The organism is Acetobacter sp. AC2005 (genome assembly GCF_037901235.1).
Classification (GTDB): domain Bacteria; phylum Pseudomonadota; class Alphaproteobacteria; order Acetobacterales; family Acetobacteraceae; genus Acetobacter; species Acetobacter oryzoeni.
In genome coordinates, this window is record NZ_CP149625.1 from 113,521 (window position 1) to 574,893 (window position 461,373).

Sequence of the window (461,373 nt, forward strand, 5' to 3'; positions counted from 1 at the left end):
AGTGCATGTACAATGATCCGGGCTTGTAGGTAATTAACCCACCACCCCGGCTGCCATTCGGCCATGTTTGAAGAAACGGTGCGTTCTCCAAATCCACAGTGCGAAAATAACTTTCCACACGGGCAACATCGGCATTTTTTGCGCCGGATGTGCCCTGCATAGTCTGCCCCGCACAGGCAGCCAACGCCAATGGTGCCAGCACGGCAAATGTACGACGGTTTAATTTCAGGCCTTTGCGCATTATGCCACCTTCTCGGCTTCCTGCGGTGTGCGCAGGGTAAGGGCCAGAGCATGCAAACCACTGGAAAATTCAGGGGCCAGTGCCTCATGCACCATGCGGGAGCGGTTCACACGGTTCACACCTTCAAAAGCTGCGGAAACCACAAGCACCCGAAAATGTGTTTCCGTGGCGCCGGCTTCTGGCCCACGCACCATGGCTTTATGGTGGGCGTGGCGGTGGCTTTCATCCTCAATTTCCAACACAATGGGGTTGAATGTTTTTTCCAGAACATTACGAACCCGCTGCATACGTACACCTTCTGCCTTGGAAAGAGCCGAAGAATCTGAAAGACTGGTCATATCCCTGTTTACCCCTTGCTACAGATGCTTTTGCACCGCACATAACGCTAAATGATTAAACGTAGGAACACCCGCCCCCGCGCGTTCGATCCTGATCCTGACGCGCCAGCACGTTGCTGTGACATGCCTAGCTGTCAGGAACCGGCCGGTTACCGTGCGCCCCGCTCACGCGATGCACTGAACCAGTATTACTGGTTCTGCCTCAACCATGTTCGGGAATATAATGCGCGTTGGGATTATTACAAAGGCATGAGCCCCGGCCAGATTGAAGCGCACCTACGCGCAGATATCGGGTGGGACAGGCCTACATGGGCCTTTGGCCAGAGTGCCAAAGGTGCAAAACGCGCCACACCGAATGAAGAGGATATTCTGGACCCGCTGGATATTCTGGGCCAGAACCGCCGCTCCCGCGCAGAGCGCGCCCGTGCGCAAGCTTATCAGGAACGTGTATCGGCTCCTGCCGCGTTGCGGGAACCTTTGGCCATTCTGGGGCTTTCTTGGCCTGTAAGTATGGAAGAGGCCAAAAGCCGTTACCGGGCACTGGCGCGCAAGCACCACCCGGACACCAATAACGGAGACCGGAATGCCGAAGAGCGGCTTAAAAAAATCAATGTTGCCTTCACGATTGTGAAGACCCATCTTCTAACCGAAAGCCTCGAAAAAGCGCTGTGATGATGTATGCTGCATTCAGGGCATCATATATTTCCGGTAGCTTTGCCTTTTTTCTTTCCTGTCAGACAAAGAGCGCAGACATATAGCCATGACGGATATTTCCAGCCAGTCCAACGCTTCCGAACTCCCACCCATTTCAGCCATTTCCGTACCAGATATGGAAGTCAGCGTGCGTGATGTGTTCGGCCTTGATTCTGACATGAAGGTGCCTGCCTTTTCCATCCGCACAGAACATGTGCCTGAAGTGGATAAGGCTTATCTGTTCGACCACGACACCACGCTGGCCATTCTGGCAGGCTTTGCCTTCAACCGCCGCGTGATGGTGCAGGGTTTCCATGGCACCGGCAAATCCTCCCACATTGAACAGATTGCCGCGCGCCTGAACTGGCCGTGCATCCGCATCAATCTGGATAGCCACATTTCCCGTATTGATCTGATTGGCAAGGACGCCATTGTGGTGAAGGACGGCCAGCAGATTACCGAATTTCAGGAAGGTCTGCTGCCGTGGTGCCTGCAACGCCCCTGCGCACTGGTGTTTGATGAATACGATGCAGGCCGTGCGGATGTGATGTTTGTGATCCAGCGCGTGCTGGAAGTGGAAGGCAAACTCACCCTTCTGGACCAGAACCGTGTGATCTCCCCCAACCCGTTTTTCCGCCTGTTTGCCACGGCCAACACCGTTGGACTGGGTGATACAACCGGGCTGTATCACGGCACGCAGCAGATCAATCAGGCCCAGATGGACCGGTGGAATATCGTAACCTCCCTGAACTATCTGCCGCATCAGCAGGAAGTGGGCATTGTGTGCGCACGCCTTGGCATTGCGGAAGATGACAAGGCCGAGCGCGATAAAATTGATAACATGGTGGCGCTGGCAGCCCTTACCCGCTCCGGCTTTATGGCGGGAGATCTTTCTACCGTTATGTCACCCCGTGGGGTTATCGCCTGGGCAGAGAATGACCGCATATTTAAGGATGTGGCCTTTGCCTTCCGCGTAACCTTCCTGAACAAGTGTGATGAAGCCGAACGCAGCATGGTGGCGGAGTATTATCAGCGCTGCTTCAACACCAGCCCGCTGCCCGGCCGCACTGCCTGAATCGGATTTTTTCATGGCTGAGCGCACCAAAGGTCCATCCTCCCCCAACACACCGCCTTTCTCTCGGGAACAGGCGGAAAAACGGGCGGACACTTTCAAGCAGGCAACATCTGCCGCTTTACGCGCCATTGGCGGGCAGAAAGAGGCAGATGTTTCCTTCCACAGCGGCAATATGCCTCTGGCCCCGATCAGCCTTGGGGAAAAAGTCCGGCTACAATCTCCTTCTCTCAATTTAAGTGAGGAGGAAATGCAGCGTATCCGTGGTGCGGCAGATGCGCAGGCCCTGCGCCTGAAGCACCATGACTTTGCCCTGCACGCCGCCCGCCAGCCTGCTGAAATGCAGGCGCGCGATGTGTATGACGCATTAGAACAAGCCAGAATTGAATCTGTTGGCGCACGCCACATGAAAGGCGTGGCTGCCAACCTGCGCCACCGGCTTGAGCAGGATATCCGGGCATCCGGGCTGGACCGGATGAAAGATGCCTCTCAGCTTTCCCCCGTTGTGGGGCTGGAACTGCTGGCGCGTGAGAAACTGACAGGCCAGCCCGTGCCAGAACCGGCTCAGGCCATTCTGGAAAAATGGAAGCAGACCCTTTCCCCTGAAGCCCTGAGTGCGCTGGATGAAATGGCCAAGCACCAGACGGATCAGGCCGCATATGCGCGTGCCAGCCGTCAGCTTATGGCTGCCTGTGCCCTGACAGAAGATGATACGGCATCCGAAGATATGGATGCCGATAATGAATCTTCCGAAGCAGCAGATTCGCAGGACGATTCAAACCCACCTCCCCCGGATCAGGAAGAAAACACATCTCCCCAGCAGGATGAGCAGGAAGAGGAAATCTCTCAACCTCAACTCATGGCTGGCAGCAGCGAATCTTCTACTGAATTTGCAGAAGAAGAACATGATGCCAGCATGGGTGAAGGCACGGGGGAAGCCTCTGGCCCGGGCAGCAGGCCGGAAAATAAACCTGGCCTGACAGCCAAAGGCTACCATCCCTATACCACCCGGTTTGATGAAGAAATTCGCGCAGAAGAACTGTGTGACCCTGAAGAACTCTCCCGCCTGCGGCATCAGCTTGATCTGCAATTGGCCACCTTGCACGGTGTAGTGTCTCGGCTTGCCAACCGGCTCCAGCGCCGTTTGATGGCGCAGCAGACGCGTTCTTGGTCTTTCGATCTGGAAGAAGGTATTCTGGATGCGGGCCGCCTATCCCGCATTGTGGTCAACCCCATGCTTTCCCTTTCCTATAAGCAGGAAAAGGATACGGAATTCCGCGATACGGTTGTCACCCTGCTCATTGATAATTCCGGCTCCATGCGGGGGCGGCCCATTTCTGTTGCGGCATCCTGCGGGGATATTCTGGCCCGTACGCTGGAGCGCTGCGGCGTAAAGGTGGAAATTCTGGGCTTTACCACCCGCGCATGGAAAGGCGGCCAAAGCCGGGAACTCTGGCTGCAAAACGGCAAGCCGCCAGAACCGGGCCGCCTGAATGATTTGCGCCACATTGTTTACAAATCAGCCGATATGCCGTGGCGGCGTGCCCGCACCAATCTGGGCCTGATGCTGCGTGAAGGCCTGCTGAAAGAAAACATAGATGGTGAAGCCCTGCTATGGGCATGGAACCGTATCAGAAACCGGCAGGAAGCCCGTAAGATTCTGATGGTGATTTCAGATGGCGCCCCGGTGGATGACAGCACACTTTCCGTCAACCCGGCCTCTTATCTGGAAGACCACCTGCGTGCTGTAATTGATATGATCGAAAACCGCAGCGCAGTGGAATTAACAGCCATTGGTATCGGGCATGACGTGACGCGCTATTACCAAAAGGCCGTTACCATTACAGATGCGGAGGAACTGGGGGGCACAATGCTCCAGTCCCTCTCCGCTCTGTTTGAAGAAAAACGCCGCCCGCGCAAACGCGCACGTTAAGGGCAAAAGCGCCGCCTGCTGACCTTGTACTTAGGACAGCGGGCGGCCCAAGCGGGCTTGAACCATATCAGCCAAGCCAGCCAGCATAATGTCTGCATCTTCCTTGGTGGTACGGTGGTTTACAATAGCCGCACGAATAGCCAGCTTGCCATGAATGCGCGTAGTGGACGGGGCCGCAATGCCACTTTCCTGAAGGTCCTTCACCAGTTCCGCATTCAGCATATCCAGATCACCCACATCGGGCATGTCCACCCGAAAACACACAATATTCAGCGTTACGGGAGCCAGTAGCGTAAGGCCGGGCGTGGCAACCACGCGAGATGCCAGATATTGTGCCACCGTACAGGATTGCGCCACCACATTACCCAACCCTTCGGTGCCAAACCCCGCCAGCGTGAACCACACCTTAAGCGCCCGAAACCCGCGCGAAAGATCTGGCCCAAAATCACAAAACCACGGAGCATCCGCAGCCAATCCACGATCCTCGCGCGAGAGATAGGCTAAGGACTGCGCAAACGTTGCCGCCTGCCGCCCCTGTTCCCGCACCAGCACGCAGCCTGCATCGTAAGGCACTTGCGCCCATTTATGAAAATCAAAGGCAAGGCTATCGGCCCGCTCCAGCCCATTGAGCAATGGGGCGTAATCTGGCGCCAACTGCGCCAACGCGCCAAAAGCCCCATCAACATGGAACCAGAGCTTTTCAGCCTTTGCGTAATCTGCCAGTTCATCCAGCGGATCTACGCTGCCAGTATCCACGGTGCCTGCTGTGCCAACAACCAGAAAAGGCTCGTATCCATCCGCCCTGTCCTGCGCCACCATGCGGCGCAGCGCCTGCATATCCATACGGAAAGCAGCATCCACCGGCACGCGGCGCAGGGCCTTCATGCCCAGCCCGGCCATATCAAATGCACGGGCCACACAACCATGCGCCGTTTGTGCTGCGTATCCTACCAGTTTGCGGCCTGCCACGCCTTGTTCACGCAAAGCCGTGCCATCGGGCACTGCGCGGCTGGCTGTCAGAATGGCAATAAAATTGGCCATGGAAGAACCGGTAACCAGCACACCGCTTGCTGTATCTGGAAAGCCGAACATTTCCGCCGCCCAGCGGATAACCATGCGCTCTACTTCAACCGGAGCATGGTTACGGCCACCCAGATTGGCGTTTAGGCCAGCGGCCAGCATTTCTGCCAACATGCCCTGTGCCGTGCCACCACCATGTACCCACCCCATAAAGCGCGGGTGCCGATTGCCCACAGCATAAGGTGCCACTGCCTGAGAAAACCGGTCATACAGCCCATCAAGCGGTTGTGCGCCTTGGGGCAAAGGAGCCTGTTTGAAGCTCTGCCGCAGCGTATCCGGCATAGGTTGCCATACCGGGCCTTTTGCCACGTTTTTGATGGACTCAAGCATGTCATCCAACATGCGGTGGCCTAGCGTGCGCAATTCTTCCCAGTTTTCTGGATCTAACCCGGCCACTTCTGTTTTCTCCAATATCCGTATTCAGGATGCGTGTCGTATCTCTGGCGTTTGCTCATGCTGTTCTGCCTGCTGTGTCATGCGGGCAAAACGGCGGGCCAGAACGGCGCATACAAAAAGCTGGATCTGGTGATACATCATAAGTGGCAGAACAATCATCCCCACCGATGCGGGCGGGAACAGCACGTTGGCCATAGGCACGCCAGATGCCAACGTTTTTTTGGAGCCACAGAACACCACGGCAATTTCATCTTTAAGGGGCAGGCCAAAGGCGCGGCCAGCAAAAATGGTAATGCCCAGCACCACAAACAGCAACACGGCATCTACCAGCGCAATTACACCCATTTCTGCCACAGGCAGCTTGTGCCACAGCCCTTGCATCACGGCATCACTAAACGCCGCATACACCACCACCAGCACAGACCCGCGGTCTGAAAAAGAAAGCAGCTTTTTATTACGGTGCGCCCACGGGCCAAGCCAAGGCTGCAACACCTGCCCCAAAATAAAGGGCAGCAAAAGCTGGTAAACAATATCCAGCGGGTTACCAGCCGCACCACCATGCTTGCTGAGAATAAGCCCCACCAACACTGGCGTAATAAAAATGCCCAAAACGTTAGAAGCCGTGGCCGCACATACCGCCGCAGGCACATTGCCCCCACCAATGGAGGTAAACGCAATGGAAGACTGCACGGTGGAAGGCAGGCAGCATAAGAACAGCACGCCCATCCAGATTTCTGGCTGCATCAGATTAGGCAGAAGCGCGTGGCCCAATAGCCCCAGCAGCGGAAACAACACAAAGGTGCAGCACAGAATAAGCAGGTGCAGCTTCCATGCCACCAAGCCATCCACCACCGCCTTGCGCGAAAGTCTTGCGCCCTGCAAAAAAAACATCAGGGCAATCAGGCCAATGGAAAGCCACCTAAAAACTGGAACAGCCGCCCCATGACAGGGAAAGAACGTTGCCAGCAGCACAGCGCTGACCAGCCCCATTAAAAAGGGGTCCAATTTCAAAAACCGCACGCGCCTGACCTTTCGTTCTTCTTTCTGGTTGCCTGCATGTTTTACTTACGGCACCCTTTAACTGAAATGAAACAGTATACTTTCCTGTCCCTCTCCGTTCTCGGTGCTGTGAGCATTTATGCCACAGTTGCTGCGGCTCCGGCTTTTGCGGCCCCTCCTTCTGGCTGCGCGGTGGTTTCCCGCGCTTCTGGGCAGGAAACGGCGCAAGGTGTCACCTACCAGAATCTGGTGTTACGCACCCCAGATGGGGGCACCACCTTTAAGACAGGCCACGTTACCCTGCATGGTTCTGGAGAAACGCCCGAAGCCACGCATGATCTGGCAGATGCGGCCTCTCTGCTGCTGATGTCCGCCATGACAGGGCATCACAATGCCGCGTGCACGGATTGGCTGAACACACAGGGCAAGCGCGTTCTGGCGGGCCTTCAGGCAGGCAAAAGCTATGATCTGACATGGCAGAACGCCACGCTCACGCATGGTGCCGCACAGGTAACTGTCAACACTGCGCGCTATCAGATGCAGGGTGGCAGTGCCACAGCCTCGGCATCATTGGGGATGGATGGGGTAAGTTTCCGTAACGTTGCTAATCAGGATCTGCTGCCCACAGCGGCTCATGCCACGTTCTCCCTCCCCGCGGCAGAAGTGCCCGCCCTAATGAGCGCCATTGGGGGCCGCAGCGCCAGTGCTCCGGCTGTACATGCTACCATTTCCAGCTTTGATGCCACCCAGGGTGATGCCTCCCTACACGGCAATGGCGTGGCAACTCTTACAGGCAATGTGAACAACACATCTGCCTCTGGTCATCTGGAAATTACCAATCTGGAAACCCTGATTGATAAAGCCCGCACCGCCAAGCAGATGAAGCTGGCCGCAGGCATGGTTGTGGCCCGTTTGGTAAGCCACAAACATGGTGAGCAGAATACGTGGGACACCAAGTGGGAAAGCGGTGTACTGACTGTAAATGGCTTCCCCATCCCACTAAAATAAACAAAATGGCCGGAGGGATCGCTGTTAAGCCCCTCCGGCCATCTGGGCCTTGTCAGGCCATTTCCATCACTTTCTCGCACATACCGGCCAGATCCTTCAGTACGCGCCGGGCCAGATCTATGCGCTGCACGTTGGTGAGTTCGCGCACAACCGCCATTTTGTGGTCTGGGCGGAGGCGCACTGTGCCGTCCTTCCATTTACCCATCCACTGCACCAACCCGGCCGGGTTGCGGAAGGTATTATTGCGGAATTGTAGCACCATGCCCTTGGAGCCAGCCTCAACACGCTCTACCCCGGCCTGACGGCACAGGCGTTTAAGCTCCACAATATCCAGAAGGTTCTTAACCTCCGGCGGCAGGGCGCCAAAGCGGTCTATCAGCTCGGCTTCCATGGCTTCCAGTTCCGCATCAGATGCCAGGGCACTGATACGGCGGTATAACCCAAGCCTTACGGGCAGATCTGTCACATACTCATCCGGGATCAACACCGGCAGGCCCATAACAATGTTAGGCGTCCAGTCCCGATCCTCTGCAGCACGGCGGTTCTTATCGGAGCGCAGGTCGGCCACGGCATCTTCCAGCATCTGCTGGTAAAGTTCGATCCCCACTTCGCGCACATGGCCGGATTGCTGATCGCCCAGCAGGTTACCCGCACCACGCAAATCCAGATCGTGCGAGGCCAGCGTAAAGCCAGCGCCCAGCGTATCCAGCGTTTGCATCACTTCCAGCCTCTTTTCTGCGGAAGCTGAAAGCACATGAGTTTGTGGCCATGTCAGGTAAGCGTAGCCTCGCTGCTTGCCACGTCCCACGCGCCCGCGCAGCTGATAAAGCTGCCCAAGGCCGAACATATCTGCCCTATGGATAATAAGCGTATTCACCGCAGGCATATCCAGCCCGCTTTCCACAATATTGGTGGAGAGCAGAATATCGTATTTGCCGTCTGAAAACTCGGTCATCACCCGTTCCAGCTCGGTGGCGGAAAGGCGACCATGCGCCTGTATCAGCCGGGCATCGGGCACAATGGCGGTCAGCCGTTCAGCCAGCCTGTCCAGATCCTCAATACGCGGGGCCACACAGAAAATCTGCCCACCACGGAAGCGTTCACGCTGGATAGCTTCCCTTATCACCACGCTATCAAACGGCATGATGAAGGTGCGCACCGCCAGCCTGTCTGTTGGTGGGGTGGCAATCAGGCTCATTTCACGCACGCCGGAAAGCGAGAGCTGGAGCGTACGGGGCAATGGTGTGGCGGAAAGTGTGAGCACATGCACATCTTCGCGCAGGGCTTTCAGCTTTTCCTTATGAGACACGCCAAAATGCTGTTCTTCATCAATAATCAGCAATTCGAGTGAGGCAAACTGAACCGTTTTGGCCAGCAGTGCGTGCGTGCCGATAACAATGTTTACGCTACCATCTGCAATGCCCTTGCGCACTGCTGTGGCCTCCTTACCCGTTACCATACGGGAAAGCTGCGCCACCTTGATGGGAAAGCCCTCAAACCGCGCGGCGAAGGTGCGGTAATGCTGCCGGGCCAGAAGCGTAGTAGGCACCACAACAGCCACCTGCCCGCCTGACATAGCCGCCACAAAGGCCGCGCGTAAGGCTACCTCAGTTTTACCAAAGCCCACATCACCACACACCAGACGATCCATTGGCCGGCCGGAGGACATATCCTCCAGCACATCGGCAATGGCGCGGGCCTGATCATCCGTTTCCACAAATGGGAAGCGGGCACAGAACTCATCCCACTGCCCCTCCGGCGGAACCAGTTCTGGCGCTTCCTTTAGGGCACGCATTGCTGCGGTTCTAATAAGCTCACCCGCCATATCGCGGATGCGCTTTTTCATTTGCGATTTACGGTTCTGCCATGCCGTGCCGCCCAGCTTATCCAGCGCAACCCCTGCCTGGTCTGACCCGAAGCGGCTCAACAGTTCAATATTTTCTACCGGCAGGTAAAGTTTCTGTCCGCCATCATACAGCAGGCGCAGGCAATCATGCGGGGCCACACCTACGCTTACGGTTTCCAGCCCATCATAACGGCCTATTCCGTAATCCTGATGCACCACCAGATCACCGGCTGAAAGTTCGCTGGCTTCGGCAATCAGTTCATCTGCACGGCGGCGGCGGCGTGGTGGACGGCCAATACGTTCACCCAGCAGATCCTGTTCGGAAACAAATGCCAGATCATCCGCTACAAAGCCACGTTCCAGACCAAGGGTGAGCAAACCCACCGGGCCGGGCTTGGCTTTATGAGCCTGTTCCCATGTCTCATATGTTTGGGTGGGTACACCGTGTTCACGCAGCAATGTAGCAATGCGCTCGCGCGAACCTTTGGTCCATGCAGCCACAAAGGCGCGGCGCTTTACCTGCGCCCATTCCTTTACCTGATCCCCCAATAGCGTAAACACCTGCTCACGCTGGGCGCCGGGCACAATTTTGGAGAACATCTTACCGGGGCGGCCACCTACATCCACCCCTCCGGCACCATCGGGCTGTGCATAGGGGCTAAATGCCACCACAGGCACGCGGGAGAGGCAGGCATCCCATCCTTTTTCATCCAGATAGAGCAGATGCGGAGGCAGCGGACGGTAGGGTATTTCCCCTTCCCGCACAGGCTGACGGCGGGCCTGATAGTGATCTTCTATCATTTCCAACCGGGATTTCAGCACATCTTCAGCCTGATGTTCCAGCGAAACAGCAACATCAGGCAGGTAATCAAACAACGTTTCCAAGTGGTCATGGAACAAGGGCAGCCAGTGTTCGATACCCGGATGCCTGCGCCCATCTGAAATATGCTCATAAAGCGGATCAGACGTGGCAGCCGGGCCGAAGGCATCACGCCAGCCGGTACGGAAGCGAGAAATGCTTTCCTTGTCCAGCGAGAATTCAGAAACGGGGCAAAGTGTCAGCCCATCGCGCTTGGCCGTAGAGCGTTGGGAACCGGGATCAAACGCGCGGATGTTTTCAACCTCATCCCCAAACAGATCAAGCCGCAGGGGTTCACCTGCACCAGCGGGGTACAGATCAAAAATACCGCCGCGGGTTGCAAATTCCCCGGCTTCCATCACCGTATCCGTACGGGTGTAACCATTGGCAATCAGCAGCTCGATCAGAAAGCCCTGATCCAGACTTTCCCCCGTGCGAATGGAAAGTGATTGCCCCTCAAACGTTTTGCGCGGGGCCACACGCTGCACCACGGCGTTAACCGTAGCCAGCACAAGCCGAGGGCGGCCTTTTGCGGGTTCCAGCAGGCGCGTAATGGTGGAAACACGCTCGGCCACAATGGCAGGGTTGGGAGAAACCCTGTCATACGGCAGGCAATCCCATGCGGGAAAGCGCAATACATCCACATCAGGCGCCACAAAGGCCAGCATATCATTCAGGCGGGCCATGGCGGCATCATTGTGCGCAATATGCAGCACCGGGCCTTTATGATCCCGCGCACGACGCGCCAGCAAAAGGGCATCATACCCTTCTGGCACGCCCCATACGGTTGCTATCCGCTTTTGTGCGCCTGTCTGTGCTGTCATCCCGGTATCCGCCTGTTCTTAAATACGCAAACCCCGCAAGCTGCCAGCATACCTGTGCCGGAGCCTGAAGGGTTTTTATTAACCGCCGCGCCTGATACGGCTATCTTCCACCATACGGCGTAACATGGGGGTGGCTTTCTCTTCCGGCAATGGCAGGCGGCCAAACAGCCAGTCTGTCAGCTCCGGATCTGGCATTTCCAGAATGTTTTCCATGTCCGTCAGTTCGTCTGCCGTCATGGTATCTGCATTGGCTTCTACAAAGCCGCCAATCAGAATATCTGTTTCAAACGTGCCCCGATGGTTGGCGCGGAACTTCAGCCGCCGCCTGCGGGCAGCCAGATTATCTTCCGCCACGCCAGATGCGCTGGAGGAAGATGAGGGAGAAGAAGCTGTAAAATTGTCTTGCATGGCGCTGGTATCCTATACCGTTGCTAAACCTGTCTGTCAGCCTGCCAAACAGAGGCTTGTGTATCGCTTGTGTCCAGTCCCCTTTCCTTCACATCCTCTTCGGTTCCTGGGCAAGATGGCAATTCTGCCCTAGCCCCCTTACTGGCCCCGCTTGAAAGCCTGCCTGGCGTCAGCACCGCACGCGCCAAGCTGTTGGGCCGCATTGCAGGCGGGCGCAGGGTAATGGACCTGCTGTTCTGCCTGCCCGAAAGCATTACAGACCGCAGGCTGCGCCCCACATTGGCGCAACTCAGGCCCGATACAATCGCAACCGTTACAGGCGTGGTGCAGGATATTCGCAGCCCCGCACCGCGCACCCGCCAGCCGTGGCGGGTAATGATTGATGATGCCACGGGTGTGCTGGAAGTCGCCTTCTTTTCCCCCTGGCAGGCCAAACAGGTTGTGAGGGGAGAAAGCATTGCCCTTTCCGGCAAGGTAGAACGCTTTGGCGATAAGCTGACCATCACATCCCCCGATTATCTGGTGCCCGCAAACCAGATAGAGCGCATTCCGCTGCTAGACCCCGTTTGGCCCCTTACGGCTGGACTGTTTACCGGGCAGGTGCGCATGGCCATGGCAGCCGCCCTCCGCCTTTTGCCGCCCAACCTGCCCGAATGGCATGACAAGGCCCTTATTAAACAAAAAAACTGGCCGGATTTTGCCTCGGCCCTGAACTGGATGCACTTTCCAGACACCATTCCCGATAGCGCACAGGGGGATGCGTGGCACGGAAACCGCACACGTGCGCAGGCACGTTTGGCATGCGATGAACTGCTGGCAGACCAACTGGCCATGCGCATTGCCCAGCAGGCATCCCGCGCCCGGCCTGGCCGTAGCCTGAATGGTGATGGCCACTTGCAAAAGCAGGCCCTCGCCAGCTTTGGGCATGAGCTGACCTACGGCCAAAAACATGTGCTGCGTGAAATTGAAGCTGATATGGCCACCCCGCACTGCATGAGCCGCCTTTTGCAGGGCGATGTAGGCGCAGGCAAAACGCTTGTGGCCCTTATGGCCATGCTGCGTGCGGTAGAAGCTGGCACTCAAGCCGCCCTTATGGCCCCAACTGAAATACTGGCCCGCCAGCACGCAGCTACGTTCCGCCGGCTTTCCCCCGTGCCGGTGGCGTTTTTATCCAGCTCTGTCAAAGGCAAGGCGCGCAAACAAACTTTGCAGGATATTGCCGATGGCACCGCCAAGCTGGTGGTGGGCACCCATGCGCTTGTGCAGGACGGCGTAAAATTTGCTGATCTGGGGCTGGCCGTAATTGATGAGCAACATCGCTTTGGGGTCGATCAACGTCTGGCATTGGTGGAAAAAGGCCGTGATGCTGATATGCTGGTGATGACGGCAACCCCCATTCCCCGCACGTTGCTGCTTACCCGCTTTGGTGAAATGCAGATCAGCCGGCTGGAAGGCAAACCGGCTGGCCGTAAGCCTGTGCGCACATCTCTACACAGCCTTGGCAACTTTGAAGATGTGCTGGCAGGCATTGGCCGCGCGCTGGACAAAGGTGCACAGATTTTTTGGGTGTGCCCGCTGGTTTCTGAAAGCGAAGCCATGGATCTGGCTGCAGCCGAGGCCCGGCATGCGGCTTTGGTTGAGCGGTTTGGAGATAAAATCGGGCTGGCGCATGGGCAGCAGGATGCCAATGTGCGTGAGGACGTGCTGCAAGCCTTTGCCAAAGGTGAAACCCGCATGCTGGTGGCCACCACCGTAATTGAAGTGGGCGTGGATGTACCCTCCGCCACAATTATGGTGATAGAACATGCAGAACGCTTTGGGCTGGCGCAGTTGCATCAGCTCCGTGGCCGTGTGGGGCGTGGGGCGGATGCCTCCTTCTGCCTTATGCTGCATGATGAAGGCTTGGGCCTAACGGCACGCCGCAGGCTTTCCTGCCTGAAGGAAACGGAAGACGGCTTTTTAATTGCGGATGAAGATTTTCGCCTCCGTGGCGGAGGTGAGGCAACGGGCCGCCGTCAATCTGGCCTGCCCGATTACCGCATGGCGCCGGAAATGCTAGTGGATATGCTGTTAGACACAGCACATGATGAAGCCACGGAGATTCTCCCCGATGGGCCACCCACCAGTGCGCCGGAAAAGAACTTGCCGGTAGCGGCCCGCATTTTGCTGACGTTATTTAACAAAACCGACGCCGCGCGCATTTTCAGCGGCGGCTAAACGGTTGCAGCTTTAGCCTTCTACGGCTGCCAGCCACGCCTTAACCTGCCCTTCCGGGTCTGGTTGGCGAATAAAGGCAGATACGGCAGAAACACTATCGGCCCCGGCCTCAATACACGCCCAGGCGCGTTCCAGCGTAATGCCGCCAATGGCAACCAGTGGCAGGTTGCCAATAAGCTTGCGCCATTCTGTCAGCTTCAGTGGGCCTTGGGGGCCGAACGCCATTTTTTTCAGCTTGGTTTCCCATATAGGGCCAAGGGCCACGTAATCCGGATTGCAGCTTAGAGCGCGATCCAGCTCTTCATGGCAATGGGTGCTAATGCCAAGGCGGATACCGCCTTTGCGAATGGCGGCCAGATCTGCCGTATCCAGATCTTCCTGCCCCAGATGAATGTAATCTATGCCTTCATCCAGCGCGATCTGCCAGTAATCGTTCAACACAAGGCATACGCCGTGCTGTTTGGCATAGGCATGGCCTTGGCGAATTTCTGCGCGCAGGGCGTCTTCTTCCATGTCCTTCAGGCGGAGCTGAATAAAGCGTGCACCTGCACCGCCCAGCCTGTCCACCCATGTGGCGCTATCAACAACGGGATAAATCTTTTGGGGCAGAGCTGTCATGCCAGCATGGCCTTTCCTGCAACGGGAGTGGAAGGAACAGCCATATCGCGCTCTTCCATTGGGTCTGCAATACGGGCCAGCTCCCCGGCCTCTACCGCCAGACGAAACGCACGGGCCATATTTACGGGGTCTCCCGCCTTGGCCACGGCGGTGTTTATCAGCACCGCATCATAACCTAACTCCAGCGCCTGCGCGGCGTGAGAGGGCACACCAATACCGGCATCCACCACCAATGGCACACCGGGAAAATGCGCCCGCATGGCCCGCAGGCCGAACACGTTGTTCAAACCCTTGCCAGAACCAATAGGCGCACCCCATGGCATCAGCACCTCGCACCCCACGGCCAGAAGTTTTTCCGCCACCACCAAATCTTCCGTGGTGTAGGGGAATACCTTGAAACCATCTTCGGTAAGAATACGCGCCGCCTCTACAAGCCCGAATACATCTGGCTGGAGCGTATCCAGTTCACCAATCACTTCCAGCTTCACCCAATCCGTGCCGAACACTTCCCGCGCCATGTGCGCAGTGGTGACGGCCTCCTTAACCGTGTGGCAACCCGCCGTATTTGGCAGCACCGGCACCTTGAGCTCCTGAATGAGAGACCAGAACGCCTGCCCGGCACGCTCCCCCGCAGATTCGCGACGGAGGGAAACAGTTACAACACCCGGCTGAGCAGCCAGCACGGCATCGCGCAAAATCTCGGGGGATGGATACTGGGCTGTACCCAGCATGAGTGGCGAGACAACATCCTGCCCGTAAAATGAAACAGCCATGCCCTCAGCCCCCTTGCATGGGGGCAACAATTTCAATTTGCGCCCCTTCTTCCAGCGGCGTTTCATTGCGCGTTGCCTTAGGCACAAACCGACCATTCAGCGCAGTAGCAATGCGTGCACCGCTATAGCCGAGCTCATCTATCAGGGCCGCCAGTGTTTTGGCGGAGACCTCGTGCGCTGTATCGTTAACCACAACTTTCATCGGGCGTTGCTCCTTAGGCCTGTGGGCCGAATATCAAGTCTGCCGCCTCCCGCGCCCGAGCGGGAGAAAGCAGAAAACCGTGCCGGTACATACCGTTGATATAAATGCGTTTTCCATCCTGCACCACGCGGGGCATGTTATCTGGGTAAGACGGACGTAAACCTGTGCCCATTTCCAGAATTTCCGCCTCGGCAAAACCGGGGTGCAGGGTCCATGCCGCGTTCAGAAGTTCCATCATGGAACGCACTGTCATGCCGCCAGCATTTTCGCTTTCAATCATGGTGGCCCCAACCATGAACACATGGTCAGCCCTTGGCACAATGTAAACCGGTATGCGCGGGTGCAGCATACGCACAGGCCGATGCAAGGTAACATCCGGGCAGCGCAGCAGCAGCATTTCACCCCGCACGCCCCGCAGATTGTCCAGCTTTTCACGCGCAGCAAGGCCGGTGCACTCCACCACCCAATCAAACGTGGCTTCATCCGGGCAGGTTTCACCAAACTCGGCGTGGCCACCCAGTTGTTCCAACCGTGCCAGAAGGGCTTTCAAGGCCTTGCGCGGGTCCACATGCCCTTCATCGGGAAAGAACAGCCCTTTATGGAAACGGCCTGCCAGATCCGGCTCAAGCTGGGTGATTTCTACTGTGCCTACCGTCTGAAAATGCGATGTGCGGCGGCCAAAGCGGGCAATTTCCCCCACATCTCGCGCAGGTGCCAGCACAAGGCTGCCTTCACGCGTAACATCGGGCACATGCTCGGCCCACCACTCTACCGAATCGATAGATTGGGCGGTGACTTCCTCTGGCGCAGATTCGGCCTCGCACCACGGGGCAAGCATGCCACCTGCCATCCATGAAGCCCCGGCCCCCACGCGGCCTCCGCTTTCATACAGGGTGACATCGCCTCCCCGTTCAGCCAATGCTACGGCGGCTGTCATACCCGCCACACCGGCCCCTTTTACCAGAATGCGCGGTTTGCCGTTCATACTTTCTACCTTGCCTCCGTTACTGGCGCTGTGCTGCTGCATCTGGGCGTTATAACACGCCTCAAACCCTGCTTCTGCAAGGGCTTATGCCGCTTTAGTGTTTAGAATGCCCGCACAAGCAGCACCATGAGCAGGCAACATTCCGTTACCGCCGTGGCAATCCAGCGCATGCCCATATAGCCGGGCGGCAACCAGCCACGCTGCCATGCGCCACGTTCAGCCAACGCCACCAGCGGAAAAAGCACTGCCAGAATAATCACCCCGGCAAGCGGCACCCATGCATAGGCCAGGTAAGCCGCAATCCACCCCGCAAAAGCGGGCACCACACCCAAAACCAAACGCAGATTATCGGCCCTGTCTGCCCCGCTTGTCAGAATGGCGCGATCAAGCTCCAGCGCCAGCCCCCAATGCACGGCCCCGATAAAAGACAGGCTTACTGCCCCGTAAATCACCAACGCCATCAGCAGATTGGGCACAGGCACGCCGGAATCGAAAAACACAATGCCGCATGTACAGGCAACAAAGGGCAAGAGCCCTGCTGCCATAAGCACCACAGCCAGAAATGGAAGTTTTTTCATGAACGTGCAGCAGGCCCTTACCTGATAATTTCATACCCAATATGGTTGACAGAAAAGCCCAACAGGCGGCCACTAGCAACCGTAGGCAGGTTTACCCTGCCCACCGTGTTCCGCCCGGAACCAAAAAAAATAACACCGGCTTCTGCCGCCAGAGGCCAGACAATAAAGGAACGGAAACACCAATGAGTGCCATTGTTGACATTATCGCACGTGAAATTCTGGACAGCCGCGGCAACCCAACGGTTGAAGTAGATGTGGAGCTGGCATCCGGCGCCAGAGGGCGTGCGGCTGTTCCTTCTGGTGCCTCAACCGGTGCGCATGAAGCCGTAGAACTGCGCGATGGTGACCCCAAGCGGTTTGGTGGCAAGGGTGTTCTCAAAGCTGTTGAGAACATTGAAAACGAAATTCTGCCCACGCTACAGGGTGCCGAATCGGCAGATCAGATCGATATCGACAACGCCATGATCGATCTGGATGGCACACCCAACAAAAGCCGTATGGGTGCCAACGCCATTCTGGGTGTGTCCCTTGCCATTGCCAAAGCCACGGCAGCAGAACTGCATGTGCCGCTCTACCGCTACATTGGTGGCGTGTTTGCCCATGTTCTGCCCGTGCCGATGATGAACATTGTCAACGGTGGTGAACATGCAGATAATCCCATTGATATTCAGGAATTCATGGTGCAGCCGGTGGGTGCGCCTACTGTGGCCGATGCCATCCGCTGGGGTTCGGAAATTTTTGCCCAGCTGAAAAAGGCCCTGAGCGCTGCTGGCTACAACACCAATGTTGGGGATGAAGGCGGCTTTGCCCCTGCCCTTAAATCTGCCGATGAAGCACTGGGCTTTATCACCCGTGCCGTGGAAGCCGCAGGCTACCGCCCGGGTGAAGACGTGACCTTTGCGCTGGACTGCGCCAGCACCGAGTTCTTCAAGGACGGCAAATACAACCTGAAGGGCGAAGGCAAGGTATTCGATTCCGCTGGCATGGTGTCTTACCTGTCTGACCTTGTAAGCCGTTACCCGATTGTTTCCATCGAAGACGGCATGGCCGAAGATGACTGGGAAGGCTGGGCCCTGCTGACGCAGGAACTGGGCAAGAAAATCCAGCTGGTTGGAGATGATCTGTTTGTAACCAACCCGGAACGCCTGCGCCGCGGCATTCAGGCTGGTGTGGCCAACTCCCTGCTGGTGAAGGTCAACCAGATTGGCACGCTGACAGAAACACTTCAGGCCGTGGAAATGGCGCATCGCGCGGGCTACACCGCCGTGATGAGCCACCGCTCTGGTGAAACAGAAGATTCCACCATTGCTGATCTGGCTGTGGCCACAAACTGTGGGCAGATCAAAACCGGCTCCCTTTCCCGTTCTGATCGGACAGCCAAATACAACCAGCTCATCCGTATTGAGCAGGAACTGGCAACTGCTGCACGCTATGCAGGCCGCACCATTTTAAAAACCGCATAAACCACAGCGCTTTTGGCGCAACAGGTTACAAAAAAGCCGCTCTCCTACCCGGAGGCGGCTTTTTTCGTGCCCTCATGCCTTGGCGCTGCCACACTTCATGGTTTAGACAGAAAGACAGACCCAGAGGTGCAGGCTAAACTGCACAGAACCAGAAAAAAGGCAGCGCCAGAGTGCAGATCGGTCGTTTCATTCGTCGCACAGTGCGGGCGGTTGTGCCCCCTTTGGTTTTTCTTGGCATTGCAGGCTATTTTGGCTGGAACGCAACGCAGGGTGATCACGGTATTCAGGCTTACAAGCAGCAATTGGGGCTGCTGGAACAGGCCAAACAATCCAAACAGGATGCCATTGCCGAGCAGGCCGCTTGGCACCGCCGCGTAAACGGCCTGCGTGAACAATCCCTGGATACAGATATTCTGGATGAACGCGCCCGCGCCATGCTGAACATGGCAGACCGGAATGATATTGTTGTGCCCTACGATAGGCGAGACCCGCTGTTTTAACCCCCTTCCCTTAATATCTGTGCCGGATGACGTATTCTTCCGGCACAATCAGGCATAAAAAAACGGCGCCCGAAAGCGCCGTTTTTTTCATCCACATTCCGAAGAATGCAGATTATTTGATCTTGGCTTCGCGGAACACGACGTGCTTGCGAGCAACCGGATCGTACTTCTTCAGTTCCATTTTACCGGTGTGCGCACGAGCATTTTTCTTGGTCACGTAGAAGTAACCGGTGTCCGCCGTGGAGACGAGACGGATCTTGATAACGTTGGTCTTGGCCATGACTTCCTCAGCAGAGCATGATGTACGGAGCCGCATAAACGGCACCGACGGTGTTCAAGTGCCGGCAAAATGCGCATACAAGTGCAAAAGGTCAAGTATTCTTGCATCAAAGCGGTGCAACAGGCCAAAAAAGGAGGAATTTTTATGCTGGATGTGGCTGTTGCGCGCGCCCGAATTCTTGAAAACCTAAAAACATGCGGGCAGGAAATTGTGCCGCTTTCGCAGGCATGTGGCCGCGTGCTGGCCCAGCCCGTTCATGCCCGCACGGCCAACCCACCGGTTTCTGTTTCCGCAATGGATGGATATGCCGCAAAAGCGGAAGATGCGCTGGAAGGCGCAGTTTTGCGCATTGTGGGCGAAGCCCCCGCAGGCCACCCATGCACTGCTACTGTGCAGAAGGGGGAATGTGTGCGGCTGTTTACCGGCGCGCAAATTCCCGCTGGCGCAGATACCGTTATCATTCAGGAAAACGTGCAGCGTGAAGGTGATCACGCAAAGCTGACGGCCCCGGCACGCCAAGGACAGTATATTCGCCAGCAGGGGCAGGATTTTCAGAAAAACGATGAATTGTTGCCAGCTGGGCGCAGACTCGGCCCACGAGATATCGGACTGGCTGCTGCAGGCGGGCATGTGTGGCTTACGGTTTCGCGCCGCCCACGCGTAGGTATTCTGGCCACGGGTGATGAAATTATCCTGCCCGGAGACCCCGCCCCGGCGGATGGCATTTTCAATTCCGCCACTTTCATGGTGGCTGCCCTCCTACAACAGCAGGGCGCAGAAACCATTATGCTCCCCATTGCGCGCGACAATATGGAAAGCCTGACAACCCAGTTCCGCCAAGCTGCCACGCTGGATATGCTGGTGAGCATTGGTGGTGCAAGCGTGGGAGATTACGATCTGGTGCGCCCTGCTCTGGCCGAAATCGGGCTACAGCAGGATTTCTGGAAAATTGCCATGCGCCCCGGCAAACCGCTGATGTCTGGCCGGCTGGGTAATACGCCCATTATTGGCCTACCCGGTAACCCCGTAGCCGCTATGGTGTGCTCCATTGTGTTTGTAACACCTGCCCTGCACGCTCTTATGGGGCTACCCGTTGGCGATGAACTCCAGACAGAACCCGCCATTCTGGGCTGTGATGTTAAAGAAAACGATGCCCGGCAGGATTTTTTACGCGCAACACTTGCGCCCTCCCCGCAAGGCGCTGTACCTGTGGCCACGCCTTTTTCCCGGCAGGATTCAGCGCAGCTGAACATTCTCAAGCAAAGCCAGGTTTTGGTAATGCGTGCCCCCTTTGCTCCGGCACAAAAAGCAGGCACCCCCTGCCAGATAATCCGCCTGCCCTGATCGCTCCCTTGACATAAAAAGAGAACTTATGTAGAACAATCGCAAGATTTTCTTTTCATTACGACAGCCGCTTTTTGAGGTGCGATATGCTGACGCGCAAACAGCACAAACTCCTGCTTTTTATTGATTCGCACCTCAAACAAACAGGTTTCTCACCTTCCTTTGATGAAATGCGTGAGGCTATGGGTCTGCGCTCCAAATCTGGCATTCACCGGCTTATTTCCGGGCTGGAAGAACGCGGGTTCTTGCGCCGTCATCACCATCGGGCGCGGGCGCTGGAAGTTATTCAACTGCCAGAAATGCAGGAACTGCCACCCAATGTGGTGCGTGCCAGCTTTACACGCCCCAAAGCCGAAACAGTACGAATCCCGCTTTATGGACGCATTGCCGCAGGCTTACCCATAGAAGCCGTGCCTGATACCACCCATGCGCTCACGGTTCCTGCCGAAATGCTGGGCAGCGGTGATTACTACGCGTTGGAAGTGGCCGGAGATTCCATGGTGGATGCTGGCATTCTGGATGGTGACAACGTCATTATCCGCCGCACAGATCAAGCCGAAAATGGGCAGATTGTGGTGGCGCTGATTGATGAGCATGAAGTTACGCTCAAACGCCTGCGCCGCAAGGGCAACATGATTGCGCTAGAACCTGCCAATTCCAGCTACGAAACCCGTATTGTTCCGGCTGAAAAGCTGCGTATTCAGGGCTGCTTGGCTGGGTTGATCCGTCAATATTAAGGCAAATACCTGCGGGGCAAAACTTACCATGCAGATATCTGTTTTTCTATTATGGATAAATATCTTCCCACTGCGGAAAAAGCTTTGCCAGTTCAGACACCACATCTGGTGTAATTTCCGCACAAAACGGCACTTCTGCCAGAATACGCACCCTGCCTTTTTGCGCGATTGTCTCACGGTTTTCTGCATTCAGTGGGCCACTTAGCACCACACCAGCCACGGCAATGTGCTGGGCACGCAAGGCTTCCAAGCTCAACAAAGTATGGTTAAGCGTGCCAAGCCCACTCCGCGCCACCAGCACTACGGGCAAGCCCCAGCGTTGGGCCAGATCAATCATCATCAGGTCTGGCGTTGCAGGCACCATCAGGCCACCTGCGCCTTCTACAACCAGCGGCTTATCTGCTTCACCTTGTGGTAACGCCAGTTGGGCCGGATCAACCTGCACACCTTCTGCACGCGCTGCAGCATCGGGAGAAAGGGGCGCAAGAAAAGCCCCTGCGGGTTTGAAGCAAGGCGGATCTCCGGCAAGGTGCTTAACTGTAGGGGTATCCCCTTTCTCATCCGCCAAACCGCTTTGCAAGGGCTTCCAATAAGCTCCCTGCCAGCGCCGCACCAAACAGGCGGAAACCAGTGTTTTGCCAATGCCAGTATCGGTGCCCGTTACAAATACGCCTTTGCGTGGTGGCTTACGGAAACAGGCATACCCAACACGCCATGTAATGGCGCATCCTGCTTGCTGAAACCGCAAAGCAACGCGGCGCAAATGTGTAGAAGATAACGGCACAGCGCCATCACGCGGAACAGATGCACCTGTAGCCTTCAGATGCCTTACAAAATCCAGCCCATCTGCAAAAGCCTGCACAATATCCTGCTCTGCCCAACCACCAGAAAACGCAGGCGGGCACCAACTTTGCACAGCGGCCAATTCTGGGTAAACCGGAGTTGCCGCCTGTTGTCCTTCTTGCTCACAGGCCTGCTGCCATTCAGCAAATGTGCCATCCAGCAGCGTAGAAACCGCAAGCACACCATCCGGATCCAGAAGCTCTGCAAAAGTGCGCAAAACCTTTGCGGGTTCTGGTAACCATTGCATAATCAGATTGCCACAAATCAGATCAAATGGGCCGCTTACATCTGGCGTTGTCGCGTCCATCTGATGGTAGGAAACACTTTCCCCTAACCGGCTTTGCGCGCGCGCAAGCATATTTGGCGCAAAATCCGTTGCCAGAATGTCTGCATCAGGCCAGCAAGCGCGCAGATGTTCGGTTAGCAACCCAGTGCCGCAACCAATTTCCAAAATACGCAGGGGCTTTTTGCCATCCATGCTGGTGTGTATGCGCTGGAACAGTTCACGCGCTGCCACACGTTGCACCGTGGCGGCTTGATCATACTTTTCGGCGGCATCAAAACTTTGGCAAATACGCACAGCGCGGGTGGGTGTTTTCATGGCTGTTGTTCCATCCTGTTGCGCAGCGTTTCCAAAAAGCGGGCACATTCGACCGGGTGCGTTTGAGGCAACAAATGCCCTCCGTTTTCCACCCATTTTATATGTGCAGGAGCAGGAAAAGAGGCTTTAGTCATACTGGGTGAGGCAATTTCATCCTGCTGCCCTGCCAACACATCTAACGAGCCACACGGCAAATCTGCCCGCACATCTTCTGTGCACAGAATATCCAGCCCATGCGCCAGTTTTTCTGGCTGGCAGCGTGCGGCAGAAACAGGCGATGCTCCACAGCGCTGGCGGAAATCATTTACCACCGCAGCAGGTTCTCGCCCCAAGCCGCGTATCATGCGTTGCACAATGCGTGGTGCCACACCTTCGGGAAAACCTTCTCGGCTAACAAAGCAGGCAAACGTGTTGATACCTGCAAACCGGCTCCCTGCCGGCAAAACGCCCTGCCTGCGTTGCATCATCAGCCACATAAACCCAAGGGAATGGCCAATCCCCAATATGGACTGCTGTTTTTGGCATATATCATCCAGCGTAATCGCTTTTGTAACACCGCTCGCCTCTGGCTTTAAAAAACCGAGGTCCAACGTTACTGCATCTACCCAGTTCAGTTGCGCAAGCACGGGTTGCCAGAACTCCGGTCCAAATGCCCAGCCGTGCACAAACACGGGTAAGAGTCGCGCCATTACGCCAAACCTTTGCTGGCACGTATGAACGTATCAGCCAGTGCTTCCATTTGTGCCCATGTATGGTTGGCATGAAAAACCACCCGCAAACGGCAGCCGCCTGGTGGCACCGTGGGGGGACGAATAGCTACGGCCAGAAAACCAGCCTCTAACATCTTCTGGGCCAGAGTGCGCGCCTGTGGCTCCTGCCCTACCAGAATGGGCACAATCTGGGTGCTGGATGGCCCTGTATCCTGCCCTGCATCGTGCATTTTCTGGCGAAAGCTGGCGGCAAGTGCTGCAACATGCGCGCGCTGGGCATCCATTTGCGGCAGCAAATCAAGTGCTGCATCAACAGCCCCCAACACCAAAGGAGAAGGCGCTGTAGAATAGATAAAGCCAGAAGCTGCGTTATCCAGCCATCTGCATAGTCCTTCGGAGGCAGCAATAAATGCCCCCATACTGCCCAAGGCCTTGCTGAAGGTGCCTATCACCACATCGGCCAACCCATTTACCAACCCGGCACCTTCTGGCCCCAATATACCGGTTGCGTGGGCTTCATCCACACATAGCAGAGCGTCATATTTTTGGGCGACCTCATGCAACGCGGCAATATCCGCCACATCGCCATCCATGCTGAACACGCTTTCTGTCAGCACAATACGCAGGCCGGCACCTTCGGTTTTCTGAAGCAGGCTTTCAAGATGCGCCACATCATTATGATGGAACCGAATCGGGCGTATACCTGCCGCTGCACAACCATGATACAGGCTGGCATGGATGAGCTTATCTGCCAGAATAATGGCAGGCGCCCCACATACCTGCACAGAAAGCCGTGCCAAAGCTGGCACCAGAGAGGCATTGGCCTGCCAGCCGGAAGAAAACAAACGTGCCGCCTGCATGTGCTTTAGCCGCGCCACACGTTTTTCCAGCATACAAGCCTGCGAGGATGTACCCGTTACCAACCGGGAAGCACCGCTGCCGCTGCCTTCTGCCTGTGCCCAAGAACACGCGCGCTCACGCAACAAGGGATGCATGCGCAGGCCCAGATAATCGTTGGACGAAAAATCTGTGACCACAACGCCATCTGAGCGTTTGAGCAGCGCCCCCCCGGCATATTGCCATTGCTGACAGGTGCGCAAACGCCCCTGAGCAGACAGATCTGCCAGCCCCTTCTGGAAAAGATTATCAAACCGCGTCATGTAACATGTGGTGCCGCAGCCTGAAGGGCGGGTCAATCATCTACAGGGAACATTCCATGACAGAAGCTTCCGGCTCATCTCTATCTTCCATGCCGGAATGGTACACGCAGGGCCTGCCCCATATCTGGTTACCTTATAGCCAGATGAAAACAGCCCCGGCGCCACTTGCCACCGCATGCACGCACAACACACGCATTACCCTAACCGATGGCCGGGAACTGGTAGATGGCGTAGCCGCGTGGTGGACAGCCTGCCACGGCTATAATCACCCTCATATTCGCCAGGCTGTATGCCAGCAGATGGAAACCATGCCTCATGTGATGTTTGGCGGCATGGTGCACGAACCCGCTTTGCGGCTGGCCAGCAGATTATGCGCCATGTTGCCGGGAGATCTGGAACGAGTGTTTTTTACGGATTCAGGCTCGGTTTCCGTAGAAGTGGCCATGAAAATGGCCATTCAGTACCGCCTGAACAAAGGGCAGACCAAACGCACCAAAATGCTGGCCTTCCGGGGTGGCTATCATGGGGACACACTGGCCACCATGTCTGTTTGTGACCCGGAAGAAGGCATGCACCATCTGTACGGTTCTGCCCTGATGGAGCACGTGATCTCCCCTCTGCCAGTAGATGAAGCCAGCACCGCTGTATTTCTAAATCTGCTGGCCAAACATGCGCACGAACTTGCCGCCATTATAACCGAGCCTTTGGTGCAGGGTGCTGGCGGCATGCTGTTTCATGCCCCGCAAACACTGCGCACTTTGCGCAAAGCTGCGGATGACCACGATGTGCTGCTGATTTTAGATGAAATCTTTACCGGCTTTGGCCGCACCGGCACCATGTTTGCCTGCGAACAGGCTGGTATTGTGCCCGATATTATCACGCTTTCCAAAGCGCTTACGGGCGGCACCATGGCCCTTGCTGCCACAGTGGCGCGGCGGCATGTGTTTGAGGCTTTCCTTTCTGATAACCCCGAACACGCGCTGATGCACGGGCCAACCTTTATGGCCAACCCGCTGGCCTGTGCCTGCGCCAATGCCTCGCTTGATCTGTTTGAAACCGAACCCCGCCTTCAGCAAGTAAAAGATATCAACACGTTTCTGACTGAGGCGCTGGAACCCTGCCGCACCCTGCCCGGCGTAAAGGATGTACGCACACTTGGGGCTATTGGTGTTGTAGAACTGGAAAAGATCAATAACCCGGATGCATTGCGGCAGCGTTTTATTGCCGAAGGCGTATGGATACGCCCCTTCCGCAATATTGTTTACCTAACACCCGCGTTTACCATTGAAAAACAGGATTTACGCAAACTAACAGATGCCATTTACAAAGTATTATCCTGAAAAATCGTAAGATCAGGAAGATGAAGGCGCTGTGTGCATCCATGCTGCTGCAGCGTGTTCATCTTCTTCCCGCGCATCCACCCATGCCGTATGGCCGTTGGCGAATTCTTCTTTTTTCCAGAACGGCGCGCCGGTTTTAAGCCGATCGATCAAGAACGATGTGGCCGAAAGTGCCGCAGCCCGATGTGCCGCAGCAGTGCCCACCAGCACAATAGGCGCACCCACTTCTAACCTGCCAACCCTGTGTATGAGCGTACATCCAAGCAGATTGAAGCGCTGCATGGCTTCCTGCGCAAGCTGGTTAAGGATTGTTTCCGTCATACCCGGATAATGTTCCAGCGTCAGGCTCAGCAAACCATCTCCGCCACGCACCTGCCCTATAAACAGGCCCATACCGCCAACTTGTTCAGAAAGGCTGGAAAGGCGCGCAGTTTCAGCCCCTGCATCAAAAGCTGCCTGCTGCACCAAAACACGAACAGACATGCGTATCAGCCGCCTGTCATGGGGGGGAAAAACGCAAGTTCATCACCAGCTTGCACACAGGTATCAAACCCACCCAACTTTTGGTTGATGGCAACACGAATGCGCGGTGTGGCGGCAAACACCTCATCCAGCTTTGCATCATGCTGGCGCAGTTCCTGCACCAACGCCGCAACAGGCATAGTATTGGATGGCAGCGTAACCCGCTGGCTTTCACGCCCCAATTGCTCACGCAGGGCGGCAAAATAAAGAATATTTACGGAGCCTGTCATGGCCTGCCTGCCGTGGTTTGAGTTTTCAGCCGCTTCATCCGCTACGCTCAAACAGCGTAAGCGTTAATGATGCACGGTGGAACGATTATCCTTGATGGTGCTAACGGATCCATCTGGCTGGATCAAGGTAATGGTGCCGTCATCATTCGGAATTTCGATGGGTGCACCTACACCACGATGTGCTCCGTATTTGCTGGAAACATCCGGCTCTACATCTGGCAGCTTACCCGCTGTACCACCCCCAATAACACCGTGGCGAATATCTTCTTTTTCGCCAATGCTCATTTCCTCACCATCAGGAAGCTGCGGGCCATTCGCCGCCGCTCCACCCAGCACAGTGCCTGCGCGGTCTTTTTCAACATCTTCCAGCGTAGGCAGTGGCGTTGGAGGGCCGGGCCACATATTGCCACCTTCTGGCAGAATGGGAATATCTACAGCAGATTGCCCCCTGATCCGCCGCATATTAAGGTCTTCCCCCGATGGGGCATTGGGATTTTCGCCCGGAAGCGTTGCTGTATCCGATACAAACTTGTCAAAGCCTGCACATCCGCTCACGATCATACATAAACCTAGAAGAGCGGCTTTTCGCATGCCCTGACTCCGCAATCATCATCTTTCAATAGCAGGCGAATCATTCCCTGCCTGCGATTGCGGCCCTTTAGAACCGCACCTCATGCTAAATAACGGTTTATCCACCAGACACAAGGCGATGCGGCAAAATGAAGTTATTTTTCTGGAATAGATGCAGCGTATTACTAAAATAGTAACGAAGTTTTTTACATTTCAACATGGCGCAAACCGGTTGTTAAATAATCCCAGCCGGTTATCAATGTAAGCACCGCAGAAATCCAAAGTAATACAGCACCAATAAGCGCAACTGGCAGCCACGGCATACCCAGTAAAGCACCAGTTCCATCACCCGCCAGCAAAAAGCCAATGGCTGTCATCTGGAAGCCGGTTTTCCATTTTGCCAAACGGGTTACGGGCAGGCGCGCATGCCGCTCTGCCAGATATTCCCGCATACCGGAAACCAGAATTTCACGGCACAGAATAATAATGGCTGGCCATAGCCCCTGATAAGGCAGACGCGCAAAACCGGCCAGCACCATCAGGCATGCCCCAACCAGCAGTTTATCTGCAATGGAATCAAACATGCGCCCGAAATCTGACATCTGATGGCGTGAACGCGCCAGCTTGCCATCAAAATAATCGGTTATTCCCGCCAGAATGAACAGCAGACACGCCAAGGCATCTGTACGCGGGCTTCCCCATGCAGCCAGAGTGACCACTATGGGTATGGCTACAATACGCGAAATTGTCAGGACATTCGGCAGATCTGTCAGCATTGCGGAATATAGTAACCTATTTCCTGCACTGCTGGAATGGCTTATGCTATCGCAAAGGTGTCAGGCACCCAGAATTCTTGTGCAATGCTCATATGCCAATGCTCATTCTGGTGTCCAGTCTGGGTGAAAATGGCCGTAAATGGCCCGTGCAGTTTCTCGGCTGATACCGGGTGCGGCTTCCAGTTCTGCCAAACCGGCCTGTTTGATCGCACGTGCTGAACCAAATGTGTTCAACAGCAGCTTTTTACGCGCCGGCCCAATACCGGGCACATCATCCAGTTCAGATTTCACCAATGTTTTGGATCTGCCAGACCTATGGGTGGTAATGGCAAACCGGTGCGCCTCATCACGCAGTCGCTGTAGATAGTACAGTACAGGGTCGCGCAAATCGAGCTGGAACGGCTCCTTGTCCTCTGTATAGAACCATTCCTTCCCGGCATCACGGTCTGGCCCCTTGGCAATACCCACAAGCTTTACGCCTGTTACACCCAGATCATCCAGCACACTGCGCACCGCAGAATATTGCCCGGCACCACCATCAATCAGCAGCACATCGGGCCAGTTGGAAGTATCTCCCTCTTCCGCTTCTTTCAAAGCACGGCCAAAGCGGCGCTCCAGCACTTCGCGCATCATGCCAAAGTCATCCCCCGGTGTAACGGGGCCTTTGATCTTGAACTTGCGATACGCCTTGCGGTTAAAGCCCTCCGGCCCACCCACAATCATCACGCCATAGGCGTGCGAGCCCTGAATATGGCTGTTATCATACACTTCTATGCGTTCTGGCGGCGCATCCAGCCCCAGAACATCTGCCACGCCTTGCAGCAATTTGGCCTGCCCTGCAGTTTCTGCCAGCTTGCGGCTTAACGCATCCCGCGCGTTGGTTACCGCATGATCAAGCACCTGCTTTTTCTCACCCCGCTGTGGTGTCAGAATTTCTACCTTGCGGCCACGCCGGAGAGAAAGCGCCTCTGTCAGCAGCAAAGATTCCGGCAGTTCATAATTCACCAAAATCTGGGCCGGGCATGGCTTGTCATCATAAAACTGCGCGATAAAGGCAGAAAGCACATCTGCGGGTGCGGCATCCTGCGTATGGGCCGGAAAGAATGAGCGGCTACCATTATTGCGACCACCGCGAATGAAAAACACCTGAATACAGGCGTGTCCGGCCTCCTGCCACAATGCCAGCACATCTGCATCCTGCAGAGATGCCGGGTTGATCACGCTGGATTCCTGCATCTGTGCCAGCGCACGAATACGATCTCGCAGCACGGCCGCACGCTCAAAATCCAGCGCTTCTGCGGCGGCATTCATTTCCTGCCCCAAGGTTTCGCGCAGCGCCGTATCCTTGCCAGAAAGGAAATCCCGCGCCTGTTCTACCAGTTGCCCATAGGATTGCTGATCTATCCGGTCCACACATGGGCCAGAACAGCGTTTGATTTGATAAAGCAGGCATGGGCGAGTGCGCGCGTTAAAAACCGCATCTGTGCAGGAGCGCAGCAGAAAAACGCGCTGGATCAGGTTGAGCGTCTGGTTAACAGCCCAAGCCGAAGCAAACGGCCCCCACAGGCTGGCCCCTTTAACGGCCTTGCCGCGGTGCTTGGCAATTTGCGGGAACGCATGTGCATCTGTCAGCATCAGCCACGGGTAGCTTTTGTCATCCCGCAGCAGAATGTTGAAGCGCGGCTTCATGCGCTTGATGTAGTTGGCCTCCAGCAGCAGCGCTTCCGCTTCCGTGTGGGTGGTCACAATTTCCATTGCCACCGTTTCGGAAACCATGCGCCGCAGCCGTTCGGGCAGGCGGTTGATATGGGTGTACGATGTTACCCGCTTTTTAAGCGCTAAGGCCTTACCAACGTACAGCACCTCTCCCTTAGCCCCGAGCATACGGTACACGCCGGGTGAAAGCGGCATGGTTTTAAGCGCATGCCGAATGGCCTCCACCCCTTTTACAGCAGGGGCTGCCTGTTCCTGCGCCACAGGCAGGGTGTCTGAAAGGGTAGAATCAGCTGTCATCATACGCTCTTGGTCGAAAGGGAAATTTCATCCACCGTTTTTGTGGATAACTCTGTGGAACAGCTGGGGCTGACTCATCATAAACCGCAGAAAGTCGGCCCTTTCAACAGATTGCACAGTTTTTGATCATTCCCGCCAACTTACTGATTTCAAAAGATTTAATGTGTTGCGGTTTTTTGACACCCTGCGGTTTTTGAACTTTTTGTTGAAAATACGCGATGTCAAGACAGGAAGTGGACAATTTTTGCAGTTTTTTGTTCTCATGCAATCCTGCTTTGTTCTGCCACCTGTTCCGCCTTTTCCAACACGCGTAGGAAGTTTTCTCCCCAAAAGGCCGCAATTTCACTTTTGTCATAACCACGGCGCATCAACTCGGCAGTGATGTTCACGCCCTGCGTGGCGTTCTGCCAGTCTTCCAGCGCGCCACCACCATCAAAATCTGAGGAAATGCCTACGTATTCTGGCCCCAGCCTGCGCACCACGTAATCAATATGGTCCACCAGATCGGCTACAAAACCCTGCCGTTTGCCTTCCTCCGGCTTGGGCTTCAAAAATGCGGGCATGGCCGTAATCTGAATAACACCGCCACTTTCCTTCAGCGCATCCAACTGCTCATCATCCAGATTGCGCGGGTGATCACAAAGCGTGCGCACGCAGGAGTGACTGGCCACAACAGGGGTGGCAGAAACCTGAACAGCCTGAAGCATGGTTTGTTTGGATGAGTGAGATACATCCACTACAATGCCAAGGCGGTTCATTTCAGCAATCGCTTCACGCCCAAGGGCGGAAAGGCCGTGGTGGCGCTGTGGTGTATCCCCCAGACTTGGGCGATGAATGGCCGCATCTGCCAGAGCGTTATGACCATTGTGAGTTAAGGTAACATACCGCGCACCTTTGGCCCGAAACTGCTTGAGCAATGCGGGGTCATCCCCCATGCCGTAGCCATTTTCCACTGCCGGAACAACAACCAGCACACCTTCCTCAAACGCAGCACGCATATCCGCCACAGTGGAGCATACACGTGCGCTTATGCCATAATGAGTGCCCTGCATGCGGCCTATGGCATCCAGCATGGCCAGGCACTGCTGCTGCGCCTGTGTATGCCCTTCTCGGTCTATAGCTGCCTGGGCAATATATGCCACAAAGCACCCGGCAGACATGCCGCCCTGCTGCATTTTTGGCAGATCTACCCGCCTGTCTGCCGTATTCTCAAACGCATCATTCCGATCAGGCCACGGAATATCGATATGGCTATCCAGAGTGAACAAGGCACGGTGCAGCGCAACTGCATCCGCAGATACGGAAGAAGGTTGGGTTGTCATAATCTAAAAAATGGCCCTGTTACATGAAATTACAAGGGAACAGCCGGGTTCCATCTGCCCCACTTATGCGCCTGTTTTTACTTGCCCTGCAAACCGCAATCCGTCATGCCACGGCACATGCGATTAGTAACTTGGAACATCAATTCTCTCCGCCTGCGCCTGCCTCTGCTTGAAAAGCTGGTGCGGCATCTTGCCCCAGATGTTGTGTGCCTACAGGAAACCAAGGTGCCAGACCCTTTGTTTCCCGAAGATGGCGTAAAGGCTCTGGGTTTTGAGCACCTGCATTATCGGGGCATGAAAGGCTATAATGGTGTGGCCATTCTTTCTCGCCATCCGTTAAAGCCCGTCACGCAAACGCCAGTATGGTACGGCAAGGAAGATTGCCGCCACGTGGCCGCCACCGTATGTGCGCCAGAAGGCGAAGTGGAACTGCACGATTTTTACATTCCTGCAGGTGGGGATGAGCCAGACCCGGAAACCAACCCCAAGTTTGCCCACAAACTGGCGTTTGTTGAGGAAGTGACCAAGTGGTTTCAGTCACGCCCTCTCAACCGCACAGTGCTGGTGGGAGACTTCAACATCGCACCGCTTGAGCACGATGTATGGAGCCACAAGCAGCTTCTTAAAATTGTCAGCCACACCCCACCGGAAACAGAGCGCCTAAACCGCTGGCTGCAAACCGGCTTTGTGGACGCCATGCGCCATTTTGTACCAGCAGACGAAAAACTTTATACGTGGTGGTCTTACCGCAACCGGGACTGGAAAAAATCCAACCGCGGCCGCCGTCTGGACCACGTATGGATGACGCCTGACCTCCTGCCCAACCTACACGGCATGACGGTTGTGCGTGAGGCGCGAGATTGGGAAGGCCCCTCTGACCATGTGCCGGTCGTGGTAGATTTCAGCCTTTCAGACTAACGCAGGGTTTGAGGCGCTCTTTTTCACGAGCGCCTCAAACCCTCGTCTCACTGTTTAATAACGATACTGCCACAACAGCCCAACACTACTGCCCGGATCGTTTTCCGGGGTGGTAAAGCCGGTGACTGTACCGCCTGTACCCACCGTTGTGTTCAGCTTGAGGTGCTTTGTCAGGTCAACCTGCACCTGCGCCTGCGTGCCAGAACCAGATGTGGCCTGCTTGGCGCCAACGTAAACGCCTTTCATCACGTATTTACCGGCCTCAACGCTGGTGCCACCATTCCCCACGCCAGAACCGCCGCCAATGGCCAAGCGGTCCAGATGCAGGGTTTTGCGGATGGTGCCCATGGGGTCAAACGGCGTAAGCCCTGTAAGTGTGGCCAGTGCTGTGCCCAGTTCCACCATCTGCGTGGAGGAAAGCGAGTGCGCATCTGTGCCAAACAGCAGCATAGCCAGAACCTGATCCTGCGGCAGGGGCGGCATGGATTCAAATGTAATCTTGGGTGCGCTGGCATAACCGCCCACCTTGAGCATGGCCGTTTGGCCCTGCACGGCACGGTCGGCTTCAAAGTCCAACGTAGGGTCCAGTTTATGGCCAACGCCAGAGCCATTAAAGGCCACCCGCCCCTTGGTGAAGTTGAGCGAAATACCGGCCAGATCAAAGTTGCCGCGCTTGAGGTCAAACCCGCCGCTTACAAGTGGGGCCTGCGTTGTGCCGCCTACTTTCAGCCTACCGGCCATTTCTGCATCAAGGCCATGCCCGCGCACAAAGAACTTGCCCGGTGATGTGACATTCAGGTTCAACCCTATTACGGCAGACTTTGCGCTTTCCGCTTTGGCTGCTTCCGCCTGTTTTTGCTCATCACCGGGCCGCACAACATCCAACCGCGCTACGGAAGATGGCAAGGAATTGGGAATGTTAATTTCCACACGCCGCAAATCCACCGTGCCATCAACATCCATACGGGTTTGCACCTGCCCCTTTACGGCAATATCCGCGTTCATCACCGCGGTTAACAGGTCACTGGAAATGGGCCGGGCATCATGGGCCTGCAAGTGAATATCCAGTGGCATGCCGGGGGAGCCAATACCCACAAACCCGGTTACACCCAAGCTGCCATCACCAGCCTTTGCCGTAAGGTTTTGAATAACAACTTTATCGTTCTCTCCCACCACGCGGCCATTGATATTGGCCAAATGGAAGCCTTGGGCAAAATCCTGCACATCGGCATCGCGCAGATCCACCGTGCCAGTTACGCGGGGGGAGGACATGGTGCCTGCAACCAGCAGCGCCATCTGGGCTTGCCCCAACGCCTGCCGCGCCTGTGCCCCCAGAATGCCATTGGCAATACTTAAATCCAGATTGCCATTCACGCGCAGGTTCATCGGCCCGGTTTTGTTCAGCGGGGCCGTGCCAGCCACATTCATGTTCAGCTTGGGGCCTGCACCGGCTGCCACCTGCACTTTGGCAGAACTGCCTGCCAGATTGGCAGCCGCATCTACATGCAATGGCGGGATGGAAGCCGCGGCAGAACTGCCAGCCATGCGCAAATCTCGCCCGGTCAGCTTCACCTGCCCTTGGGGGGCATTTAGCGTTCCCGCCACCTTGGCCTGAACAGAAACCGTGCCAGATGCCTTGAAATCTGGCGCAAATGGATGTGCCAGCGCGGGTGTTACATTGCGAATGTCCGTCGTAACGGCCAAAGAGGGTTTGATCTTGCCAGCAACATCAATGGTGGCAGGCTGGCTGCCAGCGGTTACCAACGTGGCCCGCAGCCGATCAACCCCCATAGTATCCCCGAACGAGAGCAGCGCAGGCGCCAAAAGGCGCAGTGTTTCCTGCTTGGCGGTAGCATTCAGCCGCTGCACTTTCACCTGCTTGGCAGGCAGGTTCAACAGGGCTGCAGTATCCAGCATCAATGGGCTGCCAGACCAGCTTGCTGGGCCCACCTGCGCTGTTAGCGCCATAGCGTTATCCGGCCCCTTGGCGCTCAAGCGCGCCTGCCCGGTTACACCAGAAGCAGAAAGACCACCCAGTTTAAGCGTAAGATCAGCATTGGGGTGAGCTGCCGGGTCTTTTACCGTGCCGGCCAGAGCCAGAGAGCCAATTTTTACGCTGGGCATGGCCACGTTGCCATCCAGCTTAAGGGCAACCTGAGGTTTATCTGCCACCTGCGTGGTTTTAACAGAGGCCGCCAGCGCGCCAGAAATAGCCTGCCCGATAAGCGGACGAAAATCTGCCAAACGCCCCACCTTGAGGTCCAGCGTGCCCAGCGGCACCACCTCACCTGTGGGAAGAGACAACTGCCCCTGCCCGGCCACGCTGTTCCATGACAGTTTGCGAATATCAACCTGCCTGTCACCCTGTGCGCTTTGGGCCAAAGCCACATCCAATAGCAATGGTGCGCGGTTAAGCGTGCCATGTGCCTGCACTGTGCCTTCTGGCGCTGTGGGCAGATGCTGTACATTGGCGTCCAGCTCTATTGGGCCGCGCGGCATGGTGGCGGTGCCGGGGTCTCCCTTCGCATGGAGGGTGGCGGTAAAATCCTGCATCGGGCCTTTGGCCTGTAAGGCCAGCGTAAGCGCCCCACGCAGGGAAGGTAACGCCCGCGCCAGATCTGTAAGACCCAGATCAAACGCCAGATCCATATCCCGGCCCGTATTCACCTGCCCGCCACCTTTAAGGTTCAGGGCGCGGCCATCTACACTCAGATTTTGCAGGTCGATCTGCTTGGCCGCTGGCAGTTTATCCTGCGCAGCCAAGGGCCGCATGGTGGCCGTAAGGGCAAATTTGCCATCCGGCCCAATCAACCCCGCTGCCTGGGGCTGTCCACCCGTAATGGCCAGCGTGCCATCTGCTGTAAGATGTGTATCTCCCTCCGGCTTTGCGGGAAGGTCAAACTGCGCGTTCATGCCTGCACTGCCGCGCAAAGGCGTGCCCGCCATTTCACCAAACGGCAACAAATCTGGCAGCTTTAACGCCACCGTGCCGCGCTGCGGAGCGGCAGATTGCACATTACCAGAGAGATTTAACAAAGGGTGAGAAAGCGTAAAGGCCAGCGGTTTTCCGGGTTTTTGTGGCTCCAACTGCGCATCAAGCTGCAACGGCGCAGAGGCAAGCAGCGTTGGCGCTTTACCCGGCAGGCGCACGCCATCTGCCGTTGCCACCACATGCAGCAAATTGGCCATATCGGCACTGCCGTTCTCACCCGAGAACTGCACTTTCAGCGTGCCCACACCTGCCCCGGATGCGGCGAGCTGATCAACCTGCACCTGCGCTGTGCCCAGCGGTGCGGCCATTTTACCGTGCAACTGCGCCCCTAAATGAATACCCCCCCATGCCAGATCGGGCGAAAGGGACATGGCTGGCGCATCCACCCCGGCATTCAGGTTGCCCAGCTTTTCGGCCAGCAGGTCCAGCACGCCATCTGCATGGGCTTTTATATCCCCGGCAGATGCAGCAAAGCCCAGCACAGCGGCTGATGGTGGGCCATTGATATCCAGCTTGAGCGCCAGTGGCACCAATTGCGGCATTTTCAGGCGTGTGGCGGCAAAACCATCCGTGCCCTCGCTGGCATCCAGATGCAGGCCCAGTTTGCCTTTGCCTGTGGTGGTTGCCAGATCAATCTGCCCGGCCGCATCCAGCCTTTTCAGGTGCAGGGCAATATCTGCTCCCGGCAGAGAAGGCAGGCTTAGCCCATTGATAACCGGATCAATATTCGAAATTCTGCCACGCCCGGCCAAAGCAAAACTGGCAGGAGAGCCCGCAAGCGCCGCCCCCACATTAATACGCCCCACCGCAAGCTTGCGAATATCCACGCCCAGATGCAGCGCAGAAGGTGAGCTTTTAGAAGGTGTCGCGGGCTTGGCCGGATCAGACACTGGCAGACGCGGAATATCCAGCTCATCTGCCGTAACAGCGTAAATACGTGCTGTACGCCCGATTATAGCCAGAGGTGACCAGTTAAGCGCCACGTTATGCAGTGTAAGCCAAGCACCCTGCTTATCGCGAATTTCCAGCGTATTCAGCCGAAAGTTATCCGGAAAGCGCCCAGACATACCCGAAAGCCCGATCATCCCCCCCGTAAGGGAGGATGTCTGATGCATGAGCATCTTGCGCCCCGGGCTGGTATTGGCCCCCACCAGCAAAACAGCCACGGCAAGGCCGGTAATACCAACCAGAGAACCGCCGGTTATAAGGGCAATACGCCCCACACGCCGCCAGAGTGGGCGGGCAGGTTTATCTGGTGTGCGCGGCAGAATGGGTTCTGGCGTATCGGCCATTAGAATGTCTCCCCAAGGCCGATATACAGATCCCACTTATCCCCACGTGGGGCGCGGTTAAGGGGTACGGCAACATCCAGCCGAATGGGACCAATGGGCGTATAATACCGCACGCCCCCACCTGTGCCCACACGCAGCTTGCCCGTAAATGGCAAACTGCTGCTGCCAACCTGACCGGCATCTATAAATCCGGCCATACCCACATTGCCTATAATCCTTTGGCGGAACTCGGCGCTCCCGGCATCCAGAGAGGTTCCACCAATAGCATAGCGCGTGTTTTTATACTGTGGCCCCACGCCCTGCCAGCGGAAGCCGCGCACCGTGGAACTCCCCCCCGCATACAGGCGCTGATCTGGCGGAATATCCCACGTGCTGGCGCCCTGAATACTGCCAACCATGCCGCGAAAAGCCAGAACACTGTTGCCCGGCTTGCTAATACCCAGATGGTGCAGGTCAAAATAGGTAGAGGCCGTGCCGTTCAGGATGGCAAAAAACGAGGTGCCACTGCCTTTGTTACCCAAGGAAACAGATGGCGTAATGCTCATGCTGGCGCGTACGCCGTGCGTTGCAGGCTCAATAGGGTTACCCACGCCGGTATTATCAAACATGACGGAAAGCGGGGCAGAAATAATGGTGTAATCACGCGTTACATCAAACTGTTCGATTTTTTCCTGCTCGGCCATCAATCCAAAACTGCCATTCCAGTTTTTGGCCAACGGGCGCGTAATGCCACCGCGGATCAAAAACGCCGTCTGCCGGTAAGACCAGAACAACTGCCGCAGCCCTTCAATACGTGCGCTCAAATTCTGGTTGCGTTGCAGAAAATCGGGTTTGAAGAAATCTGCATACACATCATACCCCAACCCTTGCTGGGCAGAGCCGCCAAGGCCGGTAATCAGTGCGGTAAGGCGCAGGCGCTCTGCATTGCCCAGCAGGTTATAATGTGTCCATGATCCACCCGCACGGGCACCCAAATCTGTGGAATACCCCCCTTCCGCCGCTACGGAATGGCGCTTGGCTTCCTTAAAGCTGAAATCAAGCGGCATGGTGCCATCCACTGCGTAGGTGGAGGCATCCTGCACCGTTACGTTGGAAAATACCCCAACGGAGGCCAGATCCTGCCGCGCGTTTTCAATTTTAGAGGGCTGATAAAGCTGCCCTTCCTGCACTGTCATACGGCGGCGCACGAACTTTTCATGCACCTGCTTCAGGCCGGTTGTGTCTATCTTGCCAATATTTAGCACCGGGCCCGGCGTTACGGGGTAGGTAATGTTCAGCGTATGTGTGGTGGGTTCCAGATAGGCTTTGGGTTTTTCCACCGTGGCAAGAGCGTGCCCATCTTCACGCAGGGCGTCCATTAGGTTACTGCCACCATCCAGCACCGTTTTGGCAACCGCAGGCTGGCCCGGCGCAAGGCCAAAGGCTTTTTTCTGAGCATCCGTTAAAACAGGCGGTTTGCCAGTTTTATCATCCACCAGTATGACGGTGCCCAGATGAAACAGTGGGCCTTTATCCACCTTCACCTCGGCCTGAATTTTCTCACCCGATGGCACGGATTCGATCCATTGTGAAAGAGCGGGAGACATCCCGTCCATCTTCACGGCATCCTTGCCGCCATTCCGGCTGAGGGTGATATGCACCGTGCCTGCGTAATAGCCGCAGCTTTCCAGCGCGGTGCGCAGGCGGTCATACTCATTCCGCACACGCCCGGCCAACGCAAACGGCCCCACCGCATGCGTGGACTGGAGAGACTGGAGATCGGACGAGCTTTTGATAGCCGTATCCAGATCAGCCTCTCCCGTAGGCACCAGCTTGGTGGTGTAAGGCTGTGGGTCTGCTGCCCAGGACCAAGACAGGCAGGACGATGCACCCCACAAGGCGGCACCAGCCAGAACACGATTCGCAGTGAGAGCAAGCCTGTTCAGCATGTTGTTCTTGCGTGTCCTCACTAAAATCTGCCTGCCACCTATTTGCCAAAGTTCTGCTTACAAACCCTTTTATGCACATACCATGACAAAAATGCGGTGCCGAAGCCGAAAACAGCTTCTGTTACGCTTAAATTGGCTGATGGATTGTCCAGCCGCCTAAAATCGCGGTAAGAGAGCGCATGCTTTTTCATTCCATCTGCGCCGCTGCCGGGCGCGTTTGTCCGACAGAGCTGTGTCTGGCAGAAATGAAACGATGACACCACGCCCGTCTGACCAAACCCGCCCCCCCTATGCTTCCCCCAAAAAGAAGCCCAATGGCCTTTCCCCTTTACCTGCGTGGGTGGAAGCCTATTTCCGCCGTACGGCAGATTTAAGGGCGGCCCTGCGCCTTGGTGCGTTGGTTGTCTGGGTGCCACTTTCTGTTGGTTTTGAAGCGTGCCTGCTGCTTGTGCCCGGCACACCCAAAATCCGCTGGACACGTGTAATCTGGGGCGTGCTGTGCCGTATTATCGGGTTGCAGATCCATGTTGTGGGCCAACGCGTGGGCACCGTGGGTGGCCTAAAGGCCCGCCAGCGGGGTGAACGGCCCGTTATCTATATTTGCAACCACATGTCCTGGTTGGATGTGCCGGTGCTGGGCACCATTCTGCCCTCCGTATTTGTGGCCAAGGGCGATATTGAAAAATGGCCCATCATGGGCTTGGTCTCCCAAATCGGGCGTACCATTTTTGTCAGCCGTCAGCGCAGCACCACCGGGCGTGAGCGTGATGAAATGATCCGCCGCATGGTGGAAGGGGATAATCTTGTCCTGTTCCCCGAAGGTACATCGTCCGATGGTTCACGCGTGTTGCCGTTCATGTCCGCCTTTTTTGCCATCGCAAAACTGCCACGGCTGAAGGAAGGCATGGATAAAAGCCTTCTGCCCATCACGTTTGAACCGGGCATGACGCCTCTTATCCAGCCCGTATCCCTTGTGTATGACCGGTTGGAAGACCTGCCTATTTCCCGCCTCCGCCGCCCTGTGTTTTCATGGTACGGTGATATGGACCTTGGCCCCCATGTATGGGCCTTGCTGAAGTGGAAGCGCTCCCGCGCAACCGTGTTGCTACACGAGCCGCTGGACCCAGATATGTTCCCCAGCCGCAAGGCTTTGGCACAGGCTGCATGGAAGGCCGTTTCCATAGGTGCGGCAGAACTGCGCCAGAACCGCAAGCCTACGGTTATAAAAGGCCGGTTTAACCCCGCCACCCTGCCCGCCAATTTTCTGCCGCCTTCTGTCAAGAAAGCCAAAAGGATACTTGACAGAACCGCCTCCTTTTTTGCTTCAATACGTATAAGACTTTAGGCAGCAAAACGGGTGGCTGTTGCAGGCCACCAAACCCATAAGGAACATTCGGTCTGTTAAGCGCCAGAATACTTTTTGGCCGTTCTGACATCTCCACTATTCTCGCCTTGGTGAGAAAAGAGGCTTGACCTGCACGCGCTCTGGCCCGATTTCCTCCACCTGCCGCATGGAATGGGCCAGCGGCATAGCGGAGCGCCTGCCATCATGACCGGAACCCCAGCCAACACATCCCCTGCCCGTGGCCTGCACGTTATTACGTGGGGTTGCCAGATGAATGTGTATGATAGTGCACGTATGGGGGATGTTCTGCGGCCACTCGGCTATCAGCCTGTTGCCACACCAGATGCGGCAGACATGATTATCCTGAACACCTGCCACATCCGGGACAAAGCGGCAGAAAAAGTGTTTTCAGAACTCGGCCGCCTACGCAAAATCAAGGAAGCGCGCGAAACAGCCGGGCAGCAAACCATTATTGCCGTGGCCGGGTGCGTGGCGCAGGCCGAGGGGCAGGAAATTCTGGCCCGCGCGCCGTATGTAGATATTGTGCTGGGGCCGCAAACCTATCACCGCCTGCCAGAAATGGTGGCCCGTGCAGCGCGTGCCGGTGGCGCCGTTATTGAAACGGATTTTCCCGCAGAACAGAAATTCGATTTTCTGCCAGAAGCGGAAGCGCCACAAACCGCAGGCAATTACACGGCTTTCCTGACCATTCAGGAAGGGTGCGATAAATTCTGCTCCTTCTGCGTGGTGCCTTATACGCGCGGGGCAGAAAGCAGCCGCCCAGTGCTTTCCGTGCTGGCAGAAGCACGCCGGATGGTGGAAAGCGGTGTAAAGGACATCAGCCTGCTGGGGCAGAACGTAAATGCCTATCATGGTGAAGGGCCAGACGGCTCCACATGGGGTTTGGCCCAACTGGCCTATGAGCTTGCCAAACTGCCCGGCCTTTCGCGCATCCGTTACATGACATCCCACCCGCGGGATATGGATGATGCGCTAATAGCCGCCCACCGTGATCTGCCGCAGCTTATGCCCTTCCTGCATCTGCCGGTTCAGGCTGGGTCTGACCGTATCCTGCGTGCCATGAACCGTGGCCACACGGCAGATGAGTATCGGGATATCGTGCGCCGCCTGCGTGAAGCCCGGCCCGATCTGGCTCTTTCATCCGACTTTATTGTGGGCCACCCCGGTGAAACGGATGAGGACTTTGAAGCCACCATGCAGCTTGTGCGTGATGTTGGCTTTGCGCTGGCTTATTCCTTCAAATACTCCCCTCGCCCCGGCACCCCCGCCGCAGGTGCTGGCATGCAGGTGCCAGAGGATGTGAAGGACGCCCGCCTGCAAGCCTTGCAAGCCCTACTGCGTGAACAGCAGGATGCCTTTAATGCAACACTTGTGGGCAAAACCATTCCTGTTCTGTTTACCTCAGAAGGACGGAAACCGGGGCAGATTGCCGGACGTTCTCCGTGGTTGCAGCCTGTGCATGTTTCTGGGCCCAAGCATCTGATTGGCAAGGAACTGCCCGTGCGTATTGTTGAACGCCTGACCAACTCCCTGTCCGGCGTTTTAGAAGAGGAGTGTGTGTCCGCTTGAGTAGCACGCGTATTTCCGCCTCACCCCGCATGGCTGCAGAAATGCCCCATGCCTCTGCTACCCTGCAGTTTGAAGATAACACCCTTCTGGCGCGCCTTGTGGGAGACCACGACAAGCACCTGCGCTGCTTGGAAGAAGGTTTGGAAGTGGAGGTTGCCCGGCGCGGCAACCGCATTTCCATCCAAGGTGTGCCTGAACAAACGGCCCGCACACGTGCGGTGCTGAGCGTGCTGTACCAAAAGCTGGCAGCAGGCGAAAACGTGGATATCAGCAGCATAGAGGCCGCCATACGCATGTCCCGCCCGCCCCAGAACACCACCAGCATTCTTTCCAACACCCCGCAGGCTGCCCCGGAAATAGAAGGCGATCTGCCCGTCATCCGTATGCGGCATGGCAATATCGAGCCCCGCTCCCCCGGTCAGGCCGCGTATATGAAAGCGCTGGCCAAAAAGGAGCTGGTGTTTGGTATTGGCCCAGCAGGCACGGGTAAAACCTATCTGGCCGTAGCGCAGGCCGTGGCCATGATGCAGGCTGGCTCCATTGATCGGATCATTCTCTCCCGCCCTGCTGTAGAAGCCGGTGAGCGCTTGGGCTTTTTGCCCGGAGATATGAAAGACAAGATCGACCCCTATCTGCGCCCGCTATACGATGCCCTTTATGATATGCTGCCGGGGGATCAGGTCGTGCGGCGCATGGCATCGGGGGATATTGAGGTGGCGCCGCTAGCCTTTATGCGCGGGCGCACGCTTTCTCATGCATTTGTTATTCTGGATGAAGCCCAGAACACCACCATCGCGCAGATGAAGATGTTTCTAACCCGCCTTGGCCCCGGCTCCCGCATGGTGGTGACGGGTGATCTCACACAGATCGATCTGCCAGCAGGCACCACCTCCGGCCTGCGTGATGCGGTGGAAACGCTTGAAAACGTCAAGGGAATTACCATTTCCCGCTTTGATTCAACAGATGTGGTGCGGCATAAGCTAGTCGCCCGCATTATTGAAGCCTATGATGCAAAGGCGACGGCTGTAAGGGAACCCTCCCGTAGCAAGGGCCGTCAGGAGAAAAATGGAACCGCCAAGTAGCCCCACCCATATCCCTATGCAGGATATGGATGCCCCAGAAAAAAGCCTGCCTTTTCAGGCTGTTTTTTCCGATGAGCAGAACGAAGGCCCTGAAATCCTTATCCGGGATAGGCGCTGGCGCTCTTATGTGCACAACCCGGAACAGCTGGTTTGGCGCGCCTTGGCAGCTTGTTCAGAATATGGCGGCCTACCCGATACTGTTGTGCTTGCAACAGACCGGGAGGTGCGCGAACTGAACGGCCGCCACCGTGGCAAGCACCGCCCCACCAATGTGCTGACGTTTGAACCTCCGCCCGGCATTACCGGTGGAGACATTATTCTGGCGCTGGAAACCGTGGTGCGCGAAGCCCGCAAAGCCGGCAAACCTGTTGCAGACCATCTTGCGCATCTGGTCATTCACGGTAGCCTGCATCTGGCTGGGTATGACCACCACCACCCCGGTGAAGCGCGCGAAATGGAAATGCTGGAATCCCGCCTGCTTTCGCGGCTCAGGGTTCCCAACCCTTGGAAGCCCCGATCATGAGCGAACACGATTCTTCCTCAGACAAGCAGGAAGCCAGCAGTCGCGGCCTGTTTTCCTTTTTCCACCGCAAAAAACATCAGACCGATCTGCGCAGCTCCATCGCCGCACTTGTGCAGCAGGCTGCGGATGAGCCTGAAGAATCTGCCACGGGTGAAAAACCGGAGCTAGACAGGCAGGAACGCGCGCTTATTGCCAACGTGCTGCGCCTGCGCAACATCTCGGCAGATGATGTGATGGTGCCCCGCGCCGATATTGTGGCCATGCCGGTTTCCATCAGTCTGGACGAAGCACTGGCTATGATGCGGCGGGAAAACCATTCCCGCATGCCGGTGTATCGCGATCAGTTGGATGATATCGTTGGCATGATCCATGTGAAGGATCTGATTGCCTATGTTGGCACCAGCGAGGCCTTTAATCTGGAAGTGCTTTTGCGCCAACCGCTGATGATTGCGCCGCAGATTCCGGTGCTGGACCTGCTGTTGCAGATGCGCCAGCGCCAGACCCACATGGCGCTGGTGATTGATGAATACGGCGGCATTGATGGTTTGGTAACCATTGAAGATCTGATTGAAACCATTGTGGGTGACATTTCGGATGAGCATGATGAACCCGCTATTGTCATGATCACCCCGCGCCCCGATGGATCTTTTGATATAGATGCACGCTGCCCGATTGAAGAATTTGAAAAAGCCATCGGTCCCATTCTGACAGACAGTGAGAGAGAGGCTGAAATTGAAACCGTTGGCGGCCTTGTGTTCCGTATGGCTGGGCATGTGCCCACCCGTGGTGAAGTGCTAACGCATGAAAATGGCTATCTCTTCCGCGTGTTGGATGCAGATGCCCGGCATATCCGCCGTGTGCGCGTGCGCAAGCTGGCCGAGCAGTCTGCAACGCCCACTCCGGCCGAAACATCTGCTGCCACGGATAAATCTGTGGGTTGACGGCAGAGCAAATCTGCCGTCATGCCTTTAACCGCTTATTGATTTGCACCCACCAAGGGAGACCGGATTTCCATGTCTTTCACCCGCCGTTCCATTCTCGCTGCCGGAAGTCTGGCCGTTGCCTCCACTGCCCTGCGCGGTATTTCTCTGGCGGCAGATGCCACGGATACACGCTTTACCCCGCGTGAACTGGGCAACCCCAACGCCAAGATTGTGGTGGAAGAATGGTTCTCCCTTACCTGCATTCATTGCGCGCACTTTGCAGAAAACACCTTCCCACAGGTGCAGAAAGAACTGATTGATACCGGGAAAATCCGCTACGTTTTTCATGATTTCCCCACAGATCAGCTTGCAACGGTTGCTGCCATGGTGGCCCGCACCCTGCCGCCAGAACGGTATGAACCTTTCTGCTCCTCCCTGCTTTCCAGCCTCGATCGCTGGGCCTACATCAAGGAGGGCAGCCCGAAGGATGAGCTGAAGAAAATGGCGGCCTTTGCTGGCATGCCGGGCGATACGTTTGAAAAAGCCATTGCTGATCAGCAACTCATGCAGTTCATCCTGAACCAGCAGACGGAAGCGCAGGACAAATTCCATTTTGATTCCACCCCAACCTTCCGCTTCAATAACAAGGAGCAGGTGTCCAGCGCGCTGACTTATGAGGACTTCACCAAATATTTGGCTAAAGCCAGCTAAGCCTACGCATGTTGTCCTGAGCCCGCGCCCTATACCTGCATGACAGTTCGTTTCGTTCGTCTGCGCATTGTCGGATTCAAAAGTTTTGCGGATCCGGTAACGGTGGAAATCCTGCCCGGGCTGACAGGCATTGTCGGCCCCAATGGGTGTGGCAAATCCAATGTGGTGGAAGCCCTACGCTGGGTGATGGGTGAATCGTCCGCACGTTCCCTCCGTGGGGGGGAAATGGATGATCTTATTTTTGCAGGCACCACGGGCCGCCCTGCCCGATCTTTAGCCGAAGTTACTGTTACGCTGGAAGGCACCAAGGGCTTTGGCCCCGCTGCCTTTGCAGATATGGACGAACTGCAGATTACCCGCCGGGCAGAACGCGGGTCTGGCAGTGATTACCGCATAAATGGCCGCCCCGTACGTGCGCGAGATGTGCAAACCCTGTTTGCCGATCTGGCATCAGGCGCACGCTCTTCTGCCATGGTCAGCCAAGGCCGCGTGGCCATGCTGGTTGGCGCGCGGCCAGAAGAACGCCGCACCATTTTGGAAGAAGCCGCAGGCATTACCGGCCTGCACGCGCGCAGGCATGAAGCGGAACTCAAACTGCGTGCCACAGAATCTAACCTGACACGCGCAGAAGACCGCCGCCAGCAACTTTCAGACAGGTTGGATGGACTGGCCGAACAATCCCGCGATGCCAGCCGTTACCGTGAACTTTCCGCCGCGTTGCGAGAAGCCGAAACAGAACTTCTGGCCGTGCTGCATGCCCGCGCTCGGCTGGCTGTAGAGCGCGCCATTGATAACGCCGCCCGCGCCCGCAAAGCCCTGACCGAGCATGAAGAAGCCGCAGAAAGTGCTGTAGTTGCCGAATTTGAAGCCAACAAGGTTTTACCCGGCGCCAGAGAAAAAGCCGATGCTGCCCGCACCGCGCTGGAACGGTGCCGCGTATTGGCCGAAGGCGTTGCACGGGAAGAAGAACGCGCCGCCACACAGGCCAATGATGCCGCAGAACGCCTGAAACAGCATGAGGCCGATGCAGACGCAGCCAAAACCCGTCTGGATGATGCCACCGCAACACTTGAACGCCTGAAGGCCGAAAAAGCAGAAACAGAAGCTGCTATTACCTCACTGCCTACGCGCACGGCAGAAGCAGAGGCAAAGCAGCAGGCATTGGCCAAAGAGCTGGCAGAAACAGAGCAGAAACTTGCCCAGCTTACCGCCGAACTTAACACAGCGCGCGCGGCACATGATCGCGCAGCCGAAAATCTAACGGTAGCACAAAACCACCATGTCCGTATTGCGGCAGCATACACAGCATTACAGGCTGAGCTTGCATCGTTAGAACAGCAACTGCCGGATGCAGAGGCCATTCAGGCTACACAAAAAGCTGTAGAAGATGCCCAAGCCGCTTTCCAGAACGCCAAAACCATACTGGATACGGCAGAACGCACACGGTCTGAATGCAATGTCGCACTTTCCGTTGCGCGCAATAATGCACAGGCTGCGGAGCAAGCGCTAACCGAACTCCGCCGCACGCTGGAACAGGCGCGCACGCGGCTTGTTTCCCTTAAGGCTGATCTGGCCCAAGCGGAAAAACGCCATGCCGATACACTTGCCGCTTTGGTTGATGAAAGCATCCGGCTTCAACTCAAGCAGGAAACCGATGCTGCCGCCCAAGCCGTGCAGGCTGCGCGTGACGCACTGGAAAAAGCCGAAACAGAACGGCTGAACACCAACACAGCCCTAACAGATGCCAGCCGCGCCGCGCAGGAAGCCGAAGCCCAGCGCCGCAATGCAGAAAACACCCTGCGGGCCGCCGAATCTTCTCTTAAACGCGCAACGCAGGAAGCCCAGACCCTAACGCAGGCGCTGGAAAAAACACTGGCAGAAGCCCCGCCAGAAGATGCGCTGAAGCAAGCGCGGGAACAACGCACCACGCAAGAACAGGCCCTGCAAAAAGTTGTGCAGGCGCTGGAAACAACCGAACATAACCTGCAACAACACCGGCAGGAACAAACACAAACACAGCAGCAGCTTACCACCCTGCATGCCGAGCTCACCCGCCTACGCGCGCAAGCTGAAGGCTTGGCCGAAGCGCTGGGGAATGAGAAAGAAGCCTCGGCTGAGCCCATATCCGCGCAGATCACCGTTCCCGAGGAATATGAAGTTGCGCTGGCTGTAGCACTCACAGATGGGCTGGATGCCCCCGCAGCAGACAATGCCCCCCGTGGCTGGCATTTGCTGAAAGATGCAACTGCCGCACCTCTGCCCGGTAAAGCTGTTGCCCTTAAATCCGTTATTACCGCACCGCCAGAATTAAACAGGGTGCTGGCATATACTGGCGTTGTACCCGATGGCACGGATGGCGCCAGTTTGCAGGCACAACTTCTGCCGGGGCAATGTCTGGTCTCTCGCGCAGGAGATTTATGGCGGTGGGATGGTTTTTACACCCGCGCGGGTGAACCCGATTCCTCAGCCCGCAGGTTGGCCCAACGCCGCATTCTGCGCGAAACCTCGGCCCGTATTGCAGAAATGGAACAGCACGTTCCGCAAGCCGAAGAAAAAGCCGTAGCCGCCCGCACCAACGTGCAAGCCGGAGAAAAACAGGCGCAGGAACAGCGCGTAGAGCGCAGCAGGCTGGAACAGAGCCTGCAAAAAGCTCGCACGCAGGAATCCGAGCTAGAACGCCAACACACGTCTTTCCGGGCAAGGTTAGATGCGCTTCGCCCCCAACAGGAGCGTGCGCTTGCTGCTAAAACCGAGGCTGAATCGGCCTTGGCTACCGCTACAGCAGCACAACAGGCCTTACCTCCGGCGCAAAACTTTCAGCAAGCTCTCACCACCGCGCGGGAACAGCATACAGCCGCGCAAAAAACGGAGCAGGACTGCCGCACAGCTCTTAAACTGGCGGAACAGACCTTCCAACGCGTCCAGCAAAAACAGACCCAAACAGAAAACCAGCACACAGCCGCCACAACGCGGCTGGAAACGCTTGCACCAGAACGCCAGCGCCTACGCCAGAATCTGGAAGCGGAAGAGGCCAATGTTCTTGAACTTGAACAGCGCCTCACATCTGCCCAAACAGAAAATGCCACAGCCGCAGCGCTGAAAGACGCACAAGATAATCTGGAACAGGCGCAACAGGCTTTTCAAACGGCCTCATCCGCCTTTGCCCAAGCTGAACAGGCGGTCCAAGCCAGCACACAGCAGCAGCAAAAAATGCAGGAGCAGGCCCTTACGCTGCGCAGCCGCATTGCCGCCCTGACCCCTCGGCTAGAAGAATTGCAGCAAGAGCAGCAGGACGCACAAGACAAACTCACAACCGCCACACAAACAGAAGCCCAAACAGCAACCGCCCTGCCGCAAGATGCCAAGGAAACGCTTGCTCATCTGCACACGCAACGCGCGGCCCTTACCAGCCAGCTAGAAGCCACGCGAGAACTGCGCGCCACGCTGCAGGCTGAAGCCTCAACGCTGGAAACACGCCTGACATCTCTTGTGGCCGCAGAAGAAGAATGGAGCCAACGCGCCACCACAGCCAACGCAGAAGCTGAAAATGCAGCCCAGCGCGTGGAAGCGGCACGCAATGAACACACCAAGGTTTCAGAACTTCCGGCCGAAGCGCAACGCCAGAAGCAGCAAACCCTTTCAGCATTGGAAGAGGCTGAAGAAGCCTACGCACAGGCCGATAAAATACGCGCTGAAGCCGAATCAGCCTTAAATGCCGCCAATGAACAGCGCCGCCGCACAGAAGCCGAACTGAACACAGCACGTGAAAACCTGCTGAAAGCCGATGCCAAAAGTGAACAGGCACAGGCTATTCTGGATCAACTTTTGGCAGATACCCCCACCCCGCCGCGCCAACCCACGGGGGATCTGACAGAAGCAGCCGAAAGCTCCCTGCGCCGTAAGATCTCTCGCCTCACGCGTGAACGCGAAGATATGGGGCCGGTTAACCTGCGCGCGGAAATTGAAGCAGAAGAAGCCTCTACCCAAGCGCGCACGCTGGCAGATGAGATTGCTGACCTTGAAGCCGCCATCAGCCGCTTGCGTGGCTCCATCGGCACACTAAATAAAGAAGGGCGTGAACGGCTGATGGCTGTGTTCACGCAAGTAGATCACCACTTCCAGTCTTTGTTCACCCGCATGTTTGGCGGCGGGCGGGCGCATCTGGGGCTGGTGGGGAGTGATGATCCGCTGGAAGCCGGGCTGGAAATTTACGCCCAGCCGCCGGGCAAAAAGCTTGCTACACTTTCCCTTCTTTCGGGAGGTGAACAAGCTTTAACCGCATTGTCATTGATTTTCGCGGTTTTCCGCTGTAATCCTGCACCAGTATGCGTTCTTGATGAAGTGGACGCACCGCTGGATGATGCCAATGTGGGCCGTTTTAGCGCCCTACTTGGTGATATGGTAACCGAAGCGGGAACCCGTTTTCTGGTGGTAACCCACCATCAGTTAACTATGGCCCATATGGACCACCTGTTTGGTGTCACCATGCAGGAGCGAGGCGTAAGCCGCGTGCTTTCAGTTGATCTGGCACGGGCTGCTTCCATGGCTGGCCAGAATGATAAGGAAGAACCGAATGTCGCATCCTGAAAAGGCGGCTGACATCTCTGTGCAACAGAGCAGCAAGTCTTCTCGTGGCTGCTTTAAAAAGATCGCTCTGGCTGTTGGGCTGTGCGTGGCAGTGGGTACAACGCTGGTTGTGCAACACTCCAAGGCCTATGGCATTATGGCACGCATCCACCACGGGCTGATTGTTTGCACACCGGGCACAGGGCTTGTAACCACCCCGGTTTCCACCTCCTCCCCGCATGATGGCGTGCCTTCCATGCTGCGGCTGGAACTTGCCAATGGGCCAGATGGGCGCGTTATGGTGGAACCCGGCTCTAACGAGCTGGAAGGCGTGCTGGCCTCTGCCCACCACTCCAACACATTGCTCATGCTGGATATCAACAGTGCCAGTGCAGATAATGTGGTGAAACTGGTGCGCAAAACCCGGATGCGGGACAGAGTTATTCTGGTGCCTTCAGACCATAAGGACACAGAAACCGTTCTGCATGCCGATTCCAAAATTATGGTTGCCATTCCCGTCAATTCCGAGCGGGATGCCTATGCCGCCCATAAGCTGGCTGGCCGCCACCCTTATGCAGCGTATCTTTCCCCTTCCGCCACCCCGCACCTGTTTGCGCTGACGCACCGCGATGCCGAAGCCATTATTACGGATAATCCGGGTGCTCCCAAAGGCTCCACCAGCGAGTTTCTGGCTGAACGGCCCGTAGATATCATGATTACGCAGCAGCCTACGCAGCTGGCCGATACAACAGCCAACAAGAGCTGAGCATAAAAAGGCTTCTTCCCACCTCGCATGAGAAGATGCAGGAAGAAGCCTGAAAAAAAGAGGCAGAAAACCTGCCCCTCTTCTTCATTTTAAGCAGGCATCATGGAGCCTGTTTCAATAAACCGCTGATGCCAGGAAAGAGCTTCTGTCAGCAGGTGTGGCGTATGCTTGCCAAAGGAGTTCTTGAGCGCGCGGTCAAAGTAATCCTGCAGCATTGGCCGGTAATCCGGGTGTGCACATTTGGAAATAATTTCACGCGCACGCTGCACGGGTGAAAGCCCACGCAAATCTGCCAGACCCTGCTCGGTTACGAAAATCTGCGCATCCTGCATGATGTGGTCCACATGCGCGGCCATAGGCACAATGGCAGAAATCTTGCCGCCTTTGGCCGTGGAGGGAGACAGGAAGATGGAGAGGTAGGAACTCCGGGCAAAGTCACCCGAACCGCCAATACCATTCATCATCTTGGAGCCCATCACGCGGGTGGAGTTTACGTTGCCGTAAATATCCGCCTCAATCATGCCGTTCATGGCAATACAGCCCAAACGGCGGATAATACCGGGGCTGTTGCTGACATCCTGCTGGCGCAGAATGATCTTGCTCCGGAAGAAATCCATACGGTTGTTAATTTCTTCCGCCGCTTCCGGGCTGAGTGAGAAAGACGTGGCAGAGGCAATGCGCATGCGGCCAGAATCCAGCATGGCCAACATGCCATCCTGAATAACCTCACTATACCCTACCAGATTTTCAAACGGGCCTTCCTTCAGCCCTTCCAGTACGGCGTTGGCCACGTTGCCTACGCCAGACTGAAGCGGCAGAAGTGATGGCGGCAGACGGTTCTGTTTGACTTCATGCCCAAAAAAATCAAGCAGATAGCCCGCAATGGCCTTGGCTGTATCATCCGGCGCAGCAAATGGGGCATTTCTGTCCCGATCATTCGTGCGCACAATGGCGGCAATCTTGTCCGGGTTTACACGTAAAACCGTGCCGCCCACACGCTGGTCTGCCCGCACAATCGGCACAATATCACGCGTTGGCGCACCACTTACGTTGCCATCCCAGATATCATGAATGCCTTCCAGCGCCGGGTTCTGCCATTCATTCACTTCAATAATGACCTTGTCAGCCAGATTGAGGAATGTCTGGGAGTTACCAACAGAAGATGTGGGCACAATGCCGCCATCTTCCGTAATGGCTGTCGCTTCCACCAGAGCAATGTTGAACTTGCCGTAATTGCCCTGAATGGCACGGCCAGCCACCTGCCCCAGATGGTTATCAAAATATTCTGTTTCACCCGCATTGATACGGTTGCGCATGGTGGCATCCGTATTGAACGGTGAACGGAAATACACCCCGTTGGCCTTTGCCAGCTCACCATCCAGCTGCGGGCCGGTAGAGGCACCCGTAATCAGGCTGATCTGGTATTTCTCACCCCGATCATGCGCAGCCTCCATCCGGCGGGCCAGCGCCTTGGGTACTTCCTTGGGGTAGCCTGCACCAGTAAAACCACTGGTGCCCACCACATCACCGTGTTTGATCAACTCGGATGCGGTTTCTGCCGGACATACTTTACTGCGCAGCGCGACGTTCCGAATGCGCTCTGTCATGAGAGGGCTTCCTGTTCTTTTTCAAACTGTTCCGAATTCCCGAAAGCACAGACCACCAAGAAGACACGGCTGCAACTGTTTGAAGCCGCTCCAACACATTCTTCTACCTGTGGCATGTTATCCTTCCGTTTCAGGCTGTTTTTTCAAAAACCCGATTGCCCGTATAACGTAAGCGCAAACAGATCGTGCTGGCGCGTCACATACTTGTGCATGATCTGGAGGTAAATGAAAAAAAACTTGCTGTTCCAGTTCCTGTTTGATCTCGAAAAGCCTACATGGAAGTAAGGAAATAACGGATTAAAACACCATGCTTGAGCTGCTTCCCCCTGACGGAAACGTGAAAGATGCAATGCGAAACGGACTCCGCATTGTGGGGGATGTGCATGGAGATCTGGACGCTTTCCGCCACGCCGTTGCCACAGATCGTTTTGTGATTCAGCTGGGTGATCTGGTAGATTACGGGCCAGACAGCGCAGGTGTTTTGCGGCTGATGTTGCAGGTGATGCACGAAAAACGGGGTCTGTTCTTAATTGGCAACCATGATCGCAAACTTGGCCGCGCCCTTATGGGCAAGCGTTTGCGCTCTACCCCTCATCTGGAAGACACGCTGGCGCAGCTTTACCAGCCAGAAAACACAGATGTGTTGCATGCCCTTTTGCCTGTGCTGGAAAACGCCCCCGCGTGGCTGGTAATGGGCCAGACCGTTTTTGTACATGGTGCGTTTGACCCACGCATGTTGATGGAGCCACCTCCGCCGCCGTTGGGCCGCGTGACCTATCTGCTTTCCCGCGCATTGTTTGGAGAAACCACAAACCGTATGCAGCCAGATGGATACCCCGAACGCACGCTTAACTGGGTGAACACTATTCCGGCTGGTTATACCATCTATTGCGGGCATGATCAGCGCTCTACCAATGGCTGCCCGCTGGCCATTCCCGGCCGTTCTGGCGGGCAGGCCATTTTTGTAGATACAGGTGCGGGTAAAGGGGGACATCTGGCATGGCTAGACCTGCCCCCACCTTTTGTGGAAAAAGCCTGAACAGACTTTACCAAACACAGCGCATTTTACAGGCGCTGGTGCATATTCTGACAGAACCGGAACAGCATGACCGTGACAGACGACCAGTCCATCTCCCCCACTCAGGCCCTTCAGGACCTGCGCCGCAGCATTGACAATATCGATTCCGCCCTGGTTTCCATGCTGGCGGAACGTTTCCGCTGCACCAAGGCCGTAGGGGCGCTTAAAGCACGCTACAACATGCCGCCGGCAGACCCTGCGCGTGAGGCCCAGCAGATTGCCCGCCTGCGCAAACTGGCAGAAGATGCACATCTGGACCCGGACTTTGCTGAAAAGTTCCTGAACTTCATTATCCATGAAGTTATCCGGCATCATGAAGCCATCGCACGGCAAACAGCCGCAGCCCCCAAAGCGTAAAGCCCACGCATGCGCCGCCTTGTTCTGCTTCGCCATGCTGAAGCGGCTTCCGCCCCGTTAGGAGATTTCAGCGCCGAAGCTGATATGAACCGCCCCCTTACACCTGTGGGGCAAGAGGCGGCACGCCGCTGCGGGCAGTGGCTGGCAGCGCAGAATATTGTTCCTGACAGCATTATATGTAGCCCGGCCTTACGCACGCGGCAGACCTTGGCAGGTGCCCTGGCGGCTCTACCTGCTACGCTTCCCGCCCCAGATTACTGTGCAGATATTTACGAAGCCACGCCCGAGGCTTTGTTGGCACGTATTCAACAGGTGCCCGATTCAGCTTTTACCGTGCTGATGGTGGGGCATAATCCGGGTATTTCCTTATTAGCCCACCACTTAGACATGCAGGCCAGTGAACTGGACCAGGGATTCGCGCCAGGGGCCGTTGCCATTTTTGAAATGTATGGAAGCGACACATTGCCGGATATGACACGCTGGCAAATGTGCGATGGCCAAAGCATGCATTTGCACACATTCGCGCGACCCTAATCCCAAAAAACTGTGGTTTTCCAAGCATACTCCGTTCCGATAACGCTTCGTTTATCGCCGGCAATCTTCCGGTTTCCTTTTGAATAGGTGACAAAGTGGAACGAGCAGGCCGCAGCAGCGACCGTGGCCCAAACATGCAAAAGGAAACACTAATGAGCGCGTCGCAGAAAGAAGGTAAGCTATCTACCGCTACCATTTCGGTTGGTGGGAAGTCCGCCGAAATGCCTGTGCTTTCAGGCACTCTGGGACCGGATGTTGTCGACATCCGCAAACTTCCTGCGCAACTGGGCGTTTTCACGTTTGACCCAGGTTACGGGGAAACAGCCGCCTGCAACAGCAAAATTACCTTTATTGATGGTGACAAGGGCGTTCTGCTGCACCGTGGTTACCCCATTGCCCAGCTGGCGGAAAATGCTTCCTATGAGGAAGTTATCTACCTGCTTCTGAACGGTGAACTGCCCAACAAGGCACAGTACGACACCTTCACCAACACCCTTACAAACCATACGCTGCTGCACGAGCAGATCCGTAACTTCTTTAACGGCTTCCGGCGTGATGCCCACCCAATGGCCATTCTGTGCGGCACGGTTGGGGCTTTGTCTGCCTTCTACCCAGATGCCAACGATATTGCCATTCCCGCCAACCGGGATCTGGCAGCCATGCGGCTGATTGCCAAAATCCCAACCATTGCGGCATGGGCTTACAAATACACACAGGGCGAAGCCTTTATCTATCCGCGGAATGATCTGAACTACGCAGAAAACTTCCTGTCCATGATGTTCGCGCGCATGTCCGAACCTTACAAGGTCAACCCTGTTCTGGCCCGTGCCATGAACCGGATTCTGATCCTGCATGCCGATCATGAACAGAATGCTTCTACCTCCACCGTGCGCCTTGCCGGTTCTACGGGCGCCAATCCATTTGCATGTATTGCTGCAGGCATTGCCGCCCTGTGGGGACCTGCCCACGGTGGCGCCAATGAAGCCGTGCTGAAAATGCTGGCGCATATTGGCAAAAAGGAAAACATTCCCGCCTTTATTGCACAGGTAAAAGACAAGAACAGCGGCGTGAAGCTGATGGGCTTTGGCCACCGCGTTTACAAAAACTTCGACCCGCGCGCGAAGATCATGCAGCAGACCTGCCACGAAGTGCTGACAGAACTGGGCATTAAGGATGATCCGCTGCTGGATCTTGCTGTTGAGCTGGAAAGAATTGCCCTGAGCGATGATTACTTCGTGCAGCGCAAGCTCTACCCGAATGTGGATTTCTACTCTGGCATCATTCTCAAGGCTATGGGCATCCCCACCAGCATGTTCACCGTGCTGTTTGCCGTGGCTCGCACCACCGGCTGGGTTAGCCAGTGGAAGGAAATGATTGAAGAACCGGGCCAGCGTATCAGCCGCCCCCGCCAGCTTTATATTGGCGCACCGCAGCGTGACTATGTGCCGCTTGCCAAACGCTAAAAGCTCCTAAACTCCAAAAAGCCGGTTTTCCTTAAGGGAGACCGGCTTTTTGTTTGCTCTGCTTTTCAACAGCTACAAAACACACATAAACATGCGGGCATAAAAAAACGCATGCCCTTGCGGAACATGCGTCTGATTACTTCGGGCTATACCCTTGTGCGTTAGTTGCAATCACACCCTTTGGTTGGCCCTGAATCCATGCGGACAACATGATGATCAATCCATTCGGACACAAGGCGGCGTGCCTCATTCACTGATGCTTCAGGATGATGAATGCGGTACAGGGTGGTGCAGGCATTAAATGCCGTAACATCTGCTGTCCCCACTTCGCGCAGTTCCTTGTAAGCCGTTATAACGGCCCGCTCACACTTGCGCGCGATACGATTAGCTTCGGCGGCCACGGCATATTCCTTAACTGATAATCAATCTTAACTGGAGATGATTAAACGCTACATCTGCCATATAAGCAAGGTGCAAAAATCAATTCCGGGGCTTTTGAACATCACAAGTTTTTCACCCATATGCTGCTCACGTCTTTATCTGGCATGCATATGCAGGAAAACTGCCATATCAGGCATGGATTTTCCAAGCCTGCGGCGTTATTCCAAACATATATAGACAACCGCCAAATTCAAGGACATGCGCACATGACATCACCCTCAGGCGTGGCCTCTGCCCACCCCGCTGAGACCAGCGACTGGGACCGCGACGCGGCCCTGACCACCGCACGCCTGCTGCTGGAAATCAAAGCCGTAAATTTCCGCCCGGAAGACCCCTACACCCTGACTTCTGGCTGGAAATCCCCCGTCTATATTGATTGCCGCCGCATTATCTTCTTCCCCCGCGCCCGTGCCAAAATTATGGAACTTGGGGTGGAAAAAATCGGTCGCCACGTTGGGTATGAAAGCCTGGATGCCGTTGTGGGTGGTGAAACCGCAGGTATTCCGTTTGCCGCATGGATGGCAGACCGCATGATGCTGCCAATGGCTTATGTGCGCAAAAAGCCAAAAGGTTTTGGCCGCAACGCCCAGATTGAAGGCGATGTGCCCGAAAACATGCGCACCCTGCTGGTAGAAGACCTGACCACCGATGGTGGCTCCAAGGTGCAGTTTGCCAACGCACTGCGGAATGCGGGCGCCATTATCAACCACGCATTTGTTGTATTCTATTACGGCGTTTTCCCCGGCGCACAGAACACGCTGGCAGAAATGAACGTCTCTCTGCATGCCCTGTGCACATGGTGGGATGTGCTGGAAGCATGCTCCACACGGCCATACTTCTCTGAAGAAGCGGCATCTGAAGTACGGCGTTTTCTGGAAGATCCCTGTGCCTGGTCTGCCCGCCACGGTGGTGTTGGCACCTTGGAAGAAGCCGCTGCATTTAAAGCCAACAAGGATAAATAAAACGGTGCAGATAGATGGCCCTGCCCTGTCCGGCCCCCGGCATATTCTGGCGTTTGATTCCGGAATTGGGGGGCTGGGTATTGTCAGGGCCATTCAAGCGCTGGCACCAGATATCTGCATAGATTATCTGGCCGACACCGCCATTTTTCCATATGGCGAACAGGACGACGATTTTCTGATTGAGCGAATCGTCTCCTTACTTTCCCAAGCTATTCGGCGGCTCCAGCCCCAAGTTGTCGTGGTGGCCTGCAACACGGCCAGCACATTGGCGCTGGAAGCCCTGCGCGCTGCATGGCCTGATATGCCTTTTGTAGGATGTGTTCCGCCCATACGCTGGGCAGCACGCATCACCCAAACCAAAGTGATCGGACTACTTGCCACGCGTGCAACTGTGCGCCGGCCTTACCTTTCTCGCCTCCATGCACTTTATGCACCGGAATGCACACTTATTGCCCACGCCGCACCCGGCTTGGCTGGATGTGCGGAATTGGCCTTCCGTGGGCAAGATGTGTCTGATTCTACGCTCTTGCGAGAAATTGAAGGGCTATTTGTTCACCCGGATTCTAACCGGCTGGATGTCGTAGGCCTTGGCTGCACGCATTATACCTTTGTGCTGGACCGCCTGCGTGCGCTCTCTCCACTCGGTTTAACGTGGCTAGACCCTGCCCCTGCGGTGGCGCAGCATACCTGTAACCTACTGGCGCATTTGCCACAGAAAACCCACGCACACCCCTGCGCATGGTTTACGGCTTTGCCGGATGATGAAGCCCTATTCACGCACTTAAAACCTTACAGGTTTAGTGCTGCCGCATTATGGGAAGATGTGAATGAGGTAGAAGCCAGCTATTACTCACCCGTAATAGCCAGCCCCTAATATACAGCCGCCCTTAACGTTCGCGGCTGGCAGAATAGCTGGCAGTTTCCAGGAGCAAGTTCTTCAATGTGTCATCCGGGAACATGGAAAGATTTTCACGCGCTTTGGCTGCGTAATCTTCCGCACATTTTAGGGTAATCCCAATTGCATTTGTTTTTGCAATACGGTCCAGCGCTGCTTCCAGATCTCCGGGGTGCTGGTCACATTCCTCAATCACCCGGCGCCAGAAAATGCGGTCTTCCTCATTCCCTGCTTCGTAAGCTGCCAAGACAGGTAGGGTGACTTTCCCTTCACGGAAATCATCCCCCACTTCCTTGCCCAGAGTAGCCTGATCTGCCGCATAGTCCAGCGCATCATCTACAAGCTGGAAAGCCATGCCCAAATTGGCGCCATACATGCGCAATGCTTCACGCTGTTCTGGTGTAGCTTCACCAATGACAGCCCCAGATTCGCACGCAGCCGCAAAAAGCGCAGCGGTTTTGCCGTAAATGACCTGCAAATACTGATCTACCGATGTGGAGAGATCGTTCTGCGTGGTCATCTGCATGACCTCACCTTCCGCCAGCGTGGCAGAAGCCGCAGACAGAATCGCCATCACACCCAGCGAGGCATCGGCTGTCAGAATCTGGAAAGACCGCGCAAACAGGAAGTCCCCCACCAGCACGGAGGCCTTGTTGCCAAAAATGGCATTGGCACTTGCCAGCCCACGCCGAAGCTGGCTGTCATCCACCACATCATCATGCAGCAGCGTGGCTGTGTGAATGAATTCCACACACGCGGCAATTTCTACATGCCGCATGCGCCCATCCTGATTGTTGTAGCCGCACATTCTGGCCGCAGCCAGAGTGAGCAACGGCCGCAGCCGCTTACCACCAGCCGCCACCAAATGGGCCGCAAGCTGCGGTATAAGTGCCACGGGGCTTTGCATACGGTCTACAATGACCTGATTGCAGGCAAGCATGTCCGACGCAAGATAATCGGCCAGCGCTTTCAGGCCTGCTTCTCCTGGTTTACTCACTGAAACTCCAGATCCATCCTGGCTTGTGGTTCTGCCTGTTTCTGACAGACTGATTGCAACACCCAAACGTTTTATCCCCCAGCCATGGGATGAGTTGACGTTCTTCTATATGCGAGGCACCTGAAAAACGGTCAAGCGCCTACGAATTCAAGCCAGCCAGACACATAGCTCCCATCGGAAACCATGCCAGCTCGTTTTGCCATCACTCCCGGAACGCTTTTGCGTGGCCGTATCTCCTATAGCCAGTTTCTGCAAGGCTACCGCACCGGGCTGGAACCCGTGCTTATGGCCGCCGCCGTACCGGCCCGCACAGGCCAGCATGTGCTGGAAATTGGCTGTGGCGCTGGGGCTGGGCTACTTTGCCTGCTCCACCGCATTCCCACCATTCATGGCACGGGTGTGGAAAAAGAAAGCGATACAGCAGCCTTGGCCCAGCAAAACATGGCCGCTAACCAGCAGCAGAATATCAGGATTCTGAACGCCACATTTCCCGATGTTTTTCTGGCAGATACGCCACAGCCCGAACAATATTTTGACCACTGCATGGCGAATCCGCCGTGGCATGCCCCTTTAGGCACGGCTTCGGCGCATCCGCGGCGTGATCTGGCCCGGCGTATGGGAGCAGATACTTTACCTACATGGATTGCGGGGGCGGCCCGAATCCTGCGCCATAAAGGCAGCCTTACACTCGCCCTGCCCGCAGCTTTGGCTGACCAAGCCATTTTCTGCCTAAGCAAAGCTGGGTTTGGTGGCGTTACGCTGTATCCCTTCTGGCCCAAGGCTGGGCGGGAATCGCGCATTGTGTTGGTGCAGGCCCGTAAGGGCGTAAAAAGCCCTGCCCGTATTCTGGCTGGGCTGGTGCTGCACGAAGCAGATGGAGCTTTTACCCCCACTGCCCGCACAGTGCTGGAAGAAGGTGCCCCGTTGCCAGGGCTGTAACCTGCTTATTCGAAAACTGAGTTTTCGAAGGCTTCTTCCCACGTGCCAGAGGTGGAGGCACGGCTGTATTCCGTAGCGCGGTTTTCGAAGAAGTTGGTGTGTTCCACCGCATTCAACATATCATCCAGCCACGGCAGCGGGTTGGTTGTGGTGTTGTAAATTGGCTCCAGCCCAAGCTGGGTCAGACGGCGGTCTGCAATAAAGTGGATGTAGGTTTTCACCTGCTCCGCATTCAGCCCCTCTACAGCACCCATTTCAAAGGCCAGATCAATAAAGGCCTCTTCATGCTCCACAATGGTGCGGCAGATATCTGTCAGTTCCGTACGCAGCTGCTCGGTCCACAGTTCAGGATTTTCCTGAATGAACACGCGGAACAGGCGGATAATGGAGAGGCAGTGCAGTGTTTCATCACGCACAGACCATGACACGATCTGCCCCATGCCCTTGAGCTTGTTGAAGCGCGGGAAGTTCAGCAGAATGGCAAAAGATGCAAAAAGCTGAAGCCCTTCCGTAAAGGCCCCAAAGGCTGCCAGCGTTTTGGCGATTTCATGCTTACTGTCCACAGTGAACGTCTGCATGTAATCATATTTATCCTTCATTTCCTTATATTTAAGGAAAGCGGAATACTCGGTTTCGGGCATACCGAGCGTATCCAGAAGGTAGCTGTAAGCTGCAATATGGATGGTTTCGATGTTGGAGAACGCTGAAAGCATCATCAGCACTTCCGTGGGTTTAAACACACGGCTGTAGTGCTTCATGTAGCAGTTGTTCACTTCCACATCGGACTGGGTGAAGAAGCGGAAAATCTGCGTGACCAGATGCTGCTCACCTTCGTTCAAAACGCGGTGCCAGTCCTTCACGTCATCCGCCAGAGGCACTTCTTCCGGCAGCCAATGCAGGCGCTGCTGCGTTAGCCACGCATCATACGCCCACGGATAGCGGAACGGCTTGTAAACCGGGTTGGCTGTCAGCAGGTCAAACTTCTGTTCCTGCTGCGGCTCCTGATCAGACATATGCTCGCTCATGCTGCCTCCCTTGACGGCAACACGCGTGAGGCCGTCATATTTCTTTTATAAACAGTTTGTTAGTAGCCAATGCTTACTGGCAGGCCAAGCATTCTTCATAGTCATTCCCGCTTGATGCGGAACCTGACGATGCTTGAGATGAATCCACATTCATCACGTCATTCTTGGCCAGAACATTGCTGACTGTATCTGCACGCTGGATAGACAGGCTGCGGCAGTAATACAGAGATTTCAGGCCCTTTTTCCAAGCCATGTAATGGATCTGGTGCAGATCCCGCTTATGCACGTCAGCAGGCAGGAACAGGTTGACGGACTGCGCCTGGCAGATAAACGGCTGGCGGTCTGCCGCATGTTCCACCACCCAACGCTGATCCAGTTCAAACGCGGTTTTAAACACGTCCTTTTCCTGCTGGGTCAGAAAATCCAGATGCTGCACGCTGCCCTTGCTGGTGGTAATGGAAGACCACACCTCCGGTGTATCCTGCCCTTTTTCTTCCAGCAACTTCTGCAGATGACGGTTACGCACCGTGAAGGAACCGGAAAGCGTTTTCTGCAAGAACACATTGGCCGCAATCGGCTCAATTCCGGGGCTGGCATTACCAGCAATAATGGAAATGGACGCCGTGGGCGCAATGGCCATCTTGTTAGAAAAGCGTTCCATAATGCCGTATTCTTCAGCATCCGGGCATGGGCCGCGCAATTCCGCCAACTTGCGGGATGCTGCATCCGCCTGCTCACGAATATGCTTGAAAATCTTACGGTTCCAGACTTTTGCTATCACGCTTTCAAACGGCACGTTGCGGCTTTGCAGGAAGCTATGGAACCCCATAACACCCAGCCCAACAGAACGTTCACGCATGGCCGCATATTTGGCGCGGTGCATGTCTTCTGGCGCACGGTCAATGAAATCCTGCAACACGTTATCGAGGAACAGCATGACGTCCTCAATAAACTGCGGATTATCTTTCCACTGATCCCACGTTTCCAGATTGAGGGAGGAAAGACAGCACACTGCTGTACGCGCCTTGCCGTGATGATCGATCCCGGTTGGCAGCGTAATTTCGGAACACAGATTGGAAGTTTTGACTTCCAACCCGGCCAGCTTGTGATGTTCCGGCCGCGCGTTGTTCACGTGGTCAGAATACACAATGTAGGGCTCGCCCTGCTCCATGCGGGCCGTAAGAATACGGATCCACAATGCACGGGCAGAAATCTTGCGGATAACGCTGCCATCCTTGGGGGATATCAGCGCCCATTCATCATCGCTTTCCACCGCCCGCATAAAGGCGTCTGACACCAGTACACCATGATGCAGGTTCAGCGCCTTACGGTTGGGATCCCCCCCGGTGGGGCGACGCAGTTCGATAAATTCTTCAATTTCCGGGTGCCAGACCGGCAGATACACCGCAGCAGACCCACGGCGCAAAGAGCCCTGAGAAATCGCCAGCGTGAGGCTATCCATCACGCGGATGAACGGAATAACGCCCGATGTTTTGCCGTTGCGGCCAACATTTTCACCAATGGAGCGCAGGTTGCCCCAGTAGGACCCAATGCCACCGCCCTTACTGGCCAGCCAGACATTCTCGTTCCACAGGTCAACAATGCCTTTCAGGCTATCGCTGGCCTCGTTCAGGAAGCAGGAAATCGGCAGGCCGCGTGATGTTCCGCCGTTAGACAGAACTGGCGTTGCCGGCATGAACCAGTGCTTGCTGATGTAATCATAAATACGCTGGGCGTGGGCTGCATCAGCCCCGTAATAGGAGGCCACACGGCCGAACAGGTCCTGATACCCTTCATCTGGCAGCAGGTAACGGTTATCCAGCGTGGCCTTGCCAAAAGGTGTCAGCAGCGCATCACGAGAGCGATCTACCCGCACCTGATGGTGGCCGGGCAGCTGCACCATATCTTCCATCTCACCAGCGTTGAACAGATCGGGCTCCCCAGCTTCTGCGCCCCCGGACGAGGAACGACGAATGTCATTTTCCTGTACGTCAATCAGGGTCATGGCTGGGTTACTCCGCTATTTTCTGCGTCAATTTTGGGGTCGGATGGGGAGGCTTTGCCTCCGCACCATATCTCGTGCTTGTGCTCTATCTTGCCCCCTATATCTAGTGAAATTTTACACACAAAGCCAGAAAAAGGGGCTTGATATTTTGAAACTGGCGGTTTTCTCCCGCTTCTGTGACGCGGTTTCCTATTCGATTTTATTCGGCCCGAATCAGTCCGGAAAGCTCCATCCGGCGGCGAGATTCAGCAATACCATCTGCCACGGCCAGAGCTGCCGCCAGAGCACGCCGACCGGCATTTGCGTCCACCACCACAGGGGCGCCATCCAAGCACGCAGCAACAAAAGCCTCGTGTTCGGCCAAGAGCGAATCATGCTCTTTCCATGTGATGTGCTCGCGCCGGAATCCCCCCGTGCCCGGCAACGGCAGGCCGCGATCACGGCCAATCATCGTCAGTTCCCGCTTTACGAAATCGGCAGACAGGTAACCTTCCTCAGAAAACAGGCGCATGCGCCGTTCTGTTTTAAGTGAAATACGGCTGGCGGTAATGGTGGCCACACAGCCGTTTTCAAACCGCACCCGCGCATTGGCAATATCTTCATGCGCCGAGCTTACAGCCGCACCCAAGGCATCCACCTGCGCAATGGGGCTATCTACAATAGCCAGAACCAGATCCAGATCATGGATCATCAGATCCAGAATAACCGATACATCCGTGCCGCGCGGCTTGTAGGGGGCAATACGTGTGGCCTCTATATAAAGCGGCCGGGTGATGCGCTGGGTAATGGCATCGTGCTCGGCAGAATAACGCAGCAGGTGCCCAACCTGACAGACCAACCCACTTTCCTGCGCCAGAGTTACCAAAAAGTCGGCCTGCTCCAGCGTGGCAGCTATGGGCTTTTCCACCAGCACATGCTTGCCAGCCCGTAGGGCCTGCACCGCCAGTTCAAAATGAAATTCCGCAGGCGCAGCCACCACTACGGCATCGCACGCCGCCAGCAGGGTATCTACATCCTGCATAACGGGGCATCCGGCTTCCTTCGCTACCAAGGCGGCGCGCTTGCTGTCGGGGTCAAACAGCCCCACCAGAGTTTCCCGCGCAACGTGGCGCACTTTCAAGGCATGAAAACGTCCGAAATGTCCGGCTCCAATTACGCCAACCTTAAGTGTTTCAGCCATGAAATCCGCCTTCTTTTTATGCCCTACAAGACTGCATGCAGGCGTAGCACCCCCGCAGCCGAATGCAAGCCGCCCCCAACAACAGGCAGCCTTGCCGCAAACTGATGCAGTTTGGCCACGTACATCTTGGTGTGGCGACCATACAACAGGTATGAAACGCGAATAATGCAGCACAACGGTTGCATCCCGCCAGCCGGGGCGGCATGTTCCCGGCAAGAAAACTGCAAGCGATCAGGTGAGAATGTATTACAGCCGCCTCAAACTGGCCTCGGTGCTGGGCGTGTGCCTGTTGGGCCTGCTGCTGTGCCTACCCAACGGTATGCGCAAGCCTTTCCCTTCCATACCATGGCGTCAGATCCATCTGGGTTTGGATTTGCGGGGCGGGTCTTACCTGCTGATGCAGGTTGACCTTAAAAGCCTTACGCATGACAGGCTCCAGACACTGGCGGAAAACACGCGTGATACCCTGCTGAAATCTCAGCTCGGCTATCAGAATATCAACGTGGATGCCGACAAAAACACCGTCTCCTTCCAACCGCGTGATGCGGCTGAGGCAGATGCGGATGTTGCCACGCTGGACAAGCTGCCCCGCGTTGTGCCCAATGAATTCAGCGTAAAAAAGCAGGATGATGGCACAATCGCCCTCGTGCTTTCTGCTGATGCCATTAAGGCCCGCGCGCGGGAAGCTGTGACACAGTCTATTGAGATTGTGCGCCGGCGTATTGATGGCACAGGTGCGGTTGACCCCGAAATTACCCGCCAGGGTGATGACCGGATTGTGGTGGAACTGCCGGGCATCAGTGATCCGGAGCGAATCAAGGCGCTGCTGGGTACCACAGCCAAAATGACCTTCAGGCTGGTAGATTCCAACCCGCTGCACGCCACATATCCGCCGCCGGGTGTCAGCCTTGTGCCCATGGCCAACCCGGCAGAAGGTGGCCCCCTGCCCGTTTTTGACCACGTGGATGTAGACGGCACAGACCTGACAAACGCAGGCGCTGTGATTGACCAGCAGACGGGCGAATGGGCGGTCAGCTTCTCGTTCGATTCAGTTGGCACGCGGGCTTTCTCATCGGTTACGCAAACCAATGTTGGCAAACGCTTTGCCATTGTTCTGGATAACAAGGTGATTGAAGCCCCCGTTATCCGCACTCCCATTACAGGCGGCAACGGGCAGATTACGGGTGGGTTTGATGCCCAAAAAGCCACAGATCTGGCACTTATGCTGCGTGCTGGCGCGCTGCCTGCACCTTTGAGTGTGGTAGAGCAGCGCAGCATTGGGCCATCCCTTGGGGCCGATTCCATTCGGGCTGGCATTCTCAGCCTTGGCGTTGGCTTCCTGCTGGTTGTGGTCTTTATGGTGCTGTTTTATGGCCGCTTTGGCTGGTACGCAGATATCGCCCTGCTGGCCAACCTTGTGCTGATGGTGGCTATTCTCTCACTGTTTGAAGCCACCCTTACGCTGCCGGGTATGGCGGGTATGCTGCTGACCTTGGGCATGGCGGTGGATGCCAATATCCTGATTAACGAACGCATACGCGAAGAAGTGGCCCGTGGCCGTACGCCTCTGGCCGCCATGCAAACCGGGTTTGAACGCGCCACTTCCACCATTGTAGATAGTAATGCCACGGCCTTTTTGGCCCATGTCATGCTGTTTGTTTTTGGCACGGGGCCGGTACGTGGCTTTGCGCTAACCATTACCATTGGTATTGCCACCACGCTGTTCACCACCCTGCTGCTTTCCCGCATGCTTATGGCCCGCTGGTATGCGCGTACGCGCCCTGCCAGCCTGCCTGTCTGAAGCGAGGCCATTATGTTCGGACGTCCTCTTCTGCGTTTTGTACGCAAAGACACGCAGATCAACTTCATGCGTGGCCGGTACATGGGGCTTATTGTCTCGGCCGTGCTTTCCGTTGCCTCTATTATTCTGTTCTTCCATCCCGGCCTCACGCTGGGGCTGGATTTTAGAGGCGGCATTGTGGTGGAAGCCAAAACCAGCGGCCCGGCAGATTTTGCCAAGCTGCGTTCGGCATTGGCGGCACAGCATATCTCTCACGCATCGCTTCAGGCTTTTGGGGCGCCTGATGATGTGCTGATTCGCCTTGATGCTGGTGATGACCAGAATACCGATGCCGTGGTAGATACTGTGCGCCGTGCTGTTACGGAAGCACAGCCGGGCACCACCATTTTGCGGGCAGATGCGGTTGGCGCTTCTGTTTCTGCCGAGCTGTTCCGCAATGGCATGCTGGCGCTTGGGCTCAGCCTGGCCATGATTCTGGTTTACATCTGGTTCCGCTTTGAATGGGAATTCGCCCTTAGCGCCGTGATCACACTGGTTTTGGACCTCACCAAAACCATGGGCTTTCTAGTGATTACCGGTTTTGAGTTTGACCTTGTGATGGTGGCCGCCATTCTGACCATTCTGGGCTATTCCACCAATGATAAGGTGGTGGTGTATGACCGCGTGCGTGAAAACCTGCGCAAATATCGCACCATGCCGCTGATGGACCTGATCAACCTCTCCATCAACGAAACACTGAACCGTACCTTGGGCACATCCTCGACCGTATTTTTGGCAGCCCTTCCGCTGGCACTATGGGGTGGCGCTACACTTTCCGGTTTTGCTTGGACAATGCTGTTCGGCATTGTGGTGGGCACCTCCTCCTCCATCTTCATTGCAGCGCCGTTGCTGCTATTTATGGGGGAAGGCAGATTGAAGCGTGGCGCTAAGGCAGGCCCAGCTGCTGCACAGCAGAAAAGCTGATACGTCTTTCTTCTTGGTATTTTGCCAACAAAAAACGGAGCGGGTTTTACACCTTGCTCCGTTTTTTATGCCTAGCGCATGAAACCGGGGGTTGATGGCGGCGGTAAAAGAATGGGATCAGACAAAGCCGGGGAAAGAGGCCGCGTGGGCTGTTCCACCACGCCAATAAAATCTTCCACTTTATGCCCTGCCTGCCGCAGCGTGCGCCGGGTTGGTTTATCCCGAAACGCCAGAATGGCCACAAGCGCATTTCTGTCTGTTTTAATGATATTGTACACTTGGTCCGGTGGCAGATCTTCTGTCATTAGCCGCCCGCGCGCCATGCCATTGGCTATTACGTAACTGTACAGCAACGTGCGCGGTGTTTCCTGCACCTTCAGCCCGCGTGAGCTTTGGCACCCTGCCAGCCCTAATATGGCCAGCACGCCAACTGCTGAACGAAAAAAAACCGGAAAGCCGGATCGGGAGCGCTTCATATAAGAAGCATATCCCATATCCCACTTTCCGGGAACAGATCACACAGCCGCCATTTTAGACCCATGGCGGCAGACGCAAGGCTTAATTAGCCCTGATGCGGTGCCTGATCTTTATTGTTAGCAGCCAGTTCATCACGAATCTGCTCAAGCAGAACTTCGGTTTTGGAAGGCGGCGGCGGTGCCTTGGGCTGTTCATCTTCACGTACATGCAGGCGTGTCAGGGCCTTCACCATCCAGAAAATGGCCATAGCCACAATCAGGAACTGGATAACAGCGTTCAGAAACAGGCCAATGTTCAATGTAACCGCGCCAGCTTTCTGGGCTTCTTCCAGAGTAGCCAGATGCGGGCCTTTAAGGGTGATGAACAGGTTGGAAAAATCAATCCCGCCGATAAGCAGACCAATCAAGGGGTTGAAGATATCTTTTACCAAGCTGTTTACAATTGATGTAAATGCAGCACCAATAATAACACCAACTGCCAGGTCAACAACATTGCCGCGCATGATAAATGCCCGGAACTCGCCCACCCAACCTGGGGCATGGACGTGAGATTTAAGATCAGCCATACAAAAATTCCTGTGAAATACTGGGAAATCCGCTCAGAAGTAGCCGTTTTACCGCTTTTTCCTCAAGCCCTTGTATCAGAATTGACACATTTTTCTTAATATTTGAGGTATTCTGTAGCATAAAAGCTGCACAAACGCTGTTATTTGCCTATTATATGCTTCACTTCATTATCATGCCCACCAAGGCAAAATGAACGGTTGATCCAGCATACGCATTTCGTTTATATGCACGGCAATCTTGGCCCGGTCGGTATCGGGCCCTTTCTGCTGTAACGAAAGAACCAGTTTCATGAAACCCGGCATTCACCCCGATTATCACGAAATCACTGTTGTCATGACTGACGGCACGGAATTCAAAACGAACTCCTGCTATGGCAAGGCTGGCGACACGCTCCGTCTGGACGTTGACCCCAAGTCTCACCCGGCTTGGACAGGCGTGCAGCGCATGCTGGATACCGGGGGCCAGGTTGCCAAGTTCAACAAGCGTTTTGCTGGTATTGGCACCCGCAAAAAAGGCTGATTTTTCAGTTCTTTGCGTATGCAGAAAAGCCCCGCCTCTTGAAAAAGAGCGCGGGGCTTTCCACGTTCAGGGGTATGGAAATGCCCGCATATGGGGTTTCCGCCAAAAAAACGCTGCCGGGCAGATTGCCTTCGGGGGTCTTGGCAAAACCGGCAGAACCTTGCTGAACGAGGAGGTTCTTATATGAGTTACGATTTTACACCGCTATTTCGCACTGCAATTGGCTTTGACCGCCTTGCACAGGTGATGGATTCTGCAGCCCGCTCACCGGGCAATTCCAGTTTTCCGCCGTACGATATCGCCAAAACGGGAAATGATAGCTACACGCTTACCATGGCTGTGGCCGGTTTTGGGCCGGAAGATATAGAGCTGGTGGTGCAGGATAACACGCTTGTTGTTTCTGGCCGTGTGAATGCCCCGCAAGATGAAGGTGAAATCCTGCATCGTGGAATTGCACGCCGCGCGTTTGAGCGCCGCTTTGCCTTGGCTGACCACGTTGAAGTGACCGGCGCGGAAATGAACAACGGGCTCCTGCGCATTACAGTGCAACAGATTATTCCCGAAGCACTCAAGCCACGGCGTATTCCTGTTAAAACTGTAAGCACCACACCGGCAGAACGTGCGGTAGCAACCGAGCAGAAAAATCAGGCACCGCAACAGCCCCAGCATTCCATTGCCACAGCAGCCTGATTGCTGAAGTTTTACCAATACGTTCCATATGGGCTTAGCAAGGGGGAAACTGCGGTTTCCCCTTATTTAATTGTGTAGAATATTGATCCGTTATGTGTATTGCGGCTTGACCTGAAGCAGCCACTCCCCCCATATCGTGGCACAGATGCGCGCCGGCAGGCACGCAGGCCTGCGGAACACGTTCCGGGCCGTCAAGTTCCCGGTGCCTGCGCAAGCGCCGCCCGACGACAGGAATACAAAACCATGACGACCCTACCGTTAATGCCCAAAGCAACTGCTGTGTGGCTGATTGAAAAAACTGCTCTCAGTTTTGAACAGATTGCCGCTTTTTGCGGTATGCATCCGCTGGAAGTGCAGGCCATTGCTGATGGTGAAGTGGCACATGGTATTGTGGGTTATGACCCGGTTGCGAATCACCAGCTGAAGCAGGAAGAAATCCAGCGTTGTGAAAAAGACCCCAACGCACGGCTGAAAATTCTGCCTTCCAACAACCCTGTGCGCCGTCGCTCCAAGGGGGCGCGTTATACGCCTGTTGCCAAACGTCATGATCGTCCAGATGGCATTGCATTCCTGCTGCGCAACTATCCGCAACTGAGCGACCAGCAGGTTGTTAAGCTGCTTGGCACCACCAAGGATACCATTGCAAAAGTACGCAACAAGCAGCACTGGAACACCCCCAACATCAAACCGCGTGATCCGGTAACCGTGGGGCTGTGCAGCCAGACAGATCTGAATGCTGCTGTGCATGAAGCCAATATGCGTCTGGAACGCGAAGGGCAGGAAATTCCTGCGCCTGTAACAGATACCGAAAGCTTTAGCGCTTCCGAAAACTGATTGAATGATGCCTGAGGCAGAAGGATTGATCTTTCTGCCTCAGAAACATTTAAGCTGCCAAATACGGCATCAGGCCGAAAGGCGTTCTATTTCTTCCTTTATTCGTAGCTTTTGTAATTTCAGGCACATCAGCACGCGCTCGTCCGGTCTGGGACGTCCGCCTTCGCTCATAATTTTCTGATCAATACGGAAATGGCGGGATTTAAGACTCTCGATCCTTGAAAGGCGTGTCATTTGGGTGCCTCCACTCGATTGATGACCCATAAACGCTAGCGTACCGAGGATAAGAAAGTTCATGTTAATTTCATATATCGCGCCCTGCTGGCATGCAGCCTGAGCATGGAAGTTTTTTTGTAATCCTGGCTGGCGTCCGGCTCTTACATGGTAAACACTGCTTCGGGCATGCTATTCACTCTGCGGGCGGCCAGACCCGGCGCGCGATTCCGCATTAGTGGTGAAGGAGACAGGACATCATGCTGCGAGATCGCGATTTACTGCTTGCCCAACTGCATGAACTGCGTAGTGAACATAGAGATCTGGATACAGTTATCAGCCGGATGGCGCATGAAACTACCTTTATTGACCAACTGTATCTCCAGCGGCTTAAAAAGCGTAAACTCCTGTTAAAAGATCAGATCACCAAGGTTGAAAGCCTTCTGATCCCTGATGATATCGCCTAAACCATTCCGTTTCAGTCTTTAGAAAACCCGGATAGATACCTACCGTGAGCGAAACTGCCCCCCTGCCCTCCGCTTCCGATGCTTTAGAAGATAAAGCAGCCTCTGCCCCAGTTGTGGGGATTATCATGGGCAGCCAGTCAGACTGGGAAACCATGCGCCATGCAGATGCATTGCTGACAGAGCTGGAAATCCCGCACGAAACTCTCATTGTTTCAGCACATCGCACGCCAGATCGGCTGGCGGATTACGCACGCACGGCAGCTGAACGCGGGCTAAACGTGATTATCGCCGGGGCCGGCGGGGCCGCCCATCTACCGGGCATGTGCGCGGCATGGACACGCCTGCCCGTGCTGGGGGTTCCGGTAGAATCTCGCGCGCTTAAAGGCATGGACAGCCTGCTTTCCATTGTGCAGATGCCCGGCGGTGTGCCGGTAGGCACGTTGGCTATTGGTGCATCCGGGGCTAAAAACGCAGCCTTGCTGGCGGCCTCTATTCTGGCACTGCATAACCCCGCCCTTGCCGCACGCCTTGAAACATGGCGCGCACTACAGACAGCCTCTGTCCCCAACTCTCCTATTACCGAAGATAAATGACCTCCTCACATTCTCCGCTTAAGCCCAATGCAGTTATCGGCATTGTGGGTGGTGGCCAGCTTGGCCGCATGTCTGCCATTGCTGCTGCACGCCTTGGGTTTCGGACGCATATTCTGACAACCGAGGCCGATGGCCCGGCGGCTCAGGTTTCTCACGCCGTAACATGCGGCAAGTATGATGATCCGGCAGCACTGGATGCGTTTGCCAGTGCTGTTGATGTTGTCACCTTTGAGTTTGAAAACATCAGCGCTGATGCGTTGGACCTTTTGGCCAAACACTGCCCTGTGCATCCTTCCGGCCATATTTTACGCATCAGCCAAGACAGATTGGCTGAAAAAACTTTTTTTGCTTCGGCTGGTATTCCATTAGCGCCGTGGCATGCCGTTACAGACGTAAAAACGCTGCACGAAGCCGCAGAAAAAGTTGGCTTGCCGCTGATTCTCAAAACCACCCGCAATGGATATGATGGCAAAGGCCAGCGCCGCGTGCATCATATCCATGATCTGGAAGAAGCTTTTAACACGCTGGCACCACATCCTCTGGTTGCAGAAGGTATGGTGGATTTTGCCTGCGAGATCAGCGTTATGGTGGTGCGCAGTGCAGAGGGTACGGTGCGGTGCTTTGATCCAGCCCTGAACCGGCACTGGAACGGTATTCTGGACCTTACGCTGGCTCCAGCCCCTATTGATCCCAACATTGCCGCGCAGGCTGTAAAACTGGCCACCACCATTGCCGAAAAGCTGGAATTGGTGGGCATTCTGGGCGTTGAAATGTTTGTTGATCGCACCGGCAACCTGTTGGTGAACGAAATGGCCCCCCGCCCCCATAATTCGGGCCATTGGACCATGAATGCCTGCCCGCAGGATCAGTTTGACATGCATATCCGTGCGGTTGCGGGCTTACCTCTGCCTCATGCTGTGCGCCATTCTGATGCAATCATGAAAAATCTGGTTGGGCCGGAGGATATGGCTCTGTTGCCGCAGATTATGGCCACACAAGGCTTTATTCCGCATTTATATGGCAAGGCAGAAGCCCGCGTTGGCCGCAAAATGGGGCACGTAAATATCCTGTTCCCCTACGGTGCACTGCCCGGCAATTTGGGTATTCAGGATGCCTTGGGGCCACTGGCCACCAAAACAGCCGCCCCAGAACCTGAAGAAGAAGACTAAGCCGCCTGTTACAGCATTGCGTGAAGCCAAGGGCTTACAACAGCCCTGCTTCACGCATGCTCAACAGCTTTTCTCCGGCAACAATAATATGATCCCATACATGGATGTTCATAATTTTTGCCGCGCCACAAATTTGGGTTGTCATCACCACATCATCGGCTGAAGGCGTTGGGTCTCCACTTGGGTGATTATGCACCAACACCAGCATAGTGGCGTTAAGCTGCAAGGCACGCGCTACAATTTCCCGCGGGTAAACAGGTGTATGGTCTACCGTGCCCTGCCCCATCACATCATCAGCCAGTAGCTCGTACTCGTCATTCAAAAACAATACGCGCACCTGTTCGCGCTTTTCCGGCCCCATAACAGCCCGCAAATACGCATAAAGCTGTGCGCTATCAGCCAATATGCCAGAACGGCGCAATCTTGCGCGCTGAATGCGTAACCCAGCCTCACGCACAAGCATAAGCAAAACACGCACGGCTTCTGGCAGCGCCTTTATGCTTTTACTTGGCTCATGCCAGCTTATAGCTGCCATAACTGCGGAAATGCTTCCGTACTCATGTAATAAATTACGTGCTTGTTCCTGTGCTTTGCCATTGCGTGGCTGCGCTTGTGCTATCAACCTGCATAATAGAGCGAGGTCTGTTTCTTCTGCTGCAGCGAGTTCCGGTGCAGCGCCACCATACATTTCGGCGGGAAGGGCAATGGCTTCCGCAGTTGAAACATTCAGCCGAAAATGTGTGGCATCAGCAAATTGACTTGTGGGCTTTTTTCCAGATTTTGCAGATGGGCGCTTCAAGATTTCGGCCCTGTATGGTGGTTGAAGCTGCGCCATTCGCCACATCCAATGGCAATATGGTCATGCACCTCTACGGCCAATAATGGTGCACTGCGCTGTAATTCCCTTACAAAAGGTGCGTTTTGCGCAAGGGTTTGATCCAGCGTTTGATCTTCCGCCACCCAATCCACCGTTACCAACGCACAGGCATGCAAAGCCAACGCACGTTGCAAGACCAGCGCGACCGCTTGCCGAATACAGGCCATGGTTTCATGGCTGCTACCCTCATGCAAAAAAGCTGGCACAGCTTCATCGGCAATTAACTGGTTACGGCTATCCAGAAATAAAGCACGTACCTGCCCTCTGGGGGCATTTGCCAGATATACATCTGCATATTCTAAAATACTGTCCCAGTTTCCCAAAAACTGGCGTGTTTCCTCACCATTTTCTGGCAACCTGTCTGCCACATAGGCGACATCCTGCAAAACTGCTGCACTTGCGCGCGTAACGCCGCTGATCTGGCGCAGATTTTCTTCCCCCGCTTCCAGCACAGCCTGCAAAGACCCAAAGACATTGATAAGGCTTTTGGCCAGCGGCTTTGTATCTTTACGTGGAATCCCGACATAGAGCAGCATTTCCAACAATTCGTAATCCGCCAAGGAAGCCGCGCCCTGCGCCAACACACGCTGGCGCATACGTTTGCGATGCCCTGTTGGGCCGATGCTTTCAAAAACAGGCATGGCACCTTGCTGCACGTTTAAACAACCGTGGGTTGTGTCGGTCTTTACTGCAAAGCAGCCGGGCTTTTTTTGCCTTTTCTGCTCTGCTGACTGTCTCCCCATTCCATTGCTCCGTTTGGCCTGAAGCGCACATGCTTATATAAAGGCATGGTGAATACGTCCGAACACCCCTCCGCCCCGCTTTTTTCATCTCCGTCTGCCTCGGGTGACAGTTATCTGGCTCGTCTCAACCCCGAACAGCGCGCAGCTATTGAAACAACGGATGGCCCTTTGCTGGTACTGGCTGGTGCTGGCACAGGCAAAACACGGGTTTTAACCACCCGCTTTGCGCATATCCTGCTAACAGGCCGCGCCAAGCCGTGGCAGATCCTGACAGTAACCTTTACCAATAAAGCTGCGCGAGAAATGCGTGAGCGTATCGGCCTGCTTTTGGGCAGCCCGGCAGAAGGGTTATGGTTAGGCACATTTCATGCCCTCTGCGCGCGTATGCTTCGCCGCCATGCTGAGTATGTGGGGCTGACCCAAAGCTTTACCATTCTGGATACGGATGACCAGTTGCGCCTGCTCAAGCAGGTTATGGCGCCGTGGCAGATTGATATCAAACGCTGGCCTGCTCCGGGCCTTTTGGGCGTGATCCAGCGTTGGAAAGACCGAGGGCTTACACCGGAACGCATTACCCCCACCGAGGATTCGGACTTTGCCAATGGCCATGCCCGCGCCATTTACACCGCGTATCAGGCCCGCCTGAAGCAGCTGAACGCCTGCGATTTTGGTGACCTCATGCTGCATGTGACCGAAATTTTGCGCACACGGCCTGATGTGCTGGCCCAGTATCACCGCCTGTTCCGCTACATTCTGGTGGACGAGTATCAGGATACCAACACCATTCAGTATCTCTGGCTGCGCCTGCTGGCCAAACATGCAGAAGGCCCGGCCAACATCTGCTGCGTGGGGGATGATGACCAATCCATCTACTCATGGCGCGGCGCAGAAGTTGAAAACATCCTGCGGTTTGAAAAAGATTTTCCCTCCGCCAAGGTTGTACGGCTGGAACGCAATTATCGCTCCACCCGGCATATTCTGGGGGCTGCAGCAGGGCTTATTGCCCATAATAGCGAACGATTGGGCAAAACACTCCGCCCCGGTCGAGAAGATGCAGAAGGTAAAAAGGTTAGCGTTCTAGGGGTGTGGGATTCGGATACAGAAGCCCACATGGTGTGCGAGCAGGCCGAAAAACTGCGCGCACAAGGCCACGCCCTAAAGGAAATTGCCATTCTGGTGCGCGCGGGCTTTCAAACCCGCGCATTTGAAGAACGCCTGATGCAAACCGGCCTGCCTTACCGCATTGTGGGCGGCCTGCGTTTTTATGAACGCGCAGAAATACGTGATGCACTGGCCTATATGCGCGTGCTGAGCCAACCAGCGGATGATCTGGCTTTTGAACGCATTATCAACGTGCCCAAACGCGGTGTTGGCCCGGCCGGGCTGCAAAAGCTACATGCAGCAGCACGCGCCAATAACCTGCCCCTTACAGGCGGCACGGAAAAACTGCTGGAAGATAACGCCCTTAAAGGAAAATCTGCCGCCCATTTACGCCAGTTGATGGAAGCCTTTGCCAGCACGCGCGATATTCTGGCGCGTGAAGGCCATGTGGTGGCCGTAGAACACCTGCTGGAAGAAAGCGGGTATCTGGACATGTGGCGGCAGGATCGCTCCCCCGACGCGCCGGGGCGGTTGGAAAACCTGAAAGAACTAACGCGCGCACTGGCCGATTTTGGAACTCTGGGCGAGTTTCTGGAACACGTTGCCCTTGTTATGGATCATGATGAAAACGGGCAGGATGATTACCTGTCCATCATGACGCTGCACGGCGCCAAGGGGCTGGAGTTTGATACGGTATTCCTGCCCGGTTGGGAGGAAGGCGTTTTTCCCTCCCAGCGCACGCTGGATGAAGGCGGCCTGAAAGGGCTGGAGGAAGAACGCAGGCTGGCTTACGTGGGCATTACGCGCGCACGGCAGGAAGCCATTATCTTTCATGCAGGCCGCAGGCGCATTTACGCCAACTGGCAGCCCTCCATGCCCAGCCGTTTTCTGGACGAGCTGCCAGATGAACACGTGGTCCGCCATGATGAAGGCGGCGGGTTCCAGCGGCAGGGCCTGAACCTTTCCGAATCCGTGTTTGATAACGGCCCCATTATTGCCCGCCGCAGAAAAGACCCCATGCTGGAAGCCGCACCGGCCCTGCAACTGGGTGACCATGTGCGCCACCCCCGCTTTGGCGAGGGCATCGTTATTTCGGCAGATCGGCACCATGTTGAAGTGTCCTTTGAATCTGTCGGCACCAAACGTCTTCTTTCATCCTTTATCGAGAAAATCTAATGGCCCCTCCTACCCGCCGTCATGCCACCAGCCTTGAAACCATTTCTGTCACTGTGCCGGAAGCGGCGGTGGAAGCTTACGAAAACGCCATTGGCAGCGTATGCGCCACGGTAGGTATTTTTGAAGCCAACCCGGAAGGCACCCAGTGGCGGGTAGAAGGCGTAAAAGACACCGGACACCGCGAGGATGAACTGGCAGCCGCCCTTGTGCTGGCTGAACTGACAACAGGCGTAAGCGCCCCTCTGGAACGCACCAGCACAGAAGCCGAAGGCTGGCTGGCCCGCACGTATGAGGCTTTTCCTGAACAGGAAGTGGGCCGCCGTTTTGTGGTGCGCGGCACGCATTTGCCCGATTCCAAAAACGCCACCCGCATTGTGCTCACGCTGGATGCTGGCGTGGCCTTTGGTTCGGGCGAGCATGGTTCCACCCGTGGGTGCCTGCGCGCGCTGGAACGTGTGGCTTACCGCCGCCCCCACCGTATTCTGGATTTGGGTTGCGGCACTGGCATTCTAGCCATGGCCGCAGCAGCATTGCTGCACCAAAAGGTGCTGGCAGTGGATATTGAGCCGTGGTCTGTGCGTGTGGCGGCACAAAACGCCAAACGCAACCAGCTTAACCGCGCCATGACATGCCGCCTGGGCAATGGCTGGCAAACCCCCGCCATCTGGAAGGCCGCGCCGTTTGATCTGGTTTTTGCCAATATTCTGGCCCGCCCCTTGTGCCTGATGGCCAAGGATCTGGTGCGGTATCTGGCCCCTGGCGGCACGGTTATTCTGGCCGGTCTGTTGCGCACACAGGTGCGTATGGTGCTGGCCGCGCATCGGCGGCAGGGGCTGGTGCTTGAGCAGGAACTGCATGAAGGCGAATGGGCTACTCTGATCCTGCGCCGCCCGGTTCTTCCTATTCGAAAAACGGCCTAATCGGCCTTTTCTTTTCCTATCTTTTCAGGACACGGTTTCCATGGCGTCTGCATCCTCTACCCGTCTTGCCGCATTGCGCACCCTTTTGCAAAACGAGGGGCTGGATGGCCTGATTGTGCCCCATAGCGATGAGTTTTTGGGGGAATACACACCAGCCTGTGCAGAACGTCTGGCATGGTTAACAGGTTTTACAGGCAGCGCAGGCACGGCCATTGTGCTGCCCCATACTGCCGCCGTGTTTTCTGATGGTCGTTACATTACCCAGATGGATCAACAGGTGGATGGCGCATGCTGGCAACGGCTACATATTAGCCAGACACCTCCGGCCACATGGCTGAAGGAACAAGCCAAACCAGAAACCCGCGTGGGGTATGACCCGCGTGTGATGAGTGTGGCGGAGCTGCGCCCGTTTGCAGCCCAAAGCGGGGTAACTCTGGTACCCACATCCCGCAATCTGGTGGATGATATCTGGGCAGACCGCCCGGCTTTTCCCTCGGCCCCAGCCTGCATACATCCGCTTGCTTTTGCTGGCCGAAGCTCTGCTGAAAAGCGGCAGGAAATTTCTGCAATTCTGACGCAGAATGGTCAGGATGCCGCTGTTCTGAGTGATTCAGCCTCTATTGCATGGCTACTGAATATTCGTGGCTCCGATATCCCCTGCACACCTGTGGTGTTGGCCTTTGCGTTGGTGCATGCAAACAGTTCGGTAGACCTGTTTATAGAGCCAGAAAAAGTTTCGGCTAACGTTAAGGAATGGCTTGGCTCTTCCGTGCGTGTGCATGCGCCGCAAGAGATGGAGCAAGTTCTGGCAACCCTGAAAGGCAAAACCGTTGGCGTGGACCCTGCCAGCAATGCTGTCTGGTTTGGGCAAACCCTCACCCGCCATGGCGCCACGGTGCAGGAAGCACCAGACCCGTGTCTGCTGCCCAAAGCCCGCAAAAACAAGGCGGAACAGATGGGCATGCGCATGGCCCATCTGCGTGATGGCGTAGCGCTTTGCCGCTTTCTGCATTGGCTGGATACAAAAGGCCGCAACTGCACAGAACTTGAAGCCGCCACACAGCTTGATGCCTTCCGTGCCGAAGGGAAGGATTACAAAGAAGAATCCTTTCCGGCCATTTCCGGTTCCGGCCCCAATGGGGCCATTATTCATTACCGCGTTACGCCGGAAAGTGACCGGAAATTACAGGATAACGAAGTTTACCTGATTGATAGCGGTGGCCAGTACCCTGAAGGCACGACAGATGTTACCCGCACAATCTGGACAGGCCCCGATGCACCATCTGCCAGCCTGAAAGACGTGTTTACCCGCGTGCTCAAGGGGAACTTGCGCCTTGGTCGCGCACGTTTTCCGGTGGGCACCAAAGGCCATGCGCTAGATGCACTGGCACGGTTTGACCTGTGGCAGGCCGGGCTGGATTATGACCACGGCACCGGCCACGGCGTGGGCAGCTTTCTTTCCGTGCATGAAGGGCCAGCCCGTATTTCCAAAATGCCTTCTCCCATTACGCTTGAACAAGGCATGGTGATTTCCAACGAGCCGGGCTTTTACAAACCCGGTGCCTACGGCATCCGGCTGGAAACACTGGTGATGATCCGCCCCGGCAACATGCCGCATTCGGACCGGCCTTTTCTGGAATTTGAAACCCTTACACTGGCACCTTTTGACAGACGGTTGATTGACCTCACCCTGTTAGGCCCGGAAGATACCGCCGTGCTGGACGCGTACCATGCTCAAATCTTGGATCAGGTAGGCCCTCACCTGCCATCTGATGCACAGAAATGGCTGAAAACGGCATGTGCGCCTCTCAAGAGGGCGTGAGAGGCGGAGTCTTTCCCCGCTGGTCACGAAATTGAGAATCGCATGCACCGTAAAACGGGCGCAAAACAGGCTACGAAGTTGAAGGGAGCTTCTCAGAATGACGACAGACAGCAAGACCATTCCAGCCACTCTTATTGCAGGTGATGGCATCGGCCCTGAAATTGTTGAATCAGTTACCGAAATTCTGGATACCGTTGGGGCCCCATTTGTATGGGACCGCCAGCTGGCCGGTATGGCGGGTGTGGACGCGGTAAATGACCCGCTGCCCAAGCAGACAATTGAAAGCATCCGGCGCACGGGCCTGGCCCTGAAAGGCCCGCTGACAACTCCAGTTGGTGGTGGGTTCAAATCCATCAACGTAACCCTGCGTCAGGAATTTGGCCTGTTTGCCAACCTGCGCCCAACCAAAACCATCATTCCCGGTGGTCGGTTTGATGATATCGACCTTGTTCTGTTCCGTGAAAACCTTGAAGGTTATTACGCAGCAATGGAACATTACATTCCGGTAGGGGATGACCCCAAGGGCATTGCGCTAAGCTCCGGCTTTAACTCCCGCGCAGAATGCCGCCGGATTGTAAAGTTTGCCTTTGAATATGCGGTAAAGAACAACCGTAAAACGGTAACCATTGTTCACAAGGCCAATATCCTCAAACTGCTGACAGGCCTGTTCCTTGAAGAAGGCCGCAAGGTTGCAGAAGAATACAAGGGCCGCATTGAGTTCAATGAACGGATTGTAGATGCCTGCGCCATGCAGCTTGTTATCAACCCGTGGCAGTTTGATGTGATTGTGACCACCAACCTGTTTGGTGACATCCTTTCTGACCTTACGGCCGGTCTGGTGGGTGGCTTGGGTATGGCACCGGGTGCAAACATTGGTGAAAAAGCCGCTGTGTTTGAAGCCGTGCACGGTTCTGCACCAGATATCGCAGGCAAAGGCATTGCCAACCCGCTGGCTCTGCTGCTGGCAGCCGTTATGATGCTGCGCCATGTAAACCGTAATGATCTGGCTGACCGTATTGATGCCGGTATCAAAAAGGTTATCACCAACGGTACAGTGCGTACGAAGGATCTGGGCGGCAATGCCTCCACAAAGGATCTGACAGCAGCTCTGAAACAGGCCGTTGCCTGATATTGAGCAGTCTGGCTGTTCAAAAAAAACCGATTGCGATGGAAAGGGAGCCCCAGTGGCTCCCTTTTCTTTTGGCCACACATCGCATTAGGGTAAGGCATGATCCGTTCTTTTGGTGGCCCGTGGCCTGCCCTGCCCCTTTCTGCTTCCTTCCGCATTGATGTGGAAGCCCCACCTCCGGCGGCTCCGGCAGATATTGAGCAGGAAATCACACATCTATGGCAGCAAGCCTGTGCCACAACACCTGCTTTGTTTAATGGCTGCGTATTTTCTGCATCCTGCGTAACGCGCACAGCCATTAAAGGCTATTGGACAGAGTATCGCCGCGTATTTGCGCAAATGAAGAACCCCGCACTTTTTTCATTTTTGCGCCTGCAACCATTAGCCGTAGTAGGGCTGGTGCATACGCCAGATGGATACGTGTTGGGCAGGCGCAATCCATCTTCCATTTATCAGGGAAATTTCTGGCAAAGCCCGCCCGCTGGCAGCATTGAAAAACGCACCAACACGCAAAACGTCAATTTAGCCGAGCAGATTTTAGCAGAGGCCACAGAAGAATTGGGGCTGAATGCCAAAAGCCTACAGGTTGGGCAGCCACTTATGGCGGTGCGGCACCCTCATACCCGTGTGTTGGATATTGGGCTGGTTTTGGAAACGCAGCTTGCTTTTACAAAAGTGGAAGAAAGCTGGAAACAGCATGCCAATAAAGAATACGACATGCTGGCCTGCGTGCCTGCCCAAGATGTCACAACATGGCTGGGGCAAAACGCCATTTTACCAACCAGCCAGTATCTTTTGCAGCATGATGTAAAAAGCAGAATGCCGCGTACCTTATAATACACGGCATTGCATAACTTATTTAATTTCCACACCAATCTGCTTGATATCATGGAAGCTGATATCCGGGTTCTGCTCTTCTGTACGGCGCATCATAAACGCTGAAGTAGCCAGAAATACCGGATCATCATCCAGATCATCCGCCATGGCGGAGCGATGTGCTGCGGCAAATGCCTCAATTTTCTCACGCGGGCCGGTAATCCAGCGTGCTAGAGAATAAGGCGTGGAGTCAAAGCCAATTGCCACGCCGTATTCCGCCTTCAGGCGAGATTGCAGCACATCAAGCTGCAAGGTGCCCACAACCCCCACAATTGGCTGCGCGCCATCTTGCGGGCGGAACAACTGCACCACGCCTTCTTCTGCCAACTGCACCAGCGCCTGTTTGAGCTTTTTGGCCTTCATGGCATCATCCAGCCGCACGCGGCGCAGAATTTCCGGGGCAAAGTGTGGCACGCCGGTAAACTGGATGTCTTCACCTTCTGTCAGTGTATCGCCAATACGCAAGGTGCCGTGGTTGGGAATACCCACCACATCGCCTGCAAAGGCTTCTTCTGCCAGATGCCGATCCTGCGCAAAAAAGAACTGGGGCGTATGCACGGCAAAGCTTTTGCCCGTACGCGTGTGCTTAAGGCGCATGCCACGGCTGAGCTTGCCGGAACAGATACGGGCAAAGGCAATACGGTCACGGTGGTTGGGGTCCATATTCGCCTGAATTTTGAACACCAGCGCCGTCATGTTTGGCTCTGTGGCCTTTACCACACGGGTTTCTGCCGCTTGGTCACGCGGTGGTGGGCCAAAGGCCACCAATGCGTCCAGCAGATCGGTCACCCCGATTTCCTTGATCGCACTCCCGAAGAATACGGGGGTAAGATGCCCGGCATCGAAGGATTCTTTATCAAACTCTGGCAGCGCGGCTTCTACCAGTTCCAGTTCCTCACGCATCTGCACAAGGCGGGCATCATCTTCTGGCAGATCAACCGTTGTGTGCAGCTTTTTGGTGAGAATATCGTACGTACCAACAAACGTGGCCACACGCCCAACCGGCCATGTGGCGGGTGATGTATCCAGCGCGAGAGAGGATGCAATTTCATCCAGCAGGGCAAACGGGTCCTGCGCCTCACGGTCCATCTTGTTGATGAAGGTCACAATCGGAATATCGCGCAGGCGGCAAATCTCGAACAGCTTGCGTGTACGATCTTCAATCCCCTTGGCGGCGTCAATCACCATTACGGCGGAATCAACGGCGGTTAGGGTACGATAGGTATCTTCGGAAAAGTCTTCATGTCCGGGCGTATCAAGCAGGTTGAACACACAGCCGCCGTAATCGAACGTCATCACTGAACTGACAACGGAAATCCCGCGGTCCCGCTCAATGCCCATCCAGTCAGACCGTGTGCGGCGGCGCTCACCCTTGGCGCGCACGTTGCCCGCCATCTGAATAGCCCCACCGGCCCGCAATATCCGTTCTGTCAGCGTGGTTTTACCGGCATCCGGGTGCGAGATAATAGCAAAGGTCCGGCGGCGGGTAATGTCACTGCTAAGAGGGGCGGATGCGGTATCAGACATAAGGGCTCTGTTCCGAAACAAACATGAGTAAAAACGGCAAACGCCGGATGGAGAGAAACCCCTCCACCCGGCGCGGCATAAAACGAACCTAAACGCCGATTAACGGGAGTAGTATTCGACCACCAGATTCGGTTCCATCTGCACCGGATACGGCACATCGGAAAGCTGCGGGCCACGCAGATACGTGCCCTTCATCTGGCGATGATCTACTTCCATGTATTCCGGCACATCGCGTTCGGAAGACTGAGCGGCATCCAGAACGATAGCCAGCTGCTTGGACTTTTCACGCACTTCGATAACGTCACCATCCTTCACGAGGTAGGAAGGAATGTTCATCTTCTTGCCGTTAACCAGAATGTGGCCGTGGCTGATGAACTGACGGGAAGCGAACGGCGTGATAGCAAACTTCATCCGGTACACAACGGCATCCAGACGGCGTTCCAGCAGGTTGATCAGGTTTTCAGACGTATCACCCTTGCGGCGCACGGCTTCCTGATAATAGCGGCGGAACTGCTTTTCTGTAATGTTGCCGTAGTAACCCTTCAGCTTCTGCTTGGCCATCAGCTGAACGGAGAAGTCAGACGGCTTGCCCTTACGGCGCTGGCCATGCTGGCCCGGGCCATATTCGCGACGGTTAACCGGAGATTTGGCGCGACCCCACAGGTTTACACCAAGGCGACGGTTAATTTTATACTTGCTCTCAAGGCGCTTGCTCATAGTGCGCTCTTCTCTCTTAACAGGCGGAACATCGGGCAGATGTCCGTCGTTACACCGGTAGTCTCCGTCCACCACGGATCGGAGCGGGCGCAAACCGTATTACCAGCGCGGCATGTTGCCCTACTGGCCGATTTGTCCACATTCCCGGCAATGGAGGCAGGAATTACGAAACCCCGGGCGCAGTGTCAACTTTTTCCGTTGCGCTTTCTGCCATTCTGCAGTGCATAGTCGTGCCATCGGCACATAAAATTGAAAAGAAAGGATTGCTCAGCATGCCATTTGCTAAAAAATGGGGGCTATTTGTGGCGTTGGGTCTCGCCCTGATTGTATTGGGCTTTATTGCCTGTATTGATGCGGTTTCCGTCACCCTTGCCAGCACCATCTTTATTGGCGCGCTGCTGATTGTGGCAGGCATTATGCAGGTGGTACATGCCTTTGCCGTGCGGGATTGGGGTGGCTTTATTTTCTCCCTGCTGTGCGGGCTGCTTTACGCCGCTGGTGGTTACCTCCTTATAGAAGAACCAGCCACAGGCTCTGTTGCCATTACCATTTTTGTATCTGCCTGCTTTGTGGTTGTGGGTGTGCTGCGTTGCGTTCTGGCCCTGCAGGCACGGGGTATGCCCGGCTGGGTGATCATTCTGGGTAGCGGGCTTATCAGCCTGCTTGTGGGCCTGTGCCTGTACTTCACCCTGCCGTGGTCTGGCCTGTGGCTGATTGGCACATTTGTTGGGGCTGAACTGATTGTAAGCGGCATAAGCTGGCTGCAAATTGGCCTTGCCCTGCGCCAGAGCAATTCCCTGCCGCCGCCCATTACCCGCCTGTAAAACTTACGGCGTGTTCTACAAAAACGGCGCGGGCCTGTTGGCTCCGCGCCATTTTTTATGCCCGCATGATAAGGCCATTTATTCCTTTGTTTCGGATGAAGGCGGTAGCTGGCTTTTGGGCGCCAACAGCATCAGCGCATCCTTGCCTGCATCCTCATCCACCTTACGGTTTGCACCGGGCAAAAGCGCAATAGGCCGCTCTCCGGCTTCACGCTTGCGCAAGATGTTCTGAATATTTTCCAGCACCACAGGGTAATCTTCAATCAGGCGTTGGAAGCGGCTGGCTGTAATCACCATAAAATGCCCAAACTGCACGGCGCGGATGGTGCCGGGGCAGCGCCAGCCATGCAATGCCTCCTGCGCGCCTATCAGATCCCCTGCGCCATACAGCACATCGGCCCCGGCCACGTGGCTTTCTGCCAGACCTGCGCTGATAAAGTAGATGGCGCGCATCTTGCGCCCCTTGCGGCAGATCACCTCCTGCGGGGCCACAAAGCGTAGCGATGTAGTGGTGGCCAGATCATGCAGTTCCGCCCCCGGCAGGCCCTTGAAGATAGCGGCATGCTTCAGGCGGTCTTCTATACCGCTGCGCAGATCAAAGCTCATCCGCTTGACCAGACGATGCCTGCGGCGTTCCAGCTCTTTCAACAATTCGCGGCTGAGTTCATCACTGATAAGGGATTCTGAAAGCAGGGTTGTGTATTCTTCGCTTTCCAGACGCAGGGCGATCTGACGGAAAATCCGGTTTTCCAGCGCCTCGGCATAGCCGTGATAATGCAGGCGCAAGGTTTCCAGTGCCTCATCCAGCAGCTTGCGCTGGCGGGAAAGCACCTCAGCCACAATTTCTCCAATACGGCTGCCCAATGTGGGTTCCAGCCGTTCGTGCATGAAACGTGTGAGCGAGATGGAAATAAAATGCGCCACCATCAGCATTTCAAACCGCTCCGCCATGCACAGCATCAGCGGCCGATCCAGACGCAAATGATTATGCACCCACTGTGCGGCCTTAAAGCGTAAGGATGGGCTAAGCCGTTTGCGCAACGCCCGCACATAGCCCAAGCGCCCTTCCAGCCGTGCACCATCAATAGCCGCTTCGGAAGACCGCAACAGCGTTTCCATCACACGGCGGGAAAGCCCCTGCATGCGGAACAGATCCAGCAGCATGGAGCGTTCCTGACTGGCAATGGTGATCAGCGCCAGATTAACGCGCTGGATATCAGACAGTGCGCGGTCAAACTCGTTAGCGGCCTGCTCTTCCTCTGCCCGGCGCGCCAGATGATCAACAACCGAGCGCGTGGCATCGGCACTGAAACCCAGTTCATCCCCCAATTCCTTGGCGCGGGCGCACACATTGCCTAGCCCGATGCTGAGCACCTGATGGCGCATGGCCTCATCAATGGGGGAAAGCCGATCCAGCTTGAGAAACAGCACGAGTGAACGCAGCGTGGTGCCGTTAACAAGCAGCGTGATCAACACAAAGCCAGTGGCAATAATACCGATAAAATGCGCAACAGGCGTGGAAACGTGCTCGTTTTCCGTAACGGCCAGCGCCAGAGCCAGCGTAATGGCCCCGCGCAAACCACCCCATACCATTGTCACCTTGAACGGTGTGGGCACGGGTGGGGAAAGGCGTGTCCATGCCAAGAGCGGCAACATGCCAAACACCACAGCCGCACGTGCAGCCAGCCCCGCTACGCTGGCAATAAGGATAAGCACCCAGTCCCACCGCGTCATGCCCACCAGCAGGCGCGGCACCAGCATGGAGGCCAGCACAAACACCAAGGACCCCGCCCAGAACACCAGCTGTTGCCAAAGCTGATTGAGAAACAGCCACGTTTGAGGCCGAATGGTGGATGGTCCGTAAACAGAGAGTGTAAGCCCAGCAGCAGCCGTAGCCACCACACCGGAAACCCCCAGAATTTCATCTGAAAGGATGTACACCACATAAGGCAGCGCCACAGTTAGCGTGATTTCTGCTGCCGAACTGGCGATGGCAGACATCATGACCAGCGTGAGACGCCCGACAACCACCCCGACAATCAGCGCCCCCACAAAGGAGACCACAAACGAGATCAGCGCATCACCCAGATGAATGGCTTTGTGCAGCGTGACGGAGGGCAGAAGGATAGAGAATATGGAAATGGCCGCAGCATCATTCAGCAGCGCCTCACCTTCCACCAACCGCGTCAATCGTGTTGCGGCCCCGATATCCCGGAAAATTCCGGCCACAGCGGAAGGGTCCGTCGTCGCCACAATGGATCCAAGCAGCAGGCAGACCACAAGCGGCATCTGGGCAAAGGGGTAAAGCGCAAAACCAATAGTGGCTGTGGCAATAACAACCGCCACCACAGCCAGCAGCAAAACGGTGCCTGTTTCATGCGCCAAGCGCCGTACATCAATAGCCAACGCCCCCTGAAACACCAGCGCGGGCAAAAAGATAAGCAGAAACTCTTCACTATTCAGCGGAAAATCAAGCAGCGCTTCTGCAATACCATTGAAGGCCGAGGTGTGAGAACTGCGTAACGCAACATCAGCCAAGGAGCCGATGATAATGCCCACAATAGCCAGCAAAACCGTTTCAGACAGTTCCAGCTTGCGCGCAATGGGCTGCACGGTGCTGACCACCACCAAAAGCAATGCAATAACAAGCAGTACCGCTGCCAGACCCGTTACCGCCATGCCACGCTATTCCCTATATCCAACACCAACATCCATCCTGCTCCCGCCGTTATCATCATGATAAGGCAAGGACATGGCAGCTTCTGTGCCATATACGCGTTATCCCTAACATGGCATGCCCTGCACTAGCCATATTGCCCACGGCATTGGCCTCATTATTCACGCATTTTCTTGCCATTATGTGAACGTATCGGGCCTGTACGCCACATATGAGCATCTACCTGCTTTGTTCTTGGCGAACACACCCAAACAACGCTATGCTGGAGGTATGATGAAACAGTTTTCTTCATTGCGGCGCGCCCATAAGGCCGCCCTTATGTTACTGGCCGGGTTTGGGCTTGCCGCCTGTGCGCATGATCCGCACCGGCACTATTACCACCCCGGCTCAAACCACGGGCGCGCAGCGCCTGGCTGGTACCGCCCCCCTCTTACGCCCCAGCAGGGATCCAACCCGTATAAGCACTCCACCACCAATTATGGTGGCGGCGCAATGCGCTATGACCAGTAAGTTTGTACGAATCTGCATCATTATCGCCACGATAGTTGTGGGGATCATGATGGTATCGTCCCTTTACAAAAACCTTAGTGCGTTGATGACGTCCCCATCCCCTGAAGCGGCAATGGAGCAGAATGCTGGCCAGTAAATCTGGCAAGCTGTTTCGCTCTGCCTGTTTTTGTGTGCTGCTTGCAGCTGGCACAACAAAAGCAGGCATGGCCGCAGATGTTTCAGATGCTCCATCCTCCCCACATATGGGTGGCACTTTGCGTCTGGTTGCGGCTTCTTCCGGCGGCACGCTGGACCCCCAGATCAATTACTCCGGCAAATACATCAATCTGTTTGCCAATGTGTATGATGGATTAACCACCTTCCGCAAAGCCGATGGTCTGGCCGGGGCAGATGTGGTGCCAGATTTGGCGGAAGAACTCCCGCACCCTGAAGATGGCGGCCTGACCTATACCTTCCGCCTGCGTGAAGGCATTATCTTTTCCAACGGTCAGCCCGTTACCACGGCAGATGTTGTGGCATCCTTCCGCCGCATCTTTCGTGTAGGTAGCCCAACGGCCGGGGCTTTTTACGGTGCCATCAAAGGTGCTGATGCCTGCCTGCGCAGCCCAACAGACTGCAAACTTGAAGGGATTGTAGAAAATCCCGCTACCCGCAGCATCACGTTTCATCTTACAACGCCTGATACAGAATTCCTGCATAAGCTGGCATTTACCCACGCCGTTATTTTACCAGCCAACGCGCCTGACCATGATACCGGCAATGTGCCTTTGCCCAGCACCGGCCCCTACCAGCTTACTGCCTATGACCCAAACCGGTTTTTGAAGCTGGAGCGCAATCCGTATTTCAAGGAATGGGACGCACAGGCGCAGCCTTTTGGTTACCCGGATCGGATAGACTATACTTTTGGCATACCGGATGAAGCTGCCGTAACCGCCGTAGAAAACGGACAGTATGACTGGATGGCAGACCCCATTCCCCTAGACCGATTGGGAGAATTGGGCAGCCGCTTTACTGGCCAGACGCATGTGTTGCGCCATCCGGCCATGTATTTTCTGCCCATGAACATGCGCGAAGCCCCTTTTTCTTCCCTCAAGGCGCGGCAGGCCGTCAATTACGCACTAAACCGCAAGGCCATGGCCATTTTGTATGGTGGCCCCGGCATTGCCCGCCCGCTATGCGGCATGTTGCCTTCCACTTTGTCGGCATCCTCTACGCAATGTTTTTACACCAAGGATGCCTCTCCTGAATCTCCTGCCCCCATGTGGCGTGGCTCAGATATGGAAAAAGCACGCAACTTGGTGCGTGAAAGCGGAACATACGGCCAGAAAGTGACCGTGATTGCCGCCAACTCCAGTGTTGATCTGGCCATGGGCGCATGGGTGCGGGACATGCTGCAAAACCTTGGCTACCGTGCCAACCTGCGCCCACTTAGCAGCGCACTGGCTTTTTCCTACATGCAGAATTCGGATAACCATGTGCAAATTGGCGTAGCCTCCTGGTCTGCAGATTATCCATCGGCCTCCAACTTTTTGGATGCTTTATTGGGGTGTGAAAATATTCACCCCGGTTCAGACAGTTCCATCAATATTCCCGGGTTTTGTAACCGGGATGTGCAAAGCCTGATGGATAAAGCCAAAACGGATGTAAGCCTGAGCGCACAGGCGCAAAACGCCTTGTGGCAGGAAGCAGACAGGCGGGTTATGGAGCAAGCCCCCGTAGCCCCAGCCATTGAAAAAGATGCTGTAATTTTAACATCCCCACGCCTGAAAAACCTGCTGTTTACAACCGTAAACCAGCTTTTGTTTTCTCAGGCATGGGTTCAGTAACTTATCCCGCTTAGCGCGTTATCCACAGAATCTGTGGATGAAACGTGGGACAACCGCAGGATGAACGCGGGAAGAACCGGATAACCCGATTATCCGCCTATTTCAGCCGCTCCAGAACGGCATCCCGCACAACTGGAGGCAATGGCACGTAGTCCAGCTCCCGGCTGGCGGCTTCTCCATCCTTTACGCCCCAACGGAAGAACGTTCTTACAGCGTTTCCGTGGTTTGCCTCATTCGCCTCACGCGGCACGAGCGCATAGGTGGTGGTAACAATCGGCCAGCTTCCGGCGCCATCTGCATCACAAAGCGAGGCTGTCATGTCTGCATGATCCCATGTGGCATTTTCCGCAGCCCGTGTAAAACTGGTAACAGACGGCACCACAAATTCCCCAGCCCGATTTTGCAGAACAACGGTGGAAAGGTGGTTGCGTTCTGCATAGGCATATTCCGCATACCCCACACTGCCTTCCGTATTTTTAACGTAAGAGGCAATGCCATCATTCCCACGGGCACCTGCGCCAACTGGCCATGCAACAGACGTGCCGCGCCCTACCTGTTTCTCCCATGTGGGAGAAACCCGGCCAAGATATTCTGTAAACACGTAGGTTGTGCCAGACCCATCTGCCCGATGCAGCGGAGCTACGGGCAGATCCGGCAATGTAACACCGGGGTTGAGCGCTACAATGCGCGGATCATTCCACTGCGTGATGGAACCATCATAAATCGCTGCCAGAACGGGGCCGGTCAGGCGTAAGGCGCCTTCAGGCACGCCCGGCACATTGGCAATAACAACAATGCCACCAATAGCGGTGGGAAACTGGAGCAAATGCCCCGCCTCCAACCGCGCATGAGACATAGGAGCGTCAGATGCCCCAAAATCTACCGTGCCAGCCAGAACCTGATTTTGCCCAGCGCCGGAGCCAATGGTCTGATAATTCAGCTGCACACCGGTTTGCGCCGCAGAATGCGCCGACCATGACTGATACAAGGGCGCGGCAAAGCTGGACCCGGCCCCTGTAATCTGCTCAGCCTGCGCCTGTGGCAAAACAGCGCCCGCCAAGCCACACAACAAGGCAGAGAGGGCAACAGTTTTCTTCCAACTCATAATTTTTGCCCTACCCGCCATGATGCGCTTTTCCTTCATACAGCCCTGCTCCTTGCTACTTAACGCAAGGTTGCGCCTGTTGCCTTGGTAACAGCGGCAACAATTTTTTCAGACACAGCTTCCAGTTCCGCATCTGTCAGGCTTTTATCCATGGGCTGAAGGGTCACTTCCACACCGATGGAGCGATGACCTTCTGGCACATGCGGGCCTTCATACACATCAAACAGGCTTACATCTGCCACAAGCTGGCGCTCTGCCCCGCGCACGGCCCGCAGCAGTTTTTCACCCGGTACATCACGTGCCACAACAAATGCAAAATCACGCCGCACGGGCTGGAACGCAGAAAGACGCGGTGCGGCTTTCTTTTTACGTTTGGGATCTGGCACCACATCCGGCATCAGCTCAAACCCGACAACCGGCACATCAATGCCTTCGGCCTGAAGCAGAGATGGATGCAACTCACCAAAATAGGCCAGAACGTTTTTAGGCCCCTGCCGCAGCACGCCAGAACGGCCGGGATGGTACCAACCCGGTGCATCTGTGGTGGTGCTGATGGCATCTGGGTTAACGCCAAGCTGCTGGAGCAGCTCCAGCGCATCTGCCTTGACCGCCCAGAGAGAAACAGCCTGCCCCGCCTGCCCCGGATAACGCGGTGTATGGCCAGAGCGCACACCAGCCACCACTGGCTGCTGGCCGTTTTCTGCAAACGCCGGGCCAACTTCAAACAGCCCCAGATCACCCCATCCGCGTGCACTGTTGTGCTTAACCGCAGCCAACAGGTTGATCATGGGTGTGGGGCGCATCTGGTCCAGATCAGACGCAATAGGGTTAAGCAGACGCAGGGATTCCGGCGCACCACCAAATCGCTCAGCTGCCTCGTGCGAAACGAAGGAGAAACCGACTGTTTCTGTTAACCCACGTGCAGCCAGAAAGCGCCGTGCCAGTGCCAGACGTGCCTGCCGCGGTGTGAGTGCTGCTTCTGGCACAACCACCACAGATGGCAGCGGCACTGCAGGCACAGCATCCAGCCCTTTCAGGCGCAGCACTTCTTCAACCAGATCACTTTCTGATTCTATGGCAGCAACGCCTTCCGCAGCCTTGGCTGCCACATCAGCCGGAATACCTTCGCCCTGAGCCAGAACAGGCTTTTGGGCAATATCATTCCGCCATGATGGCACGCTCACACGCACTTGCGCATTGGTGCGTTCCTGCACCTCAAAGCCCAGCTTTTCCAGCAGATCCACGCTTTCATCAGCAGGCACATCCAGCCCGCCCAGATCACGCACACGGGCAAAGCGCAGCGTGGCATCACGCTGCCATGCAGGCTGCTCACCGGCAGAAACAACCTCGCTGGCCTCACCGCCGCACAGATCAATAATCAGGCGTGTTGCAGCTTCCAAAGCCGAAACCGGCAGCGCCTGATCTACCCCACGTTCAAACCGATAGCTGGAATCTGAAGAAACACCCACGCGGCGGGCGCTCAGAGCAATTTTCACGGGGTCAAACAGTGCGCATTCCACAAATACATCTGTGGTTTCTGCTGTGGCACCTGTGGCCTCACCGCCCATAATCCCGGCCAGAGACTGCACGCCAGCCTGATCTGCAATCACGCAGTCTTCCGGGCCAACTGTGTAGTCCTGCCCATCCAGCGCACGAAACTGCTCGCCTTCGCCACGACAGATTGTCAGCTTGCCACCAGAAATTTTGGCGGCATCAAACACGTGCAGCGGGCGGCCGAGATCGAAACAGAAATAGTTGGTGATATCCACCAGTGCAGAAATCGGGCGCAGGCCAATGCTTTCCAACTTGCGCTGCAACCATTCCGGGCTAGGACCATTTTTTACACCACGAATGGTGCGGCCCAGCACCCACGGGCAGGCTTCCGGGTAGGAAATATCCCACACCACGGGGGAATCAAACTTGCCTTCCACGGTTTCTGCCAGCCATGGGCGCAACGTGCCCAGCCCGGCAGCGGCCAGATCCCGCGCAATGCCACGCACACCCAGTGCATCACCCCGGTTAGGGGTAATGGCAATGTCGATCACAACATCATCAAGGCCGGCAAAATCGGCATAGGACTGGCCGGGAAGCGTATCTTCCGGCAGTTCTGCAATGCCGTTGCTTTCTTCACCAAGGCACAGTTCACGCAGGGAGCACAGCATACCGCCGCTGGCTTCACCACGGATTTTGCCTTCCTTGATGGTAATATCCAGCCCCGGCACATAGGTGCCCGGCTTGGCAAAAATAACGGCTAGCCCCTTGCGTGCGTTGGGGGCACCACACACCACCTGCACGTCCTGAAAACCGGGGCCTGCATCTACCCGGCATACCTGTAGTCGGTCTGCATTGGGGTGCGGCTGGGCATCCAGAATACGGGCGGTTAAAAATGGCTCAATTGCCGCTCCGCGGTTTTCTACACTTTCAACTTCAAGCCCGATCTGGTTCAGCTTCGCGCAGATTTCTTCCAGCGTGGCCTGCGTATCCAGATGGTCATACAACCAAGATAGCGTGAACTTCATTCCTCACACCCCCTCATGCAGTAGCGCGGGCGCAAGTGGGTCCGACCCATAATAGCGCAGCCAGCGGATATCACTTTCATAAAACGAACGCAGATCGGGAATACCGTTCTTCAGCATGGCCAGCCGCTCAATGCCCATACCAAAGGCAAAGCCCTGCCATTCACGCGGGTCCAGCCCACAGTTGGCCAGCACACGGGCGTGAATCATGCCTGCACCCAGCACTTCCAGCCAGTCTTCCCCACCACCGATCTCACCGGTTTTGCGAGACCAGCCAATATCCACTTCCAAAGAAGGTTCGGTAAACGGGAAGTAGGAAGAACGGAAGCGCACCGGCAGTTCCGGCTTACCAAAAAACGCCCGCAAAAATTCAATCAGGCAGCCCTTCAGGTGCCCCAGTGTAATGCCCTTGCCCACAACCAGGCCTTCGCACTGGTGGAACATGGGGGAATGCGTGGCATCATGATCCGCCCGGTAAGTGCGGCCCGGCACAATTACGCGGATAGGCGGCTTTTGCGCCAGCATGGTGCGGATTTGCACGCCAGATGTTTGGGTACGCAGCACACGCGTTACATCCAGCCCCGGCTGTGGCGGCAGATAAAACGTATCATGATCCGTGCGGGCAGGATGATGATCAGGCGTGTTGAGGGCGGAGAAGTTGTGCCAGTCGGTTTCGATATCCGGCCCTTCTGCCACCTTAAAGCCCATGGCGCCAAAAATGGCGGTCATTTCTTCAATCGTGCGGCTGATGGGGTGCAGGTAGCCACGTTCCACCGGTGGTGGTGGCAGGGTAACATCTACCCGCTCGGCAACCAGACGTGCTTCCAGCTCTGCGGCTTCCAGTTCTTTGCCACGCGCTTCAATCGCGCGGGTCAGTTCATCACGCAGGCGGTTCAGCGCCACACCACGGGCTTTGCGTTCATCGGGCTGCATTTTCCCCAGCGCTTTGAGCAAAGCCGTCAGCCTGCCGGATTTTCCCAGTGTGCTGACACGCACGGCATCCCATGCTTTCAGGTCTGTGGCGCCAGCCAGTTCGGACAGGACTTCCTGCCGCAGAATCTCAAGATCGTTGCTCATGAAACCTCACGCGAGGAGAAAATGCTTACCGGGCGGATACAATCTCCCGCAGCGGGAGAAAAGCCCCAAGAGGGAAAACCACATCTTCCCTCACCGGCACCAAGCAAAAAGGCCGCCCACGTGGGACGGCCTTTTCTTCAACCTTATCGTATCAGACAGGCAGATCAGGCAGCCAGAGCAGCCTGAGCCTTCTTTACGATTTCAGCAAAGGTTGCGGCATCATCAAACGCAATGGCGGCCAGCACCTTACGGTCGATTTCGATACCAGCCTTGTCCAGACCGTTGATGAAACGGCTGTAGGTCAGGCCATGTTCGCGCACCGCAGCGTTGATACGCTGAATCCACAGAGCGCGGAATTCACGCTTTTTGTTGCGGCGGTCACGGTAAGCATAGCGCAGTGCCTTTTCAACACGTTCCAGCGCAATGCGATAGTTGGTGGAGGAGCGGCCGCGATAACCCTTGGCCAGTTCCAGAACCTTTTTATGACGAGCAAGGGTGGTAACACCCCGTTTTACACGTGCCATGAATCAGATGCTCCTTATAGCCCGTAGGGGGCCCACTGCTTGACGGTACGACCGTCCTGCGGGGTCATGGTCTGCGTGCCGCGTGCGGAGCGCTTCATTTTCTGGGGGCGCTTGATAAGGCCGTGGCGCTTACCGCACGGACCAGAGAGCACCTTGCCGGTTGCGGTGATTTTAAACCGCTTTTTGACCGACGACTTGGTCTTCATCTTGGGCATTTCAACACTCCTGAACAAATCTGGATAACGTCACCTTAAATAATCAAGGCAACCAACCACGGCCGGGCATGCCCTACAAGCCCGGACGCGTGTGCGAATGCGCTCCCTTAACGGAAAGCCCCATCACTTTCAAGCCTCACATACGCAGCTTTCTTGCTTATGCTGCGTTTTGCCCCAACATTATGCCCAACAGATATTTTTAAAGCGAGGTACACGGTTTTCATGATCCCTCTTTCCAACGCCACACTGCATCAGCTTCCTGTTCAGGTTACAACACCGCGCTATGATCGGCAGAAAACCACGGCAGGCATTGCACATCTTGGCGTGGGCAATTTTCATCGCGCCCATCAGGCCATGTATATCAACAAAGTTCTGGAGCGTGCGGGCCAGCAAGGTTGGGCCATTGTTGGCGTAGGCCTGCGCAATACACCGCGTGAAGATAAGCGCGCTGCCATTATGGCAGAACAGGACAATCTGTACACACTCACCGCCTTTGCGCCCGATGGCACGCATGAAACCAATGTTATCGGCAGCATTATAGAATATGTGCACGCAGCCAAAGATCGCGCTGCCGCCATTAAGCGCCTGACAGACCCGGATATTAAAATTGTCACCCTTACCATTACAGAAGGTGGCTACTACCTGGATGCTGAAGGCAACTTCACGCTCGATCACCCTGATATTAAAGCAGATTTAGCGCGTGATGTGCCCGAAACGGCATTCGGGCTGGTATGTGAAGCCCTGCGCCAGCGGCGCGAAAGCGGCACCGGCCCCTTTACGGTGCTCAGCTGCGATAACCTGCGCCATAACGGCAAAGCTGCCCGCACGGCTTTTTGCACCTATGCCACAGCGCGTGACCCTATTTTGGGTGCGTGGATGAAAGAAAACGTCACCTTTCCATCCAGCATGGTGGACCGGATTACACCTTCTGTTGGTGAGGCAGACATTACGCGCCTAGATGCCCTGACGGGCGTTGCTGACCAGATGCCCATTTTTGCGGAAGATTTCACGCAATGGGTGATTGAAGACAATTTCTGCGATGGTCGGCCAGAACTGGAAACGGTGGGCGTACAGTTTACAGATGACGTTGGGCCTTATGAGCAGGTAAAACTGCGGATGCTCAATGCCTCCCACTCCATGCTGGCATTGCCCGGCGTGCTGATGGGGTATGACACTGTGCCACACGCCATAGAAGACACCTTGCTGCTGGGCCATCTGGAACGTTTTCTGGCAGAAGACGCCTCACCCTTCATTACGCCGCCCAAAGGTGTTTCTCTGGCACAATATGCCCAGCAGGTATTGCACCGCTTCCGCAACCCTGCGGTGGGCGATCAGCTTTTGCGCATTGCCTCCGATAGCGGCTCCAAACTGCCCGTGTTCCTGACAGATACTGTCAATGGCGTTCTGGGCTCCGGGCGCGATCATTGGCGGCTGGCGTTTGGCACGGCGTGTTTTCTGGAATATCTGCGTGGCACTACGGATAAAGGCACGCCCTATACCATTACAGAACCCGCCATTAACGCAGAACAACTTGCGCTGGCCCGTGCAGAAAATCTGGCCACAGGGTTGCAGATGACTGTTTTTGCGGGCTGGAACCTGAAAGATCATCCCAACTTTGCAACTGACGTTGTGAAAATTCGCCAGAGCATTCGCGCGCAGGGCACACACAAAACCCTTGCCCAGCATGCTGGCTAATCTGCCTTAGGCCTTTATGCCGCCTTCCCGTTGCGCTCTCTCTGATAAACCGAATACGGCCATAACAGAGAGGCGCAGCGGCCTTTTCCATCGCAAAAATATGATTTCTTTCAAGAACTGAACGCATGGCATACATGCAAAATCAACGCTTAACTATATACGATAAAATATAGATAAAGACGAAACCCCTGTTTTTCTGCAATATTCTCGGCAGACAAATAAATCTTATTCAGATTTCACTGTAATACAGTGGAACCTATGCGTTTATTTACATCGCAATTCCAGATAAGAATCGTCCTGAATCAAGAAACGAACCTCAGACGCTGATCCATCGGCTCATGGCGCGTAGGCTTACGTGTTGCCCGCCAGATGGTACGTTTTTCACGGGATTGGGGGTAGAGTGATCAAACGTCTTCTAGCGGGAGTAGCCGCGGCCGGGGTCCTTGGGGGGCTCGGGTTCTTATATTATGCATGGTATCCACCAATTGCCCCGATTGAGCGGCCAAACCCCGCCAGCTTTTCTGCCGAGCAGATAGAGCGCGGGCGGATTGTGGCGGCTGAAGGGTATTGCGCAGAATGTCACACCCGCACAGATAACGGCGGCGGGCCGGAACTGGCGGGTGACTATAAAATGGATACCCCGTTTGGGGCCATCTATTCTTCCAACATCACACCAGATGTTGAAATGGGCATTGGCGCTTGGTCGGAAGAAGCTTTCCGCCGCGCCATGCACCTTGGTGTGTCCCGCAAGGGCGTGCATCTGATCCCGGCTTTCCCGTACGATCATTTCACCAAGATGACGGATCAGGATATTTCCGATCTGTATGCCTACATCATGACACGCCCGGCCGTGCACATGTCTCGCCGCCCGAACGAGCTGCCCTTCCCGCTCAGCCTGCGTATTCTTCAGGCTGGCTGGAAACTGCTGTATCTGCGCCCCGGCGTTTATAAGCCCGACCCACGGCATGATGCATTGTGGAACCGCGGTGCCTATCTGGCCGAAGGCAACGCCCACTGCGGCGCGTGCCATACCCCGCGTGACCTTATGGGAGCCGAAAAGAAAGGCTCTGCCTACGAAGGTGCCGTGGTGGATAACTGGATTGCGCCCGCCCTTAACGAGCACAACCCAACCCCCACCACATGGACGGAAGATGAGCTGTTCCAGTATCTGCGCTTTGGCGTAGCGCCGCTGCACGGCCCGGCTGGTGGGCCTATGTCCCCCGTGCCGCATCGCTTCCTTTCCACCGTGCCGGAAGAAGATGTGCACGCCATTGCGCATTACTTTGCGGATGTGGACCACGCTGCCGAGCGTGAAAAGAACGACAAAGCCGCCTTGGCCCGCGCCATGGAAGCTTCCAAAACCGATCTGATCGGCCCGAATGTGGACCCGGACGCAAAGCTGTATCAGGGTGCCTGTGCGGCCTGCCATTACAACGCAGCGCCCACGCCTGTTCTTGGCCGCCCGGATCTGGCGCTGAACAACGCACTGTGGCTGGATGAACCCACAAACCTGTATCAGGTCATGCTACGTGGGCTTACGGCGGAAGAAGGGCAATCTGGCGTAGCCATGCCCAGCTTCTACAATGCGCTGTCCGACAAGGATATGGCCCGCATTGCCGCCTATCTGCGCCGCACCCGCACCACACTGCCACCGTGGACAAACCTTGAGAAAAAGGCCGCCGAAGTGCGCAAGACCGTCCAGCCAGTTCCTGTCAATTCTTCGCACTAAGACGGAACACGGAGCAAGAGATGATAAAGTTCAAACTCAATGGCCGTGACGTTTCCGTCGATGTGCCAGAAGATACCCCCCTGTTGTGGGCCCTGCGTGATGATCTGGACCAGACAGGCACAAAGTTTGGTTGTGGCGTAGGCCAGTGCGGTGCATGCACCGTGCTGGTGGGTGGCCGTGCCACCCGCTCCTGCATTACGCCCATTAGCTCCATTGAAGGCGCTGATGTAACCACCATTGAAGGCCTGCACCCAGAAGGCAAACACCCTGTGCAGGAAGCCTGGAAGGATATTCAGGTTCCGCAGTGCGGGTACTGTCAGTCCGGCCAGATCATGCAGGCTGTCAGCCTTCTGAAAGATTATCCCGACCCGACGGATGAGCAGATTGATGGCGTAATGGGCGGCAGCCTGTGCCGCTGCATGACGTATGTGCGCATCCGCAAGGCAATCAAGAAAGCAGCCGCCGCCATGCAGAAGGAGGAGGCATCTCATGGGTAAGCTGGAACGCATTGCAGCCCGGCAGGATCGGGCCGCAGGCCGTGGGCCCACGCGCCGCGGTTTTCTGCTTACGGCCATGGGCTCGGCCTTTATGTTCGGCTTTGCGCGGCAGGGTAACGCTGCGCAGGTTTACCCGCAGGCCGCAGGCAATCTGCCCGCCGGTGGTGCGTTTGAACCCACAATCTGGTGCTCCATTGCGCCGGATGGCTGGGTGAACGTGAACGTTATTCGTGCAGAAATGGGCCAGCATGTTGGTACCGCCCTTGCCCGGATTATTGCCGATGAAATGGAAGCAGACTGGAACAAGGTTAAGATCACCTACGTGGATACAGACCCCAAATGGGGCCTGATGATTACAGGTGGTTCTTGGTCTGTCTGGCTGACGTGGGATCAGTTCCGCCAAGCTGGTGCAGCAGCCCGCACCGTAATGGTGGAAGAAGGTGCGCGCCTGCTGGGTGTGGCGCCTTCTGCCTGTATTGCACGTAATGGGCAGGTTATTGCGGGCAAGCGCTCTATTTCCTACGGCGAAATTGTAAGCCGTGCGCACCCCACCCGCACCTTTACGCCAGATGAAATGGCCAAGCTGCCGCTCAAACCTTCATCCGAACACCGACTGATCGGGCGTGAAGTTAAAGCGCTGGATATTCCTTCCAAAACAGATGGCACGGCCATTTATGGCATTGATGCCAAGTTGGAAGGCATGGTGTATGCCCGCCCCAAAATGCCGCCCACGCGGTATGGCTCCAAAGTGGTTTCTGTTGATGATACGGAAGCCAAAAAGGTTAAGGGCTATATCCGCTACATTGTGCTGGATGATCCTTCCAACACAGTGCCGGGCTGGGTTGCGGTTCTGGCTTCCTCCTACCCTGCGGCCATCCGCGCAACAGATGCCCTGAAAGTAACGTGGACACCGGGTAAAACCGCCAACGTGACCGAACAGGACATTATTGAGCACGGCCGCAAGCAGATTGCCGAAAAAACCGGCGGTTCGCGCATCTTTAATGATGCCGGAGTGGATGAAGCTCTGGCCAAAGCCGATAAGGTGGTGGAACGCACCTATACGTGCTCTTCCGTGCTGCATTATCAGCTGGAACCCATGAACGCTCTTGCCCGCCTGCACGAAGGCAAGTGGGAAGTGCATTGCGGTAACCAGTGGCAGACCCTGTTCCTGCCCGTTATTGCCAAGGCGCTTCAGGTTCCTGAATCCGATGTGGTGATGCGCAGCTACCTGCTGGGTGGTGGTTTTGGCCGCCGCCTGAACGGAGATTACGCAGTTCCCGCCGCGCTCATTTCCAAGGCACTGGGTGGCAAGCCTGTTAAACTGGTGTTTACCCGGTCTGATGACGTGCTGTTTGATTCCATCCGCTCACCGTCCATCCAGACCGTGCGCGCTGGTGTGAACAAGGATGGTTCCATCAACGGGTGGGAACATCATGCCTCTGCCGGCTGGCCAACAGGCGTGATGGCTGCTGCCTTTATGGAAAAAGGTGAAGACGGCAAACCATACGATCAGTTCGCCATTGCAGGCGCTGACCACTGGTACGATGTCGGCCCCATTCTGGTGCGCGCACTGGATAATGATCTGGCCGATGCCACCTTCCGCCCCGGTTGGCTGCGTTCGGTCAGCTCCGGCTGGACACCTTGGGCGCATGAAAGCTTTTTGGATGAACTGGCCCATGATTATGGAAAAGACCCGGTTGATTTCCGCCTTGGGCTTCTCACGTGCAAGGGCCGTAATGTAGGCAGTGCTCCCAACTCTGTTGGTGGGGCATCCCGTCAGGCCAATGTGCTTAAAAAGCTGGTAGAAAAGTGCGGTTACGGCAAAGTCAGCCTGCCTAAAGATACGGCCATTGGCATTGCCACCACCTTCGGGCAGGAACGCAACATGCCAACATGGACAGCAGGCGCCGCACAGGTGCATGTTGACCGCGAAACAGGCGTTGTCACCTGCCAGAAAATCTGGCTGGTGCTGGATGCTGGCACGATTATCGACCCAGACGGCGCCTTGGCCCAGACCGAAGGCGGCGCACTGTGGGGCCTGAGCATGGCGCTGTTTGAAGGTACGGAAATTGAAAACGGCAACGTGCGTGACCGCAACCTGAACACCTATACGCCCCTGCGTATTACAGATGTGCCGGATATGGATATTGAATTCCTGCCCAGCACAGAAAAACCCATGGGGCTTGGTGAACCGGGTGTAACCACCATTGCACCCGCTATTGGCAACGCCATTTTCAATGCTGTTGGTGTGCGTATGCGGCATCTGCCCGTACGCCCGGCTGACATCTTGAAAGCGCTGAAAGAAAAAGGGAACGCCTGATTTTTCAGGCACCCGCTTTTCTGTAAAGCAGGCATAAAAAAAACCGGTGGCTGGATTTTTCCAGCACGCCGGTTTTTTTATTTGAAATTGCACCACCTACATAAAGGCGGCGCAATTCACATTCAGTTCAGGCCACAGCAGAAGCTGCAACGGAACGAATAGCCCGCGCCATAGCTTCCACCCCGTTGCCTCGGTTGGTAGAAAGAGCCTGCACAAGCCCCAGATCACGCAGGAACTTGGGGTCTGTTGCCTGAATTTCTTCCTTGGATCGGCCGGAATATACGCGCAATAGCAAGGCCACCAGCCCGCACACTATGGCGGCGTCAGACAAGCCTGCAAAATACAGTTTGCCGTCCTCTTCCTTTTCTTCCAGCCATACCTGGCTTTGGCAGCCAGGCACGCGGTGGGCATCATCACACCATTCTTTGGGGAATGGGGGCAGCTTGCGCCCCATTTCTATGATGTACTGATACCGTTCCATCCAATCATCAAAGATTTCCAGCTCATCGCGGATGGCTTCAATAGCTTCTTCTGCCGTATCTTCCTGCGGCGTTACAAATGGTGCTTCCATTACAGAATAAACCTGCTCAGATCTCCCTTGCGCGCCAGTGGCGCGACTTTTTCCTGCACCATTGCAGCATTTACTTCCACGGTTTCGCCCTTACGGTCCGATGCCGTGAAAGAGACATCTTCCAACAATCTTTCCAGCACTGTGGCAAGACGGCGCGCCCCAATATTTTCTACGCGGTCGTTAATATCTGCTGCCAGTTCAGCCAGCGCATCTATGGCATCATCCGTAAAGTTCAGGGTTACGCCTTCTGTGCCCATCAGCGCGATGTACTGCTTGAGCAAAGAATGCTCCGGGTCTGTTAAAATACGGCGCAAGTCTTCACGGCTGAGCGGCTGCAATTCCACCCGAATAGGCAAACGCCCCTGAAGTTCTGGCAACAGGTCAGACGGCTTGGCCAAATGGAAAGCGCCAGAGGCAATAAACAAAATATGGTCTGTATTCACCGGGCCATGTTTGGTGGAAACGGTTGTGCCTTCAATCAGCGGCAGAAGGTCACGCTGCACACCCTCGCGGGAGACATCACCCCCCTTTGCCCCGCTTTCTGATGCACGGGCACACACCTTGTCTATCTCATCTAAAAAGACAATGCCGTTTTCCTGCGCATTGGCTACGGCTTCCCGCGTAAGGGCCTCACCATCCAGCAGACGGTCTGCTTCTTCACGCTTCAGATATTCGCGTGCCACAGAAACCTTGAGCTTTTTCTGCTTGGGGCCACGGTTCATGAAGGCTTTCATCATATCGCCTACATTAATGGCCTGCCCCGGCACGGCTCCGGGCATATCACTGCTTCCGGCAGGGGCCTGCTCGGTTACGGCAATATCAATTTCCTTATCTTCAAGCTGGCCGCTGCGCAGCATGCTGCGGAATTTGCTTTTTGTATCGGCAGAAGATCCTTCCCCCGCCAGCGCATCCACAATGCGTTCTTCCGCTGCCTGTTGGGCTTTTTCTTCAACATCCTTGCGGCGCGATGTTTTCAGCATGGTGATGGAGACTTCCACCAGATCACGCACAATGCTGTCTACATCACGGCCCACGTACCCCACTTCGGTAAACTTGGTGGCTTCCACCTTCAGGAAAGGGGCCTGCGCAAGTTTTGCCAGCCTGCGAGCAATTTCCGTTTTACCGCAGCCGGTAGGGCCGATCATGAGGATGTTTTTGGGCACAACCTCCTCACGCATGCCTTCAGAAAGCTGCGCACGCCGCCAGCGGTTGCGCATGGCAATGGCCACGGCCCGCTTGGCATCCTGCTGACCGACAATAAACCGGTCCAGTTCGCTTACAATTTCACGCGGAGAAAAGTTAGGAGCATCCATTACCGGCTCTCCTGATCTGAGGCTGCCTTGAGTGTTTCCACCCGGACAGAATGATTGGTGTAAACGCAGATATCACCAGCAATCTTCATAGACCGCCGCACAATTTCCTCTGCCCCCAGCCCATCAACCGTCAGCAGTGCACGGGCAGCGGAAAGAGCATAATTGCCGCCTGACCCAATGGCGATAATGCCATCTTCTGGCTCCAGCACATCACCATTACCTGTAAGGGTAAAGGAATGTTCGGCATCTGCCACGGCCATCATGGCCTCCAAACGGCGCAGGTAACGGTCTGTCCGCCAATCCTTTGCCAGTTCCACACAGGCGCGCTCAAGCTGGTTGGGGTAGCGTTCCAGCTTGGCTTCCAGCCGCTCAAGCAGGGTAAAGGCATCTGCCGTGGCGCCCGCAAAGCCCGCCAGAATATTATCCTGCGGGCCTATGCGGCGCACCTTACGGGCATTGCCCTTAACAACCGTGCTGCCCAGCGTGACCTGACCATCGCCCGCCATGGCAACTTCGGCCCCGCGCCGCACGCAGAGAATGGTTGTCCCGTGCCAGCCGACGGGATCGTGAGATGAGGAAGCTGTGTGAAAAGTATGCATGATCTTCCTCAGATAAGCCTTATTCCGCCCAGAACAAGGGGTTGGCCTATGCAGCCAGCATGGCCTTTACATCTCCTAAAAGCGCATCACGCGTGTAGGGTTTGTGCAGCACAGCCACGCCTTGGGGCAAAATACCCAGATCTGCGTAGCCTGTTACAAACAGCACTGGCAGTTCTGCCCGTTCGGCATGGATACGTTGTGCGGCTTCGCCCCCGTTCATGCCGGGCATCATCACATCCATCACCACAAGGGCGATATCCGGCCTGTTGCGCACGGTTTCCACGGCCTCTGCGCCGCTGGCCGATTCCAACACCTCATATCCTGCACGGCTCAGAAAACCTGCCGTTACTGCGCGCACGCCCGGTTCATCATCCACAACCAGAATAGCGCGGCCCTGCGGCGTGGCTGCCAGTGTGCGCATATTAGCGGTGGCATTGCCAGAAACACCTGCCGCGGGTGGAATGGATGCTGAAAGTTGCGCATCCATAGCCGGGAACCACAATTCTACGGAGGTGCCGCCACCCGGTGTGCTTTCCACACGCACTTCGCCGCCGCAATGGCTGATAAAGCCGTAAATCATGGACAGGCCCAGCCCAGTGCCCTGCCCCATATCCTTGGTGGTAAAGAACGGATCAAAAATGCGGGCACGCATTTCTTCCGTCATGCCCACGCCTCTGTCCGAAACCTGCACAACCACCCATGCCCCGGCATGATCCTTGCCCACATGGCGGCCTAACAACCGCGCAACCTGCCGCACAGAAACACTGGTGCTGCCACCCTCCGGCTGTGCGTCTATGGCATTAATGCACAGGCTGAACACCGCCAGTTCAAGTTGCACGGGGTCTGTCCATACAGGTGGCAGAGGTTCTTCGGGCAGTACAAACTGCACGCTGCTAAAGCGCCCGCTACCTTCTACCGAAGCGGAATCCAGTGCATCACGGATATCTTCTGGCACCTTGCCCTGCTTCATGAAGCCCTGAAGGTTTTGCATCACCTCCTGCACTTCCACCCTCTGGCACACCAAGTGGCGCGGGCGGCTGAAGTCTAGCAGTTTGCGCGTAAGAGTGCCCCCTCGGCGGGCCGCTTCCATGGCGTTTTGATACAGCCGTGCCACGCCCGGCTCTCGCGGGGGTTCCAGATCCTGCACCAGCTCCAAAGAGCCCTGAATAGCGGTGAGCAGATTATTAAAATCATGCGCAATGCCGCCTGCCAATGTGCCAATGGCCTGCATTTTCTGGGCCTGCCGCAAACGCTGCTCCAGCCCCAGCAGATCTGTTACGTCCCGATCAATCAGGATGGAATAATCAGACAACAAGCCCGAACGCACAGGGGCATTACGCAGGCTATCAAGCCGCACGCGGGTGAGATCATGCCAGCGGTTTTGTCCATCAGGCCCCGGAAGCTGCAAGACCTGCTGATCCCGCCCGGATGTTTCCAGCGCCTGCCGCGCTTCTTCCAAACTTTCCTGTCGTGGGCCGTTTACCAGGTCCTCTTCTTTCTGGCCCAGGCATTCGGCAACGCTGCGGCCGAACTCCCGCGCCATCTGCTGGTTCAGGCGGATAAAGCAGCCATCCTGATCTTTGAACGCCAGCCCAAATGGCAGGTTTTCCAATAGCCCGCGTAGCAAAAGCTGTTCGCACTCCAGTTCTTTTTCCAAAAAATAGCGTGCGGCAGCCTGCCCCACCATAGAAAGAAGTGTTTCATCATCCCACGGTTTGTACGCAAAAAAGGAAATCTGCCCCCGGTTCAGCGCGGCTTCTACGGCGGAGATATCGGCATATCCCGTTAGCAAAATGGCTCCTGCGCCGGAAATATCCCGCGCCTGCGCCAAAAAGACATCACCCGTCATGCCGGGCATGCGCTGGTCCGAGATAATAACCGCTACATCCGGGTTTTCACGCAGCAACGCCAAACCCTGTTCTCCTGATGAAGCAGAAAGAACATGGTAGGCACCTTCCAGCAGGTCTGTCAGCGCAACCAGAATCTCCGGTTCGTCGTCCACCACAAGCACGATGGGACGCTGTTTCAGGTCAGGCAACGTTATCACCGCGCCTCTCCTCTCCTGCTCTGTATGGCACGCGAAGGGTGAAACAGGCGCCCCCCAACGTGCTTGCATTGGTTACAACAACATTGCCGCCGTGGGCCTGCACAACACCATATGCGGTGGCCAGCCCAAGCCCCGTACCAGACCCTACAGGTTTTGTGGTAAAAAACGGTTCAAAAACACGTTCCTGCAGCTCTTTGGGCACGCCCGGCCCGGTATCGCTTATCTGGATCACGTATTCTTCACCTTTACCGCTTTCGGCTTGCTCCAAAAACGAGGTGATAAGGATACGATCTGCGTGGGAAAGCGTGGGTTCGGCGCTTTGAATCGTCTCGCGCCGTTTGTCCAAAATGGCATCTGCGGCATTGCTTACGATATTCATGACCACCTGATTGACCAGCGCTGCCTGACACACCAGTTCCGGCGGGGCCTCCAACTTGCAGGTAACTTCAATATCCTGCCCCAGCTTGGGGGCAAGCAGTGTAAGCACCATGCCTATGGCTTCGGGCACATCCAGACGGCGGAACTCACCTTCTTCCAGCCGGGAAAAACGGCGCAGACTGGCCACCAGATCCCGCATGCGTGAAAGACCGATAAGGGAGGCTGAAAGACGCTCACTCCCCTTTTGCAATGCGGTTTCCGCCATAACCAGATCTTGCGATCTGACGGCATGCAGCGCCTTGACCATACTGCGTTTGACTGTGTTTTCGTGCGCCAGAACAAACGCCAGCGGATTGTTGAATTCGTGCGCGATTCCGGCGGCCAATTCCCCCAATGATGCCATTTTGGCGGACTGCACCAGTTTGGCCTGCGCCTCTATCAATTTGCGATTAGCAGCCGCCAGATCTGCATTTACCCGCCGCAAAGCATCGGCCAGCGCCATACGTGCGCGGGCACTTTCTATATGTGCTTCCTCGCGCCGGGCTTCGTCCTGCAATGTTTTACGCCGCACAAGGCTGCCAATACGGCTTACCAGCAAATCTACAGGTGTATCGGCATCCAGCAGATCATCTATTCCGGCATGAAATGCGCGTGCCACCTGTTCACCAGAAAGACCGCCGTGTTCCACCATGCCCATAATGCGGGTGCACTGGCGGCTACGCCTGCGAAAAGCCGCTATGGTGCGCGCAAGCGCCAAACCATCAAACGCCGGGCAAGCCAGATCCACCACCACACAATCCGGGCAGGCGCGGCTACTGGCAATACCGGAAAGATCCAGTTTTTCCGGGTCTTCCACCAACAGGGCATCTTCCCCATTCTGTTGCAAAAGCTCCACCAGATAAGGCTGGCCGCCTCTGATCGGTTCAAAATCTGCGGGTTTCTGCCTATCAGACCACGCCCATAATACACCGCCCGGTGCTGTCATGATCACGATGCGCGGCTGACGAAATACCACACCCTCGCGCCCGGCCAGGTCTTCATCATATTCACGCAGCAGCGCGCAGATACGGAAAACCAGCAAAAGCGGATTATCCGCCATGCTGAAGCAACAATCTGCCCCGCGTTCCAGAATTTCGGCTTCCTGCCTGCTGTTGGCATCTGGCAACAGCACAACAACCGGGATACCGCGCGTGGCCGCATTTAACCGCAAACGCTGGCAAAGCTGGGTTGCGGGCATATCTGGCAACCGTGCGGGCACAACCAGAAGATCAGGCAGATCTTCATCAAACCCGGCAAAGGCAGAACGACCATCTGCCACGCTTTTTACACGCAACCCACGCGCCTGCAGCAAGGTTTCAAGATGCACCTGCCAAGCCGCGTCCACCCCGACAAACAGGATGGAGCAGGAAAGAAAATCCATAATTTTACCGGCCACCGGCATAAAATCCGCTGACGTGCCCTTCCGAGAGGTCAGTGTAAAAAATGCATCTTAACAAAACTCTGCCCTCACACCCTCATCGCGAATGCGTTACCCATATGAAAACATGTCTTGCATCCGTCATATGGCTATCCATTGGCATGCTTTACCCTGTGCCTGTATATATAGGGCAAGAATAGTCCGCCTGCGCGCTCTGTGGGTTGGATACAACACAACCACTCGGCCCATTTACTGCCGGCAAGGAACCAATACCTATGGACCCGCGCATGCCTCTTTCTTCCCAGTCTTCTGCTGCTTACCGATCTGGCGCTTCTGGCTTTGCCCTTGTGCGCACAGCCATTTGGTCTGTCTGTTATTTTGCGTTCTATTTTGTGCAACAGATTGCCGAGCTGTTTGCCCCATTGCTGCTGATTGCAGGTGTGGCATGGGCCGCGCTGCCCGCGCTGGTTGGCGCTCTTTCCAAATCCGCTGCATCGGCAGACCCGCAAGCGCGTGATGCCATTGCCAATGTGGCTTCCGCTATTCCGCATCATCTTGCCATTGCCGGGCATGATCTTACAGCAAGCGGCCTGATCTGGGATGGTATTATGCTTATGGCCTTGGCAGCCGCAGGTGCCACACTGGCAACACTGGCCGGGCGCAGCATGTAAAAGCTGCGCACTGCTGTGAGTACAAGTTAGGCGCGTCTTTTTGTATCAGGCCTTAACTGGCCCGATGCAGACGCGCTGCCGCAGGCCATGCGTGCACAATGGCATTCCACCAATGCCAGATAGCCACAAAGCCGATAACAGCCAGCACTACGCTGATAATCCAGGCTATTTTCCAGAATTTTTCCGTTAAAATCAGCCCGCGCACATCAAGCTTGCGCGCAGATGGCGTTTTGGATTGGGCAACGTGCGCCGCTGCACTTTGAGCATAGGCCTGCGCCACTTCCGGCCGCACTTTGGGCAGCCCCATAGGCCGAGACGTGTTTGCAGCCCCCACTTGTGGTGCCACTTGTGGTGCAGAAGATTCTGCCGGGGGTGAGGCCCTGCGCAAAGGCTCAGAGCGTTGGCCCGTTTGCGCAGCAGTTTCTTTTGGCTGCGGCGGCTCCGGTGCAGCTACGGGGCCAGATGGCGCGGAAGATTTTGTAGCCGATGGCAGCGTTGGTTCAACATGCGGCGGCACATATGGCGGAGGTGTTTGCGTAACATGCACCTGCCGCACTGTTGTTGGCTGCGGCACTTCCGGCACGGGCTGCGGTGCAACTGGTTCTTCTGGCTCTGGCGCAGGTGTGTGTTCCGGCTCGACGACAGGTTCCGGTTCAACCACAGGCGCGTTGGGAACTTCCGGTTCTGGTTCCGGTGGTGGTTCTGGAACGGGCTGAGGTTCTGGCTGCGGCTGAACGGGGGCTTCTGGCGCTTGGGGTTCAACCGGCGCAGGTTCTTTTGATGTTTCCTCGGCAACGTGTTCTGGAGCAGGCTCTTGCGGCGCCGGAGGTTCCGTTACAGGCGGGTGCTCCGAATCCGGTTCTTCAGCAGGAGGAGCTTCCGAAGGTTCCGGAGTGGGGGCTACTTTTTCTTCCGGCGCGCTGTGTGGTGCTGTTGCTTCTGGTGGAGCAGATTGCGGTTGAGCGTGTTCATGCGGCACAGGCTCCGCAACAGGTTCTGGCTGCGGCTGCGGAAGCTGAACCCGCCATTTAACGCCACAGGCAGAGCATTTGAGCATTTGCCTTTTGGCAAGAAGAGCCTCTGGAACCTGATAGGCCACACCGCAGGAAGGACAGACGATCTTCATGAACACTCTCTTGATACAAGGCTGCCTTCCTCCCTGCGCCTGCTGCACGCAGATGCGAGGCTAAGGCATCGAACGGAAGAACAGATTTGGCATCTCCCTTAGCACAGGTAACACCCGTTCGCGCCAGACATCGCGCCAAAAAGATGGAACATGCCGTTTATTAGGCAGTATGTTGTGTCTTTCAATCGACACTCCCCCTGCCTCTCGGTTACACTACATATATGCAACAATTGTTCCGCTTTATGCCACTTCCGTTCCTTATGGTTCCAGCATGATCCGTCTGGAAAACGTTTCATGGCGGCGGGGCAAAAAGCAGAATACGCAGGTATTGTCCGATCTTTCCTTCTCCATTCCGCAGGGGGGATTCCGCTGGCTTCTTGGCCCATCGGGCGCTGGCAAAAGCAGCCTGTTAAGCCTGCTGCACCTTGAAACACTCCCCACAGAAGGGCGCATGCTGCTTTTGAGCAAGCCTGTTTCCAAGGCAGAAAAGCGTGCACATTTTGTGCGCCTGCGGCAGAGAATCGGCATGGTGCATCAGGATTACAAACTTATCCCCGGCCTAAGTGTTGCGGATAACGTGGCCCTGCCTTTGCGCCTGCAAAAACGCCCTGAAGATGAAATTCAGGATGAAATTCACGCCATTCTAAAATGGGTCGGTTTGGGTGAGCGCCTGAATGCCCCCGCGGCCAGCCTTTCTGGTGGGGAGCAGCAGCGTACAGCCATTGCCCGCGCCATTATCCACCGCCCCGGCCTGATTTTGGCAGATGAACCCACCAACGCGCTGGAAGAAAGCCAAGCCCACCGTCTATTGGATATGTTTGCCGAACTGAGCGACATGGGCACCACCATGGTTGTGGCAACACATAATGAGGCCCTGATCCGCAGGTTGGAACGCCCGGCCCTGTATCTGGAGCGTGGCCGACTGGTGCAGGATGAAGGGGCAACGGTATGATGATGCCCTTTTCTGGCCGTAAGGACGGTCTTTCTGTTTCTGAAGCGCTGCCCGACCGCAGCCTGTTTACGCTTGTGGCCATGATGAGCTTTCTGGCTGCCTTAACGCTTGCCGGGGCAACAGGTGCGCGCGCACTTTCTGCCCGCTGGGCCGGAGGTGCAGCCCAGCTTGTAACCGTGCAGGTGCCAGACCCTGATCAACCCCTTACCCCTGCCAGCAAAAAAGAGCCCACAGGCCCCACCCGTGCGGAAGCTGTTTTGGCAGACCTCAACACCCTGCCTCCCGGCTCGGTGATGCACCGTTTGGATAAAGAGGAACTGGCACGGCTTTTGGAGCCATGGCTGGGTGAGGCCGATAACTCCGCCCTCCCCCTGCCAGCCATTATCCGCATTCGTTTGCCAGATAACGCGCAGGTGCCCAACGATCTGGAACAAACCCTTACCGCGCATGTACCCGGCACCATTGTGGAGCATAATGCAAGCTGGGGAGAACGCCTGAAAGCACTGGCCAACAGCCTTTTGGCCTGCGCAGGTTTGGCTTTGCTGACCGTTGGCGGCATTGCCACGCTTGTAACCGGCCTTGCCACACGTGCGGGCCTTTCAACCCGGCGCGATATTATTGAAATCCTGCACGGGCTGGGGGCATCCGATGGCTATATTGCAGGCCGTTTTGCTTGGCGCACGGCCATGCTGGGGCTAGGCGGCAGCTTGGCTGGCACTGTTCTGGCCATGGTGCCTTTGCTGGTGCTGTTCAGAATGGCAGCGCCTTTTGCCAATATCTCGCTCCAGTCTGACACGCTGTTGCTGCCCGATTGGCAAACCCTGCAAAACATTATTCCAACAGATATGCTGGTTGCCTTTGCAGCTCTGCCATTTGTTGCTGCCTTTATTTGCTGGATTACAACACAGAGCATGGTGCGCCTATGGCTGCGGCGGCTCCCATAATCCCTCAGCGCAAGCCATCCGGGCCGCGTCCTTCTGGCCCGATCATGCTTTTCATTCGGCTTTCATTCCGGCTGATCTTGCTGGCCTGCCTTGCCTTTACCGGCGGGTTTGGCTGGTTTGTAAACGATGCCCTGCGCCCACCGGGCTATTTGCCCCATGCAGATGGCATTGTTGCCCTTACAGGTGGCGCAGGCCGCATTGACACATCACTTAATCTGCTCGCACGCAATCAGGGTGAAAAACTGCTGATTTCGGGGGTGGATACCCAAACCACATTGGGTGAGATTTTACCGCCCACCGCCCCTCCTGCTTTGGCGGAGCGCATTACCCTTGGCTATCAGGCTCGCTCCACCATTGGCAACGCGACAGAAACAGCCGTCTGGGTTGCAGATAACCACATAACGTCGCTTATTGTTGTAACCGCCAGTTACCACATGCGCCGCGCCTTGCTGGAACTCAGCCGCACATTGCCGGATGTAACCCTGTATCCTTATCCGGTGTTGCCACCCGCCATGGAACATCCTTTGCACCGTTCCTCTTTGCGGCTTCTGGCTTTGGAGTATCTTAAATGGCTGGGCGCACTCGGGGGATTGACCTCTCCCAGCCTCAGCCGCGCCCTGCACTCCTAAAAAAGTTCAGCCTGCCTTTAGGTTCGCCGCATGGTGGCGCAAATGGTCGGCCACAAAGCTTTGCACAAACCAGTAGGAATGATCATACCCCGCGTGCTGGCGTAGGTTCAGCTTTTGCCCAACCTGCTCCGCTGCTTGTTGCAAGTGCCATGGCTGAAGCTCGCGTTGCAAAAACTGGTCAGCCTCACCCTGATCAACCAGAATGGTGTTGGGGTGTTTGTAACCATCTTCTAACAAACACACCGCATCATACGCGCGCCAAGTAGCCTGATCTGGCCCCAAATACGCGGTAAATGCCTTTTGCCCCCATGGCACTGCGGCCGGATGCACAATAGGCGCAAAAGCGGATATGGATTTCCAGAATGTTGGCGCACGCAAGCCATGTATCAGCGCCCCATGCCCGCCCATGGAATGGCCCATAATGCCACGCCGCGCACTATCCAACGGCAAGGCCTGCTCCACAATTTCTGGCAGTTCCTGCGCGATATAACTGCCCATACGGTAGTGTTTGCTCCAAGGCTGCTGCGTGGCATCCAGATAAAACCCGGCACCTGTGCCTAAATCCCAATCCTTATCTTCTTCCGGCACACCTGCGCCGCGTGGCGATGTATCTGGCGCCACCAATGCCAGCCCCAACCGTGCAGCCTCCGCCAAAGCTGTGGATTTGATAAGAAATGTTTCTTCCGTGCAGGTAAGGCCGGCCAGCGCATACACAACAGGCACCTTTTGCCCGGCACAGGCTGTTGGCGGCAGGAACACACCAAACCGGGCTGAAAGCCCCAGAGTATGAGAAAAGTGCTCGTAAAACTGGATCTTGCCACCATGGCACAGATGCTCTTCACGCAGTTTCAAGCCGGTTGGTTGTGTTGCCATTTCTCCCCTCCTGATCCTTCAAAAATCCGCAATCGTGCTGAAAAATATGAAATAAATATATGTATTGTTAAGAAACTCCCTTTTTCGTGCCATGTTGATATAGGTTCAGGCAAGAACGCTTTTCTGACACGCGGAGATTTGTGAATGATTGTTGACCAAAGGGTCGGGCTACGCATTATCGGGAAAGAAATTCTAGGTGTTATCCTGCTAATGGCAGGGTGGGATTTAATTGTAGTTGTGCTTTTTCAGGTGTTCCATCAGGAATGGATGGAACAGCCCAGCCTGCCGGTTTCTCTTATTGGGTCTGCACTGGCATTGTTTATGGGGTTCCGCAGCAACAGCGCCTATGCACGCTGGTGGGAAGCCCGCACATTGTGGGGTGCCATTACCAACAACTGCCGCTCCTTTGGCCGACAGGCCGGAACATTGCTGGGAGACCGGCATGATCTGATGTACGCCATTGCCGCCTACCCCCATGCCCTGCGCATGGCTTTGGGGAAGGAAGATGCTTCGGCCGATATTCAACGCCTGCTGCCACCTTATATGCAGGATGCCATTGTTAATTACCGAAACAAGCCCAACGCCATTTTGTATCAGATTGGGCTGGGCGTGACGGAGGAAGTGAACAAAAAGGGCATTGATGGCGCAGTACATGGGCAGATAGACCGCATTTTGTCCGATATCGCCAACGCCCAAGGCGGGCTGGAGCGTATTCGCAACACTCCTTTGCCCATGCAGTTTTCGGCTTTGCCACGCACATTGGTGAACATCTTTTGCATCGTACTGCCCCTTTCCATGGTGCAGACGCTGGAATGGATTACACCGCTGGGCTCATCTCTGGTGGGGTGCCTGTTTTTGGTGCTGGATAAAAGTGCGAACGATCTGCAGGAACCTTTTTCTGGCACACCGCACGCGCTGCCCATGGCAACAATGGCACGCAATATTGAAATTGACGTTACCCAACCAACCGGAGACCCAACAGCACCGCCCCTTAGTGCTGTAAACGGCATACAATACTGAATAGCAGAACCGCAGTTTTCTCTTTTACAAGACAACGCTGCGGTTTTATGCTATAAGCTATCGCTATGAACACGTTCAGAGCACCTCCTAAAGGCGGCGTGACAGACGCCATGGCACGCACCGCTGCAGCTGCTACGGCAGCCCAGGCAAAAACAAAAGTAAAGGATGAAGATCCTTTTGAGGAAGGCGATGCCATTGTCTATGCCGCCCATGGCGTGGGGCGGGTAGACCGGATAGGGGTTGATGAAATTGCCGGAACGAAGCTGGAAGTCATCCAGATTTCCTTCCCCGGCAACCAGATGACACTGCGCATCCCGCTCAGCAAGGCCCGTAAGGCTGGCCTGCGCAAAATTGTCTCGCGCGAGATTGTGGATAAGGCCATGGCCATCATCAAGGGCAAGCCGCATGTCAGCAAAGGCATGTGGGCCCGCCGCGCCGTTGCGTATCAGGAAAAAATCAACTCGGGCGATCTGGTCCAGATTGCCGAAGTGCTGCGTGATCTACGCCGCAATGTTGATAGTCTGGATGGCAGCTTTAGCGAACGCAAGCTGTTTGAAGCTGCGCAGGAACGTTTTGTGGCCGAGGTGGCCGTTTTGGAAAATAAAGACCCAACTGAAGTTCTGGAATCCCTGACTGCAGTTATGAAAGCTGCCTGAACCTTTTACATTCCGTTACTTTATTTATTCAGGTTCATCGCCCGGCATGATACACTATCGTGTCGGGTTTTTTCTTGCCTACACATTATCTCGCTTGTGTTATTCATTCTTCTGTTTTGAACGATACCTAATGCCATCATGAACACTCCTGCTGCTTCTGCCTCTCCCCTGCCCGATCAACTGACGTTCCGGCGCGCGCGTGCAGAAATTGCTGCGGGCCATTTCAATGAAATGCTTGCCGTTCTGGAGCCATTGAGCGCAAGCGACAATGATCTGGCTAAAACCTTGTATGCGTATTGCCTTGCGGGCACAGATCAGCCGCAAAAAGCTGCAGAAATTCTGTGTGATATTGCCTCCCGTCATGCTGGCACAGAACACCCGCTACAGGCACTGAGTGATCTGATAGCCGAACTGGACAAACGCCCTCTGGCGGAAGCCACATGCCGCGCCGCCCTTGAATGCACGCCACAGGATGCCCGTATCTATGATATTCTGGGCAACCTACTGGTGCAGTGCGGGCAGCTTGATGAAGCCATCAGCCTGTTACGCCATGCCATTGAGCTACGGCCTAACAGCATGCACTCCCACAACCTACTGGCGATGGCACTGCTTGAAAAAGGCTGTTTTGATGAAGCCTTGGCTCATCTGCAAGATGTTCTCAAAACGCAGCCAGATCATGCCGGCACACTTTCCAACATCGGATGTATGCTGGCAGGCAAAGGGCGGTTGGATGAAGCCCTGGATTATTACCGCCGTGCCATTTCCCTCCGCCCTACAGAACCACAAATCCGCCTGAACCACTCCATTACGCTGCTTAAAGCCGGGCGTTATGCGCAGGGTTGGGCAGAACATGAATGGCGCTTACGCCTGCCCGGCCATACCAGCCTGCCGCCAAGCACTCTTATGCCTTCGCTTGGGCCAAATACAGATATTCGGGGCAAGCGCATTCTGATTACGCAGGAAGAAGGGCTTGGCGATACCTTAATGTATCTGCGTTACATCAAGCCACTTTCAGATCGGGGGGCTATTCCGCATTTGTGGGTGCCTGAAACACTGGGAGAACTCTGTAACCGGGTTGTTGGCGCACATATTGTGCAGGTTGGCGGCACCACGCCACCCTTTGATTGGCACTGCCCGTTTATCAGCCTGCCCCGCGTTTTTGCTGCCACATCAGATGCCATGGGAGCCCCTGTGCCCTATTTGCGCGCAGACACCCTAAAAGTGCGCGAACTGGCACAATTCCTACCTGAAAATGATAATCTGAATGTCGGGTTGGTATGGGGCGGTGCACCACGGCCCAATACCATTTCCGCCCATATTGTTGATCGCAGACGTTCTTTAAACCTGCACACCCTCTCGCCTCTAGGGGATATAGAGGGCATCAATCTCATCAGCTTGCAAAAAGGCCCCTATGCCGAGCAGATGAATGATCCACCACCCAACATGGTGTTGTATGATCCCACACACCACTTCCATAACATGGATGACACCGCAGCCTTCATCATGTCTCTTGATGTTGTGGTTACGGTAGATACATCTGTGGTGCATCTGGCTGGTGGGTTGGGCAAACCGGTTTTGCTGATGGATCGGTACGATAACTGCTGGCGCTGGCTCAGTGGGCGCACAGATAGTCCGTGGTACCCCACCTTGCAGATTATCCGTCAAACCACCCCGCGAAAGTGGGATGATGTGATAGAACGTGTTGCCGAGGTTTTAACCATTCTGGCACAGCACAAAAAATAATTTCTTTTATGCACTGTAAATAAAAAGGGCTACCTGAAAATACATCAGGTAGCCCTTTTGAGTATTTATTGCAAATACAGCTAGATCAGCCAGATATTGCACTGGCCTTTGCGGGAGCGCTCTGCATTTTGGCAGGGCTACCGCCCCCAATCACTTCAAACACACCCAAGGCGCGGCGCACGCGCCCATCGGGCAGCAGCGTGAACGGGCCATTTACGCCAGAAAACCCATCTGGCCGTGTAAGTGCGCTTGCCGGATAGCCAGAAACACCACTCTGCGCCACTGTTTTGGCCACATTGGCAGCATCGTAAGACAAATCTGCCAAGGGCTTGGGCATATGGTGGTTAACCGCCATAAAGCGCGTTACAAAAGCTTGGCGGGATGAAGGATCTGGCGCAGCATACCATGCACCTTTAATGGCCCCCAACTTGGTGGCAAACGCGGCCCACAGGCCCGGCCCCATAATCCGCACAGATGGCAGGCTGATCTGGGTTTCATTCAGCGCCACAATCACGTTTTTCAGGTTCAGGCCAGTATCACCCAGCAGCAGCGCATCAAACGGTGGCGCCTCCAGCTTGGGCGTTTCTGCCTTGGGGGCATCTGCTGGCGCAGCGGAATTGCCATCCGTGCCCAATGCAGCCGCCAGATTAGAAGGCAGTTTGTCTGCCGTTTTAGCAGCATCTGCATCTGCCGAGGTGGCTTCTGGCGTGTAAGGAGCAGGCTCACTGCTGCTGCCTTTAGCAGCCTGCAGGCGCGTATCGTAATTGGAAATATCACGCAGGCTCTGCGAAATGCTGGCCGCCGTGCCGGAGTGATACACAATGGTGGGCGCTGGCAGGCCCTGATCATGGCAAGCAGACTGCAACCCATTACCCAAAGCGTGGCCCAGCGGGTTGTTGGGCAAAAGAGCTGCAAACTTGCGCCGCCCATCCTGCCGCGCCTGTTCTACCAGCCGCTGCACCTGATCTTCCGGCGTGATACCCATGATCCACACACCAGAACGGGCCTGAGAAATATCACTGGTAAAAGCCAGCACCGGAATACCGGCAGATTGTGCAGCCGGTGCGGCCACTGCGGTATCACCACTGGTGAGCGGGCCAAGCAGCAGGCCATCTCCAGCACTTACTGCAGCGGTAGCCGCGCCAGATGCGCCACCGGTAGCTGCTGTGTCATGCACATCCAACTGCAGCCCTGTGGAAGCTGTCGAGGCCGTGGTGCCAACTGCAAGCTGTGCGCCTGCCAGCAATTCATGCCCCAACCCGGCGTTTGGGCCGCTCAGAGGCAACAAAACCCCAATTTTATGGCTGGCAACAGGCTTGGGAACCCCACCGCCAGCAGAGGGAGATTGGTCTGCACAGCCAGCCAAAGCCATGCCTGTTATGCCCAACGCAGCCAGACCGGCCTTGCGCCATGTCTGTTTTCCCGCCAGACCTTGGCTGGCAAGTCCAGACAGGAGCGAACATGCACGCGTCATCATCAAGATCGTCCTCCACAAACAACCGGCCTGATGAACACCGCGACCGGACTTTCCCCCTGCATAGCGAAGGAAAGCCGCCAAGTCATGCGCCTTCTTCCCCGGGCCTTACGCTGGTTGCCACACCCATTGGCAATCTGGGGGACTTCAGCCCACGTGGTGCTCAAGCTCTTGCAAGTGCGGATCTGATTCTGTGCGAAGATACGCGCACCACAGCCCGGCTGCTGACAGAACGCAGTATTTCTGCCCGCACAGAAGCCCTGCATGAACACAATGAACGCCAGCGTATTCCCGGCCTGATTGCCCGCTTGCAGGATGGGACCAATATTGCGCTGGTTTCTGATGCAGGTATGCCTCTGTTGTCCGACCCCGGCTTTCGCCTTGTGCGGGCAGCCATAGAAGCCAACGTGCCGGTTACGGTCGTGCCCGGCCCTAACGCAGCACTTACAGCGCTTGTGCTTTCTGGCTTGCCGCCGCATCCGTTCATGTTTATTGGCTTTCCGCCCCCGCGCTCATCAGCCCGCAAGGAAAGTTTTGCCAAACTGCATGCGGCCGAACGTGCTGGCCTGAGCGCCACCCTGATCTGGCACGAAGCCCCGCACAGGCTGGCTGAAACTCTGGCCGATATGGCGGAAATTTTTGGCCCCACACGCCCCTGTGCCGTAGCGCGGGAATTGACCAAGAAGTTTGAAGAAGTACGGCGTGATACCGTAGGTGAACTGGCTACTTTTTACGCCACCACCCCGCCGCGCGGAGAAATAACCGTATTGCTTGGCCCAGCCGAGCCAGAACAGACATCTGAAGATGATCTGGACACCACCCTGCGCAGCCTGCTGGAAACACATTCTGTTAAAGATGCCGCAGCATTGGCGGCAACGGCAGCGGGCTTGCCAAAGCGCACTGTTTACACACGCGCTCTGGAACTGGCTGCCGAAATTAAGGCTGCAAAAAGCTAAAACCTATGCGGCACGAAACTGCGCTGCGGCTTCCCCCGCAGCGTGACCGCTGGCCCATGCCCAGTGGAAATTATAGCCACCCAGCCAGCCCGTAACATCTACAGCCTCACCCACCATAAACAGGCCGGGCACAGCTTCTACCTGCATGGAGCGGGAAGACAGCGCGCGTGTATCTACCCCACCACGCGTCACCTCTGCTTTGGCAAAGCCTTCTGTACCTGTGGGGAAAAGCTGCATGTTCTGCGCCCGCTGCGCCAAGGCCTGAATATCTTTATCTGCCCATTCCGCCATAGGGCGGTCAGATGCCTTTTGCGCCGCCAAGGCCGCAGCCAAACGCTGGGGCAACCATCGGGCCAAAGCTGCAGGAGCCTTGGCTTTGGAGCCAGCTTTTTTCAGCCCCATCAGCAATGCTGCCAAATCCTGCCCCGGCAGCATATCCACCTTTACGGCCTGCCCTGCCTGCCAATAGGAAGAAATCTGCAACAAGGCTGGGCCAGAAAGCCCCCGATGCGTAAACAGCAAGGCCTCATCAAACACTGTTTTACCACAGCTTACACGCACGGGCAGAGAAACACCCGCCAGTGTTTTCAGCCAGCCATCCTGAGGCTGATCAAACACTAGTGGCACAAGCGCGGGTTCTGGTTTGATAACGGGCACATCAAATTGCCGGGCCACATCATACGCAAAGCTGCTGGCCCCCAATTTGGGAATGGAAAGCCCACCCGAGGCCAAAATAACGGCCTTTGGCTGAAACTCACCCGCAGAACTCTCTACCCGAAAAGCATCACCAGAGCGGCTGACATGGCGAATACGTGTATCTGTAAGAATACGCACACCCGCTGCAGCACATTCTGCCAGCAGCATGGACACAATATCCCGCGCTGAATGATCGCAAAAAAGCTGGCCCAGCTTTTTTTCGTGCCATGCAATGGAATGTTTGGCCAAAAGCGCCAGAAAATCTTCTGGCTTATAGCGGCTGAGTGCTGATTTTACGAAATGCCGGTTGGCAGACAAAAACCGATCTGCCCGCATTTCCGTATTGGTGAAATTACAACGCCCACCACCGGAAATAAGGATTTTGCGCCCTACCTCCGGCCCGTGTTCCACCACAACAACGCTGCACCCGCGCTGGCCTGCCGTTATGGCGGCCATAAGCCCTGCGGCACCGCCGCCAATAACCAGCACATCTGGCGCGTGCCACGCCGTTTGGTGTTTCAAAAGATCAGAAATCCAGGTTGGTGTAATATTCAGGTGGCGTTATGCCAGAAACCCGATCGGCCAGAAGCGGACGGAAACAGGGGCGAGACTTCATGCGTGCGTACCAATCGCGCACGGCAGGCACCTTGCTCCAGTCAATATCGCCAATAAAATCCAGGCAGGACAGATGCCCGGCGGCCGTAAAATCTGCCAGAGACAGAAAATTACCTGCAAGCCAGTTCCGGTTTTCTGCCAGATCGTTCACGTATTTCATCAGCGGGCGCATGGCGGCATAGGCCTCACGCAGCGCGGTGCCATCGGGGTTACCGCGGCCGCTCAGGCGCTTCATCACCCGTTCATCAATAAACCGGCCAGAAACTTCGCGCGCAAACAGCGTATCAAACCACGCCATCACACGGCGCACTTCCACACGTTCTGCCAGCGTACGCCCCAGCAGCGGCGTATCGGAATATGCTTCTTCCAGATATTCGCAGATCACATACGAATCCGGCACAATCAGCCCATTATCTTCCACCAGAACCGGCACATCACCTGCTGGGTTCATGGCCAGAAATTCGGGCCGGTGTTCCCATGCCCGTTCAATAATGGCCTCAAACGGCAGGCGCTTTTCCGCCAGTACAAGCCGAACAGTACGGCTGGCAGGAGAGAGGGGAAAATGAAAGAGGGTACGCATACCCGATGATTTATGCCATTGCCTGCCCCAGCGCCAGAGGGAAAACAGCATGAAAGCACATCAAATTCCCACCATCCCCTTGCCTTCATGCATCCAATGCGTAACAGACACTTCCCAACTGCACTGTAACGCCATTATCCTGTGCATCTGTTATTCCTGATCTTTATTTCGAGAGCGGCTGTTCTTGTCCGGCACACATCCCCCACTCCCCCGTATCCGTATGTCCGGGCGCTCTTTTCTGGCGCTCACCCTCACGCCAGAAGCCCCGCTGGAAGATTGGCTGGTGGCGCTAGATCATCAGATCACACGGTCTGTTGGCTTTTTTGCTGGCAAGCCCGTCATTCTTGATCTGAGCATGATGCAGGCCGATACACCCAACCTTGCCTTTTTGCTGCCAGCGCTCAAAGAACGCGGCATACGCGTGCTGGGCATAGAAAACGGTGATCGCTCATGGCCAGCCGTAGCTGATTGGGAATGGCCAGAAAGCCCGGTAGGTGGCCGTTCCTCCGGCCCCATTACCGCGCCGGAAGAAGAACCCGAAGGCCCGCCAGAACCCACAACCCTGCTGATAGAAGACCCCGTGCGCTCGGGCCAGCACATTGTCTGGCCAGATGGTGATGTGGTTATTCTGGGCGCTGTGGCCTCTGGGGCGGAAGTTTCTGCCGGCGGGTCTATCCATGTTTATGGTGCCCTGCGCGGGCGGGCCATTGCAGGCATTGGCGGGCACGGCAATGCCCGCATTTATACCCGCAATCTGGCTGCCGAGCTTGTCGCCATAGATGGATTCTATGCCACGGCGGAGGAAATGGACCCCGCCTGCACAGAAAAACCCGCACAGGTTTTACTTTCGGGGGAAGCCCTTTTGTTCCGTCCGCTGCCCTAAAAAACGTAAAGAAAAAGAAAACTAACACCAAATAGACATTGGCAGTTTTCTTTTTAGATGCAGCTTGTCATGTTATCGCCATACAAGGTCATCATGGCTTCAATCCAGATGATCCCGCAGAGATATAAAAAGGAATACTGATGGCAAAGGTTCTGGTCGTCACGTCAGGCAAAGGTGGTGTGGGTAAAACTACAACCTCCGCAGCCTTGGGAGCCGCACTGGCCAAAACCGGCCAGAAAGTTGTGCTGGTAGATTTTGACGTCGGGCTGCGTAATCTTGATCTGGTTATGGGGGCGGAACGCCGCGTGGTGTTTGACCTGATTAACGTTATTCAGGGTGACGCCAATCTGGCACAGGCGCTTATCAAAGATAAGCGGATTGATACCCTCTCCCTTCTCCCGGCCTCCCAGACGCGGGATAAAGATGCCCTGACAACAGAGGGCGTTGCCAAGGTTATTGAAGAACTCCGCAAAAAGTTTGACTGGGTGATCTGTGATAGCCCCGCAGGTATTGAACGCGGCGCGCAAATGGCCATGCACCATGCAGATATGGCTGTTATTGTCACCAACCCGGAAGTTTCCTCTGTGCGAGACAGTGACCGCATGATCGGCATGCTGGACAGCACAACGGAAAAAGCCAAAAGCGGCAAAAAAATTGAAAAACACCTGCTGCTGACACGTTATGACCCCCAGCGCGCCGCACGCGGTGACATGCTGGCTACGGATGACGTGCTTGAAATTCTTTCCATTCCACTGCTTGGCATTATTCCAGAAAGCCCGGATGTTCTGAAAGCATCCAACGTGGGTGCCCCTGTTACCATTGCTGAACCGGAAAGCGCCCCAGCCCGCGCCTATGCAGAAGCAGCGCGCCGCCTGTTGGGTGAAAAAGTGGAAGTTACCATTCCAACTGAACGCAAAGGCCTGTTTGACTGGCTGTTCAAACGGAGAGTCTCATGACCTTCCTCTCCAACCTCTTTAAGCGCCGCTCCTCCGCTCCCGTTGCGCGGGACCGGTTGCAGATTTTGCTGGCGCATGAACGCATCAGTGTGGGTGACGGCAAGGATGACTTGCTGGCTCAGCTGCACCGCGAGATCATGGAAGTTATCAAGCGGCACGTTGCCGTTGATCAGGACAAGGTTCAGATCAAGCTGGACCGTGGTGCGCATTGCTCCATGCTGGAAATTGATGTGGAAGTGCCGGGTCTGTCTGACAAGGCAGACAACAAGGCCAAAAATGCTGCATCAGGCAAACCTTCGGCTGGCGGCAAAACCAAACCGGCCTGATTGTCTAGCTTTCGTGTAGGGGTGTTTGCCCACACATAAATATACAAGCCTGCCTCATCTTCATGGTGTGGCAGGCTTGTATATTTTACTTCATATTCAAACTGTTACTGGCTGTTCTTCGGGCAGCAAAGGCTCCAGCCATTCTCTGGCTTGCTGAAAGTCACGCTGCAATGCGTCTGTTGCAGCATCCACATCGCGCTTTTCAAACGCAGCCAGAATTTGCAGATGCGGGTGGTTAGGGTCTGCCGGGCTAAGTGTGGGCAAGCTGTTAGCTGCCGCATAAATTGGCCCCATACGTGCCCATAACCCGCGGATAATTCCTACCGTAAACAACAGGCGTGAAAAGCCTGCTGCAGTACTATGGAAAATCGCATTGGCCACAGCCGTGGCGTGTGGATCTGCTTTTTCATAGGCCACGATAAAATCCCGATGCTTTTCACGCAGCACCGCAATTTGTTCGGGGGTAATATGCGCAGCCAGATCTCGGGTTATGCGGCCTTCCAGATCACCCCGCACGCCATGAATTTCTAAAAACAGAGTGCGCGTGGTGGTAGGCACACGGGCCGTATTGCGTTCATCCAGTTCCAGCGCCTGCTCTGAAACCAAGCGCAACAATGCTTCACGCACCGGGGTCGGGCTTAACTCCAATGAAGCTGCAAGCGGGCGTAAAACCAGGCGCTCACCACCTTGATAATGACAGTAAATCAGCCTGTCGCGTATCTGCTGGTAAGCGTAGGCTGCAAGAGCACCTCGTGCTTCACCACGCCCTTCGGGTCGCAGGTTTTTCCACGCCTGTGGTGTTTGTGTCGTTATCATTATGCGTGTGTCATCTGCCTGTTAAGAAACTGCCTGTACGGGCCATCCTGCTGTTCAAGCTGTGCAGGAGAACCATCCTCAATAATCCTGCCTTCCTGCATCACAACGATTCTGTCAAAGTTTTGTAAGGTGGAAAGTCTGTGCGCTACAGCAATAACCGTGCGCCCAACCATCAGCCTATCCAGCGCTTGCTGCACATGTTGCTCGCTTTCTGTATCCAGCGCGCTGGTGGCTTCATCCAAAATAAGAATAGGGGCATTGCGTAAAAAGGCACGCGCAATGGCAATACGCTGGCGCTGCCCGCCAGACAGCTTCACGCCCCTGTCCCCTACAATGGTATCAAACCCTTCAGACAGTTCCTCAATAAATGCAGCACATCCGGCAGCCGCGGCAGCAGCACGCACTTCTGCATCCGTAGCATCAGGCCTGCCGTAGCGGATGTTTTCCATCACAGAGCGATGCAGCAGAGAAACATCCTGCGGCACAATGGAAAGGCAGGCCCGCAGCGCATCTTCTGTAAGATCACGAATATCCTGCCCGTCTATCAACACACTGCCAGACTGCACAAAACGCATACGCTGCAACAGGGCCAGCACTGTGCTTTTGCCAGAACCAGAACGCCCTACCAGCCCCACGCGGGTGCCTGCCTGAATATGCAGGTTAAAATGGTCCAGCACCGCAGCGCCACCCGGATACGCAAACACTACGTCCCGAAACTGCACATCACCCAGCACAGGGCCTTTCATCGGCACGGCGTTTTCGGCATCTGGCATATCATGCGGCACCAATAGCGAGGAAAGCACTTCTGAAAGCCGGGCATTATGCTGGATGGTTTCTACCATAGATAAAGCCAGATCTCGCGTACCATGCAGAATGGCAAAGCCCAGCGTGATAATCATAACCACCTGCCCCACGGTGGCCTGCTGCCATTGCCACAGCAACACAGCCCAGATAAGCAAACCCGTAGTAAGCACAGCCGTTAACAACGCATGGATCATGCGCAGCTTTTCCATATAGCGCAGAGACTTCAGGCGTTCGCCCATTTCCCGTTGCGTCAGAGCATTAAACCGTTCGCGCTCACGGTTGCGCATGCCAAAGGCCCGCACCAGCGCGATGTTGCCCATCACATCCAGTGTTTCACCTTCCAGCCCGGCGGCTGCGGCTGCGTAATCTCCGTGCAGTGTGCGGCCCCTTACGGCCAGACGGAACATCAAAAAACACAGGCCAACAGCCAAAACCACAGTTATGCTGCCCATAATGGTGCTGACAGACAACATCAGCGCAACAGAAAGCAGAACGTTCAGGCTAGGTGGCAACACGCTCCATGCCAACAGATTTTCTATGGTGAAGCTGACATTGCCAGCAGTCGCAATACGCGCGGCAAGAGATGTGGGCATGCGGTCTGCAAAATAAGCGGGAGAATGGCCAGTGAGAAAACGGAACAGATCCTGCCGGATATCCCCCGTAACCGCCACAAAAGTGCGGGCCGCAAACCACCCGGCAATACGCCAGGAGATATTGTCTGCCACAATCAGGCCGATCAGCACCCCAACGGCAGACCACACAGCCATAACATCTCCCGTGGGGGATGTGCCTGTCATAAGGTCCACCAAGCGGCGGATACCGTTGGATGATAGCACAATGCAGCCAATAGCCAGCCCTACGGAGCCAAATACCAACACATGCCCCACAGGCCGGTGCCGCATGTAACGCAGCAGAAAGGCTACAGGCCGCCCGGCATAGTGTGGCAATTCTTCATCCGGCACAGTTACGACGGGCTGAGCAGAAACAACCTGCTGCTGAGCGCCTTGAGCCAAAGCCTGACTGTGTTTTTCTTTTTCCGCCGACACTGTGTTTGCTTTCGTTACTGATTTGGCAGAACAACACGCCCCGCCCGGCCAAGTTTGAATTCAGGACACCAAAATGTGCTGTGCAGCGCGAACACGGCGGCATAATGGCAAACCGTGTTGCAAGGTACTGCAATTACGGAAGAATTCCTGCGCCCTTTTGCGCCGCCACTTACAAACAGGGCCTGAAGGGCATGTAAATTATTGTTATAACAATAAAAATTCCGTGATGATGGGAACTTTTGTACGCGCACTTTTCTTCACTTTTTGTGTTGTGTGTATAGCATTTTATAGCCAAAACTGCTTACGTCATTTTTAATTCATACTGTTTTCCGCTCTGTTTCCAACGCAGAAAATCAACTTATAATTCCTTGATATTAAAAATTATTATTTATTCCATTCCGTTATGGAACCAATACATTTTGCCACTCACGCAGCAGCGCACGGCCGGAAATTTTCTACCAATGCATTCGGTTTTGCTGCATCGTTACCCCCACAGCTCACACATCTGCTGCCTTTTTACGCCGTATTGACGGCAGGAAGTCTGATCCACAGTAAGAGAGAGCAGGTTTTTAGGGGAGCACAGTTTCATGGCATCGGGAAAAAAGGCGCTGGTTGCCACGGTTATGGCCGCATCGGTTGCTGGTTCGCCTGCCATGCTGCCAAAAGCTGCTCTGGCTGATGATTATAGCGATCTGCTGGACGTGCTGCGCGCCAAAGGCAGCCTGACCAAGCATGAATACGACACGCTGTTTGCCAAACATGTGCGCCACTCTGCCCCAGCACAAACCGAGCGTGCATCTTCAGGCGGCAGAGGTGGTTCTGGCTCTGGCCGCACGGCAGCGGCTTCGGGCACACGGCACCGCATGGTGGCTCATGCCGGACACGGTGCTGGCAGTGATGAATACGAACCCGGCATCAAGTTTGACCCCGGCGCAGAAGATTCCGGCATGCGGGCCGAAAGTGCTGCAGAACGCGCAGAAGCCAGTGCACGTTCTGCTGAAGAAGCGGCTAAATCTCTTAAAGGCAACGATGTGGTGCGCGTGGCAAAATACGTGCCCGGCAAAGGCCTTACCTTTATGGCAGGCCCCATCAACATCAACCTTTCCGGCTTTGTAAACGGGTTTTACACCTATAACAGCCCCGCTGGCGGGCAAGCCGTGGCTGGTGGTGTTTCTACCGGTTCCAGCGGGTTTGATTCTTCTGCCGTACGTAACGGCCTGCTGCCTGCCGGCTTTGTGCTCAAGCTTAGCACCGTGCAGCGCGGCATGGATATTTCTGCCGTTCTGGGCATGTATCCGGGCATTGATAACGCCAAGAACGGGGCCTTTAATGCCAACACGGGCGGTAGCCCCGTTGGTCTTGGCACTGCTGGTATCGATCTTCGTCAGGTTTACGTCACGTTTGGCAACAAGAATATCGGCACATTCAAGGTCGGGCGTGATCTGGCACTGTTTGGCTCCGATGCCATCCTGAACGATGCCACGCTGCTGAGCGTGGGGGCTTCAGGCAACAATGCTGCTCCGGGCAACACATCTCTGGGCCGTATTGGCGTAGGCTATGTGTATGCAGACTGGATCCCGCAAATTTCCTATGCCTCACCTACAATTCACGGCTTTCAGGGCACCGTTGGTATCTTCCAGCCGCTGGATGAGTTCAATTTTGCCGGGAGCAATCTGTCCGCCTCTTCCGAGCATCATTCCTCCCCCATGGTGCAGGGCAAGGTTACGTATGATTTCAAAGTGGGCGAGGTGCAAACGCGCATCTGGGCCAGCTTCCTGATCCAGCATCAGCAGGGCCTACAAAGCACATTGCTGAATACGGACAGCCGCAAGGGCGCCATGGCAGAAGCTGGCGATATCGGCACCAAGGTCACCTACGGGCCGCTTGAAGGTGTGGCCTATTACTATCGCGGCAGCGGGCTGGGCACGACCGGGCTGTTCTTTGATGGCGTTGGGCAAAATGGCCGCAAGCGCGCATCCGAAGGGTATTACGTGCAGGGCGCCTACCACGTAACCAAAAGGCTTAAGCTGGTGGGCAGTTACGGCGTGAGTAATCTGTATCAGGCCCCGGGCGAAAACAGCCCCACCCTTGTGCGGCGCAACCAGTCTGAAGTTGGCGCTGTCTTTTACAAGCTGACAGACTGGCTGAATCTGGTAGGCGAATACACACATACATCTTCTGCCGCCCATGGCCCTTACAAGGAAAGCGACAACACAGCTGCTGGTGGTGTGATTCTTCTATTCTAGAAATTCTGCGGAAACCGAAAAAAGAAAACGCAGATTTTTGAGAGTTTGCGCCAATAAAACTGTCAGTTTTTAAGAAAAACCGCGCCAGAGCAACATGCCTCCACCTGCTTTATGCATGATAAGGCTGTTGCCTCCCGCACAGGTGAAGTAGATAACAGACGTATGACCGTCCGTTCACTTCAGTCTTGGCTGAAATCGCGTTTCCTCACGCTGGACAGGTATGTGTTCCACCAGCTTATGGTGGCACTGCTGGCAACCACCGGGGGGTTGGCCGCGCTCATCTGGCTTATGCAGTCTTTGCGCTTTGTCTCTCTGGTCGTGGACAGAGGGCTTTCGCTGCGCGTGTTCATTGAACTCACCAGCCTGCTCATTCCCTCCTTTGTGGCTGTGGTGCTGCCGATTACCACTTTTGTAGTGAGCCTGTTTGTATATCAACGGCTGGCGGGAGACCGTGAACTTACGGTTATGCAGGCGGCTGGGCTTTCACAGTTCGCACTGGCAAGGGCGGGGCTTGGCTGCGCGCTTATGGCCACCATTATGGGCTTTTTGCTCAACCTGTGGATTGTACCCACATCCTACCATGCCTTCCGGCAATACGAATTTGATATCCGCAACAAGATGGCCGCCTTCATGCTGCAAGAGGGGGTGTTCACCAAGGTTTCGGATGCCATGACGGTTTATATCCGCTCCCGCAGCCACGATGGCACGCTGCACGGCATTATGGTGGAAGATGATCGGCAACCGGGTAATCAGGCCACAATTCTGGCCAATCATGGGTCCATGATGATCGTGAATGATACCCCGCGCGTGATCCTGTACGATGGCTCCAGACAGGTGATCGACCATAAGACAGGCCGCCTGAACATGCTGGTTTTCAAGCAGGATTCCATGGATTTGTCTTCCGCACATCAGGAAGACGCCCGGTTTAGGGATGCTGCTGAAATGTCTTTGGGGGAATTGCTGCACCCAGACCCCCAACAGGTTTCTGAGCGCGATACAGGCAAGTTCAAGGTAGAAGGCTGGCGCCGCCTGACATCCCCCCTTACCTGTTTTTCCTTTGCCATGGTGGGGCTGGTTGCCGTGCTGCGCGGGGCTTTTTCCCGCTACGGCAATATCAAGCGGCCCCTTGCTGCGGTGCTGACAGTTGTGGGGCTATTGGCTATCAACCTGTTGCTGCAAAATCTGGCCAGCCGAAACATGGCCCTTATCCCGCTTATTCCGCTTGTGGCATTACTGCCGGGGCTGATATGCGCAGGCATACTGTTCATTCCGGAAATGCTGGCAGACCGCGCCTCTGCCCGTCTGACACAAAACTGAAGGGGCTTCCGGCCTGATGATTGTTGCCGTTACCCTCTCCCGCTATATCGCGCGGCAGTTTGTGTTTTCTGTTGTGGCAATGATTGCCTCCCTTACCGGCATTGTCTGCCTGTTTGACTTTATTGACCTGTTGCGCCGCGTGGCCACCAAGCCCGATGTTTCCACCAACGTGGTAACAGAAATTGCAGCGCTTCATGTTCCCTATTTTGCCACGGAAATTCTGCCTTTTGGCATGCTGCTGGGCGGGATTGTGTGCTTCTGGCGGCTAACCCGTTCTTCCGAACTGATTGTGGCACGGGCGGCTGGTATTTCTGCATGGCAGTTTTTGACCGCCCCGGTTGCCTGCGCCATGCTGATTGGCGCTGTTTTCACCACTCTGGTTTCTCCGGTCTCTTCATCCATGTACCGCCGGGCAGAAGAGCTGGATCAGCAATATCTGCGCACCGGCGGTGGGCCACTTAGCCTCTCCAGCGGCTCCTTATGGCTGCGGCAATCAGATAGCCAGTATGATCCACACGGCGTTGCCATGCTGCATGCGCGTGGCGTGCAGCTTAAGGATGGTTTGCTCCGTATCCGTAATGTGAGCGTGTTCCGTCTTGATCATCAGGACAAGCTGATGATGCGAATCGAAGCCCCTGAAGGCTATCTGGGAACATTGAAATGGATTTTAAGTGATGCCTCGGTCGTGCGGCCGAATGATTTGCTGCACCCCGTTGGCCAGATTGATTTGCCCACAGATTTAACGGTCAACCGTGTGCAGGAAAGTTTTTCTTCCCCCGAAACGCTTTCCGTCTGGGCGCTGCCGGGCTTTATTTCCCTGCTTGATCGCTCTGGTTTTTCATCTATTCGGCATCGTATTCATTTTCAATCACTGCTGGCATTGCCTATGCTGGCGGGCACAATGGCACTGGTTGCGGCGGGTTTTTCCATGCGTCCATCACGGCGCGGAGGCGTTGCCCGCATGATCGGGTCTGGCGTTGCGGCTGGTTTTCTGCTTTTCACCGTATCCAAGGTTGCAGAGCAGTTCGGTAATTCGGGGGCACTTCCTCCAATGCTGGCTGCATGGGCCCCTACGCTGGCTGGGTTGTGTCTGGCTGTTTCGTTGCTGCTTCATTTGGAGGATGGCTGATTGACCGTGGCCCGCCGGCCTTTCCGCAGCCCTTTGCTGCGCCGTCGTTCCACCCTCAGTGCGGCCACCGCATTGGGGAGCATGGCCGCGTGCCTTTTTTTCAGCCCGCCCAAACATGCGCATGCGCAGTTCCGCCCGCAGGTGATGCACCTGAATACCGGCCGCCCGACATCTCCCGATGAACCGGCAACCTTTCAGGCCGACAAGGTTGACTACAACGATGTTGAGCACACCGTTACCTGGACTGGCAACGTCCAGGTCTGGCAGGGCGACCATGTGCTGCGAGCAGACCGCATTGTGTATGACCGCGATACCGGCGTTATAGCTGCACGCGGCAATGTGGCCACCATCCAACCAGATGGTTCCGTGCTGTACACCCATTATGCCGAACTTTCGGGCGGCATGAAGGATGGCATCATGATGCACGTGAATGCCACCATGCAGGACAACGCCAAACTGGCAGCCAACGGCCTGCGGCGCACGGCAGGCAAGATTAACGTGATGAGCCGCGCCGTTTATACGGCCTGCGAAATTTGTGAAAAAGACAAAACCCGCGCGCCCTTCTGGCAGTTCCGCGCCTATGATGCCACGCAGGATCTGGAACATCAGAAGATCGACTTCCGTGATGCCTATCTGGATATTCTGGGCATTCCAGTTATCTACCTGCCCTATTTCTCCATGACAGACCCCTCCGCCAAGCGGCACAGCGGGTTCCTCATGCCCGGCATCACACCGCATGACCGTTACTTGGGCACGTATTTCACCATCCCGTATTACTGGGTGATTGATGATCAGTCTGATCTGACTGTGCAGGGCCTGTTCTCTACCAAAACAGGGCCACAGATCAGCGCGCAGTACAGAAACTTCTTCAACTTCGGCAAGATCAACATTCAGGGCGGTCTGGCTTACGATACGCACCGCAGTAACAGCTATACCAACGGCTTTGGTGATGATGTGGGGCGTGGCGGCAACCATGGTGTGCAGGGCTATCTGTTTGCCCGTGGCCAGTTCTCTATAGACAAGCACTGGCGTGCTGGCGCCAACATCAATCTGGCCACCTCTGCTGACTATATGCGCGATTACCGTGTGCAGGGCTACGGGTCTGATACCCTGAACTCCAATGCCTATATTGAAGGCTTTGGCACGGGTTCTTACTCTCGTATTGATGGGCAGTACTATCAGGGCCTGAACAAAGGTGTCATTCACAACACCGATCTGCCATGGGCACTCCCACGTTATACCTATAGCTTTGTTGGTCAGCCCGATGCATTGGGTGGCCGCACCAGTGTAAACACCACCGATTTTTACGTGTATCGTGAAAACGGGACTGCCGATCAGCGCGGTGAATTGCAGCTGAATTGGGATAGGCTGTGGCGCTCCCGCCAAGGGCAGCAATTCCTGCTGACATTGCGGCTTGATTCCATGGTCTACCGCGCCCGCAAGCTGTACCAGCAGCCCAACTACTATAAAACTGCACGCACGATTGTAAGCGGACAGGTACTGCCAACCATTGCATTGAAAACAAACTGGCCGTTTGTACGCAGCTTTGAACATGGCCGTGGCACGCAGTTGATCGAACCTATTGTGCAGGCCATTTACGCTCCCAATACCGGCATGGGCGCAACGGACATGATTCCGAACGAAGACAGTATGTCCTATGAATTTACGGATTCAACGCTGTTCTCGCTCAACCGCTATCAGGGCACAGACAGGCTGGATGGCGGCCTGCGCGGTAACATTGGGGTACATGCCAACTGGACATGGGATGGCCATGAAGTGGACCTTCTGGCCGGTGAAAGCTTTCAGGAACATATCGAACATGATCGCCTGCCCTATTCTGGCCTAGACCATCATATTTCGGATATTGTGGCGCGCGCCCGCGTTTCACCCAACGAATATTTTGACTTCAACGCCCGTATGCGGCTTGACCCCTACACCGGCAAATTCAACTTTGGTGATGCTCTGTTCAGCGCCGGGGTGCCGCATTTCCGTATCCGTGGCGGGTATGTGTATGAGCCGGTAACACCCTATTACTATTTCGCCACCAACTATCGCTCCTACAACCCGAACCAGCTGTACACTGTACGCACAAACGAAATCAGTGGTGGCTTCTCTTCCGACTGGGATAACTGGCATCTTTCCGGCTTTGCGCGCCGTAGCCTCTCCCGTCGTGAATTTGTCTCTCTGGGTGGAGATATCGGATATACGAATGACTGCTTCGGGCTCGATTTCATGTATCTCAAGCAGTACACCACCATTGGTGGGCAGCAGCGTAACTCCACCTTCCTGTTCACCCTTAGCCTGAAAACGCTTGGGTCTTTCGGCCTTAAGTAAGAACTGCTTCAAAAATGCCTCGCGCTCCGGTATCAGGGAACAGAGTTCCCGATCTGGCAGAAAGCTGAAAGACTGTTCCGTATGCGCCTGCGTTCCCTTGCACTGGCCTGTTGTTCCCTTGCCGCGCTTACTGTTCCCGCCATTGCTGGCGCACCGTATGCGCAGGCAGCAACACGGCACACCTCCAGCGCGGCAACGCAGCAAACAGCAACACCGGCCCAGCCAGAACCAGATGATATGATTCTGGCGGTTATCAACAGTATTCCGCTGACCAAGCGCGATGTTGATAACCGCGGCAAGCTGTTTGCCCTTTCTACCGGCCTGCCCCTTACGCCTGATCTGATGGCACGGCTGCGGCCCCAGATTATCCGCCAGCTTATTGATGAACGCCTGCGCACGCAGGAAATTCTCAGCCGCCATATCAACGTGCCGCCCGAACAGATTGCGGGCGCCATTACCAATATTGAGCGGCGCAACGGCATGCCCGAAGGCACATTGCGTGAGCATCTGGCGCAAGATGGCGTATCCCTCACCACGTTGATCGACCAGATCCGGGTGCAGATTGGCTGGATTCAGGTGCTCCGGCAGGAGCTGGGCGCGCGCTCACGCGTATCTGCGCAGGATATTGCTCAGCGTCAGGCCGCGCTCAAGCGTGAGGAAGGTCGTACGGAATACGAGCTGGCCGAAATTTTTGTAAAAGTGGAAGATCCCCGGCACGATCAGGAAGAGCTGGATTTCACCAACACCGTTATTCAGGAACTGCGTAAGGGTGCGCCCTTCCCCATTGTGGCGGCTCAGTTTTCTCAAAGTCAGACAGCGCTGGATGGTGGGGCCATGGGCTGGGTGCAGGAAGATGAGCTTGACCCTGCAGTGGTTCAGGTGGTGCGGCAGATGCCCGTGGGCGTTGGGGCTATTTCCAACCCCATCAAGGTGCCGGGCGGGTATGTTATCATCACCCTGAATGGCAAGCGTGTTATCGGGCACGAAATGGGCCACCTGATCACCATTCGGCAGGTGTTCCTTTCCTTTGATACCCCGCTAGACCCGCAGCACATTACGCCGCAGCAGGAATCTACGCTGCAAAAGGCCATGCAGGTTATCCAGAACACCCATAGCTGCACGGAAATGGAGGCCCTTAACAAGGCCGAAGGCGAAAAGCGCCCCACAGACCCGGGTGAAATGCCGCTGGAACGCCTGAACCCACAAATGCAGTCTCTGCTGGCTGATCTGCCCGAAGGCAAGGTATCGCGCCCTCTGGTCTCGCGCGATGGGATCGATCTGTTGATGGTCTGCACCAAAAAGGAAAAGAACTTTTCCAACCGCTCACCCAGCGAAATTGCTGACCAGTTGATGAATGAACGTGTGGAACAGGCCGCCCGCCAGTTGGATAGTGACCTGCACCGCCGCGCCATTATTGACAAGCACATCAAGCTGAAGGGGGTATAAGGCCCTGTCTGCCCCTCTGGAAAGCCTGCGCGATGTTATCCATCGGCACGGGCTGGATGCACGCAAAGCCCTTGGCCAGCACTTTCTGCTTGATCCGGGTGTAACAGAACGCATTGCAACACTGGCAGGCAACCTGAAGGGCCGCCACGTTGTAGAAGTTGGCCCCGGCCCCGGCGGGCTGACGCGTGCCCTGCTGAACGGCCCAGCGGAATCCGTAACGGCGGTGGAGCTTGATAGCCGCGCAGTGCTGGTTATTCAGGAACTGGCAGGCTTTTACCCTAACCGCCTCAAGGTGGTAGAAGCCGATGCCCTAAAGTGCGACCTTACAGAGCTATGCCCCGCACCACGGCAGATTATTGCCAACCTGCCTTACAATGTGGCCACACCATTGCTTATTGGCTGGCTGCGCCAAGGTAATGCATGGGAACGGCTGACACTGATGTTCCAGTTGGAAGTGGCAGAGCGCATTTGCGCCGCCCCCAACAGCCAACATTACGGGCGCCTTGCGGTACTGGCCCAATGGTGTGCAGATTGTGCGATTGTTATGAAGCTGCCGCCGGGTGCGTTTTCACCCCCTCCAGCTGTATGGTCTGCCGTTGCCAGCATTACACCTCATGCCCAGCAACCTGAGCTTGCTCTTTTTAAAGCGATGGAACGGGTAACGGCAGCAGCCTTTGGACAGCGGCGCAAAATGCTGCGCGGGGCCTTAAAAGGCCTGAACGGTGATAAGCTTTTGGCAGCCGCAGAAATAGATGGTACGCGCCGCGCGGAAACTCTGGATGTTGCAGAGTTTGACCGCTTGGCGCGCGCGCATTTTGCCCTATCAGCTCAATAAAGCGCCTTATTCTTTTTCGGCTGCGGCAATGTAATCCCGCGTAAACGGCACGGCAGAAATAGAACGTGAAAGCTGGAGCTGGAAGTTCATGTGCCCCTGCACACGAAAAGCCAGTTCAGCGGCATTAAGGTAAAATTCAAACATCCGCGCAAAGCGTTCATCATACAGCGCAACAGCTTCTGCACGCTTGGCCTCAAACCGCTCACGCCAGACGGCAATGGTTTTTGCGTAATGCAGGCGTAGGATCTCACAATCCGTTACCCACAGGCCAGTAGGCTCAACTGCGGCAAAAACCTCGCTCAGTGCTGGAGAATACCCACCGGGGAAGATATATTTGTTCACCCACGGGTTTGTTGTGCCTGGTCCATCACTGCGGCCAATGGAATGCACAAGGGCCACGCCATCTTCCACAAGTGCGTTTTTGATAACATCAAAGAACTGTCGGTAATGCCCAACGCCCACATGCTCGAACATACCTACCGAGACAATGCGATCAAACCGCCGGTGCAGGTTGCGGTAATCCAGCAGTTCAAACCGCACGCGCCCTTCCAGCCCTTCATCCTTGGCGCGTTGGCGGGCAAAAGCCAACTGTTCTTGGGAAAGGGTAATACCGGTAACAATCGCACCGTAATCCTTGGCCAGCGTAAGGGCCATACCGCCCCAACCACACCCAATATCCAGCACCTCCAAACCCGGCCGATCTAGCAGCAGCTTGGCCGCAATATGGTGCTTTTTGGCCTCTTGCGCCTCATCCAGCGTTTCTGTGCCATGGCGGAAATAAGCGCAGGAGTATTGCCAGTCTTTATCCAAAAACAAAGAATACAGGCGATTATCCAAATCATAATGATGCGCCACATTCTGCTGCGCACGCTTGATTGGGTTAAACTGAATCCACCCACGGCGCACATACCGCAGAGCCGATGCCAGACGTTCTGCCACATGGCCACCGGGGCGCATGGCGTTCAACATCAGCACATCCAGCAGATTGTAGAGTGTGCAATCCAGCGGATCGAGGTGAGAGTCCATATAGGCTTCACCAAAACCCAGCCCCGGATTGATCACCATTGCCCGCACGGCCGCCTGATTATGCAGAACCACACCGGCTGAAGGGCCGGAATTACGCCCTTTATAAAGGCTTGTGGTGCCATCCGGCCAGCGCACCTGCAACTGACCATCTGCGATAAAGTGTTGCAGAATGCGATCAAGAACTTGCTTCATGCCGCGTCTCCTTCAGAAAATTGATTGCAGCATACGCGCAAAAAAAAAGCCCGGAAAAGAATTTTCCGGGCTTCTTCCGCATGAAAATGCAAACGGCAAATTAAGCGTTAGCTTCTGCCGGTGCTGCTTCTGCTTCAGCAATTTCTGCTGGGTCGGTAATGAGTTCGCCTTCAACAACGGCATCATCACCAGCAATTTCAGCTTCTTCTTCAGGAGAAGCTGCTTCGCCACGTGCCTGACGTTCTGCTTCTTCTTCAGAACGCGCCACGTTAACGATAACCGGCACAACCACTTCCGGGTGCAGCGCGATTTTCACTTCATACAGCCCCAGAGACTTAATGGGGTGTGCAAGGAAAACCTGCTGGCGGGAAATGGTGAAGCCTGCTTCCGTAACAGCCTGCGCAACGTCACGCGTGCTGACGGAACCATACAGGCTGCCGCTATCACCAGCCTGACGGATCAGGATGACAGCCAGACCTTCCATCCGTTCGGACAGACGTTCAGCTTCTTCACGACGCTTGATGTTCTGTGCTTCCAGCTGAGCGCGTTCACGCTCAAAACGGGCACGGTTGGCATCGTTCGCACGAATAGCCTTGCCCTGTGGCAGCAGATAGTTACGGGCAAAACCCGGACGTACCTTCACCACATCGCCCATCTGACCCAGATGTTCGACGCGCTGAAGCAGGATTACTTCTGTAGCAGCCATTGATCGCTCCCTCAGCTTACAACGTAGGGAAGCAGAGCCAGGAAGCGGGCACGCTTGATAGCCTGTGCCAGTTCACGCTGCTTCTTTGCGGAAACCGCCGTGATGCGGCTCGGCACGATCTTGCCACGTTCGGACAGGAAGCGGCTGAGCAGACGCACGTCTTTATAATCGATCTTCGGCGCGTTGGGACCGGAGAACGGGCAAGACTTGCGACGACGGTAGAACGGACGACGCGCACCCACGGCCGGGCGACGGGCGGCGGGGTTTACTTCCATTGTATCAGACATTCTGGATTACTCCGCTGCTGCGTTGTCAGCTGGCTGTTCAGCGTTGCTGCGGTCTTCACCACCGCTGCGACGGCCACGGCCACTTTCGAAACGACCACCGGCCTGCTTAGGACCACGGAAGCCGCCACGGTCACCACGGTCATCACCCTTGCGGGACAGAACCGGAGACGGAGTTTCGTCGATTTCTTCAACGCGCAGTGTCAGCAGACGCAGAACGTCTTCGTTCAGAGCGAGCTGGCGTTCAATTTCTTTCACCAGTTCAGAACGTGCTTCCAGACCCAGAAGAGCGTAGTGGCCCTTGCGGTTCTTTTTGATACGATAGGCAAGGCTGCGCAGGCCCCAGTACTCGCGCTTGCGCACGGCACCGCCATCGGCTTCGATCTGGGCGGCAATACCATCAAGAATGGCATCCACCTGCTGCTGGGAAATATCATTCCGCGCAATCAGCACGGTTTCATAAAGTGGCATGTTGACTCCCTTCGGATACAATCAACCCACCCGTGCCGAACCCTTCCGGCCTACGGTGCCACAGAGTTTTAAAATCTGAAGCTGCGGGTATAGCCGGGCCAATGCCATGAACCCGGCAGGGAAAGAGCAGTCTCAATCATATTTACGCAGCAAAAGCAAGAGAGATTCATACACGCAGATGCTGAGGAACGGGAATGCCCAGCCGATCTGGCACATCCCATACCTCTTGCACGCGCCGCATAATCTTGAAGCCTGCCTGCTGATACAAAGCCAACGCCCGCGGATGATCTGCCGTACAGGTGTTGACGCGCACAGATTGAGGGCCGCCCTGCCATGCCAAACGCAGCACATTATCCAGAAAAGCGCGCCCCACCCCTTGGCCAATCGCATCAGGAAAAAGACCAAAATAAGAAAGGTTTACAGATTGCGGGTCTGCCAGATCCAGCTCGAAAAAACCACGGATCTGCTGCTTTTGCCGCAACAGGCCGATGTTGACAGGCGCTGTTTCCAAAAAACGCGCCAAAGTGGCATCTGATGCCGCCTGCCGCATCCACCAGCAATAGTCTCGCCCAACCCGATCCTGCAAAAGCCGATACCCAGCCACATCGGGCCGAAGATGCTCCTGCACATGCCACCCTTCTGGCAACACCAGAGGTGCGTGCGGCGGCGGAGAAAACATGCGCATGAAGGTCACAATCACCTTCATGCGCGTTGTGGATTCGGCGTTAAAGTTTAGATCAGTTATCATCCAGGAAGGAACGCAGCTTACGGCTACGGCTTGGATGTTTGAGCTTACGCAGAGCCTTGGCTTCAATCTGGCGGATACGTTCACGCGTTACGTTAAACTGCTGGCCAACTTCTTCCAGCGTATGGTCGGTGTTCATACCAATACCAAAGCGCATACGCAGCACGCGTTCTTCACGCGGGGTAAGAGAAGCCAGAACACGGGTTGTGGCTTCACGCAGGTTGGTCTGAATAGCGGCATCCAGCGGGATAATAGCTGTTTTATCCTCGATGAAATCACCCAGATGGCTATCTTCCTCATCCCCGATCGGGGTTTCGAGGGAGATGGGCTCCTTGGCAATTTTCAGTACCTTGCGCACTTTTTCCAGCGGCATACCCAGCTTTTCAGCCAGTTCTTCCGGCGCAGGTTCGCGCCCGATTTCATGCAGCATCTGGCGGGAAGTACGCACCAGCTTGTTGATCGTTTCGATCATATGCACCGGAATACGGATTGTACGAGCCTGATCCGCAATGGAGCGCGTAATAGCCTGCCTGATCCACCACGTTGCATAGGTGGAGAACTTATAGCCACGGCGGTATTCAAACTTATCCACCGCCTTCATCAGGCCGATATTGCCTTCCTGAATCAGATCAAGGAACTGAAGGCCGCGGTTGGTATATTTTTTGGCAATGGAAATAACCAGCCGCAGGTTGGCTTCAATCATTTCCTTTTTAGCGCGGGCAGAATCACGCTCGCCACGGGCTACCGTTGCATATACACGGCGGAATTCACCAATCGGCAAACCCGTTTCCTGCGCCAGCTGTGCAACCTGATCACGCAGCCCCACCACCGTATTGGCGTGCTTGGCCACAAAGTTCTTCCATGAACGACCAGACAGGCCGGAAACCATGTCCATCCAGCCCGGATCAAGCTCACGGCCACGGTATTTCAGCAAGAAATCTTCACGCGAGACACGGCAGCTTTCTGCCAGACGCAGCATACGCCCTTCCAGCATGTTCAGCTTCTGGAACATCTGCTTAAGCTGGGCTACCAGATCTTCAATCCGGTTATTATGCAGGTGAACCTGCTCTACCTTGCCCACCAGTTTTTCGCGCAGGGCAACGTAGTTTTCTTCAAAATTGCCATCAACATCTTCACCAGATGTCAGGGCTTCAATCCGCTGCACCTGCAACTTGCGCAGTTCGGCATAAAGCGGCTCAATTTCATCAAAATGTGCCAGAATTTCAGGCTTGAGCTTTTCTTCCAGCGCAGAAAGGGAAAGGCCGCTGCCTTCGCTTTCAATATCGCCTTCGCCCTCATTTTCGGGTTCTTCTGTTTCTTCCGCATCAGAATCAGATTCGGCTTCGCTAAACGTGCCGTCTCCGCCTTCTTCCAACGGGTTGCCGCCACTTTGCATGGCTTCCAGATCCACAATGTCACGCAGCAGCATTTCATTGTTACGGATCATCTCATGCCAGGAGATGATGGCGCGGAATGTCAGCGGGCTTTCACACAAGCCGCCAATCATTTCATCCCGGCCAGCCTCAATCCGTTTGGCAATGGCAATTTCGCCCTCGCGGGAGAGCAGTTCCACCGTGCCCATTTCGCGCAGATACATACGCACGGGGTCATCCGTACGGCCTACGCTTTCGGCATTTACGTTACCGGTTGGGCTTTCGGATTCAGCTTCGGCTTCGGTCTCTGCTTCTTCCTCTGCATCTTCGCTTTCAGCGGCGGCTTTTTTGGGTTCAGCCTCTTCGTTGTCGTTATCTTCGTTTTCGACAACCTGAATACCCATTTCAGACAGCACGGCCATAATGTCTTCAATCTGTTCAGAAGACATTTTGTCCTGCGGGAGAACGGCATTGAGCTCATCAAACGTGATGCACCCGCGCTCACGCCCTTTGGCAATCAGTTTTTTGACTGCAGAAGACCGCGTATCAAGCAGGGTGGTATCACCATCCTGTTCCTGCGCTGCGTTGGTTGATGCCGTTTTTGTCGCCATGCCAGACCTGCTCCTCCCCGCCCGCATCCGAACAGAATGCAGAACGACCAGTTTACTATGTACTGCTCTCTTTTCAGGGCGGGCAGGACGTGGGATATCCTGCGCGTGAAGTCAAGGGGAACACGCCCTGAACACATTTGTTGTCTTATAGCTCGGTGTCGTCCACACCGCCGCGTTTCAGGCGCTCCATTGCCTCTAGCCGCGCCTGTAACCGTTGCCATTCAGCGGAATCTCCGCCTTTTTCAACAAAACGCGCAATCTCACGATTTACTTCCTGAATAAATTGCGGCCCGTAGAGCAAACCATAAAAATGCCACCACTGTGTTCTTGCCGCAACAGTGTGTGCCGGGTCTTCTGCATCACTTTCCGACATCGCAGAGTAGCTTTCACGCATGACAGCGCGAATGGTTTCCTCCGCCCCTTCCGCCTGTAACCATGCATATAATGCCGCAGCATTGTCTGGCAACTCACCCTCGGCAGAAAGATCCAGCAACAGGGCGCGCACCTCGGCAAATTCTTCTGGCAAATCCAGCCGGCACAGAGCTTCCTCCACCTCCGGCACCAACACAGGATGAAACAGCAGCAACTCCAGCATCAGGCGCTGGCGCTCTCGCGCTTGATCCATGTTAACTGGCACGGCACCGGGCACCGAAGCCGGCACATTGGCTTTACGCCCCTGCGGCCCGTTCCATTTGCCGCCACCGCCACGCCGGAAGGTTGTAAAAAACCGATCCAGCAATGTGGAGCGATATTCAGACGCCAGCATTTTATCTGGAATAAGGGCGGCAACTTCCGTCAGCCTACGCCGCAGAGCTGCGCGCTCTTCCGGCCCCGGATTGTTGATGCCTGCGCTCAGCAGATCGAACAGCACCTCAGATAAAGGCTGTGCTGCAGCAAACATCTCCGCCACAGCCTGCTGCCCGCGTGTGCGCACCAGACTATCTGGATCTTCTCCATCTGGCAGGAGACAAATGCGCAGGGAGTAATCCTGCTTGAGCAGCGGCAGCCCGGTTTCCGCCGCTTTAACTGCGGCCCTGCGCCCGGCTGCATCCCCATCAAAACACAGAATGGGTGCACGATCGACCTGCCAGAGCGCCTCTAGCTGTTCAGGCGTTAACGCTGTGCCCAGCGGGGCCACAGCCCCCGTAAAACCGGCCTGATGCAGGGCAATAACATCCATATACCCTTCCACCACCACCAGATCCGGCGCCAACACACCTTTGGGCCGCGGCGCACGCACAGCAGCGCGGGCACGATCCAGCCCGAACAACAGCCGCCGTTTGGAAAAAACAGGGGTTTCCGGCCCATTAAGGTATTTGGGCTGCCCATCACCCAGAATACGCCCACCAAAGGAAACCAGCCGCCCTTTACGATCCTGGATGGGGAAAGTGACACGCCCCCAGAACAACTCACCCTTGGGGTGGCCGTGCTCATCCACCCGCATCAGGCCGGCTTCAGCCATCATCTCGGGCGTAATACCTTTGGGCGCGAGGGCAGAAACCAGTTCTCCCCGCCGCTCGCTCGCCCAACCCAAGCCAAAGGTTTCCAGCGTTTCCCGCGTGAGGCCGCGCCCCAGCAGGTAATCCAGCCCGGCGCGCCCTTCCGGCTTGTATAAAGCGCGGGACCAGATTTCCTGCGTAGCTGCCAGCACATCTTCCAGCGAGCGCACATGCGCCACTTCTTCCTGCGTGCGGCGCGTATCCTTTGGCACTTCCATGCCTGCGCTGGAGGCTAATTCCTCTACAGCTTCAGGGAAGTTCTTGCCTTCCATCTGCATGACAAAGGAGATGACATCTCCATGCACGCCGCAGCCAAAGCAATGGAAATGATCATCATATACGTAAAAGGAAGGCGTTTTTTCACCGTGAAAAGGGCAACACCCTTTCCAGTTCCGCCCGGAGCGGGCCAGCTTGACCCTGCGCCCGATAACGGACGCAATGGGCGTGCGGGCCCGCAATTCATCCAGAAAAGCTGAATCAATCGCCATTGACTGTCCGTTTCATCAAGCGGCCCGACCGAGCGGCACAAAGCCACCCCAGATCGGGCCGATACTTATTTCTGCAATATGACGTTTAAAAAACGCTTAGCCCAGACGCGCTTTGACAGCAGCACTGGCTTTGCCCATATCCAGCGCCACGCCGAACTTGTTTTTCAGTTCAGCCATCACCTTGCCCATATCCTTCAGGCTTTCGGCCTTTACGGCAGAAACGGCTTCATCCACCGCAGCCTTCAGGGAAGCTTCATCCATTTCTGGCGGCAGATAACCACGGATGACATTAATTTCTGCTTCTTCCTTTTCCGCCAGTTCAGGGCGGCCGCCATCACGGTACATGCCAGCAGATTCCGTGCGGGACTTTACCATTCCGCGCAGGGCGGCAATGGCTTCGTTTTCATTCAGGCCTTCCTGCCCTTTGGCGCGGCCTGCAATTTCCACATCTTTCAGCTTAGCCGTAATCATCCGGATTGTGGCCACACGGGCGCTTTCGCCTGCTTTCATGGCTGTTTTCAGGTCTGCCATCAGGCGTTCACGTAATGTCATTTCCATATGCTCCGCTCTTTCTGTGCTGCAATCGGGCGCACCTTATCACCGGGTTTCGTAAAAAAAACATTCAGGCAGGAAATTAAAGTGCCACCCCGCCCTGCGCGGCACGTATGCAACACTGCGGGAAAAAACTTCCCACCCTTTTTCACCACCTCATCTTGCGGGTGGGAAATTTCTTCCCACCTTGGAAATCGAGTGCTAAAAGACGGCTTCGGGAGGCACAAGCACGCACATGCCCTTGTCCATAGATACCATTATCGCCCGGATTGGCGGCCCAGATGCCACAGCCAAGCTGACAGGCGTTGGCACAGAAGCCATCCGCAAATGGCGGCAGGCGCAGGCTATTCCGCCCCGCCACTGGCCAGTTATTGCGCAGGCCACCGGCCTTTCCCTGGAAGACCTCCAGCCCATTCCGACAGACCGACCCTCCCCCCATGCGGGAGATAGCAAGACAGGATCATCCATGCCCGACGCCCGCCTCGAAGGCGCCACCGCCGCGCTTGTTCTCGCAGATGGAACCGTATTGTGGGGGAAAGGCTTTGGCGCTTTTACCTCCAAACCCTCCATTGGCGAAATCTGCTTTTCAACCGGCATGACCGGGTATCAAGAGACTCTAACGGACCCATCTTTTGCCGGGCAGATCATTACCTTCACCTTCCCCCATATCGGGAATGTGGGCGCGAATGCCGAAGATGATGAAGCCGCAAAAGTATTTGCCCGCGGCCTTGTGGTGAAGGAAGACCCCACAGCACCGGCCAACTGGCGCGCAACAGAAAGCCTTGATACGTGGCTGAAGGAACGCGGCGTTTCCGGCATTGCCGGTGTGGATACCCGCTCCCTCACCCTGAAAATCCGTGACAAGGGTGCGCAAACGGCCGCGCTGGTTTTCCCGCAGGATGGCAAATTTGATCTGGATGCCGTTTTGGCAGAAGCCAAAGCATGGCCCGGCCTTGAAGGCATGGATCTTGCCAAGGAAGTTACCTGCTCTACCCCATATGCGTGGACAGAAAGCGTGTGGGAATGGCCCAAAGGCAGCAAGGAAGCCCCCACAAACCGCCGCAAGGTTGTGGCTGTAGATTACGGCGCAAAACGTAACATCCTGCGCTGCCTTGTGGCCGCTGGATGCGACGTAACCGTTGTGCCCGCCACCACCACGGGTGAAGAAATTCTGGCTCTTAAGCCAGAAGGCGTCTTCCTTTCCAACGGCCCGGGAGATCCGGCAGCAACTGCCACATATGCCGTGCCCGCCATTAAAGCTGTGCTGGATGCTGGTGTGCCACTGTTTGGCATCTGCCTTGGCCATCAGCTTCTGGCCCGTGCGCTGGGTGCAAAAACATATAAGATGGAACGCGGCCACCGCGGGGCCAACCAGCCGGTGCAGGATCTGGCCACCAAACGGGTGGAAATTACCAGCCAGAACCACGGGTTCGCCGTGGATGCCGATACTCTGCCTGCCGATACCCATGTGACGCATGTCAGCCTGTTTGATGGATCAAACGAAGGCTTGGCATCAGACAAGTATCCGGCGTTTTCCGTGCAGTATCACCCCGAAGCCAGCCCCGGCCCGTCTGACAGCTTCTATCTGTTCAAACGCTTTGTCACCCTGATCGACCTTAACAGCGCCAAGAAATAACGGGAACGAACGTATCATGCCCAAACGGACAGACATCCGCTCCATCCTCATCATCGGCGCTGGCCCCATTGTTATCGGGCAGGCGTGCGAGTTCGATTACTCTGGCGCACAGGCCTGTAAGGCCCTGCGGGAAGAAGGCTACCGGGTTATTCTGGTAAACTCCAACCCAGCCACCATTATGACAGACCCCGGCCTTGCGGACGCCACCTATGTGGAACCCATTACGCCGGAAGTGGTGGAACGCATTATCCTTAAGGAAAAGCCAGATGCCGTGCTGCCCACCATGGGTGGCCAGACAGCGCTGAACACCGCCATGGCGCTGCATGCTTCAGGCTTTTTAACCAAGCACAACGTGGAACTGATTGGCGCAGACGCCGAAGTGATTGACCGGGCGGAAGACCGCCAGAAGTTCCGCGAAACCATGGATGCCATTGGCATTGAAAGCCCGCGCAGCTTTATTGCCCACACGCTGGCAGAAGCGCACGATGCACTTAAGCAGATTGGCTTTCCCTCCATTATCCGCCCATCCTTCACCATGGGTGGTTCCGGCGGTGGCATTGCCTATAACCGTGAAGAGTTCGACCAGATCGTGCTTTCCGGGCTAGATGCCTCCCCCACCACGGAAGTGCTGGTGGAAGAATCCGTGCTGGGCTGGAAAGAGTATGAAATGGAAGTTGTGCGCGATAAGGCGGACAACTGCATTATCATCTGCTCCATTGAAAATATTGACCCCATGGGTGTGCATACGGGTGATTCCATTACCGTTGCCCCGGCACTCACGCTGACAGATAAAGAATATCAGCGCATGCGTGATGCCTCCATTGCCTGCCTGCGGGCCATTGGCGTGGAAACGGGTGGTTCCAACGTGCAGTTTGGGGTGAACCCCAAAGATGGCCGCATGGTGGTTATTGAAATGAACCCCCGCGTGTCCCGCTCCTCTGCGCTGGCTTCCAAGGCTACGGGCTTCCCTATTGCCAAAGTGGCTGCCAAGCTGGCCGTTGGCTACACGCTGGATGAGCTTAAAAACGACATCACGCGCACTACCCCGGCTTCCTTCGAACCCACCATTGACTATGTGGTGGTGAAGATTCCGCGCTTTACGTTTGAAAAGTTCCCCGGCGCACCGGCTCTGCTTTCCACCTCCATGAAATCGGTTGGGGAAGCCATGGCTATTGGCCGCTCCTTCCCCGAAGCCTTGCAGAAGGGCCTGCGCTCCATGGAAACCGGCCTGCACGGGCTGGACCCAGTGGAACAGCCCGGCGATGGTGGAGAAGATGCCTTCCGCGCGGCTCTTTCCCAGCCCAAGCCGGAACGCATCCTTATGGCTGCACAGGCACTGCGTGCGGGCCTTTCTGTGGATGACATTCACGAAGCCTGCAAGTTTGAGCCCTGGTTCCTGCGTGAAATGGAAAAAATCATTCACGCAGAACGGGAAGTGGAAAATCACGGCCTGCCGAAGGATGCCCAGAGCCTGCGCCGCCTGAAGGCCCTTGGCTTCTCGGATGTGCAGCTTTCCCGCCTGTCTGGCACGCAGCCTGAAGAAGTGGCTAAACTACGGGCAGAAGCTGACGTTACGCCGGTTTACAAGCGCATTGATACCTGTGCGGGTGAGTTCGCATCCTCCACCCCGTATATGTATTCCACTTACGAAGGGCAATTTGCGCCGCCAACCTGTGAATCCAACCCGACAGACCGAGAAAAGATTGTTATTCTGGGTGGTGGCCCCAACCGTATCGGGCAAGGTATCGAGTTCGATTACTGCTGTGTTCATGCCGCTTACGCCCTGCGTGAAGCTGGTTATGAAACCATCATGGTCAACTGTAACCCGGAAACGGTTTCTACCGACTATGACACCTCCGACCGTCTGTATTTTGAACCGCTGACGGCTGAAGACGTGATCTCCCTTATCCGCTGCGAACAGCAGAAAGGCACGGTTAAGGGCTGCATTGTGCAGTATGGCGGGCAGACACCTCTCAAGCTTTCTCGTGCTCTGGAAGCCGCAGGTATTCCGCTGCTGGGCACCCCGGCAGACGCCATTGACCGGGCAGAAGACCGTGAACGCTTCCAGACCATGCTGCATAAGCTGGGCCTGCGTCAGCCAGAAAACGGCATTGCCCGCACGCCGGAAGAAGCCGAAGCCGTGGCCGAAAAGGTTGGCTACCCGGTTGTGGTGCGCCCATCCTACGTGCTGGGTGGCCGCGCCATGGAAATTGTGTACGACCGTAACGGCCTGCAACGCTACATGCGCGATGTGCTGACAATGGCCGGGCACGATATTTCTTCCGGCCCGATCCTGCTTGATCGGTACCTGAACGAAGCCATTGAAGCGGATGTGGACTGCATTGCAGACGGCACGGATGTGTATGTGGCTGGCGTGATGGAACACATTGAAGAAGCTGGTATCCATTCTGGCGACAGTGCTTGTGCCCTGCCGCCCTATACCCTCTCCCCCGCGATTGTAACTGAGCTGAAAGCCCAGACAGAAGCCATGGCGCGGGAACTGGGCATTGTAGGCCTGATGAACGTGCAGTACGCCATCAAGGATCAGGAAATCTTTGTTCTTGAGGTGAACCCACGCGCATCCCGCACCGTGCCGTTTGTGGCCAAGGCAACGGGTGTGCCGGTAGCCAAGATTGGTGCGCGCGTTATGGCCGGCGCCAAACTTTCCGGCTTTAATCTGGATGACCGGGCCGTGGTGCCGCACGTTGCGGTCAAGGAAGCTGTATTCCCCTTCAACCGTTTTGCGGAAGTAGACACCATTCTGGGGCCAGAAATGCGCTCCACGGGTGAAGTCATGGGGCTGGATACATCTTTCGAGCGTGCCTTTGCCAAATCCCAGCTTGGGGCTGGCGTTAAGCTGCCAACCTCCGGCACGGTGTTCCTTTCCGTGCGTGAAAGTGACAAACCCCAGCTGCCGCCGCTGGGCCGCCTGCTGGCTTCCATGGGTTTCCGTATCATGGCCACCCGCGGCACAGCCAAAAAGCTGCGCGATTCCGGTATTGAGGTGAACCTTGTGAACAAGGTGCTGGAAGGCCGCCCACATTGTGTGGATGCCATTCGCTCTGGTGAGGTGCAGATGGTTATCAACACGGCACAGGGTGCGCAGTCTGTGGCAGATAGTTTTGATATCCGCCGCTCTGCCCTTGTGCTGGGTATTCCACACTACACCACCATGGCCGGAGCGCGGGCTGCAATTCATGCAATTGCGGCAATGCGTGAAGGACCGCTTGATGTTGCGCCACTTCAGTCATACTTTAGTGGAACATTCTAAGCTAAAGGCGCGGGCATAACCCGCCCGCGCCCCCTTAGCCATGTTCGGGTGGCAGCCTGCTTTCAGGTTATGCCTTGCCCGTGTAACTGTTTAACTTTTGCGCCGGAACCCGCTGGTTCCGGCTGCTTTTTTAAGTCTGGGGATGCGTCTTGCAGAAAACTCCAATGACGGGCAAGGGCCTGCTGCAGCTAGAAGATGAGCTGCGCAAGCTGAAATCAGAAGAACGTCCGGCAGTTATCCGCGCCATTGCGGAAGCCCGTAGCCACGGCGATCTTTCTGAAAATGCGGAATATCACGCAGCTCGGGAACGACAGTCCTTTATTGAAGGCCGTATTCTGGAGCTGGAAGAACTTATTTCCACTGCAGAAGTTATTGATCCCACAACCCTTTCTGGCAAGCAGGTCAAGTTCGGGGCCACTGTGTGCCTTGTGGACGAAGATACGGACAAGGAAATTACGTACCAGATTGTTGGCCTGCATGAAGCAGACATCAAACAACACCGCATTTCCATTTCCTCCCCACTTGCCAAGGCGCTGATTGGCAAGGAAGAAGGCGATACCGTTTCTGTGCCCGCACCGGGCGGAGATCGGACTTACGAAATCCTTTCCGTCAAATTCATCTAATATGATCACGTTTGAGGATGTCACAGCCGCGGCAGATCGTATCCGTGGCAATGTGATCCGCACGCCCACCATTGCATCCCACGCGCTTTCCAAAGCAACCGGGGCTGATATTACCCTTAAGCTTGAAAATCTTCAGGCTGTCGGGTCGTTCAAGGAGCGTGGTGCCGCCAACAAACTGGCACTGCTTTCCCCCGAAGAGCGCAGCCGTGGTGTCATTGCCGTATCTGCTGGCAACCATGCGCAGGGTGTGGCCCGCCATGCCAGCCTGCTGGGTATTGATGCCGTTATTGTCATGCCCAAGTTTACGCCGGCAGGCAAAGTGGTGCGCACCCGCAACTGGGGGGCACGTGTTATTCTGGAAGGCGAAAGCTTTGCAGAAGCCCTGATGTTTGCAGAAGACCTGCAAGCGCGTGAAGGCCGCACCTTTATCCACCCGTATGATGACCCCGCAGTGATGGCGGGCCAAGGCACCTGCGCGCTGGAGCTTTTTCAGGATGCCGGACCGCTGGATGCGCTGGTGGTGCCTATTGGTGGTGGTGGCCTGCTTTCTGGCTGCGCCGTGGCGGCCCGCGCCATGCGCCCGGATATCAAGCTGATTGGCGTGCAGGTGGAAAAATATGATTCCCTTTGCGCCTTCCCCGGCCCTGCTACGCACCCCAATGGTGGCGCCACCATTGCAGAAGGTATTGCCGTTCTGCAAATTGGCCGCCAGACGGATGAAGTTATCCGCAAGCTGGTTGACCAGGTTCTGGTTGTTTCTGAATCCGCCATTGAAAACGCCATTACTCTGCTGGCTGAAGGCGCCAAGCAGGTTAGTGAAGGCGCAGGCGCTGCCGGGCTTGCTGCCCTGCTGACCTACCCGGATATGTTCCGCGGTAAAAAGGTTGCCCTGCCTGTTTCTGGCGGAAACATTGATAGCCGTATTCTGGCCAACACCCTGCTGCGCGCCATGTTGCGTGATGGCCGCATTTTGCGCCTGATTATGGAAATTCCAGATCGCCCCGGTGTTCTGGCCGATATTTCCAAAAGCATTGGGGAAGCTGGCGGCAATATTATTGAAGTTTCGCACCAGCGCCTGTTTGCTGCCCCTTCCGTGCAGGCAGCGCAGTTGGAAGTGATGATAGAAGCGCGAGACCCAGAACACGCTGCCCTTATCACGCAGGAACTGGGTAAATCCTACATTGTGCGCCGCGCCTGAAAACTTTTAGGTGTTAAGGCTTTTACAAGGGGCAGCTCCAGTATTGGGGCTGCCCTTTGTGTTTGGGCATATGGGCACCTGCTGCACTTGCCCTCTTTGTCTTCATGCAATTTGGTGGCATTATTCACGCATAAACAAAAAACATAAAAAGGCTTAACCTATGACCTCCACATCGCACCCACAGAAAAGACCAGTCATGCTTGTCATCCTTGATGGGTTTGGATGGCGAGAGGATCAGTCAGACAACGCGGTGCAGATTGCCCGCACCCCCAATTTTGACAAGCTGTGGCAGAACAGCCCGCACAGCTTTGTGCGCACCAGTGGTGAAGATGTAGGCCTGCCTGAAGGGCAAATGGGCAATTCCGAAGTTGGGCATCTGAACATTGGTGCTGGCCGTGTGGTGATGCAGGAACTGCCGCGCATTTTCACCGCCATTCGGGATGGCAGCCTTGCCCGTAACCCGGTGATGGAAAACTTTATTGCCACGCTGAAAAAAAGCGGCGGCACCTGCCACCTGATGGGCCTTGTTTCTCCCGGTGGTGTGCATTCCCATCAGGATCATGCTGTCGCACTTGCGCGCATTGTTGCCCAAGCTGGTGTGCCAGTGGCCTTCCACCTGTTTACAGATGGGCGCGATACGGCCCCACGCTCCGCACAGGAGTTTTTGGAAAAACTGCGCGCTGATCTACCTTCTTCCGTAAAACTCGCCACCATTTCCGGCCGTTACTACGCCATGGACCGCGACAAACGGTGGGACCGGGTAGAAAAAGCCTACAACGCCATTGTCAGCGCAGAAGGCCCAAAAGCTGCCACCCCAGAAGATGTGGTAAGCAACGCCTATCAGGCCGATATTTCGGATGAGTTCATCATCCCCACCGTGCTGGAAGGCTATACCGGCATGAAGGATGGAGATGGCATTCTCTCCATCAACTTCCGCGCAGACCGCATCCGCCAGTTGATGGATGCCCTGCTGGAGCCTGATTTTGACGGCTTTGCACGCGGCAAGGTTGTGCAGTTTGCCGCCGCTGTGGCCATGACACATTACAGCGATACGCTTTCCAAACGCATGTCCATTCTGTTCCCGCCAGAGGAACTGACAAACCTGTTGGGGGAAGTTGTCTCCCGCGCAGGCCTCAAGCAGATCCGTATGGCGGAAACGGAAAAATACCCGCACGTCACCTACTTCATGAACGGTGGGCGCGAAATGCTGTTTGAAGGGGAAGATCGTATTCTGGTACCATCCCCCAAAGTGGCCACCTATGATCTTCAGCCGGAAATGTCTGCCCCGGAACTGACGGGCAAAGCCGTAGCGGCCATTAAAAGTGGTGAATACGACTTGCTTGTTCTCAACTTTGCCAACCCGGATATGGTCGGCCATACTGGCAAGCTAGATGCTGCCGTAAAGGCCGTGGAAGCTGTGGATACCGGTTTGGGCCGCATTGCGCAGGCCATAGCAGAACAACATGGCGCGCTGCTGGTAACGGCAGATCATGGTAACTGCGAAACCATGAAAGACCCCAAAACCGGCGGCCCGCATACATCACACACGCTTAACCTTGTGCCCTTTATTGCCTATGGCTCGGGCGCATCTGCCCTGCGCGATGGCGGCAGGCTGGCAGATATTGCCCCCACGCTGCTGGCTCTTCTCAACCTACCAAAACCTGCGGAAATGACGGGTTCTTCCCTGCTTGAACGCTGAATGAAACGTATCCGGCCTTTTTCTTCCCCTGTCTGCCCTTCTTCCCACTGGGGAAAACTGGCCGGATATACGGCGCTTCTGGTTGCTGCCCCTGCTTTGCTGGCGGGCTACCCAGCAATGCCCTTACAGGCTGCAACCACACATCATAAAAAAGCAGCCACGGCACATCATGCCATACAAACTGCGGCCAAACCCCCTGCGCGGGAAAGCAAAGCCCGCAGCACACATGCGCGCAAAAGCAAAACGGCCGCAGAACCTTCCGTTATGTCCGATCGTTCAGTGCGCGAAGCACAGGCTGCCGTAAATGCGGCCCATGCACAGCATGAGGCCATGGAGCAGGAAAAAGCGCGCCAAGCTGCCGCAGTTGCGCAATCTCGCAGCCAGAATGAGGCAGCTCAGGCCGCAGCGGCAGAAGCCAAAAACCGTGCGCTTGCACTTTCTGCTGCAACAGTAAGTGCTACATCGCAACTTCAAAGCACAGAACAACAAATTGCTGATCTGCAAGATCAGATTTCGGATGTGAAAAAGGAGCAGGCATCTCTTCAGGCAGCCTTGGTGCAGGATGCGCATGCGCTTGCCCCTATTCTGCCTTTGGCAGAACGTCTTTCCCTTTATCCATCAGATACCTTGCTGGCTGCCCCCATGCCGCAGGGTGATGCCATTACCGGCTTTTTGGTTTTGCGCGGGCTTTCCCGGCAGATGGAGCAGGAAGCCGAAGGCATGCGCGCCCGTCAGGCTCGGCTGGCTGCATTAAATACCACGCTTACAAACAAGCTGGCTGAATTAAACCAGCTTGAGCAAACCCAAAGCCACCAGCGCGATACCGTGCGCCAACAAGCTGCCCTTGCGCGGGAAGCACAAAAACAGGCGTCTGCCACTGCCGTGAACACCACGCATCAGCTACAGGCCGCCACACAACGCGCGGCCAGTTTGCAGGATGCTGTTTCCAAACTGGATGCCCTTCAGGCACAGGCCGAATCTGCCCTGCAAAAGGAAATAGCTGCCGCAGAACGTGCGCATGAGGCCGCGCGGGCAGAAGCTGCACGACGCAAAATGGCCGCTATGGTAAAAATACAGGGGCCGGGGCTGGCAGAGCATCCCTCTGCCGGGTCTGGCCTGCGGCCCGTTGCGGGCACGCTTATTTCCACTTGGGGGTCTGCCACCGAATCTGGTCCCGCTACGGGTATGACGTATCGCACCCCCCCCGGCGCCAGCGTGCGCGCGCCCTGTGCTGGCACTGTGGATTTTGCAGCCCCGTTCCGCACCTATGGGCAAATGCTTATTCTGAATTGCGGCCGCCATTACCGCTTTATCATGGCGGGCCTGAGCGGACTGGCCGTAGATATGGGCCAGAGTTTGACAAAGGGCGCACCTATAGGACAGATGGGCAGTTCCGGAGGCTCTGGCACACTGTTCATTCAGTTGCGCCATGGGCAGAAAACCATCAATCCCGCGCCGTTTCTGTAATGGCAGAAAACACGCTGGCACTTTGCCAAGCAGGAGCACAAAGGTTACTCTGCCCAATCAACGCCAGAACATCTGGTTATGCGCGTAAAACCTTGGCCACACCCCTATTGTGCTGGCTGAAAAGACAGGAAGAACACGCAAGGGCCACATACAGCCCTGCGACAGGAGAGACGATCGCATGAAGTTCCGCACAGGTCTGATGTTCGGCGCCACTGCCTTAACCGGCCTTGCCCTGGCTTTTCATCCGGGCCACTTTTCTGGCTCTGCCCTTGTAGCTTCCCCCGCGCAGGCTGCCACTGCGCCAGATGCCACACCCACCACAAACCACGCTGAAACATACCGGCTTCTCACACTGTTTGGCACGGTTATGGACATGATCCGCCAACAGTATGTGGAGCCTGTTTCAGACCGTGATCTGATTACAAATGCGCTGAATGGCATGTTGAGCGGGCTGGACCCGCACAGCTCCTACATGACGCAAAAACAGTATGATGACATGATGGTGCAGATGAAGGGCGAGTTCGGCGGCCTTGGTCTGGAACTTCAGCAGCAGGATGGGCATATCCGCGTTTTATCCCCCATTGATGGCACACCGGGTTTTCGGGCTGGCATCAAGCCGGGTGATTACATTATTGCCGTAGATGGCCACCCGATTGACGGCACCCCGCTGGACGAAGCCGTGAAGAAAATGCGCGGCAAGGCCAACACCAAAATTACCCTGACACTGGTGCGCGAAAAAACACCCAAGCCAATTGTGGTGACGCTAACGCGTGAAGTGATTCATATCGATGTGGTCAAATCCGCGCTGTATGACCGGGTGGGGTATATCCGCGTGGCACAGTTTAACGAAACCACGGAAAAAGAACTGCTGAAGGCTTATAACAGCCTTAAACAGCAGGCTGGTGGCAAGCTGGCCGGGCTGGTGCTGGATCTGCGGAATGATCCGGGCGGCCTGCTGGATCAGGCTGTGGATGTTTCTTCCAACTTCATTCGCTCGGGTGAGATTGTTTCCACCCGCTCACGCAACCCCAAAGATAGCCAGCGTTGGGATGCCCACGGCACCGACATTACTGATGGCCTGCCGCTGGTAGTGCTGATTAACGGTGGTTCCGCTTCTGCTTCCGAAATTGTTTCCGGCGCGTTGCAGGATCATCACCGGGCAGTGCTGGTTGGCACACGTTCCTTCGGTAAGGGGTCTGTGCAGTCCATTATCCCCATTCCGGGTAACGGTGCCGTGCGGCTAACCACCGCGCGTTACTATACACCTTCTGGCCGCTCCATTCAGGCGCTGGGCATCACGCCCGATATTGTGGTGAAGGAAACGCGGGAAGACCCGGCCTTCAGCCTGCGCGAAGCTGATCTGGAACATATTCTGAAAAATCAGGGTGGCAACCAGACCAAAGCACAACCGCGCACAGATCTGCCTGCCATTGCCAAGGATATTCCAAACGAACCGCCAGCAAACTGGCCAGAGTTTGAATACGACAAGCCCGCAACAGACTTCCAGCTTCAGGAAGGCCTGCGCATTGTGCGCTTTATGGCTGGCCTGCCTTCTCCTGATCCGGCTGCATCTCTGCCACCTGCCAAGCAACCCGCCAAAACGGATAGTGCAACGCACCACTAAGGGCGAGAAAGGGAAAGGCCATGCACACTCCATCGCTCTGGCAGCAACTGCCCTCTAACGGGCGCGCCTTTATCCGCTTTTGGGGCGGGTGCGCCACAGCCGCTGTGGCGCTTGCCATTGGGTTACAGGTTATGGGGCCGCCCGGCCTTTCCATTGAGGGGCAGGATATTGATGTTTCGGCAGATTCTGCTGCCAAACAATCCTCCCCCGCGCAGCGCACCACCATTCCGGGGCCGCAGGCTGATCTGCTGGAAAGCAAGAATGGGCCGGGGGGCTTTCCCCTCCCCAAAGTGGGTGCGCATGATCGCACACCCAAAAAGGTTTATGCCGCCCCTGCGGTGGATGTGCCGCCCGGCACCCCCATGGTGGCATTGCTGATTGATGGCATAGACCAGACAGATGACCTGACAACCGAAGCCATAAACTCCCTGCCCGGCCCGGTTTCTCTGGGCATTTCACCTTATGCCGCCAACCCTGAAGAATTGATGAACGCCGCACGCCAGCACAGGCATGAAACGCTGCTTTCTCTCCCCATTCAGGATAACGCCACCAAGAACACAGATGCCGGCCCCAAGGCACTTGGGTTGTTGCTTTCACCCCAGCAGAACATGGATAATCTGAACTGGGCGCTTTCTCATCTGGCGGGCTATGTGGGTGTTACCAACGCCTTTGCAGGCCAGAATGGTGGCAGTTTCCCGCAATCTGAAAGCTTTAAATCTCTGGTAAAGGCCATAGACCAACGTGGTCTGCTGTATCTGGATGCCACACCCGGCACACAAACCGAAGGGGCTAGCAGCACCGCCACTGCTGATGTGGTGGTGAACACGGATACGGATATTGTCAACATTGATATCCAGTTGCTGAAACTCCAGCAAATGGCACGGCAGAACGGGCGCGCCATTGGCATTTTGGGGCCATTGCGGCCTGTGGCCATGGCCTGCCTGCGTGCGTGGTTACCGCACCTCAAAGACATGGGCATTGCGTTGGTGCCAGTCAGCCAGATTGTTCTGCCGCCAGATATGTCTGCTTACGGCCCAGCCGCCGCAGATGGCAGCATGCATGTGAACCTTTCCAACCCACGTGTGCAGCAGCAAGGCCAGCCGCAACAATGACAGACGCAAGCTCTCCGTCCCTTCCGTATCGCCCTAATGTGGGGGCCATGATCTTTCATGCTGATGGACGCATTTTTATTGCCCGGCGCACGGATATGCCCGGCGCTGGCGGCCCATTGAGCGAAGGCACATGGCAATGTCCCCAAGGCGGCATTGATGCCGGAGAAGACCCCCAAAAAGCCGTACTGCGCGAAGTGGCAGAAGAAATTGGCACAGATAAAGTGCGTATTCTGGCCGAACATCCAGAATGGATTACGTATGATCTGCCCCAGCACCTTATAGGCCGTGCATTGGGTGGGAAGTATCGGGGCCAGACACAAAAATGGTTTGCCTTGGCTTTTGAGGGCACAGATGCCGATATCCAGCTGGATGCCCAAACCCCAGCAGAATTTGACGCATGGCAATGGATAGACCTTGCCACCCTACCGCAGCAGAATGTCGGGTTTAAAAAACCGATTTATGAACGCTTGGTGCAGGATTTTGCACAGTTTGCAAAACCCCGCGCATAAACATAACGCACAATAAAAAAGCGCCCTGACCAACCATAGTCAGGGAGCTTTTTTATTGGCTTTTTGCTGCGCTTTTTAGTGTGCGCCAGTCGTTTTGCCGCTGCCTGTAATGGCAGAAAACAGGAAGCAGAACGGCACGCACAGAAACGAGCCGATACCCAAGATCATAAACACTTCGTTGTAAGAAAGCATGGCCACCTGCCGGGTAAATTCCTGAAACAGGGTATGCTGGGCAATAGCCTGTGCGGCACCAGGGGCGTATCCGTGGGCTGTGGCAACACCTTTGGCCTGTGCCAGATAATCATTATACGGCTGATGGTACGGCGTCATCCACTGCACCATGTAGGACTGATGCGCCTGCCGCCGCTCTGTAAGCAGTGCCGTAGCACCAGAAATAGCCAAAGACCCCAACACGTTACGCGCCATACTGAACAGCGCCGAGGCATCTGCATTCAGCTTTTCGGGAATGGTGGAATACGCAATGGTAGAAAGCGGCACAAACAGAAAGGCCAAACAGGCTGTCTGGCTCATGCGGAACAGCATGAGGTGGTGGAAGTCCAGCAATGGCAGCAAATGGGCAGACCAGAACAGAGCGATGCCCATAAGCCCAAAACCCAGTGCAATCACATTGCGCACAGGCATGAGCGTCATCAACTTACCCACAATCGGGATCAGGAAGATAACGGCAATCCCGCCCGGAGAAAGCAGCAAACCGGAAATTGTGGCCGTGTACCCCATAACCTGCTGGGCAAACTGCGGAACAATAATGGCAGACGCATAAAGCAGCGCGCCCATTGCCCCCATAAGTGCTGTGCCCACCGCAAAGTTGCGGTCCTTGAACACGCGCAAATCCACCGCCGGGTTTTTGGCATGCAGCAGCCACAAAATGGCACCACCAATGCCCAGAAACGCCAGAACGCCCATAATGCGAATGAAGGTGGAGCCAAACCAGTCTGCATCCTCACCACGGTCCACCATCACTTCAAGGCTGGCAAAACCAATGGTAATCAGGCTGATGCCAATGGCATCTACCGGGGCTTTCTGTTTACGCGCCCACGGTGGATCTTCCACCAGCGCCATCACACCAACGGTTGTAAGAAACCCGAATGGCACGTTGATGAAGAAAATCCAGCGCCATGAAAAGTTATCGGTAATCCACCCACCCAGCGTTGGGCCAATAACCGGCCCCACAACCGCTGCAATGGCGGTAAGGCCAAACGCTGCGGCACGCTTTTCGGGCGGGAAGCTATCCAGAATAATGGATTGCTGATTGGGCTGAAGCCCTCCGCCAAAAAAGCCCTGCATCAGACGAAAAATAACCAGTTCTGCAAGACTGGTAGCCGTACCACACAAAAACGATGATACGGTGAACATAACAATACAGATAAGAAAGTAGTTTTTGCGGCCAAAAACCTTACCGAGCCAACCAGAAATTGTCAGCACAATCCCGTTGGCTACCAGATAGGCCGTGAGTGTCCACGTCGCATCATCATACGTGCTGGATAGGCTCCCTGCGATATGCGGCAGGGAGACGTTCACGATGGTTGTATCCAGAATTTCCATGAACGCCGCCATGGTAACAACAAAGGCGACAGTCCATGGGTTATGCTTCGGCTTCCACCCGCCGGGGGCTACTTCGGCCTGTGTGCTCATTGCGCAGCCGGGGCCGGAGTTGCAGGTTCTGCCCCATCACGCGGCGGGGCATCAGAATGGCCTTCTGTATCAACATGCACAGTAGGCACTACGGACATACCAAGTGCCAGCGGCTGGTTGGGGTCCAGACCATCATCAATCAGGATTTTAACAGGCACACGCTGCACGATTTTTACGTAGTTGCCTGTTGCGTTTTCTGGTGGGAAGGCACTGAACTGCGCGCCCGTGCCTTTTTGCAATGAATCAATATGCCCATGCACCTTGAGGGATGGATAGGCATCAACCTTGATATCCACCTTCTGGCCGGGCTTCATGCGGGTAATCTGGGTTTCCTTGTAGTTGGCCACCACCCACACTTCTGGCTCTACAATGGACAGTATATTCTGCCCCTGCTGCACGTAATTGCCCTGCTCCAGATTACGCTGAGAAATCCAGCCATCATGCGGGGCACGAATTTCTGTCCATTCCAGATTCAGGTTTGCTGTTTCCAGCCGGGCCTGCGCGGTTTTAACCGCGGCCTCTTCCTGACTGATCTGGATGGCGGCGTTCTGAATATTGGGCTGCACGGGCATGGCCATCTGCACGGCACCCTGCGCGGCTATCACGCGGGCCTTGGCGGCATCCAACGCCGCGCGGGCGGAATCTATATCCTGCTGCGAAGTTGCTGCACGTTCCACCACATGCTGGCGGCGGAAATCTGTTTGCGCCTTAAATTCCTGCGCCTTGGCGGCTTCTAGCTGACCTTTTGCCTGCAACAGCTTACCGGGAAACTCCAGCATGGCCACCATGTGCATCATGTCACTGGCATTTTTGGAGGCCTGCGCACTTTCAACCTGTGCGGCTGCCTGATCTCGCGCTGCTTTCCAGTCTCGGGGGTCTATGCGGGCCAAAAGCTGGCCTTTGCGTACAAACTGGTTATCGTTCACCAGCAGTTCCGTCACATACCCACTCACATGCGGTGCAATGGTAATGGCACGCCCTGCGGTAAAGGCGTCATCCGTTTCCACTTCATTGCGAGTCATAAACCAGTACACACCGGCACCTACAGCCAGTACGGCAATAACCCCAGTGAGAATAATCTTGCGGCGGGGATTTTCTTTTTTCTTTTCTTCTGGCTTGGCTGGTGCGCCGGTATTTGCGGAAGACTGGTCGTTGTGGTCGTCTGTCATACTGTTCCCTGCCATCTCAAACGCACGGCGCATACCCTGCTTTTTCGGTCACTCTTTCTCTGACCGAACTGGTCGGTCAGAGTTGTGGCATGTTCACAGGCAGGCATCAAGTCGCACATGGTATTCAGCACATATGCAACCTGGGTTTTTAATGTTTTGCTGTAAAAAAGACGCAGTTTAACACGTCTGATCTGCTGCGCGGGCCTTAGCGTTCCAGCCCCTGCGTTCTGACCAGACGCGCATACAGGCCATTTTGCGCCATGAGTTCATCATGGTTTCCGCATTCCACGGCATGCCCTTCCTGCATCACCACCACCAGATCAGCCGAACGCACGGTAGAAAGACGATGAGCCACAACAAGCGTGGTGCGCCCCTGGCGCAAGGTTGCCAAGGCATCCTGCACGGCGGCTTCATTCTCACTATCCAGCGCGCTTGTGGCCTCATCCAGCAGCAGAAGGCGCGGGTTGCGCAGCAGCGCGCGCGCCAAGGCCACACGCTGCCTTTGGCCGCCAGAAAGGCGCTGCCCACCCGGCCCCACTATGGTTTCATACCCTGCGGGCAAGGCCAGAATAAACTTCTCAGCCGCTGCGGCCTTGGCTGCGGCCTGCACTTCTTCTTCCGTAGCTGTGGGGCGGCCTATCAGAATATTGTCGCGCACAGAAAGATCAAACAACAAAGGGTCTTGGCTAACATAGGCAATGGCATCTCGCAGACTGGCCAGCGTGAGATCACGCAAGTCCTGCCCATCCAGCAAAATGCGGCCAGATGTTACATCATGCAGACGCGGCACCAGAGAAAGTGCGGTGGACTTACCTGCCCCGGATGGCCCCACCAAAGCGACAGTAAAGCCGGGCTTAGCCTCAAAATTCAAGCCAGAAAGGCCAACCCGCCCATCTGGGTAAACAAAACCTACGTTTTCAAAAACCAGATCACCCTGCCCGGCGCAAAGAGGCACAGCATTCGGGCTATCGGCCACGGCGGGTTTTTCATCAATAATTTCAAAAATGCGCACAAGGCCGGCCAAACCTTCCTGCAAGGCAGCATTCAAGGCCCCCAATGCACGCAGAGGGCGCGCCGCCAGCAACAAAGCCGCCACAAAGCCGGAAAAATCTCCCAGCGTGGCGCCACCCATAGCCGCACGCCACCCTGCAAAACCCAATACGGCCGCCACGGCTGAGCCACCCAGTGCTTCCAGCAAGGGGTCAACACGTGCACGTCCCCTTGTAATGCGCAACATGGCCTGATGCAGATGATCAAAAGAAATAGCAGCGCGCTCTTCCTCTCGCTGTTCAAGCCGATACACACGTACGGTGCGTGCCTGACTGAAGCTTTCCGTTAGAAATGCGGCTGTTTCCCCAATCCGTTCCTGCATGCCGCCAGAAGCGCGACGCACACGCTTGCCCAGTTTTTGAATAGGCACTGCGGCAATAGGGTAAAGCAGCCCGGCAATCAGGCTAAGTTCCCAATCCATGTAGAACATGGAGGCAATCAGCCCCACCACGGTCACAACATCACCCAGCGAGTTCACGGCCCGGATCATGGCTTCACGGATGGAAACGGCATCCGTGGTAAAGCGGGCTGCCAGCTTGGCCGGAGCCTCGCGCTCTACATCGGTAATATCTGCCTGCACCAGATGCGCGAACATCTCGCTTTGCAAACCACGAATAACCTTGAGCACCAACCCTTGAGACGCCAGCGTTTGCGCGTATTGGGAAATGGATTTGGCAACCGTAATCAGCACCACCAGCAACGGCACCTGATACAGAATGCGGGAATCGTGGCTAGAAAACATATCCAGCGCGCGCTGGATAACCAGCGGATACAGCGCCGTAAGCCCGGCGGTTAACACCGTAAGCAGCACAACAGCCGTAAGGTTACCGGGATAATGGCGCACCTGCTCCCGCCATAACCTCCTCAGAAGCACGCGGGTATCATCCGGCAACAAATCGCGGGATGAACGGGACGAACGGGTAGAGGAAGCAGATGCTTGTGACGTCATGCGCTCTTCTCTAACAGCCTCCCACCCTTTCACGTAAGAGGCTGGCGCATGGTTTTATTATGGCAACACTTTCACCTGCCTTAACGCATGGGCCAAACAGGCTTGTTTATCCGCCGTGCACCCACCCTGTTGCCACCAGTTGCGCACATCTTTCAGCACCTGCCCAACATGCGGCCCCGGCTGGCAACCTGCCTCCAGCAGATCTCGCCCTGCTAGGGGGAACACAGGTATTTCAAGCTGCGCCAAACGTTGCCGCAGTTCTGTGCCCAAAACATCAGGATGCCGCGCCTGATACAGCCAACTGCGTGCGGCCAAAATATCTGGCGAGGTATCTGCCAATAAGTGGCGTAATTGCGCATCAGACATATCGGGCAAAGGCACGGGCTCAGCCTGCATGCCCTTCAGACGCGCGGCTTCAGCGCGAGAGAATTTAAGGCGGCGCGCCAGATCCGCACTTTTTTCTGGCACCAAAGCTGCCAACCGCAGCAGGGCATCTGCTGGCGGATGACACGCCATTAACTGCGCAAACAAAGGCACATTCGTACCTTCTGGCAGCAGAACAGGCAAAATATCGGCCTGCTGCATCAGATACACAACTTCCAGCACCTTCGGCCCAGCCAGAATACGCTTGAGTTCAGACCATATACGCTCAACAGACAGGCCGTTCAGCAATTCTGCCTGTACGGTAATGGCGTGCATGGCCTGTGTATCTGCCTGCCCACGCCCATAGCGCCCCCAGAAGCGAAAAAAACGCAAAATACGCAGGGCATCTTCCTGTATCCGCAGCGTGGCATCGCCTACAAAGCGCACAGTTCCATCTGCCAGATCATGCTGGCCGCCAAAATAATCGTGCACAGTGCCCGTGCTGTCACAGGACATGGCGTTGATTGTAAAATCACGGCGCGCGGCATCTTCCTGCCAATTGTCTGTCCAGCACACCACGGCGTGGCGTCCGTCTGTTTCCACATCTCGCCGCAGGGTTGTGATTTCATAGGGCGCGGAATCGATCACCGCCGTGACCGTGCCATGCGCCAGCCCTGTGGGCACAACTGTCATACCCTGCGCCTTCAGGCGCTGCATGACCTCCTCGGGCGGTTGAGGCACTGCCAGATCAACATCCGCAATGGGACGCTCCACCATCAGGTCACGCACCACACCACCGACAAGACGCGCTTCAGGCAGCACGGCCCATATCTGCTCCAGCGCGTGCAGGCGCGCAGGCTCCAAGCGGTCCAATAAAGTTGGGGTCATGCGTCGCAATCTGTGCCGGATGTTTGCTTGGCCAGCGGAAAAAAGCAGCCGCAGCTCCAAACGCCCATGCAGGGAATACCCTGGCACATGCCCGGCTCTGCCAAAGCTGCCAGTTCGTACCACACCGGGCGAGATAAACGCGCCTCTAGCGGAAAGTGCCGGTTATCGCCTTCCCGCAGCCGAATGTAAGGGGGGCAGCTCTCCGGGCAGGCTTCTGGTGGCATGTTCCAATCTGTCCGAATCGGGTGCTCCGGCCCGGCCACCACCACTTCATCCATATTGGTACGAAAACACAGGCGCTGCATTTTGCCACAGCCCGTCCAATCCAGCTCTACCGCCAGAAAAGGTACGTCTTCCACCTCAATATACCCGGTCTCAAAAGGGGAGCGCAGCAGGTATGCCCCTTTTTCATCCCGCGTGAGCATGGAGCCAAACATGCACAGCATGGCCTTACGCTTTATGGGCGTGCCCCGATAAAGCCACACACCATCACGCCGCACCAGAAAAGGCAGATATCCCAAGTCATGCCTTTTTCTTTCCGGGCTTTCCTGATGCCCCGAACAGGCAAGACTGTCGCCACTCACTGCGTGTTCGCCTTTCACTGGCCTATCATCCTGTAATACGTGTCCATACCGTCATCCTGATGATATAGGGATGATACCCCGCTTGATGTAAGCCCCGTATGTGCTTCACACTGGAACCATGACCGCATCAGACGCATCGCAGCCCGCGCAACAGCCCTCCTCTCCTCCCGAAGTGCGGGAGGCAGACCGTATCTGCGAACGGCTGCAAGCCGTGCAGCAGGAAACCTCTCGCATTGTTTTTGGCCAAAAACAGGTTATCCGCCAAACACTTGCCACCATTCTGGCTGGTGGGCACACGCTTTTGGTGGGCGCACCCGGTTTGGGCAAGACATTGCTGGTCACAACTTTGGGAACAGTGCTGGGGCTTGATTCGCGCCGCGTGCAGTTTACGCCAGACCTTATGCCCTCCGACATTACGGGCAGTGAAATTCTGGATGAAGATGCATCTGGCCATCGCAGCTTCCGCTTTGTGCCCGGCCCCGTGTTTTGCCAACTGCTGATGGCGGATGAAATTAACCGCGCCAGCCCGCGCACGCAGTCTGCCCTGTTGCAGGCCATGCAGGAACACCGCGTAAGCGTGGCCGGAACGGAATACCCCTTGCCGCGCCCCTTCCATGTTCTGGCCACCCAGAACCCTATGGAGCAGGAAGGCACCTACCCGCTGCCAGAAGCGCAGCTTGACCGCTTTATGCTGCAAATCTCGCTCTCCTTCCCCGATGAAGCAGCGGAACGGCAGATGCTGCTGGCCACCACTGGCGCACAAACAGAACAGCCTCAAACCCTGATGGACGCTGCAAGCCTGCTGGAAGCACAGGCACTGGTGCGCCGCATTCCGGTGGGTGAAAAAGTGCTGGATGCCATCCTCAATCTGGTACGCAACGCCCGGCCAGAAACCACGCAGGATGCCACCTTGCGTGAACAGATTGCATGGGGCCCCGGCCCACGTGCTGCCCAAACGCTTATGCTGGCCACCCGCGCGCGTGCTTTGCTGGATGGCAGGCTTTCCCCCAGTCTGGATGATGTTGCGGCACTGGCACAGCCTGTTCTGGCCCACCGTATGGCGCTGACTTTTGCCGCCCGTGCTGAAGGTGTGCAGATTCAGGATGTAATCTCTCGCCTTCTGCAACAGCTGGGTTAAAGCCATTGCGCGGCCCATCTTTTCTTACCGCCGCATTCCGCCGCAATAGGGCTGGCACCACACAGGCACCGCATTTTGCCACGCAGGCAGATGCGTTTGTTGCCATCGGGCAACCTGCTGCCCTTACCCAACAGGCGCAGGCTTTGGCGGCACGCATGCCCGATCTGATTGTGCAGGCCAACCGCACAGCCGCCACGCTAGCCGCCGGGCAGCACCCGCAACAACGTGCGGGATGGGGCGATACCTTCTGGCAATATCGCCCGGCCCAACCGGGGGAACCTGCCGCGCACATAGACTGGCGACAATCTGCCCGCAGCACCCACGCCTATGTGCGCGAAACAGAAGCCGAAAGCGCGCAAACCATTCTGTTATGGTGTGATCTTTCAGGTTCCATGAACTGGCAATCCCGCGCCAACATTCCCACCAAGTTGGAAAGCGCCATCCTGCTTACGCTAGCAATGGCCGCAGCCCTTGCCCGTGGAGGAGAGCGCATTCGCCTGCTTTCCTCCTCCGGCATGGTGCATTTGCCTTCTGGTGGCAGCCTGCTGGAACGTCTGGCATTGGCTTTGGTGTTTCAGGCATCCACACCGCAAAAAAATGCCCTACCCGCCGCAGCCGCATTACCGCGCCACGCGCATTTGCTGCTGGCCAGTGATCTGCTGTGCGAAACAGACGCCCTGCGTGGGCTGCTCCATCAATGCGCGGCCCGTGGTGTGCGTACGCATGTGCTGCATATTGCAGACCCTGCCGAACTTTCACTCCCCTATGAAGGGCGTGTTGAATTTACGGGGCTGGAAGGCGAACCGCCCATAGAGCTGCCCCATGTGCAAACATTGCGTGCAGATTACACCCATCTGGCATCAGCACGCAGCGGCCAGATTGAACAAATGGCCGTAAGCCTTGGGCATGATTATCTTTGCCATGTAACAGATACCCCAGCCACACCTACACTGTTGGCCCTGCATAATCTGATGGGCCGCCGGGTATGATATTTCTGGCTCCCCTTGCCCTGCTGGGGCTTCTTACGCTGCCACTGGTGTGGTGGCTTGTGCGTGCAACACCGCCGCGCCCACGCCAACAGGCATTTCCGCCCGTAAAACTGCTGGCCAGCCTGAAACCACGCCAGACCGAAGCCGCACGCTCTCCGCTCTGGTTGCTGCTGTTGCGCCTTTTGGCCGTTACCTTGTTGGTGCTTGGCCTCGCCCGGCCTGTGCTGCCGGGGCATAATGCCGCCCAGCAAGGCTCTGGCCCGGTGCTGCTTGTTATAGATAACGGTATGTTCAGCGCCGCAGACTGGAACGAACGGCTAGCTGCTGCACAAAACCTTCTGGATGATGCCGAGCGCGCCAAACGCCCTGTGCTGTTGCTGACAACCGCACCAGAAGCAGAAACAGCGGTTGCAGAAAACCTCGCCCCTCTGCCTGTTGCACAGGTGCGGCAGCACTTGAACGCGCTGCGGCCCGAACCTTGGCAAGTGGATCGATCAGCTTCCGCTCATACACTGGAACATCTGACAGCACAGACATTTGGCAGCGTTCTGTATCTGGCGGATGGCATAGCCACCCCCGGCGATAATGCCTTTACGCACGCACTGCAAAGTTTAGGCCATGTGCGCGAAGTGCGCTTTCCACACCAAAATGCTGTGGCTTTGGTGCCAATGGCCGATAAAGGCAGTAACGTCATGGCCCGCTTGGTGGCAATGCCAACGGCGGCTCCACGCGCCTTTAACGTTGTTGCACACACGCAAGATGGTGGCACGCTGGCTGTTGTGCCCGTAACCCTGCCCGCACAATCCGCCTATGCCGATATTTCGGTAAACCTGCCAGCAGCCGTGCGTAACCGTATAGACACACTTACACTTGCGGGCACGGCCAGTGCTGCCACCACGGTGCTGATGGATGAAAGCAGCCGCCTGCATCCGGTCGGCCTTCTGGCTTCTGGTGGCGCAGATACACCTTTGGTGGGGTCTTTGTTCTATCTGCGCCGCGCCCTTGCACCTTCTGCCGAATTGCATGAAGGCACGCCAGCAGCTCTTTTAAGCCGCCCACTTTCTGTTTTAATCGCGCCAGATGGCACGTTGGCAGACCCGGAAACACGGGAAAAAGTGCGCGAATGGGTGAAAAATGGCGGCACGCTTATCCGCTTTGCTGGCCCAGCCCTTGCTGGCGCCCAGCATGATGAAGCTGCTGAAACCGCAGAAAGCGAAAACACCCACCCACCTACGCAAGACCTGCTGCCCGTTGCCTTGCTGGATGGCGCACGCCAACTTGGCGGTTCCATGACATGGGGCACGCCACAAAAACTTGCCCAGTTTGATGCAACCTCTCCCTTTGCCGGGTTGGTGCCCCCCAATGATGTTACGGTCTCACGGCAGGTTCTGGCCCGTCCCTCCGCTACCCTGACCGAACATACATGGGCCCGGCTGGCAGATGGCACGCCACTGGTAACGCACACAACGTTGGGCAAGGGAGAGATTGTACTGTTCCATGTCAGCAGCACCACGGATTGGTCTAACCTGCCGCTTTCCGGGTTATTTGTCTCCATGCTGCAACGGCTGACAGACCATGCAAACGGCGTGAGCGTACCTGCGGATGATGCCATATTGCAGCCAGCCCTTACGCTTGATGGCGCAGGCGTTGCTGGCCCTCCACCACCATATGCTCGTGGCCTGAAAGCCTCTGCCTTTGCCACCACGGATGTATCCCCCGCGCACCCACCCGGCCTGTATGGCCCCGGTTCTGGCCGCCACGCCTTGAATGCAGCAGATCATATTGCCGCGCTGCATTCTGAAAGTGCTGTGGGGGTTATTACAGACCTCGCAGGCCAACAGCCGGATGTGCCGCTTGGGCGCTTCTGCCTTCTGGCTGCTCTTGTTCTGTTGTTGCTTGATGGTGCTTTGGCACTACTGATGCGTAAGGGATTTTTGGCTCCCAAACGCACCAACGTGGCCACCATGGTTATGGGGGGCATGCTGCTTGGTATGGCTGCTCCTGCCCATGCAGCAGATACACAGCCACCTGCCCCTGCACCGCAAGCTACGCCCTCCGTGCCCGGAGCGGCACTTGAAACACGTCTGGCCTATGTTTTAACGGGGCATGCAGATGTAGATGAGGCCTCCCGCCAAGGGCTTCAGGGACTGGCAGATTTCACCAATGCCCGCACATCTGCCGTGCTGGGCCACCCCGATGGCGTGCACCCCGAAACGGATGATCTGGCGTATTACCCATTGCTATACTGGCCCATTACGCCAGATGCCCATGCCTCCCCCGCCATGATAGCCGCACTCAACCGCTTTATGGCGCATGGTGGTATTTTGCTGATTGATACCCAAGGGCAGGACACACCAGACAGCACCTCAGATGATGCCAGCTTTGCCGGCGATGCCCCGGGCACACGCGCCGCCCTGCGCCGTGCCACAACAGGGCTGACAGTGCCACCACTTGTGACCATGAATGACCATCACCTGCTGGCACATACCTTTTACCTGCTGCATGATTTTCCGGGCCGCTATGCTGGCCAGCCCATATGGGTGGCGCGTGAAGGTGATGCGGGGAATGATGAAGTCAGCCCCATCATTATCGGCTCGGCAGATTGGGCACATGCGTGGGCGGTTGATCCATCTGGCAACACGCCCTTTGCGGTTATTCCCGGTGGGGCGGAGCAGCGTGTGCTGGCCTATCGCTTTGGGCTGAATATTGTCATTTACGCGCTTACCGGCAGCTACAAGGCGGACCAGGTACACGTGCCCATGCTTCTGAAACGGCTGGAAGACCGGCCATGATGAACAGTTTGATGCAATCTATCGGTTTTGCGCCACTGCTGCCTTTATGGCTGCTGGCTCTGCTTGGCATTGCGGGCGTGCTTCTTTGTGCGTGGAGCCTGTATAACGGCGCGCGCGGGGCCTTGTTACGTCTGGCCGCACTTGCCTCACTTCTGTTCTGGCTGGCGGGCCCGCAGCACCTGCGCGAAAGCTGGCATAGCCTGCCCCAAACCGCCCTGATGCTGGTAGATCAATCTCCCTCCATGTCTATCGGGCAGCGGGCGGCTATTGCCCGGCAGGCTGCGGATGCATTGGCGCATATGCAGGTGGATGGGCTGAATATCCGCACCATTACAGTGCGCCAGAACGGGCACGATGGCACACGCCTGTTTGAAGCATTAGATCAGGCCGCAGCAGATATCCCGCCCGATCAGCTTGCTGGGGCCATGATGGTTACAGACGGTCAGGTAGCTGATGTTCCGGCCAACCTGCCTGATCGCCTGCGCCCGCGCACCGCTACGGGGGAACAAACCACCCTGCCCCTGCATGTGGTGCTGACTGCCAAAGGTGAGGAAACAGACCGTAAGCTCCAGATACTGGAAGCACCGCCCTACGCTATTGCCGGACAACCTGCACATTTGCGCGTATTGGCCGAAGATTCCGGCCCCAACACGCACGCTGGCACGCCAGCAGAACTGACCCTGCGTGTAAATGGGGAAGAACCTGTGGTTATTCCTGTTGTTACAGGCACGCCGCAGGATATCAGTATTCCCGTTGCCCGACCGGGGCAGATGCTCATCAGTCTTTCGGTTTCTCCTTTAGAGGGGGAAGTCTCACAACTGAATAATCAGAGCATCACCCATATTATGGGCATTCGGGACAGGCTGCGGGTTTTGCTGATTTCAGGCACACCCAACCAAGGGGAACGTGTCTGGCGTAGGCTGCTGAAAGCCGACCCTGCGGTGGATCTCATTCACTTCACCATTTTGCGCCCACCAGAAAAAGATGATGGCACGCCGCTATCTGATCTGGCTTTGATTGCTTTTCCCGTAAAGGAACTGTTTCAGGACAAGATCAACCAGTTTGACCTGATTATTCTGGATGGTTTTGAAAACCGTAGTATTCTGCCACACAGCTATTTGGAAAACATTGCCAATTTTGTGCGCCGTGGTGGCGGATTGTTGCTAACAGCCGGGCCGGAGTTTGTAGGCTCCGGATCACTTCAGGAAACCCCTGTGGGCGATGTGCTGCCCGCACATGTACCACTGGAAACTGGTATGGTGGAACACCAGTTCCGCCCCCGGTTAACGGCTCAGGGCCGCCAACACCCTGTAACGGCGGCTCTCTCTGGCGCGCCAGATGCAAATGTGCCGGATAGCACAACAACCGTTGCCGGTGCATGGGGCCCATGGTACCGCGCCCTCAAGCCAGACAGCACACATGGTGAAGTGCTGATGAGCGGGCCAGATGCCGCCCCCCTGCTGGTGTTGGACCGGGTGGATCAGGGCCGTGTGGCCCTCCTGCTTTCTGACCAGATCTGGCTTTGGTCTCGCGGGGAAGGTGGCGGCGGACCGCAGGCGGAATTGCTGCGCCGGATTTCCCATTGGCTCATGAAAGAGCCAGAGCTGGAAGAAGAACAACTGGCCGCCAGCATTACCGACAACGTGTTAACCGTAACACGCCACAGCATCAGCACCGAAGCCACACCACCTGATGTAACCGTTACGGCACCTTCGGGCACACATACAACGCTACACCTGCATGCCGCCCCGCAGGATGGCAGCCAAACGGCAACCTTGCCTGCAAACGAAACAGGCATTTGGCAGATAACGGATGGTGCGCACACCGCCTACGCAGCCCCTGTGCAAAGCGATATCCGTGAAATGACGGATTTACGGGCCACGGCCACCAAGCTGGCACCTATGGCGCAACAATCGGGCGGAGGGGTGTTCTGGCTGGGTGCGCCGGGGCATCTGGCCATACCAACCATTCGGATGGCAGAATCTACCACTCTGCACGGCGCAGATTGGCTGGCCTTTCCGCAGCGTGGTGCCCATATTGTTACGGGTAAAAGCGCAGAGCCGTTATTGCCAACATGGAGCATGCTGCTGCTATCCTTCACCTTCCTTTTTGCTGGATGGTGGCGTGAAGGCCGGAATTGATACCAGCAGGGAAAGAGTGAGGTGTGCGGTCTCTCCACTTTCGCACCATTATACGGTGTGATAGCATGACGCATACGTGTAATGATGGACAGACAATGACCCGTTTCTGCCGCCTTGCTTCTTCTGCCATGCTTATGGGCAGTTTTGCCTGCTTTGCCACCTCTCCTGTCTGGGCGCAGGCACAAGGGGGCGATGAAGCAGCCGCAGCTGAAGACGCCAAAAAGGCGGAAGACGCACAGGCTGCCAAACGGGCCGCTCCGCCCACCAATATTCCCGGTGCATCAGGTTTGGATGAAGATGACGGGGATAAATCCAACAAGGATGTGGAACCCACAGCGGCTCTGTTTGATGCCATCAACCGTGGCAGCATTTCTGCTGCAAAAGATGCCATTAACCGTGGGGCAGATCTGAACGGGCATAATATTCTGGGCCAGACACCACTGGATATGTCTATCGACCTCAACCGGAACCCCATTACCTTCCTGCTGCTTTCCCTCCGCACGCCGGCTGATAATCCGCGTTCTTACGGTGGCGGCATGGATGATGGGGGCGCGGAACCTGTTGTTTCTGGCGGCATCAACAATGCCCGTTATGAACAAGAAGAACAGAAGCGCATTCAAGAACGGCGTTACGATAGCACCGGCGGCACCGCGCAGCCTTCTGTTGGCTTTTTGGGCTTTGGTGGCAGCTAAAAAAGCTGCCTTTTTATATCTGTTTTTAAAGTATTTTCTTGAGCGTCAGAAAGAAGCGCAGTTAGGCCTGCGCTGTTTTCTGGAGTGTTTCCTGCCGCAGCACATCAAGCTGCAACAGTTCCCCTGCCCGTTCAAAATGCCAGAATGTCCAGCCATTGCAGGATGGGGCGTTTGTAAGCTGCGCACCCAGCTTGTGAATAGAGCCGCGCTTGGTGCCATTTACCAGCGTGCCATCGGGTGAAACTGTGGCATGCACACGGCGTTTTTTGTCACACACCACTGTGCCAGCGGCAATCACACCCTGCTCCACCAATGAACCAAAAGGAATACGCGGGGCTTCGCGCTTGTCCTGTGTGGTCTGCACGGCATCGGCTTCCAGCGGTGTTTCCGCAGCCACACGCGCCATGGCAGCTTCTACGTAATCCGGGTGGCGTTCAATACCAATAAAGTGCCGCCGCAAACGGCGTGCCATGGCAGCCGTGGTGCCCGTGCCGGAGAATGGGTCCAGAATAACATCATTTACCGTGGTGGAGGCCAGCAGCACGCGGTGCAGCAGGCTTTCCGGCTTTTGGGTGGGATGCAGCTTCAGGCCGTGTTCATTCCGCAGGCGTTCATTACCTGTGCACAGAGGCAGATACCAATCTGAGCGCATCTGCACATCATCATTCAGGGCCTTCATGGCCTGATAGTTAAAACGGTAGCGGCTATCCTGCCCACGCGCGGCCCAGATGAGGGTTTCATGCGCATTGGTAAAGCGCCGACCACGGAAATTGGGCATGGGGTTGGATTTACGCCACACAATGTCATTCAGAATCCAGAAACCCAGATCCTGCAAAATGGCGCCAATGCGGTAGATGTTGTGGTAGGAGCCAATCACCCAGATTGTGCCATCCTTGTGCAGCACACGGCGGGCTTCTGCCAACCATGCACGGGTGAAGCGGTCATATTCTTCCAGATCGGAGAATTTGTCCCAATCATCATCCACGCCATCCACCAGCGTATCATCCGGGCGGCGCAGTTCCCCACGCAGCTGAAGGTTGTACGGCGGATCTGCAAACACGCAATCTACAGAGCCAGAAGGCAGGGAGCGCATGGTCTCCACACATTCACCACGGAGGATCTGATCAAGAGGGAGTTCCATGGATGCTGATTTTGCGCCGCTCATACCTGCTTCTCCGCCGAATAATGTTCTTCTAGCTGCCGGCGCACTGTGCCGAACGTCTTTCTGTGGTGCGGTGTAATACCCACGCTGATCAGCGCCTTGCGATGAACAGCCGTGCCGTAGCCCGCGTTTTTCTCCCAGCCGTAATCAGGCCAGCGTGCATCCAGCCGGGCCATAGCGCGATCACGCACCACCTTGGCCACAATAGATGCCGCAGCAATAGACAGGCTCACCCTGTCTCCGCCCACAATGGCCTGTGCCGCGCAGCCAAAATCCGGCAGCTTGTTGCCATCCACCAACACATGGTCTGGCAGGCGCGGCAGGCGGCCTACCGCCCTTTGCATGGCCAGATGGGCTGCATGGTGGATGTTCAGCTTATCGATTTCCGCAGTGGACGCCGCCCCAATGCCGATTTCAATACCCGGCACCTGTGGCAGGCGTTCCGCTATGGCTTCGCGCACAGCTGGTTTTAATTTTTTGGAATCATCAATAACGGCGGCAAGATCAGCAGGTACACCAGCGCCAAACACCACTGCGGCAGCAACCACGGGGCCTGCCAGCGGGCCACGGCCCACTTCATCCACCCCGGCCACTCGGCCGCCCAGTTGCTGTTCCCGCGTAAAGTCCGGCATTGCCCCTCTTTCCATCCATTTGATGCGACTCGGCTAAATTAACCGAGTCGCATCAACTGCGACTCCGCAGAGAAGGAGAAGCATTTTTTTACCTAGGAGCGCAAGAGTCCCGGTAAACTAATTTTTCAAGAACGCTTGCGGCGGGGGAAGATCAGCCAGCCCAGAACAAGGCCAATGGCAGACACAATACCCAATGAAAGCAGGGGTTTATCACGCACAAAGGTGGCTGCCTTTTCCAGCACGCCTTCACCTTCTTCGTACAGGTCTGCAAAATCCTGCTGCATGTGGCCAGCAAACTGATCGAACTTGCCTTCAGCCTGCATGCCAATGTTACCTGTCAGACCGCCCACGGCATCCTTCACATGGCCTTTGGCATCTGTTGCTGCGCCTTCAACCTTGCTTTCAACATTTTTGATTTTATCTTCAGCCATGACTTTTTCCTTAAACTTTGAGTGCAATCCTGCCAGCCTGCTTGCCGTAACAAAACAGTGCTTGCAGGATCATAGGTTGCATCAGACCGCAAAAACACGTTTCTGACTAGGCATGCCACGCCCGACCAAAGCGCAGTTCACCGCCCTGATCGTTGCCTCCATGATGTTTATGGAACAGCTTGATGGCACCATTCTGGCAACAGCTCTGCCTTCTATCGCTAACAGTTTACACGTTGATACAGTTGCAACCTCTGTTGCACTTACATCGTATATTATTGGTCTGGCCATTTTCATACCGGCTTCTGGCGCGTTGGCAGACAGACTGGGCAGCCGCTCCGTGCTGATGGTGGCCATCTGCATTTTTGTAACCAGTTCCCTGCTTTGTGCGCAGGCAAACTCCCTGCCCTTTCTGGCCTGCATGCGCGCGCTACAAGGTATTGGCGGTGCCCTTATGGTGCCCATAGGCCGGCTGGTGATTATCCGCAGCACACCGCGTGATCAGCTTGTACGCACCATGACATGGATGATGCTGCCCGCCACGCTTGGCCCTTTGCTGGGCCCGGTGGTGGGTGGGTTTATCACCACGTGGTTTTCATGGCGGTGGAACTTTTACCTCAACATTCCCATCGGGTTGGTTGGGCTGGGGCTTACATGGCGCTTCATTCCACAAATTTATGAACCCACTCCCCCGCCGTTTGATTTGAAAGGCATGGTGTTGGCCGGTGGCGGGTTGGCTCTGCTTTCTGTTTTTGCAGAACTGTTCAGCCACGCTGAAGGCTCTATCTCTTTGCGCTTGGCCATGTTGGGGGCTGGCTGCCTTTTGATGGCCATTTACTGTATCCACGCCTTTCGCATTCCCGCGCCATTGCTGGACTTCCGGCTGATGCGTATTCCCACGTTTCGGATTTCTGTTTTTGCGGGCGCGGCCTCACGCGTGGCTGTTGGGTCCCTGCCTTTTCTTATGCCGTCTTTCCTGCAAATCGGTATGGGGCTGAATGCCGCACAAAGCGGGTTGGTCACATTTACAGCGCCTATTGGGGCATTACTAACGCGCCCCTTTGTGCCAGCCATTCTCAAACGCTGGGGCTTTCGCAGAGTGCTTATGTTTAATGGTGTTTCTGCGGCTGTTGTTTTTACATTGGTGGCCAGCTTTCGGCTGCCGCATGCGTTGTGGCTTTTCTCACTTATCCTGGCATGTGCGGGCGCTGCACAAGCTATCCAGTTTTCCGCTTACAACACCATTGCCTACGCTGATGTGCCCGCAAGCAACATGAGTGCGGCAACCAGCCTGTATTCCACCATGCAGCAGATCATGCTTTCTGCTGGCATATGTATTGCTGCGGGCACGCTTACGGTGCTGGGGCAAATATATGGCCACACCACACCCACTTTGGGTGATTTTTCCGCCGGCTTTCTGGTAACTGGGGCTGTATCTCTGCTGGCGGTGCCTTTTGCGGCACGCCTTGCGCCTTCTGCCGGGGCCTCCATGAGCGGCAACAAGCACTAAAAAAACGTAACAAGCCCTTCCCATATCCATGTGGTACGTTTTACGGTGAAAGCAGGATTTTCTGCTTTCCGGCACATATCAATTCCTTCAGATGGATTATAAAACCTTATTCTGGCCTTTATTTTCCTGTCTGAACCAACACTCCTTATTTTCAGGTAATACGCAGCGCGCCACATGGATGAACATCAGCCAGCCTCTCCCGCTTCTCCGTCTTCACCATCTCCGCGCCCTCCCCGTAAAAAACGGATGTTACTTGCAGGCATAGCTCTGGCAGGTGCGTGCGTACTGGCCTTTGCGTTCCTGCGCCCGCACGGAGATACCAGCAGCGGAACGCATAAAAAAGGCAAACACCACACTGCGGATGCATCGCAAGCGCAGCCCGTGGCCGTGCAAACGGTGCATAGTGGTTCCATGCCCGTGGTGTTTACAGAACTGGGCACGGTGGTCCCCATTACCAACGTAACGGTGCAGACCCGCGTGGAAGGCTACCTGATGAACGTGCTGTTTACGGAAGGGCAGCACGTACACAAAGGCGATCTGCTGGCACTGATAGACACCCGCCCCTATGAGGTGCTGCTGGCCCAATATGAAGGCCAGCTTGCAGCAGACAAGGCCCAGCTTGCACAGGCCCGTGTAGATAGCGCGCGTTACCAGCGCCTGATCCGGCAAGATAGTATTGATGCCAAAACGGCCAAGGATCAGCAGTTTGTTGTGCAGCAGCTGGAAGGCACAGTAAAATCCGATCAGGCACTGGTGGATAACCAGAAGCTCCAGATCACCTACTGCCATATTATTGCGCCTGTAGATGGCCGGATTGGCATCCGCGCCGTGGATAAGGGCAACTACGTTACAGCGGGCCAATCTGGCGGCTTAGCCATTCTCACGCAGATGCAGCCTATTTCCGTTATCTTCACACTGCCGCAGGACCAGCTGCCGGAAGTGGCGGAAGAGCTACGCACCCAGAAGTCTCTTCCTGTAGAGGCATGGAACAGTTCCAACACGCAAAAAATTGCCGATGGCACCGTCAGCACGTTGGATAGTGAGATAGATACCTCCACCGGCACCGTGCGCCTGCGTGCCATCTTCCCCAATACGGATGAGCATCTGTTCCCCAACCAGTTTGTAAATGCGCGCCTGTTGGTCAAAACACTTAATAACGTGCTGCTGCTGCCCACCACAGCAGTGCAAACCGGCCCCACCGGCCAGTTTGTTTACGTTGTAAAGGCCGATAACACTGTTGAGGTGCGGCCCGTTACCACCGGCACATCGGATGGCAACAACATTGTTGTGCCTACCGGCCTAAAGGATGGTGACAGAGTGGTAACAGATGGCACAGACCATCTGCGCGCCGGCATTAAAGTCACCATTCCTGCACAAACCACTCCAGCATCGGATCACGCGGCAAAGTGAACCCATCAGCCCTTTTTATTCGCAGGCCGGTTGCCACTACTCTGCTTATGCTGGCCATTTTTATGGCTGGCCTGCTGGGCTACCATTTTCTGCCCGTTTCCGCCCTGCCTCAGGTAGATTACCCAACCATTACGGTTGAAACATTCTACCCCGGCGCCGGGCCGGATGTGATGTCCACCTCCGTTACCGCACCGCTGGAAACCCAGTTCGGCCAGATGCCGGGGCTGGACCAGATGACATCACGCTCATCTGGTGGGGCATCGGTTATTACCCTGCGCTTTGCGCTTGATACCTCCATGGATGTGGCGGAGCAGGAAGTTCAGGCAGCCATCAACCAGGCCAACTCTCTGCTGCCAACAGATCTGCCAGCCCCTCCGGTTTACGCCAAGGTAAACCCGGCAGATACGCCTGTGCTTACGCTGGGCATTACATCCTCCACCATTCCACTGCCCGAAGTGGAAGACTACGTGGATACCCGTCTGGCGCAAAAGATCAGCCAGATTTCCGGCGTGGGGCTTGTGACGCTTTCTGGTGGTAACCGCAAGGCCATTCGGGTGCGCGTGAACATACCCAAGCTGACCTCCTACGGCATGGATCTGGACACGTTGCGCACCACCATTGGCAACGTGAACGTAAACTCCCCCACCGGTACGTTTGATGGCCCGCAAAAGGCCGCCACGTTGCAGGTGGATGGGCAGATTACCAGCGCAGATGTGCTGCTTAATCAGGTTATCGCCTATCAGAACAACGGCCCCATTCGCCTGCGTGATGTGGCAACAGTGGTTGTGGGCGCAGAAAACACGCAGCTTGCGGCGTGGTCCAACCTGACACCTGCACTCATTATGAACGTGCAGCGCCAGCCCGGCGCCAACGTGATTTCTGTGGTGGACAACGTAAAGGCTACCCTGCCTGCTCTGCGGGAAACGCTGCCTCCGGGCATTGATATTACCCCGTTAACAGACCGCACAACCACCATCCGCGCCTCTGTTTCCGATGTGCAGGGTGAACTGTTTTTGTCCCTTGCGCTGGTTGTGGCGGTTATTTTTGTATTCCTGCGCAATATCCCCGCCACCATTATTCCCAGCCTGTCTGTGCCGCTTTCCATTATCGGCACGCTGGCGGTGATGTATCTGCTCGATTTCTCGCTGGATAATCTGTCCCTCATGGCGCTGACCATCGCCACCGGCTTTGTGGTGGATGATGCCATTGTCATGATTGAGAACATCTCCCGCTACGTGGAAGCAGGAGAAGACCGGATGACAGCCGCCCTGAAAGGGGCCGGGGAAATTGGCTTTACCATTATCTCGCTCACAATCTCGCTCATTGCAGTGCTGATTCCGCTGCTGTTCATGGGCGATGTGGTGGGCCGCCTGTTCCATGAATTTGCGCTTACGCTGGCTGTTACCATTATTCTGTCTGCCGTGGTCTCGCTTACGCTGGTGCCGATGATGTGTGCGCGCATTCTTTCCGAACGTGTGCATGATGCCGGGTCTGCCACTACGGCATTCCAGCGCTGGTCTGCCCGGATGGAAGACTATACGGAAAAGCTGATTGCCGGGTATGACCGCATGCTGGATGTGGTGCTGGCCCACCGCGTGCTCACTCTGTGCGTGGCTGTAGGTACGCTAGTGCTTACGGGCGTGCTGGCATGGGTTATCCCCAAAGGGTTTTTCCCCGCGCAGGATACGGGGGTTATTCAGGGCATCTCCGTTGCCTCACAAACCATCTCTTTCGAGAGCATGAAGCAGCATCAGCAGGAACTGGCCAAAGTGCTGCTGAAGGACCCGGATGTGGTCTCGCTCTCCTCCTTTGTCGGGGTAGATGGGCAGAACGCAACACTCAATCAGGGCCGGTTCCTCATCAACCTCAAACCGCATGATGATCGCACAAGCACTGCGGCACAGATTGCCCGCCGGCTGGCAGATGAAACCGCACAGGTAGCGGGTATCAAACTGTATATGCAGCCTATTCAGGACCTTTCTCTGGATACAACGGTTACGGCTACGCAATACCAGTTTTTGTTGGAAAACCCGGAATACAGCGCCTTTAAAATATGGGTGCCAAAGCTGCTGGACCGCCTGAAGCAGGAACCTGCGCTTTCTGATGTAACATCGGATTTGCAGGCATCTGGGCTGGTGGCAAAGGTAACGCTGGATAGAGCCACCGGGGCGCGCTATTCCATCACGCCGCAAACCGTTGATAACGTGCTGTATGACAGCTTTGGCCAGCGGCAGATTTCCACCATCTATACGCAGTCCAACCAGTATCGCGTTATTCTGGAAGCGGATCCTCGGTTCCAGACCAACCTTACCTCACTCTCCCAGCTTTACCTGCCGGGTATTAGCGGCAATTCGGGGGAAAGTGTTTCTGGCCCCACACGTTCGCCCACCTCCGGGTTGGTGCCGCTGGCTGCCGTTACCACCGTTACGCAGGAAACAGCGCCCCTGTTGCTTACGCATTTTGGGCAGTTCCCCGCCACCACCATTTCCTTCAATCTGAGCGATGGTTACGCGCTGGGGGATGCCACGGCCGCCATCCGCAAGGTGGAAAAGGAAATAGGGCTGCCCTCTGCTTTCCAGACATCATTCCAAGGCACGGCGGCAGCGTTTGAAGGCTCGCTCAGCAACGAGCTGTTCCTTGTGGCAGCGGCGCTGATAGCCGTGTACATCGTGCTGGGTATTCTTTACGAAAGCTTTGTGCACCCGGTTACCATTCTGTCCACCCTGCCCTCCGCCGCCATTGGTGCGCTGCTGACGCTGATGATTGCGGGGGTGGATCTGGATATTATGGGCATTATCGGCATTGTGCTGCTGATTGGCATTGTAAAGAAAAACGCCATCATGATGATCGACTTCGCGCTGGAAGCCGAGCGCGAGCATGGCATGGACTCCCTGCAATCCATCCGCACCGCCGCCACACTGCGTTTCCGCCCTATTTTGATGACAACCCTTGCCGCCATGCTGGGCGCCGTACCTATGGTAATCTCACACGGCACGGGTTCGGAACTGCGTTACCCTCTGGGGCTGAGCATTATTGGCGGGTTGGCACTCTCCCAATTGCTTACGCTGTTCACCACGCCGGTTATCTATCTGGCGCTGGATACGCTGGCCCATAAGTTCAATGCCATGCGGCATCGGCACAACCAGCCTTCTGCCCCACCTCCGGCTGATGGACATTCCGCGCCATGAGCATAAGCCGGCTGTTTATTGACCGGCCCGTGGCCACCATTCTGCTTACGGTGGCCATGTTGCTGGGGGGCATTCTGGGCTACCGCACATTGCCGGTATCTGACCTGCCGAATGTGGATTTTCCGGTTATTATGGTGCAGGCTACGCAGGCCGGTGGCAGCCCGGAAGAAATTGCCAGCTCCGTAGCGGCCCCGCTGGAACGGCATCTGGGCCAGATTGCGGATGTGACGGAAATGACGTCACAGTCCTCACAAAACACCACGCGCATCATGCTGCAATTTTCCCTCTCGCGCGATATCAACGGCGCTGCGCGAGATGTGGAGGCCGCCCTTCAGGCCGCCCATGCGGATATGCCTTCCTCACTGCGGCAAAACCCAACGTACCGTAAAGCCAACCCCAACGGCGCGCCCATTCTGATTTTAACCCTGACATCAGATACACATACGCGCCCGCAGCTTTATGATTACGCCACCAACGTGCTGGTGCAGCATCTTTCCTCCGTGGCAGGGGTTGGGCAGGTAGAAATCAGCGGGAGCGCACTACCGGCTATCCGTGCAGAAATAAACCCTTTGCCACTTTACCGTTATGGCATCAGCTTTGAAGACGTACGCGCAGCCTTGGCCTCAGCCAATGCCCATACCCCCAAAGGTATTATTGACCAAGGCGGCATGCGCTTTACGCTGGATACGAATGATCAGGTCAGCAAGGCGCAGGATTATCGGGATCTGATTATTGCATGGCGCAATAACCGGCCCGTGCGGTTGGCAGATATTGCCCAAGTGCGTGACAGCGTGGAAGACCTGCGCAACGCCGGCTATTACAACGGGCAGGACTCCGTTATTGCCGTTGTGTTCCCACAAGCTGGGGCCAACGTGATCCATACGGTGGATCAGATCAACGCCAAACTGCCCATGCTCAAGGCCGCCCTGCCCGGTGGGGTGGATTTGCATGTGGGGCTTGATCGTTCCCTTACCATCCGTGCCTCTTTGGCGGATACACAGCTTACGCTGGTTATTTCCGTGGTGCTGGTTGTGCTGATGGTGCTGCTGTTCCTGCACTCTGTCAGAATGACGCTTATTCCCGCCATTGTGGTGCCAGCCTCCATTGTGGCCACGTTTGGGGTGATGGCGCTGTTTGGCTATTCGCTGGACAACATGTCCCTTATGGCGCTTACGGTTTCCACCGGCTTTGTGGTGGATGATGCCATTGTGGTGGTCGAAAACATTGCCCGCTACATAGAACAAGGCCTTCCCCCGCGTGAGGCTGCCATAAAAGGCAGTGGCGAGGTGGCGTTTACCGTTTTCTCCATTTCCATTTCGCTGATTGCGGTTTTTCTGCCCATTCTGCTGATGGGTGGCCTTGCGGGCCGGTTATTCCACGAATTCGCCATGACGGTCAGCATCACCATCATTATTTCCATGGTGCTGTCTCTTACCCTTACGCCCATGATGGCCGCTTACCTGCTGGCCCCACGTGCTCCGGCGGTTGAAACACAGGAACACCCTCCGCTTTCTGCCCGCGTGGCGGCACGCATTACGCATGCGCTGGATAAACTGCAGGCAGGATATGCACATTCACTGGATGTAGCGCTGCGGCATAACAAGCTGGTGCTGCTGAGCCTGCCTTTTACGCTGGTGCTCATTGTGGCGCTGTTTATCCTTATGCCCAAAGGCTTCTTCCCGGTGGAAGATACGGGCCTGCTCATGGGGCATTTACAGGGCGATCAGTCTATCTCTTTTGGCGCACTCAGCAAAAAGCTGGCTGACGTGCAAAAGGCTATTCTGGCAGAGCCAGAGGTGCAGAGTGTTTCCTCCTTTATCGGCGGGCGTGGTTCATCCAACCAAGCCAATCTGTTCCTGCAGTTGCAGGACAAAAGCAAGCGTTCTGATACACCAACAGACCTTATCAACCGTATCAGCAAGCGGCTGAGCAAGCTGGTGGGGGCTGATTTCTTCCTGATGGAACCCGGCGCCGTACGTGCAGGTGCCCGGCAGAGCAATGCCTCCTACCAATATACATTGGAGGGTGAAAACGCCTCCGAGCTTTATACGTGGACTGAAAAACTGCTGAGCGAGCTCCGCCATCATACGGAACTGACAGATCTTTCATCCGACGTGCAGCAAGGCGGTTCCGCCATGAGCGTGGATATAGACCGCGATACCTCCGCACGTGTCAGCATCACGCCGCAGCTGCTTTCCAACACGCTGTATGATGCCTTCGGCCAGCGTGCGGCCTCTGTCATTTACAACAGGCTCAATCAGTATCGTGTGGTTATGGAAGCCGATCCGGTGCTGTGGTCCAACCCCCATAGCCTGATGCAGGTATGGGTGAGTGTGGCGGGCGGCACTGCTGGTGGTGGCACACAATCCAACACCATACGTGTGCGCAACACGACCGGGCTGGATGCAGCCGGCAACAGTTCAGCATCCTCGCTGAGTTCGGAATCCTTCAAAAACCAGATTGCCAACGCACTGGCTGGGGGGGCCGGGGCTTCTAACGGGTCTGCCGTCAGCACATCCTCAGAAAGCATGGTGCCGCTTACCCTGGTTTCGCAAATTGTGCAGACACGCACGCCCCTTTCGGTCAACCATCAGGGTATGGCGGTGGCTTCCACCATTTCCTTCAATCTGGCCAAAGGGGTTTCACTCAGCACGGCAACGCAGATTATCAATGCGGCTCAGGTTACGCTGCACATGCCTTCCACCATCCACGGCAGCTTTGCGGGGAATGCCGCACAGTTCCAGAAAGCCGTGAATGATGAGCCCCTGCTGATACTGGCAGCCCTATGCGCCGTGTATATTGTGCTGGGCATTCTGTACGAAAGCTACCTGCACCCGCTCACCATTCTTTCCACCCTGCCTTCTGCAGGTGTGGGCGCGCTGCTGGCGCTGCAACTGGCTGGGGAAGAGTTCTCGCTCATCGCCATGATCGGGGTGATCCTGCTGATTGGCATTGTGAAGAAAAACGCCATCATGCTGGTGGACTTTGCCCTTGTGGCAGAACGCGAACATGGCATGTCTTCACTTGAGGCCATTCGTACAGCCTGCCTGCTGCGCTTCCGCCCCATTATCATGACATCCGCTGCCGCAGCACTGGGGGCGGCGCCGCTTATGATCACCAATGGCTATGGGGCAGAACTGCGCCACCCGTTGGGCATTGCCATTGTGGGTGGGTTGCTCGTCAGTCAGGCCCTTACGCTTTACACTACCCCTGTTATTTATCTTACGCTTGATACGTGGCGGCTGCGTGTTCAGAAAATACGCCTGCGCTCTTTCTTTTCTCGCACCTCCCGGCAGGATAGCTGATGGTTTCGCCTTCTTTTTCCAGCATGATGCTCAAACACAAAAAACTGTCCCGCCGTGCTGCCAGCCTTATGGCGCCACTGGTGCTGATGGGGTGCATGGTTGGCCCCAATTACAAGCGGCCCACGGCCATTATCTCTCCCAAGTTCAAGGAGTTGCGACCTGCTCCCGGCTGGAACTACGCGCAGCCCAGTTTGGCGGCCATTCCCAAAGGTGCGTGGTGGACGCTGTATAATGACCCGTTGTTGAACCAGCTTGAATCTCAGGTTGAAATCAACAACCAGAACGTGGCGCAGTATGAGGCCAGATACCGCAATGCCCGCGCCGCCATTAACGCCATCCGGGCACAACTGTATCCGACCTTAAGCGGTGCCCTCTCCTTCAACCGGCAGAGCTCTGGCCGTGGGTCACGCTCATCGGGCACGATTATCAATTACGGAGATACAACCTCCTCCGTTGCCTCCAACACCACAGAAAACACCTATGCCATGGGTGCTTCAGCATCGTGGGATCTGGATTTGTGGGGCGCTATCCGCCGCCAGATTCAAGCTCAGGTGACCGAGGCTCAGGCCTCTGCGGCGGATCTGGCCAATGCCAAGCTCTCCTATCAGGCGCAGTTGGCCACCGCCTATTTCAACCTGCGGTATCAGGACAGCCTGCACGACTTGCTGCAAAAGAACGTAGATTTTTACGAACGCTCCTACCAGATTACCAAAAACCAGTACGACGCTGGCACGGCCGACCCCACCACCCTGATGCAGGCCAAAACGCAGCTTGAACAAACCCGCGCCCAAGCCACAGCAACAGATGCCGCGCGTGCTGGGTATGAGCACGCTATTGCCATTTTAATGGGTAAGGCCCCGGCAGATCTTTCCATTCCACATGGTGCGCTTACGCGGGACATTCCGGCCATTCCCGTTGCTGTGCCCTCCGAACTTTTGCAACGCCGGCCTGATGTTTCTGCCGCTGAACGCAGGATGGAAGAATATAACGCCCAGATTGGCGCAGCCCTTGCCGCCTTTTACCCGGACGTAAAACTGACAGCCAGTTACTCCTACAGTGGTGACCCTGTGGGGGCACTGGTGCAGGTGGCCAACCGTATTTGGGCGCTTGGTGCTTCCGCCACGGAAACCCTGTTTGAAGGCGGTGCACGCACTGCCGCCGTGCGTGAAGCCGAAACCAATTATAATTACTACGTAGCTGCCTACCGCCAGACAGTGCTAACCGCCCTGCAACAGGTGGAAGATCAGCTTGCCAACCTGCGCGTACTGGCAGACCAGGCCGACCAGCAGGCTGTTGCGGTAGAAGCCGCCAACAAGGCTGTGCAGATTTCCTTCAACCAGTACATGGCTGGCACCCAGATTTACACCACAGTGATTACGGCGGAAGTAACGGCCCTTTCCAACGCGGAAACGGCGCTGCAAATCCAGCAAAGCCGTATTCTGGATTCCGTGACGCTCATTGAGGCGCTTGGTGGTGGGTGGGATGCATCCTCCCTGCCCAGCAAAGATTCCATGCAAACCGATAATCCGCTTCTGCCTTCGTTTATTCAGAAGGACAAAAACTAGGGTCTACGTCATTCTGCAGCACAAACAAAAACCCCCGGCCTTTCCAGACCGGGGGTTTTTTCATGCTCTGATTATTCAGGAGCGGTTATTTTGTAATGGCGCGCCCAGCCAGCAAGGCCACCACCAGGAAAACAACAAAAAGAATAATTGCAATAAAGAACAGGATTTTTGCCATTCCCGCAGCTGCAGTGGAAATGCCGCCAAAACCGAACAGCCCTGCAATAAGGGAAATAACCAGAAAAAACAGTGCCAGCTTCAGCATGTAATCATCTCCTTCATACTCTCAGGCAGAATTTTTCTGACTGAAAGACATCTATTAAAAAACCTCAGCGTCGCCGACGCAGCAGGCCACCAACAATAAAGCTGAAAATCCCCACAACCGGCAGGATCAGGAATGGCCGGTCAATCACCACATCTTTCACTGCTTCTGTTGCAGCGCAACGCTTGCCCGGGTTCATTTCATCATAACTGGGGAGCTGGCTGAACAAGCCTTCCGCACCATCCTGAACACGGCCAATACCTTCTTCCAGCGCGTAATCCTTTGTGTTGTCATCGCTCATGCGATGTCTCCCCGTTTTGTTGCATGTGAACGCACGACACCCCGCAAAGGATGCCGTGTTGTGTTTATTTATATGCTTTTCAACTAAATTTCAGCAGAACGCCAGTATGGAGCGCCACCGGGGTCTTTTTCCCCTGCAATCATGGCCCGTAAACGGGCGGCATAGGTTCTAAAAACCGTGCTTTCGGGGTTTCGTTCATCCATCGTAATGGCAATTTCACCCGTAATGCCCGCTGGTGGGCCACCTGCCAGCACCACCACACGTGTAGCAAGGCGCAAGGCTTCCTCAATATCATGCGTAACAAACAGCACGGTTTTATGTGTTTGCTGCCAGATACGCTGGAGTTCTTCTTGCAGGCTGCTGCGTGTAATAGGGTCCAGCGCGCCAAAGGGCTCATCCATCAACAGCAGATCAGGGTTGACCGTAAACGCACGCGCAACCCCCACACGCTGGCGCTGGCCGCCAGACATACGGCGGGGCCACCGGTCTGCAGCATCTTCCAACCCCACCAGCTTGAGAGCATCCATAGCGCGTGTGCGCTTTTCTTCACGCGTTAGGCCCAAGCCTTCCAGCCCGAACTCTACATTTTTCAGCACAGAGCGCCACGGCATCAGCCGTGCATCCTGGAACACCAAGGCACGCCTGCGCCGCTTGGTGCCTGTTTCCTCTGCATCCGTTGTGCAGGCCGAACCACCTACTGTGCCTTCTGTAGGCTGCATGAGCCCCATAAACACGCGCAACAGTGTGGATTTGCCCACGCCAGATGGGCCTAAAAGCGCAACAAACTCCCCCTGCTCCAATGTCAGGCTCACATTGCGCAGTACAAAATTGGCCCCACCATCATGCGAAAGGCCAACATTCTCCAAGCTGGCAACACTATGTTTTTCGCTCATGGTTGCCACCTCAGCACGCGCTTTCTTACAAACCCGAACAGGAAATCAGTTACCGCATAAAGCAGCGCCATGGTGAGCATGTAAACAACCACCACATCGGTGGCCAGCAAGCTGGAAGCCTGCATCATCCGCGCGCCAATACCCGGCACACCAAACAGCTCCGCCGCCACAACAGACATCCAGCCCTGCCCCAAGCCTGTGCGTAGCCCAGACATTAGGCCGGGAGAAGCTGCAGGCAGCACCACTTTGAATAAACGGCCAAAAAAGCTGCCATGCCCAAAAGCGGCTGCCAGTTCATACAGCTCTGGGTCCACCCCGCGCACGGCGCTATGCGCTGCGTAAAAGTTGATCCAGAAAACTGAAATGGCAATAACAAAAGTGGCGCCAGATGTGTTCAGACCAAACCACAAAATGGCAAAAGGCACCCACGCTAAGCCGGGCACAGGCCGCAGAAGCCGCACTATGCCCTCCAGCAAGCCATCTACAACGGCCACCATGCCGCACAGAATGCCTAACCCGGCACCCAGCACAGAACCAATAAGCAGGCCCAACAGATAATGATGCAGACTATCCAGAATGGCCTGCTGCCAAAAGCCCCCGCGCACTTCATCCAGCCAGGCTGGCCCAAGTGAACTGGGAGCAGGCACCATACCAGAAGGCAGCAACCCTGTGCGGACTGCTGCCTCCCATCCTCCAAAAAAGACGATAAGCCCGATAAGACCTAACGCCCATTTTGTTGAAAACGAAACTTTATCCCTCACTGCTGGCTCTGCTTCCACATCTCCAGATCAAACAGGCCATCCACTGGCGCGGCTTTGCGCAAAAGCCCCTGCTCAACCTCAAAATCCTGCAACTGGCGCACACCTTCTACAATACGCGCAGGATCGCTCACAAAATGCTGGGCAGAGCGCGCAAGAGCTTTTTGCAACACTTCTTCCTTCAGCATACCGCCACCCAGTGCCGTGCGCACAAAAGGAGCAGCTTCATCCGGGTGCTGGGCCACCAGAGTGTTGGCTTTAACAAACAGGCCTGTCAGCGTTTTTGCCCAAGACACTTCTGTTGGTTTAACAATAGCCAGCACGGAACCCGGCTGATCTGGCAACATATCATGCCCAGTGGCCAGAATACGTGCATCTGGAATGCGGGTTTTAACAACGGTTAAAGAAGGTTCACGCAATACAGCGGCATCCACCGCGCCAGCCAGAAAAGCCTGCTGTGCGGCATCAATATCTACGCCAGCAATGTTGATAACAGAGGCCGGCTGCGCAATATCGAGGCGTTTTTGCAGCCAATAACGCAGCATGATATCCGGCACAGAACCGGCTGGCTGTGCTGCAACTCGTGGCAGATGGCCCTGTTCCTGCTTGAACTTGGCAAAGCCATCCTTAATGACCTGAGCAGACAGACCACCTTCCTGTCCCTCTGGCACCATTTGCGCCAATGGACCACGCGCCGCCAGCTCCAGTTCCTCAACCGAACCGGAAGCTACAACCTTAACATCCACGCCATGCGCACGTGCCTGCAACAACGGCAGCACACCCGCCACGTAGGCATCAATCCGCCCGGATACCAAAGCCTGAATAGCCTGCGGGCCAGAACCAAAGCGCACAAGTTGCAAGTCCAACCCGGCCTGCTTGGCCCAGCCTTCACCATCCAGAACAAACAGGGCGGATGAGCCCAGAACAGGAATATACCCAATACGCACCGGGGTTCCGGCCCGTGCCTGCTGTGTCAGCCCTACAAAAAGCAGGCTGATCACCAGCATAATCCGCAGAAAAACTCGCCTCATAATGCCACCGTGTTTGTTTGCGCCGTTCATTTTGCAATTACTAACGTGCTACACGGCTATATTGTCAATATAGCAAGTAGAAATGGTGTAAATTTTCCAACCAATTTCACGATATAAAATCGCATCACTAACGGTGTCATAAACGCATAAAAAAAGGCCAGCCCATTTCTGGGCCAGCCTTTTTTCTAAAAACCGGATAGGTGGCTTATGCAGCCAGATCCTGCTTTTCTTCTGCTTCCGGACGTGGGCCGCTGTCCTGCCCTTTGGCAGAAACATCGCGATCAACCAGTTCGATAACAGCCATAGGTGCGGCATCGCCATAACGCACGCCAGCACGCAGAACGCGCGTATAACCGCCGTTACGAGCCTTGTAGCGTTCTGCAATAGCAGCAAACAGCTTTTTCACGATCACATCATCACGCAGCATGGCAAAAGCCTGACGACGTGCATGCAGGTCGCCCCGCTTGCCCAGCGTAATCAGCTTTTCAACAACCGGACGCAGTTCCTTTGCTTTAGGAAGCGTGGTGGTGATCTGTTCGTGTTTGATCAGTGCAACAGCCATATTGCGAAACATGGCTGCGCGGTGAGAAGAAGTAACGCCGAGCTTTCTGCCGGCCATCCCGTGACGCATAGTTTAGTTCCTACGTACTGTGTGAAAAGTCAGATCAAAACGGCTCATCAAGCCGCTTTGCCAGCTCTTCAATATTTTCCGGCGGCCAAGCCGGCACATTCATACCCAAGGACAGCCCCATAGAGGTGAGAACTTCCTTGATTTCGTTCAGGGATTTCCGGCCAAAGTTCGGAGTACGGAGCATTTCCTGCTCGCTCTTCTGCACCAGATCCCCAATGTAGATGATGTTGTCGTTCTTCAGGCAGTTTGCACTACGAACAGACAGCTCAAGCTCATCCACCTTACGCAGCAGATTACGGTTGAACGGCAGATCATCTTCAGGCTCTTCAGCCTGCACAGGGCGCGGTTCATCAAAGTTGATGAACAGCTGGAGCTGATCCTGCAGAATGCGTGCGGCCAGAGCCACAGCATCTTCAGGCGTTACAGCGCCATTGGTTTCAACCGTCAGCAGCAGCTTATCATAGTCGGTCACCTGCCCAACACGGGTAGGCTCAACTTTATAAGACACGCGCTTTACGGGGGAATAAATTGCATCCACCGGAATCAGGCCAATTGGTGCATCTTCCGGGCGGTTAGCCGCAGCAGGCACATAGCCTTTACCCATGTTAACAATAAATTCCATGCCCAGCTTAACGCCATCGTCCAGCGTGCAGATAACGAGATCGGGGTTCATGATCTCGATATCATGACCGGTCTGGATCTGACGGGCACGCACTTCGCCGGGGCCTGTGGCCGTCAGCATCATACGCTTTGGCCCTTCGCCATGCATACGCAGTGCCAGCTGCTTGATGTTCAGCACGATGTCCGTGACATCTTCCCGAACGCCTGCAACAGACGAGAACTCATGCAGCACGCCGTCAATCTGCACAGCAGTAACAGCCGCACCCTGAAGCGAGGACAGCAGAACACGCCGCAGCGCATTCCCCAGTGTCATCCCGAACCCGCGTTCCAGAGGTTCTGCAACCACGGTTGCGATGCGTGCTGGCTCCACACCGGATTCGACCTCAAGCTTTTCAGGCTTGATCAGAGATTGCCAGTTTTTCTGAAGGACCAAGGTACCGGCCTTTCAATACGAAAAACCACTGCAATCGCAGCGATTTCTCTGAAGTGGACACAACAACCGGAAGACAGCCTAATTGATAAGCTGCCTTCCTGCTCAGGACTTAGACGCGGCGACGCTTACGCGGGCGGCAGCCATTGTGCGGAACCGGCGTCATATCGCGGATGGAGGTGATGGTGAAACCAACAGCCTGCAAAGCACGCAGTGCGCTTTCACGCCCTGACCCAGGACCGGAAACTTCGATTTCCAGAGTTTCCATACCATGTTCGCGAGCCTTGCGACCAGCGTCTTCCGCCGCAACCTGCGCCGCATAAGGCGTAGATTTCCGAGACCCCTTAAAACCCTGTGCGCCAGCGGAAGACCAAGAAATGGCATTCCCCTGTGCATCAGAGATGGTGATCATGGTGTTGTTGAACGTGGAGAGCACATGCGCCACGCCAGAAATAATGTTCTTACGCTCTTTTTTGCGAATACGCGGAGTTGCGGCTTTCGCCATGTCTTTTCTACCTCAGTCCCTGCCCAGAGCCTGCCGCAGCAGGGTTAGACATCCTAACCAGTTGGATTAGCGCGTTGCTTTTTTCTTGCCTGCAATCGCCACAGCCTTGCCCTTGCGCGTGCGGGCATTGGTGTGTGTGCGCTGACCGTGCACAGGCAGACCGCGACGATGACGCAGACCGCGGTAGCAGCCCAGATCCATCAGACGCTTGATGTTCATTGCGATTTCACGACGCAGATCGCCTTCAACGCGATACTTGCTGTCGATCAGTTCACGCACCTTCAGGATTTCGTCATCGCTCAGCTCGTTAACCCGCTTTGCTTCGGGAATTTCCAGAGCCTTGCAGATTTCAGCAGCCTTAGTTGCGCCAATCCCGTAAATATACTGAAGCCCGATAACAACCCGTTTGTTGGTCGGGACATTCACGCCGGCAATACGTGCCACGCCTTATACTCCTGTTCGCCCGCCTTAACCACGAACGCTCATAGCCCTTGGGGCAGATTTCACTTGGTGGCCGCGAAATATACCGGCCACCGCCACAAGTCAACGAAAACGGATCACTTTTTCGTGATCAGCCCCTCGCTGGCAAGCGCATCTTCGATTTCGCCTGTCACTTCAGAGGCCGACAGCATGCCGTTAATTTTATGCAGCCGTCCGGTTTTTTCATAAAACGGCAGAATCGGAGCCGTGAGTTTCCGGTACTCTTTCAGCCGTTCAACAACGGTTTCCCGCTTATCGTCCGCCCGGCGCTTGAACTCATGGCTGCCGCAAGAATCACAGACCCCTTCCACCTTCGGTGGGTTAGAGACCTCGTTGTACGTCTTGCCGCAGTTACCACAAGTAAAGCGACCGGAAATCCGATCTGCCAGAATTTCTTCATCCACATCCAGGAAAAGAACGATATCGATCTTCTTCCCATCAGAAGACAGCATGCTGTCCAGCTCTTCAGCCTGCGCCAAGGTACGCGGGAAACCATCCAGAATGAAACCATTCTGGCAGTCTGCCTGCGCAATCCGGCTTTTCAGCATTGCAATAATCAGCTCATCCGGCACCAGTTTCCCGGCATCCATCAGAGCTTTTGCCTGCTTCCCTGTTTCAGATCCCTTGGCCACTTCTGCGCGCAGCATGTCGCCCGTAGAAATCTGAATCAGCCCATACCGCTCTTCAAGAAGTTTGGACTGCGTACCTTTTCCCGCGCCGGGAGGGCCCAGAAAAATAATATTCATCGTCTGATGATCCTCTGCTTCCTGCCGCCGCGTGATTTACGCATAAGCCCCTGATACTGGTGCGCCACTAGATGAGACTGAATTTGTGTGACCGTATCAATGGTTACAGACACAATAATAATCAGACTCGTTCCGCCAAAATAGAACGGTACGTTGTAGTGGCTGATCAGGATCTGAGGCAACAGACAGACTGCCACCATATACGCCGCACCAATCGTGGTCAGACGGGTGAGAATTTTATCAAAGTACGACGCCGTAGACGCACCAGGGCGCACACCAGGAATAAACCCCCCCTGCTTTCTCAGATTATCGGCTGTTTCCGTCGGGTTGAAGGTAACGGCCGCATAGAAATATGAGAAAAACACGATCATGGCAGCATAGAACAGCATATACAGCGGCTGCCCTTGCCCAAGTTCCTGCCCCAGAAAAGAAAGCCAGCCCGGCAATGATTTGCCGTTCATAAAGCCAGCAATCGTAACCGGAATCAGCAACACTGAAGAGGCAAAAATCGGTGGGATAACACCCGCCGTATTCACTTTCAGTGGCATATGGGTTGTGTCACCCCCAAACATCCGCTGCCCCATCTGGCGCTTTGGATACTGGATAACAACCCGACGCTGTGCCTGTTCCATGAACACAATGAACATGATGGTAAGCGCTGCAAGAACCAAGAAAAGCAGCACAAAAAACGGTGAAAGTGCGCCCGTGTAACCAAGCTGAAAGAGGCTTGCCAATGCATGCGGCAGGTTGGCCACAATACCAGCAAAGATAATGAGCGAAATGCCATTCCCCACGCCGCGCGCGGTAATCTGCTCACCCAGCCACATCAGAAACATGGTTCCGCCAACAAGCGTGGTAACGCATGAAAGCAAAAAGAACATGCCTGGATGAACAACAGCAGCGCCAGCAGCGCTGTGCACGTTCTCCAGCCCCACCGCTATCCCATACGCCTGAAACAGCGCGATAAGAACAGTGAGGTAACGTGTGTACTGATTAAGCTTTTTACGCCCCTGTTCACCTTCTTTCTTGAGAGCCTCAAGAGAAGGCACAGCAGTAGACATAAGCTGCACAATAATAGACGCAGAGATATATGGCATGATGTTCAGTGCGAACACGGTCATACGCCCAAGCGCACCCCCCGTGAACATGTTGAACATGCCCAGAATGCCACCCTGATGCTGCGCCAGAAGCTGCCCCATAACTGTGGCATCTACCCCCGGAACCGGGATGTATGTGCCTAAGCGGTAAACAATCAGCGCACCCAGTGTAAACCAAATTCGCTTTTTAAGTTCAGTCGCTTTGGCAAAAGAGCCTACATTAAAGTTGGCAGCCAGTTGTTCGGCCGCGGAAGCCATGCATCCGTCCTTTCATACAAACAGCGCCACCACGGCTGTGGAGACGCTGGCACAATCGCCTGAAAAATTCAGACAACATTCTGAGAAGGAACAAGAAAGGAGAACAGTGCAAACACTGCTCTCCTTTTTGCAACATCAGGAAGCGCTGGCTTCAGCAGCTTTTGGCTGCAGCAGCTTAACACTACCTCCGGCTTTTTCTACTGCCGCAACAGCAGAAGCTGATGCACCAGAGACTTCAAACGTAACAGCTTTTGTCAGCTCACCTTCGGCCAGAATGCGCACGCCAGCATATTTGCCAGTGCCAACCAGACCAGCTTTTTTCAAAGCTTCTTCAGTAACAGCTGCGCCTGCTGCCAGTTTGCCGTCAGCCAAGGCTTTTTCCACCGCACCAAGATTTACGGGAGCGTAAACCTTACGGAAGATGTTTTTGAAACCACGCTTCGGCAGACGACGATAGATAGGAAGCTGACCACCTTCAAACCCGTTCAGAGAAACCCCTTCACGAGCCTTCTGGCCTTTTACACCCCTACCAGACGTCTTACCCTTACCGGAACCAATACCGCGCCCAAGACGCTTTTTCCGGTAACGGGAACCTTCGTTATCACGAAGTTCGTTCAGCTTCATTTCAATCCTCCACCTTCACCAGGTGGGCCACTTTGCGTACCATACCCCGAACAGACGGAGTATCTTCCAGAACGCGTTCACGGCCAATCTTATTCAGACCCAGACCGATCAAAGTTGCCTGCTGCCCAGGCTTACGTCCGTTACCGGACGCAATCTGCACAACCTTAAAGGTTTTTTTATCAGACATCAGCGGCCTCCGCAGCAACAGCCTGTTCACGCTTACCGAAGATTTCAGCAACCTTCTTACCGCGACGGCTAGCTACAGAACGTGGGCTTGCACAACGTGCCAGCGCATCGAAAGTTGCCTTAACCATGTTGTGCGGGTTCCGGGTACCCAGAGACTTCGCAACAACATCATTAATGCCAAGGCTTTCGAACACGGCACGCATCGGACCACCAGCGATGATCCCTGTCCCGGCTTCAGCTGACCGCAGCACAACTTTACCAGCACCGAAGTGACCAGCAACATCATGATGCAGCGTACGGCCTTCCTTCATAGGGACACGAATCATGCCGCGCTTGGCACGTTCCGTAGCCTTACGAATTGCTTCAGGAACTTCGCGGGCCTTACCTGCACCGTAGCCAACACGCCCCTTCTGGTCACCAACGACAACCAGAGCAGCGAAAGCAAACCGACGACCACCCTTAACCACTTTCGCAACGCGATTGATGGTTACCAGCTTGTCAACCAGTTCATCCCCTTCGCGCTCACGCTCACGGCCGCCTCGACCGCCTTCTCTTGGTTCACGAGCCATTCCGTGATCCTTTCCTCAGAAGGAGAGACCGCCCTCACGGGCCGCCTCTGCCAGGGCCTTGACGCGCCCGTGATAAAGATAAGACCCCCTGTCGAACACGACCTGAGATACACCTGCAGCAACGGCGCGCTGTGCAACCAGCTTACCGACAGCGCCAGCGCTTTCCTGCGTGGAACCTTTTTTCAGATCCGTCCGCAGCTCCTTATCCAAGGAGGACGCTGAGGCCAAAGTACGACCCTGCGCATCGTCGATCACCTGAGCATAAATGTTCTTGCCAGACCGGAAAACAGACAGACGCGGGCGCCCACCTGCCTTGCGGCGCAGCTGAAAACGGAGACGCGCCCGACGGCGGTTCCGCAATTCCTGCTGAGTGCTCATTATTTCTTCTTGCCTTCCTTACGACGAATGGTTTCCGTTTCGTACCGAACACCTTTGCCCTTGTAAGGTTCAGGCTTACGGAAGCTGCGGATATCAAGGGCAACCTGCCCAACCCGCTGCTTATCGATCCCTTCCACCACAATAGCCGTCGGACGCGGCGTAGAAATCTTGATGCCCGCAGGAATCGGATACACAACATCATGGGAGAACCCAAGGTTCATCACCAGATTGGAACCCTGCACAGCTGCACGGTAACCTGTGCCGTTAATTTCTAGAGCCTTGGAAAAACCTTCCGAAACTCCTTTAACAGCCGTTGCGATCAGGGCACGTGTTGTACCCCACATCATGCGAGCCTGAGCAGCGGTGCCCACTGGCTGCACAACAACCTTACCATCCTGCACATCAACGGAAACGTGTGAAGAAAGTGGCAGAGCCAACTCCCCCAACTTCCCTTTGGCCTTCAGAACACCATCTGCAATAGCAATGGTTACCCCTGCCGGCACTTCAACAGGATACTTGCCTACGCGTGACATTTACCCCTCCTTAGAAAACACGGCAGAGGACTTCACCGCCAACATTGGCAGCACGAGCCTCAACATCGGAAAGAACACCGCGCGGCGTGGAAAGGATGGAAACACCCAGACCCGCACAAACACGAGGAAGTTCTTTAATTTTGGAATATACGCGACGACCAGGGCGTGAAACGCGCTGAATTTCGCGGATAACCGGCTCACCGTCAGTGTATTTCAGCTCAATATGAAGCTGAGCAATACCCTTACGGACGTCTTCACGCTTATAGCCACGAATGTAGCCTTCGCGCTGCAGAGCTTCCAGAACACTCACGCGCAGCTTGGAGGCCGGAGCAACACAAGCATTGTGACGCGCACGCTGAGCATTACGAATACGGGTGAGCATATCACCCAAAGGATCAGAAAGTGACATCTCGCGCCCTTACCAGCTTGCTTTAACCACGCCCGGAATCTGGCCTTCAGATGCCAGATCACGGAAAGCAATACGGCACAGTTCAAACTTGCGGTAGTTACCGCGAGAACGACCTGTCAGTTTGCAACGCAGACGAACCCGCACGCGCGAACCATTGCGCGGCAGTTCAGCCAGCTTCAAAGACGCATCAAACCGATCCTCCACGGGAAGAGAACGATCCATAACGATATTTTTGAGAGCTACCCGCTTCTCTTTATCCCGTGCCGCCATGCGCGCGCGCTTTGCGTTACGCAGAATGGCAGAAGTCTTAGCCATACAACATTACCTCCGGAACCCTTCGAAAACCTTCGACGGTTTTCCAAGATCACACATTAAAACACCCAGAAGGGTCTGTATCATCCCAGGAAGGGAAGATCAAACGCCTTAAGCAGGGCCTTGGCTTCTGCATCTGTTTTTGCGCTGGTTACGAACACCACGTCCATGCCGCGGATTTCATCTACCTTATCGTATTCGATTTCAGGGAAGATGATCTGTTCTTTTAAACCCAGAGCAAAGTTACCACGACCGTCAAAACCTTTAGTAGCCGGCAGACCGCGGAAATCGCGGATGCGTGGCATAGCAATGGTTACCAGACGATCAAGGAATTCATACATCCGTGCACGGCGCAGAGTGACCTTACAGCCAATCGGCAGACCTTCACGGATCTTGAAGCCCGCAATAGCTTTTTTCGCTACAGTTTTAACAGGCTTCTGACCAGCAATAAGAGCCATTTCTGCAACAGCAGCATCCAGCTTCTTCTGATCGCCAGCAGCTTCACCCACGCCCATGTTCAGGACGATTTTTTCAAGGTGAGGCACCTGCATTTCGTTTTTGTAACCAAACTGCTCACGCAGGTTGGCACGCAGTTCGCTTTCATACCGCTGCTGAAGGCGCGGCAGGGAACGACCTTCCTGTTTCGCACTCATTCGTAGCCCCTCAACCTTCAATAGCTTCGCCGGTCGCCTTAGCGATGCGAACTTTTTTGCCGTTTTCCAGCACTCGGAAACCAACGCGTGTTGGTTTTTTAGAGGCCGGGTCAATCAGCTTCAGGTTAGAAAGGTGAATAGGCGCTTCACGGGTGATAATCCCGCTTTCTTCACCCATACGACGCGCACGCTGATGACGCTTAATCAGCGCCACACCACGCACAACTGCACGGTTTTCGGAAGGACGAACCTCCAGAACTTCCCCCTGCGTCCCCTTGGAGGAACCGCTGATGACGACAACCGTATCGCCTTTTTTAATACGGGCAGCCATTACAACACCTCCGGCGCGAGAGAGATGATCTTCATGAACTTCTTCGCACGCAATTCACGCACAACCGGTCCAAAAATACGCGTACCAATCGGTTCCTGCTGCTTGTTAATCAGCACGGCTGCGTTTTTATCGAAACGGATAGCGCTACCATCAGGCCGACGGACTGGATAGGAAGTCCGCACAATAACAGCCTGGTGAACGTCGCCCTTCTTCACTTTCCCGCGGGGGATAGCTTCTTTAACGGAAACGACGATCACGTCGCCGACCGAGGCGGACTTCCGCTTGGAGCCGCCCAGCACCTTGATGCACTGCACCTGACGCGCACCGGAATTATCGGCTACGTCAAGGTTGGTCTCGGGATGGATCATAACCTAAATATCCTTACGTTAAGCCGATGCACCGGCTTCCGCACCAACGACTTCGCCGTTGCGGGAAATCACAGTCCACGTCTTGCGGCGTGAAATAGGCGGACATTCAACAATCCGCACGGAGTCACCAACCTTGCAGATATTTTCTTCATCATGCGCCGCATATTTTTTAGAGCGACGAATGAACTTCTTATAGAGCGGATGCATGACGCGACGATCGACAAGAACCGTAACGGTCTTGTCCATCTTATCGCTGGTCACACGCCCGGTCAGGACGCGCCTTGGCATCGGCTAACTCTCCTCAGGCATTGGCAGCAGATGTTTTTGCACCTGCTGCAGTCTTTGCATTTTGCACCGCAATCGTCTTGATCCGTGCAATCTCACGACGCACCGCACGCATACGGCTCTGCGCTTCAGTCTGACCCGTGGCCTGCTGGAAACGCAGATTAAGCTGCTCACGCTTCAATTCAACCAGACGAGCTTCAAGCTCGTCTGGAGTCTTGGCGCGCAAATCGGCTGGCTTAGTTGCCTTTACCATCTCACGCATCTCCAATTCGGGTCACAAACTTGGTCTTGATCGGCAGTTTTGCTGCACCCAGAGCCAGCGCTTCACGCGCCAGTTCAGGGGGCACACCTTCGATCTCGAACAGAATGCGACCTGGCTTCACACGGGCCACCCAGTATTCGGGGGAACCCTTACCGGAGCCCATACGCACTTCTGCAGGTTTTGTCGAGACCGGAAGGTCAGGAAAAATACGAATCCAGACGCGACCTGCACGTTTCATGGCACGTGTGATAGCCCGACGAGAGGCTTCGATCTGGCGTGCCGTAATACGTTCCGGCTGAAGAGCCTTCAGTCCAAACGTACCGAAGTTCAACGTGGTGCCACTTTTTGCAAGGCCGTGGATACGGCCTTTGTGGGCTTTACGGAATTTTGTCCGCTTCGGGGAAAGCATGTTGTTTTATCCCTCTCCTCAGCGCTGAGGAGCCTGTTCGGCCGCCCGGCGATCCTGAGCCATCGGATCATGAGCAAGAATTTCGCCCTTGAAGATCCAGACTTTTACACCGCAAGTGCCATAGGTGGTCTTTGCTGTGGCTGTGCCATAATCGATATCGGCACGCAGGGTGTGCAGAGGCACACGACCTTCACGATACCATTCGATACGTGCGATTTCCGCACCGCCAAGACGACCAGAGCAGTTAATACGAATACCCTGTGCGCCCAGACGCATTGCAGACTGCACGGCACGCTTCATGGCACGACGGAAAGCCACACGGCGTTCCAGCTGCTGAGCAATGTTTTCTGCAACCAAGGTTGCATCGATTTCCGGCTTGCGGATTTCAACAATGTTCAGCGCAACTTCCGTGCCAGCCATACGTGTCAGCTCTTTACGGAGCGCATCGATGTCCTGGCCCTTTTTACCAATCACAACACCCGGACGAGCAGCGTAAATGGTAACGCGGGGCTTTTTAGCCGGACGTTCGATAACGACACGAGACACACCAGCGCCAACCAGCTTGCGGCGCAGGAATGCACGCAGCTTCAGATCTTCATGAAGCAGCTTTGAATAGTCGGAATCGGCATACCACCGGCTATCCCACGTGCGGTTGATACCGAGCCGCAGCCCGATTGGATTGACTTTATGTCCCATACCTCAGGCCGCCTTCTGTTCGGAAGAAGCTGCTTCAGGCTCAGCAGCCCGTTCAGCTACAACAATCTTCAGGTGACTGAAAAACTTTTCAACGCGAGCAGAACGCCCACGGCCACGGGCGTGGAAACGCCGCATGACAATGGATTTTCCAACTTCAGCTGTCTTCACCACCAGCTGGTCAACGTCCAGCTGGTGATTGTTTTCAGCGTTAGCGATTGCGCTTTCCAGCGTCTTTTTCACTTCCTGAGCGATACGGCGCTTAGAGAACGTCAACGTTGCAACGGCCTGGGAAGCAGGCTTGTTGCGGATCAGGCCAGCCACAAGGTTTAGCTTGCGGGGGCTAACCCGGATGTTGCGCGTAACTGCCTGCGCTTCTGTTTCCGCGAGTGTGCGCGGATGCTTCGGCTTGCTCATCTCTGCTTAGCCCCGCTTAGACTTCTTGTCAGCGCCATGCCCGTGGAATGTACGGGTCGGGGAAAATTCGCCGAACTTATGTCCGACCATGTTTTCCGTAACCTGTACGGGCAGAAACTTCTGACCATTATAAACACCGAACGTCAGACCGACGAACTGCGGAAGAATTGTAGAACGACGAGACCAGATCTTGATCACTTCGTTACGACCCGACGCGCGGGATACCTCAGCTTTATTCAGCAGATACCCGTCGACGAACGGGCCTTTCCAGACGGAACGTGCCATCTTCTATTGCCCCTTACTTGCCGGTCTTTCGACGACGGATAATCAGACTGTCCGTCCGCTTGTTGACCCGAGTTTTGTACCCTTTGGTTGGCTTACCCCACGGTGTAACCGGATGACGGCCACCAGAGGTACGACCTTCACCACCACCATGTGGGTGATCAACGGGGTTCATCACCACACCACGGTTGTGAGGACGACGACCCAACCAACGGGAACGCCCTGCCTTGCCCATATGCTGGTTCATATTATCCGGGTTGGACACAGCACCAACGGTAGCCATGCACTCACCACGAACAACGCGCAGCTCACCAGACTGCAGCTTGATCTGGGCGTAGCCGGAATCCTTACCAACGAGCTGGGCATATGTGCCAGCAGAACGTGCCAGCTTACCGCCTGCACCCTGCTTCAGCTCGATGTTATGGATAATCGTTCCCACCGGGATGGAAGCCAGCGGCATAGCATTACCAGGCTTAATATCCACGCGCGCACCAGCGATGACATTGTCACCAACCTTCAGACGCTGCGGAGCCAAGATATATGCAAGCTCACCATCTTCGTACTTCACCAGCGCAATAAACGCGGTGCGGTTCGGATCATATTCCAGACGCTCAACCGTACCCAGAACATCAAACTTACGACGTTTGAAGTCTACATAACGGTAAGACTGCTTATGACCACCCCCACGGAAACGGGAAGTGATACGACCGTTATTATTACGGCCGCCTGTCTTGTTTTTACCTTCGGTCAACTGTTTGACCGGCTTACCTTTCCAAAGGTCAGCACGATCAACCAGCACCGTACCACGCAAGCTTGGCGTGACAGGATTAAAGTGCTTCAGAGCCATGAATTTCTACCTTCGGTCACGCCAGCTTGGCGGTAAGATCAATGGACTGACCTTCCGCAAGCTGAACGAACGCCTTCTTCACGTCAGAACGCTGCCCAACACGCCCTTTAAAGCGCTTGGTTTTCCCCTTCTGAACCAAGGTGTTGACACCAACAACCTTGACCCCGAACAGCGTTTCCACCGCAACCTTGATTTCAGGCTTCGTAGCGGACATTGCCACTTTGAAAACAACCTGGTTCTTTTCAGAAAGCGCCGTAGCTTTTTCCGTGATCACAGGTGTACGCACAATGTCGTACATCGCTTCACGGGAAAGACGCTCGGCTTTCTTGCGAATGGCAAGAATATTCGTCATGCCAGGCGCTCCTTCAGTCCTTCAAGGCCGGCCTGCGTAATAGCAAGCACCTCGTGGTTCAGAATGTCGTAAACATTCGCACCAATGGTCGGCAGAATGTCGATCTTGGGCAGGTTACGGGCGGCACGACCGAAGTTCTCATCCACGGCTGCATCCACGATCAGTGCAGATGTCCAACCCAGAGACTTCAGCTTCTTTGCCAGTTCACTGGTTTTATCAACGCCAGAAGCAGACTGCAGCACAATCAGCTTGCCGTCTTTTGCCTTCTGAGAAAGCGCAGAGATCAGACCAAGGCGACGCACTTTTTTCGGCAGATCGTAACCGTGGTCACGCACAACCGGGCCATGCACTGCCCCACCGGTACGATACTGCGGCGCACGCAATGAACCCTGACGGGCGCTGCCTGTGCCTTTCTGGCGATATGGCTTTTTGGTGGTGCCGGACACTTCGCCCATGCCCTTCACCTTGTGTGTGCCAGCGCGGCGCTTTGCCAGCTGCCAGTGCACAACACGAGCCATGATATCTGCACGCGGTGCTACGGCGAAAATTTCGTCCGGAAGCGTTGCAGAACCAGCGCTGCTGTTGTCTAGCGTCTTGATTTCGATTTCCATGACCTCAGCCCTCCGCCTTCACGAGGCCGGCCGGATAAGGCGCGTCACCATGGCGGGCTTTTTTAATGGCGTCACGGATCAGAACAACACCGTTCTTCGCTCCTGGCACGGAGCCACGAACCATGATCAGATTCTTTTCCGGATCGACCGCTGCGATTTCCAGATTCAAGGTGGTCACGCGTTCATCACCGAGATGACCAGCCATCTTCTTATTCTTAAAGGTCTTGCCGGGATCCTGGCGATTACCGGTCGAACCATGCGAACGGTGCGAAATAGACACACCATGCGTGGCTTCAAGACCAGCAAAATTCCAGCGCTTCATTGCGCCAGCAAATCCCTTACCTTTGCTTACACCCGTAACGTCAACCTTTTGGCCAACAACAAAGTGCGAAGCTGAAAGGGTAGCACCAACCTCAAGAGCGGCATCATCAGCCACACGAAATTCGCGAAGCGCCTGCTTGGGCTCCACCTTCGTGCGAGCAAAATGCCCACGATTCGGCTTGGTTACGTTTTTCACCTTGGCTTTACCCATACCCAGCTGAACAGCTACGTAGCCATCCCGCTCCTGGTTACGGACATCAACCACCTGCACATCATCAACATGCAGGACGGTAACAGGCACATGCGTGCCATCTTCCTTGAACAGTCGGGACATGCCCAACTTCTTTGCGATCAATCCGGTGCGCATCGTCTGGACCTTAGAGTTTGATCTCGACATCAACGCCAGCGGCGAGGTCGAGCTTCATGAGAGCGTCCACGGTCTGCGGAGTGGGCTCAACAATGTCGAGCAGACGGCGATGAGTTCGAATTTCGAACTGCTCGCGGCTCTTTTTATCAACGTGAGGAGAACGGTTAACCGTAAACCGTTCGATATGCGTAGGCAGCGGGATAGGACCCCGAACCCGCGCACCCGTACGCTTCGCCGTATTTACGATCTCTTTCGTGCTGTTATCCAGCACCCGATGATCGTACGCTTTCAGGCGAATGCGGATGTTCTGGTTGTCCATTTGTTTTTTAGTCCAACACTTTACCTATCCGGGGAATCCCGGCCGCCAAGTAAGACCCCGACCAAAATGAATCGGTCGGGGCCACTTAGGCTCAATATCCTCTATCGATTACTCGATAATGGAGGAAACAACGCCAGCACCAACTGTGCGGCCACCTTCGCGAATAGCGAAACGCAGACCTTCGTCCATGGCGATCGGAGCAATCAGCTCAACTTCCATGGCGCAGTTGTCGCCCGGCATCACCATTTCGGTGCCTTCTGGCAGATGCACAACACCCGTCACGTCAGTCGTACGGAAGTAGAACTGCGGACGATAGTTGGTGAAGAATGGCGTATGACGGCCACCTTCTTCCTTCGTCAGGATGTAAGCTTCTGCCTTGAACTTCTTATGCGGCGTGATGGAGCCTGGCTTTGCCAGAACCTGACCACGTTCCACATCTTCACGCTTCGTGCCACGCAGCAGAGCGCCGATGTTGTCACCAGCTTCACCGCGATCAAGCAGCTTACGGAACATTTCAACGCCGGTTACGGTTGTCTTCGTGGTCGGCTTCAGACCAACGATTTCAATTTCGTCACCAACATTGATCACGCCGCGTTCCACACGACCCGTCACCACGGTGCCACGACCAGAGATGGAGAACACATCTTCGATCGGCATCAGGAACGGACGGTCAACCGGACGTTCCGGCTGCGGGATGTAGGAGTCAACTGCGTCCATCAGATCACGAACGCGGTTTTCACCGATTTCCGGATCACCATCTTCCAGAGTCACCAGAGCGGAACCCTTGATGATCGGCACATCGTCGCCAGGGAACTGATAGGAAGAAAGAAGTTCACGAACTTCCATTTCAACCAGTTCAAGCAGTTCCGGATCGTCAACCTGGTCAACCTTGTTCAGGAAGACAACCAGAGCCGGCACACCAACCTGACGAGCAAGCAGGATGTGTTCACGGGTCTGCGGCATCGGGCCGTCAGCAGCGGACACAACCAGGATTGCGCCGTCCATCTGCGCTGCACCCGTGATCATGTTCTTCACGTAGTCAGCATGTCCGGGGCAGTCAACGTGCGCGTAGTGACGCTTGTCGGTTTCATATTCCACGTGAGCTGTGGAAATGGTGATGCCGCGAGCGCGTTCTTCCGGAGCAGCGTCGATCTGGTCATACGCCTTAAATTCAGCGCCACCCTTCTTAGCAAGCGTCTTGGTGATCGCAGCCGTCAGAGAGGTCTTACCATGGTCAACGTGACCAATGGTGCCGATGTTGCAGTGCGGTTTATTCCGCTCAAATTTAGCCTTAGCCATTTTTTACTCCATGCCCCAAAAACCATTCGGGATGCAGTTGTTATAAGCCCTGCAAACTCACCGCAAGAGGAAATGCAGCAGCTTCCTTCATTACCAGCGATAGTGGCTGAATGCTTTGTTAGCTTCCGCCATACGATGGGTATCTTCCCGCTTCTTCACGGCTGCGCCACGGTTGTTGACGGCATCCAGAAGCTCATTGGAAAGCCGATCCTGCATGGTGTTTTCGCCACGCTTGCGCGCTGCATCAATCACCCAACGGATCGCCAACGCCTGACGGCGGTCTGCGCGAACTTCAACCGGCACCTGGTAGGTTGCCCCACCAACACGGCGAGAACGCACCTCAACAGCCGGCTTTACGTTATCCAGCGCACTGTGGAACAGCACCACTGCATCAGCACCGTTACCGCTACGACGCACCATGGCATCAAGAGCACCGTATACGATTCTTTCTGCAGCAGACTTCTTACCATCGTACATCAGCGCATTCATGAAGCGCGTGACAACGATATCTCCGAATTTCGGATCGGGAAGGATCTCGCGCTTTACTGCGCGATGACGGCGACTCATACCTGTTCTTCCTCTTATTTCGGACGCTTGGCGCCATACAGCGAACGACGCTGACGCCGCTTGGCAATACCCTGCGTATCCAGAACACCACGAAGGATGTGATAGCGCACACCCGGCAAATCCTTCACACGACCGCCGCGGATCAGCACAACACTATGTTCCTGAAGGTTATGACCTTCACCTGGAATATAGCTGACCACCTCATAGCCGTTCGTCAGACGCACCTTAGCGACTTTACGCAGTGCGGAGTTCGGCTTTTTCGGCGTCGTGGTATAAACGCGGGTGCAAACACCGCGCTTTTGGGGGCATCCTTGCAGCGCGGGCACCTTGTTGCGCTTGACCGCAGGCTTGCGCCCCTTGGCAATGAGCTGGTTGATGGTCGGCATGCGCCTTTCCCGATCCTTACACAGTTCGGCCGGCCGCCATTATTTCTGACTGCCGACTTTCATTAAAAAAGATCCCATCAGGCATTTGCCTGTATGGGGCTATGTTGGCATCCGGCCCCGCTTCCACCCCGGAAGCCAACCGCATGCTAGACTCACACAGAAAACCTAATTGCTCTTTCTATCCACAGGGATATCCAGAGCTGAGGGCTGCTACCTAACCTTCCCCCCGCCGGGAGTCAAGTTTTACCCTGCGATTCTTAAAGAATTGCGTCTGCTGTACATGAAAAAAGGACCAGAGTTTCCCCTGATCCTTTTTTCTTGCGGCATATTCGCAACGTTTATTCGGCCGCAGAACGCCCAACACGCTGGCGATCCTGCTCCGCGGCAATAGCCCGCAGACGCTTCATGACACTGCCCGTGCCTGCCGGGATCAAACGCCCGACAATCACGTTTTCCTTCAGGCCCATCAGCTTATCCACTTTCCCTGCCGTAGCAGCTTCTGTGAGCACGCGTGTGGTTTCCTGGAACGATGCAGCAGAGATGAAGGACTGCGTCTGCAGAGAGGCCTTGGTGATACCCTGCAGCACCGGCATACCCTGAGCTGGCCGTTCACCTGCCTTGAGACACTTGGCATTTTCAGCCTCGAACTCAATACGGTCAACGGTTTCACCAATCAGGTATGTCGTGTCACCCGGCTCCAGAATCTCAACTTTCTGGAGCATCTGACGCACGATAACTTCAATATGCTTATCGTTAATCTTCACACCCTGAAGACGATACACATCCTGAATTTCGTTAATCAGATAATCGGACAGAGCCTCAACACCCATCACCTTCAGGATATCGTGGGGCACCCGCGGACCATCGACCAGCGGATCACCTTTTTCCACAAAGTCACCTTCCTGAACGGAAATGTGCTTGCCTTTCGGGATCAGGTATTCCTGTTCCTCACCCGTTTCATCGTTCTTCACGATAACGCGGCGCTTGGACTTGTAATCCTTCCCGAACTCAACGCGACCTTCCATTTCCGCGATAATAGCGTGATCTTTGGGCCGGCGTGCTTCAAACAGTTCAGCAACGCGTGGCAGACCACCCGTAATATCACGGGTTTTGGACCCTTCACGTGGCAGACGGGCCAGAACGTCACCGGCATTCACTTCCGTGCCGTTTTCAACAGACAGAAGTGTTTCGGGAGAAAGGAAGTAACGGGCATCTGCACCGTTATCCAGCTTCACCACATCACCGTTGGCATCTTTAAGCTGCAGACGTGGGCGCAGATCCACACCCTTACCTGCCTGCTTGTAGTCCACCACCACTTTGGATGTCAGGCCGGTCACTTCATCCATACGCTCAACAAGCGTGATGGAATCAATCAGATCCAGGTATTCAACCTTACCGGCTTTTTCCGTGATGATCGGAAGGGTGTAAGGATCCCACTCAGCCAACTTCTGGCCACGTGCAACCTTTGCCCCTTCTTCCGTCAGCAAACGCGCACCATACGGCACACGGTAACGGGCTTTTTCCACACCGTTTTCGTCAGACAGCAGGATTTCACAGTTACGCGCCATCACGATCGGCACGTTCTGACTGTTATGCACAACGTTGCGGTTACGGATCACAACCTGACCATCGCGAGAAGCTTCGATCATGGACTGTTCTGCACCACGCTGTGCCGCACCACCAATATGGAAGGTACGCATTGTCAGCTGTGTGCCGGGCTCACCAATGGACTGAGCGGCGATAACACCCACAGCTTCACCGATATTTACCGGTGTGCCGCGTGCAAGATCACGCCCATAGCAGCGGGCACAAACACCAACGCGGCTATCACAGGTCAGCACGGAACGGATATGAACCGTTTCCACACCAGACTTTTCAATACGTTCCGCATCGGCTTCATCAATCAGATGATTGCGCGGCACGATAACTTCACCGGTGCCCGGAACAATCACATCAGAAGCAACAGTACGGCCCAGAATACGTTCGGACAGAGAAGCTACAACTTCCCCACCGTCCATAACTGCGCGAACTGTCAGACCGCGTTCACTACCGCAATCTTCTTCAATAATGATGCTGTCCTGCGCCACGTCCACCAGACGACGGGTAAGATACCCGGAGTTAGCGGTTTTAAGCGCGGTATCAGCCAGACCTTTACGTGCACCATGGGTAGAGGTGAAGTAATCGAGAACCGACAGGCCTTCTTTAAAGTTGGCGATAATCGGCTGTTCAATAATTTCACCAGACGGCTTGGCCATCAGACCACGCATACCGGCCAGCTGCTTCATCTGAGCCGGCGACCCACGAGCCCCGGAGTGGCTCATCATCCATACGGAGTTGATCTGCTTACCAACTTCCTGACGAGAGATTTCTTTGGTCATGGCCGCCTGCACTTCGTCCGTGCAACGTGACCATGCGTCCACCACCTTGTTGTAGCGTTCGCCAGCCGTGATCAGACCATCCTGATACTGCTGTTCAAACTCTTTCACTTCGGCAGCCGTGCGATCAACCAGCTCTTTCTTTTCGGGCGGGATGATCATGTCATCCTTACCGAAGGAAATACCGGCCTTAGCAGCGTGACGGAAACCCAGAGCCATCAGACGATCACAGAAGATAACGGCTTCTTTCTGACCACAATGACGGTACACCGTATCAATAACGTCAGACACAGCCTTTTTGGTGAGCTGACGGTTGATAAGGGAGAACGGCACAGCTTCATGCTGAGGCAGGATCTGCGCAATCAGCACACGACCAGGGGTGGTCACGGCTGTTTCGTAGGTGACCTTACCATCTGCACCGACCTTCTGGAAACGTGCACGAATTTTATCATGCAGCTTCAGTGCACCGGCGCTCAGTGCATATTCCACTTCACCGATAGAAGAGAAAGACGGCGCACCTTCTTTAGTCAGGGCACCTGTTGTTTCGTCATACTCGCAACGATCCGGCGTAACCTTGAATTCAGGGGTTTCAAGGCTGAGGTAATACAGCCCCAGAACAATATCCTGAGAAGGCACGATAATCGGCTTACCATTTGCCGGGCTGAGGATGTTGTTGGTGGACATCATCAGCACACGTGCTTCAAGCTGGGCCTCAAGGCTCAGCGGCACGTGCACGGCCATCTGGTCACCGTCAAAGTCTGCGTTAAACGCGGTGCAGACCAGCGGGTGCAGCTGAATAGCCTTACCTTCAACCAGCACCGGTTCAAACGCCTGAATGCCCAAACGGTGTAGCGTAGGCGCACGGTTAAGCATAACCGGATGTTCGCGGATAACTTCTTCAAGAATATCCCAAACTTCCGGACGCTCTTTTTCCACCATCCGCTTTGCAGCCTTAATGGTGGTGGCGTGGCCGTATTTTTCCAGCTTGGCGTAAATGAACGGCTTGAACAGTTCCAGCGCCATCTTCTTGGGAAGACCACACTGGTGCAGCTTAAGTTCTGGCCCCACCACAATAACGGAACGGCCGGAGTAATCGACGCGCTTACCAAGCAGGTTCTGACGGAAACGACCCTGCTTACCTTTAAGCATATCGGACAGGGATTTCAGCGGACGCTTGTTAGCACCCGTGATAGCCCGGCCACGACGCCCGTTATCAAACAGCGCATCCACAGCTTCCTGAAGCATGCGCTTTTCGTTACGCACGATAATATCGGGCGCACGCAGCTCCATCAGGCGCTTCAGACGGTTATTACGGTTGATAACGCGACGATACAGATCGTTCAGATCAGACGTTGCAAAGCGACCACCATCCAGCGGCACCAGCGGACGCAGATCCGGCGGAATAACCGGAACCAGATCCAGAATCATCCATTCTGGGCGGGAACCGCTTTCTGCAAATGCTTCAATCAGCTTCAGACGCTTAACCAGCTTCTTGCGCTTGGCTTCTGAAGTTGTTTCCTTAAGTTCCTGGCGCAGCTCTACCTTTTCGGCATCGCAGTCAATGCGTTCCAGAACTTTTTTAATGGCTTCTGCACCAATGCCGACTTCAACACCCTCATCGCCATATTCATCCATGGCATCAAGGTACTGTTCTTCCGTCAGCAAGGAGTACTGCTTCAGCGGAGACGTGCCGGGTTCCAGAACCAGGTAGCTTTCAAAGTAAAGCACCTTTTCCAGGTCTTTCAGCGTCATATCAACCATCAGGCCGATACGGCTAGGAAGAGACTTCAGGAACCAGATATGGGCAACCGGGCTGGCAAGCTGAATATGGCCCATGCGTTCACGACGCACCTTGGCCAGCGTAACTTCAACACCGCACTTTTCGCAGATAATACCGCGGAATTTCATCCGCTTGTATTTACCGCAAAGGCACTCATAATCCTTGATCGGACCAAAGATACGTGCACAGAACAGGCCATCCCGTTCTGGCTTGAATGTGCGGTAGTTGATGGTCTCGGGCTTCTTGATTTCGCCATAAGACCAGGAACGGATTTGTTCGGGCGATGCCAGCTGAATCTTGATCTGATCAAACGTCATCGCCTGGCCGGTCTGGCCAAGAATTTTCATGAGCTCATTCATGTGCCGAAGCCCCCAGCGGGAAACGGGGAGCCGAGGTTTCTACCCCGGCCTCCCCTTTGAAATAAGAACGGATAGTGGTGGCGAAATTCACCGTCACTCGGCCCCCTGCTCCAGTTCCACGTTCAGACCCAGAGATTTCAGCTCCTTGATCAGAACGTTAAAGCTTTCCGGAATACCGGCCTCAAAATCATCCTGCTCACGCACGATGGATTCATAAACTTTGGTTCGGCCAGAAACGTCATCCGACTTCACAGTCAGCATTTCCTGCAGAGTGTAAGCTGCGCCGTATGCTTCCAGCGCCCACACTTCCATTTCCCCAAAGCGCTGACCACCAAACTGCGCCTTACCACCCAGAGGCTGCTGTGTAACCAGCGAGTATGGGCCGATAGAACGTGCATGGATCTTGTCATCAACAAGATGGTGCAGCTTGAGCATGTAGATGTAACCGACCGTTGTTTTACGCTCGAACGGCTCACCTGTGCGCCCGTCAATCAGCTGAGACTGACCGGATTTATCAACACCAGCTTTTTCAAGCATGGCTTCAATATCCGGGATGGAGGCACCATCGAACACAGGCGTTGCAATCGGCACGCCTTTGCGCAGGTTATTGGCCAGTTCAACCAGCTCATCATTGCTCATATTCGCAATGTCTTCGCTGTAAACCTTATCCCCGTACACATCCTTCAGGCGATCCAGCAGTTCCTGACGTTTTTCGCCATTACGCTGGTATTCATCCACCATATCGCCGATGCCACGGCCAATTTTGGCACAAGCCCAGCCCAGATGGGTTTCCAGAATCTGCCCCACGTTCATACGTGAAGGCACACCCAGCGGGTTCAGCACCAGATCAACAGCCGTGCCATCTTCCAGGAACGGCATGTCTTCAACTGGCACAACGCGGGAAACCACACCCTTGTTACCATGACGACCGGCCATTTTATCCCCGGGCTGCAGCTTACGCTTAACAGCCACGAAAACCTTGACCATCTTCATCACGCCAGGCGGCAGTTCATCACCACGCTGCAGCTTTTCAACCTTGCTTTCAAAACGTGCCTGAATACGGGCAATAGCCGCATCAAATTCACGCCGCAGGGTTTCAAGCTCGGCCATTACGCTGTCAGAAGTGACAACGATCTGGCGCCACGTAGCACGCGGGTGCTCATCCAGAACAGCATCCGTGATTTCGGTTCCAGAGCGAATGCCCTTGAACCCAGCACCAGCAACCTGCCCCAGCAGTTTTTCACGCAGACGGCTATAGAAAGAGCGTTCCTGAATAGCGCGTTCATCGTCACGGTCTTTGGCCAGACGTTCGATTTCCGCACGTTCAATAGCCATAGCGCGTTCGTCTTTATCCACACCACGGCGGGAGAACACGCGCACATCAACGATTGTACCAGACGTGCCAGGCGGCAGACGCAGGGACGTATCACGCACATCAGAGGCTTTTTCACCAAAGATGGCACGCAGAAGTTTTTCTTCCGGTGTCATCGGGCTTTCACCCTTTGGCGTCACCTTACCGATCAGAATATCACCCGGATTAACTTCGGCACCTACGTAAACAATGCCGGCTTCGTCCAGGTTCCGCAGGGCTTCTTCACCCACATTCGGAATATCACGCGTAATTTCTTCCTGACCCAGCTTGGTATCACGCGCCATGACTTCGAATTCCTCGATATGGATCGAGGTGAAAACGTCATCCTTGGCAATCCGTTCGGAAATCAGGATGGAGTCTTCGAAGTTGTAGCCGTTCCAAGGCATAAACGCGACCAGCACGTTACGGCCCAGCGCCAGTTCACCCAGCTCCGTGGAAGGACCATCGGCAATAATATCACCGGCCCGCACATTGTCACCAACATGAACTAGCGGACGCTGGTTGATGCAGGTGGACTGGTTGGAGCGAGAATATTTGCGCAGACGATAGATATCCACACCCTGCGTAGAGCCTGCTGCGTTGGTTGCACGCACTACGATACGGGCACCGTCAATCTGGTCAACCACACCATCGCGCTTGGCGACAATTGTCGCACCGGAATCACGCGCCACAGCAGCTTCCATGCCTGTGCCAACCAGCGGCGCATCGGAACGCACCAGCGGCACAGCCTGACGCTGCATGTTGGAACCCATCAGTGCACGGTTCGCGTCATCGTTTTCCAGGAACGGAATAAGCGCCGCAGCAACAGACACCAACTGCTTGGGAGAAACGTCACACGCTGTAACTTCTGTTGGCGGAACCAGACGGAAATCACCGTTACGACGCACAGAGATCAGATCGCTTGTCAGCGCACCCTGATCGTTCACCTTGGCATCGGCCTGCGCAACAACCAGCTTTTCCTCTTCCATAGCGGAGAGGTACTTCCAGCCATCCTGCAGCACGCCGTCTTTTACCAGACGGTAAGGTGTTTCAATAAAGCCGTATTTATTCACTTTGGCATAGGTTGCCAAAGAGTTGATCAGACCAATGTTCGGGCCTTCCGGCGTTTCAATTGGGCAGATACGGCCGTAATGCGTTGGGTGAACGTCACGCACTTCAAAGCCTGCACGCTCACGGGTCAAACCGCCCGGGCCAAGCGCTGAGAGACGACGCTTATGCGTAACTTCAGACAGCGGGTTGGTTTGATCCATGAACTGGCTGAGCTGAGAAGAACCGAAGAACTCACGCACAGCAGCAGCAGCAGGTTTGGCGTTGATCAGGTCATGCGGCATGACCGTATCAATATCCACAGAACCCATGCGTTCACGAATGGCACGTTCCATACGCAGCAGGCCAATGCGGTACTGATTTTCCATCAGCTCACCAACCGAGCGAACACGGCGGTTACCAAGGTTATCAATATCGTCAATCTGGCCGCGACCGTCTTTCAGGTCACACAGCGTTTTAATGGTACGCAGAATGTCTTCTTTACGCAGCACGCGCACTGTGTCCGGCACATCCATGTCCAGACGCATGTTCATCTTCACGCGACCAACGGCGGAAAGATCATAGCGGTCCGGATCAAAGAACAGGCCGTTCAGCATGGCTTCGGCGGTTTCAGCCGTTGGCGGCTCACCGGGGCGCATCACACGGTAGATATCAATCAGCGCTTCATCACGCGTGCTGTTTTTATCTACCGTAAGTGTGTCACGGATCCACGGACCGTTAGCTGCATCAATCGCCAGCAGAGGAAGTTCCGTAATACCGGCTTCTTCCAAGGCAGCAAGACGTGCTTCAGTGATTTCTTCACCAGCCTCACCATAGATTTCGCCAGTCTGCATATTGACGATATCATGGGCAATGTAACGGCCAAGCAGATCGATTTCACCCACCAGCACTTCACGCGTTTTTTCCGCGATCTTGCGCACCATGCGGGCCGTCAGCTTGGTTTCGGCTTCCGCCACCACTTCACCGGTTTCTGCATCCACCAACGGTGCCAGCAACTTGAGACCACGGAAGGAGTCCGCATCAAACGGACGGGCCCAGCCTTTAGGTGTTTTTATGAATGTGACAGCATTATAGAAATAGGCGAGGATTTCATTGGCATCCATCCCCTTGATTTCCATAGCGTCAACATCGCCGCCTTCAGCTGCTTTCGCTTTGCGTGCAGCTTCAGATGCTGCGCCTTCAAGCGCATACAACAGCGTAGTAACAGGCAGCTTACGCTTACGGTCAATACGAACATAAAGCAGATCTTTGGCGTCAAACTCAAAGTCCAGCCAAGAACCACGGTAAGGAATAACGCGCGCAGCAAACAGATATTTGCCGGAAGAATGCGTCTTACCTTTATCATGATCAAAGAACACACCGGGTGAACGGTGCATCTGGCTAACAATAACGCGCTCCGTACCGTTTACGATAAAGGTGCCGTTGTCTGTCATGAGCGGCATATCGCCCATATAAACCGGCTGTTCCTTAATATCGCGAATGGAACGAGACCCCGTATCTTCGTCCACATCCCATACGATCAGGCGCAAAATAACCTTCAGCGGTGCAGCATATGTCAGGCCACGCTGAATGCACTCTTCCACATCATACTTAGGCTCTTCAAATTCGTAGCTAACGAATTCCAGACGCCCCCGCCCCGCAAAATCGTTGATGGGGAAAACGGAACGGAATACCTCCTGCAAACCTGTTGGAGTACGCGCATCAGGCGATACATTCGCCTGAAGGAATGTCTCGTAAGACGCACGCTGCACGTCAATCAGGTTCGGCATCGGGGCGATTTCGGGAATCCGCCCGAAACTTTTGCGAATCCGCTTCCGTCCTGTGAACGATTTAGTGATTGCGTTCATCGTCGCTCCTGCCCCGCCCATTTATCTCGGACCATCATGCCCGTGGTCTCCCCGCGAGCCTGATGGTCCGACCTAATTTTGGTCTCAAGCCCATACCGGTTTTACCCGGCTCCTGTTTCAGATCAACCCGAAACAGGCAAACGGGCAGAGGCACAGCGCCCCCACCCGAAAACCTTTTTTCCCATTTCTCCGATGCCATGCATCAGAAATTTGGCAAACTTACTTGACTTCGACGGTTGCCCCGGCGTCTTCAAGAGCCTTTTTGATCTTGTCAGCTTCGTCCTTGCTGACACCTTCTTTAACGGTCTTCGGCGCACCTTCAACCAGGTCCTTAGCTTCTTTCAGGCCCAGACCGGTGATGCCGCGGATTTCCTTAATCACGTTGATCTTCTTGTCGCCAGCGCTGGCCAGAACAACCGTGAATTCGGTCTTTTCTTCAGCCGGAGCAGCAGCAGCACCAGGTGCAGCAGCAGCAACTGCTACAGGAGCAGCAGCGGAAACGCCCCATTTTTCTTCGAGCAGCTTGGAAAGTTCAGCAGCTTCAAGAACGGTCAGAGCGGACAGTTCGTCAACAAGCTTAGCAAGATCAGCCATAGTTTGACTTCCTAATATAGATACTGGTTAGCAGAACGCAACCTTCAAGCACGAAGGCAGCGCAAAATTCTTGAACATTCCCTCATACAAGGGAATGAAATCAGGCAGCTTCACCCGTTTTGGCATAGGCCCCAAAAACACGTGCAAGCTGGCCTGCCGGCGCCTGAGTAACGCTGGCGATACGCGTAGCTGGCGTGGAGATAAGACCCACGAGCTGCGCGCGCAGCGCATCAAGAGACGGCAGCTCGGCCAGAGCCTTGATTCCATCGGCGTCAAGCACCTGAGAACCAAGAGAACCACCAAGCAGCACAAGCTTGTCATTTGTTTTGGCGAACTCAACGACAGCCTTAGCCACAGCCACAGGGTCTTCAGACCACGCAAGCGCGGTCGGGCCTTGCAGCATCGGTGCGATGCCGTTGAACTGGGTCCCATCCAGGGCGAGAGTTGCCAGCCGGTTTTTAGCGACCTTATAGTTCGCACCCGCTGCACGCACCTTACGCCGCAGTTCCGTCACAGCAGCCACAGTCAGCCCGTCATTACGGGTGACCACAACCATGGACGTCTGGGCGAAAACGGCGGCCAGAGAGGCGATAAAGGCCTTCTTTTCCGTACGGTTCAAATCCCGTCTCCGTCTTGTTCCATCAAGCTTGCGCCCAACAGAACGGGTTGCCCTTTAGGTTCCACCATACATAGCGGAACCCGCTCGCCTGTCCTTGAAACGGAATATCTGGCGTGCCGTAAATACGACCTGTAACCAGCATTCCCGTCTTACCGTTCGCCAACCCGAAGGTTGATTAAAACCGCAGTTGCGCACGGTCTCGGACAGGAAGAAGGAGCAGCCGTAACCACTCCTTCATGCACCACGCCAACCCGAAAGCTGGCGCAGCGTCATTCTTTCTCAGCCAGCGAAGGCAGAGAGGTCCAGCTGAACGCCCGGGCCCATGGTGGAGGACAGAGCGCCCTTCTTCATGTAAGCACCTTTTGCGCCAGACGGACGGGCCTTCTGCACGGCATCAATAAATGCACGTACGTTTTCAGCCAGCTTGTCTTCACTGAAGGAAGCCTTGCCAACACCAGCGTGCACGATACCGCTCTTTTCAGCGCGATATTCAACCTGACCAGACTTAGCCGCCTCAACAGCGCCCTTTACGTTCATGGTCACGGTGCCCAGCTTGGGGTTCGGCATCAGCCCACGTGGGCCGAGGATCTTACCCAGACGACCCACCAGGGCCATCATGTCAGGCGTAGCAATGCAGCGGTCGAAGTTGATTTCGCCAGCCTGCACTTTTTCCATCAGGTCTTCTGCACCCACGATATCTGCACCGGCAGCCTGAGCTTCTTCAGCTTTCGGGCCACGTGCAAATACAGCAACGCGCAAGGTTTTGCCCGTACCGTTCGGCAGGGAAACAAAGCCACGAACCATCTGGTCTGCATGACGCGGGTCAATACCCAAGTTCAGTGCAATTTCAACGGTTTCGTCAAACTTGGCTGTTGCATTGCTTTTTACCAGCGCAACAGCTTCATCAACACCGTAAGCTTTACCAGCTTCAACCTTGGCACGCGCAGCGGCGAGACGCTTGTTCTTTGCCATGATAGATTAGCCCTCCACCACATCGATGCCCATGGAGCGGGCAGAGCCGATCAGCATGCGCACTGCGCCATCCAGATCGTTTGCGTTCATGTCCTGCTGTTTCTGTTCAGCAATTTCACGAAGCTGGCTCATGGTCACCTTACCAACGCTGCCACCCTTACCAACTGTCTGGCTGCCTTTGGAAATCTTGGCGGCTTTGAGCAGGAAGTAGGTGTTCGGCGGGGTTTTGGTGATGAAGCTGAACGTACGGTCTGCATATGCGGTGATAACCACCGGAATCGGCATGCCCGGCTCAAGACCCTGGGTCTTGGCGTTAAATGCCTTACAGAATTCCATGATGTTCAGACCGCGCTGACCCAGTGCCGGACCAACCGGCGGGGAAGGATTAGCCTTACCAGCGGGGATCTGAAGTTTGATGTAGCCAACAACTTTTTTGGCCATATCCGGGACTCCTCAAAATGAACCCGGACCGCGGTTCTTCCGATTCCGCACCACGCACAGGGCGCAGACAAGAATCTCCCGCGTTCCGATCAGAAGTGCCGCGCTTACCGGGGCGCTGGCCGTGTGTCAAGTGGTTGTGTGTTTTTCATGCCGCCCGTCAGATCATTGGAAACCGGATCTGTCTGGGTGCTAATGCCGCCCAGTGGCGCTGCATGGCGCAGGTTTTCATACTGTAAGGGCTTGAAAGGCATGATGGTTTCCTCACCATGCGGCAACTGGCTGCGAGACCACCCGCCCCCAAGGGCCCGCACAAGTTGCACACGTGCATCCACTTGCCGGGTTTGCGCCTGCACCAATGAAATGCGCGCGTTCAGTGCCGCCACCTGCGCCACCACAACATCCAGATAATTGGTAAGCCCGCCGGTATATAGTGCCATTGTCATACCCTGCGTGCGCAAGGCGGCATCTACGGCGTTGCTTTCCTGCTTTACCTGCGTTTTCAAACGATTGGTGCGCGTGAGGTTGTCTTCCACTTCCTGAAAGGCATCCAGCACCGTGGCACGGTAAAGATCTTCCGTTTGCCGATAGCCCGACCACGTGCGCTGCAATTCTGCACGCCGCAAGCCACCCTGAAATAACGGCAGCACAGCTTGCGCCCCAAACTGGTACATAGCGTTGTACAATGAGGCCAGATCGAACCCGTTATCCATAAAGCCTGTCATGGCGTTAAACGTAACGTGCGGATAAAACGCCGCGCGGGAAACACCAATGGCCCTATTAGCCTGAGCCATCCGCCGTTCTGCCGCGGCAATATCTGGCCGACGTTCCAGCAAGGTAGAGGGCAGCGCCACGGGTGGTTCTTTATCCGCAAATGTCAGCTTGGTAACCGGCGCGATATGGAACGAGGCCGGAGCCTGATTGACCAGCACGGCAATGGCATGTTCCATCACATCACGCTGGGTGCGAATATCTGTTTCCTGCGCCTGTGTTGTGTAAAGCTGGGCTTCTGCGCGGGAGACATCCATGCCCGGCGCAATAGCTCCGGCCAGACGCATGCGCGTAACCTGCACGGCTGTTTGGTAATACCGGATGGAATCCTTGTACACCGCATCCTGCGCATCCAACCCGCGCAGAATAACGTAATCCGATGCCAGTTCGGCCTGTAGGCTCAAGCGCGCCGAGGCGTAATTTGCGGCGTTTTCCTGCACGCCCTGCTTGGCCATACGAATACGGTTACGGATGGCAGACCAGAAATCCGGCTCCCACGTAGCCGTGGCTGAATACTGCTCGGACGACATATACATCGGCCCGGTTGCCCCAGCCCCACGCCAAAGCCTGTGTTGCGAGCCTTTATATTTTTCCCCGCTCGCAGCCCCGTTTAACTGCGGATAGAGGTGGGATTTGGCCTCCGCCGCCATATCGCGCGATTGCATGAACGCCTCAGCCTGCGCCTGCAAATCCGGGTTCAGGCGCATGGCCTGATCTTCCAACTGGTTCAGCACCGGGTCACCCAGCATTGTCCACCAATCTGGGCGAATGGCATCATCCGATGGATGCGCGGGCTTCATCACCCCCTGCCCGCTCCAGTTATCGGGCAGCACAAATTGCGCAGGCTTGTAACGCGGGGCCATATCACACCCAGCCAAGGCTGATGTGGCCACCCCCACCAACAAAATATGCGTAACGTGACGCGGCAGAATGTTTCCCTTCCTCATGGGCGGGCCCCGGCTTCAGATGCATCCGCACTGTCATCGGGCATCGCGCGGGTATCATCGCCTTCCTCCTGTTCGGAGGATTTTGTGGGGGAAACTGGCTTTTGGGGTTCCTGCTTTTTGGCCGCAGGCGGTGTGCTGGGCATGTTATAGCCGGGAGTGCCTTTAACAATGCGCACCTCCTGCCCATCCAGCAGACCAGCAGATGGGTTGTTAATAACCCGATCCGTTTTTTTCACACCGCGCAGAATCTGCACCGTTGTGCCGAAATTGGTGCCCAGCGTGACACTAACAAGATGCACGTGGTTGGTATCGTCCACCAGCGCAACCTGTGTGCCTTCTGCCCTGAACACAATGGCGCCCAGCGGCAGAATCAGCTCATCCGTATCACCGGGGGCATGGAACGTGGCTGTGGCGTAGGAATTGGGCCAAAGCTCTCCTGATTTATTATCCAGTGTCAGTTCTGTGGTGACGGTACGGGTAGAGGCATTAAAGGCCGAAGCCGTGGCCAAAAAATGTGCCCGGAATGTGCGTTCAGGATATTGCGGGATACTTAAATCTGCCTCCAGCCGAGGGGAGATAATATCTGCATAATCCTGCGGCACGGCCACAAACACACGCATGGCATGCACGTCTGCCACACTAAACAGTTCAGTGGCATTACCGTGGGCATCTACATCGCCTCGTCCGGCGTTGACGTAATCCCCCACATCCGCTAGGCGCGATGTAACGACACCATCAAACGGCGCAACAATCTTTTTGAACGCCTCCAATGCAGCATAACGTTCCACATCATGCTGGGCAGCTTCCACCTCGGCCTTCTGGGCTTCGGCATTAGCGGCCTGCACGTCCACTTCCTGCTGAGAAACAGCTTGCGTGCCCTGCAGGGCCTTCCAGCGTTTTGCTGTAATCTGGGCTAGCTTGTACCGCGCCAGCGCCACATTCAGGTTGGCTTTGGCAGCGGCAAACTGAGCATCCAGCCCCGGCGTATCAATTTCGGCCAGCACATCGCCCGCCTTCACCTTGGCGCCAAAATCTTTGTACCACATTTTCACATAGCCAGAGACCTGCGCATAAATGGGCGCCTGATACCATGCGGCTATATTGGCTGGCAGGGAAAGCGTGCGTTCATCTGGCCCCGGCTGGGGAAAGATAACCTGCACAGATGGAATGGCGTTATGTGCCGTTTCGTGCGCCAGATTAACATACTGCGTGTGGCGCTGAACAATACCCACCACTGCCAGCAGGATAGCAACCCCGCCAACAGCCACAAACCCGATCTTGCGTTTACGTGTGCTGCCAGCCGGCGTGGGAGATTGAGGCCCTGAAGCGTCTGGATGCTCTTGGGTCATGCGGCAGCTTCCTCTTGTTCGGTTTCATGCGGTTTTTTACGTGTGTGCAGCATGGCAAATACGCAGGGCACGAACAGCAGCGTGGCAACAGTTGCCACCATCAGGCCGCCCATAACCGCCTTACCCAAGGGTGCGTTTTGCGAATTACTTAAAGACATGGGCAACATGCCAATAATCATGGCGGAGGCTGTCATCAGCACGGGGCGAATACGCTCAAACCCGGCTTCCAGCGCAGCCTTAATGGCATCACCGTGCTCTTCCAGCCGTTCACGCGCAAAGGCCACCACCAAAATGGCGTTGGCCGTGGCCGTGCCCATGCACATAATGGCCCCTGTAAGTGCTGGCACAGAAAGCGTGGTGTGCGTCAGAAACAGGCTCCATGAAATACCAGCCAGCGCACCCGGCAATGCGGTGATGATAATGAACGGGTCCAACCAAGACTGAAAGTTCACCACAATCAGCAGGTAAACCAGCAGCACGGACATGGCCAAGCCACCCAGCAACTGCACATAGGCACTGTTCATGGTGACAGCCTGCCCCAGCACGCTGAGGGAGGAACCATGCGGCAGATTTCCCTGAGCCTCATCTACAATACGCGCCACCTCGCGCGAGACGGTGCCAAGGTCTATCCCTTCGTTCGTGGCATAAATATCAAACACCGGCATGATGTTGTAATGCGCCACCTCCGCCGGGGTGCCGATCTGGTCGATCTTGCTCAGCCCACCCAGAATCTGCGGGTCTTGGCCAGATGGATTGCCATCCCCTTTATCAACAGGCGTGATTTCCAGATCATTCATGGTCTGGAGGAAAGGGGCTGGCGTTTGAATATCGATCAGATGCGAGACACCTGTTTTTGTATCCAGCCAATACACCTGCCCGACCTGAGAACTGCCGGACAGAGAAACCAGCGCGTTATTGGCCACATCGGATTCTGTAATGCCGGTGCCCAACGCATAGGTGCGGCGGGTGTTCACCATCAGGGTTGGCGTTGTCATGGGCTGTTGCACAAACACGTCTGTCAGGCCCGTAACATGGCGCAGGCGTTCTGCCAGACGGTTTGCAAAACGGAAGTTTTCCGACAGGTTGCGCCCAACCACCTGCACATCAATAGGAGATGGCAGACCGAAGTTCAGGATTTTGGCTGTCAGATCCCCCGGCAGGAAGGAGAACTGCGTGCCGGGAAACTTCATGTTGAGGTTATGACGCAAAAGCCGCCGATATTCCGCCACAGGCGATGCCGGATTTTTAAGCGAAACCGTAATATCGCAATCCTGCGTGCCCACGGTTGGCGTTGGAATATAAGCCTGATTCAGCGGGCTGAATGGTAGGCCGCAGTTATCAACCAGCCCTTCCACCTGCCCCGGCAGTGTGCGTTCGATCTCATCATTCACCAACTGAGAAATCTTGCCGGATTCCTCCAGCCTTGTGCCAATAGGCGCACGCATATGCAGGGCAATGGCATCGGAGTTTACTTCGGGGAAGAAATCCTGTCCCACAAAGAACAGCAGCCCCAGAGAGCCAAGCGAGCACAGCACAAACACCGGCACAAAAGTGCCACGTGTTGCCACCAGATGCGAAAGCAGTTCGTGATAGCGATGCCGGAACTGCTCAAACTTGTGCTCAAACCCACGCTGAAAGCGGCCAAAAATGGTTTTGGGTTCCTGCGGGCCATGTGCATGGGCCGCCACCTGTGCCGCCAGCATGTATTTGGCCATGGTGGGCACCAGTGTTCGGGACAGAATGAAAGAGGCGATCATGGCAAAAATGATGGCTTCTGCCATTGGCATGAACAGCCAGCCTGCAACGCCCGTCAGCTGGAACAGCGGCATCCACACAATACAAATGCACATGGTGGACACAAAGGTGGGAATAACAATCTGGTTGGCGGCATCAATAATGGCCGTTTCCAGATCCTTCTCCATCTCAAGGTGTGCATCGATATTTTCGATCATCACCGTGGCATCATCCACCAAAATACCCACGGCCAGCGCCAGGCCACCCAGTGTCATGACGTTGATGGTCTGCCCGGCCCAGCCCAGCCCGATAACAGAGCACAGCATGGCCAGCGGAATGGAGGTGGCAATAATAACGGTGGAACGCCAGGAGCCCAGAAACAGCAGCACCACAAGCCCGGTCAGGCAGGCGGCTGTCAGCATTTCGCGCACCACGTCCTGCACGGATTCCTTCACGAAGGTGGAGGCATCATTCAGGATCTTGATGCTCACACCTTCGGGCAGGGTTTTTACAATGCCCGGCAGCAGCTTTTTAACCCCCGCCACAACATCCAGCGTAGAGGCATCACCGCTTTTCATAATAACGATCAGAACACCCTGCTGCCCTTTAACCAGCACAAGGTTGGTTTGTGGCGGCCCACCTGCATGCACCCATGCCACATCCTGCAAGCGCACCACGGCATCCCCCACCTGTTTGATGGGGATCATGTTCAGCTCTTCCATGTTTTTGGGAGAGGCGTTGGTCTGAACCATCCAGTCAAACGGGCCAATGCGCTGGTCACCCGCTGGCAGCACAATGTTCTGGCTGTTCAGCGCGCGCGAGACATCTACCGGAGAAAGCCGGTGCGCCAGCAGTTTAACCGGGTCCAGATCCACCATGATATTGCCCGGCTGCCCCCCGTAAGGGTTGGGAATGGCAGCCCCCGCCACAGAAACAAGCGCCGGGCGGATAAGGTTGGAGGACATGTCGTAAATCTGTGAGGCCGTCATGGAGGTGGAAGACACCTGCAACGTCACAACCGGCACAGAGGACGCGTTATAAGCCAGCACCAGCGGCGGCGTAGAGCCTGTAGGCATCTGCTTGATAACTGTCTGCGATACCGAGGTAATCTGGGTTTGCGCCACAGATGTATCCGTACCGGGCTGGAAGTAGATCTTCACAATCCCGCGGCCGTAATACGACTGGCTCTCGATATGCTCGATATTATTTACGGTCGCGGTCAGGGCGCGCTCGTAATAATACACCACGCGGCCAGACATATCCTCGGGCATCAGGCCCGTATACGTCCACACCACCGCCACAACAGGAATACGAATGCTGGGGAATACGTCTGTAGGCGTGTTGAAGATCCCCCTGATTCCGAACACCAGAATCAGGATGGAAAGCACCACAAACGTATACGGCTTTTTAAGCGCGGTAACGACAATTTCGTTCATGCGCTCCAACCTTGCACGGTTAGAGACGCTGCATTGCAGACAGGCAGATTTGGCATGGTTTTATCGTTACATACATATCTGCGGCCCGCCAACATCATTACGTGCAATCTTCAACCTTTTGTAAAAAAGCGGATGGAAAGGTAATTCTGAAACAGGTGCCAACACCCTGCGCCCCTGTTTCAATGGTAAGGTGGGCTTCGTGCAGATGCGCAATGGCACACACAAGGCTAAGCCCCAGCCCACTGCCCGGCACATGGCGGCTTTTGTCCGACCGATAAAAGCGTGAAAGCACAGCTTCTCTTTCTGTCGGGGCAATACCTACACCCGTATCCATAACAAACAGGGTTGCCGCCCCGTTGATACGCTGTGAACCCAAAACAATGCGCCCACCTTCTGGTGTGAATTTGATGGCGTTATCAACCAGATTGGCCAAAAGCTCGATCAACAAGTGCCGGTCTCCCCATACAAAGCAGGGGGCTTCACCCTCCTTTGCAACCAGCACTTTATCTTCCATTTCAGCTATGGGTTCATACAAATCAAATACGTCTGCCACCAGATCGGCTAAAAGAACCTGCCCAAAGCCCGCTTTTCTGCGGCTATTCTCTATTTCTGCAATGCGCAATAATGCAGTGATAATACCCAGACACTGGTCCAGATCATCCACTGCGCGCCCTACCGCAGCCTCTAACGCCACCGGGTCTGTGCCTGCAGAAAGGGCGCGCTCCAATCTGGCACGCACGCGGGAAAGAGGTGTGCGCAAATCATGCGCAATATCGTTTCCCACCTCCCGCATATCGTCCATCAGCCGCTCCAGCCGGTCCAACATGCGGTTCACACTGCCTGCCAGGCGCTCCAGATCATCCCGTTCCTTGGCGGCGGGCAGACGTTCATGGATATCACCGGCCATAATGCGGTCTATGGCTTCGTGCATTTCCTTTACGCGGGAAAGTGCGCGGTGGCTGAGCACAATTCCCAGAAACAGCGCGAACACAAAAGTGGGAATAGCCGCCACCAACATGGTGTGGCGCAGCATGAGCTTTTGTTCGGAAAGCAGATGGAAACTGCGCCCCAACACCAAAATGGTGCCATCTGGCAGTGTTTCTGCCAGCACACGCAAGGGGTACGAATCCCCTTCTTCGGGGTAGATTTCTACGTTATGGGGCTTGCCATCAGCCTTCAGCCCCTTTGGCCATGTGCGCAGATCCCCAGCAATAAGGGCATGGCCAGAATCAAACAGCCCGGCACTGTTAATGATAAGCCGCAGATCATCCGTGGCGCGGCGGCGAATCACATATTCCAGATGTTCGGGAGACATCTGGGCCAACAGTTCGGCCTCACCTTTCAGCAACTCGGTGGAACGGCGAGATTCCACAGCCTCAAGCTGCGCGTAAACCAAGCCAAACTGCATGACCATCACCCCCGCCATGGCGGCCAGCGCCATAAGGGTGATACGGAAGGTAGCTGTGCGAAAAAGCTCAGTCAGGAACACGCAGCCGGAATCCCGTTCCGCGAATACTCTCGATCAACGGTTCCTCTCCCGGCCCATCAATTTTCCGCCGCAGCTTGCCGATATGCACATCCACCAGATTGGTGCGCGGAATAAACCGATACTGCCACACATCTTCCAGCAACATGGACCGTGTGAGCACCTGCCCCGGCCTGCGCATAAGGTATTCAAGCAAACGGAATTCACGCGGCAGCAGTTCAATTTCCCGCCCATCGCGCCAGACACGGCGTTCTATCAGGTCCATATCAATTGGGCCCAGATGCAGCTTGGTGCTGCGCGTATCATCCGGCCGGCGCAACAGGGCCTCTATACGGGCCACCAGCTCTTCTATGGCAAAAGGCTTGGTAAGATAATCATCTCCCCCCGCCTTAAGGCCGGTTACCCGATCATCCACCGCAGAAAGGGCAGAAAGCACCAGAACAGGCAGGCGTATGCCCTGCTGGCGCATGGTTTCTATAACGCTCAAACCATCCAGACCGGGCAAAAGACGATCTACCACCATAACATCGGCCTCTAGCCGCAAGGCGGCTTCCAGCCCGGCATCTCCTGTGGCTTCATGCAGCACCTTAAAACCGCGGGCTGTCAGTTCAGCTGCAATTTCTTCGGCTATGGTGCCATCATCTTCTACCAGAAGCACCGTTTTCCCATTGGGTGAGAAAAAATCGGCATCTTCCTTGAGCATATCTGCTGTTCCATTCATCTGTTACCCTGATGCCGTCCCATTTGAATCAACACCAGTAAATTCAATTTCAGACTCTTCCGTTCCGGCAGCATTGTCTTCCGGTTCATCCAGTTCACGCAACTTGCGGCTGACTGAACGTGTACGCCTGCGGGCTTCCTCGATAGAAAAGGACATGGCCTGTGCATTGCGCGCCAGTTTATCCAGCACGCCATCCATCTTGATCATTTCCTGCCGCGTGGCCCCCAGCAGGCGCGCTATGGTTTCTGTCCGCTCTTCCAGCGCAAGTGTAACGTACCCCAAATGGATCGTGCGCAACATGGCTGGCATAAGGGCAGGCCCCATAACCATAACCCGAAACTGCCGCCCCAGATCATCAATAAGCCCCGGCATACGTGCCACTTCTGTATATAACCCATCTGTGGGCAGATATAGTACCGCAAACTCCACCGTTTTAGGCGGGTGAATATATTTGCTGGAAATCTTGCGCGCCTCTAGCCGCATGGTGTTTTCCAGAGATTTGCGGGCGGCCTTTTCTGCTGCTGTATCGCCTTCATCTGCAGCATTTAACAACCGCTCATAGGCTTCTGTGGGAAACTTGCTATCTACTGGCAACAAGGGCGGCGTGCTGGATTTAACCGGCATGCGGATGGCAAATTCCACCACGTCATTCCCGTTACCAATCCGCACATTGCTTTCATACGTACCGGGCGGCAGCACATCATCCAGAATGGCGCGTAGCTGGGCTTCCCCCCAGCCGCCACGGGTTTTGACATTGCTGAACAGGCGTTTGAGGTCTCCTATCTGGCCTGTCATGGCCCTTACCTCACCCATGGCCTTCTGCATGGCAGAAAACTGCTCCAGCACACGCTGGAACGATGTTTGCATCTGCTGCTCTACCGCTTCGTGCAACTGTTCCGTAACGGCACGGCGGATAGAGGCAAGCTGCTGGGCAGATGTATCTGCCAGATTACGCAGGGCTTCAGCCTGTGCAGCGCGGGCTTCGGCCTGTTCTCGGCCCAGCCCTCCGGCCAGCGCGCCAAGCTGTTCCGCCAACTCCGTGCGCATGCGTTCAATGCGCCCACCCATGGCGCGTTCCATTTCCACCATGCTGTTGCGCTGGGCCGCAATATCAGAACGCGCAGTTGCGGCCTCCCGCTCTACCAGAACATACAGCCGCGCCAGCAGGTCTGCATCCGTGCCACCACCGGATTTAGGGCGTAGCAAAATGGTAAGGCCCGCCCCAAGCAACAGGGCGCACACAGCAACACTCAAAAGAACAATTATGGAACTCATGCCTCGTTTTGTCTTATGTCCGCAGCAAGAGCAAGCGCCAGAAACGCATAGATTGCCCACCAGAACAGCTTTATCGCGGCACCGTAATGACAATTGACCACAGGCAGTGGTATGACCTGCCCCTTCGCCTGCCCTGCGTGCAGAACATGCGCTGCGTGGCAGGCCATTCAAAACATGTCATTCAGGTGGCGGGTTTAAATAACACCGTGCCTTTTCCAGACAGGAGAACAATAAGAGTGAACACGGCACAGCGCATTCGCGGCATTGTGGCAGGTTCCGCAGGTAACCTGCTGGAATATTTTGATTGGTATGTTTATTCCTCTTTCACCATTTACTTTGCACATGCCTTTTTCCCGCACGGAAACCCTACCGTAGAGCTGTTAAATGCAGCCGCAGTATTTGCTGTGGGTTTTTTCATGCGCCCTGTGGGCGGGTGGCTTTTGGGCATGGCGGCGGATCGATATGGCCGCCGCAGCGCGCTCACCATTTCCGTGCTCACCATGTGTTTGGGGTCCTTGGCCATTGCCGTGTGCCCAACTTATGACCAGATCGGCCTTGCAGCCCCGCTGCTGCTGTTAATTGCGCGCCTGCTGCAAGGCCTGAGCCTTGGTGGCGAATACGGGGCATCTGCCACCTATCTGGCAGAAGTGGCTACACCGGAACATCGCGGATTCTGGTCTGGCTTTTTGTATGTCACACTGGTTATGGGCCAGCTTTTAGCGCTTGTTCTACTACTGCTCATGCAATACGTGCTTCTGACACCACAGCAGATTGCAAGCTGGGGCTGGCGCGTGCCATTTCTGATAGGTGCCTTGGGCGCTGTGCTGGTGTTCTGGCTGCGCCGCCAGATGACAGAAAGCGACAGCTTTAAAAGCGCACACACGGAAGAAGAAAAAGGCGGTATTCGCGTTCTTCTGCACCATTGGCGGGCCGTGCTGACAGTATGCGGCCTAACACTTGGGGGCACCGTAGCGTTTTATACCTACACCATTTACATGCAGAAATATCTGGCCAACACGCTGGGCTTTCCCAAGGAAACGGCAACCCTTATTTCTACCGCCAGTCTAGTTGTTTTTGCCGCCATGCAACCTGTTTTTGGCGCCATTTCCGATAAGATTGGCCGCAAGCCGCTGCTGTTGTTTTTTGGCTTTGGCGCCACTTTTGGCACCATTCCGCTACTGCATGTGCTCGCCACTGCTTCATCCCCATGGGTGGCGTTTGGCCTGATTGTTACGGCACTGTTTATTGCGTCTGGCTACACATCCATTAACGCCATTGTTAAGGCAGAACTGTTTCCAACCCGTATTCGCGCTTTAGGGGTGGCTCTGCCTTATGCCCTTACGGTTTCCATTTTTGGGGGCACCACGGAATATATTGCACTATGGTGCAAGCAGATCGGCCATGAAAGCTGGTTTGCCGGTTATGTTTCCATTTGCGCAGCGGTTACCCTGTTTACGGTTTTACGCCTGAAACTGGCAGACCGCATTACCACCCCAGCCCACTAAAACCTTGCACACGGCATACTGCTTACGTTGAATATGCAGTATGCCGATTATGAGCACTCCAAGTACGTGCCTTGGGGTTTCATAAAATAAGCATACAAAATAACGCCGCGGATACGCCTTTAATTTGCCATAAGACGCGCCATTATTTGAGATGAGACAAAGAACGCAGGTGTAATCCTGTTTCAAGGAGGCTCATTTCATGCGCCAGATAACCAAACTTCTGATGGCCCTGCCCGTTATTGCCGGTCTTGGCTTGGCAAGCGTGCCCGCGGCGCAGGCGCAACCCGGCCCACATATGATGGGCGGCCCCGGTTGGGGCGGTGGCCCGCGTGGCGGACCGGGTGGCCCCGGTTGGGGTGGCCCCAGAGGCGGCTATTATCATCATCGTGGCCCCGGTGGTGGTGCTATTGCCGGGGCTCTTATTGGCGGATTGGCCGTAGGGGCCTTGGCAGGCGCCACAATGGCTGGCGGGCCACCTGTAGCTTACGCACCGCCTCCACCACCTCCGCCGCCAGCTTACGTGGTACCCGCCGTACCTGTTATGCCCGGCCCGGGTTATGGCTATTACGGCCCCCGTGGATATTACCAGACATGGTAATCTGCCAGCCGGGCACAGCTGAAGCCTGAAACCAAAAAATCAGGCGCTGCCCGCCAATGCGCGGGCAGCTTCCAGCACGGCTTCAACATGGCCTGGCACTTTCACCTTGGGCCAGATATGTGCAATTTTACCATCCGTCCCAATCAGGAAAGTTGTGCGCTCAATACCCATATACTGGCGGCCATAATTGGTTTTTTCCACCCACACGCCGTAGGCCTCTGTCACGCTGCCAGATTCATCTGATGCCAAGGGAAATGTCAGGTCATATTTGGCTGCAAAGGCATCCAGCTTTTTTACCGGATCGCGCGAAACGCCAATAACGGTCAGGCCGGCCTTATCAAAATCTTTCAGGGCCTCGTTAAATCCGCAGGCTTCCTTTGTGCATCCGGGTGTGTCTGCCTTGGGGTAGAAATACAGAACAAACGGCTTGCCCTTAAAATCTGCCAACGTCACCTTACGGCCACCACTTGCTTCCATATCAAATGCCGGAGCAGCATCCCCTACCTTAAGCGTGTGTTTTTCCGTCATGCTTAGTTTCCTTCTTTTAAAATTTCTTACGCCAGATTGAACGTGCAGGATCAGCAAGCTGTTCCGGCTCCAAGCCCGGCTTATTCCACCGGGCCAACTAGCCGGGCAAAAACAGCATGCACATCACGCGCCAGAATGTTTGCCTTTTCAATCAGATCCGGCAGGGTTTCCAGTTTCATGGCTTTCAGCAGCACGTTTAACGATGCCGGGGCCAGATCTCGCTCCAGATCAACAGGCGGCGTTGCCCCACACAGCAGCCGCAACACAGCCTGAAGCTGACGCCAGAACAACTCGGCCTGCTTTAAGAACTGGGCATCTTCAGCACTCAGCAATCCTGCCTTTTCCAGCCGCCCCAACGCCAAACGCGTGCTTACATCCCGCACAGCACTATTTACGCCAATCAGCTGATAAATCTGGGCAATAAACTCCACATCTATCAGCCCACCCAGCCGCCGTTTTACATCCCACACAGAAGATGCTGGCAGGTCTCGCGCCAAACGTGCGCGCATGGCGCAGGCATCTTTCAGCAGTGTTGCGCGAGATGCTGGCTGGGCGCGCAAACGGCCATCCAGAATGGCCTCCAGATCTTGCCGTAAAACACGCTTCAATTCTGCTGGAGCCGCTACAATACGCGCACGGGTGAGAGCCATACACTCCCATGTCCATGCGGATTCTGTGTGGTAACGCAAAAAAGCGGGGCGTGAGACAGCAACCGGCCCCGCTGCGCCGGAGGGACGCAACCGCATATCCACCGCGTATAAGGGCCCTTCTGGCCCCGGAGCTGTCAGCGCGGCAATAAAGGCATGGGCAAGCCGCGTGTAATACTGCGCCACCCCTACAGACCGTGGGGCAGAAAATAGCGGGCGCTCTGCTTTTGTATCGGCCTGCGGCACCTCGCTGGCCTGCACATCTTCGGGGTGATCAAACACCATCAGCAAATCAAGGTCCGACCGCGGCATCATCTCGCGCGAGCCAGCTTTACCGAGTGCCACAATGGCCATGCCACCACCCGGAACATGCCCGTAGCGACGCGTGTGCTCGACCTCCACCGCGTGTTTCACAATGGTGATAATGGTATCTGCCAGCACCGTGCGCTGCTTTTCGGCCTCGTTTTCCGTCATGCGGCCTTCCAGCAAGGCAACGGAAAGGCGGAATTCCTCACCACGCAAAAGCGGGCGCAGAGCTGTTACCAGCTCTTCAACATCTGCCATTTCCTCCGCCAGATGCTGAAGGCGCGCCACAACCGTGCGCCCTTCCTCTGGCTCGGATTCCAACAACCCTTCCAGCGCAGAAGGCTTGTCTGCCAGATAATCTGCCAGAAAAACCGAGGCATCAAAGATATTGGCAATACGGTCCACCAACGCCGGATTGCGTTCAAACAGGGAAAGAAGCTGCACCCCGGCGTGTTGCCGCGCCAGCAAGGCATCAAACCGGCGTAAACAGGCCAGCGGATTGCTGCGTGCGCCAAAACTGGCCAGCAATGTTGGCAACAACACACGCAACAACGCATGTGCACGCTCAGACCGCAGGGCCCGCAAGCCATTACCGCGCCAACGGGTGAGCACCTGTGTGGCTTCCTCCACCTGTTCGGGCGGGAAGCCGTGCTTTTGCAACAGTTCTGCCGTTTGCCCATCTTCCGGGCCGGGCACCAGCACACTGCCTTCCACTTCTTCCGGCTGGGCGGAACGCAACACAAAATGGCGTTCAAAAATACGCCGTGCCTCACGCATACGGGGCAACATATCCAGCGCCAGAACTTCGGCGTCTGGATAATTCATGAAGATGGCAAAAGCCTCAAACCCTTCCCGCGTCTCTGGCAGGCTGTGGGTTTGGTGGTCGGCCCGCATTTGCAAGCGGTGCTCTGCATCGCGCAAAAAGCGATAGGTGCGGGCCAGAACCTCGGCTTCTTCCCGTGGCAGACGGCCTGAACCTACAAGTTTTTTAAGTGCGCCAAAGGTGGTTTTATCCCGCAATGCAGGCTCGCGCCCACCCCAGACAAGCTGCATGGCCTGCGCGATAAATTCAATTTCACGAATACCACCCTGCCCCAGCTTGAGGTTATGGCCCAGCAGCCATTCTATGCTGGCGGAAGGATCTGCCAGCACGGCATCCGGCAGGGTGCTTAAATCTGTGCGGCCCGCCTTACGGTAACGGTCAATCCGGGCCTTCATGTCATGCAGATCATCAATCAGTGCAAAATCCAGATGTCTGCGCCAGATGAATGGCCGAATAGCCGCCAGAAAACGCCGCCCCAGCGTAAGATCCCCCGCCACGGGGCGCGCTTTTGTCATGGCCGCGCGCTCCCACGTTTGGCCAAGGCTTTCATAATACAGGGTAGCCGCCTGCACGGTTACAGCCGGAGGGGTGGAGGATGGATCGGGCCGTAATCTTAAATCTGTGCGAAAAACGTATCCATTGGCATCTCGTGCTTCCATCAGGCTGACAAGATCGCTAGTCATACGCACGAACACACGCCGCACTGTGTCCGACTGAGGGTACGCTGTGGGATCATACAGCACCATCAGGTCTATATCGGATGAAAAATTCAGCTCCCGCGCGCCCAGCTTGCCCATGGCCAGAATTACAAAGCCGCAGCCCTGCGCGGGCTGTTCCGGGTTTGGTAAAGCCAGTTGCCCAGCCTGAAAGGCACACCACAGCAAATGCCTGACAGCCAGATCCAGCGCGGTATCAGCCAAACGGCTAAGGGCATGCGTAACTTCTTCCAAAGACCAGAAGCCGCCCAGATCCGCCACAGCGCAAATAAAAGCTATGCGTTTTTTTGTATGCCGCAAAAAAGCAGCGACACACTCTCGCCCCGATGTTGTGTCAAACTCCGCGCATGTTGCAAACGCATCCTGCACACAAATGTCGGGCCCCTGTTCCAGCAGGGCTGCAAAGGCCAGAACATCTTCACGCGCCAGATCAGCCAGATACGGGCTGTTGCCCCCAAGGCAGGCCAGCAGTTCGCGCGCGCCAGGCTGTATCATGACGGATTCTGCAATGCCCGCTTCCTGCGCCAGAGCCAGCATATCCTGCGTAAACAGTTCGGCCGCACGTTTATCTGCCGGGGCGGGCCAGTCTGCATCTGGCCACATGCGGGAACCATGCCCTCTAGGTTGCCTTACGTCTCGAAAAAGGGAATGGTCTGCCTGCGTCATGATCTGGCCCGTGCTGTGAACAATAAAGGCTTGCTGCGTTGACTTCCAACGGTCAAGACACCACGCGCCCACGGCGCACAAAAACCCGGCGATTTCTGGTCTATGGTGCCTATGCCATGGTTGGGCTGCCGCTTGTGGGTACAGCCTTGCTGTTTGCGCGCATGGCGCTGGGGCCAGTAAATGTTACGCCGCTGGTGCGCCCCTTTTTGCCTGTTACCGTTATTTCTGGCGGCAAAAAGCAGCCTCCTGTTGCCACATTGGGGCTTAGCCGCGCTTATCTGGAATGGAACGGTATGCGCGATGGCCTTACATCTCCGCTCATGCTTGTTCTGCAGGATATTGCGGTTAAAGGGCCGGACCGCACAGTTGTTGATACCGTGCATGAGGCCCACGTCACGCTGGATACACTGGCCTTGGTGCACGGCGGCATTGCCCTGCGCGCAGTGGAATTGGAAGGCGTAAACCTTGCCCTCCGCCGCGGCAAAAACGGGGCTGTGGGGTTTGATTTTGATACCCCGCCTTCTGCTGGGGGAAGTGATAGCGGAAGCGTAGATACCGCTGGGCTGGACCGTGCCGTTATCTCCCACGCCATTGTACGCATGAATGACCAGCTGACTGGCACGCACTGGGTGGCCTCTCCGCTGGATGCCACGCTGCATATGGCCTCTGCCCAAGGCAAAAAGGGCCTGACAGGTGCCGTGCAATTTGCCGTAACGGGGGAAGAAAACCCTGATTGCCACATAGAGGTAAAAGCTAACAGCCTGCCAGATTCAGATGGCAAGGGCATTACGTGGCATCTGGCAACCAATGCCGTTAAGCCTTCCAGCTTTTCCCATATCTCGCATGATCTGCAACACATCAGAACGCCTATAGCGGTTACGTCTGATGTCAATTTCCTGCCTGCGCCGGGTTCGGATTGGCTGATGCCGGGAGCAATGGACCTGCATGCAGATGCACAAAGCGGCAAGGTAACCGCCGCCGGGGCGCGTTACTTTTTAAACGGTGGTTCTGCCAATCTTACCCTACGGCTGGACCATCTTAAGGATGGCAGCACACCTGCGCATATTATTGTCCATAACATTACCGCAAACCTGCGCAATCCAGACCTTCCCGAAGATGAATCCAGAGGGCTTAATCTGGCCGTATCCGGGCAAGTGGATGCCACGGACCTGGTAAACCCCACCACCGTTTCCGGGCAGGTTACTGCCGATATTCCGCAGGTGTACTTTCCTGATCTGGTTTATTACTGGCCAGACAAGGCGGCCAAAGGCGGCAAAAAGTGGGTAACCAAAAACATTACAGATGGTGTGGCCTATAACCTGCACACCGTTGTTTCCCTATCCAGCAAAACGGGCTGGAATGGTGTGGATGTCAGCAACATTGCTGGCGGGCTGGATGCCAAGGGGCTGACCATCCACTGGCTGCGGCCCATTTCTCCGCTTCGGGGTATGGACGCCCATATGGACGTGGATGGGCTGGACAAGCTGAGCATCAAGTTTAACCACGGCTATCAGCTTGTTGACCGTGCTGGCAAAAATGTGGGCCAGAATGGCATGGGCCGCATTGCCGCAGGCCCCGGCAGCATGGACATTGTGGGCCTAACCAAAAAAGACCAGACCGGCATTATCAACACGCAGCTGGATGGCAAGTTGCAGGATGTTATGGCCCTTCTGGCCGAACCACGCCTGCATCTGCTTGCCCGCCACCCGCTGGATATTCGTAACCCGCGTGGGCGCGCCAAACTTCAGCTCATGCTCAGCCTGCCCTTGAAGGACGATGTCAGCATTGATGACATGGAAATTAAGGGCCATGCCGATATTACACAGGCATCACTTGATAATGTGGTGGCTGGGCGTGGTGTCAGACGTGCTGATATCAAGCTGGATGCCACGGCAGATGGCCTTTCCCTTGCCGGGCATGGCGTATTAGGTGGCCTGCCCTCCAATATCTCCTATTCAACAGATTTCCGGCAGGTGCCGCCCACCGGGCTGTTGGAACAGGCGCATCTGACATCCCGCATCACGCCGCAAACCGCAACAGCCGCTGGTTTTGCAACGGGAGACCACTTTGATGGTTCGGCTGATGCTGTGGTGGATTATCGCCAGTATGGAGATCACCACGGGCTGGTGGATATCAACCTCAACCTCAAGAACTCCCAAATCCGTATTCCACTGTGGCACAAGGCACCGGGCCGTGCAGCGCAGGCCAATGCCACGCTGGGGCTAAAGAATGGCCAGATTGTTGCGGTAGATCGTATTCTGGCCACTGGGCCGGATCTGGATGTGCGCGGCAAGGCCCGCCTGCGCCCCAACCATGCACCCCAACTGATTATCTCTTCCTTCCGCGTAGCCAATTCCACCGGCCACGCCATGTTGGAACTGCCGCAAAAAGGTGTAACGGGCTCGGTCATTCATGTTGGCGTATATGCAGACATGCTGGACCTTTCCCCCTTGGTGACGGGTGATCCATCAGACCCCAAACCCGCACAGCCCGCCAGCACTGGCTACCATGTGCCAGAAGCTGCAACAGGCAAACTGCACGGCCCACCGGGAACAGCATGGGCGATTGACCTGACGGCCAACACACTGCGCTACAACCCGGAAAAGCCCTCCTTAAAAGCTGTTAAAGCCTATTTTGAGGATAACGGTCAGCGGCTGGAAAAAATGTACTTTGCCATGCACGGGCCAACCCCCGTTAGCATGACACTTACGCCCAAGGGTGCGGGGCGAGACCTGCGCGTTTCTATCCCGGACATGGGCGCATTTTTGTCTGACTTTAACATTCTGCCAGATATTGAAGGTGGCCATGCCGTTCTTAGCGGATCTTTTGATGATACGGAGGCCTCTGCCCCGTTTAATGGCCGCATAACCGTTACGCCATTTGTGCTCAAAAAAGCCCCAACGGCCTTGCGTATGGCACGGAATATTTCGTTTTACGGTTGGCTGGCAGCGCACAAGACATCAGAATTCATGGTGACACACCTTGTGCTGCCCGTAACATTCAAAGATGGCGTGCTGAATATTCACGATGGCAGAACCGGCAACAATGCGCTGGGCGCAACGCTTGAAGGCGATGTAAATCTGGATAAGAACAGCATAGATTTACGCGGCACTGTGGTGCCTATTTTTGCCATTAACAAACTACCCGGAAAGCTGCCGGGCATTGGCTGGATGTTCAGCCCGGAAAAAGATGGCGGGCTTGTTGCCGTAACGTTTGGCGTGGCTGGGCAGATGAACAATCCCTCCCTGCACGTAAACCCCTATTCCATCTTCCTGCCCGGAGCGCTGCGCCGGATTTTTTAACCCGGTGGCAGCCCCTTTAGAAGGCTGCGTTATTTATCATCAATAGCGGGGTCTTCTCCATCCGCATTGGGGGGAAGATCAGCCGCCCCTTCCATCAGGGATACGGCATCTGTCAGCGGGCTGTGCACTGTAGCGGTAATGCCCCCTGCCCGCACGATATCGCGAAAAGATGTGCCTTCATCATCAAACGCGGTATCCAGACCATTGCCGCTGACTTCCCCCACAGCATGAAACACCACGCCAGATTGCGGTTGCACGGGGGAAACCAGCCAGCGCCGCGTGTGCGAGATAACGGAGGAGGCATCTGCATCCATACATGGCTGCATATGGGTAAGGGTTACGGTTTCGGTGGTAACCAGCGCCTCATTTTCTTTCCCACCTTTGCGGCCACCGGCTTTGGTTTGTGCTGTAAACACGGTGCCGGATGCCACCACCTGCATGGCTTGTGGGGGCTGCGCAATATCTGCGCGCAAACATACGGAAACCGTGCCGGAACTTCCATCATCCGCCAGCGCAAACACAGGCAGGCTTACCCCAGCTAAAAACAGATAAAAAAGTGCAAAGCTGGGGCGGATTTTCATGGCGACGTTCTCTTTTTCCGTTTTCTGCCGCCCGAAACATCAAACCTTATGGGTGTGCAGGGGCTTCCCGCTTCAGCCCGGACGGAATGGCAAACACGCTATCTGGCTGGGTGGCTCGGCTTACACTCAGCGCGCGCACCGTAACCTGCCCCTGCTGTGCAACCTGCAAAAGCAGGCCGTCTGGCGTATAGCATGCATCTGTTGGGTGCCCATCGGCATCCGTTGTGCGCCATAATGTGCACTGTTCACCCGCCACAACGGAATTCCCCAATCGTGCATAGGTGCCAGCCGCTGCGGGCTGCCCTGGGGGTGTAATCTGCTGTGGGCCAGGCACAGGCATCACGCTGGCGCGCTTGCGTGCGGTATCCACCACCGTAAGAGTGTGATCTGTCCATGATGTAATCATGAACACATCAGAATTCTGCGGGTCCAACCGCTGGCGTAGGGAACTGACCTGCCAGCGCATACGCTGCTGGGTATGGGCATCACCTTGAGCGGAATTGAGCTCATACAACACATCTGCATCAACAGATGGCGTTACCACTGGTGCATCCGCCGGGGCTATCTGTGTTGGCTCTGGTGTTTGGGGCTGTATCTGGGCGTGGGCGACTGTGCCGGACGCAGCAGTTGCCAACAGCACAAACCCCACACCTGCAAACAAGCGTTTTGCAACCATCTTACGGAGTTCCTTCCGTGCCATTTGTAGCTGGGGCAGATATCATCGGCCCTACGCCAGAGGGTGCTGCAGGGTGTGCTGGTGCAGCACCTGCCGAACCTCCATTGTTCTTGTTACCACTATGCGGGTTAACTTCCTGAAAGCCTGCAGGTGGCTGAAACACGCTGTCTGGCACAGGCTCGTAAGATACCTTCATGGCGCGGATACGGCCATTCAACCCATCCACATCAATACCGGTTTGGGAAAGAATAAAACCATCATCCGTGACGCAGGCCGTGGCCTGCCCTTGGGCAGATTGTGCCGCCCAGACAGTACAAGGTTGCCCGGCCACAACATCACTCCCCTTGCGCGTAAACTGCATGGACAGATCAAGCAAAAACGGGTTGCGAATGCCTTCCTGCTGCACAAGGCGAGTGTAGATGTGCCGGTCATTCAAAATCACCAGCACCTCCTGCGAGGCACGGTTGATAATCACGGCCCCGCGGCTTTCATCCCCTTCCATGCTTGTCATGTAGTTGATGCGCATAAGCCCACCATCACCAGAGAACATGACCTGCACATGGCGCGTTGGCACGGGGGTGTCCGGCTTGGCGCCGTTTTGCAAATCCTGCGCTGTGGGCTGGGGCTGAAAGCTGTAATCAATAATGGCATCACGCGCGGGCGTTAAACGCGGATGGTCCAGCGCAACCTGTGCCTGTGCCTGCTCGGAAAACACCGTGCCCACAACAGGCACAGCCGCCCCCAGAACACCCATCAGGCAAAAAAAACGCATACGACCATACAGGCGTGTGCTCATGATATCATCCATTCCAGTCATTCAAATTACGGGCCCGCGCGTGGCTATATACCTTGGGCGCAAGCAACATGCTGCAACACTAGGGCATGCCACGGGCCGGAATATGGCAGTTACTTACATGTTTCGGATTTCTGCTGCCAGCACATCAGGCGGAATATTCTCCTGCCAGCGCGGCTGCATGCTTACGGCCTTTTCCAGCATGGCTTTATAGTCGGCTGCCGGTATTTCCTCACCCCCAAAGCGGGCAAGGTGTTCGGTGCCAAATTGTGTATCCAGCACAACAAACCCGCACAGGCGCAAGCGTGCCACCAAATGCACCAAGGCGACTTTGGAGGCATCTGTTGTGCGGCTGAACATGCTTTCCCCAAAAAAAGCACCGCCAAGGGCTACGCCATACAGGCCGCCCACAAGTTCACCGTTCTGCCAGCATTCCACACTGTGGCTAAAACCCATGTCATGCAAGGCACAGAACAGGCGGTAGATCTCACTATTTATCCATGTGGTTTCTCGCCCCGGTGCAGGGGCTGCGCAAGCGCGCATAATGGCAGGAAAATCCCGATCCACACACACGTCAAACTGGCCAGACAACACGGTGCGGCGCAAACGGCGCGGGAGATGAAAACCATCCAGCGGCAAAATACCGCGCGGGTCCGGGTCATACCACCGCAGGGTAGTATCCGCTGCATCAGATGCCATAGGGAACAACCCCGCCGCATATGCACCCAGCATGATCTGGGGGGTAAGTTCCTGTGTCATCCGCTGCGTGCTCCCTTCCTGCAACCCATCATCCCGTACGGCAAGGCAACCTCTGGCTTTGCATGCCGTTATGGAGTGTCATAGCCCATATGTTGTCTGCCCCCGCTTGATGCCACCCCGCATTGGGCACAAACTTGCGCCAGACAACCACCGACTCACCAGCCTACGGAGTTGCCTGTGAGCACAGAAGCACCTCGCCTTATCCGCTCCATCCGCCTGTTAGATGCTGCGGAAGATCGTATTAAAGCAGAATTTACAGCCCCGCCCCCGCCAGAAAGAAGCCTGAAAACACCGGCCCTTCTGGAATTAGCCAAAGAATTTCAGCCTTTTGCTGTTGTGGTTACCAATAATGCCCCGCTTAAAGGCAAGGATGTGGAAGCGCTGCCAGACTGCGTAAAACTGGTTTCTACCGTAAGCGTTGGGCTGGACCATCTGGACCTTCCCGCCCTGCATGAACGCGGCATTGCAGTTTCCAACACCCCAAATGTGCTGACAGACTGTAATGCTGATTTAAGCATGATGCTGATTCTGGCCGCCTGCCGTAGGGCTGCCGAATATTATACGCTCATGAAAAACGGCTGGCATCATGGCCTTGGTATGGGCGGCATGTTGGGCCACCGTGTTACCGGCAAGCGCCTGGGCATTGTGGGCATGGGCCGCATTGGGCAGGCTGTGGCAAAGCGCGCGCGCGGCTTTGACATGACCATTCTCTACCACAACCGCAGCCGCCTTTCTGCCGCGGAAGAAGCCGGCGCCACCTATTTTGAAAAGCTGGAAGACATGCTGCCCCATTGCGATGTGCTCACCCTGCACATGCCGGGCTCACCTTCCGCGCCTCCTCTCATGAACAGCCAGACATTTTCTCTGCTGCCCAAGGGCAGTGTGTTTGTAAATGCGGCGCGCGGCTCCTTGGTAGATGAAGATGCGCTGATAGAGGCTTTGGAATCTGGGCATCTGTTTGGGGCCGGGCTGGATGTTTACCGGCAGGAACCAAACCCCAACCCACGGCTGACAGCGCTGCCCAATATCTTCATGACACCACATGCAGGCAGCGCCACCATAGAAACACGCACCGCCATGTGCATGCTGGCGCTAGACAATGTGGAAGCTCTGGCAAAAGGCTTGCCCATGCCTTCCCCCGTTACGCCGTAAGGAGCCGCTTTTGCCATGAACATGCGTCTGTCTTGCCTAATTGGCATTGCGGTGTGCTTTGCCGTCATCTTTTGGGCACCGCATTACCATCTGGCGGCCGAGGTTATTGGCATCACCCTGCTTGGGTTTGCCATTCTCACCACGTTTTTGGAGGGCGAACCGCCCCGCAAGGTGCAGAAAAAATCCGCCTGACCAGCAAAAAGGCCAGCCCATAAAGGTGCTGGCCTTTTTTGCAGCTCTCTAGCCTGCGCTCAAAATGGCTTAGGCTTCTGCCCCTCGTTCAGCCAGATCTTCACGCATGGACATGGCAGTATCACGCACAACCGGCCCATGTTCCCGCTCTAGCCGACGAATGGTGAAATGTGCACGGGCCAGCGCACGGTAATGGTTGAAGAACGCCGTGTTCAAAGAGGCCCCACACAGCGCACCTGCTACAGGCATAAGCTGGAGAGAAATTTTCTGCCCAAGCGCCAAACCGTAATGAGAGGCCACTTCGGCAATCAGCATCACAACCGGGCGGCCACGCAGCACGGCGCGGGCCGAGAAATAGCCCAGTTCGCTTTCTTCGCCTGTTCTGCTGTTAGGGAAGGCTTTAAGCGCAAACACTTCCAGACAGGCGCGGCGGGCATCCGGGTCTGATAGGTCTTCCCCTTCCTCCCGCGCAACGCGTGCAATTTCACGCATGATTGTCAGCGTTGTAAAACCAATATCCGGGGCCAGACCAGCCAAACCGCTAAAGCCACCCACTGCGCCAGAAACAGCTACCGCGGCCTGCAAGGCCGGGCCACGCCAGCGGGCTTCTGCCATCTGGCTATCTGCGGGGCCTTTCATGCCCACAATGGCCACATCAAACGCACGCGCAATGGCTGTTTCTGCCAGCCCGCGCATTTTTTCTTCCATATTGGGGGCCATGCCCAAACCGCGCAGGCCCAAACGTGCGGCATGCCCAACGGCACCGCCCATAAGGTCTGCCAGACGCACCAGAACGCCCCGGCCAGATTCCACATCGGCCAGAGCCTGTTCCAGTTCTGCCAGTTCGTGCCCATCCAAAAGCATGGGGGCCAGGGCATTCCCTGCTGTTTTTTGTGTGCTCATCCGTGCCTCTCCTGCCTGCTGCATGCCACGCCCGTTTGCGAACGAAGCAGCGACGCACTCTGGCGCCTTATTTTTCTCTATTCCGTTATAATCATAACAGGCACAGGGCACGAAAAACAGCACCCAGCACCTTATCCGCCCTGCATACGCGGCCCGCGCCGTTGTAAGGCTTGCATAAAGCCCTTACACACTCCAAAGCAGAAATACCGTTCTCCATCCAGGCGCACACCTTATTGCGGAGTATCCTGATATGACCGATCCTTCACCCATCCAGCGTTCTGTACGGCGCTTTCTGCGGCTGGCACCGCTGGCGGCTGTTGTTGCAACCGCAGCCTGCGCCACCCCGCAGGAACAGACATATGAAACCCGGCTGGCTGAAGCACGCACTGCACCAGATCTGTGCCAGTCTGACCGTTTCCACGTTCTGGTGGCCAAAGCATGGGAAAAGGCACATGAAGCCGGTGGTGCTGATGTTGAGGATGCCTCTCCCAACCCCAACACACCTGCGCCAGCCATACAGGTGCAGGCTTCTTCCGCCATGCCGGACGTAAGCTTCCCGCCATATTCACAACGCTCTTGCCGCATGACAGTTCAATCCGGCACGGCAGCGCCTGAAACAGGCTTTTTCACGGTGGCTTACTTCATGCACAACGGAAAGGTGGATACCTCCGTTCCTCTGTGGGATTCTGATAAAGAAGTTTCCGATTACTATAACGAGCTGAAAGAAAAGATCCGCTCTGGCGTGGATATGAACAACCCCACGCTAAAAGCCTGTATGCAGCATTACCCAGCCCTGCACCCAAATAGCACAGACCCAGCCGTGCAGCAGGCCGCTATCAGCCTGCGCGCCCTATTGGTGCGCCACTGCCTGGCAGACCATGCTGCGCTGAAAAACCTGTATTCCGATATGTACTTCATTCACCGCTAAAACAGATACCCAGCGCCTACGCTTTTGGGTCTGGCTGCTTTGATCTTGCATTCAGGCCCAAAAGCCGCATTCTGCGGCTGTTCTTTTTAGCTTAGCTTTTAGGATATATAGTCTCATGCAGTATCATTCTGTTTCCCCCGATTTTGCAGTTTCCCCCCAGATTACGGTGGAAGATATTCCGCTTATTCGGGATGCAGGGTTCAAAACCATTATCTGCAACCGCCCGGATGGCGAAGAAGCCGGTCAGCCTTCTGCTGAAACCATTGGTGAAGCCGCACGCAAGGCTGGTCTTTCCTTTATTGCCATTCCGGTTTCTGCACCGCTCACGCCTTCTTCTGATGCCGTGATTGAAACGCAGGAAGCCATCAACACCCTGCCGGGCCCGATTTTTGCCTATTGCCGTTCTGGCAACCGCTCTGCTCAGGCATGGACACTGGCAACTCAGAGCTAATTTCTGCTCTGCACTGCTTGCAAAAAAGGCCGCCCTTTATGGAGCGGCCTTTTTTGTTGGTTTGTATTGACCCACACACTACAAAATATCGTGAACACGGGCTGTGTTTCAGGTTGGCTCCTGCCACCCGCCCATGTCGCACAAAATCTGCCAGTGTTCTGCCGATACGGGGCAGACAGACAAGCGGGACTGCCGCACCAAAGCCAGATCTTCCAGCGTAGGTTCTGCCTTGATCTGCGCCAGCGTTACCGGTTGGGGCATGGGGGCTATGGCTTTTACATCCACACATACCCATTTATCGGTTTCTGCCGTTGGGTCCGGGTAGCCTTCACGCACCACTTCCACCACGCCAACAATGGCCCGCTGCACGTTGGAATGGTAGAAAAAAGCGCGGTCTCCCGCCTTCATGGCCGCCAGGTTCTTTTTAGCCTGATGGTTGCGCACGCCTGTCCATGGCTCCACGCCATTGGCCACCTGCTCATCCCAGCTAAAGGCATCTGGCTCACTTTTCACCAGCCAATAGGCCATGATTATTCGGCCATCTGGCCATCACGGAACACGGTCCGCAACGGGCGAATAATCACGCTTTCAAACAGGTTTACCTTTGCATACGGGTCTGCCGCCGCAAAACCTTCTGCCGTGGCGCGGTCTGGCGCTTCCAGCAAAACAAGGCTGCCGCAGGGGTTGCCGTTGGCATCTAACTGCGGGCCTGCAAACAGGATACCGTCTTTATGGGCTTCCAGAAATGCCAGATGCTGCGCACGTGTAGCCTTGCGCAGTTCCAGCGCGCCGGGGCGATCCGTACAGGTAATGGCAAACAGCATAATTTCCTCCGTTGTGTTGTGTGGGCAAGACGCCCATGAACAACTGCATCGTGTCAAGAGGCACGGAATGTTGTAAAAGGGGACACAGGTAGTCCTTTTCCCACTTCCGTACGGGAGGTGAAAGAGGAAGACCACAGGATTGAACCAGATACAGATGGAACGGACTGACTTTTGAGCGCCTCTCCGACCTTTGTCGCGCGTACCGGCAATTTTTTCCATCGGTATGCCAATCCCGGCCAGTTTCTTAAGCTGGGGGCACGCCTTCAGCCGTGGCTTACGTGGCCTGCCATACTACTTACCCTTACGGGGCTGGGCTGGGGGCTGTTTTTCTCCCCCGCAGACTGGCAGCAGGGCGATTCCGTGCGCATCATGTATGTGCATGTGCCTGCCGCCATGCTGGCTTCTGCCGGATATGCCGGGTTGGCCATATGCGGCCTACTCTCCCTTGTATGGCGGCACCCGCTGGCTGATCTGGCTGCGGTGGAAATTGGGCCTGTGGGCGCTTCCATCACCGCCCTTTGCCTTGCTACGGGGTCCCTTTGGGGCAAGCCCATGTGGGGCACATGGTGGGTATGGGATGCACGGCTGACCTCCGTTCTGGTGCTGTTTTTTCTGTATCTGGGCCATATCGCGCTTATTCGGGCGTTTGATGATCCGCAGCGTGGCTATAAGGCCGCCGCCATTCTGGCCCTTGCCGGTGCTGTTGATCTGCCCATTATCAAGTTTAGCGTGCAGTGGTGGAATACCCTGCACCAGCCAGACAGCATTACCCTTACGGGCGCGCCCACCATGTCTTCTTCCATGCTGTGGCCTCTGGCTTTGTCTGCCTTGGGCATGGGGCTTGGCTTTGCTGCCATTGTTGTGGCACGCACCCGCGCCGCCGTAATGGAAAGCCGTATTCGCGCCCTGCTGTCCTCCCCCCGCCGTAGAGGCAACGCTGCATGACCCATCTGCCTTATATTGCCGCCAGCTACGGCCTGTTTGCCATTATGGCGCTTGTGTTTTCTGTTGGCGCTGCCCTGCGCCTGAAGCGAGACCGCATCCGGCTGGCCACCCTTGAACAAAAAGCCCCCCGCAAGGCAGGAGCCGCTCCACAATCATGACCCGCAAAACCCGTCGCCTCTGGCTTGTCATTGCCTGCGTGGCGTGCCTTGGCACCGCCGCAGCTTTGATCCTGCGGGCTTTTTCTTCCGATATCGTATTTTTTGTAACACCTTCGCAGGTTATGGCCTCTCCTCCGCCCAAGGATAGAACCGTCAAGCTGGGCGGCATGGTGGTGGCTGGATCTGTCCATCGTGAGCGCAAGGGTGAAACACCTGTTGCAACGTTTAACGTGACCGATGGTCAGGCCGCAGTAACCGTGCATTACGAAGGTATTTTGCCAGATCTGTTCCGTGAAGGCCAAAGCGTTGTGGCCATTGGCACGGTGCAGCCCTCGCATGATTTTGCCGCCACCGAAGTGCTGGCCAAGCATGATGAAACCTACATGCCCAAGGAAGTGGCCGAGGCCCTGAAAAAGGCCGGAAAGTGGGACCCACGCTTTGGCCCGCCCCCCAGTGCGGATAGCTGGAACAAAATGACGGTGCAGGATGCCCGCAAAAACACCGCCACCCAGCCTGCCACCAACTAATATACAGACCTGAAAAAGCGGGAGCCTACCCCCTGACATGCTGAGCCCCGAACTCGGACACTACGCCCTTGCGCTGGCCTGCGTGCTTGCTGCCATACAAGGTATTCTCCCCCTTATGGGTGCACGCCGCCGCGATGTGCGGCTAATGGCACTGGCCCCCGGCCTTGCCATTGGCCAGCTTATTGCGCTGCTAACCTCTTTCCTCTGTCTGGTTTACGCCGCTGTTACGGATGATTTTTCTGTCCAGAACATTGCGGCCAACAGCGCGGTTTCCAAACCGCTGCTGTATAAGATTACCGGCGTATGGGGGAACCACGAAGGCTCCATTCTTTTATGGGCGCTTATTCTGGGCCTGTGCGGCGCGGCTGTTGCGGCTTTTGGGCGCAACCTGCCTTCCGCTTTGCGGGCCCGCGTTATTGGCGTGCTGGGGCTGGTGGCTACCGGGTTTGAACTGTTCTGCCTGACCACGTCTGATCCGTTTGCCCGTATCTGGCCTGCCCCCATGGACGGGCAAGGCATGAACCCCCTGCTGCAAGACCCCGGCTTGGCTTTTCATCCACCCATTCTCTACACGGGTTATGTGGGCTTTGCCGTGCCATTTGCCTTTGCCATTGCCGCCCTGCTGGAAGGCCGGGTGGATGCTGCATGGGGCCGATGGGTGCGCCCGTGGGCTGTGGCCGCTTGGTGCTTTCTTACATGCGGGATCGCCATGGGGTCCTGGTGGTCTTATTACGTGCTGGGTTGGGGCGGTTACTGGTTTTGGGACCCGGTGGAAAATGCCTCCCTCATTCCGTGGCTGACCGGCACCGCCCTTATTCACTCCGCTATTGTAGTGGAAAAGCGCGAAGCCCTTAAAATCTGGACCGTGCTGCTGGCTATTGGCACGTTCTCGTTCTCGCTTTCCGGCACCTTCCTTGTGCGTTCGGGCATCCTGAACTCCGTGCATGCCTTTGCAAACGATCCGGCGCGTGGCGTGTTCATTCTGGGCCTGCTGGCGGTGGTGATTGGTGGTTCTTTGGCGCTATTTGCCTATCGCGCACCATCCCTTACTTCCGGCGGACTGTTTGCCCCGGTCTCGCGCGAAGGGGCATTGGTGCTGAACAACATTCTGCTGTGTTCGCTCTGCGCTGTGGTGCTCACGGGCACAATGTATCCGCCATTTATGTCTCTGCTGTTTGACCGCACCATTTCTGTGGGCAAGCCGTTTTTTGATGCCACCACCATTCCGCTGGCATTGCCGCTGTTCATCTTCATGGGGTTTGGCCCCATGCTACCGTGGAAGCGCGCGCAGCTTTGGCCCATTTTGCAAAAGCTATGGGTGGCGGCTGTTATCACCGCCATTGCCTGCGCCGTTGCGGCCTTTAAGCTTTCTGGCGTTCTGCCCATTCTGTGCGCAGCGGCAGCTATCTGGATTATTGCATCCACCATTACGGATGTTGTGGAACGTGTGCGCCTGTTCCGTGCGCCGTTTGCCACAAGCGTGCAGCGTGCCCGCATGTTGCCACGCGCCATTATTGGCACGGCCATTGCACATATTGGCGTGGGCATTACGGTGCTTGGGCTTTCTGCCATGTCTCAGGCCCAGCATAAAATTGTGGAAGTGCCCATTGGCACCACAGAACATCTGGCTGGGTATGACTGGACACTGACAAACGTAAAGCAGGAACCGGGGCCAAACTACACTGCCATGGTGGGCACGCTGGAAGTGCGGCGTAACGGGCACCTTATTACCGTTATGCACCCTTCCAAACGCAGCTTTAATACGCAAAACCAGACCACAACCGATGTTGCCATCCATACCAACCTGCTGGCAGATCTGTATGGTGTTCTGGGTGATAAACACGGGCCGGATAGCAACCCCACCTACGTGCTGCGCCTGCATTACAACCCGCTGGCCCCATGGATGTGGCTGGGTGCACTGGTTATGGCGTTTGGTGGCGCGCTTTCGCTATCTGACCGTCGTGTGCGTGTGGGTGCGCCGCAGCGTGCCAAATCTTCTGCCGAAATGAGTGCAGCATCATGAGCAATTCAGAAACACCCCCCAATGCATCCCGCCGTCGACTGCTTATGGCTTTGCCATTGGCAGGTGCTGGCGTTGTTGGCGTTGCGTTTTGGAAAATGCTTTCCGGCATGGAGCATGGCTCCTTCAACCCGCATGATATCAACGCACCGGTGCTGAACCGCCCGGTGCCGGATTTTACGCTGCCAGATCAGGCCCCCATGCAGGGCTTTAATACGCAGGATTTACGTAACCTGACGCAGCCTGTGCTGGTGAACTTTTTTGCCTCATGGTGCATTCCCTGCCTTGCGGAAATGCCAACCCTGATGACGCTGAAAGACAAGCTGACCATGTGGGGCATTGCCTACAAGGACAGGCCAGAAAACGCAGAAAACTTTCTCAAACATTCCGGCAACCCGTTCTCCCGCCTTGGGAGTGACCATGAAGGCCGTGTGGGGATTGAATGGGGGATTTCTGGCGTGCCGGAAACATTCCTGATCGGCCCCGGCGGCGTTATCCGCTGGCACACGGCAGCCCCACTTACGGACGATATTCTGAGCCAGACGCTACTACCTTTGGTTGAAAAGTTGAAAACGCCATGAACATGCGCCGTTTTCTGGCAGCCTCCTGCGTTGGGTTCTCCCTTATTGCAGCACCTGCGCTGGTGCTGGCGGTGGATGACCCCATGGAAATGCTGCCCAACCCCAAGGATGAAGCACGGGCCGAGGCCATTGGCTCACAACTGCGCTGCCTTGTCTGCCAGAATGAATCCATTGAGGACAGCAGTGCCGGCTTAGCGCGAGACCTGCGCCGCGTGGTGCGTGAACACGTTGCCAAGGGTGAAAACAACCAGCAGATCATGGACTGGATGGTAAACCGCTATGGCAACTTCATCCGTCTGAAACCAGCATTTTCGTTCAGCACTCTGCTGTTATGGAGCATGCCCGTTCTGGCGCTACTGCTGGGGCTTGTCTCGGCCTTTATCTTTTATCGCCGTCGTGCAGCTGCTCCGCCCTCTCCGCCTCCGCTGACAGAAGAAGAAAAAACCCGGCTGGCCCAGCTGACAAAGGATAAGGATAACGCCCCATGATCTGGCTTTCCATTGCCCTGCTCAGCCTGCTGGCTCTGGCCCCTGCCTGCGCCACTTTATGGAAACGTACCCGTACCGTGCGGGATGAACGCAGCGCCGCCCTTGCCCTGCACGAAGCCCAGTTGGCTGAGGTGGATCGTGACCTCACAATCGGGCTGATAGCCCCAGCGGAGCATGAAATTGCGCGGCTGGAAATTCAGCGCCGTATTCTGGCGGCGGATAAGGCACCATCCTCCGCCGATAATTCTCGCGCTGCCACTGTGGGTTGGATTGGCCTTGGGCTTGCCCCTGTGCTGGCAGTAGGCCTGTATCTGACAAACGGCGTGCCTTCCCTGCCTGCGCAGCCACTTGGGCCTCGCCTTGCTGCCGAGCATATGCAGGACACAAAAAATGACATGCTGGTGGCTCGCCTGAAGCAGACATTGGCCACACTGCCGCCGGGTGACCCTGCCTTGCGCCAAGGGTATCTGCTGCTTGGGCAGGTTGAGGCCTCCCGCGAGCATTATGCTGAAGCTGCGGATGCGTGGAACCATGCTTTAGATATGGGCTTTGATGCTGAACTGGCTGCCCGCACGGCAGAAGCCATTACGCGCACCAATCATCAGGTTACGCCGCAAGCGCTCGCCCTTTTCCGCAAGGCACTGGATACTGCCCCGCAGGATGCAACATGGCGCAGTGCCGTGCAGGCACGTATCGCACAGGGAGAGCACGATCAGGATAACCCCTGATCGGCTGTTTCCCATTACATTTTAAGCGTTAAAGACCGCTGCCTTCTGGGGCCATAACACGGCTCCAGATTTCTTCCTTTGCCCGGCGCTGGGGCGGACGGGGCTGGCAGGAAATAAAATACAGCCCCACTACAAAAACAATATTGGAAAACGCGTTAAACCACATAGCCGAACTAAACGTGACCGGCGATGTAATGGCTTGATAAATCACGTAAAATGTAAACGGAATAGAGATAATGCGCACGCTAATCAGCATGTAGCGCAAGGGGTTGGCTTTGCCCGGCTGCACCAATACACGCAAGCGGCCCAACCCAATAAAAAACGTAACGCACAACGCCCAGACCAGCACGTTGAAGATCATGTTTCCAAAATCATTCATGCCTGTCACAACAAACACGGCAATGATGGAAACGGCAGATAACAGCAAAGAGCCGAGCTGGCAGCTCATCCCCACTTCAAAAGCGGTCAGACGTTCTGGCAGCTTATCTGCCAAAGGCTGGCAGACATCATCCAGCAGCCAGCTATCCATGCGTTTAATGCGTTCGCCCAAATCCATGGCGTAATTCTACCGGATTCATACGCAGGATGCACGCCTTCAACACATGCGCATTGCAGGCGTGCAGAAAATATTACGCCTGTTTGGTTTCTGCACCAGTTTCTGGCAGCACGCCCTGTGGGGTCTGCTTATCTACGGCGGCTGGCAGAAAATGTGCCAGAGCTGTCAGCACGGTATCTGCTGGCAGGCCGGTTTTTTCAATCAGGTTATGCACCATATCGCTGCCCAGAATGGCGCGAATTTCATCTGGCGTGGCAGGCACGTTGCCACCCTGGCTTACCCATGAACGCACTTTATCACCCAGACCAGCCTGATCTGCCCGCGTAAGCAGCGCTTCCAGATTCTGCGGCTGTAGCAAAGACTGCAACTGCTGCTGCAATGCTCCCTGCACATCTACGCCCAGAGCGCTTTCTACCTTACCAAGAATGTTTTGAAGGAAATCAGACATCGCGCCTACTTTCGTTTATCTTAGCTCTACTGCGAGCATAGTATATTCACAGTATTTTTCTATCTGGGAACATGATATCTTATATGCGCAAGATTTATAAATAATTTCCGATCCCACGCGCGTTCATCGCCGGAAGACTGATAGCTGATATGCGTCTGAACCCACAAGGAAAAAGCAGGGAATCAGGCTACCCTGTGCGGCGTTCCTCCCTGTTTTTCGTTGTCAGGATAAAATAGTCGCCGTGCCCAGTCTCCCTCTGTTTATCCTTGACCGGATCGGCCCCCTGCGCAATTTCCGCCCCCTGCACAGGCCGGGTGAACGCGGAAAAATGCCTTTTGCTTGGCTGATCTCCCCCACCCCTGCCGCTATCGGTTTTGCCGTGCGCACCACGGCCGCAGCCCTTCTGGCGTTGGTGATTGCCCTGTGGATGGAACTGGATGACCCACAATGGGCCGCCATGACTGTCTGGATTGTGGCCCAAGGCTCCCGCGGGGAAAGTCTTTCCAAAGCCCGATGGCGTCTGGTGGGCACGGCCATAGGGGTGGTGATGTCCATTACCCTTATTTCGGCCTTTAACCAGAATGCGTGGCTGTTCTTCCCCATTCTGTCCATCTGGGTTGGCGTATGCTGCACCATGGCCACATTGGTGCGTAACTTCCGTTCCTACGCACTGGTGCTGGCCGGTTATACCACCGCCATTATTGCCATTGGCGCCATTCCGCACCCGGAAAACGTGTTTATGACAGCCATGTCCCGCGCATCTTACATTGTGCTGGGCATTGTGTGTGAGGGCACGCTGGCAGGCCTGTTTGCCCATAATCTGGCAGAAACAGCACGCCGCAACATGCGCGATAAACTGCGCACAGCACTTTCCAACGTGTCCACCTCGGTTTCCAGCCTGCTGGCGGGGGATGAGGAAGCCCTAGTGCGTTCCCGCGCCATGTTTGGCCCGCTGATTTCGATCAATGACCAGATCGAGTTTTCCGAAGTGGAAATGGGCCCGCACGGGCATGAAGGGGACCACGCGCGTGCCGCACTGGCTGCGGTTTCCGTATTGCTTTCGCGCGGTTTGGGTATGGCTGTGCGCCTGCAATATGTGCAGACAGACCAGCCAGCTTTCCGCGAGACCGCAGCACATGTGAGCGAGTTTCTGACAACCGTTCCCAACCGGCTGGATTCCGATGAAAGCGTGCAGGAATTGCTGCATGATCTGCAATTACTGCGCGCTGAATGCCATCAACGTGTGGTGGATGCGCTTTCGCAGGAAATTGACACGGCGTTTGATGATAACCCCGCAAACGATACAGATATTCCCGCCCTGCTGGATGGCCGCATCCTGCACAACGCACTGGATGAACTGCTGGGTGAACTGGAACAGGCTATCCGGGAATATGATGCCAGCCAGCACTTTATCCGTGGGGATCACTTCCACTTCCGTCTGCAAGCCCACGTAGATAAGCGCGAAGCCGTTTATAATGGCGTGCGTGCCATGGTGGCCATTACGGCTGCCGGGCTGGTGTGGGAATGTACGGCGTGGCCCGCTGGTTTGGGCTTTATTACCTTTGTGGCCATTGTTTGCGGGCTGTTTGCAACCCGAGAAAACCCTGTTGTTGCCTCCTCACAATTCATGGTGGGGGGCATATGGGCGGCTATTGTTTCATTCTTTCTGGTGTTTCTTGTGCTGCCAACAGAGGCAGATTACGAAATGCTGGTGGGCTCACTCGCCCTGCCCATGATTGCAGGCGGCCTTGCTGCCCGTAATGCTGGCACAGCCCTGCACTCTGCGGCCTATACGCTGCTGCTGCCCAACTTTGTGCATCCGCTCAACCAAGGCCGGCAAAACGAAGTGGCGTGGTTTAACTCCACTGCGGCTGTGTTGTTGGGCGTGTTTTTTGCTGTGCTGATTTTCCGGGCCGTGCTGCCCTTTAACAATAATGCAGAACGCTGGCGCATGCGCCGCACCATGCTGCATGATCTGCGCACATTGGCATCGGCCGAGCCCATGCCCGAAACGCGAGACTGGATTGGCCGCAATATTGATAGGTTTGCCCGCCTGATCCGCCATGCTGGCCCTACGCCTTCCCCCACTATTGAAGGGTGTTTGCAGGGCACGCTGGCAGCCATGACCATCGGGCTGAATATTATCCGTTTGCGTATGCTGCTGAAGCGCAACCAGATTCCGCCTCCAGCCAAGCGCGCCATCGAAATTGTTATGAAACGTATGAGCCGCTTTACAGGTAAATATGGCCACACGGCACACGCTGCACGGGTTGCAACATCTGCCCTGCGCCGCATGGAAGCCATGGAACCCAATATTTCCACCCGTATCGAACTGACACGCGCCATTGCCTACCTGATTGTGGTCTCGCATGAATTGGACGCCAACGCCGTGTTTTTGGATGCCTCCAAGCCCTATCGCGCTGTGTAAACATCCTTCAAATCAAGCTGTTAAAGAGCCGGGCTTTTGTTCCGGCTCTTTTTTTGTCAGATGCTCAAGAAATTGTTATAACAACATCTTCAATCTGGGGCATCTGGCTGCGTGGTTTCATTTTCATTTCCATTACAGTGGTATCGCGGCCTGCATGCCAGAATACACAGCGGCTCATCCTTTCCGCTGGCATGGCTGATTGCCCCGGCCCCGGCTGATCTGGGCTTTGCCCTCCGCACCACCGTGGCGGCCTTTATTGCCTTAAGCCTGGCCCTGTGGATGGAAATGGACAGCCCCCAATGGGCCGCCATGACCACGTGGATTGTGGCTCAGAACTCTCGCGGGCAAAGTCTTTCCAAAGCCAAATGGCGGTTAATTGGTACTTGCATTGGCGCAGTAGCCGGCATTGCGTTTCTGGCTGCGCTTCCGCAGGAGCCGGGGCTTGTTTTTCCGTTTCTTGCCCTATGGGCAGGTGGTTGCTGTGCCATTGCAACATTCCTGCGCAACTTTCGCTCTTACGCGCTGGTTCTGGTGTCCTTCACCACCACCATTATTGTGCTAAGCGCCGCTAATCAGCCCGACAACGTGTTTATGATTGCGCTTTCCCGCACCACTTACATTACGCTGGGTATTGTGTGTGAAAGCCTGCTGGCCGCCCTGTTTGCCCCACGCCTTGAACACGTGGCCCAACAGGAAATGCGAGAGCGCCTACTGGGTGCGCTACAAGGGGCATGTGCAGGTGTGCAAGGGCTGTTGCGCAACCAGCCCGATGGCCTGTTACGCTCCCGCGCGTTGCTGGGAAGTATTCCTTCACTGGCAGATCAGACAGAATTCAGTGAAATTGAAATGGGCCCCCACAACCATGCGGGAGACCACGCACGCGCCAGCCTGAATGCCGTTTCTGCCTTTCTGGCCCGTGGGATGACACTGCATATTCATATGCAGGCCGCCGCCCCCGTACCGCCAGACTTCCAGCAGGCTATTGATGATATTTGCGCGCTTCTCACCTCCTTACCGGCAGAGCTGGAACAAGATGCCACCATAAGCTCTGCCACACGGGCGCGCGCTCAAATCCGGCTTTACCGCACGCGCAGCCAACAACGCGGCATTGAGCGGCTCATACGGTTTCAACTCCTGCAACAGCAGAATGCACCCGCCACCCAGCAGCAACGGCGCGACCTGCTGGAAGGGCGTATTCTGGAATCTGCCCTCGCCAAACTGCTGATGGAACTAGACCTCGTTCTGGAACACTTTATTGCCACCCAAGCCCCCAGCAGAGCCGACCACTTTCGATTTGACCGTCACCCTGAAAAAGATGTGCTGCTGGCCACCAATAACGGCATCCGCTCCGCAGCCGCCATTTGCGCAGGTGGCTTGTTATGGGAAGTAACAGCATGGCCCGATGGTTCTACCCTTGCCATGTTTGTGGCTGTAACCACCACGCGCTTTTCTTCATTTGAAGATCCGGTACATGCGGCCAGCGGCTTTTTCCGTGGCGCAGTATGGGCGGCTGTTATTTCGTTCATTCTCAGCTTTGTGGTGCTACCTCAGCAATCTGGAGTGGAAACTCTGCTGGCATCACTCTTTTTTCCCATGCTGGTGGGGGGGCTGGCCTTACGTGCCCCAGGCAGCATTGCAGGCACAGCGGCGGCCTATAACAACTTTCTGCCCTTTATGGTGGGGCCAGCCAACCACACCCGCATGGATGAAATAACGTGGTTTAACACTACCCCCGCAGTTGTTCTGGGTATCGGGCTAGGGATATGGGCTTTCCGCCTTGTGTTGCCGTTTGATCCTGCAGGAGAACGCTGGAGGCTCCGCCGCAGAATGGTGCGTGATCTGCGCCTGATGGCCAAAGGCCGCATGACTTTTACATCTGCCCAGTGGATTGCCCGTTCGGGCGATAGGCTGGCCCAGATTATTCGCCATGCTGGCACCCATCCAAACGCTTTGGTGGAAGCCTATCTGACAGGCGCCATGAGCGCGATGACAACCGGCCTGCTGATTTTGCGCCTGCACAATGTGCTGTCTCACAAGCTTTTATCTGCCAATCAATGCCAGCAGATTACACATGTATTGGAAACAATCAGCCACATAAAAGGCTACACACAGGCCCCTGCCCTTGCTTCTGCCCAAGCCATGCAGGCCCTGTTACCGGCTGCCATGGCAGAACGAAATCTCTCTCAACAAATAGATCTTGTGCGGGCCATAGGGGCGCTGGAAGTCTTGCGGCATGAGTTTACAGCCCATGCCACATTTATGGATGTAACCCGGCGCTTTCATCTTACCAACGCCCCAGACCGGCTGGCAGCCTAAAACCCTTAGTGCTGCTCTACATCATGGAAGCGCGTGTAATCCACTGCAATGCGACCATCAGGGCGGGACACCACAATATCTACAAACCGATGGTTATTGCGCACACGGTCAAACCTGTAAGCCGTTCTGGCAAATACGGTTTGGCCTAGGGCTTCATCCGTACCGGTCACTGTTACAATAATTTCGGCTTCTTCGGCTTCCAGTTCTGCCATTGTCTTGCCGTGTAAGGGGCTGTCCGGCCCGATCACATGCGCCATAACAAAAGCAAACCGCAACACTGGCACATGAGACTGCACAAGCAAAAGCTGATCAAACTTGCGCACCAGATGCCCATTTTCCCCCATAACCAAGCGGGAAAGCGCCACTTCTACATCCACAGAAAGAATGACGCTGACACGCAAATTGGCTATGCGAATACACAGCGCAGGAATACCACTTTCACTGCTGACAACAGCAGTATTACTGAACATGATACGCGCACGCGGCCGGGCAAAACGGGCAAAGAGCAACCCCGTTGCTACGGCTGTCAGCATCATGCCGATAAACACTTCCAACGAGACAATGGCATTGGCGTAAATGCCTACGGGTGTCATGCCCCCGTAACCCACGGTGGAAAGGGTTTGCACACTGAAAAAGAACAGTGAAAGCAGCGTATGCTGGCTATCACTCGTAATCTGGTCTGGTGCGACCATATACAGCAGCGCAAATATAAAATTGATAAGCAGGTAAGAAAACACAGCCACAGCCGTAAATGCCGGCCAGCTTGCTGTCAGAGCGTGATGGTACAGATCTGTCCATACGCTATCTTTCAGCCCCACACGCACAACATCGTGGTGGCCTTTTTCTTCCACCAGCGCGTGGGCTCTAAAACGCTTGGCGGCTTCACGCGTACTTAAAGAAAAACGCCCGCCTTCCTTCTTTTTCTGCGCTGTGGAAGACCCGCCCACATCCTCCAGCGGCGTGTGACGAATTTCCTTATCAAGCTGGCTTTTCTTTCTGTACCTTCGCAATAGTCTTTTCATAATTACCGCTCCACGCACCGGCCCGGTATGGGGATGCGCCCTATAGTGCGGTGATACACGGCACAGCCTGAGTGTGCCTCAACATTTCTGCATGGAACCCCTGCAAGTTCCTATAAAAAACATAATAAAAAGCCACGCTTTTATTCAGAACGGCCTGCGTTTAGAAAACGTGTGGTTTTATAGATAAGTTTTTCAAAAAAACCGTTTTGCGCTCTCATACTGCCGCGCGCGCCTATCACTTCTACCTGATCCAGATGCAGCACCGTGTGCCCAAGCGCCTGCACACGCACAAAACGCGCCATAACAGGTTTGGGCAAAACCACACGCAAAGGTTGGGAATCCGCTCCGCCAAAATGCGTATCATCCCGTTTGGCAAAAACCGTGCGCCAATCCGTGCCATTATGAGAAACAAGAATATTTAGCTGCACACAGCATTCTTTCTGATCCAGCCGATTGTACAGCATAACTTCCTGCACGTTGCACATCTGCTCCAAATCAACCTGCCACCACGGATCATCTTCAAAATCTGTATGAAAACCGTAGCCGCCGTTTATCAGCCCATCGTTGCCACCAGAGGCTTCACGCGCGGCATCATGAGACCATGACCATTGAGATACGGTGGACAACATGGCTGGCCGATGGCGAGAAAGAATATTCCCGGTATCCTTGTTTAAATGAAACAAGGCCTGTTCCAGCTTATCAAGCGCCTGCGCACTTACCTGCGGGGGTGCGCAGGGCTGAAACGCACAAACCTCCGCCCAATATTGCGGATAGTGCTGCTGCACATAGGCATAACCTTGCCGATAAAGTTCTGCAAAACAGCTATCACGGTAATCCAGATACGTGCCCTGTGGGGTATATCCACCGTAAGACCACGTAGCCCCCACAACGCCCAAACCCGCTATAAAACGAAAATCATACTGGCTGATTTCCCCCAATGCGGAAGTGCGCTGCTGCCCTACCGGGCGTGTATGTTCTACCGGGGTGGCATCCATGATCCATATATCGCGCCAACCCAGCATCATGGGCCACAGCAGATCAAGCCCGAACCCTGTGCCTGCGCGTGAAAAGCGAAAAGTTGGCAGTGCCTGATGCAAAAAATCCCGCTGCATGCAGGGGGCCATGATTTCTGCAAATGTAGAGGCACGGGCCACAAAGTTTGTATTCTGCAATGTGGAAAGGTGGCTACAGAAAGAACCCGGGGTAAGCGCCGGTGCTGCCAATTTGGCGTTATACTGTTTGCAGGTCGCAAAAAAGCGGTTCCACGTTTCTGCCGTGGCGCGCAGATCATCATCCGGGAAGCAGATATAGTCGTACTGCTTCCAGCCATCCCATTCTGTTAGAAAACGATACAGGCCATCCCATTTATGGCCCGGCACCATCTGGCCGGTATGGCCCTGCATATCCACCGGTTGAAAGGGACATAACACCAGATCCCATTCTGGCACGCCCCCTTTCAGCCATTCCGGGTGCAGGGAATGGGCACCACAGCGTGCAATCATCAGGTTCCGCTGCATTGCCCCAGCCACTTACGCCTTACACGTTTTACTGTGCGTCTTTATCTTCAAACGGACGGAGGGACACACCCCCAGCATCCCGCGCCCATGCAGCGGCTTCATCTTCTGGCGGTACGTAATTGCCTTTGTTGATGGAACCATGCGCCAGTGTTTGCGCATCCATCCGGTTCAAGCCGCTAGACTGCGCTGCTGCACTTTGTGCTGCACGCTCCCACAACGCACGGGCCTTTTGCTGATCACCCTGAGCAGAAGCAATGCGCGCAGCAAGTGCCAGTGCACGCGCCATATCACGGTAAGATCCATCGTTACGCCGCAGATCTGCTGCCTGCACGGCCAAGGCTTCTGCCTGCTGTGGCGCAGATTGACGCAATACACGGGCCTGAATTTCCGCCTGATCTGCCTGCTGCGTGGCAGAAAGCGGCTTTTTAAGGCTGCCAAGATAGGCCGCAGCTTTTTGCAGATTGGCGCTATCGGATTGCGCATCTGCCGCCAGCCCCAGCACCAAAGCCGCCCGGCCTGCCAAAGCACTATCGGATGACTGCATGGCCTGCGTGGCAGATGATATGGCAGAACTGTAATGGCCCAACCTGTAATGGGCAGCAGCCTCTACCAGATCAAGCGAATAAAGCTGCGTTTGCCCACGCACACCGGCGGCCTGCCGTGTGGCCTGTGCTGTTTGCAACGCTTTATCCGGCGTGTTTGCTGCCAGTTGCGCCACGGCCAGATCATACCCGGCCTCGGTTATCGCGCTTACATCATCCCGCAGCAAAGCCAGATCTGCTGCTTTGCGATACTGCGTAACGGCTACGGTATAACGCCCGAGCTCAAAGGAATCTCGCCCGGCTGTCATGGCCTGATCCCACGCGGCATCATCCTGCGCGGTAGGCTTGTCCTGTGCAGCACCACCGCACCCGGCCAGCAGTAAAGGCAGGCACAAAACAGCCGCAGCGGGAGAAAAATACCTCATGGCCGCACCTGCTTTGGTGACAGACGGTTATGCCTTACCACTTTTTGCCCCCCCAGCAGCCACATGCCGCGCAGTTGGTCTGTTAGTTTTTCCAGCCCGTAAAGTGTGGTTTGCGCCTGCGCCAGCAATGCTGGCAGATCTGCGGTGCTGGCATCCAGATTAGCCGCAATACCCGGCAGATGCGGTGTGGCCCCCTTCAGATCGCGCGAGGCCCCTTTCAGGTTTGCCACCGTGGCATCGGTTTTGTTCATGATGCCGGAAATCTGGTTTTCAATCGGTTTCAGGCGGTCAATCACCCCATTGAGCGAAACAATGGTGGCTTCGGCCTGTTTGATCAGCTGATCATTCGTCATCAACTGCCCAACGGTGCCTTTGCCTGCGTGCATATCGCTAATGGTGCCATCAAGCTGCGCCATCATGTGCCGCGCACTTGCCAGTGCGGGCATGATTTCTGCCTGAATACTGTTAAGCGTGGCGGTAATCTGGTCTGCCGGGTTGGGGGCTGGTGTTGCGCTTACAACAGCGTAGCTCCAATCCATAGGCTCCCCATGCCCACGGCTGAGGTCCAGATAAGCGGCGCCGGTTACGATAAGCTGTTTACGGATAATGGCCGAACTATCACGCCGGATAAACGGCTTGGCCTGTGGGTCCAGATCCACCAAGGCATACATGTTGCCCGATGGATTGAGCTTGATGGAACGGATGGTACCGGCATGAGCACCCATAAGCTGCACATCGCCCCCAACCGTAAGGCCACCCACGCCAGAAGCTGGCAGCACCACACGCAAGCGTGCAGGTGGGGTAAGCCAATCTCGCAGCACGCCGGCTTCAATCACCGCGCCTGCAAAAATAACAAGGCTGAGAAGAACAAGAAATCCAACCCATTCATCTGCATAACGCAGAGAAATAAGAGGTTTCACTTTCTGTCTTAAGCGGAGCTGGAACATTATGCCATCCGTACTGCTACTAGGCCATCATCAGCAAGACGCCATGTGGAGGTAATACCCTGCCGGTAACTTTGCCAAACGGCATTGCTGCGCACCAGCCAGATTACGCCTGCCCCTCTATCCCGCGCTTCTGTAATTGAAGACAGGAAAGAGGTGTACAGTTCGGGCGGGCCACCCTCCAGCGGGTCTTCCAAAAGCAGCAAATGCGGCTGCCCCATAAAAGCCCGCACGCATGAAACGCGCGTAAGATCCGTATCTGAAAGCAGGGATGGGCTTACCGTGGGCACACCCGGCAGACCAAAACTTTCTGAACGCCGCACAGCCTCTGCCACCAGATCATCCAAAGTGCGGGTGGTGTGGTGCAACTGCTGCAAAATAATACCCAGATGTGTGGGCATAAACTCCGCCCAACTGGCGCGGCGAGTAATACGCCCGATACGCCCGCGCAGAGCGTTAAGCTCCCGATCCTGCAGGTTGGCCCAATCTAGCCCCATAAAGCTGACCTGCCCGCTTTCCAGCTCCACCATGCCACTGCACAAATCTGCAAACATGGTGGCGCGGCTTGGGTCTCGCGCTTCCACAATCATACATTCGCCGGGCATCAGCTTCATGTTGAAGGGCACTGGCGGCAAGCCGCTATCCTCAAATGAGGGCACTGCCTTGTTCAGTTCCAGAAGTGGGCCTGCTGAATACGTCTCCATCTTACAGATCCAGACTGAACAGAACGCTCACCATCATCACAATCAGCATCCCGCGGGAAAAGCCGCGTGGCAGCAAGGTGCGCAGTGAATCTTCGTTGGTGGCGGTCAGGCCCGTCAGGCAGCCGCCAAGCCCCACCACAAAACCAACCATGATGAACTTAAGCGGAATAACGGCATAATCCGTAACAGACATGGCCGCAGCCACATCATCCAAAAATGTCCAGATCGGGTTGGTGATCACGCCAGAAATACGGCTCATCATATACCCGGTTATCAGCGATGACATGGAGAACAGAATACCCAGCGTAAACCCGGCCACGGTAAACGCCAGCGTGCGTGGCAGCACCAGCATCAGGAACGGGTCCATCCCCACAGACTGCATGGAGCGCACCTGCCCGCCAATGGTCAGCAGCCCCAGCTCTGTGGCAGACAGCATGCCATTACGCCCCAGCAGCAGAATACCGACCAGAATGGGCGCAATTTCACGGATAACCACATTTACCAGAATGGAGCCTGTCATTTTGGCAAGGCCCGTAAGACCCAACCAGTAAATGACCTGAGAAACAGCCGCCACACCTGTAAGCATACCGGCAAACAGTGAAGCGCTAACACCACCGCCGATAATGTTGTTCATGGTGGTTACAAATTCATACCGCACGGTGCGGCGCCATGCGTGAGAGCGGAAGCTCTCAAAAATAACGCCCCAGCCTGCCCCCAGAACAACCAGAAAAAACCGGGCCTGCCTGCGCACAAGCCGACCGATCCATGCCAGCTTCCTGCGTATCCATTCATGCAACGGAACGCGCTTGGCGGGCTTGTGCGCATCTGTTTGCAGAATCAGATCTGGTTCATCATCCGACGGCGTGTTGGGGCCGCCTGTCTGCTGGCTCCCACTCATCGCCTTGCCGCCAATGTATAGGCACGCCCCAGCCCCAGATGCGGCGCAAAGAAGGACCCACGGCTACGGAACAGGTATCTGTCACGCAGCACGCCATAAACACGCTCTGTTACCTGAATGGTGCCGGGGTCTGCCGCACCCTGTGCCATCAGCTCGGCCAGAGAGACCGTTTGCCCCCACAGGTTAAACACCTTGGGTTCGTTCCCTACCGCACCACCAAATGCCGGGCCGTAATCAATACCCATGGTAAACACCGGCTCCAGATCTGCTGCGGCCAGTGATGCCATAAAGATTTCTCGCATTTTAAGTGCAGCATCTGCAACACGCACAATGGCCGTAACATCTGGCGTGGGTAGGCAACCTGCCATGCAGATCATACGGTGGCCGGCCACTTCCACGGCAAACAGTTTTTCTTCCTGCGCGACGGACTGCACATCTGCCGCCAACTGATTGATAAGTGCAATCAGGGCCTCTGTTTCTTTTTCCCCTTCCACTACGGGATCAGAGAACGTGATGACCAACACAGCAACAGATGGATAAATGCTGGCAGATGTAACGGCAGCGGCTTCTGGCGCCTTCATCAGCATATTATCAGATTTGGGCGCGGGCACATCCAGCGTGGCCACCTGCTGCCCGGCATCTACAATCTTGCCAGTTTGCGTATTCAGCAACTGCGCCTGTGCCGCAAAGCGCAGGGCGGCCACCCCGGCCATAAGATCAAGGAAGTACAGCAGATGCGGCTGCAGATGCGGATCTTCCAGCATGATCGCACCCTCTACCCCATGCGGGCCATGTACAGGGCAAACGGCCAATGCCTTTGTGCCCAACTCACGCATGGTCAAACGTTCAAACCGCGTAGTGCGCGGGTCTACGGCTGCATTTTCAACCGAGAACGCATTGCCTTCTTCAATGGCGGAAAAGAATGGTCCCAATTCTGTACGGGCCATTTCAAACCCGCCGGAATGTGTGTTTTGCGTTTGGTCATACGCATCTTCACACACCATGGCCGCACCATCGTGCAGAAAGCGCCAAAGCGTGGCACGCCGGGCACCTGTTACAAGCGTTAGCTGCTCTGTCAGGCTCAGGGGTTCCACAGTGGGGTCAAACAGACGCGGGGCAACGGCCACCTGCTGCACAGCAGAACTTTCGCGCTGAATCTGCTCTTTCTGCTTCACCAACAGGCGCGTGCTGGACTCTGTGCGCCGCACCTGCCGCACCAGCAACCCTGCAAGCACAAGCGAGAAAACCGTGATAATGGCCAAAAACTGCAAGCTCTGGTGGCTGCTTTGGCGTGCAAAGGACCCGAAATCACTTTCGGGAGCGGCCATCAGCAAAATCCAGCTATCAGAATAGCGCGGCAAAGCTGCGGCAATGGTGATGTAATCTGTGCCATCCCACGTAACATGCCGCGGCCCAACACCACGCACACGGTAGTGATCATACCCCAATGCAAACACCGGGTAGGCCTTGCGGTCCAGCACCATTTTATCCGGGTCCCACCCAGCGGCCTTGGCCTGCTGCGTAAGGTTTTTGCCGGCAATAAACAGGCCCCGGCTATCCACAATCATGGCGGAGCCGGTTTTACCAACCTTGATCTGATCCAGATACGAGCTGAGTTCGTTGAGCGAAATATTGGTGGCAAACACCATTGTATGGCCAGCGTCTGTCTTGAACCTTAGGGAACTGGTCATGACAAACTGGCTGGTGGTGGGGAACAGATGCGGCTTGGTCCAGGTTACCTTATCTGTTCCGGCTGTATTCTTGTACCAATCACGCGTGCGAGGGTCATACCCCTTGGCATCTTCTTCCGTTTCGGAAATTTTCTGCCCGCTATCATCCCAGAACGCATGATGGAAATATGTGTGGCCGTTTTTTTCAATCAGACGCACATGTTCCTGCACGCCCTTTTGCGCTGCACGGGCGATGAGCATGAAATGCCCTTCATCATCCGCCAGATAAAAGGACTGAAGCTGCGGGATCTTGCGCAGCATGGTGCTGCCGTAGGAATAGAAAACCTTGTCTTCCACCTGTGCAGGGGCATGTTCGATCATGCCAGAGGCAATCAAGTTACCGGTAGCGGCTGGCAGAATGTAATCTGTAACCTGCTGCACAATATATTGCTGCACAGCACCCATAAGTTGGTGCGTAAGGGTGGAAACACCCTCCTTGGTGGTACGGTATGAATTGACACCTACCAGCGCAATGGCCAGCACGGCCATAACCGTAACAACAAAGGGTAGAACAAGATGCAGCAGAACTCTTCGGACAGAAGCATCGTGTTGGACTGTGGGATCTATGATCTCTTCAGAAGCCACGAGATAAGGTTCCGCTGCTTTACCGGTTATTCAAAACCTGATTCTGGCGGACAGTTACAGCAAACCGGCCAACCCACCGCGCCACTGCACCATATCAGGATGTATAAACCGTAATGTGCCCCGATAGGTGGGGGTTGTCCACCCCGCACCTGTATCCTGTCTAGGGCATATCAACCAAGCAGTTCAATCTCGAAACGTGTTGCAACACCCAAGGCCTGGCCCAGACGTTCCAACCCACGGCGCACGCTTTCCCCTTTCACCGCCACGCGGGCAGATGTCAGAATAAGCACCAGCGCATCTTCCTCCCATTCAAGGGATGTGCCTTCCAGCAACCGCCCAGCACCGCCGGAAAGAGAATACGCCAGACGCAGGGCCAGCCCGAGCACCACAGCACTTTTCCAGTCCTGCTCACTCAATAATGCACGAGAGGTTGCCAGAAAAGGGGCCTGCTGATCTGCGGCATAACGAACAGCCAGCGCCAGCGCCAACCATGCGCGGGAAGGGTGATCAAACCCACCGCTTTGCACACGCAGAATACGCCAATACGTCTGCTCGGCCCGATATTCCGGGTGATCGTGGCTGCCGATATCAGACAGATAACATGCCAGATGACGCAGATATTTTTCTTCCGCCGTTTCCTCCGGCCGCAAAAAATCTGTCCACTGCATCAAGGCATAGGGCAGCGAGTTGCTGCGCCCAAAACGGGCACACATTTCACGCGCCACCACGTCCATCGGGTTCTGGGCCAGAATATCCGGCGCAACGTTGAGCATGTACCAGCCCTCGCGCAGGCCATCCACGCAAAAGACGATCTTGTCCGGCTGCACCTTTTTCATCAGCCGCCGCAATACCATGGCGGCAAAAGGTGTATCATCCAACCGTTTGCGGGGTGCACCGGGCAGACGTTCCAGACTGCGGCGCGAGCTGTTTTGCAGCCAGCCCGTCATTTCCCGCGCTTCCTGCACATCCATTGTATAATAGTGCACAATGTTGAGCGGATATTGCGTGCGCGCAATCTGAAGCCGCGCCAACGCACGGAAAGCCCCACCCACCAGATAAAGCGTGCTGCCTTTTACCTTGGGCAGCCATTCTACGCCGCCAATATCCTTATCCGCCAGTGTTTTGGCTTTATCCAGATCTCGGCCAGAACGGTCTGCCAGCCGGATCATCCCCAGTGGCAGGGTTGTGGCATCATGCCGCCCTTGTGGCGTAAGGTGAATAAGCTCCAAAGAGCCACCGCCCACATCGGCCACCAACCCGGATGCACCGGGAATACCGCACATAACGCCTATGGCGGAATGATCGGCTTCTTCCTTACCGGAAAGAATGCGGATAGGCACACCGGGCATGCTTTCACGCAGGGTTTGCACAAAAGCTGGGCCATTGCTGGCATCCCGCACAGCGGCGGTTGCCAGAATTTCAAACGGATCGGCCTTCATGGCGCGGGCAATGGCATGGAAGCGGCTGAGCACTTCCTTGGCCATTTCCACGCCTTCTTCATTCAGCTTCCCGGTTTCGGGCAGCCCACGCCCCAAACGCAGCACGGCTTTTTCATTGAAAATGGGAAGTGGATTGCGCGAACGCCCTTCAAAAACCACAAGCCTTACGGAATTGGAGCCAAGATCCACCACTGCGGAACGGCACGGTTGATCAGCCTCCATCAGAAGCCCCTCCCCGTTTGCAAAAACTGACTGCGCAGCTTGGAACAACGGGGATGAGATAATCCCGACGCAAGAAAAAAGCTCATGATTTCAGACATCAATCTATCAGCAAGTCCTGTGAAGAGGTCAAAGATGCCGGGGCCCGGATGGGTGTGTCATGCGCGGCGGAGCCGCGTCCGGAAAGTGAAGGATGTGTCATAAACCATTCATGCGCGGAAAAAGGCCGGTTTCCGGGGTTTACGCGCCGCCATTCTCCATTCTGTTCCAGCATCCATGATTGTAGGGTATCGCGAATGTTGGGCACCATGATCTGGCCCAAAACCTGCGCGTGCACGGTGGGGTTGGTAATGGGCACCATGCTTTCCACACGCCAGTCCATGTTCCGCGTCATCCAGTCTGCCGAGGAAATAAAGACCTTGGCATAGCGCGATGGCAGGCGGTGTTCGTTCCCAAACACAAAAATGCGCGAATGTTCCAAAAAGCGCCCGACAATGGATTTAATGCGGATATTTTCTGAAAGCCCCGGCACTCCGGGCCGCAGGCAGCAGATGCCGCGGATAACACCTACAATCTTCACCCCAGCGCAGGAGGCTTTGTACAGGCAATCAATCAGTTCCGGGTCCACCAGCGCATTCATCTTCAACCAGATGCTGCCCGGTTTACCTGCCTTAACGTGATCAATTTCTTCCTGAATCAGTTCCTTCAACGTGCTGCGGATGGTGATGGGGGAAAAAGCAATTTTCTCCATCTGCGCAGGCATGGCGTAGCCTGTTACGTAATTGAACAGGCGTGCAGAATCCCGCGCCAATGCCGGATCACACGTAAAGAAGGAAAGATCTGTATAAATACGGGCGGTGATGGGGTGATAATTGCCCGTGCCAAAATGTGCGTAAGAGCGCACAAGCCCGCCTTCACGCCGCACCACAAGGCTGAGCTTGGCGTGGGTTTTTAAATCCGCAAAACCAAACACCACCTGCACGCCCGCAGCTTCCAGCGCGCGGGAAAGGCGAATATTGGCTTCCTCATCAAACCGGGCGCGCAATTCCACCATGGCTGTAACGGACTTGCCGGCTTCTGCCGCCTCAATCAGCGCTTTCACAATGGGTGAATCGCGCGAGGTGCGATACAGCGTCTGCTTAATGGCAATGACGTTAGGGTCCAGCGCGGCCTGCCGCAGGAACTGCACCACCACATCAAAGCTTTCAAACGGGTGATGCACCAGCAGGTCTTTGGCGCGAATGGCGGCAAAGCAATCGCCATTAAAATCCCGGATACGTTCGGGAAAGCGCGGGGTGTAGGGCGGGAACAGCAGATCCGGCCGATCATCCACAATCATCTGCTTCAGATCCACCACCCCGATCATGCCGGAATGCACGGCAATTTCATCGGGCGGCAAATCAAGGTCCGAGGCAATGGCTTCTGCCAGTTCCGTCGGTACCCGCTTTTCCATATCCAGATGGATCACCACACCACGGCGGCGGCGCTTCAATGCTGTTTCATAGGAGCGGACAAGGTCTTCTGCCTCGTCTTCAAATTCCACGTCGGTGTCACGCACCACGCGCAGCACGCCGCTTTCACCCACTTCCAGACCGTCAAACAAACGGTCAATAAACAGGGTGATCAGATCTTCCAAACGGAAGAAGCGCACCTTTGGCGGGGTTGCGGCATCCGTTGCCGGAGTGGGAGATGGCAGGCGAATAAAACGCTCTATCTGCGCAGGCAGCAGAATAAGGGCGTTCATGGCGAACAAGCCCGTATCTGCATAAAGCAGGCGCAAACCCAGTGCCAAACCCATATTGGGGATAAACGGCAGAGGATGTGCCGGGTCCACTGCAAGAGGTGTAAGAACCGGGAACACCCTGTCCATAAAGATTTTGGCCAGATGTTCCTTATCAGCATCCGTCAGCGCATCTGGCTCACACAGCTCTACGCCAGCTTCTGCCAGCAGGCCGCGCAGTTCTGTCCAGATTCGCTGCTGTTCACGCAACAGGCGGGCGCAGCGTTCACGCACAGCCTCAAGCTGTTGGGCTGGAGTACGGCCATCGGGTGAGAGTTTGGTCAGCCCCTCACGCACCTGCCCGACAAGCCCGGCCACACGGACGGAATAGAACTCATCCAGATTGCTGGCGCTGATAGATAAAAAGCGCAGGCGTTCCAGCAAGGGGTTGCGGGCGTTATCGGCCTCTTCCACCACACGCTGGTTGAAATCCAGCCAAGATAGCTCGCGGTTAATAAACCGTTCCGGCATTTCCAGAGTGATCTTCCGCTCTGCCGTTTTTCTGCTCTGGCGCGGTTGGCGGGTAGAAGGTTTTCTGGGCGCTGCTTTTCGGGCTGGTGAACGAGCTTTTACAGGGGCCTGCTCTTTTTTATCCTGCGCCGTCACGTTTCTTCCTTTCCTTGTGCTGCATCATGCGCCCCGTTTCCCGCCTTGGGGCAAGCAAAGCTTTACGCAAACACGGCTGGCGCGAAAAGTTCAGCTCATCATTCTGATGAATGATGTCATAAAACTGAAACATCACAACACGTCTGAAGCGAATATATTCATTATTCTTCCCGTGCCAGCAGACTTTCCAGCACATTCGCAGCCAAGGCGCGCGTAATGCGCCCGCCCGATTCTAATGCGGCCTGGTCCAGCATGGCCACACAATCGCGCACGGCACTTGCCCGGCGCGGCAGGCGGCGCAGCAGCCATTCTGTAACCTGTGCCCCCACCACAATCTGGCGTTCAGCCAACAGCCGCAGCAAAAGGCGGTGCAACAGCCCCTCCTCCGCCGGGCCTAACGGTACGGACGCGGTGGCCCGCAGACGGCTTGCCAGATCTGGCAGCACAACCGGCCAGCGGGCTGGTGGCCTGCGCGCTGCCATTAACAAGGCCACACGCCGTTCCCGCGCCAGATTGATAAGGTGCAGCAAATCCCGCTCATTGGGCACTTTATCGGCATTATCCAATGCAGCGGCACGAAACCCGCCATCCTCAAACAGCATTGCGGCTTCATGCGTGTTCAGGCGGCTGCCCTCCATAATGGGTGCGCCATAACGGCCCGCCCAAATGGAAAGAAGGTGCGTTTTGCCCGTGCCACTTTCCCCCCACAGGGCCATGCGGCCTTCTGGCCAACGCGCCGCGGCTTCTGCATCCAGCACCCATGCCCGTGCCGCCGCATTGGAGGGTGCTGCCACAAAGTCCGACCTTCCGAATCGGGGGCGATGCGCAAAGGGCAAGGCAATCTGTTCTGCCTCGTTGGCCTCATTTTGGCGCTTTTGCCCACCCGAAGGCGCGTTTAAGGGGCTTTTTGTTTCATCAATCCGTGTCATGCCGCTTTGCGCGCCGCTTCTCCTGCCGTAAAGACTGTCCTCGAGCGGGAATCCTAACCCACCCTGTCCCGCACATCGACCCTTATTCTCATTCGGACCAAGAGCACGCGCATGACGTCTTCACCTAGCACCCCTTCCTCCGGCCTCACTTACCGTGATTCCGGCGTGGACATTGAAGCAGGCGAAGCCCTTGTTGATGCCATTCGCCCGGCGGCCAAAGCCACAGACCGCCCCGGCACAATGGGGGGCCTTGGCGGATTTGGCGCACTGTTTGATCTGAAGGCCGCCGGCTTTAAAGACCCCGTGCTTGTTTCCTGCACAGATGGTGTAGGCACCAAGCTGACACTGGCTATTGATAATGACCTGCACGAAACCGTGGGCATTGATCTGGTAGCCATGTGTGTGAACGATCTAATCGTGCAGGGGGCTGAACCCCTGTTCTTTCTGGATTACTTCGCCACAGGCCGTCTGTCTGTTAACAGCGCAGCCAAGGTTGTGCGCGGTATTGCCACCGGGTGCGAACAGTCTGGCTGCGCCCTTGTAGGCGGTGAAACAGCAGAAATGCCCGGCATGTATGCCGATGGGCACTATGATCTGGCTGGTTTTTCCGTTGGTGCGGCAGAACGCGGCGCGCTTCTGCCCTCCGGCATTGCAGAAGGTGATACCCTTATTGCCCTGCCCTCCTCTGGCGTGCATTCCAATGGCTTCTCTTTGGTGCGGCGCATTGTGGCAGACGCCCATCTGGCATGGACAGACCCCGCAGCCTTTGCACCGGGCAAAACCCTTGGTGAAGCATTTTTAGAACCCACACGCCTGTATGTGCGCCCGGTTCTGGCTTTGCATAAAGCAGGCCTGCTGCATGGTGCAGCCCATATTACTGGCGGTGGCCTGCCCGGCAACCTGCCCCGCGTGCTGCCTGATGGTTTGGATGCCGTGATTGATCAGGAATGGCCTGTGGCACCTGTATTCAAATGGCTGGCCCGTACCGGCAATGTGGATACAGAAGAAATGCTGCGTGTGTTCAACTGCGGTATCGGCATGATCCTGATTACCCCAGAACCCGATGCCGTTCTGGCCCGCCTGCATGATATGGGTGAACCGGCTGTGCGCATTGGCCATATTGCCAAAGCAGCCTCCCCCACTGCCAAGCCTGATCTGAAAATGCAGGCCACGCCGGATTTTCGCGCAGCATGAGCGTTGAAAAAACACCCATTGCCATTTTGATCAGTGGCCGGGGCAGCAATGCCACGGCCTTGATCCGCGCGTGTGAAGATCCTTCATTTCCTGCCCGCATTTGCCTTGTTTTAAGCAACAACCCGGATGCACCGGGGCTGGAAATGGCTAAAAAAGCGGGCCTGCGCACGCTGGCCATCAACCATCGTGATTTTGGCAAAGACCGTGAAGCGCATGAACGTGCTGTACATGCAGCCCTGACAGAAGCTGGTGCTCAGGCTATCTGCCTTGCGGGTTATATGCGCCTGCTCACCCCATTTTTAACCGGCGCATGGGCTGGCCGGATGCTGAACATCCACCCCAGCCTGCTGCCTGTGTTCCCCGGCCTGCATACGCATGAACGTGCGCTGCAAGCGGGCGTGCGCGTGCATGGATGCACTGTGCATCTGGTAACAGAAGGCATGGATGAAGGGCCTATTCTGGGCCAGGCCGCTGTGCCTGTTCTGCCGGGTGATACCGCAGATACTCTTGGGGCCCGCGTTCTGCGGCAGGAACACCAGCTTTACCCGCAGGTGCTCCGCCATTTTCTGCTTCAACGCCCTGTTTCTGCTCCGGCAGAGTGCGCCCTGCTTGTTGGGTAAGGCGCTTTTTCTCTTTCTGTTTTCCTGAACGGTTCTGACAGTCTTATGAACACACCAGCACGCGCCCCCCGTTCCCCAAAACGTGGAAAAGGCCGCCCTGCCCCTCCGCAGCCTGATCCTACGCGCGATATCGCCTTTGATATTCTGTGCGGCGTGGTGGAACACCGGCGCATGCTGGAAAACAGCCTTTCCCGCTCTGCCGAGGCACATAAGGCCGAACCGAGAGACAGAGCCGCAGCACACCGTTTGGCCGCAGCCACGTTGCGCCACATGGGCACGCTGCGCACTGTGCTGGAACCGTTTTTACGCAAGGAACCGCCAGAACCCGTACGTGTGGCGCTGATGATTGGCTGTGCGCAGCTTCTGTTTTTAGAAACACCGCCGCATGCGGCTGTTGGCACCACTGTTTCCCTGCTGCGTCGGCGTAAGCTGGCCCCATTTGCCGGGCTGGCCAATGCCGTGCTGCGCAAGGTAGCGGCAGAAGGGCAAAACGTGCTGGAAGGGCTGGATCAGGCACGGTTGAACATTCCCGCATGGCTATGGAGTTCATGGAGCGTACTAGGCCGTGGCGTGCCCCGCGCCATAGCTGAAGGAATTAGCCATGAAGCCCCGCTGGATATTACCCTACGCCCCGGTGCCACAGCGCCAGAGGGGGGAAGTGTTCTACCCAACGGGTCTGTGCGTTATCCGGCAGGCACGCGCGTTGCTGATCTGGCTGGGTATGAAGAAGGCGCTTTTTGGGTTCAGGATGCAGCAGCCACTCTTCCTGCGCGCCTCTTGAACGTGAAGGAAGGTGAAAAAGTCGCAGATTTGTGCGCGGCGCCAGGCGGCAAAACCGCACAGCTTGCTGTCACCGGCGCGCAGGTTGCTGCTATTGAAAACAACCCCAACCGCATGGCGCGGCTAAAAGAAAATATGGCGCGCCTGGGCCTTGGCAATGTTGCTACCCTGCAAGCAGATGCTGGCACGTGGCAACCCGATGCCCCGCTTGATGCCATTTTGCTGGATGCCCCTTGCTCCGCCACAGGCACGGCACGCCGCCACCCGGATGTTTTATGGGTAAAACGCCCGCGTGATTTAACAACACTCACCGCCGGGCAAGACCGTTTGCTGGAAGCCGCCAAAAACATGCTGCGCCCCGGTGGCCGGCTGGTTTACGCCGTGTGCTCCTTGCAGCAGGAAGAAGGGCCAGACCGCGCCCGCGCCGCAGAAGCCATGGGGCTGGTGCCAGATCCGTTTACGCCAGAAGAACTAGCCTTTCTGCCAGAAGCCAGAACCCCCGAAGGCTGGCTGCGCACCCACCCCGGAATGTGGGCAGACAAAGGCAGCATGGATGGATTTTTTGCCGCGCGCTTTATTCGCCCATAACATTTGCAAAACTGTTTGAAAAAAGACCAAACATACGGTTGCGCACAAGCGTAGGATTGCCGATAAACAGGGGATGCGCCCTGTATCTTATCCCCTTATCGCCCCAAGTGTTCTCGCTGCCGATTTTACACGGTTGGGAGAGGAAGTTTCAGCACTCAAACAGGCTGGGGCAGACTGGGTGCATCTGGATGTCATGGATGGGCATTTTGTGCCCAACATTTCGTTCGGCCCTGCTGTAGTGAAGGCGCTGCGCCCCTGCTCTGATCTACCATTTGATGTGCACCTGATGATTGCACCTGTGGACCCGTATCTGGAAGCCTTTGCTCAAGCCGGGGCAGACCAGATTTTAATTCACATTGAGGCCGGGCCGCATACCCACCGCTCCTTACAGCGCATTCGGGATTTAGGAGCCAAGCCGGGCGTTGTGCTGTGCCCCGCCACACCGCCCGAAGCCATTAGTGAAGTGCTGGATCTGGTGGATATTATTCTGGTGATGACCGTTAACCCCGGATTTGGGGGGCAGAAGTTCCTGTCCAGCCAGCTTCCCAAAATCCGGCGCATTCGGGATATGATCACCCAAAGCGGGCGCGATATCCGGCTGGCTGTGGATGGCGGTATAGACGCCACAACCGCCCCGCTGGCCATAGATGCTGGCGCCGATGTGCTCATTGCCGGAAGCGCCGTATATGGCAAAAAAGATTATGCCGCCGCTATTGCTGCCTTGCGCGCACATGTTGCTAAGCCAAAATAAAGCCACATCCGGCAAATAAGTCATTCCTTGCATGAATATTCTGCCATAACCCGATCACAACTTTTTCTACACCTGCCTTGATGGAGTTCTGAACTTCCAATGCCCCTGCGTCGCTGGACCCGCGGAGCCCGCCTTGCCTACGCCATGCGCAACCCATTGGGAGGGTTTGCCCGCGTGCCGGCAGCCCCTGCCGTTGCATTGCGGGATCTGTGGTCAGGAAACGCTGCTGGGGGTGAACAGCTTGTTCGCAACCAGACACTTTTTGAAGGCACCCAACGCCCTCTGATTGAAGGGGAATGGGATAACCCGCAATGGCCAGAAGCCTACCGCCGTTGGTTACAGGGTTTTACGTGGTTGCAGGATCTGCGTGAACTGGGGGCTGAATCTGCCCGCATCAAGGCCCGTACGCTGGTGGCCCAGTGGATGGAGCAAACCCCGGCAGAACGGCCTATTTCAGACCCATCCATAACGGGTGCGCGCTTGGCGGCTTGGCTGGGTTGTTACGAGTTTTTTGCTGCATCGGCAGATGATTCCTTCCGCCAGCAGCTTATGGCATCGCTCATTATGGAAGCCCGTTCCATCATGGCGCTCATGCCAGAGGAAGCCAAAGGCTGGCGTGCCCTTACCGCCCTTAAGGGGCTGCTGGCTGTTGCGGTTTCCCTGCCTGATTATCCAGAATTTCTAACCCGTTATCTGCGCCTGATTGATAGCACCATCAGCCAACAGATTTTGCCCGATGGCGGCCACATTACCCGCTGCCCGGAAGACCTGTTGCAGTGCGTGCGCGAGCTGGCTGAAATGCTGTATATTCTACAGGTTGCCCGCGTGCCTTTGCCCACCAGCGTGTTGGATGCTGCCAACCGCAGCGCCCCAGCCCTGCGCGCCATGCGGCATGGAGATGGTGGGCTGGCCCTGTTTAATGGCAGTTGTGAACAAAACCCTCAGTTTATCGAACACGTGCTGAGCCGCGCCTCCCGCACCCGCGTTGTGGCGGCTGGCCTGCCAGAATCTGGCTTTGCACGCCTTAATAACGGCCGCGCCTTGCTGATTGCCGATGCTGCCTCTGCCGCCCCTGCGGGTTATGATGGCAGCGCACATGCGGGCATGTTGTCCTTTGAATTTTCATCCGGCAGGCAACGGCTGATTGTAAATTGCGGCAGCAGTATCCAGCGCGGTTGGGCAGAAGCCTTGCGTTACCCGGCTGCACATTCTGTTCTGGAACTGGCAGACCTTACCCCCATGCGGTTTGATGCCAATGGCGGTATTTCTCAAAAACCACAGGTTACACGCCAAACATCCGTGCAGGATGGTGTGCATTGCCTGAGCATGACGCATGATGGCTACAAGCCCCAAGGCGGTGGCCTGTATTCTCGTAAGATTTATCTGGATAAAGACGGCACGGTTCTGCAAGGCATTGAAAAGCTGGAAGATGTGAGTATTCCGGTGCCGCTTTGCATCCGCTTCCATCTGCATCCTGATGTCAGCATTGAGCAGGAAGAAGATGGCTACCTGCTGCACACGCCGGAAGAAACATGGTTCTTCTGGTCTGACGCGCATATTGAAATAGAAGAAAGCGTTTATCTGGGGCAGGGAAAATGCGAGGCCACGCGGCAATTCGTGCTTACCCCTGCACAACCCGATCAGAACGATGAAGATGCACACTCTTCTCCCGAAAGTGAACCGGAAGAAGACGCCGAATTCGCCACGCCCCCCGATATGCCGGAAGAACAGATGCCCGTAGTGCCAGAAGTTGGTTCTGGCCTGTTGGCTGATCCTTCTACCCCTGAGGCGCACGGGTTGGAAAACACCTTGCTGCCACCCCCGCCTGTGCCGCAGGCCCCAAGCAAACCACCTATCCGCTGGTCGCTTTCCCTCAAGAACGCGTAATGGGCTGACGTGAAAATTCTGGAAATTACAAACGTCGATTTTTCACTCACCCATTTTCTACTGCCCCTCATGCGGGAGTTACGGGCAGAAGGGCATGAAGTCATAGGCGTTTGTGCAGATGGCCCTTTGCTTCAACACCCCAGAAGCGAGGGGTTTCGGGTTGAAACACTGCCCTTTGCGCGTTCATTTTCCATACCCGCGCAGCTACGAGCCTTTTGGGCGCTTGTGCGGCTTATAAAAAAAGAAAAGCCGGATCTGGTGCACGCACATATGCCCATTAGCGGCATTCTGGCGCGTGCGGCGGCCAAGTTGTGCGGCGTGCCGCGCATTGCCTATACGTGCCACGGCTTTTTGTTCAACCAGCCCGGCTCCCGCCTACGGCGCGGATTGGCATTGGTGCTGGAAGTTTTGTGTGGGCGCATAACCAATGTGTACCTGACCGTCAGCCGTGAAGAAGCGCAGGATGCCAAACGCCTGCACATTCACCCCCACCCGGTTGCTATTGGCAATGGGCGAGACCCGGCCCGCTTTCACCCAGATGCGCAAGCCAGAACCCGTATCCGCACAGAACTGGGCACACCTGCGCAAACACCGGTCATTATTGTTGTCTCTCGTCTTGTGCGCCACAAAGGGTATCCAGAACTCTTGGCCGCCATGGAGCAGGTGCCAGATGCAGAATTATGGATTGTGGGGGAAAGGCTGGCATCGGACCACGGTGCCAATATGGGGGAATACCTCGCCAAAGCACGCGCAACACTTGGCCCACGGCTAAAATGCCTTGGTTATCGGGCAGATATTCCGGCCTTACTGGCAGCAGCAGACATTTTTGTGTTGCCCAGCCATTTTGAGGGCCTGCCCATGTCTATTATCGAAGCCATGCTATGCGGGCTGCCTGTTGTGGCCACCAATATTCGGGGCTCGCGCGAGCAGGTTGTGCCGCATGAAACAGGGCTGCTTGTGCCACCCGGCACCACGGCAGAACTGGCAGAAGCCCTTACAACGCTGGTGCAGAACCCAAGCTTGCGCCAGCACATGGGCGCTGCCGGGCTAAAACGCGCCTTGCGCCTGTTTGATGAAAAAACAATTCTACAAACCACCACGCGCCTGCTGACCCACTAAAACCAGCAAGCGCGGGAGTAATGTATTTAGTGGGCTGATTTCTGATCAACCGGTGCGGTTGCAACAGGGGTGCCGACCTTATTCAGCAAATGAATTGTCAGGCGGGAAGGCGATGCCGCAATACGCCCACCTGAGCGACATTCATCTAGCCGGATGCGCACGCCATCATTATTTTCCATCAGCAGGCCGCCAACGCCACGGCCAACTGTGGCCTCACCAGAAAGTGCCCAGAAGGTACCTTCAAAATCTTCAATACGCTGAAGGTTGTACACCTTGCCCACACTGTGGCCAGAGGAATACCCAACAGCAATGGCGGAAGCCCCCTTGATTTCGAACGGATACTGGCGGCCGCCATATGTCAGCACACCCCGGCCCCATGTATATCCTACGCCCAGATCCGCCGAACGCGTATTAAATGTAACTGTTGCCGTAACCGGACCGAGCATGGTTTCTGCGCCCGCAGGCATGAACCATGCTCCGCACAGCGCCAAGGCAGCAGCAAAATGGCGGGATGCAGAACGCATCAAAGGGCTCCCCGAATTCATTGAAACAACTTACCTTTTCCGTTGCGTGAAAAGCGGTGGAAACGGCTGACAAAACATTTTTGTACATTTCGTCACGTTTTATAGAATCAAGGATGGCATACCCACCCGCCCCTGCAAAGCCCTTTTCGCAAGAATTGACGACACGGTTTGAATGTGCGGTCAGAGCTCCCAGACAGGCTCTTTCAAACCCGCAACAAATGCCGCATGCGCTGCCAGTTCTTCTGCCGTTGGCTGCACACGCACAACCTTGCGGTTCACGGGGCCTTCATACATGACAGAAGGCAGTTGCCCATCTTCCGCCATCAACCCCAGCCCATGCTGGCGGCCGCCCATAAGTTCCACATACACATCGGCCAGCAATTTGCAGTCCAGCAGCGCGTTATGGGTGGTTCGGGCAGAAAGATCTACGCCAAAGCGGCGGCACAAGGCATCCAAACTGTTGGGCATGCCGGGAAAGCGCTCACGCGCCATATCCAGCGTATCCACCATACGGTCCAGATCCAGCGTTTTTTTGCCTGCGCGTTTGAGCTCCGCATTCATAAAGCCAAAGTCAAACCGGGCATTGTGCGCAATAAGTGGGTCATCCCCCACAAAGGCCAGAAAATCATCCGCAATTTCGGCAAATTTGGGTTTGCCTTCCAGATCCGCCTGCGTGAAGCCATGCACACGGGATGCTTCCTCCGGCACATCGCGCTCAGGGTCTATCAGCGTGTGAAAGCTCCGCCCGGTTGGCAGGTCTCCCACCAGTTCCAAAGCTGCAATTTCAATCACCCTGTCACCCGTTGCCGGGTCCAGCCCCGTGGTTTCCGTATCAAACAGAATGGATCTTTTCATGCCCTCAGGCTCCTGATGAACTGGCGCACCTGCCGCTCTGTTTCTCGCATACTGCCGCCGGTGCGGATAACCTTGCCAGCCTGGCGCACGCGTTGGGCATCTGGCATTTGCCGAGCCATCAGCTTGCGTGCCTCGGCCGGTGGCATGCCCCGCCTTTTGGCCACGCGCCGCGCCTGCACCCAATGTGGGGCGGATACCACCAGCACATTATCACATTCACGCTGGGCGCCTGTTTCATACAGCAACGGAATATCCAGCACCACACAGCGCGCGCCCTGCAAGCGTTGCGTGCGTAAAAACCGTGTGCGCGCAGCCCGCACCATGGGGTGGATAATGTGTTCCAGTTTTTTCAGCAACGCCGGTTGTTTTATCACAGCTTGCCGCAATACGGCTCTATCCAAATGCCCATTTTGCACGGCTTGCGGCACCAGTTGGGCTATGGCAGGCAAAGCGGCCCCATGATCTGCCTGCAGGCGGCGCACTTCGGCATCGGCATCAAACACCGGTAAGCCTGCACGCTGCAACAATGTGGCCACGGTGCTTTTGCCCATGCCCATACCGCCGGTAAGGCCCAGAATTTTCATGCCCTTGCTGTAGCCCTTAGAAACTTTCCTGCACAAAAGCTTCCGTGGCGGCATCCACTTCCGGGTTCACGCCATACCATTTCTCAAAACCCAGCCGTGCCTGATGCAACAACATGCCAAGCCCGCCCAAAGTACGCAGACCAGCAGACTGAGCCTCGGCCAACAAAGGTGTTACGCGGGGCACATATACAATATCTGCCACCACCAGTTCCTTGGCTGCATGCGCCAAGGAAGGCCGAAACGCAGCATCTGGGCCACCTTCCATCCCCAAAGACGTGGTGTTGACCAGTAAGCTAAACGCGCCAAGGCGTTCTTCCCACGCATTCCATGGCACCACATCCAGCCCCGGCAGGGCTTTTGCCAGCTCTTCCGCCCGCCCTTGGGTGCGGTTGGTTACGGCAACACGCAGGCCACAATCCTGCAAGGCGGCAGCCACGGATTGTGCGGCACCGCCCGCACCCAGTAGCAGAGCCTGCGCCTGTTTTGGCGGGTTTAAGCCTGCGGCTTCCATGCTGGCTACAAACCCTGCGCCATCGGTTGAGTAGCCGTGAATTTTGCCGTCATCTTCAAACACAAGCGTGTTCACGGCCCCTGCGCGCTGGGCGGAATGGTCCAGCACATCGGCAATTTTAAAGGCGGCTTCCTTGTGTGGAATGGTTACATTCGCGCCCCGAAAACCCGCTGCCTGCAGGCCCAGAACGGCCGCCACAAACGCATCTGGCTCAACCGGCAGCGGCACATAAGCGCCATCCACACCGTACCGCCGCAACCAGTAATTGTGCAGCACGGGGGAGCGCGAATGCGCAACGGGCCAACCCAGAACACCCGCCAGCTTGGCCTTGCCTGTAATAATCTGCGGCTTGGCTGTATCTGTGGCGGTCATGCGTTTTCTCCATACTGTTCACAAAACTGCTGCCATGCCTGTGGCAGCAAACGGGCCAAACGGTTTGCCCATTCGGTCTGCCCGGCATCATCGGCTATCAGATCCTGCCGGATTTCAATTTCAATATGTGGCAGTTCGCGCTGCTCACCATGCTGGGGAATAGTGTAGTCTGATGTATCTGTAAGGGCGTAGGGTTCGTTATCCCCCACCACCAAGCCATCCTTTTGCAAAAGAGCAATCATGATACGGGCCAGCCGGGAATCATGATTATGCAAAAGCCCGGCATGCCACGGGCGCCGTTTGCCGTGCATGAATGGCGTAAAACTGTGTAGCGCCACCACCACTGTCTGGCGACCAGCGGCCACATGGGCATCCAGTTCCTGCCGGATACGGGCGTGATAGGGGTGCAGAATTGTCTGCTCCCGCCATGCCCGATCCTGCGCCGAGATATTCTGGTTGCGCGGCACTGTTGTGCCATCGCTTACCTGCACGATGGAGGTTGGGTGGCCGGGGGCACGGTTACAATCTATCACCAAGCGGGAATAGACCTGCTCAATCAACACAGCGGGCAGCAGGTCAGCCAGTTTGCGGCCCACGCCATCTATGCCGATATCCCAGCCGATATGGCGCGCACGTTCGTGCGCACTTAGCCCCAGATCACCCAGTTCAGGCGGAATGGCACGGCCTGCATGGTCACTTACCAGCACAAAGGGGCCACCTTCATCCCGGCCATGCACCACAAAACTTTCTGCCATCAGCACCTGATCAACAGACATGCCTTTCCACCTCCTGCATCGCGCGGCATGGTGCGGAAAAAGCAGGGCAACGCCCCACCCTTTGCGCCATACCGCAGAACACTCCTGTTCGGGTTTGAAAACTTATTTGGCAGAAGATACCACAACAGCAGCCAGATCTGCCTGTGCACGCACCTGCCCTGCGTCTTCCCCCGTCAGGCCTTCTGCATCCAGCCCGCTATCATCCAGTTCGTACACCAGATAAGCCGGATCTGCGCCATCAAGCGATTCTTCGCCACCAACATCGTAGCTGCGGGCTGCCACATATTCCGGCCCACGCATTTTACCTTCCAGGCGCTCAACAGCCACAACGGGGCTTTCTGCGCGAATAACTTCCAAAAGCACATTCGGGCCGGGATCAATCACGGCAAAGGTTGTAAGCTTATGTGGTGTTGTCATGTTCATGAACTCCCTGAATTTCACTTGCTTTTAAGCAGAGAAATGCCGCCGGGCACAGCCCTTTCCCGCACAGCAGCGCACAGAACAGCCCCGCCGCAGGATCGGCCCTGCCACACCCTTTGCCAAAACCGGCATTTGCGCCCTAGGGCGCGCAACATTACTGTGGCATCTTTGCATCCGCGCCGCGGCAGTATAAGCCAACGCCTGAGCACATCTTACGCAGCAGGACGGAATTAGGGCCTAAAATGTCTCTGAACAGCCAGAACAGCACGGAAACGGAAAACCAGAAAAACGCCAATGTCCAGTGGGGCGGGCGGTTTGCCGGTGGCCCTTCTGAGATCATGCAGGCCATTAATGCCTCCATCGGCTTTGATAAGGTGATGTGGAAGCAGGATATTGCCGGCTCCCTCGCCCATGCCGCCATGCTGGCGCATGTGGGCATTATCTCCAAGGATGATGAAGCCACCATCCGCAAGGGGCTGACAGAAATCGGGCAGGAAATTGCGGCTGGCAACTTCCCCTTTTCCGAAGCGCTGGAAGATATTCACATGAATATCGAAGCCCGCCTGTCTGACCGGATTGGTGAGGCCGGAAAACGCCTGCACACCGCCCGCTCCCGCAATGATCAGGTTGCAACAGATTTCCGCCTGTGGGTGCGTGACGCCATTGATGGGCTGGACCAGCAGGTAGCCGCCCTTATGCGCTCCCTCGCCCGCCGGGCAGCAGAACACGCCGCCACCCCCATGCCGGGCTTTACCCATCTGCAAACCGCACAGCCCGTAACATTCGGCCACCACCTGATGGCGTATGTGGAAATGCTGGCGCGTGACCGGGGCCGTCTGGCAGATACACGCAAGCGCCTGAACGAATGCCCGCTGGGTTCTGCCGCACTGGCTGGCACATCCTTCCCCATTGATCGGAAGATGACTGCCGAACTGCTGCATTTTGACCGCCCCACCGCCAATTCTCTGGATTCTGTCTCCGACCGTGATTTCGCGCTGGAATATCTTTCTGCGCTGTCCATCATGGCCATGCATCTTTCCCGCATGGCGGAAGAAATTGTGATCTGGTGCTCTTCCCCCTTCTCCTTCATTCGCCTTTCTGATGCGTTCACCACCGGCTCTTCCATCATGCCGCAAAAGCGCAACCCGGATGCAGCAGAACTGGTGCGCGCCAAAACCGGCCGCATAACAGGCAGCCTTGTCAGCCTGCTGACGGTGATGAAGGGCCTGCCACTGGCCTACGCCAAGGATATGCAGGAAGATAAGGAACCCGTGTTTGAAGCCACGGATGCCGCAGCCCTCTCCCTTGCCGCATGTGATGGCATGGTGCGGGATATGACAGCCAACACCGCCCAGATGCGTGCACTGGCAGGTTCCGGCTATTCCACCGCTACCGATATTGCAGACTGGCTGGTGCGGGTGCTGAAAGTGCCTTTCCGCACTGCCCACCACGTAACTGGCCGCCTAGTGGCCAAAGCCGAAGAAAAAGGCGTGGGGCTGGCAGATCTGACATTGCAGGAAATGCAGGCAGAAGAACCCGGCATTACAGATGATATCTATTCGGTTCTCAGCGTAGATGCCTCCATTGCCTCACGCACCAGCGAAGGCGGCACCGCACCGGGCAACGTAAGCGCACAGGCACAGCGCTGGCTGAAAGCTCTGGGTGCAGAACCCACCACAGCGGGGCAGTAAACCATGAATTACCGCCTGATTTTTGGCCTTGCGCTGGCCACCATCTTGTTTCTGCCTTTGGCAGCCTGCGGCAAAAAGGGCACGCCACATCAGCCCGGCCCGCAAAATAAAATTACCTACCCGCGGATGTACCCACCGGATGAATAAGACCACAGTGCGCATTATATTGGTTTGATACTGCACCGCACTTCGTAACCAGCCATGCCGAGTTTTTCTTGGCGTGGCCTCCTGCTCCTCTTTTACAATCAGGGCTTTTACGCCTCATGGCCGAAACACCTGTTTATACCGATGCCGACCCAACACTGGCAGAACTGTTAAAAACACACCCGCAGCTTACGGTTGACCCCACTTGTGGGCTGATGCTGGAAGGCGTGGCCCTGAACGCCATAGCTGATTCTGTTGGCACGCCCTGCTGGGTGTTGGGGGCTGGCACGCTGCGCGCACGTATGCGGCGCATGCACACTGCCATGCGTACTGCCGGGCTGGATGTTTCCATCCACTATGCCGTGAAAGCCAATGACCATCTGGCCATTCTTACCCTGATCGGTCAGGAAGGTTTTGGGGCGGATATTGTAAGCGGTGGTGAACTGGCACGCGCCCTAAAGGCCGGTATTCCGGCAAGCCGCATTGTGTTTTCCGGCGTTGGCAAAACAGATGCCGAACTGGAGCAGGCCATTAGCCACGGCATTGGCCAGATTAACGTGGAAAGCGCGGAAGAGCTGGAAGCTATTTCTGCCATTGCCAGCAAGCTGGGCAAGCAGGCCACCATTACGCTGCGCGTAAACCCGGATGTGGATGCCAAAACCCACGCCAAAATTACAACCGGGTTGGCAGCCAACAAATTTGGCATTCCGTTTCAGGATGCCGCAGCACTGTATGCTCATGCATTCACCCTTCCCGGTGTGCAGCCTGTTGGGTTTGCCACCCATATTGGCAGCCAGATTTTAACCACGGCTCCTTATCGTGCAGCCTATGCCCGTGTGGCGGAACTGGTGCGCACCGTGCGCGCCGCCGGCAATGCCGTAAGCGTTGTGGATTGTGGCGGCGGCCTTGGCATTTGCTACCGCAATGAAACCGAAGGCCAGCCCGAAGCCCTTGCCGGTGCCATTAAGGCAGAACTGGGTGATCTGGGCGTAAAGCTGGCTATTGAGCCGGGGCGCTGGCCCATTGGCCCGGCTGGTGTGCTGCTGAGCAGCGTGATCCTGCGTAAGGCACAGGGCATGGATGTGCCCTTTCTTGTGCTGGACACGGCCATGAACGAACTGCTGCGCCCCAGCATGTATGATGCGTGGCATGGTATTCTGCCGCTGGCACCGCAGGCGTTCAGCCAGCCTGTTTCTCTGGCCCATGTGGTTGGCCCCGTGTGCGAAAGTGGAGATACATTTGCGCGGGACAGGCTTTTGCCCCCTCTGGCACGCAATGCACGTATAGCCCTGCTGGATACAGGCGCGTATGGTGCGGTTATGAGCTCCACCTACAACAGCCGCCCGCTTGCTGCAGAAGTTCTGGTTGAAGATGGCCAGTGGCAGGTGATACGCCAAAGGCAGAGTGTTGAAGAACTGTGGCAGGATGAAACTGTGCCCTCCCACCTTGCCAAAGCCACATGAACCAAGGCGGTCTGCACCAATCCCTGACCGCCTCCACCGCTGAGGATGGAGCGCTGGCGGAGCGCCTTGCCACCGCACGCCGCCACGCTACCATTGTTTTGCGGATAGAACGGTTGTGGCCTGCGTTGCAGCCCACTCTTGCCCTGCTGGGTATTTATTGCGTGGCGTCTTTGCTGCGTATTCCTCAGCACCTGCCAGATGGTGTGCGGCTGCTGCTGGTGGCAAGTTGGCTGAGCTTATGTGGCTGGCGGTTGCACAAGGATATTGAAAACCTTGCGCCCCCCACCTCAAGCGAGGTTGATCGGCGGATTGAACAGGCATCCGGCCTCCACAACCGCCCCCTTGCTACGCTAACGGACCACCCTGCGGGCACAGCCTCGCAAAGTTCCAGCACCTTATGGCAAGCACATCAACAGCGCATTCTGGCATCACTCGGCACGTTGCGGGCCGGTTGGCCGCGCCTTTGGCCACAAGGCCGCACACGGCAGATTGGCGCTTGGGTATTGGTGGCAGCCCTTGCTGGCACCGCCGGGCTTGCGGGGGCCTCCGCGCCGGGGCGTATTCTTGCCGGGTTTATTCCGGGGCGGGATGACCCTGATGTTCCCTTCCCACGCGTAGAGGCATGGATAACCCCACCCGCTTATGCGCCAGATGCCCCGGTTTTTCTGGGTAATATCAAAACGCCACCCCAAACCCCACAAGGGGCGCACCTCACCGCTATTGTTACAGGCTTGGCCTCCCACCCCACCTTGCGGGAACAGGGCGGCATGGTGCTGCATGATGCCACACGCCATAAGCTGGATGCCCATAGCTGGAAGCTGGATGTGGTGTTGGAGCATTCTGGCACCGTACGCCTTACAGGCCGTGGCCGCACATTGGCCCAATGGCCTGTTACCGTTTTGCCGGATGCAGACCCTAGCGTAAAATGGGGGCCTAACCCCGGTTCTCCCCGCAAGGAAGAATGGCGCACACTTCTGCCGTATGAGGCCAGCCATGCCTACGGTTTGGCATCCCTTAAGGTGGAGTTGCATCTGGCACATGCCAAACATGGGCCAGAACGCGTGCTTACCATTCCCCTGCCTCTTGTTGGGCACCCCAAATCTGTAAAAGGCGCTATCAGCCCAGATCTGTCGGAAGACCCGTGGGCGGGTGAAACCGTAATCGGCCGGGTGGTTGCCACCTCTGTCAGTGGGCATGAAGGCAAAAGCGCTTCTGCCACATTCCGCATGGGCGCACGCATCTTCCATTCCCCCATTGCTCGCGCTTTGCTGGATGTACGCAAACGCTTTGCTCTGGGGCAGGAAAGCCGGCAGGATGCGGCATCAGATCTGGAAGCACTGGCCGATGCCCCCGGCCCCGTGCGTGAACATACCGGCATGTTACTGGCACTCAGCAGCGTGGTGGCCATGCTGGATGACAGTCTGACAGACACCGCCACTGCCCGCGCAGGCGCCACAAACCTGCTGTGGGATCTGGCGCTGGATATAGAAGACCGCCGTAATGGGGATGATGCCAGTGCTCAAGCATCTATTGATGTACGTGCGGCCCAAGCCGCTGTGGCACAGCAACTCCAGCACATGCGCCAGGATGGGCAGCAAGGGCAACAGGCCCAGCAGGAACTGGAAGACAGGTTAAAAACCCTGCAAAGCGCCATCAGCCGCAAAATGCAGGCACTGGCCAACCAGGCCATGAAAGATCATACGGTTATTCCCGATCTTCCGGGCTTTACCAGCGCGGGTAATCAGGCTTTTTCCCGCCTGATGCGTCAACTTCAGTCCGATGCCACCAATGGCCATGCGGATGAAGCGCTCAAACGTTTGCAGGATATGGAAAACGCCACCGAGCGCATGCGCAACGCCACACCGCAGGATATGGCAAACTTGGCGCAGCAGATGTTGGCACAGCAAAAAATGCGTGAACAGGCAGCCGCCCTGCATGATCTGGCCAGCAAACAAACTGCCCTGTTGGATCATGCGCAATCTCGCCTTGATGAAAACCTGAAAGCGCAGGCCCAAAAGCAAAGTGATCTGGCAGACGATGGTGATGGTGAGGCCGATTACGCCAACATGCCCACATCCGAACTGTTGCGCCGTTTAGGCCTGCCCATGCCGCCGGGTTCGGAAAACGCACCGGCTGCGCCTCCCCCTCCGCCCGCGCAGCCCGAAACACCACCAGCCATGCCCGACCCTGCCAAAGCAGAGGCACAGGCAGCAGCCCGCCGCAATGAACGCGCCATGCAGCATGCGCTGGAACACGCGCTGGATGAGCTGAAAGACGAATTTAAGGATCTGACAGGCAAAACCCCCGCCGCTTTTGATGAAGCCCGCAAAAGCATGCAGGATGCCCGCAAGGCGCTGGCCGATGGAGATGATGCCGCCGCCGCCAATGCTGAAGAAAAAGCATTGGAAGCCCTGCGCAAAACCCGCCAACAAATGCAGGATGCCGTTAAGGGCAATGGCAAAAACAGTATCCCCAGCTTTTTGCCTGCGCTTGGCAGCCCGTCTGATGGATCTTCCGGTTCTGGCAGTGCATCCGATGGGCAGAATGGTTCTGGCACACCGTCTGATTCCTCAGAAAATCAGGAGGAAGAAGACCAACAGGGCGGCAAGCGCGATCCGCTGGGCCGCAAACTGGGTGAAGGCAAGGATCAGACCGAGGATGATTCCACCCACATTCCAGATAACGTGGCCCGCCAGCGCGCCAGAGAAATTGAGCAGGAACTCAGGCGGCGAGATTCAGACCGCACACGCCCGCAGCAGGAACTGGATTACCTTGACCGTTTGCTCAAACCGTTCTGAAACAGAGACTGAGCAAAATATTCTATCCGACTCATTAACAAGATAGCCGGATATGACTTTTTACATTGCACGGAGCGAAAGAGAGAGTATGGCACGTTTTCTGGTAACTGGTGGCGCCGGATATGTTGGCAGCCACGTTGTGCTTGCCCTGCTGGATGATGGGCATGACGTTGTTGTGCTGGACAACCTGCGCACTGGCCATCGCGCTGCCGTGCCTGATCAGGCCACTTTTGTGCAAGGTGATATTTCAGACATTGCCTGTCTGGATAAAGTTCTTTCCTCCGGCCCGTGGGATGGCATTTTGCATTTTGCAGCACTTTCTCTGGTGGGAGAAAGCATGCAGAACCCCATGATGTACATGACAGCCAATGCAGGTTACGGCTTTGGCCTGATTGATGCCTGTGTGCGCCATGGTGTGAAACGCTTTGTGTTTTCCTCTACCGCCAACCTGTTTGGTTCCGCCGGGGAAGGCCCGATTAACGAGGATGCCCCCATCAACCCCGGCTCCCCTTATGGTGAGAGCAAATATATGGTGGAACGCGCCCTGTACTGGGCAGATAAAATTCATGGTCTGAAAAGTGCGTGCCTGCGGTACTTCAACGCTGCCGGGGCTGATCCCGCTGGCCGTGCGGGGGAAGATCACCGCCCCGAAACGCATCTGATCCCGCTGGTTATTGATGCTGCCCTGAAGCGCCGCCCAGCCCTTACCCTGTTTGGTGAGGACTACCCCACGCCAGATGGCACCTGCATCCGTGATTATGTGCATGTTACAGATCTGGCGCGTGCCCATCTGGCCGTATTGCCGTTGCTGAATGATAAAAGCGTGGTGTTTAACGTTGGCACAGGGCGCGGCAATTCCAACCGTGAAATTATTGATGCCGTGGGCCGCGTGAGCAATCTGGAAGTGCCTTGGCAGGCAGGCCCGCGCCGTGCGGGTGATCCGGCCAGCCTGGTTGCCAGCCCTGCCCGCCTGATGGAAGCTACCGGTTGGGCACCAGAGTTTACGGATATTGATCGGATTGTGGAAACAGCCTTCAACTGGCGCAAAAACCACCCGCAGGGTTATGGCGCGTAACCTTCTTTTTTCCTGCATGGTGGCATTTGCCGCTGCCATGCAGGCCACTTTTATGGGCCATGCAGTCTTGGCAGAAGGCCCTGCCTATCGCACACATCTGGCTGGTGTAGGGCTACATGATCCGCGCCAAAGAGTAGATGCCACGCAGCCGCCCTGGTCTGCCGTGGGGCGTGTGCAAACAGAACTGGGCAGCAGATGCACCGGTTTTCTGATTGCGCCTAACGTGGTGGAAACTGCCGGGCATTGCCTGTGGCTGAGCCATGTGCGTGGGTTTATACAGCCCCAGAGCGTGCATTTTTTACGTGCCTATACGGGTGAGCATTACATGGCCCACGCCCGTGCTGTGCAGATTATTATTCCCCCCGGTTACAGAACGGATCAGGAAAGTAATAGCGGCGGGTTAGACCATGCCACGCTTATTCTGGACCATGCCATTGCCAAGCCGGATGAGGTTTTTCATATTGATACCCCATTACAGGCCCTAACACCCGGCATGCCTGTTGTATTGGGTGGGTATGAACAAAATCAACCTGATATTATTACCGCTGATCAGAACTGCCATTTTTTAAATACAACCCAAGATGAGGGCGGCAACCCTTTACTGGTGCATGATTGTGCTGGCACGCATGGCAGCAGTGGTGCGCCCCTGCTATTTCATAATCAGGCCGGGTGGCACGTTATTGGCGTGCAGGTGCAGGCATTTACCAATGGCGCAGGCGGCCGCGCCGTGCCTCTTTTAAGCCAGAACTAAAAAACACGCCCTTAAACTGCGACAGATCAAAGACAGCCTATATTCCCCTGCGCAGGGTAGGCTTCGTTCTGGTAGAAATACCAAGGTTTGATACCGCAGAAAGGAAACCTCCATGTTTGCCATGCGTCTGCACCAGCCCAAAACACCCTTGCAATGGGAGGAAGTGCCAGACCCGGTGCCCGGCCCCGGTGAAATTCGGGTAAAAGTGCTGGCCTGCGGTGTGTGCCGCACAGATTTGCACGTGGTGGATGGAGACCTCACACACCCCAAGCTGCCCATTATTCCCGGCCACGAAATTGTCGGGCGGATTGATCAGATTGGCTCTGGCGTTACCTCTTTATCTGTTGGGCAGCGCGTGGGTATTCCGTGGCTTGGGCACACATGTGGGCACTGCTTTTATTGCAGCGATCATCATGAAAACCTGTGTGACCACCCCGTATTTACCGGATACACGCGAGATGGCGGTTACGCCACAATGGCCGTGGCCGATGCGCGTTTTGCCTTCCCACTAGGGGAAGAAGGATCGGACGTAGAAGTGGCCCCCCTATTGTGCGCCGGGCTTATTGGCTGGCGTTCCTTGGTAAAAACCGGAAATGCGCAAAAAGTGGGGTTATATGGCTTTGGTGCTGCGGCCCATATTATTGCGCAGGTTCTGGTCTGGCAGAAAAAGCAGGTTTACGCCTTTACCCGCCCCGGTGATGCAAAAACCCAAGCCTTTGCGCGCGAATTAGGAGCCACATGGGCCGGAGGTTCTGACGAACTGCCGCCTGAACAACTGGATGCCACCATTATTTTTGCACCTGTAGGCGCCTTGGTGCCCGCAGCCCTTAAAACCCTGCGTAAAGGTGGGCGCGTAGTGTGCGCAGGTATCCATATGAGCGAAATACCTGCTTTTTCTTATGATATCTTGTGGGAAGAGCGCGAAATTGTATCCGTTGCCAATCTTACCCGTCAGGATGGGTTGGATTTTCTGTCCATCGCGCCCAAAATTGGCATTCACACCACCACAACCACATACGCCTTAAAAGACGCCAACAAGGCGCTGGATGATTTACGGCATGGACGGTTTGATGGTGCCGCCGTGCTGGTGCCCTAAGCCCAGATCAATATATCAGGCTGGTTGCGGATCAGGCATTTCCTCTTGCTCCGCAGCGGCCAGAATAGCTGCCAGCAGGCCGGGAAAGCGGGCTTCCATATCCTGCAAACGCAGGCTGTTCATATGCGTCACGCCCACAACTTCCGTGCGCAACAAACCAGATTTACGCAGCACCGCAAAATGGTGCGAGATGGAAGATTTGGGCCGCCCATCCTGCAATGGTGCACAGGCCTGAGGCTGATGCTGCATCAGCTTTTGCACAACAGAAAGCCGAAAAGGGTCTGCCAGCGCGTGCAGAATACCCGCCAGTTGGAACTCTTCGGGGGCAGGATGATCATACTGCTTCATGAGTTGTGCCCAAGCCCTTAACTCTTGCCTTCAGGATTAGTTCGATTATAGTCGAACTAATGGTCGTGCAGACCTGATCCGTAACGGAGACTACGCATGCCGACACTGTTTGATACCTATACCCTTAAAGATATTACCTTGCGCAACCGTATTGTGGTTGGCCCCATGTGCCAATACACGGCGCAAGAAGGCGTGCCGAATGATTGGCACAGCGTGCATTACCCCACACTGGCCCGCGGCGGTGCAGCGCTTGTTGTGGTGGAAGCCACAGCCGTTTCCCCCGAAGGGCGTATTACCCCCAACTGCCTTGGCTTATGGAATGATGAGCAAGCCGCAGCTTTTGCCCCTATTACAGCAGCTATCAGCAAAGCAGGCGCTGTGCCGGGCATCCAGCTTGCCCATGCCGGCCGCAAAGCCAGCGCGCACGTGCCGTGGGAAGGTGATGACCATATTCCGGAATCAGACCCGGCAGGATGGCAACCCATTGCCCCCTCTCCCATAGCATTTGGGGCCAACCTGCCCCGCGTGCCCACGGAAATGACATTGGATGACATTGCCCGTGTAAAAGCCGATTTTGTGCGTGCCGCAGAACGTGCGCGAGATGCCGGGTTTAAATGGCTGATGCTGCATTTTGCCCACGGTTATCTGGCGCAAAGCTTTTGGTCCACCCACTCCAACAAACGTACAGATCAGTATGGTGGATCTGCTGAAAATCGTGGCCGCTTTTTGCTGGAAACGCTGGAAGCCGTGCGCGCTGTATGGCCCGAAAACCTGCCTCTTTCTGCGCGCTTTGGCGTGATTGAATTTGACGGGCAAGATGAGCAAACTCTGGCGGAATCCATTACCCTTGTTGAGAAAATGAAAGGTGTAGGCCTGGATTTTCTGGATGTCAGCATCGGGTTTTCCACGCCCAACGCCAACATTCCATGGGGTGCCGGGTTTATGGCTCCGTATGCTCAGCGCGTAAAACAGGAAGCCGCGCTGCCGGTCACAACCTCATGGTACATTAGCGAAGGCCGACAGGCTGATGCACTCATCCGCACAGGTGCGCTGGATCTGGTAACGCTTGGTCGTCCCTTACTTGCCAACCCGCACTGGCCGTATGAAGCCGCACGCACTTTGCATGTAAAAGATGCCGGAAAAGTTCTGCCACCTTCTTACGGGTGGTGGCTGGCGCGTTATCAGTAACGCAGAATTACGCACTTGTTCCGGGCGCTGCCTCAGATGCCCGGAACAAGGCGGGAAACTTATTTTTTCTCTGGCATTCCCACACATTCCGCCGGGCCGGGAAAGCTGCGGTTGCGCACGGCCTGCGCGTATGCAGCGGCTGCCTGCTCAACTTCCTTGCCCAGATCAGCAAATTTTCTCACAAACCTGGGTGTGAAATCCGGGAACAACCCCAGCATATCTTCAGTGACCAACACCTGCCCGCCACATGCGGGAGAAGCCCCAATGCCAATGGTGGGGATATGCAATATCTCGCTAATCTTGCGGGAAAGTGGCTCCATTGTGCTTTCAATCACCACCGCCCACGCACCTGCATTTTGCACGGCACGCGCGTCCGCCAAAATCTGTTCGGCTTCATCCCCACGGCCAACGGTGCGGAAACCACCATGCGCATGCACGGCCTGCGGTTTCAGCCCGATATGCCCCACAACCGGAATACCGCGCTGCACCAAAAACTGAATGGTCTCGGCCATTTCCTGCCCGCCTTCCAGCTTTACGCATCCGGCACCGGTTTGCGCCATAATCTGCGCCGCCACCCGGAACGCCTGCTGCGGGCTTTCCTGATAACTGCCAAAAGGCATATCCACTGCCACACAGGCCCGCTGGCTGCCACGCACAACAGCCTGACCATGCGCTATCATCATTTCCGGTGTAACGGCCAAGGTAGACTCCATGCCGTACACCACCATGCCCACAGAATCCCCCACCAGCAGCAGATCACAATGCGCATCCAGCAAGCGGGCCATGGGGGCCGTATAAGCGGTAAGAGACACGATAGGAGCATCCAGCGCCGCCAAAGATCGCGGTGTGTGCCGCTTGACTGTTTGATGTCTGCTCACGCGTATTCTCTCCTTGTTTCAGTTCAGGATCGTGGATCAAAAAGTGGGGGCAGCTTTCCTCTATCCCCTTCGGCTGTCCAGCCCTGCTATGGCCCGAAGCAGAGCAAAACCACAAAAAGAAAAAGAATATCCTTCAAAGCATTGACAACACTTCTCCAACCCTTTAGATCACGGCTCAACAAATCGGAGGGATGCCCGAGTGGCTAAAGGGGGCGGACTGTAAATCCGCTGGCGTACGCCTACGTTGGTTCGAATCCAACTCCCTCCACCATTTTCCTTGAAAATATTCAATAGAAACAAAAAGATAGCGGCCGCTTATTGAGCGTTACCCCTCTTACTCCCCCTCTTAAAACAATCAACATAAACACTCACAAAATCAGTATCTTATCTTTTTGCATGAGAGATATATAATTATTAAATAAATGCGGACACCTATAGAATGAAGTCCGTAATGCTGCGTTTGTGTAACCACACCCCATACAAAAAAGGGACCTCCATGATGGAAGTCCCTGTCTAGCTTTCCTGCGTAAGACCTACGCCGCTTGCTCGTTCCGCGGCTCAAACATCAGTTCCGGGTAATCATCAGTTAATTTGGGACCGCCTCCAATCATGCAACTTGGATGCGGGTCTTCCCTGTCGAATGGGTAGGGAGCCATAAACCTACGGCGATGCTTATCCCATTCCCAGCCTTGCGACATTAACCATTGGGAACTGGGGTGCCCAAATACATGCAGCTTGCCTGTCTCCATATCTCTGCGGATGCCAGATCGTTCTTGCTCTATGCCCTCCATTCTCTCCACACCATGAGCAGCCTGTTCTTTCAGATGCTCAATAATGAGTGTCCTATTTTCTTTGAGGCTCGCCAGTAAATCGGGAGAAATTATGGATCGGTCACCTCGTATGACTGGCTGCCCATTAGCAAGAACAATATGCACCCCCAGACTTTCTATTTCCTTGATCAAGAAGCTGACTTGGAATGGATCGCTATCCCTACAGCGTGTCGTCAGTTAAGCAGGATGATGATTGAGGCGAACTGCACGGCTGCGAGGAAGGTCGATTTCAGTTTATCGTAGCGGGTTGCGATAGCGCGAAACTGCTTGAGTTTATTGAAGAACCTCTCAACAAGGTTCCGTTCGCGGTAGAGAGAAAAATCGGTTTTCCGTCGTGTCGTTCTGCTGCGTTTTGGCGGGATGACCGGGGTAATCCCGCGCTGTATCAGCCGATCGATCAACCTGTCCGCGTCATACGCCTTGTCAGCAAGGAAAGCCTCCGGGTCGATGTTTTCCAGAAGCGGTTCCGCCTGGGTGATATCGGCATCCTGTCCCGGTGTGATGCCGAGTTCCACCGGATTGCCCAGAGCGTCGCAGATGGCATGGATCTTTGTAGTCAACCCGCCTCGTGATCGTCCGATGGCCTGATCCGTACCCCTTTTTTGAGAGCTCCTGCACTATGCTGATGCGCCCGGACAATTGTGCTGTCGATCATCATGTATTCGTTGTCGTGATCAGCGGCCAGATAACGAAATATCCGTTCGATGACGCCGCTTTCACACCAGCGGCGCAGACGCCGGTGCACGTTTTTCCAGTCCCCGAAACGGGCAGGAAGGTCGCGCCATGGAATGCCCGCGCGATAGCGATACAGCACCGCCTCCACGAACAGACGGTTGTCCGCCGCAGTGCCGCCGACATAGCCTTCTCGACCGGGAAGAAGATCCTTTATCCGCTCCCACTGGTCATCGCGTAAACTATAGCGCCGCATCTCTCTGTCTCCTCCAAAAAACGGGAAAACAGTCAGCACACGCAGACACAAACTACAACCCTCACGTGCCACACTCAGGGCTTAACTGACGACACGCCGTAAACTATGGAACACGCCTTACATGAAATATTACAGTGCGCCAGAAACGCAGGCACTTTTACCATTTCCTGCATTGGTAAACATGCTGGCCCGTACGGTGCGTGATTACGCACATGGGGCCATTACATGCCCGCCGCGCACTGTTGTTCCCACGCAAGATGGCAACGGCACGCTTATGTGCATGCCAACCGTGGCGGAAGATTTAATTGCCACAAAAATACTCACAATTTTTGGCAAAAATGCCGTGCAGAACCTGCCCACCATACAGGGCATGATTACATGCGCTGATGCACATAATGGGCGCTTTCTTTTCAATCTGGATGGCCCCACCGTAACAATGCGCCGCACATCAGCCATGAGCATGCTGGGTATTCGTACGTTTGCTTCTGGCCCTGTAAATCGGGTGTTGATTATTGGCACAGGCACGCAAGCTCTTGCCCATGTAGAGGCGCTCTCTGCCTTGCATCCGGGCATTGAGGTTGCAATTCGTGGCCGCACCCCAGAACGGGCGGAACATTTTTGCAAGCGGCATGCAACATCCCTTCTGACGCTACGCCCGGAAGCCCCCAAAGAAACACCGTTTAATGTTGTTATCACCACCACAGCCAGCACTACGCCCATTTATGATGGCAAAGCCGACCCGCATTGCCTTGTTATTGGCGTAGGCGCTTACCGCCCCGATATGGCAGAAATTGCGCCACAGATTGTACGCGCCAGCCAGCTTTATGTGGATGACCCGATTGGCGCTCCAACAGAAGCCGGGGATATTCTGCAAGCAGGAATAAACTGGAACAACGTGCACGCTCTGGCAGAAGCGCTGGATACGCCACCAGATTTCACACATCCCATATTCTTTAAATCCGTAGGATGTGCCGTTTGGGATCTGGCTGCATGCCGTGTGGCGCACACCATGTTATCATGACCAGCTCTGCTTCATATGTTTCGGCATAGCATCCATTAACGAAAGCGGCGTGACCTTTTGAGGCCACGAAGTTACGCTTACAAATACCCCATTGCATAAAGCTGAGGAGAACAGCCGTGACGCTTCTTGAAACTCTTACCCACCGGCACACCACCAAAGCTTACGATAAAACCCGCAAAATTCCGGCAGATATTTTTGCCCAGTTACAAGAAGCCCTGCGCTACAGCCCATCTTCCGTAAACTCTCAGCCATGGCACTTTTTTGTTGCTGATAATGATAAAGGCAAAGCCCGCATTGCCAAGGCCACAAGCGGCCCGTTTGCCTTTAATGCGCCGCGCGTTATGGATGCCTCGCATGTTATCGTGCTGAGCTCACGCACCAGCCTGCCACCTGCATATCTGCAAGACATTACTGAACAGGAACAGAAAGACGGCCGCTTTGCAGATGAAGCCACAAAAATATCCATTACCAAAGGGCGGAATGGTTTTGTGGGGCTGCATGAGCAAATGGGCGATGTGGCAACCTGGGCGCAAAAGCAGACATATATTGCACAAGGTTTTCTGCTGCTTTCAGCCGCACTTCTTGGAGTGGATGCAACACCCATGGAAGGTTTTGATGCTGCCATTCTGGATAAGGAACTGGGCCTGAAAGAAAAAGGGCTTGCTCCGGCTGTTATTGTCTCACTCGGCTATCATTCCGATGCAGATTTCAACGCCAAACTGCCCAAGTCTCGTTTGCCAGAAAAAAGCCTGTTCACGCATATCTAAAAAACACGGCGGAAGGGTCTGCTACATGCAGGCCATCCGCCGTAATTTATTTTAGTTTTTCAGATTAATCGCACCGTAAACAGAAACTTTTTAAGTATTTTCCAGTAGATACTCACAAAATACGCCTTTGTAACAGAAGCCCGAAACTTCCTTCCCCTTCGTAGCACGCAACTTCAAGCAGAGTTGCGGCGTTACTTATGCACAATTGCATGATCTGAAGAACATGTAAGGGGAAAACAAGAAATGTGCACAGAGGAACGAAGATACATTCTAATATGGGCATCTGGTGCATTTTTAATGGCACTTTCATTACCCATAACCTTAATGGTGATTATTAAAGATGCCATGCTGCGCGCAAATATACCGGTGCATGATCCGCACAGTGTAAGCTGGCTAAAACCGGTATGGGATGCCCTGCCCGATACCAGATCATGGGCTGTTTACAGCACTTCTGCCTTGGTTATGTTCACCCTTATAGGGTTTGTTATTGGGTGTGCTCTTATGTCTTTTGCGTTCCGGCATTTAATTGCCATGCAGCAGAAAACCAAGGAATCCCGATTTCAAAAAAACATGAAGAGATTCCGAAAGTTTTCCTAAAAAAAACCTCATCAGCCGCTTATAACAAGCCGAATGGCAAAGATAACAAAAACCAAAGCCGTTAACCCATCCAGAACACGAATAACAACCGGGTTTGCAAGAAAGCGGCTAAAGAAAAGTGCTGTAAAGGCCAACGTAAAATACCACGTTAGTGTTAATGTGGCCTGCACTACGGTTAACAGCAGCGCATATGTTACGGCATTTACTTCAGGGGGAATAAATTGCGGAAAGGCTGTAAGATCAAACACCCCAACAAGGGGGTTTAGAATTGTGGTGAACATCCCACGCTGAAAGCCCGACCAAAATGCCTTGGGGGCCTGATTTTCGGAATCTGTTTCCGTCTCTGGTGTGGAGCGCAGAACATTAACCGCCAACCGAAACGCCAGAGAGAGCAGATAGCCAGCGCAGGCCCATTCCAGCACCAGATACAATGTGTGAGAAGCCGCAATAAGCGCGCTTAGCCCAAATGCCGTGCCAATGCCCCACAGAGTTAAGCCCGCAGCAATGCCCAACACCGCACCAATAGCGGTTGTGCGCCCTACACTGATGCTCAGCCGGATAATAAGGGCTGTTTCTGTGCCCGGTGTTAAAACAAGAACACCCCATGCAGCAGCAAACGCCAGCACAGGAAGGAAAACATGCGGCATAACTATCCGGCTCTCCGGTTAAAGGTTTGAAAGCGTCCTAAAGGAGAAAACGGAAAAGGTGAACAGGCTGTAATAAAAAACAGTACACTTTTGATGCCACTGCAATACGCACAGCATTTGGTTTTTAACACGCTTGTGTTGTTAACGTGGTGCCAGCTGTAATGGCCCTTGCTCAAACGTAAGCGGAGTTTGGGCTGGCCCGCATAAAGTGCGTGCAGGAAAATTAACGCCCACATCACCCAAAGGAAACGTCAATACAGCACGGTTGGGGGAAACACATTGCCCCCCATCATACACATTGCCAGAAACCCAATACATGCTGGCCCGCCACAGTGCATGGGGCTTGAGTATTTTCTGGCCCGGCTGCTGGTTGGAGGAAAGTGGCGCTGGTTTGCCTATTGCCAGAACATGATCCTGTGCATCTTCAAGCTGCACAACTGGCAATGCAGGCACAGCACAGCGCGTGGCGCTGCGGTTAGAAAGAACAACCCACGCCCCGCTATGGGACATGCCATCAAAAGCACCCTGCCCGCTCTCAAAATGCACAGATAAATCAGCCGGTTTGCAAGATTTTATAACCCGATGCGCCTGCGCTGCATGCACACCACCCACAAGCAGGCACATGATAAGCAAAGAGGTAGGCGTGCAGGCTGGTTTTATCATGTATTGTATTTCTTTCTGTTTTTAAGGCCGGTTTTACTAACCCCTTAAAAACCCAAGGTATGAAGCACTCAAAACCAATGCCCCATACCTTGTTTTTACATTATTTACAGAACGCGGCCTGCAATGCTTTTCAGCTTTGCTACCAGTTCCGGGTCACGCACAGAAGGTGCCGTCATAATAGCGTGTTCCAACGCATGGTCGCAGCCTGCGCTACAGCTATGGCGCTTGCCACCCAAAGCAGGAATAACAGCCTTAATCAGCGCTTTGGCATTGGCTGAGTTCGCCTGCATGGTTTTTACAACGCTATCTACGGTAACGTTGTCATGCTCCGTGTGCCAGCAATCATAATCTGTCACCATAGCCACTGTGGCGTAACAGATTTCAGCTTCACGCGCCAAGCTGGCTTCTGGCATGTTGGTCATACCAATAACGGAGCAACCCCAGCTCCGGTACAGCTCGCTTTCTGCACGGGTTGAAAACTGCGGGCCTTCCATAACCAGATAGGTGCCGCCGCGCACAGCGGTAATACCCAGCTTGTCTGCCTGTGCCTTCAGCACATCGCCCACGCGGTTGCACAGTGGGTCTGCCATGGAAATATGCGCCACACAGCCTGTATCAAAAAAGCTTTTTGTGCGTGCAATGGTGCGATCAATAAATTGATCGATCACCACAAAATGCCCCGGTGGCAGCTCTTCTTTCAAAGACCCCACAGCAGAAAGCGAGACAATGTCTGTTACGCCAGAAATCTTCATGGCGGCAATATTGGCCCGATAGTTCAGGCGTGAAGGCGGAATGGGGTGCCCACGGCCGTGGCGCGGCAGAAACACGCAGCGCACGCCATCCAGCCGCCCGAAAAGAAGCTGGTCAGAAGGCAGGCCCCAAGGCGTTTCTACCGTGCGCCATTCCTTTTCTTCCAACCCGTCAATATCATACAGGCCAGACCCGCCTATCAGGCCAATAACGGGTTCCACAGTTTCATTTTCTGACATGCGACCAGAGTCTCCGGTTTAAAATCACAAACAACACGGCAAGAAAGCACAGATACAAACCTGCACCTATGCCAACACGGCGGCGGGTATCCTGATGCGGTGCAGAAACCCACGCAAGAAAAGTGGTAACATCCCGCGCTTCCTGCGTAACAGTTGCGGGGGTGTTATCTGCATATTTTACAGCGCCCTCGCGCAAAGGCGGCGGCATGGCGGTGTAATGGCCAATAGCAAAGGAATTGGCAAACCCTTTACCCGGCACGCGTGCTGCATCGGGCTTATAACCGGTGAGCAACGCAAAAAGTCTGTCTGCTCCGCCGGGGTAAACCTGCACAATGCGCGAAAGGTCGGGCGGCACCACACCCCCATTGGCCGCACGCGCAGCCTCCGGCCCGGAATAGGAAGAAGAAAGTGCATCATCTGGCCGGGCGTTGCGGTGCTTCAGCCGCCCTTCAGCATCCAGCCCATCTGCTACCTGCCATGTAGCGGCAACAGCTCCCACTTCTTCCAGCGTTAAGCCCATATCTGTGAGATCTGAAAAACGCACTTCCGACAAGCTGTGGCAGGAGGCACATATTCCCGCAAACACAGCATATCCACGCTGCACAGAGGACAGATCAAAATGCCCCAACGGCCCTTTGAAAGACCAGTTCTGCTCTGGCGCTTTAACAGGCTGTGCTTGTGCGGGCCGCACAATATCTGGCCCCAGCACCAGAGTGCCCAAAAGCAGCATTCCTCCGGCACATCGCCAAAGTGTGGGGCGAGTTTTCTGCACGGTCATGCCCCTTTCCCCTCAAAACGGGTGCGCAAGGGCAGAAAAACCAGAAAATACAGGTAATAAATCAAACAGGCAGCCTGCCCAGCCACAAGCCATCCACCCTGAGCATGATGCACACCTGCTGCTGCCGCTGTAACAGCAGCCCCTACGCAGGCCAGAAGCGCCCCGGCATCTGCCAGCCGTGCCAAGCCACCATTTGCTGTACGCCTGCCTTTATCCAGCCACGGCACAGCAAACAACACGGCCACTGCACCGCCAGAAACAAGCAGCCCCCAGAATTTGGAAGGCACAACCTGCAACATTCCGTAAAACGGCAGAAAATACCATTCGGGTTCAATATCAGCTGGTGTGTGCAACGGGTTGGCTGGGCGATAATTGGCTGGCTCTGTTATCAGCCCCGGCCAGAAGCACATTACGGCTACAAAACCCAAGGCCATAATCAATACGGCCAGAATATCCCGCGTGGTAAAATACGGGTAAAAGGGCAGATATTTGCGGCGTGTTTCGGGTTGTACAGAAGGGCTGGAACTGCCCTTTGCATGCACAACAGCAACATGCACCAACACCAGCCCGATAATCACAAACGCCAGCAGAAAATGCAGGGTGAGCATACGGTGCAGCGTGGGTGTGCCCGGGCTTTCACCACCCAGAAAAACCTGTTCCAGCCCCTGCCCCACAAATGGCACAGCCCCTACAGCCTTGGCGGCCACATCTGCGCCCCAGTAAGACATTTGCCCCCAAGGCAGCACATAGCCTGCAAAGGCTGTAACCATCACCAACACCAGCAAGCCACAACCGCTTAACCATACGCCGCGCCGTGGGGGCAGATAGGTGCGGTAATACAACCCGCGCAATAAATGCACATATAGGGCCGCCATAAAAAACGAGGCCCCTGTCATATGCATGGCACGCAGCAGCCAGCCAGAGGGCATACGCCGCTCAATAGCCTCGACTGACCCGAACGCAAGCGAGGCATCGGGGGTGTAAGCCAATGTAAGCGTTAACCCCGATAACAGCATGAGCACCAGAACAGCCACCAGCATGGCGCCAATGGTCCACCACCAGTTCAGGTCTGCGGGCAAAGGCAGGTGGCCATAATGCCGTGCATACGCACCCGCCTGCTGTAGAAAGGAATGTGCTTCCTTTTCTGCCTGCTCCGTATGGCGGGCCGGTGTTGCTGCCATCTTGCCCTTTTCTCCCCTTACGCCACTTTATAGGGTGCATGCTCCTGCCCTGCGCAGAGCTGCTGTTGGTTTAACGATGTTCGGGTTCATCTTGCAATGATGCGCCTAAAAGCGCACCCCTTGAAAGCCTGTAAGCAGATGGCAGCTTCAGGCAAGGACGATGAGGAAAAGACAGTTCAATGACGCCCACCGACACCGCTGATGTTTCTGCCCACCAAGCCCTTAGGGAACCAGCCCGCCAATGGTTTGAAAGCCTGCGTGACAAAATTTGCGCCGCTTTTGAAGCCATTGAGGATGACGCTGTAAAACAGAACAGCCCTGTTCTGCCCGGCCACGAAGCCGCAGGCCGTTTTGAGCGCAAAAGCTGGAACCGCCTGAACGAAGATGGCAGCCCCGGCGGCGGCGGTGTAATGAGCGTAATGCATGGCCGTGTTTTTGAAAAAGTGGGCGTAAACGTTTCCACCGTGCAGGGCACTTTTACACCGGAATTTGCCGCCACCATTCCCGGTGCAGCAGAAGACCCCCATTTTTTTGCCACGGGTATTAGCTTGGTTGCGCATATGTGCAGCCCGCTTGTGCCTGCCGCGCATTTTAACACCCGCATGATTATTACCACTAAAGGCTGGTTTGGCGGCGGTGGGGATATTACCCCCATGTTCCCCGAAAGTGTAGAAGCGCAGGATGATGCCGCGCGCTTTCATGCCGCCTTTGCGCAGGCCTGTAATGCGCATGACCCGGAATATTATCCGCGCTTCAAGGCATGGTGTGACAAGTATTTCTACCTGCCCCACCGTAACGAACCCCGCGGCCTGGGCGGTATTTTTTATGATCGGCTGAACAGTGGCAATGTGCAGGAAGACTTTGCCTTTACCAAGGATGTTGGCCTGGCTTTTCTGAATGCATTCCCCGAAATCATCCGCGGCCGCATGATGGAACCCTGGACACCAGAACAGCGCGAAGCCCAGCTTATCCGCCGTGGCCGATATGTGGAATTCAATCTGCTACACGACAGAGGCACGCTGTTTGGTCTAAAAACCGGTGGCCATACTGAAGCCATTCTGATGAGCATGCCGCCAGAAGTAAAATGGCCGTAATAAAACTGTCGTGATTCTGCCCACATATGCGCTTAATATGAGGCAGAAACAGAAAGAGGATCTCCCGCGCTTGCCCCACGCTGATCAGCCCCGGCTTTTTGTGATGCCTGAACGGCAGCTTTCGCGTCGTGTATTCCTAAGCACTCTGCTGGGTGCCGCTGCTGTTGTAGCGGGCGCACGCACAGCACGCGCTGAGGATCCTCTCCCCAGCAGTGCTGATGGTGGATCTGCACTTATTATTGGTGGCACGTCTTCTTCCGAATGTGGGCGCTGGGCCAGCCTGCTAGCCCCCGCGCTGGAAGAAGAACTGCACCTTAGCCCTCCTTTGCAGCTTACCCCCACAACCGGGTGGGATGGCATAACCGGGGCCAATCTGTTTGATACCCAGCAACAATCAGCCCCCGGCCCTGTTGGGTTGATAATACCCGGCACGGCTATTCTTTCTGCCATGCTGGGTGGGCCGCGTATTCATTTTGACTACCGGCGCTGGGCCCCTGTGTTTTTGGTGGCACAGCCCAGCGTTGCGGTTGGCCGCGTAAGCCTGCATCAATCTTTTCGTGCACGTTTAACCGGGCAGCTTACACGTGTGGCCGTTTCCAAACTGACGGGGCCGGAGCTCACCACCGTTCTGGCATTGGATATGCTGGGCCTGCGCCCGCAGCCGGTGGCCGGACATGCCACGCCAGAGGCCGCAATGGCCACTTTGCAGGCAGGCCAGACCGATGTGATCCAACTGCCTTTGGATGCCAGCTACCCAAGCCGTATTGCCACATTACAGGCTGCGGGTTTTGCCCCCCTGTTTGTTAATAATGCCCGGCCGGATATGCAGATTCATCAGCCCAATCTGCCGCCCGATCTGTTGGCTGTGCTGCAACAGGAACACAAATATTCTCAACCTGCGTTTCTGCTACCGGCTTGGGGCGCCATTGCCGCAGCGTGTAGCTTACGCGCCGGGCTTGTGCTGCCTGCCCTTACCCAACCCGATAGCATTGCCCGCTGGCGCCATGCGGCTGAAGTATGTGCAAACCGTCCGGCCATTCAACAGGCTGCTGCGGCAGAAAACCAAACCATTCTGGCGGGCACGGCAGGCACTCCGTTTTATGAAACGCTTATGCCCGAACCGCATGTGCTAATGGCACTGCGCCGCTGGTTTGCCCAAAGCCTGCCCCGCTGGCGGGATGCCACACCTCCGGCCCTGCTTTCAACGCCGCCTGCGCAGTAATACGCGAACAGACCCTCTGTTACCTGCATGAGGGTACGTAAGCCCCAGAATACGGCGGCGGATTTCTGGCCTTTCCAGCCAATGGGGCAATTCGCGGCGTAAAATACCGCCTTCCTGCCCCGTGCCCAGGCCGGTAATAATTTCCACACAGCGCAGGCCCCTATGGGTGGCCACATCCATAAACTCCATCAACCGATGGAAGGCTTCCTGCGCCACCATGCCGTGCAGATCCAACCGCCGCTCTACCTTAAAGGTGCCTTGGGTAAAGCGCCGCCAACTGTAATCATCCACACCGGGCTGGCGTTTGCCTATGGTTTCTACCGGGCGCGGTGCCTGTTGCACGCGCAGCCCCGCAGCAGGGGCACGCGGGGCTGTAAAGCCGTAATTAGCCGCGGCCACACCGCTTTCACCACCAGATGAAGACGCCATAAGCCCACAGGCCTGAGATTTTTTGCCAGCCTTGGCCTGCGCGCGTGGAATAGCCTGTGGCTCTGGCTCATTCTGCGCAGCGGGTGGCACAAGTTCGGCCACATGCAGGGGGGCAACATCCCGCACAACCAGCGCCCATAGCGCCTTTTCCCCCTCCTGCAAATGCCGCCGACGCCTGTTCACATCACCCTCTACGTTTCATGCCCTAAAACCAGAAATGGCCCGTCAGGCTTGGTTATCACCTGCCTGCGGGCCATCTTTCAAGAAAAGAAAAAAGCAGCCCCCATTTGGAAGGCTGCTTTTCTTACACCAGATTTACTATTTGGCAGCCGGATTGCTGTTGGTCAGCAGCTTGCCATCGTAACGCCCTGTCAGCGTTTTCAGGAAGGCCACAATGTCCGCCACATCCTGATCAGAGATGTTCTGATCCGGGGTTTGGTAACGAGCCATTTTGCGCACAGCCTCATCCAGCGTTTTTACGCTGCCATCATGGAAGTATGGGCCTGTTAGCTCAATATTACGCAGGTTGGGCACCACAAAGCGGTTCATGTCACTCGGTTCATGCGTTACGGCGTAACGGCCTTGATCAGCATCCGTCAGCTTGCCACCACGGTCCTTGAAGTAATCACCTTCAAGACCCATGATTTCCATGCCGCGTCCACCCACACCAATGCCGGTATGGCAACCAGAGCAGCCAATGGCCTTAAAGCGTTCATACCCGCGTTTGGCCTGCTCACTAATGGCATCCGGCTTGCCTTTGAGGTATTCATCAAAAGCGCCATTGGGCGTGACCAGCGTTTTTTCAAACTCGCCAATAGCCGTGGTGATGGTTTTTTCATCAACCTGGGCATCTGGGCCAAATGCAGCCTGAAACAGCGGTGCGTATTCCGGGTTGGCATTCAGCTTGTTGGCCACTTCCTCCCAGTTATGAGAACCCATTTCCACCGGGTTCATCACAGGGCCAGCGGCCTGCTCTGCCAGCGTAGTGGCGCGGGCGTTCCAGAACTGTGCCATCTTGAAGTAGGCATCATACACTGTAGGCGTGTTGATGGGACCTTTCTGCCCACCAATGCCGGTGGCTGTAACCAGATTATCCACCCCGCCGGTATCCAGCCCGTGGCAGCTTGCGCAGTTAAGCGTGTTATCGCCCGACAGGCTCTTATCAAAGAACAGCTTGCGCCCCAGTGTCCATTTGGCCGGGTCTGCTTCCACGCTTTCTGGCACAGGGCGAATAGGCTCTGCAGCAAACTGCTCTGCAGCACCGGTGTTGTTGTAGTTTTTGCGGCGCGTATCCTGCACCCATTTCAACACGGCTTCGCGCTCTGCATTAGACAGATGGGCGTGCCAGTGCATCATCAGATACAGGTTTGGCGGCATACGGTTTTGCGTAATCACTTCCTCAATGCGGGAAAGCTGCTCTTCCGTAGGAACTGTGCCCTGTTCAAACGCATCCAGCACCGGCTCTACACGGAAATGACGCAGCCCGTTGGCGCGGTCTTTTTCCATAAGCGTTTTGGCAACCGGCACGCGGAAGTAAAACGGCAGATCACGCTGTTCGGCATGGCAGTAATCACACCGTGCCTCACGCAGGGCATTAAAGGCTGCCAGTGCCACAGGATCTTTCAGCGTGGGGGAAGATGCTGGTAATTCTGGTGCTGTAATATGGTCAAAATGCTGCAGGTAAGCGACTGTTCCACCATAAGCCAGCAGAGCTGCACCCACTGCTGACACGATTAATCGTTTCAAAACCCGGTCTCCTGATTTCTACGCCTTGATTGAATAGCTTTTATGCGCTGTTACCTGCATTGTGTTTGATACATATCAATATGTCCAAACGATTGTTTTTATTTTAATAATTGAAATTTTCGATGATCAGGCGTTCAGGACGCCAGATCATCTTTCAAACGTGCGCGGGCAATAGCCACGTATTCGGGGTCCAGCTCCATCCCCAACCCGTAACAGCCAAGCCTTTGGGCAGCCAGCAGCGTGGTGCCCGTGCCCATAAATGGGTCAAGCACGCGCGCACCTTCACGCCCATGCAGCAGAATGCACTGTTCAGGCAGCGCTACGGGAAATGTGCCGGGATGATCGAACTTTTCTGCCCGGCCCCGTACGGTTTCATACGGAATAAACCACGTATCACCCCGGCAGCGCCTATCCTGCCTGTGGCCACGGCGGGCGATGTTGGATTTATCCTTATACGGCACTCCGGCGCGCAGCCGATCAAGCCGCACATCTCCATGCAGCGTGAAGTGGAAAACATGCTCGTGCCCGCGGTGCAAAAACCGCTGGCTGTTCATGGGTTTGAAGTGCCCGAAGCTGTCTTCCCCCACAGAAATGGATTTCACCCACGAAATATGGTTTTGCAGCACAAACAGATCACGCAGCCGCACCGCCAGTTCAAACGGCAGCCAAGGCTGTGCGGATGAGCCGGAAATATTCAGGAAGAATGAACCATCATCCTTGAGGATACGCTGCAACTGCTGCGCAACCTCCAGCATCCAGTCCAGATAATCCTCTTCCTCCCGCCTGTCTGGATAACTGCGGTAGGACAGGCCGATATTATAAGGGGGGGACGTAACAACCACATCCACAGATTCCGCCGGCACGCGCTTGAGCGCACGCAGGCAGTCACCCATCACAATTTCCTGCTGCCCAATTTTATAACGGCGGGCGCGAGGTGGTTTGGTGGATGTGGTGTTGGCGCGGGATGCCCCGTTACCTTTGGCAGCTTTCACGCACTACGCGCCGCCGCAAGGCGCCATGTGCTGCCGTTCACATCCAGCAGGCGCTCAAAAGTCCACAGATCAGAAAACTCGGTAACGGCATCCGTGCCTGTTACCGGCTGACCTTCCTTGTTCAGCACAAGGCTGATCTGATCAGAAACAATGCGCACATCAATGGCTGCTGCCGTGCCAGCTTCCATAGGGGCAATGCGCACATCCTCAATGGCCAGAGACCGAATGGCTTTTACATCTGTGCGCTGTGTTTCTTCCGCATTGGTGCGGGCTGTAATACCGGCCTCAAACGCAGAAAGCACTGCGGGGGTCAGATACGTTTTCAGCACATCCACATTGCCTTGCGCATAGGCACCCACCACCTGCGCGAATGCAATTTGTGCACCGTTCAAAAACTGCTGGGGTGTGAAGGAAGGATCTTTCTGCCGGATATCTGCCAGCAATGTGCCCACGCGCGTGCCCGGAGCAGGAATATCAAATTCCGCCGCGGTTTCAGGCTGCTCTGGCTTGCCTTCCACAACTCTGGGCGCTGCATCCGGCCGAACCTGAAGCTTGACCTGTACCGGCTGAATACCCACGCGCTTGCCCAGCACGCTACGCAACCGCAGCACCAGAAATGCTGCAACCAGAGCCAGAAGCACCAGATCGACCGGGAAATGGCCGAGAGAAAAATCCATCTGTCTTACGTCCACCAAAAACCTTGCGCCTGTTCTGCCACAGCACATGAAACAGAACCGGAGAATCGCGTGTTACTTATCACATAGTCACGCGCATGGGGGGATACAATCACCTGCCCTCTTGCTAAAGGGGCATTATGCTTCCTACCTTGCGGGTATCATGATCATCCTGCGACACTGCGAAAGCGAATTCAACCGCCATTACAACCTTCATGGGGGAGACCCCGGGTTGGAAGACCCGCATCTTTCTGCTGAGGGCAAGGCCCACGCGCAGGAACTGGCCCTGAAGCTGGCAGATAGGGGAATCCGGCGCATACTGGTTTCTCCGTTCACACGTGCGCTGCAAACCGCCACACCTTTGGCGCAACGTTTGGGCATTACCCCGCAAATTATGCCGCTTGTGCGCGAACGCGGCATGTATTCATGCGATAAAGGTACACCAGCCTCTGTTCTGGCATCTGCATGGCCGCATCTGGATTTTGCCCACATAGATGAACACTGGTGGTCTGCACTGCCAGAAAGCAGTGCAAGCCTGGAAAACCGGGCACAACAGTTCCGCCAGATCATGGCGCAGGATGCCAGAGCATCTGAAACGCTTGTGGTTTCTCACTGGTGGTTTTTGCTGAGCCTGACCGGAGAGAGTTTTGAAAATGGAGACTGGCAGCATTTTTCACCCTGAGCACGCATAAAAAGGCGTGCGCACAGCCCAGATACCCTGCCAAACGTGCCGCTTGCGGTTGGCGGATGCCTGCGGGCATGCTACCGCGAAGGGTATCCAAAGTTGAAGCTGACGAAAGCAGAACCGATGTCTGAAACAGAACAGAGTGCCCCACCCGCACTGCCGCTTGCCGTTAACCTGCAGTACACCCGCGATCTGTCGTTTGAAGTGCCGGTTGGTGCAGAAATTTTTGCCACCCTGCGCAGCCAGCCCCAGATTGGCGTGAACATTGATGTGCAGGCCAACCGCCTGCAGGATGACCAGATGGTTTACGAGGTTGTTCTGTCCATTAAGGCAGAAGCCAAGGAAGCCCCGGAAAAGGAAGGTGGCCCCGCTGGCCGCACCGTGTTCCTGACTGAACTGGTTTACGCCGCTGTGGTAACCCTGACCAACCCGCCGCAGGAACTGATCGAACCGATCCTGCTGGTTGAAGTGCCGCGTCTGATCTTCCCCTACGCACGTAACATCATCAGCGATGTCACGCGTGATGGTGGCTTCCCGCCCATCGTGCTGCAGCCGATCGACTTTGTGGCTCTGTGGCAGGCACGCCGCGCAGAATTCCCCGAAGCAGCAGGCCACGCATAATCGCGTTGCCCTTGTTGTAAGGTTTACAAAAAGCCTTCGCACTTACGGGTGCGGAGGTTTTTTATGCGGGATATGCCCCCAAAGCATCCATAACCGCTGCGGCGGATACATGGTCTGCAATGCGCACATTTTGCCAACCGGCCGCACGCAGCACACCGGCCACACGGCCAGATATCACCACTGCTCTTGCTTGCGCGGCTAACGCATTCTGCTCTGCCTTTGGCAAAGCTGCCAACCAACCAGCCGCACTCTCTGCTGAAAAAAACAGAACCACCGCCACCTTGGCGGCCTGAATGGCTGTGCACGTTTGTACGTTTATGTGCTGGATTGGTTTGGCTGCATAAACAACCCGGCGCACAACTTTAAACCCCGCCTGCCTACACCAAGCCGCAAGCTCTACGCCTTGCTCTGCCCCAGAGCATAGCAACAGGCTGCCGCATTCTGGCTGTTGGTGGGTTTGCAAAAGCGCAACAAGCGCACGGGCATCACCATCCGCACTTTTAACATGCGTAAACCCGGCATCTCGCGCCCGTTGGGCTGTGCGATCCCCTACCGCGTAAACCGGTATATCCAGTGCCTTGGCCTGCTGTGCCGCTGCCACCACAGCAGAAACAGCCTGCCCACTGGTAAGGAGTATGGCTGCGGGTAATTTTTTCGGTAAGCGCAACGTATATCGCTGCACAACCAATGCAGGTGAGGCCAATGGCAGCCAGCCTGCATCTGTAACGGCTGCCATTGTTTCACTCAGCCCCGGTTCCGGGCGCGTGATAATCACGCCGCGCGGATGCATGGCCTTACCTCAGTTTTCCTCAAAAATATCAGACGGGCTGTCTTTACGCAGGCTTTCACCCAGTTCCTTACCCAGTCTTGCAGCATCTTCCGGCAGGCCCGTGATGCTGCGCTTTAACAGGAAAGACCCATCTTCACGCGCAACAAGGCCCGTAAGGTGCAGTTTGGGGTCTTCCCCCGCCACGATGGGAATAAGCTGCGCGTAGCCACCAATAGGCGTGCGGCACGAACCATCCAGCTCTGCCAACAAAGATCGCTCTGCCGTGGCAACGGCACGGGCCTCATAATCTTCAATCGCAGAGAGAAGTTCGCGCAGTTCAATATCATCTTCGCGCACGGTTACGCCCACAATGCCCTGCCCTGCGGCTGGCACCATAACTGTGGGGTCCAGCACAATGCTGGCGCGCTCTGCCATGCCAAGGCGCTTAAGCCCGGCAAGAGCCAACAGCGTGGCCTGACACTGATGGGCCGCGAGTTTATCGAGTCGGGTTTGCACGTTGCCGCGCAGCAGACCAAATTGCAGGTCTGGGCGCACATGGAGCATCTGCGCCTGCCGGCGTACGGATGCGCAGCCAATAAGCGCACCTTCTGGCAGGGCGGAATACGGATCATCCGGGTCGGACTGCGCAAGGCCGGGGCTGAGGATCAGGGCATCACGCGCATCTTCCCGCTTAAGCGTGCAGGCCAGCACAAGGCCGGGGGGCAGCGTGGTTTCCAGATCCTTGAGGCTGTGCACGGCAAAATCAATCCGCCCATCGGCCAGGGCTTCATGAATTTCCTTTGCAAACAGGCCTTTACCACCAATTTCGGCCAAACGCCGATTTTGCACCTGATCACCCGTGGTGTTAATCTGGTGTTCCTGAAACGCGCCCATATCCCGCAAAACGGGGCAGAAGCGTGTCAGTGTGGTAAGGAAGGCGCGCGTCTGCACCAGCGCGAGGGGCGAACCCCGCGTGCCAACACGCAAAGGCAGGGTGCGGCGCCCAGAATGGCCACTTGCCTTTTTCTGGCGGGCCGCCGCTTCCGCCGCAAGTTCCTGCAACGCAGGAGAAGGGGCGGATGAGGAAGGGTAGGCTGAATCCATAAGAGTGTCTATTACCGGGAGTAGAGAAAGGACAAGAAGTGATGATGCCCGGCTGGTCTGAAAAACTTGCGCGACCGAAAAAACATTCCGCCCCCGTCCATCTATTGCGTTGCCGTAAGGATACGCCGTTTTGCATGATGCGTCCATGAACGAAACCGCACAAAACCGCAGGCCAGATGGCCCAATACTGGCCATTGAATCTTCTTGCGATGAAACCGCATGCGCCATTTTGGCCCCCAATGGCACCGTGCTGGCGCAGCGTGTTATTTCTCAGGACGGGCATGCAGATTTTGGCGGCGTGGTGCCCGAAATTGCCGCCCGCGCCCATTTGGCCCTGTTGCCGAATCTGGTTAAGGCCACTTTGCAGGATGCCAACATCGCCCCGGCGACTCTGTCTTTCATTGCCGCCAGCACCGGGCCGGGGCTTATTGGCGGGCTGATTGTGGGCAGTGGCTTTGCCAAGGGGCTGGCATTGGCGCTGGGCATTCCGTTTGTAGCGGTCAACCACGTAGAGGCCCATGCCCTCACAGCCCGTCTGCCCGGCATTGTGCCCGATGGCGCGCCCTTCCCCTACCTGCTGCTGCTGGTTTCTGGCGGCCATTGCCAGTGCATTGCCGTAGAAGGCGTAGGCCATTACCGCAAACTGGGCGGCACGATTGATGATGCAGCCGGTGAAGCCTTTGATAAGGTTGCCAAAATGCTGGGCCTTGGCTGGCCCGGTGGGCCAGAGCTGGAAAAACTGGCGCGTGAGGGCAACCCCAAGGCCATTTCCCTGCCCCGCCCACTCTGGCGGCGTGAAGGCTGCGATTTTTCATTTTCCGGCCTGAAAACCGCTATCTCCCAAAAGCTTGTACCTTTTGGCAAAGCCCCCCTGCCCCGCCAGTTTGCGGCAGATCTGGCTGCTTCCTTCCAGCAGGCTGTGGCTGATGTGGTGACCAACCGTATTGAACACGCACTGGATATGATGCCCGAAGCCAAACTTCTGGTAGCTGCCGGTGGCGTGGCCGCAAATACGGTTTTGCGCGCCGCGTTAGAAAAAACAGCAGCACAACGTGGCCTGCGCTTTGCAGCCCCGCCTTTGCGCCTGTGCACAGATAACGCCGTTATGGTGGGGTGGGCAGCCTTGGAAACATGGCAGAAAGCCGCAGAGTGCAATCTGCCCCCCATAAACGACAACGCCCTACGCCCTCGCCCGCGCTGGCCACTGGAAGATATGGCCAGCCGTTTTGAAGCAGAAACACCCTCCGCATGAACTATCGCCACGCCTACCACGCCGGCAATTTTGCCGACTGCATGAAACACGCCCTGCTGGTTACCCTGCTGCAAAGTTTTTTGCGCAAACCCGCGCCTTTTATGGTGCTGGACACGCATGCCGGTATTGGCCGGTATGATCTGCACAGCCCAGAAGCCGAAAAAACGCAGGAATGGCGAGATGGCATTGGCAAACTATGGAATGAGGATGCCGCCAGCCCGCTGGCAGATTGGCTGGAGCAGGTAAAAAAAGCGGGCGGACCGGAGTATTACCCCGGTTCTCCGCTCATTATTGCGCAAATGCTGCGGGCGCAGGATTCGTTAATCTGCTGCGAAAAGCACCCAGAAGATAAACGCAGCCTCTACCGGCTCTTTACCAACACCCCCAATGTCACGGTGCATGAGCGCGATGCTTACGAGGCCCTGCGCGCCCTGTTACCCCCCAAAACCGCCAAGCGCGGGCTGATTTTGATTGATCCACCATTTGAAGAACCGGGAGAATTCGGCCGGCTCGCACAAGCGGTGCAAACCATTCAGGCCCGCTTTGCCAATGCAATTATTGCTATTTGGTATCCCATCAAGCACCGCACGCCAGTTCGGATTTTTCATGAAACGCTCATGGGCACCGGTATCCGCAATATCTGCGTAGCAGAACTGCTCATGCGCCCACCACACAATCCGGATCAACTTAACGGCGCGGGTTTGCTTGTTATCCGCCCGCCCTTTGGCTTTGCAGAAAAAGCAGGCGCACAGCTTGAACGACTGCAACACGTGCTGGGCGCGCATGAAAGCTGCATCACCCAGCTTGTAGCGGAATAACGCCCTTACTGGCGTTATGCGTGTAGTTTTATGGCAAGCAGGTGCCGCCACATATCTGTGGCAAACCCCTGCTCGCCTGCGGCCAAAATCTGCACGCCAATGCACAACAGCACCAATGCTGCCATACGGCTGACAATACGCGTGCCCGTCACACCCAGCATGGACACCAGCTTATCCGCGCCAGAATAAGCGGCCCATACAATAGCCACAACACACACACCAGCCAGCGTGGTGCCAATGGTGTACGCCCAGAAAGGTTCATCTGCCGGGCAGCCAGAACCAAGGGCAATGGCCACGGCAATTGTGCCCGGCCCCACCGTAAACGGCATGGCAAGCGGGAAAAACGCGGCATCGGCCCAGTTAGGGGCCATAACCGTACGACCACCTTGCAGAGCCTGCTTTTCCTTTTGTGCTTCAACCGTTTCCGGGCTTTGCAGCAGATCCCACGCACGCACAGCCACAACCAGCCCACCTGCAACGCGCAACGCATTTACGGTGATACCGAAAAACGCCAGCACCATACTGCCCAGCCAAAGCGAGGCCATGATGAGGCAAAGGGAGTAAAAAGACACCAGCCGCGCCAGTGCCATAATTTCAGTTTGCGAGCGGCCTGCTGTTGCCTGCGCAAAAATAAGCGCAGCCCCAAACGGGTTTACAATGGAAAACAGCGCAGGAAACGCCAGCAGAAACGAGGAAATGGAAGATGTAAATGCTGTTGCTGTTAACAGCATTGCGGGAAAATGAGCTGACATAACCCCTCACCGTTCTGTCCGAGGCATCCGCCCTCTACCCGAGGAAACACCGTTTCATCACGAAAAATCTGATGGCACCAAATTGCCCGCACCACCCTTGTACGTTTTAACAAAGCGTGATGCCTGCGCAATATCGTCCGCTGGATAGCAGAAATTAAATCCACTGCCATCATTAAGTGCCCATACACTCAGCCCAATATCATCGTAAATACGCAGGAAGTCATTCCCCACCTGCCAAAACACGGGTTTTAGCCTTTCCTGCAAGGCCAGATCCCGAAATTTCCAGATAGCAGAAATACTGTCTGTTTCTTCCCCTGCCGGATCCCCCAATGCCACCAGATAGGCATCTCGCCGGTAAAGCGGCAAAATAGCCTCTCCCGCTTCCCCCGTCACATACCCCTGAGGCTGAAATGCCTGAATATCTGGCAGGGCGTGATCCAGATTTTTATAATGGGTGTAGGCATCTTCATCCCACTCCCGCACGGCAATACGGCCCGGCCACATCAGCCGCGCCACAACAAACAGCGCCAAGCCCACAGAAAGCGCGATTGTCCAGCGTACGGAACCCCGCGCATGTGTCGCCAGCATCATCTGCCACCAACTACCAGACGTATCATGCCGGGTGGCCAGCGCGATTACACAGCCAAACAGCAGCAGCAAGGAAAGCAGGGTACCGGTAGAAAGAGGTTCGCTCAAAAGCCGCGCGTGCCGGTAATAGCAGGAGCGGAACGGCGCAATAAACAGCGCAGAAAGCCCCAGCATAACCGGCACAAAAAACGTATTACCGCGCAAAAACGTCAGCACAGTTGCGGTAAGCAGCAGATACAGCGCGCCACGCCATGCCAGCGTAACCCGCTGGGAAAGCCCAATAGCCAAGCTGATAAGCACCACACCCATAAGGGAAAGCACATAGTTGCCGCCCACACGGGCCATTGTCAGCAGGCTTTCTGGCACCATGGCAAATTTGGGCACGGGGTCCAGCATCACCAGACAGATCAGCATAACCCCGCAAAGTGAAACCGTGCCCGTTGCCACGGCCACAGAAAAAGCGGCCTCACTTTCCCGCACAACCTGGCTGGGCCTGCGTTGCGCGGGCGCCGGAGCCGCGGCGGCATCCGGGTTGTTTTGTATTTTGCGGTTTTTCTTTTCTGCCAGAGCGGCATCACCGCGCAAAAACAGCTCGTGCCCGGCAAACATGATCCCCGCCAGAAACAGCGGAATAATGTAATAGAAAAGCCGGAAAATCAGCACCATGCCCAAAATCTGTGGTGCTGGCATATAGGGGCCTAAAGCCAGCAGCATGGCCCCATCAAACACACCCAGACCACCCGGCACACTGGCCACCAGCCCGGCTGTGTAAGACGCAATGTAAATGGCCAGAAAAGATCCAAAATCCACCCCGGCACTGGGGGGAAGCAGCACAAAAGCAATGCTGGCCGTGGCCGCAACCTCTGCCGTGGCCACCAGTGTTTGCATAATGGCCATACGAGGGGATGGCAGTTCCACCACCCATTTGCGGAAGCGGAATTCCCGCACCTTAAACGCCAGCCCGATGTAAGCGGCCACACCGCACCACATCAGCGCGCCAATAACCGCCAGCACAGATGCGGGCACACGGTGGCCAATGCCCGGCAGCACCGTGGGTTCCCAGATCAGCACCGCACCTATCAGCACCGCAGCACCCAACAGATAGGTGGCAGAGCAGAAGGCAATAATCTGGGCTATGGCAAAGGAATTAACGCCCCAATTGCGGTAAAGCCGATACCGCACCGCCGCGCCAGACACGGCAGAAAAGCCCAGATTGTGCGAAAGCACGTAGGAACAGAACGCCGCAAAAGCCGCCCGCCGAAAAGGCAGTTTACTATACCCCACCTGAATGACGGCCAGCCGATCATAAAAGGACAAGATAAAGTAAGACAGCAGCGTGCAGCCAACCGCCATCCACATCTGTCGGGCCGGAATGGCCTCCATGGCGTGGCGGATATCTGAAATACGCAGATGCCGCAGTTCATGCTGCACCACCACAATGGCCGCCACCATAAGCAGCAGGCCAAGAATATGCGGCAGATGCTTGAGCCACTTTTTCCATCCCCCTCCGCCCGGAAGCGAAGAAGGGGGAGCTGGTGGGGGTGGGGTCTGCGTCATGTAACTTGCGGCGCTATGTTTTAAACCTGCGTCTCACGCAGGAGGGCTGTATCTATCAGGGCCACAGTTTCTGCCACGCCATACAGCGCAACAAAGCCGCCAAAGCGCGGCCCTTCCTTCTGGCCCAGCAGAACTTCATACAAACAGGTAAACCAGCTACGCAGCGGCTCAAACGCGTGGCGCTTGCCTACCTCGAACACCAGATTCTGCAAGGTAGAGGCATCTGCGGCCTCACCTTCATACCCACGCAGGCATTCTGCCAGATCCGTTAGCGCAGCACGTTCCTGCTCGGTTGGCGCACGGAAGGTTTTGGCCGGGCGCACGAAATCTGCGTAATACGCTACAGCATGTTTCACCAAACATGCCAGCATGGGGTGTGTTTCGGGCGAAACGGCAGCATCATACCGGCGGATAAAGCCCCACAGCACTTCTGGCGTTTCTGCATTGGCAACGCTGGCAAGGTTCAGCAGCATGCTAAACGGCACCGGGCTGCCTGCATCTTCGGGGATATGGCCTTTATGGATAAACCATGCCGGGTTGGCGCGCAGGTCATTCCCCTTGGGGTTTTCGGCCTGCAGCACCTTGGCCTTATCAACATGTGTCAGATATTCATCCGCCGTTTTGGGGATGACATCAAAATACAACCGCTTGGCACGCTGCGGCTGGTTGAACATGAACTGCCCAAGGCTTTCAGGCGGGGCGTAACGCAGCCATTCTTCAACAGAAAGACCGTTGCCCTTGGATTTGGAAATCTTCTGGCCTTTTTCATCCAGAAACAGCTCATATGTCAGCCCTGCAGGCGGTGTGCCGCCCAGAATCTTGCAGATACGGCCAGAAAGCCGCACGCTGTCTATCAGATCCTTACCAGACATTTCGTAATCAACGCCCAGCGCATACCAGCGCATGGCCCAGTCGGCCTTCCACTGCATTTTGGCGTGGCCACCGGTTACGGGTGTTTCAAACACCTCACCGTTGGAAGGATCTGTCCAGCGCACAGTGCCGGCTGCGGCATCTATGGCGTCCATCTTTACCTGCATAACCTCACCCGTACGGGGGTGAAGCGGCAGAACGGGGGAATAAGTGGCGCGCCGGTCTGCCCCCAAGGTGGGCAGGATAACCTTTAGAATCTCATCATGCACTTCCAGCACGCGGCGGAGTGCGGCATCAAACCGGCCAGAGGTGTAATACTGGGTGGAAGACGCAAATTCGTATTCAAAGCCGAAGCTGTCCAGAAACGCGCACAGACGGGCGTTGTTATGTGCGGCAAACGATTCGTGCGTGCCGAACGGATCTGGCACGCGGGAAAGTGGCTGACCGATATATTTTTCCAGCATGTCGCGCTGGGGCACGTTATCGGGCACCTTGCGCAGGGCATCCATATCATCGGAAAAAGCCAGCAGGCGCGAGGGGCGGCCTGTCAGGGCTGTATAGGCCTGCCGCACCCATGATGTGCGGGCAACCTCACCAAACGTGCCAATATGCGGCAAGCCGGAAGGGCCATAGCCCGTTTCCAGCAACGCCGGGCGTGCATCGTCCTCACCGTTGGCGGTGCTGCGCACACCAACATGATCGGCTAGTTTACGCGCCTCCTCAAAAGGCCAGGCACGTGGAAGATCGGAAACGGGAGCGGATCGGCTTTCTGACATGGCGGGAAGCTATGAACTGGACACGCTGCGGTCAATCCAAAAACGCGCAGCACAGGATGGATAGAGGCAAATTTTACCATATCATTGACGTTAACAGCCCTGCGTTTCATGCTTTATACCTAAATCAAGAAGGCTTCAGCAAAGGACAGGCCCAACCCATGCGCCGCACCTCCGCCCTTATTCTTATTGGCAACGAAATCCTTTCCGGCCGCACAAAAGATGAAAACATCCAGTTTCTGGCCCTCCGCTTAGGGGAACTGGGGATTCCTCTGCGCGAAATCCGTGTGATTCCGGATATCCGGGAAACCATCATCAACACCGTGACAGAAATGCGCGCGAAGTATGATGAGGTATTTACCACCGGTGGCATTGGCCCCACGCATGATGACATCACAGCCCCCTGTGTTGCCGAAGCTTTTGGTGTGCCGTGGGAGTTCCACCCGCCCACCTTCAAACTGCTGGAAACCTATTTTGGGCCGGAAGAATTTAACGCCGCCCGCCAGCGCATGGCCAAGCTGCCGCAGGGTGCCACACCCATTGTAAACCCGGTTTCACTGGCCCCGGGCTTTAGCATTGGCAATGTGCACGTTATGGCAGGTGTGCCCCGCATTATGCGCAGCATGTTTGATAGCCTTGCCCCCAGCCTGCAAAAAGGCGCGCCAGTCTTTTCTCGCACATGGCACACCACATCACTTTTTGAAGGCACATTGGCTGACGGGTTAGAGGATATTCAGAATCGCTTTCCGGATCTGGATATCGGCTCCTACCCTTTCCATCGTGAAGATGGCCGCCGCGGTGTAGCGCTTGTGGCCAAAGGCCAGAACCGCGCCGAAGTGGAAGAAGCAGCCAGCGCTATCCATGATCTTATCAAAACAAAAGGCGGCACCCCCGTAGAAGGAGAACCGCCTGTCTAACGCCTTAACTTCCTCCCCGCCGGTTTGCGCCAGTGGGGAGGTAACACTGCGTGTGTTAGCTCAGGGCTTCGCGCCCCATTGCCAGAAACTTTTCACGCCGCAGTTCTTTCAGGCGTGCCGGAGCAATTGGCAGAAGCGTTTTAAGTTCTTCTGTCAGCGCGGTGCGAACAGACTCGATAGCCACTGCGGGTTCACGCTGCGCGCCGCCTACGGGTTCGGGAATAATCCGGTCAATCAGCCCCAGCTTTTGCAAATCCTGCGCCGTCAGCCGCAGTGTTTCTGCCGCCGTGCTGGCCTGCTTGGGATCACGCCACAAAATGGAGGCACAGGCTTCGGGCGAGATAACGGAGTAGATGGCGTTTTCCAGCATCATCACCCGGTCACCAGCACCCAGCGCCACAGCGCCACCAGAACCACCTTCACCAATTACAGTGGCAACAAGCGGTACAGGCACTTCAAAACAGGTAGCAATAGAACGGGCAATGGCTTCAGCCTGCCCGCGCTGTTCGGCATCAATACCGGGCCATGCGCCTGCGGTATCAATAAATGTTAGAATCGGCATGTTAAAGTGCCCGGCCATTCTCATCAGCCGTTGCGCCTTGCGGTAGCCTTCTGGCCGCGCCATGCCAAAATTATGCTGGAGCCGGGTTTCCAGGTCTGAGCCGCGTTCAGTCCCGATCACCATAACCGGTGTGCCGTCAAAACGGCCCATGCCGCCAATAACAGCTTTATCATCTGCAAACAGGCGGTCCCCCGCCAGCGGTGTAAAGTCTGTTATCAGCGCATTCACATAGTCCTGCGTGTGCGGACGCTGCGCATGGCGGGCCACCTGCACCTTCTGCCACGGCGTAAGCTTGGCATAGATGGCACGCAGGTGCTTTTCCGCCTTTTCAGAAAGACGGGCCGTTTCTTCTTCTATGTTGACCCCGTTGGGGTCAGTCATTTGCCGCAGTTCGTCGATCTTGTTTTCAAGTTCGGCGACGGGCTTTTCGAAATCCAGGAACTGACGCATGCAGAAGCGGATAGCACAATGACGTGTAAAACCAAGTCACTTCATGCAACCAAACATATCTGAATGTCGATTTTTCACTTGGTGTGGGCAGAATCCGCCGCCAAAGGGTGATGCGCCTGCACGGCCTTTTGCAGGCGTTCTGTCTGCACATGGGTGTAAATCTGGGTGGTGGCGATGTCTGCATGCCCCAGCAACATCTGCAAAGCGCGCAAATCTGCCCCATGCGCCAGCAAATGCGTGGCAAAGGAATGGCGCAGCACGTGGGGGGAAAGGCGCGCCGGATCAATTTCCGCCCGTATGGCCACCGTGTGTAGAATCCGGTCAAACGCCTGCCGTGTCATGGGTTTTGCAGGGTCGCGGCCGGGAAACAGGAATGGACTTTCCAAATGCGCATCCACTTCCAGCAAAGCCTGTGCGGCTTCCCGCGCACTGTCTGAAAGTGGCACCAAGCGTTCCCGCCCGCCTTTGCCGCGCACCATGATCATGCGCTGGTCACCGGCTATGGCTTTACGTGGTAGCGCCAATAATTCGGAAATACGCAGGCCAGAGGCATACAGCAGCTCCAGCGCCGCCTTGGCTAAAATGCCGCGTCGTTTTTTGGCCAAGGATGCCCCGGCAGGCTCTGCACAGGCATTCAGCAGCGCAAGCACTTCCGATTCGGATAAAAAACGCGGCAAAGGTGTGCGGGGTTTGGGGCTATCCAGATGCGCTGCCGGGTTATCCACGCGCATGCCTTCACGCAGCAAAAACAGATAAAACTGCCGGATGCAGGACAAGCGCCGCGCAACCGTGCGCCGCGCCTGCCCGCTGCCTACCAATGCAGCCATCCAGTTTTGCAAACCCTCGGTTGTGGCCGTTTGCAGGGTTTGCCCCTCCCGCGCCAGACTTTCAGCGCAGGAGGTCAGGTCTGCTTCATACGCAGCCAGCGTATTGGGGGCGGCTGCACGCTCGGCAGCCAGCATCTCCAGAAAAAGATCAACGCCCCCGCTTAACATGGCTTACGGATGCGCAGGTGCTGCCGGAGCCGGAGCTGCAACCGGCGGCGGAGGTGCCACAGGTGCAGGTGGTGCAACGGCTGCTGGCGGGGCCGGCGGCGCGGCAGGCGTAATGGTGGGCTGTGCCGGAGCCGCAGGCACAACCGCAGAAACGACCGGAGCCGGAGGAGCAGCAGGCACCGCCACACTTGGCGCAGCAGCAGAAGTAGCCGGGGCGGCCAGCGGCAGATCACGATGCACTGGCTGGGGGACGGGTGGATGTGCGCTTAGGCCCAGCGCGGCAAAACCGCCCAGAACAACCGCAAACACTGCGGCGGCAACAATCAGAACCGTGCGGTTCATGCAGCTTGGCTCCCTTAACTGATATAGGTGTGTTCTGTCTGCTGTATGTTAAGCTGTGTTCCATGTCATCACGTATCTCTTCTCCCCACTCCGAAACAACGGACCCACCACCCATTCCGCTTGATCTGGAACGGGTCAGCCGCAACCATGGTTCTGGCATTATTCCCTTTGGCCGCAGCATCGTGCTTGTAGGCCTTATGGGAGCAGGAAAAACCACCATTGGCCGCCCCCTTGCCACCCGACTGGGGCTGCCATTTGTGGATGCCGATGTAGAAATAGAACGCGCAGCCGGCTGTTCCATTGCAGATGTTTTTCGCCTGTATGGTGAAGCCGCCTTTCGTGATGGAGAGCGGCGGGTGATTCGCAGGTTGCTGGAAGGCCCGCCCATGGTGCTGGCCACTGGCGGCGGTGCGTTTATGGATTCCACCACCCGCACCCTGGTGCGTGAGCGTGCAGTGTCCATCTGGCTGCGCTGCCCCCTGCCCGTGCTGGTGCGCCGCGTAAGCGGGCGCACGCACCGCCCGCTGCTGAACACGACATCCCCGCGTGAAGTGCTGGAAAACCTTATGGCCATCCGCCATCCGGTTTATGCCGAGGCAGATATTATTGTTGATTGTGGAGACAACAACGTGGAGCACACAACCACGCGCGTTATGGAAGCCCTTGCCCTTTCGCGCCGCCCGTTAAGGTTACCTGTCACCTTGGCGCATACATCTTATGATGTGGTGATCGGCACGAATCTGATTAGCCGCGCGGGTGCCTTGCTGGCCCCGGTACTGCCTCAGAAAAACGTGGTCATCATTACGGATGAAAACGTGGCCCCGCGCTATCTGCATCAGTTGGAAACCGCTTTGGCGGAAACGGGCATTACATCCCGCAGCCTGCGCGTGCCGCCGGGGGAACAGACCAAGTGTCTGGAGATGTATAAAAAGCTGACAGACAACATTCTGGAGCACGGCATAGAACGCCGCACCAGCATTATTGCGCTGGGCGGCGGCGTGGTGGGAGATCTGGCTGGATTCGTGGCCGCAACCACCCTGCGCGGGCTGCCCTTTGTGCAGATTCCCACCACATTGCTCTCTCAGGTCGATTCTTCAGTTGGTGGCAAAACGGGCATCAACACCCGCTGGGGCAAGAATCTGTTGGGGGCATTCCATCAGCCACTTTGCGTGCTGGCAGATGTATCCACCCTTGCAACCCTGCCGCGCCGCGAGTTGGTGGCTGGTTATGCCGAAATTGTGAAGTCCGGCCTCATTGGGGACGAAGCACTGTTTGCATGGTGTGAAGAAAACGGCGCCGCCGTGCTGGATCAGGACCCAGAAGCGCTGGCAATGGCTGTACAGCAGGCTTGCGCCTTCAAAGCCCGTGTTGTGGCAGCAGATGAGCGCGAGCAGCAAAAAAACAATGGCCGTGCCCTGCTCAATCTGGGCCACACATTTGGCCACGCACTGGAAGCCGAACTGGATTATGATGGCCGCCTTTTGCATGGCGAGGCTGTTTCCATCGGCCTGAATCTGGCTTTTGCGCTTTCCGTCCGTCTGGGCCTGTGCCCGCGTGCAGACATGGAGCGTGTGAATCGCCATCTGGAAGCCTTGGGCATGCCCGCACATATCCGAGACCTGCCCCACACCTTCCGCACGCAGGATCTGATGGCCCATATGCAGCGCGACAAGAAGATGCAGGACGGACGCCTTTCCTTTGTGCTGGCGCACGGAATCGGTCAGGCATTTACCACGCGGGATGTGCCCGCAGCAGCCGTGAGAGAGGTGCTGGAAGCAGACGGAAGCGTGGCTTAAAAGCAGCGACCCTACACCGCTGTAAGTTATCGGGTTGTAAATGTGTCACCTTGCCGCAATTCCGCCTTAATCAGACGAGAATGAGAGCGAGATACATGCTTTTGCAACATGTTATGGAAAGGGCCAGAAACCGTGGAAATACTTTTGCGCCAGAAACATATTCGTCCCACGAAATGAACTGTTGCAAATACAACACGGTTATGGCTTGTAATCACTAAGAGTATGAAGCTTCGGGTTCCTATTTTGGAACTGATCGTTTTATACGGCTTTAGGCATCTAGCTGGACCTGCCCGCTGAAATGGTTGGCGGGTTAGTCGAACAGATGAAATATTGAGGACCAAAAAATGCGTCTCCGCACGGCGTTACTTGCAACGACACTGATGGCAGCGGCTCCGGCGGCCGCATCTGCCACCACGATTACTGGCCCGTATGTAAACGTGGCCGGTGGTTATAACCTGGTTCAGAATCAGCACGCTCACCTCAACGGTGCAAACGCTGCTGGCGCCCCTCCGGGTGGAACCTCCTCTCAGCTGCGCCACAACACCGGCTTCACCGGTTTTGGTGCGTTCGGTTGGGGCTTCGGCAACGGCCTGCGCGCTGAAGTTGAAGGCGTTTACAACTACTCCAACATTGACCACCGTCCGGGCACGTCCCTGCCGGGTCATACACGTGGTTCCGACCAGTCCTACGGCGGTTTCGTGAACGTGCTGTATGATATCGACCTGAAGCAGTTCGGTATCGATGCACCTGTAACCCCGTTTGTTGGTGTTGGTGCCGGTTACCTGTGGCAGCACTACAACCCGATTGACACCAACTATGCTCACGGTGCTGGTCATACCCGCATCGGTGGCACGAACGGTGGCTTCGCTTACCAGGGTATCGTCGGTGCCGCTTATGACACGGGCATCCCGGGCTTCCAGGTGACCACGGAATACCGCATGATCGGTCAGCCGGGTTCCTTCATGGACGGTGCGTTCCACTACTCCGGTTCCAAGGGCACCGGCGGTAACGTGAACTTCGATCACCGCTTCAACCACCAGTTCATTCTGGGCCTGCGTTATGCGTTCGATACGGCTCCGCCGCCGCCGCCGCCGGCTCCGGTTGTTGCTGCTCCGGCTCCGCTGCCGGCTCGCTCCTACCTGGTGTTCTTCGATTGGGATAAGTCTGTCCTGACCGCTCGCGCTCGCCAGATCGTGGCAGAAGCTGCTCAGGCTTCCACCCACGTTCAGACAACCCGCATCGAAGTTAACGGTTACACCGATAACTCCGCTGCTCACCCCGGCCCGCGCGGTGAAAAGTACAACTTGGGTCTGTCCCTGCGTCGTGCTGACAGCGTGAAGGCAGAACTGATCCGTGACGGCGTTCCGGCTTCCGCCATTGACGTGCACGGTTACGGTGAAGCTCACCCGCTGGTTCCGACCGGCCCGAACACTCGCGAACCGCAGAACCGTCGCGTGGAAATCATCCTCCACTAATCGGCCTGCTTCCGGTTTTCGGAAAAAAGAAAGGGGTGCCTTCGGGCACCTCTTTTTTTATGTCTGCTTTTTCTGCATTCCAGTTTAAAGCTTTATGCCATGAGCAATGCATCCCCCTCTCCTTCTGCCGCCACAACCAAGCTTATCCGCCTGATAAAGTTTGGCATGGTGGGCAGCCTTGGTTTTTTGTGGGATTCAGGCACCGTTTACGCATTGCGCCCGCTTATCGGGCTTACGGCTGCAACATTGGTGGCCTATTTTGTAGCCGCCACGCTTAACTGGGTTTTTAACCGAATCTGGACGTTTAAAGGCGCAGGACACCATGAGCACCCTGTGCTGCAATGGCTCAGATTCCTAAGTGCCAACAGCCTTGGTTTTTTCCTCAACCGCGGCACTGTTTACCTGCTTTTCTATATTTTTCCGTTTTGCATGCAGCACCCCATTATTGCGTTGGCTGCAGGGGCCGGGGCAGGCATGCTGGCCAATTTTAGCATGAGCCAGAAAGTTGTCTTTCGGGAAAAACCGCCAGCTTCTGCGCTGGAACTGGCTGAAATGTCGGTTGAAATTTCAGCCCCAACCCCACATCAAACATCCGATACATAATTTGGCCATATCACCGGCCATTCTCTGCCCTCTTTCAGATCAGCGCAGGGTGCGCTACATCAGGAACACAGGTTAAGAGAACCTTGCCGTTTTCATCTGGCCGTGAGGCCCCTTTCCGCAAGTGTGGAAGCATCACGTGCCCAACCAGTTTCAGGATCGTCTGCCTCACGCCATGCTGACAACAAACGAAATTCGCACCGCTTTTCTGGAGTATTTTGCCAGCAACGGTCACCAGATTGTACCTTCATCGTCTCTGGTTCCCAAGAACGACCCCACCCTGCTGTTTACCAACGCGGGTATGGTGCAGTTCAAGAACGTATTTACCGGCCAGGAAACGCGCCCCTATTCTCGCGCAACCACTGCGCAGAAGGTTGTGCGCGCCGGCGGTAAGCATAACGATCTGGACAATGTGGGCTATACAGCACGGCACCACACGTTTTTTGAAATGATGGGCAATTTCTCCTTTGGGGATTACTTCAAACCCGAAGCGATTGAATTTGCGTGGAACCTGGTCACCAAGGGCTTCAACCTGCCCAAAGACAAGCTTTTGGTGACTGTATTTGCAGAAGATGAAGATGCCGCAGGTTTGTGGCGCTCCATCGCCGGGCTGGATGACAGCCGCATTATCCGCATTCCTACATCAGATAACTTCTGGCGTATGGGGGATACCGGCCCCTGCGGCCCTTGCTCCGAAATCTTTTTTGATCACGGCCCGGATGTTCCCGGTGGTCCGCCCGGCTCCCCCGATGAAGATGGGGATCGGTTTGTCGAAATCTGGAACCTCGTGTTCATGCAGTATTTCGAAGACCCACCGGGCACACGCTCTCCGCTGCCACGTCCCTCCATTGATACAGGGCTGGGGCTGGAACGCTTTGCCGCCATCATGCAGGGCAAGCGCGATAACTACGATACAGATACGTTTGTCGCCCTTATTCAGGCTTCAGCAGATCTAACGCATCAAGCAGCCGATGGCCCATTCAAGGCCAGCCACCGCGTTGTGGCCGACCATTTGCGCTCTACTGCCTTCCTGATTGCTGATGGCGTGCTGCCTTCCAAGGATGGTCGTGGCTATGTGCTGCGCCGCATCATGCGCCGCGCCATGCGCCACCTGCACATGATGGGCACGACAGAACCCACGTTCTACAAGCTCCTGCCGGCTCTTATTCAGCAGATGGGCGGTGCGTATCCTGAACTGGTGCATGGTGAAGCCCTGATCCGTGAAACCATGCGCGGTGAAGAAGAACGCTTTAAAGCCATGCTGGACCGTGGCCTGCACTTGCTGGAAGAAGAAAAATCTCATCTGGCCAGCGGCGCATCCCTGCCGGGTGATGTGGCCTTCCGCCTGTATGATACGTTCGGCTTCCCGCTTGATCTGACGCAGGATGCTCTGCGCGGCTCCGGCCACGATGTGGACGTTAAGGGCTTTGAAGAAGCCATGGCCGTGCAGCGCCAGCGCGCCCGCGCAGCATGGACAGGCTCTGGCGATACCGCAGTAGAAACCATCTGGTTTGAAGCGCGCGACAAGTTCGGGGCTTCCGAATTTTTGGGCTACAGCACGGAACAGGCTGATGGTGAAGTTCAGGCCGTTATTGCTGGCAATGAATTCCTGAAAGAAGCCCCTGTTGGCTCTGAAGTGGCCGTGCTGCTGAACCAGACACCGTTCTATGGTGAAAGTGGTGGTCAGGCTGGTGATACCGGCTTTCTGACGGCCTCTGGCGTTAAAGTTGCCATTACGGATACGCAGAAAAAAGCCGGGGATCTGATCGTGCATTACGGCACGGTTACGGAAGGCACACTGCGCCCCGGCATGGCTGTAACCGCCACAGTGGACCATGACCGCCGCAGCGCCATTCGCGCCCATCACTCCGCCACCCATCTGCTGCACGAAGCCCTGCGCCGCCACCTAGGTGCGCATGTGGCCCAGAAAGGCAGCCTGAACACAGCCGAACGCCTGCGCTTTGACGTAAGCCAGCCCCGCCCGATTACGGATGAGGAACTGGCGGCCATTGAAGCCGAAGTGAACAACCGTATCCGCGATAACTCGCAGGTTGTCACACGCTCCATGACACCGGATGAAGCCATTGCCGAAGGGGCTACCGCCCTGTTTGGTGAAAAATACGGTGATGAAGTGCGCGTGGTTTCCATGGGCGCTGGGGCCGACAACAAAGCCCCATGGTCCATGGAGCTTTGTGGCGGCACGCATGTAAACCGCACGGGGGATATCGGGCAGTTCCGCATTGTTTCAGAAAGTGGCGTTTCCGCCGGTGTGCGGCGTATTGAAGCCGTGGCTGGTAAAGCAGCGCAGGATCTGACTGTTTCTAACGAACAGCGCCTGACCCAGATGGCCGCCATGATGAAGGTTTCTGTGGCCGATGCCCCAGAACGTCTGGCCGCTGTGCTTGAAGAACGCCGCCAGATGGAAAAACAGATTGCCCATCTGCAGCGCCAACTGGCCACAGGCAACGTGGCCGCTGCGGGTGTAGACAAAATTGGCGCAGCACGTCTGGCCACCCGTAATGTGGGTGAAACGCCGCCGCGTGAACTCAAAGGGCTGGCCGAAACCATTCTCAAGCAGGGCAATGCCGATGTGGTGGTGCTGATTTCCACCGCAGATGGCAAAGGCAGCGTTGTGGCCGCCGTTGGCCCGGAAATGGTGGAAAAAGTAGATGCCGTAGCCCTTGTGCGTGCTGCCAGTGCTGCCATGGGTGGCAAAGGCGGCGGCGGGCGGCGCGATATGGCGCAGGCTGGTGGCCCAGATGCACAGGCGGCAGATGCAGCGTTTGCCGCCGTGCGTGAAGCCCTGAAGACCATGGCCTGAAACATCGGCCAAGCGGGAAGGAACTCCTTGGTGCCTTCCCGTTTTCTTCCCTTCATGTTGGCTTTCGCGTAAGGATTACTCCATGTCGCTACTTGCTTCGCTAAAACTTGTTGTTGCGCGCCCGCACCGGGAAGCGCGCCCTTTCCTTCTGGCATCTGGTGCCACGGCTGCTCTGGCCTACTGGGCCGGCCGTAAACTGCGCTGCCCGGTATTGCGCGGCGTGGGCCATGCTAGCGCAGGCTTTTTTGGCTTCTGCCTGTATTTCTTCCGTGATCCGGAACGGGTTACCCCCGCCCGTAACGATGTTGCCGTAGCTCCCGCTGATGGGCACATTGTTTCTATCGAAAAAGTGGCCCCGCCAGCAGAACTGGATATGGGCACAGCACCGGTATGGCGCGTTGCCACCTTTCTTTCCGTGCTGGATGTGCATGTTAACCGCATGCCTGCCGCTGGCACAGTTACGCGGGTGGCCTATCACCCCGGCCTGTTCCTGAACGCCAGCCTGGACAAGGCTTCCGAACAGAATGAACGCAACGCCCTCAGCCTTACCCTGCCCGATGGCCGCATGATGGCTGTGGTGCAGATTGCCGGGCTGGTGGCACGCCGCATTGTGTGCTCCGTAAAGGAAGGCGACAAAGTGGAAGCTGGTGAACGCTTTGGCATTATCCGCTTTGGCTCCCGCACAGATCTGTATCTGCCGCCGGGTGTGGAACCTCTGGTTTCTGTCGGGCAGACAATGGTAGGCGGTGAAACCGTCATGGCGCGGTTGTAAAACAGAGCAATCGTGACACAACCTTCCTCATCTCCTTCTGCTCCTGCACAGCAGACTTCCGAAACACCGCGCCGTCGTCGCCGTTTGCGGCGGCGGGTCCGCAGCAAAATACGTGGGCCCTCCTTTAACCGGCTTATTCCCAACATTCTCACCATGTTGGGGCTGTGCGGTGGCCTTATGGGCATGCGCTTTGCAGTGGATGGGCGTTTTCAGGCCGCTGCCGTGGCCTTGCTGATTTCCGCTTTTATTGATGGGCTGGATGGGCGTATTGCCCGGCTGCTGCGCGGTTCCACCCGCTTTGGCGCCGAATTTGATAGCCTGTCCGACTTTTTGTGCTTTGGGGTAGCACCTTCCTTCCTGCTGTATTTCTGGGCGCTGAAGGATGGCGGGCGGTATGCCTTTTTGCCGTGCATTATGTTTACCGTGTGCATGGCGCTCCGTCTGGCGCGCTTTAACGCCAATCTGGATGGGGAGCATCATCAGCCCAAATATGCCAGCAACTTCTTTACCGGCGTGCCGGCCCCCGCAGGTGCCGGGCTGGCGCTTTTCCCGCTCTTTTTGGGGCTGGAAGCGCAAAAGCTGGGCATAGACTGGCTTTACCGGCTAACACGCCTGCCGTGGATTCCCACGCTTACCTTGGCAAGCACGGGGTTGCTGCTGGTTTCTACCTTGCCGGTATGGTCATTCAAAAACTTCAAGGTGCCTGCCCAATATGTTCTGCCCCTTATGCTGGGCACGGGGCTTTATGCTGTGGTGCTGGTGGCAGACCCGTGGGCCGCGTTGGCCGCTGCGGGCGTGATTTACGTTTTTCTTCTGCCCCTTAGCCGCCTGAGCTTTCTACGGCTTAAAAAAGCGGCAGAAGACCTGCAAACCGATGAAGACGACATAGAAGAAACCCCAGCACCTTCACACAGCTGAGGTTTCAGCCTCCTTTGGGGGAACGGCCTGTTTGCCAAACAGGGAACACAGGCCGTTTAAAACATCCTGAGGCGCAGGCGGGCAGCCGGGTATTTTCAGATCTATGGAAACCCGGCGCTCCAACCCACCCAATACCGTATAATTTTCAGGAAACATGCCGCCATCCAAGGCGCAGCTTCCTACGGCAATCAGCCCTTTGGGGGTTGGCATGGCCTGCCATGCTGCTTCCAGCACCGGAGCCATGGCACGGGTGAGCGCGCCCGTTATCAGCAATACATCAGCATTGCGGGGCGATGTGACAAAGCCAAAGCCTGCGCCTTCCATATCATATGGCGCATATCGCAGGGCCTGAAGTTCCATTCCGCAGCCGCCACAGCCACCTGTATCAACATGGAACAGAAGCAGCGGCCAGCGTGGGCCTACGGGCTTCATGCGCCGCATATCCTGCCTGAAGGCTGCATCAAATACCGCGCGTATCAGCCCCATGTGTTTTTGCCTTTCATTCCGCCCGCCTGCACTGCTTACTGATCCAGCGCTGCTGCGTTGATATCCAATGATCGTGCAAGCAAGGCAACATCATCTGGCTGATGGCCCGGCAATATGGCCTCAAACGTTAACAAAGCGGCAGAAGATGGGTTGCGGGCAAACACCTGCTCCACCCGCCCTTCTTTTAGGCGCACCCAGTACAGAATACCACCCCACGGCCCTTCCACCATGCCTGTGCCTTCACTATCCTGCATGGAAAGCTGCACACTGCCGCCTGCTGTCAGCCCGATGCGGGATGCCACTTCATCCAACATGCGCAGGCTTTCGCCTACTTCCTCCAGCAAAAGCATGGCGCGATCTTCCGCCGTGCCGTCCTGCCTGCCAGAGGTAAAACGCCATATGCCTTCATAACCCGGCATCATGCGGCGGCCATCACAATCCCACCCGGCGGCGCGTGCTGTTGGCCCATCCAGCCCGACACGCTCCAGCAAATCTGCCGTCACCTTGCCTATGCCTGCCAACTGCATGGAAAGGCCCGGATATTCCTGCCACAGGGCCAGCAAGGCCGGATAGTCACGCTCTGCCACTTCACACAGGCGGCCACACATATCGCCCATTTGCGTGGCATGACGCAGGGAGAGGCCGCCGGGCACGCATACATCCATCAACAGGCGTGAACCGATAATGGGCGCGGCTTCCTGTATCAGCTTTTCACGTAACCCCATGCAGCCAGAAGCAACCAACCGTGCCCCGGCCAGACGCGCCATATCCGCCAGCAGAAAAAGATGGTGGCAAATACGTTCCAGTTCCAGCAACGCAACACGTAGCAGCCGGATTTCCGGACCTACCTGCTCCTTGCACGCATCTTCTACAGCCAAGCAAAACGCCACCTGATGCGCTACAGATTGCCCCGCCGCCACACGTGCGCTGAGTTTGCAGGCATCTTCCACACGGCTATTACGCCAGCGCAGTTCCATACCCCTATGCGCATAACCGGTTACGGTTTCTGCTGCGCGAATACGCCCTTCCCGCATGGCCAGCGCCACATGCACGGGCGGTTCCATACCGCCTGTGGCTGGGCCCCAGCCATCTGCCATATCACCCTCTTGGTGCATATGCTCAGCGGGTTGGAAATGAATAAGCCCTTTTTGCCCATCCCCTGCACCCGGATGCTCCGCCAAAGGCGTGGAGGATGACCATACATCATGGTCCAGCAAGGGCCTCACATCGGTCGCCCACATGCCCTCTGCGCCATACAGATCATAAATGCGGCGTTCATACAGGCAGGAAATATCTCTTGCGGGGGAAAGTGCGGGGTATCGGCCATCTTCCAGCGCCAACGTGGCCGCCAATGGCTGACCATCTGGCAGAAACAGTGCGTGCACATCTGTGCCATCGCACCACAACCCTACAAATGGCAGATCATCATGCTTGAGCGCATCTACCAGATCTCGCCATGCCATTTCCTGCAGCCTAAAGCGCCACGGGGTTTCTGTTTCCTCACCCGCCCAGATATGAGAAGCTGCATTCATATCAGAAAGCCCCCAGCATCATGGCCAGTGGCACCAGCAGGCCCGTGGCTGTTAGCACGGAACAGGCCACACGCCCGGCAGCATCCTGCGGCCAGAAATGATGCGTAATATCCCGCGCAGGCACAGCCCGCGTAACCGCCGCCAAAATGCCCGCAACCGTAAGCAGCGCCAACGGCCATGACCAATCGCTCATCATGGAAAGCAAAAGCAGGCACCCCACAAACGGTGCGCCGGGTGGAAAACACGCCAAGGTGTTAACGGCCCAACCACGGCCCGCACGCCCACCGCCTGCAAGGCACCAGCCACACAAAAACAGCAAAGCCGCCACATCGGCCTGAATACCAACCGCTATCAGCGCCAGTGCGGATGGAAAGGTGCGGAACAGCCTTTGCCTGTCTGCAAAGCGCCCGGCACAGGCGGTAAGCCACACAGAAAGCAGGCCACACAGCACAAGAGCCGTTTCAAACGCCTCGCCCCCATGTGTGCGCAGGCGCATGGCCAGCAGCAAAGCCGCCCCGGCAAATGGCAGAAACAGGAAGGTATCGTTTTCATCCTGCCAGAACTGCCCAAACGGAGAAAGACCGGTGAGCACCACCAAACCACAGGCCATCAGCAAGCCGGAAACAACGGTATTGGCGGGCAGCAACAGGCCGGAAAGCACCAAAAATGTGCCAACCGAGCCATTACGGATAAGCCCCCAGCCCATTCTGGCCTGCCCGGCCGGGCGGGTAAAAACAAACACACCCCATGCCAGAGCAGCTTCCAGAATACCCAAACCCACAGCGGGGTCTGGCGCAATACAGGCAAGCCCCGCCAAGGCGGTGGAAACATGCGGCAGGCTACGCACCAGCCTGTCATGCAGAATACCGTTTTCAAGCACCATCAGCAGCAGGCCAAAAGCCAGCATCACACGCCCGGCACGCTGCACGGGGTCATCATCCCACCCGGCGGCCACTGCGCCAGATGCAGGAAACACAAAAACTGCCAGCGCCAGCACACAGCCTATGGCGGACATCCATATTGCCAGCTCACGGCTACGCGCCACAGGCACCGCACATACGGCTGCCGCCCCCAAAAAGGGCCACACAAATGCCAGTGCTGCCAGAAACATGCCTGCCCCTGCTGTGCCTGTCATGCTGCATCTCCGTTCTTTTCTGGAGAGTCGGGAGAGGGTTTTTTACGAGCAGAAGGTGGGCGCAATGGCACCACACGCGGCATGATGCGGTGGATGCACATGCCCCCCAACACAGCCACAACAGCACCGGCCAAACCAGCCACACCCACTACAGAAGGCTGAGATGCCTGCACGCCGCACAGCAGTACACCCTCAACGCATGTAAGCAACCCGGCCCACTGCCACACCATGCTTTGCCGGCAGATAACAGAAACCAGACCAGCCACAACCACACATAAACTGGCAGGAAACACCGCAACACCTGCGCGCGTGCAGGCCAAAAGCAACAACACCATTAACCCCAGTGCAAAAAAGGGTATGGCGCTTCCCGTACGTTCCCGCGCGGCGTCATGCTGATAGCGCAGCAAAAACAACACCGGCCCTATGGCAAACACCACGGCCATAGCTGCCCCGGCCTGTTGCAAAGGCGTATGACCATCCACCAACATGGCGGCGGCTGCAACCAAGCCCAACAAGGGCAAAAACCCGATACCGCGCGCCACAACGCACAGCGCCAGCAAGGGCATGAGAATGGCGGCCAGTGTCATGAAGGTTCTCCTTCTGGCGCTGGCTCTGTGGAATAGCCTTGGGTATTTTCATCCTCAACGTTGTGGTTTTCCGGCTCCGCAGGTGGAGCAGCAACGTGAGAGGACGTCACCTGCCATGCCAGAACGCCCAGCAGAAAAATGGCACCCAACCGCACCCGCGCACGGCGGCCCGCAGGCAGCAAAGCCATACGCAGCACCGCCAGCATAAAGGATGCCACAAGCAGCTTGAACATCCACAGGCCCAGGCCTTCCACACATTGGGTCAGCCAGTTTTCGGCCCCGCTTTCTCCCGGCATGGCCAAGCTGCCTGCCCATGCCACATCTGCCGCCAGCGTAACCCAGCTCATCTGCATGCAATCTGCGGCCAAAAGCCACATGGCTCTATCCGGGCCGGAAAGTGTGGCAGAGGCTGTTTGCTCATCCCGCCTTGCCAAGGCTGTTGCCAAAAACAGCGCCACACCCGCCAGAACGTAAGGCGCACCTTCTGTAATAGGAGAAAGCACATGCAGCCTGCCTAAAAAGGCCACCAGATCATGCGCTCCGGTTAGCAACAGCACGGGGGTTAATACGGGCAAGAGCAACGCATCGGCCACAATGGCCGCGCACCCTTGTTGTGCGGCAGAGGCTTCCTGCACAGCCTGAGGCAGATCCAGCAAAACGCCTACGGCCACCAGAATAGTGCATACAAGCAGCATCCCCGGCGCAGGAAAGCCCGGCATGGTAAGTGTAAATACCGGCACCAGCCCACAGGCCAACACCGCCAGCACCAGCGCCAAGGCACAAAAAACACCATTCAGCCCATCTTGCCGCCCATATAGTGAAGGCCTACGGAACTGATGCCAGATTTCCTGCCATCTTCCCCCTGCGGGAAAACGGGGCTCACCTACCAATCGGCCGGCAAGACGATGCACCCACCCCGCAAACCAAGGCGCCACCAGCACCATAAGGGCGGTTTGAATAGCTAAAGCAGCAACGCAGCCAAACGCCCAGCCCCATGTTAAATCCTGCTTCATTTTCCTACAAACAGCCCCACCAGCAGGCCACCACCCAAAAGCAGCAGAATCAGCACAAGGCCCTGTGTTTCACACCATTCGGCCCCTCGGAACAACCAGCGCCTTCCATAGCGCAAAGCAACACGGCCACGGCGGGCCAGCCTTCTGTCCTTTCGGGTTTCTGCCGCAAGCCCAAAAAGCGCCATGCAGGCTGGCCATAAAGGGGCTGCACCTTCGTAAGAAACCGTATGGCCTTCAGCAGGCTGGATGATAGGGGCTCCTTGGCGCCACACTGGCACTGGCTTGATCACACGCCCAAAAGGCAAAAAGCCCAACAACCGCACCAACAGGGCGGCAGCGGCCAAAGCCGCGCCCAACGCCAGCAATGTAAAAACAGGCGTAAAACTGGCCCCTCCGCCTTCCAGCCAGATTGTGGCAATGCGGTTCCATTTGAGAGGTGGCACAACAGGCCCCACCACCAGATGGTCTGCCAGCGAAAGCCATACCCCCGGCAACAGCACAAGCAAAAGGGCCGCTCCGGCACATATCCAGCTTGGCCATACAAACTCTGCCGCCACAGGGGCCTGATGCGGCTGAAAAATGGTGGAAGGAAACAGCAGCGCAGCACCTGCCCGCAACAACCCAGCGCCCATAAGCACCATAATGCTGCCCAACAGCGTAAGCAGCAGCATTATAGTTAACGCGCCAACGGGTTGCGCCACGGCAATGGCATCATACGCGCCAACAAGCAGGCTCCATAAAACGGCAAACCCGCCAAATGGCGGCATAATGGAAAACAGCATTAACAGGCCCGCAACCAGCACATGCCCGGAAAGAGAGGCAATGCGGCGCTTTGGTTCTGCCTGCTGCCATTGGGCCAGCCATAGCAAACCAACAAGGGCCAGCATGGGTGCACCCATACCCAGAATAATGGCCATACGGAATGTTTCCATACCGCCAAAGCTGGAAACAAGAGCTAGCGCAACAGCCACCACCAATATGCCATACCATGCTGCACATAGGCCGGATGCAATACGTGCCAGCCCCTTATCCCGCATGGCCTGCAACGTGCCTGTTGCTGCCACCAAACATCCGCTTGCCACCAGCATGACCTGCGGCAGCACAGAAAGTTCGCCCACCTCTGCCAACAAACGGCCTAGCAAAAACAGCCCAACCATGCCGGGCAGCACAGCCGTAGGGCCTTTTTGCACAGAAACCGCCCAGCCCATCAGCAGCACTGTCAGGCACAAAAGCGGCACGCAAAACGGGCTATCAGCGGGAATACAGGCAGGCAGCACTGCAAATGGCAGGCACACACTGCGCCACCCGCCAGCGGCCAGAAGCACCAAGGCCGTGCCGGTAAGCAGCCCGAAAACAAGAGGCGAAAGAGCCAGAAAGCCCACACCCACAAACACGCAGGCCAGCGCCGCAGCGCCGCTACCGGCTACACCACCGGCAAACGCCAGCAAAACAAGCATGGGCAAAGCCGGGCCATCCAGCCCGAAAACCGGAAACCAGCTGAGTTCGCCCTCCAGCTTGCACGCAGCCCCCACAATGGCCAGCACGCCAGAAAGCGCCCACAGACCACCCATAATTTCTGCCCGCCAAACCGCAGCGCCGCGCAGAAGCCTGTCTGGCAGCACTGCAAAAACGCCCAGCGCAGCAAATATTGCCAGCAAACTGCAAAGAACAAAGGAGGTGAAAATGGAACCCGGCCCCAACCTGCTATGAAATCCGGCGGATAACACCATGACAGCCGGTTAATGACAATCTATTCAGCGCCGCGAAATGCGCGAAACGTATTTTCTGTCCTGTATAGCCTTTGCTGTGCCCCTTACCGGCAAGAGGGAACGGGAGAGCCAACGCTGCCGCAGCTTTACCGGCAGGGAAAGCGCTGAATACTCATCCCGCACCGCTTCCACCAGTATCAGGCTACCTGCGCCGGGGCATAGCACCTTGCCCGCAATATCCATTTTTCGCCCGTTATGGCGCATCCAGCGCATGGCCCCCGTGGGCAGAAAAAGGGCTTCATCCCACTGTTCCGGCTTGAGCATGGCCGCAGCCAGCATTTGCTTGAGACATCGGCGCGAAAAAGCTGCATCGTGCCTGAATGGCGTGCCCCGCAACCGCGACCGGCCACCAAAACGGCTGGGCACAATTAACAGCAGCCTGCCATCAGGCTTCATCACCTGCCCGGCGGCCCGCAGAACAGACACGGATTGTTTGCGATCATCCAGCGCATGCACCATAAGCACGCGGTCAAACTGTTCGGGCTGAAACGGCAAGCCGTGCAGATCCACCACACAGCTTCGGCCCGGAATGGATGCCGCATCCCATTGCGGCGCATTGGCCGCAACCAAACAGGCTGGCGTGTTTCTGCCGCTCTCCAGCTTTTCCAGATAAGCCGCGGCATGCCCCAAACCCAGCACAGCATGCTGCTGCCCCAGATCTGGCCAGAACCAGCGCAGGCGTTCACCAACCAGAGCCAGAAAACACTGGCCTCTTGCTGTTGTGTAAAAACTGCTTTCCGGCGGCATGACATCAAGCATCCTGCATGTCTATCATACGGTTTGTGACCCCGTCATGATTTGCCTTCCCTATTCCCAAACTTTCACAGCAGGAGCTTTCCTCATGCCTTTGGATGTTCAGGCCATTCCCGTTCTATCCGACAATTACGCGTGGTTTCTGCGTGATACGGAAACAGGCACCACCGCAGTGATAGACCCAGGAGAAGCTGCCCCCGTTGCCAACTTTATTGAAAAAGAAGGCGGGCGGTTGGATCTGATTTTGCTCACACACCATCATCATGACCACACCGGCGGCACAGAAGCCCTGCGCCAACGCTATCATGCCCGTGTGGCTGGGCCGGCCGCCGAACAACAGCGTATGCCGCCACTGGATATTGCACTGCATGATCAAGAAAACATTGCCGTGGGTGCGTGCATCGGCACTGTTATTGCTGTTCCGGGCCATACGCTGGGGCATATTTGCTATGACTTCCCCAACCCGCCCTCTCTATTTTGTGGGGATACGCTGTTCAGCCTTGGATGTGGCCGACTGTTTGAGGGCACTGCCGAACAGATGTTTGAAAGCCTGCACAAGCTGGATGCGTTGCCAGATGCAACGCGCGTTTATTGTGGGCACGAATATACGCTAGGGAACAGCGCCTTTGCCCTGCACGCAGAGCCACATAATGCGGCCCTGAAGGAACGTGTGGCCGAAGTGCGCCGCCTGCGGGCAGAAAACAAACCCACCGCGCCCTCCACATTGGGGATGGAACGCGCCACCAACCCCTTTTTACGCGCGCAGGACGTGCAAACCTTTGCACAACTGCGCCGCGAAAAAGATACGTTCTAAACACTTCCGTTCAGGGGGCGTGCCCGGCTTGCGCTCCGGCTTCCTGCGCGGCATGGCGCGCTGCCTGAAAAACAGGTTGCAAGGCAGAAACAGGGAGGGTTCCCAACTGCATGGTGCCATTACGCAACATCAGCGGCATTTGCAGGTTACCCGGCTGTTCCCGCGTAACACGCGCCAACATGGCGGCCATGCCTGTGGCCTCCTGCGCGGAAAGTGTGCCTTCACGCCGCAAGCTCTCTAAAAAGGGCTGCCAGTTTGCCACGCTCAGCCAGAAATCACCCGTGGGGCGCAAAAGCTCTCCGCCACGCACCTGCCCTGTCATGTTCAGGTTCAAACCACGCCAGTGGGCTGTAAAGCGTTGCACCAGAACATCTGGCCATGCAGCTGCACCATTGGATGGAAAAATGCTTTCGCGCACACTTGTTGTTGGCCCGGGTATGGCAATGGCAGCCTGCACATGCTCCAGCACTGTCTGCCAACCCGTTATTCCCCAACGCTGGGCCTTTACAAAAAGCGAGGCCGTGCTTTGCTCCTGCGTTGCCTGCATGTTCCAAAAGGCTTTGCCCCGCACATTTTGCAGCACCATATCGCCCATATGGCTGGCACCAGCAGGAAACAGCACATGCAGGAACGGCGCCTGAAAAGCCGCATGGCCCGCCGCCTTTCTACTTAACGGAAGGTCAAGCTCTATGGGGTCTCCCTCCATATGCAGAATAACAGGAGCGTCATCCTCTTCCTGCCCATTATGGAGTGTTTCCATCACCATCGGGCTAATCAGCCGCACATGTATGAAAAATGGCCGCCAGAACGCGGTATCTGCCGTAACGCGCGCCGCAGCGTAAATGATCTGAAAAGCAGAAGAACGCGCAGCCAATAATGGCGTGCACACCATACGCATGTTTTGTGTATCTAGCCGCGCACGCCATGGCCACCCATTTACAGCGCGAGATGTGTAATGAGCCTGACACCCAGATGGCATATTATCTGCCTGTTTTTGCAGATACTGCGCACTTGCCCACCAATAGCCACTTAAAACCAGAAAGCAGCCACCAGCACCTGCCGCAACATTAAGAAACGCTTTTTTCATTCACACCCTTTTCCTGAACATTCATGGCGGTTTCCCACAGAGTCCCGCCTTTTATCCACAGGTAAGGGGACTGCGCCCTTATTCTGTCATATTCGCACCAAGTTGGAGGGAAAACCTGATGCTGTTTTTTGCAGGGGAAGGCACCTTCTAAAAAAAGCCCTTGATATGAAAGACAAAAACGCGACAGTTTTGTCATTCACAAAAAATTTACAAAGTATTCAATTTGCATTTTACAGATATTTACAGAAAAAGACGCCCGATTACTGATGCACCCACCCATATGGGCAAAAGAAATTCCACAAAGTTATCCACATGCTTTTGTGCAGTTTTTATCCCCTGCTCTCAGGCTATGGGCTGAAATGTTTTTTCCTGTTCACGCCATCCAGCCTCAATATCTGCCAGCAAGGCCGCGCGCTTGGCTGGGCCTACGGCTGGGCCAATGGCTATGTGCAAAACGCCAGAGCGTTTGAAAAACGCATTGCGCCCCCAGAACAGGCCAGAATTGGTAGCAACCGGAATAACCGGCAGTTTGGCGTGGTTGGCCATGGCGGCAATGCCCGGTTTAAGTGCTACGTGCTCACCCGGTGCCGTGCGTGTGCCTTCAGGGAAAATAATGATCTGCCTGTCTGCCTTCAGGGCTTTGTCTGTTTCCTGCAACAGCATGCGCATGGCCTTGGCCCCTGCTGCACGCTCAATAGGCATCATGCCGGTTAAAACCAGCATGGGGCCAAGCAGGGGAATACGCCGCAGTTCACCCTTCATCACATAACATGGCCGGGGCAGCAGCAGCATCCACACCAGCGTATCAAAAGCGGATTGATGCTGAGATGCAATAAGTGCCGGCCCCTTGGCGGGCAGATGCTCCAGCCCAGTAATTTCCACCTTTACGCCGCAAATACTGCGAAACAGCGCCAAAACAAGCCGAGACCACAATTTTGCATAAGGCAACGCCAACCCATGCGCAAACCAGCGAATGGGAAAAGCCCCAACGCCCATAAGCAGCGTAAGCAGAAAAGCCAGAACGTTAAACAGAACGGAACGGAGCACAGACATTCAAAAAACCCGGCGTAGTCTTAAAGATCATTCAGGACATGTTGCATCTGGACACCAGAAAAAAAGCCCATATGCAAGCGGCAAGCATGCAGGGGCTGCATCTGCCATGCCGGTTTCGGCTGGCATCCACCTGCCCCACGCTGTATAGAAAAGCCCGATCTGCACAGGAAGACAGGATAATATGAGCGATTACAAGGTTAAGGATCTCTCTCTCGCTGAGTGGGGCCGCAAGGAAATTTCCATTGCCGAAGGCGAAATGCCCGGCCTGATGGCCCTGCGCGAGGAATACGGCCAGAGCAAGCCGCTGAAAGGCGCACGCATTGCCGGCTGCCTGCACATGACCATCCAGACCGCCGTGCTGATTGAAACACTGGTGGCCCTTGGCGCCACGGTGCGTTGGTCATCTTGCAACATCTTCTCTACGCAGGACCACGCTGCGGCTGCCATTGCTGCTGCGGGCATTCCCGTATTTGCATGGAAAGGCCTGTCGGAAGAAGAATTCTGGTGGTGCATTGAACAGACAGTGAAGGGCCCCGATGGCTGGACCCCGAACATGATTCTGGATGACGGCGGTGATCTGACCGTGCTGATGCACGACAAATACCCCGAACTGCTGGCCAACGTGAAAGGCCTTTCTGAAGAAACCACAACAGGTGTGCACCGCCTGTGGGAAATGCAGAAAAAAGGCACGCTGAAGGTTCCGGCCATTAACGTGAACGACAGCGTTACCAAATCCAAGTTCGATAACCTGTATGGCTGCCGTGAAAGCCTGGTGGACGCCATCCGCCGTGGCACAGACGTGATGATGGCTGGCAAGGTTGCCGTTGTTGCCGGTTATGGTGATGTGGGTAAAGGTTCTGCTGCTTCCCTGCGCAATGCAGGCTGCCGCGTTCTGGTTACGGAAGTAGACCCCATCTGCGCTCTTCAGGCCGCCATGGAAGGCTACGAAGTGGTGACGATGGAAGAAGGTGCCCCCCGTGGTGACATCTTTGTAACCGCCACCGGCAACGTGGACGTGATTACGCTTGACCACATGCGCGCCATGAAAAACCGCGCCATTGTGTGCAACATCGGGCACTTTGATTCTGAAATTCAGATCAACGCGCTGCGTAACTTCACGTGGGACAACATCAAGCCGCAGGTGGACGAAGTTGTGTTCCCCGATGGCAAGCGCCTGATTGTTCTGTCCGAAGGCCGTTTGGTGAACCTTGGCAACGCCACGGGCCACCCCTCCTTTGTGATGTCTGCTTCCTTCACCAACCAGACACTGGCCCAGATTGAACTGTGGACAGCGCCGGAAGGTAAATACGAAGCCAAGGTGTACACCCTGCCCAAAAAGCTGGATGAAAAGGTTGCTGCCCTGCATCTGGCCAAGGTTGGCGCACATCTGAGCAAGCTGAACAAAGAGCAGGCCGAATATATTGGCGTGCACGTTAACGGCCCGTTCAAGCACCACGACTACCGCTACTGATTTTTTAAATCGGTGCACAAAAGGGGTATGGGCCACCAGTTGGCCCATATCCCTTTTTTATGTACTACCAGCTTTGCCTGTGCGGTATAGGCTGCCTTTTTCCGGCCATGTCTTGTAAAAAAACTTAATATTCAGAAAGCATTAAGCGCTCTATGCAACAAGCAATGCTGCTGTATGCTTAAGGGTATTGCATGGCTTGCCTTTAAGCATTCTGCTTCTTGTATTGTAAAAGTCATGCTGGCTCTTGCGAAAGGATTTCTGAACATGAGCATTTTTGGCTCCATTCTCTCCGCCATTTTCCATCATGCCAAGGCTGCCACGCCAGACACCACATCCCCTGCCAACGCTGGTGCACAGCCTTCTGCTGCTGCCGCTGCGGCTCCGGGCTCCATTCCGCCTGCTGGCACACCGGTAAATGTTGATGCCGTGCTGGCCGATATGGCTGCAAAAAATGGCCAGAACCTGAACTGGCAGGAATCCATTGTGGATCTGCTGAAGCTTCTGGGCCTCGACAGCTCCCTGGATGCCCGCAAGAAACTGGCTGGCGAACTGGGTTATACGGGTGACACGAACGATAGCGCCACCATGAACGTATGGCTGATTAAAGAAGTACGCCAGAAACTGGCCGAAAACGGCGGTAAAGTGCCTGCTGGCCTGTAATATCTGGTAAGAAAAACCAGTTTTACCGGTTAAAACAAAAAGGCGTGCTGCTTTCGGGCGGCACGCCTTTTTGTTGCGGTGCAAGGCAGGCACAGGCGGCATTTGTTTTCAGCCACCAAACTTTACGCCCTGCCCGCTGTAAAATTACCCACGCGCAGCTAATTTGGATGGGCCTGCATTTTCCTTAAGGGCTGCGGTTTTATCTGAATCCGGGTGATAATCAGCCGAATCCACCACTACCACAGCGACGCCTGAAATTGCGGTGGGTTTTCTGTCTGGCCGCAACAAGGCTTTAAAGCGCATATCCACGGCAGCCCATTGCTCATATTCCGCATCTATCAGGCCGTGCTTATCAATAAACACGTTTAACGATGCCGGAATACGAATGCAGCCTTCAGATGCCGTATGGCCAAGCCGTTGCTCCAGATAAACGGGATCTGTTGCGTGCATTTCCAGCCGGATCTGGCCTTTTTCCCGGCTGGGCAGCCAGCCTTTTTCAGCCCACTGCCAGCCAAAATCCCACACCCGCATGCCCTTGATACCGTTACCGCGAATGCCGTTTTCATTTTTGGTGCCAAGTGCGCGGTAGCCAAGCCGATCTGCCGTGTTGGTAAACACCCCGGTGGGCGTAATATAATAATACTTGCGCCCCGTAGTGCCCGTAGAAACCTTGGTGCTGCCAATAACCTGCCAGTCCGGATCATTCGGCAGGGCCAGAATCAGGCACAGGCGCTGCACTGAAGGATTACGATCCACCACCACCAGCACCTGTGGCCGATCAATAACGTAACCCGCTTGCTCCAACTGCTGGCGGGCCAGTGCAATCCATGCGGTTTTACGTGCGGTTGAAACTTTAAGGGCTACGGGCACTTCATGCCGGAAATCCCGCGTAAGGCTATCGGCTTCCTTACGGGCTTCCTCATTATCCACCACAGGCATGGGGGGAAGCTGCGCGGCTTCCTCTGGCGGTGGTGTGTACGGCACATGGCCATCCGGCGCTTCCTGCGTGGGAGCCGGAGTTTGCGCCCCATCACCTTGTATGGATGATTTTTCTGGCCGGGATTCTTCGGTTTGAGAGGCTGCATCAGGCATAGGCGTTTGGGCCGCAGCAAACCCACCTGGCGCCAAAAGCAGGCTGCCAGCCATTGCCCATACAGTTGGATGCCTTGGCACGAACATGCCACCTCTCTCCCATCTTCTGAATAGGAGAGAGTATGGCACCACTTTCAGCTAGAAGGAAACTTTCAGATGTTGATCGCGCGGTTGTCAGCGCCCAACGCGGCTTCCTTCACGGCTTCACTCAGGGTTGGATGTGCGTGGCACACGCGGCCGATATCTTCGGCAGAGGCCCCAAATTCAATGGCCATTGTGGCTTCGGCAATCAGTTCGCCAGCACATGGGCCAATAATGTGCACACCCAGAACGCGGTCTGTCTGCTTATCTGCCAGCACCTTTACAAAGCCATCCGTCATGCCCAAAGCGCGGGCACGGCCATTGGCCATGAAGGGGAACTTGCCGATTTTATAAGCCACGCCCTTTTCTTTAAGCTGCTCTTCCGTAAAGCCAACGGAAGCAACTTCCGGCCATGTGTAAATCACACCCGGAATGGCATCGTAATTAACATGCCCAGCCTGACCAGCCAGCAGTTCTGCCAAGGCTACGCCTTCTTCTTCTGCCTTGTGGGCCAGCATGGGGCCTGCAATTACATCGCCAATGGCGTAAATGCCCGGCACGTTGGTAGCGTAATGGGCATCCACCTCAACACGGCCACGCTTATCCAGCGCAATACCGGCTTCTTCCAGCCCCATGTTCTTGCTGGCAGCCGTGCGGCCAACAGCAACCAGAACCACATCGGCCTCAAGCGTTTCGGCAGCGCCACCAGCTGCAGGTTCAACCGTCAGTACCACGCCTTTTTTGGTTTTTTCGGCCTTGGTCACCTTATGGCCCAGCTTCATCTTGAAGCCCTGCTTCACCAGCAGCTTCTGGAACTGGGAGGCCACTTCGTTATCCGTGCCCGGCACCAGACGATCAAGGAATTCAACAACGGTTACATCGGCACCCAAGCGGCCCCATACGCTGCCAAGTTCCAGACCGATCACGCCGCCACCAATCACCACAAGGCGCTTGGGCACTTCGGAAAGTTCCAGCGCACCGGTGGAGGTGACAATCACTTTCTCATCTATCTCAATGCCCGGCAGGTTGGCGCTGTTGCTGCCACTGGCAATAACAATGTGCTTGGCAGTTACCGGCTTGCCATCCACGCTCAGGTGGCCTGTGCCTTCCACCTTACCGTGGCCTTTCAGCCAGGTGATGCCGTTCTTCTTGAACAGATATTCAACGCCCTTCACGTTGGCGCCCACAATATCTGCCTTACGGGCCTGCATACGGGCCAGATCCAGCTTTACGCTATCAATCACCACACCATGCGCGGCAAAATCATGCCCGGCTGCATGATAGTTTTCAGAAGACTGAAGCAGCGCCTTGGACGGAATACAACCCACATTCAGGCAGGTGCCACCAAGTGTTGCGCGCTGTTCCACACACGCCACTTTAAAACCAAGCTGTGCAGCACGAATGGCGCACACATACCCACCGGGGCCAGCACCAATAACCACCACATCGTAATCTGTTTCTGCCGGGGCCTGCGCTGCAGGTGCGGCGGCTGCGGCTGGTTTGGCTTCCTCTGCCTTGGCAGCAGGTGCCGCTTTTGCAGCGGGTGCAGAACCAGCGGCACCGGCTTCCAGCGTAGCCAGCACAACGCCCACTTCTACTTCATCACCTTCTTTGACGGCATGATTTTCAAGCCGGCCAGATGCCGGAGCAGGCACTTCCACGCTTACTTTATCTGTTTCCAGCTCAACAACTGGTTCATCTACTTTTACAGCTTCACCCGGCTGCTTCAGCCACTTCCCCACCGTGGCGGTCGTAACGCTTTCTCCAAGTGTGGGAACTTTAATTTCAATAGGCATGGGTCTCGTCTCGCTCACGTAGGGATATGCAGAAAAATTGGCCGAAGGGGCACGTATTCACCCCTTCGGCAACCGCGCTATCAGACTTCAATCAGAAGGCGGCGTGGGTCTTCCACGTTCTGCTTCACCCGCACAAGGAAGCTGACGGCTTCCTTGCCATCTACAATGCGGTGATCATAAGAAAGGGCAATATACATCATCGGGCGGATCACCACCTGCCCGTTCACGGCCACCGGGCGTTCCTGAATGGAGTGCATGCCCAGAATACCGGACTGCGGTGCGTTCAGGATGGGGGTGGACAGCAGAGAACCGTAAATACCGCCATTGGTGATGGAGAAGGTGCCGCCAGAAAGCTGATCCAGCTTTAACGTGCCTTCACGCGCAGCCTTGCCAAAACCTGCAATGGTTTTTTCAATTTCGGCATAGCTCATCTTGTCGGCATCACGGATAACCGGCACCACCAGCCCGTTTGGCCCACCCACGGCAATGCCGAGGTTTACGAAATCACGGTAGATGACATCATCACCGTCAATTTCTGCGTTAATGGCCGGGAACTCTTTCAAAGCAGCCACAACAGCGCGGGAGAAGATGGACATATAGCCCAGCTTGACACCGTGCTTTTTAACAAACGAGTCCTGATATTCGGCACGCAGCGCCATGGCGCCGGACATGTCGATTTCATTAAACGTTGTCAGCATGGCCGCCGTGTTCTGTGCTTCCTTCAGGCGGCGGGCAATGGTGCGGCGCAGGCGTGTCATCTTCACGCGTTCTTCACGCGGGTCATCATTACGCGGCGGCTTGGGGGCGGCGGCTGGTGTTGCAGCCTGCGGGTTGGCCAAAAAGCCCAGCACATCACCCTTGGTAATGCGGCCACCAAGGCCCGTACCTGCACCAAGCTGCTGTGCGCTCAGGCCGTTTTCAGCCATCATCTTGCGGGCTGCGGGCAGGGCTGCGCCGGCATCTACTGCCGGAGCAGGTGCTGCGGCCTTAGGTGCTGGTGCGGCTGCTTTTGCCGAAGCGGCAGCGGCCACGGGTTCAGCCTTCTTTTCCGGGGCAGCGGCTTTGGCGGCTGGTGCAGCGCCGGCCTTGGCGGGTTCCAGCGTGGTCAGCAGTGCGCCTACTTCCACTTCCTGGTCTTCCTTGGCAGCCTGTGGGCCCAGAATACCAGCCTGCGGCGCAGAAACTTCTACGCTCACCTTATCTGTTTCCAGCTCAACAATCGGTTCATCTGCCTGCACCGCTTCGCCCGGCTGCTTCAGCCATTTGGCCACGGTTGCTGTGGTTACGCTTTCACCCAGTGTCGGCACCTTGATCTCGACAGACATCCTGTTCCCCATCTTCTTTTAAATCCCCGGTACCACTTTAACTTTTGGCAATGGCACCGGGGGTGCGCCCGTATTTGCGGGCTATTTTCTTCAATTCAGCCTAATCCGGTTCAGCCAGACTTTTTCAGCCCCAATGCGCGTTCAACCAGATCCGCCTGCTCTGCCGCATGAATACGGGCAAGGCCGGTGGCCGGGCTGGCAGCTGCGGCGCGGCCCACATATTGCGGGCGGCCGGCCTTATGGCCTGCGGCAACAAGGGCTGCTTCAATCCGCCTGTCTGCAAAATGCCATGCACCGCCATTTTCCGTTTCTTCCTGACACCAGACAATGTCTGCTTCAGGATAGCGCTTAAGTTCGGCGGCAAGGGCTGCTTCCGGGAAAGGGTAGAGTTGTTCCAGACGCAGGATGGCAACATCCTTAATGCCTTTTTCCCGGCGCTCGGCCAGCAGATCGTAATAGACCTTGCCAGAGCAGATCACCACGCGGCGCACCTTGTTATCGGCGCCCAGATCATCAATTTCGCCAATCACGGGTTTGAAGCGTGTGCCCGGGCCAAAATCTGCCAGAGCGGAAACCGCAAGTTTGTGCCGCAGCAGAGACTTGGGCTCCATCAAGATCATCGGCTTGCGGTAATCCAGCTTGAGCTGGCGGCGCAGGGCGTGGAAGTAGTTTGCTGGCGTGGTGATGTTGCAAACAAACATGTTATTTTCAGCACAAAGCTGAAGATAACGTTCCAGACGGGCAGAAGAATGCTCCGGCCCCTGCCCTTCGTAACCATGCGGCAGCAGCATGACCAAACCGGACATACGCAGCCACTTGGTTTCACCCGAGGCAATGAACTGATCGATAATCACCTGCGCACAGTTGGCAAAATCACCAAACTGGGCTTCCCACAGCACCAACGTTTGTGGGTTGCGCACGGAATATCCGTATTCAAACCCAAGCACGCCATATTCTGAAAGAAGCGAGTTCCAGATTTCGATTTTTGCCTGCTTGTCCTGAATATGGTTCAGCGGCGTAAACGGTGTCTGGTTAACCTGATCCGTCCATACGGCATGACGCTGGCTGAACGTGCCGCGCTGGCAATCTTCACCAGAAAGACGCACGCGGTGGCCATCCAGCAGCAGGGAGCCAAAACCCATAGCCTCACCGGTTGCCCAGTCAAACCCTTCACCCGTGCTGAACATGTTTGCCTTGGCCTTGAGCTGGCGGGCTATTTTGGAATTCAGGTTGAAGCCTTCTGGCACTTTTGTAATGGCTTCGCCAATCTTGCGCAGCGCATCCAGTGCAACACCCGTTTCAGGGAAGGCGCGTTCCGGATCATGCCCGGCAGCGACCAGGCCTTTCCAGCCACCTTCCAGCCAGTCTGCCTTGTTCACCTTGTAAGACTGGGCAGCTTTGTAATCTTCATCCAGCTTGGCGTGGAAGGCATCCCACTGGGCCTTCACTTCGTCATCCGTCACAACACCTGCTTTTACAAGGCGTTTTGCATAAAGCGTGTGCGGCGTATCATGCGCGGCAATGGCTTTGTACATGACCGGCTGAGTGAAGACTGGCTCATCCGTTTCATTATGCCCGTGGCGACGATAGCACACGATATCCAGCACAATGTCACTTGCAAAAGCCTGACGGTAATCTGCTGCAAGGCGAGAAACGTAAATTACCGCCTCGGCATCATCACCGTTCACATGCAGCACGGGGGCTTCAATGGATTTTGCAACATCGGTGCCGTAAACACCCGAATGCCCACATTCCGGATTGGTGGTAAAGCCAATCTGGTTGTTCACCACCATATGGATGGTGCCACCCGTGCGGTAGCCCGGCAGTTGGGACATGGCGAAGGTTTCGTAAACAATGCCCTGCCCGGCAAATGCGGCATCGCCGTGGATGATAATGCCAAGGCTGGACAGGCGTTTTTCCGTATCGCCCGCATCATCCTGAATGGCACGCACCTTGCCGCACACAACCGGATCCACCGCTTCCAGATGAGAAGGGTTGGGCTGGAGCGAGATATGCACCGCCTTGCCTGCCACATCCACATCTGTGGAGGAGCCAAGGTGGTATTTAACGTCGCCAGAACCTTCAACATTGTCGGGCTTGAAGGAGCCACCGGCAAATTCGTTAAAGATGGCCACGTAAGGCTTGCGCACCACGTTAACCAGCGTGTTCAAACGGCCACGATGCGCCATGCCGATGGCAACGGATGTCACCCCCTGACTGGCACATGAATCAATAATGGCGTGCAGGGATGGAATGGAGATTTCGCCCCCTTCCAGACCAAAACGCTTGGCACCCACGTAGCGCTTTTGGCAGAACGCCTCAAAACCTTCGGCTTCTGTCAGGTTGGCCAAGATAACCTTCTGCTCTTCCACCGTTACGTGGGCGCGCCAGTTATCACCTTCCAACCGCTTGCGCAGCCATTCGCGCTGCTCGTGGTTACGGGCATACATGTATTCCGCGCCAATGCTTTCGCAATACACAGAACGGAGTGCCGCAATAACCTCGGAAACCTTGGCCGTGTTCTTGCCCTTGAGCAACGGATCAAGCAGAGACCCAATGAACACTTCGCGGTTCAGGTCTTTTTCACCAAAACCGTATGTGGCGGGGTCCAGTTCCTCGGTTTTATGAGGTTCCTTCAGGCCTAGCGGATCAAGCGAGGCTTCCAGATGGCCGTATTCACGATACGCACGGATCAGCCGGGCAATGGCCAGACTATCCTGCGCGGCCAACCCACCAGCCGGGCCACCTTTTCCTTTTGGAGCAGGTGCGGGTTCATCCCCCGTGATAATGGAAGGGCGTGGCGCCCAAGAGGCTCCAACGGCATCCTTCAGCACTGCGGCTTCATCATCGCCCAGTGAGCTGAACAGAATATCGAAGGACGGATCCACACTTTTGGGATCTTTGGCCCACTGGGCATACAGATCCGCAAGGTAAGCGATATTGGCACCGTTAAGAGCGGTTGCCAGTACGTCCGAAACCGCCATCTCACATTCCTCCTTGCCACGGGGCACATACGCGCCGTTGGCCAGATATTGCGTCGTTCTCCACCGTAAACCGGACCATTTTTTCTTCACTCCGCCCCATAGCGCGGAGCGTCCCCTGTGTCCTTTTTGCCGGAAAGCCATCCCGCTTCCGGCTTGTTCTGTATCAAAGAGCTAGACCGCGTATGTGGCGGGAACAAGGGCGTGGGATGTCACGCTCTAGCGAGGCTGTGGGCCTGTTGCGCAGCCTGCGCCCCATGCTCCAGCCAGCTTTCACTTCCCATCTCAGCGAGACGTGATGCCGTGCGTGCAAATGCGTCTGCGCCATCTCCATCTGTAAACAGTTGGTCGGGCTGGGCATCAGCCGAGGCAAACAGCAGATTTCCGTTGTCGTACAAGGCATCTATAAGCGTGATGAAGCGCCGGGCCAGGTTGGCATCATCCTGCCCCATGCTTGGAATGTTATCGACAATCACCACCGGAAAGCGCTTGGCCAGCGCCAGATAATCGTTCGGCCCACGCGGCTTGCCACACAAAGAGTTGAAATCAAACCGGCACACCGGGCCCGCTGCCTGATCCACCTCAAACACCCGTCCGCTGAACTTCAGGTCCACCGGGCCTGCCTTTTCATCTCCTGCATAGCGGGCAAAAATTCTGTCCAGCCTGCTTTTGGCCTGAGAATCCGCAGGCACAAGCCATGTTTCACGATCCTGCTCCCGCCCCCGGCGGTAATCACGCGGCGAATCCAGCTCAATCGTATCCAGTTCACGCTGGATAACGGCAATAAACGGTTTAAACGCATCTGCGCCGGGGCGGTTCTGAAACAACTGCGAAGGTTCTGTGTTGGAGGTGGCCACAATCACCACCCCATTGGCAAACAGGGCCTCAAACAGCCGGCCCAAAATCATGGCATCGGCAATGTCGTTCACCTGAAACTCATCAAAGCACAGAAGCTGCGCCTTGCTGGCAATGATTTTGGCCAGCGGCGGAATGGGGTCTGCCATATTGGGGTTGGCGGCTTTAAGATCATGCAGATCACGGTGCACATCCTGCATGAAGCGCAAAAAATGGATGCGCTCCTTTTTCTGCACGGGCGCGCAGGCGTAGAACAGATCCATCACCATGGTTTTGCCGCGCCCCACACGGCCCACAATATACAGCCCACGCGGGCGCGCCGGGCGCGTGGCAGATGTATCTGCCTGCGGGCGCAACCTGCGGGCCAACCCGGCCAGCAAGCCTTTGGCCTTGCTTTCCACCCCCTGCGCGGGCTTTGGTGCAGCCAAAGCTGGCATGGTTGCCAGTTCCTGCCACAAGGTGTTCAGCCGCGTTATTACACGCAGCTGGTCTGGATCACTCTTGAGTTCCCCTGCTGCAATGCGCTGCTGGTAAACTGCCAATGGCCCCAGCCGTGTTGCGGCTGATGCCCCGTTCATGTCTGTCTGTGTCATAATCCTGCCCGATAACGGCTCCACCGCACATTCCGCAAGCGTACAAGCCTCTCCTAACCGTGTCGTGACAAAAAGCGCCACATCTGATGCAGTTGTGATCGGTTTAGACCACATAATTCAGAGAGGCGATCATGACAGACTGGACTGCTTACCGTGCAAACATGGCACAGAATGTCAAAACGCTGGCGTCCCTAACACCCAACACTCTTAAAGGGCTGCAAACGCTGGAAACACCCCTGCCAGAAAAAAAGCATCTGGATGACAAAACGCGTGAACTGATTGCGCTGGCCGTAGCCGTTACCACCCGGTGCGATGGGTGCATTGCCGTACATTCTGCAGCCGCCAAAAAAGCCGGTGCCAGTAAGGAAGAAATTGCCGAAGCCCTTGGCGTTGCCGTGGCGCTAAATGCCGGGGCAGCACTTGTTTATTCCAGCCGCGTGATGGAAGCGTTTGAAGATACGCCGGAGTAAGTCCCCTTACTTATTCAGAAGGGGCCAGTGGCAGAACAGGCATACCGTGGCCACCGGGCTTTAATACCCACGGGCGTTGCCCGCGCCATGCACGATCTGTTCTGACCACATTGCCACTTTTATGCAGAAATATCGCTTCTGCCCCGTTTTCCCACGCTGAAAACCGATCCAGCCTTATCGGCACATTCAGGCAGGAAGCGCGTAAGGGGGCAGTGCTGATAACCACATCCGCCCCCGTGCAGATACCGGCAGGCAATGGCTCTCGCCCGTCCGAGGCATCCTGCCGGCGCACCACCACATCCTGCCCGCGCAGCAGAGCCACGCAGGTATCTGGCGTATCTTCTGCCCCGCATGTTAGCGCGCCATCGGGCGTTTCTCCCTCCGGCGGAAACATCTCTACGGGTTGGGCAAAATATTGCCCCCATGCCTGCATAATGGGCCGCAGCGCACGAGATTGGCCAATAACATAGACCTTGCCAGAATCCCGCACCCCCACCAGCCCACCATCTGGGCTGATAACCACATCTGGCTGCACCACAAGCCATGGGCTTGCCATGCCCAACACCAAACCGGCGCAGCCACCCCAGCGCCAGTACTGCCGCCATAAACATATCCAGCACAAGCCCAGCATAACGGCCAGCACCCCCCACCCCGGCATGTGCGGTACAGCCACGCGCGCGGCAGGCCAGTGCGCCACCATATGCGCCAGCCATATAACGGGACGGATACCTGCGCCCATCAGCCACAAAAACGGGGTATCCATATGCAGGGGCATCAAGCCCAGGGCTAGCAGGCCAAACGGCATAATCCACACAGCCATCAGCGGCACGGCCACCATGTTGGCCACCACAAAAAATGGCTGAATAACGCCAAAATGCGCCATGGCCACCGGCAAGGTGGCACAACCTGCCAGCACACTGGTTAATGCCAAAACAGCACCATGCCATGCCAGCCAGTGCCCAAACCCCGTTGTGCTGGCGCGCCAGCGCGTAAGTTTTGGCTGCAACACCTCATACCCGGCCACCAGCGCCATAACCGCCGCCATGGACATCTGAAACGCCACACCCATCGCCATCTGCGGCATACACAGCACCAGCACACAAGCCGCCACCGCCAAACCGCGCATGGAAACAACACGCCGCCCTGCCGCAATGCCCAACACGGCCACTGCGGCCATTAACAGGCTGCGTTGGGCGGGAAGATGTGCCCCCGTAAGCAGCACATAAACCAGCCCTACGCCCCAAGCACATAAAGCGGCCAAGGCCTTACAGGGCCAGCGCAAGGCTGTGTATTCTGTTGTAGCCAAAAGCAGGCGGCCTGCTGCCATAACAAGGCCCATCACAATACCCAGATGCAGCCCCGCAACAGCCAGAAGATGCGCCAAGCCAGAGGCTGCAAAATCTTCCCGCACCTGTTTTTCTACAGTTTCGGAAGCCCCAACCAGCACGGTGGCCGCCACGCCACCCTCCGGGCCGGATAAAACCGCGTGGATGCGCGCATTCATGCGTTCGCGCAGGCTTTCAAACCACAGTTGCAGTTTATGGCTCTGCCCCGTTTGCACCATTGCAACAAGCTGCACATGCCCCAAAGCCCGGCCACTCCCCGCCTGATTGGCAAACCATGCCTCAAACTGCCTGTCTCGCGCACCGGGAAGTGCTGGAAATGGTGGTGGCTGCAAAAGAGCCTTTACGCGCAGATGATCGCCCACCTGTAACGCAACAGAATCCGTGGGTTGGAGATATACAGAAAGCACGCGGCGTAAGGGCGGCATGCCGTCATTTAACGCATTGTAAAAAACGGCCTGAGCCAGATCTACTCTGCGCTCAAACGGTGCATCCGTACCATCTACTGGTGGCAACAGGGCTATGGCCTGCACTGTGCCGGATATTTCTGTAGCAAAGCGGGGCAAATCGGGCATGGGCGTATGCCTGTGCGTGCCACCCCAAGCTGCGGCAAACCCAAGGGCCACAGTTATGCACCCGCCCCAGAGCAGACGCCCCCAAAGTGAATAACGCACACACCACGCCGCAATGCTGGCCAGCACAGCCACACCGCACGGCAGCACAAAACCCTCCAGCAGGCTGGGTTCTGTACGCAACAGGCCAAAATACAGCACCGCACCCAGCGCCAAGCCCACCGGTGCCCACAGCACCAGCTGCCTTTGTTCCTGAACAAGTAAAGAATGCAGGTGTAACATCAGGCGTGGCATATGGCTCCTTGCGCTTGCGCATGGTATGGAACCACCCCATGACCACCATCCGTACACGCTTCGCTCCGAGTCCTACAGGCCTGCTGCATATTGGCAACGCCCGCGCAGCCCTGTTCAATTTCCTCTTTGCCCGTCATCACGGCGGCGAGTTCCTCCTGCGTATTGAGGATACCGACCGTGAGCGTTCCACCCAACAGGCTGTAGACGTTATTTTTGACGGTCTGGCCTGGATGGGGATTGAACCGGATGAAGAACCCGTTTTCCAGTCCTCGCGCGAGGATCGGCACCGGGAAGTGGCCCTTGAGCTGCTGGAAAAGGGCCTGGCCTATAAATGCTACTGCACGCCTGAAGAGCTGCACCAAATGCGTGAGGACGCCAAGGCCAAAGGCCTGCCCCCGCGCTATAACGGCATGTGGCGGGACCGTGACCCATCCGAAGCCCCGGCTGGCGCACCTTTTGCCGTGCGTATTAAAGCCCCGCGTGAAGGGGAAGCCACAATTAATGACCTCGTGCAGGGTGAAGTGCGCGTTGCCAATGCCGAACTGGATGACATGATCATCCTGCGGTCCGATGGCACACCCACCTATCAGCACGCCGTTGTGGTGGATGACCACGATATGGCCATTACCCACGTGATCCGTGGTGATGACCATCTGACCAACACCTTCCGCCAAGCCATGATCTACCGCGCCATGGGGTGGGATCTGCCACGCTTTGGGCATCTGCCGCTTATTCATGGCCCCGATGGTGCCAAGCTTTCCAAACGCCACGGCGCGCAATCTGTGGTGGAATTCCGTGAAATGGGCTACCTGCCCGAAGCTCTGTGCAACTACCTGCTGCGTCTGGGCTGGGGCCACGGGGATGCGGAAATCCTCTCGCGTGAAGAGCAGATCAAGCTGTTTGATATTGATGGCGTTGGCCGCTCTCCTTCCCGCATGGATTACGCCAAGCTGCTGCACATCAACGCCGTATGGCTGCGGCAGGCGGATGATGAACGCCTGACCAATGATGTAATGGAACGCTTTAAAAAGATGGACGGCGTAAGCGTGGATGAAACCACCCGCGCACGCGTGGCCGCCCTGATGCCGGGGCTGAAGGAACGCGCACGCACGCTGGTGGAACTGGCAGAAAGTGCGGCTTTCCTTGGCCGTCAGGTGCCGCTGACGTTTAATGACAAAGCGCAAAAACTGTTGACGCCAGAAGCCCGCACCATGCTGGGTGAACTGGCGCGTGATCTGGCCGCTGTGCCGGACTTTACGCCAGAAGCCATTGATACCACCCTGCGCAACTTTGCTGAAAAGCATGAGTTGAAGCTGGGCAAGGTGGCCCAGCCTGTGCGCGCTGCCGTAACAGGCTCCAACACCTCCCCCGGCATTGATGCCACCCTGCAAGCACTGGGCAAGGATGAAACCCTCGCCCGTTTGGGAGCCGTTCTGCATGGCTAGCTTTCCCGGCCGCCACACCCGGCATCTGCTCGGGCTGGAAGGCATGACGCCCGACCAGATCGAGCCTTTGCTGGATCTGGCCGAAAGCTATGCCCTGCTCAACCGCTCCCGCAAGGTGCCGCGTGATGTGCTGCGGGGGCGCACCCTTATCAACCTGTTCTTTGAGGACAGCACGCGCACCCGCACCTCTTTTGAGCTGGCGGGCAAGCGTTTGGGGGCGGACGTTATCAATATGTCCGTTGCCCAGTCTTCAGTGAACAAGGGTGAAACCCTGCTGGACACAGCCGCAACGCTCAACGCCATGCGGACAGACCTGCTGGTGGTGCGTCATTCTCAATCCGGCGCACCGGCCCTGCTGGCGCAAAAGGTGGAAGCCAGCGTGGTCAACGCTGGTGATGGCATGCACGAGCACCCCACACAGGCCCTGCTGGATGCGCTGACCATTCGCCGCCACTTGGGCACGTTGGGTGGGCTGAAAGTGGCCATTTGTGGGGATGTTTCACATTCCCGCGTGGCGCGCTCCAACATCTTCCTGCTGACAGGCATGGGCAGCACGGTGCGGCTTGTTGGCCCGCCAACGCTGGTGCCCGGCGCCATGAAGCAGCGCGGGGTGGAAATCTTCCACAATATGGAAGAAGGCCTGCAGGACGTGGATGTGGTGATGATGCTGCGTTTGCAGCGTGAGCGCATGTCCTCCGGCCTTATCCCCAGCGCGCGTGAATATTTCCGCTTTTTCGGGCTGGATCAGCGCCGGTTGCAGTTGGCCCGCAAGAATGCGCTGGTTATGCACCCCGGCCCCATGAACCGTGGGGTGGAAATAGACAGTCTTGTCGCTGATTCCAGCCAGAGCGTCATTCAGGAACAGGTTGAAATGGGCGTTGCCGTACGCATGGCCGTTCTGGACCGCCTTACCCGCAGCAGGCCCGCCGCATGAATACCCTTTTATTTGAAAACGTCCGCCTGATAGACCCCGCATCCGGGCTGGACCAACCCGGCCGCCTGCTGGTGCGCGATGGTGTGATTGCCGGCACGGATAAAGCCGGTGCCGAAGGTGCACCGGAAGAAGCCACCGTTATTGATGGCAAAAATGCCGTGCTATGCCCCGGCCTTGTGGACATGCGCGTAGAAATTGGTGAACCGGGATACGAATACCGTGAAACCGTTTCTTCCGCCGCACGGGCCGCTTCTGCTGGGGGCATTACCACCCTTGCCGTGCTGCCCACCTGCAAACCGGCCATAGATAACCCGGCCCTTGTGCGCATGCTCCGCACCCGTGGGGAAGAAACCGGAGCCATTACCATTTTGCCCTACGGTGCCCTTACCAAAGGGTGCGAAGGCAAGGAACTGGCAGAAATTGGCCTGCTGCACGAAGCCGGTGCCGTAGCCTTTACAGATGGCGCATGTGCGCTAGACCCCGCACGCCTGATGCGGCTGGCCCTTTCCTACGCCAGCGGCTTTGGGGCCATGATTGTGCAGCACCCAGAAGAACCCTCGCTGGCAGGCTCAGGCTGCGCCACGGCTGGGGCTTTGGCCACACGGCTAGGCCTGCCCGGTATTCCGGCCGCGGCAGAAGCCATCATGATTGCACGGGATATTCGTCTGGCAGAACTTACGGGCGGACGCCTGCATTTTGCCCATGTTTCCACCGGTGAAGGCGTGGCCCTTATCCGCCAAGCCAAGGAACGCGGGCTGAACGTAACCTGTGATACCGCGCCGCCGTATTTTGATCTGAACGAAAACACGATTGGTGATTTCCGCACCTACGCCAAGTTCTCCCCCCCATTGCGGAGCGAGGATGATCGGCTGGCCATTTGCGCCGCGCTGGCTGATGGCACCATAGACGCCGTTGGCTCGGACCATCTCCCGCGTGATGCGGATGACAAGCGCCTGCCCTTTGCGCAGGCCGCAACCGGTGGCACAGGCTTGGTAACGCTTCTGGGTGTTACGCTGGCACGTGTGCATGATGGCACGCTCACGCTGCCTCAGGCACTTTCCCTGCTCACCCATCGCCCTGCGCAGTTGCTTGGTGCAGAATGCGGCACGCTGGCTATAGGGGCTGCGGCTGATCTGTGCCTTTTCGACCCCGAACAAAGCTGGCTGGTGGAAGCCGGCAAACTGCCGGGCCGTGCACAAAACACACCTTTTGATGGCCGCCCGTTAGAAGGCCGTGTGCTGGGCACATGGAAAGCAGGCCGCCGGGTGTATGAGGCAGGGCAGGCATAATGGAATCCCTGCCTCCCTATGCCTTAAAGCTTGTCGCGGCCATGGCGTTCATGGGGTACACGCTGGGCAGCGTGCCTTTTGGCCTGCTCCTCACCAATCTGGCTGGTGCGGGAGATTTGCGCAAAATCGGTTCCGGCAATATCGGGGCTACCAATGTCTTGCGCACAGGCCGTAAGGATCTGGCCGCCGCAACGCTGCTGCTGGATGCAGCCAAGGGCTTTCTGGCGGTTGCCATTGCCTGGATTATGACCCCGCCTGATTTTTCAGACCGCACCGTAACCGTGGCCGCTCTGGCCGCTGTGGTGGGGCATTGCTACCCAATATTTCTGGGGTTTAAGGGCGGTAAAGGTGTTGCAACCGGGCTGGGTGCCATGCTGGCTCTTTCTCCGCTTACCGGGCTGGCTGGCTGCGCCACGTGGCTGGGTGTGGCCAAGCTCACGCGTATTTCCTCTGCCGGGGCTTTGGCTGCCTTCATCATCATGCCGGTGGTGTTGCTGGCACTTTATGGCTTTTCCTTTCAGGCTTCCCCCAAGCCTTTGGCTGCGGTGCTTATCAGCGTGTTGGTGATTGCGCGGCATCATGAAAACATTGTCCGCATTTTCAGCGGAAAAGAGCCGCGGATTGGCGAAAAAAAGCCGTGATCTGCAATTTGGCTGCCTGATTACCCAAGCATGACATCCCTGCCCGCCTGCCTTCGTCTGGCACGTACCGAACAGGTTGGCCCCCGCACATGGCGGAAACTGGTAGATAAATACGGCTCTGCCGCAGAAGCGCTGGAAGCCCTGCCTTATCTGCCTGTGCGCGGGCGTAACCAACCGGTTATACCGCCCATGGATGTGGTGATGCGCGAAATAGACGCCACCTTGCAGATGGGTGGCTGTTTCCTCACACTTTTTGATGCAGATTACCCTGCCTTTTTACGCCAGATTCCAGATGCGCCACCTGTGCTGAGTGTTCTGGGCGATGTTTCATGCCTCAGCCGTGCGGGGGTGAGCATTGTGGGCGCGCGCAATGCATCGGCACAAGGTATGCGGCTGGCAGAAAGCCTTGCTACAGAACTGGTTGAAGCTGAGCTAAGCGTTATTTCCGGCTTGGCGCGCGGTATTGATAAAGCTGCCCACAAAGGTGCGCTGCATCGGCAAGGCTGCACCATTGCCGCCATTGCTGGCGGGCTGGATTGCCCCTACCCGCCAGAAAACGCCAGCCTTCAGGCAGAAATTGCCCAAAAAGGTGCCGTGGTAACAGAAGCCCCATTGGGCACGGCCCCTTTGGCCCGCCACTTTCCACGCCGCAACCGGCTTATTGCAGGCTTGGGCCTTGGCTGTGTGGTGGTGGAAGCTGCGCCCCATTCTGGCACACTTATTACTGCGCGCATGGTGGTGGATTACGGGCGGGAATTATTTGCCGTTCCCGGATCACCGCTAGACCCGCGCTGCCGGGGCAGTAACAATCTTTTGCGTAACGGCGCTATTCTTACAGAAAGTGTGGCAGATATTTTGCCGCATTTACCACCAGTCATCCCTCTCCCTGCTGGTTCTACAGTACCCCTCTCCAGCGTTTCTGCTCCACGCCAGAAAAAATCTGCATCCCCTGCTCAAACCGGTCTGCCTTTTGTTTCAGACCCTCCTGAGCCTACATTTTTTGCTTCTCCCCAAAATGTGGATGAAAAAGAGCCAATCCCCCTAAAACCGCATTTTTCAGCGGCTTCCACCGCGCAAGATGTGCGTGAAAACCTGCTTTCGCTCCTCTCCTTTACGCCCATAGCGGTTGACGATCTGATTAGGCGCTGCCAGTTCTCGGCTTCTGCCGTGCTTGTCGCGCTCACGGAACTTGAGCTTTCGGGCTGCGTCTCCACTTATTCTGGGGGCATGGTCGGTCTGGCGGATAATCAGGCAGAAACGGCAGGGTAAGTGCTGCTTGCAGGCAGGTCGGAGAGAGTATGACTGACGTTGTTGTGGTCGAATCGCCCGCAAAGGCAAAAACGATCAACAAATATCTGGGTGATGGCTACACGGTGCTGGCCTCCTTCGGGCATGTGCGCGATCTGCCACCCAAGGATGGCTCCGTGCTGCCGGATGAAGACTTTGCCATGAAGTGGCAGTCTGATGAGCGGGGCATGAAGCAGGTTGCCGCCATTGCCAAAGCACTTAAAGGGGCCCACCGACTGTATCTGGCCACTGACCCGGACCGTGAGGGTGAAGCCATTTCGTGGCATGTGCGCGCCATGCTGGAAGAACGCAAAGCCCTGAAAGGTGTGGACGTTCAGCGCGTTACGTTTAACGAAATTACCAAGTCCGCCATCCGCTACGCCATGGAGCACCCGCGAGATCTGGATTTCCCGCTGATTGAGGCCTATCTGGCCCGCCGGGCGCTGGATTATCTGGTGGGCTTTACGCTTTCCCCCGTATTGTGGCGCAAGCTTCCGGGCTCTCGCAGTGCGGGGCGTGTGCAATCTGTGGCGCTGCGCCTGATCTGTGAGCGCGAAGCCGAGATTGAGGTTTTCAAACCGCGGGAATACTGGAGCGTTATTGCATCGCTGCTCACCCCCGCAGGTGCTGCCTTTACCGCACGGCTGACACATCTGAACGGCAAAAAGCTGGATCAGTTTGATCTGCACAATGCGGAACTGGCCGAGGCCGCCAAAAAGGCGGTGGAAGCTGAAAACCTTGCTGTAAAATCTATCGAACGCCGCAAGGTTCGCCGTAACCCGCAACCGCCATTCACGACCTCCACCTTGCAGCAGGAAGCCTCCCGCAAGTTGGGCATGAGCGCGCAAACCACCATGCGCACCGCCCAGCAGCTTTATGAAGGGATGGATCTGGGCGGTGAAACCGTAGGTTTGATCACCTATATGCGAACCGATGGCGTGACGATGGCGCAGGAAGCCATTAACGCTATCCGCCAGCATATCGGCCAGAAAATTGGCACCGAATACGTGCCTGCCAAGCCGCGTATCTATACCTCCAAGGTCAAGAACGCGCAGGAAGCGCATGAAGCCGTGCGCCCGACCGATGTGTCCCGCACGCCCGAATCCGTTGCCCGGTTCCTGAACAATGACCAGCGCCGGTTGTACGAACTGGTGTGGAAGCGTGCTGTTGCCAGCCAGATGGAATCCGCATCGCTGGATCAGGTAGCGGTAGATATTGCAGGCCCCTCCGGCCAGACCGTGCTGCGTGCCAATGGCTCCATCATCACGTTTGAGGGCTTTCTCAAGCTCTACCGTGAAGGGCGCGATGATACGGAAAAAGCGGCGGATGATGATGCCCGCATGCTGCCCAGCATGCAGGAAAAAGACCCGCTCAAGCGCGAAAAGGTGGATGCCGAGCAGCACTTCACCCAGCCGCCGCCGCGTTATTCCGAAGCATCGCTGGTGAAAAAAATGGAAGAGCTGGGCATTGGTCGCCCATCCACCTACGCTTCCATTCTGACCGTGTTGCAGGACCGCAGCTATGTGCGCCTAGAAAACCGCCGCTTTATTCCCGAAGCACGCGGGCGGCTGGTTACGGCCTTCCTTGTCTCGTTCTTTGAGCGGTATGTGGATACGGGCTTTACCGCCAGCCTTGAAGAACTGCTGGATGATATTTCCGGTGGCCGTGCGCAGTGGAAGCAGGTTCTGGCCGCGTTCTGGAATGATTTTTCCAAAGCCGTTTCCGGTACCAAGGAACTCACCATTACCGATGTGCTCAATGCGCTCGATAAAGACTTGGGGCCATTCTTCTTCCCCGAACGGGCGGATGGATCAGACCCACGGATTTGCCCCTCCTGCGGCACAGGCCGCCTTGGGCTGAAGCTGGGCCGTTATGGTGCGTTTATTGGCTGTTCCAATTACCCGGAATGCCAATACACCCGCCGCCTAACGGCTGATAGCGCAGAAGAAGGTGATGATGCCGCCCTTAAGGATGGCATGCGCCTTTTGGGCCAGAACCCGGAAACGGGTGAGGATATTACCGTGCGCCAAGGCCCGTGGGGCCTGTATGTGCAGCAGGGTGAACCTAACCCGGAAGACAAAAAGGCCAAGCCCAAACGTGCCTCCCTGCCCAAAAACATCAATGGGGAAAGCATTACGCTGGATCAGGCCCTTGGCCTGCTCTCCCTGCCGCGCCTTATTGGTATTCACCCCGAAACGGGTGAGCCCATTCAGGCCGGGCTTGGGCGCTTTGGTCCGTTTGTAAAAATGGGCGCGGTGTATGGTTCGCTGGACAAGGACGATGATGTTCTGACCATCGGCCTGAACCGCGCTGTGGATGCGCTGGCTAAAAAGCTGGCTTCCATCCGCAATCTGGGCGTGCACCCCAAGGATGGCGAACCGGTTATGGTGCGTAAGGGCCGTTTTGGCCCGTATGTGCAGCATGGTCAGATAGTGGCCACCCTGCCGCGCGGCACGGATATGGATGCCGTAACGCTGGATGAGGCCGTGGCCTTGTTGGCAGATAAGGGCAAGCCCCTAAAAGCCAAGGCTGGCGCCAAAAAGAAGGCCACCACCACCAAAACGGCGGCCAAAAAGAAAACCGCAACCAAAAGCACAGCCAAGGCTGATGCAGAAGGTGAGGAAAAAGCGGCACCCAAGAAAAAGGCGCCCGCTAAAAAGAAGGCCACCACCACAACACGCAAGAAAAAAGCCGAGACCGAGTAATTCATCATGTCGGCAAGCCCGTACGCTTCTGCCCTGCCATCTGTGCAGGAGCTACGGGCTTTTCTTGAAAGCCGCGCCGGAGCCGCCACCGGGCTCACGGATATTCTGCGCAACTTCCAGCTTCCCATGCGGCAAAAGGCCGCCATACGCACCCTGCTGCACGATATGGCTGTTGCGGGGGATTTGCTTGATCTTGCACCCGGCACTCTCAAGGCCTCCATCGGCTTGCCGGATGTGGCCCGTATGCGGGTTTCCTATATTCGGGATGATGGCAACGCGGCTGGCTTTTTGGCCGATGATGCACTCTCCCGCCCCGTTATATTGCTGATAAAGCCGCCGGATACGCCGTATCTCTTTCCCGGCGATATCGTGCTTGTGCGCCTGCGCCCGGCAACGGGCACCCAAAAGCGCGAGGCCCGCGGCCTGCGGCTGCTCACCCGGCTTGATAACAACCTACCCGTTACCCCCGCCAGCGCACCAGAACATCTGCTGCTGCCATGTGATGCCCGGTTAAACCTGCCGCTTACGCCAGAAGAAAACGCAAGTTCTCTCCCGCTCACGCTAGGGCAGATTGGGCTTGCAACGCCTCATGCCCTGCCCGATGGCATCTATGCTGGACGTGTACATAGCGTTTTGGGGTGCGCTGATGATGCAGGCATGCCCTCACGCCTGAGCTTGCTGATCCATCATCCACCCACTGCATTTTCAGAACAGGCCGAGGCCGAAGCCCGGCAGATTGCACAGCACAATGCCGCTTTACAGGACACACCAGCACCTTCTGGCCGCACAGATTTACGGCACCTGCCGCTTATCACCATTGATGATGCCTCAGCGCATGATTTTGATGATGCACTCTGGGCCGAACAAACGGCCGATGGCTTTCATCTTATCGTAGCCATTGCCGATGTAGCACATTGGGTAAAGCCCGGCTCCGCGCTGGATGAGGAAGCGCGAGAACGGGGCAATTCCATCTATCTGCCAGACAAAGTGGTGCCCATGCTGCCACTGGCACTTTCTGCGCAGGCGTGTTCCCTTCTACCGGGGCAGGATCGGCTTTGTGTGTTTGTAGATATGCACATCTCCCCGCAAGGGCATGTGGTTTCTGCCCAAATCAGCCGCGGGATCATGCAAAGCGCAGCCCGCCTGACATATGAGGCCGTGCAGCACGTATTTGATGCACCAGCACATCCGCCCACCTTGCCGCCCGAACATCCTGCCGCCCAGTTGCCGCCTGCCCTACTTCCTACGCTGCGCAAGGTAAGGGCTATGATTCGGCAGGCCGCCACGCAGCGCGGTGTGATGGAGCGGGAAGAAACGGGTTGGAGCGTACAGTTTGATACCACCGGGCAACCCTGTGCCTTTGTGCCGCGTAACACTCAGGAAGCACATTATATGGTGGCGGCGTGCATGATTCTGGCTAATCAGATCGCGGCGGAAAAATTGCAAGCGCAGGCATTGCCAGCACTATTCCGCACCCATGCGCAGCCCAGCCCAGATAGCCCACGCCCCATGGCACGCTATAGCACCCTTGCTGCACGCCATTATGGCCTACGGCTGGAGCACTACACACATTTTACCAGCCCCATCCGCCGCTATGCCGATCTGCTGGCACACCGTGCCTTAACCTCTGCAAACGTCTCCTCTGCGCAGTCCAACACATATGGCTGTGCGCCCGATGTGGCTTTGGCATCACACCTGAACTTTACAGAACGCCGGGCAGCTACCATCATGCAGGATAGTCTGAATCGGCTGGCCGCCCTCTTTCTTGCCCCGTTTGTTGGCCAGAGAATGTCCGTCCATGTCATGACAGCAACACGGCATGGCTTGCGGGTGAGATTGACGAAAACCGGAACTCCGTCTTTCCTTGCATGGTCAGCTTTTCCGGATCGCACAGGGATGAATGACGACTCGCAGCACACCCATGCCTCGGCACATCACCCCCACGTGCAAAGTGGGGCTGTGCTTTCAGTTACCTTGGCGGGCACCTGCCCGGCACGGGGTACGCTGATGCTGACTGATGCCGTATATGAGCACTGAAAACGCCATCTGGTTTGTGCGTGGTCTGCCGCGTGCCTTGCCGGGCATGGTGCTGGCTGTGTTGCTTTTTTGCCAGCCTGCGCCGCTACACGCCCAAAGCAAATCCGATACACCACCACCAGAAAGTGCTCCGGGGTCTGCCTCCACAACGCAGGCGGCTGCATCAGCATCATCTGTGGCTGAACAGCAGCCTGCCTCTGCTGCTGCGGTGCCAGACAAGCCCCCAGTGCCGGATATGCTGATGGTTAAATCCGTTATCAGCACCGCGCTGCAGTTTTTACAGCCGCGCACGCTGGAAGCGCATAGTTATCGGGATTTCACGCTTTGGGGGCTGGCCAGCCTTTCAGCGCTTGATCCTTCCCTGTCTTTCGATTCCCGCGGGGCCAACATCCAGTTGCTTTCAGGCCAGACCAGCCTGCTCTCCCGCCCGGCCCCCACAGATGGCTCGGCGGATGATTGGGCACAGATTGCCGTTGATTTTCTGGATACCGCCCGTGCGCATTCTCTTATTGTGCGCACAACCAGCCGCGAAGAACTGGTGCAGGCCTTTTTTGATGAGCTGTTCAACCATCTGGACCCCTATTCCCGCTACATTGGCCCCAGTTCCGCCACATCAGACCGGGCCGCGCGCGTAGGGGGAGAAGCAGATATTGGTGTCAGCCTTGGGCAAAGTGGCCGCTACCTTGTTATCTCGGCCATAAATGCCAACGGTCCGGCGTGGACAGCCGCCGTAGATACGGGGGATCGGCTGCTTTCCGTCAACAACCGTTTAACGGCAGGCAAAACGCCCGAAATGGTTATGGAATGGTTGCGGGGGGAAGAAGACACCCCCGTTGTGCTGCGCCTGCTCACACCCGGCCAGCGCCGCGCCCGCACCGTAACCCTGCGCCGTGCCAAAACACCGCCAGAAACCGTATTTGCCTTTGCCAGTGGCTCCATTGTGGTGCTGCGCGTGACGGCCTTTTCCTCCGACACTGCTGAGGAAATGAGCCAGTATCTGGATCAGGCCGTGCAGGATACGCACCTAAAAGGCCTGATTATAGATTTGCGTGGCAACCGTGGCGGCGTGCTGCAACAGGCCGTAACCGCGGCCGCCCTGCTGCTTGATAGAGGTGTGGCTGCCGTAACCAGCGGGCGAGATGCGCAGGCCAACCATATCTGGGCTGTACAGGGTGGAGATATGACAAACGGCCTGCCCATTGCCATTCTGGTGGATGGACGTACGGCAAGTGCCGCAGAAATTCTGGCCGCAGCCTTGGCGGACCATCGCCGCGCTGTGGTGATTGGCAGCGCCACATTGGGCAAAGGCTTGGTGCAAACCGTAGCCCAGTTGCCCGATGAAGGTGAGCTGTTTGTAACATGGAGCCGCGTGATAGCCCCATTGCGCTGGCCGTTGCAGGGCCTTGGCGTGATGCCACAGGTTTGCACCAGCCTTGGTGCTGCAGATGTAGAAAAAAACCTGCACAATCTGGCAGAGGGGCAAGTGGCCAATCAGGCTGCCATTACGGCATCTCGCAACGCGCGCTTTCCGATTCCCGTTTCACAGATCATGGCCATCCGTAAAACCTGCCCCGCCGCTCTGGGCACTGACCGGGATGTGAACGTGGCACGTAACGTGCTGGAGAATCCGGAATGGTATAAAACCGCCATCAACGCCATCCCGGATGATGCTGTCACATCTCCCCAGATTTCCGCAGCCCCATAAGGCAGGATACATGACACCCTCACCCCGCCTTAAAACCGATATCATGGCCCGCGCCATACTCCGCCAAAGCGGGCAGGATGGCAGCTCCGCCATGCTGTTGCGCAAGGGAGACCCGGACGCAGGGGGAATTCTGGTCGTGTTGGCGGCGCGCAACGGTTCTGGCGTGGTTTTAAGCCAGACGCGCACCCCAGAAGGAGACCCCGCATGGCTGCGGGCCACAGGTAATACGCCCGTTGATGCGGAACAGATTCAGAAGTTTATAGAACGTCAGGTTAAGTTTGACCCCGACTTATGGGTTCTGGAAATTGAATCGGACAGCTTCAGCCCTTCGTTTGAAGCAATACTGCTCTGATACAATTTCCTTAATTGTGGCTTATCGCACACGCCTGCGGCATTTATTACACATAAATCCCGTCTGTTTGTGTCAACTGGCCGTTCTACCTGTTGCACAGCGGGCAACTTTACAGCAAAGAAGGCAAGCATGTGTGCCTTCGTACTATTAGATGCGATGCCGGACGTATCGCGCGACTACTGCCATAGCAGGGAGAAGACCATGAAGCCGCGCCAGAAATTGCTTGCGCAAACGCTGCTTTCTGCGCCGCTGGCCGCGGGGCTTCTGTTGTGTGCTGCCGTAACCGCAAAAGCCCAGCCTGTGCAGGGGCTTTATATTGCAGGTGAAGGTGGTGCTACCTTTAACCAGGATCAGCGCGTACGTACGTCCGCCCAGTTTCCTGATGGGCGAGACCGCTGGCGCACGGGCGCTGCGGGTATTGGCTCCATCGGTTGGGGTTTGGGCAACGGCTTCCGTGTGGAAGTTGAAGGCGATTACCGCAGCATGGGTTACCAGCGGTTTGTCACCAACACCTTCAACAGCCGTGCAGATGGCCGCCGCCAGACCTATGGCGTTATGGCCAACGCCCTGTTTGATCTGGATATCGGCAAGCCTTGGTTGTTCCCGTATTTTGGGGCCGGTATTGGCTATGGCTGGACAGCCATGCGCACATCCGTAACCGCACCGGGCAACCAGCTTGCAGAAAAAATGGGCGGCACGTTTGGCAACTTTGCCTATCAGGGCATTTTTGGCCTCGCCTTCCCCATTCCGTGGGTTGTAGGGCTTTCTGCCACAGCGGAATATCGGTTCTGGACCATGCTTGGCCCGCAATCTCATGGCGCTACGTCATGGGGTACCATTGGCGGCACCATCAACAGCATCAACCAGACACACCCGTATCAGTTCTCCAGCGGGCACCACGATACCAAAACCGATTTCAACCACACCCTCATGCTGGGGCTGCGGTATGAATTCAATCCGGCCCCGCCGCCCCCACCGCCAGCACCTATTGTGGCAGCACCCGCCCCGGCAGCTGCCCGCAGTTATCTGGTGTTCTTTGATTGGGATAAATCCGACCTTACAGATCGGGCGCGTTCCATTGTTGGCGTAGCCGCACAGGCAGCCGCCCATGTGGCGCTAACCCGCATTACGGTTTCTGGCTATACGGATAACTCCTCCGCCCACCCCGGCCAGAAAGCGGGTGAAGAATACAATATGCGGCTTTCTCTCCGCCGTGCAGAAGTGGTGAAAGCCGAACTGATGCGTGATGGCGTACCGGGCACCACCATTGATATTCACGGATATGGTGAAACACATCCGCTGGTCACAACGGGCCCCAACACCAAGGAAGCCCAGAACCGGCGCGTGGAAATTATTTTCCGCTAAAAATCGGCTTCAGCTTTACAGCTTCAAAAAAGCCCGTTGGCCACATGGCCGAACGGGCTTTTTTGTGGCCAACGGCTAAACCTGATAGCTGAAAACCGGCCTTACAGACCGGTAAACAGAGGGGTGGACAGGTAACGTTCAGCAAAGGAAGGCGCAATGGCTACAATGGTCTTGCCCTTGTATTCATCCTGCCCGGCCAGTTGTAATGCGGCATGCAAGGATGCGCCGGAAGAAATACCTACCGGAATACCATCCAGACGGGCGCAACGGCGCGCCGCGGCAATGGCCTCACGCTCAGAAACGGTGATGACACCATCCAGCAGCTTTGTATTCAGCGTGGCAGGGCAAAAACCGGGGCCAATACCCTGAATACCGTGGGGGCCGGGTTCATCACCATTCAGAATCGCACTTTCCGCCGGTTCCACACCAAAAACCTGTAGAGTATTGCGGCGGGGCTTTAGGGCCTCTGCAATGCCCGTGGCCGTGCCGCCTGTGCCAACACCGGCCACAACCACATCCACCTTGCCATCCGTATCTACCCAGATTTCTTCTGCCGTGGTGGCGGCATGCACTGCGGGGTTTGCCGGATTATCAAACTGATCTGGCATCCACGCATCCGGGGTTTCGTTCAGAATCTCGTTCGCACGCGCAATGGCACCGGCCATGCCCAAACGTGCGGGGGTGAGTTCCACCTGCGCGTCCATCAGGCGCAGCATACGGCGCCGTTCAATAGAGGCCCCTTCTGGCATGGTCACAATCAACCGGTAGCCCCGTGCAGCCGCTACAAACGCCAGAGAGATACCCGTATTGCCCGATGTAGGTTCTACCAACAGGGTGCGGCCCGGTGTAATCAGGCCCTTGCGTTCAGCATCCAGCACCATGGCGGTGCCAATCCGGTCTTTGACAGACCCAAGCGGGTTAAAAAATTCCAGCTTCAGCAGCACGCGGGCTTTCAGCTCATCTTCCTGTGTCAGCCGTGGCAACGCAACAAGCGGCGTGCCCCCCACCAGATTAAGGACAGACTCGTAAACCCGCCCTCTGGGTGCGGCAAAGCCGTAATCCGCTTTTTCCTGCGTTGATGCTGGCATTAGAAACTCTCCCATGTCTGTTTTACAATTCTAAGCACCATATAATACGAATTTATAGCGTAGATAAACCATATCTGTGCTGCTATACTGAACATAAGATCTGGAAATAAAACATGATCAACCATACCCCAACCAGGACAGGGACTGTTTTGCATGATCCTCCGTCGTGATAGAGCCATGACCGCCGTTCTTATTATGCTGGATGTTGCGTTTTACGCCGGGCGTTCCGGCACGGTAAGTGCTGCTGATATTGCAGAACGCTCCGAACTGGCGCGGCGTGGCATAGAACCACTGCTTCAGGCTCTTTCCCGTTCTGGTTTGCTGGAAAGCATTCGTGGCCCACGTGGGGGTTATCGGCTTGGCCGCCCCCGGCGCGATATTTCCTTGGTGGATATTATTGAAGCTGTGTTGAACACAGATGCTGATGCCAATGATGGCCCACAGGGTGCGTTGTTCCAGAAAGTTCTGGCCCCGTGTTGGGATAAGTTTGATCAGAAACTGATTACGCAGATGAACAAGACCACGCTGGATGATCTGGTAAAACAGGCAGAATCCGCTGGTCTCAAACGCCCGCTGGCCGAGCCCATTACGTTTTCCATTTAATTTCTATTCGGCCCAACGCGCTACCGGGTTTTGCCCGCAGCGTCACGGCATAAAAAAACGGTGCTCCATTTCTGGGGCACCGTTTTTTTTATGTCATCACCCAAAAGTTGGGTAGCAGGGCAGATTAGCGCTTACGCGTAACAGCCTTGCGCACCACTGCTTTCTTTTTAGGAGCTTCCACTGCAGGCGCTGCTACAGCCGGGTGCGGAATAACCACGCCGGTTGCATCTACCTGAGCGGTTACTGTCAGGCGTGTGCGCTGCTGGCCGGGGCCGGGAATAAGGATAACCGTAAACGTATCCTGCCCAGCATAACCCAGTGTGGGGGTGTAGGTTACGTGCGTATCGCTATCCAGCGTGTACAGGAACGCCTTGCCGTGTTCTGGCGCAGGAGAAACCCCAAAGGATGCATACGGCTTGCCACCGGGCTGATCTACCAGCACTTCGCACAGACCATCATCAGACCGCACGGTCATGGTGGTGGAAAGGGAGCCGTCAGCCTCTTTCTTGATAGGCGTTGTGCTGCACACGGCAGACTTTTTAAGATACCCAAAGGGATTGGGGGACCCGATATGAATAGGGCCGCCCGTTGTTGCACAGCCGGCAAGCATCCCACCAGTTAGCGCCAAACCGGCAATTCCTCGTAAGCGCACTCGACAGCTCCGCTTCTGTTGTATCAATTAAAACTTGCAATCTCTTGTGCACGCTTCAGAGGTGAATGGAAAGAGGCCCAAACCGGGCATCTGCCCCCTACCCACAAAGCGTGATTCGCATTTGCCTTTAAAACATCCCGCAGCAGGAAGGAAGAGGCATACAGCACAGCTGGGCAGCTTGTCGCATATCAACTTTCACACAAATGCGCGAAAACATCTTTTAACCGCAAATATTCTGTTAAACAGAGCCGCTTATTTTCCCAACTTTTACGCCAAAATAACATGCTGGCTTACCCGCAACTGCCAAAGCAGGCAGACGGTATGAAAAAATACCGGTTTCTTTCTTGCGTGAATGCGGTATTCCCTTCCCAGCATCTGTCGGAGGTACTATGTCCTTTTCCCGTTTCCTTGCCGCGGGGGTTCTTGCCGCGGGCGTTCTGCACAGCTCGGCTTCCTTTGCCGCCAGCGAATGTGGCCACTCCCCTGCGCACGAAGCCTTTAACGTGCAGGGCCTTAAAAGCGAATTGATGGTAACTGCGCTGTCTTGCAATGCGCAGGATCGGTACAACTCATTCGTGGCCAAGTTCCGCACCACCCTTCTGCGGGAAGAAGAACGCCTGAACGGCTACTTCCGCACCACCTATGGCCGCCGTGCCCAGCAGGAGCATGATGATTACATCACGCAGCTGGCCAATGTGCAGTCTGAACGTGGCCTGCAGTCTGGCACCATTTTCTGCCAGCAGCGCCTTGCCATGTTTGATGAAGTGAACGCACTGGAAAGCGGGGAAGATCTTTCCAGCTATTCCGATGCAAAGGACGTGACGCAGCCTGCTTCTTTTGAAACCTGCGCAGCGCCTTCTGCTTCCCGCTCCACAACGCATACCACTACGCGCCGCCGTACCACACGCCGCGCCTAAAAAGCCTTCTGGTAAGGGGGCTTTGGCAAGGAAGCTGTTAAAAGCTTGCCGCCCCCTCACCACTACGCTTGACGAATCAGCGCCAACGCGGGACAGATTTCCCGCATGAGCGATCTGTTTTCCAATACCCCACCAGCCCGCAAATCCTCCACCGGCAAAACCCGCGATGCCAAGCCGGGCACGCAGGCAGGCGCTGCACAGGCCTATGATGCCAGCGCCATTGAGGTTCTGGAGGGTCTGGAACCCGTACGCCGCCGCCCCGGCATGTATATTGGCGGCACAGATGAAAGTGCCCTGCACCATCTGGCGGCGGAAATTCTTGATAACGCCATGGATGAAGCCGTGGCAGGCCATGCCAACACCATTGATGTGCGGCTGGATACGGAAAACCGCCTGACAATCCGTGATAACGGGCGCGGTATTCCGGTGGACCCACACCCGCGCTTTCCCGATCGTTCTGCGCTGGAAGTTATTCTTACCACCCTGCATGCGGGCGGTAAGTTTTCTGGCAAGGCATATGCCACATCCGGCGGCTTGCACGGGGTTGGCTCTTCTGTGGTGAATGCGCTTTCCACCCGTATGGAAGTGGAAATTGCGCGTGATCGCACCGTGTGGAAACAGGTGTATGAACGCGGCAAACCCGTAACCAAGCTGGAAAAAGTGGGCGCAGCCCCCAACCGGCGCGGCACGCAGATCAGCTTTCAGCCAGACCCGGAAATTTTTGGCACGCATGTGTTTGTGCCTTCCCGCCTCTATCGGCTTTGCCGTTCCAAGGCGTTTCTGTTCCGTGGCGTCACCATCCGTTGGTCCTGCGATCCGGCGCTGATTAAAGCGGGGGATGAAACCCCGGCAGAAGCCACCCTGCACTTCCCCGGTGGGCTGGCAGACAGCCTGACGGACGAGCTTGGCCCCAAGGCCCCGCTGCTTACCCCTCTGTGGGCTGGAGAAGCCCCTCTGCCGCCCGCAGCAGACGGCACAGATAACGGCAAGGTGGAATGGGCCGTAGCGTTTTTAGAAAACGGCCCGGCCTCTCTGGTGTCTTACTGTAACACCATCCCCACCCCGCAGGGCGGCACGCATGAAACCGGATTCCGCAACGCGCTGGTAAAAGGCCTGCGCGCTTGGGGGGACCAACGCTCCATCAAAAAAGCCTCCGCCATTACGGCAGAAGATGTGCTGGGCATGAGTGCCGGGCGGCTGTCCGTATTTATTCGTGATCCGCAGTTTCAGGGCCAGACCAAGGAAAAACTCACCTCATCTGGTGCCAGCAAGCTGGTGGAAACGGCTCTGCGTGACAGGTTTGACCACTGGCTGGCACAAAACCCGCCACAAGCCGATACACTGCTGGGCTTTGCCATAGAACGTGCGGAAGAACGCCTGCGCCGTAAGGAGCAGAAGGAAACACCGCGCAAAAGTGCGACACGCCGCCTGCGCCTGCCCGGCAAGCTAACGGATTGCACCAAGGAGTTTGCCCCGGATACAGAAATCTTTCTGGTGGAGGGCGACTCGGCTGGTGGTTCGGCCAAACAGGCCCGTAACCGTGAAACACAGGCCGTTTTGCCCCTGCGCGGGAAGATTCTTAACGTTGCCAGCGCCACCGCAGAAAAATTGCGCAACAATCAGGAACTGCGTGACCTGATTGAAGCACTGGGCTGTGGATCTGGCGATAGATTCGATCTTTCCAAGCTGCGCTACGGCCGCGTGATTATCATGACTGACGCAGACGTGGACGGCGCACACATTGCCTCGCTTCTCATGACATTCTTTTATCGTGAGTTGCCGGAGCTTATCCGTAACGGCCACCTGTATCTGGCCCAGCCCCCGCTGTATCGCCTGACACAAGGCGCAAAATCGGTTTACGCCATGGATGATGCAGACCGTGACCGCAAAATGAAAACCGAGTTCAAGGCACGCGGCAAAATTGATGTCTCCCGCTTTAAAGGGCTGGGGGAAATGCCGCCGGGGGATCTGAAAGAAACAACAATGGACCCCAAGCGCCGCACCCTGCTGCGCGTGGTCACCCCGCAGGAAGACAGGCTTTCAACACGCCAGCGGGTAGAAAGCCTGATGGGCCGCAAGCCAGAACTGCGCTTTGCCTTCATTCAGGAACATGCACGCACAGTGGATGACCTGCTGGATGTCTAACCCGCTCTCCAACGCGGCAGATGGGCAACCCATCATAGGGCTTGTTCATCTGCCACTACATGGGTGTGCATGACAGCAGCCCCCTCTTCTGCCGCTGCTGCCCTGCCCCTTCGCGCACGCCTGCTGGCGCTGTCTCAACTTCTGGTCAGCATGGTGTGCATTCAGTTTGGCTCTTCCATTGCCAAATCCATCTTTCCGGTATTTGGCACATCTGGGGTGGTTGGCCTGCGCGTTTGTCTGGCGGCATTTATGCTGGTGCCGCTTTTTAGAAGCTGGAGGTTTCTATCAGGCCCTGTTTTGCGGCTGGTGCTGCCTTATGGCTTGGCCATGACAGGCATGAATGCCTTTTTTTATCTGGCGCTCCAGCATATACCGCTGGGCACTACGGTTACATTGGAGTTCATTGGCCCGCTTGTTGTGGCTTTTGTGGGTTCTCGCAAACTTTCTGATATTGGCTGGATTCTACTTACCATATTGGGGTTGGCACTGGTGCTTAACCCTTCAGCCTCCACCAAAACCGATTTTGCAGGTGTGGGGTTTGCCCTGTTGGCCGCGCTCTGCTGGGCACTGTATATTCTGTTTGGGCAGCGTGTGGCTGGCAAAGTGCCGGGGGCACATGCCTGCGCACTGGGCATGGCGTGCGGTGCGTGCGTGGTGTTTTTGCCCTGCTTTGTGCCAGCCCTGATTATCGGCTTTTCAGCCCCCGCCATGTTGGGGCTAGGCGTATTGGTGGCGTTCTGTTCTTCCGCCCTGCCCTATTCTTTGGAAATGCTGGCCATGCAGAACCTGAACGCCCGCGATATCGGCATTCTCAGCAGTCTGGAACCCGTATGCGCCACGGTGGCTGGCGCGGTTATCCTGCACGAAACGCCATCCCCCCTTCAGCTCTGCGGTATTTTATGCGTGGTGGCGGCATCGGCCGGTATTATTCTCAGCCCCGGCACATCAAAACAAAAGGCAGCTCCAGCACGAGATGTGCCAGAACTGCCCAACTAGAAGAACCTACGCTTTTAACCCCTGTTAACGGGCCGCCACATGCAAAACGCTGTGGCCAGCAGCCGAAGCCACATTGGCCGCGCTGCCGTGAATAGCCTGCATAATCACGGGGTCAAACAACCGGGTAAAGCTGCCCGGGTGCACACCCATCCACAATGTAACAATGGCCAGCGGGGCCAGCACGGCAATTTCTGCGGCTGTCAGGTCTCGCAGCAGGCTGACCGTGCCTTTTACGCCCCCAAACAGCACCCGCCGATACAGTGAGAGCATGTAAACCGCCCCCATAATCATGGTGCTGCCTGCCAGCAGCGCCACCCAGAAGGACACATGCACAGCACCCATAAGCACCAGCAACTCCCCAACAAAGGAGCCTGTGCCCGGCAGTCCCACATTGGCCATTGTGAACAGCATAGCCAACAAAGCCAGCACCGGCATCTGGCGCGCAACGCCACCCAGCGCATCAATCTGCTGGGTTTCAGACCGCCACGCCACCGCTGCCACACAGAAGAACAGCGCGGCAATTACCACCCCGTGCGAGAGCATCTGAAAGATTGCGCCATCAATGCCTTCTGCTGTCAGCGTAAACAGGCCCACGGCAATCATGCCCATGTGGGAAAAGGAGGAATACGCAATCACGCGTTTCATGTCTGTTTGGGCAAAGGCCACAAAGGCCGCGTAAATAATGGCCACAACCCCAAGCGCCAGCACATAGGGCGCAAATAGCCGCACGGCATCGGGAAACATTAGCACCCCAAAGCGCAGCAGCCCGTAAGCCCCGGTTTTGGAAAGCACGCCAGACAGCATGGCCGATGCCGGTGTTGGGGCCTCGGAATACGCATCGGGCAACCATGCGTGCAGCGGAAACAGCGGCAGTTTGACCCCAAAGGCCAACAGAAAGGCCAGCAGCAACCACCCCTGCAAGGGCTGGGAGAAGCCCGCGTGCATTAAGGCCGGAATATCCGTAGTGCCCGTTTGCAGCCACATGGTGATAAGCCCCACCAACATGAACAGCGAGCCACCAAACGTAAACAGAAAGAACTGAAGCGAAGCCCAAACGCGCTTGGGCCCACCCCAAACGCCTATCATCAGGCTACCGGGAATAAGCGTTGCTTCGTAAAACACGTAAAACAGCAGCATATCCTGTGCAGAAAACAGGCCAAACAAGGCTGTTTCCAGCGCCAGCATGGCGGCTACAAACTGCCGCCCCTGTGTGCACACACTGCGCCAGCCAGCCCCCAGCGCCAACGGGGTTAAAAACGCTGTAAGCAGAATGAACACCAGGCTGATGCCATCTACCCCCGTATGGTAGGAAATACCGTAATTCCCCATCCAGCGCAGGCGTGTTTCAAATTGCAGGCCGGGCTGGGCGGGATCAAACTCCAGCCACATCAGCACGCTAAGGCCAAGGGTGATCAGGCTGCTCCACAGCCCAACCCACCGGGCTGTACTATCCTGCTGTTCTGGCCTGCCGGGAGCAAAAAATGCCACCAGCGCCGCAACAAGAGGAAGATAGGTTATGAGCGAAAGCAGGATGGGCTGCACGGCATCACCACCATTCAGGTTATATGAAGATGCTGCAAACCTGCTCTTTTTTGCGGGCTGATGCCAGCAGGTGGCCGTTCACGTTCAGCCGATCACACCACGCAGAACAGCCATATCCCTAACGGCGGCCAAACAACTTTTCGAGATCGGCCTTGCTGAGCTTCAGCCACGTGGGCCGCCCGTGTGAGCATGTGCCTGCACGGGGTGTTTCTTCCATCTGGCGCAGTAGCGCGTTCATTTCTTCCACGCTTAGCCGGCGCCCGGCCCGAATACTGCCGTGGCAGGCCATGCGGGCAATAACCGCATCAAGCCGCCCATCAAGTGCTGCCATTTCATCCGGCGCACCGTTTTCATCCGCTTCCAGTTCATCGGCCAGATCACGCAGCAGGCTTACGGCATCACTGCTACGTAGCATGGCGGGCAAGGCGCGTACCAAAACGGAGTCGCCGCCAAAGGCTTCAATTTCCACACCCAGTTTTTCCAGCGTGGGCTGGCGGGCCAGCAGCAGTTCAACCTGCACGCGGGGCAGATCCACCACATCGGGCACCAGCAAACGCTGCGCCTGAACATGCCCGCTTAAAAACTGTGCCCGCAAACGCTCATGCGTCAGCCGTTCATGCGCCGCGTGCTGATCCACCAGCACCAAGCTGCCATCTGCGGCTACGGCCAGAATATAGGTATCCAGCACCTGTGCGATAGCCGCCCCCAACGGGTGATCTGCCGCCACTGGCTGTACGGGGGCCCCATAAGCAGGCTCAGCCTGCCCGGTTGCCGGTGGCGCGCTTACCACCGGAGCATCCCACCCGGCACCGGGTGAAGGCATGGCAACAGGCGGCAAGGTTCTTGCTGCCGGGGCATCACCAAACTGCAAGCGGCCTTCTGCAAACCGCACACCCTCTGGCGCGGGAGCATGAAACGCAGGAGCCGGAATAGGCGGTGCGGCTCCTTTTTCTGGCGGATACCAAATACGTGCCTGCCGTGGTGCAGAAGACAGAACAGGCCGCACACCCACACTGCCTGCCCCATGCTCTAACGCACGCTGAATGGTGCCAATAACCAAGGAACGCACGCTGGCTTCATCCGCAAAGCGCAGTTCCGTTTTGGCCGGGTGCACGTTTACATCCACCCTATCCGGCGGCACCGTAAGCATAAGCGCCACCACAGGGTGCCTACCGGGCTCAATCACGCGCCTATAAGCCACGCGCACGGCGGTTTTAAGCACCGGGTCCACCACAGGGCGGCCATTTACCAGCATGAACTGCCCATTGGCCGTGGACCGATGGACTGATGGCGGACAGATAAACCCGCTAAGGGTCATGCCATCGCGCTCACCAGAAATTTCTAAAAAACCATCCGCCTCGCTGGCGTCCAGCAGCGCGGCAGACCGGGCGGCCATATCCTGCGCGGGCAGATCAAACAGCACGCGCTCATCCAGCACAAACCGGAAAGCCGTTTGCGGCACAGCCAAGGCCAGACGGCGCACCACGTTTTCAGCGTGTCGGCCTTCCACGCGCGCACTTTTCAGAAACTTGCGGCGGGCGGGGGTGGCAAAAAACAGGTCTTCCACCACCACACTGGTGCCCGGCGCACCGGCTGCGGGTTCAACGGGGGAAACCTTGCCCCCTTCTACCCGAATACGCCACGCACCACTTTCCCCCCTTGGGCGGGAGGTAATGCACAGCCGCGCCGCCGCCCCGATGGAAGGCAGAGCCTCCCCCCGAAAGCCGAGCGTGCTGATATGCACCAATGTTTCATCGCGCAGTTTGGACGTGCAGTGCCGATCTACCGCCAAAGCCAGATCATCGGCGGACATGCCCACACCATCATCGGTGACGATAATGCGGTCCACACCTCCACCAGCCAGAGAAACCTCTAGCCTGCGGGCACCTGCATCTATGGCGTTTTCAACCAGTTCCTTCACTGCTGCGGCGGGGCGTTCTATCACCTCACCCGCAGCAATGCGGTTGACAATAACCTCTGGCAGCCGCCGCACATGGGGCGGCGTTTCGGGCTGGTTTGTATCCATACCGGGTTCAGCAAACAGGCCGGACATGGGTTAGACCTTTCCGATCAGAACAGACCGGAACCTTTGGCGTGCTGTGTGGGTGTAACCCCTTTGGTGGGCGAATTGCCAAGGGCAGCATTGGTTTTCAGGCGACGGTTTTCTGCATCTGCATCCACCACAGCCCCGGCCTTGCCACCTTTCCAGAACATCAGTTCCTGCACAAAGCCCGAACCGGCTTCACCCAGCTCACCCCGGTCTGGCGCATCAGATGCCTCTGTGGCCTCGTTCACCAGAATGGTCTGGCCTTCACTGGTATCACCGTTTGTGCCGCGCAGCGCCACATCGGGGGAAAGTGTTTCCAGCGCCTGCAGGCGTTCACTTTCATCCTGCCTCCGGTCATCACCCTTTGAGGGCTTTACCAGCTCATCTGATGGCGGCATGGAAAGGGGGGCACGGGTTGTAACCGTGTATTCATCCGGCAGGCTGCGTTCCAGCCCGAAAGCACGGGCGGCTTCGTTCCCTGAGCAGCCACTTAGCAAAAAGCAGCCGCCAAGAAGCAGCAGCGGAGAAATCAGTGTCGAAACACGGCGCGCCATCGTCTGCCTTCCACTCATCCTGAAAAAACACCAAGCCCTTTGGGGGTTACCCGGTTTTTACGTTGTCTTGTTGCTGCCCGCCTGCCAGAAAATTCTGCACCAGCAGCATGCATACGGCGCATACTATAGCGGAATCTGCCACGTTGAATACATACCATGACCACCCAAAAGCGTGGGCATGCAGAAAATCCACCACGGCCCCATAGCGCACACGGTCCATAACGTTGCCAATGGCCCCACCTGTAATGGCCCCAACACACGCAGCGGTAAGTTTGCTGTGGGTGCGAAAAATCCATACCAGAAGGCAGCAGGCCACGGCCAGCGCAATGGCGGAAAATACAATGCGCCCCGCCCCGCCAAGCCCGCCAAACATGCCAAAAGTAACGGCGTGGTTCCATACCATAGTGAAGTTAAGGAACGGCAGCACTTTAACAGAACCCCGTGCGGGCAGATCCAGCCCGTACAGAATCCAGTATTTACTCAGCTGATCTGCTGAAAGCGTAAGCATCAGCACCAGCAGGCCAAGGCCTGCCGGACGCAGCATAAAGGGGCGAGAACTCACGCGCCCTCCTGCCCTGTGTGCGGGCCACCCTGTTGTTCCACCACATCGGCGCAGCGCAGGCACAGGCCAGCGTAATCATCCCGCGTGCCGGTTTCTGGCAAAACCTTCCAGCAGCGCACGCATTTTTCACCGTCTGCAACCTGCACAACCGGCGCACCATGCAGCGTACCACCTTCATCCCCTTCCACGTAAATGGAGGAAGACGTGGGGTCCACCACCACATCCACGTGGGAGACAATGGCCAGTTCGCTCCAGTTTACACCGGCAAACAGTGCGGCTTCTTCTTCAGAGAACGTCAGTTCAACCTGCGCCTGAAGGGAGGAACCGATGGTACCTTCACGCCGTGCGCCTTCAATTTCCGTGGTGATGATACGCCGCACGGAACGAATACGCGCCCAGCGTTCATCCAATGCCGGATCATTCCATTCTGCGGGCAGTTCCGGAAAGGCCTGTTCATGCACGCTCTGGTCTGGCCCAAAGCGGGATGTCCATGCTTCTTCCGCCGTAAACACCAGCACGGGGGCCAACCATGTTGTCAGGCAGCGGTGCAGAATGTCCAGCACCGTGCGGGCTGCGCGGCGTGTGGGGTTGGAAGGTGCATCGCAATACAGCGCATCCTTGCGGATATCGAAGTAGAATGCAGACAGATCCGTGGTGCAGAACCCATGCAGGGCCGGATACACACCCACCCATTCATGCGTTTCCACCGCGCGGGCAATCAGCCCACCCAGTTCTGTGAGACGATGCAGAACCCAGCGTTCCAGCTCTGGCAGTTCGGCATACGGTACGGCTTCTGCTTCCGTGTAGCCATCCAGCGCACCCAGCAGCCAACGCAGCGTGTTGCGCAAGCGGCGATACAGTTCACCCTGCTGTTTGAGAATTTCCTTGCCAATGCGCAGATCATCATTGGTATCGGAGTTCACCACCCACAGGCGCAGCACGTCTGCACCCAAGCTGTCATTCACATCCTGCGGGGCAATCACGTTGCCGAGGGATTTGGACATTTTGCGGCCCTGTTCATCCAGAACAAAACCGTTGGTCACAACCGCCTTGTAGGGTGAAACGCCACGCGTACCCACGCTTTCCAGCAAGGAGGACTGGAACCAGCCGCGATGCTGGTCTGAACCTTCCAGATACAGATCAGCAGGGAAGTTCAGCCCCGGCTGGCCCAGCACAAAGGCGTGGGTGGAACCACTTTCAAACCACACATCCACGATATCGAACACCTGATCGTAATCATCCGGGTTCCGATCCGGGCCGAGGAAGCGTGCGGGTTCAGAGCTATACCATGCATCTGCCCCTTCTTCCTTAAAGGCATCTACCACGCGCTGCATCACATCCGCATCGCGCAGCACTTCGCCGGTGCGTTTTTCAACAAACACGGCAATGGGCACGCCCCATGCACGCTGGCGGCTGATGCACCAGTCTGGGCGGGTGCGGATCATGGATGTCAGACGGTTGCGTGCCTGTGCGGGCACGAAAGTCACATCTTCCAGCGCCTTGAGGGCTTTTTCACGCAGCGAATCTTCACCATCCATGCGGATGAACCACTGCGGCGTGGCACGGTAGATAACCGGCGCGCGGGAACGCCATGAATGAGGGTAGGAGTGCACAATTTCACCACGCCCCACCAAGCCTGCCGGGGCTGTGCCATTGGCGTTGGCATGTTCCATCACGGCTTCCAGCGTGGAGCACACAACATCTGCCGCCTTGAACACATGTGTGCCTGCAAAACCCTGCACCCAAGGGGCGTATGTGCCATCAGCCTGCACCACTTCTGGCACTTCCACGCCGTACATGCGGCAAAGCTGGAAGTCATCCTCACCATGAGAAGGCGCCATGTGCACAAGGCCGGTGCCAGCCTCGGTTGTCACAAATTCACCCGGCAGCATGGGCACATCAAAATCATACCCGGCACCACGCAGCGGATGGGAGCACACAACCCCTTTCAGCGCGCTGCCCGGCAGGGTGTAGAGGATATGGTGCGCGGTAACGTGGGCTTCCTGACAGAAGGCATCCACCAGCGCTTCGGCCACCAGCACCTTTGCGCCGGGCTCAAGCAATGCGCCTTCACCCGTTTCATCCACCCGCAGCACCACGTAGGTGATTTCCGGCCCATAAGCCAAGGCGCGGTTGCCGGGAATGGTCCACGGTGTGGTGGTCCAGATCACAACAGACACATCTTCCAGCGCATGGGCTGGCGTGGGGTCCCGCACAACCGGGAAGGCCACCAGAATGGTGGTGGAGGTGTGATCGTGATATTCGATTTCGGCTTCGGCCAGAGCGGTTTTTTCAACCGGACTCCACATCACGGGCCGCAGGCCACGATACAGCCGCCCGTTGAGCAGGAACTTGCCAATTTCGTTCACAATGGCCGCTTCGGATGAGAAATCCATGGTGGCGTAGCGGTTCTGCCATTCCGCCTGCACGCCAAGCCGCTTGAATTCCTGCATCTGAATATTCAGCCACTCACCCGCATAGGCACGGCATTCGGCACGGAATTCCAGCACAGGCACGGAATCCTTGTCCTTCTTGGCCTTGCGGTATTTTTCTTCCACCTTCCATTCAATGGGAAGGCCGTGGCAATCCCACCCCGGCACGTAGCGCACGCCATAACCAGACATGCGATGGGCGCGGTTGATCACATCCTTGTTGATCTTGTTCATGGCATGGCCAATGTGCAGGTGGCCATTGGCATACGGGGGGCCATCATGCAGCGTGAACACAGGCCGCCCTTCAGCCTGCTGTTTCAGCCGCGCATCCAGCCCGATTTCTTCCCACTTTTTCAGCCACTGCGGTTCCTGCTTTGGCAGGCCCCCGCGCATGGGGAAAGAGGTACGGGGCAGGAACACCGTATCACGATACAGATCGGCGGGGGATTGGGTGTCCTGGTCGCTGCTGGATGTGGTCATGAGCGGGTGATGTCACTTCAGTTCGGGTTCATGGTCTGGCCCTGCATGTGCTGGTCAAACCATCTTGCATTCAGGCTCTTATCAAAAAGGACAAGCGCAGGGTCAAGCATGAACGGCTACATTGCAGCCGCAAATTATATTCTGCCCTATCTGCCCGCACTTTTACAGGGGGTTATATGCCTGCCAGTTCGGCGTTCAGAACCATGCGCGCCTGCTGCGCATCCTGCGCGATCTGGGCCTTGAGTTCATCCAGCCCGGCAAAGCGTTGCTCTGGCCGCAGCATTTTGTGCAGCGCCACAGAAAGCGTCTGGCCGTACAGATCACCATCAAAGTCAAACAGGTTCACTTCTACGCGGCTTTCCTGCCCATCGTTAATGGTGGGTCTGCGGCCAATATTGGCCACGCCGGGGCGCGTATAACCACCGGGCAGGCGCACCGTTACGGCGTAAACCCCACGTGCGGGCTCCAGATGCCGCCCCAGCGGAATGTTGGCTGTCGGAAAGCCCAGCAAACGCCCGCGTTTATCACCATGCTGCACTTGGCCACGAATAAACCACGGCCGGCCCAGTTCTTCCGCTGCGCGTTCGGGATACCCTTCCTGCAACAGCCGCCGAATACGGGTGGAGGAATATGGCCCTGCGGCATCTGCCAGTGCGGGCACGGATGTAAAGCCCATGCCCAGCTCACCCGTGCGTTCAGCCAGAAACGTAACATCGCCCCCGCGCCGATAGCCGAAAGCAAAATCCGGCCCGCAGGCAACGTGGCGCAGGCACAGGGCATCGTGCAGCACGTCTTCTACAAACCGTTCCGCCGTCATGCGGGAGAACTCTTCATCAAACGCAATCTGGAACACATGCTGCACACCCAGCGCCTGCAGGGCGGCAAAGCGCTCATCCGGCAGGCTCAGGCGGAATGGTGGGTCCTGCGGGCGAAAGAGTTCACGCGGGTGGGGTTCAAACGTCACAACCGCCAAGGGCAGATCTGGCCGCGCCGCGTGGGTGGAATGAACCAGATGGGCGTGGCCCAGATGCACACCATCAAAATTGCCAAGCGCTGCCGCACAGCCATGCGCTTCCGGCGGAATATCCCGCCAGTTTGTGTGCAACCGGGCTTTCAGCACTTTTTATGCTCCTTCCGGCAGGCCAAACATCTGCCCCGCCTGCGGCAGAGATTGCGCTACAGGGTGGGTAGTACCTGCCACCGTGCCATCTTCCGGGCGGGCAATCTGGCATACACGCAGGCCCGCTTGGGCCGCTGCATCCAGCTCTGCCACCACATCGGACAGAAACAGCACATCCTGCCCCTGCCAGCCACTTTGTTCCAGAATATGGCGATAACTTTGCGCGCTTTTCTTACCACCAACGCGCAGATCAAAAAACGCGCTGAAAAGCGAGGTCAGGTTCCCCTGCTCGGTATAGCCGTAAATCAGCTTCTGCGCGGCTTCGGAACCAGAGGAATACACGGCCAGCGTAAGGCCTGCGGCTTTCCATGCCTTTAAGGTGGGCTCAACATCCGGGTAAAGCTGGGCTTCCAGCTCCCCCTTTTCATACCCCTGCTGCCAGCATAGGCCCTGCAGGCTTTTAAGCGGAGCAACCTTGGCATCTTCCGCCATCCAGCGTTCAAGCTGCTCTAGCGGTGGCACACCGGGAGCGGCTTGGGCAATCTGCGCCAGTGCTTCCTGCACCACCGGGTTTTCACGCTGCTCCAGCAATGCGGGCAGGTGTTTGCGCGCATAGGGAAAAAGCACTTTATGCACAAAAGCCACTGGCAGGGTGGTGCCTTCAATATCCAGCAGCACCACGCGCGGAGGAATCCGGGTATCGGCCATCATGCCCTCAATCAGTTTGCGTAAGAAGGAAACTGCCGGGCAATATCGGTGCCTGTATAGCGGGCTACCCAGCCTTCCTTGTGTGTGAAAATGCGCAGTGTGACCATATCTGGCTCCGGCCCGGCATCAAACCAGTGCTTTGTGCCTTCTGGCACAGAAATCAGATCAGTTTGCGTGCATTCCACATCGTAAACATAGCCTGCAATATGCAGAATGAAGTGCCCGCTGCCATGCACAAAAAAGCGGATTTCATCTTCACTATGCGTATGTTCGGACAGGAACTTGTCCCGCAAGGCCTCACGGTTGGGGGTAGAAGGGCTAACGCGCAGCACATCGGCAGAGCCTGCGCCCGTTTCACCCATCAGCTTGTCCAAAAACGGGCCATACACATCCAGCACGGCCTGCTCATCCGCATCCCTTGGGGGAATTTGCGGGCCTTCCCAACGTTCAAACCGCACGCCTAGTGGCGCCAGAACACGGGCCATTTCTGCCGGGTCCTGCGTTTGCAGCACGGGGTGTTCAGGGGTGGTATCCTTGTAAACTGTCAGGGAACTCATACGTGCAGTTTCCTTCGCTCAAGCGCGCAGGCCAGCAGGAACTCCAGCCCTTCCAGCCGCGCAAGGGCGGTGGGCATATCCTTGCCCCACACATACACACCGTGGCCGCGAATAATGTAGCCCGCTGGCATACCGGTGCCAAAAAAGGGCTCTACCACTTCCGCCAACCGCGCGATGTCCTGATCGTTTTCAAACAAGGGCACCTGCACGGATGTTTCGTGCGTGGTCTGCCCTTCAAACACTTTCAGAACTTCGTAGTCCGCCAGCGTCAGTGCTGCTGTTTCTTCTTCCATGGACAAAACAGTGGAGGCCACGGAATGGCCGTGCAGCACTGCGCCCACTTGCGGAAAATGGCGGTAAATCTGGCAATGCAACAGCGTTTCTGCGCTAGGCCGGTTTTCCGGGCTATGCGGTTTGCCCTGCATATCCACGGTAATAACGTCTGCTGCCTGCAAAAAGCCTTTGTGGCAGCCGGAGCGCGTAATGGCTATACGGCCATCTGCCAGCCTGCGGCTGATATTGCCTGCTGTGGCAGGCACCCACCCGCGCTGATCCATCCGCTGCCCGGCAAACAGAATATCCTGTACGGCGCGGGCAAAATCCGTAACGGTTTGATCCATGGCGTTCTCTGCCCGTCTTGAACTGGTAGAGCCTTACGGCTGAACAGATTTATCTGCTGGTGCAGCTGTGCGCTGCTCCACTGTGGAAGATGCAGGCGGCGGAGCAATATGGCCGTTACCGGGGCGTGCCGTGCCATCATCCATCGATTCATCATCCGCCATGTGCTTCTTGAAGGATTTGATGCCCTTGGCCATGTCACCCATCAACGAGCTGATCTTGCCGCCACCACCAAAAACCACAAGCACAACCACAAGCACGATCAGCCAGTGCCAGATACTTAAGCTACCCATCAAACCAGTCCCCTACACTTGCGGCACCCGGCCAAAATGATCGTGTGCTGCACATCCTTGTTTGTACATGATGGCGGAAACACTTTCTTGCAAGTTTTTCCTTGCGTGGCCTATCCGCCCATTGGGTGTTAACTGCCACCCGTGCCTATTGGTTCAATAAAGCCATAAACCGGATAAACCGTTTTGCCCATGGCATGAATGGGGCTCCACCATACGCGCACACGTGTCCAGTTATTATTGGGTGAAACATCAACCACAGGGGCGTGGCGCGTAACCTGCCCTGGCTCCCAATTTGCGTGATCTACCAGCACCAGGCGCGAATTCCGCACCTGTTTGACAACAGAAACATGGCCCGATGGCAGCCTGCCGGTAGAACGGAACACCAGCACATCCCCCGGACGCGGAGAGGACGTACGCGCATATTGCCCCTGCGCCTGCCCCCACCAACTTGCGGCAGCACCACGCAGGTTTACCGCAGAATGTTCACGCGCATAGGGCGCACACTGCACAGATCCGTTCCAGCTTCCGCGCCCACCGGCACAGGCGGCAAGCAATAAAGGCAGAACAAGAACAAGGCTACGCTTCACGATTCGGCCCTCAAACGTTGCATCCAGTCCTCCGCTTCTGTGGGGGACATATCCAAAACCTGTTCCGCCACATCCCGCGCATATCCGGCACGGGCCAGTACACCCAGCGCCTTGTGCCTGCGGGCCAGAGCCTGCTCGGTATCGGCCTCATCATCCGCAACATAAGGTGTGGCAAATGGCCCCATCCTGCGTTTGCGGGCCAGAACCAGCGCGGCACATAACTCTCTTTGCGCAGCAGAAAACCCTTCCACCGCATCCTGCAAGGCGGCATCGCGCAGATCAGCTTCCACCCCGCGCGCAGCCAGATGCGCCTGCACCGCCCGGCCAGACCGGCCAGAGCGCACCAGCCTGCGTGCGCGGGATGTGGCAAAACTGGCATCATCCACTGCGCCAAGGCGCACCATTTCTTCTGCTATTTCAGCCACTACGGGGCGCAGCGCTTGTGCGGCCTCGGCCACTTCCTCCGTATCTGCTCCGGCTTTGAGGGCCTGCTTCTCCCACCGTGCAATCCGGCGCAGCAGCACCTGTTCCAGCCCGTGGCGCGTGGTGCCAAACCGCGCCAGATGCGCCAAGGCGGCCTCTCGCAACACACGGCGATCAAGCTGCGGAAACCCCGATGATGTATGAGCAGATGAGGAAGAACCAGAATACGTCATTCCCCTTCATTACCCACTCCTTGCGTGCAGGAAAATACGCAACGGGCCATGCCGCGCATGTTGCGTATGCAGAATTTTTTCACACAGAATATTTGACTTTAATCTGCACAAAAGGCCATGATACGCCCGCAATACGGGCCGCCCGCTCACCTTATATCAAGGCAGCGGGCGTTTTTCGTTCTGCATTCCACTTCTCACCATGCAGGTTCAACAACCGCCAACACAAAGACCAGATTCCATGATTTCTGCCCTGATGCCGACATACAAGCGCGCTGATCTCGCCTTTGAGCGGGGAGAAGGCTCCTGGCTGCAAACGTCGGACGGGCGACGATTCCTGGACTTTGCTGCGGGCATTGCCACGTGCTCCATTGGCCACGCACACCCCATGATGGTGGAAGCCGTAAGCACGCAGGCCGCCAAGGTCATGCACGTATCCAACCTGTTCCAGATTCCGCAGGCGGAAAAGCTGGCACGCAGGCTGGTTGAAAACTCCTTTGCCGATAGCGTGTTCTTCTGCAATTCCGGCGCAGAAGCCAACGAAGGCATGGTCAAGATGGCCCGCCGCGCCCAGATGATGGCAGGCCACCCCGAACGCACAGATATTATCTGCATGGATGGGGCTTTTCATGGCCGCACGCTGGCCATGCTTTCCGCCACCGGCAACCCCAAATATCTGGAAGGCTTTGGTGAGCCCGTAAAAGGCTTTCTGCATGTGCCTTTTAACGACATTGAAGCCGTAAAAGCCGCCATTACCCCCAACACGGCAGCCGTTATGCTGGAGCCCATTCAGGGTGAAAGCGGCATTAAGGTGGCCAGCCCGGAATATCTGCGTGCCCTGCGCGCGCTGTGCGATGAAACCGGCGTGCTGCTGGCGCTGGATGAGGTGCAGTGTGGCGTTGGCCGCACGGGCCGCCTGTTTGCGCATGAATGGGCGGGCATCAAGCCCGATATTGTCAGCACGGCCAAAGGTTTGGGCGGGGGCTTCCCCATTGGGGCCATCCTCACCACAGAAACCATTGCCAAGGGCATGACACCGGGCACGCACGGCACCACATTTGGCGGCAACCCGCTGGCCTGTGCGGCTGGCAATGCTGTGCTGGATATTATTCTGGCCCCCGGCTTTTTAGATCAGGTTTGCACCCGCGCTGCCCTGCTGGATGAACTGCTGGACAGCCTTGTGGCGGATGCGCCGGATATTTTTGCCCAGCGCCGTGGCCTTGGCCTGCTGATAGGCCTGCGCTGCGTGCCCGCAGTGGGTGATGTGCAGGGTGCTGCGCAAAATGAAGGCCTGTTGTGCGTAACAGCAGGTGATAACGTGCTGCGCCTTGTGCCGCCACTTACTGTTTCCGAAGAAGAATGCCGCAAAGCTGTGGCCATGCTGGTGCAGGCTGTCAGCACACTCAGAAAAAATCATAACAACAAGACAGTTCTGGAGCCAACAGCGTGAGCGCCGCCAACATGACCACTGCCCTGCCCTCTTCTTCCTTGGCAACGCCACGCCATTTTCTGGATCTGAAAGATCTGGATGCCGCAACCCTGCGCCAGATTCTGGATGTAGCCGCCAGCATGAAGCGCATGCAGCAGAACCGCCGGTTTCCGCTGCACCCGCGCCAGCCTCTGGCCGGGCGGCAGTTGGGGCTTATCCTTTCCAAGCCTTCCACCCGCACCCGCGTTTCTTTTGAAGTGGGTATTCGCCAGCTTGGGGGGGATGCCGTAGTGCTCAGCCCGCAGGAAATGCAGATTGGCCGTGGTGAAAGCATTGCCGATACAGCCCGCGTGCTCTCCCGCTTTGTAGATGCCATTATGCTGCGCACCGGCAACACAAAAACCATGCACGAACTGGCACAGTGGAGCACGGTGCCCGTTATCAACGGCCTTACCCCTCATTCTCATCCGGTGCAGATTCTGGCCGATATCATGACGTTTGAGGAACACCGCGGCCCTGTGCGTGGCCGCACCTTTGCGTGGACGGGCGATGGCAACAACGTGCTTGTCTCCCTTATTGAAGGGGCCGTGCGTTTTGGCTTTGCCCTGCGTGCCGCCACTCCCGCAGACATGAAGCCCCCGCAGGATGTGCTGGACTGGGCCCGTGCCGAAGGCGGTGATGTGGAGTGGACGGTAGACCCAAAAGCCGCCGTAAAAGGTGCCGATTGCGTGGTGACGGATACATGGATCAGCATGTCTGATTCCCCCAAGGAAGCCGCCACCCGCATGAGCAAGCTGGAACCCTACCGCGTAAATGCAGATTTAATGGCCCTTGCTGCGCCAGATGCCCTGTTCATGCACTGCCTGCCTGCCCATATAGGAGAAGAAGTAACCAAGGACGTGTTTGAAGGCCCGCATTCTGTGGTGTTTGATGAGGCGGAAAACCGCCTTCATGCCCAGAAAGGCGTGCTAGCATGGACAATGGGTGGCTCAAACTGGACCTCTTTCGGCAAGGAATAAGCACATGAGCGGCACAGACAGAACGGTTTCCATGACATCTACCGAAGATACACCCGCCACCCCCGGCTGGGTGGAAAGCAGTCTGGATGCTATTCTGGCTACGTTGCCGTTCCCGGCAGATAAGCTGGCACCGTTCCGTAATGCCTATCTGGATTGTCTGGCAGGCTGTGGCCGTACGGAAGATCTGGATAGCGAGCACGATGCCTGCCGCAAGGGGCTGCTTGTTGCGCTTAAGGACGGTTTGAACATGGATTCAGAAACCGGCCGCGCCCTTGAACAGAAGCTGGAAAAGCTGGAACTGGATATTTCTGCAGGGGCGTAACTTCCCCTGCTTTCCACCTTACCTTTTTTGTCCGCCTGAAAAGCATCCTCAGAGTCCGCACGCGTCAGGCGCACGTTCTTGATATTCCCGTATTCTTGATGGACTCAGGACAAACTTAAATTCCCATGGAAAAACCCGCTTTTCTTGACCGTGACCGCCCAGATGTGCCCGATTTGGTAGTACCAGGTGGTGTAACACCTTTTTATCTGGCTGGTCGGCCCGTGCGTGGCCGGTTGGTGCGTTTGGGCGTGCTGGCCGATACGCTGCTTACACGGCATGATCACCCAGCCCCTGTTACCCGCCTTGCTGGCAAGGCCTTGGCGCTGGTAGCGGCTTTGGCTTCAGCGCTGAAATTTTCAGGCTCTTTTTCACTTCAGATCAAGGGCGATGGCCCTGTTTCCATGCTGGTGGCAGATTGCACCAACACTGGCGCGCTACGCTTTTACGCCCGCACGGATGATGAGGCGCTGGAAACCCTGCTGGCTGAAACACCCAAACCCACAGACCGCGAACTGCTGGGCAACGGCTATATGGCCCTTACGGTGGACCAAGGCCCGGAAATGGACCGCCATCAGGGTATTGTGGAAATTGCAGGGGATGATCTGTCTGCAATGGCCATGCATTACTTTGCCAGCAGTGAGCAGCACGCCTGCTGGATTATGCTGGCCTGCCAGATGACAGATGCCGGCTGGCGCGCAGGTGGCCTGATACTGGAACGCATTGCGGGTGAAGGCGGCAGCCACGTGGTGGAAGATGAAGCCGCAGAAGCTAGCTGGGAAACCGCCACCATTCTGGCGGGCACACTTTCCACCCAGGAACTGCTGGACGACAACCTGCCCACATTGCAGCTTTTGCACCGGCTTTTCCATGAAGAAGACCTGCATGTCAGCCAGCCACGGGCTTTGGCCTTTGGGTGCCGTTGCTCCCGCGCGCGGTTGGCCAATGTGCTGGAAACCTTCCCCAAGGATGATCTGGACCACATGTGCCAAGATGATGGAAACATCGTGATGACGTGCGAATTCTGTAATGTTGATTTTCGCTTTGCACGCAAAAACATTGCCACACAGGCGCAGTAAAACAGTAAATATAGCCGCAAAGTTTGCCAGCAGAGCCCTAAGCGCAATATCTTAAGGCCTGCTGGTATAAGGTATCTGCCACGGGGCAGGCATTTTTTAGAATGTCGGATAAAGTTCACAAGAGGTTTTGCGCCATGATGCTGTTTTCCCGCATGCGCCTTTCTGGCCTAACAGCCGCGCTGCTGTTTCCTGCCCTGCTGGCAGGCTGCGCGGATCAGAAGCAGCCCACGCAGTTTGCACCACTGCGGTATGACAACCTCAGCCAGATCAACCTTAACGTAAACACCCTGACACTGGTGGATAACACCGTAACCCACCCGGTTGCGGGCGATATCGGCTACAAATCCCCCACCCCGCCCGTGCAGGCCCTGCGCCAGATGGTGCAGGACAGGCTGGCCGCCAAAGGGGGCATTACCAGCGCCAATTCCGCCCAGTTTGTAATTGATCGGGCCTCTATCCTGCATGAACCCGGCGGCACGCTACAGGGGCAGATAGATGTGCATCTGGATATTCTAAACCCCGATGGCAGCAAAACCGCACATACAGAAGCCCACGCCACCCAAAGCCTGCACCCAGACCCCACGGAAGATACAGAAAGCCAAGCCAATCTGTACAACATGACCAAAGGGATGATGGACAGCATCAATACCGAGCTGGACACGCAGGTGCATCGCTCTCTTGGTAAATGGCTGGTGGATGCCGGGGGCATGCCCGTAGATGGTGCCATTCAGGCCCAACCTCTCACATCTGATGGCTCACCAGTTGCCGCGACGGGTGCGACCGCCGGTGCTGGTGCCGCAGCTACGCAAGAGGCGCTTTCCCCCGTTTCGGCGGCTAAAACCGGGCAGGCCACATCCCCCGTAACGGTGCCGGAAAATGCCCCTGTTGTTGCGCCTTCTACCGATGCGGCAACGCCGTCCACCACTGGCACAACGGAAGCCAAACCTGCCGCAGCCCCCAAAGCGCAGGACAGTGAGCCCAACGCCATCTTCCCGGCAGGTGAGGATGATGATTCGTCCTCAAGCTCCCCCTCTACAAAAGCAACGTCTCCCAAACCGGGTTATCTCAAGCTGCCGTCTCAGCCTCAATAAAGCTGTTACGCTCAACACAGCGCCTTAATACCTAGCTCATACGGCCCCCACTGCTGCACAACATTGCACTGCGGCGGTGGGGCCGCCATAAAGCAGGGCATGAGTGCTTCTGCCCCCAGCCTGAACCCGTTTTCCATTGCGCAGGGTCTGCCTGTGCAGGATGTACTGCCAGAACTTTGCGCGGTGCTGGCTCATCCTCCCACCACAGATCATCCGGCATCTGCCATTCTGGTGGCCCCGCCCGGTGCAGGTAAAACCACATCTGTGCCGCCCGTGCTGGCGGCTGCGGCATGGCGTGCACCATCTGATAAAATTATCATGCTGGAACCGCGCAGGCTGGCCGCACGTGCCGCAGCACAGCGCATTGCATCGCTTATGGGGGAAGATGTTGGCGGTTTTGTTGGGTTCCGCACCCGGCTGGAATCTGCTGTTTCTGACCGCACCCGTATTGAGGTGCTGACAGAAGGCCTGTTCCTGCGCCGCCTGCTGGGTGACCCCATGCTGGAAGGCGTGGCCTGCGTTATTCTGGATGAAATACACGAACGCTCATTAGATGCAGATCTGGCGCTGGCTTTCTGTCTGGATCTGCAACGCACCTTGCGGCCTGATCTGCGCCTTGTGGCCATGTCCGCCACGGCGGAAACAGAACGCCTTGCCGCGCTAATGAATGCCCCTGTGCTCACAAGCGAAGGACGGATGTTTCCGCTTACCGTCCACCATGCCAAGCACGATATCCCCAGCCTGCGCGATATTGCCACCGCCACGGCAACAGGCGTGCGGCAGGCTCTGGCGGAAACAGAAGGCGATGTTCTCACCTTTCTGCCCGGCACGGGAGAAATCCGCCGTGTGATGCAGCTTCTGGATGGCGTGCCCGCTACAGTGCTGCCCCTGCATGGTGAACTGCACCCGGCAGAACAGGCCCGCGTACTGCGCCCCGGAAATGAAGGGGAACGGCGGGTTATTCTGGCAACCTCCATAGCCGAAACATCTCTGACCGTGCCCGGCGTGCGCGTTGTGGTGGATTGCGGCTTCCGCCGTGTGCCAAGGTTTGATGCCGGGGCTGGGCTTTCCCGGCTGGATACGGTGCGTATTTCCAAGGCCGCCGCACGGCAACGTGCAGGCCGCGCGGGGCGAGAAGCTCCGGGTATTGCGTATTGCCTGTGGTCTGCCCATACCGAGCGCGCCTTGCCACAGCATGACAGGCCAGAAATTCTGGAAGCCGATTTGTCTGATTTTGTGCTGGCAACCGCCTTGTGGGCCGATACGGTGGGTTCAGCCGATACGCCGCTTCCGCTGCCAGATCAGCCCCCCGGCAGCGCGGTAGCCGCCGCAAAGGAATTGTTGATTCTGCTAGGCGCGCTGGATGATATAGCCCAGATTACAAAACTGGGCCGCAGCATGGCCGATCTGGGCACGCACCCACGCCTTGCCGCCATGATGTTGGCCGCCCGCACTGCCGAGGAAGCCGCGCTGGCCGCAGATCTTGCTGCTCTGCTGGAAGAACGAGACCCCCTGCGCCCACGCGCTGCCGGGCGTGGTGGGCCGCCGCCCATTCCGCCTGCAGATATTACCCTCCGGCTGGATCTGATTGCGGGGGAAGATAACAACCCACAGGCAGACCGTGGTGCCTTGGCCCGCATTCGGCAGGCTGCCGCACGTTTTCGCACACGCATGGGGCTGAAGGCGCGCCACCCGGCCGCGGGTGATGCCGCAGCCCTTCTGGCCGCAGGCTTTCCTGATCGTATTGCCCTGTGCCGGGGGGATATGGGCAGTTACCGCATGGCCAATGGCAGCAATGCCCGCCTGCGCCGAGATGATGGGCTGGCAAAACACAAGCTGCTGGCTGTAGCGGGCCTGCATCTGCGCACCGCTGCCGAAATACGCATGGCGGCCCCGTTGGATAGCAACGCCCTGCCCCCAGCCCTGCTGGAGCGCACGCGTGAACAGGTTGAAACCACGCTAGACCCCGTATCGGGCAACATCATGGCCCGCAGGCGCACCCGCATTGGCTGCCTTGTGCTGCGCGACCGCACAGAAAAAGTAAAACCGGAAGATGCAGGCCCGCTTCTGCTGGCACAGGCCAAGGAGGCGCCGGAAACCACGCTCAACTGGTCAGACGCCGTGCGGCAGCTTCAAGCCCGTGTGGAACTGGCCCGCACCCTGCCCGGTGGCACCGGCATGGAAGAAGCCTGGCCCGATTTTTCCTCCTCAGCCCTTGCTGGCTGTATGGATGAATGGCTGACCCCATATGTTGAAGGCTGCACATCCATCACCGCATTGCGGGAGCTGGACATCCTCAGCCTGCTGCGCACTTATCTGGGTTACGCTCGCACAAGCTGGCTGGATAAGGAACTGCCGACCTCTCTACCCTTCCCTGGCGGTGTGGCGGAGGTGGATTATACGCAGCCCGTGCCTGTGGCCTCGGCTCGTGCCCAAACCTTTTATGGCACGGCGGAAACACCCAAACTTGCCGGAGGGCGCGTGCCGTTGCGGCTGGCGCTGCTTTCTCCCGCAGGGCGGCCTCAGGCCATTACGGCGGATCTGGCAGGGTTTTGGCAAGGTGGCTGGGCAGACATGCGGCGCGATATGCGGGGGCGTTACCCCAAGCATGAATGGCCAGAAAACCCGGCACTGGCCCCAGCACGCCCACGCGCCAAACGCAGCTGAGGCCTATGGACGTGGCGCAAACAACACCCTCGCGCCATAAAAACGTACCAGATCAAGGGCAAACCCGTATAGCCGGTTGCATAAAGCAGATAATCCGGGCCACAAGTTTGTAATGTCTGGAGCTTTATTGCCATTTCCATGAAGACGCTTCTACGGAACCTGCCCGCACTGGCCGTAGCCTGCTTTTCCCTTCAGGAAACAGGCGCGCACCATTTGGCACAGGCTGCATCTCTCCCGACATTTGAGCCCGCAGTGCCGCTGGTTTCTGGCGGGCCTATCAGCTTTGCGCCTTTGGTGCGCAAGGTTGTGCCCGCTGTGGTGAATATTTCTGTTACGCGAGATTCGGATACCAGCGCCAAACACAAGCTGCCATCTACCGTTAAAGGCACCCCGCTGGAAAAGCGTTACCGCGAACGCATGCGCCGCCATCGGGATGAGCTGCTTGGGGCGGGTTCGGGCTTTATTGTAGACCCCGAAGGCACCATTGTTACCAATGGCCACGTGGTGGAAGATGCAGACAAAATTACCGTGGCCCTTGCCAGTGGCAAGGAATTTACAGCCACACTGGCCGGTATAGATAACCTAACGGATATTGCCGTTATAAAAATCAGCTCCCCGCAGCCTCTCCCCTACGTAACATGGGGTGATAGCAGGCTGGTGCAGGTAGGGGATTGGATTATGGCTGCAGGCAACCCCTTTGGCTTGGGGTCATCCGTAACCGCAGGCATTGTTTCCGCCCGCGGGCGCGATATTGGTACCAGCCCGTTTGATGATTTTCTGCAACTGGATGCCCCCATAAACCCCGGCAATTCCGGCGGCCCCACGTTTAACCTTGCCGGGCAGGTGGTGGCGCTTAACACCGCCATTGTTTCCCCCACAGGTGGCTCTGTGGGGCTTGGGTTTTCCATCCCCTCCGAAATTGTCATCCCCATTGTGGAAACCCTGCGGCAAGCGGGGCATATCGAGCGTGGCTGGCTGGGCGCCACGCTGGAAGATATCATGACCCATAACGGCACGCAGGTAACAGAGGTGGACCGTAACGGCCCCGCTGCCAAAGGCGGGCTGAAAAAGGGTGATATCATTGTGGGCATGAATAACGAGCACGTAGAAACCGCCCGCGCCATGATACGCGCCGTGGCATCTGCCAAGCCGGGGCTGGATGCGCAGTTGAACGTGCTGCGCAATAATCAGCCCATAACCCTGACCATCCGCATTGGCCGCCGCCCCAAATGGGAGGACGGCAACGGGGGCAAATAACCCCTGCCCGCTTTTTAGATCATATCCAGCGGTGTTTTTTTGGTAGGCGGCGGAAACACTGCATCCAACTGGGCCAGATCCTGCTCTGTCAGTTCAAGGTCTCGCGCAGCCAGATTCTGCTTCATGTGCTCGTGCGAGGCCGCTTTGGGAATAGCCAGCACATTGTTCTGGCGCAGCACCCATGCCAGCGCAATTTGTGCCGGTGTGGCCGGGCCAAGCGCTGTGCTGTGCCTGCTGGCAATATCTGCCAGAACCGGGCTTTTGAGCAGTTTCTGCCCCTGCCCGATGGGGGAATAAGCCATGGTCACAATTTTGCGGCGATAATCCGTTTTTAACAGATCATATTCCACGCCGCGATGTTCCAGATTGTACAATACCTGGTTGGCAACACATTCCCCAATGCGGGAACATCCATCCAGTTCATACACATCGTCTGTATCAAAGTTTGAAACACCCCAATGGCGGATCAAACCTTCCTGTTGCAGCTTGCGAAAGGCATCTACCGTTTCGCCCAACGGCACACCGCCACGCCAGTGCAGAAGGTACAGGTCTATCCAATCCGTTCCCAAACGGCGCAGAGACTTCCGGCAACTTTCCGCCATACCTTGGGAAGATGCGTTTGAAGGTAAAACTTTGGTAACCAGAAAAACCTTTTTGCGGTAAGGATAAATGGCCTCTCCCACCACACTTTCGGAGCGGCCATTGCCGTACATTTCGGCTGTATCCACCACCTGCACGCCGTTTAATACGGCATAGCGCAGGCTTTCCACTTCCTCTGGCCAACGGGCGGGTTCTTCACCCATATTCCACGTGCCCACTCCCAAAGCGGGCAGAACAGTGCCATCGGCCAGCGTTACTGTTTTTGCCATTGCGCCGGTTCTCCTTTGCCAAACAGGCGGCTTATCTGCCTGTTAATTTTCTAAACGCGTTCAATCAGCCTTCTGCCCGCAGGTAAGGCTGGATATACTAACACGTATGACTCAGATTGGTTTTTACCACCTTACGCGCACAAGCGTGACCGAGGCCCTGCCCAAACTGCTGGCCCGCACACTGGCCAGCGGGCAAAAAGCCGCTGTGTGGTGCGCCAGCAAACCCATGCTGGATGATCTGGACAAAGCCTTGTGGAAAGTGACAACCCCAACATGGCTGCCACATGGGCGCGAAGGCATTGCCTGCCCGGATCTGCAACCTATCTGGCTGAGCATGGGGGAAGATACCCCCAATAATGCGCGCTTTCTGTTTTTGCTGGAAAACCGCAGCTTTCCCGATCTGGCGGATTTTGAACGGGTGTTTGACCTGTTTGACGGGCATGATGAGGAAGCCGTTGCTGCCGCCCGCACCCGCTGGAGTGCCGCCAAAGCCGCAGGGCATGAACTGGCTTACTGGCGGCAGGAAGAAAAAGGCTGGAACCGCGCCCGGTAAACCTACCGCAACGCTCTTCCAGCCTTTGGTCTTATACCAACTGCTTTAAAGGGCAGCGGGTTCAGTCTTTGGGTTCGTATTCGTAGCCATCACGCACAAAGCGGTCGAGCAGACGCACACCAAAGCCAGTTGCACCTTTGGGCTGGCCATTTTGTGCCTTGGATGCCCAAGCCACACCGGCAATATCCAGATGCGCCCAAGGTGTTTCACCCACAAAGCGCTTGAGGAACTGCGCTGCGGTAATGGAACCACCCGCACGGCCACCGCTGATGTTTTTCATATCCGCAATGTCGGATTTCAGCAGGGCATCATATTCCTTGCCCATGGGCATACGCCACAGCTTTTCACCCGCAAACGCACCGGCATCTGCAAGGCCCGCGGCAAGCTGATCGTTATTGGAGAACAGGCCTGCATATTCGTGCCCAAGGCTGATGATAATGGCACCCGTAAGCGTTGCCAGATCCACCATAATCTGCGGTGCAAAGCGTTCACGCGCATACCAGAGAATATCTGCCAGCACCAAACGGCCTTCGGCATCGGTGTTCAGCACTTCAATGGTCTGGCCAGAGGCACTGCGCACCACATCGCCGGGGCGCTGGGCGGTGCCAGACACCATGTTTTCCACCAGCCCCACAACACCAACGGCGTTAACCTTGGCCTTACGCCCAGCCAGTGCTGTAAGCAGGCCAGTTACCGTAGCGGCACCAGCCATATCCCACTTCATGTCTTCCATGCCGGCGGCAGGCTTGATGGAGATACCACCGGAATCGAACGTCACGCCTTTGCCAATAAAGGCCAGCGGGGCTTCATCCTTGTTGGCGGCACCATTCCAGCGCAGGATCACGGTGCGCGGTTCGTTCGCACTGCCCTGTGCCACGCCAAGCAGCGCGCCAAAGCCCAGCTTTTCCATGGCAGCGCGGTCCAGCACTTCCACTTCCAGCCCCAAGCTCTTCAAGGTGGTGGCGCGTTCTGCAAATTCTACCGGATTCAGCACATTTGCGGGTTCGGTCACCAAATCACGCGTCAGCACCACACCACGTGCCACGGCGGAAAGGGATGGCCATGCTTCTTCTGCGCCGTCCACGTGGTCTGTCAGAACAGAAAGTTCAGCCAAGCGATGGTTTTTGCTGGCTTCTGGCGCACCATGATACAGGCCAAAGTGGTAAGCCCCCAGCACGGCACCCAATGCAGCATGTGCTGCCAGCACGCCGGACAGATCACCCACAGCCAAAGTTGCCTGCTCATCACGGCCCAGGCGAGATACCGCAGCGCCACCGGCCTTTTCTGCGGCCCAGGCATCTACGGCTTCCAGCTTGCCAATGCCAATCAGCACCACGCGTTCAAACGCATCGGATGGTGCCAGCACAACGCAGGCGGTGCCTTCCTTGCCTGTAAAATCATCCGCTTTGGCTGCGCGGGTAAGCGCGCCGTTAGTGGCTTTATCGGCTTGCTGAAAAATGGCAGAGCGTTTTTCCCCTTCCGGCACCAAAATGGCCAGAGCGCCACCTGCTGGCAGCGAAGCGGAAGAAAACTTGATCTGAAGCATGGTGTTTACTGCCCTTTCTGTAAACTCATCCTTCCTGCGTACGTCTCCCCCGGCGGCTTGGCAATAGGAAGCCCGCGAGAGCATGACATGCGCTTGCAATTGTAGGCATGACGCAGCCCGCGTGCTGGCGTATGCTAGCCACCATGACAAGCCATACCGATGCCGACCTTCTGGCCCTTGCCGCCAGACTGGCCGATGAAGCTGCTGAAATTATTCGTACAATCCGTGCGCGCGGCTTTGAAACCATAACCAAAACCGATTCTTCCCCCGTAACGGAGGCAGACCACGCCGCAGAAGCGCATATTCTGCGCGGCCTGCGCGCCGCAACACCGGATATTCCCGTTATTGCGGAAGAAGAAGTGGCCGCTGGCAAACAAACCGCCGTAGCCCCCGCCTATTGGCTGGTGGACCCGCTGGACGGCACGCGTGAATTTGCCGCCGGACGTGATGACTTTACCGTAAATATCGGGCTGGTGCGCGATGGCCGCCCGGTGCTGGGGGCTATGGCACTGCCCGCTTACCATCAGCTTTATACAGGTGGCGTAGGCTTGGGCGCGCACCGCACGGATAAAAACGGCACGCAGCCCATTCATGTACGCAAGGCACCTGCAGAAGGGCTGACTGTTCTGGCATCTCGCCACCATGCAGATGACAAACGTCTGGCAGACTATCTGAACGGCCGCCCTGTAGCCAAGCTGGGCAATATTGGCTCTGCCGTAAAATTTGCCCGTGTGGCTGAAGGGCTGGTGGACCTTTACCCACGCCTTGGCCCCACCATGGAATGGGATACCGCAGCCCCGCAGGCGATTGTGGAAGCCGCTGGCGGAAATATTACGCTGCTGGACGGTTCTCCGCTGGTTTATGGTAAAACGGGCTGGAAAAATCCGCCGTTTGTCTGTACCGGAACGCTGTAAACCCATTACGCTGCACTTTGGCCAACCTTGTGCAAAGGCTGGCCAATGCAGCAAACAGGCTGCCCCTTTTGCCGCCATTACAGAGAAGTATGACCAACCTTCTGGATGCCTCCTCCTCTGGCCTTCAAACAGCTGCCCGCATTCTGCGCGAAGGTGGCCTGGTGGCGTTTGGAACAGAAACTGTTTACGGCCTTGGCGGAGATGCCACGCAGCCCAAAACCGTGGCCCGGATTTTTGAAGCCAAAAACCGCCCGCGCTTTAACCCGCTTATCAGCCACTTTGCAGATGCACAGGCCGCCTTCACTCAGGTTGTTGCCAACCCGCTTGCACATAAACTGGCAGAGGCATTCTGGCCCGGCCCGCTTACACTTATTCTGCCCCGCGCACCCCACAGCACGGTAAGTGATCTGGCCGCCGATGGCCTGCCCACCTTGGCTGTGCGCGTGCCTAAGGGGGAAACCGTGCAGGCGTTGCTCAAGCTGGTGCAACGCCCCATTGCAGCACCTTCTGCCAACCGTTCGGGCCGCATCAGCCCCTCTGATGCCGCGCATGTGTTGGAGGAACTGGGTGGCCGTATTGATGCCGTGCTGGATAGTGGCCCCTGCCAAGTTGGTGTGGAAAGCACCGTGCTGGATATTTCCAACCCTGAACGCCCCACCCTGTTGCGCCCCGGCGGCATTACGCTGGAAGCCCTGCAAGCCGTTTGCGGCACCATCTTTATGCCGGAAACCGAGGTAGATGCCGCCCCGGCATCTCCCGGCAGGCTGCTTTCACATTACGCACCGCACCTTCCCGTGCGGCTTAACGCTGTTGACGTTGCGCCAGATGAAGCCCTGTTGGCCTTTGGCAACACACAGCCCAGCGGTGCCACCATAAGCTGGAATCTGAGTGCAAGTGGCAATCTGGAAGAAGCCGCCGCCCGCCTGTTTACCGGCCTACGCACGCTGGATAAACAAGGCCAGAGCCACCATTTGCGTGGCATTGCGGTACAACCCATTCCGCAGCATGGGCTTGGGCTTGCCATACAGGATAGGCTGAACCGTGCGGCAGCACCGCGCCCTGCCCTGCCCCCGGAAGACTTGCCCGCATGAGCGATATTGACCCTAAAGAACTGAAAATCCTTTCGGATATTCTGGCGCTGGTGCTGGAAGATCAGCCGGGCCAATCTGCTACTGCACTGGAAGCCTTGCGTAACCGGGCCAAACGTAATGCCACCACAGGCGGCGCGCTTAAAAACCTGTTCCAGACCATTGCAGAAGACCCCGAAAAGGCAAAATCTGCACGCCCCAGCAAAACACGGGCCAACAGCCGGGCTTCTGCCAGCAAGGCGCAGGCAGATATGTCTGAAACGTACCGCGCCCAGTTGCAGGAGCTTAGAAACAATATTGTTTCTCTGGATCGCAAACTGCGCACCGCCACTGCCCAGAATGAAACTCTTAAATCTGAGCTGTATCTTACACTGCAAGCCCGTGCCGAAATGCAGGTCCAAATGGCGCAGATACAAAACTTTGGCCAGTATCAGCGACGGTTAACCATAGTTATTGCCACTATTGCCGGGCTTTTGGCTGGCATTGCAGGCACCGAACTTTTTCACGCCTTTTTTTCACCGCACATCAATACTGCGGCAGAAAACGCCCGTTACCTTTACTGATGTTTTCTTTATTTTGTGTGTTCACCCCTTTTGCAGGAACCCGCACCCATGTCTGAAAATGCCGCCCTTCCCCAACCCCTGCATGATGCCCTTTTACAGCTTTTGGGCCCTGCCGGCCTGCTGACAGCGGCTTCAGACGTAGATCCGTTCTGCATAGATTGGCGCGCGCTTTATCATGGTAAATGCGCCGCCGTTTTACGCCCGGCCAACACGGAAGAATGTGCAAAAGCCGTGGCTTTGTGTAACCAGCACAACGTGCCCATGGTGCCGCAAGGCGGCAACACCAGCATGGTGGGTGGCGCCACACCGGATGATACCGGCAAGGCTGTGGTAATTTCCACCACCCGCATGACGCGCATTCATGACATTGACCACGCTGATCTGACCATGACGGTAGAAGCTGGCGTAACGCTTAAAGCCGCGCAGGATGCCGCTGCCAAAGAAGGGCTGCTGCTGCCGCTTTCCATTTCATCCGAAGGCTCTGCGGATATCGGGGGCATTCTGGCCACCAATGCAGGTGGCAACAACACCGTGCGCTACGGCAATGCGCGTGAACTGGCATTGGGGCTGGAAGCCGTACTGCCCGATGGCAATGTGCTGAACCTGATGCGCAAGCTGCGCAAGGATAACACCGGCTACGCCCTGCGGCAGCTTTTGGTGGGGTCTGAAGGCACGCTGGGCATTATTACGCAGGCCATTATTCAGCTTCAGCCAGCCCCCCGCTCGCGCGAGACGGCTTTGTGCGCTGTGGCGGATGCCAAGGGTGCGCTGGATCTGTTTGCCGCTTTCCGCAAGCAAGATCCTTCTGCCATTCAGGCTTTTGAGTTCATGTCCGGCACAAGCATGGCTCTGGTGAACAAACTGATTGAAGGCGCGCCACTGCCACTTAGCGAACCCGCACCCGCCTATGCGCTGGTAGAGTTGGGCAGCCCACGTGGAGATGACAGCCTGCGCTCCCTTATGGAAGACGTGCTGGGCACCGCGCTGGAAGATGGTTTGGTAACAGATGCCGTGCTGGCAGAAAGTGAAGCCCAACGCCAGAGCCTATGGATGATCCGTGAGGAACATGCAGAAGCCCAGAAACGTGCCGGGGCCTCTGTTAAAAACGATGTGTCCGTACCGTTGGCCGCTATTCCCACCTTTATTGATGAAGCCACCAAAGCGTGTGAAGCCCTTATTCCCGGTATTCGGGTGGCACCGTTTGGGCATATTGGGGATGGCAACATCCACTTCAATCTGGTGCAGCCCGAAGGCGCAGACCCCAAGGCATTTTTGGCGCAGGATCATGCCATGATGGACACTGTGGCTGCTATTGTGCGCAAACTGGGCGGTTCCTTTTCTGCCGAACACGGCGTGGGGCAGCTTAAAACCTACATGATGCCCGAATGGCGTGGCGGTGCGGAACTGGAAACCATGCGCCGGATCAAAAATGCGCTGGACCCCAAAAATCTGATGAACCCGGGCAAGATTTTTCCTGCAGCCTGAAAACAATATAACACTCTACACAATAAAAAGGGCGGCCAATTCAATGGTCGCCCTTTTTATTACTTGAACAGATATTCCAGATTACAGAATTACCGGCGGATTTTCAAAAAATCCATAGCAGGGTAACGCAACGCCAGAAGCTGCAAAACAAACGCAGGCAGCACAACAAGCCCCGGATCAACCCCAACCAGCACCATGGCGGCAAAGGTGAATACCGGCGCCAGGTTACGCTCCATACGTGCGCCATCTGGCGTGCCACACGCCATAAGAGAGCACGCGCCCCCTACCACCAGCAACGCAGCGGCAGAAGCGGCCCGGAACGGATGGGCCATCATATCTGGCACCAATCCGCCCTGCATGGTTTCTAGAGAAGACATATCGGATGACCATCCTGCCAGCCCAAACAAAAAGCTGAACGGCAGAATAAGCACGCCAAAAATATCCTTCAACAGGGCCAGAAAACCCATAACAAGAGGCGGCAGCAACACACAGGCCACCCCTACGGCAATATCCGCCACCAGCAACACCAACGCTGGCGTGACAGGAGGATTTCTCACGCAGAGTGTCTTTTTACAAACAGAAGCAGGATATTAGTCCTTCCACCACTTTACGGGCTGCGGTTCATCTTCAACCGTTTCTTCTTTTGCCAGTTCATACTGGCGGCGCGGGCGGCCACGCGGCTTGGCTTCTACCTGCCGTTTCAGGCTGGTAATTTCTTCATCACGCTCTGCCACCAAACGGTGGGCAGCCCGCAGCTGACGGCCAGATTCAGCCAGTTCAGCTTCCTGCTCCGCCACTTTGGCCTTCAGCTCACGCACCATCATATCAGCGTGGCCTTTTTGGGTTTGCAAAGCACGCTGGGCGGCCTGCACCTCTGCCAACTGGCGCTCCACTTCTTCCACACGCAGCTTTTCTTCCGCCACCAAACGACGCAGACGGGAAACTTCGCTGTTTTCTTCTTCAGAAAAATGAACAGCGCGAGATGTGGTGAGGGTACGGGGGGCGGCAACCGTGCGGGGCGTGATACGAGCGAGAGAGTGCTTTTCTACCGGCACTTCACCATCACGCACAAACCGCCGCCGCTTGTTGCCTGTGGCATCTGCCGCAGGACGAGGAGCGGACGGCGCAGCCCGCCCTTTATGAGATGCGCCAAGCCGTTCCAGCGCATTGCGCATGGAGGCTTCTTCCAGCCCTTCATCCCGTTCTCTATCGGCATCCAAGGGTGGCATAAAAGATGTTGTATTCATAAATCTGGAAGTCACTTTAAGAAAAATGGTCTGTTGATACAGTTCTTAAACATTCCATCAGCCGTTATATTCTGGCATTTGCCCGCGCGATACCCAACACGGTTCCAGCCACTCCTTCATGATGCGTTACAGCAGGCATGAGGGCACACATTACAAACGGACAGACAGAATTATTACACACGTTTTATAATGTGTTTTGGTTCTTACTAATTACTATTATCATGTCTTCCCTGCCATGTTCAAGCACAAGACAGGGATTTCATAAGGTTTTCTCTTATTTTTCAGGAATCCATACCAGATCGGTCTGCCCATCTGCATTAAAGTGACGCGCCAGAACAAAAAAGTAATCAGATAACCTGTTCATGATCTGTAGCAGAACAGGATTGATTGTTTCTTTCTCAGCCAGCGCCACCATACGCCGTTCTGCCGCACGCGCCTGTGTACGGGCCAGATGCGCCCACGCTGCGGGAACAGAACCACCGGGCAACACAAAACTGGTTAATGGCTTTTGGGCAGCGCGCAACTGCTCCACCCATTCTTCCAGCTTTAAAACGGCACTTTCCTGCATACGCTTGGCACGGGCTGCTTTTGGGCCTTCTTCCGGCTGGCACAAATCTGCCCCCATATCGAACAGCATGTTCTGCACGGCTGCCAGTTGGCCCACCACGGCGCTCTCTTGCGGGGCGTGGGCACGCACAAGGCCGGTTATGGCGTTTACTTCATCCAGCGTGCCCAGTGCTTCTATCCGTGCGCTACTTTTTGCAACACGCGCGCCATTGCCCAAAGATGTCTGCCCTCCATCTCCACCGCGCGTCACAATTCGGTCCAGCCTGATGCTCATGTTTTGGATTTTCCTGCTCTCATTTTTGCATCTGTTCCGCCACAACGCGGCGCACAGTTTATAAAGGCCCATGCAGGAAATGGCCGGGCATGTTGCCTTTCCTGTTTTCCATTACGGCCGCTGCGCCTATACAGCAGAACTTATGTCCTTTTCACTTCTTCTTCCGCGCCTGTGGCGCATATGCGGGGGCCTTTTGGCCGCTACCGGCACCGTTATGGGCGCACTTACCGCCCATCTGCCAGATTCGGCCTTTGCTGCCGGTGGCCGCGTTATGGCCCATAGCGGCATGGAAATGCAGATGTGGCAAGGCATTGCCCTTGTTGCTCTGGGCCTTACAGCCAAACCCCAAGCGGGCCGTATCTTGCTGGCCGGTGGCTGTGGGCTGGTGCTGGGCACGCTGCTGTTTTGTGCGGGCGTGTATTACACAGCCTTTACCGGCCACCATGCAGCCCACGTTGCCCCAACAGGTGGCAGTTTGCTGATTCTTTCTTGGCTATTGCTTTCCGTTGGCTGGATGTGCCGGGCATGAGCACCATTCGCACCGCATGGTTGGCCGCCGATGGGCTGACATCCGTTTTAGAAGCTGATCTGGCATGGCGCGGCGTAACTATTGACCGCTGGCATGGCCGGTTGGCTCTTTCCAGCAGCAAGCCTGTGTATTCCCCTTGGGCGCTGGATATCTGGCTGGACCCGCAGGTGGTAGAAATAACCTCCATTCGCAATGCAGCAGATACACTGCGCGCCATTCAGCGGAACTGGAGCCTGTATACTATCGACCACTTTCGGCGTACCGCGCTGATCACAGACAAGCTGCCCCCGGTTAAGGCTGCCCCGCTGGTGTTTCCCACATTGCCACCAACAAGCCCCTTGGGCGCGTGGACTTTGCTGGACACCAACACACTGCTTTTTTCTGCACGCAAAACCAGCCCATTTGTAAATGGCGCGCCACAGTTTGTAGAAAACCGCACCGGCCCACCTTCCCGCGCCTATCTGAAATTGTGGGAAGCCTGCACGCGCCTTGGCCGCTGGCCCACGCCTGAAGAACGTTGTTATGATCTGGGCGCCACACCCGGTGGTTGGACATGGGCCATTGCCAACCTTGGTGCACAGGTTACGGCGTTTGACCGCGCACCGCTTGACCCCAAAGTGGCGGCCATGCCGGGTGTCTCCTTCCAACAAGCCAGCGCCTTTGGTTTGGAACCCGAAAAACTTGCTGCCGTGGACTGGATGTTTTCAGACATCATTGCCTACCCGCAGCGCCTTTTACGGCTGACACAAAACTGGATAGCCTCTGGCAACACAGACAACATTGTGCTGACGGTGAAGTTTCAGGGTGAAACAGACCATGAAATTGTGGCCGCGTTTGAAGCCATTCCGGGTGGCAGCCTGGCGCATCTGGCCCATAACAAGCATGAGCTAACATTTTTCTGGAACAAAACAGCCGCGGCCGAAAACAGGCCCACATTGGCAGGCACAAATCTTACGCAAGAAGACGCTTAAATACACACCAAGTGTAAGAGTGACATGCTACGGCGTGTCGTCAGTTAAGCCCTGAGTGTGGCACGTGAGGGTTGTAGTTTGTGTCTGCGTGTGCTGACTGTTTTCCCGTTTTTTGGAGGAGACAGAGAGATGCGGCGCTATAGTTTACGCGATGACCAGTGGGAGCGGATAAAGGATCTTCTTCCCGGTCGAGAAGGCTATGTCGGCGGCACTGCGGCGGACAACCGTCTGTTCGTGGAGGCGGTGCTGTATCGCTATCGCGCGGGCATTCCATGGCGCGACCTTCCTGCCCGTTTCGGGGACTGGAAAAACGTGCACCGGCGTCTGCGCCGCTGGTGTGAAAGCGGCGTCATCGAACGGATATTTCGTTATCTGGCCGCTGATCACGACAACGAATACATGATGATCGACAGCACAATTGTCCGGGCGCATCAGCATAGTGCAGGAGCTCTCAAAAAAGGGGTACGGATCAGGCCATCGGACGATCACGAGGCGGGTTGACTACAAAGATCCATGCCATCTGCGACGCTCTGGGCAATCCGGTGGAACTCGGCATCACACCGGGACAGGATGCCGATATCACCCAGGCGGAACCGCTTCTGGAAAACATCGACCCGGAGGCTTTCCTTGCTGACAAGGCGTATGACGCGGACAGGTTGATCGATCGGCTGATACAGCGCGGGATTACCCCGGTCATCCCGCCAAAACGCAGCAGAACGACACGACGGAAAACCGATTTTTCTCTCTACCGCGAACGGAACCTTGTTGAGAGGTTCTTCAATAAACTCAAGCAGTTTCGCGCTATCGCAACCCGCTACGATAAACTGAAATCGACCTTCCTCGCAGCCGTGCAGTTCGCCTCAATCATCATCCTGCTTAACTGACGACACGCTGTAAAAACCAGATAACTCCCGCTTTTTAGCTGGGCGTTATCTGGCCCGCCTGCGCCACCATTTTTCCAGCATCTGCACCACCAGAACAGCCAGAATAAAGCAGCCCAACATCAGTCCGATGGAAACCGCATTCTGGGTGCGGGCCTGCCCATCTCCTGCCAGAAGTTGCAACAGGTGCGTGCCCGCCTGCCCACCTGTTGCGGAATCAAATTTTGGCAGCAGCGCCAAGCCGCCACGCAAAAGGGCAATCAGCACCACGGTGATAGCCACCGTGGCCAGTGTTTTCAGCGCCGTATAGGCCAAACCGGGTTGAGGTGCAGGCACGTTAACAAAATTACCGGGAAGAAGACTTACCGTGTTTACGCATCTGCGCCTGATGCTGCTCGATGGAATCTTTCAGCCCCGGCACATCCTGCGCCACAATGGTATCTACATAGGTGTTGTTCTTCCAGACCCAGCGGTCTGTGCCATCCACCACAATATCCTTCATGCCCCCGTGGGATGTGGACATCAGTTCAATCGGCCCGCTGACGGAATCCAGAATCTTGTCCCAATCATTCCCGCGCTTCAGATACACGTCTGTTGAACATCCGGCAGAGCCGCACAGGCTGGCAGATTGCACCTGCACAAACAGCGCCATGCTGCCGCCACTGGTGCTGAGTGGGGCAGAGCCAATAAGCACCAATGGCCTTTCCTTATGCCGGGCGGCGGCGGCCATATCCTCGGCATTCAGGCGGCGGGCTTCCTTGTCCAACGATGTACCGGGCTGGCTTGTCAGCACAACCGGGGCGCCACCAGCGGGGCTGCGGGCTGCTGCTGCGGCATGGTGCGTGCGCTTGGATGTATGCGCATGCGTTTTGGCATGGCCCGTGGTTGTGGCATGGCCGGGATTAACGCAAAACAGAAACATAAAGCCAGTTAACGCCTGACACAGCACAACACGATGGTTCAAAAGTGCGCTCCTTCCGCAACACAGGATCATAACCTACCCCAGCAGGATACCCCGATCATGATAGAACATAACCAGAATAATACAGATACCCAAGTGCCAGAAATGCCTTGCCCCGGTCTTTATCAACATTACAAGGGCGGACTTTATACTGTGATCTGCACAGGCCGCCACAGTGAAACCGAAGAATGGCTTGTAACATACCGCAGTGAAGCACGAGGAGATTACTGGGTGCGCCCCCTTGCCATGTGGCAGGAAAGTGTAAACGGCGCACCGCGCTTTGCGTTGCTAAAAGCCGCCAACGCGGCAGAAACCGAGGCATAAACGCCCCGGCCTTTTATAGGTTGGTCAGCCGTTCTGCTGGGCCACCAGCTTTATCAGTTCAGCCACAATATCCGGGTCTGCCAAGGTGGACAGATCCCCCATATTATCCAGATCGTTCGCTGCAATCTTGCGCAGCAAACGCCGCACAATTTTGCCCGAACGTGTTTTGGGCAGATCCGGCACCACGTAAATTTTTTCTGGCACAGCATAGCGGCCTACGCCTGCGGCCACGGCCTTGTTTACGGCTGTGGCATCAAACGCGCCCTCCGCCTTGGGCACCACAAACACTACAAGGGCCTGCCCTTTCAGATCATGCGGCACGCCAACGGCGGCACTTTCCACCACGGCATGATCTTCAGCCACGGCATCTTCAATTTCCGCCGTGCCAATACGGTGGCCAGATACGTTCACCACATCATCCACACGGCCGGTAATCCAGTAATAACCGGTGGCATCCCGCCGTGCGCCATCACCCGAGAAATAATGGCCCGGGCATGTGGTGAAATAGGTTTTACGAAACCGTTCGTGGTCCTGCCACAGCGTCATGGCCTGTCCGGGCCAGGATTGCGCAAGGCACAACAGGCCTTCGCCCTCGCCTTCAATATCCTGCCCTTTGGCATCTGTAAGCGTAACAGCCACACCCGGCAAAGGCAGCCCAGCGGCCCCCGGCTTACCTGCAACATTCTGGGCGCAGGCGGTAATCATCACGCCGCCGGTTTCTGTCTGCCACCATGTATCCACCACCGGGCAGGCATTGCGCCCTACTTCTGCATAAAACCACTTCCATGCTTCCGGGCTGATAGGCTCACCCACCGTGCCCAGCACACGCAGGCTAGACAGAGAGCGGCTTTGCACCACGGAATCATCCTCACGCATGGCAGCACGAATAACCGTGGGAGACGTATAGAAAACAGAAACCTGATTCTGGTCTATCACATCCCACCAGCGGCCAGGCTGCGGCCATGATGGCAGGCCTTCATACACAAGAATGGTGCCACCATTTACCAGTGGCCCGTACACCACATAAGTGTGGCCGGTAATCCAGCTTGTATCTGCCGTACACCAGAACACATCAGTGGGTTTGGCATCAAACACCAGCTCCTGCGTGAAAGAGGCCCACACCAGATACCCGCCCGTGCTATGCACCAGCCCTTTGGGGCGCCCCGTGCTGCCAGATGTGTAAAGCAGAAACAGCGGATCACACGCGTTCATTACTTCTGCCGGGCAATCCGGTATTTCAAGCGCCACTTCTGCTGCGTAGGACAGGTCCCGCCCTTTTTGCATGGGCACATCAGCACCTGTTACAGGCACCACCAGCACATTGCGCACGGCACTTTGTGCCCCACACAGTTTTATGGCCTCATCCATTGTGGTCTTGCTGGGGATTTTCTTGGGCCCACGGCGCGCCACGTCTGCGGTAATTACCACCACAGCGCCGCTATCTGTCAGACGTTCGGCCAGACCCTCGGCAGAAAAGCCACCAAACAACACCACGTGCACGGCCCCAATACGAGCGCAGGCCAGCATGGAAATAACACCCTCTGCCACCATGGGCAGATGGATGGCCACGCGGTCTCCCTTTTTCACACCCAGGCGGCGCAGCACATTGGCCAAGCGGCACACACGGGCATGCAGTTCACGGTATGAGATTACCTCGCGGTGGCCATCTTCCTGCCCCTGCCAGATCAGGGCAGCATTATCGGGCTGATACAGAACGTGCCGGTCCAGACAGTTTTCAGCCGCATTCAGCCGCCCGTCTTCATACCAGGAAACGCGCACATCGCCGGTAAAATCAGAGCGGGATGCGTGCATGGGTTGCGTATGCCATGCCAGCCTTTGCGCCTGAGCCAGCCAGAATTCCTCCGGATCACGTTGCGCCCGCTGCACAAGATCCTGATACCGATCAGAAACGGGGTTATCCGTTGCGGGGAAAAACGCATCTACCACTCTGTCTGGCCCTTTCGGCTTCTGTTGTTCTTGTTACGAAACAGAACTGGTTTGACCATATTGCACGCCTGCATGAAAGACCCCGCACCGCATGAACACCAAATAAAGTGCATTCATACAGAAAAAGGGCCAGCCACTTTGCGTGACTGACCCTTCCATCATGCCGTGTTCAGCGTGATCCGGCCTTATCAACAAAACCGGAATAACAGCCTTGTGCTTACAGAGAAGCCTTGGCCCGTTCCAGCACAGCTTTACAGGTTTTCTGACGCACTGGCAGAATAGCCATGGCAATGGTGTAGGTGCGGTTGTTGGCATGCAGCAGACCGGCAGAACCATTGGCGTAAGACATGTTGCCTTCCTGCCCTTCTGGCACGGCGTTGGTCTTTTTGTTGTATTCCTGCAGCGTGCGCCAGCCGTCGTCGTAATCAACGTATTCGTTCTGCACACAGTAGTTCAGCAGGCCAGCATTTTCTGCCGGATCAATGGAACCAACAAAGCCAGACGGATCTACATCTGTCAGGCGGGACGTATCTCCGGCGCGTGTTACGGGCGCATCTGTGTTTTCCTGCGCATGGGCAGACACAGCAGCCCCTGCCAGCAGAGATGTGGTGAGGGCAAGCGCCGACAGGGCACGTACGGCAATCAGTTTCATTCAGAATCTCCCTAGCGGAATATGCCTCAAACTGCCCTGTATCTGCCCGAAAGATCAAGCAGCCCCATTGCGCACCCCGCACATGGCAGACCACAGATATATCAGGGTTTTTCCGCAACCCCTGATCCGGCGCTTACGTTATGTGCACTATGCACCCGCCCATGTGTGGCACCGGCACCGCAAGTGCTGCCTGCCCGCCAACACATGGCAAAGATACGAATATTGATGAATCTGCCTCACTTTTCTCAATTCCACCACAACACAAAAAGCCGGGTTTTTGTGAACTTCGCTGTTGCGCTGATCTTGAGTGAGCGGGTAGTCCTGAGTAATCTGCATATGTTATAACAAAGCGCTTAGCAGGTGCTATTTGTGCTTTCTGTAAGCCCTCACGCCAGATCACGATCTAGTGAGTGTATGGGGAAAGCCGGGCATTCCACCCAAATATACGCCCAACTTCCACCGAATATTGGACAGCCAGCCAGCCAGCAGGGTACAACGTTAACTTGTATCGAAAAAGAAACGACAAGCGGGAATATCCAGGCATGCTGCCAGCCAGCCTTTTTGCAAAAACAGAAATAACAGGCCACGGCACCGCTTCTGAAGCCATATGCGATGCCCTGCGCCGCGCCATTCTGGAAGACCAGATTCAGCCCGGCCAACCCCTGCCGCAATCTGAACTGGCCAGTGGCTTTGGCGTGAGCATTATTCCTGTGCGCGAGGCCCTGAAACATCTGGAAGCCGAAGGGCTTGTCACCTTCATGCCCAACAAAGGGGCGATGGTGATTGGCATGAATGAGGCCGATATTCTGGAATACTCCCAGATCCGCGCCATTTTAGAGGAACGCGCCGCCGCAGAAGGTGTGCGCAACATGACACGCGTTGATTTTGCCCGCGTGGAAGATGCGTATGAAGCCTTTGTAGAAGGTGTGCATGGCCCTTCTGGGCGTATCCGCTCTGGCGCGCTCAACCGGGCTTTTCATAATGCCATTTACGCCTCGGCCCGCAGCCCGCGCCTGCTTGAAATGATAGAAGACCTGCACGTGCGGCTTGACCGTTATATTCGTGGGCATCTGGTAATAGAGGGCCGCAAGGATATTACAGATCTGGAACACAAGGCGATTCTGGACGCCTGCCGCAACCGCGATGCTGATTTATGCGCCAAACTCACGCGCGCGCATATTCTAGAAGCGGCTGCTATTTCTATAGATGTGTTCCGCAGCCGCAAAGCCGCAAAAACCGCCGCAACAGGCACCTGACTTCCCCTCACGGGAATTCACAAAAACCCCAGCGCTACAGGTCGGGTTTAAAGAGCGGAACACCTCTGCATTTCTGGATAATATATTATGTTGCAAATCATATATTATCATGTCAGGAGGGAATAATCATTATGAAGCCAAAACTACCTGCACACATGGCAGGCCCGGTTCTGGCTTACCAATCCGGAATGAAAAGCCCATGTCATCCACAGACACGTTCGCTCCTGATTTTGCATCCCGCACCCCACTTCGGCAGGCCATTATTGAAGCCATGCGCCGCCCCGAAGCTCAGTGTGTGGAAACCCTGACACCAGACGCCACATTAACAGAGGCAGAAAACGGCTCTGTTGCCACCATGGCCTCCAAACTGGCCGAAGCCCTGCGCGCGCGCCGCAGCCCGGGGCTGGTGGAAACACTGGTGCAGGAATTCTCGCTTTCCTCCACCGAGGGCGTGGCCCTGATGTGTCTGGCCGAAGCGCTGCTGCGTATTCCAGACGTTGCCACGCGCGATGCGCTGATTCAGGACAAGATTGGTGAAAGCAACTGGCTTTCTCATGTTGCACGCGGCAAGCCCTTGTTTGCCAACGCCGCCGCATGGGGGCTGGCGCTAACCGGCAAACTGGTGACAGAGCATGATGAAGGCACGCTTGCCAGCTCTCTGCTCAACTTTGCGGAACGCACATCCAAACCCATTATCCGCAAGGCCGTAGATGCCGCCATGCGCCTGATGGGCGAGCAGTTTGTGCTGGGCCAGACCATTGATCAGGCCCGCAAGAACAGCGCCAAGCTGGAAGCTGTGGGTTTTTCCTATTCCTACGATATGCTGGGCGAGGCCGCGTTTACCGCGCATGATGCCGAACGCTACCGGCAGGATTACATCAACGCCATCAACACCATTGGCCGCAGCGCAACCGGCAACAATGTGTATGACCGGCCCGGTATTTCCATCAAACTTTCTGCCCTGCACCCACGCTATGCCCGCGCACAGTATGACCGCGTGATGGGTGAACTGCTGCCGGTTGTGCAGGAACTTACGCTGCTGGCCCGCAAATACGATATCGGCCTGAACATTGATGCGGAAGAAACAGAACGTCTGGATGTCTCTTTAGATATTCTGGAAGCCCTGTGCGCCACACCGGGGCTGGAAGGCTGGAACGGCATTGGCTTTGTGGTGCAGGCTTACGGCAAGCGCTGCCCGTATGTTCTGGATTACATTATTGATCTGGCCCGCCGCACCAACCGCCGCATTATGGTGCGTTTGGTAAAAGGGGCTTACTGGGATAGCGAAATCAAGAAAGCACAGGTTGAGGGCATGGCGGATTTTCCCGTTTATACCCGCAAGTGCCACACAGATATCAGCTACATTGCCTGCGCCCGTAAACTGCTGAACGCGCGAGATGTAATTTTCCCGCAGTTTGCCACGCACAATGCCCGCACGCTTTCCACCATTTACACGCTGGCGGGTGAAAAGTTCGAGCTTGGCTCTTACGAGTTCCAGTGCCTGCACGGCATGGGCGAACCGCTGTACAAACAGGTTGTGGGGGCAGACAAGTTTAACCGCCCATGCCGCATTTATGCACCTGTTGGCACGCATGAAACCCTGCTGGCTTACCTTGTGCGCCGCCTTTTGGAAAACGGGGCCAATTCCTCCTTCGTCAATCAGATTGGGGATAGCGCCATTCCGCTTTCATCCCTGATTGAAAACCCCATTGATGTGGCCCGCCGTTACACACCTTACGGCGCACCGCACACAGAAATCCGCAACCCGCGTGATCTGTTTGCGCCAGAACGTATCAACTCCGCAGGGGTGGATCTGGCGGATGACAAGGTTCTGTCCGCACTGGCAACCGGCATTAAAGATGCCCCCCAAACGTGGGAAGCCAGCCCCATGGTTGTGGGTGTGAAAAAGAAAGGTGCTTTCCGCCCCGTTACCAACCCGGCAGACCGGCGCGATGTGGTGGGCAAAGTTTCCTACGCCACGCCAGATGTTGTAACAAAAGCTGTGGATGCCGCACAGAAAGGCCAGCAGGACTGGGCCAACCGCAGCCCGGCAGAACGTGCAGACATTCTGCAAAAAGCCTCTGATATTCTGGAAGAACGCACGGATGATCTTCTGGCACTTCTGGGGCGTGAAGCCGGGAAATCCCTCCCCAATGCTGTGGCGGAAGTGCGTGAGGCTGTAGATTTCCTGCGCTATTACGGCGCCACCATCCGGCGGGATTTTGATAACACCACCCACAAGCCGCTGGGAATTGTCACCTGCATTAGCCCGTGGAACTTCCCGCTGGCCATCTTTATTGGCCAGATTGCCGCAGCCCTTGCAGCCGGTAACGTTGTGCTGGCCAAACCGGCAGAGGAAACACCACTTGTTGCCGCCGTGGCCGTGGGTATCTTGCAAGAAGCCGGCGTGCCACCGGCTGCCCTGCAACTGCTGACCGGTGAAGGTGACGTAGGCGCTGCCGCCGTGGCGGATGAGCGCGTTATGGGCGTGATGTTCACTGGCTCCACCACCGTGGCGCAGATTATCAACCGTCAGCTTCTGGAACGGCGCACAGCCAGCGGCCAGCCCGTGCCATTTGTGGCCGAAACCGGCGGCCAGAACGCCATGATTGTGGATTCCTCCGCACTGGCAGAACAGGTTGTGGCCGATGTTCTGGCCTCCGCCTTTGATAGTGCAGGCCAGCGCTGCTCTGCCCTGCGCGTTCTGTGTGTGCAGGAAGATTGTGCAGACCACGTTCTGGCCATGCTGCGTGGCGCCATGCGTGAACTGCGCATTGGCAACCCTGCGCATCTTTCCTGCGATGTGGGCCCGGTCATTACCGAGGAAGCTGCCGCAAACATTACCGCGCATGTTAACGCCTTTAAGGCCCGCAAAGCCCCGGTTATGGCGCTGCCTGTGCCAGAATCCTGCGCCAACGGCAGCTACGTGCCGCCCACGCTGATTGAAGTGCTGAACATTCGGGAAATTGGGCCAGAAGTGTTTGGCCCCGTGCTGCATGTTCTGCGCTTTGAACGTGACAAGCTGGAAGAACTGCTGCTGGAAATTAACGATACCGGCTACGGGCTAACATTTGGCCTGCACACCCGGTTGGATTCCACAATAAAAAGCGTGCTCTCACAGGTTGAGGCTGGCAATCTTTACGTCAACCGCAACACCATTGGTGCGGTTGTGGGTGTGCAGCCTTTTGGTGGGCGTGGCCTTTCTGGCACCGGCCCCAAGGCGGGTGGCCCGCTTATTCTGCGCCGTCTGCTGTCTGAAGCCCCAGCTGTGGCGCAGATTGTACGTGGCCGCACCACGCCAGAAATGGCGCAGTGGACAGACTGGCTGCGTGAAAAGGGTGAAAGCAAAGCCGCGCAAATTGCTGGCAATCTGGCACGCCTGCCGCTGGTGGGCGGAGAAATCACGCTGCCCGGCCCTGTGGGTGAGCAAAACATCTATCGCCTGAGCGCACGCGACAACGTGCTGTGTGTGCCCATCACGCTGGCCGGGTTGTATGATCAGATCTCTCTGGCGCTGGCTGGGGGCAACACGGCACTGGTGCTGGCAGAAGAAGAACTGACAGGATGGCTGGACAGACTGCCAGATATTCTGCGCCAAGCCATTCGCCCGGTTGCCAGCGCAACGGCCCTACCCTGCTCTATCCTGCTGGGTGAAGATGATAACGCCATCTTCCGCAGTACGCGCAGAACACTGGCAGAAGCCAATGGCCCCATTGTTTCCGCCTTTGTAACGGGCGCAACACTACCTTCTGTTGAAGTGGTGCTGGAAGAGCAGTCTCGCAGCATCAACACCACCGCAGCGGGTGGCAATGCCAGCCTGATGACACTGAACTAATCAACCTACACTGAATACACCAAGCCCTCGGCGTTTTTATGCGCCGGGGGTTTTGTTTGTACGGCTGTGCCTCCTGCGTGGGGCATGGCTCATCTTACCAGAGATCATCTTTTCGTGAGCAAAGATGGTGATATAACGCGCATCCTTCTATTAAAAAACGCGCATAAAACCTCTCTTTTCATTCTTTTTCTTTAGAGGAGACATTATGACAGCCCGTACGGGACATGATGCCAAGCTGGTTATTGCCATTCTGCTGGTTACAATGGCAATGGGCATGCTGGATGCCATATCCCTACTGCATCTCAAGATTTTTGCAGGATATATGACAGCCACCATTATTCTTATGGCTGTTAACATTGCCACTTCTCAGGCCATTGTTCTTTCTGGCCTGGAGGCCATAGCCTGTTACTTTACAGGGGCCATTATTGGTGGCCGCCTAGTACGGCGGGAGCGCCATACGCGCCTTGTGGTGGGGGATATCCTGCTAGGCGTTGGCTGCCTTGTGGGGCTGGCCGCGTTTGTGTGGTGTGCACAGCTTAGCGGTGGCATTTACATTACGCTGGGCATGCTCTCACTGGCCATGGGGCTGCAAACTTCTGCCACGCGCCATGCCAAACTGCCAGATATGGTGCTGCCTGCCGCCACTATGGTGCTGCACGGGCTGGCCCATAACAGCACGGTGGCTGGTGGCACAAACTCTGGCACGTGGCGCAGATTAGCCGCTATTGCCAGCCTGTTTGTGGGTGCCGTAATTGGCACGCTGGTTTCTGATAAAAATGTTGGAATTGGTATTGCCGCTGCGGGTGCTACCGTTTTTGCGGCGGGTGGCCTGCTGCATTGGCGCCGCCACCCTCTTGCCCTGCATCTGGATAAAATGAGTATTCCCTAAACAACGGGAATACTCGGTAAATACAAAGCTCAGCCAGCTTTTTTGTTATTGGTGGCGAAGTAAACAGCCATAAGGTAGCACACTACAGAACTGCCCATGGTTGCCAGAGCCGTCATCCGTTCGGATGGGTTGAGCAACATGGCCACAAACACCAGCACCACACCAGCAAGCGTTACGTAATTGCACAGCGGAAAAAGCGGCAGCGTGTAATTTTCTGCCTCTGTGCCAGCCTGCCGCGCTGCACGGCGCGTAACGATGTAAGATGTTACAATCAGGCTGTAGATCAGCAGGATAACGCCACCACTGCAGCTTAGCAGAAAGGCAAAAATGGTGCCCGGCGCCAGAATGGATGAGAAAGCCACCAGCGTGCCCGCAAGGCTGCTGACGATAATGGCCTTACGCGGCACAACAGCAGCAGAGCTACGTGCCAGAAAGCCCGGAGCATCACCCTGAGCAGCCAGCTCTGTAAGAATGCGCGATGTAATATACATGGCGGAGTTCAGGCAGGACAGAATGGCGCTCAGCACCACAATGCGCATCAGCAAACCGGCACCGGGCACGCCCATAACATCCATGGCCGCCACAAAAGGTGATTTACCGGCAACAATGTTTGTCCACGGCACCACAATCAGGATCATGCCCACGGCGGCTACGTAAAACAGGGTAATACGGCGGCCAAGGCTGCGGGTTACGCGGGCCACGTTCTTACCCGGTTCTGGAGATTCAGCGGCTGCCACTGTGGCAATTTCCGAACCCATCATGGTGAACAGAATGGTGGGAATAATAGACAGCAGCGCCACAACACCATGCGGAAAAAGCCCGCCATGCCCCAGCAGATTTTCCTTTACGGAAACGCCCGGCCCAAACACATGCGCTGCATATAAAAGAGAAATGGCAATAAAGGCGATAATGCTGAAAACCTTAATGGCGGAAAGCCAGAATTCACATTCACCAAAAACGCGTGGAGCAGCAAAGTTGATAAGTTTAAGAACAAGAATAAGCACAACAGAAAGCAGCCAAACCGGCAGATGCACCCAATCCTGCAATAGAATGGCGCCGGCTATGGCCTCACTTCCCAACACCACCACCCAGAAGAACCAGTAAAGCCACCCTGCGGTAAAGCCCACCTTATCTCCATGTGCGGCGCGAATGTATTCTACAAAGGACCCGCGCCCGGGGTCCGCCACAACCATTTCCCCCAGCATGCGCATAACCAGGATAACCAGAAATCCTACCAGCAGAAACGCCAGCAGAACCGCAGGCCCTGTTGCCGCAATGGCAGCGCCACTGCCAACAAACAGACCAGCCCCAATAGTGCCGCCCAGAGCGATCATGGCTATGTGGCGATTACGCAGCCCGTCTGCGGGTTTTCCCGCAGGAAGGGTCGTCGGTTCGGGCATCAGGAAATCCTTTATTCTTGTTGTCCTGTAAGTTTCTACCCCAAAACGAAACGTTTTGGGAAATTCTCGTTAGAAATGCTTGTAAAAATAGGCCTCCAGCACGCCGGCATGCCGCCCGATATTGTGCATGCGATACCCCGTTGGCACCCCTGCGCGAGAAAGTGCGCGCCCTGCCGGGCCACTAAAGGCTGTGCCCGCGGCAACGGCGGCTGATGTGGTTTCGTCCAGCATATATTCGGCTGTAAAATCCACTTCGTTGGAAACATGGCGGCCCACGTTCTTCAGTCCCATGCCGGAGGGATACAGCAGGGAAAGATCGTAAAAATGCACACCCAGCTTAAGCTCATCCTTTTTACGGAACAGGTGCACAGGTGGCGTGCCTGTTAGGTCAAACTGATGCACTTCCAGATCAGAAAGCGGGGCCAGATACATGCCCACAATTTCACCCGGCCAGTAGCCGCCATAGGTGTAGCGCTTACCATCATACAAAAAGAACGTATCGTAATTGCGCTTGACCGAACCTTCGGCATTTTTACCACCACCAAACCGCGTGTACCGGTAAAACAGATGCGGCTTCCACGGCAGCATGGAAAACGTATAACCGGGCTCGAAAAACATGCCGTAGGCTTCTACAGATTTGTAGCCGTTGCCTGCGTGGCTGTTCTGTTCGGATACAAAATTGCCATAGAACGTAAAGTTCTTTGAAATCCCTAGCGCCTTGACAGGAAACAGCGTGCCGCCCCAGCTCAGGGCTGCCACGTTCATGCCGTTACGATCTGCACGCGTAGAATAATCGTAATGAGATGATCCATCTGCATCCCGCACATGGAAGTAGGTTAACGTTACATACGCAGCACGATCTGCATATGTAGACCCACCATGCCCACCGGGTTTGTTTTTGAACCAGGAGACATCAAACCCGACAAACTTGGTTTTGGGGCGATCATATCCGCGGTCAATGTCATTGTCGGAATTGCTTTCCAACATAAAGACATCCCCACGCACGGAATCACCTTCCAGCTTGATCACGCCGGGGCCAGAAAACGCATATCGCGGTGCATACCACCATGCGCCTCTATCACCCGCGCTGTAGGTGCCTTTACCAATCAGAAAGCCATCATCCACCGCAAAGGCCTGCCTGCCGCCCTGCACCGTTAGAATCTGGTGACCGCCCGCCATCTTGAGCGGCACTTCTACGCCCAGATTGGCTTCTTCCAGATAAATGGAGCGCGGCGTGCCCGATGTTTGAGAAACTTCCTCCGCATCACCATCACCCAGCGTGGTGGCGCCAATAGCAGAAGCCTTGCCAATAACGGTAAAGCCCCAGCCTGTTTGCCAAGACCCCATAAGCATGGGCTTGCCGTAAAATTCGCCATAGGTGCTGTTTTTATGGCGCACCAGAGCACCAGAAGATTTGGTGCCGTAAGACCCGGCGCCAAAGTTGGTATTGGGCAGGAAAAAAGCAGACCCACCAATATCCAGCGCGCCCTGAAGGGTAATACCCTTAATGGAAACAAGCGTTTGCTCTGCCCGCACCTCCTCTGGTGCAGCAAAAGCCGCTAGCCCGAGCGCGACTAAAGAGCAGCTTGCCTTAACAAACCCGCGAGACCCGCGACACACTGAAGTGGCATGAGAACGTGCATGCCGGACAAAGGAATTACTCATAATCAGCCAGCGCCTGCATGAAGTTGAAACCCAGACGCACACGCACAAAAAAAGCGGTAAAGCCGTTTCTGTACAAAAATGATATCCTGCATCAGATATGCCACGTGTAGAGGATCTCCTTGTTGCAATCTGTTACGGGACAGACATGTACTGCATATACACATCTCTTTTTATAATCATCACACAACAATATATGATATTCAAGAGATTATAATAAAAAATTCCGAATCTTTTTTACTTCTATATTTTGTATAATCAAGATGTATTGTTAAATAATAAAAAGAGTATTTTGTATTTCTTTCATGTATTCCAAAACAAAGAATGCTTACCATATCGGATGTGAAACAATAATTTCATGGAAAATTATCTTGCCACCGGCACAATCTACATACCGGCGCGCACGCATGCGCATTTTGTCAGTTCCGATTTTATACACGGAATGTATAATTCTTTTTATTACAAATAAAAATATATGATGTATTTCTATAAATTTTTGTTTTTTGTAATTATTTTTACGTAAATGTTTCCATATATTCCAAAATTATCATATATTTAATAAGGACGTAAAATAATACTTTGAGTATATATATGTAGGTATATATCTCATTATTTTTAACGCTAAACCCGCGATACAGAAAATACCCTGCGCGTTTCCGGGCCGCAAACCCTGTATTTTTGGAACGGGAAAACTGCGCCCTGCCCCAATATTTTGTGAACAATCACAACAACATTGAAACAGGGCCTCACCACATTACTGCGGCGTGCTGGGGTATTTTACGGGCACGTGCTCAGATATACCGGCATCCCACACACCGCCTTTAATGGTATCCGATGTATCCGGATCTTCCACCTTTACCTTCTTGTCTATTCCGCCATCCCATACACCGCCTTTGGTTGTATCGGGCTGATCCGGGTTTTTGACCTCAACATGTCTGGAAACGCCACCATCCCAAGTAGCGGCAGAAGCACTCTGCACAAACCCGAGGCCAAGAACAGCGACACACATATAAAGTGTCTTTTTCATTTTTCTCTCCTCGTTTAACAAAACTGTAACACAATGTATTGCTTATTTTCAACACGAGTACTGTGCATTCTCTGTATGTCTGCTCTTTAAAAAGCAGTCATCCCGAACGGCCCTGCACCTACACGGGCCTGCAATGGCGGCATAAAAAAAGGAACCCAAATGGGTTCCTTGCGCAGAATTTATGCTGTGTAGACAATATATTTTGCAAATTGAATGCTTTTTCATCCACCAGATATGTAACGCCCACCCTGTAACGCAGACTGACAGCGCCAACAACAAAGGCTGATCACAACCAATTGAATTTTCTGAATTTTAAGGAAATGGAGCGGATGAAGGGAATCGAACCCTCGTATGCAGCTTGGGAAGCTGCCGTTCTACCATTGAACTACATCCGCATCTTTGTGGGGCGCACTATACCGATACATTGTGCAAATGGCAATGTGTCAGTTTCACTCAGCTTCCATTTCTGCACTTACCAAATCAGAAATATGGCCGATTTCACGCAGATGCAGCCCCTCTGGCGGGCGAGAGCGCGTGTTGCCGCGTGCAATGCGGCGGGGCAACACGGCACGGTCAAACCCCAGCTTGGCAGCTTCCTTCAAACGGGCATCGGCCTGCGCCACCTGCCGCACCTCGCCAGAAAGACCAACCTCTCCAAAATAAACCTCTCCGGGGCTGGTGGGCACGCCACTGGCGGCAGAAACCAGCGCAGCCGCCACAGCCAGATCTGCCGCAGGTTCCGCCACCTTCAGGCCACCTGCCACGTTCAGATACACATCCATGCCAGAGAGTTTGAGCCCACAGCGCGTTTCCAGCACAGCCAGCAACATGGAAAGGCGGCCTGTATCCCACCCCACCACGGCACGGCGGGGGGCGCCATCTCCTCCTTTGGGGGCCAGCAAGGCCTGCACTTCCAACAAAACGGGCCGCGTGCCCTCCAGCCCGGCAAATACGGCAGACCCGGCAATATTGCCCCGCCGTTCGGCCAAAAACAGGGCTGATGGGTTGCTCACTTCCTCCAGACCGCGGTCTGTCATGGCAAACACGCCAATTTCATCCGTTGCGCCGTAGCGGTTTTTGGCGGCCCGCAAGATACGGAACTGGTGGCCCCTATCGCCTTCAAAATACATTACGGCATCCACCATGTGCTCCAGCACACGCGGGCCAGCCAGCGCGCCCTCCTTGGTTACATGCCCTACCAGAATAAGACTGAACCCCCGGCGCTTGGCCGCGCGTATCAGCTCAAACGCACAGGCCCGCACCTGAGAGACCGTACCCGGCGCGCTATCTATGGTTTCCAGCCACATGGTCTGGATGGAATCAATCACTACCGCCCGCACATCGGGTTCGGCTTCCAGCGTGGCCACAATATCTGCCACGTTGATGGATGCCGCTAAATCCAGCTTGGCCCCGGCCACACCCAAGCGTTGCGCACGCAGGCGGATCTGGTCCACCGCTTCTTCACCAGAAATATACAGAACCCGCTCGCCCTTGCCTGCCAGCTTGCTGGCGGCCTGAAGCAGCAAAGTGGATTTACCTATGCCGGGGTCTCCCCCCACCAGCACAACAGAAGCAGGCACAAGGCCACCACCCAAAACCCGATCAAGCTCTGCAATGCCTGTTTGGGTGCGTGGTGGAAGTTTGATCTCCCCCTCCAGCGCCTGCAACGCCACGCGCCGCCCCTTGCCACCACGCACCGCGGCAGAGGATGCGGCCAAGGGTTCCACAGCCATTTCTTCCAGCGTGTTCCATTCACCGCAGGCATCGCACTGCCCGGCCCATTTGGCATGTACAGCGCCGCAATTGGTGCAAACATAGGTGCGGGAAGGTTTTTTAGCCATCAGGCAAGCTCTTTTGCTGTCTGGTTCATCCCCCTTGATGTGGAATAAAACAGGAACAAACTCAAGGGCTCGCCTGAACTGTTTTTTATACATAGCCCAATTTGGCGTTCAGAACGGCCCTGCCGGATTTATGCAGAATTTGTTATTTGAAAGAGCAACACCCCCAGCCCACCACGCAACGATGCTTTGACGAACCCGCCCGCACAGGTTACGGCTGCTGGAACTGCCTTTTCACACTTCAGCAGGAACGGACAGTCCACACTCATGGACATGGTGCTTGATCTTGTGGCCCGCCTTGGCCGCGCTACACTCTCCCTTATTCGCGCGGCGGGGGCTTTGGCCCTGTTTGCTGCTTCTGGGCTTTCGCACATTGTGCGCCCTCCGTTTTATGGGCGCGTGTTTTTGTCCACCTTTTTAGAAACAGGCTTTTTCTCCTTGCCTGTGGTGGCGCTTACGGCGCTGTTTTCTGGCGGGGTTATTGCGCTGCAATCCTATACCGGGTTTGCGCAATACCATGCCCAAAGCGCCATTGCCGGTATTGTGGTGCTGGCCGTTACGCGTGAGCTGGGGCCGGTGCTGGCCGGGCTTATGGTGGCTGGCCGCGTGGGGGCTGCCATGGCCGCCCAAATTGGCACCATGCGCGTAACAGACCAGATAGATGCGCTCACCACCCTTTCCACCAACCCCATGAAGTATCTGGTGGCCCCGCGCCTGCTGGCCGGGCTGATTGCCCTGCCCCTGCTGGTGCTGGTGGCAGACATACTGGGTGTGGCAGGCGGCTTTACCGTAGCTGTGGTGAAGCTGGGCTTTTCTGCCCCCGCTTACATTACGGCCACGCTAAACTCCCTCAAGGCCATTGATGTAACCGTAGGGTTGGTAAAGGCTGCGCTGTTTGGGTTCCTTATTGCGCTGATGGGCTGCTACTACGGCTATAACAGCAAGGGCGGGGCAGAAGGTGTGGGCTCTGCCACAACAGCTGCCGTGGTGGCCGCATCCATCATGCTGCTGGCCTTTGATTACCTGCTGACAGACCTGTTCTTTTCACAATGAGCCAGACCATGACAGGCACCACGCCTAAAATCCGTATTCGGGACCTGCACAAATCCTTCGGCGCCAAAAAGGTGCTGGATGGTGTTTCCATGGATGTTGCACAGGGCACATCCTTTGTTGTTATCGGCGGGTCTGGCTCGGGCAAATCCGTGCTGCTGCGCTGTATTCTGGGGCTGATTACGCCAGATTCCGGCATTATTGAAATTGATGGCGAAAACGTTCTGGAAGCCCCGGAAAAACGGCGTGAAAAACTGCGCAGTGAAATTGGCATGCTGTTCCAGAACGCCGCACTGTTTGACAGTTTGACCGTATGGGAAAACGTCACCTTCGGGCTGCTGGCGCTGCATAAAATCACCCGCAAGAATGCCCGCAACCATGCAGGCACCATTCTGGCACAGGTGGGGCTTGATCCTTCTGTGGGGGATTTATACCCCTCCGAACTTTCTGGCGGCATGCAAAAGCGCGTGGGCTTGGCCCGCGCCATTGCCGCCCAGCCGGATATTCTGTTTTTTGATGAACCCACCACCGGGCTGGACCCCATTATGGGTGCGGTGATTGATGGGCTGATTGTAGATTGCGTGAAAAAGCTGGGTTCCACCGCCATTGCCATTACGCATGATATGGCATCTGCCCAACGCATTGGGGATGAAGCCGCCATGCTCTATAAAGGCAAGCTGATCTGGCAGGGGGCGGCATCTTCCCTCATGAACAGTGGCAACCCGTATGTAGATCAGTTCACCCACGGGCGGCGTGAAGGCCCCATCAGCATGGAATTGCGGCGTTAATCACACTTGGCTGCAATCTCCACTTGCCCGCGATGCCCTGCAATGAGATAGAAAAAGCAGACAAAACGGGTAAGGGATATTCGGTAAGATGAAACGCGCGGTTCTGCTGCTGGCCTGCACCTTGGGACTATCCGCCTGTGGCATGTTTAGCTCCAAAGAACCGAAGCATCTGACCACAGCCGCCCAGTGGGAAAAATACGGATATCATGATCACCTCAAAACAGGTGATGACGACTAACCTCACCACGTTTCCCATACGTTAATTTTTACCCCTGCCACCGTTGATGGCAGGGCTTTTGCCTGTTTGAAAAGTGCACAGCATTGTGCGGCCTGCACCAAACAGAAACTTACGTACATTCCCCCAACATTACCACGCCGCTTGCTTAATGGTGGCGCAACCCCCTCTTACGCCGCTACGTTACGGACATAAGGGTTATTTTTCCAGACACCTGAAACACAAGGTTTTCTGATGCGTTTGAAGCGGTTCTGTTCTCTTTTTCTAGCGTGTTTTGTGCTTACGCAGGGTGCCCTGCCTTTTGCCGCCCGCTCCCCCCTTTGGGCAGCAGATACAGACAATACCTCCGTTACGGCCCCTGCCCCAACAACCCTTATTACCAATACTTCCGATATTGTCAGTAACAGCACGCTGGAAAGTATTGGCTCAGAAATAAGTGCCATTTACCAAAGCAGCCAGCAGGAAAGAACCAACGGCCAAAGCACAACCGAGCTTGCCGCCCTGCTGCGCCGCGCCAATGCTGTGGCCACACAAACAGATACCCTGCAAGCCCGGCTAAAACCCTATCAGGGCGTTTATCAGAACTTTCTGGATATTCTGGGCAAGCCACCCGGCAAGGATGAGCCAGCAGAATCCGCCTCCATTACCGAACAGCGCACCCTTCTGCTTAAAAAACAGCAGGACATCAATTCCCGCATGACGCGGCTGAAGCTGTACCAGGTAGAAGCCCAACAGCTTGTAAATGAACTGCGCCAGCATGGCACCGCCATACAGCAGGCTACCTTGTGGCAGCGTTTTCCCTCCCCACTGGGGGTTAACTTCTGGTCTCAGTTTACCAGCAATTTCCATACGGACACCACACGCCTTAGCACTTTGGGGGGCGAAGCCCTTGGGGTGCTGGGGGTCGCTTTTTCTGGCAAGCGCATCTTTATTTCGTTGGGTGGCATCGCACTTTCTGCGTTGCTTTTGGTGGGGTGGTTTTTCTCACACGGTATTATTCGCCGTCTGGTGGCGCGTGTTTTACCTGCGGGGCGTATCCGCCCCATTATTGCAACCCTTTTGTGTGGTGTGCTCAGCCTGCTGGCATGGGGTTTTGCCTTCCAGATTTTCTGGAGTGTTCTGGCCTTTGACAACGCCGCGCTGGATGAGGATTTAACCACCCTTGGCAGCATGATGGGCGCGCAGTTTCCGCTTTGCGGGCTTGTGATTGAGCTGGGGTTTTGCCTGCTTTCACGCCATCCAGAATGGCGCATTTTTCCGATGTCGGACACCATTGCGCGAAATTTGCGGCTGTTTCCGCTCTGGTTGGCCGCAGCACTTATTGTGCGTGGGTTCCTGCGTTATATTGATACGCAAAGCGGCATTTCCATGCTGTCTGTCCAGCTTATGGATGGGCTATATGTGCTGGCCGTAAGCCCGCTGCTGTTTGCCATCCCGCGGGAGTTGCGTATTTCCGACCAAACAGACAACACCCCCAGCCAACCCTCGCGCACGCAGTTTTTAATCAGTCTGGCTATGGGCATTTCCATTGTCTGCTGGCTGGCTGTTTTTTCAGGCTACATTCCGCTGGCTTATACCATCATCTCATGGCTGAGCATGATGGCCATTAGCATGACAGGCCTTTTGCTACTTTCCCTTTTGGTAACGGTTACGGCCAACACGTTGTTTCCGGCCAGTGCGCCCTTGGGGCGGCATCTGGTTGAACTGGGCTTGCCCCCGCGGCTTGTAAACCAGATGTGCGTTGTGGTGCCCGGCATTGTAAATGTGCTGCTGCTGGCTGTGGCTTATGCCGTTGCCACCAGTGGCGGAGGGTTTGACCCGCAGCAGATCTGGCACCAGCTTTACTGGCTGTTTCATGGCCAGGCCAGCACCGATGGCTCCCATATCTCTCTGGATGCCATTTTGCTGTGTGCCGTATTGCCGGTGGCGGGGTATTACGCCATCAGCATTTTAAAATCATGGTTCCAGCAAAGGTTTTTCCCCACCACGCGGCTGGATATTGGGGCGCAGGCCTCTATCCTGAGCATTCTGAGCTATGCCGCATGGATTCTGGTTGGGCTGAGCATGCTGGCGGTGCTGGGTGTAACCGTTAAAAGCATGACATGGGTTGTTAGCGCGCTTTCTGTGGGCATTGGCTTTGGCCTGCAATCCATTGTGCAAAACTTTGTTTCCGGCATTATCCTTATGGCCGAACGTCCGGTTTCCATTGGAGATGTTGTCACCATTGCGGGTGTAACCGGCACGGTGGAACGCATTAGCGTGCGCTCTACCGATATCCGGCTGGATGACAAATCCACCATGATTGTCCCTAACTCGCAGTTCATTACCTCGGCTGTTAAAAACGCCACACGGGCGCAAAAGCCCGGTGTGTTCACCATAGAACTCAATCTGCCTTTTGCATCTGATCTGGATAAAGCCATGGATGTGATGGCCCGCACCCTTGCCACCTGTAAGGATGTAGATGAAAGCGTGCAGCCCACCGTCAGCATGTCTTCCGTATCTGATGGCTCTGCCTTGCTGATTGGATCAGCCAAGGCCATGTCTGGCACAGATATAAAGGTTGTGCGCAGCGCTGCACTTTTTGAAATCTGGAAGGCTTTTCAGGAAAACAAGATCCCGGTGACCGTGCGGCAAAACCTGATAACCGTTTAACCAGCACGCCCTGTTCCTGCGGGCTATCTGTATGGCCCGCAGGAATACAAACGCCCTTGGTTTTCAGGAAAAACGCTGGCGTAATTTATCTATATGCTCACGCCCGCGCCCTGTATTGGCAACAAAGGCCTGTTGCAGAAGATGCCATGCTCTTTCCAGTTCGCGCTCATCCACATAGGCAAAACCTTCTGGCCGTGTGCGTAAAACGCGCTCCAGATCTTTCAGGCGCACAACCTGATGATGCACAAATGGGCTGGTATAGGCCCGCCCGGCAAACACCACGAGAGACTGCACATTTTCCAGCCCGGTAAGGTATTTTACGGCACAGACATGCCGATAGTTCTGATGTACAGGGTCCATAAACAGCCGGTACCCTACACCGGTAGAGTTTGGAAAACTCTGTTTCCACACCCCCGGTGTAGAGGAGCCGGAAATAAAACCATCGTAATTTTTGGTTTCAATAACCACAATGCCCCACGGGGCTTTTACAAGATGGTCTATTTCTGTCAGCCCTCTGTCATCTTCCAGCAAAACATTATGCAGGGCCGGCCAGCCCATGTGCTGGAGAATTGCGCTAACCTTTTCTTCCCCTTCCCGCCCTTTTTCATGGGCATCAAAATACGGTTTTTCAAAAACCGGTTCTGCCGGGGCTTCATCTTTAGGGGTTGGAGGCGGCGGTAAGTGCTTTTCTGGTTTTTCAATAAACCCAAAAACCAGAAACCCGGCCAGAGCAAGAAGCCCCACAACCAAAGCAATTTTTACAAGCAGGAACAAGAACGCAAAAACAGTTGAAATATTCAGCAAGACAAGAAGGCACACTGCCATTGCAATAATGGCACCAAGTTTATCCATTAAAAAATCTGCCCAATCTTATTTATTCTTTTGGCGCGCAGCTTACAGGCTGTTCTTGCACGTGCATGCAGTGGCACATACGTGCGCCATACAGCAAGCGGTATAATTTTTCAAATTTACGTGGATATCAGAAGGCTTTTACCAAAAAAGGCCCCAACATGTGGGGCCTTTTAACTGGTTTAGTGTTCCTGATGAATGGTATCCAAATCTGCAAAGCGTGTGTATTCGCCTTCGAAAAACAGATTGATAGTACCCGTGGGGCCATGACGCTGCTTTTCCAGAATAAGCTCGGCCTTGTTATGCACCAGGCTCATCTTGCGCTGCCATTCATCCATTGCCACAGAGTATTTCTCCATGGATTCAAAAGCTGTTTCCTTGGGCATACGCTGTTGCAGGTAGTATTCATCACGGTACACAAACATCACCGCATCGGCGTCCTGCTCAATAGAGCCGGATTCACGCAAATCCGACAGCATGGGCCGCTTGTCTTCACGGCTTTCGACCTGACGGGAAAGCTGGGAAAGTGCAATAACCGGCACTTCCAGTTCCTTGGCAATGGCCTTGAGACCCTGCGTGATCATGGAAATTTCCAACACGCGGCTTTCTGGGCGCGTGCCAACAGAGGGCCGCATAAGCTGGAGGTAATCCACCACCACAAGGCACAGGCCCTGCGTACGCTTTAACCGGCGGCAGCGTGTGCGCATGGCGGAAAGAGAGATAGCTGGCGTATCATCAATCACCAATGGCAAGCGGGCCAGTTCGTGGCTGACACGCACAAAGCGGTCAAACTCCTTCTGCCCGATATCACCACGGCGGATGCGCTCACCCGAAACCTCGGCCTGTTCAGACAGAATACGAGTGGCCAACTGCTCTGCCGACATTTCGAGCGAGAAAATAGCCACTGCCCCTTTGGGCTTTTCTCCCGTTTCCTCAGCCTCATCCATAATGGCGCGGGCAGCGGAAAAGGCCATTTTGGTGGCCAGCGCCGTTTTACCCATGGCAGGACGCCCCGCCAGAATCAGCAAGTCAGACGGGTGCAGCCCACCTGTTTTTTTATCCAGATCACGCAGGCCAGATGTCAGGCCCGTAACGTGCCCTTCGTTCTGAAAGGCTTGGGCTGCAACAGAAATAGCGCCGCTTAGTGCCTTGTTGAAGGAAACAAAATCCCCTTCATTGCCTTTTTCCGTGGCCAGTTTGAACAGGGCTTCTTCCCCTGCCTCAATCTGGTCCTGCCCGGAAAGGCCAATGGTGGTGCCAAACGCGTTGTTCACCACGTTTTCACCAATATCAATCAGCTGGCGGCGGATCCACGCATCATGAATGGTGCGGCCGTAATCTCCGGCGTTGATAATCCCGACCATGGAGGACAGCAGCTTGGCCATATAGGCCATGCCGCCAACGCTGGCCAAAATGCCGGAATGTTCCAGCTCGGCCCGCATGGTTACGGGGTCTGCCAGTTGCCCGTTTTCAATACGCCGGGCAATGGCATCATAAATCTGGCCATTCACGCGGTTGGCAAAATGCTCACCAGCCAGAAAGTCCGAAACACGGTCATAGGCGCGGTTGTTGGTCAGCAACGCGCCAAGCAGCGCCTGCTCGGCCTCCACATTGGCCGGGGGCTGCCGAAGGGTAAGGGCCAGAAGGCTTTCGTCCTTCTGGTTGGGGGTATCTGTTGTTGTCATGTTCACAACACCGCTTGTATCAGATTCGCGCTGCCACGTCCTGCTTACAGGCACATTTCCGCACAGCGTTTTTTATGCAGATGGCACGCAGGCCCGCGCAGCCTGATCCAGCGCATCATACGCCGTTACGATATGATAAAGCGAGCTAGTTGGTATTTGTGAAGCAGCAGGCGTGCCCTGTGCATCCAGTTGGTCCACCCATGTGCCGGTGGGGCAACCTGTAAAATACCGATCCAGCAGATTACTGGCCATACGCGTGGCCCAACCGGCTTTATCCTGCGGATCATGGCACAATGCGCCACGCAAAGCCTCGCCCTGCACCCATAGGCGGAATGTTGGCTTAAGTATTTGCCCATTCCGTGCAACGGCATCACGCACCAATGCGGTTTGGGCATCTACGCCATACTGATATGCAAAATGGTAAAGGCGCGCGGCCTGTGCTGCGGTATCCACCCCGCTTTGGCGCGCATAAGCCTGCAACAGCCACACCCATTCAAAATGATGCCCCGGCTCACACCACTGGCCTTCTGGCCCTACGGCGGGTTGCCAGTCTGGCCCAAAATATTCGCCCAGCGTGCCAGTACGTTCATCCATAAAGTGTTGGCTGAACAGCGCATATAATGCGTGAGCCTGCACCAGATCTGCGGCATCCCCCGTTGTTTCATGCAGGGCAAGCACAGCTTCCAGCAAGTGCATATGGGGGTTTTGCTGCCGCCACGCATCATTGGCGGGCCGCATGTTCATAAAGCCGCCATTGGGCAGGGCCATTGCCTGCCCCAGCCACGCAAGCGTTTGCCGCGCCAGTTCTACCGCCTGACCTGTGCTGTCCACACGGCCATACCATGCCAGAGCAAACAGCACGAAAGCGATATCGTACAAATCTGCACTGTCATCCAGCACAGCGCCATCACGCGCCAGCAGCTTAACCCAGCCGCCATCTGGCCTATGGGCGTTGAGCAGAAACCTGAAAATACTTTGCGCCCGTTGCGTTGCGGGCTGCCAGCCTTTTAAGGCCGCCCATGAAAACACAAAAAGCTGCCGCGCCTGCACCCTTACGCGCTTGAACGGTGGCTGTGCTGGTATGCCCTGTAGCGTCAGACACTCCTGCGCCCCCAATGCCGCCGGGTTTGAGGCTGTGCCATCGCACCCCGTACTGGCCCAGAAAGGCAAGGCATCCTCAAACAGCCAACGCGCAAAACGGTTGCGCACTGCCACAAGCGGCAGGTTTTCTGCGCCCGGCAGATCATGCACCGTCATGTATTGCGAATCCGCCCGATTGTGGATGTGGTGGAATGCCCCTGCTGCAAATTGGCCAGCACCAGCCGGCCCCCTGCGGCCTGCACAATATCCGCCCCCACAACCTGTTCGGGCCGGTAATCTGCCCCTTTTACCAGCACATCTGGCATCAGGGCACGGATAAGCTCCAGCGGCGTATCTTCATCAAACGCCACCACCGCATCCACATAGCGGATGGCGGCCATAACAGCGGCGCGGGATTCCAGTGAATTCACAGGCCGTGTGTCACCTTTCAGGCGGCGCACGCTGGCATCTGTGTTCAGCGCCACCACCAACCTGTCACACGCGCTCCGGGCTTCTGCCAGCAAGCTGATATGGCCGGGGTGGATGATATCAAAGCACCCGTTGGTAAAACCCACACGCAAGCCACGAGCCTGCCAGCGGGCCACCTGCGCACAAGCGGCCCCCAAAGGCAGTAAGTGCGGCACTTCATCCGGGCCAGATTGTTCTTCCAGCTCGTGCAGAACTTCCTGAATATCCGCCGTGGCCGTGCCCAGCTTGCCCACCACCACGCCAGCCGCCGCATTGGCCACACGCATGCCCTGTTCGAACGACATCCCCGCCCCAACAGCCAGCGCCATAGTGGCAATAACGGTATCTCCCGCGCCGGAAACATCAAACACTTCCCGCGCACGGGCAGGCACAGCCAGCACCTCGCCCCCACGCCGCACCAGCATCATGCCTTTTTCCGACCGGGTGGCCAGAATGGCCTGTGCATCGGCCTGAGCCATCACCTTGCTGGCAGCGGCTTCCACATGGGCTGCGGTATCCACCGGCATGCCGGAAGCGGCTGCCAGTTCCTTGGCGTTGGGGGTTATGCAGGTCGCCCCTTTGTAGCGCGCGTAATCGGTAGATTTGGGGTCTACAAAAACAGGCACGCCAGCTTGCCGCGCCACGCGGAACAAATGCGCCAGCACAGCCGGAGTGCACACGCCTTTACCGTAATCAGACACCACCACAGCCTGACAGGCCCCAATATGCGCATCAATCTGGCGGCACAGGGCTTCCTGCTCAGGCTCTGCAATAGGGGCGTGGCTTTCTTCATCCACCCGCACCACTTGCTGATGCGCGGCAATAAAGCGTGTTTTGCAAATTGTAGGCCGGGCAGCGCTTTGCACCGTAGCATCTACCAGCCGGTTTTTTTCTGCCAATGTGGTGCGCAGGCTGGCCCCGGCCTCATCCTGACCACTCAGCCCCACCAGAACGGCACGCCCCCCGAGCGAGATAACGTTGCTGGCCACATTACCGGCCCCTCCGGGCATTTCACGCCGGGAATCGAGCAACAACACAGGCACGGGTGCTTCGGGCGAGATCCGATCCATACTGCCGTATAAAAACCGGTCCAGCATCACATCGCCCAGGCACAGCACGGTAATGGCAGAAAAATCCATGCCGTTCAGGCTCCAAAGCTGGCAACAAAATCCAACAGCCCCGTGCGCCGGCGGGTTTGCAGGCGTGCCGCCACCAGCACGGCGCGGGCTTCTGTAATGGCGCGGTCCAGATCCGTATTGATAATCACGTGGTCAAACTCCCGCCAATGCGAGATTTCATCCCGCGCGGCGGCCATGCGGCGGGCAATTTCATCGGGGTGGTCTGATGCACGGCCACGCAGGCGGCGTTCCAGTTCCTCTAATGATGGCGGCAGCACAAACAGGCTCACCACATCATCGGGCAGTGCGCGGCGGATTTGCTGGTGGCCCTGCCAGTCTATGTCAAACACCATATCGTGCCCGGCAGCCAATGCGGCTTCCACCGGGGCGCGGGGCGTGCCGTAACCACGGCCAAACACGGTGGCCCATTCCAGCAACTCGCCATTTGCGGCCATGCGCTCAAAATCTTCCATGGTGCGGAAGTGGTAATGCACGCCTTCCTTTTCCCCCGGCCTTGGCTGGCGGGTGGTCACGGAAACCGAGTGCTTGAGCGCTGGCTCGGAAGCACGCAGTGCATTGGCAATGGTAGACTTACCCGCCCCGGATGGCGCAGAAATAACCAGGCACACACCGCGCCGCCGTTCTGCTCCGTTATGCTTACCCTGTGCGTTGTGCGCCATGCTGCCTTCCCTGCGTGTTCTATCTATCCGTCTTGCGCCTTCATGCCAGAAGCCGCCATGCTATGCCATAACCACCATAAGCAAAGGCCGATCTGTAATATGAAGCATGATACCGTTCTGATTACTGGCGCATCCTCGGGCCTTGGGCAAACATTGGCCCAGACGCTGGCCCGGCCTGGGCGCACCCTGTATTTGGGCGGGCGCAACGTGCAACGGCTGGAAGAAACGGCCAAAGCCTGCATTAGCCGGGGTGCAGCGGTGCATTTGCACCTTGGTGATGTGGCAGACCGTGCCGCAATGGAGGCCTGGATACGCAGCACAAACGGGCTAGATCTGGTTTTGGCCTGCGCAGGCATAACGGGCGGCACCCGCAAGCCGCAAACGCCCGATGGTGCACCATATGAACCTGCGGCGCAGATTTATCGTATTTTTGAAACAGACATGATGGGTGTGCTCAACACCGTGCTGCCTGCGCTGGATGTTATGCAACATCAACCCCGTGGGACAGATGGCATGCGTGGGCGTATTTGCGCCATTTCTTCCGTTGCGGGCGTGGTGTCTTACCCCGGCACACCCTCTTATTCCGCAGCCAAGGCGGCGGTGGACAGATTTATGGTGGCCACCGGGGGAGATGCCAAAAAGGCTGGTATTTTATTAAGCTCCGTTGTGTGTGGGTTTTTGGATACCCCTATGGTGGCCAAAAACGCCTTCCCCATGCCGGGGCTAACTGATGTTCACAGCGCCTGCCGCCGCATTTTGCGTGGGCTAAGCCGGAACGAGCGGCGCATTACCTTTCCGCTATGGTTAGTAGCGGGCTCCCGCTTTATGGACCTGCTGCCCATCCGGCTGGCAGAGTTCTATTACAACAATCAGCCCTCTGGGGCCGCTGGGTCCATGCCCGAACCTGATCTTTCATGATACTGTAGCGCCAGCCTTCTCCACTCCCGCCCCCACGCCGCAGGAACACGCCATCCATGATACAATCACCCCCTTCAGCCCCCCAGACCGGTGGCCTGATGGAGGATCTTTCCGCCGCATCTGTAAGAGAACCCGTTCCGGCAGCGCTTAAAACCATGCCAACAGACCGGGTGTTCTGGAGCCATTTTTCCCCCAACCTTGGCCCAGGCGGTTGGGTAACTGGGGCATTGCTTACAGGCATGGGGCTGGATTTTCGCACAGGGGTGGCTGCCATTATTATTGGCAACATTATAGGCGCGCTGCCCGTAGCCCTTGCCGCCGCCATTGGCCCCAAAACCGGGCTGACACAAATGGAGGCCTCTCGCCGCGCATTGGGGCAAAAAGGCCTGCGCCCTCCGGCGTTTCTTAACTGGATTTATTGCGTGGGGTGGGATGCCGTAAATAACGTGCCCGCCGCCACGGCCCTTATGGCGCTGCTGCTTTTGGCCGGGCTTTCCATGCCCTTCTGGCTGGCTTTGGGCATACTGGCCAGTATTCAGATGGTGGCCTCCATTTACGGGCACCACGTGGTGCAGGCCTTGCAGAAATATCTGGGCACCGTGCTGCTGGTGGTGTTCACGCTTATTGGCATTGTGTTTGCGCTAAAAGGGCAGGCCCCGCTGGCCGCGCATCATGCTGTCAGCTTGTCAACCTTTTTGCTGGCAACGGGTGTGCTGGTCAGCTTCAATCTGTCCTGGGCCTCGTATTCCTCAGATTACACGCGGTATCTGCCTGCCAATACCAGCCCCAAAAAGGTGGTGCTGCTGGCTTTGGCCGGACTTTTGGGTTCGGCCATTCCGTTCCAGATTCTGGGGCTTATTTCTGCCGGATCTGTGGCGGAGGCCTCACCCACGGCGGTTATTGCCTCGCTCCAGCAGGCTATGGGCCCACTTGGTGCCGTAGCCCTTGGGGCCATTGCGCTTTCATCCATTACCGGCAATTCGTTTAACGATAACACCGCCAGCTACAGCCTTATTTCTGCCGGGCTGCATGTACCCCGCATTGCTGCGGCCATTCTTACAGCCAGCCTTGGCTATGTGTTGGCTGTGGCCGGTGCGGGCCGCTACACCACGCTTTATACAGACTACCTGCTGGTAACCATGTACTGGATTGCCCCGTGGATCGGCATTGTGCTGGCAGACTGGTATTTTGGAGACCGCACAGTGCACCCCATTCCACCGGGCTGGACACGCGGCGCCACTATTTTTGCCGTAACATCCGTGCTGACTATTGCGCTGTTTTCAACCAGCAGCCTGTATACCGGCCCCGTAGCCCGTTGGCTGGGCGGGGCCGATATTGGGTATTACGTGGGCTTTTTTGCTGCGGCTTTCTGGTACGCGCTGGGCATGCCCCGGCGCACCAGTTCGTAAAGCCCCACTGCGGCGGCAACGGATACGTTCAGGCTTTCCATTTCTCCGGGCATGTAAAGTCCGGCAATTTCATCACAGCTTTCACGCGTTAAGCGGCGCAGGCCCTTGCCTTCTGCCCCCAGCACAAGGGCTACGCGGCGGCCATCAAAACTGGCGCCATCCAGCGTGGTGCCGCCTGCATCCAGCCCCACTGTCCAGCATCCGCTTTTCTGCAACTGCTCAATAGCGCGGGAAAGATTGACCTCACGCACCATGGGCACGGTTTCCAGCGCGCCAGATGCCGCCTTGGCCAGTACGGCTGTTTCTTCTGGCGCGTTGCGGTCCTGCACCACAAGGCAAGCTGCACCAAACGCCGCGGCTGAACGCAGAATAGCCCCGATGTTCCGTGGGTCTGTCACCTGATCCAGCACCAGCACCGGGCCGGGGCGTTCCAGCGCTTCATCCAGCGGCATAGGGGGCAGAACACGCGCCAGAAGGGCTACACCCTGATGCACCGCATCCGGCCCCAGCAAATCATCCAGCCGCTGGCGTTGCACCAGTTCCGGCGCCACGCGCACACCCCGGCCTGAGCGTGTGGCCTCTTCCAGCGCGGGATGATTTTCTTCGGTTACCAGCAGGCGTTCATACACACGGCGCGGATTGTTAAGTGCTGCCGCCACTGCGTGCGTGCCAAACAGCCAGCATGTGCCCGCCGGAGCCGAAGGCGCGCCTTCCCGCCCACCAGCAGAAGAAACACGAGGGCGCCGCGCAGGACGGCCATGACGAGGTTGACGCATAAACACACAGTTCCGGGTTATTAAGGGTGTAACAGATGAGGCCCTTCTAGCGCATTCCGCCTGCCTGCGCCTATCCCGCATATAAATGTGCGCCGCCGCCATAACAGCGCCATACACAACGCGCAGGAATGGACATTCCATCACGCCGGCTGTATCGGTCTGGAACACAACAGCATACAGCAACAGAACATGCAGGAGCGGGTTATGACCTCTGCCCCATCCGAAGGTGCCATTACACTGCACCGGAACGATCTTCCAGACAACGTGACCTTTAGTGGGTCCGTGGCCGTGGATACGGAAACAATGGGCCTGAACCCGCACCGGGACAGACTATGCCTTGTGCAGCTTTCTGCCGGTGATGGCACGGCACATCTGGTACAGATCATCCCTACCTCCCTTGGTGGCAAAGGGTATGATTGCCCCAACCTCAAGCGTGTGCTGGCCGATCCTTCCATTACCAAGATCATGCATTTTGCACGGTTTGACGTGGCTATTCTGCAGCACGCGCTGGGTATTACCGTAAGCCCGGTGGTGTGCACCAAAATTGCCGCCCGCCTTGTGCGCACCTTTACAGACCGCCACGGCCTTGCCGCCCTGTGCCGCGACATGCTGGGTGTGGAACTGAGCAAACAGCAGCAGACATCAGACTGGGGTGCGCTGGAACTCAAGCCCGAACAGTTGGCTTATGCGGCATCTGATGTGCTGTATCTGCACGCATTGTGGGATAAAATGTCCGCCCTGCTGGAGCGTGAAGGCCGGCGTGAACTGGCACAGGCATGCTATGACTTCCTGCCCGCCCGCGCCCGGCTTGATCTGCTTGGGTATGAAGACCCGGATATTTTCTCTCACCGCGCGTAAGCTCGCGCCTTCGCATTATCTTTTTCTGATCAACCGGATCGGCTCGGCATGAACATGTCCACCCATATCAGCTCGCAGGCTTCCTCTTTTCCCGGCGTAGAGGCGGCTGACGTTGTGCGCACAGAACGTGCAGGGCTGGATGCGCTGGCAGAGGCGCTGGAAAACCCCGTAGGGTTGGGCGGTGCCTTTGCCGAGGCAGTCGAAATTATTCTGGCGCTGCCGGGCCGTGTGGTTGTAACCGGCATTGGCAAATCCGGCCATATTGCCCGCAAGGTGCAGGCCACGCTGGCCAGCACCGGCACGCCCGCCGTATTTGTGCACCCGGCAGAGGCATCCCACGGTGATCTGGGGATGGTGCAGAAAGGTGATGCCGTTCTGGCTTTTTCCAATTCCGGGGAAACCACGGAACTGGGAGACATTGCCGCCCATGCCCGCCGCACGGGCCTGCCGCTTTTGGCTGTAACAAGCCGTGCCCATTCCACCTTGGCTTCTGCGGCCACAGTGGCGCTTACGCTGCCATCTTTGCCGGAATCCTGCCCCATGGGGCTAGCCCCCACCACCAGCACCCTCACCCAGCTTGCGTTTGGTGATGCCTTGGCCGTGGCCCTGCTGCGCCAGCGCGGTTTTACCGCCACAGATTTTGGCACCTACCACCCCGGCGGCCGCCTTGGCGCGCGCCTGCGCACCGTGCGGGAGCTGATGCGCACAGATAACGCCATGCCACTGGCCACCCCCAATACCCCCATGCGGGACGTTATTGTGGAAATGACGCACAAGGCGCTAGGATGCGTGGCCATTCTGGGCGAGAATGGTACCTTGGCGGGGCTGATCACGGATGGTGACCTGCGCCGCGCGCTTGATCACGACCTGACGACCACGCTGGCGAAAGATGTCATGAACGATTCACCGCTCACCATAGGGCCGGGTATTTTTGCTTCTGAAGCCCTGCGGCTGATGAACGAGCGCAAAAGGCCCATTACATCCCTGTTTGTGTTGGATGATGAGCGCAAACCCTTAGGCGTTGTACATGTGCATGACCTGATCCGAGCCGGGGTTGGATGACCAGCCCGGAAGACAAACGCCCGCAACGGGCCGATTTTGCCCGCTCGGAAGAAACCATCCGCCGCCAGCGTGAACGGCTTGCGCCCTCCGCCCAGTTGCGCAAACTGCCGGATGCCGCCAAGCTGGCACGCCGCCGCACCATGCTGCGCTGGGCCAAATGGGTGCTGCCTGCCACGGCCCTGCTGCTGCTGGCCACCATTGCCGTATGGCCAGAAGTAGACCGGCTGCTAAGCGCCAACCAGACCACCATTAAGGAACTGGCCAAGGTTAAGATTGAAAGCGGCAACCTGATAGGCGCCACGTATCGCGGGGTGGATGAACACAACCGCCCGTTCATGATTACAGCAGACAGCGCGCATCAGGTAAATGACAACCGGATGGATCTGATACACCCCAAGGCCGATTTGCTGACACAGGGCGGAAGCTGGCTTTTGGTTGAATCGGAAAAAGGCGTTTACATGCAGCACGCACAGATTCTCGACCTGACCGGAGAAGTCACCCTGTACCGCGATGATGGCCTGATGATGCACAGCCCCGTAGCCGATATTGATGTCAAACGGGGCATTATTGCCTCCGATTCATGGGTGCGGGCAGAAGGGCCTTTTGGCTCGCTTGATGCCAAGGGCTATCTGCTGGCCCAGCATGAGGGCATTGCCCAGTTCCGCGGCCCCGGCCAGTTGATTCTGAATGATGACCGCCACAGTGATTCAGCCCCCAAAGGCAAGGCTTCCTGATATGCGCCGCCTTTTTTCCCGCTCCCGCCCTACTTTGCGTGTTGCCTCTGCCGTTATGGCGGCGCTGCCATGTGCCATGCTGGCCCTTTCTGGCACAGCACTGGCGCAAGCCATTGATATGTCCCACGGGGGGCAGATTACCGTTACCGCCGCCGGTGGGTTTGACTGGGACCAGAACCAGAAAAAAGTTACCGCCTACGATCAGGCAAAAGCCATCCGTGGGGATGTTACGGTTACGGCAGATAAGCTGATTGCCTATTACCGCAAAAAAGCCCCCGCACCCGGCGCGCCAGATGGTACAAAACCGGCAAGCGTGCAGGCCCCGGCCGCCAACGGCACCACACCGGCCACACCTCCGGCCAGCACGGATCAGCCGCCTCCAGCCCCCGCCCCCAATGGCAGCGCAGATGCAGGCGGCCAGAAGGCCGCCGGAGGGGATGATCAGGATTCCGGCGCCAATGAAATCTTCCGGCTTGAAGCCATAGGCCACGTGCATATCTTCACCCAGACCGATCAGGCTTGGGGTGATAAAGCGGTGTACGACATGGATCAGGCCGTGCTTGTCATGACCGGCAAGGCCATGAAGCTGACCACCCCGCAAGATGTGCTGACAGCGCGGGATTCGATGGAATATTACTCGCAGCAGCGTATTTCCATCGGGCGTGGCAACGCCACCGTCACCACCAATGATCAGCGCCAGATCCGGGCAGATGTGCTGGTGGGCTACAGCGCCCCGCCGGATCAGAACGCCCAGCCACAGCAGCAGGCCAATAATAACAGCAGCAGTTCAGACCCGCTCAGCAGTGGTTCGGGCAAGCTGGAAAAGGTAAATGCCTTTGGCCATGTGTGGGTGCACACGCAAACAGAAATCGTCACGGGGGAACGCGGGGTGTACGTGCCTGATACCGGCATTGCCCGCATTGTTGGCAATGTCCATATCACCCGTGGGCCAAACCAGATTCAGGGCGCTGCCGCCATTATTAACATGCACACAGGCATAGCCACCATGACAGAACGCCCCGGCAGCCGGGTAAGCGGGTTGGTTGTGCCCAATAACGGCGATACGTCGGACAGGAAATAAGCATGAATCAGGAAGTCACCTGGACGTCGGAAGAAACGGTTCGTGAAGAAGTGGTGGGCCTAGGCCCGGAACCGACTGATATTCATGCCCCGCATCGCCCCGGCCACGGCCTGTACGCACGCGGCATTGGCAAAAGCTATAAAAAGCGCGAGGTGGTGAAAAACGTTTCCATCGAGGTGCACCGGGGGGAAGCCGTTGGCCTGTTGGGGCCAAACGGTGCGGGTAAAACCACCAGCTTTTATATGATTGTGGGCCTTGTGCAGCCCGATACCGGCTCCATTACGCTGGATGGTGCGGATATTACGCAGTTGCCCATGTATAGGCGCGCACGGCTTGGCATTGGTTACCTGCCGCAGGAAGCCAGCATTTTCCGTGGCCTGAATGTGGAGCAGAACATTCTGGCCGCTTTGGAAGTGGTGGAACCAGACCCCGACCAACGGCAGGTGATGCTGGATGGGCTGCTGAGCGAGTTTGGCATCAGCCATTTGCGCCGCTCCCCCTCCCTTGCCCTTTCAGGGGGTGAACGCCGCCGTCTGGAAATTGCCCGCGCACTGGCCAGCCAGCCCCATTATATTCTGCTGGATGAACCTCTGGCCGGGATTGACCCCATTGCCGTGGGGGAAATTCGTGATCTGGTGTCTCACCTTAAAGATCGCGGCATCGGCGTGCTGATTACAGACCATAACGTGCGTGAAACGCTGGAAGTGATTGACCGCGCCTATATCATGCACAGCGGTCAGGTGCTGATGCAGGGCGTGCCAGAAGAAATTGTGGCCCATGAAGATGTGCGCCGCGTGTATCTGGGTGAAAGCTTCTCGCTCTAGGCTTCTGCCAGCAGGTTGGATGGCCCGCAGTCCAATACGGTTACTGGTGCGCCTACCTCTATTGTGCCGGGCTGCTCCACTCTAGCGTTTTGCGCAAACATCACCCCTTTGGGCGTGCGGTGGAAGGCTGCCAACGTGGCCAGAGGCTCCTTGGGGTTGGGTACTTCTGCTGTGGTCTGATCAATGGTTGTCACCACACAGCGCGAACACGGGGCCAGAATACGCAAAACAGCCGCGCCAACACGTATGCGCAGCCAGCTATCCTCGGCCCACGGTGTAGCGCCCTGCACCACAATATTGGGCCGAAACCGCGCCATAGGCACAGCCTGCCCCACTGGCAAACACGCGTTCAAATCCGCCAAAGATGCCGTAGTGGCCACCAGCAGCGGGTATCCATCTGCAAAGGAAACTGGAACATCTGCCTGATCCAAATGGCGCAGGCGCGCTTGCTGGGGTGTATCCATCCACACCAGCCTGCATGGCTGTGCCAAGACCTCGGTTAACCAATTAGCCGCATCTTCTCCCGCATCCCGCGCCTGCACTATGTCTTTCCATACAGTCACAGAGCGCATGGGCGCGTTGGTATCAGGAAACCGTACGGAACACGGGGGCATATTGGCCTTGCCCAGTTCCAGCCCTTCTTGCGTGGGCACAGCATTTATTAGCGCCATATCCCGGCAGGTTCTTTGGGTTATAAATCGGCCCTGTGGGTCTGTAATCATCCACCGCCGGTCTGCCTCCAGCCCCCACGGCCATAATCTGGCTTGGGTGGGAGAAAGCCCTCGCAACCCCTTAACGGGGTAAACATGCACGCTGGCAACGCTTAGGCCTGTCATGCGGCATACTCCCGACAGATGAAGACTAATTTCTAACGGCGATGCCCCGCATGGCGCAGCACCAGTTTTGGTGGCGGGAACGAAACTGGCGCAGGCTGCACAAGCACAGGCTCAACAGGTGGCGGCGCAGGCGGAAGCACCATGGGCACCTTGATAAACCGGATAGCAACACGTGCTGCCGGGTTAGGCCGTGGAGCTATTTTTTCATGCGCCAGATGCCAGACAAATGCGCCATACAGCAGGCCAAGCCCAGCCATACAGCCCAGCTTAACACGCACCATCTGCCCACGTGGCATTTTAGGCATTTCAACCGGCGGAGCAGAGCGCAGCAGCATGGAAAATATACTCTCCTGTCAGAAAAACATCGTTTCGGCAGACAGGCTGCCCCGTACCATTCTGGCTTTAATGTTTATTGTTAGGCACGCCTGTTTGCCCACTGCAAGCCTGCTGAGCGCTTTTTACACAGCCATGCAACCGGGAGGCCCAGCCCTGCATTATATTTGAAACAAAGGCATGGACACCAACCGCCACCCATGCCCAAATATGAAGGAAGCGTTACAGACACTTCGCGTAACGTAACAAGGCTAGCCAGTTGAACCTGAAAAAACCCGGTTCTGGTATGGCACCGGTGTTTATTCAGATCTGGAGATTCTGCCACTTAGCAGCAAGGAACGACGTTCTATGCATATTCAGGTTTCAGGTAAACAAATTGATCTGTCCGATGCTCTCAAGCACCGGGTCAATTCCCACCTTGGCAACCTAGCGGAACGATATTTTGACAAAGCCCTGCAAGCACAGGTGACATTTAGCAAGGCGCGTTCGTTCTTTACCTGCGATATCAATGTGCGCACAGGCAGCGGCCTTGTGTTGCGCGGTGAAGGCGAAGCCGCAGATGCCAATGGCGCATTTGATGATGCCGCCGAACATATTGCCAAACGCCTGCGCCGGTATAACCGCCGCGTTACATCCCATGCGCGTGGTGCGCAGCGGCAGGCAGCCGCCCAAAGTGGCCGCACCTATGTGCTGCAACCGCTTAATGAAGACCCGCTACCCTCTGAAAACAGTGCGGAAAAACCCGTGCTGGCCACCCAGCCAGAGGGCACGGATACAGAAACCTTTGCCGCCATTATTGCCGAACAGCCCACGGATATTCCCGTACTCAGCGTGGGTGAGGCCGTGATGCGGCTTGATCTGGCAGGCATTTCCTTCCTGCTGTTCCGCAACGCAGCCAATGAGCAGGTCAGCCTGGTTTACCGGCGCAATGATGGCAATATCGGGTGGATTGATACCAACCCACGCTAAGCCAATAGCGTGATACGCATAAAAAAAGGATCGGCTCTGGCCGATCCTTTTTCTCTGTCTGGCAAAGCTGAATGACCCTTGCGCCGCTGCTATTACTGCAAGCTGGCGGGGATCATATCATTCTGCACAATAGCGCCCCATGCGGTTTCAAGATCTTCCACTACCGCCAGCAAAGACCCGTCCGCCGCGTAAATGGCGCAACCAATTTCATCATCTTCCATCAGCGCCGGGCGCGTATAGGCAACCTCCCGCAGCCCAAGGGAGCGGAACTGGCTTTCTGAAAGCTGGCGAACATTTGCTGGGCGTTCAGCCGCATGCGGCATAACGGGGGCGCTACCGTTGTAGATGGAACTTTTCATGGCGTCCTCCTTATTGGGTCAGCTTTCATCCACGTCCATCACTGGGCGCAGCATGCGCGATGAGCGGGCTTTCAGCACGCTGCCATTACCGGCAGCAGGCGCGCGGCCATTTTTTTGCCCACCCTGCACAATTTCAATGCGTTTGACACGCACCTCCGGCTGGGGGCGGAACAGGTCTATATGCAACAGACCGTTATCCAGCCACGCCCCGCCAATTTCTATCCCTTCCGCCAGCACAAAGGCTTTCTGAAACTGGCGGGAGGCAATGCCCCGGTGCAGAAAAACGCGTTCTTCTCCGTCTTCCATCTGCCGGCCACGAATAACAAGCTGATTATCTTCCTGCGTAATCTGCAAGTCATCCATTTTAAAGCCTGCTACGGCCAAAGTGATCCGCAGGCCGTTGGGGGCAATCTGCTCAATGTTATAGGGCGGATATCCATCGCCCGATCCCTTGCTGGCGCGTTCGAGCATCTGCTCAAGATGATCAAACCCTAAAAACATGGGTGAGCCAAACAGTCTTCCAGACATCCAAGCCTCCTCCTTCCTTGAGCGAGACAGAAAAATCAGATCCGTTACGGCATCTGATCTTATCACGATATGGGATAGGCCCGCTGACACGCAACCCCGCCCCCATGCCTGTATTCGGCCATATGGGGGTATTGGACAACACACTGTGGCGCACAGGCAACAGGTTTTAAGGCCAGAGGCAGATTTTCCCTGTGTTTTTCTCTGGCATCAGGCGCGGCGGAACGCTACATCCCGCAGTATGACACACGCAGCCAATACAGACATCTCTTTTTCTGCTGCATCGGATGGCGCAGCACCCCTTCAGATCCTTACGCCGCCGCACCCCGTGCTGCGCCAGAAGGCGCGGCTGGTGAAGCCGGAGGACGTGGCAGACATTCGCAAGATTCTGCCCAACATGTTCTCGGCCATGTATCAGGCCCCCGGCATTGGGCTTGCAGCACCGCAGGTGGGCCTGAGCCAGCGCTTTATTCTGGTTGATCTGGGAGAAAAAGACGCGCGGGACCCGATTGTCATGATCAACCCCGAAGTGATTGCCGAAACCGAAGACATGGCCGTGCGGGAAGAAGGCTGCCTCTCCCTGCCCAACCAGTATGCAGAAGTGGTGCGCCCGGAAAAGATTCGCGTGCGCTGGAACAACGTGAATGGTGATGTGGTGGAGCGCGAAGCCGAAGGCCTGCTGGCCACCTGCATCCAGCATGAAATAGACCATCTGGAAGGCGTGCTGTTTGTAGATCACCTTTCCGCCCTGCGCCGCAACATGATCCTGCGCCGGCTGGCCAAGGAACTGAAGCGTAAATAAGCCTGAGGGGCCGCCAACCATGCGTCTTGTCTTTATGGGCACGCCGGACTTTTCCGTTCCGGCGCTGCGTGCGCTCCATGCTGCGGGGCACGAAATTGTGGCTGTGTACTGTCAGCCCCCGCGCCCCGCAGGACGCGGCAAAAAGCTTCAGGCTTCCCCCGTGCAACAGGCGGCGGAAGAACTGGGGCTGCTGGTGCGCCATCCGCTCTCGCTCCGTAAAAATGAGCTCGAATGGGCAGATTTTGCAGCACTACAGGCAGATGCCGCCATTGTGGCCGCCTATGGGCTTATTTTGCCCCAACCCATGCTGGATGCCCCACGCCTTGGCTGCCTGAACATTCATGCCAGCCTGCTGCCACGCTGGCGCGGTGCCTCCCCCATCCAGAGCGCCATTCTGGCCGGAGATACGCAAAGCGGCGTGACCATCATGCAGATGGAAGCCGGGCTGGATACAGGCCCCATGCTGCTGCGTGAAGCCGTGCCCATTACCGCCAGCACAACGGCCACCAGCCTGCATGATGCCCTTAGCGCATTGGGGGCAGATATGGCGTTGCGTGTGCTGGCCGATATGCCCACACCCACTCCGCAGCCGGAAGAAGGCGTTACCTACGCCCCGCGTCTCACGCGTGAAGATGGGCGCATAGACTGGGCCAAAACCGCCACGGAAATAGACCGCCAGATTCGCGCGCTCACCCCATGGCCCGGCACCTTTACCACCCTGCCCGATGGCACGGTGCTGAAAATTGGCGCAGCCACCCCGCTGCCCGATGCCAAACACACCGCCCAACCCGGCACAGTGCTGGATGATGCCCTCACCATTGCCTGTGGCAGCGGTGCTGTGCGCCTCACCCGCCTGCAAAAACCGGGGCGCGGCATGATGGATGCCGATGCCTTTTTGCGTGGCCAGCCATTGGCCGCTGGCACGCTTTTAGGGGCCAAGCAGCAAAACCCCGCATGATGGAAGAAGAACTCGCCCCCGTTCAGCGTTGGGCCGTGAAACTGGAATACGATGGCACCGGCCTTGTGGGCTGGCAGCGCCAGAAATCCGGTGTTTCCGTTCAGTCTTTGCTGGAAGAGGCTGCTGCACGGCTGGCCAACAACCGCCCCGTAAGCAGCATTACCGCCGGGCGCACGGATTCCGGCGTGCATGCGCTGGCACAGGTAGCGCATCTGGATTTTCCTGCTGATGTGCGTTTCTCGCGCCATTCTGTGCGGGAGGGACTGAGCTATCACCTCAAACCCCACAACGTGGTGGTGCTGGATGCCGCGCAGGTTGATACAGACTGGAGCGCACGTTTTTCTGCCATATGGCGCTCATACCAGTATCGTATTCTCAACCGTCGCTCGCGCCCCACCTTGCTGGCTGGGCAGGTGTGGCACGTTAAAAGCACGCTGGATGTGGAAAAAATGCAGGAAGCGGCCAATATTCTGGTGGGCTCGCATGATTTCACATCTTTCCGTGCCGTGGCCTGCCAGGCCCACAGCCCTCTGCGCACGCTGGATCAGCTGGAAGTTTCCCGCCACGGGGATGAGGTAATTGTTTTTGCCAAGGCCCGTTCCTTTTTGCACCATCAGGTGCGGAACATGGTGGGCACGCTTAAACTTGTGGGAATTGGGGCGTGGCAGCCAGAACGCGTTGCAGATGCGCTGGAAGCCCGCAACCGCTGCGCCGCAGGCCCTACCGCCCCGCCAGAGGGGCTTTACCTAAACGGCGTGGGGTATGATCCAGACCCGTTTGACTAAAACGGGTCTGGCACAAAACTTTCTTTAGGAATTGTTCATCACAATCATGGGCTGAAGCAGATCAGTCAGCACCTTGTAATGGGGCGGCAGCAGTGCGGCCAAACCATACAGCGCCAGTGTGGCCAGCAGCACAGAGGCATACAGCACAAAGGCACGCCCACCGCTAATGTTTAAGCCCACACGGGCCACAAACCATTGCAGCCAGAGTTCATATATGGCAGCCGTCATTACCAACGCGGCCATAAAGCCCGGCTGTTGTGCAATGGCGGGAAACAGCAGAGCCGCCATGAGCGTGGCCGCCAGAGAAATCAGCACTACCACCCAGTTGCACCATGTGGCGGCCGTAATGTAGCGCAGCCACAGCACGCCACGCCCCCATCGCTGGGCGTAAAAATGAGAGACAACGGCAGGCAGCAAGGTGACACACAAGGAAAGCAGAACCTTGATAAGCGCCATGATCTTGTCGGTCTGGAGGAAAACCTGCATCAGCCCGACCACCAAAAACGCCAACTGCGGCGCAAGTGCTGCGCCAAAGGCATCCAGCGTGCTATCAAAACACGCCATGCCATCTCGGCGCCCACTGGCCAGCAGCAACATGCCCTGCAATGTACGCCGGATTACACCGGGCTTGCTGGTATCGGGAATCATGCCTGCGCTCCTTCCAGAAAAGTCTGATAGATCCGTGTCAGCATTTCCAGATCCGCAACATCCGTGTGTTCATCAACTTTATGAATACTCGCGCCCACCAGCCCGAATTCAGAAACCGCACAATACCGGCTGATAAAGCGCGCATCCGATGTGCCGCCCCCGGTATCCAACTTAGGCGTGCGGCCCGTAACCTGCTTGATAGCCTCTACAAGGGCCGTGGTTTCCTGCGTGGGGGACGTAAGGAAAGATTCGCCACTTATCTTGATTTCCACGCGTGAACGCGGGGCATGCTGGCGGCAAATGGTTTCTACCCACCCCTTTAGCGCGGCCCCTGTGTGCAGATCATTAAACCGAATGTTCAGCCGCGCTTCGGCCCGTGCGGGAATGACGTTTGTAGCCCCATTGCCCACATCCACACTGGTAACCTGAAGGCTGGAGGGTTCAAAATACTCGGTGCCGTTATCCAGCGGTGTGGCGCGCAAAGCCTCCAGCACCGCCAGCAGGCGATGCACCGGGTTATCTGCCCGGTGGGGATAGGCCACATGGCCCTGCGTACCTTCCACCACAATATGCGCGTTTAAGCTGCCACGGCGGCCAACCTTCACCATCTCGCCCAACACCTTGGGGTTGGTGGGTTCACCTACCAGACAGTAATCCGGGATCTGATTGTGCTGCGCCATCCATTCCAGCACCTTTACCGTGCCGTAGGTGGCGGGGCCTTCTTCATCCCCGGTGATCAGAAAACTGATGGAGCCTTTGCCCGGCCCAGCCGCCACATGCCGCGCTACGGCAGACACAAAAGCCGCAATGCCGCCCTTCATGTCACACGCGCCACGGCCATACAGCACGCCATCTACAATATCCGCCGCATATGGGGGGTGAGACCAATCGGCCTCGTTCCCCGGCGGCACCACATCGGTATGGCCCGCGTAGCAGATATGGGGGCCGCCCGTGCCCAGGCGGGCAAAGAAATTGGGCGTGCGCTCCGCGCCTTCACCAAAGGGAAGATGCGTCACCTCAAACCCCAGGCGCTCCAGCATGGCTGCAAGCAGATGCTGTGATGCGCCGGGATCTGGCGAGACAGAAGGCAGACGGATAAGCGCCTGCGCCACTCCAACCGGATCTGTCAGTGCCAGATTGGCCGGAATATTCACCTGCGCTGCGTCCGCCATGCTTTTCTGCCTCTTTTTTTCGCTTTTAGTCTGCCTGATCAGTCACGCAGCAGATCGTTAATGGAGGTTTTGGAACGTGTGCGTTCGTCCACCCGCTTCACAATCACGGCGCAAGCCAGAGCAGGATTGGGGCGACCATCCGGGCCAACCGGCTTGGAAGACGGCATGGTGCCCGGCACAACAACGGAATAAGCCGGAACGCGGCCCATGTAGATTTCACCCGTTGCACGGTCCACAATCTTGGTGGAAGCGCCAAGGAACACACCCATGGACAGCACGGAGCCACGCTCCACAATCACGCCTTCTGCCACTTCGGAACGTGCGCCAATGAAGCAGTTATCTTCAATAATCACCGGGGCAGCCTGCAGCGGTTCCAGAACGCCACCAATACCTGCGCCACCGCTGATATGGCAGTTCTTGCCAATCTGGGCACAGCTACCAACAGTGGCCCATGTGTCCACCATGGTGCCGCTATCTACGCGGGCGCCCACGTTTACAAAGCTGGGCATCAGCACAGCACCGGGGGCAATAAAGGCAGAGCGACGCACAACAGCGCCCGGCACCACGCGGAAGCCAGCCTTATCAAAACGGGCCTGATCCCAGCCAGCAAACTTCAGCGGCACTTTATCATAAGCCGGGGCACCAGCTGCGCCACCGGGAATGGCCACGCTATCATTCAGACGGAAGGAAAGCAGAACAGCTTTTTTCAGCCATTCATTCACCTGCCAGCCATCTTCCTTGGGTTCGGCCACACGCAGCGCGCCAGAATCAAGAGCTTCCAGAGCCGTTTCAATGGCTTTGCGGTCTTCCCCCGTTGTAGCGGAGGAAATCTGGTCCCGCTTTTCCCACAGGGCTTCAATATGCGCGCGCAAGGTTTCGTTGGTCATAACACACCGTCAGACAGGATGGACAAACACCGGGCCTGCACCACAGCCCCGGCAGAAAAATACAGAGCGACCATGCGGACACACACGCGGCGTGTCAACGCATGGCACCCCGGAAAATGGCTGGCAACCGCGGCGTTATTCCGCCCGGATCATGGTGCCGGAGCCAGATGCCGTAAACAGTTCCAGCAAGCAGGCATGAGGCATACGGCCATCAATAATCACGGCTGCACGCGCACCAGCCTGCACGGCCTGAATGCAGGTTTCCACTTTGGGGATCATACCGCCGGTAATCACACCATCCTCAATAGCCTGCATGGCCTGCGCGGCTGTGAGTTCAGGTATCAGCTTACCATCGGCATCCAGCACGCCGGGCACGTCTGTCAGCATTAGCAGGCGCGTGGCATGCACTGCACCAGCTACAGCACCGGCAGCCGTATCGGCATTGATGTTATAGGTGGCGCCATCTTCCCCAAAACCTACCGGCGCAATAACCGGAATAAGGCCGGAACCGGAGAGTGCATAAATCACGCGCGGGTCCACCTTTACGGGTTCGCCCACAAAGCCCAGATCCAGCACGCGTTCAATCTGGCTTTCCGTATCCCGCACGGTGCGTTGCAGCTTGCGGGCGGTAATCATTTTACCGTCCTTGCCGGAAATACCAACAGCCAGCGCGCCTTCACGGCTGATAAGCTCCGCCACTTCCTTGTTCACGGAACCAGCCAGAACCATCTCGATAACATCCACCATATTGGCGTCTGTTACGCGCAGGCCATCTATAAAGGTGGAGGGAATTTCCAGCCGCTTGAGCATCCGGTTAATCTGCGGGCCGCCGCCATGCACCACCACCGGATTGATGCCCACCAGCTTAAGCAGCGCAATATCCCGCCCAAAGGTTTTGGCCAGATCTGCATTGCCCATGGCGTGGCCACCATACTTGACCACAATGGTATCCCCCGCATAGCGGCGCAGATACGGCAGGGCTCCGGCCAGAATGGCGGCTTCCTGCGCCGCATCATGATGGGAATGGGAAGAAGGAACCCGTGGTTCTGTCATGCTCTGCACTTCCTGCTTGTCATCAATCAGATCATGGCGCCTTGGGCAGGGCAAATTCTGCCAGTTCCGCCCGCAAGCCCTCAATACCTTCACCTGTCTGGCTGCTTGTTAAGGACAGGTAGGGAAAAGCCGCGGGGTGGCGGCGAATTTCCGCTTCAACTTCTGCCTGCTTGCGTGCCAGCGGGCCGGGTTTAACGCTATCGCACTTGGTCAGCACCACCTGAAAGCTGACGGCTGCCTTATCCAGCAGGTCCATCACTTCCAGATCATGCGCCTTCATTTCCACCCGCGCATCCAGCAGCAGCACAACACGCTGCAAACTTGGCCGACCGCGCAGGTAATCAAACATCATATCCTGCCAATCTTCCTTTACGGATTTGGCAGCCTTTGCGTAGCCATAACCCGGCATATCCACCAGCATCAGCCGGTCTGCCAGATTGAAGAAGTTGAGCTGCTTGGTGCGCCCCGGCTCGGAAGAGGCCCGCGCCAGCGTTTTGCGGCCCGTAAGCGCGTTCACCAAGCTGGACTTGCCCACATTGGAGCGCCCGGCAAACGCAATTTCCGGCAGGGTTTGCGGCGGCAGTTGCCCCAGCTTTTGTGCGCCAAACACAAATTCGCATGAACCCGCAAAAAGCCGCCGCCCCTCTTCCAGGGCGGCGGCAATACGGGCTTCATCCTTTAGTTCTCGGAAAGAGGATGCGGCATCATCTGTCATTTGGGCTTAACCAGTTGGGGTTTGGCATCTGCCGCTTTCAGACGGGAGATGATGATAACCTGCTGCACAGCCGTAAGGATGTTGCTCCAGCAGTAATAAATCACCAGCCCGACCGGCTGCCGCGCCATGAAGAACGTGAACAGCAGCGGAATGAACATCATCACCTTCTGCTGTGATGGGTCCATGTTGGCAGAGCTGGAGCTAACCTTCTGCATCAGGAACAGCGTGGCACCATACATGATCGGCCAAGCGCCCAGCGCCAGAAACGGCGTGATGTGCGTGGGATCAAACGGCACAAGGCCAAACAGATTGAACAGGTTGGTGGGGTCTGGTGCAGAAAGATCCTTCACCCAGCCCACAAACGGTGCGTGCCGCATTTCGATGGTGACATACAGATCCTTATACAAGCACCAGAACACAGGCGCCTGAATAAGCAGCGGCAGAAAGCCCCCGAACAGATTGACGTTTTCCTGCCGATACAGCGCCATAATCTGCTGCTGCATGGCCATCGGGTCATCCTTCAGGCGAGAGCGGATCAGGTCCACCTGCGGCTTCAGGCGCGCTGTTTTCCATGTCATGCGCATCTGCTTGATGGTGAGCGGCAGGAAGGCCACCTTCACAATCACGGTAAACGTTAGCAGGGCCAGACCAAAGCTGCCCAGATGTTCGTTCAGCCAGTCCAGCACAAAGAACACGGGACGGGTGAGGAAGGAAAGCCAGCCAAAGTCCACTGCTTTCCAGAACATGGGCACGTGCAGGTCTTTTTCATACTGCTCAAGCAGCCGCACTTCCTTGGCACCCGCAAACACGTGGGCCTCGGTAGAGGCTGTCTGCCCCGCAGCCACCTGCACAGGTGCCGTAGCCGTAAAGCCAACCTGATACGTGCCTTGCGCCGCCTGAAAACCATAGGTACCAATTACGTTGGCGTTCTGGTCTGGCAGCACGGCCATCAGCCAGTATTTGTCTGTAATGCCAGCCCAACCGCCGGTGCCCTGATGGCTCCATGCAATGTTGTCTGGCGGCACGCCACCGGTGCGCACCGTTTTGTAGGAACCTTCGTTCAGGCGGCCATCAATCACCGAGATCGGGCCTTCATGCACCAGCATGCCGCCGGTTTCTTCCGGCGTGTAGCCACGGTTTACCCGGTAGAAAGGATACAGCACCACAGCCTGCCCGGTGCTGTTGTGCACCTGCTGGCTGATGGTGAACATGTAGTTCTGATCCACCGACAGGCGGATATCAAAGGTCAGCCCCTGCCCGTTATCCCAAGAAAGGGTAAGCGGGTGTTCGGCATCCATCTGGTTGCCAGAGGCTTTCCACAATGTGTTGGCATCTGGCAGACGCACAGAAACATCGGACGGCGCACGCCAGCCGAAATCTACATAATCTGCATGGGTGGAAGCAGAGTTGAGAACACGCACATCCGGGCTATCTGGCTTTACGGTTTCCCGATAATGCTTGAGCACCAGATCATCCAGCCGTGCGCCACGCAGGTTAAGCGTGCCCTGCACGGCGGGGGCGTTAATGGCCACACGGGCTTCCGGGCCATCCTTTATGGGGGCTGCGGCTTCTGCCTGCGCGCTTTCAGCCGGAGCAGCCGCACCAGAAGAAGCCGGTGCCGGAGGCGCTACCGCATGCACACCCGGCTGCGGCGGTGGCACGGGCTGATGCTGCGGGAAAAGATAGTCATACCCGATAAGTACCAGAGCTGACAGCGCTGTTGCCAGTATCAGACGTTTTGAATCCATAAGCTCCGGCCTTGCGGCCCCCTGCACATACAAATTGGAAAACTTAACACCCGTAAAAAACCCGGAGTCTTAAACGGCATACAGGTTCCAGCGCAGGACGCACACGAATGCAAGGCAGGATATCAGGAATCCCGCTGGCACAACGCTAATGCTTTACGGAAATCAGCCACCAGCGCCACAAATGGGCGATTTATGGTGGCGCTACGGCCTATAAGAACAAGGTCCAGACCGTTTAGCGGCGTATCGGCTTCTACAATACGCACAACTTCGCGCAACCTGCGGCGCACGCGGTTACGCACCACGGAGTTGCCGACCTTTTTGGTAACCGTAAAGCCCACACGCGCGACATCCGTATCCGGACGCCGGAAAAGCTGCAAAACAAGCCCCGGCACAGGCGCTTTACGCCCGCGAGAAGCCAGAAAGAGGAATTGCTTCCTCTTTTTAAGCCGCAGAGATCTTGCAGATTCCGCCGCTGGCTGCTCCTGCGCTGCAGGCCCGTCCATCAAGCCGGACTGCCGGGCAGTTCTTACGCGGAAAGGCGCTTACGGCCTTTGGAACGACGGTTGCCAATGATCTTGCGGCCACCAACGGTTGCCATACGCGCGCGGAACCCGTGACGACGCTTGCGAACCAGCCGGGACGGTTGATAAGTGCGCTTCATGGCGGCACTCCCTTACTATTTGAATACGGTTATCCGGTGGCCTGTTAAAGACCACGCCTCTTGAAGCTGCGGCTTATAGAGTTCAGATAAGGAACCGTCAATCTATACCGTAGAGTCGTGAATGCAGCCTTGCGGCAGAATCCCCCGCAAGATGGAGAAAAACATGAACAACATGCCCTTTCCTATCCGTGCCGCAGCCGTTATTTTCTGCCTGCCTGTAGCGGGTGCTGTGCTGGCCGGAGTGCTGGGGCTCTCTTTCCCCGCAGCATTAGGGCCCATTATGTGCGCCGCAGCTTTGGGCGCATGGCTGGGCATCAAGCTTCAGCCTCATCATACAGCTACGCCTGCTCCGGTAGCAGCACCTCAGGCGCCTGCCCCCACAGCGGATTCCAAACTGCGGCATGATATTCGGGGCATTGTCTCCCCCGCCATGCTGGCAGCAGAGCAACTTGATACGTCTGCCGACCCAGCGGTGCAGAAGGCCGCCAAAACCATTAATGATTCGCTAGACCGCCTGACGGCACGCCTCAAGCAGCGCCCGCAAAGCTGAACAGCCTTTATTCAGCGCGTTCGATCAACTCGACCTTATAGCCATCAGGGTCTTCAACAAAGGCAATCACGGTGGTGCCAAATTTTACTGGCCCGGCTTCCCGCGTTACCTTGCCACCACCGGCCCGCACGCGCGCAACCATTTCCGCCACATTGGGCACACCTACGGCAAAATGGCCAAACCCGGTGCCCAGCTCATAGCCGTCATCTTCGCCCCAGTTGTAGGTCAGCTCAATTTCAGCCTGCCCGGCGGCGTTATCTGCATAGCCAATAAACACCAGCGTATAACGCCCTTCCGGCACCTCGCGCCGGCGGAGTTCGTGCATGCCCAGCAGCTTATAAAACGCCAGACTTTTTTCCAGATTGCGAACCCGCACCATGGTGTGCAGAAAACTAGCCATCTGTTTGCTCCCTATTTTGAAGTATCAGGCAGGCTGTGTGCTTGTTCCTGCACTTTCAACAGGATCAAAAGCCAGAAGAAACAAGCCTAGCCGGTCTGCTTCCTCTATACAGCGCTGCCTGTCTGTCAGCAGCGTGTGGGCGGCCTCAAACGCAATGCCGCGCAGGCCTGCTGCATGAGCATTCTGCACCGTTACAGGCCCTATTGTGGGCATGTCTGCCCGTTTTTCCTGCCCCGGCTTGAGCATTTTTACCAGAACGCCGCCTTCACCCGGCTGCCTGCATTCTCCTGCGCGGGCCAGCATGCGGTCTGTGCCTTCCATGGCTTCCACCGTCAGCACCACGCCATTTTGCACCACGCAGCCCTGCCCTATGTCCAGCCGCCCCAGCGCCTGCACCACGGTTATGCCACGCTGAATATCGGCCTGTGCCTGCGCATCTGGCTGCACGCGCCCCAGCACGCCCGGTTGCGCTACAGCCTGCGTGAGAAATTCATGCGCCCCACGAATGTGAAACCCTTCCTCACCCAAAAGACGCACAAGGGCACCCAGCAGGCCATCATCCCCTGCAAACAGAGCACGCCCTAAACGCGCCATAATGCGCGCACCCTCGGCATCTGGCCGCAAATTGCGCAAGGAAGGCCGGCGGATTGGCCCGATAAGAACCAGATCCGAACAGTTGTGTTGCTTCAAAAGGGAGAGCATGCGTCCGGCTGCACCCAGCCGAACAAATTCGTGCGGCCAAGGGCCTATCACATCGGGTTCGGCAAAACCTTCAAACCCGAGAATAAATACGGGGCGCCCTGCTGCGACGGCCGCTTCTGCCACTCTGCCCGGCAGAGGGCCGCCGCCTGCAAGAATACCAACAGCAGAAGGAGTGCTCACGCGCCCTCGGTTTCTGCGCGCTCCAGATCCTGCCGTGCGGGGCGCACAAGGCCTCGCCGGCTTGGAGCATCTATAAAGTCCAGAATTTCACGCACACGTGGATTATCACCAAACTCTGTACGCACCCGCTCCAGACGCACAGAGAACGGATCTTCCGCACAACCATTTTTGGGGTACAGCGTAAGGAATGCCTTGCGCATGCGGTGGATTTCATCAGACTGCACGCCATTGCGGCGCAGCCAGATCCAATGCAGGCCAATCAGCCGCGCACGGTTGCCCAGCACACTGCCGTAAGGAATAACATCGGCTTCCACCCCAGCCACACCGCCTACAAGGGCAGCATGCCCGATGCGGACAAACTGATGGATGGCGGCAGAACCCATAATACGGGCATCGTCCTCAATGGTGACATGCCCACCCATCACCACGTTATTCACGATAATAACGCGGTCACCCAGCACGCAATCATGCGCCACGTGGGCGTTGGCCATGATCAGCACATTCTGGCCAACCTTGGTTAAGCCAGAGCCCGTGGCTGTGCCACGATGGATGGTAACGTGTTCACGCACCACCGTGCCAGCCCCGATCTCGCACCGGGTTGGCTCACCTTTATATTTTAGATCCTGCGGGGCCATGCCCACGGTGCAAAACGGAAAATAGCGTGAACCCGCCCCCAGACGCGTGTGGCCATCGACCACCACATGAGAGATCAGCTCAACCCCGTCTTCAATCGTGACATCTGGCCCGACAGAACACCAAGGGCCGATAACCACCCCCTGCCCAAGCCGCGCACCGGGAGCAACAAGAGCCGTTGGGTGGACAACGGTTGATCTGGCTTCCTCTGCAGCGTGCACCAATTCAGTTCCTTATTTCCGTTCACCGTTGGCCGGGCAGATCTGCCCTAACCTTACCCTTTTGCAAAAAATCTGGGCAGTTTAGGGGCAAACCTGACTTGCCTTAACAGAATGATGTGAACAGGCCGGGTTCTCAACCCATAATCATGGCGCTGAATGTGGCTTCCGCCACCACAGTGCCTTCTACGCGGGCTTCACCACGGAATTTCCACACATTGGAGCGGTGGCGTTCCTTGGCGACATGAATGCGCACCTGATCGCCCGGTTCTACCGGGCGGCGGAACTTTGCGCCTTCGATGGTCATGAAATAGACCAGCTTGCCCTCAAAATCCTTGCCCAGTGTTAGCACAACCAGCGTTGCTGCGGTTTGCGCCATGGCTTCAACCAGCAATACGCCCGGCATAACAGGGCGTGCAGGAAAATGCCCTTGAAAGAATGGTTCATTGACCGAAACATTCTTGATACCTGTTGCCTCTTCTCCCAGGACGATATCTTCCATCCGGTCGATCAGAAGAAAAGGATATCTGTGCGGAATCGCCTGCATAATACGGTTGACGTCAATTTTATCGATCGTCTGAGCGTCCTGCTGCGATTCTTGTTTCGTCTCCACGTCCCCGAAACCACCCTTTGCGCCGGTTACCAAGCACCGACCTTAGTTTATCCCTTGTCCGAACCGTTCTTGGCCGATCCAGACGCTTTTTTTGCCAGCTTGCGCAATACCGCTACGTTCCGGAAAAACTCCCTGAACGGCATAGCCGGGCTGCCAATTACATCCGCGCCGCCTTCTATATCCGACATCACGCCACATTGCGCGCCAATGCGCGCCTTTGCGCCAATGCGGATATGCCCGATAAGGCCAGCCTGCGCGGCAATCGTTACATAGTCTTCCAGCACGGTGGAGCCAGAGATCCCGGCCTGCGAAACCACAATACAACACCGCCCCAGACGGGCGTTGTGACCGATCTGCACCAGATTGTCGAGACGTGATCCTGCACCAATAACCGTATCATTCACCGAACCACGGTCAATTGTGCTGTTGGCACCAATCTCTACATCGTTTTCCAGCACCACGCGGCCAAGCTGTGGCACGGTTTCAAACCCCTGCGGGCCAACCGCAAAACCAAACCCATCCTGCCCAATGCGTGAACCGGGCAGAATAATCACCCGCTCACCCAACACGGCATGAGAAAGCGTGACATGGCTGCCAATACGGCAGTCCTGCGCAAGCTGTACACCATCACCCACCACTGCGTGGGAGCCAATAATACAGCCCGGCCCAATTTCTGCCTTGGCCCCAACCACCACAAACGGCCCAATTTCTGCCGTGGGGTCTATGCTGGCTGTGGGGTCAATGCATGCAGAAGGATGCACACCTGCACGCGCTGGCACCCGTGGGTGGAACAGCCGCGCAACGCGAGACCACGCCAGATAGGGCGCTGCCGTTACCAGTGCAGCGCACCCGGCTGGCACCTTATCTGCAAAAGCGGATGCAACAATAACCAGCCCAGCCTTGGTTTGCTCCAGCAAAGGAGCATACCGGCGATTATCCAGAAAGCTGACATCACGCGGGCCTGCAGCCTGCAACGGCGCAATACCCACAAAGCCTTCTTCTGGCACGGCGCCAGCCTTGGGCAGCACCAGTTCCGCCCCTGCGGTTTCAGCCAGCGTGGCCGCATCAAACGGCCCCGCACGGGTGAAAAAGCGCGGGTCTGCCGGCCCGGAAAATGTTGTACCCTCAGCCACGATTACTGCTGCCCGGCTGCCGGTGCCACCACTGGGGCTGGGCCTGTGCGTGGGCCCTGATCTGCATCTGCCGTTGTGGGCATCTTGCCAGATTTTGCCAGCTCTTCTGGGTCAACATTAGCTTCTGGAATGAACACGGACGGCAGAATCTTGTTCAGCTGCACGGCCACTTCGTTGGTGATGTCCTGCCCATCAACATGCAGGGCCACCTGTTCGCTGTGCAGAACAAGGTTCATGCCATGCGCAGCGGCCACTTTCTGAATAACCTGTACCAGTTCACGTTCGATCTGGCCCAGAGAAACCTGCGCCGCTTCCTGAATAATGCGGTTGCGGTTACGGAAATCACGCTGGGCTTTCATCACGCGGGCCTGCAGGCTGCGTTCACGCGTCTGAATCTGCTCAGATGTCAGAGACTTGGCCTGTGCCTGCAGCTTCTGCTGCTCATCACGCCAGCCAGCCTGTTCCTTCTGAAGGTCCTGCGCCAGTTCATCACGGCGGCCACCCAGAGTGCGCTCAACCTGCATGGCTGCGGAAGACTGACGCATAACGCCACCAACGCTGATCACACCAATAACGGTTGTGGGTGGCGGTGCTTCCTTGGCAACTTCTGGCGCAGACGGAATAGGCGGCAGCGGCAGCACGGGCGGAGTTTGGTCTGCTTCCTGGCTATCAGCCGGCGGTGCAGGCAGCTGCACCGGAGCCGGGGCGCGACGGGCCGCAGCCGGATGCTGTGCCGGAGCCTGTGCAGCAGGCTGCTGGGTTTTGGGCACAAACCACCCGCCCCCATTCTGCGCCTGTGCAGATGGCACAAATGCGGATGAGAAAGACAGGACAACAGCCCCCAGCAGGGCAGTTCTGGTGGAAAAACGCATCATTACCTCAGAATTGCTGGCCGAAGCCAAAGCGAAGGAGCTGCGTGCGGTCATTATGGCTCCGCATAACGGGCACACCCAGATCGATGTTCAGCAGACCAAACGGACTTTTCCATGAAAAACCAGCACCAGCACTTACACGTGGGCGCAACGTATCACCGCTGATAGGCGTGTAATAGATACCATCATTCGCCTTGCTTGTATAAAGGCGCTTCACACGCAAACCAGCGACACTCCCGGTATCCACAAACGCACGCCCGCCAATACCCATGTCAGACAGGAACGGAATAGGGAAGTTAAGCTGGGCGGAAGCGTTATACATAAAGCGCCCACCCAACAGATCTTCGGATGAATGGTTCAGGATACCCACACTACGCGGGCCTGCACCACCATCCAGGAAGCCGCGCAGGTTGTTACCACCCAGATAGAAGTTATCAATAATATCGTGGCGGCCATTGCCCCAGTCCGCCATGTACCCGGCACCACCGCGCACCATGAACGTCCAGCTATGGCTGTTGGTAATATCATCCAACGGCACATAGTACGCACCGTTAACCTTGCCGCGGACGTATTTTTCATCGCCACCAATACCGGCAAAGTCACCACCCACAGATACATAGTACCCACTATGCGGCGCCATGCGGTTATCACGCGTATCATACATAAGGGTTGTGCCGATCTGCGAGAGCAGAGACTTACCCTTCTGATCCAGCACGTAGTAGGAGGACTGATCCCACGTATCACCCACCCAACGGCGGATCAGGCTATAGTTCCAGGACTGGGACAGATAGCGGTTGTACGAATACCCCATACGCAGGGTGATACCGTAGCGGCCTTCAGAATAGTTCTGATAGGTCTGGTAGTTGTTTTCAACAAAGAAGATATCCGCACCGGCAACAAGGTTGCGCCCCATGAATGCCGGGTTGGTGATGGAGATATCTGCCTGTTTCTGCCACTGCGAAACCGTGCCGGAGAACCCGGCATCAACCCCGGTGCCCAGCAGGTTGTGCTGTTTCAGCCCGACGTTACCGATCACGCCCACGTCGGTTGAGTAACCACCACCAAGCGAGAATTCGCCAGTGGGTTTTTCCACCACGTTAACGGCCACGTTGGTGCGATCAGGCGCAGAGCCTTGAGAGGTGGAGACATCCACGCTCTTGAAGAAGCCCAGATCCTGCACCGCTTCCTTGGCGTATTTCTTGTAGCTGGTTGTGTAGGGGTCACCCTCAGCAAACGGCAACTGGCGGCGCACCACGTTATCCTGCGTGATGGTGTTGCCGTTCACATCAATACGTTCAACGTAATGGCGTGGGCCTTCGCTCACATCAAACAGCAGGTTTACAATCCGCTTTTCCGGATTGCGGGCAATGGTGGGGCGTACCTGCGCAAACGGATGCCCTTCGGCCTGAAGGATTTCCTCCATATCCGTGGCGTTATCCTGCACGGCCTTGCCATCGTACCACTGATGCGGGAACAGCTCGACATACTTACGCAAAGATTTAGCCGGCACATGGCGCAGGCTGGAGCGGATATCCACCTTACCCAAGCGGTAGCGCACACCTTCATCCATGGTGAAGGTAACGTAGAAGGACTTCCGATCTGGCGAGAGCTCGCCTTTTACGTCCTTGATCTGAAAATCCACAAACCCGTTGCGCAGGTAAAACCGGCGCAGCAATTCCGCATCGTATTTAATACGTTCGGGGTTGTATTCATCGGATGAGGACAGGAAGTGGTACCAAGCTGTTTCCTTGGAGGAAACAACACCCGCCAGACTGGATTCGCTGTAAGCCTTGTTGCCCACAAATGCGATCTTGCTGATGAGTGTCTGCGGCCCTTCGTTAATCTGGAAAACCACATCCACACGGTTATGGGCCAGCTTGATAATCTGGGGTGTCACCACCGCAGCAAAGCGCGCCTTCTGGGCATACACTTCCAGAATGCGCTGGCGGTCATCCGCCGTGGTTTCGGCCGAGAACACCGCACGCGGGCGCAGAGCCAGCACCTTGCGCAGGTCTTCATCCTTGGCCGCGTGGTTCCCCTCGAACACGATACGGTTGACGATGGGGTTTTCCTTCAGGCGCACCAGCAGGATGTTGCCATCACGCCGCAGCGTCACGTCCTTGAACAGGCCGGTGGCGTAAAGGGTCTTGAGCGAACGGTCCAGATCATCCTGGCTGAACGGGTCCCCCACACGTGCAACCATGTAGGACAGCACGGTGTTGGTTTCGATACGGGTGTTACCCGATACCCGGATATCTTCAATATATCCGCCCGTAGGCGCAACAGATGATGTGGATTCGGAAAGGCGCGGCGTGCGCGCATGTATAGCGCGGGATGGCGCCACCACTGCCGCTGGTGCGGCAGCACTTGTACCTTCTGTTGATGCGGCGGATGCCTGTCTGCCATCCACCATCACAAAAGGTAGCACACAGACAGAAACGAACAGGGCTGAACGCTTACCCGTCAAGATCTGCTTCCTTCCATCCGGGTCGCTTTTCGTACGAAAGCCCATCTTCCGTTCTCATTCCGCCCGCAACGGGAGGTATCCGAAATCACCCCTGTCACGCAAGCACTTCCCTTCCTGTTCCCGCCGTCATTCATCCTACAAGCGAAGCAATCCACCTGAACAGGCCAAAACCTGAAAGGTCATTGAACGTGGAGAACAGGAACAGGCCTGCAAGCAATGCAAATCCAACCTGAAAACTGATCTCTTGCACCCGCTTGGAAACCGGGCGGCCTCTTATTGCCTCTATGGCATAAAAAACCAGACGTCCACCATCAAGAAGCGGCACGGGGAAGAGATTAATCAGCCCGAGGTTAACAGAAAGCAGCGCCATAAAGGACAACAGGCTGGCAAACCCATACTGCGCCACCTGCCCGGAAAGTTGCGCAATCTTGAGCGGACCGCCCAAATCTTTGGCTGTATGCTGGCCGGTAAGAATCTGCCACACGCCATCCAGCGTTTGCACGCTGGCGTTCCACGTAGCTTTTACGCCCGCCGCCACAGCCTGCGGAAATGGCAGTGGCTTGCCCACTTCCGTGGCAAAAATAATACCAAGCTGACCATGCGGTTTTTGAGGAGTCGAATCTGGAGCCTTGCCGATGGTGATAGGCAACGTCACGCTCTGTTCGCCGCGTTTGACGGTGAGCGTAGTTTGTGCGCCAGCCTGTGTGGAAATGGTGGCCTGAATATCCTCCACACCCGTGACATCGTGGCTGCCGATACGCTGAATGACATCGCCCTGTTGCACGCCTGCCACAGCCGCCGCACCATTTGGCATGACGGTTGCAATCTGATCACGCACATGCGGCTGGCCCGTTGTGGCAAACAGCAGCGCAAACAGCACAAAGGCCAGAATGAAGTTAAAAATCGGCCCCGCCAGAATAACGATGGCGCGGGAGAAAACCGATTTATCGTGGAAGGTGCGGCCCTTAATCCACGCGGCTTTCTGCTCTGGCGTGGCGTCTTCGGGGTCTTCAAACCCGTGGGGGCGCACGTAGCCGCCCAAGGGAATGGGGCAGACACGCCATTCCGTGCCGGATTTATCGCGCCAGCGGAACAGGGCCGGGCCAAACCCAAGCGAGAATACCTCCACATGCACGCCGCGCCACTTGGCCGCCAGATAGTGGCCAAGTTCGTGAAAGCTCACCAACACACCCAGCACGAAAACGAAGGAAAGCAGTGTACGCAGGTAATCGTGTATCATCATTCTTCCGATATCGGCTGGGGGCTGCGTTTTCTCAAGCCGCGTGGGCAGGAATCAGGCGTTGTGCGGCACGGCGTGCCTCGGCATCCCAATGCAGCACGGCATCCAGCGTATCTGCTGGCGGTGCGCCCAAGGCCACCATCACCTCTTCCACAATGCGGGAGATATCCAAAAAGCCGATCTGTTCATGCAGGAAGGCATCAACCGCAATTTCATTGGCAGCGGAAAGAATGGCAGATGCCGCCCCACCCTTACGCAGAGCCTCACGCGCAAGGCGCAGCGCGGGAAAGCGCACTTCATCCGGCGCATAGAATTCCAGCTTGCCAAAAGCTGCCAGATCCAGACGCGGGGACGTAGTAGCCATACGCTTGGGCCATGTAAGCGTGTGTGCGATGGGAATACGCATATCGGCAGAACCCATCTGGGCAATCAGGCTACCATCTGTGTACTGCACCATGCCGTGCACAACAGATTGCGGGTGCACCAGCACATCAATCTTGTCTTCCGGCAGATTGAAGATACGGGCGGCCTCAATAACTTCCAGCCCCTTGTTGAACATGCTGGCAGAATCGATGCTGATTTTGGCCCCCATGCTCCATGTTGGGTGCTTGAGCGCCTGCGCACGGGTGGCCACGCGCATTTCTTCCAGCGTGGAGGTGCGGAACGGGCCGCCGGATGCTGTGAGAATAATTTTTTCAACCTGATCAATCTGCCGGTCGGCCATAGCCTGAAAAACAGCGTTGTGCTCAGAATCCACAGGCAGCAGCGTGGCACCTGCTTCCTTTACGGCACGCAGCATTACATCACCGGCGCACACCAAGGCTTCCTTGTTGGCCAGCGCAATGCTTTTGCCGTTTTTTACCGCTGCCAGCGTAGGCTCCAGCCCCGCAGCACCGGTAATGGCGGCCATTGTCCAATCTGCCGGAAGGGCTGCGGCATCAATAACTGCCTGACGACCACAGGCTACTTCCGTGCCGCTGCCTGCCAGCAGGGTTTTGAGTTCCTCAAACGCGCTTTCATCCGCCAGAACGGCCAGTTCTGCCTTCAGGCTGCGGGCCTGTTCTGCCAATTTGGCAGCATTTTTGCCCCCCACAAGCGCCCGTACCCGAAACTGGTCTCGCGCCTGCTCCAGCAGATCTACGGTTGAACAGCCAATGCTGCCTGTGCTGCCCAGAACGGTTACGGTTCTCATGCTTAACGTCTTTCCAAACCTGAAAATACAAACGGCGGCAGACCGCCCAACAGGCGGCCACACCACCTATTGGCCCTACCCCGGCAGATGGCCTGCCAGAGCCCTTAAAATGGTGCGTGCGCCCGCTGCCCAAAACGGCATGGAAGCCCCCGCACATACAGAAACCAGTGCCGCCACAGGTGCAGCCACCACCAGCCCATCAAACCGATCCAGCAGCCCACCGTGCCCCGGCAGCAGCTTGCCCGAATCCTTCACGCCCAAGGCGCGCTTCATCGCGCTTTCGGCCAGATCCCCCGCTTGAGCGGAAATGCCTAAAATGCCACCCCACACCAGTGCGGAACCCACGCCACCTAAGCCGGAAAGTGTGGCAACAATACCGCCGGTAGCCACAGCGCCCACCAAGCCGCCAACAGCGCCGGAACGTGTTTTACCCGGAGAGATACGCGGTGCCAGTTTGGGGCCACCAAAAATACGCCCTGCCACATAGGCCGAGCTGTCGCTGGCCACCACAACGGCAATAACAAACAGAACGGGCCAAAAGCTGCCCTGCCGCAGCCACAGCAGCGCGGTACCTGCCAGAATAATCACGCACATAATGGCGCAAAGCGGAGCACCAAACACCAGAGAACTGATGCAGAAAACGCCAAAATAGGCCCAATGCCCGGTAGCGGCAGAAAGCCCCGCACACACGGCCCACAGCAGATACAGCACGCCGCGCCAGCTTTTGACGGAAAGCCCAAACAGGGCTGCGGCCTCTACCGCCATGCCGCCCATCATGCCCAGAATAAGGGCATCATACGCCAAGCCGCCCAAGCCGATGCACGTGCCAGCCACAGCCACCAATACGGCAGCAGACATCAGCCGTGGGCGCAAATCACGCCAAGCCGAGGTATCCTGCGCGTTCGTGCTCATGCCGGGCCTTGCGGGCGCGCGCCAAAGCGCCGTTCTCGTTGGGCGTACTGGTCTAGCACCATCGCAAAATGTCGTTCGTTAAAATCGGGCCAGAACACGTTCAGAAACACCAGTTCGGCATACGCGCTCTGCCACAGCAGAAAGTTGGAAAGCCGGCATTCACCACTGGTGCGCACCACCACATCGGGGTCTGGCACGCCACTGGTCCAGAGAAAGTTGGTGAATACGCTTTCTGTAATCTGTTCTGGCGCAATGCGGCCATCCTTGGCCTCCTGCGCCAAACGCTGCGCAGCCTGCACAATATCCAGCCGCCCACCATAGGAAAGCGCCAGAATAAGCGTGAGCTTGCTGTTGCCACGGGTTAAGGATTCGGCCTGCGCCAGCTCTTCGCGCAAGCTGTCATCAAAACGGGCCAGATCACCAATAAAGCGCAGGCGCACGCCTTCCTTATGCAGTTCCCGCACCTTGTGGCGCAGGTAATACCGCAAAAGGCCGGTAAGGTCTGAAACCTCCTCCTGCCCGCGCGCCCAGTTTTCTGATGAAAACGCATACAGCGTTAGATACGCCACGCCACGCTGCATGGCCGCGCGCACGCAACGGGCCACGGCTTCCGCCCCTGCCCTGTGCCCGGCAAGGCGCGGCAGGCCGCGTTCGCGCGCCCAGCGCCCGTTTCCATCCATGATGACAGCAACATGGGTTGGAATTGCCGGTTTTTTATCAGCTAGCCGCGTGGACATAACAGGCAGGGTTCCACCCCATTAACGTGCACAAACACATCCGAAGAAGCACCAATACTGTCTCAGACCTGTTTGATTTCCTTGTCTTTATCGGCCAGCATATCATCAATTTTTTTCACATACTGGTCGGTCAGTTTCTGAATGGCGTCAGACCAGGTTTTAACATCGTCCTGGCTGATTTCACCTTTCTTTTCAAAGCCTTTGGCTTTGTCCATGCCATCACGGCGCACGCCACGCACGGCCACCTTGCCGCCTTCTGCATAACGGGCCGCAGCTTTTGCCAGCTCGTTACGGCGTTCTTCCGTCAGCTGCGGAATGGGCACACGAATGGTCTGGCCTTCACCCGCCGGGTTCAGGCCCAGACCGGAATCACGGATAGCGCGTTCTACGGCGCCAGCCAGTGCGCGGTCCCACACCTGCACGGTAATCATACGGGCTTCTGGCACAGCAATGGAGCCAACCTGCGTAAGCGGCACTTCACCGCCATAGGCTTCCACCCGCACAGGTTCCAGCAAAGCCGGGCTTGCGCGGCCAGAGCGCAGGCCGGAAAAATCACGGCGCAGGCTATCCAGCGCGCCATCCATACGGCGCTTCAGGTCATCCAGCAGAGCATTCAAGTCAGACACGGTGTTTTCTCCCGTTGCATCCTACAAGGGCATGGCCTTACACGCCCCGTTCAGTTTGTCGGCCATTCTGGCGGCTTGTGCGTGCCAGAATGATGCGGCGCTTTTCAGGCGGCTTCGATAATCCGTGTGAAAGGCCCTTCATTGCGCATCACACGCGGGAAGGCCCCTTCCTCGCCAATATTGAAAACAATGATAGGCAGACGGTTTTCACGCGCAAGGCTAATGGCGGCGGCATCCATCACGTTAAGCTGGTTGGCCAGCACGTCCATGTATGTCAGCTCTTCATAACGCTTGGCGGAGGGATCTTTTTTGGGGTCGGCGGAATAAACGCCATCTACCTGCGTGCCTTTCAGCAGCATGTCGCATTCCATTTCCGCAGCGCGCAGGGCGGCGGCTGTATCCGTGGTAAAGAACGGGTTGCCTGTGCCTGCGGCAAAAATAACCACACGCCCTTTTTCCATGTGCCGCACGGCGCGGCGGCGGATATATGGCTCCGCAATGGAGGACATGTGGATGGCAGACATCACCCGCGTTGCAATCTGCTCACGCTCCAGCGCGTTTTGCAGCAGCAGCGCGTTAATAACGGTGGCCAGCATACCGGCGTAATCACCCTGCGCACGGTCCATGCCCTTGGCGGCTGCCGCCAACCCGCGAAAGATGTTGCCACCCCCCACAACAAGGCACACTTCCGTGCCGGAACGCACCACTTCGCCAATATCATGGGCAATGCGTTCTACCGTCTGCTGATCCACTCCGAAGGCGCCATTCCCCATCAGGGCTTCCCCCGACACCTTGAGCAACACGCGTTTACGGCTTGGCTTTTCGCCTACAGAAGCAGTCATTGGCCCTCGATCTTGCAGAAAGTCCCACACAGATCCCACACCGTATGCAGATACGGCGAGATCGCCCCCTCTTATCCTTCATGGCCCACGGCCACAAGCGCCCATGCCGTAGTTTATGGTACGTCGTCCAGACCAATGGCACGCAAACGCGCGCGCTCCTCATCCCATCCACCGCGTTCCTTTACGTTTAGAAACAGGTGGCAGGGGCGTTCCAGCAAGCTGGAAAGCTGCTTGCGTGCGCGTTCCCCAATCTGGCGAATTTTCTGCCCGCCATTGCCAATCAGGATAGCCTTGTGCCCCGCGCGGGAGACATAGATGGTGGCATCTATGCGCACAGATCCATCTGGCCGTTCCTTATAGCTTTCGGTTTCCACCGTGGCGCTGTAGGGCACTTCTTCATGCGTTTGCATAAAAATCTGCTCACGCACCAGTTCAGCAGCCAAAAGCCGGTCAGGCAAGTCTGTCAGATCATCTTCGGGGTACAGGTACGGGCCTTCGGGCAGGCTTGCGGCCAGCTTGTCCAGCAGGTCTTCCACACCATTACCGGTGCGGGCGCTCACCATGAACACATGCTCAACCGGCAGCTTTTCCGTAATGGCAGCCGTAAGCGGCAGCAAAGCTGTGGCGGGCACAAGATCAGTCTTGTTCAGCACCAGCCAGACCTTGCGCTTGGTTTCTGCCAGACGCTCGATAATGGTCTGCACCGCTTCTGTCAGCCCGCTGCGGGCATCTACCAGAAGCAGCGTGATGTCTGCATCTTCAGCACCCGTCCACGCCGCGGCCACCATGGCGCGGTCCAGCTTGCGGCGGGGGCGGAAGATTCCCGGCGTATCCACCAGCAAAATCTGGCTGTGCCCGCGCATAAGAATGCCCAGAACCCGAAAGCGCGTGGTTTGCGCCTTGGGCGAAACGATGGACAGCTTGGCCCCGGCCATGCGGTTAAGAAGTGTTGATTTGCCTGCGTTTGGCGCCCCCACAAGGGCAGCAAAACCGCAGCGCGTGGTATCATCAGCCATGCTGGGCTACCCCTCCAGTTTTTCTAGTAAATCAGCGGCGGCGGCACTTTCTGCAGCACGTTTGCTGCCTGCCCGGCCTTCACCAAACATGCCACCTGCCGTAACGCGCACCACAAACAGCGGTGCGTGAGAGGGGCCATCTGCCCCTATTGTTTCATACACAGGCAGGCTTTGCCCGCGGCCAAGCACCCATTCCTGCAACGCGGTTTTGGGGTCCTTGGGCGGGTGAGCCTGCGCATCCAGCGCAGATTTCCACCAATCCCGCACCATCTGGCGTGCGGGCTCCAGCCCGCCATCCAGAAAAACTGCACCAAGCACAGCCTCTAGCGCATCGGCCACCACGTTGGCGGCCGTTTGCACGCCTGCGCGGGCTTCATGCGCCGCAACGGTGAGAGACTGCGGCAGATCCAGCCGATCTGCAATTTCCGCCAAGGACACGCGAGAAACCAGATGCGCCAGCCGAGACCCCAGTGCACCTTCCTGCTCGTTGGGGAAGCGCTCCAGCAGCCATTCGGCCATCAGCAGGCCCAAAACGCGGTCCCCTATAAACTCTAACCGCTCGTTAGAGCCTGCGCCCTTGGCTTTTTGCCGCTTGCGCCCGCCTGCCTTCTGATGTGCGGCGGAACGGTGCGTTAGCGCCTCCTGCAGCAGATCAGGGTTGGCAAAGCGGTAGCCCAGACGCACTTCCAGCTCTTCCAGCCGGAAGCGCGCGGCATCGGACATGTTGTTTGGTTTTCTCACGATACGCCCCGCAGAATACGCGCCCAGCGAATTTCAGCCGGCCAGTACCAGACCTGCCAGAACGGGTGGGAAGACTGAACCGAGAAGAAGATACGCTGCGCACGGCCTACCAGATTTTCCATGGGCACAAAGCCCAGATCCTTGGGGCCATCACCCATAAAGCGGCTATCGGCGCTATCATCCCGGTTATCACCCATCGCAAAAAAGTAACCCGGCGGCACAACATATTCGGGCGTGTTGTTCTGCGGGCCTTCATCCGTCAGCTTAAGGATATCGTGCTTCACCACCGTGCCGTTGGCGCTGCCGGGCAGTTGTTCCGTGCAGGCTTCACCTTCCATATCCACCTGCGTTTCATCCCGCGTGGTGTAGGTATGGGGGTTCAGGCACGGCACTTCCTGCCCGTTCAGAATCAGATGGCCGTTGGTCACCTGAATGTGGTCTCCCGGCAGGCCCACAATACGTTTGATGTAATCAACCGATGTATCTTTGGTGTAGCGGAAAACAGCCACATCACCCCGATGTGGTTCTGCCCCAAAAACACGCCCTTCAAACAGGTTGGGTGAGAACGGGAAGGAATATTTGGAATATCCGTAGCTGAATTTGGACACCCAGATGTAATCCCCCACCTGTAGGGTTGGGATCATGGAGCCCGATGGGATCACGAAAGATTCAAACAGGAAGGTGCGCACCACAGTCACCACCAGCACCACCGTTACGATGGTGCGCAGGGAGTCCAGCACGGTATTTCCGCCCTTTTCGGGCTTGCTTGCCCCG

422 protein-coding genes and 2 tRNA genes (2 of these 424 cut by a window edge) are annotated in these 461,373 nt (G+C 56.2%); 182 read left to right on the forward strand and 242 right to left on the reverse strand.

Annotation, left to right across the window (positions count from 1 at the left end):
- Together QQM41_RS00585 and QQM41_RS00590 are read right to left on the reverse strand one after the other, a co-directional pair.
- On the reverse strand, positions 1–241 hold the beginning of the coding sequence (locus QQM41_RS00585; protein WP_339077454.1) for an outer-membrane lipoprotein carrier protein LolA. The gene continues 332 nt to the left of window position 1, outside the view; the window shows 241 of its 573 coding nt (coding positions 1–241); its start codon is at positions 239–241; its stop codon lies off the left edge, out of view.
- A complete protein-coding gene (locus tag QQM41_RS00590) occupies positions 241–579 on the reverse strand; it encodes a BolA family protein (protein ID WP_339077455.1) in 339 nt (112 codons plus the stop codon). The genes QQM41_RS00585 and QQM41_RS00590 overlap by 1 nt, the downstream gene beginning before the upstream one ends.
- Positions 580–630: 51 nt before the next feature.
- Between QQM41_RS00590 and QQM41_RS00595 the strand changes: the two genes are divergently transcribed.
- From QQM41_RS00595 to cobT, 3 genes are all read left to right on the forward strand, one after another.
- Positions 631–1,251 (forward strand): J domain-containing protein, encoded by a 621-nt coding sequence (locus QQM41_RS00595; RefSeq protein WP_080986783.1) that lies wholly within the window; start codon positions 631–633, stop codon positions 1,249–1,251.
- A gap of 88 nt (positions 1,252–1,339) precedes the next feature.
- A complete protein-coding gene (gene cobS, locus QQM41_RS00600) occupies positions 1,340–2,347 on the forward strand; it encodes a cobaltochelatase subunit CobS (RefSeq protein ID WP_050819675.1) in 1,008 nt (335 codons plus the stop codon).
- A 13-nt stretch (positions 2,348–2,360) separates the two neighbouring features.
- On the forward strand, positions 2,361–4,277 hold the full coding sequence (cobT, locus tag QQM41_RS00605) for a cobaltochelatase subunit CobT (protein WP_339078131.1): 1,917 nt from the start codon (positions 2,361–2,363) through the stop codon (positions 4,275–4,277).
- A gap of 30 nt (positions 4,278–4,307) precedes the next feature.
- Here cobT and QQM41_RS00610 read toward each other — a convergent pair whose 3' ends face one another.
- Positions 4,308–5,753: a pyridoxal-dependent decarboxylase gene (locus tag QQM41_RS00610; protein WP_339078132.1), complete on the reverse strand. Its 1,446-nt coding sequence runs from the start codon at positions 5,751–5,753 to the stop codon at positions 4,308–4,310.
- A gap of 24 nt (positions 5,754–5,777) precedes the next feature.
- Positions 5,778–6,773, reverse strand: a complete 996-nt coding sequence (locus QQM41_RS00615) for a bile acid:sodium symporter family protein (protein ID WP_012812847.1) — start codon at positions 6,771–6,773, stop codon at positions 5,778–5,780.
- 36 nt (positions 6,774–6,809) lie between these two features.
- On the opposite strand from QQM41_RS00615, the gene QQM41_RS00620 reads away from it, so the two are divergent.
- The gene (locus QQM41_RS00620) at positions 6,810–7,760 is read left to right on the forward strand and encodes a hypothetical protein (protein ID WP_339077456.1); all 951 of its coding nucleotides are present in this window, start codon (positions 6,810–6,812) and stop codon (positions 7,758–7,760) included.
- Between the two features lie 52 nt (positions 7,761–7,812).
- On the opposite strand, the gene mfd is transcribed toward QQM41_RS00620, so the two are convergent.
- Both mfd and QQM41_RS00630 read right to left on the reverse strand, forming a co-directional pair.
- Positions 7,813–11,289 carry a transcription-repair coupling factor gene (mfd, locus tag QQM41_RS00625; protein ID WP_339077457.1) on the reverse strand — a complete coding sequence of 1,159 codons (3,477 nt, stop codon included), beginning with the start codon at positions 11,287–11,289 and terminating at the stop codon, positions 7,813–7,815.
- A 78-nt stretch (positions 11,290–11,367) separates the two neighbouring features.
- Complete coding sequence (locus QQM41_RS00630) at positions 11,368–11,697, reverse strand: succinate dehydrogenase assembly factor 2 (RefSeq protein WP_003628715.1); 330 nt, start codon at positions 11,695–11,697, stop codon at positions 11,368–11,370.
- Between the two features lie 69 nt (positions 11,698–11,766).
- On the opposite strand from QQM41_RS00630, the gene recG reads away from it, so the two are divergent.
- Complete coding sequence (recG, locus tag QQM41_RS00635) at positions 11,767–13,914, forward strand: ATP-dependent DNA helicase RecG (protein WP_339077458.1); 2,148 nt, start codon at positions 11,767–11,769, stop codon at positions 13,912–13,914.
- 12 nt (positions 13,915–13,926) lie between these two features.
- Here recG and QQM41_RS00640 read toward each other — a convergent pair whose 3' ends face one another.
- From QQM41_RS00640 to QQM41_RS00660, 5 genes are all read right to left on the reverse strand, one after another.
- The gene (locus tag QQM41_RS00640; protein ID WP_003623431.1) at positions 13,927–14,532 is read right to left on the reverse strand and encodes a thiamine phosphate synthase; all 606 of its coding nucleotides are present in this window, start codon (positions 14,530–14,532) and stop codon (positions 13,927–13,929) included.
- Positions 14,529–15,305, reverse strand: coding sequence for a thiazole synthase (locus QQM41_RS00645; protein WP_042786617.1), 777 nt, complete (start codon positions 15,303–15,305; stop codon positions 14,529–14,531). Before QQM41_RS00645 ends, QQM41_RS00640 begins: the two co-directional genes overlap by 4 nt.
- A gap of 4 nt (positions 15,306–15,309) precedes the next feature.
- Positions 15,310–15,507 (reverse strand): sulfur carrier protein ThiS, encoded by a 198-nt coding sequence (gene thiS / locus QQM41_RS00650; protein WP_003623426.1) that lies wholly within the window; start codon positions 15,505–15,507, stop codon positions 15,310–15,312.
- A 13-nt stretch (positions 15,508–15,520) separates the two neighbouring features.
- Positions 15,521–16,492 (reverse strand): glycine oxidase ThiO, encoded by a 972-nt coding sequence (gene thiO / locus QQM41_RS00655; protein WP_050820386.1) that lies wholly within the window; start codon positions 16,490–16,492, stop codon positions 15,521–15,523.
- Positions 16,493–16,593: 101 nt separating this feature from the next.
- Entirely contained in the window at positions 16,594–17,070 is a 477-nt protein-coding gene (locus tag QQM41_RS00660; protein WP_003623021.1) for a DUF3429 domain-containing protein, read from the reverse strand.
- A gap of 182 nt (positions 17,071–17,252) precedes the next feature.
- Between QQM41_RS00660 and eno the strand changes: the two genes are divergently transcribed.
- Together eno and QQM41_RS00670 are read left to right on the forward strand one after the other, a co-directional pair.
- Entirely contained in the window at positions 17,253–18,533 is a 1,281-nt protein-coding gene (eno, locus tag QQM41_RS00665; protein ID WP_050820385.1) for a phosphopyruvate hydratase, read from the forward strand.
- A gap of 170 nt (positions 18,534–18,703) precedes the next feature.
- A complete protein-coding gene (locus tag QQM41_RS00670; protein ID WP_006115173.1) occupies positions 18,704–19,033 on the forward strand; it encodes a septum formation initiator family protein in 330 nt (109 codons plus the stop codon).
- A 112-nt stretch (positions 19,034–19,145) separates the two neighbouring features.
- Here QQM41_RS00670 and rpmG read toward each other — a convergent pair whose 3' ends face one another.
- Positions 19,146–19,313 (reverse strand): 50S ribosomal protein L33, encoded by a 168-nt coding sequence (gene rpmG / locus QQM41_RS00675; protein WP_003623017.1) that lies wholly within the window; start codon positions 19,311–19,313, stop codon positions 19,146–19,148.
- 69 nt (positions 19,314–19,382) lie between these two features.
- Between rpmG and QQM41_RS00680 the strand changes: the two genes are divergently transcribed.
- Together QQM41_RS00680 and lexA are read left to right on the forward strand one after the other, a co-directional pair.
- On the forward strand, positions 19,383–20,657 hold the full coding sequence (locus QQM41_RS00680; RefSeq protein WP_339077459.1) for a molybdopterin molybdotransferase MoeA: 1,275 nt from the start codon (positions 19,383–19,385) through the stop codon (positions 20,655–20,657).
- Positions 20,658–20,743: 86 nt separating this feature from the next.
- Positions 20,744–21,394: a transcriptional repressor LexA gene (lexA, locus tag QQM41_RS00685; protein WP_128105205.1), complete on the forward strand. Its 651-nt coding sequence runs from the start codon at positions 20,744–20,746 to the stop codon at positions 21,392–21,394.
- Positions 21,395–21,443: 49 nt separating this feature from the next.
- Here the strand turns inward: lexA and bioD are convergent, their stop codons facing one another.
- From bioD to QQM41_RS00700, 3 genes are read right to left on the reverse strand one after another with little or no spacing between them, the layout of a single operon-like run.
- Complete coding sequence (bioD, locus tag QQM41_RS00690) at positions 21,444–22,838, reverse strand: dethiobiotin synthase (RefSeq protein ID WP_339077460.1); 1,395 nt, start codon at positions 22,836–22,838, stop codon at positions 21,444–21,446.
- A complete protein-coding gene (locus QQM41_RS00695) occupies positions 22,835–23,527 on the reverse strand; it encodes an alpha/beta hydrolase (RefSeq protein ID WP_339077461.1) in 693 nt (230 codons plus the stop codon). The genes bioD and QQM41_RS00695 overlap by 4 nt, the downstream gene beginning before the upstream one ends.
- Positions 23,527–24,708 (reverse strand): 8-amino-7-oxononanoate synthase, encoded by a 1,182-nt coding sequence (locus tag QQM41_RS00700; RefSeq protein ID WP_339077462.1) that lies wholly within the window; start codon positions 24,706–24,708, stop codon positions 23,527–23,529. Before QQM41_RS00700 ends, QQM41_RS00695 begins: the two co-directional genes overlap by 1 nt.
- A gap of 56 nt (positions 24,709–24,764) precedes the next feature.
- Between QQM41_RS00700 and QQM41_RS00705 the strand changes: the two genes are divergently transcribed.
- The gene (locus tag QQM41_RS00705) at positions 24,765–26,048 is read left to right on the forward strand and encodes an adenosylmethionine--8-amino-7-oxononanoate transaminase (RefSeq protein WP_339077463.1); all 1,284 of its coding nucleotides are present in this window, start codon (positions 24,765–24,767) and stop codon (positions 26,046–26,048) included.
- Between the two features lie 12 nt (positions 26,049–26,060).
- Here QQM41_RS00705 and QQM41_RS00710 read toward each other — a convergent pair whose 3' ends face one another.
- The 6 genes from QQM41_RS00710 to QQM41_RS00735 form a co-directional block, all read right to left on the reverse strand.
- Complete coding sequence (locus tag QQM41_RS00710; protein WP_339077464.1) at positions 26,061–26,531, reverse strand: molybdenum cofactor biosynthesis protein MoaE; 471 nt, start codon at positions 26,529–26,531, stop codon at positions 26,061–26,063.
- A 5-nt stretch (positions 26,532–26,536) separates the two neighbouring features.
- Positions 26,537–26,800: a molybdopterin converting factor subunit 1 gene (gene moaD, locus QQM41_RS00715; protein WP_050819663.1), complete on the reverse strand. Its 264-nt coding sequence runs from the start codon at positions 26,798–26,800 to the stop codon at positions 26,537–26,539.
- A 63-nt stretch (positions 26,801–26,863) separates the two neighbouring features.
- A complete protein-coding gene (locus QQM41_RS00720; protein ID WP_339077465.1) occupies positions 26,864–27,391 on the reverse strand; it encodes a hypothetical protein in 528 nt (175 codons plus the stop codon).
- Between the two features lie 185 nt (positions 27,392–27,576).
- Positions 27,577–28,146, reverse strand: coding sequence for a CDP-diacylglycerol--glycerol-3-phosphate 3-phosphatidyltransferase (pgsA, locus tag QQM41_RS00725; RefSeq protein WP_050819661.1), 570 nt, complete (start codon positions 28,144–28,146; stop codon positions 27,577–27,579).
- 102 nt (positions 28,147–28,248) lie between these two features.
- Positions 28,249–30,162, reverse strand: a complete 1,914-nt coding sequence (uvrC, locus tag QQM41_RS00730) for an excinuclease ABC subunit UvrC (RefSeq protein WP_339077466.1) — start codon at positions 30,160–30,162, stop codon at positions 28,249–28,251.
- A gap of 257 nt (positions 30,163–30,419) precedes the next feature.
- A complete protein-coding gene (locus tag QQM41_RS00735) occupies positions 30,420–31,481 on the reverse strand; it encodes a dipeptidase (RefSeq protein ID WP_339077467.1) in 1,062 nt (353 codons plus the stop codon).
- Positions 31,482–31,586: 105 nt separating this feature from the next.
- Here QQM41_RS00735 and QQM41_RS00740 point away from each other — a divergent pair, with 105 nt between their 5' ends.
- Positions 31,587–32,399, forward strand: coding sequence for an exodeoxyribonuclease III (locus QQM41_RS00740; RefSeq protein ID WP_339077468.1), 813 nt, complete (start codon positions 31,587–31,589; stop codon positions 32,397–32,399).
- A gap of 54 nt (positions 32,400–32,453) precedes the next feature.
- Here the strand turns inward: QQM41_RS00740 and QQM41_RS00745 are convergent, their stop codons facing one another.
- The gene (locus tag QQM41_RS00745; protein WP_339077469.1) at positions 32,454–36,683 is read right to left on the reverse strand and encodes a translocation/assembly module TamB domain-containing protein; all 4,230 of its coding nucleotides are present in this window, start codon (positions 36,681–36,683) and stop codon (positions 32,454–32,456) included.
- Positions 36,683–38,611, reverse strand: coding sequence for a BamA/TamA family outer membrane protein (locus tag QQM41_RS00750; RefSeq protein ID WP_339077470.1), 1,929 nt, complete (start codon positions 38,609–38,611; stop codon positions 36,683–36,685). Before QQM41_RS00750 ends, QQM41_RS00745 begins: the two co-directional genes overlap by 1 nt.
- 253 nt (positions 38,612–38,864) lie before the next feature.
- Between QQM41_RS00750 and QQM41_RS00755 the strand changes: the two genes are divergently transcribed.
- The 8 genes from QQM41_RS00755 (at position 38,865) to QQM41_RS00790 (ending at position 50,117) form a co-directional block, all read left to right on the forward strand.
- Positions 38,865–39,956, forward strand: coding sequence for a 1-acyl-sn-glycerol-3-phosphate acyltransferase (locus QQM41_RS00755; protein WP_050819655.1), 1,092 nt, complete (start codon positions 38,865–38,867; stop codon positions 39,954–39,956).
- Between the two features lie 171 nt (positions 39,957–40,127).
- Positions 40,128–41,546: a tRNA (N6-isopentenyl adenosine(37)-C2)-methylthiotransferase MiaB gene (gene miaB / locus QQM41_RS00760; protein WP_339077471.1), complete on the forward strand. Its 1,419-nt coding sequence runs from the start codon at positions 40,128–40,130 to the stop codon at positions 41,544–41,546.
- Positions 41,531–42,628 carry a PhoH family protein gene (locus QQM41_RS00765; protein ID WP_339077472.1) on the forward strand — a complete coding sequence of 366 codons (1,098 nt, stop codon included), beginning with the start codon at positions 41,531–41,533 and terminating at the stop codon, positions 42,626–42,628. The genes miaB and QQM41_RS00765 overlap by 16 nt, the downstream gene beginning before the upstream one ends.
- A 16-nt stretch (positions 42,629–42,644) precedes the next feature.
- Positions 42,645–43,151 (forward strand): rRNA maturation RNase YbeY, encoded by a 507-nt coding sequence (gene ybeY, locus QQM41_RS00770; RefSeq protein WP_003622984.1) that lies wholly within the window; start codon positions 42,645–42,647, stop codon positions 43,149–43,151.
- Entirely contained in the window at positions 43,148–44,092 is a 945-nt protein-coding gene (locus tag QQM41_RS00775; RefSeq protein ID WP_050819653.1) for a hemolysin family protein, read from the forward strand. The genes ybeY and QQM41_RS00775 overlap by 4 nt, the downstream gene beginning before the upstream one ends.
- Positions 44,093–44,164: 72 nt before the next feature.
- On the forward strand, positions 44,165–44,785 hold the full coding sequence (locus QQM41_RS00780; protein ID WP_050819652.1) for a thioredoxin domain-containing protein: 621 nt from the start codon (positions 44,165–44,167) through the stop codon (positions 44,783–44,785).
- 39 nt (positions 44,786–44,824) lie between these two features.
- Positions 44,825–49,372 (forward strand): AAA family ATPase, encoded by a 4,548-nt coding sequence (locus QQM41_RS00785; protein ID WP_339077473.1) that lies wholly within the window; start codon positions 44,825–44,827, stop codon positions 49,370–49,372.
- Entirely contained in the window at positions 49,359–50,117 is a 759-nt protein-coding gene (locus tag QQM41_RS00790) for a hypothetical protein (protein ID WP_050819650.1), read from the forward strand. Before QQM41_RS00785 ends, QQM41_RS00790 begins: the two co-directional genes overlap by 14 nt.
- 89 nt (positions 50,118–50,206) lie before the next feature.
- On the opposite strand, the gene QQM41_RS00795 is transcribed toward QQM41_RS00790, so the two are convergent.
- A complete protein-coding gene (locus tag QQM41_RS00795) occupies positions 50,207–51,724 on the reverse strand; it encodes an acetyl-CoA hydrolase/transferase family protein (protein ID WP_003628680.1) in 1,518 nt (505 codons plus the stop codon).
- 307 nt (positions 51,725–52,031) lie between these two features.
- Between QQM41_RS00795 and QQM41_RS00800 the strand changes: the two genes are divergently transcribed.
- From QQM41_RS00800 to gltA, 4 genes are all read left to right on the forward strand, one after another.
- Entirely contained in the window at positions 52,032–52,763 is a 732-nt protein-coding gene (locus QQM41_RS00800; protein ID WP_339077474.1) for a metallophosphoesterase, read from the forward strand.
- Between the two features lie 66 nt (positions 52,764–52,829).
- Positions 52,830–53,159: a chorismate mutase gene (locus QQM41_RS00805; RefSeq protein ID WP_128105190.1), complete on the forward strand. Its 330-nt coding sequence runs from the start codon at positions 52,830–52,832 to the stop codon at positions 53,157–53,159.
- Between the two features lie 9 nt (positions 53,160–53,168).
- Positions 53,169–53,693 (forward strand): histidine phosphatase family protein, encoded by a 525-nt coding sequence (locus QQM41_RS00810; protein ID WP_339077475.1) that lies wholly within the window; start codon positions 53,169–53,171, stop codon positions 53,691–53,693.
- Positions 53,694–53,845: 152 nt separating this feature from the next.
- Positions 53,846–55,156 carry a citrate synthase gene (gltA, locus tag QQM41_RS00815; protein WP_012812828.1) on the forward strand — a complete coding sequence of 437 codons (1,311 nt, stop codon included), beginning with the start codon at positions 53,846–53,848 and terminating at the stop codon, positions 55,154–55,156.
- A 161-nt stretch (positions 55,157–55,317) separates the two neighbouring features.
- Here gltA and QQM41_RS00820 read toward each other — a convergent pair whose 3' ends face one another.
- Complete coding sequence (locus QQM41_RS00820; protein ID WP_003622965.1) at positions 55,318–55,557, reverse strand: hypothetical protein; 240 nt, start codon at positions 55,555–55,557, stop codon at positions 55,318–55,320.
- 246 nt (positions 55,558–55,803) lie between these two features.
- Here QQM41_RS00820 and QQM41_RS00825 point away from each other — a divergent pair, with 246 nt between their 5' ends.
- Both QQM41_RS00825 and QQM41_RS00830 read left to right on the forward strand, forming a co-directional pair.
- The gene (locus QQM41_RS00825) at positions 55,804–56,559 is read left to right on the forward strand and encodes an orotate phosphoribosyltransferase (RefSeq protein WP_012812827.1); all 756 of its coding nucleotides are present in this window, start codon (positions 55,804–55,806) and stop codon (positions 56,557–56,559) included.
- A 4-nt stretch (positions 56,560–56,563) separates the two neighbouring features.
- Positions 56,564–57,433 (forward strand): aspartate/glutamate racemase family protein, encoded by an 870-nt coding sequence (locus QQM41_RS00830; RefSeq protein WP_339077476.1) that lies wholly within the window; start codon positions 56,564–56,566, stop codon positions 57,431–57,433.
- A gap of 13 nt (positions 57,434–57,446) precedes the next feature.
- On the opposite strand, the gene QQM41_RS00835 is transcribed toward QQM41_RS00830, so the two are convergent.
- A complete protein-coding gene (locus QQM41_RS00835; RefSeq protein ID WP_050819645.1) occupies positions 57,447–58,517 on the reverse strand; it encodes a polyprenyl synthetase family protein in 1,071 nt (356 codons plus the stop codon).
- A gap of 117 nt (positions 58,518–58,634) precedes the next feature.
- Between QQM41_RS00835 and QQM41_RS00840 the strand changes: the two genes are divergently transcribed.
- Positions 58,635–59,390, forward strand: coding sequence for a methyltransferase (locus QQM41_RS00840; RefSeq protein WP_339077477.1), 756 nt, complete (start codon positions 58,635–58,637; stop codon positions 59,388–59,390).
- A 5-nt stretch (positions 59,391–59,395) separates the two neighbouring features.
- Here the strand turns inward: QQM41_RS00840 and QQM41_RS00845 are convergent, their stop codons facing one another.
- The 3 genes from QQM41_RS00845 to QQM41_RS00855 form a co-directional block, all read right to left on the reverse strand.
- Complete coding sequence (locus tag QQM41_RS00845; protein WP_339077478.1) at positions 59,396–60,415, reverse strand: ribonucleotide-diphosphate reductase subunit beta; 1,020 nt, start codon at positions 60,413–60,415, stop codon at positions 59,396–59,398.
- A 73-nt stretch (positions 60,416–60,488) separates the two neighbouring features.
- The gene (locus QQM41_RS00850; RefSeq protein ID WP_050819643.1) at positions 60,489–62,420 is read right to left on the reverse strand and encodes a ribonucleoside-diphosphate reductase subunit alpha; all 1,932 of its coding nucleotides are present in this window, start codon (positions 62,418–62,420) and stop codon (positions 60,489–60,491) included.
- Between the two features lie 199 nt (positions 62,421–62,619).
- Positions 62,620–63,600 carry a Gfo/Idh/MocA family protein gene (locus QQM41_RS00855; RefSeq protein WP_050819642.1) on the reverse strand — a complete coding sequence of 327 codons (981 nt, stop codon included), beginning with the start codon at positions 63,598–63,600 and terminating at the stop codon, positions 62,620–62,622.
- 235 nt (positions 63,601–63,835) lie between these two features.
- Here QQM41_RS00855 and secD point away from each other — a divergent pair, with 235 nt between their 5' ends.
- Positions 63,836–65,401 (forward strand): protein translocase subunit SecD, encoded by a 1,566-nt coding sequence (gene secD / locus QQM41_RS00860; RefSeq protein ID WP_208729266.1) that lies wholly within the window; start codon positions 63,836–63,838, stop codon positions 65,399–65,401.
- A gap of 12 nt (positions 65,402–65,413) precedes the next feature.
- Complete coding sequence (gene secF / locus QQM41_RS00865; RefSeq protein WP_339077479.1) at positions 65,414–66,364, forward strand: protein translocase subunit SecF; 951 nt, start codon at positions 65,414–65,416, stop codon at positions 66,362–66,364.
- A 71-nt stretch (positions 66,365–66,435) separates the two neighbouring features.
- On the opposite strand, the gene QQM41_RS00870 is transcribed toward secF, so the two are convergent.
- Positions 66,436–66,840, reverse strand: a complete 405-nt coding sequence (locus QQM41_RS00870; protein ID WP_339077481.1) for a hypothetical protein — start codon at positions 66,838–66,840, stop codon at positions 66,436–66,438.
- A gap of 86 nt (positions 66,841–66,926) precedes the next feature.
- Entirely contained in the window at positions 66,927–67,406 is a 480-nt protein-coding gene (gene mscL / locus QQM41_RS00875) for a large conductance mechanosensitive channel protein MscL (RefSeq protein WP_035365590.1), read from the reverse strand.
- A 289-nt stretch (positions 67,407–67,695) separates the two neighbouring features.
- On the opposite strand from mscL, the gene rpmE reads away from it, so the two are divergent.
- The 3 genes from rpmE to QQM41_RS00890 all read left to right on the forward strand — a co-directional run bounded on the left by rpmE (position 67,696) and on the right by QQM41_RS00890 (position 69,450).
- Positions 67,696–67,926, forward strand: coding sequence for a 50S ribosomal protein L31 (gene rpmE / locus QQM41_RS00880; RefSeq protein WP_339077482.1), 231 nt, complete (start codon positions 67,696–67,698; stop codon positions 67,924–67,926).
- A 183-nt stretch (positions 67,927–68,109) separates the two neighbouring features.
- On the forward strand, positions 68,110–68,616 hold the full coding sequence (locus QQM41_RS00885) for an Hsp20 family protein (protein ID WP_012812820.1): 507 nt from the start codon (positions 68,110–68,112) through the stop codon (positions 68,614–68,616).
- Positions 68,617–68,859: 243 nt separating this feature from the next.
- A complete protein-coding gene (locus tag QQM41_RS00890) occupies positions 68,860–69,450 on the forward strand; it encodes a DUF1013 domain-containing protein (protein ID WP_050819637.1) in 591 nt (196 codons plus the stop codon).
- A gap of 69 nt (positions 69,451–69,519) precedes the next feature.
- On the opposite strand, the gene QQM41_RS00895 is transcribed toward QQM41_RS00890, so the two are convergent.
- Positions 69,520–69,684 carry a YdcH family protein gene (locus QQM41_RS00895; protein ID WP_080986859.1) on the reverse strand — a complete coding sequence of 55 codons (165 nt, stop codon included), beginning with the start codon at positions 69,682–69,684 and terminating at the stop codon, positions 69,520–69,522.
- 239 nt (positions 69,685–69,923) lie between these two features.
- Here QQM41_RS00895 and QQM41_RS00900 point away from each other — a divergent pair, with 239 nt between their 5' ends.
- Genes QQM41_RS00900 through QQM41_RS00910 form a run of 3 tightly spaced genes read left to right on the forward strand, consistent with a single transcriptional unit; the run spans position 69,924 to position 71,892 of the window.
- Positions 69,924–70,130 carry a YdcH family protein gene (locus QQM41_RS00900; RefSeq protein WP_003622940.1) on the forward strand — a complete coding sequence of 69 codons (207 nt, stop codon included), beginning with the start codon at positions 69,924–69,926 and terminating at the stop codon, positions 70,128–70,130.
- Between the two features lie 44 nt (positions 70,131–70,174).
- Entirely contained in the window at positions 70,175–70,723 is a 549-nt protein-coding gene (gene purE, locus QQM41_RS00905) for a 5-(carboxyamino)imidazole ribonucleotide mutase (protein WP_003622939.1), read from the forward strand.
- Positions 70,720–71,892, forward strand: a complete 1,173-nt coding sequence (locus tag QQM41_RS00910; RefSeq protein ID WP_339077483.1) for a 5-(carboxyamino)imidazole ribonucleotide synthase — start codon at positions 70,720–70,722, stop codon at positions 71,890–71,892. The genes purE and QQM41_RS00910 overlap by 4 nt, the downstream gene beginning before the upstream one ends.
- Positions 71,893–71,926: 34 nt before the next feature.
- Here QQM41_RS00910 and QQM41_RS00915 read toward each other — a convergent pair whose 3' ends face one another.
- Both QQM41_RS00915 and QQM41_RS00920 read right to left on the reverse strand, forming a co-directional pair.
- A complete protein-coding gene (locus tag QQM41_RS00915; protein WP_339077484.1) occupies positions 71,927–72,691 on the reverse strand; it encodes a RadC family protein in 765 nt (254 codons plus the stop codon).
- Positions 72,688–73,512 carry a UPF0758 domain-containing protein gene (locus QQM41_RS00920; RefSeq protein ID WP_339077485.1) on the reverse strand — a complete coding sequence of 275 codons (825 nt, stop codon included), beginning with the start codon at positions 73,510–73,512 and terminating at the stop codon, positions 72,688–72,690. Before QQM41_RS00920 ends, QQM41_RS00915 begins: the two co-directional genes overlap by 4 nt.
- A gap of 45 nt (positions 73,513–73,557) precedes the next feature.
- On the opposite strand from QQM41_RS00920, the gene QQM41_RS00925 reads away from it, so the two are divergent.
- From QQM41_RS00925 to QQM41_RS00945, 5 genes are all read left to right on the forward strand, one after another.
- Complete coding sequence (locus QQM41_RS00925; protein ID WP_339077486.1) at positions 73,558–75,789, forward strand: UvrD-helicase domain-containing protein; 2,232 nt, start codon at positions 73,558–73,560, stop codon at positions 75,787–75,789.
- A complete protein-coding gene (locus QQM41_RS00930; RefSeq protein ID WP_339077487.1) occupies positions 75,789–76,709 on the forward strand; it encodes a 50S ribosomal protein L11 methyltransferase in 921 nt (306 codons plus the stop codon). The genes QQM41_RS00925 and QQM41_RS00930 overlap by 1 nt, the downstream gene beginning before the upstream one ends.
- A gap of 40 nt (positions 76,710–76,749) precedes the next feature.
- Positions 76,750–78,531, forward strand: a complete 1,782-nt coding sequence (locus QQM41_RS00935) for an aminopeptidase P family protein (protein ID WP_339077488.1) — start codon at positions 76,750–76,752, stop codon at positions 78,529–78,531.
- Positions 78,532–78,628: 97 nt separating this feature from the next.
- Positions 78,629–79,660, forward strand: a complete 1,032-nt coding sequence (locus tag QQM41_RS00940) for an isocitrate/isopropylmalate dehydrogenase family protein (RefSeq protein WP_019090131.1) — start codon at positions 78,629–78,631, stop codon at positions 79,658–79,660.
- Positions 79,661–79,759: 99 nt separating this feature from the next.
- Positions 79,760–80,497: an NUDIX hydrolase gene (locus tag QQM41_RS00945; protein WP_339077489.1), complete on the forward strand. Its 738-nt coding sequence runs from the start codon at positions 79,760–79,762 to the stop codon at positions 80,495–80,497.
- A gap of 18 nt (positions 80,498–80,515) precedes the next feature.
- On the opposite strand, the gene QQM41_RS00950 is transcribed toward QQM41_RS00945, so the two are convergent.
- Together QQM41_RS00950 and rpsD are read right to left on the reverse strand one after the other, a co-directional pair.
- On the reverse strand, positions 80,516–82,063 hold the full coding sequence (locus tag QQM41_RS00950) for a peptide chain release factor 3 (protein WP_339077490.1): 1,548 nt from the start codon (positions 82,061–82,063) through the stop codon (positions 80,516–80,518).
- Between the two features lie 99 nt (positions 82,064–82,162).
- Positions 82,163–82,780 (reverse strand): 30S ribosomal protein S4, encoded by a 618-nt coding sequence (gene rpsD / locus QQM41_RS00955; RefSeq protein ID WP_003622919.1) that lies wholly within the window; start codon positions 82,778–82,780, stop codon positions 82,163–82,165.
- 272 nt (positions 82,781–83,052) lie between these two features.
- Between rpsD and QQM41_RS00960 the strand changes: the two genes are divergently transcribed.
- Positions 83,053–83,604, forward strand: coding sequence for an HdeD family acid-resistance protein (locus QQM41_RS00960; RefSeq protein ID WP_012812810.1), 552 nt, complete (start codon positions 83,053–83,055; stop codon positions 83,602–83,604).
- A gap of 78 nt (positions 83,605–83,682) precedes the next feature.
- On the opposite strand, the gene QQM41_RS00965 is transcribed toward QQM41_RS00960, so the two are convergent.
- Positions 83,683–86,283, reverse strand: coding sequence for a cation:proton antiporter (locus tag QQM41_RS00965; RefSeq protein WP_050819628.1), 2,601 nt, complete (start codon positions 86,281–86,283; stop codon positions 83,683–83,685).
- A gap of 268 nt (positions 86,284–86,551) precedes the next feature.
- Here QQM41_RS00965 and QQM41_RS00970 point away from each other — a divergent pair, with 268 nt between their 5' ends.
- Both QQM41_RS00970 and QQM41_RS00975 read left to right on the forward strand, forming a co-directional pair.
- Positions 86,552–86,791, forward strand: coding sequence for a hypothetical protein (locus QQM41_RS00970; RefSeq protein WP_230844495.1), 240 nt, complete (start codon positions 86,552–86,554; stop codon positions 86,789–86,791).
- Positions 86,792–86,913: 122 nt separating this feature from the next.
- The gene (locus QQM41_RS00975; RefSeq protein WP_339077491.1) at positions 86,914–88,617 is read left to right on the forward strand and encodes an ABC transporter substrate-binding protein; all 1,704 of its coding nucleotides are present in this window, start codon (positions 86,914–86,916) and stop codon (positions 88,615–88,617) included.
- A gap of 97 nt (positions 88,618–88,714) precedes the next feature.
- Here QQM41_RS00975 and pstS read toward each other — a convergent pair whose 3' ends face one another.
- From pstS to rpmI, 5 genes are all read right to left on the reverse strand, one after another.
- The gene (gene pstS, locus QQM41_RS00980; protein WP_339077492.1) at positions 88,715–89,761 is read right to left on the reverse strand and encodes a phosphate ABC transporter substrate-binding protein PstS; all 1,047 of its coding nucleotides are present in this window, start codon (positions 89,759–89,761) and stop codon (positions 88,715–88,717) included.
- 20 nt (positions 89,762–89,781) lie between these two features.
- Positions 89,782–92,241: a phenylalanine--tRNA ligase subunit beta gene (pheT, locus tag QQM41_RS00985; RefSeq protein ID WP_339077493.1), complete on the reverse strand. Its 2,460-nt coding sequence runs from the start codon at positions 92,239–92,241 to the stop codon at positions 89,782–89,784.
- Between the two features lie 3 nt (positions 92,242–92,244).
- A complete protein-coding gene (pheS, locus tag QQM41_RS00990; RefSeq protein WP_128105169.1) occupies positions 92,245–93,315 on the reverse strand; it encodes a phenylalanine--tRNA ligase subunit alpha in 1,071 nt (356 codons plus the stop codon).
- Between the two features lie 164 nt (positions 93,316–93,479).
- Positions 93,480–93,839 (reverse strand): 50S ribosomal protein L20, encoded by a 360-nt coding sequence (gene rplT / locus QQM41_RS00995; RefSeq protein ID WP_003622900.1) that lies wholly within the window; start codon positions 93,837–93,839, stop codon positions 93,480–93,482.
- Positions 93,840–93,853: 14 nt separating this feature from the next.
- The gene (rpmI, locus tag QQM41_RS01000) at positions 93,854–94,054 is read right to left on the reverse strand and encodes a 50S ribosomal protein L35 (protein WP_042786675.1); all 201 of its coding nucleotides are present in this window, start codon (positions 94,052–94,054) and stop codon (positions 93,854–93,856) included.
- A gap of 222 nt (positions 94,055–94,276) precedes the next feature.
- Between rpmI and QQM41_RS01005 the strand changes: the two genes are divergently transcribed.
- The 4 genes from QQM41_RS01005 (at position 94,277) to QQM41_RS01020 (ending at position 100,295) form a co-directional block, all read left to right on the forward strand.
- A complete protein-coding gene (locus QQM41_RS01005) occupies positions 94,277–95,749 on the forward strand; it encodes a mannitol dehydrogenase family protein (protein WP_339077494.1) in 1,473 nt (490 codons plus the stop codon).
- A gap of 400 nt (positions 95,750–96,149) precedes the next feature.
- On the forward strand, positions 96,150–97,478 hold the full coding sequence (locus tag QQM41_RS01010; RefSeq protein WP_050819622.1) for a cytochrome c: 1,329 nt from the start codon (positions 96,150–96,152) through the stop codon (positions 97,476–97,478).
- Between the two features lie 20 nt (positions 97,479–97,498).
- Positions 97,499–97,975, forward strand: a complete 477-nt coding sequence (locus QQM41_RS01015) for a (2Fe-2S)-binding protein (protein ID WP_003622889.1) — start codon at positions 97,499–97,501, stop codon at positions 97,973–97,975.
- On the forward strand, positions 97,968–100,295 hold the full coding sequence (locus QQM41_RS01020; protein WP_339077495.1) for a molybdopterin cofactor-binding domain-containing protein: 2,328 nt from the start codon (positions 97,968–97,970) through the stop codon (positions 100,293–100,295). The genes QQM41_RS01015 and QQM41_RS01020 overlap by 8 nt, the downstream gene beginning before the upstream one ends.
- 127 nt (positions 100,296–100,422) lie before the next feature.
- Here QQM41_RS01020 and QQM41_RS01025 read toward each other — a convergent pair whose 3' ends face one another.
- The 5 genes from QQM41_RS01025 to QQM41_RS01045 are packed head-to-tail and all read right to left on the reverse strand — an operon-like array spanning position 100,423 to position 106,644.
- Positions 100,423–100,866: a SufE family protein gene (locus QQM41_RS01025; protein WP_019090116.1), complete on the reverse strand. Its 444-nt coding sequence runs from the start codon at positions 100,864–100,866 to the stop codon at positions 100,423–100,425.
- Complete coding sequence (gene hslU, locus QQM41_RS01030; RefSeq protein ID WP_050819619.1) at positions 100,866–102,179, reverse strand: ATP-dependent protease ATPase subunit HslU; 1,314 nt, start codon at positions 102,177–102,179, stop codon at positions 100,866–100,868. Before hslU ends, QQM41_RS01025 begins: the two co-directional genes overlap by 1 nt.
- Positions 102,179–102,778, reverse strand: coding sequence for an ATP-dependent protease subunit HslV (hslV, locus tag QQM41_RS01035; RefSeq protein ID WP_012812804.1), 600 nt, complete (start codon positions 102,776–102,778; stop codon positions 102,179–102,181). The genes hslU and hslV overlap by 1 nt, the downstream gene beginning before the upstream one ends.
- A 46-nt stretch (positions 102,779–102,824) precedes the next feature.
- Positions 102,825–104,825: a response regulator gene (locus QQM41_RS01040; protein WP_050819618.1), complete on the reverse strand. Its 2,001-nt coding sequence runs from the start codon at positions 104,823–104,825 to the stop codon at positions 102,825–102,827.
- A complete protein-coding gene (locus QQM41_RS01045) occupies positions 104,809–106,644 on the reverse strand; it encodes an ATP-binding protein (protein ID WP_339077496.1) in 1,836 nt (611 codons plus the stop codon). The genes QQM41_RS01040 and QQM41_RS01045 overlap by 17 nt, the downstream gene beginning before the upstream one ends.
- A gap of 251 nt (positions 106,645–106,895) precedes the next feature.
- Between QQM41_RS01045 and QQM41_RS01050 the strand changes: the two genes are divergently transcribed.
- On the forward strand, positions 106,896–107,291 hold the full coding sequence (locus QQM41_RS01050; RefSeq protein WP_050819616.1) for a hypothetical protein: 396 nt from the start codon (positions 106,896–106,898) through the stop codon (positions 107,289–107,291).
- A gap of 52 nt (positions 107,292–107,343) precedes the next feature.
- On the opposite strand, the gene QQM41_RS01055 is transcribed toward QQM41_RS01050, so the two are convergent.
- A complete protein-coding gene (locus QQM41_RS01055) occupies positions 107,344–108,465 on the reverse strand; it encodes a zinc-ribbon domain-containing protein (RefSeq protein ID WP_339077497.1) in 1,122 nt (373 codons plus the stop codon).
- A 121-nt stretch (positions 108,466–108,586) separates the two neighbouring features.
- Here QQM41_RS01055 and QQM41_RS01060 point away from each other — a divergent pair, with 121 nt between their 5' ends.
- Genes QQM41_RS01060 through QQM41_RS01070 form a run of 3 tightly spaced genes read left to right on the forward strand, consistent with a single transcriptional unit; the run spans position 108,587 to position 110,942 of the window.
- Positions 108,587–109,369, forward strand: a complete 783-nt coding sequence (locus QQM41_RS01060; RefSeq protein WP_339077498.1) for an ATP-binding cassette domain-containing protein — start codon at positions 108,587–108,589, stop codon at positions 109,367–109,369.
- Positions 109,366–110,313, forward strand: coding sequence for an ABC transporter permease (locus QQM41_RS01065; RefSeq protein ID WP_050819614.1), 948 nt, complete (start codon positions 109,366–109,368; stop codon positions 110,311–110,313). The genes QQM41_RS01060 and QQM41_RS01065 overlap by 4 nt, the downstream gene beginning before the upstream one ends.
- A 44-nt stretch (positions 110,314–110,357) precedes the next feature.
- Positions 110,358–110,942 carry a YdcF family protein gene (locus tag QQM41_RS01070; RefSeq protein WP_050820378.1) on the forward strand — a complete coding sequence of 195 codons (585 nt, stop codon included), beginning with the start codon at positions 110,358–110,360 and terminating at the stop codon, positions 110,940–110,942.
- A gap of 6 nt (positions 110,943–110,948) precedes the next feature.
- Here QQM41_RS01070 and fghA read toward each other — a convergent pair whose 3' ends face one another.
- Positions 110,949–111,815, reverse strand: a complete 867-nt coding sequence (fghA, locus tag QQM41_RS01075) for an S-formylglutathione hydrolase (RefSeq protein WP_339077499.1) — start codon at positions 111,813–111,815, stop codon at positions 110,949–110,951.
- Positions 111,816–111,959: 144 nt separating this feature from the next.
- Between fghA and QQM41_RS01080 the strand changes: the two genes are divergently transcribed.
- The 3 genes from QQM41_RS01080 (at position 111,960) to QQM41_RS01090 (ending at position 115,234) form a co-directional block, all read left to right on the forward strand.
- On the forward strand, positions 111,960–112,835 hold the full coding sequence (locus QQM41_RS01080) for a bestrophin family ion channel (protein ID WP_339077500.1): 876 nt from the start codon (positions 111,960–111,962) through the stop codon (positions 112,833–112,835).
- Positions 112,836–112,900: 65 nt separating this feature from the next.
- Positions 112,901–113,491: a CarD family transcriptional regulator gene (locus QQM41_RS01085; RefSeq protein WP_003622862.1), complete on the forward strand. Its 591-nt coding sequence runs from the start codon at positions 112,901–112,903 to the stop codon at positions 113,489–113,491.
- A gap of 138 nt (positions 113,492–113,629) precedes the next feature.
- Complete coding sequence (locus tag QQM41_RS01090; RefSeq protein WP_339077501.1) at positions 113,630–115,234, forward strand: tetratricopeptide repeat protein; 1,605 nt, start codon at positions 113,630–113,632, stop codon at positions 115,232–115,234.
- Positions 115,235–115,319: 85 nt separating this feature from the next.
- Here the strand turns inward: QQM41_RS01090 and QQM41_RS01095 are convergent, their stop codons facing one another.
- Entirely contained in the window at positions 115,320–116,708 is a 1,389-nt protein-coding gene (locus QQM41_RS01095) for a penicillin-binding protein activator (protein WP_339078133.1), read from the reverse strand.
- Here QQM41_RS01095 and rsmI point away from each other — a divergent pair.
- Entirely contained in the window at positions 116,696–117,664 is a 969-nt protein-coding gene (rsmI, locus tag QQM41_RS01100; RefSeq protein WP_339077502.1) for a 16S rRNA (cytidine(1402)-2'-O)-methyltransferase, read from the forward strand. The two genes, QQM41_RS01095 and rsmI, sit on opposite strands and share 13 nt — an antisense overlap.
- A 3-nt stretch (positions 117,665–117,667) precedes the next feature.
- On the opposite strand, the gene QQM41_RS01105 is transcribed toward rsmI, so the two are convergent.
- Together QQM41_RS01105 and QQM41_RS01110 are read right to left on the reverse strand one after the other, a co-directional pair.
- Positions 117,668–118,882, reverse strand: a complete 1,215-nt coding sequence (locus tag QQM41_RS01105; protein WP_339077503.1) for an NAD(P)/FAD-dependent oxidoreductase — start codon at positions 118,880–118,882, stop codon at positions 117,668–117,670.
- Positions 118,883–118,886: 4 nt separating this feature from the next.
- Complete coding sequence (locus QQM41_RS01110; protein ID WP_003628165.1) at positions 118,887–119,555, reverse strand: glutathione S-transferase family protein; 669 nt, start codon at positions 119,553–119,555, stop codon at positions 118,887–118,889.
- Positions 119,556–119,739: 184 nt separating this feature from the next.
- Here QQM41_RS01110 and minC point away from each other — a divergent pair, with 184 nt between their 5' ends.
- The 3 genes from minC (at position 119,740) to minE (ending at position 121,720) form a co-directional block, all read left to right on the forward strand.
- On the forward strand, positions 119,740–120,438 hold the full coding sequence (gene minC / locus QQM41_RS01115; protein WP_012812794.1) for a septum site-determining protein MinC: 699 nt from the start codon (positions 119,740–119,742) through the stop codon (positions 120,436–120,438).
- Positions 120,439–120,578: 140 nt separating this feature from the next.
- The gene (minD, locus tag QQM41_RS01120; protein ID WP_003622855.1) at positions 120,579–121,394 is read left to right on the forward strand and encodes a septum site-determining protein MinD; all 816 of its coding nucleotides are present in this window, start codon (positions 120,579–120,581) and stop codon (positions 121,392–121,394) included.
- Positions 121,391–121,720 carry a cell division topological specificity factor MinE gene (gene minE / locus QQM41_RS01125; protein WP_050819607.1) on the forward strand — a complete coding sequence of 110 codons (330 nt, stop codon included), beginning with the start codon at positions 121,391–121,393 and terminating at the stop codon, positions 121,718–121,720. Before minD ends, minE begins: the two co-directional genes overlap by 4 nt.
- A 96-nt stretch (positions 121,721–121,816) precedes the next feature.
- On the opposite strand, the gene QQM41_RS01130 is transcribed toward minE, so the two are convergent.
- Complete coding sequence (locus QQM41_RS01130) at positions 121,817–122,536, reverse strand: GntR family transcriptional regulator (protein WP_339077504.1); 720 nt, start codon at positions 122,534–122,536, stop codon at positions 121,817–121,819.
- Complete coding sequence (locus QQM41_RS01135) at positions 122,536–124,386, reverse strand: ABC transporter ATP-binding protein (RefSeq protein ID WP_339077505.1); 1,851 nt, start codon at positions 124,384–124,386, stop codon at positions 122,536–122,538. Before QQM41_RS01135 ends, QQM41_RS01130 begins: the two co-directional genes overlap by 1 nt.
- A 587-nt stretch (positions 124,387–124,973) precedes the next feature.
- Here QQM41_RS01135 and QQM41_RS01140 point away from each other — a divergent pair.
- The 6 genes from QQM41_RS01140 (at position 124,974) to rsmA (ending at position 133,693) form a co-directional block, all read left to right on the forward strand.
- Positions 124,974–126,632: a porin gene (locus QQM41_RS01140; protein WP_339077506.1), complete on the forward strand. Its 1,659-nt coding sequence runs from the start codon at positions 124,974–124,976 to the stop codon at positions 126,630–126,632.
- Between the two features lie 111 nt (positions 126,633–126,743).
- The gene (gene lptF / locus QQM41_RS01145) at positions 126,744–127,949 is read left to right on the forward strand and encodes an LPS export ABC transporter permease LptF (protein WP_080986777.1); all 1,206 of its coding nucleotides are present in this window, start codon (positions 126,744–126,746) and stop codon (positions 127,947–127,949) included.
- Between the two features lie 16 nt (positions 127,950–127,965).
- On the forward strand, positions 127,966–129,078 hold the full coding sequence (gene lptG, locus QQM41_RS01150; RefSeq protein WP_050819603.1) for an LPS export ABC transporter permease LptG: 1,113 nt from the start codon (positions 127,966–127,968) through the stop codon (positions 129,076–129,078).
- 6 nt (positions 129,079–129,084) lie between these two features.
- A complete protein-coding gene (locus tag QQM41_RS01155; RefSeq protein WP_080986858.1) occupies positions 129,085–131,412 on the forward strand; it encodes an LPS-assembly protein LptD in 2,328 nt (775 codons plus the stop codon).
- An 81-nt stretch (positions 131,413–131,493) separates the two neighbouring features.
- Positions 131,494–132,858 carry a peptidylprolyl isomerase gene (locus tag QQM41_RS01160; RefSeq protein WP_339077507.1) on the forward strand — a complete coding sequence of 455 codons (1,365 nt, stop codon included), beginning with the start codon at positions 131,494–131,496 and terminating at the stop codon, positions 132,856–132,858.
- A gap of 4 nt (positions 132,859–132,862) precedes the next feature.
- Complete coding sequence (gene rsmA, locus QQM41_RS01165) at positions 132,863–133,693, forward strand: 16S rRNA (adenine(1518)-N(6)/adenine(1519)-N(6))-dimethyltransferase RsmA (protein WP_339078134.1); 831 nt, start codon at positions 132,863–132,865, stop codon at positions 133,691–133,693.
- Between the two features lie 6 nt (positions 133,694–133,699).
- Here rsmA and QQM41_RS01170 read toward each other — a convergent pair whose 3' ends face one another.
- From QQM41_RS01170 to QQM41_RS01205, 8 genes are all read right to left on the reverse strand, one after another.
- The gene (locus QQM41_RS01170; protein ID WP_339077508.1) at positions 133,700–134,911 is read right to left on the reverse strand and encodes a cyclopropane-fatty-acyl-phospholipid synthase family protein; all 1,212 of its coding nucleotides are present in this window, start codon (positions 134,909–134,911) and stop codon (positions 133,700–133,702) included.
- A gap of 100 nt (positions 134,912–135,011) precedes the next feature.
- Positions 135,012–135,617, reverse strand: a complete 606-nt coding sequence (rplI, locus tag QQM41_RS01175) for a 50S ribosomal protein L9 (protein ID WP_087651385.1) — start codon at positions 135,615–135,617, stop codon at positions 135,012–135,014.
- Between the two features lie 11 nt (positions 135,618–135,628).
- Positions 135,629–135,904: a 30S ribosomal protein S18 gene (gene rpsR / locus QQM41_RS01180; protein ID WP_003622836.1), complete on the reverse strand. Its 276-nt coding sequence runs from the start codon at positions 135,902–135,904 to the stop codon at positions 135,629–135,631.
- A 6-nt stretch (positions 135,905–135,910) separates the two neighbouring features.
- Positions 135,911–136,372 carry a 30S ribosomal protein S6 gene (gene rpsF, locus QQM41_RS01185; protein ID WP_050819597.1) on the reverse strand — a complete coding sequence of 154 codons (462 nt, stop codon included), beginning with the start codon at positions 136,370–136,372 and terminating at the stop codon, positions 135,911–135,913.
- A gap of 166 nt (positions 136,373–136,538) precedes the next feature.
- Complete coding sequence (locus QQM41_RS01190) at positions 136,539–137,120, reverse strand: GNAT family N-acetyltransferase (protein WP_339077509.1); 582 nt, start codon at positions 137,118–137,120, stop codon at positions 136,539–136,541.
- The gene (gene rpoD, locus QQM41_RS01195) at positions 137,110–139,101 is read right to left on the reverse strand and encodes an RNA polymerase sigma factor RpoD (protein ID WP_128105150.1); all 1,992 of its coding nucleotides are present in this window, start codon (positions 139,099–139,101) and stop codon (positions 137,110–137,112) included. The genes QQM41_RS01190 and rpoD overlap by 11 nt, the downstream gene beginning before the upstream one ends.
- A gap of 145 nt (positions 139,102–139,246) precedes the next feature.
- Positions 139,247–141,088 (reverse strand): DNA primase, encoded by a 1,842-nt coding sequence (dnaG, locus tag QQM41_RS01200; protein WP_339077510.1) that lies wholly within the window; start codon positions 141,086–141,088, stop codon positions 139,247–139,249.
- Between the two features lie 96 nt (positions 141,089–141,184).
- Positions 141,185–141,640 (reverse strand): GatB/YqeY domain-containing protein, encoded by a 456-nt coding sequence (locus tag QQM41_RS01205; protein ID WP_128106190.1) that lies wholly within the window; start codon positions 141,638–141,640, stop codon positions 141,185–141,187.
- A 235-nt stretch (positions 141,641–141,875) separates the two neighbouring features.
- Between QQM41_RS01205 and carA the strand changes: the two genes are divergently transcribed.
- From carA to QQM41_RS01250, 9 genes are all read left to right on the forward strand, one after another.
- Entirely contained in the window at positions 141,876–143,276 is a 1,401-nt protein-coding gene (gene carA / locus QQM41_RS01210; RefSeq protein ID WP_339077511.1) for a glutamine-hydrolyzing carbamoyl-phosphate synthase small subunit, read from the forward strand.
- Positions 143,277–143,292: 16 nt separating this feature from the next.
- Positions 143,293–146,547: a carbamoyl-phosphate synthase large subunit gene (gene carB / locus QQM41_RS01215; RefSeq protein ID WP_050819592.1), complete on the forward strand. Its 3,255-nt coding sequence runs from the start codon at positions 143,293–143,295 to the stop codon at positions 146,545–146,547.
- A gap of 149 nt (positions 146,548–146,696) precedes the next feature.
- Positions 146,697–147,170 carry a transcription elongation factor GreA gene (gene greA / locus QQM41_RS01220; protein WP_080986776.1) on the forward strand — a complete coding sequence of 158 codons (474 nt, stop codon included), beginning with the start codon at positions 146,697–146,699 and terminating at the stop codon, positions 147,168–147,170.
- Position 147,171: 1 nt separating this feature from the next.
- The gene (locus tag QQM41_RS01225) at positions 147,172–148,368 is read left to right on the forward strand and encodes a threonine ammonia-lyase (protein ID WP_087651388.1); all 1,197 of its coding nucleotides are present in this window, start codon (positions 147,172–147,174) and stop codon (positions 148,366–148,368) included.
- Between the two features lie 160 nt (positions 148,369–148,528).
- Positions 148,529–150,067, forward strand: coding sequence for a 2,3-bisphosphoglycerate-independent phosphoglycerate mutase (gpmI, locus tag QQM41_RS01230; RefSeq protein ID WP_339077512.1), 1,539 nt, complete (start codon positions 148,529–148,531; stop codon positions 150,065–150,067).
- On the forward strand, positions 150,068–151,534 hold the full coding sequence (locus QQM41_RS01235; RefSeq protein ID WP_339077513.1) for a peptidoglycan DD-metalloendopeptidase family protein: 1,467 nt from the start codon (positions 150,068–150,070) through the stop codon (positions 151,532–151,534). It abuts the gene before it with no gap.
- 178 nt (positions 151,535–151,712) lie between these two features.
- Positions 151,713–153,158 carry a S41 family peptidase gene (locus QQM41_RS01240; RefSeq protein ID WP_339077514.1) on the forward strand — a complete coding sequence of 482 codons (1,446 nt, stop codon included), beginning with the start codon at positions 151,713–151,715 and terminating at the stop codon, positions 153,156–153,158.
- A gap of 20 nt (positions 153,159–153,178) precedes the next feature.
- A complete protein-coding gene (locus QQM41_RS01245) occupies positions 153,179–154,270 on the forward strand; it encodes a divergent polysaccharide deacetylase family protein (protein ID WP_050819586.1) in 1,092 nt (363 codons plus the stop codon).
- Positions 154,267–154,779, forward strand: coding sequence for an RNA pyrophosphohydrolase (locus QQM41_RS01250; RefSeq protein ID WP_339077515.1), 513 nt, complete (start codon positions 154,267–154,269; stop codon positions 154,777–154,779). The genes QQM41_RS01245 and QQM41_RS01250 overlap by 4 nt, the downstream gene beginning before the upstream one ends.
- Before the next feature lie 75 nt (positions 154,780–154,854).
- Here QQM41_RS01250 and QQM41_RS01255 read toward each other — a convergent pair whose 3' ends face one another.
- From QQM41_RS01255 to QQM41_RS01275, 5 genes are all read right to left on the reverse strand, one after another.
- Entirely contained in the window at positions 154,855–156,432 is a 1,578-nt protein-coding gene (locus QQM41_RS01255) for a DHA2 family efflux MFS transporter permease subunit (RefSeq protein WP_050819584.1), read from the reverse strand.
- Positions 156,429–157,634, reverse strand: coding sequence for an HlyD family secretion protein (locus QQM41_RS01260; RefSeq protein ID WP_339077516.1), 1,206 nt, complete (start codon positions 157,632–157,634; stop codon positions 156,429–156,431). Before QQM41_RS01260 ends, QQM41_RS01255 begins: the two co-directional genes overlap by 4 nt.
- A 172-nt stretch (positions 157,635–157,806) precedes the next feature.
- Entirely contained in the window at positions 157,807–159,600 is a 1,794-nt protein-coding gene (locus QQM41_RS01265) for an ABC transporter ATP-binding protein (protein ID WP_050819582.1), read from the reverse strand.
- 57 nt (positions 159,601–159,657) lie between these two features.
- Complete coding sequence (locus tag QQM41_RS01270; RefSeq protein ID WP_339077517.1) at positions 159,658–160,851, reverse strand: CCA tRNA nucleotidyltransferase; 1,194 nt, start codon at positions 160,849–160,851, stop codon at positions 159,658–159,660.
- Positions 160,848–161,453, reverse strand: coding sequence for a DUF1285 domain-containing protein (locus QQM41_RS01275; RefSeq protein WP_339077518.1), 606 nt, complete (start codon positions 161,451–161,453; stop codon positions 160,848–160,850). The genes QQM41_RS01270 and QQM41_RS01275 overlap by 4 nt, the downstream gene beginning before the upstream one ends.
- An 82-nt stretch (positions 161,454–161,535) precedes the next feature.
- Between QQM41_RS01275 and QQM41_RS01280 the strand changes: the two genes are divergently transcribed.
- Genes QQM41_RS01280 through QQM41_RS01300 form a run of 5 tightly spaced genes read left to right on the forward strand, consistent with a single transcriptional unit; the run spans position 161,536 to position 169,187 of the window.
- Positions 161,536–162,573, forward strand: a complete 1,038-nt coding sequence (locus tag QQM41_RS01280; RefSeq protein WP_339077519.1) for a MoxR family ATPase — start codon at positions 161,536–161,538, stop codon at positions 162,571–162,573.
- 5 nt (positions 162,574–162,578) lie between these two features.
- Entirely contained in the window at positions 162,579–163,562 is a 984-nt protein-coding gene (locus QQM41_RS01285) for a DUF58 domain-containing protein (RefSeq protein WP_339077520.1), read from the forward strand.
- Positions 163,559–166,354, forward strand: a complete 2,796-nt coding sequence (locus QQM41_RS01290; RefSeq protein ID WP_339077521.1) for a DUF4159 domain-containing protein — start codon at positions 163,559–163,561, stop codon at positions 166,352–166,354. Before QQM41_RS01285 ends, QQM41_RS01290 begins: the two co-directional genes overlap by 4 nt.
- Complete coding sequence (locus tag QQM41_RS01295; RefSeq protein ID WP_339077522.1) at positions 166,351–168,495, forward strand: VWA domain-containing protein; 2,145 nt, start codon at positions 166,351–166,353, stop codon at positions 168,493–168,495. The genes QQM41_RS01290 and QQM41_RS01295 overlap by 4 nt, the downstream gene beginning before the upstream one ends.
- 23 nt (positions 168,496–168,518) lie before the next feature.
- The gene (locus tag QQM41_RS01300; protein ID WP_087651394.1) at positions 168,519–169,187 is read left to right on the forward strand and encodes an ankyrin repeat domain-containing protein; all 669 of its coding nucleotides are present in this window, start codon (positions 168,519–168,521) and stop codon (positions 169,185–169,187) included.
- 61 nt (positions 169,188–169,248) lie between these two features.
- On the opposite strand, the gene QQM41_RS01305 is transcribed toward QQM41_RS01300, so the two are convergent.
- The 3 genes from QQM41_RS01305 to QQM41_RS01315 all read right to left on the reverse strand — a co-directional run bounded on the left by QQM41_RS01305 (position 169,249) and on the right by QQM41_RS01315 (position 171,412).
- Positions 169,249–170,352 (reverse strand): site-specific DNA-methyltransferase, encoded by a 1,104-nt coding sequence (locus QQM41_RS01305; protein WP_003622780.1) that lies wholly within the window; start codon positions 170,350–170,352, stop codon positions 169,249–169,251.
- On the reverse strand, positions 170,349–170,996 hold the full coding sequence (locus QQM41_RS01310) for a ribonuclease HII (RefSeq protein WP_080986775.1): 648 nt from the start codon (positions 170,994–170,996) through the stop codon (positions 170,349–170,351). The genes QQM41_RS01305 and QQM41_RS01310 overlap by 4 nt, the downstream gene beginning before the upstream one ends.
- A gap of 110 nt (positions 170,997–171,106) precedes the next feature.
- On the reverse strand, positions 171,107–171,412 hold the full coding sequence (locus QQM41_RS01315) for a CsbD family protein (protein ID WP_003628207.1): 306 nt from the start codon (positions 171,410–171,412) through the stop codon (positions 171,107–171,109).
- A 112-nt stretch (positions 171,413–171,524) separates the two neighbouring features.
- Between QQM41_RS01315 and QQM41_RS01320 the strand changes: the two genes are divergently transcribed.
- The 5 genes from QQM41_RS01320 (at position 171,525) to QQM41_RS01340 (ending at position 182,387) form a co-directional block, all read left to right on the forward strand.
- Positions 171,525–172,919, forward strand: a complete 1,395-nt coding sequence (locus QQM41_RS01320) for an MFS transporter (RefSeq protein ID WP_339077523.1) — start codon at positions 171,525–171,527, stop codon at positions 172,917–172,919.
- Positions 172,920–173,093: 174 nt separating this feature from the next.
- Entirely contained in the window at positions 173,094–174,329 is a 1,236-nt protein-coding gene (locus tag QQM41_RS01325) for an efflux RND transporter periplasmic adaptor subunit (protein WP_050819573.1), read from the forward strand.
- Positions 174,326–177,517 (forward strand): efflux RND transporter permease subunit, encoded by a 3,192-nt coding sequence (locus QQM41_RS01330; RefSeq protein WP_339077524.1) that lies wholly within the window; start codon positions 174,326–174,328, stop codon positions 177,515–177,517. The genes QQM41_RS01325 and QQM41_RS01330 overlap by 4 nt, the downstream gene beginning before the upstream one ends.
- On the forward strand, positions 177,514–180,822 hold the full coding sequence (locus QQM41_RS01335; protein ID WP_050819571.1) for an efflux RND transporter permease subunit: 3,309 nt from the start codon (positions 177,514–177,516) through the stop codon (positions 180,820–180,822). Before QQM41_RS01330 ends, QQM41_RS01335 begins: the two co-directional genes overlap by 4 nt.
- Positions 180,822–182,387, forward strand: coding sequence for an efflux transporter outer membrane subunit (locus tag QQM41_RS01340; RefSeq protein ID WP_339077525.1), 1,566 nt, complete (start codon positions 180,822–180,824; stop codon positions 182,385–182,387). The genes QQM41_RS01335 and QQM41_RS01340 overlap by 1 nt, the downstream gene beginning before the upstream one ends.
- Positions 182,388–182,472: 85 nt before the next feature.
- Here the strand turns inward: QQM41_RS01340 and QQM41_RS01345 are convergent, their stop codons facing one another.
- From QQM41_RS01345 to QQM41_RS01575, 47 genes are all read right to left on the reverse strand, one after another.
- The gene (locus tag QQM41_RS01345) at positions 182,473–182,649 is read right to left on the reverse strand and encodes a DUF1328 domain-containing protein (protein WP_003622765.1); all 177 of its coding nucleotides are present in this window, start codon (positions 182,647–182,649) and stop codon (positions 182,473–182,475) included.
- Between the two features lie 64 nt (positions 182,650–182,713).
- The gene (locus QQM41_RS01350) at positions 182,714–182,947 is read right to left on the reverse strand and encodes a hypothetical protein (protein WP_003622764.1); all 234 of its coding nucleotides are present in this window, start codon (positions 182,945–182,947) and stop codon (positions 182,714–182,716) included.
- 83 nt (positions 182,948–183,030) lie between these two features.
- Positions 183,031–183,849 (reverse strand): ABC transporter ATP-binding protein, encoded by an 819-nt coding sequence (locus QQM41_RS01355; RefSeq protein WP_080986774.1) that lies wholly within the window; start codon positions 183,847–183,849, stop codon positions 183,031–183,033.
- The gene (locus QQM41_RS01360) at positions 183,837–184,601 is read right to left on the reverse strand and encodes an ABC transporter permease (protein ID WP_339077526.1); all 765 of its coding nucleotides are present in this window, start codon (positions 184,599–184,601) and stop codon (positions 183,837–183,839) included. The genes QQM41_RS01355 and QQM41_RS01360 overlap by 13 nt, the downstream gene beginning before the upstream one ends.
- Entirely contained in the window at positions 184,598–185,659 is a 1,062-nt protein-coding gene (locus QQM41_RS01365; RefSeq protein WP_339077527.1) for an ABC transporter substrate-binding protein, read from the reverse strand. The genes QQM41_RS01360 and QQM41_RS01365 overlap by 4 nt, the downstream gene beginning before the upstream one ends.
- A 175-nt stretch (positions 185,660–185,834) precedes the next feature.
- Positions 185,835–186,260: a 50S ribosomal protein L17 gene (gene rplQ, locus QQM41_RS01370; RefSeq protein ID WP_339077528.1), complete on the reverse strand. Its 426-nt coding sequence runs from the start codon at positions 186,258–186,260 to the stop codon at positions 185,835–185,837.
- A gap of 34 nt (positions 186,261–186,294) precedes the next feature.
- On the reverse strand, positions 186,295–187,314 hold the full coding sequence (locus QQM41_RS01375; RefSeq protein WP_003622752.1) for a DNA-directed RNA polymerase subunit alpha: 1,020 nt from the start codon (positions 187,312–187,314) through the stop codon (positions 186,295–186,297).
- 109 nt (positions 187,315–187,423) lie between these two features.
- Positions 187,424–187,816: a 30S ribosomal protein S11 gene (gene rpsK / locus QQM41_RS01380; RefSeq protein WP_003622750.1), complete on the reverse strand. Its 393-nt coding sequence runs from the start codon at positions 187,814–187,816 to the stop codon at positions 187,424–187,426.
- Positions 187,817–187,882: 66 nt separating this feature from the next.
- On the reverse strand, positions 187,883–188,260 hold the full coding sequence (rpsM, locus tag QQM41_RS01385) for a 30S ribosomal protein S13 (RefSeq protein ID WP_006116037.1): 378 nt from the start codon (positions 188,258–188,260) through the stop codon (positions 187,883–187,885).
- A 113-nt stretch (positions 188,261–188,373) separates the two neighbouring features.
- On the reverse strand, positions 188,374–189,042 hold the full coding sequence (locus QQM41_RS01390; RefSeq protein ID WP_087651398.1) for an adenylate kinase: 669 nt from the start codon (positions 189,040–189,042) through the stop codon (positions 188,374–188,376).
- Complete coding sequence (gene secY / locus QQM41_RS01395; protein ID WP_003628215.1) at positions 189,039–190,397, reverse strand: preprotein translocase subunit SecY; 1,359 nt, start codon at positions 190,395–190,397, stop codon at positions 189,039–189,041. The genes QQM41_RS01390 and secY overlap by 4 nt, the downstream gene beginning before the upstream one ends.
- Positions 190,398–190,532: 135 nt before the next feature.
- Entirely contained in the window at positions 190,533–191,021 is a 489-nt protein-coding gene (rplO, locus tag QQM41_RS01400; RefSeq protein ID WP_050819563.1) for a 50S ribosomal protein L15, read from the reverse strand.
- Between the two features lies 1 nt (position 191,022).
- Positions 191,023–191,208, reverse strand: coding sequence for a 50S ribosomal protein L30 (gene rpmD / locus QQM41_RS01405; RefSeq protein WP_003622738.1), 186 nt, complete (start codon positions 191,206–191,208; stop codon positions 191,023–191,025).
- Positions 191,201–191,776, reverse strand: coding sequence for a 30S ribosomal protein S5 (gene rpsE / locus QQM41_RS01410; protein ID WP_006116042.1), 576 nt, complete (start codon positions 191,774–191,776; stop codon positions 191,201–191,203). Before rpsE ends, rpmD begins: the two co-directional genes overlap by 8 nt.
- A 15-nt stretch (positions 191,777–191,791) precedes the next feature.
- Positions 191,792–192,154 (reverse strand): 50S ribosomal protein L18, encoded by a 363-nt coding sequence (rplR, locus tag QQM41_RS01415; protein WP_042786744.1) that lies wholly within the window; start codon positions 192,152–192,154, stop codon positions 191,792–191,794.
- The gene (gene rplF, locus QQM41_RS01420) at positions 192,154–192,687 is read right to left on the reverse strand and encodes a 50S ribosomal protein L6 (RefSeq protein WP_003622732.1); all 534 of its coding nucleotides are present in this window, start codon (positions 192,685–192,687) and stop codon (positions 192,154–192,156) included. Before rplF ends, rplR begins: the two co-directional genes overlap by 1 nt.
- 10 nt (positions 192,688–192,697) lie before the next feature.
- On the reverse strand, positions 192,698–193,096 hold the full coding sequence (rpsH, locus tag QQM41_RS01425; protein WP_003622730.1) for a 30S ribosomal protein S8: 399 nt from the start codon (positions 193,094–193,096) through the stop codon (positions 192,698–192,700).
- A gap of 9 nt (positions 193,097–193,105) precedes the next feature.
- Positions 193,106–193,411, reverse strand: a complete 306-nt coding sequence (rpsN, locus tag QQM41_RS01430) for a 30S ribosomal protein S14 (protein WP_003622728.1) — start codon at positions 193,409–193,411, stop codon at positions 193,106–193,108.
- 80 nt (positions 193,412–193,491) lie between these two features.
- Positions 193,492–194,061, reverse strand: a complete 570-nt coding sequence (gene rplE / locus QQM41_RS01435) for a 50S ribosomal protein L5 (RefSeq protein ID WP_087651400.1) — start codon at positions 194,059–194,061, stop codon at positions 193,492–193,494.
- A 10-nt stretch (positions 194,062–194,071) separates the two neighbouring features.
- Positions 194,072–194,392, reverse strand: coding sequence for a 50S ribosomal protein L24 (gene rplX, locus QQM41_RS01440; RefSeq protein WP_003622726.1), 321 nt, complete (start codon positions 194,390–194,392; stop codon positions 194,072–194,074).
- Positions 194,392–194,760, reverse strand: a complete 369-nt coding sequence (rplN, locus tag QQM41_RS01445) for a 50S ribosomal protein L14 (RefSeq protein ID WP_012812770.1) — start codon at positions 194,758–194,760, stop codon at positions 194,392–194,394. The genes rplX and rplN overlap by 1 nt, the downstream gene beginning before the upstream one ends.
- Positions 194,761–194,778: 18 nt before the next feature.
- Positions 194,779–195,048: a 30S ribosomal protein S17 gene (gene rpsQ, locus QQM41_RS01450; RefSeq protein WP_042786748.1), complete on the reverse strand. Its 270-nt coding sequence runs from the start codon at positions 195,046–195,048 to the stop codon at positions 194,779–194,781.
- Between the two features lie 13 nt (positions 195,049–195,061).
- A complete protein-coding gene (gene rpmC, locus QQM41_RS01455) occupies positions 195,062–195,298 on the reverse strand; it encodes a 50S ribosomal protein L29 (RefSeq protein ID WP_003622719.1) in 237 nt (78 codons plus the stop codon).
- 1 nt (position 195,299) lies between these two features.
- On the reverse strand, positions 195,300–195,716 hold the full coding sequence (gene rplP / locus QQM41_RS01460; protein WP_035351612.1) for a 50S ribosomal protein L16: 417 nt from the start codon (positions 195,714–195,716) through the stop codon (positions 195,300–195,302).
- Positions 195,717–195,734: 18 nt separating this feature from the next.
- Complete coding sequence (rpsC, locus tag QQM41_RS01465) at positions 195,735–196,412, reverse strand: 30S ribosomal protein S3 (protein WP_003622715.1); 678 nt, start codon at positions 196,410–196,412, stop codon at positions 195,735–195,737.
- A gap of 3 nt (positions 196,413–196,415) precedes the next feature.
- On the reverse strand, positions 196,416–196,826 hold the full coding sequence (gene rplV / locus QQM41_RS01470; protein WP_003622713.1) for a 50S ribosomal protein L22: 411 nt from the start codon (positions 196,824–196,826) through the stop codon (positions 196,416–196,418).
- Positions 196,827–196,832: 6 nt separating this feature from the next.
- Positions 196,833–197,111, reverse strand: coding sequence for a 30S ribosomal protein S19 (gene rpsS, locus QQM41_RS01475; protein WP_012812769.1), 279 nt, complete (start codon positions 197,109–197,111; stop codon positions 196,833–196,835).
- Between the two features lie 13 nt (positions 197,112–197,124).
- On the reverse strand, positions 197,125–197,955 hold the full coding sequence (rplB, locus tag QQM41_RS01480) for a 50S ribosomal protein L2 (protein ID WP_003628218.1): 831 nt from the start codon (positions 197,953–197,955) through the stop codon (positions 197,125–197,127).
- A gap of 16 nt (positions 197,956–197,971) precedes the next feature.
- Positions 197,972–198,307: a 50S ribosomal protein L23 gene (locus QQM41_RS01485; protein ID WP_003622708.1), complete on the reverse strand. Its 336-nt coding sequence runs from the start codon at positions 198,305–198,307 to the stop codon at positions 197,972–197,974.
- Positions 198,304–198,918, reverse strand: a complete 615-nt coding sequence (rplD, locus tag QQM41_RS01490; RefSeq protein WP_003622706.1) for a 50S ribosomal protein L4 — start codon at positions 198,916–198,918, stop codon at positions 198,304–198,306. The genes QQM41_RS01485 and rplD overlap by 4 nt, the downstream gene beginning before the upstream one ends.
- Positions 198,919–198,922: 4 nt before the next feature.
- Positions 198,923–199,606: a 50S ribosomal protein L3 gene (rplC, locus tag QQM41_RS01495; protein WP_003622704.1), complete on the reverse strand. Its 684-nt coding sequence runs from the start codon at positions 199,604–199,606 to the stop codon at positions 198,923–198,925.
- A 10-nt stretch (positions 199,607–199,616) separates the two neighbouring features.
- Complete coding sequence (rpsJ, locus tag QQM41_RS01500) at positions 199,617–199,925, reverse strand: 30S ribosomal protein S10 (RefSeq protein ID WP_007282720.1); 309 nt, start codon at positions 199,923–199,925, stop codon at positions 199,617–199,619.
- A 108-nt stretch (positions 199,926–200,033) separates the two neighbouring features.
- Complete coding sequence (tuf, locus tag QQM41_RS01505) at positions 200,034–201,224, reverse strand: elongation factor Tu (RefSeq protein ID WP_042786750.1); 1,191 nt, start codon at positions 201,222–201,224, stop codon at positions 200,034–200,036.
- 90 nt (positions 201,225–201,314) lie between these two features.
- Positions 201,315–201,791 carry a 30S ribosomal protein S7 gene (gene rpsG / locus QQM41_RS01510; protein WP_006116053.1) on the reverse strand — a complete coding sequence of 159 codons (477 nt, stop codon included), beginning with the start codon at positions 201,789–201,791 and terminating at the stop codon, positions 201,315–201,317.
- A 14-nt stretch (positions 201,792–201,805) separates the two neighbouring features.
- Complete coding sequence (gene rpsL / locus QQM41_RS01515; protein WP_003622698.1) at positions 201,806–202,177, reverse strand: 30S ribosomal protein S12; 372 nt, start codon at positions 202,175–202,177, stop codon at positions 201,806–201,808.
- 338 nt (positions 202,178–202,515) lie between these two features.
- The gene (rpoC, locus tag QQM41_RS01520; RefSeq protein WP_128105130.1) at positions 202,516–206,691 is read right to left on the reverse strand and encodes a DNA-directed RNA polymerase subunit beta'; all 4,176 of its coding nucleotides are present in this window, start codon (positions 206,689–206,691) and stop codon (positions 202,516–202,518) included.
- Between the two features lie 93 nt (positions 206,692–206,784).
- Positions 206,785–210,957 carry a DNA-directed RNA polymerase subunit beta gene (rpoB, locus tag QQM41_RS01525; RefSeq protein ID WP_339077529.1) on the reverse strand — a complete coding sequence of 1,391 codons (4,173 nt, stop codon included), beginning with the start codon at positions 210,955–210,957 and terminating at the stop codon, positions 206,785–206,787.
- A 219-nt stretch (positions 210,958–211,176) separates the two neighbouring features.
- On the reverse strand, positions 211,177–211,551 hold the full coding sequence (rplL, locus tag QQM41_RS01530) for a 50S ribosomal protein L7/L12 (protein WP_006116056.1): 375 nt from the start codon (positions 211,549–211,551) through the stop codon (positions 211,177–211,179).
- 100 nt (positions 211,552–211,651) lie between these two features.
- Positions 211,652–212,170, reverse strand: a complete 519-nt coding sequence (gene rplJ / locus QQM41_RS01535) for a 50S ribosomal protein L10 (RefSeq protein ID WP_050819558.1) — start codon at positions 212,168–212,170, stop codon at positions 211,652–211,654.
- Between the two features lie 279 nt (positions 212,171–212,449).
- Positions 212,450–213,142, reverse strand: coding sequence for a 50S ribosomal protein L1 (gene rplA / locus QQM41_RS01540; RefSeq protein WP_003622682.1), 693 nt, complete (start codon positions 213,140–213,142; stop codon positions 212,450–212,452).
- Between the two features lie 6 nt (positions 213,143–213,148).
- A complete protein-coding gene (rplK, locus tag QQM41_RS01545) occupies positions 213,149–213,583 on the reverse strand; it encodes a 50S ribosomal protein L11 (protein ID WP_003622680.1) in 435 nt (144 codons plus the stop codon).
- A gap of 104 nt (positions 213,584–213,687) precedes the next feature.
- The gene (locus QQM41_RS01550) at positions 213,688–215,298 is read right to left on the reverse strand and encodes an efflux transporter outer membrane subunit (RefSeq protein ID WP_050819557.1); all 1,611 of its coding nucleotides are present in this window, start codon (positions 215,296–215,298) and stop codon (positions 213,688–213,690) included.
- Positions 215,295–216,647 carry an efflux RND transporter periplasmic adaptor subunit gene (locus tag QQM41_RS01555; protein ID WP_050819556.1) on the reverse strand — a complete coding sequence of 451 codons (1,353 nt, stop codon included), beginning with the start codon at positions 216,645–216,647 and terminating at the stop codon, positions 215,295–215,297. Before QQM41_RS01555 ends, QQM41_RS01550 begins: the two co-directional genes overlap by 4 nt.
- Positions 216,644–219,817, reverse strand: coding sequence for an efflux RND transporter permease subunit (locus QQM41_RS01560; RefSeq protein WP_339077530.1), 3,174 nt, complete (start codon positions 219,815–219,817; stop codon positions 216,644–216,646). The genes QQM41_RS01555 and QQM41_RS01560 overlap by 4 nt, the downstream gene beginning before the upstream one ends.
- A 97-nt stretch (positions 219,818–219,914) precedes the next feature.
- Complete coding sequence (locus tag QQM41_RS01565; protein WP_080986773.1) at positions 219,915–221,306, reverse strand: ATP-binding protein; 1,392 nt, start codon at positions 221,304–221,306, stop codon at positions 219,915–219,917.
- Positions 221,293–222,024 carry a response regulator transcription factor gene (locus QQM41_RS01570; RefSeq protein WP_019090033.1) on the reverse strand — a complete coding sequence of 244 codons (732 nt, stop codon included), beginning with the start codon at positions 222,022–222,024 and terminating at the stop codon, positions 221,293–221,295. Before QQM41_RS01570 ends, QQM41_RS01565 begins: the two co-directional genes overlap by 14 nt.
- A gap of 3 nt (positions 222,025–222,027) precedes the next feature.
- The gene (locus QQM41_RS01575; RefSeq protein ID WP_050819553.1) at positions 222,028–223,299 is read right to left on the reverse strand and encodes a DNA recombination protein RmuC; all 1,272 of its coding nucleotides are present in this window, start codon (positions 223,297–223,299) and stop codon (positions 222,028–222,030) included.
- A 236-nt stretch (positions 223,300–223,535) separates the two neighbouring features.
- Here QQM41_RS01575 and QQM41_RS01580 point away from each other — a divergent pair, with 236 nt between their 5' ends.
- Together QQM41_RS01580 and QQM41_RS01585 are read left to right on the forward strand one after the other, a co-directional pair.
- A complete protein-coding gene (locus tag QQM41_RS01580; protein ID WP_087651402.1) occupies positions 223,536–224,804 on the forward strand; it encodes an MFS transporter in 1,269 nt (422 codons plus the stop codon).
- Between the two features lie 199 nt (positions 224,805–225,003).
- Positions 225,004–225,402: a hypothetical protein gene (locus QQM41_RS01585; protein WP_050819551.1), complete on the forward strand. Its 399-nt coding sequence runs from the start codon at positions 225,004–225,006 to the stop codon at positions 225,400–225,402.
- A 39-nt stretch (positions 225,403–225,441) separates the two neighbouring features.
- Here QQM41_RS01585 and bcp read toward each other — a convergent pair whose 3' ends face one another.
- Positions 225,442–225,930 carry a thioredoxin-dependent thiol peroxidase gene (gene bcp, locus QQM41_RS01590; protein WP_339077531.1) on the reverse strand — a complete coding sequence of 163 codons (489 nt, stop codon included), beginning with the start codon at positions 225,928–225,930 and terminating at the stop codon, positions 225,442–225,444.
- A gap of 80 nt (positions 225,931–226,010) precedes the next feature.
- Positions 226,011–229,088, reverse strand: coding sequence for a bifunctional [glutamine synthetase] adenylyltransferase/[glutamine synthetase]-adenylyl-L-tyrosine phosphorylase (locus tag QQM41_RS01595; protein ID WP_339077532.1), 3,078 nt, complete (start codon positions 229,086–229,088; stop codon positions 226,011–226,013).
- 116 nt (positions 229,089–229,204) lie between these two features.
- Here QQM41_RS01595 and QQM41_RS01600 point away from each other — a divergent pair, with 116 nt between their 5' ends.
- The gene (locus tag QQM41_RS01600; protein WP_339078135.1) at positions 229,205–232,390 is read left to right on the forward strand and encodes an AsmA-like C-terminal region-containing protein; all 3,186 of its coding nucleotides are present in this window, start codon (positions 229,205–229,207) and stop codon (positions 232,388–232,390) included.
- A gap of 29 nt (positions 232,391–232,419) precedes the next feature.
- Here QQM41_RS01600 and QQM41_RS01605 read toward each other — a convergent pair whose 3' ends face one another.
- From QQM41_RS01605 to aat, 4 genes are all read right to left on the reverse strand, one after another.
- Complete coding sequence (locus tag QQM41_RS01605) at positions 232,420–232,971, reverse strand: hypothetical protein (RefSeq protein WP_339077533.1); 552 nt, start codon at positions 232,969–232,971, stop codon at positions 232,420–232,422.
- 46 nt (positions 232,972–233,017) lie between these two features.
- Positions 233,018–233,647: a hypothetical protein gene (locus QQM41_RS01610; protein ID WP_050819546.1), complete on the reverse strand. Its 630-nt coding sequence runs from the start codon at positions 233,645–233,647 to the stop codon at positions 233,018–233,020.
- Between the two features lies 1 nt (position 233,648).
- The gene (locus QQM41_RS01615) at positions 233,649–234,464 is read right to left on the reverse strand and encodes a hypothetical protein (protein ID WP_339077534.1); all 816 of its coding nucleotides are present in this window, start codon (positions 234,462–234,464) and stop codon (positions 233,649–233,651) included.
- A 93-nt stretch (positions 234,465–234,557) separates the two neighbouring features.
- Positions 234,558–235,199, reverse strand: coding sequence for a leucyl/phenylalanyl-tRNA--protein transferase (gene aat, locus QQM41_RS01620; protein ID WP_339077535.1), 642 nt, complete (start codon positions 235,197–235,199; stop codon positions 234,558–234,560).
- A gap of 177 nt (positions 235,200–235,376) precedes the next feature.
- Between aat and QQM41_RS01625 the strand changes: the two genes are divergently transcribed.
- Together QQM41_RS01625 and QQM41_RS01630 are read left to right on the forward strand one after the other, a co-directional pair.
- A complete protein-coding gene (locus QQM41_RS01625; protein WP_339077536.1) occupies positions 235,377–236,351 on the forward strand; it encodes a D-glycerate dehydrogenase in 975 nt (324 codons plus the stop codon).
- A gap of 15 nt (positions 236,352–236,366) precedes the next feature.
- Positions 236,367–236,543 (forward strand): hypothetical protein, encoded by a 177-nt coding sequence (locus tag QQM41_RS01630; RefSeq protein WP_196332539.1) that lies wholly within the window; start codon positions 236,367–236,369, stop codon positions 236,541–236,543.
- 69 nt (positions 236,544–236,612) lie between these two features.
- Here QQM41_RS01630 and QQM41_RS01635 read toward each other — a convergent pair whose 3' ends face one another.
- Positions 236,613–237,470 (reverse strand): EcsC family protein, encoded by an 858-nt coding sequence (locus QQM41_RS01635; protein WP_050819543.1) that lies wholly within the window; start codon positions 237,468–237,470, stop codon positions 236,613–236,615.
- Positions 237,471–237,696: 226 nt separating this feature from the next.
- On the opposite strand from QQM41_RS01635, the gene QQM41_RS01640 reads away from it, so the two are divergent.
- Together QQM41_RS01640 and QQM41_RS01645 are read left to right on the forward strand one after the other, a co-directional pair.
- Positions 237,697–238,374: a hypothetical protein gene (locus QQM41_RS01640; RefSeq protein WP_087651406.1), complete on the forward strand. Its 678-nt coding sequence runs from the start codon at positions 237,697–237,699 to the stop codon at positions 238,372–238,374.
- Positions 238,375–238,489: 115 nt separating this feature from the next.
- Positions 238,490–238,825, forward strand: a complete 336-nt coding sequence (locus QQM41_RS01645) for a TIGR01244 family sulfur transferase (RefSeq protein WP_003622634.1) — start codon at positions 238,490–238,492, stop codon at positions 238,823–238,825.
- A 108-nt stretch (positions 238,826–238,933) separates the two neighbouring features.
- Here QQM41_RS01645 and QQM41_RS01650 read toward each other — a convergent pair whose 3' ends face one another.
- Both QQM41_RS01650 and QQM41_RS01655 read right to left on the reverse strand, forming a co-directional pair.
- Positions 238,934–239,353 carry an EVE domain-containing protein gene (locus QQM41_RS01650; protein WP_339077537.1) on the reverse strand — a complete coding sequence of 140 codons (420 nt, stop codon included), beginning with the start codon at positions 239,351–239,353 and terminating at the stop codon, positions 238,934–238,936.
- 2 nt (positions 239,354–239,355) lie between these two features.
- Positions 239,356–239,649 (reverse strand): YciI family protein, encoded by a 294-nt coding sequence (locus QQM41_RS01655; protein ID WP_003622630.1) that lies wholly within the window; start codon positions 239,647–239,649, stop codon positions 239,356–239,358.
- A 171-nt stretch (positions 239,650–239,820) separates the two neighbouring features.
- Here QQM41_RS01655 and QQM41_RS01660 point away from each other — a divergent pair, with 171 nt between their 5' ends.
- The 7 genes from QQM41_RS01660 to ccmI are packed head-to-tail and all read left to right on the forward strand — an operon-like array spanning position 239,821 to position 245,096.
- Positions 239,821–240,594 (forward strand): heme ABC transporter permease, encoded by a 774-nt coding sequence (locus tag QQM41_RS01660; protein WP_003622628.1) that lies wholly within the window; start codon positions 239,821–239,823, stop codon positions 240,592–240,594.
- On the forward strand, positions 240,591–240,752 hold the full coding sequence (locus QQM41_RS01665) for a hypothetical protein (protein ID WP_003622625.1): 162 nt from the start codon (positions 240,591–240,593) through the stop codon (positions 240,750–240,752). Before QQM41_RS01660 ends, QQM41_RS01665 begins: the two co-directional genes overlap by 4 nt.
- Positions 240,749–241,279, forward strand: coding sequence for a cytochrome c maturation protein CcmE (ccmE, locus tag QQM41_RS01670; protein WP_050819540.1), 531 nt, complete (start codon positions 240,749–240,751; stop codon positions 241,277–241,279). The genes QQM41_RS01665 and ccmE overlap by 4 nt, the downstream gene beginning before the upstream one ends.
- 37 nt (positions 241,280–241,316) lie before the next feature.
- Positions 241,317–243,302, forward strand: coding sequence for a heme lyase CcmF/NrfE family subunit (locus QQM41_RS01675; RefSeq protein ID WP_050819539.1), 1,986 nt, complete (start codon positions 241,317–241,319; stop codon positions 243,300–243,302).
- Positions 243,299–243,880 (forward strand): DsbE family thiol:disulfide interchange protein, encoded by a 582-nt coding sequence (locus QQM41_RS01680; protein ID WP_050819538.1) that lies wholly within the window; start codon positions 243,299–243,301, stop codon positions 243,878–243,880. The genes QQM41_RS01675 and QQM41_RS01680 overlap by 4 nt, the downstream gene beginning before the upstream one ends.
- Positions 243,877–244,368: a cytochrome c-type biogenesis protein gene (locus tag QQM41_RS01685; RefSeq protein WP_050819537.1), complete on the forward strand. Its 492-nt coding sequence runs from the start codon at positions 243,877–243,879 to the stop codon at positions 244,366–244,368. Before QQM41_RS01680 ends, QQM41_RS01685 begins: the two co-directional genes overlap by 4 nt.
- A complete protein-coding gene (gene ccmI / locus QQM41_RS01690; RefSeq protein WP_339077539.1) occupies positions 244,365–245,096 on the forward strand; it encodes a c-type cytochrome biogenesis protein CcmI in 732 nt (243 codons plus the stop codon). Before QQM41_RS01685 ends, ccmI begins: the two co-directional genes overlap by 4 nt.
- A gap of 28 nt (positions 245,097–245,124) precedes the next feature.
- On the opposite strand, the gene QQM41_RS01695 is transcribed toward ccmI, so the two are convergent.
- On the reverse strand, positions 245,125–245,652 hold the full coding sequence (locus QQM41_RS01695; protein ID WP_050819536.1) for a hypothetical protein: 528 nt from the start codon (positions 245,650–245,652) through the stop codon (positions 245,125–245,127).
- A 73-nt stretch (positions 245,653–245,725) separates the two neighbouring features.
- Positions 245,726–246,100, reverse strand: a complete 375-nt coding sequence (locus QQM41_RS01700; protein WP_050819535.1) for a YidB family protein — start codon at positions 246,098–246,100, stop codon at positions 245,726–245,728.
- Positions 246,101–246,341: 241 nt separating this feature from the next.
- Here QQM41_RS01700 and QQM41_RS01705 point away from each other — a divergent pair, with 241 nt between their 5' ends.
- Both QQM41_RS01705 and QQM41_RS01710 read left to right on the forward strand, forming a co-directional pair.
- Positions 246,342–248,528: an FUSC family protein gene (locus QQM41_RS01705; protein ID WP_128105118.1), complete on the forward strand. Its 2,187-nt coding sequence runs from the start codon at positions 246,342–246,344 to the stop codon at positions 248,526–248,528.
- A 111-nt stretch (positions 248,529–248,639) separates the two neighbouring features.
- Positions 248,640–250,844: an FUSC family protein gene (locus tag QQM41_RS01710; protein ID WP_339077540.1), complete on the forward strand. Its 2,205-nt coding sequence runs from the start codon at positions 248,640–248,642 to the stop codon at positions 250,842–250,844.
- A 5-nt stretch (positions 250,845–250,849) separates the two neighbouring features.
- Here QQM41_RS01710 and QQM41_RS01715 read toward each other — a convergent pair whose 3' ends face one another.
- The 10 genes from QQM41_RS01715 to QQM41_RS01760 form a co-directional block, all read right to left on the reverse strand.
- Positions 250,850–251,884, reverse strand: a complete 1,035-nt coding sequence (locus QQM41_RS01715; protein WP_087651409.1) for an ion channel — start codon at positions 251,882–251,884, stop codon at positions 250,850–250,852.
- A gap of 122 nt (positions 251,885–252,006) precedes the next feature.
- Entirely contained in the window at positions 252,007–253,383 is a 1,377-nt protein-coding gene (locus QQM41_RS01720; RefSeq protein ID WP_339077541.1) for a discoidin domain-containing protein, read from the reverse strand.
- A gap of 28 nt (positions 253,384–253,411) precedes the next feature.
- Positions 253,412–254,350 (reverse strand): hypothetical protein, encoded by a 939-nt coding sequence (locus QQM41_RS01725; RefSeq protein WP_339077542.1) that lies wholly within the window; start codon positions 254,348–254,350, stop codon positions 253,412–253,414.
- Positions 254,347–255,297, reverse strand: a complete 951-nt coding sequence (locus QQM41_RS01730; protein ID WP_050819530.1) for an MlaD family protein — start codon at positions 255,295–255,297, stop codon at positions 254,347–254,349. The genes QQM41_RS01725 and QQM41_RS01730 overlap by 4 nt, the downstream gene beginning before the upstream one ends.
- Positions 255,297–255,998: an ABC transporter ATP-binding protein gene (locus QQM41_RS01735; RefSeq protein WP_003628257.1), complete on the reverse strand. Its 702-nt coding sequence runs from the start codon at positions 255,996–255,998 to the stop codon at positions 255,297–255,299. Before QQM41_RS01735 ends, QQM41_RS01730 begins: the two co-directional genes overlap by 1 nt.
- 1 nt (position 255,999) lies before the next feature.
- Entirely contained in the window at positions 256,000–256,896 is an 897-nt protein-coding gene (locus QQM41_RS01740; protein WP_339077543.1) for an ABC transporter permease, read from the reverse strand.
- Positions 256,893–259,211 (reverse strand): adenylate/guanylate cyclase domain-containing protein, encoded by a 2,319-nt coding sequence (locus QQM41_RS01745; protein WP_128105113.1) that lies wholly within the window; start codon positions 259,209–259,211, stop codon positions 256,893–256,895. The genes QQM41_RS01740 and QQM41_RS01745 overlap by 4 nt, the downstream gene beginning before the upstream one ends.
- Before the next feature lie 170 nt (positions 259,212–259,381).
- Entirely contained in the window at positions 259,382–260,872 is a 1,491-nt protein-coding gene (locus QQM41_RS01750) for a Ppx/GppA family phosphatase (RefSeq protein WP_339077544.1), read from the reverse strand.
- 97 nt (positions 260,873–260,969) lie between these two features.
- Positions 260,970–263,255, reverse strand: a complete 2,286-nt coding sequence (locus tag QQM41_RS01755; RefSeq protein WP_339077545.1) for an RNA degradosome polyphosphate kinase — start codon at positions 263,253–263,255, stop codon at positions 260,970–260,972.
- A gap of 161 nt (positions 263,256–263,416) precedes the next feature.
- Positions 263,417–264,184 (reverse strand): chromosomal replication initiator protein DnaA, encoded by a 768-nt coding sequence (locus QQM41_RS01760; protein WP_003625165.1) that lies wholly within the window; start codon positions 264,182–264,184, stop codon positions 263,417–263,419.
- Between the two features lie 111 nt (positions 264,185–264,295).
- Here QQM41_RS01760 and purM point away from each other — a divergent pair, with 111 nt between their 5' ends.
- The 6 genes from purM (at position 264,296) to QQM41_RS01790 (ending at position 271,123) form a co-directional block, all read left to right on the forward strand.
- Positions 264,296–265,378, forward strand: a complete 1,083-nt coding sequence (gene purM, locus QQM41_RS01765) for a phosphoribosylformylglycinamidine cyclo-ligase (protein WP_339077546.1) — start codon at positions 264,296–264,298, stop codon at positions 265,376–265,378.
- Positions 265,375–265,998, forward strand: coding sequence for a phosphoribosylglycinamide formyltransferase (gene purN / locus QQM41_RS01770; RefSeq protein WP_003628267.1), 624 nt, complete (start codon positions 265,375–265,377; stop codon positions 265,996–265,998). Before purM ends, purN begins: the two co-directional genes overlap by 4 nt.
- Positions 265,999–266,043: 45 nt before the next feature.
- Positions 266,044–267,366 carry an RsmB/NOP family class I SAM-dependent RNA methyltransferase gene (locus QQM41_RS01775; protein ID WP_050819524.1) on the forward strand — a complete coding sequence of 441 codons (1,323 nt, stop codon included), beginning with the start codon at positions 266,044–266,046 and terminating at the stop codon, positions 267,364–267,366.
- Positions 267,367–267,439: 73 nt separating this feature from the next.
- Positions 267,440–268,117 (forward strand): ribulose-phosphate 3-epimerase, encoded by a 678-nt coding sequence (gene rpe / locus QQM41_RS01780; RefSeq protein WP_050819523.1) that lies wholly within the window; start codon positions 267,440–267,442, stop codon positions 268,115–268,117.
- A gap of 99 nt (positions 268,118–268,216) precedes the next feature.
- Entirely contained in the window at positions 268,217–270,004 is a 1,788-nt protein-coding gene (locus QQM41_RS01785) for a heparinase II/III family protein (protein ID WP_339077548.1), read from the forward strand.
- 9 nt (positions 270,005–270,013) lie between these two features.
- Entirely contained in the window at positions 270,014–271,123 is a 1,110-nt protein-coding gene (locus QQM41_RS01790; protein WP_339077549.1) for a glycosyltransferase family 4 protein, read from the forward strand.
- 26 nt (positions 271,124–271,149) lie between these two features.
- On the opposite strand, the gene QQM41_RS01795 is transcribed toward QQM41_RS01790, so the two are convergent.
- From QQM41_RS01795 to QQM41_RS01820, 6 genes are all read right to left on the reverse strand, one after another.
- Complete coding sequence (locus QQM41_RS01795) at positions 271,150–271,668, reverse strand: hypothetical protein (protein WP_012812746.1); 519 nt, start codon at positions 271,666–271,668, stop codon at positions 271,150–271,152.
- Positions 271,669–271,827: 159 nt separating this feature from the next.
- Entirely contained in the window at positions 271,828–272,502 is a 675-nt protein-coding gene (gene dnaQ / locus QQM41_RS01800) for a DNA polymerase III subunit epsilon (protein ID WP_050819520.1), read from the reverse strand.
- On the reverse strand, positions 272,499–273,086 hold the full coding sequence (gene coaE, locus QQM41_RS01805) for a dephospho-CoA kinase (RefSeq protein ID WP_339077550.1): 588 nt from the start codon (positions 273,084–273,086) through the stop codon (positions 272,499–272,501). Before coaE ends, dnaQ begins: the two co-directional genes overlap by 4 nt.
- 16 nt (positions 273,087–273,102) lie before the next feature.
- Positions 273,103–273,969: a shikimate dehydrogenase gene (locus QQM41_RS01810; RefSeq protein WP_339077551.1), complete on the reverse strand. Its 867-nt coding sequence runs from the start codon at positions 273,967–273,969 to the stop codon at positions 273,103–273,105.
- On the reverse strand, positions 273,966–274,745 hold the full coding sequence (locus QQM41_RS01815; RefSeq protein WP_339077552.1) for an N-formylglutamate amidohydrolase: 780 nt from the start codon (positions 274,743–274,745) through the stop codon (positions 273,966–273,968). Before QQM41_RS01815 ends, QQM41_RS01810 begins: the two co-directional genes overlap by 4 nt.
- A 102-nt stretch (positions 274,746–274,847) precedes the next feature.
- Positions 274,848–275,168: a hypothetical protein gene (locus QQM41_RS01820; RefSeq protein ID WP_003625146.1), complete on the reverse strand. Its 321-nt coding sequence runs from the start codon at positions 275,166–275,168 to the stop codon at positions 274,848–274,850.
- Positions 275,169–275,407: 239 nt separating this feature from the next.
- Here QQM41_RS01820 and argH point away from each other — a divergent pair, with 239 nt between their 5' ends.
- The 7 genes from argH (at position 275,408) to QQM41_RS01855 (ending at position 284,183) form a co-directional block, all read left to right on the forward strand.
- Entirely contained in the window at positions 275,408–276,856 is a 1,449-nt protein-coding gene (gene argH, locus QQM41_RS01825) for an argininosuccinate lyase (protein ID WP_339077553.1), read from the forward strand.
- A gap of 3 nt (positions 276,857–276,859) precedes the next feature.
- Complete coding sequence (locus tag QQM41_RS01830) at positions 276,860–277,003, forward strand: hypothetical protein (protein ID WP_019089984.1); 144 nt, start codon at positions 276,860–276,862, stop codon at positions 277,001–277,003.
- Between the two features lie 116 nt (positions 277,004–277,119).
- Positions 277,120–278,463 (forward strand): diaminopimelate decarboxylase, encoded by a 1,344-nt coding sequence (gene lysA, locus QQM41_RS01835; protein WP_339077554.1) that lies wholly within the window; start codon positions 277,120–277,122, stop codon positions 278,461–278,463.
- Complete coding sequence (locus QQM41_RS01840; protein ID WP_339077555.1) at positions 278,460–281,261, forward strand: DUF4175 domain-containing protein; 2,802 nt, start codon at positions 278,460–278,462, stop codon at positions 281,259–281,261. The genes lysA and QQM41_RS01840 overlap by 4 nt, the downstream gene beginning before the upstream one ends.
- 88 nt (positions 281,262–281,349) lie before the next feature.
- Complete coding sequence (galE, locus tag QQM41_RS01845; protein ID WP_012812739.1) at positions 281,350–282,336, forward strand: UDP-glucose 4-epimerase GalE; 987 nt, start codon at positions 281,350–281,352, stop codon at positions 282,334–282,336.
- 16 nt (positions 282,337–282,352) lie between these two features.
- A complete protein-coding gene (locus QQM41_RS01850; protein WP_339078136.1) occupies positions 282,353–283,087 on the forward strand; it encodes a trypsin-like serine protease in 735 nt (244 codons plus the stop codon).
- A 112-nt stretch (positions 283,088–283,199) separates the two neighbouring features.
- Entirely contained in the window at positions 283,200–284,183 is a 984-nt protein-coding gene (locus tag QQM41_RS01855; protein ID WP_003627279.1) for a zinc-dependent alcohol dehydrogenase family protein, read from the forward strand.
- 15 nt (positions 284,184–284,198) lie between these two features.
- On the opposite strand, the gene QQM41_RS01860 is transcribed toward QQM41_RS01855, so the two are convergent.
- Positions 284,199–284,531 (reverse strand): helix-turn-helix transcriptional regulator, encoded by a 333-nt coding sequence (locus tag QQM41_RS01860; RefSeq protein WP_128105098.1) that lies wholly within the window; start codon positions 284,529–284,531, stop codon positions 284,199–284,201.
- Between the two features lie 96 nt (positions 284,532–284,627).
- On the opposite strand from QQM41_RS01860, the gene QQM41_RS01865 reads away from it, so the two are divergent.
- Positions 284,628–285,719 carry an NADH:flavin oxidoreductase/NADH oxidase gene (locus tag QQM41_RS01865; RefSeq protein WP_339077556.1) on the forward strand — a complete coding sequence of 364 codons (1,092 nt, stop codon included), beginning with the start codon at positions 284,628–284,630 and terminating at the stop codon, positions 285,717–285,719.
- A gap of 59 nt (positions 285,720–285,778) precedes the next feature.
- Here QQM41_RS01865 and panB read toward each other — a convergent pair whose 3' ends face one another.
- Positions 285,779–286,597: a 3-methyl-2-oxobutanoate hydroxymethyltransferase gene (panB, locus tag QQM41_RS01870; protein ID WP_012812736.1), complete on the reverse strand. Its 819-nt coding sequence runs from the start codon at positions 286,595–286,597 to the stop codon at positions 285,779–285,781.
- 185 nt (positions 286,598–286,782) lie between these two features.
- Here panB and QQM41_RS01875 point away from each other — a divergent pair.
- Positions 286,783–286,868 (forward strand) — tRNA-Tyr (locus QQM41_RS01875).
- A 262-nt stretch (positions 286,869–287,130) separates the two neighbouring features.
- Here QQM41_RS01875 and QQM41_RS01880 read toward each other — a convergent pair.
- Positions 287,131–287,559: a hypothetical protein gene (locus QQM41_RS01880; RefSeq protein WP_339077557.1), complete on the reverse strand. Its 429-nt coding sequence runs from the start codon at positions 287,557–287,559 to the stop codon at positions 287,131–287,133.
- A gap of 41 nt (positions 287,560–287,600) precedes the next feature.
- Positions 287,601–288,355 (reverse strand): IS5 family transposase gene (locus QQM41_RS01885; protein WP_088365012.1). Its coding sequence is split into 2 segments (ribosomal slippage): positions 287,601–288,025 and positions 288,025–288,355, totalling 756 coding nucleotides; the frame shifts between segments, so codons are not numbered across the junction.
- A gap of 121 nt (positions 288,356–288,476) precedes the next feature.
- Between QQM41_RS01885 and QQM41_RS01890 the strand changes: the two genes are divergently transcribed.
- The 3 genes from QQM41_RS01890 (at position 288,477) to QQM41_RS01900 (ending at position 290,740) form a co-directional block, all read left to right on the forward strand.
- Positions 288,477–289,376 (forward strand): delta(1)-pyrroline-2-carboxylate reductase family protein, encoded by a 900-nt coding sequence (locus QQM41_RS01890; RefSeq protein WP_339077558.1) that lies wholly within the window; start codon positions 288,477–288,479, stop codon positions 289,374–289,376.
- 116 nt (positions 289,377–289,492) lie between these two features.
- Positions 289,493–290,143 carry an oxygen-insensitive NAD(P)H nitroreductase gene (nfsB, locus tag QQM41_RS01895; RefSeq protein WP_339077559.1) on the forward strand — a complete coding sequence of 217 codons (651 nt, stop codon included), beginning with the start codon at positions 289,493–289,495 and terminating at the stop codon, positions 290,141–290,143.
- Between the two features lie 243 nt (positions 290,144–290,386).
- Positions 290,387–290,740, forward strand: coding sequence for a hypothetical protein (locus tag QQM41_RS01900; protein WP_128105091.1), 354 nt, complete (start codon positions 290,387–290,389; stop codon positions 290,738–290,740).
- An 11-nt stretch (positions 290,741–290,751) separates the two neighbouring features.
- Here the strand turns inward: QQM41_RS01900 and QQM41_RS01905 are convergent, their stop codons facing one another.
- From QQM41_RS01905 to QQM41_RS01925, 5 genes are all read right to left on the reverse strand, one after another.
- Entirely contained in the window at positions 290,752–291,387 is a 636-nt protein-coding gene (locus QQM41_RS01905; protein ID WP_004449023.1) for a LysE family translocator, read from the reverse strand.
- 141 nt (positions 291,388–291,528) lie between these two features.
- Positions 291,529–292,050: a DUF4232 domain-containing protein gene (locus QQM41_RS01910; protein ID WP_339077560.1), complete on the reverse strand. Its 522-nt coding sequence runs from the start codon at positions 292,048–292,050 to the stop codon at positions 291,529–291,531.
- Between the two features lie 104 nt (positions 292,051–292,154).
- Positions 292,155–293,039 (reverse strand): S-methyl-5'-thioadenosine phosphorylase, encoded by an 885-nt coding sequence (locus QQM41_RS01915; protein ID WP_003628301.1) that lies wholly within the window; start codon positions 293,037–293,039, stop codon positions 292,155–292,157.
- Positions 293,026–293,817, reverse strand: coding sequence for a cytochrome c1 (locus tag QQM41_RS01920; protein ID WP_339077561.1), 792 nt, complete (start codon positions 293,815–293,817; stop codon positions 293,026–293,028). Before QQM41_RS01920 ends, QQM41_RS01915 begins: the two co-directional genes overlap by 14 nt.
- A complete protein-coding gene (locus QQM41_RS01925) occupies positions 293,814–294,998 on the reverse strand; it encodes a cytochrome b N-terminal domain-containing protein (RefSeq protein WP_339077562.1) in 1,185 nt (394 codons plus the stop codon). Before QQM41_RS01925 ends, QQM41_RS01920 begins: the two co-directional genes overlap by 4 nt.
- A 179-nt stretch (positions 294,999–295,177) precedes the next feature.
- On the opposite strand from QQM41_RS01925, the gene hemF reads away from it, so the two are divergent.
- Complete coding sequence (gene hemF / locus QQM41_RS01930) at positions 295,178–296,092, forward strand: oxygen-dependent coproporphyrinogen oxidase (protein WP_339077563.1); 915 nt, start codon at positions 295,178–295,180, stop codon at positions 296,090–296,092.
- Positions 296,093–296,102: 10 nt separating this feature from the next.
- Positions 296,103–297,314 carry a hypothetical protein gene (locus tag QQM41_RS01935; RefSeq protein ID WP_339077564.1) on the forward strand — a complete coding sequence of 404 codons (1,212 nt, stop codon included), beginning with the start codon at positions 296,103–296,105 and terminating at the stop codon, positions 297,312–297,314.
- On the opposite strand, the gene QQM41_RS01940 is transcribed toward QQM41_RS01935, so the two are convergent.
- The 4 genes from QQM41_RS01940 to QQM41_RS01955 form a co-directional block, all read right to left on the reverse strand.
- Positions 297,294–297,926 carry a Smr/MutS family protein gene (locus tag QQM41_RS01940; protein ID WP_339077565.1) on the reverse strand — a complete coding sequence of 211 codons (633 nt, stop codon included), beginning with the start codon at positions 297,924–297,926 and terminating at the stop codon, positions 297,294–297,296. The genes QQM41_RS01935 and QQM41_RS01940 overlap by 21 nt on opposite strands.
- Before the next feature lie 135 nt (positions 297,927–298,061).
- Positions 298,062–299,489, reverse strand: a complete 1,428-nt coding sequence (locus QQM41_RS01945; protein WP_339077566.1) for a cytochrome-c peroxidase — start codon at positions 299,487–299,489, stop codon at positions 298,062–298,064.
- A 134-nt stretch (positions 299,490–299,623) separates the two neighbouring features.
- The gene (locus tag QQM41_RS01950) at positions 299,624–300,481 is read right to left on the reverse strand and encodes a site-specific DNA-methyltransferase (RefSeq protein WP_128105085.1); all 858 of its coding nucleotides are present in this window, start codon (positions 300,479–300,481) and stop codon (positions 299,624–299,626) included.
- The gene (locus tag QQM41_RS01955) at positions 300,478–301,158 is read right to left on the reverse strand and encodes a Tim44/TimA family putative adaptor protein (protein ID WP_339077567.1); all 681 of its coding nucleotides are present in this window, start codon (positions 301,156–301,158) and stop codon (positions 300,478–300,480) included. The genes QQM41_RS01950 and QQM41_RS01955 overlap by 4 nt, the downstream gene beginning before the upstream one ends.
- Positions 301,159–301,204: 46 nt before the next feature.
- Here QQM41_RS01955 and QQM41_RS01960 point away from each other — a divergent pair, with 46 nt between their 5' ends.
- Both QQM41_RS01960 and secB read left to right on the forward strand, forming a co-directional pair.
- Complete coding sequence (locus tag QQM41_RS01960; RefSeq protein ID WP_080986767.1) at positions 301,205–301,837, forward strand: histidine phosphatase family protein; 633 nt, start codon at positions 301,205–301,207, stop codon at positions 301,835–301,837.
- A gap of 126 nt (positions 301,838–301,963) precedes the next feature.
- Positions 301,964–302,461, forward strand: a complete 498-nt coding sequence (secB, locus tag QQM41_RS01965; RefSeq protein WP_003628317.1) for a protein-export chaperone SecB — start codon at positions 301,964–301,966, stop codon at positions 302,459–302,461.
- Between the two features lie 61 nt (positions 302,462–302,522).
- Here the strand turns inward: secB and QQM41_RS01970 are convergent, their stop codons facing one another.
- Positions 302,523–303,251 (reverse strand): uroporphyrinogen-III synthase, encoded by a 729-nt coding sequence (locus tag QQM41_RS01970; protein WP_339077568.1) that lies wholly within the window; start codon positions 303,249–303,251, stop codon positions 302,523–302,525.
- Positions 303,252–303,260: 9 nt separating this feature from the next.
- The gene (gene hemC / locus QQM41_RS01975) at positions 303,261–304,334 is read right to left on the reverse strand and encodes a hydroxymethylbilane synthase (RefSeq protein WP_128105083.1); all 1,074 of its coding nucleotides are present in this window, start codon (positions 304,332–304,334) and stop codon (positions 303,261–303,263) included.
- Between the two features lie 145 nt (positions 304,335–304,479).
- Here hemC and tsaD point away from each other — a divergent pair, with 145 nt between their 5' ends.
- Together tsaD and QQM41_RS01985 are read left to right on the forward strand one after the other, a co-directional pair.
- Positions 304,480–305,586 carry a tRNA (adenosine(37)-N6)-threonylcarbamoyltransferase complex transferase subunit TsaD gene (tsaD, locus tag QQM41_RS01980; RefSeq protein ID WP_339077569.1) on the forward strand — a complete coding sequence of 369 codons (1,107 nt, stop codon included), beginning with the start codon at positions 304,480–304,482 and terminating at the stop codon, positions 305,584–305,586.
- On the forward strand, positions 305,583–306,404 hold the full coding sequence (locus tag QQM41_RS01985) for a 23S rRNA (adenine(2030)-N(6))-methyltransferase RlmJ (RefSeq protein ID WP_339077570.1): 822 nt from the start codon (positions 305,583–305,585) through the stop codon (positions 306,402–306,404). Before tsaD ends, QQM41_RS01985 begins: the two co-directional genes overlap by 4 nt.
- 14 nt (positions 306,405–306,418) lie before the next feature.
- Here QQM41_RS01985 and QQM41_RS01990 read toward each other — a convergent pair whose 3' ends face one another.
- Genes QQM41_RS01990 through QQM41_RS02000 form a run of 3 tightly spaced genes read right to left on the reverse strand, consistent with a single transcriptional unit; the run spans position 306,419 to position 310,947 of the window.
- Positions 306,419–307,156 (reverse strand): MarC family protein, encoded by a 738-nt coding sequence (locus QQM41_RS01990; protein ID WP_339077571.1) that lies wholly within the window; start codon positions 307,154–307,156, stop codon positions 306,419–306,421.
- 57 nt (positions 307,157–307,213) lie between these two features.
- Complete coding sequence (locus tag QQM41_RS01995) at positions 307,214–309,301, reverse strand: lysylphosphatidylglycerol synthase domain-containing protein (RefSeq protein ID WP_128105080.1); 2,088 nt, start codon at positions 309,299–309,301, stop codon at positions 307,214–307,216.
- A gap of 20 nt (positions 309,302–309,321) precedes the next feature.
- A complete protein-coding gene (locus QQM41_RS02000) occupies positions 309,322–310,947 on the reverse strand; it encodes a lysine--tRNA ligase (RefSeq protein WP_128105079.1) in 1,626 nt (541 codons plus the stop codon).
- Positions 310,948–311,105: 158 nt separating this feature from the next.
- Between QQM41_RS02000 and QQM41_RS02005 the strand changes: the two genes are divergently transcribed.
- The gene (locus QQM41_RS02005; protein WP_339077572.1) at positions 311,106–311,861 is read left to right on the forward strand and encodes a molybdopterin-binding protein; all 756 of its coding nucleotides are present in this window, start codon (positions 311,106–311,108) and stop codon (positions 311,859–311,861) included.
- A gap of 55 nt (positions 311,862–311,916) precedes the next feature.
- On the opposite strand, the gene QQM41_RS02010 is transcribed toward QQM41_RS02005, so the two are convergent.
- The 3 genes from QQM41_RS02010 to QQM41_RS02020 all read right to left on the reverse strand — a co-directional run bounded on the left by QQM41_RS02010 (position 311,917) and on the right by QQM41_RS02020 (position 314,210).
- Positions 311,917–312,873 (reverse strand): acetyl-CoA carboxylase carboxyltransferase subunit alpha, encoded by a 957-nt coding sequence (locus tag QQM41_RS02010; RefSeq protein ID WP_050819488.1) that lies wholly within the window; start codon positions 312,871–312,873, stop codon positions 311,917–311,919.
- Between the two features lie 74 nt (positions 312,874–312,947).
- Positions 312,948–313,868 carry a site-specific tyrosine recombinase XerD gene (locus tag QQM41_RS02015; RefSeq protein WP_339077573.1) on the reverse strand — a complete coding sequence of 307 codons (921 nt, stop codon included), beginning with the start codon at positions 313,866–313,868 and terminating at the stop codon, positions 312,948–312,950.
- Positions 313,869–313,871: 3 nt separating this feature from the next.
- A complete protein-coding gene (locus tag QQM41_RS02020; protein ID WP_004448996.1) occupies positions 313,872–314,210 on the reverse strand; it encodes a hypothetical protein in 339 nt (112 codons plus the stop codon).
- A gap of 62 nt (positions 314,211–314,272) precedes the next feature.
- Here QQM41_RS02020 and aroB point away from each other — a divergent pair, with 62 nt between their 5' ends.
- From aroB to QQM41_RS02050, 6 genes are all read left to right on the forward strand, one after another.
- Positions 314,273–316,006 (forward strand): 3-dehydroquinate synthase, encoded by a 1,734-nt coding sequence (gene aroB / locus QQM41_RS02025; RefSeq protein WP_339077574.1) that lies wholly within the window; start codon positions 314,273–314,275, stop codon positions 316,004–316,006.
- Positions 316,007–316,350: 344 nt separating this feature from the next.
- Entirely contained in the window at positions 316,351–317,481 is a 1,131-nt protein-coding gene (locus QQM41_RS02030) for an OmpA family protein (protein WP_050819486.1), read from the forward strand.
- Positions 317,482–317,580: 99 nt separating this feature from the next.
- On the forward strand, positions 317,581–318,084 hold the full coding sequence (locus QQM41_RS02035) for a GtrA family protein (RefSeq protein ID WP_050819485.1): 504 nt from the start codon (positions 317,581–317,583) through the stop codon (positions 318,082–318,084).
- Between the two features lie 172 nt (positions 318,085–318,256).
- Positions 318,257–320,902 carry an alanine--tRNA ligase gene (gene alaS, locus QQM41_RS02040; protein ID WP_339078137.1) on the forward strand — a complete coding sequence of 882 codons (2,646 nt, stop codon included), beginning with the start codon at positions 318,257–318,259 and terminating at the stop codon, positions 320,900–320,902.
- An 82-nt stretch (positions 320,903–320,984) separates the two neighbouring features.
- The gene (locus QQM41_RS02045) at positions 320,985–321,674 is read left to right on the forward strand and encodes a phosphatidylserine decarboxylase (protein ID WP_050819483.1); all 690 of its coding nucleotides are present in this window, start codon (positions 320,985–320,987) and stop codon (positions 321,672–321,674) included.
- 12 nt (positions 321,675–321,686) lie between these two features.
- Positions 321,687–322,592, forward strand: a complete 906-nt coding sequence (locus tag QQM41_RS02050; protein WP_050819482.1) for a phosphatidylcholine/phosphatidylserine synthase — start codon at positions 321,687–321,689, stop codon at positions 322,590–322,592.
- Here QQM41_RS02050 and QQM41_RS02055 read toward each other — a convergent pair.
- The 7 genes from QQM41_RS02055 to QQM41_RS02085 are packed head-to-tail and all read right to left on the reverse strand — an operon-like array spanning position 322,581 to position 329,873.
- Complete coding sequence (locus QQM41_RS02055; protein ID WP_012812682.1) at positions 322,581–323,078, reverse strand: NADH-quinone oxidoreductase subunit B; 498 nt, start codon at positions 323,076–323,078, stop codon at positions 322,581–322,583. The two genes, QQM41_RS02050 and QQM41_RS02055, sit on opposite strands and share 12 nt — an antisense overlap.
- A gap of 35 nt (positions 323,079–323,113) precedes the next feature.
- Positions 323,114–324,610, reverse strand: a complete 1,497-nt coding sequence (locus QQM41_RS02060; RefSeq protein WP_339077576.1) for an NADH-quinone oxidoreductase subunit D — start codon at positions 324,608–324,610, stop codon at positions 323,114–323,116.
- A 1-nt stretch (position 324,611) separates the two neighbouring features.
- Positions 324,612–325,745 carry a hypothetical protein gene (locus QQM41_RS02065; RefSeq protein WP_339077577.1) on the reverse strand — a complete coding sequence of 378 codons (1,134 nt, stop codon included), beginning with the start codon at positions 325,743–325,745 and terminating at the stop codon, positions 324,612–324,614.
- Entirely contained in the window at positions 325,742–326,332 is a 591-nt protein-coding gene (locus tag QQM41_RS02070; protein WP_128105074.1) for a hypothetical protein, read from the reverse strand. Before QQM41_RS02070 ends, QQM41_RS02065 begins: the two co-directional genes overlap by 4 nt.
- Positions 326,329–327,345 (reverse strand): hypothetical protein, encoded by a 1,017-nt coding sequence (locus QQM41_RS02075; RefSeq protein WP_339077578.1) that lies wholly within the window; start codon positions 327,343–327,345, stop codon positions 326,329–326,331. Before QQM41_RS02075 ends, QQM41_RS02070 begins: the two co-directional genes overlap by 4 nt.
- Positions 327,342–329,075: a hypothetical protein gene (locus tag QQM41_RS02080; RefSeq protein ID WP_339077579.1), complete on the reverse strand. Its 1,734-nt coding sequence runs from the start codon at positions 329,073–329,075 to the stop codon at positions 327,342–327,344. Before QQM41_RS02080 ends, QQM41_RS02075 begins: the two co-directional genes overlap by 4 nt.
- 24 nt (positions 329,076–329,099) lie before the next feature.
- Positions 329,100–329,873, reverse strand: a complete 774-nt coding sequence (locus QQM41_RS02085; protein WP_339077580.1) for a methyltransferase domain-containing protein — start codon at positions 329,871–329,873, stop codon at positions 329,100–329,102.
- Between the two features lie 82 nt (positions 329,874–329,955).
- Between QQM41_RS02085 and gloB the strand changes: the two genes are divergently transcribed.
- Positions 329,956–330,681, forward strand: coding sequence for a hydroxyacylglutathione hydrolase (gloB, locus tag QQM41_RS02090; RefSeq protein ID WP_339077581.1), 726 nt, complete (start codon positions 329,956–329,958; stop codon positions 330,679–330,681).
- 10 nt (positions 330,682–330,691) lie between these two features.
- Here the strand turns inward: gloB and QQM41_RS02095 are convergent, their stop codons facing one another.
- Positions 330,692–331,768, reverse strand: coding sequence for a DUF2125 domain-containing protein (locus tag QQM41_RS02095; RefSeq protein ID WP_339077582.1), 1,077 nt, complete (start codon positions 331,766–331,768; stop codon positions 330,692–330,694).
- A 342-nt stretch (positions 331,769–332,110) separates the two neighbouring features.
- Positions 332,111–332,821 (reverse strand): 1-acyl-sn-glycerol-3-phosphate acyltransferase, encoded by a 711-nt coding sequence (locus tag QQM41_RS02100; RefSeq protein WP_128105068.1) that lies wholly within the window; start codon positions 332,819–332,821, stop codon positions 332,111–332,113.
- A 181-nt stretch (positions 332,822–333,002) separates the two neighbouring features.
- Between QQM41_RS02100 and ahcY the strand changes: the two genes are divergently transcribed.
- Together ahcY and QQM41_RS02110 are read left to right on the forward strand one after the other, a co-directional pair.
- Complete coding sequence (ahcY, locus tag QQM41_RS02105) at positions 333,003–334,292, forward strand: adenosylhomocysteinase (protein ID WP_003628366.1); 1,290 nt, start codon at positions 333,003–333,005, stop codon at positions 334,290–334,292.
- A gap of 174 nt (positions 334,293–334,466) precedes the next feature.
- Positions 334,467–334,952 carry a DUF3597 domain-containing protein gene (locus tag QQM41_RS02110; RefSeq protein ID WP_080986766.1) on the forward strand — a complete coding sequence of 162 codons (486 nt, stop codon included), beginning with the start codon at positions 334,467–334,469 and terminating at the stop codon, positions 334,950–334,952.
- 144 nt (positions 334,953–335,096) lie between these two features.
- On the opposite strand, the gene QQM41_RS02115 is transcribed toward QQM41_RS02110, so the two are convergent.
- The 5 genes from QQM41_RS02115 to zapE form a co-directional block, all read right to left on the reverse strand.
- On the reverse strand, positions 335,097–336,131 hold the full coding sequence (locus QQM41_RS02115; RefSeq protein WP_050819472.1) for a L,D-transpeptidase: 1,035 nt from the start codon (positions 336,129–336,131) through the stop codon (positions 335,097–335,099).
- A gap of 65 nt (positions 336,132–336,196) precedes the next feature.
- A complete protein-coding gene (gene lpdA, locus QQM41_RS02120; protein WP_339077583.1) occupies positions 336,197–337,921 on the reverse strand; it encodes a dihydrolipoyl dehydrogenase in 1,725 nt (574 codons plus the stop codon).
- An 80-nt stretch (positions 337,922–338,001) separates the two neighbouring features.
- The gene (gene odhB, locus QQM41_RS02125) at positions 338,002–339,246 is read right to left on the reverse strand and encodes a 2-oxoglutarate dehydrogenase complex dihydrolipoyllysine-residue succinyltransferase (protein WP_339077584.1); all 1,245 of its coding nucleotides are present in this window, start codon (positions 339,244–339,246) and stop codon (positions 338,002–338,004) included.
- Between the two features lie 110 nt (positions 339,247–339,356).
- Positions 339,357–342,230, reverse strand: a complete 2,874-nt coding sequence (locus QQM41_RS02130; protein WP_128105066.1) for a 2-oxoglutarate dehydrogenase E1 component — start codon at positions 342,228–342,230, stop codon at positions 339,357–339,359.
- A gap of 209 nt (positions 342,231–342,439) precedes the next feature.
- Entirely contained in the window at positions 342,440–343,789 is a 1,350-nt protein-coding gene (zapE, locus tag QQM41_RS02135; protein WP_339077585.1) for a cell division protein ZapE, read from the reverse strand.
- 17 nt (positions 343,790–343,806) lie between these two features.
- On the opposite strand from zapE, the gene QQM41_RS02140 reads away from it, so the two are divergent.
- Complete coding sequence (locus tag QQM41_RS02140; protein ID WP_050819467.1) at positions 343,807–344,145, forward strand: carboxymuconolactone decarboxylase family protein; 339 nt, start codon at positions 343,807–343,809, stop codon at positions 344,143–344,145.
- A 10-nt stretch (positions 344,146–344,155) separates the two neighbouring features.
- Here QQM41_RS02140 and QQM41_RS02145 read toward each other — a convergent pair whose 3' ends face one another.
- On the reverse strand, positions 344,156–346,354 hold the full coding sequence (locus tag QQM41_RS02145) for a ComEC/Rec2 family competence protein (protein WP_339077586.1): 2,199 nt from the start codon (positions 346,352–346,354) through the stop codon (positions 344,156–344,158).
- 38 nt (positions 346,355–346,392) lie between these two features.
- Between QQM41_RS02145 and gltX the strand changes: the two genes are divergently transcribed.
- The 10 genes from gltX to QQM41_RS02195 all read left to right on the forward strand — a co-directional run bounded on the left by gltX (position 346,393) and on the right by QQM41_RS02195 (position 360,114).
- Positions 346,393–347,799: a glutamate--tRNA ligase gene (gene gltX / locus QQM41_RS02150; protein ID WP_050820368.1), complete on the forward strand. Its 1,407-nt coding sequence runs from the start codon at positions 346,393–346,395 to the stop codon at positions 347,797–347,799.
- Positions 347,792–348,733, forward strand: coding sequence for an aspartate carbamoyltransferase catalytic subunit (locus QQM41_RS02155; RefSeq protein WP_003628385.1), 942 nt, complete (start codon positions 347,792–347,794; stop codon positions 348,731–348,733). The genes gltX and QQM41_RS02155 overlap by 8 nt, the downstream gene beginning before the upstream one ends.
- A complete protein-coding gene (locus QQM41_RS02160; RefSeq protein WP_339077587.1) occupies positions 348,730–350,022 on the forward strand; it encodes a dihydroorotase in 1,293 nt (430 codons plus the stop codon). The genes QQM41_RS02155 and QQM41_RS02160 overlap by 4 nt, the downstream gene beginning before the upstream one ends.
- On the forward strand, positions 350,022–350,663 hold the full coding sequence (gene plsY, locus QQM41_RS02165; RefSeq protein WP_050819464.1) for a glycerol-3-phosphate 1-O-acyltransferase PlsY: 642 nt from the start codon (positions 350,022–350,024) through the stop codon (positions 350,661–350,663). The genes QQM41_RS02160 and plsY overlap by 1 nt, the downstream gene beginning before the upstream one ends.
- 30 nt (positions 350,664–350,693) lie before the next feature.
- A complete protein-coding gene (gene dprA / locus QQM41_RS02170) occupies positions 350,694–351,932 on the forward strand; it encodes a DNA-processing protein DprA (RefSeq protein ID WP_339077588.1) in 1,239 nt (412 codons plus the stop codon).
- 29 nt (positions 351,933–351,961) lie between these two features.
- Complete coding sequence (topA, locus tag QQM41_RS02175) at positions 351,962–354,655, forward strand: type I DNA topoisomerase (RefSeq protein ID WP_339077589.1); 2,694 nt, start codon at positions 351,962–351,964, stop codon at positions 354,653–354,655.
- 6 nt (positions 354,656–354,661) lie between these two features.
- The gene (locus QQM41_RS02180) at positions 354,662–356,692 is read left to right on the forward strand and encodes a ribonuclease R family protein (protein WP_339077590.1); all 2,031 of its coding nucleotides are present in this window, start codon (positions 354,662–354,664) and stop codon (positions 356,690–356,692) included.
- Between the two features lie 46 nt (positions 356,693–356,738).
- Positions 356,739–358,397 (forward strand): S41 family peptidase, encoded by a 1,659-nt coding sequence (locus QQM41_RS02185; RefSeq protein ID WP_339078138.1) that lies wholly within the window; start codon positions 356,739–356,741, stop codon positions 358,395–358,397.
- Positions 358,398–358,407: 10 nt separating this feature from the next.
- A complete protein-coding gene (locus QQM41_RS02190; protein ID WP_339077591.1) occupies positions 358,408–358,749 on the forward strand; it encodes a DUF1491 family protein in 342 nt (113 codons plus the stop codon).
- Between the two features lie 129 nt (positions 358,750–358,878).
- Positions 358,879–360,114 (forward strand): OmpA family protein, encoded by a 1,236-nt coding sequence (locus tag QQM41_RS02195; RefSeq protein ID WP_196332536.1) that lies wholly within the window; start codon positions 358,879–358,881, stop codon positions 360,112–360,114.
- Positions 360,115–360,215: 101 nt separating this feature from the next.
- Here QQM41_RS02195 and cysK read toward each other — a convergent pair whose 3' ends face one another.
- On the reverse strand, positions 360,216–361,217 hold the full coding sequence (gene cysK, locus QQM41_RS02200; RefSeq protein WP_196332535.1) for a cysteine synthase A: 1,002 nt from the start codon (positions 361,215–361,217) through the stop codon (positions 360,216–360,218).
- Between the two features lie 138 nt (positions 361,218–361,355).
- Here cysK and QQM41_RS02205 point away from each other — a divergent pair, with 138 nt between their 5' ends.
- Positions 361,356–361,805: an Rrf2 family transcriptional regulator gene (locus QQM41_RS02205; RefSeq protein ID WP_050819456.1), complete on the forward strand. Its 450-nt coding sequence runs from the start codon at positions 361,356–361,358 to the stop codon at positions 361,803–361,805.
- Between the two features lie 124 nt (positions 361,806–361,929).
- On the opposite strand, the gene QQM41_RS02210 is transcribed toward QQM41_RS02205, so the two are convergent.
- Positions 361,930–362,457, reverse strand: coding sequence for an Ig-like domain-containing protein (locus QQM41_RS02210; RefSeq protein ID WP_050819455.1), 528 nt, complete (start codon positions 362,455–362,457; stop codon positions 361,930–361,932).
- 389 nt (positions 362,458–362,846) lie between these two features.
- Between QQM41_RS02210 and QQM41_RS02215 the strand changes: the two genes are divergently transcribed.
- The 3 genes from QQM41_RS02215 to QQM41_RS02225 all read left to right on the forward strand — a co-directional run bounded on the left by QQM41_RS02215 (position 362,847) and on the right by QQM41_RS02225 (position 366,515).
- Positions 362,847–363,374 carry a hypothetical protein gene (locus tag QQM41_RS02215; RefSeq protein ID WP_050819454.1) on the forward strand — a complete coding sequence of 176 codons (528 nt, stop codon included), beginning with the start codon at positions 362,847–362,849 and terminating at the stop codon, positions 363,372–363,374.
- Positions 363,375–363,479: 105 nt separating this feature from the next.
- Positions 363,480–365,519, forward strand: coding sequence for a DNA topoisomerase IV subunit B (gene parE / locus QQM41_RS02220; protein WP_339077592.1), 2,040 nt, complete (start codon positions 363,480–363,482; stop codon positions 365,517–365,519).
- A gap of 69 nt (positions 365,520–365,588) precedes the next feature.
- Complete coding sequence (locus tag QQM41_RS02225) at positions 365,589–366,515, forward strand: DMT family transporter (RefSeq protein ID WP_128105055.1); 927 nt, start codon at positions 365,589–365,591, stop codon at positions 366,513–366,515.
- Positions 366,516–366,539: 24 nt separating this feature from the next.
- On the opposite strand, the gene QQM41_RS02230 is transcribed toward QQM41_RS02225, so the two are convergent.
- The 12 genes from QQM41_RS02230 to QQM41_RS02285 form a co-directional block, all read right to left on the reverse strand.
- A complete protein-coding gene (locus tag QQM41_RS02230) occupies positions 366,540–368,057 on the reverse strand; it encodes an NADH-quinone oxidoreductase subunit M (protein ID WP_339077593.1) in 1,518 nt (505 codons plus the stop codon).
- A 118-nt stretch (positions 368,058–368,175) separates the two neighbouring features.
- Complete coding sequence (mutL, locus tag QQM41_RS02235; protein WP_339077594.1) at positions 368,176–370,110, reverse strand: DNA mismatch repair endonuclease MutL; 1,935 nt, start codon at positions 370,108–370,110, stop codon at positions 368,176–368,178.
- A 17-nt stretch (positions 370,111–370,127) separates the two neighbouring features.
- On the reverse strand, positions 370,128–370,658 hold the full coding sequence (locus tag QQM41_RS02240) for a DUF3035 domain-containing protein (RefSeq protein WP_050819450.1): 531 nt from the start codon (positions 370,656–370,658) through the stop codon (positions 370,128–370,130).
- Between the two features lie 46 nt (positions 370,659–370,704).
- Positions 370,705–371,220, reverse strand: a complete 516-nt coding sequence (lspA, locus tag QQM41_RS02245; protein WP_050819449.1) for a signal peptidase II — start codon at positions 371,218–371,220, stop codon at positions 370,705–370,707.
- On the reverse strand, positions 371,217–374,132 hold the full coding sequence (gene ileS, locus QQM41_RS02250) for an isoleucine--tRNA ligase (protein ID WP_339077595.1): 2,916 nt from the start codon (positions 374,130–374,132) through the stop codon (positions 371,217–371,219). The genes lspA and ileS overlap by 4 nt, the downstream gene beginning before the upstream one ends.
- A 172-nt stretch (positions 374,133–374,304) precedes the next feature.
- Complete coding sequence (locus QQM41_RS02255) at positions 374,305–375,252, reverse strand: bifunctional riboflavin kinase/FAD synthetase (RefSeq protein ID WP_339077596.1); 948 nt, start codon at positions 375,250–375,252, stop codon at positions 374,305–374,307.
- Between the two features lie 3 nt (positions 375,253–375,255).
- Positions 375,256–375,960: an acireductone synthase gene (gene mtnC / locus QQM41_RS02260; protein ID WP_012812658.1), complete on the reverse strand. Its 705-nt coding sequence runs from the start codon at positions 375,958–375,960 to the stop codon at positions 375,256–375,258.
- An 11-nt stretch (positions 375,961–375,971) separates the two neighbouring features.
- On the reverse strand, positions 375,972–376,517 hold the full coding sequence (locus QQM41_RS02265; RefSeq protein WP_003628423.1) for an acireductone dioxygenase: 546 nt from the start codon (positions 376,515–376,517) through the stop codon (positions 375,972–375,974).
- On the reverse strand, positions 376,514–377,137 hold the full coding sequence (locus tag QQM41_RS02270) for a methylthioribulose 1-phosphate dehydratase (RefSeq protein WP_128105051.1): 624 nt from the start codon (positions 377,135–377,137) through the stop codon (positions 376,514–376,516). Before QQM41_RS02270 ends, QQM41_RS02265 begins: the two co-directional genes overlap by 4 nt.
- Before the next feature lie 33 nt (positions 377,138–377,170).
- Complete coding sequence (locus tag QQM41_RS02275; RefSeq protein WP_050819445.1) at positions 377,171–377,428, reverse strand: twin-arginine translocase TatA/TatE family subunit; 258 nt, start codon at positions 377,426–377,428, stop codon at positions 377,171–377,173.
- Positions 377,429–377,556: 128 nt separating this feature from the next.
- Positions 377,557–378,015 (reverse strand): CHAP domain-containing protein, encoded by a 459-nt coding sequence (locus tag QQM41_RS02280; RefSeq protein ID WP_050819444.1) that lies wholly within the window; start codon positions 378,013–378,015, stop codon positions 377,557–377,559.
- Positions 378,012–378,671, reverse strand: coding sequence for a RecX family transcriptional regulator (locus QQM41_RS02285; protein WP_050819443.1), 660 nt, complete (start codon positions 378,669–378,671; stop codon positions 378,012–378,014). The genes QQM41_RS02280 and QQM41_RS02285 overlap by 4 nt, the downstream gene beginning before the upstream one ends.
- 199 nt (positions 378,672–378,870) lie before the next feature.
- On the opposite strand from QQM41_RS02285, the gene QQM41_RS02290 reads away from it, so the two are divergent.
- From QQM41_RS02290 to QQM41_RS02320, 7 genes are all read left to right on the forward strand, one after another.
- Positions 378,871–380,118, forward strand: a complete 1,248-nt coding sequence (locus QQM41_RS02290; RefSeq protein ID WP_339077597.1) for an aspartate aminotransferase family protein — start codon at positions 378,871–378,873, stop codon at positions 380,116–380,118.
- Between the two features lie 11 nt (positions 380,119–380,129).
- Positions 380,130–381,116, forward strand: a complete 987-nt coding sequence (argF, locus tag QQM41_RS02295; protein ID WP_050820365.1) for an ornithine carbamoyltransferase — start codon at positions 380,130–380,132, stop codon at positions 381,114–381,116.
- A 4-nt stretch (positions 381,117–381,120) separates the two neighbouring features.
- Positions 381,121–381,438 (forward strand): hypothetical protein, encoded by a 318-nt coding sequence (locus tag QQM41_RS02300; protein ID WP_050819440.1) that lies wholly within the window; start codon positions 381,121–381,123, stop codon positions 381,436–381,438.
- Positions 381,439–381,563: 125 nt separating this feature from the next.
- A complete protein-coding gene (locus QQM41_RS02305) occupies positions 381,564–382,514 on the forward strand; it encodes an Hsp33 family molecular chaperone HslO (RefSeq protein ID WP_339077598.1) in 951 nt (316 codons plus the stop codon).
- 101 nt (positions 382,515–382,615) lie between these two features.
- Entirely contained in the window at positions 382,616–383,605 is a 990-nt protein-coding gene (locus QQM41_RS02310) for a hypothetical protein (RefSeq protein WP_339077599.1), read from the forward strand.
- Between the two features lie 99 nt (positions 383,606–383,704).
- The gene (gene hrpB / locus QQM41_RS02315; protein WP_339077600.1) at positions 383,705–386,272 is read left to right on the forward strand and encodes an ATP-dependent helicase HrpB; all 2,568 of its coding nucleotides are present in this window, start codon (positions 383,705–383,707) and stop codon (positions 386,270–386,272) included.
- Positions 386,273–386,410: 138 nt separating this feature from the next.
- Positions 386,411–387,529, forward strand: coding sequence for a S1C family serine protease (locus QQM41_RS02320; protein WP_050819436.1), 1,119 nt, complete (start codon positions 386,411–386,413; stop codon positions 387,527–387,529).
- 14 nt (positions 387,530–387,543) lie between these two features.
- On the opposite strand, the gene QQM41_RS02325 is transcribed toward QQM41_RS02320, so the two are convergent.
- The gene (locus tag QQM41_RS02325) at positions 387,544–388,398 is read right to left on the reverse strand and encodes an aldo/keto reductase (RefSeq protein WP_339077601.1); all 855 of its coding nucleotides are present in this window, start codon (positions 388,396–388,398) and stop codon (positions 387,544–387,546) included.
- Positions 388,399–388,504: 106 nt separating this feature from the next.
- Between QQM41_RS02325 and QQM41_RS02330 the strand changes: the two genes are divergently transcribed.
- Positions 388,505–388,951 (forward strand): DNA polymerase III subunit chi, encoded by a 447-nt coding sequence (locus QQM41_RS02330; protein ID WP_050819434.1) that lies wholly within the window; start codon positions 388,505–388,507, stop codon positions 388,949–388,951.
- Positions 388,952–389,012: 61 nt separating this feature from the next.
- Here the strand turns inward: QQM41_RS02330 and QQM41_RS02335 are convergent, their stop codons facing one another.
- Positions 389,013–390,497 carry a leucyl aminopeptidase gene (locus QQM41_RS02335; protein WP_050819433.1) on the reverse strand — a complete coding sequence of 495 codons (1,485 nt, stop codon included), beginning with the start codon at positions 390,495–390,497 and terminating at the stop codon, positions 389,013–389,015.
- Between the two features lie 143 nt (positions 390,498–390,640).
- Here QQM41_RS02335 and cysQ point away from each other — a divergent pair, with 143 nt between their 5' ends.
- The 4 genes from cysQ (at position 390,641) to QQM41_RS02355 (ending at position 394,547) form a co-directional block, all read left to right on the forward strand.
- Entirely contained in the window at positions 390,641–391,411 is a 771-nt protein-coding gene (cysQ, locus tag QQM41_RS02340) for a 3'(2'),5'-bisphosphate nucleotidase CysQ (protein WP_012812650.1), read from the forward strand.
- A gap of 89 nt (positions 391,412–391,500) precedes the next feature.
- On the forward strand, positions 391,501–392,502 hold the full coding sequence (locus QQM41_RS02345) for an L-threonylcarbamoyladenylate synthase (protein ID WP_339077602.1): 1,002 nt from the start codon (positions 391,501–391,503) through the stop codon (positions 392,500–392,502).
- The gene (locus QQM41_RS02350) at positions 392,499–393,062 is read left to right on the forward strand and encodes a hypothetical protein (protein WP_339077603.1); all 564 of its coding nucleotides are present in this window, start codon (positions 392,499–392,501) and stop codon (positions 393,060–393,062) included. The genes QQM41_RS02345 and QQM41_RS02350 overlap by 4 nt, the downstream gene beginning before the upstream one ends.
- 15 nt (positions 393,063–393,077) lie before the next feature.
- The gene (locus tag QQM41_RS02355; RefSeq protein WP_339077604.1) at positions 393,078–394,547 is read left to right on the forward strand and encodes an FAD-binding oxidoreductase; all 1,470 of its coding nucleotides are present in this window, start codon (positions 393,078–393,080) and stop codon (positions 394,545–394,547) included.
- Positions 394,548–394,636: 89 nt separating this feature from the next.
- On the opposite strand, the gene QQM41_RS02360 is transcribed toward QQM41_RS02355, so the two are convergent.
- The 3 genes from QQM41_RS02360 to QQM41_RS02370 form a co-directional block, all read right to left on the reverse strand.
- Complete coding sequence (locus tag QQM41_RS02360) at positions 394,637–395,104, reverse strand: hypothetical protein (RefSeq protein ID WP_003628451.1); 468 nt, start codon at positions 395,102–395,104, stop codon at positions 394,637–394,639.
- Positions 395,105–395,137: 33 nt separating this feature from the next.
- Positions 395,138–395,794, reverse strand: coding sequence for a hypothetical protein (locus tag QQM41_RS02365; RefSeq protein ID WP_339077605.1), 657 nt, complete (start codon positions 395,792–395,794; stop codon positions 395,138–395,140).
- 274 nt (positions 395,795–396,068) lie between these two features.
- Entirely contained in the window at positions 396,069–396,635 is a 567-nt protein-coding gene (locus tag QQM41_RS02370) for a cob(I)yrinic acid a,c-diamide adenosyltransferase (RefSeq protein WP_003628453.1), read from the reverse strand.
- A gap of 70 nt (positions 396,636–396,705) precedes the next feature.
- Here QQM41_RS02370 and QQM41_RS02375 point away from each other — a divergent pair, with 70 nt between their 5' ends.
- From QQM41_RS02375 to QQM41_RS02385, 3 genes are all read left to right on the forward strand, one after another.
- Positions 396,706–397,164 (forward strand): DUF423 domain-containing protein, encoded by a 459-nt coding sequence (locus tag QQM41_RS02375; protein WP_128105039.1) that lies wholly within the window; start codon positions 396,706–396,708, stop codon positions 397,162–397,164.
- Entirely contained in the window at positions 397,161–398,135 is a 975-nt protein-coding gene (locus QQM41_RS02380) for an SAM-dependent methyltransferase (protein WP_128105038.1), read from the forward strand. The genes QQM41_RS02375 and QQM41_RS02380 overlap by 4 nt, the downstream gene beginning before the upstream one ends.
- Before the next feature lie 129 nt (positions 398,136–398,264).
- Positions 398,265–399,019, forward strand: a protein-coding gene (locus QQM41_RS02385) for an IS5 family transposase (RefSeq protein ID WP_088365012.1) whose coding sequence is annotated in 2 segments (ribosomal slippage) — positions 398,265–398,595 and positions 398,595–399,019 — 756 coding nt in all. Because the reading frame shifts where the segments join, the coding sequence is not laid out codon by codon here.
- Positions 399,020–399,064: 45 nt separating this feature from the next.
- Here QQM41_RS02385 and QQM41_RS02390 read toward each other — a convergent pair.
- The gene (locus QQM41_RS02390; protein WP_339077606.1) at positions 399,065–399,352 is read right to left on the reverse strand and encodes a hypothetical protein; all 288 of its coding nucleotides are present in this window, start codon (positions 399,350–399,352) and stop codon (positions 399,065–399,067) included.
- Between the two features lie 10 nt (positions 399,353–399,362).
- Positions 399,363–399,938 carry a hypothetical protein gene (locus QQM41_RS02395; RefSeq protein WP_174714313.1) on the reverse strand — a complete coding sequence of 192 codons (576 nt, stop codon included), beginning with the start codon at positions 399,936–399,938 and terminating at the stop codon, positions 399,363–399,365.
- 99 nt (positions 399,939–400,037) lie between these two features.
- On the opposite strand from QQM41_RS02395, the gene QQM41_RS02400 reads away from it, so the two are divergent.
- Positions 400,038–400,301: a DUF1653 domain-containing protein gene (locus QQM41_RS02400; RefSeq protein WP_339077607.1), complete on the forward strand. Its 264-nt coding sequence runs from the start codon at positions 400,038–400,040 to the stop codon at positions 400,299–400,301.
- Between the two features lie 24 nt (positions 400,302–400,325).
- On the opposite strand, the gene acs is transcribed toward QQM41_RS02400, so the two are convergent.
- Both acs and QQM41_RS02410 read right to left on the reverse strand, forming a co-directional pair.
- Positions 400,326–402,248, reverse strand: coding sequence for an acetate--CoA ligase (acs, locus tag QQM41_RS02405; RefSeq protein ID WP_339077608.1), 1,923 nt, complete (start codon positions 402,246–402,248; stop codon positions 400,326–400,328).
- Between the two features lie 217 nt (positions 402,249–402,465).
- Positions 402,466–402,900 (reverse strand): DUF4148 domain-containing protein, encoded by a 435-nt coding sequence (locus QQM41_RS02410; protein WP_003628464.1) that lies wholly within the window; start codon positions 402,898–402,900, stop codon positions 402,466–402,468.
- Positions 402,901–403,442: 542 nt separating this feature from the next.
- Here QQM41_RS02410 and QQM41_RS02415 point away from each other — a divergent pair.
- The 3 genes from QQM41_RS02415 (at position 403,443) to QQM41_RS02425 (ending at position 408,880) form a co-directional block, all read left to right on the forward strand.
- Positions 403,443–404,156: a GntR family transcriptional regulator gene (locus QQM41_RS02415; protein WP_339077609.1), complete on the forward strand. Its 714-nt coding sequence runs from the start codon at positions 403,443–403,445 to the stop codon at positions 404,154–404,156.
- A 109-nt stretch (positions 404,157–404,265) separates the two neighbouring features.
- Complete coding sequence (putA, locus tag QQM41_RS02420) at positions 404,266–407,991, forward strand: bifunctional proline dehydrogenase/L-glutamate gamma-semialdehyde dehydrogenase PutA (protein WP_339077610.1); 3,726 nt, start codon at positions 404,266–404,268, stop codon at positions 407,989–407,991.
- Positions 407,992–408,196: 205 nt separating this feature from the next.
- A complete protein-coding gene (locus QQM41_RS02425) occupies positions 408,197–408,880 on the forward strand; it encodes a YoaK family protein (protein ID WP_050819423.1) in 684 nt (227 codons plus the stop codon).
- 29 nt (positions 408,881–408,909) lie between these two features.
- On the opposite strand, the gene QQM41_RS02430 is transcribed toward QQM41_RS02425, so the two are convergent.
- The 5 genes from QQM41_RS02430 to radA all read right to left on the reverse strand — a co-directional run bounded on the left by QQM41_RS02430 (position 408,910) and on the right by radA (position 414,810).
- Positions 408,910–410,280 (reverse strand): amino acid permease, encoded by a 1,371-nt coding sequence (locus QQM41_RS02430; protein WP_004448887.1) that lies wholly within the window; start codon positions 410,278–410,280, stop codon positions 408,910–408,912.
- A gap of 69 nt (positions 410,281–410,349) precedes the next feature.
- Entirely contained in the window at positions 410,350–411,945 is a 1,596-nt protein-coding gene (locus QQM41_RS02435; protein ID WP_003628469.1) for a hypothetical protein, read from the reverse strand.
- A gap of 751 nt (positions 411,946–412,696) precedes the next feature.
- Positions 412,697–412,969 carry a hypothetical protein gene (locus QQM41_RS02440; RefSeq protein ID WP_050819422.1) on the reverse strand — a complete coding sequence of 91 codons (273 nt, stop codon included), beginning with the start codon at positions 412,967–412,969 and terminating at the stop codon, positions 412,697–412,699.
- 321 nt (positions 412,970–413,290) lie between these two features.
- Positions 413,291–413,364, reverse strand: a tRNA-Gly gene (locus QQM41_RS02445).
- Positions 413,365–413,418: 54 nt separating this feature from the next.
- The gene (radA, locus tag QQM41_RS02450) at positions 413,419–414,810 is read right to left on the reverse strand and encodes a DNA repair protein RadA (protein ID WP_004448875.1); all 1,392 of its coding nucleotides are present in this window, start codon (positions 414,808–414,810) and stop codon (positions 413,419–413,421) included.
- Positions 414,811–415,074: 264 nt separating this feature from the next.
- Between radA and QQM41_RS02455 the strand changes: the two genes are divergently transcribed.
- From QQM41_RS02455 to QQM41_RS02470, 4 genes are all read left to right on the forward strand, one after another.
- Positions 415,075–415,860, forward strand: a complete 786-nt coding sequence (locus QQM41_RS02455) for an ABC transporter permease (RefSeq protein ID WP_003629138.1) — start codon at positions 415,075–415,077, stop codon at positions 415,858–415,860.
- Positions 415,857–416,645 carry an ABC transporter ATP-binding protein gene (locus QQM41_RS02460; protein WP_080986758.1) on the forward strand — a complete coding sequence of 263 codons (789 nt, stop codon included), beginning with the start codon at positions 415,857–415,859 and terminating at the stop codon, positions 416,643–416,645. Before QQM41_RS02455 ends, QQM41_RS02460 begins: the two co-directional genes overlap by 4 nt.
- Positions 416,646–416,733: 88 nt before the next feature.
- On the forward strand, positions 416,734–416,883 hold the full coding sequence (locus QQM41_RS02465) for a hypothetical protein (protein ID WP_167506844.1): 150 nt from the start codon (positions 416,734–416,736) through the stop codon (positions 416,881–416,883).
- A 231-nt stretch (positions 416,884–417,114) separates the two neighbouring features.
- The gene (locus QQM41_RS02470; protein WP_339077611.1) at positions 417,115–419,532 is read left to right on the forward strand and encodes a mechanosensitive ion channel domain-containing protein; all 2,418 of its coding nucleotides are present in this window, start codon (positions 417,115–417,117) and stop codon (positions 419,530–419,532) included.
- Between the two features lie 63 nt (positions 419,533–419,595).
- Here the strand turns inward: QQM41_RS02470 and QQM41_RS02475 are convergent, their stop codons facing one another.
- From QQM41_RS02475 to gmk, 5 genes are all read right to left on the reverse strand, one after another.
- Positions 419,596–420,384 carry an NERD domain-containing protein gene (locus QQM41_RS02475; protein WP_339077612.1) on the reverse strand — a complete coding sequence of 263 codons (789 nt, stop codon included), beginning with the start codon at positions 420,382–420,384 and terminating at the stop codon, positions 419,596–419,598.
- Positions 420,385–420,563: 179 nt separating this feature from the next.
- On the reverse strand, positions 420,564–422,066 hold the full coding sequence (locus tag QQM41_RS02480; protein WP_128105030.1) for a replicative DNA helicase: 1,503 nt from the start codon (positions 422,064–422,066) through the stop codon (positions 420,564–420,566).
- Between the two features lie 72 nt (positions 422,067–422,138).
- Positions 422,139–423,323 carry an AGE family epimerase/isomerase gene (locus QQM41_RS02485; protein WP_339077613.1) on the reverse strand — a complete coding sequence of 395 codons (1,185 nt, stop codon included), beginning with the start codon at positions 423,321–423,323 and terminating at the stop codon, positions 422,139–422,141.
- Positions 423,320–424,753: a bifunctional D-glycero-beta-D-manno-heptose-7-phosphate kinase/D-glycero-beta-D-manno-heptose 1-phosphate adenylyltransferase HldE gene (hldE, locus tag QQM41_RS02490; protein ID WP_128105028.1), complete on the reverse strand. Its 1,434-nt coding sequence runs from the start codon at positions 424,751–424,753 to the stop codon at positions 423,320–423,322. The genes QQM41_RS02485 and hldE overlap by 4 nt, the downstream gene beginning before the upstream one ends.
- 5 nt (positions 424,754–424,758) lie before the next feature.
- Positions 424,759–425,412, reverse strand: coding sequence for a guanylate kinase (gene gmk, locus QQM41_RS02495; RefSeq protein WP_050819413.1), 654 nt, complete (start codon positions 425,410–425,412; stop codon positions 424,759–424,761).
- Between the two features lie 99 nt (positions 425,413–425,511).
- Between gmk and QQM41_RS02500 the strand changes: the two genes are divergently transcribed.
- The gene (locus QQM41_RS02500) at positions 425,512–426,330 is read left to right on the forward strand and encodes an SDR family NAD(P)-dependent oxidoreductase (protein ID WP_339077614.1); all 819 of its coding nucleotides are present in this window, start codon (positions 425,512–425,514) and stop codon (positions 426,328–426,330) included.
- A 56-nt stretch (positions 426,331–426,386) separates the two neighbouring features.
- On the forward strand, positions 426,387–427,739 hold the full coding sequence (locus QQM41_RS02505; RefSeq protein WP_339077616.1) for a cytosine permease: 1,353 nt from the start codon (positions 426,387–426,389) through the stop codon (positions 427,737–427,739).
- On the opposite strand, the gene rlmB is transcribed toward QQM41_RS02505, so the two are convergent.
- Positions 427,673–428,515, reverse strand: a complete 843-nt coding sequence (rlmB, locus tag QQM41_RS02510) for a 23S rRNA (guanosine(2251)-2'-O)-methyltransferase RlmB (RefSeq protein WP_042788716.1) — start codon at positions 428,513–428,515, stop codon at positions 427,673–427,675. The two genes, QQM41_RS02505 and rlmB, sit on opposite strands and share 67 nt — an antisense overlap.
- A gap of 204 nt (positions 428,516–428,719) precedes the next feature.
- Here rlmB and QQM41_RS02515 point away from each other — a divergent pair, with 204 nt between their 5' ends.
- Genes QQM41_RS02515 through lptB form a run of 5 tightly spaced genes read left to right on the forward strand, consistent with a single transcriptional unit; the run spans position 428,720 to position 433,074 of the window.
- Positions 428,720–429,373 carry a ribonuclease D gene (locus tag QQM41_RS02515; protein ID WP_050819411.1) on the forward strand — a complete coding sequence of 218 codons (654 nt, stop codon included), beginning with the start codon at positions 428,720–428,722 and terminating at the stop codon, positions 429,371–429,373.
- 48 nt (positions 429,374–429,421) lie between these two features.
- The gene (locus tag QQM41_RS02520) at positions 429,422–430,435 is read left to right on the forward strand and encodes an SIS domain-containing protein (RefSeq protein WP_050819410.1); all 1,014 of its coding nucleotides are present in this window, start codon (positions 429,422–429,424) and stop codon (positions 430,433–430,435) included.
- Complete coding sequence (gene lptC / locus QQM41_RS02525) at positions 430,432–431,169, forward strand: LPS export ABC transporter periplasmic protein LptC (RefSeq protein WP_050819409.1); 738 nt, start codon at positions 430,432–430,434, stop codon at positions 431,167–431,169. Before QQM41_RS02520 ends, lptC begins: the two co-directional genes overlap by 4 nt.
- A 1-nt stretch (position 431,170) precedes the next feature.
- Positions 431,171–432,250, forward strand: a complete 1,080-nt coding sequence (locus QQM41_RS02530) for an LptA/OstA family protein (protein ID WP_339077617.1) — start codon at positions 431,171–431,173, stop codon at positions 432,248–432,250.
- Positions 432,251–432,252: 2 nt separating this feature from the next.
- Positions 432,253–433,074 (forward strand): LPS export ABC transporter ATP-binding protein, encoded by an 822-nt coding sequence (gene lptB / locus QQM41_RS02535; protein ID WP_128105020.1) that lies wholly within the window; start codon positions 432,253–432,255, stop codon positions 433,072–433,074.
- Here lptB and QQM41_RS02540 read toward each other — a convergent pair.
- The gene (locus QQM41_RS02540; RefSeq protein ID WP_339077618.1) at positions 433,071–433,910 is read right to left on the reverse strand and encodes an MOSC N-terminal beta barrel domain-containing protein; all 840 of its coding nucleotides are present in this window, start codon (positions 433,908–433,910) and stop codon (positions 433,071–433,073) included. The genes lptB and QQM41_RS02540 overlap by 4 nt on opposite strands.
- A 32-nt stretch (positions 433,911–433,942) precedes the next feature.
- On the reverse strand, positions 433,943–434,245 hold the full coding sequence (locus tag QQM41_RS02545) for a hypothetical protein (RefSeq protein ID WP_050819407.1): 303 nt from the start codon (positions 434,243–434,245) through the stop codon (positions 433,943–433,945).
- 346 nt (positions 434,246–434,591) lie between these two features.
- On the opposite strand from QQM41_RS02545, the gene hpf reads away from it, so the two are divergent.
- Positions 434,592–435,212, forward strand: a complete 621-nt coding sequence (gene hpf / locus QQM41_RS02550) for a ribosome hibernation-promoting factor, HPF/YfiA family (protein ID WP_003622606.1) — start codon at positions 434,592–434,594, stop codon at positions 435,210–435,212.
- 92 nt (positions 435,213–435,304) lie between these two features.
- Here hpf and QQM41_RS02555 read toward each other — a convergent pair whose 3' ends face one another.
- Together QQM41_RS02555 and QQM41_RS02560 are read right to left on the reverse strand one after the other, a co-directional pair.
- Positions 435,305–435,571 (reverse strand): hypothetical protein, encoded by a 267-nt coding sequence (locus QQM41_RS02555; protein ID WP_003622604.1) that lies wholly within the window; start codon positions 435,569–435,571, stop codon positions 435,305–435,307.
- Positions 435,572–435,589: 18 nt separating this feature from the next.
- Positions 435,590–436,099, reverse strand: coding sequence for an Hsp20 family protein (locus QQM41_RS02560; protein ID WP_035362006.1), 510 nt, complete (start codon positions 436,097–436,099; stop codon positions 435,590–435,592).
- A gap of 238 nt (positions 436,100–436,337) precedes the next feature.
- Here QQM41_RS02560 and def point away from each other — a divergent pair, with 238 nt between their 5' ends.
- From def to truA, 3 genes are read left to right on the forward strand one after another with little or no spacing between them, the layout of a single operon-like run.
- Entirely contained in the window at positions 436,338–436,898 is a 561-nt protein-coding gene (def, locus tag QQM41_RS02565) for a peptide deformylase (RefSeq protein WP_042788625.1), read from the forward strand.
- 19 nt (positions 436,899–436,917) lie between these two features.
- A complete protein-coding gene (gene fmt / locus QQM41_RS02570; RefSeq protein ID WP_339077619.1) occupies positions 436,918–437,856 on the forward strand; it encodes a methionyl-tRNA formyltransferase in 939 nt (312 codons plus the stop codon).
- A complete protein-coding gene (gene truA, locus QQM41_RS02575; RefSeq protein ID WP_050819404.1) occupies positions 437,853–438,641 on the forward strand; it encodes a tRNA pseudouridine(38-40) synthase TruA in 789 nt (262 codons plus the stop codon). The genes fmt and truA overlap by 4 nt, the downstream gene beginning before the upstream one ends.
- Before the next feature lie 24 nt (positions 438,642–438,665).
- On the opposite strand, the gene QQM41_RS02580 is transcribed toward truA, so the two are convergent.
- The 8 genes from QQM41_RS02580 to rpmH all read right to left on the reverse strand — a co-directional run bounded on the left by QQM41_RS02580 (position 438,666) and on the right by rpmH (position 445,525).
- Complete coding sequence (locus QQM41_RS02580) at positions 438,666–439,289, reverse strand: hypothetical protein (protein ID WP_339077620.1); 624 nt, start codon at positions 439,287–439,289, stop codon at positions 438,666–438,668.
- The gene (gene dapE, locus QQM41_RS02585; RefSeq protein ID WP_339077621.1) at positions 439,286–440,461 is read right to left on the reverse strand and encodes a succinyl-diaminopimelate desuccinylase; all 1,176 of its coding nucleotides are present in this window, start codon (positions 440,459–440,461) and stop codon (positions 439,286–439,288) included. The genes QQM41_RS02580 and dapE overlap by 4 nt, the downstream gene beginning before the upstream one ends.
- 38 nt (positions 440,462–440,499) lie before the next feature.
- Positions 440,500–441,348 carry a 2,3,4,5-tetrahydropyridine-2,6-dicarboxylate N-succinyltransferase gene (gene dapD, locus QQM41_RS02590; RefSeq protein ID WP_003622584.1) on the reverse strand — a complete coding sequence of 283 codons (849 nt, stop codon included), beginning with the start codon at positions 441,346–441,348 and terminating at the stop codon, positions 440,500–440,502.
- A gap of 135 nt (positions 441,349–441,483) precedes the next feature.
- Positions 441,484–442,401, reverse strand: coding sequence for an acetylglutamate kinase (gene argB, locus QQM41_RS02595; RefSeq protein WP_339077622.1), 918 nt, complete (start codon positions 442,399–442,401; stop codon positions 441,484–441,486).
- 31 nt (positions 442,402–442,432) lie between these two features.
- On the reverse strand, positions 442,433–443,116 hold the full coding sequence (yihA, locus tag QQM41_RS02600) for a ribosome biogenesis GTP-binding protein YihA/YsxC (protein ID WP_003622581.1): 684 nt from the start codon (positions 443,114–443,116) through the stop codon (positions 442,433–442,435).
- Positions 443,113–444,864 (reverse strand): membrane protein insertase YidC, encoded by a 1,752-nt coding sequence (yidC, locus tag QQM41_RS02605; protein ID WP_339077623.1) that lies wholly within the window; start codon positions 444,862–444,864, stop codon positions 443,113–443,115. Before yidC ends, yihA begins: the two co-directional genes overlap by 4 nt.
- A gap of 122 nt (positions 444,865–444,986) precedes the next feature.
- Complete coding sequence (rnpA, locus tag QQM41_RS02610) at positions 444,987–445,367, reverse strand: ribonuclease P protein component (protein WP_050793129.1); 381 nt, start codon at positions 445,365–445,367, stop codon at positions 444,987–444,989.
- A 23-nt stretch (positions 445,368–445,390) separates the two neighbouring features.
- Positions 445,391–445,525 (reverse strand): 50S ribosomal protein L34, encoded by a 135-nt coding sequence (rpmH, locus tag QQM41_RS02615; protein WP_003622574.1) that lies wholly within the window; start codon positions 445,523–445,525, stop codon positions 445,391–445,393.
- A 121-nt stretch (positions 445,526–445,646) separates the two neighbouring features.
- Between rpmH and QQM41_RS02620 the strand changes: the two genes are divergently transcribed.
- Positions 445,647–446,075, forward strand: a complete 429-nt coding sequence (locus tag QQM41_RS02620) for a hypothetical protein (RefSeq protein ID WP_339077625.1) — start codon at positions 445,647–445,649, stop codon at positions 446,073–446,075.
- A gap of 7 nt (positions 446,076–446,082) precedes the next feature.
- Here the strand turns inward: QQM41_RS02620 and gloA are convergent, their stop codons facing one another.
- From gloA to lepB, 16 genes are all read right to left on the reverse strand, one after another.
- Positions 446,083–446,475, reverse strand: a complete 393-nt coding sequence (gloA, locus tag QQM41_RS02625; protein ID WP_003622570.1) for a lactoylglutathione lyase — start codon at positions 446,473–446,475, stop codon at positions 446,083–446,085.
- A 24-nt stretch (positions 446,476–446,499) separates the two neighbouring features.
- On the reverse strand, positions 446,500–447,357 hold the full coding sequence (locus tag QQM41_RS02630) for a UDP-2,3-diacylglucosamine diphosphatase LpxI domain-containing protein (RefSeq protein WP_339077626.1): 858 nt from the start codon (positions 447,355–447,357) through the stop codon (positions 446,500–446,502).
- A complete protein-coding gene (gene lpxA / locus QQM41_RS02635) occupies positions 447,354–448,211 on the reverse strand; it encodes an acyl-ACP--UDP-N-acetylglucosamine O-acyltransferase (protein WP_050820354.1) in 858 nt (285 codons plus the stop codon). Before lpxA ends, QQM41_RS02630 begins: the two co-directional genes overlap by 4 nt.
- 133 nt (positions 448,212–448,344) lie before the next feature.
- The gene (gene fabZ / locus QQM41_RS02640; RefSeq protein ID WP_003622563.1) at positions 448,345–448,755 is read right to left on the reverse strand and encodes a 3-hydroxyacyl-ACP dehydratase FabZ; all 411 of its coding nucleotides are present in this window, start codon (positions 448,753–448,755) and stop codon (positions 448,345–448,347) included.
- A gap of 113 nt (positions 448,756–448,868) precedes the next feature.
- The gene (lpxD, locus tag QQM41_RS02645; protein WP_339077627.1) at positions 448,869–449,954 is read right to left on the reverse strand and encodes a UDP-3-O-(3-hydroxymyristoyl)glucosamine N-acyltransferase; all 1,086 of its coding nucleotides are present in this window, start codon (positions 449,952–449,954) and stop codon (positions 448,869–448,871) included.
- Positions 449,955–449,956: 2 nt separating this feature from the next.
- Positions 449,957–450,829 carry an OmpH family outer membrane protein gene (locus tag QQM41_RS02650; RefSeq protein WP_339078139.1) on the reverse strand — a complete coding sequence of 291 codons (873 nt, stop codon included), beginning with the start codon at positions 450,827–450,829 and terminating at the stop codon, positions 449,957–449,959.
- 4 nt (positions 450,830–450,833) lie between these two features.
- On the reverse strand, positions 450,834–453,338 hold the full coding sequence (gene bamA / locus QQM41_RS02655) for an outer membrane protein assembly factor BamA (protein WP_050819396.1): 2,505 nt from the start codon (positions 453,336–453,338) through the stop codon (positions 450,834–450,836).
- Between the two features lie 85 nt (positions 453,339–453,423).
- Positions 453,424–454,536: an RIP metalloprotease RseP gene (gene rseP, locus QQM41_RS02660; protein ID WP_080986757.1), complete on the reverse strand. Its 1,113-nt coding sequence runs from the start codon at positions 454,534–454,536 to the stop codon at positions 453,424–453,426.
- Between the two features lie 31 nt (positions 454,537–454,567).
- A complete protein-coding gene (dxr, locus tag QQM41_RS02665; protein WP_339077628.1) occupies positions 454,568–455,725 on the reverse strand; it encodes a 1-deoxy-D-xylulose-5-phosphate reductoisomerase in 1,158 nt (385 codons plus the stop codon).
- Between the two features lie 75 nt (positions 455,726–455,800).
- Entirely contained in the window at positions 455,801–456,637 is an 837-nt protein-coding gene (locus QQM41_RS02670; protein ID WP_339077629.1) for a phosphatidate cytidylyltransferase, read from the reverse strand.
- Positions 456,634–457,374: a polyprenyl diphosphate synthase gene (uppS, locus tag QQM41_RS02675; RefSeq protein WP_050819393.1), complete on the reverse strand. Its 741-nt coding sequence runs from the start codon at positions 457,372–457,374 to the stop codon at positions 456,634–456,636. Before uppS ends, QQM41_RS02670 begins: the two co-directional genes overlap by 4 nt.
- 62 nt (positions 457,375–457,436) lie before the next feature.
- Entirely contained in the window at positions 457,437–457,958 is a 522-nt protein-coding gene (gene frr / locus QQM41_RS02680; protein WP_044583078.1) for a ribosome recycling factor, read from the reverse strand.
- Between the two features lie 146 nt (positions 457,959–458,104).
- Positions 458,105–458,842, reverse strand: coding sequence for a UMP kinase (gene pyrH, locus QQM41_RS02685; protein WP_050819392.1), 738 nt, complete (start codon positions 458,840–458,842; stop codon positions 458,105–458,107).
- A gap of 113 nt (positions 458,843–458,955) precedes the next feature.
- Positions 458,956–459,858, reverse strand: a complete 903-nt coding sequence (era, locus tag QQM41_RS02690; protein WP_042788649.1) for a GTPase Era — start codon at positions 459,856–459,858, stop codon at positions 458,956–458,958.
- A gap of 6 nt (positions 459,859–459,864) precedes the next feature.
- The gene (gene rnc, locus QQM41_RS02695) at positions 459,865–460,581 is read right to left on the reverse strand and encodes a ribonuclease III (RefSeq protein ID WP_050819391.1); all 717 of its coding nucleotides are present in this window, start codon (positions 460,579–460,581) and stop codon (positions 459,865–459,867) included.
- A gap of 14 nt (positions 460,582–460,595) precedes the next feature.
- Positions 460,596–461,373 carry the 3' portion of a signal peptidase I gene (gene lepB / locus QQM41_RS02700; protein ID WP_087651450.1) on the reverse strand. Its footprint extends 29 nt past the window's final position, so the window shows 778 of its 807 coding nt (coding positions 30–807); the start codon falls outside the window, past its right edge; it ends in the stop codon at positions 460,596–460,598.

Bases quoted from the DNA above. Each gene is read 5' to 3' on its own strand.
- QQM41_RS00590 (WP_339077455.1), bottom strand. From the start codon at position 579: ATGACCAGTCTTTCAGATTCTTCGGCTCTTTCCAAGGCAGAAGGTGTA.
- QQM41_RS00595 (WP_080986783.1), top strand. From the start codon at position 631: ATGATTAAACGTAGGAACACCCGCCCCCGCGCGTTCGATCCTGATCCT.
- cobS (WP_050819675.1), top strand. From the start codon at position 1,340: ATGACGGATATTTCCAGCCAGTCCAACGCTTCCGAACTCCCACCCATT.
- cobT (WP_339078131.1), top strand. From the start codon at position 2,361: ATGGCTGAGCGCACCAAAGGTCCATCCTCCCCCAACACACCGCCTTTC.
- QQM41_RS00620 (WP_339077456.1), top strand. From the start codon at position 6,810: ATGTTTTACTTACGGCACCCTTTAACTGAAATGAAACAGTATACTTTC.
- mfd (WP_339077457.1), bottom strand. From the start codon at position 11,289: ATGACAGCACAGACAGGCGCACAAAAGCGGATAGCAACCGTATGGGGC.
- QQM41_RS00630 (WP_003628715.1), bottom strand. From the start codon at position 11,697: ATGCAAGACAATTTTACAGCTTCTTCTCCCTCATCTTCCTCCAGCGCA.
- QQM41_RS00640 (WP_003623431.1), bottom strand. From the start codon at position 14,532: ATGACAGCTCTGCCCCAAAAGATTTATCCCGTTGTTGATAGCGCCACA.
- QQM41_RS00645 (WP_042786617.1), bottom strand. From the start codon at position 15,305: ATGGCTGTTTCATTTTACGGGCAGGATGTTGTCTCGCCACTCATGCTG.
- thiS (WP_003623426.1), bottom strand. From the start codon at position 15,507: ATGAAAGTTGTGGTTAACGATACAGCGCACGAGGTCTCCGCCAAAACA.
- thiO (WP_050820386.1), bottom strand. From the start codon at position 16,492: ATGAACGGCAAACCGCGCATTCTGGTAAAAGGGGCCGGTGTGGCGGGT.
- QQM41_RS00660 (WP_003623021.1), bottom strand. From the start codon at position 17,070: ATGAAAAAACTTCCATTTCTGGCTGTGGTGCTTATGGCAGCAGGGCTC.
- eno (WP_050820385.1), top strand. From the start codon at position 17,253: ATGAGTGCCATTGTTGACATTATCGCACGTGAAATTCTGGACAGCCGC.
- rpmG (WP_003623017.1), bottom strand. From the start codon at position 19,313: ATGGCCAAGACCAACGTTATCAAGATCCGTCTCGTCTCCACGGCGGAC.
- QQM41_RS00680 (WP_339077459.1), top strand. From the start codon at position 19,383: ATGCGCATACAAGTGCAAAAGGTCAAGTATTCTTGCATCAAAGCGGTG.
- lexA (WP_128105205.1), top strand. From the start codon at position 20,744: ATGCTGACGCGCAAACAGCACAAACTCCTGCTTTTTATTGATTCGCAC.
- bioD (WP_339077460.1), bottom strand. From the start codon at position 22,838: ATGAAAACACCCACCCGCGCTGTGCGTATTTGCCAAAGTTTTGATGCC.
- QQM41_RS00695 (WP_339077461.1), bottom strand. From the start codon at position 23,527: ATGGCGCGACTCTTACCCGTGTTTGTGCACGGCTGGGCATTTGGACCG.
- QQM41_RS00700 (WP_339077462.1), bottom strand. From the start codon at position 24,708: ATGACGCGGTTTGATAATCTTTTCCAGAAGGGGCTGGCAGATCTGTCT.
- QQM41_RS00705 (WP_339077463.1), top strand. From the start codon at position 24,765: ATGACAGAAGCTTCCGGCTCATCTCTATCTTCCATGCCGGAATGGTAC.
- QQM41_RS00710 (WP_339077464.1), bottom strand. From the start codon at position 26,531: ATGTCTGTTCGTGTTTTGGTGCAGCAGGCAGCTTTTGATGCAGGGGCT.
- moaD (WP_050819663.1), bottom strand. From the start codon at position 26,800: ATGACAGGCTCCGTAAATATTCTTTATTTTGCCGCCCTGCGTGAGCAA.
- QQM41_RS00720 (WP_339077465.1), bottom strand. From the start codon at position 27,391: ATGCGAAAAGCCGCTCTTCTAGGTTTATGTATGATCGTGAGCGGATGT.
- pgsA (WP_050819661.1), bottom strand. From the start codon at position 28,146: ATGCTGACAGATCTGCCGAATGTCCTGACAATTTCGCGTATTGTAGCC.
- uvrC (WP_339077466.1), bottom strand. From the start codon at position 30,162: ATGATGACAGCTGATTCTACCCTTTCAGACACCCTGCCTGTGGCGCAG.
- QQM41_RS00735 (WP_339077467.1), bottom strand. From the start codon at position 31,481: ATGACAACCCAACCTTCTTCCGTATCTGCGGATGCAGTTGCGCTGCAC.
- QQM41_RS00740 (WP_339077468.1), top strand. From the start codon at position 31,587: ATGCCACGGCACATGCGATTAGTAACTTGGAACATCAATTCTCTCCGC.
- QQM41_RS00745 (WP_339077469.1), bottom strand. From the start codon at position 36,683: ATGGCCGATACGCCAGAACCCATTCTGCCGCGCACACCAGATAAACCT.
- QQM41_RS00750 (WP_339077470.1), bottom strand. From the start codon at position 38,611: ATGCTGAACAGGCTTGCTCTCACTGCGAATCGTGTTCTGGCTGGTGCC.
- QQM41_RS00755 (WP_050819655.1), top strand. From the start codon at position 38,865: ATGACACCACGCCCGTCTGACCAAACCCGCCCCCCCTATGCTTCCCCC.
- miaB (WP_339077471.1), top strand. From the start codon at position 40,128: ATGGGCCAGCGGCATAGCGGAGCGCCTGCCATCATGACCGGAACCCCA.
- ybeY (WP_003622984.1), top strand. From the start codon at position 42,645: ATGCAGGATATGGATGCCCCAGAAAAAAGCCTGCCTTTTCAGGCTGTT.
- QQM41_RS00775 (WP_050819653.1), top strand. From the start codon at position 43,148: ATGAGCGAACACGATTCTTCCTCAGACAAGCAGGAAGCCAGCAGTCGC.
- QQM41_RS00780 (WP_050819652.1), top strand. From the start codon at position 44,165: ATGTCTTTCACCCGCCGTTCCATTCTCGCTGCCGGAAGTCTGGCCGTT.
- QQM41_RS00785 (WP_339077473.1), top strand. From the start codon at position 44,825: ATGACAGTTCGTTTCGTTCGTCTGCGCATTGTCGGATTCAAAAGTTTT.
- QQM41_RS00790 (WP_050819650.1), top strand. From the start codon at position 49,359: ATGTCGCATCCTGAAAAGGCGGCTGACATCTCTGTGCAACAGAGCAGC.
- QQM41_RS00795 (WP_003628680.1), bottom strand. From the start codon at position 51,724: ATGACAGAGCGCATTCGGAACGTCGCGCTGCGCAGTAAAGTATGTCCG.
- QQM41_RS00800 (WP_339077474.1), top strand. From the start codon at position 52,032: ATGCTTGAGCTGCTTCCCCCTGACGGAAACGTGAAAGATGCAATGCGA.
- QQM41_RS00805 (WP_128105190.1), top strand. From the start codon at position 52,830: ATGACCGTGACAGACGACCAGTCCATCTCCCCCACTCAGGCCCTTCAG.
- QQM41_RS00810 (WP_339077475.1), top strand. From the start codon at position 53,169: ATGCGCCGCCTTGTTCTGCTTCGCCATGCTGAAGCGGCTTCCGCCCCG.
- gltA (WP_012812828.1), top strand. From the start codon at position 53,846: ATGAGCGCGTCGCAGAAAGAAGGTAAGCTATCTACCGCTACCATTTCG.
- QQM41_RS00825 (WP_012812827.1), top strand. From the start codon at position 55,804: ATGACATCACCCTCAGGCGTGGCCTCTGCCCACCCCGCTGAGACCAGC.
- QQM41_RS00840 (WP_339077477.1), top strand. From the start codon at position 58,635: ATGCCAGCTCGTTTTGCCATCACTCCCGGAACGCTTTTGCGTGGCCGT.
- QQM41_RS00845 (WP_339077478.1), bottom strand. From the start codon at position 60,415: ATGAGCGAGCATATGTCTGATCAGGAGCCGCAGCAGGAACAGAAGTTT.
- QQM41_RS00850 (WP_050819643.1), bottom strand. From the start codon at position 62,420: ATGACCCTGATTGACGTACAGGAAAATGACATTCGTCGTTCCTCGTCC.
- QQM41_RS00855 (WP_050819642.1), bottom strand. From the start codon at position 63,600: ATGGCTGAAACACTTAAGGTTGGCGTAATTGGAGCCGGACATTTCGGA.
- secF (WP_339077479.1), top strand. From the start codon at position 65,414: ATGTTCGGACGTCCTCTTCTGCGTTTTGTACGCAAAGACACGCAGATC.
- QQM41_RS00870 (WP_339077481.1), bottom strand. From the start codon at position 66,840: ATGAAGCGCTCCCGATCCGGCTTTCCGGTTTTTTTTCGTTCAGCAGTT.
- mscL (WP_035365590.1), bottom strand. From the start codon at position 67,406: ATGGCTGATCTTAAATCTCACGTCCATGCCCCAGGTTGGGTGGGCGAG.
- rpmE (WP_339077482.1), top strand. From the start codon at position 67,696: ATGAAACCCGGCATTCACCCCGATTATCACGAAATCACTGTTGTCATG.
- QQM41_RS00885 (WP_012812820.1), top strand. From the start codon at position 68,110: ATGAGTTACGATTTTACACCGCTATTTCGCACTGCAATTGGCTTTGAC.
- QQM41_RS00890 (WP_050819637.1), top strand. From the start codon at position 68,860: ATGACGACCCTACCGTTAATGCCCAAAGCAACTGCTGTGTGGCTGATT.
- QQM41_RS00895 (WP_080986859.1), bottom strand. From the start codon at position 69,684: ATGACACGCCTTTCAAGGATCGAGAGTCTTAAATCCCGCCATTTCCGT.
- QQM41_RS00900 (WP_003622940.1), top strand. From the start codon at position 69,924: ATGCTGCGAGATCGCGATTTACTGCTTGCCCAACTGCATGAACTGCGT.
- QQM41_RS00910 (WP_339077483.1), top strand. From the start codon at position 70,720: ATGACCTCCTCACATTCTCCGCTTAAGCCCAATGCAGTTATCGGCATT.
- QQM41_RS00920 (WP_339077485.1), bottom strand. From the start codon at position 73,512: ATGGGGAGACAGTCAGCAGAGCAGAAAAGGCAAAAAAAGCCCGGCTGC.
- QQM41_RS00925 (WP_339077486.1), top strand. From the start codon at position 73,558: ATGGTGAATACGTCCGAACACCCCTCCGCCCCGCTTTTTTCATCTCCG.
- QQM41_RS00930 (WP_339077487.1), top strand. From the start codon at position 75,789: ATGGCCCCTCCTACCCGCCGTCATGCCACCAGCCTTGAAACCATTTCT.
- QQM41_RS00935 (WP_339077488.1), top strand. From the start codon at position 76,750: ATGGCGTCTGCATCCTCTACCCGTCTTGCCGCATTGCGCACCCTTTTG.
- QQM41_RS00940 (WP_019090131.1), top strand. From the start codon at position 78,629: ATGACGACAGACAGCAAGACCATTCCAGCCACTCTTATTGCAGGTGAT.
- QQM41_RS00945 (WP_339077489.1), top strand. From the start codon at position 79,760: ATGATCCGTTCTTTTGGTGGCCCGTGGCCTGCCCTGCCCCTTTCTGCT.
- QQM41_RS00950 (WP_339077490.1), bottom strand. From the start codon at position 82,063: ATGTCTGATACCGCATCCGCCCCTCTTAGCAGTGACATTACCCGCCGC.
- rpsD (WP_003622919.1), bottom strand. From the start codon at position 82,780: ATGAGCAAGCGCCTTGAGAGCAAGTATAAAATTAACCGTCGCCTTGGT.
- QQM41_RS00960 (WP_012812810.1), top strand. From the start codon at position 83,053: ATGCCATTTGCTAAAAAATGGGGGCTATTTGTGGCGTTGGGTCTCGCC.
- QQM41_RS00965 (WP_050819628.1), bottom strand. From the start codon at position 86,283: ATGGCGGTAACGGGTCTGGCAGCGGTACTGCTTGTTATTGCATTGCTT.
- QQM41_RS00970 (WP_230844495.1), top strand. From the start codon at position 86,552: ATGATGAAACAGTTTTCTTCATTGCGGCGCGCCCATAAGGCCGCCCTT.
- QQM41_RS00975 (WP_339077491.1), top strand. From the start codon at position 86,914: ATGCTGGCCAGTAAATCTGGCAAGCTGTTTCGCTCTGCCTGTTTTTGT.
- pstS (WP_339077492.1), bottom strand. From the start codon at position 89,761: ATGAAGGAAAAGCGCATCATGGCGGGTAGGGCAAAAATTATGAGTTGG.
- pheT (WP_339077493.1), bottom strand. From the start codon at position 92,241: ATGAAGTTCACGCTATCTTGGTTGTATGACCATCTGGATACGCAGGCC.
- pheS (WP_128105169.1), bottom strand. From the start codon at position 93,315: ATGAGCAACGATCTTGAGATTCTGCGGCAGGAAGTCCTGTCCGAACTG.
- rplT (WP_003622900.1), bottom strand. From the start codon at position 93,839: ATGGCACGTGTAAAACGGGGTGTTACCACCCTTGCTCGTCATAAAAAG.
- rpmI (WP_042786675.1), bottom strand. From the start codon at position 94,054: ATGCCCAAGATGAAGACCAAGTCGTCGGTCAAAAAGCGGTTTAAAATC.
- QQM41_RS01005 (WP_339077494.1), top strand. From the start codon at position 94,277: ATGATCCCTCTTTCCAACGCCACACTGCATCAGCTTCCTGTTCAGGTT.
- QQM41_RS01015 (WP_003622889.1), top strand. From the start codon at position 97,499: ATGATAAAGTTCAAACTCAATGGCCGTGACGTTTCCGTCGATGTGCCA.
- QQM41_RS01020 (WP_339077495.1), top strand. From the start codon at position 97,968: ATGGGTAAGCTGGAACGCATTGCAGCCCGGCAGGATCGGGCCGCAGGC.
- QQM41_RS01025 (WP_019090116.1), bottom strand. From the start codon at position 100,866: ATGGAAGCACCATTTGTAACGCCGCAGGAAGATACGGCAGAAGAAGCT.
- hslU (WP_050819619.1), bottom strand. From the start codon at position 102,179: ATGGATGCTCCTAACTTTTCTCCGCGTGAAATTGTAAGCGAACTGGAC.
- hslV (WP_012812804.1), bottom strand. From the start codon at position 102,778: ATGCATACTTTTCACACAGCTTCCTCATCTCACGATCCCGTCGGCTGG.
- QQM41_RS01045 (WP_339077496.1), bottom strand. From the start codon at position 106,644: ATGCCGGTGGCCGGTAAAATTATGGATTTTCTTTCCTGCTCCATCCTG.
- QQM41_RS01050 (WP_050819616.1), top strand. From the start codon at position 106,896: ATGGACCCGCGCATGCCTCTTTCTTCCCAGTCTTCTGCTGCTTACCGA.
- QQM41_RS01060 (WP_339077498.1), top strand. From the start codon at position 108,587: ATGTTGTGTCTTTCAATCGACACTCCCCCTGCCTCTCGGTTACACTAC.
- QQM41_RS01065 (WP_050819614.1), top strand. From the start codon at position 109,366: ATGATGATGCCCTTTTCTGGCCGTAAGGACGGTCTTTCTGTTTCTGAA.
- QQM41_RS01070 (WP_050820378.1), top strand. From the start codon at position 110,358: ATGCTTTTCATTCGGCTTTCATTCCGGCTGATCTTGCTGGCCTGCCTT.
- fghA (WP_339077499.1), bottom strand. From the start codon at position 111,815: ATGGCAACACAACCAACCGGCTTGAAACTGCGTGAAGAGCATCTGTGC.
- QQM41_RS01080 (WP_339077500.1), top strand. From the start codon at position 111,960: ATGATTGTTGACCAAAGGGTCGGGCTACGCATTATCGGGAAAGAAATT.
- QQM41_RS01085 (WP_003622862.1), top strand. From the start codon at position 112,901: ATGAACACGTTCAGAGCACCTCCTAAAGGCGGCGTGACAGACGCCATG.
- QQM41_RS01090 (WP_339077501.1), top strand. From the start codon at position 113,630: ATGAACACTCCTGCTGCTTCTGCCTCTCCCCTGCCCGATCAACTGACG.
- rsmI (WP_339077502.1), top strand. From the start codon at position 116,696: ATGCACGCGTCATCATCAAGATCGTCCTCCACAAACAACCGGCCTGAT.
- QQM41_RS01095 (WP_339078133.1), bottom strand. From the start codon at position 116,708: ATGACGCGTGCATGTTCGCTCCTGTCTGGACTTGCCAGCCAAGGTCTG.
- QQM41_RS01110 (WP_003628165.1), bottom strand. From the start codon at position 119,555: ATGCGTACCCTCTTTCATTTTCCCCTCTCTCCTGCCAGCCGTACTGTT.
- minD (WP_003622855.1), top strand. From the start codon at position 120,579: ATGGCAAAGGTTCTGGTCGTCACGTCAGGCAAAGGTGGTGTGGGTAAA.
- minE (WP_050819607.1), top strand. From the start codon at position 121,391: ATGACCTTCCTCTCCAACCTCTTTAAGCGCCGCTCCTCCGCTCCCGTT.
- QQM41_RS01130 (WP_339077504.1), bottom strand. From the start codon at position 122,536: ATGATAACGACACAAACACCACAGGCGTGGAAAAACCTGCGACCCGAA.
- QQM41_RS01140 (WP_339077506.1), top strand. From the start codon at position 124,974: ATGGCATCGGGAAAAAAGGCGCTGGTTGCCACGGTTATGGCCGCATCG.
- lptF (WP_080986777.1), top strand. From the start codon at position 126,744: ATGCATGATAAGGCTGTTGCCTCCCGCACAGGTGAAGTAGATAACAGA.
- lptG (WP_050819603.1), top strand. From the start codon at position 127,966: ATGATTGTTGCCGTTACCCTCTCCCGCTATATCGCGCGGCAGTTTGTG.
- QQM41_RS01160 (WP_339077507.1), top strand. From the start codon at position 131,494: ATGCGCCTGCGTTCCCTTGCACTGGCCTGTTGTTCCCTTGCCGCGCTT.
- QQM41_RS01170 (WP_339077508.1), bottom strand. From the start codon at position 134,911: ATGAAGCAAGTTCTTGATCGCATTCTGCAACACTTTATCGCAGATGGT.
- rplI (WP_087651385.1), bottom strand. From the start codon at position 135,617: ATGGCTGCTACAGAAGTAATCCTGCTTCAGCGCGTCGAACATCTGGGT.
- rpsR (WP_003622836.1), bottom strand. From the start codon at position 135,904: ATGTCTGATACAATGGAAGTAAACCCCGCCGCCCGTCGCCCGGCCGTG.
- rpsF (WP_050819597.1), bottom strand. From the start codon at position 136,372: ATGCCACTTTATGAAACCGTGCTGATTGCGCGGAATGATATTTCCCAG.
- QQM41_RS01190 (WP_339077509.1), bottom strand. From the start codon at position 137,120: ATGATAACTGATCTAAACTTTAACGCCGAATCCACAACGCGCATGAAG.
- rpoD (WP_128105150.1), bottom strand. From the start codon at position 139,101: ATGGCGACAAAAACGGCATCAACCAACGCAGCGCAGGAACAGGATGGT.
- dnaG (WP_339077510.1), bottom strand. From the start codon at position 141,088: ATGGCGATTGATTCAGCTTTTCTGGATGAATTGCGGGCCCGCACGCCC.
- QQM41_RS01205 (WP_128106190.1), bottom strand. From the start codon at position 141,640: ATGACATTACGTGAACGCCTGATGGCAGACCTGAAAACAGCCATGAAA.
- carA (WP_339077511.1), top strand. From the start codon at position 141,876: ATGCCCTTGTCCATAGATACCATTATCGCCCGGATTGGCGGCCCAGAT.
- carB (WP_050819592.1), top strand. From the start codon at position 143,293: ATGCCCAAACGGACAGACATCCGCTCCATCCTCATCATCGGCGCTGGC.
- QQM41_RS01225 (WP_087651388.1), top strand. From the start codon at position 147,172: ATGATCACGTTTGAGGATGTCACAGCCGCGGCAGATCGTATCCGTGGC.
- gpmI (WP_339077512.1), top strand. From the start codon at position 148,529: ATGACCTCCACATCGCACCCACAGAAAAGACCAGTCATGCTTGTCATC.
- QQM41_RS01235 (WP_339077513.1), top strand. From the start codon at position 150,068: ATGAAACGTATCCGGCCTTTTTCTTCCCCTGTCTGCCCTTCTTCCCAC.
- QQM41_RS01240 (WP_339077514.1), top strand. From the start codon at position 151,713: ATGAAGTTCCGCACAGGTCTGATGTTCGGCGCCACTGCCTTAACCGGC.
- QQM41_RS01245 (WP_050819586.1), top strand. From the start codon at position 153,179: ATGCACACTCCATCGCTCTGGCAGCAACTGCCCTCTAACGGGCGCGCC.
- QQM41_RS01250 (WP_339077515.1), top strand. From the start codon at position 154,267: ATGACAGACGCAAGCTCTCCGTCCCTTCCGTATCGCCCTAATGTGGGG.
- QQM41_RS01255 (WP_050819584.1), bottom strand. From the start codon at position 156,432: ATGAGCACACAGGCCGAAGTAGCCCCCGGCGGGTGGAAGCCGAAGCAT.
- QQM41_RS01260 (WP_339077516.1), bottom strand. From the start codon at position 157,634: ATGCGCCGTGCGTTTGAGATGGCAGGGAACAGTATGACAGACGACCAC.
- QQM41_RS01265 (WP_050819582.1), bottom strand. From the start codon at position 159,600: ATGACGTCACAAGCATCTGCTTCCTCTACCCGTTCGTCCCGTTCATCC.
- QQM41_RS01270 (WP_339077517.1), bottom strand. From the start codon at position 160,851: ATGACCCCAACTTTATTGGACCGCTTGGAGCCTGCGCGCCTGCACGCG.
- QQM41_RS01290 (WP_339077521.1), top strand. From the start codon at position 163,559: ATGATATTTCTGGCTCCCCTTGCCCTGCTGGGGCTTCTTACGCTGCCA.
- QQM41_RS01295 (WP_339077522.1), top strand. From the start codon at position 166,351: ATGATGAACAGTTTGATGCAATCTATCGGTTTTGCGCCACTGCTGCCT.
- QQM41_RS01305 (WP_003622780.1), bottom strand. From the start codon at position 170,352: ATGAGCGGCGCAAAATCAGCATCCATGGAACTCCCTCTTGATCAGATC.
- QQM41_RS01310 (WP_080986775.1), bottom strand. From the start codon at position 170,996: ATGGAAAGAGGGGCAATGCCGGACTTTACGCGGGAACAGCAACTGGGC.
- QQM41_RS01315 (WP_003628207.1), bottom strand. From the start codon at position 171,412: ATGGCTGAAGATAAAATCAAAAATGTTGAAAGCAAGGTTGAAGGCGCA.
- QQM41_RS01320 (WP_339077523.1), top strand. From the start codon at position 171,525: ATGCCACGCCCGACCAAAGCGCAGTTCACCGCCCTGATCGTTGCCTCC.
- QQM41_RS01325 (WP_050819573.1), top strand. From the start codon at position 173,094: ATGGATGAACATCAGCCAGCCTCTCCCGCTTCTCCGTCTTCACCATCT.
- QQM41_RS01335 (WP_050819571.1), top strand. From the start codon at position 177,514: ATGAGCATAAGCCGGCTGTTTATTGACCGGCCCGTGGCCACCATTCTG.
- QQM41_RS01340 (WP_339077525.1), top strand. From the start codon at position 180,822: ATGGTTTCGCCTTCTTTTTCCAGCATGATGCTCAAACACAAAAAACTG.
- QQM41_RS01345 (WP_003622765.1), bottom strand. From the start codon at position 182,649: ATGCTGAAGCTGGCACTGTTTTTTCTGGTTATTTCCCTTATTGCAGGG.
- QQM41_RS01350 (WP_003622764.1), bottom strand. From the start codon at position 182,947: ATGAGCGATGACAACACAAAGGATTACGCGCTGGAAGAAGGTATTGGC.
- QQM41_RS01365 (WP_339077527.1), bottom strand. From the start codon at position 185,659: ATGAACGGCGCAAACAAACACGGTGGCATTATGAGGCGAGTTTTTCTG.
- rplQ (WP_339077528.1), bottom strand. From the start codon at position 186,260: ATGCGTCACGGGATGGCCGGCAGAAAGCTCGGCGTTACTTCTTCTCAC.
- rpsK (WP_003622750.1), bottom strand. From the start codon at position 187,816: ATGGCGAAAGCCGCAACTCCGCGTATTCGCAAAAAAGAGCGTAAGAAC.
- QQM41_RS01390 (WP_087651398.1), bottom strand. From the start codon at position 189,042: ATGAATATTATTTTTCTGGGCCCTCCCGGCGCGGGAAAAGGTACGCAG.
- secY (WP_003628215.1), bottom strand. From the start codon at position 190,397: ATGGCTTCCGCGGCCGAACAACTGGCTGCCAACTTTAATGTAGGCTCT.
- rplO (WP_050819563.1), bottom strand. From the start codon at position 191,021: ATGAAGCTGAACGAACTTCGTGATAACGAAGGTTCCCGTTACCGGAAA.
- rpmD (WP_003622738.1), bottom strand. From the start codon at position 191,208: ATGTCTGATAAAAAAACCTTTAAGGTTGTGCAGATTGCGTCCGGTAAC.
- rpsE (WP_006116042.1), bottom strand. From the start codon at position 191,776: ATGGCTCGTGAACCAAGAGAAGGCGGTCGAGGCGGCCGTGAGCGTGAG.
- rplR (WP_042786744.1), bottom strand. From the start codon at position 192,154: ATGAGCACTCAGCAGGAATTGCGGAACCGCCGTCGGGCGCGTCTCCGT.
- rplF (WP_003622732.1), bottom strand. From the start codon at position 192,687: ATGTCACGCGTAGGCAAGTATCCTGTTGAAGTGCCGGCAGGGGTAACC.
- rpsH (WP_003622730.1), bottom strand. From the start codon at position 193,096: ATGTCACTTTCTGATCCTTTGGGTGATATGCTCACCCGTATTCGTAAT.
- rpsN (WP_003622728.1), bottom strand. From the start codon at position 193,411: ATGGCTAAGACTTCTGCCATTCTGCGTAACGCAAAGCGCGCGCGCATG.
- rplE (WP_087651400.1), bottom strand. From the start codon at position 194,061: ATGAGTGCGAAACAGGAAGGTCGTTCCCTGCCGCGCCTTCAGCAGCGG.
- rplX (WP_003622726.1), bottom strand. From the start codon at position 194,392: ATGGCTGCCCGTATTAAAAAAGGCGATACGGTTGTCGTCATCAGCGGT.
- rplN (WP_012812770.1), bottom strand. From the start codon at position 194,760: ATGATCCATCCCGAGACCAACCTTGACGTAGCCGATAATTCCGGTGCG.
- rpsQ (WP_042786748.1), bottom strand. From the start codon at position 195,048: ATGCCAAGGCGCGTCCTGACCGGGCGTGTGACCAGCGATAAGATGGAC.
- rpmC (WP_003622719.1), bottom strand. From the start codon at position 195,298: ATGGTAAAGGCAACTAAGCCAGCCGATTTGCGCGCCAAGACTCCAGAC.
- rplP (WP_035351612.1), bottom strand. From the start codon at position 195,716: ATGCTTTCCCCGAAGCGGACAAAATTCCGTAAAGCCCACAAAGGCCGT.
- rpsC (WP_003622715.1), bottom strand. From the start codon at position 196,412: ATGGGACATAAAGTCAATCCAATCGGGCTGCGGCTCGGTATCAACCGC.
- rplV (WP_003622713.1), bottom strand. From the start codon at position 196,826: ATGAGCAAGCCGAAGCATCCGCGCACACTCGCGGAAACAGAAGCGCAG.
- rpsS (WP_012812769.1), bottom strand. From the start codon at position 197,111: ATGGCACGTTCCGTCTGGAAAGGCCCGTTCGTCGACGGGTATCTGCTG.
- rplB (WP_003628218.1), bottom strand. From the start codon at position 197,955: ATGGCTCTGAAGCACTTTAATCCTGTCACGCCAAGCTTGCGTGGTACG.
- QQM41_RS01485 (WP_003622708.1), bottom strand. From the start codon at position 198,307: ATGACGAATATTCTTGCCATTCGCAAGAAAGCCGAGCGTCTTTCCCGT.
- rplD (WP_003622706.1), bottom strand. From the start codon at position 198,918: ATGGAAATCGAAATCAAGACGCTAGACAACAGCAGCGCTGGTTCTGCA.
- rplC (WP_003622704.1), bottom strand. From the start codon at position 199,606: ATGCGCACCGGATTGATCGCAAAGAAGTTGGGCATGTCCCGACTGTTC.
- rpsJ (WP_007282720.1), bottom strand. From the start codon at position 199,925: ATGGACAACCAGAACATCCGCATTCGCCTGAAAGCGTACGATCATCGG.
- tuf (WP_042786750.1), bottom strand. From the start codon at position 201,224: ATGGCTAAGGCTAAATTTGAGCGGAATAAACCGCACTGCAACATCGGC.
- rpsG (WP_006116053.1), bottom strand. From the start codon at position 201,791: ATGAGTCGCCGTCATCGCGCAGTAAAGCGCGAGATCCTTCCCGATCCG.
- rpsL (WP_003622698.1), bottom strand. From the start codon at position 202,177: ATGCCGACCATCAACCAGCTCATTGCCAAGGGGCGCAAGCCTGCGGTC.
- rpoC (WP_128105130.1), bottom strand. From the start codon at position 206,691: ATGAATGAGCTCATGAAAATTCTTGGCCAGACCGGCCAGGCGATGACG.
- rpoB (WP_339077529.1), bottom strand. From the start codon at position 210,957: ATGAACGCAATCACTAAATCGTTCACAGGACGGAAGCGGATTCGCAAA.
- rplL (WP_006116056.1), bottom strand. From the start codon at position 211,551: ATGGCTGATCTTGCTAAGCTTGTTGACGAACTGTCCGCTCTGACCGTT.
- rplA (WP_003622682.1), bottom strand. From the start codon at position 213,142: ATGGCAAAGAACAAGCGTCTCGCCGCTGCGCGTGCCAAGGTTGAAGCT.
- rplK (WP_003622680.1), bottom strand. From the start codon at position 213,583: ATGGCCAAAAAAGTTGTTGGCTACATCAAACTTCAGATCCCCGCTGGT.
- QQM41_RS01550 (WP_050819557.1), bottom strand. From the start codon at position 215,298: ATGAGGAAGGGAAACATTCTGCCGCGTCACGTTACGCATATTTTGTTG.
- QQM41_RS01555 (WP_050819556.1), bottom strand. From the start codon at position 216,647: ATGACCCAAGAGCATCCAGACGCTTCAGGGCCTCAATCTCCCACGCCG.
- QQM41_RS01560 (WP_339077530.1), bottom strand. From the start codon at position 219,817: ATGAACGAAATTGTCGTTACCGCGCTTAAAAAGCCGTATACGTTTGTG.
- QQM41_RS01570 (WP_019090033.1), bottom strand. From the start codon at position 222,024: ATGAATGGAACAGCAGATATGCTCAAGGAAGATGCCGATTTTTTCTCA.
- QQM41_RS01575 (WP_050819553.1), bottom strand. From the start codon at position 223,299: ATGAGTTCCATAATTGTTCTTTTGAGTGTTGCTGTGTGCGCCCTGTTG.
- QQM41_RS01585 (WP_050819551.1), top strand. From the start codon at position 225,004: ATGCGCCAGATAACCAAACTTCTGATGGCCCTGCCCGTTATTGCCGGT.
- bcp (WP_339077531.1), bottom strand. From the start codon at position 225,930: ATGACGGAAAAACACACGCTTAAGGTAGGGGATGCTGCTCCGGCATTT.
- QQM41_RS01595 (WP_339077532.1), bottom strand. From the start codon at position 229,088: ATGACGCAGGCAGACCATTCCCTTTTTCGAGACGTAAGGCAACCTAGA.
- QQM41_RS01600 (WP_339078135.1), top strand. From the start codon at position 229,205: ATGGTTGGGCTGCCGCTTGTGGGTACAGCCTTGCTGTTTGCGCGCATG.
- QQM41_RS01605 (WP_339077533.1), bottom strand. From the start codon at position 232,971: ATGAAAATCCGCCCCAGCTTTGCACTTTTTTATCTGTTTTTAGCTGGG.
- QQM41_RS01610 (WP_050819546.1), bottom strand. From the start codon at position 233,647: ATGGTTGCAAAACGCTTGTTTGCAGGTGTGGGGTTTGTGCTGTTGGCA.
- QQM41_RS01615 (WP_339077534.1), bottom strand. From the start codon at position 234,464: ATGACTGGAATGGATGATATCATGAGCACACGCCTGTATGGTCGTATG.
- aat (WP_339077535.1), bottom strand. From the start codon at position 235,199: ATGACACAGGAACTTACCCCCCAGATCATGCTGGGTGCATATGCGGCG.
- QQM41_RS01630 (WP_196332539.1), top strand. From the start codon at position 236,367: ATGAACATGCGTCTGTCTTGCCTAATTGGCATTGCGGTGTGCTTTGCC.
- QQM41_RS01635 (WP_050819543.1), bottom strand. From the start codon at position 237,470: ATGCAGCAGGCAGGAGAGGCACGGATGAGCACACAAAAAACAGCAGGG.
- QQM41_RS01640 (WP_087651406.1), top strand. From the start codon at position 237,697: ATGACCGATCCTTCACCCATCCAGCGTTCTGTACGGCGCTTTCTGCGG.
- QQM41_RS01645 (WP_003622634.1), top strand. From the start codon at position 238,490: ATGCAGTATCATTCTGTTTCCCCCGATTTTGCAGTTTCCCCCCAGATT.
- QQM41_RS01650 (WP_339077537.1), bottom strand. From the start codon at position 239,353: ATGGCCTATTGGCTGGTGAAAAGTGAGCCAGATGCCTTTAGCTGGGAT.
- QQM41_RS01655 (WP_003622630.1), bottom strand. From the start codon at position 239,649: ATGCTGTTTGCCATTACCTGTACGGATCGCCCCGGCGCGCTGGAACTG.
- QQM41_RS01665 (WP_003622625.1), top strand. From the start codon at position 240,591: ATGACCCATCTGCCTTATATTGCCGCCAGCTACGGCCTGTTTGCCATT.
- ccmE (WP_050819540.1), top strand. From the start codon at position 240,749: ATGACCCGCAAAACCCGTCGCCTCTGGCTTGTCATTGCCTGCGTGGCG.
- QQM41_RS01675 (WP_050819539.1), top strand. From the start codon at position 241,317: ATGCTGAGCCCCGAACTCGGACACTACGCCCTTGCGCTGGCCTGCGTG.
- QQM41_RS01680 (WP_050819538.1), top strand. From the start codon at position 243,299: ATGAGCAATTCAGAAACACCCCCCAATGCATCCCGCCGTCGACTGCTT.
- QQM41_RS01685 (WP_050819537.1), top strand. From the start codon at position 243,877: ATGAACATGCGCCGTTTTCTGGCAGCCTCCTGCGTTGGGTTCTCCCTT.
- ccmI (WP_339077539.1), top strand. From the start codon at position 244,365: ATGATCTGGCTTTCCATTGCCCTGCTCAGCCTGCTGGCTCTGGCCCCT.
- QQM41_RS01695 (WP_050819536.1), bottom strand. From the start codon at position 245,652: ATGGATTTGGGCGAACGCATTAAACGCATGGATAGCTGGCTGCTGGAT.
- QQM41_RS01700 (WP_050819535.1), bottom strand. From the start codon at position 246,100: ATGTCTGATTTCCTTCAAAACATTCTTGGTAAGGTAGAAAGCGCTCTG.
- QQM41_RS01720 (WP_339077541.1), bottom strand. From the start codon at position 253,383: ATGCAGCGGAACCTGATGATTGCACGCTGTGGTGCCCATTCCCTGCAC.
- QQM41_RS01725 (WP_339077542.1), bottom strand. From the start codon at position 254,350: ATGAGGTATTTTTCTCCCGCTGCGGCTGTTTTGTGCCTGCCTTTACTG.
- QQM41_RS01730 (WP_050819530.1), bottom strand. From the start codon at position 255,297: ATGTTCCAGCTCCGCTTAAGACAGAAAGTGAAACCTCTTATTTCTCTG.
- QQM41_RS01735 (WP_003628257.1), bottom strand. From the start codon at position 255,998: ATGGAGACGTATTCAGCAGGCCCACTTCTGGAACTGAACAAGGCAGTG.
- QQM41_RS01740 (WP_339077543.1), bottom strand. From the start codon at position 256,896: ATGAGTGGGAGCCAGCAGACAGGCGGCCCCAACACGCCGTCGGATGAT.
- QQM41_RS01750 (WP_339077544.1), bottom strand. From the start codon at position 260,872: ATGGAGGCTGATCAACCGTGCCGTTCCGCAGTGGTGGATCTTGGCTCC.
- QQM41_RS01760 (WP_003625165.1), bottom strand. From the start codon at position 264,184: ATGACACGGATTGATGAAACAAAAAGCCCCTTAAACGCGCCTTCGGGT.
- purM (WP_339077546.1), top strand. From the start codon at position 264,296: ATGACGTCTTCACCTAGCACCCCTTCCTCCGGCCTCACTTACCGTGAT.
- purN (WP_003628267.1), top strand. From the start codon at position 265,375: ATGAGCGTTGAAAAAACACCCATTGCCATTTTGATCAGTGGCCGGGGC.
- QQM41_RS01775 (WP_050819524.1), top strand. From the start codon at position 266,044: ATGAACACACCAGCACGCGCCCCCCGTTCCCCAAAACGTGGAAAAGGC.
- rpe (WP_050819523.1), top strand. From the start codon at position 267,440: ATGCGCCCTGTATCTTATCCCCTTATCGCCCCAAGTGTTCTCGCTGCC.
- QQM41_RS01785 (WP_339077548.1), top strand. From the start codon at position 268,217: ATGCCCCTGCGTCGCTGGACCCGCGGAGCCCGCCTTGCCTACGCCATG.
- QQM41_RS01795 (WP_012812746.1), bottom strand. From the start codon at position 271,668: ATGAATTCGGGGAGCCCTTTGATGCGTTCTGCATCCCGCCATTTTGCT.
- dnaQ (WP_050819520.1), bottom strand. From the start codon at position 272,502: ATGAAAAGATCCATTCTGTTTGATACGGAAACCACGGGGCTGGACCCG.
- coaE (WP_339077550.1), bottom strand. From the start codon at position 273,086: ATGAAAATTCTGGGCCTTACCGGCGGTATGGGCATGGGCAAAAGCACC.
- QQM41_RS01810 (WP_339077551.1), bottom strand. From the start codon at position 273,969: ATGACCGCCACAGATACAGCCAAGCCGCAGATTATTACAGGCAAGGCC.
- QQM41_RS01815 (WP_339077552.1), bottom strand. From the start codon at position 274,745: ATGTCTGTTGATCAGGTGCTGATGGCAGAAAGTTTTGTGGTGCATGGC.
- QQM41_RS01820 (WP_003625146.1), bottom strand. From the start codon at position 275,168: ATGAACATGACAACACCACATAAGCTTACAACCTTTGCCGTGATTGAT.
- argH (WP_339077553.1), top strand. From the start codon at position 275,408: ATGTCTCTGAACAGCCAGAACAGCACGGAAACGGAAAACCAGAAAAAC.
- QQM41_RS01830 (WP_019089984.1), top strand. From the start codon at position 276,860: ATGAATTACCGCCTGATTTTTGGCCTTGCGCTGGCCACCATCTTGTTT.
- lysA (WP_339077554.1), top strand. From the start codon at position 277,120: ATGGCCGAAACACCTGTTTATACCGATGCCGACCCAACACTGGCAGAA.
- QQM41_RS01840 (WP_339077555.1), top strand. From the start codon at position 278,460: ATGAACCAAGGCGGTCTGCACCAATCCCTGACCGCCTCCACCGCTGAG.
- galE (WP_012812739.1), top strand. From the start codon at position 281,350: ATGGCACGTTTTCTGGTAACTGGTGGCGCCGGATATGTTGGCAGCCAC.
- QQM41_RS01850 (WP_339078136.1), top strand. From the start codon at position 282,353: ATGGTGGCATTTGCCGCTGCCATGCAGGCCACTTTTATGGGCCATGCA.
- QQM41_RS01855 (WP_003627279.1), top strand. From the start codon at position 283,200: ATGTTTGCCATGCGTCTGCACCAGCCCAAAACACCCTTGCAATGGGAG.
- QQM41_RS01860 (WP_128105098.1), bottom strand. From the start codon at position 284,531: ATGAAGCAGTATGATCATCCTGCCCCCGAAGAGTTCCAACTGGCGGGT.
- QQM41_RS01865 (WP_339077556.1), top strand. From the start codon at position 284,628: ATGCCGACACTGTTTGATACCTATACCCTTAAAGATATTACCTTGCGC.
- QQM41_RS01890 (WP_339077558.1), top strand. From the start codon at position 288,477: ATGAAATATTACAGTGCGCCAGAAACGCAGGCACTTTTACCATTTCCT.
- QQM41_RS01900 (WP_128105091.1), top strand. From the start codon at position 290,387: ATGTGCACAGAGGAACGAAGATACATTCTAATATGGGCATCTGGTGCA.
- QQM41_RS01905 (WP_004449023.1), bottom strand. From the start codon at position 291,387: ATGCCGCATGTTTTCCTTCCTGTGCTGGCGTTTGCTGCTGCATGGGGT.
- QQM41_RS01910 (WP_339077560.1), bottom strand. From the start codon at position 292,050: ATGATAAAACCAGCCTGCACGCCTACCTCTTTGCTTATCATGTGCCTG.
- QQM41_RS01915 (WP_003628301.1), bottom strand. From the start codon at position 293,039: ATGTCAGAAAATGAAACTGTGGAACCCGTTATTGGCCTGATAGGCGGG.
- QQM41_RS01920 (WP_339077561.1), bottom strand. From the start codon at position 293,817: ATGACCGTGCAGAAAACTCGCCCCACACTTTGGCGATGTGCCGGAGGA.
- QQM41_RS01925 (WP_339077562.1), bottom strand. From the start codon at position 294,998: ATGGCAGCAACACCGGCCCGCCATACGGAGCAGGCAGAAAAGGAAGCA.
- hemF (WP_339077563.1), top strand. From the start codon at position 295,178: ATGACGCCCACCGACACCGCTGATGTTTCTGCCCACCAAGCCCTTAGG.
- QQM41_RS01955 (WP_339077567.1), bottom strand. From the start codon at position 301,158: ATGGATTTTTCTCTCGGCCATTTCCCGGTCGATCTGGTGCTTCTGGCT.
- QQM41_RS01960 (WP_080986767.1), top strand. From the start codon at position 301,205: ATGAAACAGAACCGGAGAATCGCGTGTTACTTATCACATAGTCACGCG.
- secB (WP_003628317.1), top strand. From the start codon at position 301,964: ATGTCTGAAACAGAACAGAGTGCCCCACCCGCACTGCCGCTTGCCGTT.
- QQM41_RS01970 (WP_339077568.1), bottom strand. From the start codon at position 303,251: ATGCATCCGCGCGGCGTGATTATCACGCGCCCGGAACCGGGGCTGAGT.
- hemC (WP_128105083.1), bottom strand. From the start codon at position 304,334: ATGGATTCAGCCTACCCTTCCTCATCCGCCCCTTCTCCTGCGTTGCAG.
- tsaD (WP_339077569.1), top strand. From the start codon at position 304,480: ATGAACGAAACCGCACAAAACCGCAGGCCAGATGGCCCAATACTGGCC.
- QQM41_RS01985 (WP_339077570.1), top strand. From the start codon at position 305,583: ATGAACTATCGCCACGCCTACCACGCCGGCAATTTTGCCGACTGCATG.
- QQM41_RS01990 (WP_339077571.1), bottom strand. From the start codon at position 307,156: ATGTCAGCTCATTTTCCCGCAATGCTGTTAACAGCAACAGCATTTACA.
- QQM41_RS01995 (WP_128105080.1), bottom strand. From the start codon at position 309,301: ATGACGCAGACCCCACCCCCACCAGCTCCCCCTTCTTCGCTTCCGGGC.
- QQM41_RS02000 (WP_128105079.1), bottom strand. From the start codon at position 310,947: ATGTCAGAAAGCCGATCCGCTCCCGTTTCCGATCTTCCACGTGCCTGG.
- QQM41_RS02005 (WP_339077572.1), top strand. From the start codon at position 311,106: ATGCGCCGCACCTCCGCCCTTATTCTTATTGGCAACGAAATCCTTTCC.
- QQM41_RS02010 (WP_050819488.1), bottom strand. From the start codon at position 312,873: ATGCGTCAGTTCCTGGATTTCGAAAAGCCCGTCGCCGAACTTGAAAAC.
- QQM41_RS02015 (WP_339077573.1), bottom strand. From the start codon at position 313,868: ATGTTAAGCGGGGGCGTTGATCTTTTTCTGGAGATGCTGGCTGCCGAG.
- QQM41_RS02020 (WP_004448996.1), bottom strand. From the start codon at position 314,210: ATGAACCGCACGGTTCTGATTGTTGCCGCCGCAGTGTTTGCGGTTGTT.
- aroB (WP_339077574.1), top strand. From the start codon at position 314,273: ATGTCATCACGTATCTCTTCTCCCCACTCCGAAACAACGGACCCACCA.
- QQM41_RS02030 (WP_050819486.1), top strand. From the start codon at position 316,351: ATGCGTCTCCGCACGGCGTTACTTGCAACGACACTGATGGCAGCGGCT.
- QQM41_RS02035 (WP_050819485.1), top strand. From the start codon at position 317,581: ATGAGCAATGCATCCCCCTCTCCTTCTGCCGCCACAACCAAGCTTATC.
- alaS (WP_339078137.1), top strand. From the start codon at position 318,257: ATGCTGACAACAAACGAAATTCGCACCGCTTTTCTGGAGTATTTTGCC.
- QQM41_RS02045 (WP_050819483.1), top strand. From the start codon at position 320,985: ATGTCGCTACTTGCTTCGCTAAAACTTGTTGTTGCGCGCCCGCACCGG.
- QQM41_RS02055 (WP_012812682.1), bottom strand. From the start codon at position 323,078: ATGGGGCTGATACGCGCGGTATTTGATGCAGCCTTCAGGCAGGATATG.
- QQM41_RS02060 (WP_339077576.1), bottom strand. From the start codon at position 324,610: ATGAATGCAGCTTCTCATATCTGGGCGGGTGAGGAAACAGAAACCCCG.
- QQM41_RS02065 (WP_339077577.1), bottom strand. From the start codon at position 325,745: ATGACAGGCACAGCAGGGGCAGGCATGTTTCTGGCAGCACTGGCATTT.
- QQM41_RS02070 (WP_128105074.1), bottom strand. From the start codon at position 326,332: ATGACACTGGCCGCCATTCTCATGCCCTTGCTGGCGCTGTGCGTTGTG.
- QQM41_RS02075 (WP_339077578.1), bottom strand. From the start codon at position 327,345: ATGAAGCAGGATTTAACATGGGGCTGGGCGTTTGGCTGCGTTGCTGCT.
- QQM41_RS02080 (WP_339077579.1), bottom strand. From the start codon at position 329,075: ATGGTGTTATCCGCCGGATTTCATAGCAGGTTGGGGCCGGGTTCCATT.
- QQM41_RS02085 (WP_339077580.1), bottom strand. From the start codon at position 329,873: ATGCTTGATGTCATGCCGCCGGAAAGCAGTTTTTACACAACAGCAAGA.
- gloB (WP_339077581.1), top strand. From the start codon at position 329,956: ATGCCTTTGGATGTTCAGGCCATTCCCGTTCTATCCGACAATTACGCG.
- QQM41_RS02095 (WP_339077582.1), bottom strand. From the start codon at position 331,768: ATGAAAAAAGCGTTTCTTAATGTTGCGGCAGGTGCTGGTGGCTGCTTT.
- QQM41_RS02100 (WP_128105068.1), bottom strand. From the start codon at position 332,821: ATGTCTGTGCTCCGTTCCGTTCTGTTTAACGTTCTGGCTTTTCTGCTT.
- ahcY (WP_003628366.1), top strand. From the start codon at position 333,003: ATGAGCGATTACAAGGTTAAGGATCTCTCTCTCGCTGAGTGGGGCCGC.
- QQM41_RS02110 (WP_080986766.1), top strand. From the start codon at position 334,467: ATGCTTAAGGGTATTGCATGGCTTGCCTTTAAGCATTCTGCTTCTTGT.
- QQM41_RS02115 (WP_050819472.1), bottom strand. From the start codon at position 336,131: ATGTTCGTGCCAAGGCATCCAACTGTATGGGCAATGGCTGGCAGCCTG.
- lpdA (WP_339077583.1), bottom strand. From the start codon at position 337,921: ATGCCTATTGAAATTAAAGTTCCCACACTTGGAGAAAGCGTTACGACC.
- odhB (WP_339077584.1), bottom strand. From the start codon at position 339,246: ATGTCTGTCGAGATCAAGGTGCCGACACTGGGTGAAAGCGTAACCACA.
- QQM41_RS02130 (WP_128105066.1), bottom strand. From the start codon at position 342,230: ATGGCGGTTTCGGACGTACTGGCAACCGCTCTTAACGGTGCCAATATC.
- zapE (WP_339077585.1), bottom strand. From the start codon at position 343,789: ATGTGGTCTAAACCGATCACAACTGCATCAGATGTGGCGCTTTTTGTC.
- QQM41_RS02140 (WP_050819467.1), top strand. From the start codon at position 343,807: ATGACAGACTGGACTGCTTACCGTGCAAACATGGCACAGAATGTCAAA.
- QQM41_RS02145 (WP_339077586.1), bottom strand. From the start codon at position 346,354: ATGCCACGCCTGATGTTACACCTGCATTCTTTACTTGTTCAGGAACAA.
- gltX (WP_050820368.1), top strand. From the start codon at position 346,393: ATGACCACCATCCGTACACGCTTCGCTCCGAGTCCTACAGGCCTGCTG.
- QQM41_RS02155 (WP_003628385.1), top strand. From the start codon at position 347,792: ATGGCTAGCTTTCCCGGCCGCCACACCCGGCATCTGCTCGGGCTGGAA.
- QQM41_RS02160 (WP_339077587.1), top strand. From the start codon at position 348,730: ATGAATACCCTTTTATTTGAAAACGTCCGCCTGATAGACCCCGCATCC.
- plsY (WP_050819464.1), top strand. From the start codon at position 350,022: ATGGAATCCCTGCCTCCCTATGCCTTAAAGCTTGTCGCGGCCATGGCG.
- dprA (WP_339077588.1), top strand. From the start codon at position 350,694: ATGACATCCCTGCCCGCCTGCCTTCGTCTGGCACGTACCGAACAGGTT.
- topA (WP_339077589.1), top strand. From the start codon at position 351,962: ATGACTGACGTTGTTGTGGTCGAATCGCCCGCAAAGGCAAAAACGATC.
- QQM41_RS02180 (WP_339077590.1), top strand. From the start codon at position 354,662: ATGTCGGCAAGCCCGTACGCTTCTGCCCTGCCATCTGTGCAGGAGCTA.
- QQM41_RS02185 (WP_339078138.1), top strand. From the start codon at position 356,739: ATGGTGCTGGCTGTGTTGCTTTTTTGCCAGCCTGCGCCGCTACACGCC.
- QQM41_RS02190 (WP_339077591.1), top strand. From the start codon at position 358,408: ATGACACCCTCACCCCGCCTTAAAACCGATATCATGGCCCGCGCCATA.
- QQM41_RS02195 (WP_196332536.1), top strand. From the start codon at position 358,879: ATGTGTGCCTTCGTACTATTAGATGCGATGCCGGACGTATCGCGCGAC.
- cysK (WP_196332535.1), bottom strand. From the start codon at position 361,217: ATGGGAGAGTTTCTAATGCCAGCATCAACGCAGGAAAAAGCGGATTAC.
- QQM41_RS02205 (WP_050819456.1), top strand. From the start codon at position 361,356: ATGATCCTCCGTCGTGATAGAGCCATGACCGCCGTTCTTATTATGCTG.
- QQM41_RS02215 (WP_050819454.1), top strand. From the start codon at position 362,847: ATGTCCTTTTCCCGTTTCCTTGCCGCGGGGGTTCTTGCCGCGGGCGTT.
- parE (WP_339077592.1), top strand. From the start codon at position 363,480: ATGAGCGATCTGTTTTCCAATACCCCACCAGCCCGCAAATCCTCCACC.
- QQM41_RS02225 (WP_128105055.1), top strand. From the start codon at position 365,589: ATGACAGCAGCCCCCTCTTCTGCCGCTGCTGCCCTGCCCCTTCGCGCA.
- mutL (WP_339077594.1), bottom strand. From the start codon at position 370,110: ATGTCCGGCCTGTTTGCTGAACCCGGTATGGATACAAACCAGCCCGAA.
- QQM41_RS02240 (WP_050819450.1), bottom strand. From the start codon at position 370,658: ATGGCGCGCCGTGTTTCGACACTGATTTCTCCGCTGCTGCTTCTTGGC.
- ileS (WP_339077595.1), bottom strand. From the start codon at position 374,132: ATGACCACATCCAGCAGCGACCAGGACACCCAATCCCCCGCCGATCTG.
- mtnC (WP_012812658.1), bottom strand. From the start codon at position 375,960: ATGGCCGATACCCGGATTCCTCCGCGCGTGGTGCTGCTGGATATTGAA.
- QQM41_RS02265 (WP_003628423.1), bottom strand. From the start codon at position 376,517: ATGAGTTCCCTGACAGTTTACAAGGATACCACCCCTGAACACCCCGTG.
- QQM41_RS02270 (WP_128105051.1), bottom strand. From the start codon at position 377,137: ATGGATCAAACCGTTACGGATTTTGCCCGCGCCGTACAGGATATTCTG.
- QQM41_RS02275 (WP_050819445.1), bottom strand. From the start codon at position 377,428: ATGGGTAGCTTAAGTATCTGGCACTGGCTGATCGTGCTTGTGGTTGTG.
- QQM41_RS02285 (WP_050819443.1), bottom strand. From the start codon at position 378,671: ATGACGTATTCTGGTTCTTCCTCATCTGCTCATACATCATCGGGGTTT.
- QQM41_RS02290 (WP_339077597.1), top strand. From the start codon at position 378,871: ATGCAGGTTCAACAACCGCCAACACAAAGACCAGATTCCATGATTTCT.
- argF (WP_050820365.1), top strand. From the start codon at position 380,130: ATGACCACTGCCCTGCCCTCTTCTTCCTTGGCAACGCCACGCCATTTT.
- QQM41_RS02300 (WP_050819440.1), top strand. From the start codon at position 381,121: ATGAGCGGCACAGACAGAACGGTTTCCATGACATCTACCGAAGATACA.
- QQM41_RS02305 (WP_339077598.1), top strand. From the start codon at position 381,564: ATGGAAAAACCCGCTTTTCTTGACCGTGACCGCCCAGATGTGCCCGAT.
- QQM41_RS02310 (WP_339077599.1), top strand. From the start codon at position 382,616: ATGTCGGATAAAGTTCACAAGAGGTTTTGCGCCATGATGCTGTTTTCC.
- hrpB (WP_339077600.1), top strand. From the start codon at position 383,705: ATGAGTGCTTCTGCCCCCAGCCTGAACCCGTTTTCCATTGCGCAGGGT.
- QQM41_RS02320 (WP_050819436.1), top strand. From the start codon at position 386,411: ATGAAGACGCTTCTACGGAACCTGCCCGCACTGGCCGTAGCCTGCTTT.
- QQM41_RS02325 (WP_339077601.1), bottom strand. From the start codon at position 388,398: ATGGCAAAAACAGTAACGCTGGCCGATGGCACTGTTCTGCCCGCTTTG.
- QQM41_RS02330 (WP_050819434.1), top strand. From the start codon at position 388,505: ATGACTCAGATTGGTTTTTACCACCTTACGCGCACAAGCGTGACCGAG.
- QQM41_RS02335 (WP_050819433.1), bottom strand. From the start codon at position 390,497: ATGCTTCAGATCAAGTTTTCTTCCGCTTCGCTGCCAGCAGGTGGCGCT.
- cysQ (WP_012812650.1), top strand. From the start codon at position 390,641: ATGACAAGCCATACCGATGCCGACCTTCTGGCCCTTGCCGCCAGACTG.
- QQM41_RS02345 (WP_339077602.1), top strand. From the start codon at position 391,501: ATGACCAACCTTCTGGATGCCTCCTCCTCTGGCCTTCAAACAGCTGCC.
- QQM41_RS02350 (WP_339077603.1), top strand. From the start codon at position 392,499: ATGAGCGATATTGACCCTAAAGAACTGAAAATCCTTTCGGATATTCTG.
- QQM41_RS02365 (WP_339077605.1), bottom strand. From the start codon at position 395,794: ATGAATACAACATCTTTTATGCCACCCTTGGATGCCGATAGAGAACGG.
- QQM41_RS02370 (WP_003628453.1), bottom strand. From the start codon at position 396,635: ATGAGCATCAGGCTGGACCGAATTGTGACGCGCGGTGGAGATGGAGGG.
- QQM41_RS02375 (WP_128105039.1), top strand. From the start codon at position 396,706: ATGCAGGAAATGGCCGGGCATGTTGCCTTTCCTGTTTTCCATTACGGC.
- QQM41_RS02380 (WP_128105038.1), top strand. From the start codon at position 397,161: ATGAGCACCATTCGCACCGCATGGTTGGCCGCCGATGGGCTGACATCC.
- QQM41_RS02395 (WP_174714313.1), bottom strand. From the start codon at position 399,938: ATGTTTCTGTTTTGCGTTAATCCCGGCCATGCCACAACCACGGGCCAT.
- QQM41_RS02400 (WP_339077607.1), top strand. From the start codon at position 400,038: ATGATAGAACATAACCAGAATAATACAGATACCCAAGTGCCAGAAATG.
- QQM41_RS02410 (WP_003628464.1), bottom strand. From the start codon at position 402,900: ATGAAACTGATTGCCGTACGTGCCCTGTCGGCGCTTGCCCTCACCACA.
- QQM41_RS02415 (WP_339077609.1), top strand. From the start codon at position 403,443: ATGCTGCCAGCCAGCCTTTTTGCAAAAACAGAAATAACAGGCCACGGC.
- putA (WP_339077610.1), top strand. From the start codon at position 404,266: ATGTCAGGAGGGAATAATCATTATGAAGCCAAAACTACCTGCACACAT.
- QQM41_RS02425 (WP_050819423.1), top strand. From the start codon at position 408,197: ATGACAGCCCGTACGGGACATGATGCCAAGCTGGTTATTGCCATTCTG.
- QQM41_RS02430 (WP_004448887.1), bottom strand. From the start codon at position 410,280: ATGCCCGAACCGACGACCCTTCCTGCGGGAAAACCCGCAGACGGGCTG.
- QQM41_RS02435 (WP_003628469.1), bottom strand. From the start codon at position 411,945: ATGAGTAATTCCTTTGTCCGGCATGCACGTTCTCATGCCACTTCAGTG.
- QQM41_RS02440 (WP_050819422.1), bottom strand. From the start codon at position 412,969: ATGAAAAAGACACTTTATATGTGTGTCGCTGTTCTTGGCCTCGGGTTT.
- radA (WP_004448875.1), bottom strand. From the start codon at position 414,810: ATGGCTAAAAAACCTTCCCGCACCTATGTTTGCACCAATTGCGGCGCT.
- QQM41_RS02455 (WP_003629138.1), top strand. From the start codon at position 415,075: ATGGACATGGTGCTTGATCTTGTGGCCCGCCTTGGCCGCGCTACACTC.
- QQM41_RS02460 (WP_080986758.1), top strand. From the start codon at position 415,857: ATGAGCCAGACCATGACAGGCACCACGCCTAAAATCCGTATTCGGGAC.
- QQM41_RS02465 (WP_167506844.1), top strand. From the start codon at position 416,734: ATGAAACGCGCGGTTCTGCTGCTGGCCTGCACCTTGGGACTATCCGCC.
- QQM41_RS02470 (WP_339077611.1), top strand. From the start codon at position 417,115: ATGCGTTTGAAGCGGTTCTGTTCTCTTTTTCTAGCGTGTTTTGTGCTT.
- QQM41_RS02475 (WP_339077612.1), bottom strand. From the start codon at position 420,384: ATGGATAAACTTGGTGCCATTATTGCAATGGCAGTGTGCCTTCTTGTC.
- QQM41_RS02480 (WP_128105030.1), bottom strand. From the start codon at position 422,066: ATGACAACAACAGATACCCCCAACCAGAAGGACGAAAGCCTTCTGGCC.
- QQM41_RS02485 (WP_339077613.1), bottom strand. From the start codon at position 423,323: ATGACGGTGCATGATCTGCCGGGCGCAGAAAACCTGCCGCTTGTGGCA.
- hldE (WP_128105028.1), bottom strand. From the start codon at position 424,753: ATGGATTTTTCTGCCATTACCGTGCTGTGCCTGGGCGATGTGATGCTG.
- gmk (WP_050819413.1), bottom strand. From the start codon at position 425,412: ATGGCGCACAACGCACAGGGTAAGCATAACGGAGCAGAACGGCGGCGC.
- QQM41_RS02500 (WP_339077614.1), top strand. From the start codon at position 425,512: ATGAAGCATGATACCGTTCTGATTACTGGCGCATCCTCGGGCCTTGGG.
- QQM41_RS02505 (WP_339077616.1), top strand. From the start codon at position 426,387: ATGATACAATCACCCCCTTCAGCCCCCCAGACCGGTGGCCTGATGGAG.
- rlmB (WP_042788716.1), bottom strand. From the start codon at position 428,515: ATGCGTCAACCTCGTCATGGCCGTCCTGCGCGGCGCCCTCGTGTTTCT.
- QQM41_RS02515 (WP_050819411.1), top strand. From the start codon at position 428,720: ATGACCTCTGCCCCATCCGAAGGTGCCATTACACTGCACCGGAACGAT.
- QQM41_RS02520 (WP_050819410.1), top strand. From the start codon at position 429,422: ATGAACATGTCCACCCATATCAGCTCGCAGGCTTCCTCTTTTCCCGGC.
- lptC (WP_050819409.1), top strand. From the start codon at position 430,432: ATGACCAGCCCGGAAGACAAACGCCCGCAACGGGCCGATTTTGCCCGC.
- QQM41_RS02530 (WP_339077617.1), top strand. From the start codon at position 431,171: ATGCGCCGCCTTTTTTCCCGCTCCCGCCCTACTTTGCGTGTTGCCTCT.
- lptB (WP_128105020.1), top strand. From the start codon at position 432,253: ATGAATCAGGAAGTCACCTGGACGTCGGAAGAAACGGTTCGTGAAGAA.
- QQM41_RS02540 (WP_339077618.1), bottom strand. From the start codon at position 433,910: ATGACAGGCCTAAGCGTTGCCAGCGTGCATGTTTACCCCGTTAAGGGG.
- QQM41_RS02545 (WP_050819407.1), bottom strand. From the start codon at position 434,245: ATGCTGCTGCGCTCTGCTCCGCCGGTTGAAATGCCTAAAATGCCACGT.
- hpf (WP_003622606.1), top strand. From the start codon at position 434,592: ATGCATATTCAGGTTTCAGGTAAACAAATTGATCTGTCCGATGCTCTC.
- QQM41_RS02555 (WP_003622604.1), bottom strand. From the start codon at position 435,571: ATGAAAAGTTCCATCTACAACGGTAGCGCCCCCGTTATGCCGCATGCG.
- QQM41_RS02560 (WP_035362006.1), bottom strand. From the start codon at position 436,099: ATGTCTGGAAGACTGTTTGGCTCACCCATGTTTTTAGGGTTTGATCAT.
- def (WP_042788625.1), top strand. From the start codon at position 436,338: ATGACACACGCAGCCAATACAGACATCTCTTTTTCTGCTGCATCGGAT.
- fmt (WP_339077619.1), top strand. From the start codon at position 436,918: ATGCGTCTTGTCTTTATGGGCACGCCGGACTTTTCCGTTCCGGCGCTG.
- truA (WP_050819404.1), top strand. From the start codon at position 437,853: ATGATGGAAGAAGAACTCGCCCCCGTTCAGCGTTGGGCCGTGAAACTG.
- QQM41_RS02580 (WP_339077620.1), bottom strand. From the start codon at position 439,289: ATGATTCCCGATACCAGCAAGCCCGGTGTAATCCGGCGTACATTGCAG.
- dapE (WP_339077621.1), bottom strand. From the start codon at position 440,461: ATGGCGGACGCAGCGCAGGTGAATATTCCGGCCAATCTGGCACTGACA.
- dapD (WP_003622584.1), bottom strand. From the start codon at position 441,348: ATGACCAACGAAACCTTGCGCGCGCATATTGAAGCCCTGTGGGAAAAG.
- argB (WP_339077622.1), bottom strand. From the start codon at position 442,401: ATGACAGAACCACGGGTTCCTTCTTCCCATTCCCATCATGATGCGGCG.
- yihA (WP_003622581.1), bottom strand. From the start codon at position 443,116: ATGACAGATGATGCCGCATCCTCTTTCCGAGAACTAAAGGATGAAGCC.
- yidC (WP_339077623.1), bottom strand. From the start codon at position 444,864: ATGGATTCAAAACGTCTGATACTGGCAACAGCGCTGTCAGCTCTGGTA.
- rnpA (WP_050793129.1), bottom strand. From the start codon at position 445,367: ATGGACGGGCCTGCAGCGCAGGAGCAGCCAGCGGCGGAATCTGCAAGA.
- rpmH (WP_003622574.1), bottom strand. From the start codon at position 445,525: ATGAAGCGCACTTATCAACCGTCCCGGCTGGTTCGCAAGCGTCGTCAC.
- QQM41_RS02620 (WP_339077625.1), top strand. From the start codon at position 445,647: ATGCAGCCTTGCGGCAGAATCCCCCGCAAGATGGAGAAAAACATGAAC.
- gloA (WP_003622570.1), bottom strand. From the start codon at position 446,475: ATGGCTAGTTTTCTGCACACCATGGTGCGGGTTCGCAATCTGGAAAAA.
- fabZ (WP_003622563.1), bottom strand. From the start codon at position 448,755: ATGCAGGCGATTCCGCACAGATATCCTTTTCTTCTGATCGACCGGATG.
- QQM41_RS02650 (WP_339078139.1), bottom strand. From the start codon at position 450,829: ATGATGCGTTTTTCCACCAGAACTGCCCTGCTGGGGGCTGTTGTCCTG.
- bamA (WP_050819396.1), bottom strand. From the start codon at position 453,338: ATGGGCTTTCGTACGAAAAGCGACCCGGATGGAAGGAAGCAGATCTTG.
- rseP (WP_080986757.1), bottom strand. From the start codon at position 454,536: ATGATGATACACGATTACCTGCGTACACTGCTTTCCTTCGTTTTCGTG.
- dxr (WP_339077628.1), bottom strand. From the start codon at position 455,725: ATGAGAACCGTAACCGTTCTGGGCAGCACAGGCAGCATTGGCTGTTCA.
- QQM41_RS02670 (WP_339077629.1), bottom strand. From the start codon at position 456,637: ATGAGCACGAACGCGCAGGATACCTCGGCTTGGCGTGATTTGCGCCCA.
- uppS (WP_050819393.1), bottom strand. From the start codon at position 457,374: ATGTCCACGCGGCTAGCTGATAAAAAACCGGCAATTCCAACCCATGTT.
- frr (WP_044583078.1), bottom strand. From the start codon at position 457,958: ATGGATGGCGCGCTGGATAGCCTGCGCCGTGATTTTTCCGGCCTGCGC.
- pyrH (WP_050819392.1), bottom strand. From the start codon at position 458,842: ATGACTGCTTCTGTAGGCGAAAAGCCAAGCCGTAAACGCGTGTTGCTC.
- era (WP_042788649.1), bottom strand. From the start codon at position 459,858: ATGGCTGATGATACCACGCGCTGCGGTTTTGCTGCCCTTGTGGGGGCG.
- rnc (WP_050819391.1), bottom strand. From the start codon at position 460,581: ATGTCCGATGCCGCGCGCTTCCGGCTGGAAGAGCTGGAAGTGCGTCTG.